386 protein-coding genes, 6 tRNA genes and 1 riboswitch (1 of these 393 cut by a window edge) are annotated in these 395,787 nt (G+C 59.5%); of the genes, 171 read left to right on the top strand and 221 right to left on the bottom strand.

Translation table 11 applies throughout. The features are described 5' to 3' along the window. The first annotated feature begins 685 nt into the window (after nt 1–685). On the top strand, nt 686–955 hold the full coding sequence (locus tag Q1K31_RS04155) for an AlpA family transcriptional regulator (RefSeq protein ID WP_300377019.1): 270 nt from the start codon (nt 686–688) through the stop codon (nt 953–955). A gap of 1 nt (nt 956) precedes the next feature. Here Q1K31_RS04155 and Q1K31_RS04150 read toward each other — a convergent pair whose 3' ends face one another. Both Q1K31_RS04150 and guaA read right to left on the bottom strand, forming a co-directional pair. Further along, the gene (locus Q1K31_RS04150; RefSeq protein WP_300377017.1) at nt 957–2,213 is read right to left on the bottom strand and encodes an integrase arm-type DNA-binding domain-containing protein; all 1,257 of its coding nucleotides are present in this window, start codon (nt 2,211–2,213) and stop codon (nt 957–959) included. A gap of 294 nt (nt 2,214–2,507) precedes the next feature. Continuing rightward, complete coding sequence (gene guaA / locus Q1K31_RS04145; protein WP_300377015.1) at nt 2,508–4,091, bottom strand: glutamine-hydrolyzing GMP synthase; 1,584 nt, start codon at nt 4,089–4,091, stop codon at nt 2,508–2,510. Nucleotides 4,092–4,153: 62 nt separating this feature from the next. On the opposite strand from guaA, the gene Q1K31_RS04140 reads away from it, so the two are divergent. Next, complete coding sequence (locus Q1K31_RS04140) at nt 4,154–5,338, top strand: aspartyl/asparaginyl beta-hydroxylase domain-containing protein (protein ID WP_300377013.1); 1,185 nt, start codon at nt 4,154–4,156, stop codon at nt 5,336–5,338. Between the two features lie 20 nt (nt 5,339–5,358). Here the strand turns inward: Q1K31_RS04140 and Q1K31_RS04135 are convergent, their stop codons facing one another. Together Q1K31_RS04135 and Q1K31_RS04130 are read right to left on the bottom strand one after the other, a co-directional pair. Beyond that, nucleotides 5,359–5,883: a hypothetical protein gene (locus tag Q1K31_RS04135; RefSeq protein ID WP_300377011.1), complete on the bottom strand. Its 525-nt coding sequence runs from the start codon at nt 5,881–5,883 to the stop codon at nt 5,359–5,361. Between the two features lie 52 nt (nt 5,884–5,935). After that, entirely contained in the window at nt 5,936–7,243 is a 1,308-nt protein-coding gene (locus Q1K31_RS04130; protein ID WP_300377009.1) for an RsmB/NOP family class I SAM-dependent RNA methyltransferase, read from the bottom strand. Between the two features lie 73 nt (nt 7,244–7,316). Between Q1K31_RS04130 and Q1K31_RS04125 the strand changes: the two genes are divergently transcribed. After that, complete coding sequence (locus Q1K31_RS04125; protein ID WP_300377007.1) at nt 7,317–7,919, top strand: N-acetyltransferase; 603 nt, start codon at nt 7,317–7,319, stop codon at nt 7,917–7,919. 85 nt (nt 7,920–8,004) lie between these two features. Here the strand turns inward: Q1K31_RS04125 and Q1K31_RS04120 are convergent, their stop codons facing one another. Together Q1K31_RS04120 and guaB are read right to left on the bottom strand one after the other, a co-directional pair. Further along, nucleotides 8,005–8,874 (bottom strand): hypothetical protein, encoded by an 870-nt coding sequence (locus Q1K31_RS04120; RefSeq protein ID WP_300377004.1) that lies wholly within the window; start codon nt 8,872–8,874, stop codon nt 8,005–8,007. 63 nt (nt 8,875–8,937) lie between these two features. Continuing rightward, on the bottom strand, nt 8,938–10,392 hold the full coding sequence (gene guaB / locus Q1K31_RS04115; RefSeq protein WP_300377002.1) for an IMP dehydrogenase: 1,455 nt from the start codon (nt 10,390–10,392) through the stop codon (nt 8,938–8,940). A 143-nt stretch (nt 10,393–10,535) separates the two neighbouring features. Between guaB and Q1K31_RS04110 the strand changes: the two genes are divergently transcribed. Continuing rightward, nucleotides 10,536–11,714: an indoleamine 2,3-dioxygenase gene (locus Q1K31_RS04110; RefSeq protein ID WP_300377000.1), complete on the top strand. Its 1,179-nt coding sequence runs from the start codon at nt 10,536–10,538 to the stop codon at nt 11,712–11,714. 93 nt (nt 11,715–11,807) lie between these two features. Here the strand turns inward: Q1K31_RS04110 and Q1K31_RS04105 are convergent, their stop codons facing one another. From Q1K31_RS04105 to Q1K31_RS04090, 4 genes are read right to left on the bottom strand one after another with little or no spacing between them, the layout of a single operon-like run. After that, a complete protein-coding gene (locus Q1K31_RS04105; protein WP_300376998.1) occupies nt 11,808–11,993 on the bottom strand; it encodes a DNA gyrase inhibitor YacG in 186 nt (61 codons plus the stop codon). Further along, nucleotides 11,990–13,045 carry a ribonuclease E/G gene (locus Q1K31_RS04100; RefSeq protein ID WP_300376995.1) on the bottom strand — a complete coding sequence of 352 codons (1,056 nt, stop codon included), beginning with the start codon at nt 13,043–13,045 and terminating at the stop codon, nt 11,990–11,992. The genes Q1K31_RS04105 and Q1K31_RS04100 overlap by 4 nt, the downstream gene beginning before the upstream one ends. Next, nucleotides 13,042–13,758 carry an RlmE family RNA methyltransferase gene (locus Q1K31_RS04095; RefSeq protein WP_300376993.1) on the bottom strand — a complete coding sequence of 239 codons (717 nt, stop codon included), beginning with the start codon at nt 13,756–13,758 and terminating at the stop codon, nt 13,042–13,044. Before Q1K31_RS04095 ends, Q1K31_RS04100 begins: the two co-directional genes overlap by 4 nt. Beyond that, nucleotides 13,755–14,873, bottom strand: a complete 1,119-nt coding sequence (locus Q1K31_RS04090; protein WP_300376991.1) for a Ppx/GppA phosphatase family protein — start codon at nt 14,871–14,873, stop codon at nt 13,755–13,757. The genes Q1K31_RS04095 and Q1K31_RS04090 overlap by 4 nt, the downstream gene beginning before the upstream one ends. Before the next feature lie 186 nt (nt 14,874–15,059). Between Q1K31_RS04090 and hspQ the strand changes: the two genes are divergently transcribed. Further along, the gene (gene hspQ, locus Q1K31_RS04085) at nt 15,060–15,386 is read left to right on the top strand and encodes a heat shock protein HspQ (protein WP_367187523.1); all 327 of its coding nucleotides are present in this window, start codon (nt 15,060–15,062) and stop codon (nt 15,384–15,386) included. Here the strand turns inward: hspQ and maiA are convergent. Then, nucleotides 15,383–16,030, bottom strand: coding sequence for a maleylacetoacetate isomerase (gene maiA / locus Q1K31_RS04080; protein ID WP_300376987.1), 648 nt, complete (start codon nt 16,028–16,030; stop codon nt 15,383–15,385). The two genes, hspQ and maiA, sit on opposite strands and share 4 nt — an antisense overlap. Next, nucleotides 16,027–17,034: a fumarylacetoacetate hydrolase family protein gene (locus Q1K31_RS04075; protein ID WP_300376985.1), complete on the bottom strand. Its 1,008-nt coding sequence runs from the start codon at nt 17,032–17,034 to the stop codon at nt 16,027–16,029. The genes maiA and Q1K31_RS04075 overlap by 4 nt, the downstream gene beginning before the upstream one ends. Before the next feature lie 90 nt (nt 17,035–17,124). Here Q1K31_RS04075 and phhA point away from each other — a divergent pair, with 90 nt between their 5' ends. Continuing rightward, nucleotides 17,125–17,997, top strand: coding sequence for a phenylalanine 4-monooxygenase (gene phhA, locus Q1K31_RS04070; RefSeq protein WP_300376983.1), 873 nt, complete (start codon nt 17,125–17,127; stop codon nt 17,995–17,997). On the opposite strand, the gene Q1K31_RS04065 is transcribed toward phhA, so the two are convergent. Genes Q1K31_RS04065 through Q1K31_RS04050 form a run of 4 tightly spaced genes read right to left on the bottom strand, consistent with a single transcriptional unit; the run spans nt 17,998 to nt 23,046 of the window. Continuing rightward, the gene (locus Q1K31_RS04065; protein WP_367187522.1) at nt 17,998–19,320 is read right to left on the bottom strand and encodes an N-succinylarginine dihydrolase; all 1,323 of its coding nucleotides are present in this window, start codon (nt 19,318–19,320) and stop codon (nt 17,998–18,000) included. After that, nucleotides 19,317–20,771, bottom strand: a complete 1,455-nt coding sequence (gene astD, locus Q1K31_RS04060) for a succinylglutamate-semialdehyde dehydrogenase (protein WP_300376979.1) — start codon at nt 20,769–20,771, stop codon at nt 19,317–19,319. Before astD ends, Q1K31_RS04065 begins: the two co-directional genes overlap by 4 nt. Before the next feature lie 2 nt (nt 20,772–20,773). Continuing rightward, nucleotides 20,774–21,793: an arginine N-succinyltransferase gene (locus Q1K31_RS04055; protein WP_300376977.1), complete on the bottom strand. Its 1,020-nt coding sequence runs from the start codon at nt 21,791–21,793 to the stop codon at nt 20,774–20,776. After that, the gene (locus Q1K31_RS04050) at nt 21,790–23,046 is read right to left on the bottom strand and encodes a hydrolase (RefSeq protein ID WP_300376975.1); all 1,257 of its coding nucleotides are present in this window, start codon (nt 23,044–23,046) and stop codon (nt 21,790–21,792) included. The genes Q1K31_RS04055 and Q1K31_RS04050 overlap by 4 nt, the downstream gene beginning before the upstream one ends. 140 nt (nt 23,047–23,186) lie before the next feature. Here Q1K31_RS04050 and Q1K31_RS04045 point away from each other — a divergent pair, with 140 nt between their 5' ends. Continuing rightward, nucleotides 23,187–23,942, top strand: a complete 756-nt coding sequence (locus Q1K31_RS04045) for a YdiY family protein (RefSeq protein ID WP_300376973.1) — start codon at nt 23,187–23,189, stop codon at nt 23,940–23,942. On the opposite strand, the gene Q1K31_RS04040 is transcribed toward Q1K31_RS04045, so the two are convergent. From Q1K31_RS04040 to Q1K31_RS03995, 10 genes are all read right to left on the bottom strand, one after another. Continuing rightward, nucleotides 23,939–25,228, bottom strand: coding sequence for a cystathionine gamma-synthase family protein (locus Q1K31_RS04040; RefSeq protein WP_300376971.1), 1,290 nt, complete (start codon nt 25,226–25,228; stop codon nt 23,939–23,941). The genes Q1K31_RS04045 and Q1K31_RS04040 overlap by 4 nt on opposite strands. Before the next feature lie 136 nt (nt 25,229–25,364). Beyond that, nucleotides 25,365–26,756 (bottom strand): hypothetical protein, encoded by a 1,392-nt coding sequence (locus Q1K31_RS04035; protein WP_300376969.1) that lies wholly within the window; start codon nt 26,754–26,756, stop codon nt 25,365–25,367. A gap of 182 nt (nt 26,757–26,938) precedes the next feature. Then, the gene (locus tag Q1K31_RS04030; RefSeq protein ID WP_300376967.1) at nt 26,939–27,568 is read right to left on the bottom strand and encodes an energy transducer TonB; all 630 of its coding nucleotides are present in this window, start codon (nt 27,566–27,568) and stop codon (nt 26,939–26,941) included. 161 nt (nt 27,569–27,729) lie between these two features. After that, nucleotides 27,730–28,356, bottom strand: coding sequence for an energy transducer TonB (locus Q1K31_RS04025; protein ID WP_300376964.1), 627 nt, complete (start codon nt 28,354–28,356; stop codon nt 27,730–27,732). A gap of 9 nt (nt 28,357–28,365) precedes the next feature. Beyond that, the gene (locus Q1K31_RS04020; protein WP_300376962.1) at nt 28,366–28,782 is read right to left on the bottom strand and encodes a biopolymer transporter ExbD; all 417 of its coding nucleotides are present in this window, start codon (nt 28,780–28,782) and stop codon (nt 28,366–28,368) included. Between the two features lie 9 nt (nt 28,783–28,791). Then, nucleotides 28,792–29,202 (bottom strand): biopolymer transporter ExbD, encoded by a 411-nt coding sequence (locus Q1K31_RS04015; RefSeq protein WP_300376960.1) that lies wholly within the window; start codon nt 29,200–29,202, stop codon nt 28,792–28,794. Next, the gene (locus tag Q1K31_RS04010; protein ID WP_300376958.1) at nt 29,202–29,717 is read right to left on the bottom strand and encodes a MotA/TolQ/ExbB proton channel family protein; all 516 of its coding nucleotides are present in this window, start codon (nt 29,715–29,717) and stop codon (nt 29,202–29,204) included. Before Q1K31_RS04010 ends, Q1K31_RS04015 begins: the two co-directional genes overlap by 1 nt. Nucleotides 29,718–29,747: 30 nt before the next feature. Further along, entirely contained in the window at nt 29,748–31,154 is a 1,407-nt protein-coding gene (locus tag Q1K31_RS04005; protein WP_300376956.1) for a MotA/TolQ/ExbB proton channel family protein, read from the bottom strand. Between the two features lie 27 nt (nt 31,155–31,181). After that, nucleotides 31,182–31,964 carry a DUF3450 domain-containing protein gene (locus Q1K31_RS04000; RefSeq protein WP_300376954.1) on the bottom strand — a complete coding sequence of 261 codons (783 nt, stop codon included), beginning with the start codon at nt 31,962–31,964 and terminating at the stop codon, nt 31,182–31,184. 475 nt (nt 31,965–32,439) lie between these two features. After that, a tRNA-Gln gene (locus tag Q1K31_RS03995) sits at nt 32,440–32,514 on the bottom strand. A gap of 146 nt (nt 32,515–32,660) precedes the next feature. Between Q1K31_RS03995 and Q1K31_RS03990 the strand changes: the two genes are divergently transcribed. The 3 genes from Q1K31_RS03990 to Q1K31_RS03980 all read left to right on the top strand — a co-directional run bounded on the left by Q1K31_RS03990 (nt 32,661) and on the right by Q1K31_RS03980 (nt 35,102). Continuing rightward, nucleotides 32,661–32,737, top strand: a tRNA-Pro gene (locus Q1K31_RS03990). A gap of 122 nt (nt 32,738–32,859) precedes the next feature. Beyond that, complete coding sequence (gene sppA / locus Q1K31_RS03985) at nt 32,860–34,641, top strand: signal peptide peptidase SppA (protein ID WP_300376952.1); 1,782 nt, start codon at nt 32,860–32,862, stop codon at nt 34,639–34,641. A gap of 119 nt (nt 34,642–34,760) precedes the next feature. Next, complete coding sequence (locus Q1K31_RS03980; protein WP_300376950.1) at nt 34,761–35,102, top strand: chorismate mutase; 342 nt, start codon at nt 34,761–34,763, stop codon at nt 35,100–35,102. Here Q1K31_RS03980 and Q1K31_RS03975 read toward each other — a convergent pair. After that, nucleotides 35,054–35,440 (bottom strand): Hpt domain-containing protein, encoded by a 387-nt coding sequence (locus tag Q1K31_RS03975; protein WP_300376948.1) that lies wholly within the window; start codon nt 35,438–35,440, stop codon nt 35,054–35,056. The two genes, Q1K31_RS03980 and Q1K31_RS03975, sit on opposite strands and share 49 nt — an antisense overlap. Before the next feature lie 161 nt (nt 35,441–35,601). Between Q1K31_RS03975 and Q1K31_RS03970 the strand changes: the two genes are divergently transcribed. After that, nucleotides 35,602–35,745 carry a hypothetical protein gene (locus Q1K31_RS03970; RefSeq protein WP_300376946.1) on the top strand — a complete coding sequence of 48 codons (144 nt, stop codon included), beginning with the start codon at nt 35,602–35,604 and terminating at the stop codon, nt 35,743–35,745. An 81-nt stretch (nt 35,746–35,826) separates the two neighbouring features. Here Q1K31_RS03970 and acs read toward each other — a convergent pair whose 3' ends face one another. The 6 genes from acs to tuf (Q1K31_RS03940) all read right to left on the bottom strand — a co-directional run bounded on the left by acs (nt 35,827) and on the right by tuf (Q1K31_RS03940) (nt 43,462). Then, nucleotides 35,827–37,776 (bottom strand): acetate--CoA ligase, encoded by a 1,950-nt coding sequence (gene acs / locus Q1K31_RS03965; RefSeq protein WP_300376944.1) that lies wholly within the window; start codon nt 37,774–37,776, stop codon nt 35,827–35,829. Nucleotides 37,777–37,937: 161 nt separating this feature from the next. Then, nucleotides 37,938–38,729, bottom strand: a complete 792-nt coding sequence (locus Q1K31_RS03960; RefSeq protein ID WP_300376942.1) for a copper resistance protein B — start codon at nt 38,727–38,729, stop codon at nt 37,938–37,940. A gap of 8 nt (nt 38,730–38,737) precedes the next feature. Then, on the bottom strand, nt 38,738–40,639 hold the full coding sequence (locus Q1K31_RS03955) for a copper resistance system multicopper oxidase (RefSeq protein WP_300376940.1): 1,902 nt from the start codon (nt 40,637–40,639) through the stop codon (nt 38,738–38,740). A gap of 628 nt (nt 40,640–41,267) precedes the next feature. Then, nucleotides 41,268–41,343: transfer RNA gene (locus Q1K31_RS03950), tRNA-Trp, on the bottom strand. Nucleotides 41,344–41,419: 76 nt separating this feature from the next. Continuing rightward, nucleotides 41,420–42,169, bottom strand: a complete 750-nt coding sequence (locus Q1K31_RS03945) for a sulfotransferase domain-containing protein (protein WP_300376938.1) — start codon at nt 42,167–42,169, stop codon at nt 41,420–41,422. A gap of 102 nt (nt 42,170–42,271) precedes the next feature. Then, nucleotides 42,272–43,462: an elongation factor Tu gene (tuf, locus tag Q1K31_RS03940; RefSeq protein ID WP_300376795.1), complete on the bottom strand. Its 1,191-nt coding sequence runs from the start codon at nt 43,460–43,462 to the stop codon at nt 42,272–42,274. Between the two features lie 194 nt (nt 43,463–43,656). Here tuf (Q1K31_RS03940) and pgl point away from each other — a divergent pair, with 194 nt between their 5' ends. Then, nucleotides 43,657–44,361: a 6-phosphogluconolactonase gene (gene pgl, locus Q1K31_RS03935; RefSeq protein WP_300376937.1), complete on the top strand. Its 705-nt coding sequence runs from the start codon at nt 43,657–43,659 to the stop codon at nt 44,359–44,361. A 19-nt stretch (nt 44,362–44,380) separates the two neighbouring features. After that, entirely contained in the window at nt 44,381–45,928 is a 1,548-nt protein-coding gene (pgi, locus tag Q1K31_RS03930) for a glucose-6-phosphate isomerase (protein WP_300376935.1), read from the top strand. Here the strand turns inward: pgi and Q1K31_RS03925 are convergent. The 5 genes from Q1K31_RS03925 to Q1K31_RS03905 all read right to left on the bottom strand — a co-directional run bounded on the left by Q1K31_RS03925 (nt 45,925) and on the right by Q1K31_RS03905 (nt 48,968). Beyond that, the gene (locus tag Q1K31_RS03925; protein WP_300376933.1) at nt 45,925–46,620 is read right to left on the bottom strand and encodes an enoyl-CoA hydratase/isomerase family protein; all 696 of its coding nucleotides are present in this window, start codon (nt 46,618–46,620) and stop codon (nt 45,925–45,927) included. The genes pgi and Q1K31_RS03925 overlap by 4 nt on opposite strands. Before the next feature lie 78 nt (nt 46,621–46,698). Beyond that, nucleotides 46,699–47,244, bottom strand: a complete 546-nt coding sequence (nusG, locus tag Q1K31_RS03920; protein ID WP_300376931.1) for a transcription termination/antitermination protein NusG — start codon at nt 47,242–47,244, stop codon at nt 46,699–46,701. A gap of 21 nt (nt 47,245–47,265) precedes the next feature. Next, a complete protein-coding gene (gene secE, locus Q1K31_RS03915; protein ID WP_300376929.1) occupies nt 47,266–47,481 on the bottom strand; it encodes a preprotein translocase subunit SecE in 216 nt (71 codons plus the stop codon). Nucleotides 47,482–47,612: 131 nt separating this feature from the next. Beyond that, complete coding sequence (locus tag Q1K31_RS03910; RefSeq protein ID WP_300376927.1) at nt 47,613–48,491, bottom strand: SMP-30/gluconolactonase/LRE family protein; 879 nt, start codon at nt 48,489–48,491, stop codon at nt 47,613–47,615. A 303-nt stretch (nt 48,492–48,794) separates the two neighbouring features. Continuing rightward, on the bottom strand, nt 48,795–48,968 hold the full coding sequence (locus Q1K31_RS03905) for a DUF1328 domain-containing protein (RefSeq protein WP_300376925.1): 174 nt from the start codon (nt 48,966–48,968) through the stop codon (nt 48,795–48,797). Between the two features lie 153 nt (nt 48,969–49,121). On the opposite strand from Q1K31_RS03905, the gene Q1K31_RS03900 reads away from it, so the two are divergent. Further along, entirely contained in the window at nt 49,122–49,265 is a 144-nt protein-coding gene (locus Q1K31_RS03900) for an entericidin A/B family lipoprotein (protein WP_300376923.1), read from the top strand. Between the two features lie 74 nt (nt 49,266–49,339). Here the strand turns inward: Q1K31_RS03900 and Q1K31_RS03895 are convergent, their stop codons facing one another. Beyond that, nucleotides 49,340–49,597, bottom strand: coding sequence for a hypothetical protein (locus Q1K31_RS03895; RefSeq protein WP_300376921.1), 258 nt, complete (start codon nt 49,595–49,597; stop codon nt 49,340–49,342). A gap of 103 nt (nt 49,598–49,700) precedes the next feature. On the opposite strand from Q1K31_RS03895, the gene Q1K31_RS03890 reads away from it, so the two are divergent. Genes Q1K31_RS03890 through Q1K31_RS03880 form a run of 3 tightly spaced genes read left to right on the top strand, consistent with a single transcriptional unit; the run spans nt 49,701 to nt 51,654 of the window. Further along, nucleotides 49,701–49,967 carry a Rho termination factor N-terminal domain-containing protein gene (locus Q1K31_RS03890; protein ID WP_300376920.1) on the top strand — a complete coding sequence of 89 codons (267 nt, stop codon included), beginning with the start codon at nt 49,701–49,703 and terminating at the stop codon, nt 49,965–49,967. Then, a complete protein-coding gene (locus Q1K31_RS03885) occupies nt 49,964–50,818 on the top strand; it encodes a diacylglycerol kinase family protein (protein WP_300376918.1) in 855 nt (284 codons plus the stop codon). The genes Q1K31_RS03890 and Q1K31_RS03885 overlap by 4 nt, the downstream gene beginning before the upstream one ends. After that, on the top strand, nt 50,815–51,654 hold the full coding sequence (locus tag Q1K31_RS03880) for a metallophosphoesterase (RefSeq protein ID WP_300376915.1): 840 nt from the start codon (nt 50,815–50,817) through the stop codon (nt 51,652–51,654). The genes Q1K31_RS03885 and Q1K31_RS03880 overlap by 4 nt, the downstream gene beginning before the upstream one ends. Here the strand turns inward: Q1K31_RS03880 and Q1K31_RS03875 are convergent. From Q1K31_RS03875 to Q1K31_RS03865, 3 genes are read right to left on the bottom strand one after another with little or no spacing between them, the layout of a single operon-like run. After that, nucleotides 51,651–53,306: a histidine kinase dimerization/phosphoacceptor domain -containing protein gene (locus tag Q1K31_RS03875; RefSeq protein WP_300376913.1), complete on the bottom strand. Its 1,656-nt coding sequence runs from the start codon at nt 53,304–53,306 to the stop codon at nt 51,651–51,653. The genes Q1K31_RS03880 and Q1K31_RS03875 overlap by 4 nt on opposite strands. Nucleotides 53,307–53,343: 37 nt before the next feature. Next, on the bottom strand, nt 53,344–53,952 hold the full coding sequence (locus Q1K31_RS03870; RefSeq protein ID WP_300376911.1) for a sigma-70 family RNA polymerase sigma factor: 609 nt from the start codon (nt 53,950–53,952) through the stop codon (nt 53,344–53,346). Nucleotides 53,953–53,960: 8 nt separating this feature from the next. Further along, nucleotides 53,961–54,152 (bottom strand): NepR family anti-sigma factor, encoded by a 192-nt coding sequence (locus tag Q1K31_RS03865; protein ID WP_300376909.1) that lies wholly within the window; start codon nt 54,150–54,152, stop codon nt 53,961–53,963. A 143-nt stretch (nt 54,153–54,295) separates the two neighbouring features. Between Q1K31_RS03865 and Q1K31_RS03860 the strand changes: the two genes are divergently transcribed. Further along, a complete protein-coding gene (locus tag Q1K31_RS03860) occupies nt 54,296–55,087 on the top strand; it encodes a response regulator (RefSeq protein ID WP_300376907.1) in 792 nt (263 codons plus the stop codon). Nucleotides 55,088–55,132: 45 nt separating this feature from the next. Next, complete coding sequence (locus Q1K31_RS03855) at nt 55,133–56,359, top strand: Glu/Leu/Phe/Val dehydrogenase (RefSeq protein WP_300376905.1); 1,227 nt, start codon at nt 55,133–55,135, stop codon at nt 56,357–56,359. A 6-nt stretch (nt 56,360–56,365) separates the two neighbouring features. On the opposite strand, the gene Q1K31_RS03850 is transcribed toward Q1K31_RS03855, so the two are convergent. Continuing rightward, a complete protein-coding gene (locus tag Q1K31_RS03850; RefSeq protein ID WP_300376902.1) occupies nt 56,366–57,136 on the bottom strand; it encodes a Crp/Fnr family transcriptional regulator in 771 nt (256 codons plus the stop codon). Nucleotides 57,137–57,266: 130 nt separating this feature from the next. Here Q1K31_RS03850 and Q1K31_RS03845 point away from each other — a divergent pair, with 130 nt between their 5' ends. From Q1K31_RS03845 to Q1K31_RS03830, 4 genes are all read left to right on the top strand, one after another. Then, complete coding sequence (locus tag Q1K31_RS03845) at nt 57,267–57,611, top strand: hypothetical protein (RefSeq protein ID WP_300376900.1); 345 nt, start codon at nt 57,267–57,269, stop codon at nt 57,609–57,611. 9 nt (nt 57,612–57,620) lie between these two features. Continuing rightward, complete coding sequence (locus tag Q1K31_RS03840) at nt 57,621–58,019, top strand: hypothetical protein (RefSeq protein WP_300376898.1); 399 nt, start codon at nt 57,621–57,623, stop codon at nt 58,017–58,019. 69 nt (nt 58,020–58,088) lie between these two features. Next, nucleotides 58,089–58,745 carry a hypothetical protein gene (locus Q1K31_RS03835; protein WP_300376896.1) on the top strand — a complete coding sequence of 219 codons (657 nt, stop codon included), beginning with the start codon at nt 58,089–58,091 and terminating at the stop codon, nt 58,743–58,745. A 129-nt stretch (nt 58,746–58,874) separates the two neighbouring features. Continuing rightward, nucleotides 58,875–59,201: a hypothetical protein gene (locus Q1K31_RS03830; protein ID WP_300376894.1), complete on the top strand. Its 327-nt coding sequence runs from the start codon at nt 58,875–58,877 to the stop codon at nt 59,199–59,201. A gap of 17 nt (nt 59,202–59,218) precedes the next feature. Here the strand turns inward: Q1K31_RS03830 and Q1K31_RS03825 are convergent. From Q1K31_RS03825 to Q1K31_RS03810, 4 genes are all read right to left on the bottom strand, one after another. Continuing rightward, nucleotides 59,219–59,305: transfer RNA gene (locus tag Q1K31_RS03825), tRNA-Leu, on the bottom strand. Nucleotides 59,306–59,358: 53 nt separating this feature from the next. Beyond that, complete coding sequence (locus Q1K31_RS03820; RefSeq protein WP_300376892.1) at nt 59,359–60,573, bottom strand: acetyl-CoA C-acetyltransferase; 1,215 nt, start codon at nt 60,571–60,573, stop codon at nt 59,359–59,361. Nucleotides 60,574–60,704: 131 nt separating this feature from the next. Beyond that, nucleotides 60,705–61,013: a hypothetical protein gene (locus Q1K31_RS03815; RefSeq protein WP_300376890.1), complete on the bottom strand. Its 309-nt coding sequence runs from the start codon at nt 61,011–61,013 to the stop codon at nt 60,705–60,707. A 93-nt stretch (nt 61,014–61,106) separates the two neighbouring features. Further along, nucleotides 61,107–61,883 (bottom strand): enoyl-CoA hydratase, encoded by a 777-nt coding sequence (locus Q1K31_RS03810; protein WP_300376888.1) that lies wholly within the window; start codon nt 61,881–61,883, stop codon nt 61,107–61,109. A gap of 79 nt (nt 61,884–61,962) precedes the next feature. Here Q1K31_RS03810 and Q1K31_RS03805 point away from each other — a divergent pair, with 79 nt between their 5' ends. Further along, a complete protein-coding gene (locus Q1K31_RS03805) occupies nt 61,963–63,633 on the top strand; it encodes an FAD-dependent oxidoreductase (RefSeq protein ID WP_300376886.1) in 1,671 nt (556 codons plus the stop codon). A gap of 7 nt (nt 63,634–63,640) precedes the next feature. On the opposite strand, the gene Q1K31_RS03800 is transcribed toward Q1K31_RS03805, so the two are convergent. Both Q1K31_RS03800 and Q1K31_RS03795 read right to left on the bottom strand, forming a co-directional pair. Beyond that, on the bottom strand, nt 63,641–64,144 hold the full coding sequence (locus Q1K31_RS03800) for a hypothetical protein (protein ID WP_300376884.1): 504 nt from the start codon (nt 64,142–64,144) through the stop codon (nt 63,641–63,643). Beyond that, nucleotides 64,141–64,911: a competence/damage-inducible protein A gene (locus Q1K31_RS03795; protein ID WP_367187521.1), complete on the bottom strand. Its 771-nt coding sequence runs from the start codon at nt 64,909–64,911 to the stop codon at nt 64,141–64,143. Before Q1K31_RS03795 ends, Q1K31_RS03800 begins: the two co-directional genes overlap by 4 nt. Nucleotides 64,912–65,035: 124 nt before the next feature. On the opposite strand from Q1K31_RS03795, the gene Q1K31_RS03790 reads away from it, so the two are divergent. Then, entirely contained in the window at nt 65,036–65,470 is a 435-nt protein-coding gene (locus Q1K31_RS03790) for an OsmC family protein (protein ID WP_300376880.1), read from the top strand. Here Q1K31_RS03790 and Q1K31_RS03785 read toward each other — a convergent pair. Continuing rightward, on the bottom strand, nt 65,467–66,318 hold the full coding sequence (locus tag Q1K31_RS03785) for a TauD/TfdA family dioxygenase (protein ID WP_300376878.1): 852 nt from the start codon (nt 66,316–66,318) through the stop codon (nt 65,467–65,469). The genes Q1K31_RS03790 and Q1K31_RS03785 overlap by 4 nt on opposite strands. 147 nt (nt 66,319–66,465) lie before the next feature. On the opposite strand from Q1K31_RS03785, the gene Q1K31_RS03780 reads away from it, so the two are divergent. Together Q1K31_RS03780 and map are read left to right on the top strand one after the other, a co-directional pair. Further along, nucleotides 66,466–66,687 (top strand): hypothetical protein, encoded by a 222-nt coding sequence (locus Q1K31_RS03780; RefSeq protein WP_300376876.1) that lies wholly within the window; start codon nt 66,466–66,468, stop codon nt 66,685–66,687. Nucleotides 66,688–66,797: 110 nt separating this feature from the next. Then, nucleotides 66,798–67,619, top strand: coding sequence for a type I methionyl aminopeptidase (gene map / locus Q1K31_RS03775; protein WP_300376874.1), 822 nt, complete (start codon nt 66,798–66,800; stop codon nt 67,617–67,619). Nucleotides 67,620–67,623: 4 nt separating this feature from the next. Here map and Q1K31_RS03770 read toward each other — a convergent pair whose 3' ends face one another. After that, nucleotides 67,624–68,223 carry a cupin domain-containing protein gene (locus Q1K31_RS03770; RefSeq protein WP_300376872.1) on the bottom strand — a complete coding sequence of 200 codons (600 nt, stop codon included), beginning with the start codon at nt 68,221–68,223 and terminating at the stop codon, nt 67,624–67,626. A 107-nt stretch (nt 68,224–68,330) separates the two neighbouring features. Between Q1K31_RS03770 and radC the strand changes: the two genes are divergently transcribed. Beyond that, a complete protein-coding gene (radC, locus tag Q1K31_RS03765; protein WP_300376870.1) occupies nt 68,331–69,065 on the top strand; it encodes a DNA repair protein RadC in 735 nt (244 codons plus the stop codon). A 97-nt stretch (nt 69,066–69,162) separates the two neighbouring features. Here the strand turns inward: radC and Q1K31_RS03760 are convergent, their stop codons facing one another. Continuing rightward, nucleotides 69,163–69,372, bottom strand: coding sequence for a cold-shock protein (locus tag Q1K31_RS03760; protein WP_300376868.1), 210 nt, complete (start codon nt 69,370–69,372; stop codon nt 69,163–69,165). A 331-nt stretch (nt 69,373–69,703) separates the two neighbouring features. Here Q1K31_RS03760 and Q1K31_RS03755 point away from each other — a divergent pair, with 331 nt between their 5' ends. The 6 genes from Q1K31_RS03755 to rnhA all read left to right on the top strand — a co-directional run bounded on the left by Q1K31_RS03755 (nt 69,704) and on the right by rnhA (nt 77,058). Further along, complete coding sequence (locus tag Q1K31_RS03755) at nt 69,704–70,690, top strand: glutathione S-transferase family protein (RefSeq protein ID WP_367187520.1); 987 nt, start codon at nt 69,704–69,706, stop codon at nt 70,688–70,690. An 89-nt stretch (nt 70,691–70,779) separates the two neighbouring features. After that, a complete protein-coding gene (locus tag Q1K31_RS03750; RefSeq protein WP_300376864.1) occupies nt 70,780–71,715 on the top strand; it encodes a cyclase family protein in 936 nt (311 codons plus the stop codon). 137 nt (nt 71,716–71,852) lie between these two features. Beyond that, nucleotides 71,853–73,364: an MFS transporter gene (locus tag Q1K31_RS03745; RefSeq protein WP_300376862.1), complete on the top strand. Its 1,512-nt coding sequence runs from the start codon at nt 71,853–71,855 to the stop codon at nt 73,362–73,364. 187 nt (nt 73,365–73,551) lie between these two features. After that, on the top strand, nt 73,552–75,072 hold the full coding sequence (locus Q1K31_RS03740) for an MFS transporter (RefSeq protein ID WP_300376860.1): 1,521 nt from the start codon (nt 73,552–73,554) through the stop codon (nt 75,070–75,072). Nucleotides 75,073–75,082: 10 nt separating this feature from the next. After that, on the top strand, nt 75,083–76,048 hold the full coding sequence (locus Q1K31_RS03735; RefSeq protein WP_300376858.1) for a homoserine kinase: 966 nt from the start codon (nt 75,083–75,085) through the stop codon (nt 76,046–76,048). A 569-nt stretch (nt 76,049–76,617) separates the two neighbouring features. After that, complete coding sequence (rnhA, locus tag Q1K31_RS03730; RefSeq protein ID WP_300376856.1) at nt 76,618–77,058, top strand: ribonuclease HI; 441 nt, start codon at nt 76,618–76,620, stop codon at nt 77,056–77,058. Between the two features lie 93 nt (nt 77,059–77,151). Here rnhA and Q1K31_RS03725 read toward each other — a convergent pair whose 3' ends face one another. Beyond that, complete coding sequence (locus Q1K31_RS03725) at nt 77,152–78,150, bottom strand: nitronate monooxygenase (RefSeq protein WP_300376854.1); 999 nt, start codon at nt 78,148–78,150, stop codon at nt 77,152–77,154. A 129-nt stretch (nt 78,151–78,279) separates the two neighbouring features. Here Q1K31_RS03725 and Q1K31_RS03720 point away from each other — a divergent pair, with 129 nt between their 5' ends. Both Q1K31_RS03720 and Q1K31_RS03715 read left to right on the top strand, forming a co-directional pair. Then, nucleotides 78,280–79,008: an alpha/beta fold hydrolase gene (locus tag Q1K31_RS03720; RefSeq protein WP_300376851.1), complete on the top strand. Its 729-nt coding sequence runs from the start codon at nt 78,280–78,282 to the stop codon at nt 79,006–79,008. Between the two features lie 91 nt (nt 79,009–79,099). Continuing rightward, nucleotides 79,100–80,308: an acyl-CoA dehydrogenase family protein gene (locus Q1K31_RS03715; protein ID WP_300376849.1), complete on the top strand. Its 1,209-nt coding sequence runs from the start codon at nt 79,100–79,102 to the stop codon at nt 80,306–80,308. Nucleotides 80,309–80,376: 68 nt separating this feature from the next. Here Q1K31_RS03715 and rplQ read toward each other — a convergent pair whose 3' ends face one another. The 39 genes from rplQ to Q1K31_RS03520 form a co-directional block, all read right to left on the bottom strand. Next, complete coding sequence (rplQ, locus tag Q1K31_RS03710; RefSeq protein ID WP_300376847.1) at nt 80,377–80,799, bottom strand: 50S ribosomal protein L17; 423 nt, start codon at nt 80,797–80,799, stop codon at nt 80,377–80,379. A gap of 36 nt (nt 80,800–80,835) precedes the next feature. Then, nucleotides 80,836–81,855, bottom strand: a complete 1,020-nt coding sequence (locus Q1K31_RS03705; RefSeq protein WP_367187519.1) for a DNA-directed RNA polymerase subunit alpha — start codon at nt 81,853–81,855, stop codon at nt 80,836–80,838. A gap of 60 nt (nt 81,856–81,915) precedes the next feature. Then, nucleotides 81,916–82,305, bottom strand: coding sequence for a 30S ribosomal protein S11 (gene rpsK, locus Q1K31_RS03700; RefSeq protein ID WP_300376843.1), 390 nt, complete (start codon nt 82,303–82,305; stop codon nt 81,916–81,918). A 12-nt stretch (nt 82,306–82,317) separates the two neighbouring features. Further along, a complete protein-coding gene (gene rpsM / locus Q1K31_RS03695) occupies nt 82,318–82,686 on the bottom strand; it encodes a 30S ribosomal protein S13 (protein WP_300376841.1) in 369 nt (122 codons plus the stop codon). 136 nt (nt 82,687–82,822) lie between these two features. Then, on the bottom strand, nt 82,823–83,392 hold the full coding sequence (locus tag Q1K31_RS03690) for an adenylate kinase (RefSeq protein WP_300376839.1): 570 nt from the start codon (nt 83,390–83,392) through the stop codon (nt 82,823–82,825). After that, complete coding sequence (gene secY, locus Q1K31_RS03685; RefSeq protein ID WP_367187505.1) at nt 83,389–84,753, bottom strand: preprotein translocase subunit SecY; 1,365 nt, start codon at nt 84,751–84,753, stop codon at nt 83,389–83,391. The genes Q1K31_RS03690 and secY overlap by 4 nt, the downstream gene beginning before the upstream one ends. 84 nt (nt 84,754–84,837) lie before the next feature. Further along, nucleotides 84,838–85,317, bottom strand: a complete 480-nt coding sequence (rplO, locus tag Q1K31_RS03680) for a 50S ribosomal protein L15 (protein ID WP_300376837.1) — start codon at nt 85,315–85,317, stop codon at nt 84,838–84,840. Between the two features lie 40 nt (nt 85,318–85,357). Further along, entirely contained in the window at nt 85,358–85,549 is a 192-nt protein-coding gene (rpmD, locus tag Q1K31_RS03675) for a 50S ribosomal protein L30 (RefSeq protein WP_300376835.1), read from the bottom strand. Between the two features lie 20 nt (nt 85,550–85,569). Continuing rightward, complete coding sequence (gene rpsE / locus Q1K31_RS03670) at nt 85,570–86,160, bottom strand: 30S ribosomal protein S5 (RefSeq protein ID WP_300376833.1); 591 nt, start codon at nt 86,158–86,160, stop codon at nt 85,570–85,572. Nucleotides 86,161–86,169: 9 nt separating this feature from the next. Beyond that, nucleotides 86,170–86,532, bottom strand: coding sequence for a 50S ribosomal protein L18 (gene rplR, locus Q1K31_RS03665; protein ID WP_300376830.1), 363 nt, complete (start codon nt 86,530–86,532; stop codon nt 86,170–86,172). 5 nt (nt 86,533–86,537) lie between these two features. Next, nucleotides 86,538–87,149 (bottom strand): 50S ribosomal protein L6, encoded by a 612-nt coding sequence (gene rplF / locus Q1K31_RS03660; RefSeq protein WP_300376828.1) that lies wholly within the window; start codon nt 87,147–87,149, stop codon nt 86,538–86,540. A 17-nt stretch (nt 87,150–87,166) separates the two neighbouring features. Continuing rightward, a complete protein-coding gene (gene rpsH, locus Q1K31_RS03655) occupies nt 87,167–87,562 on the bottom strand; it encodes a 30S ribosomal protein S8 (RefSeq protein ID WP_300376826.1) in 396 nt (131 codons plus the stop codon). 15 nt (nt 87,563–87,577) lie between these two features. Further along, nucleotides 87,578–87,883 (bottom strand): 30S ribosomal protein S14, encoded by a 306-nt coding sequence (gene rpsN / locus Q1K31_RS03650; protein WP_300376824.1) that lies wholly within the window; start codon nt 87,881–87,883, stop codon nt 87,578–87,580. 19 nt (nt 87,884–87,902) lie between these two features. Continuing rightward, entirely contained in the window at nt 87,903–88,457 is a 555-nt protein-coding gene (rplE, locus tag Q1K31_RS03645) for a 50S ribosomal protein L5 (protein ID WP_300376822.1), read from the bottom strand. Then, nucleotides 88,450–88,767 (bottom strand): 50S ribosomal protein L24, encoded by a 318-nt coding sequence (gene rplX / locus Q1K31_RS03640; protein WP_300376820.1) that lies wholly within the window; start codon nt 88,765–88,767, stop codon nt 88,450–88,452. The genes rplE and rplX overlap by 8 nt, the downstream gene beginning before the upstream one ends. A 1-nt stretch (nt 88,768) precedes the next feature. Next, on the bottom strand, nt 88,769–89,137 hold the full coding sequence (gene rplN, locus Q1K31_RS03635) for a 50S ribosomal protein L14 (protein ID WP_300376818.1): 369 nt from the start codon (nt 89,135–89,137) through the stop codon (nt 88,769–88,771). Further along, nucleotides 89,134–89,379 (bottom strand): 30S ribosomal protein S17, encoded by a 246-nt coding sequence (rpsQ, locus tag Q1K31_RS03630; RefSeq protein WP_300376816.1) that lies wholly within the window; start codon nt 89,377–89,379, stop codon nt 89,134–89,136. The genes rplN and rpsQ overlap by 4 nt, the downstream gene beginning before the upstream one ends. A gap of 9 nt (nt 89,380–89,388) precedes the next feature. Further along, nucleotides 89,389–89,592: a 50S ribosomal protein L29 gene (rpmC, locus tag Q1K31_RS03625; RefSeq protein WP_300376814.1), complete on the bottom strand. Its 204-nt coding sequence runs from the start codon at nt 89,590–89,592 to the stop codon at nt 89,389–89,391. A 2-nt stretch (nt 89,593–89,594) separates the two neighbouring features. Further along, nucleotides 89,595–90,011 carry a 50S ribosomal protein L16 gene (gene rplP, locus Q1K31_RS03620; protein ID WP_300376812.1) on the bottom strand — a complete coding sequence of 139 codons (417 nt, stop codon included), beginning with the start codon at nt 90,009–90,011 and terminating at the stop codon, nt 89,595–89,597. 3 nt (nt 90,012–90,014) lie between these two features. Continuing rightward, nucleotides 90,015–90,749, bottom strand: a complete 735-nt coding sequence (rpsC, locus tag Q1K31_RS03615; RefSeq protein ID WP_300376810.1) for a 30S ribosomal protein S3 — start codon at nt 90,747–90,749, stop codon at nt 90,015–90,017. Continuing rightward, on the bottom strand, nt 90,749–91,138 hold the full coding sequence (gene rplV / locus Q1K31_RS03610) for a 50S ribosomal protein L22 (RefSeq protein ID WP_300376808.1): 390 nt from the start codon (nt 91,136–91,138) through the stop codon (nt 90,749–90,751). Before rplV ends, rpsC begins: the two co-directional genes overlap by 1 nt. Nucleotides 91,139–91,140: 2 nt before the next feature. Continuing rightward, nucleotides 91,141–91,419 (bottom strand): 30S ribosomal protein S19, encoded by a 279-nt coding sequence (rpsS, locus tag Q1K31_RS03605; RefSeq protein WP_300376806.1) that lies wholly within the window; start codon nt 91,417–91,419, stop codon nt 91,141–91,143. Between the two features lie 14 nt (nt 91,420–91,433). Next, nucleotides 91,434–92,264 (bottom strand): 50S ribosomal protein L2, encoded by an 831-nt coding sequence (gene rplB, locus Q1K31_RS03600; protein WP_300376804.1) that lies wholly within the window; start codon nt 92,262–92,264, stop codon nt 91,434–91,436. Nucleotides 92,265–92,273: 9 nt separating this feature from the next. Next, nucleotides 92,274–92,573, bottom strand: a complete 300-nt coding sequence (locus tag Q1K31_RS03595) for a 50S ribosomal protein L23 (RefSeq protein ID WP_300376802.1) — start codon at nt 92,571–92,573, stop codon at nt 92,274–92,276. A 3-nt stretch (nt 92,574–92,576) separates the two neighbouring features. Continuing rightward, a complete protein-coding gene (rplD, locus tag Q1K31_RS03590; RefSeq protein WP_300376800.1) occupies nt 92,577–93,221 on the bottom strand; it encodes a 50S ribosomal protein L4 in 645 nt (214 codons plus the stop codon). After that, nucleotides 93,221–94,018 (bottom strand): 50S ribosomal protein L3, encoded by a 798-nt coding sequence (gene rplC / locus Q1K31_RS03585; protein WP_300376798.1) that lies wholly within the window; start codon nt 94,016–94,018, stop codon nt 93,221–93,223. The genes rplD and rplC overlap by 1 nt, the downstream gene beginning before the upstream one ends. 2 nt (nt 94,019–94,020) lie before the next feature. Further along, entirely contained in the window at nt 94,021–94,341 is a 321-nt protein-coding gene (rpsJ, locus tag Q1K31_RS03580) for a 30S ribosomal protein S10 (RefSeq protein ID WP_084399690.1), read from the bottom strand. Nucleotides 94,342–94,763: 422 nt separating this feature from the next. Then, on the bottom strand, nt 94,764–95,954 hold the full coding sequence (tuf, locus tag Q1K31_RS03575; RefSeq protein WP_300376795.1) for an elongation factor Tu: 1,191 nt from the start codon (nt 95,952–95,954) through the stop codon (nt 94,764–94,766). Nucleotides 95,955–96,035: 81 nt separating this feature from the next. Continuing rightward, nucleotides 96,036–98,180 carry an elongation factor G gene (gene fusA / locus Q1K31_RS03570; protein ID WP_300376793.1) on the bottom strand — a complete coding sequence of 715 codons (2,145 nt, stop codon included), beginning with the start codon at nt 98,178–98,180 and terminating at the stop codon, nt 96,036–96,038. 51 nt (nt 98,181–98,231) lie between these two features. After that, on the bottom strand, nt 98,232–98,702 hold the full coding sequence (gene rpsG, locus Q1K31_RS03565; protein WP_300376791.1) for a 30S ribosomal protein S7: 471 nt from the start codon (nt 98,700–98,702) through the stop codon (nt 98,232–98,234). Between the two features lie 12 nt (nt 98,703–98,714). Beyond that, entirely contained in the window at nt 98,715–99,086 is a 372-nt protein-coding gene (rpsL, locus tag Q1K31_RS03560; RefSeq protein ID WP_084398443.1) for a 30S ribosomal protein S12, read from the bottom strand. A 254-nt stretch (nt 99,087–99,340) separates the two neighbouring features. Next, nucleotides 99,341–103,537 (bottom strand): DNA-directed RNA polymerase subunit beta', encoded by a 4,197-nt coding sequence (gene rpoC, locus Q1K31_RS03555; protein WP_300376787.1) that lies wholly within the window; start codon nt 103,535–103,537, stop codon nt 99,341–99,343. 87 nt (nt 103,538–103,624) lie between these two features. Further along, complete coding sequence (gene rpoB, locus Q1K31_RS03550; protein ID WP_300376785.1) at nt 103,625–107,752, bottom strand: DNA-directed RNA polymerase subunit beta; 4,128 nt, start codon at nt 107,750–107,752, stop codon at nt 103,625–103,627. A gap of 170 nt (nt 107,753–107,922) precedes the next feature. Beyond that, nucleotides 107,923–108,303, bottom strand: coding sequence for a 50S ribosomal protein L7/L12 (rplL, locus tag Q1K31_RS03545; protein WP_300376783.1), 381 nt, complete (start codon nt 108,301–108,303; stop codon nt 107,923–107,925). Between the two features lie 64 nt (nt 108,304–108,367). Beyond that, the gene (gene rplJ, locus Q1K31_RS03540; protein ID WP_300376781.1) at nt 108,368–108,883 is read right to left on the bottom strand and encodes a 50S ribosomal protein L10; all 516 of its coding nucleotides are present in this window, start codon (nt 108,881–108,883) and stop codon (nt 108,368–108,370) included. A gap of 414 nt (nt 108,884–109,297) precedes the next feature. Beyond that, nucleotides 109,298–109,990: a 50S ribosomal protein L1 gene (gene rplA, locus Q1K31_RS03535; protein ID WP_300376779.1), complete on the bottom strand. Its 693-nt coding sequence runs from the start codon at nt 109,988–109,990 to the stop codon at nt 109,298–109,300. A 4-nt stretch (nt 109,991–109,994) separates the two neighbouring features. After that, complete coding sequence (rplK, locus tag Q1K31_RS03530; protein ID WP_300376777.1) at nt 109,995–110,438, bottom strand: 50S ribosomal protein L11; 444 nt, start codon at nt 110,436–110,438, stop codon at nt 109,995–109,997. A 217-nt stretch (nt 110,439–110,655) separates the two neighbouring features. Continuing rightward, the gene (locus Q1K31_RS03525) at nt 110,656–111,504 is read right to left on the bottom strand and encodes a M48 family metallopeptidase (protein ID WP_300376775.1); all 849 of its coding nucleotides are present in this window, start codon (nt 111,502–111,504) and stop codon (nt 110,656–110,658) included. Nucleotides 111,505–111,623: 119 nt separating this feature from the next. Next, a complete protein-coding gene (locus Q1K31_RS03520) occupies nt 111,624–112,532 on the bottom strand; it encodes a hypothetical protein (protein ID WP_300376773.1) in 909 nt (302 codons plus the stop codon). A gap of 199 nt (nt 112,533–112,731) precedes the next feature. On the opposite strand from Q1K31_RS03520, the gene Q1K31_RS03515 reads away from it, so the two are divergent. Together Q1K31_RS03515 and Q1K31_RS03510 are read left to right on the top strand one after the other, a co-directional pair. Continuing rightward, nucleotides 112,732–113,544 (top strand): RNA methyltransferase, encoded by an 813-nt coding sequence (locus tag Q1K31_RS03515; RefSeq protein WP_300376771.1) that lies wholly within the window; start codon nt 112,732–112,734, stop codon nt 113,542–113,544. A 10-nt stretch (nt 113,545–113,554) separates the two neighbouring features. After that, the gene (locus Q1K31_RS03510; protein WP_300376770.1) at nt 113,555–114,442 is read left to right on the top strand and encodes a class I SAM-dependent methyltransferase; all 888 of its coding nucleotides are present in this window, start codon (nt 113,555–113,557) and stop codon (nt 114,440–114,442) included. 6 nt (nt 114,443–114,448) lie between these two features. Here Q1K31_RS03510 and Q1K31_RS03505 read toward each other — a convergent pair whose 3' ends face one another. Further along, the gene (locus Q1K31_RS03505; protein ID WP_300376769.1) at nt 114,449–117,046 is read right to left on the bottom strand and encodes a response regulator; all 2,598 of its coding nucleotides are present in this window, start codon (nt 117,044–117,046) and stop codon (nt 114,449–114,451) included. A 412-nt stretch (nt 117,047–117,458) separates the two neighbouring features. Here Q1K31_RS03505 and Q1K31_RS03500 point away from each other — a divergent pair, with 412 nt between their 5' ends. From Q1K31_RS03500 to Q1K31_RS03490, 3 genes are all read left to right on the top strand, one after another. Beyond that, nucleotides 117,459–119,252, top strand: coding sequence for a L,D-transpeptidase family protein (locus Q1K31_RS03500; protein WP_300376767.1), 1,794 nt, complete (start codon nt 117,459–117,461; stop codon nt 119,250–119,252). An 18-nt stretch (nt 119,253–119,270) separates the two neighbouring features. Further along, nucleotides 119,271–120,155 carry a D-Ala-D-Ala carboxypeptidase family metallohydrolase gene (locus Q1K31_RS03495; protein WP_300376765.1) on the top strand — a complete coding sequence of 295 codons (885 nt, stop codon included), beginning with the start codon at nt 119,271–119,273 and terminating at the stop codon, nt 120,153–120,155. An 81-nt stretch (nt 120,156–120,236) separates the two neighbouring features. Then, nucleotides 120,237–121,112, top strand: coding sequence for a tellurium resistance protein TerC (locus Q1K31_RS03490; RefSeq protein WP_300376763.1), 876 nt, complete (start codon nt 120,237–120,239; stop codon nt 121,110–121,112). A 3-nt stretch (nt 121,113–121,115) separates the two neighbouring features. Here the strand turns inward: Q1K31_RS03490 and Q1K31_RS03485 are convergent, their stop codons facing one another. Both Q1K31_RS03485 and dksA read right to left on the bottom strand, forming a co-directional pair. Continuing rightward, nucleotides 121,116–122,165, bottom strand: coding sequence for a FliM/FliN family flagellar motor switch protein (locus tag Q1K31_RS03485; protein ID WP_300376761.1), 1,050 nt, complete (start codon nt 122,163–122,165; stop codon nt 121,116–121,118). Nucleotides 122,166–122,462: 297 nt separating this feature from the next. After that, the gene (gene dksA, locus Q1K31_RS03480; protein WP_300376759.1) at nt 122,463–122,879 is read right to left on the bottom strand and encodes an RNA polymerase-binding protein DksA; all 417 of its coding nucleotides are present in this window, start codon (nt 122,877–122,879) and stop codon (nt 122,463–122,465) included. A 245-nt stretch (nt 122,880–123,124) separates the two neighbouring features. Between dksA and Q1K31_RS03475 the strand changes: the two genes are divergently transcribed. Further along, nucleotides 123,125–124,426, top strand: a complete 1,302-nt coding sequence (locus Q1K31_RS03475) for a hypothetical protein (protein WP_300376757.1) — start codon at nt 123,125–123,127, stop codon at nt 124,424–124,426. Between the two features lie 24 nt (nt 124,427–124,450). Here Q1K31_RS03475 and Q1K31_RS03470 read toward each other — a convergent pair whose 3' ends face one another. From Q1K31_RS03470 to Q1K31_RS03460, 3 genes are read right to left on the bottom strand one after another with little or no spacing between them, the layout of a single operon-like run. Continuing rightward, nucleotides 124,451–125,092 (bottom strand): MarC family protein, encoded by a 642-nt coding sequence (locus tag Q1K31_RS03470; protein WP_300376755.1) that lies wholly within the window; start codon nt 125,090–125,092, stop codon nt 124,451–124,453. A gap of 9 nt (nt 125,093–125,101) precedes the next feature. Continuing rightward, a complete protein-coding gene (locus Q1K31_RS03465) occupies nt 125,102–125,377 on the bottom strand; it encodes a hypothetical protein (protein WP_300376753.1) in 276 nt (91 codons plus the stop codon). Nucleotides 125,378–125,405: 28 nt separating this feature from the next. Further along, nucleotides 125,406–125,801 carry a flagellar biosynthesis repressor FlbT gene (locus Q1K31_RS03460; protein ID WP_300376751.1) on the bottom strand — a complete coding sequence of 132 codons (396 nt, stop codon included), beginning with the start codon at nt 125,799–125,801 and terminating at the stop codon, nt 125,406–125,408. A gap of 211 nt (nt 125,802–126,012) precedes the next feature. On the opposite strand from Q1K31_RS03460, the gene Q1K31_RS03455 reads away from it, so the two are divergent. The 3 genes from Q1K31_RS03455 (at nt 126,013) to Q1K31_RS03445 (ending at nt 129,169) form a co-directional block, all read left to right on the top strand. Continuing rightward, nucleotides 126,013–126,879, top strand: a complete 867-nt coding sequence (locus tag Q1K31_RS03455) for a MoxR family ATPase (protein ID WP_300376749.1) — start codon at nt 126,013–126,015, stop codon at nt 126,877–126,879. Between the two features lie 149 nt (nt 126,880–127,028). After that, on the top strand, nt 127,029–128,045 hold the full coding sequence (locus Q1K31_RS03450) for a sterol desaturase family protein (protein WP_300376747.1): 1,017 nt from the start codon (nt 127,029–127,031) through the stop codon (nt 128,043–128,045). Then, the gene (locus Q1K31_RS03445) at nt 128,042–129,169 is read left to right on the top strand and encodes an acyltransferase (RefSeq protein WP_300376745.1); all 1,128 of its coding nucleotides are present in this window, start codon (nt 128,042–128,044) and stop codon (nt 129,167–129,169) included. The genes Q1K31_RS03450 and Q1K31_RS03445 overlap by 4 nt, the downstream gene beginning before the upstream one ends. Here the strand turns inward: Q1K31_RS03445 and Q1K31_RS03440 are convergent. Further along, nucleotides 129,166–129,909, bottom strand: coding sequence for a TlyA family RNA methyltransferase (locus Q1K31_RS03440; protein ID WP_300376743.1), 744 nt, complete (start codon nt 129,907–129,909; stop codon nt 129,166–129,168). The genes Q1K31_RS03445 and Q1K31_RS03440 overlap by 4 nt on opposite strands. Nucleotides 129,910–130,003: 94 nt before the next feature. Between Q1K31_RS03440 and Q1K31_RS03435 the strand changes: the two genes are divergently transcribed. Next, nucleotides 130,004–130,657: a superoxide dismutase family protein gene (locus Q1K31_RS03435; protein ID WP_300376741.1), complete on the top strand. Its 654-nt coding sequence runs from the start codon at nt 130,004–130,006 to the stop codon at nt 130,655–130,657. A gap of 2 nt (nt 130,658–130,659) precedes the next feature. Here Q1K31_RS03435 and Q1K31_RS03430 read toward each other — a convergent pair whose 3' ends face one another. Both Q1K31_RS03430 and arfB read right to left on the bottom strand, forming a co-directional pair. Further along, nucleotides 130,660–131,391, bottom strand: coding sequence for an SDR family oxidoreductase (locus Q1K31_RS03430; protein ID WP_300376739.1), 732 nt, complete (start codon nt 131,389–131,391; stop codon nt 130,660–130,662). Between the two features lie 13 nt (nt 131,392–131,404). Then, complete coding sequence (gene arfB / locus Q1K31_RS03425; RefSeq protein ID WP_300376714.1) at nt 131,405–131,839, bottom strand: alternative ribosome rescue aminoacyl-tRNA hydrolase ArfB; 435 nt, start codon at nt 131,837–131,839, stop codon at nt 131,405–131,407. Nucleotides 131,840–131,956: 117 nt separating this feature from the next. On the opposite strand from arfB, the gene Q1K31_RS03420 reads away from it, so the two are divergent. Then, a complete protein-coding gene (locus Q1K31_RS03420; protein WP_300376712.1) occupies nt 131,957–132,592 on the top strand; it encodes an RcnB family protein in 636 nt (211 codons plus the stop codon). Nucleotides 132,593–132,948: 356 nt separating this feature from the next. On the opposite strand, the gene Q1K31_RS03415 is transcribed toward Q1K31_RS03420, so the two are convergent. Further along, nucleotides 132,949–135,012, bottom strand: a complete 2,064-nt coding sequence (locus Q1K31_RS03415) for a lytic transglycosylase domain-containing protein (RefSeq protein WP_300376710.1) — start codon at nt 135,010–135,012, stop codon at nt 132,949–132,951. 95 nt (nt 135,013–135,107) lie between these two features. On the opposite strand from Q1K31_RS03415, the gene dapA reads away from it, so the two are divergent. Then, nucleotides 135,108–135,983: a 4-hydroxy-tetrahydrodipicolinate synthase gene (gene dapA, locus Q1K31_RS03410; protein ID WP_300376709.1), complete on the top strand. Its 876-nt coding sequence runs from the start codon at nt 135,108–135,110 to the stop codon at nt 135,981–135,983. Nucleotides 135,984–135,988: 5 nt separating this feature from the next. Beyond that, a complete protein-coding gene (gene smpB, locus Q1K31_RS03405; protein ID WP_300376708.1) occupies nt 135,989–136,468 on the top strand; it encodes an SsrA-binding protein SmpB in 480 nt (159 codons plus the stop codon). On the opposite strand, the gene Q1K31_RS03400 is transcribed toward smpB, so the two are convergent. The 5 genes from Q1K31_RS03400 to Q1K31_RS03380 form a co-directional block, all read right to left on the bottom strand. Next, nucleotides 136,465–137,445 (bottom strand): threonine/serine dehydratase, encoded by a 981-nt coding sequence (locus tag Q1K31_RS03400; protein ID WP_300376707.1) that lies wholly within the window; start codon nt 137,443–137,445, stop codon nt 136,465–136,467. The two genes, smpB and Q1K31_RS03400, sit on opposite strands and share 4 nt — an antisense overlap. 15 nt (nt 137,446–137,460) lie before the next feature. Further along, nucleotides 137,461–138,462: a GDP-mannose 4,6-dehydratase gene (locus Q1K31_RS03395; RefSeq protein WP_300376705.1), complete on the bottom strand. Its 1,002-nt coding sequence runs from the start codon at nt 138,460–138,462 to the stop codon at nt 137,461–137,463. 68 nt (nt 138,463–138,530) lie between these two features. Beyond that, the gene (gene galU / locus Q1K31_RS03390; RefSeq protein WP_300376703.1) at nt 138,531–139,406 is read right to left on the bottom strand and encodes a UTP--glucose-1-phosphate uridylyltransferase GalU; all 876 of its coding nucleotides are present in this window, start codon (nt 139,404–139,406) and stop codon (nt 138,531–138,533) included. Between the two features lie 68 nt (nt 139,407–139,474). Further along, nucleotides 139,475–139,768, bottom strand: a complete 294-nt coding sequence (locus Q1K31_RS03385) for a hypothetical protein (protein ID WP_300376701.1) — start codon at nt 139,766–139,768, stop codon at nt 139,475–139,477. Between the two features lie 116 nt (nt 139,769–139,884). Further along, nucleotides 139,885–140,652: an SDR family NAD(P)-dependent oxidoreductase gene (locus tag Q1K31_RS03380; RefSeq protein WP_300376699.1), complete on the bottom strand. Its 768-nt coding sequence runs from the start codon at nt 140,650–140,652 to the stop codon at nt 139,885–139,887. 57 nt (nt 140,653–140,709) lie between these two features. Here Q1K31_RS03380 and Q1K31_RS03375 point away from each other — a divergent pair, with 57 nt between their 5' ends. Genes Q1K31_RS03375 through Q1K31_RS03365 form a run of 3 tightly spaced genes read left to right on the top strand, consistent with a single transcriptional unit; the run spans nt 140,710 to nt 143,624 of the window. Further along, entirely contained in the window at nt 140,710–141,837 is a 1,128-nt protein-coding gene (locus Q1K31_RS03375) for a Re/Si-specific NAD(P)(+) transhydrogenase subunit alpha (RefSeq protein WP_300376697.1), read from the top strand. A gap of 17 nt (nt 141,838–141,854) precedes the next feature. After that, entirely contained in the window at nt 141,855–142,202 is a 348-nt protein-coding gene (locus Q1K31_RS03370) for a proton-translocating transhydrogenase family protein (protein WP_367187518.1), read from the top strand. A 3-nt stretch (nt 142,203–142,205) separates the two neighbouring features. After that, complete coding sequence (locus Q1K31_RS03365) at nt 142,206–143,624, top strand: NAD(P)(+) transhydrogenase (Re/Si-specific) subunit beta (protein WP_300376693.1); 1,419 nt, start codon at nt 142,206–142,208, stop codon at nt 143,622–143,624. Nucleotides 143,625–143,814: 190 nt separating this feature from the next. Here the strand turns inward: Q1K31_RS03365 and Q1K31_RS03360 are convergent, their stop codons facing one another. Together Q1K31_RS03360 and Q1K31_RS03355 are read right to left on the bottom strand one after the other, a co-directional pair. Then, a complete protein-coding gene (locus Q1K31_RS03360; RefSeq protein WP_300376691.1) occupies nt 143,815–145,635 on the bottom strand; it encodes a DUF885 domain-containing protein in 1,821 nt (606 codons plus the stop codon). Between the two features lie 132 nt (nt 145,636–145,767). Further along, entirely contained in the window at nt 145,768–146,097 is a 330-nt protein-coding gene (locus Q1K31_RS03355; protein ID WP_300376689.1) for a hypothetical protein, read from the bottom strand. Between the two features lie 161 nt (nt 146,098–146,258). Here Q1K31_RS03355 and Q1K31_RS03350 point away from each other — a divergent pair, with 161 nt between their 5' ends. Continuing rightward, entirely contained in the window at nt 146,259–148,649 is a 2,391-nt protein-coding gene (locus tag Q1K31_RS03350) for a transketolase (protein WP_300376687.1), read from the top strand. Here Q1K31_RS03350 and Q1K31_RS03345 read toward each other — a convergent pair. Continuing rightward, the gene (locus Q1K31_RS03345) at nt 148,646–150,055 is read right to left on the bottom strand and encodes a hypothetical protein (RefSeq protein ID WP_300376685.1); all 1,410 of its coding nucleotides are present in this window, start codon (nt 150,053–150,055) and stop codon (nt 148,646–148,648) included. The two genes, Q1K31_RS03350 and Q1K31_RS03345, sit on opposite strands and share 4 nt — an antisense overlap. Nucleotides 150,056–150,217: 162 nt before the next feature. Between Q1K31_RS03345 and Q1K31_RS03340 the strand changes: the two genes are divergently transcribed. The 3 genes from Q1K31_RS03340 (at nt 150,218) to Q1K31_RS03330 (ending at nt 153,096) form a co-directional block, all read left to right on the top strand. Then, complete coding sequence (locus Q1K31_RS03340) at nt 150,218–151,063, top strand: hypothetical protein (RefSeq protein ID WP_300376683.1); 846 nt, start codon at nt 150,218–150,220, stop codon at nt 151,061–151,063. A 405-nt stretch (nt 151,064–151,468) separates the two neighbouring features. Then, nucleotides 151,469–152,917 carry an AMP-binding protein gene (locus Q1K31_RS03335; RefSeq protein WP_300376681.1) on the top strand — a complete coding sequence of 483 codons (1,449 nt, stop codon included), beginning with the start codon at nt 151,469–151,471 and terminating at the stop codon, nt 152,915–152,917. Nucleotides 152,918–152,943: 26 nt separating this feature from the next. Then, entirely contained in the window at nt 152,944–153,096 is a 153-nt protein-coding gene (locus Q1K31_RS03330) for a hypothetical protein (protein ID WP_300376679.1), read from the top strand. Nucleotides 153,097–153,190: 94 nt separating this feature from the next. On the opposite strand, the gene Q1K31_RS03325 is transcribed toward Q1K31_RS03330, so the two are convergent. After that, nucleotides 153,191–154,177 (bottom strand): serine protease, encoded by a 987-nt coding sequence (locus Q1K31_RS03325; protein WP_300376677.1) that lies wholly within the window; start codon nt 154,175–154,177, stop codon nt 153,191–153,193. Nucleotides 154,178–154,232: 55 nt separating this feature from the next. On the opposite strand from Q1K31_RS03325, the gene Q1K31_RS03320 reads away from it, so the two are divergent. Then, a complete protein-coding gene (locus Q1K31_RS03320) occupies nt 154,233–154,955 on the top strand; it encodes a DUF4145 domain-containing protein (RefSeq protein ID WP_300376675.1) in 723 nt (240 codons plus the stop codon). A 72-nt stretch (nt 154,956–155,027) separates the two neighbouring features. Here the strand turns inward: Q1K31_RS03320 and Q1K31_RS03315 are convergent, their stop codons facing one another. Further along, nucleotides 155,028–155,759, bottom strand: a complete 732-nt coding sequence (locus Q1K31_RS03315) for an HNH endonuclease (protein ID WP_300376673.1) — start codon at nt 155,757–155,759, stop codon at nt 155,028–155,030. Nucleotides 155,760–155,950: 191 nt separating this feature from the next. Between Q1K31_RS03315 and uvrB the strand changes: the two genes are divergently transcribed. Continuing rightward, entirely contained in the window at nt 155,951–158,170 is a 2,220-nt protein-coding gene (uvrB, locus tag Q1K31_RS03310; protein WP_300376671.1) for an excinuclease ABC subunit UvrB, read from the top strand. Between the two features lie 21 nt (nt 158,171–158,191). Here the strand turns inward: uvrB and Q1K31_RS03305 are convergent, their stop codons facing one another. Both Q1K31_RS03305 and Q1K31_RS03300 read right to left on the bottom strand, forming a co-directional pair. After that, nucleotides 158,192–160,378: a hypothetical protein gene (locus Q1K31_RS03305; RefSeq protein WP_300376669.1), complete on the bottom strand. Its 2,187-nt coding sequence runs from the start codon at nt 160,376–160,378 to the stop codon at nt 158,192–158,194. Nucleotides 160,379–160,385: 7 nt separating this feature from the next. After that, nucleotides 160,386–160,574 carry a hypothetical protein gene (locus tag Q1K31_RS03300; protein ID WP_300376667.1) on the bottom strand — a complete coding sequence of 63 codons (189 nt, stop codon included), beginning with the start codon at nt 160,572–160,574 and terminating at the stop codon, nt 160,386–160,388. 76 nt (nt 160,575–160,650) lie between these two features. Here Q1K31_RS03300 and Q1K31_RS03295 point away from each other — a divergent pair, with 76 nt between their 5' ends. The 6 genes from Q1K31_RS03295 (at nt 160,651) to Q1K31_RS03270 (ending at nt 167,303) form a co-directional block, all read left to right on the top strand. Then, the gene (locus Q1K31_RS03295; protein ID WP_300376665.1) at nt 160,651–160,953 is read left to right on the top strand and encodes a hypothetical protein; all 303 of its coding nucleotides are present in this window, start codon (nt 160,651–160,653) and stop codon (nt 160,951–160,953) included. Between the two features lie 113 nt (nt 160,954–161,066). Next, entirely contained in the window at nt 161,067–161,618 is a 552-nt protein-coding gene (locus Q1K31_RS03290; protein WP_300376663.1) for a GNAT family protein, read from the top strand. Between the two features lie 212 nt (nt 161,619–161,830). Next, complete coding sequence (locus Q1K31_RS03285) at nt 161,831–163,936, top strand: hypothetical protein (RefSeq protein ID WP_300376661.1); 2,106 nt, start codon at nt 161,831–161,833, stop codon at nt 163,934–163,936. A 37-nt stretch (nt 163,937–163,973) separates the two neighbouring features. Continuing rightward, entirely contained in the window at nt 163,974–164,399 is a 426-nt protein-coding gene (locus Q1K31_RS03280) for a DUF411 domain-containing protein (protein ID WP_300376659.1), read from the top strand. A gap of 3 nt (nt 164,400–164,402) precedes the next feature. Next, a complete protein-coding gene (locus Q1K31_RS03275; protein WP_300376657.1) occupies nt 164,403–164,726 on the top strand; it encodes a DUF6665 family protein in 324 nt (107 codons plus the stop codon). A gap of 114 nt (nt 164,727–164,840) precedes the next feature. After that, entirely contained in the window at nt 164,841–167,303 is a 2,463-nt protein-coding gene (locus Q1K31_RS03270) for a mechanosensitive ion channel domain-containing protein (RefSeq protein WP_300376655.1), read from the top strand. Between the two features lie 37 nt (nt 167,304–167,340). On the opposite strand, the gene Q1K31_RS03265 is transcribed toward Q1K31_RS03270, so the two are convergent. Further along, complete coding sequence (locus Q1K31_RS03265; RefSeq protein WP_300376653.1) at nt 167,341–168,942, bottom strand: peptide chain release factor 3; 1,602 nt, start codon at nt 168,940–168,942, stop codon at nt 167,341–167,343. 145 nt (nt 168,943–169,087) lie between these two features. On the opposite strand from Q1K31_RS03265, the gene Q1K31_RS03260 reads away from it, so the two are divergent. Continuing rightward, nucleotides 169,088–170,710 carry an AbgT family transporter gene (locus Q1K31_RS03260; protein WP_300376651.1) on the top strand — a complete coding sequence of 541 codons (1,623 nt, stop codon included), beginning with the start codon at nt 169,088–169,090 and terminating at the stop codon, nt 170,708–170,710. Here the strand turns inward: Q1K31_RS03260 and Q1K31_RS03255 are convergent. Together Q1K31_RS03255 and gcvA are read right to left on the bottom strand one after the other, a co-directional pair. After that, entirely contained in the window at nt 170,707–171,099 is a 393-nt protein-coding gene (locus Q1K31_RS03255) for a hypothetical protein (protein ID WP_300376649.1), read from the bottom strand. The two genes, Q1K31_RS03260 and Q1K31_RS03255, sit on opposite strands and share 4 nt — an antisense overlap. 104 nt (nt 171,100–171,203) lie before the next feature. Further along, nucleotides 171,204–172,139: a transcriptional regulator GcvA gene (gene gcvA / locus Q1K31_RS03250; protein ID WP_300376647.1), complete on the bottom strand. Its 936-nt coding sequence runs from the start codon at nt 172,137–172,139 to the stop codon at nt 171,204–171,206. A gap of 116 nt (nt 172,140–172,255) precedes the next feature. On the opposite strand from gcvA, the gene cysG reads away from it, so the two are divergent. The 6 genes from cysG (at nt 172,256) to Q1K31_RS03220 (ending at nt 177,729) form a co-directional block, all read left to right on the top strand. Further along, nucleotides 172,256–173,659, top strand: a complete 1,404-nt coding sequence (gene cysG / locus Q1K31_RS03245; protein WP_300376645.1) for a siroheme synthase CysG — start codon at nt 172,256–172,258, stop codon at nt 173,657–173,659. Continuing rightward, a complete protein-coding gene (locus Q1K31_RS03240; RefSeq protein ID WP_300376643.1) occupies nt 173,656–173,970 on the top strand; it encodes a DUF2849 domain-containing protein in 315 nt (104 codons plus the stop codon). The genes cysG and Q1K31_RS03240 overlap by 4 nt, the downstream gene beginning before the upstream one ends. 33 nt (nt 173,971–174,003) lie before the next feature. Next, nucleotides 174,004–175,662: a nitrite/sulfite reductase gene (locus Q1K31_RS03235; RefSeq protein WP_300376641.1), complete on the top strand. Its 1,659-nt coding sequence runs from the start codon at nt 174,004–174,006 to the stop codon at nt 175,660–175,662. Nucleotides 175,663–175,795: 133 nt separating this feature from the next. Next, complete coding sequence (locus tag Q1K31_RS03230; RefSeq protein WP_300376639.1) at nt 175,796–176,287, top strand: DUF934 domain-containing protein; 492 nt, start codon at nt 175,796–175,798, stop codon at nt 176,285–176,287. An 8-nt stretch (nt 176,288–176,295) separates the two neighbouring features. Beyond that, entirely contained in the window at nt 176,296–177,039 is a 744-nt protein-coding gene (locus Q1K31_RS03225; protein ID WP_300376637.1) for a phosphoadenylyl-sulfate reductase, read from the top strand. A gap of 42 nt (nt 177,040–177,081) precedes the next feature. Next, nucleotides 177,082–177,729: a murein L,D-transpeptidase catalytic domain family protein gene (locus Q1K31_RS03220; RefSeq protein ID WP_300376635.1), complete on the top strand. Its 648-nt coding sequence runs from the start codon at nt 177,082–177,084 to the stop codon at nt 177,727–177,729. Here Q1K31_RS03220 and panC read toward each other — a convergent pair. Continuing rightward, complete coding sequence (panC, locus tag Q1K31_RS03215; RefSeq protein ID WP_367187517.1) at nt 177,697–178,554, bottom strand: pantoate--beta-alanine ligase; 858 nt, start codon at nt 178,552–178,554, stop codon at nt 177,697–177,699. The two genes, Q1K31_RS03220 and panC, sit on opposite strands and share 33 nt — an antisense overlap. 88 nt (nt 178,555–178,642) lie before the next feature. Here panC and Q1K31_RS03210 point away from each other — a divergent pair, with 88 nt between their 5' ends. Next, nucleotides 178,643–179,095, top strand: a complete 453-nt coding sequence (locus Q1K31_RS03210; protein ID WP_300376631.1) for a hypothetical protein — start codon at nt 178,643–178,645, stop codon at nt 179,093–179,095. A 40-nt stretch (nt 179,096–179,135) separates the two neighbouring features. Then, nucleotides 179,136–180,026: a division plane positioning ATPase MipZ gene (locus tag Q1K31_RS03205; RefSeq protein WP_300376629.1), complete on the top strand. Its 891-nt coding sequence runs from the start codon at nt 179,136–179,138 to the stop codon at nt 180,024–180,026. Between the two features lie 84 nt (nt 180,027–180,110). Here the strand turns inward: Q1K31_RS03205 and Q1K31_RS03200 are convergent, their stop codons facing one another. Beyond that, on the bottom strand, nt 180,111–181,097 hold the full coding sequence (locus Q1K31_RS03200; RefSeq protein WP_300376627.1) for a D-alanyl-D-alanine carboxypeptidase family protein: 987 nt from the start codon (nt 181,095–181,097) through the stop codon (nt 180,111–180,113). Between the two features lie 216 nt (nt 181,098–181,313). Here Q1K31_RS03200 and Q1K31_RS03195 point away from each other — a divergent pair, with 216 nt between their 5' ends. From Q1K31_RS03195 to clpA, 4 genes are all read left to right on the top strand, one after another. Continuing rightward, nucleotides 181,314–181,739, top strand: coding sequence for a phasin family protein (locus tag Q1K31_RS03195; protein WP_300376625.1), 426 nt, complete (start codon nt 181,314–181,316; stop codon nt 181,737–181,739). A gap of 120 nt (nt 181,740–181,859) precedes the next feature. After that, nucleotides 181,860–182,276 (top strand): DUF1499 domain-containing protein, encoded by a 417-nt coding sequence (locus Q1K31_RS03190; protein WP_300376623.1) that lies wholly within the window; start codon nt 181,860–181,862, stop codon nt 182,274–182,276. Between the two features lie 59 nt (nt 182,277–182,335). Then, entirely contained in the window at nt 182,336–182,707 is a 372-nt protein-coding gene (gene clpS, locus Q1K31_RS03185) for an ATP-dependent Clp protease adapter ClpS (RefSeq protein WP_300376620.1), read from the top strand. A gap of 6 nt (nt 182,708–182,713) precedes the next feature. Next, nucleotides 182,714–185,035: an ATP-dependent Clp protease ATP-binding subunit ClpA gene (clpA, locus tag Q1K31_RS03180; RefSeq protein WP_300376618.1), complete on the top strand. Its 2,322-nt coding sequence runs from the start codon at nt 182,714–182,716 to the stop codon at nt 185,033–185,035. Between the two features lie 63 nt (nt 185,036–185,098). Here the strand turns inward: clpA and Q1K31_RS03175 are convergent, their stop codons facing one another. The 8 genes from Q1K31_RS03175 to Q1K31_RS03140 form a co-directional block, all read right to left on the bottom strand. Then, nucleotides 185,099–185,503, bottom strand: coding sequence for a DUF1489 domain-containing protein (locus tag Q1K31_RS03175; protein WP_300376616.1), 405 nt, complete (start codon nt 185,501–185,503; stop codon nt 185,099–185,101). Nucleotides 185,504–185,525: 22 nt separating this feature from the next. Continuing rightward, nucleotides 185,526–186,257: a hypothetical protein gene (locus tag Q1K31_RS03170; protein WP_300376614.1), complete on the bottom strand. Its 732-nt coding sequence runs from the start codon at nt 186,255–186,257 to the stop codon at nt 185,526–185,528. Between the two features lie 96 nt (nt 186,258–186,353). Then, nucleotides 186,354–188,291 (bottom strand): acetyl/propionyl/methylcrotonyl-CoA carboxylase subunit alpha, encoded by a 1,938-nt coding sequence (locus Q1K31_RS03165; protein WP_300376611.1) that lies wholly within the window; start codon nt 188,289–188,291, stop codon nt 186,354–186,356. Continuing rightward, entirely contained in the window at nt 188,266–189,072 is an 807-nt protein-coding gene (locus Q1K31_RS03160) for a DUF817 domain-containing protein (RefSeq protein ID WP_367187516.1), read from the bottom strand. Before Q1K31_RS03160 ends, Q1K31_RS03165 begins: the two co-directional genes overlap by 26 nt. Nucleotides 189,073–189,207: 135 nt before the next feature. Next, entirely contained in the window at nt 189,208–190,002 is a 795-nt protein-coding gene (locus tag Q1K31_RS03155; RefSeq protein ID WP_300376607.1) for an enoyl-CoA hydratase-related protein, read from the bottom strand. A 56-nt stretch (nt 190,003–190,058) separates the two neighbouring features. After that, complete coding sequence (locus Q1K31_RS03150) at nt 190,059–191,144, bottom strand: acyltransferase (RefSeq protein ID WP_300376605.1); 1,086 nt, start codon at nt 191,142–191,144, stop codon at nt 190,059–190,061. Nucleotides 191,145–191,215: 71 nt separating this feature from the next. Then, on the bottom strand, nt 191,216–191,545 hold the full coding sequence (locus Q1K31_RS03145) for an EF-hand domain-containing protein (RefSeq protein WP_300376603.1): 330 nt from the start codon (nt 191,543–191,545) through the stop codon (nt 191,216–191,218). A 184-nt stretch (nt 191,546–191,729) separates the two neighbouring features. Further along, nucleotides 191,730–193,337, bottom strand: a complete 1,608-nt coding sequence (locus Q1K31_RS03140; protein WP_300376601.1) for a carboxyl transferase domain-containing protein — start codon at nt 193,335–193,337, stop codon at nt 191,730–191,732. Nucleotides 193,338–193,487: 150 nt separating this feature from the next. On the opposite strand from Q1K31_RS03140, the gene Q1K31_RS03135 reads away from it, so the two are divergent. Next, nucleotides 193,488–195,311: a patatin-like phospholipase family protein gene (locus Q1K31_RS03135; protein WP_300376599.1), complete on the top strand. Its 1,824-nt coding sequence runs from the start codon at nt 193,488–193,490 to the stop codon at nt 195,309–195,311. Between the two features lie 66 nt (nt 195,312–195,377). On the opposite strand, the gene Q1K31_RS03130 is transcribed toward Q1K31_RS03135, so the two are convergent. The 4 genes from Q1K31_RS03130 to egtB all read right to left on the bottom strand — a co-directional run bounded on the left by Q1K31_RS03130 (nt 195,378) and on the right by egtB (nt 198,877). Further along, nucleotides 195,378–196,211, bottom strand: coding sequence for an aldo/keto reductase (locus tag Q1K31_RS03130; RefSeq protein WP_300376597.1), 834 nt, complete (start codon nt 196,209–196,211; stop codon nt 195,378–195,380). A gap of 65 nt (nt 196,212–196,276) precedes the next feature. Next, nucleotides 196,277–196,642, bottom strand: coding sequence for an MmcQ/YjbR family DNA-binding protein (locus tag Q1K31_RS03125; protein WP_300376595.1), 366 nt, complete (start codon nt 196,640–196,642; stop codon nt 196,277–196,279). A gap of 28 nt (nt 196,643–196,670) precedes the next feature. Beyond that, nucleotides 196,671–197,600 (bottom strand): L-histidine N(alpha)-methyltransferase, encoded by a 930-nt coding sequence (egtD, locus tag Q1K31_RS03120; RefSeq protein WP_300376593.1) that lies wholly within the window; start codon nt 197,598–197,600, stop codon nt 196,671–196,673. A gap of 8 nt (nt 197,601–197,608) precedes the next feature. After that, nucleotides 197,609–198,877: an ergothioneine biosynthesis protein EgtB gene (gene egtB / locus Q1K31_RS03115; RefSeq protein ID WP_300376591.1), complete on the bottom strand. Its 1,269-nt coding sequence runs from the start codon at nt 198,875–198,877 to the stop codon at nt 197,609–197,611. Between the two features lie 280 nt (nt 198,878–199,157). Here egtB and Q1K31_RS03110 point away from each other — a divergent pair, with 280 nt between their 5' ends. Next, complete coding sequence (locus Q1K31_RS03110) at nt 199,158–201,107, top strand: ATP-binding protein (RefSeq protein ID WP_300376588.1); 1,950 nt, start codon at nt 199,158–199,160, stop codon at nt 201,105–201,107. Here Q1K31_RS03110 and Q1K31_RS03105 read toward each other — a convergent pair. The 4 genes from Q1K31_RS03105 to Q1K31_RS03090 all read right to left on the bottom strand — a co-directional run bounded on the left by Q1K31_RS03105 (nt 201,104) and on the right by Q1K31_RS03090 (nt 205,170). Further along, the gene (locus Q1K31_RS03105; RefSeq protein ID WP_300376586.1) at nt 201,104–202,276 is read right to left on the bottom strand and encodes an isovaleryl-CoA dehydrogenase; all 1,173 of its coding nucleotides are present in this window, start codon (nt 202,274–202,276) and stop codon (nt 201,104–201,106) included. The two genes, Q1K31_RS03110 and Q1K31_RS03105, sit on opposite strands and share 4 nt — an antisense overlap. 52 nt (nt 202,277–202,328) lie before the next feature. Beyond that, nucleotides 202,329–203,546 (bottom strand): lysozyme, encoded by a 1,218-nt coding sequence (locus tag Q1K31_RS03100; protein ID WP_300376584.1) that lies wholly within the window; start codon nt 203,544–203,546, stop codon nt 202,329–202,331. An 81-nt stretch (nt 203,547–203,627) separates the two neighbouring features. Further along, nucleotides 203,628–205,019, bottom strand: a complete 1,392-nt coding sequence (gene mgtE, locus Q1K31_RS03095) for a magnesium transporter (RefSeq protein WP_300376582.1) — start codon at nt 205,017–205,019, stop codon at nt 203,628–203,630. A gap of 66 nt (nt 205,020–205,085) precedes the next feature. Next, nucleotides 205,086–205,170, bottom strand: a tRNA-Leu gene (locus Q1K31_RS03090). Between the two features lie 83 nt (nt 205,171–205,253). On the opposite strand from Q1K31_RS03090, the gene lipB reads away from it, so the two are divergent. After that, nucleotides 205,254–205,955 (top strand): lipoyl(octanoyl) transferase LipB, encoded by a 702-nt coding sequence (lipB, locus tag Q1K31_RS03085; protein ID WP_300376580.1) that lies wholly within the window; start codon nt 205,254–205,256, stop codon nt 205,953–205,955. On the opposite strand, the gene Q1K31_RS03080 is transcribed toward lipB, so the two are convergent. The 4 genes from Q1K31_RS03080 to Q1K31_RS03065 all read right to left on the bottom strand — a co-directional run bounded on the left by Q1K31_RS03080 (nt 205,943) and on the right by Q1K31_RS03065 (nt 210,534). Then, nucleotides 205,943–206,758 (bottom strand): DUF805 domain-containing protein, encoded by an 816-nt coding sequence (locus Q1K31_RS03080; protein ID WP_300376578.1) that lies wholly within the window; start codon nt 206,756–206,758, stop codon nt 205,943–205,945. The two genes, lipB and Q1K31_RS03080, sit on opposite strands and share 13 nt — an antisense overlap. Nucleotides 206,759–206,837: 79 nt before the next feature. After that, nucleotides 206,838–207,353, bottom strand: coding sequence for a DUF805 domain-containing protein (locus tag Q1K31_RS03075; protein ID WP_300376576.1), 516 nt, complete (start codon nt 207,351–207,353; stop codon nt 206,838–206,840). A gap of 64 nt (nt 207,354–207,417) precedes the next feature. Continuing rightward, on the bottom strand, nt 207,418–209,415 hold the full coding sequence (locus tag Q1K31_RS03070) for an acetyl/propionyl/methylcrotonyl-CoA carboxylase subunit alpha (RefSeq protein WP_300376574.1): 1,998 nt from the start codon (nt 209,413–209,415) through the stop codon (nt 207,418–207,420). A 153-nt stretch (nt 209,416–209,568) separates the two neighbouring features. Next, nucleotides 209,569–210,534 (bottom strand): hypothetical protein, encoded by a 966-nt coding sequence (locus tag Q1K31_RS03065; RefSeq protein ID WP_300376572.1) that lies wholly within the window; start codon nt 210,532–210,534, stop codon nt 209,569–209,571. A gap of 227 nt (nt 210,535–210,761) precedes the next feature. Between Q1K31_RS03065 and Q1K31_RS03060 the strand changes: the two genes are divergently transcribed. Then, nucleotides 210,762–212,456, top strand: a complete 1,695-nt coding sequence (locus tag Q1K31_RS03060) for a class I adenylate-forming enzyme family protein (protein ID WP_300376570.1) — start codon at nt 210,762–210,764, stop codon at nt 212,454–212,456. A 31-nt stretch (nt 212,457–212,487) separates the two neighbouring features. Here Q1K31_RS03060 and Q1K31_RS03055 read toward each other — a convergent pair whose 3' ends face one another. Beyond that, nucleotides 212,488–213,501, bottom strand: a complete 1,014-nt coding sequence (locus Q1K31_RS03055; protein ID WP_300376568.1) for an SDR family oxidoreductase — start codon at nt 213,499–213,501, stop codon at nt 212,488–212,490. Between the two features lie 203 nt (nt 213,502–213,704). On the opposite strand from Q1K31_RS03055, the gene Q1K31_RS03050 reads away from it, so the two are divergent. Both Q1K31_RS03050 and Q1K31_RS03045 read left to right on the top strand, forming a co-directional pair. Next, nucleotides 213,705–214,316, top strand: coding sequence for a phospholipid-binding protein MlaC (locus Q1K31_RS03050; protein ID WP_300376566.1), 612 nt, complete (start codon nt 213,705–213,707; stop codon nt 214,314–214,316). A 209-nt stretch (nt 214,317–214,525) separates the two neighbouring features. Further along, on the top strand, nt 214,526–216,646 hold the full coding sequence (locus Q1K31_RS03045; protein WP_300376564.1) for a TonB-dependent siderophore receptor: 2,121 nt from the start codon (nt 214,526–214,528) through the stop codon (nt 216,644–216,646). An 836-nt stretch (nt 216,647–217,482) separates the two neighbouring features. Here the strand turns inward: Q1K31_RS03045 and Q1K31_RS03040 are convergent. The 10 genes from Q1K31_RS03040 to Q1K31_RS02995 form a co-directional block, all read right to left on the bottom strand. After that, nucleotides 217,483–218,841, bottom strand: a complete 1,359-nt coding sequence (locus tag Q1K31_RS03040) for a toll/interleukin-1 receptor domain-containing protein (protein WP_300376562.1) — start codon at nt 218,839–218,841, stop codon at nt 217,483–217,485. Nucleotides 218,842–218,879: 38 nt separating this feature from the next. Next, nucleotides 218,880–220,412, bottom strand: coding sequence for an acyl-CoA carboxylase subunit beta (locus Q1K31_RS03035; protein ID WP_300376560.1), 1,533 nt, complete (start codon nt 220,410–220,412; stop codon nt 218,880–218,882). A gap of 129 nt (nt 220,413–220,541) precedes the next feature. Continuing rightward, nucleotides 220,542–221,087: a hypothetical protein gene (locus tag Q1K31_RS03030; RefSeq protein WP_300376558.1), complete on the bottom strand. Its 546-nt coding sequence runs from the start codon at nt 221,085–221,087 to the stop codon at nt 220,542–220,544. A 124-nt stretch (nt 221,088–221,211) separates the two neighbouring features. Then, nucleotides 221,212–221,862: a hypothetical protein gene (locus Q1K31_RS03025; protein ID WP_300376556.1), complete on the bottom strand. Its 651-nt coding sequence runs from the start codon at nt 221,860–221,862 to the stop codon at nt 221,212–221,214. A gap of 71 nt (nt 221,863–221,933) precedes the next feature. Then, nucleotides 221,934–222,662, bottom strand: coding sequence for an ATP12 family chaperone protein (locus Q1K31_RS03020; protein ID WP_300376554.1), 729 nt, complete (start codon nt 222,660–222,662; stop codon nt 221,934–221,936). A 48-nt stretch (nt 222,663–222,710) separates the two neighbouring features. Next, nucleotides 222,711–223,157, bottom strand: coding sequence for a hypothetical protein (locus Q1K31_RS03015; RefSeq protein ID WP_300376552.1), 447 nt, complete (start codon nt 223,155–223,157; stop codon nt 222,711–222,713). A gap of 158 nt (nt 223,158–223,315) precedes the next feature. After that, entirely contained in the window at nt 223,316–223,468 is a 153-nt protein-coding gene (locus tag Q1K31_RS03010; protein WP_300376550.1) for a hypothetical protein, read from the bottom strand. Between the two features lie 32 nt (nt 223,469–223,500). Beyond that, on the bottom strand, nt 223,501–224,202 hold the full coding sequence (locus Q1K31_RS03005) for an HAD-IA family hydrolase (RefSeq protein ID WP_300376548.1): 702 nt from the start codon (nt 224,200–224,202) through the stop codon (nt 223,501–223,503). A gap of 11 nt (nt 224,203–224,213) precedes the next feature. Next, nucleotides 224,214–225,209, bottom strand: a complete 996-nt coding sequence (locus tag Q1K31_RS03000; protein WP_300376546.1) for an RluA family pseudouridine synthase — start codon at nt 225,207–225,209, stop codon at nt 224,214–224,216. After that, nucleotides 225,206–225,589 (bottom strand): CrcB family protein, encoded by a 384-nt coding sequence (locus tag Q1K31_RS02995; protein WP_300376543.1) that lies wholly within the window; start codon nt 225,587–225,589, stop codon nt 225,206–225,208. The genes Q1K31_RS03000 and Q1K31_RS02995 overlap by 4 nt, the downstream gene beginning before the upstream one ends. A 143-nt stretch (nt 225,590–225,732) precedes the next feature. On the opposite strand from Q1K31_RS02995, the gene Q1K31_RS02990 reads away from it, so the two are divergent. The 4 genes from Q1K31_RS02990 (at nt 225,733) to Q1K31_RS02975 (ending at nt 229,686) form a co-directional block, all read left to right on the top strand. After that, complete coding sequence (locus tag Q1K31_RS02990; protein ID WP_300376541.1) at nt 225,733–226,962, top strand: FAD-dependent monooxygenase; 1,230 nt, start codon at nt 225,733–225,735, stop codon at nt 226,960–226,962. Continuing rightward, on the top strand, nt 226,959–227,333 hold the full coding sequence (locus Q1K31_RS02985; RefSeq protein ID WP_300376539.1) for a nuclear transport factor 2 family protein: 375 nt from the start codon (nt 226,959–226,961) through the stop codon (nt 227,331–227,333). Before Q1K31_RS02990 ends, Q1K31_RS02985 begins: the two co-directional genes overlap by 4 nt. Continuing rightward, nucleotides 227,333–228,403 (top strand): phosphotransferase, encoded by a 1,071-nt coding sequence (locus Q1K31_RS02980; RefSeq protein ID WP_300376537.1) that lies wholly within the window; start codon nt 227,333–227,335, stop codon nt 228,401–228,403. Before Q1K31_RS02985 ends, Q1K31_RS02980 begins: the two co-directional genes overlap by 1 nt. Nucleotides 228,404–228,480: 77 nt before the next feature. Next, nucleotides 228,481–229,686: a PQQ-dependent sugar dehydrogenase gene (locus tag Q1K31_RS02975; protein ID WP_300376535.1), complete on the top strand. Its 1,206-nt coding sequence runs from the start codon at nt 228,481–228,483 to the stop codon at nt 229,684–229,686. 65 nt (nt 229,687–229,751) lie between these two features. Here Q1K31_RS02975 and Q1K31_RS02970 read toward each other — a convergent pair whose 3' ends face one another. From Q1K31_RS02970 to Q1K31_RS02945, 6 genes are all read right to left on the bottom strand, one after another. Next, complete coding sequence (locus tag Q1K31_RS02970) at nt 229,752–230,840, bottom strand: transporter (protein ID WP_300376533.1); 1,089 nt, start codon at nt 230,838–230,840, stop codon at nt 229,752–229,754. Nucleotides 230,841–230,898: 58 nt separating this feature from the next. Next, nucleotides 230,899–231,276, bottom strand: a complete 378-nt coding sequence (locus tag Q1K31_RS02965; RefSeq protein WP_300376531.1) for a hypothetical protein — start codon at nt 231,274–231,276, stop codon at nt 230,899–230,901. Nucleotides 231,277–231,334: 58 nt separating this feature from the next. Further along, nucleotides 231,335–232,081, bottom strand: coding sequence for an RluA family pseudouridine synthase (locus tag Q1K31_RS02960; RefSeq protein ID WP_300376529.1), 747 nt, complete (start codon nt 232,079–232,081; stop codon nt 231,335–231,337). A 103-nt stretch (nt 232,082–232,184) separates the two neighbouring features. Continuing rightward, complete coding sequence (locus Q1K31_RS02955; protein ID WP_300376527.1) at nt 232,185–235,151, bottom strand: TonB-dependent receptor; 2,967 nt, start codon at nt 235,149–235,151, stop codon at nt 232,185–232,187. A 390-nt stretch (nt 235,152–235,541) separates the two neighbouring features. After that, the gene (locus Q1K31_RS02950) at nt 235,542–236,510 is read right to left on the bottom strand and encodes a DUF3667 domain-containing protein (RefSeq protein ID WP_300376525.1); all 969 of its coding nucleotides are present in this window, start codon (nt 236,508–236,510) and stop codon (nt 235,542–235,544) included. Between the two features lie 27 nt (nt 236,511–236,537). Continuing rightward, the gene (locus Q1K31_RS02945; protein ID WP_300376523.1) at nt 236,538–238,205 is read right to left on the bottom strand and encodes a peptide ABC transporter substrate-binding protein; all 1,668 of its coding nucleotides are present in this window, start codon (nt 238,203–238,205) and stop codon (nt 236,538–236,540) included. A gap of 104 nt (nt 238,206–238,309) precedes the next feature. On the opposite strand from Q1K31_RS02945, the gene Q1K31_RS02940 reads away from it, so the two are divergent. Continuing rightward, on the top strand, nt 238,310–238,837 hold the full coding sequence (locus Q1K31_RS02940; RefSeq protein WP_300376521.1) for a hypothetical protein: 528 nt from the start codon (nt 238,310–238,312) through the stop codon (nt 238,835–238,837). 64 nt (nt 238,838–238,901) lie between these two features. Here the strand turns inward: Q1K31_RS02940 and Q1K31_RS02935 are convergent, their stop codons facing one another. The 3 genes from Q1K31_RS02935 to Q1K31_RS02925 form a co-directional block, all read right to left on the bottom strand. Next, nucleotides 238,902–239,552, bottom strand: a complete 651-nt coding sequence (locus Q1K31_RS02935) for a redoxin domain-containing protein (protein ID WP_300376519.1) — start codon at nt 239,550–239,552, stop codon at nt 238,902–238,904. Between the two features lie 13 nt (nt 239,553–239,565). After that, nucleotides 239,566–241,695, bottom strand: coding sequence for a protein-disulfide reductase DsbD (locus tag Q1K31_RS02930; RefSeq protein WP_300376517.1), 2,130 nt, complete (start codon nt 241,693–241,695; stop codon nt 239,566–239,568). A 173-nt stretch (nt 241,696–241,868) separates the two neighbouring features. Further along, entirely contained in the window at nt 241,869–242,696 is an 828-nt protein-coding gene (locus Q1K31_RS02925) for a SapC family protein (protein WP_300376515.1), read from the bottom strand. Between the two features lie 108 nt (nt 242,697–242,804). Between Q1K31_RS02925 and Q1K31_RS02920 the strand changes: the two genes are divergently transcribed. The 7 genes from Q1K31_RS02920 to Q1K31_RS02890 all read left to right on the top strand — a co-directional run bounded on the left by Q1K31_RS02920 (nt 242,805) and on the right by Q1K31_RS02890 (nt 250,359). Next, a complete protein-coding gene (locus Q1K31_RS02920; protein ID WP_300376513.1) occupies nt 242,805–244,682 on the top strand; it encodes a DUF885 family protein in 1,878 nt (625 codons plus the stop codon). A gap of 243 nt (nt 244,683–244,925) precedes the next feature. Further along, the gene (nadA, locus tag Q1K31_RS02915) at nt 244,926–246,086 is read left to right on the top strand and encodes a quinolinate synthase NadA (protein WP_300376511.1); all 1,161 of its coding nucleotides are present in this window, start codon (nt 244,926–244,928) and stop codon (nt 246,084–246,086) included. Nucleotides 246,087–246,154: 68 nt separating this feature from the next. Continuing rightward, on the top strand, nt 246,155–246,625 hold the full coding sequence (locus Q1K31_RS02910) for a hypothetical protein (protein ID WP_300376509.1): 471 nt from the start codon (nt 246,155–246,157) through the stop codon (nt 246,623–246,625). Further along, entirely contained in the window at nt 246,622–247,071 is a 450-nt protein-coding gene (locus Q1K31_RS02905; RefSeq protein ID WP_300376507.1) for a hypothetical protein, read from the top strand. Before Q1K31_RS02910 ends, Q1K31_RS02905 begins: the two co-directional genes overlap by 4 nt. Nucleotides 247,072–247,092: 21 nt before the next feature. Beyond that, complete coding sequence (locus tag Q1K31_RS02900) at nt 247,093–248,640, top strand: L-aspartate oxidase (protein WP_300376505.1); 1,548 nt, start codon at nt 247,093–247,095, stop codon at nt 248,638–248,640. Then, the gene (gene nadC / locus Q1K31_RS02895) at nt 248,637–249,488 is read left to right on the top strand and encodes a carboxylating nicotinate-nucleotide diphosphorylase (protein WP_300376503.1); all 852 of its coding nucleotides are present in this window, start codon (nt 248,637–248,639) and stop codon (nt 249,486–249,488) included. The genes Q1K31_RS02900 and nadC overlap by 4 nt, the downstream gene beginning before the upstream one ends. 61 nt (nt 249,489–249,549) lie before the next feature. Next, nucleotides 249,550–250,359, top strand: a complete 810-nt coding sequence (locus tag Q1K31_RS02890; protein ID WP_300376501.1) for an SDR family oxidoreductase — start codon at nt 249,550–249,552, stop codon at nt 250,357–250,359. Nucleotides 250,360–250,361: 2 nt separating this feature from the next. Here the strand turns inward: Q1K31_RS02890 and Q1K31_RS02885 are convergent, their stop codons facing one another. The 10 genes from Q1K31_RS02885 to Q1K31_RS02840 all read right to left on the bottom strand — a co-directional run bounded on the left by Q1K31_RS02885 (nt 250,362) and on the right by Q1K31_RS02840 (nt 260,425). Beyond that, a complete protein-coding gene (locus Q1K31_RS02885) occupies nt 250,362–251,021 on the bottom strand; it encodes an O-methyltransferase (protein ID WP_300376499.1) in 660 nt (219 codons plus the stop codon). Nucleotides 251,022–251,037: 16 nt separating this feature from the next. Next, complete coding sequence (locus Q1K31_RS02880) at nt 251,038–252,045, bottom strand: cell wall hydrolase (protein WP_300376497.1); 1,008 nt, start codon at nt 252,043–252,045, stop codon at nt 251,038–251,040. A 362-nt stretch (nt 252,046–252,407) separates the two neighbouring features. After that, on the bottom strand, nt 252,408–255,080 hold the full coding sequence (ppdK, locus tag Q1K31_RS02875) for a pyruvate, phosphate dikinase (RefSeq protein ID WP_367187515.1): 2,673 nt from the start codon (nt 255,078–255,080) through the stop codon (nt 252,408–252,410). Between the two features lie 13 nt (nt 255,081–255,093). Then, entirely contained in the window at nt 255,094–255,501 is a 408-nt protein-coding gene (locus tag Q1K31_RS02870) for a hypothetical protein (RefSeq protein ID WP_300376492.1), read from the bottom strand. A 9-nt stretch (nt 255,502–255,510) separates the two neighbouring features. Further along, nucleotides 255,511–257,796 (bottom strand): glycine--tRNA ligase subunit beta, encoded by a 2,286-nt coding sequence (gene glyS, locus Q1K31_RS02865; RefSeq protein WP_300376490.1) that lies wholly within the window; start codon nt 257,794–257,796, stop codon nt 255,511–255,513. Nucleotides 257,797–257,834: 38 nt separating this feature from the next. After that, a complete protein-coding gene (locus Q1K31_RS02860) occupies nt 257,835–258,320 on the bottom strand; it encodes a hypothetical protein (RefSeq protein ID WP_300376488.1) in 486 nt (161 codons plus the stop codon). Beyond that, complete coding sequence (locus Q1K31_RS02855) at nt 258,317–259,216, bottom strand: glycine--tRNA ligase subunit alpha (protein ID WP_300376486.1); 900 nt, start codon at nt 259,214–259,216, stop codon at nt 258,317–258,319. Before Q1K31_RS02855 ends, Q1K31_RS02860 begins: the two co-directional genes overlap by 4 nt. Nucleotides 259,217–259,301: 85 nt before the next feature. Further along, nucleotides 259,302–259,457 (bottom strand): hypothetical protein, encoded by a 156-nt coding sequence (locus Q1K31_RS02850; protein ID WP_300376484.1) that lies wholly within the window; start codon nt 259,455–259,457, stop codon nt 259,302–259,304. A gap of 22 nt (nt 259,458–259,479) precedes the next feature. Beyond that, nucleotides 259,480–260,223, bottom strand: coding sequence for a methyltransferase domain-containing protein (locus Q1K31_RS02845; protein ID WP_300376483.1), 744 nt, complete (start codon nt 260,221–260,223; stop codon nt 259,480–259,482). Continuing rightward, nucleotides 260,216–260,425: a DUF2007 domain-containing protein gene (locus tag Q1K31_RS02840; RefSeq protein ID WP_300376482.1), complete on the bottom strand. Its 210-nt coding sequence runs from the start codon at nt 260,423–260,425 to the stop codon at nt 260,216–260,218. Before Q1K31_RS02840 ends, Q1K31_RS02845 begins: the two co-directional genes overlap by 8 nt. Before the next feature lie 101 nt (nt 260,426–260,526). Here Q1K31_RS02840 and Q1K31_RS02835 point away from each other — a divergent pair, with 101 nt between their 5' ends. The 5 genes from Q1K31_RS02835 to Q1K31_RS02815 all read left to right on the top strand — a co-directional run bounded on the left by Q1K31_RS02835 (nt 260,527) and on the right by Q1K31_RS02815 (nt 267,442). Beyond that, nucleotides 260,527–261,540, top strand: a complete 1,014-nt coding sequence (locus tag Q1K31_RS02835; protein WP_300376480.1) for a polyprenyl synthetase family protein — start codon at nt 260,527–260,529, stop codon at nt 261,538–261,540. Nucleotides 261,541–261,674: 134 nt separating this feature from the next. Beyond that, nucleotides 261,675–263,624 carry a tetratricopeptide repeat protein gene (locus Q1K31_RS02830; protein ID WP_300376478.1) on the top strand — a complete coding sequence of 650 codons (1,950 nt, stop codon included), beginning with the start codon at nt 261,675–261,677 and terminating at the stop codon, nt 263,622–263,624. A 127-nt stretch (nt 263,625–263,751) separates the two neighbouring features. Then, on the top strand, nt 263,752–265,488 hold the full coding sequence (locus Q1K31_RS02825; RefSeq protein ID WP_300376476.1) for a tetratricopeptide repeat protein: 1,737 nt from the start codon (nt 263,752–263,754) through the stop codon (nt 265,486–265,488). Then, the gene (locus Q1K31_RS02820; protein ID WP_300376474.1) at nt 265,488–266,357 is read left to right on the top strand and encodes a 4-(cytidine 5'-diphospho)-2-C-methyl-D-erythritol kinase; all 870 of its coding nucleotides are present in this window, start codon (nt 265,488–265,490) and stop codon (nt 266,355–266,357) included. The genes Q1K31_RS02825 and Q1K31_RS02820 overlap by 1 nt, the downstream gene beginning before the upstream one ends. Further along, nucleotides 266,354–267,442, top strand: coding sequence for a glycosyltransferase family 4 protein (locus Q1K31_RS02815; protein ID WP_300376472.1), 1,089 nt, complete (start codon nt 266,354–266,356; stop codon nt 267,440–267,442). The genes Q1K31_RS02820 and Q1K31_RS02815 overlap by 4 nt, the downstream gene beginning before the upstream one ends. Before the next feature lie 347 nt (nt 267,443–267,789). On the opposite strand, the gene Q1K31_RS02810 is transcribed toward Q1K31_RS02815, so the two are convergent. Beyond that, the gene (locus Q1K31_RS02810) at nt 267,790–269,478 is read right to left on the bottom strand and encodes an electron transfer flavoprotein-ubiquinone oxidoreductase (RefSeq protein ID WP_300376470.1); all 1,689 of its coding nucleotides are present in this window, start codon (nt 269,476–269,478) and stop codon (nt 267,790–267,792) included. Between the two features lie 96 nt (nt 269,479–269,574). Here Q1K31_RS02810 and Q1K31_RS02805 point away from each other — a divergent pair, with 96 nt between their 5' ends. Next, a complete protein-coding gene (locus Q1K31_RS02805; protein ID WP_300376468.1) occupies nt 269,575–270,393 on the top strand; it encodes a uracil-DNA glycosylase in 819 nt (272 codons plus the stop codon). A gap of 128 nt (nt 270,394–270,521) precedes the next feature. On the opposite strand, the gene Q1K31_RS02800 is transcribed toward Q1K31_RS02805, so the two are convergent. Further along, nucleotides 270,522–270,998, bottom strand: coding sequence for a hemerythrin domain-containing protein (locus tag Q1K31_RS02800; RefSeq protein WP_300376466.1), 477 nt, complete (start codon nt 270,996–270,998; stop codon nt 270,522–270,524). Between the two features lie 118 nt (nt 270,999–271,116). Between Q1K31_RS02800 and Q1K31_RS02795 the strand changes: the two genes are divergently transcribed. From Q1K31_RS02795 to Q1K31_RS02770, 6 genes are all read left to right on the top strand, one after another. Beyond that, the gene (locus Q1K31_RS02795) at nt 271,117–271,800 is read left to right on the top strand and encodes a TIGR04283 family arsenosugar biosynthesis glycosyltransferase (protein WP_300376464.1); all 684 of its coding nucleotides are present in this window, start codon (nt 271,117–271,119) and stop codon (nt 271,798–271,800) included. After that, nucleotides 271,797–272,396, top strand: coding sequence for a DUF2064 domain-containing protein (locus Q1K31_RS02790; RefSeq protein ID WP_300376462.1), 600 nt, complete (start codon nt 271,797–271,799; stop codon nt 272,394–272,396). Before Q1K31_RS02795 ends, Q1K31_RS02790 begins: the two co-directional genes overlap by 4 nt. 91 nt (nt 272,397–272,487) lie before the next feature. Beyond that, nucleotides 272,488–272,901, top strand: a complete 414-nt coding sequence (locus Q1K31_RS02785) for a BLUF domain-containing protein (protein WP_300376460.1) — start codon at nt 272,488–272,490, stop codon at nt 272,899–272,901. An 83-nt stretch (nt 272,902–272,984) separates the two neighbouring features. Continuing rightward, on the top strand, nt 272,985–274,118 hold the full coding sequence (locus tag Q1K31_RS02780) for a PA0069 family radical SAM protein (protein ID WP_300376458.1): 1,134 nt from the start codon (nt 272,985–272,987) through the stop codon (nt 274,116–274,118). 204 nt (nt 274,119–274,322) lie between these two features. Further along, entirely contained in the window at nt 274,323–275,405 is a 1,083-nt protein-coding gene (locus tag Q1K31_RS02775) for a DNA methyltransferase (protein WP_300376456.1), read from the top strand. 112 nt (nt 275,406–275,517) lie between these two features. Next, a complete protein-coding gene (locus tag Q1K31_RS02770) occupies nt 275,518–277,257 on the top strand; it encodes a cation:proton antiporter (protein WP_300376454.1) in 1,740 nt (579 codons plus the stop codon). Here the strand turns inward: Q1K31_RS02770 and Q1K31_RS02765 are convergent. After that, on the bottom strand, nt 277,254–278,327 hold the full coding sequence (locus Q1K31_RS02765) for an A/G-specific adenine glycosylase (protein ID WP_300376452.1): 1,074 nt from the start codon (nt 278,325–278,327) through the stop codon (nt 277,254–277,256). The genes Q1K31_RS02770 and Q1K31_RS02765 overlap by 4 nt on opposite strands. A 19-nt stretch (nt 278,328–278,346) precedes the next feature. On the opposite strand from Q1K31_RS02765, the gene Q1K31_RS02760 reads away from it, so the two are divergent. The 9 genes from Q1K31_RS02760 (at nt 278,347) to Q1K31_RS02720 (ending at nt 286,522) form a co-directional block, all read left to right on the top strand. Beyond that, nucleotides 278,347–278,892: a DUF721 domain-containing protein gene (locus Q1K31_RS02760; protein ID WP_300376450.1), complete on the top strand. Its 546-nt coding sequence runs from the start codon at nt 278,347–278,349 to the stop codon at nt 278,890–278,892. Between the two features lie 83 nt (nt 278,893–278,975). Further along, a complete protein-coding gene (locus Q1K31_RS02755; RefSeq protein ID WP_300376448.1) occupies nt 278,976–279,782 on the top strand; it encodes a DsbA family protein in 807 nt (268 codons plus the stop codon). Between the two features lie 25 nt (nt 279,783–279,807). Beyond that, entirely contained in the window at nt 279,808–283,269 is a 3,462-nt protein-coding gene (smc, locus tag Q1K31_RS02750) for a chromosome segregation protein SMC (RefSeq protein ID WP_300376446.1), read from the top strand. Nucleotides 283,270–283,395: 126 nt separating this feature from the next. Further along, a complete protein-coding gene (locus Q1K31_RS02745; RefSeq protein WP_300376444.1) occupies nt 283,396–283,788 on the top strand; it encodes an AtpZ/AtpI family protein in 393 nt (130 codons plus the stop codon). Further along, entirely contained in the window at nt 283,788–284,558 is a 771-nt protein-coding gene (locus Q1K31_RS02740) for a F0F1 ATP synthase subunit A (RefSeq protein WP_300376442.1), read from the top strand. The genes Q1K31_RS02745 and Q1K31_RS02740 overlap by 1 nt, the downstream gene beginning before the upstream one ends. Before the next feature lie 117 nt (nt 284,559–284,675). Continuing rightward, complete coding sequence (locus tag Q1K31_RS02735; protein WP_084417925.1) at nt 284,676–284,912, top strand: F0F1 ATP synthase subunit C; 237 nt, start codon at nt 284,676–284,678, stop codon at nt 284,910–284,912. 93 nt (nt 284,913–285,005) lie between these two features. Continuing rightward, nucleotides 285,006–285,548, top strand: a complete 543-nt coding sequence (locus Q1K31_RS02730) for a hypothetical protein (RefSeq protein ID WP_300376439.1) — start codon at nt 285,006–285,008, stop codon at nt 285,546–285,548. Nucleotides 285,549–285,560: 12 nt separating this feature from the next. Further along, nucleotides 285,561–286,148, top strand: a complete 588-nt coding sequence (locus tag Q1K31_RS02725; protein WP_300376437.1) for an ATPase — start codon at nt 285,561–285,563, stop codon at nt 286,146–286,148. Nucleotides 286,149–286,192: 44 nt separating this feature from the next. Beyond that, entirely contained in the window at nt 286,193–286,522 is a 330-nt protein-coding gene (locus tag Q1K31_RS02720; protein ID WP_367187502.1) for an SMR family transporter, read from the top strand. Between the two features lie 28 nt (nt 286,523–286,550). On the opposite strand, the gene Q1K31_RS02715 is transcribed toward Q1K31_RS02720, so the two are convergent. The 7 genes from Q1K31_RS02715 to Q1K31_RS02685 form a co-directional block, all read right to left on the bottom strand. Continuing rightward, nucleotides 286,551–286,898: a hypothetical protein gene (locus Q1K31_RS02715; protein ID WP_300376434.1), complete on the bottom strand. Its 348-nt coding sequence runs from the start codon at nt 286,896–286,898 to the stop codon at nt 286,551–286,553. A gap of 191 nt (nt 286,899–287,089) precedes the next feature. Continuing rightward, entirely contained in the window at nt 287,090–288,661 is a 1,572-nt protein-coding gene (gcvPB, locus tag Q1K31_RS02710; protein WP_367187501.1) for an aminomethyl-transferring glycine dehydrogenase subunit GcvPB, read from the bottom strand. A 1-nt stretch (nt 288,662) separates the two neighbouring features. Next, nucleotides 288,663–290,006, bottom strand: coding sequence for an aminomethyl-transferring glycine dehydrogenase subunit GcvPA (gene gcvPA / locus Q1K31_RS02705; RefSeq protein ID WP_300376430.1), 1,344 nt, complete (start codon nt 290,004–290,006; stop codon nt 288,663–288,665). A 145-nt stretch (nt 290,007–290,151) separates the two neighbouring features. Continuing rightward, nucleotides 290,152–290,547, bottom strand: a complete 396-nt coding sequence (gene gcvH / locus Q1K31_RS02700; RefSeq protein ID WP_300376428.1) for a glycine cleavage system protein GcvH — start codon at nt 290,545–290,547, stop codon at nt 290,152–290,154. A gap of 12 nt (nt 290,548–290,559) precedes the next feature. Further along, nucleotides 290,560–291,717 carry a glycine cleavage system aminomethyltransferase GcvT gene (gcvT, locus tag Q1K31_RS02695; RefSeq protein ID WP_300376426.1) on the bottom strand — a complete coding sequence of 386 codons (1,158 nt, stop codon included), beginning with the start codon at nt 291,715–291,717 and terminating at the stop codon, nt 290,560–290,562. Nucleotides 291,718–291,901: 184 nt separating this feature from the next. Further along, nucleotides 291,902–291,993: riboswitch (glycine riboswitch) on the bottom strand. 88 nt (nt 291,994–292,081) lie between these two features. Further along, entirely contained in the window at nt 292,082–293,362 is a 1,281-nt protein-coding gene (locus tag Q1K31_RS02690) for a VWA domain-containing protein (protein ID WP_300376424.1), read from the bottom strand. A 106-nt stretch (nt 293,363–293,468) separates the two neighbouring features. Continuing rightward, entirely contained in the window at nt 293,469–294,779 is a 1,311-nt protein-coding gene (locus Q1K31_RS02685; RefSeq protein WP_300376422.1) for an acyl-CoA dehydrogenase family protein, read from the bottom strand. A 253-nt stretch (nt 294,780–295,032) separates the two neighbouring features. On the opposite strand from Q1K31_RS02685, the gene Q1K31_RS02680 reads away from it, so the two are divergent. From Q1K31_RS02680 to Q1K31_RS02660, 5 genes are all read left to right on the top strand, one after another. Continuing rightward, complete coding sequence (locus Q1K31_RS02680) at nt 295,033–295,335, top strand: hypothetical protein (protein ID WP_300376420.1); 303 nt, start codon at nt 295,033–295,035, stop codon at nt 295,333–295,335. A 146-nt stretch (nt 295,336–295,481) separates the two neighbouring features. Further along, nucleotides 295,482–296,378, top strand: coding sequence for a haloalkane dehalogenase (locus Q1K31_RS02675; RefSeq protein WP_367187514.1), 897 nt, complete (start codon nt 295,482–295,484; stop codon nt 296,376–296,378). Nucleotides 296,379–296,448: 70 nt separating this feature from the next. After that, nucleotides 296,449–296,832, top strand: coding sequence for a DUF6152 family protein (locus Q1K31_RS02670; protein WP_300376416.1), 384 nt, complete (start codon nt 296,449–296,451; stop codon nt 296,830–296,832). A 12-nt stretch (nt 296,833–296,844) separates the two neighbouring features. Continuing rightward, a complete protein-coding gene (locus Q1K31_RS02665; RefSeq protein WP_300376414.1) occupies nt 296,845–297,309 on the top strand; it encodes a DUF2214 domain-containing protein in 465 nt (154 codons plus the stop codon). Between the two features lies 1 nt (nt 297,310). Further along, the gene (locus Q1K31_RS02660; protein ID WP_300376412.1) at nt 297,311–297,703 is read left to right on the top strand and encodes a hypothetical protein; all 393 of its coding nucleotides are present in this window, start codon (nt 297,311–297,313) and stop codon (nt 297,701–297,703) included. Nucleotides 297,704–297,709: 6 nt separating this feature from the next. On the opposite strand, the gene Q1K31_RS02655 is transcribed toward Q1K31_RS02660, so the two are convergent. The 3 genes from Q1K31_RS02655 to Q1K31_RS02645 all read right to left on the bottom strand — a co-directional run bounded on the left by Q1K31_RS02655 (nt 297,710) and on the right by Q1K31_RS02645 (nt 299,389). Continuing rightward, complete coding sequence (locus tag Q1K31_RS02655) at nt 297,710–298,357, bottom strand: cation transporter (RefSeq protein ID WP_300376410.1); 648 nt, start codon at nt 298,355–298,357, stop codon at nt 297,710–297,712. Nucleotides 298,358–298,473: 116 nt separating this feature from the next. Continuing rightward, nucleotides 298,474–298,980 carry a DinB family protein gene (locus Q1K31_RS02650; protein ID WP_300376408.1) on the bottom strand — a complete coding sequence of 169 codons (507 nt, stop codon included), beginning with the start codon at nt 298,978–298,980 and terminating at the stop codon, nt 298,474–298,476. 37 nt (nt 298,981–299,017) lie between these two features. Continuing rightward, the gene (locus Q1K31_RS02645; protein WP_300376406.1) at nt 299,018–299,389 is read right to left on the bottom strand and encodes a DUF4112 domain-containing protein; all 372 of its coding nucleotides are present in this window, start codon (nt 299,387–299,389) and stop codon (nt 299,018–299,020) included. Between the two features lie 159 nt (nt 299,390–299,548). Here Q1K31_RS02645 and Q1K31_RS02640 point away from each other — a divergent pair, with 159 nt between their 5' ends. The 3 genes from Q1K31_RS02640 to Q1K31_RS02630 all read left to right on the top strand — a co-directional run bounded on the left by Q1K31_RS02640 (nt 299,549) and on the right by Q1K31_RS02630 (nt 302,091). Further along, a complete protein-coding gene (locus tag Q1K31_RS02640; protein ID WP_300376404.1) occupies nt 299,549–300,757 on the top strand; it encodes an acetyl-CoA C-acyltransferase in 1,209 nt (402 codons plus the stop codon). Between the two features lie 199 nt (nt 300,758–300,956). Next, nucleotides 300,957–301,286 (top strand): hypothetical protein, encoded by a 330-nt coding sequence (locus tag Q1K31_RS02635; RefSeq protein WP_300376402.1) that lies wholly within the window; start codon nt 300,957–300,959, stop codon nt 301,284–301,286. Nucleotides 301,287–301,398: 112 nt separating this feature from the next. Beyond that, nucleotides 301,399–302,091, top strand: coding sequence for a TlpA disulfide reductase family protein (locus tag Q1K31_RS02630; RefSeq protein ID WP_300376400.1), 693 nt, complete (start codon nt 301,399–301,401; stop codon nt 302,089–302,091). Here the strand turns inward: Q1K31_RS02630 and Q1K31_RS02625 are convergent. Further along, nucleotides 302,088–302,882, bottom strand: a complete 795-nt coding sequence (locus tag Q1K31_RS02625) for a sterol desaturase family protein (protein WP_300376398.1) — start codon at nt 302,880–302,882, stop codon at nt 302,088–302,090. The genes Q1K31_RS02630 and Q1K31_RS02625 overlap by 4 nt on opposite strands. Nucleotides 302,883–303,110: 228 nt before the next feature. On the opposite strand from Q1K31_RS02625, the gene Q1K31_RS02620 reads away from it, so the two are divergent. Then, a complete protein-coding gene (locus Q1K31_RS02620; RefSeq protein ID WP_300376396.1) occupies nt 303,111–304,511 on the top strand; it encodes a hypothetical protein in 1,401 nt (466 codons plus the stop codon). A gap of 22 nt (nt 304,512–304,533) precedes the next feature. Here the strand turns inward: Q1K31_RS02620 and pbpC are convergent, their stop codons facing one another. After that, a complete protein-coding gene (gene pbpC, locus Q1K31_RS02615) occupies nt 304,534–306,597 on the bottom strand; it encodes a penicillin-binding protein 1C (RefSeq protein WP_300376394.1) in 2,064 nt (687 codons plus the stop codon). Between the two features lie 10 nt (nt 306,598–306,607). Next, a complete protein-coding gene (locus Q1K31_RS02610) occupies nt 306,608–311,566 on the bottom strand; it encodes an alpha-2-macroglobulin (RefSeq protein WP_300376392.1) in 4,959 nt (1,652 codons plus the stop codon). Nucleotides 311,567–311,660: 94 nt separating this feature from the next. Here Q1K31_RS02610 and Q1K31_RS02605 point away from each other — a divergent pair, with 94 nt between their 5' ends. The 3 genes from Q1K31_RS02605 to Q1K31_RS02595 all read left to right on the top strand — a co-directional run bounded on the left by Q1K31_RS02605 (nt 311,661) and on the right by Q1K31_RS02595 (nt 314,945). Further along, nucleotides 311,661–312,863 carry an NAD(P)/FAD-dependent oxidoreductase gene (locus Q1K31_RS02605; RefSeq protein WP_367187513.1) on the top strand — a complete coding sequence of 401 codons (1,203 nt, stop codon included), beginning with the start codon at nt 311,661–311,663 and terminating at the stop codon, nt 312,861–312,863. Nucleotides 312,864–312,950: 87 nt separating this feature from the next. Then, nucleotides 312,951–314,462 (top strand): catalase, encoded by a 1,512-nt coding sequence (locus Q1K31_RS02600; RefSeq protein WP_300376390.1) that lies wholly within the window; start codon nt 312,951–312,953, stop codon nt 314,460–314,462. A 126-nt stretch (nt 314,463–314,588) separates the two neighbouring features. Beyond that, the gene (locus Q1K31_RS02595) at nt 314,589–314,945 is read left to right on the top strand and encodes a YbaN family protein (RefSeq protein WP_300376388.1); all 357 of its coding nucleotides are present in this window, start codon (nt 314,589–314,591) and stop codon (nt 314,943–314,945) included. Here Q1K31_RS02595 and Q1K31_RS02590 read toward each other — a convergent pair. The 5 genes from Q1K31_RS02590 to Q1K31_RS02570 are packed head-to-tail and all read right to left on the bottom strand — an operon-like array spanning nt 314,912 to nt 317,284. Next, the gene (locus Q1K31_RS02590) at nt 314,912–315,190 is read right to left on the bottom strand and encodes an HNH endonuclease signature motif containing protein (protein WP_300376386.1); all 279 of its coding nucleotides are present in this window, start codon (nt 315,188–315,190) and stop codon (nt 314,912–314,914) included. The genes Q1K31_RS02595 and Q1K31_RS02590 overlap by 34 nt on opposite strands. A gap of 4 nt (nt 315,191–315,194) precedes the next feature. Then, nucleotides 315,195–315,812, bottom strand: a complete 618-nt coding sequence (locus Q1K31_RS02585; protein ID WP_300376384.1) for a bifunctional 2-polyprenyl-6-hydroxyphenol methylase/3-demethylubiquinol 3-O-methyltransferase UbiG — start codon at nt 315,810–315,812, stop codon at nt 315,195–315,197. Between the two features lie 6 nt (nt 315,813–315,818). Continuing rightward, a complete protein-coding gene (folD, locus tag Q1K31_RS02580; RefSeq protein WP_300376382.1) occupies nt 315,819–316,703 on the bottom strand; it encodes a bifunctional methylenetetrahydrofolate dehydrogenase/methenyltetrahydrofolate cyclohydrolase FolD in 885 nt (294 codons plus the stop codon). Next, a complete protein-coding gene (locus Q1K31_RS02575) occupies nt 316,696–316,983 on the bottom strand; it encodes a DUF167 family protein (RefSeq protein ID WP_300376380.1) in 288 nt (95 codons plus the stop codon). The genes folD and Q1K31_RS02575 overlap by 8 nt, the downstream gene beginning before the upstream one ends. A gap of 10 nt (nt 316,984–316,993) precedes the next feature. Then, the gene (locus Q1K31_RS02570) at nt 316,994–317,284 is read right to left on the bottom strand and encodes a YggT family protein (protein ID WP_300376378.1); all 291 of its coding nucleotides are present in this window, start codon (nt 317,282–317,284) and stop codon (nt 316,994–316,996) included. Between the two features lie 182 nt (nt 317,285–317,466). Between Q1K31_RS02570 and Q1K31_RS02565 the strand changes: the two genes are divergently transcribed. Beyond that, on the top strand, nt 317,467–318,696 hold the full coding sequence (locus Q1K31_RS02565) for an MFS transporter (protein WP_300376376.1): 1,230 nt from the start codon (nt 317,467–317,469) through the stop codon (nt 318,694–318,696). A 23-nt stretch (nt 318,697–318,719) separates the two neighbouring features. On the opposite strand, the gene Q1K31_RS02560 is transcribed toward Q1K31_RS02565, so the two are convergent. Together Q1K31_RS02560 and Q1K31_RS02555 are read right to left on the bottom strand one after the other, a co-directional pair. Continuing rightward, complete coding sequence (locus Q1K31_RS02560) at nt 318,720–319,091, bottom strand: VOC family protein (protein ID WP_300376374.1); 372 nt, start codon at nt 319,089–319,091, stop codon at nt 318,720–318,722. 71 nt (nt 319,092–319,162) lie between these two features. Beyond that, the gene (locus tag Q1K31_RS02555; RefSeq protein ID WP_300376372.1) at nt 319,163–319,936 is read right to left on the bottom strand and encodes an SDR family oxidoreductase; all 774 of its coding nucleotides are present in this window, start codon (nt 319,934–319,936) and stop codon (nt 319,163–319,165) included. A gap of 163 nt (nt 319,937–320,099) precedes the next feature. On the opposite strand from Q1K31_RS02555, the gene Q1K31_RS02550 reads away from it, so the two are divergent. Continuing rightward, complete coding sequence (locus tag Q1K31_RS02550; RefSeq protein ID WP_300376370.1) at nt 320,100–321,791, top strand: ATP-binding protein; 1,692 nt, start codon at nt 320,100–320,102, stop codon at nt 321,789–321,791. Nucleotides 321,792–321,805: 14 nt separating this feature from the next. On the opposite strand, the gene Q1K31_RS02545 is transcribed toward Q1K31_RS02550, so the two are convergent. The 6 genes from Q1K31_RS02545 to Q1K31_RS02520 form a co-directional block, all read right to left on the bottom strand. Then, the gene (locus Q1K31_RS02545) at nt 321,806–322,099 is read right to left on the bottom strand and encodes a 4a-hydroxytetrahydrobiopterin dehydratase (protein ID WP_300376367.1); all 294 of its coding nucleotides are present in this window, start codon (nt 322,097–322,099) and stop codon (nt 321,806–321,808) included. 5 nt (nt 322,100–322,104) lie between these two features. Continuing rightward, nucleotides 322,105–322,707, bottom strand: coding sequence for a hypothetical protein (locus Q1K31_RS02540; RefSeq protein ID WP_300376365.1), 603 nt, complete (start codon nt 322,705–322,707; stop codon nt 322,105–322,107). Further along, nucleotides 322,704–323,357 carry an HAD-IA family hydrolase gene (locus tag Q1K31_RS02535; protein WP_300376363.1) on the bottom strand — a complete coding sequence of 218 codons (654 nt, stop codon included), beginning with the start codon at nt 323,355–323,357 and terminating at the stop codon, nt 322,704–322,706. The genes Q1K31_RS02540 and Q1K31_RS02535 overlap by 4 nt, the downstream gene beginning before the upstream one ends. A gap of 64 nt (nt 323,358–323,421) precedes the next feature. Further along, nucleotides 323,422–323,907 (bottom strand): N-acetyltransferase, encoded by a 486-nt coding sequence (locus tag Q1K31_RS02530; protein WP_300376361.1) that lies wholly within the window; start codon nt 323,905–323,907, stop codon nt 323,422–323,424. Nucleotides 323,908–323,911: 4 nt separating this feature from the next. Continuing rightward, nucleotides 323,912–324,958, bottom strand: a complete 1,047-nt coding sequence (gene bioB, locus Q1K31_RS02525) for a biotin synthase BioB (RefSeq protein ID WP_300376359.1) — start codon at nt 324,956–324,958, stop codon at nt 323,912–323,914. A 165-nt stretch (nt 324,959–325,123) separates the two neighbouring features. Further along, entirely contained in the window at nt 325,124–327,568 is a 2,445-nt protein-coding gene (locus Q1K31_RS02520; RefSeq protein ID WP_300376357.1) for a PAS domain-containing sensor histidine kinase, read from the bottom strand. A gap of 323 nt (nt 327,569–327,891) precedes the next feature. Here Q1K31_RS02520 and Q1K31_RS02515 point away from each other — a divergent pair, with 323 nt between their 5' ends. Both Q1K31_RS02515 and Q1K31_RS02510 read left to right on the top strand, forming a co-directional pair. After that, nucleotides 327,892–330,240 carry a S8 family peptidase gene (locus Q1K31_RS02515; protein ID WP_300376355.1) on the top strand — a complete coding sequence of 783 codons (2,349 nt, stop codon included), beginning with the start codon at nt 327,892–327,894 and terminating at the stop codon, nt 330,238–330,240. 27 nt (nt 330,241–330,267) lie between these two features. Next, nucleotides 330,268–330,663: a hypothetical protein gene (locus Q1K31_RS02510; protein ID WP_300376353.1), complete on the top strand. Its 396-nt coding sequence runs from the start codon at nt 330,268–330,270 to the stop codon at nt 330,661–330,663. 16 nt (nt 330,664–330,679) lie between these two features. Here Q1K31_RS02510 and Q1K31_RS02505 read toward each other — a convergent pair whose 3' ends face one another. Both Q1K31_RS02505 and ahcY read right to left on the bottom strand, forming a co-directional pair. After that, the gene (locus Q1K31_RS02505) at nt 330,680–330,949 is read right to left on the bottom strand and encodes a DksA/TraR family C4-type zinc finger protein (protein ID WP_300376351.1); all 270 of its coding nucleotides are present in this window, start codon (nt 330,947–330,949) and stop codon (nt 330,680–330,682) included. A 146-nt stretch (nt 330,950–331,095) separates the two neighbouring features. Continuing rightward, nucleotides 331,096–332,490 carry an adenosylhomocysteinase gene (gene ahcY / locus Q1K31_RS02500; RefSeq protein ID WP_300376349.1) on the bottom strand — a complete coding sequence of 465 codons (1,395 nt, stop codon included), beginning with the start codon at nt 332,488–332,490 and terminating at the stop codon, nt 331,096–331,098. Between the two features lie 150 nt (nt 332,491–332,640). Between ahcY and Q1K31_RS02495 the strand changes: the two genes are divergently transcribed. Beyond that, nucleotides 332,641–333,228: an EF-hand domain-containing protein gene (locus Q1K31_RS02495; protein WP_300376347.1), complete on the top strand. Its 588-nt coding sequence runs from the start codon at nt 332,641–332,643 to the stop codon at nt 333,226–333,228. 29 nt (nt 333,229–333,257) lie between these two features. On the opposite strand, the gene Q1K31_RS02490 is transcribed toward Q1K31_RS02495, so the two are convergent. Then, on the bottom strand, nt 333,258–334,370 hold the full coding sequence (locus Q1K31_RS02490; protein WP_300376345.1) for a histidine kinase dimerization/phosphoacceptor domain -containing protein: 1,113 nt from the start codon (nt 334,368–334,370) through the stop codon (nt 333,258–333,260). Between the two features lie 233 nt (nt 334,371–334,603). On the opposite strand from Q1K31_RS02490, the gene polA reads away from it, so the two are divergent. From polA to Q1K31_RS02465, 5 genes are all read left to right on the top strand, one after another. After that, nucleotides 334,604–337,396: a DNA polymerase I gene (gene polA / locus Q1K31_RS02485; protein WP_300376343.1), complete on the top strand. Its 2,793-nt coding sequence runs from the start codon at nt 334,604–334,606 to the stop codon at nt 337,394–337,396. Nucleotides 337,397–337,490: 94 nt separating this feature from the next. After that, nucleotides 337,491–338,318: a hypothetical protein gene (locus tag Q1K31_RS02480; RefSeq protein ID WP_300376342.1), complete on the top strand. Its 828-nt coding sequence runs from the start codon at nt 337,491–337,493 to the stop codon at nt 338,316–338,318. 944 nt (nt 338,319–339,262) lie between these two features. Next, complete coding sequence (locus Q1K31_RS02475) at nt 339,263–340,090, top strand: hypothetical protein (protein WP_300376340.1); 828 nt, start codon at nt 339,263–339,265, stop codon at nt 340,088–340,090. Between the two features lie 113 nt (nt 340,091–340,203). Further along, nucleotides 340,204–340,941: a VOC family protein gene (locus Q1K31_RS02470; RefSeq protein WP_300376338.1), complete on the top strand. Its 738-nt coding sequence runs from the start codon at nt 340,204–340,206 to the stop codon at nt 340,939–340,941. Nucleotides 340,942–340,987: 46 nt separating this feature from the next. Beyond that, nucleotides 340,988–341,344: a hypothetical protein gene (locus tag Q1K31_RS02465; RefSeq protein ID WP_300376336.1), complete on the top strand. Its 357-nt coding sequence runs from the start codon at nt 340,988–340,990 to the stop codon at nt 341,342–341,344. Here Q1K31_RS02465 and Q1K31_RS02460 read toward each other — a convergent pair. The 5 genes from Q1K31_RS02460 to Q1K31_RS02440 all read right to left on the bottom strand — a co-directional run bounded on the left by Q1K31_RS02460 (nt 341,341) and on the right by Q1K31_RS02440 (nt 348,196). Then, nucleotides 341,341–342,594, bottom strand: coding sequence for a sensor domain-containing diguanylate cyclase (locus tag Q1K31_RS02460; RefSeq protein WP_300376334.1), 1,254 nt, complete (start codon nt 342,592–342,594; stop codon nt 341,341–341,343). The two genes, Q1K31_RS02465 and Q1K31_RS02460, sit on opposite strands and share 4 nt — an antisense overlap. A 184-nt stretch (nt 342,595–342,778) precedes the next feature. Then, nucleotides 342,779–344,023, bottom strand: coding sequence for a GGDEF domain-containing protein (locus Q1K31_RS02455; protein ID WP_300376332.1), 1,245 nt, complete (start codon nt 344,021–344,023; stop codon nt 342,779–342,781). Nucleotides 344,024–344,121: 98 nt separating this feature from the next. Continuing rightward, nucleotides 344,122–344,898, bottom strand: coding sequence for a phosphatase PAP2 family protein (locus tag Q1K31_RS02450; protein WP_300376330.1), 777 nt, complete (start codon nt 344,896–344,898; stop codon nt 344,122–344,124). Between the two features lie 9 nt (nt 344,899–344,907). After that, nucleotides 344,908–346,575 (bottom strand): energy-dependent translational throttle protein EttA, encoded by a 1,668-nt coding sequence (gene ettA / locus Q1K31_RS02445; protein WP_300376328.1) that lies wholly within the window; start codon nt 346,573–346,575, stop codon nt 344,908–344,910. 184 nt (nt 346,576–346,759) lie between these two features. Next, a complete protein-coding gene (locus Q1K31_RS02440; RefSeq protein WP_300376326.1) occupies nt 346,760–348,196 on the bottom strand; it encodes a hypothetical protein in 1,437 nt (478 codons plus the stop codon). Between the two features lie 145 nt (nt 348,197–348,341). On the opposite strand from Q1K31_RS02440, the gene Q1K31_RS02435 reads away from it, so the two are divergent. From Q1K31_RS02435 to Q1K31_RS02405, 7 genes are all read left to right on the top strand, one after another. Next, a complete protein-coding gene (locus Q1K31_RS02435; RefSeq protein WP_300376324.1) occupies nt 348,342–350,648 on the top strand; it encodes a S9 family peptidase in 2,307 nt (768 codons plus the stop codon). Between the two features lie 107 nt (nt 350,649–350,755). Continuing rightward, nucleotides 350,756–352,126, top strand: coding sequence for a trehalose-6-phosphate synthase (locus Q1K31_RS02430; RefSeq protein WP_300376322.1), 1,371 nt, complete (start codon nt 350,756–350,758; stop codon nt 352,124–352,126). Nucleotides 352,127–352,128: 2 nt separating this feature from the next. Further along, complete coding sequence (otsB, locus tag Q1K31_RS02425; protein WP_300376320.1) at nt 352,129–352,854, top strand: trehalose-phosphatase; 726 nt, start codon at nt 352,129–352,131, stop codon at nt 352,852–352,854. Next, nucleotides 352,854–354,623 (top strand): glycoside hydrolase family 15 protein, encoded by a 1,770-nt coding sequence (locus Q1K31_RS02420; RefSeq protein ID WP_300376318.1) that lies wholly within the window; start codon nt 352,854–352,856, stop codon nt 354,621–354,623. Before otsB ends, Q1K31_RS02420 begins: the two co-directional genes overlap by 1 nt. Before the next feature lie 114 nt (nt 354,624–354,737). Further along, nucleotides 354,738–355,160, top strand: coding sequence for a DUF1330 domain-containing protein (locus tag Q1K31_RS02415; protein ID WP_300376316.1), 423 nt, complete (start codon nt 354,738–354,740; stop codon nt 355,158–355,160). Next, nucleotides 355,157–356,146 carry a glutathione S-transferase family protein gene (locus Q1K31_RS02410; protein ID WP_300376314.1) on the top strand — a complete coding sequence of 330 codons (990 nt, stop codon included), beginning with the start codon at nt 355,157–355,159 and terminating at the stop codon, nt 356,144–356,146. Before Q1K31_RS02415 ends, Q1K31_RS02410 begins: the two co-directional genes overlap by 4 nt. 14 nt (nt 356,147–356,160) lie before the next feature. Continuing rightward, nucleotides 356,161–356,874: an HAD family acid phosphatase gene (locus Q1K31_RS02405; protein ID WP_300376312.1), complete on the top strand. Its 714-nt coding sequence runs from the start codon at nt 356,161–356,163 to the stop codon at nt 356,872–356,874. Between the two features lie 7 nt (nt 356,875–356,881). Here Q1K31_RS02405 and Q1K31_RS02400 read toward each other — a convergent pair whose 3' ends face one another. Further along, nucleotides 356,882–357,349, bottom strand: coding sequence for a GAF domain-containing protein (locus tag Q1K31_RS02400; RefSeq protein ID WP_300376310.1), 468 nt, complete (start codon nt 357,347–357,349; stop codon nt 356,882–356,884). 150 nt (nt 357,350–357,499) lie between these two features. Between Q1K31_RS02400 and Q1K31_RS02395 the strand changes: the two genes are divergently transcribed. Genes Q1K31_RS02395 through Q1K31_RS02370 form a run of 6 tightly spaced genes read left to right on the top strand, consistent with a single transcriptional unit; the run spans nt 357,500 to nt 363,670 of the window. Continuing rightward, nucleotides 357,500–358,240: a hypothetical protein gene (locus tag Q1K31_RS02395; protein ID WP_300376308.1), complete on the top strand. Its 741-nt coding sequence runs from the start codon at nt 357,500–357,502 to the stop codon at nt 358,238–358,240. Next, a complete protein-coding gene (locus Q1K31_RS02390; RefSeq protein WP_300376306.1) occupies nt 358,237–359,457 on the top strand; it encodes a DUF4350 domain-containing protein in 1,221 nt (406 codons plus the stop codon). Before Q1K31_RS02395 ends, Q1K31_RS02390 begins: the two co-directional genes overlap by 4 nt. Beyond that, the gene (locus tag Q1K31_RS02385) at nt 359,444–360,400 is read left to right on the top strand and encodes a MoxR family ATPase (protein WP_300376304.1); all 957 of its coding nucleotides are present in this window, start codon (nt 359,444–359,446) and stop codon (nt 360,398–360,400) included. The genes Q1K31_RS02390 and Q1K31_RS02385 overlap by 14 nt, the downstream gene beginning before the upstream one ends. Beyond that, nucleotides 360,397–361,710 carry a DUF58 domain-containing protein gene (locus tag Q1K31_RS02380; protein WP_300376302.1) on the top strand — a complete coding sequence of 438 codons (1,314 nt, stop codon included), beginning with the start codon at nt 360,397–360,399 and terminating at the stop codon, nt 361,708–361,710. Before Q1K31_RS02385 ends, Q1K31_RS02380 begins: the two co-directional genes overlap by 4 nt. Then, a complete protein-coding gene (locus Q1K31_RS02375) occupies nt 361,707–362,720 on the top strand; it encodes a stage II sporulation protein M (protein WP_300376300.1) in 1,014 nt (337 codons plus the stop codon). Before Q1K31_RS02380 ends, Q1K31_RS02375 begins: the two co-directional genes overlap by 4 nt. Beyond that, nucleotides 362,720–363,670, top strand: a complete 951-nt coding sequence (locus tag Q1K31_RS02370; RefSeq protein ID WP_300376299.1) for an RDD family protein — start codon at nt 362,720–362,722, stop codon at nt 363,668–363,670. The genes Q1K31_RS02375 and Q1K31_RS02370 overlap by 1 nt, the downstream gene beginning before the upstream one ends. 119 nt (nt 363,671–363,789) lie before the next feature. On the opposite strand, the gene Q1K31_RS02365 is transcribed toward Q1K31_RS02370, so the two are convergent. Beyond that, a tRNA-Ile gene (locus Q1K31_RS02365) sits at nt 363,790–363,866 on the bottom strand. A gap of 93 nt (nt 363,867–363,959) precedes the next feature. On the opposite strand from Q1K31_RS02365, the gene Q1K31_RS02360 reads away from it, so the two are divergent. Next, on the top strand, nt 363,960–364,718 hold the full coding sequence (locus Q1K31_RS02360; protein ID WP_300376297.1) for an SIMPL domain-containing protein: 759 nt from the start codon (nt 363,960–363,962) through the stop codon (nt 364,716–364,718). Between the two features lie 78 nt (nt 364,719–364,796). Here the strand turns inward: Q1K31_RS02360 and panD are convergent, their stop codons facing one another. After that, entirely contained in the window at nt 364,797–365,162 is a 366-nt protein-coding gene (gene panD / locus Q1K31_RS02355) for an aspartate 1-decarboxylase (RefSeq protein WP_300376295.1), read from the bottom strand. A 188-nt stretch (nt 365,163–365,350) separates the two neighbouring features. Next, nucleotides 365,351–366,358 carry an NAD(P)-dependent alcohol dehydrogenase gene (locus Q1K31_RS02350; protein WP_300376293.1) on the bottom strand — a complete coding sequence of 336 codons (1,008 nt, stop codon included), beginning with the start codon at nt 366,356–366,358 and terminating at the stop codon, nt 365,351–365,353. A 211-nt stretch (nt 366,359–366,569) separates the two neighbouring features. Here Q1K31_RS02350 and Q1K31_RS02345 point away from each other — a divergent pair, with 211 nt between their 5' ends. Then, nucleotides 366,570–367,133 carry a GIY-YIG nuclease family protein gene (locus Q1K31_RS02345; protein ID WP_300376291.1) on the top strand — a complete coding sequence of 188 codons (564 nt, stop codon included), beginning with the start codon at nt 366,570–366,572 and terminating at the stop codon, nt 367,131–367,133. A gap of 20 nt (nt 367,134–367,153) precedes the next feature. Here the strand turns inward: Q1K31_RS02345 and Q1K31_RS02340 are convergent, their stop codons facing one another. The 3 genes from Q1K31_RS02340 to Q1K31_RS02330 form a co-directional block, all read right to left on the bottom strand. Continuing rightward, the gene (locus tag Q1K31_RS02340; protein ID WP_300376289.1) at nt 367,154–367,540 is read right to left on the bottom strand and encodes a VOC family protein; all 387 of its coding nucleotides are present in this window, start codon (nt 367,538–367,540) and stop codon (nt 367,154–367,156) included. Between the two features lie 193 nt (nt 367,541–367,733). Continuing rightward, the gene (locus Q1K31_RS02335) at nt 367,734–368,153 is read right to left on the bottom strand and encodes a secondary thiamine-phosphate synthase enzyme YjbQ (protein WP_367187512.1); all 420 of its coding nucleotides are present in this window, start codon (nt 368,151–368,153) and stop codon (nt 367,734–367,736) included. Between the two features lie 76 nt (nt 368,154–368,229). Continuing rightward, nucleotides 368,230–368,649: a VOC family protein gene (locus tag Q1K31_RS02330; RefSeq protein WP_300376286.1), complete on the bottom strand. Its 420-nt coding sequence runs from the start codon at nt 368,647–368,649 to the stop codon at nt 368,230–368,232. A gap of 78 nt (nt 368,650–368,727) precedes the next feature. On the opposite strand from Q1K31_RS02330, the gene Q1K31_RS02325 reads away from it, so the two are divergent. After that, nucleotides 368,728–369,375: a metalloregulator ArsR/SmtB family transcription factor gene (locus tag Q1K31_RS02325; protein ID WP_300376284.1), complete on the top strand. Its 648-nt coding sequence runs from the start codon at nt 368,728–368,730 to the stop codon at nt 369,373–369,375. A gap of 31 nt (nt 369,376–369,406) precedes the next feature. On the opposite strand, the gene rpoD is transcribed toward Q1K31_RS02325, so the two are convergent. Continuing rightward, on the bottom strand, nt 369,407–371,371 hold the full coding sequence (gene rpoD / locus Q1K31_RS02320; RefSeq protein ID WP_300376282.1) for an RNA polymerase sigma factor RpoD: 1,965 nt from the start codon (nt 371,369–371,371) through the stop codon (nt 369,407–369,409). Nucleotides 371,372–371,432: 61 nt separating this feature from the next. After that, nucleotides 371,433–373,271, bottom strand: a complete 1,839-nt coding sequence (dnaG, locus tag Q1K31_RS02315; protein ID WP_300376281.1) for a DNA primase — start codon at nt 373,269–373,271, stop codon at nt 371,433–371,435. Between the two features lie 108 nt (nt 373,272–373,379). On the opposite strand from dnaG, the gene Q1K31_RS02310 reads away from it, so the two are divergent. Then, on the top strand, nt 373,380–373,841 hold the full coding sequence (locus Q1K31_RS02310) for a nuclear transport factor 2 family protein (protein ID WP_300376280.1): 462 nt from the start codon (nt 373,380–373,382) through the stop codon (nt 373,839–373,841). A 10-nt stretch (nt 373,842–373,851) separates the two neighbouring features. Here the strand turns inward: Q1K31_RS02310 and Q1K31_RS02305 are convergent, their stop codons facing one another. After that, nucleotides 373,852–374,340 carry a GatB/YqeY domain-containing protein gene (locus Q1K31_RS02305; RefSeq protein WP_300376278.1) on the bottom strand — a complete coding sequence of 163 codons (489 nt, stop codon included), beginning with the start codon at nt 374,338–374,340 and terminating at the stop codon, nt 373,852–373,854. A 130-nt stretch (nt 374,341–374,470) separates the two neighbouring features. Here Q1K31_RS02305 and carA point away from each other — a divergent pair, with 130 nt between their 5' ends. Both carA and Q1K31_RS02295 read left to right on the top strand, forming a co-directional pair. Then, the gene (carA, locus tag Q1K31_RS02300; protein ID WP_300376276.1) at nt 374,471–375,646 is read left to right on the top strand and encodes a glutamine-hydrolyzing carbamoyl-phosphate synthase small subunit; all 1,176 of its coding nucleotides are present in this window, start codon (nt 374,471–374,473) and stop codon (nt 375,644–375,646) included. 8 nt (nt 375,647–375,654) lie between these two features. Next, the gene (locus Q1K31_RS02295) at nt 375,655–376,305 is read left to right on the top strand and encodes a 2OG-Fe(II) oxygenase (protein WP_300376274.1); all 651 of its coding nucleotides are present in this window, start codon (nt 375,655–375,657) and stop codon (nt 376,303–376,305) included. Here Q1K31_RS02295 and Q1K31_RS02290 read toward each other — a convergent pair. From Q1K31_RS02290 to Q1K31_RS02275, 4 genes are all read right to left on the bottom strand, one after another. Next, on the bottom strand, nt 376,302–377,351 hold the full coding sequence (locus Q1K31_RS02290; protein ID WP_300376272.1) for an SPASM domain-containing protein: 1,050 nt from the start codon (nt 377,349–377,351) through the stop codon (nt 376,302–376,304). The two genes, Q1K31_RS02295 and Q1K31_RS02290, sit on opposite strands and share 4 nt — an antisense overlap. 89 nt (nt 377,352–377,440) lie before the next feature. Continuing rightward, nucleotides 377,441–377,863, bottom strand: a complete 423-nt coding sequence (locus Q1K31_RS02285; protein ID WP_300376271.1) for a DUF2141 domain-containing protein — start codon at nt 377,861–377,863, stop codon at nt 377,441–377,443. A 173-nt stretch (nt 377,864–378,036) separates the two neighbouring features. Next, nucleotides 378,037–379,986 (bottom strand): alpha/beta fold hydrolase, encoded by a 1,950-nt coding sequence (locus Q1K31_RS02280; RefSeq protein WP_300376269.1) that lies wholly within the window; start codon nt 379,984–379,986, stop codon nt 378,037–378,039. A 117-nt stretch (nt 379,987–380,103) separates the two neighbouring features. Next, a complete protein-coding gene (locus Q1K31_RS02275) occupies nt 380,104–381,009 on the bottom strand; it encodes a M48 family metallopeptidase (RefSeq protein ID WP_300376267.1) in 906 nt (301 codons plus the stop codon). A gap of 170 nt (nt 381,010–381,179) precedes the next feature. On the opposite strand from Q1K31_RS02275, the gene Q1K31_RS02270 reads away from it, so the two are divergent. From Q1K31_RS02270 to trxB, 13 genes are all read left to right on the top strand, one after another. Next, the gene (locus Q1K31_RS02270) at nt 381,180–381,644 is read left to right on the top strand and encodes a GFA family protein (protein ID WP_300376265.1); all 465 of its coding nucleotides are present in this window, start codon (nt 381,180–381,182) and stop codon (nt 381,642–381,644) included. Between the two features lie 40 nt (nt 381,645–381,684). Continuing rightward, a complete protein-coding gene (locus tag Q1K31_RS02265) occupies nt 381,685–382,212 on the top strand; it encodes a paraquat-inducible protein A (protein ID WP_300376263.1) in 528 nt (175 codons plus the stop codon). 6 nt (nt 382,213–382,218) lie between these two features. Then, entirely contained in the window at nt 382,219–382,956 is a 738-nt protein-coding gene (locus tag Q1K31_RS02260) for an MBL fold metallo-hydrolase (RefSeq protein WP_300376261.1), read from the top strand. A 79-nt stretch (nt 382,957–383,035) separates the two neighbouring features. Beyond that, on the top strand, nt 383,036–383,434 hold the full coding sequence (locus tag Q1K31_RS02255; protein WP_300376259.1) for a hypothetical protein: 399 nt from the start codon (nt 383,036–383,038) through the stop codon (nt 383,432–383,434). 121 nt (nt 383,435–383,555) lie between these two features. After that, on the top strand, nt 383,556–384,755 hold the full coding sequence (locus tag Q1K31_RS02250; protein ID WP_300376257.1) for an acyl-CoA dehydrogenase family protein: 1,200 nt from the start codon (nt 383,556–383,558) through the stop codon (nt 384,753–384,755). A 186-nt stretch (nt 384,756–384,941) separates the two neighbouring features. Beyond that, nucleotides 384,942–386,399, top strand: a complete 1,458-nt coding sequence (locus Q1K31_RS02245; protein ID WP_300376255.1) for a Tad domain-containing protein — start codon at nt 384,942–384,944, stop codon at nt 386,397–386,399. A gap of 116 nt (nt 386,400–386,515) precedes the next feature. Further along, entirely contained in the window at nt 386,516–386,854 is a 339-nt protein-coding gene (locus Q1K31_RS02240) for a glycine zipper family protein (protein ID WP_300376253.1), read from the top strand. Nucleotides 386,855–387,137: 283 nt separating this feature from the next. Further along, nucleotides 387,138–390,416, top strand: a complete 3,279-nt coding sequence (gene carB, locus Q1K31_RS02235) for a carbamoyl-phosphate synthase large subunit (protein ID WP_300376251.1) — start codon at nt 387,138–387,140, stop codon at nt 390,414–390,416. Nucleotides 390,417–390,485: 69 nt separating this feature from the next. Further along, nucleotides 390,486–390,959, top strand: a complete 474-nt coding sequence (gene greA / locus Q1K31_RS02230) for a transcription elongation factor GreA (protein ID WP_300377029.1) — start codon at nt 390,486–390,488, stop codon at nt 390,957–390,959. 151 nt (nt 390,960–391,110) lie between these two features. Then, entirely contained in the window at nt 391,111–392,226 is a 1,116-nt protein-coding gene (locus Q1K31_RS02225) for a mitochondrial fission ELM1 family protein (protein WP_300376249.1), read from the top strand. Nucleotides 392,227–392,305: 79 nt separating this feature from the next. Continuing rightward, the gene (locus Q1K31_RS02220; RefSeq protein WP_300376247.1) at nt 392,306–392,677 is read left to right on the top strand and encodes a cation diffusion facilitator family transporter; all 372 of its coding nucleotides are present in this window, start codon (nt 392,306–392,308) and stop codon (nt 392,675–392,677) included. After that, on the top strand, nt 392,613–393,212 hold the full coding sequence (locus tag Q1K31_RS02215; RefSeq protein ID WP_300376245.1) for a cation diffusion facilitator family transporter: 600 nt from the start codon (nt 392,613–392,615) through the stop codon (nt 393,210–393,212). Before Q1K31_RS02220 ends, Q1K31_RS02215 begins: the two co-directional genes overlap by 65 nt. Before the next feature lie 100 nt (nt 393,213–393,312). After that, nucleotides 393,313–394,281, top strand: a complete 969-nt coding sequence (gene trxB / locus Q1K31_RS02210) for a thioredoxin-disulfide reductase (protein WP_300376243.1) — start codon at nt 393,313–393,315, stop codon at nt 394,279–394,281. Between the two features lie 6 nt (nt 394,282–394,287). Here trxB and Q1K31_RS02205 read toward each other — a convergent pair whose 3' ends face one another. Next, nucleotides 394,288–395,040: a hypothetical protein gene (locus Q1K31_RS02205; RefSeq protein ID WP_300376241.1), complete on the bottom strand. Its 753-nt coding sequence runs from the start codon at nt 395,038–395,040 to the stop codon at nt 394,288–394,290. A gap of 65 nt (nt 395,041–395,105) precedes the next feature. On the opposite strand from Q1K31_RS02205, the gene Q1K31_RS02200 reads away from it, so the two are divergent. Continuing rightward, nucleotides 395,106–395,787, top strand: the 5' portion of a protein-coding gene (locus tag Q1K31_RS02200; protein ID WP_300376239.1) for an NAD(P)/FAD-dependent oxidoreductase. Its footprint extends 431 nt past the window's final position; only the first 682 of its 1,113 coding nucleotides appear in the window; the start codon lies at nt 395,106–395,108; its stop codon lies beyond the right edge, outside the window.

Raw genomic sequence — 395,787 nt, 5'->3', positions numbered from 1 at the left:
CGGCCCTTCTGTCAGGCCTTTTCCTGCGCTCCTCGTGGGCAATCACGCTGCAGGCGATAGAAGAATTGAAGACTGTAAAGCGAAACAGGGAGATTGCTTCCGAAGTCACGCGGTGAAGTATTGCGTCTCAACAAGCTTGCAGTCTGCTGTGTTCGACTTGGCGGCCGGGATTTCAACAGAACTTCCCGGTCATTCTTTCAAGAGCGGGCATCTGGCTTGCTGGCGTCTGCGATGCTCATCATATGTTACAAATCGACTTGTTGCGCGTCCCGGCCCTTTCAGAAAGGCGGGCACTAACGCGGTATACACGTATACATCAAGAGACTTTCACTACCTGGCCCAAGCGGGTTGGAACGATTGAAATTTCTTGGGTGACCAAAAAACCTTGAACATATCAGATATTGGATGGCCATTATCCCACATAGACGGACTCCAACATGGCTGTTTGCGCAACATTGGCACCACTGCCATGCGTTCGCAGAGGATTAGCCAGGCTAAGACTTGTACCACCGCCCACTAAGCCGCAGAATTTTCGCATGTCGCAATCTTGGTACAGAAATGTGGGACAGAAATGATGGCGCACCGGCTTAAACCTGGCGCTGAAGATGTGCTCCGAAAGTTCGCCAGTGAGCTCATATCAGGCGAAGATACTGACCGAAGGTGTCCGCCAGCACCAGATTTGTCCGTGGACCACGTCAATATCGAAACGCACCGCATAATTCGCAGATCAGAACTGAAACGCCTGGTCCCCCTGTCCGCCACGACGATCTACGAACTGGAACGGAAGGGCGAATTCCCCAGACGCTTCTATCTCACACCTCGCTGTGTCGTCTGGTCGCTGGAGGAGGTTCTCGGGTGGATCGAGACTCGGAAGAACGAAACAGACCGCTCCAAAGTATGCCACCCTGATGTGACCGAACGCCGCTACCGGCCCGTCACATCATCTCGGCCCTGAGTCACATCTTTGCCCCGATGGAGTATATGGCCATATTCTCGGGCACGAGCACTGCTCTGCGACTTTTTCCTTCGACCCAGGCATCAATCATATCCGCCCATTCCTGAAGCATATGCCGGCGCTGGTCTGCATATTCAGCCTTGTTGTAGATGCCCCGCGATGACCGCCGATCCTCGTGCGCAAGGCCCTTCTCGATCCAGTCCCGATTGAAGCCGAGCTCATTGAGCAAAGTCGACCCCGTGCGCCTCAAATCATGGATCGTGAAGCGTTCCATGGGCAGCTCCATGTCCTGAGCCACCTTCCCGACGGCATCCGTGATCCGGTTGAAAGCCGCGTTGGATACAGGACGGAAGCTGTCATAGCGGGACGGGAAAACGTAGCGAGACCCACCGGCACAGGTCTTCAGGGCATATAGGATATCAAGCGCTTGTGTGGAGAGATAGACATTGTGATCCAGCCCGGTCTTCATCCGCTTCTTCGGGATCGTCCAGACAGCATCGGTAAAGTTGATTTCATCCCAGGTGGCGTGCGTGACTTCGGACTTTCGCTTCAGCGTCAGCAGGATGAATTTTACACCCAGCTTGAGCGTCGGGTTGGCTGCGACCTGATCCAGAATACGATACGTGATGCGGATTTCGAGCGGTGAGAGAGATCGCTCCCGTGGCCGGAGCCGTCCAATGGCAACAGAAGGAACATCGTCGGCAGGGTTGTCGATCTTCACACCTTGCAGCCGGGCGAAATCGAAGATCAGTTTGGTAAATTCGCGAACATGCAGCGCAGTCGATGGCGCGCCCCGCTTCTTCACCCTGATACAGAGTTCACGCAGGTCCTCAGACTGGATCTCTGGAAGCAGGCATTTGCCGAAGGCCGGGATGAGGTCACGCTGCACGATCGCCCGCCGCATGTCTCGGGTACTATCGGCAATCTCCTCCCGCTCCAGCCATGCATTGGCCATCTCTTCAAATGTGCCCCCTTTGAAGCGTCTCTGCTTTTCACGCTTCTTTTCCTTGGCCGGGGACCGCCCCTGTTCGATCATCAGTTTCGCGTCCCGCAAACGTTCCCGGGCCACAGCCAGTGAGATTCCGTATCGCCCATAACGACCGATGGTAAGCGTCTCTCGCCGACCGTTGATCCTGTAATCGAACCGGAACGTCACCGTCCCCGTAGGCGAGACAGCTGCGTAGAGTCCGTCCCGGTCCGTTACTTTGTACATTTTCTCTTTTGGTTTCAGCGCCTTGAGCGCGATGTCTGTCAGCATTACGACCCCGCATCACCATCAAAATACCGTCAGGTCAAAATGACCGGTATCTCAATTTTTTCTCCAATCTTTTCAGCATTTTAGCTGAGAAAAATACCGTCAGGCACTGATTTCGACCTGACGGTAATTGAAGATTAGCCGATGAAGCGGTGATCGAATACTGTCACCCTATACCGTTTCGCGCATACGCTGGAGGGCGATAGAGGCCGATAGGCAGCGAAACCAAACGCCACCTTAAGCACTGATTTAATTGTATTTAATTGAGAATTCGGATAGTCCCCGAAAGGCGGCGGATTATTCCCACTCGATCGTGCCTGGCGGCTTCGAGGTCACGTCATAGACCACCCGGTTCACGCCCTTCACCTCGTTGATAATGCGCGTCGCCACCCGGCCCAAGAAAGCGTGGTCGAAGGGGTAGTAGTCGGCCGTCATCCCATCGGTCGATGTCACTGCACGCAGCGCCAGCACAGCCTCATAGGTGCGCTCATCGCCCATCACCCCGACCGTGTTCACCGGCAAGAGCACCGAAAATGCCTGCCAGATCACGTCATAGAGCCCCGCCGCCTTGATCTCCTCGATATAGATCGCATCCGCCTTGCGCAGCGTATCAGCCTTGTCGCGCGTGATTTCGCCGGGAATGCGGATCGCAAGGCCAGGCCCCGGGAAGGGATGGCGGCCGACAAAGGCTTCCGGCAGGCCCAGTTCGCGGCCAAGGTCGCGTACCTCGTCCTTGAACAGTTCGCGCAGCGGCTCGACCAGCTTCATGTTCATCCGCTCAGGCAGCCCGCCGACATTGTGGTGGGACTTGATCGTTACTGACGGCCCGCCAATCGCAGACACGCTCTCAATGACATCCGGATAAAGCGTGCCCTGAGCGAGGAAGTCTGCCCCGCCAATCTTCTTTGCCTCTTCTTCAAACACATCGATGAAGAGCCCGCCAATCGTCTTGCGCTTCTTTTCAGGGTCACTGACGCCCTCCAGCGCGCCGAGGAAAGTCTCACTCGCATCCACATGGACAAGCGGAATGTTGTAATGATCGCGGAAGAGTCCAACGACCTCCTCGCTTTCATTCATACGCATCAGGCCGTGATCGACATAAACGCAGGTCAGCTGCTCGCCGATCGCCTCATGGATCAGCACCGCGGCGACGGAACTGTCGACCCCGCCCGAGAGCCCGCAGATCACCTTGCCGTCGCCGACCTGCTTGCGGATCTTCTCGATCGCTTCCTCACGATAGGCTGCCATCGTCCAGTCGCCGGAAAGTCCGGCAATTGCGTGCGTGAAGTTGCGCAGCATCTTCCGGCCATGCACGGTATGAACGACCTCCGGGTGAAACTGTGTCGCGTAGAAGCGGCGTTCCAGGTCCGCGATGATCGCCAGCGGTGCGCCCGGAGATTTCGCGATGACGCCGAAGCCCGGCGCGAGCTCTGCGACATGGTCGCCATGGCTCATCCAGACCTCTTCCTTGCCGTCCTCGCCTTCGAACAGCCCACCCAGCAACTCGCTCTCTGTGACCTGCTCAATGAAGGCACGACCGAACTCGCGGCTGGTCCCGCTTTCGACCTTGCCGCCCAGCTGCTCCATCATCACCTGCTGGCCGTAACAGATGCCGAGCACCGGCACGCCGCGTGTAAAGACGGCGTCATCTGCACGCGGGCTGTCCTCCCAGGTGACGCTCGCAGGGCCGCCTGACAGGATGATCGCCTTCGGATCAAACGCATCTATGAAAGTGGCGTCCACCTTGTTGAATGGATGGATTTCGCAATAGACGCCGCTCTCACGAAGGCGCCGGGCGATAAGCTGGGTGACCTGAGAGCCAAAATCGACAATCAGGACATGTTCGTGCTTGTCTGCAACGGAATCGGGTGTGCTGGCCATGACGCCTCCTAACCGCTAATCGGGATGTCGGGAAGAGTCGGATGCCGCAAGGAGTTCCTTTCATGGAAGATCAGATGCAAAAGGCCCGCGCCGAAGCCGCTGCCGGGATGCAGGCGCTGCAAGCGCAGGATGGACGCGCCGCCAATGCGGCCCTCACCCGCGCCACAGAGATGGGCTGGCCAGGACCGGATGTCTGGGTCGCGCTGTCCTTCGCAAAATCCCTTCTGGGGGACATGGATGCGCGCCTCGCCGCGCTCGAAAAGGCCCTCGAGGTCGAGCCTGCAAGTGTGCGCGCGCGCCTTCACTATGGTCAGGCGCTGCTTGGGGCAAATCGCAGGGCTGAAGCCGAGGTGGCTTTCAGGAAAGGGCTGGCGGGCCTGTCGGGGCTTGCGGTCCGCAATCGCGAGATTGAACAACTCGTGGATGCCGCGCGCGAATTCCTTGGTGAGGATGCCACTCCAAGAGAATTAGCCGAACATCCCGTCGATGCTTTCGCCCGCGATCATGATGTCGGCAGCGGCGAGGATGATGACCTCTTCCGCCAGTCACTGAACATCCTGGCCGGGCGCATTCAGCCTTTCACCTCGAAGCCGACCCGCTTCTACTATCCAGGCCTGCCAAACCGGCAGTTCTATCCCCTGCGCGATTTCAGCTGGACTGAAAATCTTGCAGCGAAGACGCCTGCCATCCGTGCCGAACTCCAGGCCCTGCTGGACCGTCAGGCAAGCGAGGCCAACCGCTTCGCTCCCTATGTCGAAGCCAGCGGACGTGAGGGCCAGGCTGTTTCCCACCCCCTTCTCGACAATCCCGACTGGAGCGCTTTCTATCTCATCAAGCAGGGCGAGCGGCAGGAAGACAATATCTCACTTTGCCCGCAGACCATGGCCGCCATCGATGATATCGGCGAGGATGCCCGGCCGGCTCCGGCGCAGTCGGTGCTGTTTTCCCTGCTGAAGCCCGGCGCCTCGATCCCGCCGCATCACGGCCAGTTCAACACCCGGCTCATCTGTCACTTGCCGATCATCCTGCCCGGACAGTGCGGCTTCCGTGTCGGCAACGAGACCCGCGAATGGAAAGACGGAGAGGTATTCATCTTTGATGACACGATCGAGCATGAAGCCTGGAACCGCAGCGACAGCCCGCGCTATGTCCTGATTTTCGAAGTCTGGCGCCCGGAACTGAATGAGCGCCAACGCCATCTCATTTCGAGCCTGTACCAGATGGGCGGTGCCGCCAAACCACGCTAGGCATCGGGCTGGCCTACCTCCTATGTATCGCCAGCTCCCTTCTGCTCTGCATTTGCCAATGCCCGCTCACGAAAGGCATTCATCAATGTCACGAGTTCCTCACCCTTGATACGGTAGTTTTCCGTCAGCCGCACCGTGCCGTTGAACAGAAGGCCGGACAGGCGCGACATCACCTTCTGTTTCTCTCCTGTGACCTCGAAGGCCACCTGTTTTGCAGACGGCATGCCGCGCATTCGCTGGATATACAGCCTGAATTCAGAGACATCCCCCCAGCTCACCTTGCCGAGGGCACGAAGTTCGCTCGATTCAAACCCTTCCTGGTCGAGCCGCAACCATGACCGCCGGAACAGGGCTGCTGCCGCCCCGATCAGCGTGATGATCGCAAACAGCACGGTCAGCCAGATATTGATCCGATAGGCCGCTTCATCGTCCGGGGTACGCAGGAAAGTAAGCAGGATGACGAACACCGCACCGACACCGGCCAGGACGAAATACTGCCGGTTGGTCGCCTCGAAGCGTTTATGGTCTGGCAGGTCATCCTGCATGAAAGTGCCCTTTTTCCCTGACTGGGTCCGACTCAGTCACAGGCTAGGCCTTTCAGTTGCCGCGCTCCAGCACCGCGAAGAAAAATCCGTCCGTGCCCGCACTGCGCGGCGTTAGCCGCACCGATGTTCCATTGACACAACCTGCCTTCACGATCGCCGCCCCCTCCTCCGTCAGGAGGCCAGACGCAATCGCCTGCTCGGCCGCGTTCACTTCGGTAAAGTCCTCATGGCCGGACAGGAATTCCGCCACACGGTCTTCATCCTCCTCTTGCAGGAAAGAACATGTCGCATAGAGAATCCGCCCGCCGGGCTTCACGAACTCAGAAGCCTTTCCAAGGATATCCCTCTGTTCCTCGATGCGCTTGTTGAGCGCGTTCGGCTTCAGCCGCCACTTCGCATCCGGACGCCTGCGCCAGGTCCCCGTCCCCGTGCAAGGCGCGTCGATGAAGACGACATCCATCTGTGCCTTAAGCGCTTCGAGCGCTTCCGGCTCGCGTGGATGTACCAGCTGCACATTATGCGCACCTGAGCGTTTCAGCCGCGGGATCAGCGCACTCAGCCTGCGCCCGTCAATGTCATAGGCATGGATCTGACCCTTGCCGCCCATCATTGCCGCGAGCGCCAGCGTCTTGCCGCCCCCGCCTGCACAATAGTCGAGCACCTGTTCGCCGCCGGTCGCGTTCGCGGCCGCCGCTGCAATCTGGGAACCTGCATCCTGAACCTCGACCCAGCCCTTGGAGTAGGCCGGAATGCTTTCAAGCGAGGCTTCACGCTGTGACGGGTCGCGTGCCGGGATACGATATGCGTTCTTTAGTAGAGGAGATTCCACTGCATCAGCAGAGCGCATCGGCCCGCCCGCCTTTTCTGCATCGACCTTCAGCGTATTGACCCGGATATCGACATCGGCGCGCACGGCCATGGCTTGGCCCTCGACGACCTTCTCCTCTCCGAACACACGGTCCATCATAGGTTCCAGCCATTCGGGATAATCGCCCGCCACCCACGGCTCCGCCGTCACGTCAGGTGCCATGACCAGCCGCTCGCGCTCGTCCAGTGTCAGCGCGGACGGAGCGTGCTGCTCGTCCATGGCGCTGTCGATCTTCATGATGTCCCACTTCCAGGCATGCGCGAGTGCGCCGAGAATGAGGGCGCGCGGCTCATCCGAGCCCATCGCGTGGGCAATCGAGTTCTTCTTGCGCAGCGCATCCAGCACCAGCCCCGACACCCAGGCCCGGTCCTTCGAGCCGGCATAGCGCGCCCGCTTGCCCCAGTCGCGCGCGGCCGACTTCACCGGCTGATGACGGTTCAGTACATCCGTGAGAACATCAATCGCCGCTGCTATCCGTCCGCCGTCGCGCATATCTTCAGGCCCTCTCTTGCGAAGGCGCCCGTGTTAGCGTCCAATCGCGATGGAGGAAACAGTGAGGGGGCACATGCTCGACATAGACCTGCCAGACGGCATCCGCCTTGCCACGCGCCGCGACTGGCGCCAGCTCGGCGACATCACCGCCGAAGCCTTTGCCGAAGATCCGTTCAATCTCTGGATTTTTGGCCGCACCCGCGCGCTGAAGCCACTCTTCCGCATCATGGCGCGTGACATCTATCTGAGATCCGGCTTCTGCCATATCGCGAGCAACGGCGGCGCGACCATGTGGGCCATGCATGACGCCAGGCAGGAGCTTTCCTTCCTCGCCATGTGGCAGCTCATCATCGCCCAGAGGCTGCATGCCGAGCCTGGCACGATGAAGCGCATCATGTCGGTCTCGAAGACGATGGCGGCCCATCACCCGAAAGAGCCGCACGCCTATCTCTTCACGGTCGGCACCCGCAAGGCCGCCCGCGGCACCGGGCTCGGCAAGGGCCTCATCAACCCAGTCCTCGCCGCCGCCGACGCGAAGGGCCTGCCTGTTTACCTGGAAAACACCAACCCGGTGAATGACGGCTTCTACCGCTCACTGGGCTTCGAGCGTACCGGAGACTTCCGCGTCGATGGGACCGCGCCTGTGGTCACGACGATGTGGCGGGCAGCCGGGTAATTCTTTTTCCGTCATCCCGGAAGCGCCACAAGGCGCTGTCCGAGACTCCGCCCCGACCTTTAGCCGTATCTATTCTAAGCTTGCTTTATTTCGTACAGACTAGGGGTTCACTGTAGAGCGCTGTAGATGGAGACGCCATCTCCGCCTCGATACGCAGTGATTCTGCTTCCTCACACCGCCCCAAACCAGCAAGCACAGAAGCAAGACTATGCTTGATATGCGATGCTTCTGGTTCCACCCCAAGCGCCCTGCGACAGAAAGGTTCTGCCTCTTCGTTGCGACCCGTTTCATGCAGCATATAGCAATGATTGTTCAGAATTTGTGCGTTCTTCGGCATCTCTTCTATCAGGATATAACTCTCCGCCAACGCAGCCTCGGTTTCACCAACATTGGAAAGTGCGGCCGCCTTATTGGCGCGGTGATAAACGTCGGATGCAGGGAGCACTACGAACAGCGTCTTGGCTTCCTCGAAAGCCGCAGGATCTGCCTTCTGAAGCGGTTCAAGAACATTCATTAGGACATAAAACTTCAGCTGGTCGCTCAATGGCGTACCAGGCATTCTCGTCTCACCAGCCTTGTATAAACGCCAGACAATCAGTGCGTCCTGACTAGCAAGTTTGGTATCGCCTGTCTTATTGAATGTTGCCGCGCGATTCGTGTGTAAGAGAATATCACTCACTGTGTTCAGGCGTTCGGTACTCGTCAACTTATAGTAATAAGCCGCAGTTTCATGGTCGTTTCGGTAAAACGCGTCCGATCCGAGATTGACCGCAGCAAGAAACCACGGCCCGGAATTAGGTTCAGCGTCTTCAAAGCAGGGTTTCCATCGCTGCATATTCTCGCTTTCACCTGCGATAGCAGCCTTGCAGCTTTCAGGTACATCTTCCTGCGTCACACCTTGTGGAGCTGCCAAAGCGCAAACAGCAGCGACAAGCATCAAACGGATTTGGTTCACACGACCCTCCATCGCGAATTTCAACGATGGATTTAATGAAGATCACCGAAAACGGCAATCGATTTAGCGACTGATCGAATAGTTCGGTGCTTCGCGGGTCATCGTCACATCGTGGACGTGGCTCTCGGAAAGGCCCGCCCCGGTGATCTGGATGAACTGCGCCTTGTCGTGCAGCTCGGGGATCGTCTTCGCGCCGACATAGCCCATCGCCGCGCGCAGCCCGCCGACCATCTGGTGGATGATATTGCCGACCGGCCCCTTGAACGGCACCTGGCCTTCAATGCCCTCCGGCACCAGCTTGTCGCTTTCCACTTCCTTCTGGAAATACCGGTCCGCCGAACCGCGTGACATCGCACCAAGTGAGCCCATGCCGCGATACGCCTTGTAGCTGCGCCCCTGGAACAGGAACACCTCGCCCGGCGCTTCCTCGGTGCCAGCAAAGGCCGAGCCCATCATCGCCGTCGAGGCGCCTGCCGCCATCGCCTTGGCAAAATCGCCGGAAAACTTGATCCCGCCATCCGCAATGATCGGTGTGCCGGTCTTCTGCGCGGCCTCGGCGCAATCCTCGATCGCGGTGAGCTGCGGCACACCGACACCAGCGACAACCCGTGTCGTACAGATCGAGCCCGGCCCGATACCGACCTTCACGCAATCGGCCCCTGCATCGATCAGTGCCTTGGTCGCATCGCCTGTCGCGACATTGCCCGCGATCACCTGCACCGAGTTCGACAGCTTCTTCACCCGTGTCACGGCATCCAGCACCGATTGCGAATGTCCGTGCGCGGTATCGATGACCACGGCATCCACCCCAGCATCAATCAGCGCCTGCGTGCGTTCAAACCCCGCATCGCCCACCGTGGAGGCCGCCGCCACGCGCAGGCGCCCCTGGTCGTCCTTGGCGGCGTTAGGATTGAGCTGCGCCTTCTCCATGTCCTTCACGGTCAGCAGACCGACGCACTTGCCCGCCTCGTCAGTGATGACGAGCCGTTCGATCCGGTGCTTGTGGAGCAGCTGACGGGCCTCCTCGATCGGCGCGGCCATGGTCACCGAGACGACCTCGCGCGTCATCAGGCTCGCCACCTTGGCATTCATGTCCTCGACAAAGCGCGTATCCCGGTTGGTGACAATGCCGACCACGCGGCCATCGCCCTCAACCACGGGGATGCCGGAAAAGCCGGTGCGGGCCTTCATGTCCTGAAGGTCCTTCAGTGTGGCATCAGGTGCGATGGTCACGGGGTTCATGACAACCCCGCTTTCGAACTTCTTGACCTGCGTGACCTGTCCGGCCTGCTCTTCCACCGTCATGTTGCGGTGGACCACGCCGATCCCGCCGGACTGCGCCATCGCAATGGCGAGGCGCGCCTCTGTCACGGTATCCATCGCGGCAGACAGCAGCGGCATGTTGAGGGGAATCGACTTCGTCAGCCAGGTCGAGGTGTCGACATTTGACGGCATGACCTCGCTCGGGCCGGGCTGGAGAAGCACGTCATCGAAGGTAATAGCTTGGCGGATTTTCATGTGGGGTGCTCCCTTTTCGGCCTATTAAGGGAGTCGCGGGCGTTCTGGAACCCCCCTTTTGCGTCCGGAACTGAAATCGCAGGCTTTACAAGTTGACGCAGGGTGAGACTTTAGTTGCAAAAACAACCATCAAGGGGGTTCGCATGACCAGTCTTAAGTCGCTCGACCAGTACGATATCTCACGCGAGCGCGGTTTTCTCTGCCGCCACGATGCCGATCAGGTCGTCCTTCCGGCCTATCTAAAGCCGGCTGTCGATGCCGCGATGGAGCTGCCGCACACCATGATCACCGGCCGCGTGCGCGAACTCCTCGAACGCATGCCCGTCATCGACCTCGAAGCCTTCTGCAAGGACGCCAGCAACGAACAGATCCGCAAGGCCTTCGTCCATTACACCTTCATGATCCAGGCCTATGTCTGGGGCGAGCCGGAGGCGCCGAAATCCCTGCCGGAATGCCTCGCAAAACCTGGCTGGCAGCTCGCCGCCGCGCTCGACCAGCAGCCTTTGCTCACCTACTCTTCCTATGTCCTCGATAACTGGGCAAAGATCGATCACGACGGCCCTGTCGATCTCTCCAACATCTACATGATCCAGCCTTTCCTCTCGGGCGCTGACGAGGCGTGGTTCGTCCTCGTCCATGTCGCCATCGAGGCGCGCGCCGGGGACATGCTAGCCACGATACCCGACCTCCTTGAGGCCTGCACAAATCATGATGCCGTTGGCGTCAGCGCCGGCCTCGCCCGCCTCGTCGAGGGCTGGGAAGCGGTCAACGCCATCTTCGACCGGATGCCCGAGCGCTGCGACCCCTATATCTATTTCAACCGCGTGCGCCCCTACATCCACGGCTGGAAGGACAATCCGGCCTTGGGCGATGGCCTCATCTATGAGGGTGTCGCTGAAGCCGGTGACACCCCGCAGGCTTTCCGCGGCCAGACCGGCTCGCAATCCTCTATAGTGCCGACAATGGACGCGCTCTTACAGGTCGGTCACGCAGCAGACCCACTACGCCATTTCCTGGATGAGCTGCACGCCTACCGCCCCGTCGGGCACCGCCGCTTCATCGAGGATGTCCGCGACGCCAGCCAGCTGCGCCAATGGGTCGAAGCCTCCTCCGACAAGAGCATCCGCGAGCTCTATAACGACAATGTCCGCCAGCTCACCCGCTTCCGTACCCGCCACCTCGAATACGCCGCCACCTACATCAACAAGCAGGCCAGCGATGCGGCGGGCAATGACACTGAAGTCGGCACCGGCGGCACCCCCTTCATGAAATACCTCAAGAAACACCGCGACGAGGCTGAAGCGCATCTGTTGCGTGTGTAGGGAAAGAGGGGCGGCTATAAAATAATCCCCTCATGCGGAAATATAAAACAAGCTTCCAAAGATCCCCGTCTGCGTGGGGGTCAGTGGAAAAGGCTACTCGTCGCGTTCTTCCTTGTAACTCGGCGTCTCTTCCGCTTGGTCGGACGGGCGGCCAGGAATTGCATAAGAGCCCTTGAGCCAGCGCGAGAGATCGACATCCGCACAGCGTTTGGAACAGAAGGGCCGGAATGCCGGATCAGCCGGCGCCTTCTCGCAGACGGGACATTTGGCCTTGCTCATTCGCGCCTCACTACCGATGCTTGGCCTGTCCCGCTGGCGATCGAGACCCGGCCATGAAAAGCCGATTTCAGGATGGAATCGGCTTCTTTCCGGCGCGAGATATAGGCTTTCAGGGCATGCGGCGACAGGGTGAGCCTGAAAAAAGCAGCCCTGCTGGCAGCCGCTTCCCGTTCAGCCTCCCGAAACAGGCCGAGCAGTTCCGTCTCAGGTGTCGGCTTGCCGGTTTCATCCAGAAGCCGGTCCTCCACAGGGCTCGCGCCCCAGGCGATCTTGGTCTCCAGAAGGCCGAAGGGCGAGGGTTTCAACGCCTCCACCTCACGCTGAGAGATGGCTTGGAAGGTCTTCAGGAAGGTCTCGCGCAGTTTCGCACCAGCCTCGGCTGTAATGGGAGAGATACAGTCAATGACGACCAGCCCGCCCCAGTCCCTGAGCGCGATCTGGCGTGCAGCTTCAGCGACCGCTTCCCGGTTTGTGCTGAGCGCCCTCGCCCCTGCACTGCCCTTCTGCATCCGCCCGGCTGTGTCGATATCAATGGCGATCAGGGCAGCCGTACGCTCCAGCCGGATCAGCCCGCCGCGCGGCAGACCGATTTTCGAAGACATAGCCTCGTCAAAAGCGGCCTGGACCTGGTCCATCACCTCCGGCCCATCAGCGATTTCAGGGCGAGAGGATTGTCCCGGAAACGCGTCTATCCAGCGTTCCAGTGCTGTTTTTGAAGTATTCTCCGTCCCGTTTAACAGCCTGGCCCGGGCAAGTTTGCCACGGCGTGCCTCTCCCTTGATTTCGAGATCGCGCTCCGCACCTTCTGTCAGCCCGGCGGGCAGCTTGCCACGCACGAAAAGGCTTTCACCATTATCGCGTTCGAAAAAGGCACCGCCATCGCCGGGTGATACCTGTCTCAGGCGCGCCGAAACCACCTCACCGAGCCTCGCCGGTTCATTCTGTCCATTCCAGCGCTGAAAAAACAGCCCGACAGGCCGATCATCCCGATCAAAAGCGGCTGCCCGCATCTCTGCAGGTGCCCGATGAAGGATAATCCGGTGGCCCTTCATTCCGCCTTTCCGCGAAATCCTTGGGCAACAACAAACAACTCAGGCGAACCAGCCCGGCTGGCGGGAGGCTTGATGTGCTTTACGGTTCGAAACATCTGCTTCAGCTCGACCATCATGTCCGGCGTCGCTCCACCCTGGAAGACCTTGGAACAGAAACTGCCGCCCTGCACGAGATGTTCCCCGGCAAACCACAATGCCATTTCCGCCAGCGCTGCTGTGCGAAGGCTGTCAGTCTGTTTATGGCCGGTTGTGTTGGCCGCCATGTCGGAAAGAACAAGATCCGGGGGCCCCGTAAGGCCTTCCAGCATCGAGGCAACATCGTCTGGTTCGTTGATATCGCCCTGAACAATATGAGCCCCGGAGACCGGATCGACCGGAAGGAGATCGATTCCGACGATCTCCTTAACACCGCGCCGCAGGCAGACCTGCAACCAGCCTCCTGGTGCAGAGCCGAGGTCCACGACACGGTTTGCGCCTTTCAATATGCTTGTCTTCTCATCAATCTCGAGCAGCTTGTAGGCCGCCCTGGCGCGGTAATTCTCTGCCTTGGCGCGCTGCACATAAGGATCCGTGAGCTGGCGCTCGATCCAGCGCTTGGAGCTTTCATCACGGGCATTGTGCGCGATGATCTTGCGCTCGCCCATGCGGCGCCCGGAACTGGCCTTTCCTCCTTTTGGCGGGCCTTTCCAGCGTCGTTTTCCATCATCGCTCATGACTTCGTCTCCGCGGAAATCTGTGACACTTTCCCCGCTTTCCCGCGCGAACGCCCACCTCTGCGGCGCCGGCGTTTTTTGGGGCCACGCATCATCGACAGGAGCAGCCCCTCGCGCAATCCTCTGTCAGCAACCCGCATGCGGGCGTCTGGTGCCAGTGACCACACAGCTTCCATAAGCGCACACCCCGCCAGCATGAGTCCTGCACGGTCTTCGCCAATCGTCGGAAACTGCGCGCGACCTTCCGGACCTGCCAAAATCAGGCTGTTCATGGTCTCGCGGCAGCTTGCACTCTCCATCCATTTTCCGTCGACGAGATCGCGCCGATATCGCTCAAGGCCAAAATTCACACCCGCCACGCAAGTCACCGTTCCTGAAGTGCCTATGATATGCGCTGACGACGCTGCCAGGGCTTGGCGCACTCCATGCTTATTAGCCCACCCATCGACATGGGATTTCACCAGCTCCAGCATTCTTGGATAAGCCTCCTGCTCATCCATATGACTGAAGGCTTCGGTCAAGGTCACCACACCGTAGGGAATACTCGTCCAGGCCTTGATAGGTGCGCGGTGCAGCATTCCCTTCAACCCCATATCGCGGGCCGTGGCCGCGTCCACCAGCGAGACTTCCGTCGAGCCACCCCCGATATCCAGAACGAGGATATTATCTGCTTCGGGGTGCATAAGATTGTGACAGCCAATGAGTGCCAGCCGGGCTTCTTCGTGCGCACCGATCACCTTGAATGTCAGCCCGGTGCGGTCGCGGATATTCTGGATGAACTCCGAACCATTCTCAGCTTTGCGGCAGGCTTCTGTCGCAATACAACGGATTCGACCCACGCGGCGGGCCTTGAGCTTCTCCGAAATGGCCTCCAGGGCATTATAGGCCCGGTTCATAGCGGCTTCTGACAATCGGCCGGTATCCGCTAGCCCTTCGCCTAGACGCGCAATCTGAGAGTGGGAATCGACCACGGTAAAGCCACCGCGGTGCGGCGTCGCCACAAGCAGGCGGCAATTATTCGTGCCGAGGTCAACCGCGGCGTAGAGCGGCCCCCCGTTGGACTTGCGCGGCGAGTGGCCATTTGACCGGGGCCTGCGCGAATTTTTTTCAGCCATGTGTGGCCCAAATCTTGTCGGTTAGCGGATGGTCTATCACATTGCATCGTCATGAGCCATGCAAACGGAATAGGAAAGCGGATTGCCGCATTGTTTCGCCGTAACAGGGGGGGACAGGCAGCAGCTCCGAGCGAAACGCCAGCGGACGAACCTGCTATGGAAGAGACAGACATTCTCCATAATGCCATTGATCAACGCCAGGCAAAGTTCCAGATCGGCCAGGTCGTACAGCACCGGATATTCGACTTTCGCGGCGTGATTTTCGATGTCGATCCGGAGTTTGCAAACACCGATGAATGGTATGAAGCCATTCCCGAGGATATGCGTCCCGCAAAGGACCAGCCGTATTACCACTTGTTCGCCGAAAACGACAAAAGCCACTATGTGGCGTACGTCTCCGAGGGCAATCTGGTCCCGGATGATAGCGAAACGCCTGTCTCACATCCTGATATCCCGCACTTCTTCGAATTTACGGCAGATGGCTACGCGCTGAAGGCTTACCATACGAACTAGTCTGGCTTCACAGCTTCGGGGGCAGCACGCCGAAAGGCGTCAATTTCCTTGCACTTTTCATCGATCTCAACCAGTCGCGGAAACGCCTCAAGCGGTGTTTCGAACCGCCTGGCATTATACATCTGAGGAACAAGACATATCTCGGCGATGCCGGGCTGGTCTGAAAACAGGAAGCTGTGGCCAGAAGCGCGTTCCGCCTGTGCCTCAAGGGCAGTAAACCCCCGAACGATCCAGTCACGATACCACTCGGCAATCGCTTCCTTATTTGCACCAAACCCTTCACGGAGCTTGCCGAGCACGGAGAGATTGTTGAGCGGATGGACGTCACAGGCGATCAGATCCGCAAAGCCACGAACCTGTAGGCGCGCCCACGGCTCCTTCGGCAGCAATGCCGGCTCGGGCCATGTCTCTTCAATCCATTCAAGGATCGCCATGGATTGACTGGCCGCCTTCCCATCCACCTCGATGGAAGGGACCCGCATTTGCGGATTTATGGACTTGTAAGGGGCGCCCATCTGCTCATCTGCGCCGGGTGCGATATTCACGACCGTACTGTCGAATTCGACACCTTTCAGATTGAACGCGATACGCAGCCTGTAAGCGGCAGAAGAACGCCAGTAATCATAGAGCTTCAATTCGCTCATGCCTTCACCACTTCCTGTTCGATTGCGCCAAAGACGGTATGGCCATCCTTGTCTTTCACCTCGATACGGATTGTATCTCCGACATCCATGAAACTGGTTTTCGCTTCACCATCGCGAATGGTCTCGATCATTCGGATTTCCGCAATACACGAATACCCTAGCCCGCCATCGGCAACCGGTTTGCCAGCACCACCGTCGGCGTCACGGTTGGAAATCGTACCCGAGCCGATAATCGTGCCAGCTCCAAGTGGCCGGGTCTTCGCGGCATGCGCCACCAGCGTGCCCATATCGAACGTCATATCGACATCACATTCGGGCCTGCCGAAAGGCTTGCCATTGTAAGTCGACAGCATCGGCAGGTGCAGTTTGCCATCTTTCCATGCGTCGCCGAGTTCATCGGGTGTCACCGCAACAGGCGAAAAAGCACTGGAGGGTTTGGACTGGAAGAAACCGAAGCCTTTTGCCAGCTCTCCCGGGATGAGCCCGCGCAAGCTGACGTCGTTGCAGATCAGAACCAGTTTGATCTGGTCGAACGCCGCTTCCCTGCTGGCCCCCATTGGCACGTCGCCTGTGACGACACAGACTTCAGCCTCGAAATCCAGCCCCCATTTCTTGTCCTTGAGCGGGATCGCATCGCGGGGCCCAAGGAAACTGTCGGAGCCACCCTGATACATAAGCGGGTCGGAATAGAAGCTTTCCGGCACCTCGGCGCCACGTGCTTTCCGGACAAGCTCGACATGGTTTATATAGGCCGAGCCATCTGCCCATTGATAGGCGCGCGGCAGTGGTGATGCGCAGTCGTGCTCGTGAAACCGCTCTGTCGGTACTGAGCCAACTTCCAGGGACTCCGCGAGCTGTGCGAGCTTGGGAGCTGTCAGGTCCCAGTCATCAAGCGCGGCCTGGAGAGTCGGTTTGATATGGCTGGCATCAGCATATTTCGTGAGATCCTTGGAGACAACGACAAGGCGGCCATCGCGGCCCTGCTTCAGGCTGGCAAGTTTCATTGGCTTGGCTTCCTTTCCTCAAAATCTTTTGTGCCAGTGCGAAAACCGGCTTTCCATTTCATTTAGCGCGTTTTGCGTTATAATAGTTGCATGAGCAACCATTTTGAAAAACCCGACCACGCACGCGACGACTGGACCATCGACCAAGGCTGGAGCGATTATACAGCAGAAGACCATTCTGTCTGGGATCTTCTCTACAAACGCCAGATCGACGTTCTGCCCGGCCGCGCGGCGCCGGAATTCATGGATGGCCTCAAGGCACTAGACCTCGGAAAAGGTGGCATTCCAGAATTCGAGACAATGTCAGACGAGCTGGAATCGCTGACAGGCTGGCGCGTTGTCGCTGTACCGGGACTGGTTCCGGATGAGGTGTTTTTCGATCATCTTGCCAATCGGCGCTTTCCGGCTGGCCAGTTTATCCGAAAACGTGACCAGCTCGACTATCTACAGGAGCCGGACGTCTTCCACGATGTGTTCGGCCACGTACCGATGCTCACAAATCCGATCTTTGCCGACTATATGGAAGCCTATGGCAAGGGTGGTCTGCGCAGCCTCAACTATGCCGCGCTGAAGAACCTTGCCGCACTCTACTGGTATACCGTCGAATTCGGCCTGATCCGTACAGACCAGGGCCTGCGCATCTATGGCGCTGGCATTGTCTCCTCCAAGACCGAGAGCATCTTCGCCCTGGAAGACCCGTCTCCCAACCGGATCGGATTCGAACTTGAGCGCCTGATGCAGACCGACTACCGGATCGACGACTTCCAGCAGACCTATTTCGTCATCGATTCCTACGACCAGCTCTTCCAGGCAACTGTCGAGACAGACTTCGCGCCCATTTATGAACGTTTGCAGGGCAAGTTCGATTACCGGCCCGAGGACGTTCTGGAGCGTGACGAAGTCATCACGAAGGGTACGCAGGCCTATGCGAAAGCTGGCGGGCGGTTTGCCGAAGCAGACTGACTAGACGAGACTGGAAAGCCCCAGCTCTTCAAGCAGCGCTTCGCGCGCAATCTGGCATTCATTGGCAAATTGCGGATCGGCGAGGTCGGCTGGCGTCAGCCGGTCCCTGTAAGTACGCCTGACAATACCCTGCAACGCATCGATCTTTGTCTCATCCAGCATAACGCCAGGGTGGACAGAAGCGATCTCATCATCGCTCATCACGACACGCAAACGCAGACAGGCCGGGCCGCCGCCATTGCGCATGGACTGGCGTACATCGACATACTGGACACGCCCGATCGGGCCATTCCCAGCGACCATGGCTTCGCAGAAGGCTCTTGTGCTTTCGGTCTCCTGCGTCTCGAGCGGAGCAAGCAGGACAAGCCTGTCCTCACCGGGCCATTGCAGGAGCTGTGAGTTGAACAGATAGGACGAGATCGCATCCTCCAGCGGAACCTCTTCCTGTGGCACCATGACGGGCTTCAGCTCAAAATCGTCGCCAGCCGCCTCGCGGATTGCGTTCAGCACGGCCTCACTGTCATCGAATGCCTGTTCATGGAAGAAAAGCGTATCCAGCGTGCCGACGCAGACGACGTCATTGTGAAACGCGCCTGCCTCGATTGCAGTACGTGACTGGCGCACAAAAAGGGTTCGCGAATCCCTGAGGCCGTGCGCACGGGCGATGCTTTCCGACGCGAGCCTTGTCTGTCGGGCCGGAAAGCCGACCGCGCTTTCTCCGGCATCCCTGCCAAATACGAACAGCTCAACCCCCGGCGCGCCATGCTCGGCGCAAAGGCGGACATGGTTGGCTGCGCCCTCATCTGCAAAATCCGGGTGGGCAGGCAATGCCCCATGGACGGCGAAACGGTCTTCATCCGCGAAGATTGAGACAAGCGCCGCCGTCATATCCGGATGCTCGGTTGAACGGTGCAACATCGTAGAGAGGTTAGCCGCGGTCAGATGCAGGCGCGAATCGCTTGTATCGCCGGAGGGCGAGACTGTCGCCGCATTCGCCGCCCACATGGAACTGGCGCTGTAAGCCGCCTTGAGAAGCTTGGGTGCTTTTTTTCCCGCCAGCTCGACAATCTCTGCATCCGATCCGCCGAAACCAGCCGCGGCGAGAAGGTCGAAATTCGGGCGCGGCAGTGGCGGCAGTACGCCCTGCGTCAGACCGGCGCGGATCAGCATCCGCATCTTTTCCAGCCCCTGAACCGCAGCTTCACGCGGGTTCGACACGTCGCCAGCATTGTTCGCACTGGCGAGATTGCCTTCAGACATGCCGCCATAATTATGGCTCGGCCCGATCAGGCCGTCGAAATTGACCTCACGCGCACTCATCAGCCTGGAAATCCTTTAGCTTTAAGTCTCTGCGCAGTCTCGGCAACCTGGCTGGCTTGCGGCCAGGCGGAATAGTCTGCCGCATAATAGGCCCCCGGGCGCGAATTGCCGGAAAGGCCCGGCCCGCCGAACGGCATGTTCCCTGCCGCGCCAACTGTCGGGCGGTTCCGGTTGAGGATACCAGCGCGCATCTCGTTATGCGCTTTCAGCCACAGCGCGTTATCATCGCTGACAAGCCCGCCCGAGAGCCCGAAACGCGTATCGTTCGCCATGCTGAGCGCTGTATCGAAATCCTTCACGCGGCAGACCTGCACCAGCGGGCCGAACAGTTCTTCATCAGGAATATTGGAGGCATCGGTGATATCGATGACGCCAGCTGTGACAAACCCGCCCCCTCTATCCATACGCTTCATACGGCGTAGCGGCTTGCCACCCGCCTTCGAGATCATGGTCTGGAACTCTATAGCTGCTTCCGCGGCCTGCTGTGACACCAGTGGCCCCATGAAGACATCTTCCTCGTCCCAGGCCCCGATTTTGAGCCCCTTAGCACGCGCAACTAGCGCCTCGATGACGTTCTCGCCGAAACTGTTGTCCGGCACGAAAATGCGACGCGCACATGTGCAGCGCTGGCCTGTCGTCAGCCAGGCCGACTGGGCAGCAATATCGGCAGCTGCATCGACATCTGCCGGGTCCCAGACGATGAGCGGGTTATTACCGCCCATCTCCAGCGCGAGGATGACATCGGGCCGTCCGGCAAAGTGGCGGTGAAACGCCGTGCCTGTCCCGGCAGAGCCAGTGAAGAGAAGGCCGTTGATATCGGCTTCGAGAAGGGCCGCGCCTGTATGGCGGCCACCGTGGACGACATTCACCACTCCCGGCGGCAATCCGGCAGCCTCGAAGCATTCCATCATGATATCCGCCACGGCCGGCGCCAGTTCGGACGGTTTGAACACACATGTATTCCCCGCTAGAAGCGCAGGCACAATATGCCCGTTGGGCAAGTGTCCCGGGAAGTTGAATGGCCCAAACACAGCCATGACGCCGTGTGGACGGTGGGTCAGGTGCGCAGCGCCGAACGCCGTCTCATTGGACTTGCCACCGGCCCGCTCGATCTGCGCCTGTATGGAGACCGCAATCTTGCCCTTCATTGCGCCCGCTTCGGACATCGAATCCCATTTGACCTTGCCCATGTCGCGACTGATCGCATCGGAAATCCTGTCGGCGCGTTGCTCTACTTCCAGTGCATATGCCTCAAGAATTTTCGTGCGCGTATCCTGCGGCACGTGCCGCCAGGCTATACCTGCTTTTCGTGCAGACTCGACGGCCGCATTGACCTGGGCCGGACTGGCAGCCTGACCTTCCCAGCTTGTTTCGCCAGTGGCCGGACAGGTTTTCTCGAACCAGTCTCCGCCGCCAGCGCTCCACTTACCGTTAATATAGGCACCCTTGGCCATGCTCAGCTCCTCAACCAAATCCGGGCCGTATCCCCGGGCGAGAGTTTCAGCCTCTCGAGAACGGCCTGCGATGTAATGAAAACATCGTCGCGGAGTTCACCTTCCGCCATCGTAACACGGATATCTTCAGCCTTGTCGTTTGAAACCAGCCCCTGCTGCTCTTCCGCTTCACCGGCCTCTAGCGTGACAAGGCGGCTCTCCCGGATCGTACGGATCAGGCTGCGGGGGGCCGCGACCAGAGGACCGCCATCGAAAATGTCGACAGTCCGCTCGAAACGGAAACCTTCCCATTCAAGCAGTTTCAACGCACCGACGCCGTCCGCATGAACCCGGCCAATCACTTCGCGGGCTTCCGGCGGCAGCAAGTCGACATAAATGGGGTATTTCGGCATCAGGTCCAGGATGAACTGGTTATCGGTCGTCGCCGAAAGGATATCGGCTTCCGTAAAGTCCATCCTGAAAAAAGGCCGCCCCATCGCATCCCAGAAAGGTGTACGTCCTTTAGCATCGACAACGCCGCGCAGCTCCGCCAGCACCATGTCACCAAAGCGTTCCGGCGCAGCCGCCATCAACAGATAACGCGACTGGGCAAGCAACCGCCCTGCTCCACCCCCTCGATGGGCCTGACGCAGGAAGAGCGTTCCGACTTCGGTGTATCCCACAAATTCGTTGGTCAGCACGAGCGCGTCCATGTCGAACCGCCGGTCTGCAGCATGGCTCGACTGGGCAATCGTGATGACCCGGTAGTTGAAGAAGGGCTGGTCGATGCCGACACCCGCCTTTACGGCGCTGCATCCGCCGACCTCGCCGGTCTCATGGTCCACCATCATCATGAGATACTTGCCATATTGCGGCTGTGCGAGGTTGCCCGAGAAAGCTTTCTCGGACTTTTCGAGCCGTTCATGCAGGATGCGCTCATGAACCGGCAGGCTGGTGAAACCCGGTCCGGATTCCTGCGCCAGCTGCATCAGGATGTCGAAATCATCCAGCCGCGCAGGCCGCATGACATAGGACGAACTCATTCCATCAAGGCCTTGATCTTTTTCGCGTCAATCCGGCCATCCGCCAGACGGTTCAGCAGCAGGCCGGACAGGCATGCACGCTCAACGAAGCTGGACATGACGACATACTCCTCATCGGAATGGATACGCCCCCCCATGACACCGAGCGTATCCACATTGGGTACGCCCGCGGCAAAGATATTGTTGCCCTCGCAGACACCACCAGTATCCACAAACTCAAGATCGAGACCGAGCGCGCGGCCCGTATCGGCAACGGCGGAGAAAATTGCCTGTTGCGCCTCATTGCGAGGTTTGGGCGGACGATAGAACCCACCGTGAAGGTGACCGGAAATGCCATCCCGCGCCTTGGCTTCCCTGAAGATACGCTCGACCTCCCATGTCGCCCACTGGGCTGCATCGGCATCGGGCGCGCGGGCACCGAAGCGGACAATCGCGAGGTCGGGAACGATATTTACAGGCCCACCGCCCTCAACGGCACCGACATTGAAGGAAACGCCATCACGGCGATTATTCAGCGCCTCCAGGTCGACCACCATATGCGCGGCCGCCTCCAGCGCGCTGCGGCCATCTTCCTTGGAACGCCCGGCATGAGCTGAACGGCCGTGCAGGACGATATCAAAGACAGCCGATCCTTTCCGCCCGCCGGACATGGCGCCTGTCTCCATGCATGGCTCGTAGGTCATGCCGATCATTGCTCCTGACTGGGCAGCCTGTTTGAGTGCGGATCCGCTCGCAAAATTGCCGATTTCCTCATCCGGGGAAATAACGATCCGGTAGCCGAGCTTGTCCTTCAGAGGGCCAGCCTCGAAGGCTTCAAGCGCGCCGAGCATGACAGAAAGACCACCCTTCATGTCAGCAAGGCCAGGCCCGTTCATGCGTCCATCACCCAAATCCTTCATCTCGGTGAAGGTGCCCTCCGGGAATACCGTGTCATAGTGGCCACTCATGATCACCTGGACGGGCGCTTCCGGCCGGGCCTGAACACCAATCACGGGGCCAGTCTCGAAATCTTCCACCTCACCCCTGGCATTCACCTTCTCGAATGGCTGTGAGGTGTCGAGGCTGATCTCGGCGTCCAAGGATGAAAAAGCATCAGCGAGCTTTGGCGCAAGCTTGTCCAGCCCGGCACGGTTCCAGCTGCCTGTATTGATCTTCGCCCAGTCGAATGTGCGTGACTGCATGCGTTCTTCGGCATCTGCCACACGTTCGCAGATGGCCTCATCTTCTGAGGTCTTGGCTGTCAGGTCTGTCATGCCTCTTGGTTTCATGGGAAATCATTTCCTGCAAGTCCGGTGTCTGGCTTTGGTTTAGCATAGCCACACCTCATCCGGCATTATCAACTTGTTGACCCCCTTTTGCGAGCTAGGTCCCGAATCAAAAGGAGATCAAATTCATGTTCTTTCGCTCTGTTTCCTCCCTGGCCGCTTGTGCCATGATCCTGCCGGCCCAGCATGCCCTTGCACAGGATGGATGGACCGGGGAAGGCGCGTTCAGCGCGGGCTATACAACCGGCAACACTGAAACCAGGGATCTTGGCCTGGCCCTGAAGCTCGACAGGGAGCTGGGTCTGTGGACCTATAGCGCAGAAGCGTCTGCCGACTATGGCGAGACCGATTCTGTCGAGACCCAGAATCGCTGGTTTGTGGCCGGCGAAGTTGACCGTCAGCTAGGAGACCGCCTGTTTGCATTCGGGCGCATCTCCTATGAAAGCGACGAGTTCTCCGGCTTCGACTCCCGCCTTTTTGCCGGTGGTGGCCTCGGCTATACCATACTCGAGAGCGATCAGGTGAACTGGTCGGTTCAGGGCGGTCCCGGTATCAAGGTCGATGAAGTCCAGGAGACCACAACAATAGTGAATGGCGTTCCTGTTACGACACCAGCGACCACCGAGGAGTCCATCGCGTTCGTCGGCAATTCCGAGTACAGCTACGCTTTCAATGATGCCGTCAGTTTTTCGAACGGGACGGACATCATCTATGCTTCCGAATCCACGCAGATTGGCAACACCTCTGCAGTTACCGCTTCGCTCACCGACAGGTTTTCGGCCCGCTTCTCCTTTGAAGTGCGCCATGACACCAATCCGCCACCCGGCTTTGAGGCGACGGATACGGTGACACGGGCATCACTTGTTTACACGATCGGCGACTAGACCTGCTCCAGTGCCTGTTCGAGGTCGGCAATCAGGTCTTCAGAAGCCTCGATACCGACCGAGAACCGGATCAGTCCATCGGTGAAGCCGATACGCTTTCGGATTTCCTCGTCGACACCCGAATGAGTGGTCGAACCCGGATGGCACATCAGGCTTTCCGTCCCGCCGAGGCTGACAGCCAGTTTCACCAACTGCAGCGAATCGAGCATCCGGAAGGCGGCTTCCTTGCCGCCCTTCACGTCGAAGGAGAATGTCGAGCCGGCAGCTTCGCATTGCTCGTCATAGACCTTGCGTTGAGGGTCATCCTTGGAGAAAAACTCCGGATACATGATCTGGCCAATCTTGGGATGATCCCGCAGGTATTCAGCGCAGACACGCGCATTCTCGAACGCCTTCTCCATACGCAGGCGTACCGTTTCCAGTGACCGGGTGACCAGCCAGCATGTATTGGCATCCAGCGTTGTGCCCAGGTAATTCCGCACCCGGCGGATCTTGGCAATCGTCTCCTCATTGCCGATGGCAGCACCTGCAACGAGGTCGGAATGTCCGCCAATATATTTTGTCAGCGAGTATAGTGCGAGATCGGCGCCGTGCTTCAGCGGCACATGCCCGATCGGCCCCATCATCGTGTTGTCGCACATGATGATCGGCCGGTGACCGGTCTCTTTCTCAATCGTGTCTGCCACACGGGCGCAGGCCTCGATATCAACCAGGGCACAAGTCGGGTTGGCTGGCGACTCAGTGAAGATGACGCTCAACGGACCAGCCTTGGCCGCTTCGCGGGCCTTGGCGAGAATCTCTTCCTCGGTCGCCCAGGCGTCCATTTCGAACGGGGTAACACCGAAGTCGGGCATGAAAGTCCGCATGAAGACTTCAGTACCGCCATAGAGCGGGCTGGAATGAAGGATACTGGTTCCTGCACCGGCACATGCAAGCAGGGCCGTCGTGATGGCGCCCATGCCCGAGGAGAAAACCAGCGCATGATCGCCTGCATCATAAAGGGTCAGACGGTCCTCGAGAACTTCCATGTTCGGGTTATTGAAGCGCGTATAGATAAGGTCGGCTTCTTCGGGATCACCTTCCTGCGCTTTGCCTGCAAGCTGTCTGAACAGGACTTCACCGTCACGCGCCGATTTGAACGCGAAGGTCGATGTCATGAAAATCGGCGGCTTGATCGACCCTTCCGACATGGCCGGATCAAAACCATACCCCATGACCAGTGATTCCGGCCGCAGGACATGATCACCAATCTTGCGCTTGCGATAAGGCTTGTCGGGTTTGCTCATAACCTGATCCTTTCTATCAACTGGTTTCAGATGAAACCATTTTGCGTGTAATGGCAACTCCTGTGGGCGGCTCAAAAGAAAACCCCGGCCAGTCTGGCCGGGGTTTCATGTTCAGATCGTCACGGACATATCCGAATTAGCTTCCGCCAATCGCTTCCAGCTCTTCCTGAGCTTCGGCAAGACGCTCATCCACGGTTGCACATTCTTCCGGCGCATTGCCTTCACCGAGAACCGCAAGACGCTCGCAGCGCTCCTGCTCACGCAGTGTGTCCTGCACAAGGCTCTGCGCCTCGAACCGGACGAGAGCGGCTTCTGTCTGTTCTTCGGAGTTCATGAACTGCAGCCAGCCACGTCCACCGCGGTTGTTGGCATTGCGGAACGCTTCACGGGCACCGGCACGGTCATCACGCTCGTAGCGGGACTGACCGATCAGAACCCAGGCAAGGCCGCGGTTTTCAACACCACCCGTATTCAGTGCCTTGGAAAGTGCCTGCTCTGTTTCAGCCCACTGTTGAAGCTCGGCATAAGAACGGCCAAGACGTTCATACATCTCGCCGCTGTTCCGCATCTGGGCAGCTTCCTCGATCACAGGAATGGCTTTCTCAAATTCACGCGCCACCTGGTAGAGGTTCGCAAGAAGCTCCATACGATCATACGTCTTCGAGATACGACCGGCATTCATTTCCTTCTCGAGGACACGCGCGCCGTGATAAGGCACGTTGAACCGGTTATAGAAGTTCACGATACGCATCAGCTCTTCTTCTTCCTGAAGAATACCACCGAGATACATCGCCTTCTGGACCTCGAACGCCTTGCGCTCTTCATTGGCGGCGAAATAATCCCCGGCAATGGCATCCCAGAGCTTGCGCTCGTTCGGGTTACGCGCCAGCAGCTGTTCGAGCAGCTGGGCCTTCTTTGCGCGCTGACCGGTCTCGTCATAGAGGTAGATCAGGAAGTCATAGACTTCACGCTCGGCGTCCGAACCATCAATCTCGAAGACGCGCTCGGCCCACCTCAGGGCTTCCTGGTTGTTCTGGAGCTTCTGGTGGATCACGGCGAAACGCCACATGTCATCCCGGTCCGGATCACCACCAGCGTCGATCCATTTTTGCGAATATTCGAGCGCCTTGTTGAGGTCGTTCTGGCTCAGATAAATCTGGAAAATCTGATAATAAGTCTTGGCGCGCTGATCTCCGGAAACATAGCCCTGATCAATCGCAGCCTCGAGATCATTCGCAGCGCCCGCATAGTCGCCATTCTTGATCTTGATGGCCGCACCGAGCTTCAGAACCGCACCCTGCTCATAGCAGTTCAGCTCCATATTCTGCAATTTGTTGATCTGCTGCAGGGCTGCCTGCGGATTCTCATTCTGGAGAAGCTCTGTTTCAGCTTTCAGATAGACTTCACCGGCTTCAGAGCCGAACTGCGTTTCCTCACAATCGGCAGCCTGTGCGATGGCTGCACCGGCGCCAAGAAAAGACATTGCCCCAGCAATGACGGCACCTTTCAAGATTGGCCTAAGTCCCATGGTGTCTCACTCCTTTCGCCATGCTGGCGGGTGTTTGCTCTCAGGCACATTGGCCCGAAGATGGTTACGAATACCGCCGCCTTATCGGTCTCGTTATCGTGGCGCGCTATCCCAGAAATCGATCTATTAAGATATGAGCGGTTGTGGAGGTTGCGTCAACGCTTGGCATTAAGAGGATTGCATCAAGTTTCATCAAGTTTGAACTCGATCGGGTAGACGACGTTCCGTCTTGCCCGCGCCTGACCGTCTATAATCTCCGGCGCAAAACGAACCCGACGGACCGCGTTCTCTGCCTCTCGTGCAAAGCCCGGATGTGAACAGGAAGCGTCTACATTGTAAGGCTTTCCCTTGGGACTGACATCGAATTGCACCTCGCACAAACCCTCTACGCCTTTTGATGCCAGGCTTCGGGGATAGGCAATACTGGGTGGTGTGAGCGGCTCTACACGTCGATTGGGTATAGCTACGGGCGTAACGTCCTCCACCAGCAAACGCCCGATATGCGTGACATCAGGCACAGCTCCGTCAAATGCCGGCGTGGGCAAGTTAATGTCACTGGCGGTCGCAGAATAGGCAGGTGGCGGAGGTGGACGATCTGCCAGCTTGTGTTTGTCCGGCCTCGTTTCACGCGGCACGCTTTCAGCCTCCTGTTCGCTCGGCAAGGGAATCGCCGTGATGACCCCGCGTGCTGAATCTTCAGGTGGCACGAAATCAGCATCGATTATGGCGGTCATGAACTGGTACAGCCCAAAAACCACAAAGGCTGCGCCAGGCAAACCGAACGACAGACGCACAATCCGATTAGTGTACATGAAAACCTCCCAGTGCATATTTTTGTTATGTTATACTATATTTTTAAAGTACCAGCAACTTCCCACCATCTCTGCCAAGGCGCCTTCCAAAGCCTGGAGAACGGAACAAAAAAAGGGCCTCACGCAGGAGGCCCTTCTTCAAATGATTTCAGAGATGCCGCCTAGTCCGACAGCTGGAACTCCAGCGGATAGACAACATTCTTCCGCTCGGCCGGTTGTCCACGGACAATCTTAGGCGCGAACTCCACACGGCTCACAGCTCTCTCGGCCTCACGCCGGAAAACGCTATCCGTGCAGGACGCCTCGATGTTGTAAGGGCGCCCCCGTGTGTCGACGTCGAAGCGGACATCACATGTCCCCTCAATGCCACGTTCGGCAGCGCGCGACGGATATGTCGGTACTGGCGGACGGATCGGCTGGGCGTCGCGGTCGGACACGGCAACCGGGTCCACCGCCAGGGAATCGAGACGCTCGACATTCAACTCGGTCGGCGCAGAGCCCTGAATGCTCGGTGTCGGCAGGTCAATGTCCGAACTCGTCGCTGACATTTTTGGCGGCGGCGGTGGCTTGTCTGCAGACTCGATCTTCTGGGCCTGGTTGCGGTTACGTGTCCGGACTTCGGTGTTTTCCTCAGACGGGGTAATCCGCTCCAGAACACGCTGTTCGACATTCTCAGGCTGCTCGTAGTCCTGGTTGATCATGTTATACATGAACGTGAACAACAGGTAGACAACGACTGCCGCAAGCGGCACGCCGATCAGCAAACGAATGATGGGATTGGCAAACATGATTGTCTCCTATTCCTGCTCAACCGACACAGGAACCTGGGTCAGACCATCTTCCTGGTTGATCGTCTCGAGCAATGAGATCAGCACCCCCGCATTCGAATCCTGGTCGGCCTGAACCACAAGCCGGCCTTTCGGATTGTCCTCACGCAGTTCACGGATCCGGTAACCAACCTCCTGCGGCGCCACCTGCTCCTTGTCGATATAGATATCGCTGTTCTCATCAATGGCGATGAGAATGCCCAGAGGGTTTTGCCGCTCGAGATTGTCGACCTCGGTGCGGTTGATTTCAACACCCGGCTCTTTGATGAACTGAGCCGTCACGATGAAGAAGATCAGCAGGATGAAAACCACATCCAGCATCGGGGTGAGGTTAACATCATCCTCACCCGTGTTCTCGGAGGCTCGCATACGTTTTCTTCGTGCCATTTCTGCCTCCTAGTCTTCTTCACTCTGGACGACGTTCACCTGCTCCATGTTGGCATTATATGCCTCATCACGGATTTTGATAATCGTCCCGGTGCGCGCGCGCGGATGTGCCTGGATAATCAGGGCACTCTGCGGGTTTTCCGCCCGCAGCCGCTCCATGTTTGCCCGCACGCCGGTGATATCGGTGTAGCGTCCATTGACGGTAATCAGGTTATCGGCCCCGACAAAGACCAGGATCGAGTCCTGTTCATTGTCCGGATTCTCCGGAGCTGGTGGCGGTGGGGGTTCCACACCAAGGGCCCGCTCCTGGATGAAGGTCGATGTCACGATGAAGAAGATGAGGAGAATGAAAACCACATCAAGCATCGGCGTGAGATCGACACTCGCCTCTTCAGGCTGTTTGTGCTGGCGTCCACGCATCAGGCAATCTCCATATCATCTTCGACCTGCTGCACGAGGCGGTTCACCTTCCGATCCATGCCGGATGTAAAGATGATGCCGGAAATTGACGCGACCATGCCGGCCATTGTCGGGATCGTCGCACGAGACACGCCCCCCGACATGGCTTTGGCATCAGCACCGTCAGTAATCGCCATGACGTCGAACACGCTGACCATGCCGGTAACAGTTCCGAGCAGGCCCAGCAGCGGCGCAAGCGCCACCATTGCTTTCGTCATGCTGACATTTGCTTCTGCCTTGGCACGAACTTCCGAAATCAGCTTGTCGCGAACCCAGTGAGCAAGCACGGATTTCCTGTCAGAGCGGGCATTCCACTCCTCGACTGCCTCTCGGGCAACCGTCTTGTGGGCCAGGCGGAAGTAGAACAGTCGCTCAAGGATCAGGGCCCACATGATGAATGTGGCAACCATGATGATGAGCAGAACCGGTCCACCCCGCGCCAGAAAGGCCTCAAGATCATTCAGACCTAAGTCCATTTGTGCACCTCCCGAAGGAGGGAACGGCGCTTAGGCCGTTCCCTTGTTGGATTCTGCACGTTCGGCGACCAGACCGGCAGCCTGTTCGTCGAGGATCTGCTGATTACCGCGTGCAAGCGATGCTGCCACAGCGTGGAGCAGAAGCAGCGGAATAGCTGCAACAAGACCCAGCACGGTGGTCATGAGGGCAACGGAGATACCGCCAGCCATCAGCTTCGGATCGCCAGCACCAAAGTTGGTGATCGCGGTGAAGGTGATGATCATACCGATAACCGTACCGAGAAGACCCATAAGCGGAGCAACAGCGGCAAGCACTTTGACGATATCGTTGAAACGCTCGATTTTCGGCGTCTCACGAAGGATCTGCTCGTCGAGCTTGAGCTCGAGGCTTTCAAGATCCTGCGCCTTGTTGCTTTCATAGGCCTCGAAGACACGTGCCAGCGGGTTACCTGTACCGGCCTGACGCGTTTTGGCCGTCTTGCGCATCGCGCTGCCCATGAGGAACAGGGTCACGATCTTGAAGAGGGCGAAAGCAGCACCAATGGCCAGCAGCACGAGGATGATGGCACCGACAATACCACCCTGCCCGATACGCTCACTGAGGCTCGGCATCTCGCCCTGAACAGCAAACAGGTCGCCTTTGGTCGGGTCGATCGGCGTAATGACGACTTCGCCTTCCTGGGCGCTGATCAGGTTGCTCATGGCGGACTGGAAGTTACCGCCGGGCTGGGCCTTGAGCACCCGCAGGTAAGGCTCATCTGCACCCTCGGTGATAACTTCGACGAAACGGGTGTCATCGGTCGTAGCCGCCGTGAACACACCAACGCGCATCAGCTCGGTCTCAACGACCTCGCCTTCGGAGCCGGCACCGGCCACTTCAGCGTTGAACGTCTTCACCTCGGACTGGGCAATCATTTCCTGAAGCATGGCTTTCGGAAGTGCGTCCAGGTCTTCACGGGTCGGAAGCGAACGGGCCTCGGACACCTCAGCCAGCTTTTCGGCGCGGCCGCTATACTCATAGTTGGAGAGCGACTCACGAATGATCGGCATGTTCTCGCCAGCAGCGGTGCGGAACTGGCCGAGCAGCTCGCCAAAGTCACCCGCCTGGCTTTCAAGCTCAGCTGACAGCTGGCTGATCTGGCGTTCATTCTCTTCGAACTCGTTGGACAGGGCCTGCCCACGCGATTCAGCAGCATTCAGCTCGCCGCGTGCTTCCTGCATCAGGCGTTCCTGCTCAGCAGCCTGCTGACGGAATTCCTGCAGACGGCGCTGATCTTCAGCCGACATCTGCTGCGAGTCCTGCTGGACGCGGTTAAGAATGTCGCCGAGCGACACGTTGCCATCCTGGGCAACAGCCGGTGCGGCAATGGTCATTGCAGAGCCAGCGACGAGCGCAGCTGCGCCGAAGGCCTGCAGAGTAGTCTTGATCGGTTTCATATCGATAATCCTCTGGAACTTTGGCGCTTAGGGTGCGGTCACGTCGAGACGCGTTGCCGGTGCATAAAGCACGCTCGGCGTCGTGGTGCCCTTGGCGACCTTGATGGCCTTAGCGATGTTTTCCTTGAAGCGGTTCTCGACCGGGACCCAGGCCTGCTGGTCGCGGTTATAACGCGCAGCATACTTGCGGTCCGGCGACATATAGACAAGTGCCACGCGGCCGTAGAGGAACATGTCGACCATGACGGGCTTGCCATCGATGTCGATCTGTTCCGGCCAGGTGTCCATCGTGCGACCGTATTCCATCTCGCTCTTGTAAGCTTCGATGATCAGACGGTACTGCTCGACAATCGGAACCTGCGGGTTTTCCATCGCGGCACGCAGACTCTCGATGCGCTCAAGGCGCTCCTGCTTGCGGAATGGCAGGTCAGCCTGAACGAAGGCTTCCAGATCGGAAACCATGTCGATCAGCATCGGCGTGGTCTGTGCCGTGATCTCGTCAACGCGCTCAAGCTGGCTTTGCAGCGATTCAAGCTCACGGCGCTGGCTTTCAACGACCTTCTCCTGCTGGCGCGCATAGAGCTGCGCGGCCTGCGTGCGCTGGAGCAGCGTACGGAACTCGCTTTCGGCATCGGAGCGCTGGTCATCGAGCTGGTTGATCTGCTCCTGTACCTGCTCGGCTTGGCGGGTTGCTTCTTCTCCGGTTTCCAGCGCTTGGCGCAATTGGGTTTGCGCCACTGCCGGAATTGCCAGGCCGGCAACAAGCGCCGCCATCATGGCACCCCGCGCCGGTGTCAGTACTTTCTTCATGAGGTTTGCCTCTTACTCTCCGAATGGTCGTGCCTAACCGGCACGGTGAAACTCCAATGCGGCTGCGCGCCCTGAATCGGCGAGCCGCTGCTCTTAAAAACATTCATGGCCATTCACACACAGGGCCATAGTCTGGAGGTGGATGAGAGTAACACCCAAACCTCCCCAAATATCCGGAGTGCTTTATGACACTCTCTTTGTTCTCATTCCCGGCAGAGCCTGTGGCCGCCGAGGGCGACCATCGCGTGAGACGCTAGCAATAGCAACCTCGCGGATCAATGGCCTCCTGTTAACGTATAAAAAACTTACCGCTTTGAAGCGCAAGCACAATCACACATCACAGTAGAAAGAAAGACTATGGTATTTTGGTGATATTATAAGCAAAGCGCATACAGGCGTGCTGACACCAGTGCAGAACGGGCCTGAGCGGACCACGCCCGGAGCGTGGTAAAAATTATGACTTAGGAAGAAAGAGTGGCTGGGGTACCAGGATTCGAACCTGGGAATGTCGATACCAAAAACCGATGCCTTACCACTTGGCGATACCCCAACACTGAAGAAGGCTGGACATAGCCAATCCATTTCACGGTTTCAACTCCCAAACTGTGGCAATGACAGCTGTCCCTTTTCTGCATAATCCGGGACCGTGATACTTGCCACGAAAAGGCGGCTGGGATATAGGCGCCCGCTCCGGTCCGGAACATAGCTCAGCCTGGTAGAGCACCGTCTTCGGGAGGCGGGGGTCGGAGGTTCGAATCCTCCTGTTCCGACCATTCCCCATTCAAGCTTCCAATAGCCACGGATTATACCGGATACACACATCCGGTCTTTACTTTCCTTCGATATAGCTCATATCGTTATTTGATAAATTCGTAGGTTTGGAGGCCTGTCAGCCTTGAAGACATTTTTTACAGCCCTCGGCGGTGCGGTCCTTGGCACAATACTGGGAGCGATCCTGCTCTTCGTGATCGCCTCCATGGTCATCGGCGGCATGCTGAGCTCAGCCACCTCTTCCCTTGCAGGCGGCGGTGAGAACCCTGATTCCATGGTGCTGACCCTCGACCTGCGGCAGGAACTCAGCGACCAGCCCGCCACAAGCGGTCTTGCGGCACTGTTCGGCGAAAAAGGCTTTGTGAATGTCCTGACCAGGCTCGACGCAGCCCGAACGGATGACCGCGTCAAAGGCCTGCTGATCCGCGCCAGCGAGTTTTCTGTCGGCTCCGCACGTGCCGAAGAATTGCGGGACGCGATCCACGGACTGCGCGATGCCGGTAAGTTTGTCGTCGTCCATTCGCAGGGCACCTATGGCGGCGGGCCGTCAGCCATGCGCGCCATCGCGGCTGCCGATGAAATCGTCGTGCAGCCGGGCGGGGAATATCTGCCGGGTGGGGTCGTATTCGAAACAATGTTCTTCAAGGGCCTGCTGGACCGGCTCAACGTCTCGGCCGAGATCGAGCAGTTCTACGAGTACAAGAACGCTCCGAACGTCTACAAGGAAACCGACTATACAGAGCCACATCGCAGGGCGATGACCGAACTGGCAGATTCGGTCTGGCAGACTTCACTCAGCGATATCGCCTCTGACCGGTCCATGGATAAAAGTGCCGTCGAATCCGCGCTTTCCTCTGGCCCCCTGAGCCCGGATCGTCTGATCGAGACAGGTCTGGCCGACTCAACCGGCTGGCCGGAAGAGACGATGGAGGCCCTGAAGGAACGCGGCGGTGACGGCACAGAGCTTGTTGATGTCCTCACTTATAATGCGCCTTCTGCACCTCTGGGCGCATCGGCCATCGCCGTCGTTGGCGGTGAGGGCCCGATCGTGACAGGTGGTCCCAGCGGGGACCTTTTCTCCAGCGCAGCAGAATTCGCCTCCGATCCGATTGCACAGGCGCTTCTCGAAGCAGGACGGAATGATCGGGTGAAGGCCATCGTCTTCCGCGTCGACAGTCCCGGCGGCTCGCCCGTCGCATCAGATCAGGTCTGGCGGGCCGTCGAAATGGTCCAGGAGATGGACAAGCCCGTTATTGTTTCGATGGGCTCAGTGGCGGCATCGGGCGGTTACTACGTTTCTGCCGGAGCAGACTGGATCATGGCCAGCCGTTCCACCATCACCGGCTCTATCGGCATCTTCGGCGGCAAGCTCGCCATTGCTGATGGGCTGCGCCAGATCGGTATAAATACAGAAGAAATATCGGTTGGTGGACCGTTCGCCGGTGCCATGACGACGATTGATTCCTTTACCGACACACAGCGCGAGATGCTGACCGAGTGGCTCAAGCGCGGTTATGACCGCTTTATCGGGCTGGTCGCAGAAGGCCGCGGTATGAGTGTCGAACAGGTGCAGGAAGTCGCTCGTGGCCGCGTCTGGTCTGGCGAGGATGCACTGGAAGTCGGCCTGGTCGACGAGATCGGTGGCCTGATGGATGCCATCGCCAAGGCACGTGATCTCGCCGGAATCGAATCGGACGAAGATACACGCCTGATGTTCTATCCAAAACCACAGGGCGGCTTCCCGGGATTTGGCCCGATGGCCGAAGCTTCTGCAAAGGACCTCAGCACGCTGGCGCGTGCAGCGGAAATCCTTGAAGACCGCCGTGTTCAGACCTTGATCGAGCGTGGAACCATGCTTCAGGAATCGCCAGCACAGGCCCGCAGCCCGTTCATGATCGAAAAATAAGCTGCCAGCGGCACAGACGGGATAGCCAACTGCAATTCCCGGGCTGTGCCGAGCTTTCACGAGCTTGCCTGTCTGAAAGGCCCCATATAAAGCGGCAAGGATTCCTCACCGGAGACGACATGACCGACACGGCTGATCCAGAAACGCGCCGCCATACGGCAGAAACCGCTCAGTCCATGGCGGATGTGCGCCATGAGATCGACCGGCTGGACCGCGCCCTCGTGAAACTCCTTGTCGAACGCCAGTCCTTCATGGATGCCGCGGCCCGGATAAAAGGGACGCGCGAAAGCGTCCATGATCGTGACCGTATTGAAGACGTTGTGACCAAGGTCCTTGTGGAGGCGCGCCGTCAGGGGCTTTCTCCCGCCATTGCAGAGCCGGTCTGGCGGACCTTGATCGACCGCTGCATATCCTACGAATTCGGGGCGTTCGATGCGCGCCGTCCTGGCCGGGACAGCTGATGACTGGCTCGGCTACAGGCCTCTAGCGTCGCCGAAATCTCGTCCTTCACCTCGTTGAGAATAAGGGCTGCGCCTGCAGCGCTTGGCGGCAGGTCCCGCCCGGCCTCTTCGGCAACCCTGCAACGCTCTGCCAGTTCATGGGCACCGATACTCAGCGCAGCCCCTTTGAGTGTGTGGGCTGCATCTGCCCACTGGTCTGCTGGCGCGCGAGGGTCGAGCAACCTCGCCCATATCTCCACCTGATGACGGAAAATACCGATCACCTCCTCGGCCAGATCAGCGTCACCGCCGGTCATGGAGAGGAGGTGGTCAAGATCGAGATCTGCCTGTTCGGCCATTGCGGATACCTTCCGGAGCACTGCATGAATCAGTGACCTTACACGTCATGAATTGCCTTGCCTGACCGTTAAGGCAGGAGCGGCTATCTGGCAAAACTGTGAATTGATTTTTTTGCTATGATGGCGTATATAGTTTATCGACTTTCAATAGGGGACTTACGATGATCGCCATACTTGTCGCCCTGCGGGACTTTTTCGTAGCAGTCCTCGTCAGTTGGCTCGGTGTTTCAACAGACGCGCCTGAAAACCAACAGCAGGCAGAACCGGCTAAACCGGCAACAGCATCTGTTGCCATGATCGGTTAGTTTTCCGCTCGTTTTTCTTCGGAAAGGCTAGCACATCAGAGAGAGCGCAGACCCGAAAGGTCTGCGCTCTTTCTTTTGAGCTCAGTCCTTGTTCTGCCGCCCCTCGATCAGTTTGTCGACGACCTCAGGCTCTGCCAGCGTCGAGGTATCACCGAGGCTGTCGAAACTGTTTTCGGCGATCTTGCGCAGGATACGCCGCATGATCTTGCCGGAGCGTGTTTTCGGAAGGCCGGGTGTGAAATGGATAAGGTCCGGGCTGGCAATCGGGCCAATCTCGGAACGGACATGCGCAATCAGCTCCTTCTTGAGAGCCTCGTCTGCCTCCACATCCGGGAAGGTGATGACATAGGCATAGATCCCCTGCCCCTTGATATCATGCGGATAGCCGACAACCGCAGCTTCAGCGACCGCATCGTGGGCGACGAGCGCACTCTCGACCTCTGCCGTTCCCATTCTGTGACCTGAAACATTGATCACATCGTCCACACGGCCAGTGATCCAGTAGAAACCGTCTTCATCACGGCGACAGCCATCGCCCGTAAAATAATTGCCCGGATAAGCAGAAAAGTAGGTATCCACGAATCTCTGATGATCGCCATAGACGGTGCGCATCTGGCCGGGCCAGCTTTCGGTAATGATCAGGTTGCCGTCCGTGGCCCCGCTCAGCTGGTTGCCATCCGCATCGACCAGCTCCGGCTTGATCCCGAAGAATGGATGTGAGCCGGCTCCGGGTTTCATTTCGGTTGCGCCCGGAAGCGGGACAATCATCGTACCCCCGGTTTCTGTCTGCCACCATGTGTCGACGATCGGGCAACGCTCGTCGCCAACGACCTTGAAATACCATTCCCAGGCTTCCGGATTGATTGGCTCACCCACAGTGCCGAGCAGGCGCAGGCTTTTGCGGCTCGCCTTCTTCACTGGCGCATCGCCTTCACGCATCAGCGCGCGAATTGCGGTCGGCGCGGTATAGAAGGTCGTTACCTCATGCTTGTCGCAAACCTCCCAGAAGCGTGAGGCATCCGGATAGGTAGGTACCCCTTCGAACATCAGGGTCGAAGTGCCGTTCGCGAGCGGGCCATAGACGATATAAGTGTGACCCGTGACCCAGCCGACATCGGCCGAACACCAGAAGACGTCATCCTCTTTCAGGTCGAACACATATTCATGGGTCATTGCCGCCCAGACGAGATAGCCCCCACATGTGTGCAGGACGCCTTTCGGCTTCCCGGTCGAGCCGGACGTGTAGAGGATGAATAGCGGGTCTTCAGCATTCATCGGTTCCGGGTCACAGGTCTCGGCAACGTCGGCGCCAATTTCGTGCAACCAGAGGTCCCGCCCCTCTTTCATGTTCACTTCATTGCCAGTGCGGCGAACAACAAGAACCTTGTCGACCATATTGTCAGCAAGCTCGCAGGCCCTGTCGGTATTGGCCTTCAGCGGGATGGTCTTGCCGCCGCGTACGCCTTCGTCAGCCGTGATGACAAAGCGCGATTCACAATCCGTGATCCGTCCTGCGAGCGCTTCAGGCGAGAAGCCGCCAAAGACGACAGAATGGACCGCGCCGATACGCGCACAGGCCAGCATCGCCATCGCCGCTTCCGGGATCATCGGCATGTACAGCGTGACGCGGTCGCCTTTCTTGACGCCCATCTCCTTGAGGACATTCGAGAACCGGCAGACCGCATGATAGAGCTGGCGGTAGGTCAGCGTGTGACTGTCTTCGGGCTCGTCGCCTTCCCAGATGATCGCCGGTTTGTCTCCACGGGTCTCGAGATGCCGGTCGAGACAGCTTTCCGTGACATTGAGCGTACCGTCGGCAAACCAGCGGACATGCAGGTCATCCTTGTCCCAGGAGACGTCCCTGACCTGCGTGAAAGGCTCCATCCATTCGATGCGCTGTCCATGTTCGCGCCAGAAGCCTTCAGGATCATTGATCGAACGATCATACATCTCCCGGTATTTTTCCGGTGTCAGGTTTGCTTGCTTCGCGAAGCCTTCTGGTACGGGATGGGATGTGGGGTGATCGCTCATGCGGGGCGCCTCTCCTTGAAGAATTTTATCTGGATACAGGAAACAACATGAGCCCCCGAGCCGCATTTGTGAAGGCCAGAATCATGGTCTCGTGACGGTACACCAGCGGTATGAGAGCGGTCCGAAAATGGCGCAGGTCCAAATAACCTGCGCCATCCACATCAGTACCAGGCCCGGACTCCGAAAATCACGGCCGCCTTGCCGGTTTCACCACCGCGTGCCTCGATCATCTCAGCCGTATCGCTGAAACTTTCCTGCCACTCGATGCCGATATAGGGCGCAAAGGTACGCCTGATCTCGTAACGCAGGCGCAAACCCGCATCGATTCCTGTCAGGCCCGCGCCGGTTTCCAGCTCCGGGATGTCCTGCGCCGAGAACCCGGCCTCGATCCGCGGCTGGAGGATCAACCGTTGGGTTAGCAGAAGCTCGTATTCGGCCTCGACCCGCGCGGTCAGATCACCCTCAGTAGAGAGAAAAGCGGCTGCATCTGTTTCAAAGAGATACGGTGCAAGCCCCTGAAATCCCGCAACTATATGAGTTCGACTTTCCGGCTCGAAATCCTGGCGCACACCTGCTTGGAAGTCCCAGTACGGCGAAATCGCCCGAGACCAGAGCGCCTGAAGCTCTGCTTCCTCGAATTCACCTTCTTCCGGTAAATACTCGAGTTCTGTCTTGAACCAGAGTTTGTTGATATCGCCACCAGTCCAGGCATTTCCATCGAGGAGCAGGACTTCCTCATCGTCGAAAGACTGAAGCTCGAAGCGCTCGGCCTGAAAATAAGTGGCCGTTGTGTCGCCGTGATGTCGCAGCACCTGCTGGCGGGCCGGCTTCATCTGTTCCGCGCCCCAGACCTCATCGGCCTGGGACCAGGGGTCTGCCTCTGTCTTCTGGGCAAACGCGACAGGCTGGGCCGAAAGACCGATCATGGTCAGTGCGGCCAGTTTCAACGTCATGAAATGTCTCAATGGTGGCCCTCATGCGTTTGATTATGACCCATGTCATGGTCATTTTCCGGTGGTTCGTGGTGAGGTTTCGCGTGCGGGCCGGCCTCTCCGGGTATCACCGACACGACATTCATCATCCCGGCGTGCATGTGATAGAGAAGGTGGCAGTGGAAGGCCCAGTCGCCGACATGTTCCGACGAGACATCGAAGGCGACTTTCTCGCCCGGTTTGACGATCACGGTATGCTTGCGCGGGCGGTGCTCGCCTCCCCCGTTCTCCACTTCGAAGAACATGCCGTGCAGGTGGATCGGATGCGGCATCATCGTGTCGTTGACGAGGTTGAAGCGCACACGCTCGCCCTCGTTAAGGCGGATTGATTCCGTTACCTCGGAGAACTTCACACCGTTGAACGACCACATGTAGCGGTGCATGTTCGAAGTCAGGTGAATCTGGAGTTCGCGCTCTGGCGGACGGGTATCCCTGTTGGGTTCCAGCGCGCGGAGGTCGGCATAGGTAAGGACACGGTGACCCACGTCCTCAAGCCCTGTGCCCGGTTCATCCAGCCGGCTGACAGGCATCATGGCAGTATTGGCGACCCCTGGACCCGTCTTGTGATTGTGGGCCATCATCGCACCATCGCCGGACATGGGGTCCGGTTTTCGGCTCATTGAATGTCCCTCATGAGCCATACCGTTCATCTTGTGACCTGAATGGTCCATTCCGGACATGTCGTGACCGGAATGATCCATGCCGGACATTGTACTGTCAGAGCGATCCATATCACTCATGCCATGCTCGCCATGCGCCATGCCCATATCCTTCATGGTGAGTGTTGGCACAGCGCGCATCACCGGGGCTTCAGCCCGCATGCCCGGACGCGGCCCGAGTGTGGCGACAGCCTGCCCCGACCGGTCGATCGATTCCGCAACCAGCGCGAATGCACGTGCTGCCTCTGGCCGCACGACCACGTCATAGGTCTCCGCCACACCGATCTGGAATTCGTCTGTCTCGACCGGGCGAACATTCAGCCCGTCTGAGGCAACAACGCTCATGGGCAGGCCGGGAATCCGGAAATTGAAGATCGACATGGCCGAGGCATTGATGATGCGCAGGCGCACGCGTTCGCCGGGCCGGAAAACGGCGTTCCAGTTATCAGCCGTCGAATGACCATTGATGAGATAGGTATAGGTCGCGCCGGTCACGTCTGCGATATCACGCGGGCTCATTCGCATATTGCCCCACATGGCACGATCGCCAAGCGCGTCACCAAGGCCCTGCTGCGCGGCGTCTTCAGCGAAGTCGCCTAGCGTGCGATTATTGAAACTGTAGGTCTCGGCGGACTTTTTAAGCTTGTCGAAAATCCGGTGAGGATGCTCGAAGCTCCAGTCCGACAGGACAAGAACATACTCGCGGTCATAGCTGACCGGATCTGCCCCTGCCGGGTCGATAATCATCGGCCCGTAATGGCCTAGCTGTTCCTGTAGCCCTGAATGCGAGTGATACCAGTAAGTGCCTGATTGTGGCACGGCGAACTTGTACTGGAAGGTTTCACCCGCGGGAATGCCAGGGAACGAGACACCGGGCACGCCATCCATGTAGAAGGGCACAAGGAGGCCGTGCCAGTGAATGCTGGTCTCACTCTTCAGCCTGTTTTTGACATTGAGCGTGATCTCATCGCCTTCACGGAAACGGATGAGGGGCGCAGGCAGTGTGCCATTAACACCGACAGCCATGGCCGTACGCCCGTCTATCCGGACCGGGAACTCGCCGATATCGAGGTCGAAATTCGTGCCAGTAAGGGTTGGCAGGCCGAGATTTCCATCTGTTGCTGTGCGTGCCCAGGCCGGCAGCAGGCCGGAGGCACCGAGCACCGTCCCCCCACCCAGGGCTGCCCCCAGGAAATGTCGTCTGTTGAACATCTTGAAACTCGTCTTTCATCTTGATCTTGAACGCAAAATAAACAGACGCGCCCTTCCGGCGGCCTGCCCAGGGCGGTCAGATCAGATGAGAAGACTGATTTTCTGGTGCGTAAGTGTGCGCGGAATTGCGGGCGCACTATGATCCGGCGGCCATTTGTGAACCCGAACCTGGGGCTGTCGTGTCTCAAGCTGCAGGGTAGCCGGCACAATGAAAACGGGCTGTGGCACGGATCCGGTACTTATGGCCTGATCCGGGGCAACAGAAATACGATTGAGCACGCTCTGACCGCACCCGTCGCAATGGCTGTCATGTCCCCCATGTGCCGGCCCATGCTCATCGCTTGCGGACATGGGCGCTGTGTCAGCTGTCGAATGAACTGAATGATGCTGATGTCCGGATGAGGCCGTCGACATCGCGCGCTCGTGAGCCGCTTGCTGTCCCTGCTGGCCTTCCTGTGCCCCTGCTGAAAAGACAGCACAGCCGATCAGCCCCGTGCCGATCAGCACTGACAGAAGACTCAAGGCCAGAAAACGAAACACACTCACCATGTACGACAAAAATAGCTCATCTGTGCACGCCTGCAATGCATGCCTGACTGTAGCAGCGTTATATTTCTGAGAATTCGCCTGGCACGGGCAGTAGGACTCGAACCCACGACCTGCGGTTTTGGAGACCGCTGCTCTACCAGCTGAGCTATACCCGCTCAGGCGAAGCGCCGTAATGCCTGATTGTGGGTGAAAGCGCAACAGGCCGCGTGAACCATGCTGCAGCCAGCAGGCTCAGACACTCCAGCTGCCTTTCTCCCAGCCAAGCAGGCGCCGGGTATCCCCGGCATCCAGGCGAAAGGCGTCTTCAAGAAAGGCACGGTCTTCCGCACGCATTTCTGCGCTATCAGTCGCGCTGTTATGACGGGGCTCCGGCACAAAGTCGAAGCGGTCAACACCGAGAAAGTCCGTTACCCGCTCAAGTACAGGCTGCGCTTCAGTAGAGAGATCCTCGCTCCTTAGAAAAAGAAGCTGCTCGTCCGGGAAAAGGCGCATCAGGTTACGTACCTGTGGCGCATAGTAGCCACGGGCAAGCTGCGAGCGTTCACGGTCCTGCAAGGGCAGCGTCCGGCGGGCTCGCGCACGCTCGTTACGGATCACATCGGAGAAATCCGCCCCTTCGCGCTGCAGGCGCTTGTCCATGCGGAAATGCGACCAGGCCCGCTCGACCGGGTCACGCAACAGCATGATGACCCTGATCTCCGGGTTGTAGCGCCAGAGCCGCTCCATCGCACCGGTCCACCATGTGAGGATGGGGGTTGCCTCCCCGAGTTTCGCGCCCCCGGTCTGCGCAGACCAGTCAAACTGGCGGTGATACAACGCGTAATCGAGCGCGCGTATTGGGGTTTTCGGGCGCTTGTCAAAGAAGTGGACTTCCTTCTTCTTTGCCATGGCGATGTCCGGGTGCTGGCGCAGATAGGCGTCCAGAGAGGTGGTCCCCCCCTTCTGTACGCCAGCAATCATGAAATCTATGCGTTTGGGCATGTATACGTTCACAGCAGAAGCGGAAGAAGCCTTCAACAAAAAAGGGCCGCCCTGTTGGGGGCGACCCTTGATACTGTCAGCCTGTGCGGCTGGCTGTGTGTCTTACGATTTCACGTTCGAGACGACGCCGGCACCGACGGTGCGGCCGCCTTCACGGATGGCAAAGCGCAGGCCCTGGTCCATCGCGATCGGCGCGATCAGCTCGACATCCATCTTCACATTGTCACCCGGCAGGACCATTTCCTTGTCCGCCGGAAGCGTCACGATGCCCGTCACGTCGGTCGTGCGGAAGTAGAACTGCGGACGATAGTTGGTGAAGAACGGCGTGTGACGGCCACCCTCTTCCTTCGTCAGGATGTAGGCCTCGGCCTCGAAGCTCGTGTGCGGCGTGATCGAACCCGGCTTGCACAGCACCTGGCCACGCTCGACGCCGTCACGCTCAACACCACGGATCAGCGCGCCGATATTGTCGCCGGCCTGGCCCTGGTCGAGTAGCTTGCGGAACATCTCAACGCCCGTAACCGTCGTCTTCTTCGTGTCGCGGATGCCGACAATCTCGACTTCCTCGCCAACCTTGATGACGCCCGTCTCGACACGGCCGGTCACAACCGTACCGCGACCGGAGATCGAGAACACGTCCTCAACCGGCATCAGGAACGGCTTGTCCAGCGGACGCTCAGGGGTCGGGATGTACTCGTCCACGGCCGCCATCAGCTCCATGATCTTGTCCTTGCCGATCTCGTCGTCACGGCCTTCAACAGCCGCAAGCGCAGAGCCTGCAACGATCGGAATGTCGTCGCCCGGGAAATCGTAGGAGGACAGAAGCTCGCGAACTTCCATCTCGACCAGCTCCAGAAGCTCCGGATCGTCGACCTGGTCGACCTTGTTCAGGAACACGACAAGCGCCGGAACGCCAACCTGGCGGGCCAGCAGGATGTGCTCGCGCGTCTGCGGCATCGGGCCGTCTGCGGCGTTCACGACCAGGATCGCACCGTCCATCTGCGCAGCACCCGTGATCATGTTCTTCACATAGTCAGCGTGGCCGGGGCAGTCGACGTGCGCATAGTGACGGTTGTCCGTCTCGTACTCGACGTGTGCCGTGTTGATGGTGATGCCGCGGGCCTTCTCTTCCGGCGCGTTGTCGATGTCCTCATAGGACTTCGACTCACCGCCCCAGCCCTCGTGCAGGCACAGCGTAATCGCCGCTGTCAGCGTCGTCTTGCCATGGTCAACATGGCCAACCGTTCCAATGTTTACGTGAGGCTTGCTACGCTCAAACTTTGCCTTGGCCATCCTTGACCTCCTGTGTGTTTCTTGTCCGGCCCGCCGGACGGTTCGAGATTTCCTTCATACAGCGGGCCTTTGATTCCCGTTGAAGCGGGCGACATACACACGCGCGCGCGTGCTTTCAAGCGTTCATAGCAATTGACGCGCAGACGAACAGCACGCTCTTGACAGGAAGCGGCCCCGCGTGTCCCTGCAAATTCATGGCTAGCGCAACAGAATTCCATGCCTTCGGCACGAAAGAGACCTTCGAAACCGAAGCCGCAGACTGGATCGAAGCCCGGCTGGCAGACGCCCTGTCACGCCGCGGCAAGGCAACTCTTTTCTGTTCGGGCGGCTCCACGCCCGGACCTATCTATGAGAGCCTGTCAAAGCTCAATCTCGACTGGGAGAACATCACGGTTGGACTGGCCGATGAACGCTGGGTCGAGGAGACGCATGACGCCTCGAATGCGGCTCTTGTCCGGAATACGCTGCTGCAGAACAAGGCCGCAAAGGCAAACTTCCTATCGATGAAGACAGACCGGGAAAGCGCAGCTGAGGCGGCTGCCGATCTCGACAAGGCCTATGGCGGACCAGCCAGTGCTATAGATGTCCTCATCCTCGGCATGGGGCAGGATGGCCACACCCTCTCCTGGTTTGCCAATGCCAAAGGCCTGGGCGCGGCAACAGACCCCGGCAACCTTCTTTCCGTCGCAGCCATTAATGCGCCGAAGACAAAGGTTACTGGCGAGATTACCGAACGCATGACACTGACCTATCCCGCCGTGGCACGGGCGCGCAGCATCCTGCTGCTGATGTCTGGCGACCGGAAGAAATCCGTCTTCGAGGCACGCAATCCTGCCCACCCGGTGTCAACCATGCGCAAGGCCGCCGGAAAAGCACTGACCGTTTTCTATAGATCCTGAAAAAGGCGATCCGTTAACCATGTCTCTCAAGCATCATGCCGACCGACTGAAATCCAGCTCCTTCAGAAAGCTTATTGAAGCACGGGCCGGCATGGCCACAGTTTCCGCGCCCGGCTGGTCAATTGATCTGACGCGACATTATCTCGACGTGGATGCGGAAGCCGCCCTTGCGGAGACCGCTGCAGAAAAGAATCTGAAAGGGGCCGTCACAAGGCTGTTCGATGGCGACATCGTCAACACTTCTGAAGACCGTGCTGCCCTTCACTGGGCCTTGCGCGCAGGAGCGCCCAAAAGTGAAGCCGCCCAGAAAGTCTGCAGCTCTGTCCAGACAGCGGAATCCCTTGCTTCACGGATCGCCGGCGGACAGATGGTAACTGCTGAAGGCCGCCCTTTCACTGCCATCGTTCACATCGGCATTGGCGGGTCAGACTTCGGGCCGCGGCTTGTCGCAGACGCCTTTCACGACTGCCGCCGCCCCGGCCTTGAACTGAGATACTGTGCCAACCTGGATCCGCTCGATCTGGACCTGGCCCTGGAAGGGCTCGATCCAGCAACAACCCTGATTGTCGGCGTATCGAAGTCGTTTGGGACCGAGGAAACACTCTACAATCTTGCACGGGCGCGGGATTGGGTCCAAAGCTCCGTCAATGACGGCTGGGGCAGTCATTTCGTCCTTGTGACCGCAAGCCCTTCACGTGCGACGGCCTGGCTTGGCAATCCGGACGGGCATATCCTTGATTTGCCGGAGACCGTTGGCGGGCGTTTCTCGATCTGGTCAGCCGGGTCGGTGGCCTGCTCCATTGTGCTTGAAAACGATGTCATGCGCGAGTTCCGGCAAGGTGCCGCAGACATGGACACGCACGTCGCCGAGACCCCGATGGCTGAGAACGCAGCCATCAGGCTGGCCCTGCTGGACTACTGGAACAGCGCCTTCATGGGATTCGGGTCACGCGCCCTGCTCGCCTATTCCCGGCGCCTGCGTCTCCTGCCGGCCTACCTCCAGCAGCTGGAGATGGAATCAAACGGCAAGTCCGTCAGCCCCGGGGGTGAAGCGATAGACACCGCGACAGCTCCCCTGCTCTGGGGCGGGGAAGGCACGATCGGCCAGCATTCCTATCACCAGTGGCTGCACCAGAGCCCGGCCATCGTCCCGACGGAGTTTGTCCTAGCGCCGGGCGCAACAGATGACGCGGAAGGTGTGACAGGCCTTACTGCGCACGCCCTGGCACAGGCAGAAGTGCTCGCCAATGGCCGCACGCTCGAAGAGGTCCGCGCCGAGGAGCCGGAACTGCCGCTGGAGATTGCCGCACAGAAAGTTCATGCAGGCGGGCGACCGTCGAGCTTTTTCCACGCGCCAGTCCTGACGCCCTACCGGCTGGGCAGCCTGATTGCCCTGTTCGAGCATCGCACCTACCTCGCAGGCGTCCTGTGGGGGGTAAACAGCTTCGACCAATGGGGCGTCGAGCGTGGAAAGACCATGGCTGGCCGCCTGAAACCTGCCCTGGCAGGCAAGGACAAGGCGGACGATCCGGTAACGGCGGCGCTGATAGACACGCTCAAGCGCTAGGCTACGCCAAACGCCGACATGAATGGGTCGTCACCTGCGCTGACGAGCGCCCTGAGGCGGGCCTGAAGCTCACCCCTGGCCTGCTGCTTCACCGTTGTGAAAGCCGGCGCAGCCTTGAACGTACGCAGGGCCTGCGCCGTCACAACGGGCAGCTCATCCGGTTTACACACATGGTCGAATACCCGCTCTGCATGGAGTTCGTCCTGTGTCGTCACACGGCTGGTCAGGCTGAGGTTTCGCAGAAGGTGGCCGGGTAGCTCGTGACGGATCACTTCGGCTGCCCCGGCCGGAAACGGAATTCCGGCTTTCGCTTCAGGCAGGCCGAACTTCGCATCTGCTGCACACGAAATCCGGTAGTCAGCTGTCAGTGCCAGCACCAGCCCACCACCGATCGCATGACCATTCACAGCCGCGATGACAGGGGCCGGATGGCAGACCAGCGCCTTAACCATGCGGGTAATTCCCAGCACGAGCTCACGCCGCTGATCGGAGGAATAGCTTTCGAAGGCACGGGTATCGACACCTGCGGAAAAGGATTTCCCCTTTCCCGTCAGGACGATGGGATGCTCGGCCTGCGTTCCCTCAACAATCTGGGCCAGGTCCTGTACCAGATCCAGCGTGATCGCGTTGACCGGGGGGCTGAACAGCGTCAGCCATAACGTCCCCGACCTCTCAGAAATTGATACAGCCATTCCGAATCCTGACCTGACGTACTCAGCTCGCAGGCTGGCGAGCCTCAACAGAGGCCAGGCAAGATTGCTGCATCAGCGCTAGCTGATCTTGTCGACCTGCGAGTAGTCCAGATCGACGGGCGTGGCGCGGCCGAAGATCGAGACCGAAACCTTCAGGCGGTGATTGGCTTCGTCGATTTCCTCGACACCGCCCTCGAAGCCCTGGAAAGCCCCTTCATTGACGCGAACCTGCTCACCGATCTCGTAGCTGACCTGCGGACGCGGCCGTTCGGAAACCGGCTCATCTGCCGTGCCGAGAATGCGGTCGACTTCGCGTTGCGGCACAGGCAGCGGTTTCTTGCCGCCCTCAGCCCCGAGGAAGCCGGACACTTTCGGCGTGTCGCGGACCAGGTGATAGACGTCATCTGTCAGCTGCGCCTTCATCATGACGTAGCCGGGAAAATAACGTTTCTCGACGGTCTTCTTCTTGCCGCGCACGACTTCCACGACTTCCTCTGTCGGCACCTCGATCTCCTCGATCAGGTCAGACAGGTTTTTCAGGTCTGCCTGGTCACGGATGACCTGGGCGACCTTTTTCTCGAAGTTCGAGTAGGCGTGAACGATATACCATTTGGCCTCGGCCATGTGCGGGGCACTCCTTGAAGTCTATGCGCCGAGTCCGGTGATAAAACCGATCAGCACGGCAATGATCTGATCGGCCAGGAACAGGAAGAGCGCGACGATAATCGACATGATGACAACCATGATGGTTGCCTGCACGGTCTCGCTTGGCGAGGTCCAGGTTACCTTGCGGCCCTCGGCCTCGACCTGACGGACGTAGGTCACCGGATCAACGCTTTTCTTCTTGTCCTTGTCGGCCATCAAACAAATCCTGAAAGTCGGGGGTGTAGCGGGCTTACCCGTATTCGGCAACGCCATACTCCGCATTGATCACATTGTGAAGGCATGTGGGTGCAGGAAGTCAGCCGCGCAAGCATAGAGGTCGGTGCCATTCAGTGTCCGGACCATTCCGGACAGGGCTGCCCGGGTGTCTCCACCTCGACCGCGAAAAGACTGCCCGCAAAGGGCTGGGCATCCATCTGGAACGCTGTCAGCCCTGTCCGGGCGGTCGTGATATAAAGCGTCTTGCGGTCCCGCCCGCCGAAACAGCACCCGGTTGCTCGCACTGTCGGCAGCCGGATCACACGGTCCATGGCGCCATCCGGGCGATAGCGGACAACGCGGCCACCATCCCACTCCGCATTCCAGAGACAGCCCCCGGCATCCATGGCCGATCCGTCCGGATACCCTGCTCCGGCGCTCGTCGTGGCAAAGACACGACGGTTTGAAAGGCCTTTTGATGTGTCGTGGTCAAAGGAAAGTATTTCCTGCTCGGTGACATCACATGTGTAGAAAGTTGTCCCATCAGGAGAAAAACTGGCTGTGGAGGGGATGATAACAGGCGCCACTTTCAACGGGGCAATCGTCCGATCTGGGGCAAGCCTGTACCATGCGCCTTTCGCTTCACGCTCTTCGCTATCCATCGTGGTAAACCAGAAACTGCCATCCGGGGCGATGCCGCCAGCATTGATCCGGTTCGAAGCCGGCTCGTCCTGAAGAGTGACCAGGCGGGTATATTCTTCGGTCGCAGGGTCGAAAAACCCTACCTCCCGGTCACCCGCCATCAGGAGCTCGCCCTGCGACAAGGCAATGACGCTGGCCTTCAGGGGCAGATCATAGCGGCGCGTATTGCCGGTCTTCGGGTTATAGCGATGCAGCTTGGCACGTTTGGCATCCACCCACCACAAGAGCCCTTCGGAGGGACTCCAGACAGGGCTCTGGCCGAGCAGGCAACTCGTCGGCGCGACGCATTGGGGCTGATAGAGGCTCATCCGGTCTCCCTGAGCTGCACAGATGCAAAAAAGCCAGCCCTGTAAAGGACTGGCTAGAGACTTAAACGATTCCGTACCGATCAGCGAAAGATCATTACGCGTCTGTTGCGGGAAAGGCCCAGCAACAGGCCCTTGAAAGCAGCCCTCCCGATCAGGGGCAGCAGGATGTCAGGAGAATGATGAGAATCCGGCCGCCGGAAGCAGGACCGGTATTTGTCGATGGGTTTTATATCCCCGGATATGAAACAGGGCGGCACCGAAAATGGCAACCGCCCCGCTTGATCGTTCCATGCGTCAGCTAGCTTATAAGACGCTTCGGCCCCTGACAGCCCGCGCGACGAAGCTCAGGACGAGTAGAGCCAGGAAAACAAAGAACAGGATCTGGGCGATACTTGCGGAAGCACCAGCAATGCCGCCAAACCCGAAAATTGCGGCGATTATCGCCAGAACGAAAAATGTAAGTGCCCAACCAAGCATGATAATCTCCTTCCATGCAGCATGTTATTGTCGGCCTGTTGCCGATGCAGAATAAACGGTGAGCGGGGGCTGGCGGTTCCTGAAATAATTTTGGGAACATCCCCTACAGCGTGACGTTGTAGCTTTTCCGACAATCAAAGAGAGGACTTAGTTATGAAGAAGAACCCATTTCTCGTCGCCGGTCTCGGTCTGATGGCTCTTATGGCCGCTGCATGTAACACTGTTGAAGGCGCCGGTCAGGACGTCGAAGCAACAGGCGAAGAAATTGAAGAGACGGCTAACGAGGCAGGTGCCTAGTCATCTCTTTGACAACAGAACAACAGAAACGCGGCCTCGAAAGGCCGCGTTTTTTGTATCTGCTGGAAAGGATTTCAGGTCATGTCGCTGAATTTTTCGGCGGGAATGTATGTCAGCAAATAAACGGCAGGTTTCATCGAGACGTTGACCGCCTTGCGTTTACCGCTTCTCAGGCATGACCAGAAAGCAATACAGCCAACGCTGATCATCGACACCACGACATCCAGACGGGAAAGTCCGCCAAGGCGGCGAAACACAAAACCCAGATCCCCCAAAGGCCCTATGGCGGGATGGTAGGACGTCTTGTTTCTGGTACGGGATGTCTCTTTCATACAGTTATTACGCGCATGCGAGAAGCCGGTTCCCGGCCCGGAACACAAGGTGAAGGCCCGCGTTTGAATTCCCAATAATCTTGAAGCATGAAAGGGTATCAAAATGGCCAAGGACCATGGCCCGTCCATCAAGGACGACGAAACCTATCAATCCCTGAAGGATGAGGGTTATTCAAAGGAGACAGCCGCACGCATCGCCAATGCTCAGGCGAACCCGTCACAACACCCTTCGAAAAAGGGCGGCAAGTCGCCTTCTTACGACAAATGGACGAAAGACGAGCTGTACGACCGCGCCGCAGAACTTGATATCGAAGGACGCTCTGGAATGACCAAGGACGAACTCATCGCCGCCCTGCGAGACAATCTATGAAGCTTGCAGCGCTTGTAAATCCGCGCTCTGGCAGTGTGCCGGCGGACGCAGAAGACCAATTGCGCACAGTTCTCGAAGAGCTGGGCGAGGCATGTGAATTCACCCTGCTGGACAAGGATGACATTTGCGAGCCGATAGATGCCTGTTTCGATACGTCGCCTGATGCGGTCATCGTCTGGAGTGGGGACGGCACTGTAGCTTGCGCCCTGGAACGGGCCGGTGAAGCTGGCCCGCCTATCCTGCCACTGCCGGGCGGAACGATGAACCTGTTTCATAAACAGATTCATGGCGGACCTTGCGAGTGGCAGGAATGCTTGCGCGATGGCCTGACTAAGGGACGTATGATTGATGTGCCTGCCGGATGTGCGGATGATCATCGCTTCTATGTCGCCGCGATGGCTGGCAATCTTACCGATCTGACGGGGCCGCGTGAGGCGCTGCGCAGCGGGCGTGTCCTGGAAGCGATCGAAAAGCTGTCCGGTAGTGATTTCCTCGATTTCACCAACGCCATGTCATTTCATGCGGATGGAATGGATACCCCTCCGGAAGGGAACGCAGCCCTTGCCGCGGCGATATTTGTTGGCGCCCAGGAAGACGGGAATTTTGAATTCGCCTATATCAATCCCGACAACCCTATCGAACTGGCCGCCTCCGGCTTTGGAGCCCTAATGTCGGACTGGCGTGAGGCAACGGGGGTGACAACTCTTCGAACCAGCGAGGTCAGGCTTAAACACCCTAAGGGGTACGGATTACGCGTAACACTGGACGGCGAGCCTGTACGACTTAAGTCAGGAACCAGTTTTCGCCGTATAAGCAAAGGCGGCCGGGCCATATCTGCCGTGTATGAATGACCAGAATAATTCAACTAGCCGATATACATTTCGGGACGGAAAACCCCGTTGCCCTTGAGGCGTTCGAGGCGACAATCAAAGAGCTTGAGCCGGATGCCCTCGCCGTCTGTGGAGACCTGACCCAGCGCGGCAAGCGCTCTGAATTTGCTGATGCGCGCGACTGGCTTGACCGTTTCGACATTCCCAGGCTCGTTGTCGCAGGAAATCATGATACCCCGCTCCTGAACATTTATGAACGGGTCGTCTCCCCTTTTGAGCGCCACGATTCCTATTTCGAAGACCTTTCCGGCCCCGTAGAACTGGAAGGCGCCTACCTTATCGGGATGAATACATCACGCGGCTGGCAGACCCGGAAAAACTGGGCGGAAGGTTCAGTCAACCTAGAAGACCTTGAATCGGTGATCGCGGAAGCAGAGGGCCCGGCCAGCCACGGCAAGGCGGTCTTCCTGATCTGTCACCACCCTTTCCTCTCCCCCCCGGAAGCACCGATGCGCACTGCGACCCGGCGTGGACGCCGCGCAAGCCGGCGGCTTGCGCAGAGCCCGGTCGGTTTCCTGCTGACGGGCCATGTCCATGCTCCCTCCGTCACAGTTGTCGATGACGAAGCAAAGTCATATGTCGCAGTCTCTTCAGGCACATTGTCGACGCGCATCCGCACACGTCCCGCCAGCTTTAACCTGATCGAACTGAAGCAGGAGGCGTGTGATGTTACGGTCTACAACCTGCACGGTGACCGGTTTGTGCCTGAAAAGCCCCATAAGCTGTCACCTGAATACAACCATGCCGAACCGCATGTAACAGCAGCCGCGGGCCCCTATGAAGGATCCAAATCCTAGAAGTCCGTAGTATGCTTCATGGCGTGCTCGACTGGCACACGAAGTTCCACATGATAACCACTTCCTTTCTCGGAGCTGATGTTCATGCGGCCGCGAAGCTGCTTGGCAAATGCGGACATAAGTTTTGACCCCAGACCGGTCGAGCCACCGCTTTCAGACCCGCTGTCACCTGCCCCTGCACCGTCATCCAGGATGTCGAGGATGATCTCCTCTGCCTCACGGTAAAGTCTTACCGTTATTGTCCCGCCATCATCGGGGAACGCGTACTTCGTCGCGTTTGTGACAGCCTCCAGGATGAACAGGGCAATCGGAATAGCATCGTCGGCGGGCCGGTCTATTTCCTCGATCTCGCTTTCAATCGTGACGCCCTGCTCATCCATGCCCAGTGCCCCGGCCAAGTGAGACAGCAGCGCCTCCAGGAAGGGTTGCATGTGAACGGTCTCCAGCCGCTCATGCTGGTAGAGCGTCTGGTGGACAATCGAGAGCGCATCAATCCGGTGGCGGGCGGCAGAGATCACGCTGCGCGCACCTGGATCGGTGACCTGGCGGCGCTGCAGGTTGAGAAAGCTTGCCACGATCTGGAGATTATTTTTCACACGGTGATGGATTTCTTTCACCGCGGCATCGCGTGTCGCGATGGCCGACCGCAGCGTGGCATCACGTTCAGAAATCCTGTTCGCCATCCGGTCGAAGCTATGGGCAAAGTCCGCGATCTCGTCGGGCGCATTCTCGAATTCGTTGCCGATACGGAAATTATAATGCCCTTCGCCATAGATCAGTGCCAGCCTGCGCAGGCGGGCAAGCCATTTCAGGACGAGACCATCCACAGCGAGCCAGGCAGCTATCAGGGCGAGTGTGAAGGAGAGCAGCGGAATACCGACAGATTCCAGAGGCTCCAGGGTAAACTCACTGATCACACCTGGCGACGGCCTGGAAATGACCGCATACATCCGGCCATCGACAATCGATCTCACAACAATATCGAGCGACCCGAACCTGTCTGTGTCGGTAACGAAAAGCACGCCGTCTTCATCGCCTGTCGCTTCATCAATCCATTCCTGCTGGACAGCAACAACCCTGGCGCTGCCGAAGACCTGCCCACCACTGTCCGAAATCGCCAGTTCGACATCCTCAGGAAGGTTCGTCAGACGAACCGTGCGAACAAGCTGTTCGGTTTTCAGGGAAAAGGCGACGGCCCCGAGAAATTCACCATCATTGGTTTCGAGCCGGCGGAATACCGAGAACAGCCAGGCCTGACTGAGCGAGCCAAAGAAAGCGTCCGTCAGTACGGTGGTCTTGCCGGCCTTGACCTCGGCAAAGGCCGAAGGTTGAGACGTCGAGCCTTCGGGCTCTCCCACGGCCGCGCAGGAAAACTTGCCGGTTTCATCAAATAGCGTGACGTTTGAGAGCTGCGGGATACGCGGTGCCAAGGTTTCATAGACCGGAGCGCAATCACCCTCTGATATGTTGGGCAGGTAGATTTCCTGCAATACATCGACTGTCGACAACACCTGTTCGATCTCATCAATCGCCCGGTCCGCGATCTCGATGAGGTTATTGCGTCGTTCAGCCAGCGCATCCTGGGCATTCAGGTAAGTCCTGAAGCCGGCAAATAGCAGAATTGGAGTCAGTGCGGCTGCGATCGTAAACAACAACCGCAGCCGCAAAGATCCACGTCTGACCTTCTGTTCAGTTTCTGGCGTGTTCCGGGGTGTCACGCGATAGCTCGTCCGCCTGCCTCATGATGTCATCGAATGCTTCAGACGCGCTGATCGCCTTGTCGCCCGAATATCTCGCTTCGTTATTCTCCAGAATCTCCATCAGCGCTTTGCGTGCACGGCTGACGCGGCTCTTGATCGTTCCGACAGCACAGTCACAGATCTCCGCGGCTTCTTCATAGGATAGCCCGCCAGCACCGACAAGCACCAGGGCTTCACGCTGGTCTTCAGGCAGCACCGTCAGGCCGTTCCGCAGTGCAAGAAGGTCAATTGCGGATGAAGTATTGTCGCTGGCGACAAGTGTCGCTTCGGCGACTTCCGGATCAAGTTGCTGGCGTCTCCAGCTGCGACGCTTCTCCGAGTAGAAGAGATTGCGCAGAATCGTGAACGCCCAGGCCTTCAGGTTTGTACCCGCCTGATAACTTTCACGGGCCTTCCATGCTTTGAGCATGGCTTCCTGAGCAAGGTCGTCAGCGGCTGTTGCGTTGCCACACAGGCTTCGTGCGAAAGCCCTTAAGTGGGGAATCAGATCGGCGAGTTCTGCCTTGAACGCCTGATCATCGAGGGTCGGCTTGGTCAATGCAGTCTCTATTTCTTGTTGGAGGATTGGTCTGCCTGCTCAAGCAGGTTCAGAAACTCGTCCGGAACAGGCTCAGTTGTAACGTCTTCGTAAATACGGCGTAGCTGATCGCCGAGGCGTCTTTGCCGGACTTTGCGAGAACGCTCTGTTTCGACATCCGGCTTCGCTTCGTCACTCATCATGTTAACTCTATTACTCATGGGACCCCGAGAATATTTTGATCTCTTCGCATTAAACCCGTGAAAGAAACAAGGTTCCATCAAACAGAAATTTTTCTGCAGTTACTTGCAACCTTCAACAGAGAAACGAGTTACAAGGGGAAATGTAATCAAAGAGGGTAATAATGAGTCTTGTCGAACAGTTCGGTCCCCACCTGCCCTATCTGCGCAGGTATGCACGGGCTCTTACAGGCAGTCAGGAAAGCGGTGATTCCTACATTCGCGCCTCACTGACAGCACTTGCTGAAGATCCCAGTCAGGTCAGCGAAGAACTGCCCCCGCGTCAGGCCCTCTATCGTTTCTTTCATGTCATATGGGGATCGACAGGCGCTCGTCTCGAGCAGCCTGATGGTTCGGCCGTATCGCCAGAGTCACGCCTGCAGGCGCTTGCCCCCGTGGAGCGTCAGGCATTCCTGCTGACGGCTCTTGAGGGTTTCCAGGTCAGCGAAGCGGCAACTATTCTCGGAAAATCCGTCCAGCAGATTGAAGAGCTTATTGCCAAGGCTCATACCGACATTGAATCGACACTGAAAACCAAGGTGCTCATCATCGAGGATGAGCCGATCATTGCGGCAGACCTTGAGAGCCTGGTCGAGGAACTTGGTCATGAAGTGACCGGCAATGCAACGACCCACACGGAGGCCGTCGCCATGGCCAAGGCAAATCCACCCGGTCTCATCCTGTGCGACATCCAACTCGCAGACAATTCCTCGGGGATTGATGCCGCGCATGACATTCTCCAGGAAATCAATGTTCCGATCATCTTCATTACGGCCTTCCCGGAACGCCTGCTGACCGGTGAGCGCCCCGAGCCGACCTATCTCATCCCGAAGCCTTTCCAGGAAAACACGGTAAAGGCAGCGATCGGTCAGGCCCTGTTCTTCCACCCGTCCGAGCAATCGGTCGCGGCGGAATAATAGAGGATAGGTTCCGCCTGTCCGCAGGCGGGATTCAGACCCTGTATGAATCCACTACTGAAAAGCTCTGTTTCACGTATGGATCAGGCTGCAGAGGCCGATCCTGACCTGAAACAGATAAAACGTCTGCTGTCGCTCCCGCACGAAATTATCGAGCGGGAGCTTACGCTTCGGAGAGCCGACGGGAAAAACCAGTATGCGAGAGCCTGGCGCTGTCGCTACAGCATCCTGAAAGGGCCAACGAAAGGCGGCGTGCGCTTTGCGCCCGATGCCAGTGCCGATGAAGTTTCCAGGCTTGGTTTCCTGATGACCTTGAAGTGCGCTCTTCTCGACCTGCCGTTTGGCGGGGCAAAAGGTGCTGTGCGTATTGATCCCGGCAGTCTCTCGACCAAGGAGCGCTACCAGCTCGCAGAAGCCTATGGCGAACTGTTCTCGGACATCCTGCGCCCCGATCATGACGTCGCCGCCCCCGATGTGGCGACCTCCAAGGAAGATATGGAAGCCATGATCGCGGGCATTGATATGCACGAAAATGATGACGGTCGTGGTGCCGTGACAGGCAAACCTGAAGATGTTGGCGGTCTGGCTTTACGGCAAGGTGCAACCGGACGTGGAGCAGTGCTGATACTGGAGCGACTGGCCAGCGACTACGGACTTGAACTCAATGGATGCCGGATTGCCGTACAGGGCATCGGCAAGGCCGGATTGCAATTTGCCCGAAGTGCAGCCGAATGCGGGGCAAGGATTGTGGCCATGGCTGACAGCCAGGGTGTTGTGGCCAACGGTGACGGGCTAGATGTCGAAAAGGTCAGTCAGGAAAAAGCGGACGGCATGCTTGAATATTCCGATGCGCCGGAAGCCATCCTGAAACAGGAGGCCGATATTCTTTGTCTGGCTGCCATTTCGGATGCGGTCACATCTGCAAATGCCACGGACCTGAACTGTGCCATGGTGCTCGAGATTGCAAACGCGGCGGTCAGCCCCGAAGCCGATGACATACTCGCGCGCAAGAATATCAAGATCGGCCCGGACATAGTCTTCAATTCGGGCGGCGTATGCGCCTCCTATCTGGAATGGCTCGGCTACCGCAAGGGTGGCAAGGAAAACCTCGATAACGTTGAAGAAATGTGGCGTGACCGGCTTATGACCTCAGCCGATGCAATCGCCGCAACGGTGAATGAATGTGAAGGCGACTGGCGTCTTGCCGCGACCCTGTATGCCCTGCGGGACCTGAATGCGATTGCCGAGGCCCAGGGACTGTTCGAGGCCTAGGCGACCCTAGCTGTCGCCCAGTTCCCCCGTAGCGCTATCTTCTGGCATAACCTCAGCACTCAGCAGGTTGAGCTTTCTCAGGTGCAGATAATCCACATCAAAATAGGACAGACGCGCCAGACGGTCCCGGTCCTCAAGCGTGATTGAGCCTTTTTCTTCCTTGATAAGACCCGAGCGGCGCATGGCCGACATCGTCCGGGATACATGAACCGGGGTAAGGCCTAGGGCATCGGCAATGTCCGCGCGTGTGAGCGGCATGTTCAAGCGGTCGACCTCGTCGCCTGTCGCGCCGATATAGCGGCGGTGCAGCTCAAGCAGCAGGTGTCCGATTCGCTCTCGCGCCGACCTGCGCCCGATGCGTACAATCTGCTCACGCAGAATGGATTCCTCCTGGACCGCCGACCACCAGAAAGCCGAAGCCAGTCTGCCTGATCCCTGAAGCATGGCGATAAAGGGATTTGAGGGAATAATTGCTACATGACATTCGGTAATGGCGGTCACGGAGTGATCGGCCTGAAGATCTGCGAGAGCCTGCAGGTCGAACACGTCTCCGGGAAGCATGAAATTCACAATCTGTCGGCGCCCGTCCTCAAGCAGCCTGTAACGAATAGCCCATCCTGACTGAAGGATAAAAACCTCGTTTGCCTTCTCCCCGGCCTGGATAATGTCTTCTCCCGCACGGAAGACGTTATCCTGACGCTCCAGCTCATCGAATAATGTCCAGGCATCACTCTCGAGCTGAACGTACTGGGCCAATCGTCTCTTGAACACACTCATGCCTACTCTGAACTCTGCGTCCATCTCCGGTGTTCCTGAATATTCGCAGGCAATAGCCGCAACAATGGAACGACGCGGAGACCTCCTCGTTTATCAATCAAGTGATCTAAGCTCTGAGGAGTTACACACAATGGCGACCAAAACGACAACAACCAAAAGCAATGGGGCTAAAGATATGGCAGCAGACGCAGCGAAAGCAGCTCAACAGGATTACGATGCCCTGAAGCAGGACATTGCTCAGCTTCGTGAGGATATCAGTTCTCTTGCAAGCAATTCGAGCAAATATGTCAAAGGCAGATCCTCGGTCGAGTTCGACAAGAATCTCGAACGTGGACGCGACTATGCCGAAAAGGCTACGAAACGCGCCAATTCAGCCAAGGACTATGTGGAAACGCAGGTCCGTGAAAATCCCATGGCAGCTGTCGGCATTGCCTTCGGCACAGGGGTCCTTCTTGCAGCACTGCGCCGCAAATAGGCCGCCGTAATGGATGCTGCAAAACTCAGAATAATTGCGGGTGCCGGTGCGGCCTTTTTCGGGCTTGCCGGCACCACCGCTTTGACGGTGGCTGGAGTGCTCGCGCTGATACCGGTGATGGGGCTTCTCTGGGCCACCGTAACGGCAGCTTCTGTGCTGCTTTTCGTGGCATGTATCTGTGTGCTCGTTTTCCTGAAGCCGGGAAAATCGACTGAAGAAGAGCTCGACCAGTTCGAACATGCGACCGCAGACATGCTTGCAGAGCTTCCCTTTGACGCGATTTCATCTCTTGTCGAAAAGAGGCCCCTTACCGCGGCATCAATGGCTCTGGCAGCGGGATACCTTCTGGTCAGCAACCCGGATCAGGCATCAAAAGGCTTGCAGAAGATCATGGATGAGCTGATGTAAACAGCTCATGCCTGAGACAGTAGTAGACAGACAAGTCAGTTGCTCTCACCCTAAGTCCGGGAGACATGGATGTTGAGAGCAACCTTTCTTTTTGTGTCAGCCCTGACCACGGGCGTGACGATTGGCCGGAAGGTGATCTCCGGCGCGATCAACCGCAAGAAGCAATCCATAATCCACCAAGCTGCCGAGGATGCACGCGATCGCATCAGGGGCCATGCCGAAGACTATCTCCGGGAAAGCATAACGCAGTTCGTAAAGACTGTTTTTGTGAAAGCCTTGCTCCTGATGATGACCTGGCTGGGCTATCGTCTGGGACTTTACCCGCACCTGGCATTTACAATTGTCACGATCCTGCTGATCGCGATTTTCCTGATTCGGGACATTATCGTTTTTTTCCCCACCGTCCGGCTGATTGCCACGAAACTGCATGATTATGGCTGGCGGCCCCGCAAGACAGTCGGGGAGGTCGTCGCTGCCCTCGTGTTTGAACAGGTCCTGGAAGAGGTTGGCGAACTCGAACCCGGTCGGACAACCAAAATCATGCTCGCGCTGGGCGGGCACAATATGGACGAGATGACCAAGGAAATTGCACGTGAGGTCGCCAATATTGCGCGTGAGACAAGCTGGCATGACCTGCGGCCATTCATGCTCGCTTCCGCAGGAAAATTCATCACACTGTCAACGTTGTACTCGGTGTTTGTTTTCATCCTGATTCGCACAGGATGATTCGCCTGAAGCCGTCGCTGGCGGACCGGGTGGCAGATTAAAAATTGCTTACTTATTCGCAGTTCCAGGAGGAACAATTATTGCAGGCTGACGTTCATTCCAGAGTTCAACCAGACTGGACATATCAGAATGACCGTTTCCAGAATGATCCTTGCAGCCCTGTCAGCCGGCATACTTGCCAGTGGCCCTGCTCTGGCAGGAGAAGTGCATCTCACATCGGCTGAAAAGGCGACGGTGACGCAAGCCTGCGAAACGGGCATTTCCCTCATACCTGTACGGTCGGACTTCGGACATGATACCGGAAATTATGCCCTGCCGATTACGGAGGATAATGGTGATGTGCGCTCTGCACTCATCGTTAGCCAGTCGGCTCTGAACGATACTCCTGAATGCAAGATGGATGTCGACGCGATTGCTGAGCAGCAACCACGTGAAGATGACAACCGTATTTCATAAAATATCGGGAAACCTGATGGTGCGGGCGGCCGGACTTGAACCGGCAAGGCCATACGGCCGAGGGATTTTAAGTCCCTTGCGTTTACCAATTTCGCCACGCCCGCTTGGCCAGCTTGAAAGTTCTACTAGCTGCTGAACTTGCTCAAGGGAATGCAGCTCAGGCCGTTACCCGCTCAAAGATTGCAGCAAGCCCCTGACCACCGCCGATACACATGGTCTCAAGACCGTAACGGGCCTCACGGCGCTCCATTTCATGCAGCATCGTGGTAAGGATACGCACCCCCGTGCAGCCCACCGGGTGACCAAGTGAAATTCCGGACCCGTTCACATTCAGGCGCTCATAATCCTCATCGTCGAAACCCAACGCCTTCGTGCAGGCAAGCACCTGTGCAGCGAAAGCCTCGTTGAGCTCTATCAGGTCTATGTCTGACAGTTTGAGGCCGGCGCGCTCAAGCGCCTTCTGGCTGGACGGAACCGGGCCAATCCCCATGACTTCCGGCCCGACGCCGGCAACCGACCAGGAGACCAACCGCGCCATAGGCTGGAGGCCATACTTGTCTGCCGCTTCACGGGTGCAGACGATACAGGCAGCAGCTCCATCATTCTGTCCGGAGGCATTCCCTGCTGTCACAGTGGATTCAGGGTCCTGCTTGCCGCGGATCGCACGCAGGCTCGAGAGTTTTTCGAGCGATGAGTCGGCGCGGATATGCTCATCATCCGTTACCACGGTATCGCTCTTGCGACCCTTTACTGTGTAGGAAACAATTTCTTCTGCAAACTTCCCGCTGGATTGCGCGGCAGCGGCCTTCATATGCGAGTTATAGGCGAATTCGTCCTGAGCCTCACGGGTAATCTGGTAATCCCGGCGGAGGTTCTCGGCCGTCTCGATCATGCCGCCAGCGACAGGATGGTTCTTGCCGCCCGCCGTGTAGCGTCCACGTGTCAGACCATCATGCAGCATCAGGCCGTCGCCTTTGATGGTCCAGCGCATATTGGTCGAGAAGAAAGGCGCATTTGACATGCTCTCCGCGCCGCCAGCGATCATGACATCGCTCGCTCCGGTCGCAATCTGCATGATGGCGTAGATGACTGCCTGCAATCCCGAGCCGCAACGCCGGTCGATCTGTATGCCGGCTGTGCCTGTGGTCAGTCCCGCATCCAGAGCGGCAACGCGGCCTAGCGCTGGCGCTTCCATGGACGGGTAGCACTGGGCAAAGACACTGTCATCGACCGCTTCAGCGGGAAGTTTCGTTCGCGCCATCAGCTCCTTGACGACATGCGAGGCGAGATCGTGCGCCTGCACGTCCCGAAAGCTTCCACCAAAACCTGCCACTGGCGTTCTCAGTGGCGAACAGATGACGACGTCTTTCATGATATACACTCCCTCGGTAATTGGAGTGCGTTACAGCCAATATGTCAGGGCCTGACAAGGGGATTCTCGCCCTGCCTCAGGGACAAGCCCCGACATGTTGCAGCATCTCCGGGCGCTCTGAGCCGCCTGAACTATTGCTCAGGCTGTTCGCGTTCGTCTTCAGGCGCAGGAGGCGGAACGAAGGGTTCAATCCGTGTCGGTGCCTGGCGCTCCTGGAGTAGTTTCTGGCGTACGCGCTCAATCTGCTCCTTGTCACGGTCGACATCGGCGCGAAGGTCATCAATCGCCGTACGAGGACCGAAACGGCTCTCAGACGTGAACGATGAATCGACCTCGTTGGAATAGGCGCCGGTTGCCCCGTCTTCGTTGCTGGTGGCGATTTGCGCTGTGGCAGGCAACGCAACTATCGCTGCGACGAGTGAGACTGTTAGACGGGGCATGGGTATGGCTCCAGTGTGGTTACACCAACAGAACGCGGCAACCAGCCTTGCGGTTGCTTCACCAACGCGTGAAGCCATGTCTGACCACAGGAATCAGCCCTGCTGGCCCCTGCCCCGCTCCGTTACGGCCTTGCGAGCTTCCTCGACACTTTCTGCCGTAACGCTGGCAGCGTGTTCTGCCGACCGCTTGATCTCAAGAGCAAGCGAGTCGCCATAAGTGGCAGCAAACCCTTCATCGATCAGTTGCTTGTATTTCTTCAACATGTCCGGCTGGCAACTTGCCATGTCATGACCGAGCTGAATGGCCGCCGGGAGGAGTTCATCGGCTTTGCAGACGCGGTTCACCAGGCCCCAGCGTTCAGCCGTATCAGCGGTGAGGAAATTGCCCGTGAAAGACAGCTCCTTGGCCCGGCTTATGCCGATCATGCGTGAAAGTTTCTGGCTCAGCCCCCAGCCCGGTACGATGCCGACACGGGCGTGAGTGTCTGCAAACTTTGCGTCTTCCGACGCAATCAGGACATCGCACATCAAGGCAAGCTCAAACCCGCCCGTAATCGCAAAGCCGTTGATTGCCCCGATGATCGGCCATGGGAAAGCTTCAAGCCCCTTGGCGAGATCGATTTCGCCCCCATCAGCACCAAGCGCAAACCCTGTCTGGCCAGCTTCCTTGAGGTCGACCCCGGCCGTAAAAGCCCGGCCCTTGCCCGTCAGGACAACCGCGCGCACCGTGTCATCCTTCGCCAGATCCTGAAAGGTTTTCACGATCTCCTTGCGCAATGCCCGGCTGAGCGCGTTCAGCGCATCCGGGCGGTTGAGCGTAACGATAGCAACTGGGCCGTCGCGTTCGACGAGAACGATTGGTTCAGTCATGGCATTCCTCCAGCATTATTCCTATTTTCAGTTGCGCCAGACTTAGCCTGCTGGCGGAGTTTTCTCCAAGAGGCAATTCATGACCAAACCACCAGCCGACGTGAACTACACATTTAATGAGAGCGATCTCGAACAATTGATTGCCTATGGGAAAGTCCGCCATCACGAGGCCGGAACTTCTCTTGTCGCCGAGGGGGATGCTGGTGCCGATTGCCTCGTTACTCTCTCGGGATACACGGATATTCTTGTCGAGACACCAGAGGGTGAAAAACGGGTTGGCTGGATGGAGCGCGGCCAGTTCGCTGGCGATATTACGGTTCTGACCGGCCAAGCCTCACTTTCACGAGTGGAAATGGGTGAGGCAGGTGACGTCCTGCATATCCCGCACGCATCCTTCCAGCGGCTTCTTGTAGAAAATTCAGCGCTCTCGGACATTTTTGTCCGCACCCTCACAGCGCGGCGGGCCTTTGCTCATGATGCCGAACACGGCTCTGTCATCGTTATCGGAGATGCCCATGACAGGCATGTCTTCGCCGCACGCGACCTCCTCTCCAAGCATGGTGTACCGCATGTGTGGCTGGATCCCGCAAAAGAAGCGCTGGCGCAGCGCATAATGGATGCCCGCGAGATAGACGCCGATACCCTGCCCGTTGTTATTCGCGGCCGTTCCCGCATCATGTCCCGGTCGGACATTACAGAGCTCTCCGAAGCATTTGGCCTGGACCTGCTCCCAGACAACAGCACGGTTGACGTAATTGTCGTCGGAGCCGGCCCGGCCGGCCTTGCCGCATCCGTCTATGCGGCCTCTGAGGGACTGAGTGTCATCACGCTGGATACGGATGGCCCTGGCGGCCAGGCTGGCACTTCATCAAAGATCGAGAACTATCTCGGCTTTCCCATGGGGGTGTCTGGCCGTGACCTCGCGGCGCGTGCCGCCGTCCAGGCACAGAAGTTTGGTGCCCGCATTGGCGCCCCTGCGCAGGCGGTCGCACTGGAACGCAATGGCCATGAGTACTGCCTGACACTGAAGGATGACCGCAAGTTGCGCGGACGGGCCATCGTTATTGCAACGGGTGCGCAATACAGGCGCCTGCCAGTTGCCAATCTCGAGCGCTATGAAGGCCGTGGCATCTACTATGGGGCAACCCCCATGGAAGCACAGCTTTGCAGCGGGCAGGAGGTAGCTGTCGTAGGTGCAGGCAATTCCGCCGGACAGGGCGCCGTCTTCCTGAGCCAGACGGCAAAAGCGGTACACGTCCTGTACCGTCGGCCCGACATCCGTGAAACCATGTCGGAATATCTGGTGCGGCGGCTGGAAGAGGCCCCAAACATACATCTTCACCCAGCAACCGAAATCGATGTGCTTCACGGTGTCGATGGCGCTGATCCATTATCAGACCGGCTCACCGGAACAACGTTCCGCGATAACACAAACGGAAAGACGGAACGCTGTGAAACCCCGTTTGTCTTCCTGTTTGTCGGCGCAGCGCCATTCACGGACTGGCTGCCGGAACATATGAGTTGTGATGAAAAGGGTTTCGTGAAAACAGGTACCGATCTTGCGAATATTGATCTTGTGCGTGCGGGATGGCCTCTGGACCGTATGCCGACACGTTATGAAACCAGCTGGCCGCGCGTCTATGCTGTCGGGGATGTACGGATCAATTCGATAAAACGCGTGGCTTCAAGCGTCGGGGAAGGATCTGTCGTCGTAAGTGACATTCATCGCGCCATAGCTGAGATATCCTGAACAGTTTTCAGCCACGCATCTTACCTAGCACGAAACGACCGCCCGCAATCAGGATAAGTAAGACGACGAGCATGGCAGCCCCAATCAACAGGCCGAACTTGAGCGGTGTCAGGACTGACTTGAAAGCCAGCAGGTTCATGCTGCCGGTCAGCGCGAGCACCTGGACCATATTCTCCGCGAAATCGGCGAGCACAGCCAGGAAGGCGGGCAGCATGGCCCACCCCATCCAGCGTGGTCCGGCAAAACGCCCGGCGAGGCCGGCAAGGAAAGCGCCATAGGCCAGCGGATAAAGGGTATCGTTCAGCACGGTTCCCCAGATGTGGACACTCCGCTCAGCCTCATTCATGGCATTGAGGCGTGCCTGTGCCGCCTCACCCGTCCAGAGCATATCCAGAAGGGGACCACCGATGGCATTCTGGACAGGCGCGAAACTCAACCCGATCAGCAGGGTAAGGATCAGGGATAGCAGGATCACCAGCGTACTGGTGAGCCAGCCAAAGGCGGCATTCATGATGCCTCTCCCTCGATAACCTCGCTCTCACGCCCGGCTTCGGTGACAAGGGCGACCAGCTGCTCGGCGGCTGTCTGCAGCATTTCCCTGTCGGTTGAGCGCGCGATCAGCGCCACGCCATGATCGGTCACGGAGCGGAACCATGGGTAGGACCCCAGACTGACTCCCTCCAGCTCCTGGCTGAGGCTGGCGAGCTTCTCGGCCACATCCCCCTCACGCAGTCCACCCGAACGGACGGTTATGCTGCGCACAGGCACGCCCTTTTCGAGACGATGCCCGATGTCCTGCAACATGCCCTGTACGATGGAGGGCACACCGGCCAGTGTGAAGACATTGCCGGTCTGGAAGCCTGGAGCGCCTGAAACGGGGTTCTCCACAAGACTTGCTCCTTCAGGGATTCGTGCCATGCGCTGGCGGGCTTCGGTGAATTCCGTGCCCATCTCGTCATATCGTTCCTGGAGCATCGCCATCACCTCGGGATGTTTGCCGATGCCGATGCCGAAAGCCGCTGCAATGGCGTCGGCCGTGATGTCATCATGCGTCGGGCCAATTCCGCCCGTGGTGAAAACATAGGTATAGCGCTCGCGCAGCTGGTTCACCGCCTCGACGATACGCGCCTCAACATCCGGCACGATGCGGACCTCTTCGACAGGAATACCGTAAGGCCCCAGAAACCCGGCAATCTGCTGGACATTGATATCCCGGGTACGTCCGGAGAGCAGTTCATCGCCAATAAGACAGATGGCGGCGGATACAGGTTTATTCATCATGTATGCAAAGTGATGCGAACGGGCCGATTGGGCAAGTTGTTTGAATATTCAGTCGTCCTTTGCAACCAGACCCGGCGCTCTACGTCTCTTCTTCAGGCATTCACGAAAACGGAGAAAAGACATGAAACGTCATGCAACAGCCCATTGGTCCGGTGCACTCACCGATGGCACCGGCAAGCTGGACACCCAAAGTGGTGCACTTTCAGACCATGGCTACAGCTTCAAGGCCCGCTTCGAGGACGAAAGCGGCAAGTCCAGCACCAATCCGGAAGAACTGCTCGCAGCCTCGCATGCCGGCTGCTTTGCCATGCAACTGTCAGCCTTCCTGGCCGACAACGACACGCCTGCCGAAAATCTTGACGCCAAGGCCATTGTCACGGTCGAGGAAGTCGAGGGTGGCTTCGCCGTCAAGTCGAGTGCCCTGGACCTCACCGGCAAGGTTCCGGGCATTGACGAGGCGAAATTCAAGGAACTTGCCAATAAGGCGAAGGAAGAATGCCCGCTGTCCAAGGCCCTTGGCGCCATTGAAGTGACGCTCGACGCCAAGCTCGCCTAAGGCGTAAAGAACGGCCGGTCGCCGGCGATTGTGACCCGCTCCATAGTGCGTACGGCCGGGAAATAGTCGCTGGCGGCATAATGCTGGCACGCCCGGTTGTCCCAGAACGCCATGGAGCCGGGCGCCCAGCGGAAGCGGCACTGGTATTCCGGTACTGCAGCCTGCGCATAGAGGTGCTTGAGCAGCCAGTCACTTTCTTCGATCGAGAGCCCCTTGATGTGGCTGGTGAAGGCCGTGTTCACATAAATGAGCCGTTCGCCAGTTTCCGGGTGCGTGCGGATCACAGGGTGTTCCTGCGGGGGATACTTGTCATGCAGCTCTTTCGGATCCTTGCCGAGGCGGCGAGCGAAGACGCGGGCAATGTCATGCACTGCCGTCAGGCCGCAGCAGAATTCCTTCATCTTGTCTGACAGGCCTTCATAGGCCGCCACCATGTCGGAGAAGAGCGTGTCGCCGCCTACTTCCGGAAGATCAACCGCGCGCAGGATGGAGCCGAGTGAGGGCTCAGTCCGCCATGTCACATCAGAGTGCCATGCATTCTCCTGTCCCTTGTTCTTTGCATTGTGCGTGATGCGCAGGATTTCAGGGTTCTCCTGGTCCTTCGGCGTTGCAGGGTGGATTTCGAGATCGCCAAACTTACGGGCAAACGCGATATGCTGGGCGCTTGTTATGTCCTGATCCCGGAAAAAAACGACCTTGTACTTCAACAGGGCCTTGCGGACTTCCGCGACAAGCGCGTCATCGACGGGCTGGCTCAGGTCGACGCCCAGCAGTTCGGCGCCGATCGCGGGTGTCACGGGCCTGACTTCAAAGCGCGCAAATGTTTCAGATCCAACGTGCACATTCATTTTCTTTCCTCCCGACAGTCTCCTTTTATCCAGCCAACCTTACCCAGCATGGGCAATAGCGCAAACAGAGTTCGTTTTCGTATCCGGTGGGAACCACTGAACCAGTTTTCAGGTTGAATACGGTATACAACCGAAAGGAGACATCAGATGGCTCCAGAAATTCTTTATGGCGTTGGTGCACTTGTCCTGTTGGCCGTCCTGATATGGGCCGTAATGCGCGGCCGGCTCAAATCCAAACAGGCCGAGGCAATCAGCGAAGAAGCTACCCGCGAGGAATACGAACAGCCGGAACGTTATGACGAGGCTCGAAAAGATGAGCTTGAGGAACAGGCTAAAGCGGCTGAAGAGCGTAAGCGTGAGCAGAGCTGAAATGAGATGCTGTCAATCTCAGCTCAAACTGGAAAATCACGCACTTCGTCGCCATAATAAGCGGAAGACATACGGGCTCCCGGCCCGAACGCCTATTTGAAAGTAGCATTATGACTGAAGCAGAAATTGTCCTGCCCATGCGGACCGGGGAAATCCGGATTCATGATGAGGAAGGGTTTGAAGGGATGCGCAAGGCAGGCCAGCTGGTTGCCGAGTGTCTCGATATGCTCGTGCCCGAGGTCAAGCCCGGCGTCACGACAACCCATCTCGACAAGCTGATCCGTGAATTCGTCTTCGATCATGGCGCCCAGTCGGCGACGATCGGCTATCGCGGTTATCGTCATGCCTCCTGCATCTCGCTCAATCATGTGATCTGCCACGGCATTCCCGGCGACCGCCCGCTCAAGGAAGGCGATATCGCCAATATCGATGTCACCCTGATTGTCGATGGCTGGCATGGCGACCATTCGCGCATGTATTCAGCCGGCAAGCCGAAGCGGAAAGCTGAGCGGCTCATGGATGTGACCTATGACTCCCTCATGGCAGGGATTGATGCGGTCAAACCGGGCAATCGGTTCGGGGATATCGGCGCGGCCATTTCTGCTGTCGCAGCGAAAAACCGCCTCTCCGTGGTCGAGGATTTCTGCGGACACGGCCTTGGCCAGCTCTTTCATGACGAGCCGAATGTCGTCCACTCCGCGCGCGCAGGTACCGGGCCGGAGCTCAAGCCCGGTATGTTCTTCACGATTGAGCCGATGCTGAATATCGGCCGCAAGGACGCTGCCATCCTGCCCGATGGCTGGACGGCTGTAACGCGTGATCGCCAGCTTTCCGCACAGTATGAACATTCCGTCGGGGTCACCGAAAACGGCGTGGAAATATTCACAACCTCGCCCAAGGGCTGGCACAAACCCCATACAGTCGAGCTGTAGGCCCCTACTCCGGCGCCGGCGGTGCGTAAAACCTTGCAGCCTCTTCGGGCATTTCCGCCATGGAGATCGTGATGCCATGTTCAGCGGCTAGCCGGGCGATGATCGCGCCAGCCTCATCTGGTGTCGCTGGTTTTTCCGCCGCTATCTGAGGGCCCGCGCTCGACATGAAAGCCTCGAAAGAGCCGCCCGTCGTCGTCATGAGCAATTCTGTCTCGCTGTCCGAGCCATTCCAGAACATATGCGTGTGACCGCGATTGAGGACTGCGAAATCGCCAGGCTCAAGTTGGCGTACGTCTCCATCAACCAGCACGTCCAGCCGGCCTGACAGCACATAAAAATACTCATCTTCACGCGAATGTGTGTGCGGAGGCGAACCAGGGTTCTTCGGCGGCAGCGTAAACTTGTAGATCGTGACCGCTCCCTGCGACTCCTCATGCGACAACAGTAATTCTACCGGGTGAAAGGGATTGTCGACCTCTGTTCCCTGCCCTGCCGCGACGATCCTGTCCGGATGGGCCGGCAACGAAGTGGGCTCATGGCTCTCATGGGCCTGTGCTGCCCCTGCAATGCCCAGGATGACGCCTGAAAAAAATAAGTGCTTCATGTGTTGTCCTCCCCCACCTGACCGAAGTTTACGCCAAGTTCTGAACTGCGCAAGCTTGACGGACGACCACGCATGGAACATAAACGGAACGAGTTTCGGGAGCATCCATGCGAACCTTTGAAGAAGCCCCCATGCCTGGCCTCGACATCCCCACTGCCCCGCGCAGGGAGAAACCCCACTGGCAGGGACATCGCGACCGGTTGCGTACAAAACTGGTCACGCGGGGTGCCGGTGCTCTTGAAGATTACGAATTGTTGGAAACGCTCCTCTTCGCTTTCATTCCCCGGCGTGATGTAAAACCTGTCGCCAAGGCGCTGATCGCACGGTTTGGCTCACTTAGCTGCGTTCTGGCTGCGCAGCCATCAGACCTCACAAAGGTCTCTGGTGTTGGAGAGACGGTCGCAGCCTATATCAAGGCGACAGCCGAAATCGGTGCCCGCGCGACACGGGAAAACCTTAAAGCACGCACGGTCATTTCGAGCTGGTCGGCGCTGCAGGACTATGTTCGCCGGGAGCTTCAGCATGAGGGCCGCGAGCAATTCCGTATCCTCTTCCTCGACCGCAAGAACCAGCTGATTGAAGATGAAGTCATGGGACATGGCACTGTCGACCATGCTCCGGTTTATCCGAGGGAAATTGCACGCCGCGCGCTAGAGCTACAGGCGTCCAGCCTGATCCTGGTTCACAACCACCCCTCGGGCGACCCGACTCCATCTCGCGCGGATATCGACATGACACGCGCCATCATGGATGCCCTCGAAGCACTCGACATCACGGTGCACGACCATTTGATTGCCGCGCGGGCCGGCGTGACAAGTTTCAAGGCTCTGGGCCTTATTTGATCCTGCCCTCGTAATTGCCGCCCGAACAAAAAAGCCGCCCCTTTCGGGAGCGGCTTTCGTAGACTTGCACAGTCCCGAAGGACTTTTCAGGATGGGGCTATGCCATCTCGATCGTGTTGACCGCGGTCTTGCCGCTGCGCTGGTCTTTTGCAGTGTCGTAAGACACGCGGTCACCTTCGCGCAGGCCGCGCATGCCGGCACGCTCAAGTGCGGTTGCGTGGACGAAGACGTCCGCGCCACCAGCGTCCGGCGTGATAAAACCGAAACCTTTTTGGTCATTGTAGAATTTTACGGTGCCAGAATTCATCAGAATTTCCTTTCATGCACGTCAGATGGCCGGTGAGCAGTATCGCCCAGCCGGGATTTCGATATCTTTAGGGAAAATTCTGAGCGTCGGACCGCCATAGGGCGGTAGTCGTGCCTGATCGTCCAGCAAAATATGAGCCTGTCATGTAGAGGCTCTGCCCCGTTACCACAAGCAATGGTGTGCTGTTGTCATGCAGGAACGAAGCTGCTCATGCGTTGCCGGAATAGGTGATACCCCACGCAGCCAGTGGAACACGGTTCGTCTCATCATAGTTTCCTGCTGGAAAGCCGCGCGACAGGCGTGATGGCAAGAACCTCTACAGGAGACCATGATGGGGCTACTGAACAACGGCATCTGGCAGGACAAGTGGTATAATACCGGCAAGACTGGCGGAAAGTTCGTGCGCTCGGAGAGTCAGTTCCGCAACTGGATAACCCCAGACGGCGCCCCCGGCCCCACTGGCGATGGTGGCTTCAAGGCCGAGCCAGGCCGCTATCATCTCTACGTTGCCTATGCTTGCCCCTGGGCACATCGCGCGCTCATCCTCCGCAAGCTCAAGGGCCTGGAAGACATGATCGATGTTTCGGTCACGCACTGGTTCATGGGGGAAAATGGCTGGACTTTCGACAAGGATCCAGACGGCATTGTCGGAGACAGGCTCTTCAATTCGAACTTCCTCTACGAAATCTACCTCAAGGCCGACCCACACTATACCGGGCGCGTGACGGTTCCGACACTCTGGGACAAGCAGAAGGGAACGATCGTCTCCAATGAGTCGGCCGACATCATCCGCATGTTCAATTCCGCTTTCGATGACGCTGGCGCGAAATCCGGTGATTATTACCCGGAAGACAGACAGGCCCGCATCGACGAGATCAATGAGCGCGTCTATCACACGGTCAACAACGGCGTTTACAAGGCCGGGTTCGCGACCTCCCAGCAAGCCTATGAAGAAGCCGTGTATCCCCTTTTTGAATCCCTGGACTGGCTGAACGGCTTACTTGCCAGCTCCCGCTTCCTGACAGGCAATACGCCAACCGAGGCAGACTGGCGGCTATGGACGACGCTCTACCGTTTCGATCTTGTCTATCATGGCCACTTCAAGTGCAATATTCGCAGGCTGAGCGATTATGAACACCTCTGGCCTTACGCGCGTGACCTGTACCAGTGGCCGGGTATTCACGAGACCGTCAATGCAATGCATGCCCAGCGCCATTATTATGAAAGCCACGATATGGTGAACCCCACTCGTATCGTTCCAGCCGGGCCGGACATCGACTGGAACGAGCCGCATGGACGCGAAGGTCTGATCCGCTGAGCTAACCTCCCGCTCCGTCAAGCTGGACAGCGCTCGCCACTGAAGCCACTCTCCCTCCCGTAACGACATATTCAGGGAGGAGATAGCCGATGAAATGGTTTGGAGCGCTCACCGTTGCGGCACTGTGTGCCTGTTCTGCCCATGCGCAGGAAGCTGAAAGCTGGCATCCGTCAAAGTATGGGCCTGATGACCGGCTCGGTGCCTTGAACAACCTGTCTCCGGAAAAGACGGCTTCAGCTGCCAAGCTTATTACGACCGGCAAATCCTATTCTCTGGGTATGGTCACGGGCCGCGACACACCCGCTTATGGCCCGCGCGAATATGACGTTACCGTACTGCAGCTCTCGGACGGTTCCGGCACACCGCTTGGGGCCAACAAGGCAACCGGCAATGACGACATCGTTGACACATGGGTCGGCATTGGAAGCCAGATTGACGGGCTCGGCCACATGGGCATCGACCATGAATACTATAACGGTGTGCCCGTCGCCGATTTTGTCACGCCGTCAGGGCTGACTCAGTTCGGCACCCATACGCTTCCGCCGATCGCCACACGTGGCATCCTGCTCGACATGACCGCAGTCGCCGGGGCAGACCCCGTGCCGGATGGCACGGCATTCAACAAGGCCGAACTGGACGAAGCCATCAAGAATGCGGGGGTCACGATCGAAGCTGGCGATGTCGTATTGCTTCATACAGGCTACATGGAGGCCAACCGTGAGTCCGGGACGCTCAAGCAGACCGAGCCCGGTCTCGGCGTCGAGGGGGCCCAGTACCTGGCAGACAAGGGCGTTGTCGCCATTGGCGCGGACACATGGGCCGTCGAAGCGATTCCCTTTGAAGACGAGACCCGGCCGTTCGACGTTCACCTTACACTTCTTGCCAAGAATGGCGTCTACACACTTGAAAACATGGTGACATCTGAACTTGCGGAAGATGGTGTGACGGAGTTTTTCTTTTCCCTGGGCGTGCCAAGGCTCGAAGGCACCGTCCAGGCGATCATCAACCCGGTCGCTATCAGATAGATCAACAGGCCACGCAGGCAGTTTTTCCGGGCGAACGAGAGTTTGCCCTGGCAGACAGAGCTTGCAACGCGGGTCGCGATAGTAAACAACACTGACGCGAAGCACCCGAACAGAGGTGCACGAGGAGGAGAGAGTAGATGAACGAAGCGACGGCCGAGGCACATCAGGGCCACATCACCGGTTTCGGAACCAAGGGCTACAGGTCCTACGTGCTCATCTCCCTGATGCTGGTCTACACACTCAACTTTATTGACCGCACGCTCATTTCGGTTGTCGCCCAGCCGATTATCAACGAATTCAGCCTCTCCGACACGCAGTGGGGCCTGCTTTCCGGGCCACCCTTTGCCGTCTTTTACGCCCTGATGGGTATACCTATTGCGATGTGGGCTGACCGGGCAAACCGGGTGCTCATCATTACGCTGTGTATCATCATCTGGTCTGTCATGACGGCGCTATGCGGCATCGCCAGCGGGTTCCTCTGGCTACTCGTCTTTCGTGTTGGTGTCGCTGTGGGCGAGGCTGGCTGCACACCTCCGGCCAATTCGATCATTACAGATTATTTCCCACCCCGCAGCCGTGCAGGCGCGCTTGGCATCTATTCCATGGGGGTCACGATCGGGGGCGTTCTCGCCCAGCTGTTCGGCGGTACGATCGCCGGGATCCAGGGCGAAGATTTTGGCGCCTGGCTGGGTTCGATCGGACTTGGAGGCCTGTTCCCCGGCCTGGACTGGTCTACGGTTGGTGGCTGGCGCATCGCTTTCGTGGTTGTCGGTCTGCCGGGTGTTTTGATCGCCATCATACTCATGCTGACCATCAAGGAGCCGCCGCGTGGATATTCTGATCCGCCATCAGCAAAGTCAGGACAGAAGACCGATTTCTTCGACGCCTTCAAGGAATTCACGCCCAAGCCGACCTTCTGGTGGCTTTCCATGGGGGCAGCGCTGGTCGCTTTTGTCGGATACGGCCTAATCAACTTCCAGGCGCCTTTCCTTCAAAGAGTTCATGGTATCGGCGTGCGTGATGCTGCCGTACTCTACGGCGCTCCCCTGGCAGCAGTAGCCGCCGGTGGCACGTTTCTCGGCGGGTTTATTTCGGAGAAGCTGGAAGGCCGCTTCCCGACAGTCGCGGCGTGGCTGCCTGGTGTCGGCCTGACGCTATCGGTACCAGCCTATATCGCGGCTTTCTTCGCCCCGACGCTGTCTCTGGCCTTCATACTCTGGATTTTCGCCGCGATCGCGCATTACAGCTATCTTGGTGCCCAATACACGGTCGGCACAGGCATCGTCAGTCCGCAATCACGGGCGACCACTATCTCGGTGCTCCTGCTTATCGTCAGCCTGATTGGTAACGGCATCGGCCCCCTCTTCGTCGGCACGATGAGTGACTTCTTCATGAACCGCGAAATCGCCCAGGCCGGGCTGTCTGCCTTTGCCGCCGACTTCAATCCAAGGCTCTGTAGTACGGATCCGGCATCGATTGGGCCGAATGGACCAGAACTCTGCCGGGCCTATGCTGATGGGCTGCGTCACTCCATGGCAGCGACATCGCTGTTCCTGCTCGCCGCAGCGGCCTGTTACTTCATGGCTGCACGCTCGTTCGACCGTGACAGGTATCGCGGCGATATTCCAGCGGCCGGGATGCACATCTGATCACCAGAATCGGCGCAGGCCCGTCAGGTACAAGGCGGCGGGCCACGTCAACTGCTTCACTGGTGAAATTTTTTGGCCAGAGCGCCCTTTTTGCTCTGGCCCGGCCTTCAGCGATTTGCTTTGTTGGCCCAGACAAAAGCGTCAGCACTTCAGCCGAAGTGACTGCAAGCGATAAGGGAGTTCAGGCATGGCGACAGCCAGCGCGACATCACAAACACCGGTCGTGGACGTAAATGACGGGTATGGCTCCAAGGGCTACAGGGGGTTTGTTCTTGGCTCGCTCCTGCTGGTCTACATCTTCAACTTCATCGACCGCTCGATCCTGGGCATCCTGACTGAGCCCATCAAGACGAGCCTTCAACTTGAAGACTGGCACATGGGTGTTGTCGGCGGTTTTGCCTTCGCCATGCTCTACACGACGCTTGGCATTCCGATCGCACGCGTCTCCGAACGCACAAACCGGACGATGATCATTGTGGTCGCGCTACTGCTTTGGAGCCTCATGACAGTACTGTGCGGCTTTGCGACAGGCTTCCTGACGCTGTTCCTGATCCGTGTCGGTGTCGGCATTGGCGAAGCTGGCTGCACACCGCCCGCCCAGTCCCTTATTGCAGACTATTTCAAACCCTCCAGTCGCGCCACGGCGGTATCAATTTACGCCCTCGGCGTGCCGCTTGGTGGCATGATTGCCGGCCTGGCCGGTGGTCCGATCAACGATTATGTGACCGGTGAGAATGTCTATAATATCCTGAACAGCTGGGGCTGGACCTGGATAGCCAACATGATTGACTGGCAGTCTCTGGAAGGCTGGCGGATTGCGTTTTTTGCAGTTGGTTTTCCCGGCGTAGTCTTCGCCTTCATCCTTGCCTTCCTGATCAAGGAACCGCCGCGCGGCTATACCGATCCGCCGGAAGCGGTGAAGCAGGAGCAGGCAAGTTTCGGCGAGGTCCTCAAGATCCTGTCGAAGAAGCCAACATATATTCACGTGGTCATCGGCGCCGGTATCGCCTCTTTCGTCGGCTATGGCGTCGCCCAGTTCACGACATCATTCCTACGCCGCACACACGGACTGTCCCTTTCAGAAGCTGCGCTCCTGTTCAGCCTGATTATCGGCGTAATGGCAGCCATCGGTGTGTTCTCCTCGGGCTGGCTGGCCGACAAGATGTCGAAACGCCATCCGCGTGCCCTTTCCTGGCTTCCGGCCTTCGGCATGGCCGTTTCGGTCCCGCTTTACGCTATGGGCTTTCTCGCCCCCACAGTCATACTGGCGATGCCGCCGCTCATGGCTGCGGCGCTTCTGCACTATTTCTATCTCGGCCCGATGTATGCTGTTTCAGGCGGGGTCGTTGACAGCCGGATGCGGGCGACCTCGGTTGCGATCACGCTGTTCGTGGTCAATATCATCGGCCTTGGCCTTGGCCCGACGATGATCGGCTTCCTGTCGACATTCCTGAAAACCATTTTCCTATCAGGCGCAGACCTCGGCCTCACCCTCAATGACTGCAAACCGCTCCTGGCGCTTGATGAGGCAGGTGTGAGTGCATTGAGTGGTGCGGAAGCGACAAATCTCGCCGCCTGCCTGAGTGCCGATGCACGCGGACTGCAATGGTCGATCATCCTGTTCTGCTGCCTGTATGGGTGGGCAGCCCTGCATTATCTTCTCGCAGGCAAAACGCTTCAGCGTGACATGATCGGCCGTCAGGGCTAGAAGCCCCCGCATGGCGGTTTATACACGTGTCAGCGACGATGCACTTGCGGCCTTCCTGGGGGATTATGACCTCGGGAAGGCCCTTTCCTTCAAGGGTATCGCCGAAGGTGTAGAAAACTCGAACTATTATCTCGAAACGGATCAGGGGCGGTTTATCCTGACCCTCTTTGAAAGGCGCGCAGATCCGCAGGACCTGCCATACTTCATGGCGCTCAAGCAGCATCTGGCCGCGAAGAAGTTCCCCTGCCCGGCTCCCATCGCAGACAAGGAAGGGAATGTCCTGCGCGAGCTCGAAGGGCGCCCAGCCGTTATCGTGACATTTCTCGATGGCCTGTCTCCCAGCCGCCCCAGTACGTCACAATGCCGCTCAATGGGGGAAAACCTTGCGCGGATGCATGAGGCGTTGGCCGATTTCGACGGGGTGCGCGCGAATGCGCTTGGCCCGGCAAGCTGGCCATCCCTTTGGCATGGCCGCGAGGAGACAGCCGAGAGCCTTATGGAAGGGCTGTCAGGGCTTATAGAGAGTGACCTGAAAGCCGTTGCGGCCTCCAAGCCGCAAAGCCTCGAAATCCCCCGCGGGACCATTCATGCGGACCTTTTCCCAGATAACGTCTTTTTCATCGGCGAGCAGTTTTCAGGCGCGATCGACTTCTATTTCGCCTGTACGGATGCCCTTGCCTATGATCTTGCCGTGTGCATCAACTCCTGGGCTTTCGAGGATGGCAAGGAGTTCAACTACTCCAAAGGCGCCGCCCTGATCAGTGGCTATGAAAGCGTGCGCCCGCTCGAGTCAGCTGAACGCGATGCCCTGCCCGTACTGTGCCGGGGTGCAGCGTTGCGTTTCTTCCTGACACGCCTCGTCGACTGGACCGACACGCCGGAGGATGCGCTTGTACGCCCGAAAAGCCCCATGGAATATGCCACGCGGCTCGCCTTTCACCGCAAGGCTGTCTCGGCGGCTGATTACGGGGCGTAGATTATTTTAAATCTATGATTGCCCCTCTCTTAAAAGTAGGTATGGTCAATTTGTCTATTTTAAATGGAATCTAAATTATTCCAGATAGGAGAGAAACATGCTCAAACTTTTGTCTCTAAGCACAGCATTCCTATTCCTTGCTACCCCCGCCGCAATCGGCCAAACGAGTTGTTTCGGCCCAAACTGCCCAATGCCCAACAACGATGGCATAGGCGAGGGGGACTTTTTTGACACTTATTTGGGATATTGGCCGATGGATCTCTACCAGGCCGAAACACAGTGGAATTTGACACAAACAAATCCTTTCGAAGATCGCGAACAATGCATTGCAGATTGTAGGCAAGACTATATTGCCGATCTACAACTCTGCAGGGATGTACACGGTGAACCCACCGAAGGAGAAGATCCAGCGAACGCCCAGTCGCGGATTAATTGTGCAGACGCAATGCGGCAGCGTGAAATACAGTGTATTAGCCCAACATCATTGCTCAACTGCCCGCCTGCTTGATCATCATCTAGCTCACCAGTCATCTTGACCGATTTCCAGAAACACATGAAATCGGCTCAAGATGACGAAACTTATCGAGATATGGACGGATGGGGCCTGTAGCGGCAATCCCGGCCCTGGCGGCTGGGGGGCGGTCCTTGTCGCGGATGAACACCGCAAAGAGCTTCATGGCGGTGAGGCCAAGACGACCAATAACCGTATGGAACTGATGGCTGCCATCGAGGCGCTCAACGCGCTCAGGAAGCCTTCAAAGGTCCGCCTGCACACCGATTCGACCTATGTGAAGGACGGGCTGACCAAGTGGATTCATGGCTGGAAGCGCAATGGCTGGAAAACGGCCGCGAAGAAACCGGTCAAGAACAGGGATCTCTGGCAGGCGCTCGACACAGCTTGCGCGCGCCATGACATCGAGTGGCGCTGGGTAAAGGGCCATGCCGGCGATGAAGGCAATGAACGCGCCGATGAGCTTGCCCGTTTAGGGACGATGGAAGCACGGGACTGAACGTACCGAACCGGCGGGTCAAAAGACACAAAAGGCCCGCCTCCCAACCGGGTGACGGGCCTCTTCAAATTCTATCAGTGTCTACCGTAAGTCCTATTCAGCCGCGACGGTCTGGCGCGTCCCGAGGAAACCCCGCAGACGGTTCTCGATGATATCGTGCGCCTCGCCCATGATCCGGTCGATCAGCTCCTTGCACGTCGGCACATCATAGATGAGCCCGGCAACCATGCCGCAGGACCATGCACCGGCATCCATTTCACCGTCGACCATGATCTTCGGATAAACGCCTGCAACTTCCTCTATGATATCCTCGAACTTGATATCGCTACCGAGACGACGCTCTTTCTCGAGCAGTTTCTCCACATTGGCATTCGTCAGCACACGCTCTGTGTTGCGAAGCGGGCGCATGACGAGCCGCGTATCAAGCTCAGAGGCATCCAGGAGGGCCTGCTTCACATTTTCATGCACCGGGGCTTCCTTCGTCGCGATGAAACGCGTGCCCATATTCATGCCCTGCGCGCCCATAGCGAGCGAAGCGACCAGAGAGCGGCCATCAGCCTGTCCGCCGGATGAGACGAACGGAATCTCGAGTTCATCTGCCGCCCGTGGCAGGAGGATCATGTTCGGAATGTCGTCCTCGCCCGGATGACCACCACATTCAAACCCGTCAATGGAAGCTGCATCACAGCCAATTGACTGAGCCTTCAGCGCATGGCGAACAGCCGTGCATTTGTGGATGACCTTGATACCGGCATCTTTCAGGTATGGCAGGACCTGCTTGGGGTTGTTGCCTGCCGTTTCGACGACTTTCACACCACTGTCGATGACCGTCTGGACGATAGCCGGATAGTCCGGCGGGGTCGTCGACGGAAGGAACGTGATGTTCACACCGATTGGCTTGTCCGTCATATCCTGGCAGCGCGCAATCTCGTTGGCGAGATCCTGCGGTGTCTTCTGGGTCAGCGCGGTAATGATGCCAAGCCCGCCAGCATTAGAGACCGCTGCTGCCATTTCTGCAAACCCGACATAGTGCATCCCGCCCTGAATGATCGGGTGCTCAATGCCAAACATCTCTGTGATTGCAGTCTTCATATAACTCTCCTCCACTGGGTTGGCCGCAACATGCCAACAGACCCATGTCCTGCGCAAGCTTGCCGGAACGGAAGGCGTGCGGATAGATAAAAGTCGGCCTAACATGACTGAAAACCGGAGGCATCAGGCATGCGAATTCTTGTCCACGGCGTTCCAGATACACCCGCCATGTGGGAACCACTGACGAAGGCTCTCGGCCCGGACCATGGCCCTTTCCTCTGCCCCGCCCTGCCGGGTTTCTCCACCCCTGTCCCCAAAGGGTTTGCCTGTACCAAGGAAGCCTACGCAGACTGGCTGGTCGACTATATCGAGCAGCACCGTCAAGACAGTGAACCCGTGGATCTTGTCGGCCATGACTGGGGAGCGATCCTTGTGATCCGTGCTGCCTGGCTCCGGCCCGACCTTGTGCGCAGCTGGGCCGTCGCTAATGCCCTGCCCGAGCCGAGTTATGAGTGGCACCGCACGGCTCGTATCTGGCAGACACCTCTGCTCGGAGAACTTCTCATGGCGGTCACATCAAAAAAGCGCCTCGCAAATGGCCTTAACCAGGCAGGCCTTCCTGCCGGGCTCGCACGCGAAGAGGCTTCACATTGGACGCCAGACATGCGCCGGGCCATTCTCAGGCTATACAGGTCTGCGCGCCATGTCGCCGATGAATGGACAAGGGACCTGGAGCGCCTGCCTGATCGTGGAATGGTTTTCTGGGGAGATGACGACCCGTTTGTCCCTGTCGGGACAGCGGAACGTTTCTGCCAGCGCCTCAACGTGCCGCTGCATCGCAATGCCGATACAGGTCACTGGTCGATCGTAGAAAAAGCCGGGCGGTTCGCAGAGTTGCTGAAGTCACACTGGGCCTGATCCCCGATATTGCAGGGCGACGCGGGGGCATGGCTTGCCGTACCGTGCTGGCGTGAAACTATGCTCCAGACAGTATTGGAGGCCACGCACCATGAACCTGCAATTTTCCCCAGCTGAAGAGTCATTTCGCGAAGAAGTACGCGATTTTCTCGGTTATGAGCTGACGCCCGGACTGAAGCGCTATGCCAGCCGCATGACCAGCGTCTATGCGGAGAAGGATGTCGCTCTGGAATGGCAGGCCATTCTGAAGGCGAAAGGCTGGGCAGCCCCGTCCTGGCCCGTCGAGCATGGCGGATGCGACTGGTCTGTCGCTCAACATTACATTTTCGATGTCGAGATGGCGCGCGCCGGCGCCCCGCCACTTTCGCCCATGGGCATTGGCATGTGCGGCCCGGCGCTGATCGGGCACGGTTCGGAGGAACAGAAAGCCCATTATCTGCCGCGTATCCTGTCGGGTGAGGACTTCTGGTGCCAGGGCTATTCCGAACCTCACGCAGGCTCGGATCTGGCACAGCTCTCCATGTCGGCCGTGGAGGATGGAGATGCCTTCATCTGTAATGGCTCGAAAATCTGGACCACGCATGCACACGAAGCGAACATGATGTTCTGTCTTGTGCGCACGGACAGTTCGGGCAAGCCACAACAGGGCATCACCTTCCTGCTCATCGACATGACCGCACCCGGCGTGACCGTCGACCCGATCATCATGCTCTCGGGCGAGCATATCCAGAACGCTGTCTTTTTCGAGGATGTCCGCGTGCCGAAGGCGAATGTCATCGGCAAGGTAGATCAGGGCTGGACGGTGGCGAAGTACCTGCTGGAGTTCGAGCGAGGCGGGTCAGCCTATGGCCCCCGACTGCTGCAGAGACTGGCTGCACTGCGCACAACCGCCCGAGAACTGGACCGGCTCGACCAGGCTCTCAATAGCCGCATCACGGCCGCCGAGATGCAGGCGGGCGCGCTTGAGGCGGCAGAGCTGATGATGATGGCAGAGATTTCAGGCGGCGGGACGCCAGGGCTCAAGGCCTCAATGATGAAGATCAAGGGTACCGAGCTCAGCCAGCATGTCACAGAGATCGCGCTCGACCTGGCAGGATTACATGTCCAGCCCTTCCAGCCAGAGCATACCAGCCCTGGAGGGCCGGTCGTCACGCATCACAGCTCGAACCAGGGCCTCGTCGGCCCGGACAGCCTGGTCACGGTGGCGGCAAAATACCTGAATGACCGCGCCGGCTCCATCTATGCCGGCTCCAACGAGATTCAGCGCAACATTCTCTCGAAAGGGCAACTAAGGCTTTAAGGGGCAAACAAAAAAGCCCCGCCAGGTCACTGACGGGGCTTTCAAAAATTATCTTTCTCGCAAGAAAACTACTCGTCCATGGCCTCGAGTTCGGCCTCATGGCGGGCGCGGTCTTTCGCACCCTTGGCGTCTTCGTCACGATCAACCAGTTCGATGACAGCAACCGGTGCATTGTCCCCATGACGATAGCCAGCCTTGAGAACCCGGCAGTAACCACCATTGCGGTCCTTGTAACGTTCGCCGAAAACCTCGAACAGCTTTTGGACAGCTTCTTTGTCACGAACCTGCGCAATGGCACGGCGGCGTGAAGGCAGGTCGCCTTTCTTGGCCAGGCTCACCAGCTTGTCCATAATCGGCTTGAGTTCCTTCGCCTTTGGAAGGGTCGTCACGATCTGCTCATGCTCGATGAGCGATGCGGCCATGTTCGCAAACATCGCCCTGCGGTGCGATGAGGTGCGGTTCAGCTTGCGATGTGCAATTGCGTGGGCCATGTCCTTGGTCTCCTGCGCGCCCTCCCGGGCGGGTACTTAGAGGTGGTCGTCGTATTTCTTGGCAAGTGCCTCGATGTCTTCTGGTGGCCAGTCCGGCACTTCCATGCCGAGGTGCAGCCCCATACCAGCGAGCACTTCCTTGATCTCGTTCAGCGACTTGCGGCCGAAGTTCGGGGTGCGGAGCATTTCCGCCTCGGACTTCTGGATCAGGTCGCCGATATAAACAATGTTGTCGTTCTTCAGGCAGTTTGCCGAACGCACTGAAAGCTCAAGCTCATCGACCTTTTTCAGAAGAACCGGGTTGAAGCCAAGGTCGGTTTCCTCGCTGGAAGTCGACGTCTCGGTTTCCGGTTCATCGAAAGTGATAAACAGCTGCAGCTGGTCCTGAAGAATACGTGCGGCATAAGCCACGGCATCTTCCGGTGTGATTGACCCATCGGTCTCGATGCTCAGCGTGAGCTTGTCATAGTCAAGCACCGTGCCTTCGCGCGTATCTTCCACGCTATAGCCAACGCGGCGGACCGGCGAATAGATCGCATCAACCGGGATGAATCCGATTGGTGCATCTTCCGGACGGCTCTGATCAGCAGGCACATAGCCTTTGCCGGTAGCAACCGTGAATTCCATGCGCACAGAGGCACCCTCATCGAGGGTACAGATAACCAGATCGGGGTTCAGGATCTTGACGTCACCCGACGTCTCAATCTGACCAGCCTTGACCTCGCCCTTGCCATCGGCCTTGAGGATCATCCGCTTCGGCGTGTCGGACACCATGTCGATGGCGATCTGCTTCAGGTTCAGCACGATCGTCGTCACGTCCTCACGCACGCCCTGAATGGACGAGAATTCGTGGACAACGCCATCAATCGAGACGCCAGTGATTGCGGCGCCCTGCAGCGATGACAGGAGAACCCGGCGAAGCGCGTTGCCGAGCGTAGTACCAAAACCGCGCTCAAGCGGCTCGATAACGAGCTTGGCATGACGGCGCGGGTCGCGGCCCGCCTCGACCTTGGGACGGTTCGGGCGGATCAGTTCTTTCCAGTTACGATCGTTCACACTGGTCGCGGTATCGGCCATTCAAGGCCTCCTTGGTCTGTTCAACGGATGAGCGAGTGCCTAGACGCGGCGGCGTTTCGGCGGGCGGCATCCATTATGCGGAATCGGGGTCGTGTCACGGATCGAGGTGATCGTCAGGCCAGCGGCCTGCAGGGCACGCAGAGCGCTTTCACGGCCTGAACCGGGACCACGCACATTCACCTCAACGGTCTGCAGGCCATGCTCCATAGCCTTTTTCGCGGCATCTTCGCCAGCGACCTGGGCAGCATAAGGTGTCGACTTGCGCGACCCCTTGAAACCCATTGCGCCAGCAGATGACCAGGAAATCGCATTTCCCTGAGCATCCGTGATGGTTACCATCGTATTGTTGAAGCTCGACGTCACATGCACAACACCCGAAGAGATGTTTTTCTTGGCACGGCGGCGAACGCGGGTCGTATCACGAGCCATATCGGTCTGATCCTACTTCTTCTTGCCGGCGATGGGTTTCGCCGGACCCTTACGGGTACGGGCATTGGTGTGGGTCCGCTGGCCACGGACAGGCAGGCGCTTGCGGTGACGCAGGCCGCGATAGCAGCCCAGGTCCATGAGGCGCTTGATGTTCATTGACATTTCGCGGCGAAGGTCACCCTCGACGACATAATCTGCGTCAATGGTTTCACGAATCTGGATGACTTCAGCATCTGTCAGATCAGCCACACGGCGATCCAGATCGATACCGATCTTCTCAGTGATTTCGCGGGCCTTGGCCGGACCAATGCCGTGAATGTAACGAAGCGCGATTTCGACACGCTTGTTCGTCGGAATATTTACGCCTGCAATACGGGCCACGGGCCTGTCTCCTAAACTGCCGAAAGCGGGTCCGGCGCGAAACGAAACCAACGCCTCGCGCGCGCGAACCCGACCTCTTAACGAAGTGCGTCGTTATAGACGTGCAAATCGCCGCGTCAACTGGTGAAATGCGGCTTTATGCGGTCTCTTTCAGCGCCTTTTCGACGCCGTTTGTCACCTCTTCAATACTCGCCATTCCATCAACTTCCCGCAGGATGCCACGCTCGGCATAGAAAGGAAGCAATGGGGCTGTATCCTGATTATACTTCTCCAGCCGGGCCGCAAAAGTATCCGGATTGTCATCCTTGCGTCCCTCTTCCTCGAAACGCTTGGTAACACGCTGGATGAGCTGCGTTTCATCTACAACGAGACGGATAACGCAATCTACCTGCATGCCGCGCGATTGCAGGAGGTTGTCGAGCGCCTGTGCCTGGCCGACCGTACGCGGGAAGCCATCAAAGATGAAACCCGGCGCATCCTTGTGGTTGGCCAGCTGCTCATCAATCAGGTCAATCACGATATCATCGGAAACAAGGCCACCCTCATCCATGATTCGGGCAACGCGGTTGCCAAGCTCGGATCCTGAAGCCCGGGCTGCACGGAGCATGTCACCGGTTGAAAGCTGGACATAGCCATGCTCCTCGACCAGGCGCTTTGCCTGTGTGCCTTTGCCTGCCGCAGGTGGACCAAAAAGTATGAGATTCATCGTCTACGCTTGCCTCCCAGCCGCGATTTCTTGATCAGCCCTTCATACTGATGAGCGATCAGCTGGGACTGGATCTGGGTCACTGTATCCATTGTGACGGATACAACGATAAGAAGCGAAGTACCACCGATGTAGAAAGGAATTTCCGGAACGTAGCGTCGCAGCACTTCGGGCAGCAGACAGACAAAGACCAGATAGACAGCGCCAATCGTGGTCAGACGTGTCAGGACATAGTCCAGATAGGCCGCCGTATTCTTGCCTGGCCGAATGCCGGGAACGAAACCGCCATACTTGCGCAGATTGTCAGCCGTCTCCTCCGGATTGAACATGATGGAGGTGTAGAAGAAGCAGAAGAACGCCACCAGAACGCCATAGGTGATGATATAGGTCCAGCTGCCCGGGGAGAAATTCAGCGCGAGCCACTGAACGATACCCGTCCCTGTCTCTGCTGCCGCCTGCGGGTCTGCTGTATTGCCACCGGACAGGCCAACGGCCGTCATGGGCAGCATCAGGATGGCAATTGCGAAAATCGGCGGGATAACGCCGGATGTGTTGATCTTGAGCGGCAGGAAGGAAGACTGCCCCTGCTGCATCTGGTTGCCGACCTGTCGCTTGGGATACTGGATCAGGATCCGGCGCTGCGAGCGCTCGATGAACACGATGAAAAGGACAAGCGCGATGACAAGCAGCAGGATCGCGAGAACGAACACTACATTGATGCCCTGCTCCCGACCGCCGGCAAACAGATTGAAAATCGCTTTCGGCATTTCAGCGATGATGCCGGCGAAGATGATGAGGGAGATACCATTGCCAATGCCGCGCGCAGTGATCTGCTCACCCATCCACATCAGAAACATGGTGCCGCCCACAAACGTCGTGACAGCCGTCAGCACGAAGAACCAGCTTGCGATGCCCTCATAGGCAACGCCTGTGAGGCTCATTGCAATCCCGAAGCCCTGGAAGAACGCAAAACCGACCGTGAGATAGCGCGTGTACTGGTTGATCTGCTTGCGCCCTGCCTCGCCTTCTTTCTTGAGCTTCTCAAGCGAAGGAACCGCACTGGTCATCATCTGGATGATAATCGACGCAGTAATGTAAGGCATGACGTTGAGCGCGAAAACGCTCATGCGTTCAACCGCACCACCTGCAAACATGTTGAGGCTGCCCAGCATGCCGCCGGACTGTTGCTCGAAGACCTGTGCGAACTGGCCAGGGTCAACGCCGGGGACAGGAATGAACGTCCCGAGACGGTAGAGAACCAGGATGAAAAGCGTGAAAAGAATTCGGGCCTGAAGGTCCTTCGCCTTGGCGAAGGTGCCGAAATTCATGTTCCGCGCCATTTGTTCTGCCGCTGTGGCCACGAGACTCTCCTCCCGAAATGAAATCGCCGCCAACATTGGCGGCGAAAACCTGTTTGTGAAGGTGTATAGACGAAAAAGCCTGTTTTACTCTGCTTTTTCCGCAGTTGCAGGCCCTGTCAGCGTGACTGAACCGCCCGCCTTTTCAATCGCTTCGATGGCACCTTTGCTCGCGCCTGTCACAGTGATCTTGGCGTTCTTTGGCGCCTCGCCTTTACCCAGGAGACGAATGCCATCCTTGGCGCGCCGGACGACACCGGCTTCGATGAGCGTCTCTTCGGTAATGTCGCTGGCCTTAAGTTTGCCCGCCTCGATCGCCTTGTTCAGACGGCCAAGGTTGACCCAAGCGTGATTCTTGGAGTTCAGCGCTTTGAAGCCACGCTTCGGCAGGCGCATATAGATCGGCATCTGGCCACCTTCGAAGCCGTTCAGGGCAACACCCGAACGCGACTTCTGGCCTTTCACACCGCGACCACCAGTCTTGCCCTTACCCGAGCCAACACCGCGGCCTACGCGGTGGCGATCGTGGGTCGAGCCCGCATTTGGAGAGAGTTCGTTGAGTTTCATCGCTCTATTCCTGACTGGCGTTAGGGGCGGCCCTATACGCCTACTCTTCTACAACTTCAATAAGGTGAGACACCTTGGCAATCATGCCGCGCACGGCCGGGGTGTCCTGCAACTCGCGCTCACGCCCGATCTTGTTCAGGCCAAGCCCAACCAGGGTCTGGCGCTGCTGAGGCTTGCGGCGCGTCGCGCTGCCGGTCTGGCGCACTTTGATCGTGTCTGACTTCTTCGCCATCATCAGTTCCTTTCACTCAATCAGGCGGTTTCGGAAATGCCGGTCTCGGAAGCACCATCGGTGCGGCGGCCAACAATATCCTGAACCTTCAGGCCACGCTTCGAAGCAACCGAACGCGGGCTGGCCTGTGCCTTGAGCGCCTCGAAGGTTGCACGAACCATGTTGTATGGGTTCGACGAACCGGTCGATTTACCAACAACATCGTGGATGCCAAGCACTTCCATAACAGCGCGCATCGGACCACCAGCAATCACACCGGTACCGGGAGGCGCTGCACGGAGGATGACCTTGCCTGCACCCCAGCGGCCCTTGCCGTCATGGTGCAGCGTGCGGCCTTCGCGCAGTGGAACGCGAACCATGTTGCGCTTTGCATCTTCAGTCGCCTTGCGGATCGCTTCCGGAACCTCGCGGGCCTTGCCCTTGCCGAAACCGGCGCGGCCTTTCTGGTCACCAACGACAACCAGTGCGGCAAAACCGAAATTCTTGCCGCCCTTAACCGTTTTGGCAACGCGATTGATACCGACAAGCTTGTCGACGATTTCGCTTTGCTCGTCCTGGCGGTCGTTACGTCCGCGTCCGCGGCCGCGACCTCTGCCCTGTTCGTCTGCCATATCGGACTCCTAGAACTTCAGGCCGCCATTACGGGCGGCGTCTGCCAGGGCTTTCACCCGGCCGTGAAACATATAACCGCCGCGATCGAAGACGACATCTTCGACGCCGGCTTTCTTCGCGCGCTCGGCAATCAGCTCGCCGATTTTCTGTGCGGCAGCCGTATCGCTTGTGGACTTGAGATCACCGCGAAGGTCCTTCTCAAGCGTCGAAGCGGCAGCAACCGTCAGACCCTTCTCATCGTCAATGATCTGGGCCGAGATATTCTTGTGCGACCGAGCCACGGACAGGCGCGGTTTGGCAACGCCCATCTTCCTGAGCTTCGAACGGACGCGCTGCGCGCGGCGGAGTGTCTTTTCGCGTGTCGTCTTCATGGCGGTTACTTCTTCTTGCCTTCCTTGCGGCGGACATATTCGCCGACATAACGCACACCCTTGCCCTTGAACGGCTCAGGCTTGCGGAACTCACGAATTTCTGCGGCCGCCTGGCCGACAGCCTGCTTGTCCGCTCCCGAAACGATAATCTCGGTCGGCTTGGGTGTCTCGATCTTGATGCCTTCCGGCGCCTTGAAAATCACGTCGTGCGAATAGCCGAGTGAGAGTTTCAGGTCGGTTCCCTGCATCTGCGCACGGTAACCAACGCCCTGGAGCTCAAGAGACTTGGAGAAGCCGTTGCTCGCACCATCGACCACATTGGCCGCGTTCGCACGAGCGGTGCCCCACTGTGTGCGCACCTTCGGATCAAGTGCTTCCGCAAACGTCATCTTCTTGCGGCCCTTGGCGTCATTCGCCTTGATGCGCTCATTGGCCTCTTCAACATAATCCTTGCGCGGCATGATCGAGACGGCACCGTCTTCAAGCGTCGCGGTTACAAGCTCCGAAACGTTGATTGCGAGGTGGCCTTTCGGGCCTTTAGCCTCAATGCGCCGGCCGTCGATCGTCACTTCCGTGCCGTTCGGGACCTGTATGGGCAGTTTTCCAATACGGGACATGTCAGTTCATCCTCGTCCTAGAATACCCGGCAGAGAATTTCGCCGCCAACATTCTCTGTACGCGCCACAGCATCGGAAACGACACCTTTAGACGTGGAGAGAATGGAGATACCCAGCCCGTTACGGACCAGCGGCAGATCATTCACCGACGAATAAACACGGCGGCCCGGTGTCGAGACCCGGCGGATCTCTGAAATGACCGGTGTGCCGTCAAAATACTTCAGCTCAATCTCGACATTGCGATGACCGTCTTTCTCGACTTCCGCATACCCGCGGATGAAGCCCTCGCTCTGCAACACGTCAAGCACGCGCATACGCAGCTTCGAAGAGGGCGAGACGACTTTTGTCATGCCACGCATCTGCGCATTGCGGATACGGGTCAGGAGATCGCCAAGGGGATCCGATATATTCATCCTGGTCCTCCTTTCCTACCAGCTCGACTTTACAAGCCCCGGCACCATGCCGAGAGAGCCGAGTTCACGAAGCGCAATGCGCGACATTTTCATCTTGCGATAGTAACCACGCGGACGCCCGGTCACTTCACAGCGGTTGCGGATACGGCTGGGCGCAGAGTTGCGCGGCAGCTCGGCAAGTTTGAGACGTGCCTGGAAGCGCTCTTCCAGCGGCAGGTTCTCATCCATCGCCATCGCTTTAAGCTTGGCACGGCGCGCGGCATACTTCGCGACCATGCGGCGACGCTTTTCGTTCTTCTCGATTGCGCTTTTCTTAGCCATTTCGTTTCGTCCTCAAGCGCTAGTTCCTGAACGGGAAGCCGCAATGCGTAAGCAGTGCCTTGGCTTCTTCATTCGTCTTCGCCGTGGTGCAGACAATAATGTCCATACCGTGAATGTCTTCGATGTCGTCATAGTTGATTTCCGGGAAGACAATCTGCTCCTTCAGACCCATGGCGTAGTTGCCACGGCCATCAAAGCTCTTGCCGTTCAGCCCCCGGAAGTCTTTCACACGCGGCAGGGCCATCGTGGTCAGACGGTCGAGAAACTCATACATCCGATCGCGGCGCAGCGTGACCTTCGCACCGATGACCATGCCTTCGCGCAGCTTGAAGCCGGCAATGGACTTACGGGCCTTGGTCGGCACAGGCTTCTGGCCGGAAATCTTCTCAAGCTCGGCAAGGGCCGTCTTGATCTTTTTGGAGTCGGAGACTGCTTCACCGACACCCATGTTGATCACGACCTTGTCCAGCTTCGGCACCTGCATCTCGTTGGAGTATTTGAACTCCTCCTGCAGCTTGGACCGGATCTCTTTGCTGTACTTCGCCTTGAGGCGGGGTTCATAATTCTCAGACATCGATCGACTCGCCCGAACGTTTGGCATAGCGCGTCTTGCGCCCATGCTCATCTATCTTGAAACCGACACGTGTCGGCTTGCCGTCACGCGGATCCATGATCGCAACATTCGATACATGGATCGGCGCCTCGAACGTCTTGATACCGCCCGGGTCCATTTGCCCAGGACGCTGGTGACGTTTCACGACATTGACGCCCTGTACCAGAACACGATCCTCGTCCTTGATGACTTTGAGGACTTCGCCCTGGACGCCTTTGTTGCGGCCGGCCGTGACGATGACACGGTCACCTTTTTTCACTTTGGCAGCCATCTTAGAGCACCTCCGGAGCCAGTGAGACGATCTTCATGTGGTTCTTGGCGCGAAGTTCGCGCGGGACCGGGCCGAAGATCCGTGTACCGAGCGGCTCGCCCGCATTGTTCACCAGCACGGCAGCGTTGGTGTCAAAACGGATAACCGAGCCGTCAGGACGCATGATGTCCTTAGCGATACGAACAACAACCGCGCGGCGAACTTCGCCTTTTTTCACGCGGCCCGTCGGGATCGCTTCCTTGACGGAGACAACGATGATGTCACCGACAGACGCATAACGGCGTCCTGCACCACCCAGCACCTTGATGCACTGGACACGGCGGGCGCCGGAATTGTCAGCGACCCTGAGGTTGGATTGCATCTGGATCATGCGTCAGCTCCATCGCCCGGAACAACTTCCCAGGTTTTCAGCTTGGAGCGCGGGGGGCACTCCTGAATGGTGACACGTTGCCCCTCGACGGCCGAATTGGTCTCGTCGTGAGCATGATACTTCTTCGAACGGCGCACGATCTTCTTCATCACAGGATGCAGGAAGGTGCGGTCGATACGGACCACAGCCGTCTTGTCCTGCTTGGTGGAAACCACGACGCCTTCCATTACGCGTTTCGGCATGACTTTCTCCTACGCCTCGGCTTCCGTCTGGGCCTGTTCGCGAAGCAGGGTCTTCACACGCGCGATATCGCGGCGGACTTCCTTGACGCGGGCCGTCTTCTCCAGCTGACCGGTGGCCTGCTGGAAACGGAGGTTAAACTGCTCCTTTTTCAGCTGTGTCAGCTGATCCTGGAGCTGGTCTTTGCTCTTGGAACGCAAATCAGCGATTTTCATCTCTAGATCCCCTCAATGCGTTTGATGATCTTGGTCTTGATCGGCAGCTTCGCAGCGCCGAGGCGGAGAGCTTCCAGGGCCACCTCATCCGGCACGCCGTCGATTTCGAACAGGATACGGCCAGGCGCAACGCGGGCGACCCAACGGTCAACCGAGCCCTTACCCTTACCCATACGAACCTCGATCGGCTTGGCAGACACAGGGGTATCCGGGAAAACACGGATCCAGACCTTGCCCTGACGCTTCATCTCACGCGTCACGGCACGGCGTGTCGCCTCGATCTGACGCGCGGTCACGCGCTCCGGCTCGAGAGCCTTCAGACCAAAGCTGCCAAAGGACAGAGTGTAACCACCCTTTGCCTTGCCCGTGATCCGGCCCTTGAAGGCCTTACGGTATTTTGTGCGTTTCGGCTGCAGCATCGTTTACGCTCCTGCACCTTGCGGACCGGAAGCCGGGCCGCGCTGATTGGTCGAACGAGCACGCGCCTGACCGGAGTCTTCGGCCTTGCGGTCCTGAGCCATCGGGTCGTGCTCCATGATCTCGCCCTTGTAGATCCAGACCTTCACACCAATGATGCCATAGGTCGTCTCTGCTTCGGCGGTGCCATAATCGATGTCGGCGCGCAGCGTATGCAGTGGGACAGACCCTTCAGCATACTGCTCGGTACGCGCAATCTCAGTCCCGCCCAGACGGCCAGAAACCATGACACGAATACCCAGCGCACCAAGACGCATGGAATTCTGGATCGAGCGCTTCATCGCGCGACGGAAAGAGCCGCGGCGCTCAAGCTGGCGGGCGATGTCTTCGGCAACCAGCGTGGCATCGATTTCAGGCTTGCGGATCTCAACCAGGTTCACACGAACCTCGTCTTCAGTCATCTTGGAGAGCTTCTTGCGAAGCACTTCGATGTCCGCACCCTTCTTGCCGATGACAAGCCCGGGCCGCGCTGTGTGGATCGTCACGATGCACTTCTTGTGCGGACGCTCGATCACGATGCGCGAGATACCGGCCTGCTTCAGCTGGTCCTTAATCGCCTTACGGATCTTCAGATCCTCGTGGACAAGACGGCCATAGTCGGCCGCATCCGCATACCAGCGGCTGTCCCAGGTCCGGTTGACACCAAGACGGAACCCAACGGGATTGATCTTCTGGCCCATTACGCGGCCTCCGCTTCAACTGATGTGTCACGCAGCACGATAGTCAGCTGCGAGAATGGTTTCATGATGCGCGATGCCCTACCCCGTGCACGAGCGCGGATACGCTTCATGACCAGGTTCTTGCCGACGTGCGCCTCGGCAACCACCAGGCTGTCGATATCAAGCCCGTGATTGTTCTCAGCATTCGACATCGCCGAATACAGGGTCTTGTAGACGTCCTGGGCGGCGCGCTTGCGCGAAAACTTCATCTCGTCCATCGCCTTCTGAACAGGCAGGCCGCGGATCTGCTGGGCCAGCAGGTTCAGCTTCTGCGGGCTGGAACGATACATCCGCAGGACGGCACGCGATTCATTAGACGCCTGCTTCGGAGGATTCTTTGCCTTACTCATGGCTACTTCCTCTTCGCTTTCTTGTCGGCGCCGTGACCATAATAGGTCCGCGTCGGCGCGAACTCGCCAAACTTGTGACCGACCATCTCCTCGCTAACGAGGACAGGAACGAACTTGTTTCCATTGTGGACCTGAAAGTTCAGGCCAACGAATTGCGGCATGATCGTCGAACGGCGCGACCAGGTCTTGATCACTTCGCGGCGCTCGGAAGCGTGCGCGTTTTCTGCCTTCTTGAGCAGATAGCCGTCGACAAACGGGCCTTTCCAGACGGAACGTGGCATCTTCTCTTCGCTCCCTAGCGCTTCGCGTTACGGCGACGGATGATCAGACGATCCGAAGCCTTCGTCTTACGGGTTTTCGGACCGCGGGTCTTGCGGCCCCACGGCGTCACAGGGTGACGTCCGCCTGAGGACTTGCCTTCACCACCACCGTGCGGGTGATCGATCGGGTTCATGGCAACACCGCGAACCTTCGGACGCTTGCCCAGGTAACGGGCACGACCGGCTTTCGACAGAACCTTGTTCATATTGTCGGGGTTCGACACGGCACCGACAGCAGCCAGGCAGCCATCAGGCACCATGCGAAGCTCACCAGAAGAAAGCTTGATCTGCGCATAGCCTGCGTCACGGCCCACAATCTGGACATACGTACCAGCAGAACGCGCAAGCTGCGCACCCTTCTGCGGCTTCAGCTCGACATTGTGAACGATCGTGCCCACTGGAATGTTTTTGAGCGGCAGGACATTACCCGGCTTGATGTCCGCTGTTTTCGAAGTGACGATTGTGTCACCGACAGCAAGACGCTGAGGCGCAATGATGTAAGCCTGATCACCATTCTTATACTTGATCAGCGCGATGAAAGCCGTGCGGTTCGGGTCATATTCGAGACGCTCGACTGTCGCGGGATCTTCCCAGCGGTTACGCTTGAAATCGATCTTGCGATAAAGGCGCTTTGCGCCACCACCGACACCACGCACCGTGACACGGCCACGATTGTTGCGGCCACCGGATTTAGTCAGGCCTTCTGTAAGAGCCTTGACCGGACGCCCCTTGTGCAGCCCCGTCTTGTCAACGATGACAAGCTGACGCTGACCGGGAGATGTCGGATTGAAAGTCTTAAGTGCCATTATCCTCTCCTACAGCCCGGTCGTGATATCAACGGACTGACCGTCCTTGAGGGTAACAATCGCTTTCTTGAAGTCAGACCGGAAACCGGTCTTGCCACGAAAGCGCTTTGTCTTGCCCTTGATCCGGATCGTGTTGACCTTGGTCACATCGACCTTGAACAGCGTTTGCACGGCATCCCTGATGTCAGACTTGTTCGCTGTCAGCGGAACCTCGAAAACAATCTTGTTTTCTTCCGCAAGCAGCGTCGACTTTTCAGTGATGATCGGCGCGAGAAGCGAGTCGTAATGATGTGGTTTCACGTCAGCCATAACCTACTTCCCCTCTTTCGCATTCACGTCGAAGCGCGCACCGATGCCTTCCAGGGCTTCCTTGGTAATAACCAGCTGCTTGCGGCGAAGAATGTCATAAACATTCAGGCCAGCGACCGGCAGCACATCAATATTCGGAATGTTCCGCGCAGCCTTGGCGAAGTTTGCCTCAACTTCACCACCGGCAATAATCAGGGCATTCTCGACACCGAGCGCCTTGAACTTGGCCGACAGGTCCTTGGTTTTCGCCTCATCCAGCTTGGCTTCACTGACCACGATCAGGGAGCCATCCTTCACCTTCGAGGACAGGGCATGCGCTAGCGCGAGCTTGCGAACCTTTTTCGGCAGGTCGTGCGCATGGCTACGAACCCGCGGCCCGTGCGCAACTGCGCCACCAACAAAGATGCCAGCATTACGAGCACCATGACGCGCACCGCCGGAACCCTTCTGGCGAATGTACTTCTTGGTTGTGACAGACACATCACCACGCTCCTGCGTCTTGTGAGTGCCAGCCTGACGCTTGGCAAGCTGCCAGCGAACCGTGCGGTGCAGAAGGTCTGCACGTATATCCTCAAGGCCGAAGACGGCGGGATCCACCGTCGCCTTACCAGCTGCCTTACCGTCGAGTGTCTTGACTGCGAGTTCCATTATTCACCAGCCTCCGCATTTTCGGCATCAGCCTTCTGGCCAGCGCCATTCTTGCCACGGAAGGAGCCTTCTGCTGGCGCATCACCATGCAGCGGCAGCTTAGAAGCATCACGAACCTCAACGTACGACCCGTCATGTCCGGGAATTGCACCCTTTACGAGGATCAGCCCACGCTCGGCATCGGTACGCACAACCTCCAGGTTCTGGACGGTGACACGCTCGACGCCATAGTGGCCCGGCATTTTCTTGCCCTTGAAGACCTTGCCCGGGTCCTGGCACTGACCGGTGGAGCCAACAGCGCGGTGCGACACGGAAACACCGTGCGTCGCGCGAAGACCACCGAAGTTCCAGCGCTTCATAGCGCCGGAGAAACCACGACCGAGAGTTACACCGGCAACATCGACGCGCTGACCGACAGCAAAGTGGTCAGCAACAACCTCTGCACCAACCTCCGGCATCGCCTCGCCCTTAACGCGGAACTCAACGAGCTTGCGCTTCGGCGCAACACCGGCCTTGGCGAACGCTTCGCGCTGCGCCTTGGCGGTACGCTTGGCCTTGGCTTCACCCGCACCCATGACGACGGCGCGATAGCCATCATTCCGGGTAACGTTTGTCTTTTCCTTCTTTTTGCCGCGGTTCACGGAAACTTCGCGATCCTCATCAGTGCGAAGACCCACAACCTGGCAACCATCGAGCGACAGCACGGTCACAGGAACGTGACGGCCATCCTCGTTGAAGATACGCGTCATGCCGAGCTTCTGGGCAATGACGCCGGTACGGTCTGACGGAAGAGCCATCTCTAGCGCGCTCCCTCAAGTTTGATTTCAATGCCGACGCCAGCCGACAGATCGAGCTTCATGAGCGCATCGACCGTCTGCGGGGTCGGATCGACAATGTCGAGAATGCGCTTGTGCGTACGAATCTCGAACTGGTCACGAGACTTCTTGTCGATGTGCGGCGAACGGTTCACGGTGAAACGCTCAATGCGGGTTGGAAGCGGAATCGGCCCGCGCACGTCTGCGCCTGTACGCTTGGCGGTGGAGACGATCTCCTTCGCCGACAGGTCGAGGGCGCGGTGGTCGAAGGCTTTCAACCTGATCCGGATATTTTGTTTGTCCATCGTACGGTATCCCGTCCACATGAATGAAGCGCCTAGGCGCACGCTTAAGAAGCGCCCGGACGCAATCGGCTGAATTGTCTAGTTCGGTGGGAAGCGTTTGCCGGAACAGGCACAGCCGACCCTTCGAAGGGCGCGGTGTATGGGATTACCAAAGCCTCGTCAACTCTCCGCGACGGATTCTTTGCAGCGGCTCACATATTACCTGCACCTGAGCGGCACTCGAGGCTATCATAACAGGGAACACAGCCGTTTGAGCTGCCCCCAAGACAGACATTCCCGGCATACGCACAAAAACACTCTGACTCTGCACGAATCGCCCCCGCGCACCGCACCGGTGGCACGCTACACATCTTCAACAAAAAAGGGCCGCCCTGTTGGGGGCGGCCCTTGATACTGTCAGCCTGTGCGGCTGGCTGTGTGTCTTACGATTTCACGTTCGAGACGACGCCGGCACCGACGGTGCGGCCGCCTTCACGGATGGCAAAGCGCAGGCCCTGGTCCATCGCGATCGGCGCGATCAGCTCGACATCCATCTTCACATTGTCACCCGGCAGGACCATTTCCTTGTCCGCCGGAAGCGTCACGATGCCCGTCACGTCGGTCGTGCGGAAGTAGAACTGCGGACGATAGTTGGTGAAGAACGGCGTGTGACGGCCACCCTCTTCCTTCGTCAGGATGTAGGCCTCGGCCTCGAAGCTCGTGTGCGGCGTGATCGAACCCGGCTTGCACAGCACCTGGCCACGCTCGACGCCGTCACGCTCAACACCACGGATCAGCGCGCCGATATTGTCGCCGGCCTGGCCCTGGTCGAGTAGCTTGCGGAACATCTCAACGCCCGTAACCGTCGTCTTCTTCGTGTCGCGGATGCCGACAATCTCGACTTCCTCGCCAACCTTGATGACGCCCGTCTCGACACGGCCGGTCACAACCGTACCGCGACCGGAGATCGAGAACACGTCCTCAACCGGCATCAGGAACGGCTTGTCCAGCGGACGCTCAGGGGTCGGGATGTACTCGTCCACGGCCGCCATCAGCTCCATGATCTTGTCCTTGCCGATCTCGTCGTCACGGCCTTCAACAGCCGCAAGCGCAGAGCCTGCAACGATCGGAATGTCGTCGCCCGGGAAATCGTAGGAGGACAGAAGCTCGCGAACTTCCATCTCGACCAGCTCCAGAAGCTCCGGATCGTCGACCTGGTCGACCTTGTTCAGGAACACGACAAGCGCCGGAACGCCAACCTGGCGGGCCAGCAGGATGTGCTCGCGCGTCTGCGGCATCGGGCCGTCTGCGGCGTTCACGACCAGGATCGCACCGTCCATCTGCGCAGCACCCGTGATCATGTTCTTCACATAGTCAGCGTGGCCGGGGCAGTCGACGTGCGCATAGTGACGGTTGTCCGTCTCGTACTCGACGTGTGCCGTGTTGATGGTGATGCCGCGGGCCTTCTCTTCCGGCGCGTTGTCGATGTCCTCATAGGACTTCGACTCACCGCCCCAGCCCTCGTGCAGGCACAGCGTAATCGCCGCTGTCAGCGTCGTCTTGCCATGGTCAACATGGCCAACCGTTCCAATGTTTACGTGAGGCTTGCTACGCTCAAACTTTGCCTTGGCCATCGGGCCTCTCCTTCACTTCCAATCTATCTTCCGTATTTGGTCCCGCTGGTGCGCGGGACCGGTCACGCAGTGCAATAATACCTAACCAGCGAGATCCTGAACGATCTTCTGGGCTTCAGCCTTCGGAACTTCCGCATAGTGATCGAACTGCATCGTGAACTGTGCACGTCCCTGTGACATGCCCCGAAGGTTAGACACATAGCCAAACATGTTCACAAGCGGCACAAAAGTGTTGATCACAACTGCGTTGCCACGCGGGTTGGAGCCCTGCACCTGGCCACGCCGTGAGTTCAGATCACCGATGATGTCACCCATATACTCTTCGGGCGTGATCACCTCGACCTTCATCACAGGCTCCATCAGACGCGGATCACCCTGCGTACGCAGCTCACGGAAGGCTGCGCGGGACGCAATCTCGAATGCCAGGACAGAGGAGTCGACGTCGTGATACTTGCCGTCGGTCAGCTTCGCCTTGAAGTCCGTGACAGGGTACCCGGCGAGAAGGCCGTTTTCCTTGGCCTGCATGAGCCCCTTTTCAACGCCCGGGATATATTCCTTCGGCACGTTGCCGCCAACGATCGCACTTTCGAAGACGAAGCCAGATCCGGCCTCCAGCGGTTCGAACTCGATCTTGACCTCAGCGAACTGCCCGGAACCACCAGACTGCTTCTTGTGCGTGTAAGTGATTTCGGTCGGCTTGCCGAGCGCTTCACGGTAGGCAACCTGCGGCTGACCGATGTTTGCCTCGACCTTGAACTCACGCTTCAGACGATCAACGAGGATGTCGAGATGAAGCTCACCCATGCCCTTCATGATGGTCTGGCCAGATTCAATATCGCTCTCGACCTTGAAGGACGGGTCTTCGGCAGCAAGACGCGCAAGCCCGGCCGACATCTTTTCCTGGTCCGCCTTCGACTTCGGCTCAACCGCAATCTCGATCACCGGATCCGGGAATGTCATCGTCTCGAGCACAACCGGGTCGGACTTGTCGCACAGCGTATCGCCCGTCGTCGTCTCCTTCAGGCCAGCCAGCGCGATGATATCACCAGCACCTGCCCATTCGATCTCTTCACGGGAGTTCGAGTGCATCATCATCATGCGCCCGATACGCTCCTGCTTGCCCTTGGTCGAGTTCATCATGGACCCGCCCTTGGTGATGGTACCGGAATAGATACGCAGGAAGGTCAGAGAACCGACAAACGGGTCGTTCATGATCTTGAAAGCAAGACCGGAGAACGGCTCGTCATCGTTTGCATGACGCGGGATGTTGCGTGTTTCTTCCTCGTCGCCCGGCTTGAAGCCCATATAGGCAGGCACATCGAGCGGCCCCGGCAGATAGTCGATAACAGCATTCAGAAGCGGCTGGACACCCTTGTTCTTGAAAGCAGACCCACCAAGAACCGGAACAAACGCCATGGACAGTGTGCCCTTGCGGATCAGCTCGCGCAGCTTGGCCTCGTCCGGCTCGTCGCCTTCGAGGTAAGCTTCCATCGCGGCCTCATCCTGCTCGACAGCCAGCTCAACCAGCTCGGCGCGCATTTCTTCGGCCTTGTCCTTGAGGCTGTCACGCACATCGCGCACGTCCCAGGACGCACCAAGGTCGGAGCCTTCCCAGACCCATTCCTTCATGGTGATGAGATCGACAACGCCTTCAAGCTCGTGCTCAGCACCGATCGGCAGCTGGATCGGCGCTGGCGTTGCACCTGTGCGCTCCTTGATCATCTTCACGCAGTTGAAGAAGTCAGCGCCCGTCTTGTCCATCTTGTTGACGAACACGATCCGCGGAACTTCGTAACGGTCCGCCTGACGCCACACCGTCTCGGTCTGCGGCTCGACACCGGCGTTCGCATCCAGAACACAGACAGCACCATCGAGCACGGCGAGCGAACGCTCGACCTCGATCGTGAAGTCAACGTGGCCAGGGGTGTCGATGATGTTGAAGCGGAACTTCGCTTCCTGCGGCGTATCACCATAAATACCGGTTGGTGTCGCGCCATCCTCGGTACGGAACCAGAATGTCGTCGTCGCAGCACTGGTAATCGTGATACCGCGCTCCTGCTCCTGCTCCATCCAGTCCATCGTGGCGGCACCGTCGTGCACTTCGCCAATCTTGTGGGACTTGCCTGTGTAGAACAGGATGCGCTCTGTGCAGGTCGTCTTGCCTGCATCGATGTGCGCCATGATGCCGAAGTTACGATAACGCTCCAGCGTATATTCGCGGGCCATAGGACTTACCTTTGTTGTCTGGTTCCGGGAGGGAGAACGTAGAAGTGGGGATTACCAGCGGTAGTGAGAGAACGCGCGGTTGGCTTCCGCCATCTTGTGCGTGTCTTCGCGCTTCTTGACGGCTGAGCCACGCCCCTGGGACGCATCCATCAGCTCGCCAGCAAGGCGCTCACGCATGGTGTTCTCATTGCGCGATCCAGCCGCAGCAGCCAGCCAGCGGATTGCCAGCGCCTGACGACGCTCGGGACGAACCTCGACAGGCACCTGATAGGTCGCACCACCAACGCGGCGGGAGCGAACCTCGACAGCCGGGGAAATGGCCTCAAGCGCGGAATGGAAGACCTCAACCGGGTCTTTCTTCGCCTTCTCTTCAACGAGATCGAAGGCACCGTATACGATACGCTCGGCGGTCGACTTCTTCCCGTCGAGCATGATCTGATTCATGAACTTCGAGATAACGATGTCCTTGAACTTCGGATCCGGTAGGACCTGACGTTTCTCGGCGCGGTGACGACGTGACATGGCTGACGACCCTTACTTCGGCTTCTTCACGCCGTAGTGCGAGCGGCGTTGCTTACGGTTCTTGACGCCCTGCGTATCGAGTACGCCACGCAGGATATGATAGCGGACACCCGGAAGGTCCTTGACGCGGCCACCACGGATCAGGACCACGGAGTGCTCCTGCAGGTTGTGACCTTCACCCGGGATATAGCAAAGCGATTCGAAGCCGGTCGTCAGACGCACCTTGGCCACCTTCCGAAGCGCCGAGTTCGGCTTCTTCGGCGTCGTCGTGTAGACGCGAGTGCAGACGCCGCGGCGTTGCGGGTTGCCCTTCAGGGCGGGTGTCTTCTGACGCGCAGGCTTCGGTTTGCGCGGATTGCGGATAAGCTGTTGAATCGTGGGCATGAGGGCCTTTTTGACTACTTTCTACTTTGGCCCCATTGGACCAGTTCAAACCAAGATAGCCCGACGGGGCCATATGACTGACCCGGCCGGACCAACAATTCTCTACTAGGCCAGCTTGCGGCACCATTTTCGGGGCCGCTCGGAGCCATCCAGACGGATGACCCCAGCCAGCGTTCGGCGCGTGTTAAGACCCTGCAGCCGCCGCGTCAAGTCTCGCTGACCCTCGCGGCTGCGATCCGGGTCCATTCCACCGCCTATTCTGCAGCGTCCGGCGCTGGAAGCGCAGCCGCTGCTTCTTCGGCAGCCTGACGACGCTTCGCCCGAAGCTTGGCGTCGCGCTGGGCCGCCACACGGCGGAAATTACGCATGCCGCCACCGGTCCCGGCAGGGATCAGGCGACCGACAATGACGTTTTCCTTGAGGCCTTCGAGCGTGTCCATCTTGCCCTGGATAGCAGCTTCGGTGAGCACGCGCGTGGTCTCCTGGAACGATGCCGCGGAGATGAAGCTACGCGTCTGCAGGGACGCCTTGGTGATACCAAGGAGAACCGGAACCCCGGAAGCTTCCCGCTGGTCCTGCTTGCGCGAACGGCGCACGGCCGCATTGGCCTCGTCGAGTTCCAGCAGGTCGACATGCTCGCCCTTGAGCAGCGTTGTCGTACCCGGATCGGTGATCTCGATCTTCTGCAGCATTTGCCGGACAACCACTTCGATGTGCTTGTCGTTGATCGGCACGCCCTGCAGACGATACACCTTCTGGACCTCGTCAACGAGATACTCGGCCAGCGCCTCGATACCAAGCGAGCTCAGAATGTCCTGAGGTGCAGGGTTGCCATCGACGAGATATTCCCCGCGGCGGATGAAATCACCATCCTGGAAGGAAATACGCTTGTTCTTCGGCACGAGGTACTCGACGGGGTCGGCCCCCTCTTCTTCCGGCAGGATCGCAATCTTCCGCTTGTTCTTGTAGTCGCGGAGATAGGACACACGCCCGTCAATATCGGCGATGACCGCATGCTCTTTCGGGCGGCGGGCCTCGAAGAGTTCTGCGACCCGCGGCAGACCACCGGTAATGTCCTTCGTCTTCGCACCGCCTGTCGAGGTCCGTGCCAGGCTGTCACCTGCACCGACTTCATCACCGTCATTGACCGAGAGAATGGCCCCTGGCGAAAGAAGATAGCGGGCCTCAGTACCGTTCGGCAGGGTCTTGGCCTCACCCTTGTCGTCAACGATGAGCACGGACGGACGAAGATCGTTCCCCTTGCCACCACGATAGTCGACGATCACGCGGGAGGAAATGCCCGTTGCTTCGTCAGTCTCGTCGCGGGCTGTCATGCCGTCGACAACGTCGATCAGCTTGGCAACACCCTCGATCTCAGAGACCAGCGGCTGGGCAAACGGATCCCAGTCAGCCAGCTTGTCGCCCGGCTTGACCTTGGCCCCGTCCTTGACGTGAACACGTGTACCATAACCCGGCTTGAAGGTCTGGCGGGTACGTCCGTCTGCGTCGATGACCGACACGGACATCTGACGGCCAACCACGACAAGCGTCTTGTCGCTGCGGGTGACGGTGTCACCGTTCTCGAACTTTATCTTGCCCTCAAAGGCCGATTCCACCGACGATTCCTCGGCCACGGAGGCCGCACCACCGATGTGGAAGGTACGCATGGTGAGCTGTGTACCCGGCTCACCGATCGACTGGGCCGCGATAACACCGATCGCCTCACCCTTGTTGACCACTGTACCGCGAGCCAGGTCACGGCCGTAACAGGCCACGCAAACACCGGTCTTGGTTTCACAGGTCAGCGGCGAACGCACCTTCACTTCGTCAACACCGGCATGCTCGATCGCCAGTGACAGGGCTTCATCGAGATAGGTGTTGGCCGGGCAGATGAGCTCTCCGGACTTCGGATCCTTCACATCCTCACCAACCGTACGGCCAAGAATGCGCTCCGACAGCGGCACAACCACGTCGGCACCTTCCATGACGGGTGCGATCTGGATGCCCTGCTCCGTTCCGCAATCGTCTTCAACGACGATACAGTCCTGAGCAACATCAACCAGACGGCGTGTCAGGTAACCGGAGTTGGCTGTCTTGAGCGCCGTATCGGCCAGACCCTTACGGGCACCGTGGGTGGAGTTGAAGTATTCAAGGACGGTCAGGCCTTCCTTGAAGTTCGAGACAATCGGTGTCTCGATAATCTCACCAGACGGCTTAGCCATCAGGCCGCGCATACCAGCAAGCTGCTTCATCTGGTTCTTGGAACCACGGGCACCGGAGTGCGCCATCATGAAGACCGAGTTGGTCTCTTCCATGCGGCCGGTCTTCTCGTCGATAGCCGCCTCGCCGGCAGCATCCATCATCGCGTCGGCGACCTTGTCAGTACAGGTCGACCAGGCGTCGACCACCTTGTTGTACTTCTCACCGCGCGTGATGAGGCCTTCGGCGTACTGGCGCTCGTACTCAGCAACCTGCGTGCGGGTATCCTCTACCAGCTTCGCCTTGGCCGCCGGGATTTTCATGTCGTCCTTGCCGAACGAGATACCGGCTTTACAGGCTTCGCGGAAACCGAGCTCCATCAGCTTGTCACAGAAGATCACCGTCGCCTTCTGGCCACAGTTCCGGTAGACCTCGTCGATCAGTTTCGAGATGGCCTTCTTGGTCATCAGGTCATTGACGATTTCCGGACGCATGCCTTTCATCTTCGGCAGCAGGGACGCGATCATGTAGCGGCCAGGCGTCGTGTCAATCACACGGACTTCCGGCTCACCTTCTTCATCGACGCCTTCGAAACGCGCCTTGATCTTGGCATGCAACGAAAGCTTGCCGCTGTGCAGGGCGTGCTCAAGCTCGTCGACGTCAGAGATCGCCATGCCTTCGCCCGGCTCCTTGTCCTTGTCGAGCGACAGGTAATAGAGGCCGAGAACGATATCCTGCGACGGCACGATGATCGGCTTGCCGTTGGCCGGCGAGAGGATGTTGTTCGTCGACATCATCAGGACGCGGGCTTCCAGCTGGGCTTCGAGCGACAGCGGCACGTGAACGGCCATCTGGTCACCGTCGAAGTCAGCGTTGAACGCCGCACATACCAGCGGGTGAAGCTGAATGGCCTTGCCTTCAATGAGCTTCGGCTCGAACGCCTGGATACCGAGCCGGTGCAGCGTCGGCGCACGGTTCAGCATGACCGGATGTTCGCGGATCACCTCTTCGAGGATATCCCAGACTTCCGGTTTTTCCTTCTCGACCAGCTTTTTCGCTGCCTTGACGGTGCCGGCCAGGCCCTTCGCGTCGAGACGCGCATAGATGAACGGCTTGAACAGCTCCAGCGCCATCTTCTTCGGCAAGCCACACTCATGAAGCTTCATGTTCGGGCCGACCACGATGACCGAACGGCCGGAATAGTCGACGCGCTTGCCAAGCAGGTTCTGGCGGAAACGGCCATGCTTGCCCTTCAGCATGTCGGAAAGCGACTTCAGGGGACGCTTGTTCGTGCCTGTGATAACGCGGCCGCGGCGGCCATTGTCGAACAGGGCATCGACGGATTCCTGAAGCATCCGCTTCTCGTTACGGATGATGATATCCGGCGCACGAAGCTCCATCAGGCGCTTCAGGCGATTATTCCGGTTGATGACCCGGCGATAGAGATCGTTGAGGTCCGACGTCGCGAACCGGCCACCGTCCAGCGGGACGAGCGGACGAAGGTCCGGTGGGATCACCGGAACGATCGTCATGATCATCCATTCCGGCTTCGCACCGGAAGCCAGGAAGGCTTCGACAACCTTCAGGCGCTTGGAATACTTCTTGGTTTTCAGCTCACTGGTCGACTCCGCGAGGTCTTCGCGAAGCTGGTCGCCCAGCGATTCCAGATCGAGACCGCGTAGCAGTTCCCGCACGGCCTCAGCACCGATCATGGCTGTGAAGCTGTCTTCACCATGCTCGTCCTGGGCTTCCATATATTCTTCTTCGGTGAGCAGCTGGTTCGGCTCAAGCGGGGTGAGGCCCGGCTCGATGACGACATAGCTCTCGAAATAGAGAACGCGCTCGACATCCTTGAGCGGCATGTCGATCAGCGTCGCGATCCGGGACGGAAGCGACTTCAGGAACCAGATGTGCGCGACCGGCGCAGCGAGATCGATGTGGCCCATGCGCTCGCGGCGAACCTTGGCGAGCGTAACCTCGACACCGCACTTCTCGCAGACAATGCCGCGATACTTGATACGCTTATACTTCCCGCAAAGGCACTCATAGTCCTTGATCGGACCGAAGATACGGGCACAGAACAGGCCTTCACGCTCGGGCTTGAAGGTCCGGTAGTTGATCGTTTCCGGCTTCTTGATCTCACCGGAAGACCAGGACCGGATTTTCTCCGGGCTGGCGATGGAAATCTTGATCGCCTCAAAGCTGGTAGCCGGGGCGTTCGGGTTCAGGATGCTGGCGACGTCTTGGCGCATATTTTCCGCTCCTTGGGAGGGCTGACCGGAAAATCCGGTCTTTTCAAAGAATTCAGTCGTTATTCGACACGATTACCAGATGGCAGCCTATTCGGCTGCCACCGGCGGTTCATCGTCATCCTCATTGGCTTCGATCAACTCGACATTCAGGCCGAGCGAGCGCATTTCCTTGACGAGCACGTTGAAGCTTTCCGGAATACCGGCTTCGAACGTGTCATCGCCGCGGACAATGGCTTCATAGACCTTGGCACGGCCTGCGGTGTCATCAGACTTCACAGTCAACATTTCCTGCAAGGTATATGCTGCACCGTAAGCTTCCAAGGCCCAGACCTCCATTTCGCCGAAACGCTGGCCGCCGAACTGGGCCTTGCCGCCCAGTGGCTGTTGCGTAACGAGTGAATATGGACCGGTCGAGCGAGCGTGGATCTTCTCGTCCACCAGGTGGTGAAGCTTGAGAAGATATTTGTAACCAACCGTAACAGGGCGCCCGAAGGCTTCGCCCGTGCGGCCGTCGAACAGGGTCTCCTGACCGGAAGAGTCCAGTCCGGCCCGCTCCAGCATCTCGACAATGTCGGCCTCACGCGCGCCATCGAAGACCGGCGTTGCGATCGGCACACCATTCGTCAGGTTCGATGCAAGCTCAAAGACCTCCTCGTCTGACTCAGGCATCTCGACGCCTTCGCCGTACACGCCGGAGACGGCTTTACGCAGCTCGTCATTGTCGTGCTTCTCGTTCCACTCATCCAGAGCGTTCTGGACAACACGGCCAAGACCGTTGGAGGCCCAGCCCATATGCGTTTCCAGGATCTGCCCGACATTCATGCGGGACGGCACGCCGAGCGGGTTCAGAACGATATCAACAGGCGTACCATCTTTCAGGAACGGCATGTCTTCGCTCGGATTGATCTTGGAGATCACACCCTTGTTGCCGTGACGCCCGGCCATCTTGTCGCCCGGCTGCAGCTTACGCTTCACGGCCAGGAAGACCTTGACGACCTTCATCACACCCGGTGGCAGATCATCACCACGCTGGACCTTGTCGACCTTGTCGTTGAACCGGGCCTCAAGCTCCTGAAGGGACTCGTTGAAGCGAACCTGGAGCTGGTCGAGTTCGCCCTGGGCCTTCTCGGACTTCAGGGCAATCTCCCACCACTGGCTCTCGCGAAGTTCGTCAAGCGAAGCATCGGCAATCTTGCCTGCCTTGAAGCCTTTCGGCCCCGCGGCAGCTTCCTTGCCGACCAACAGCTCACGCAGGCGCGCATAGGTATTGCGCTCAAGGATGTTCTGTTCGTCTTCCTTGTCTTCCTGCAGCTGCTCGATCTGCTCACGCTCGATTTGCAGAGCACGCTGGTCCTTGTCGATACCGTGACGGTTGAAGACACGGACCTCGACAACCGTCCCGGCACCACCCGGCGGCACGCGCAGTGAGGTGTCGCGGACATCGGAAGCCTTCTCACCGAAAATGGCACGGAGAAGCTTCTCTTCCGGTGTCATCGGGCTTTCACCCTTCGGCGTGACCTTGCCGACTAGGATGTCGCCAGCCTTCACTTCAGCACCGACGGCCACGATCCCGGCTTCATCGAGGTTGCGCAGCGCTTCCTCGCCGACGTTCGGAATATCACGTGTGATCTCTTCCGGGCCAAGCTTGGTGTCGCGCGCGGCGATCTCGTACTCTTCCAGGTGGATCGAGGTGAAGACATCGTCCTTCACGATCCGCTCGGAAATGAGGATCGAGTCCTCGAAGTTGTAACCATTCCACGGCATGAATGCGACGAGCACGTTGCGCCCGAGCGCAAGCTCACCAAGGTCGGTGGACGGACCATCAGCAATGATATCGCCCTGCGTGACCTGGTCGCCAACACGGACGATTGGACGCTGGTTAATGCAGGAGTTCTGGTTGGAACGGCGGAACTTGTTCAGGCGGTAGATATCGACGCCGGAAGCGGCGGAATCGATATCTTCGGTTGCCCGGACAACGATCCGTGTCGCATCGACCTGCTCAATCACACCTGCCCGGCGCGCCACGACAGCCGCACGGCTGTCACGCGCCACGACCGACTCCATGCCGGTACCAACGAATGGTGCTTCCGACTTCACGAGTGGCACGGCCTGACGCTGCATGTTCGAGCCCATCAGGGCGCGGTTGGCGTCGTCATTCTCGAGGAACGGAATAAGGGCGGCGGCAACCGAAACAACCTGTTTCGGCGACACGTCCATATATTCGACCTCTTCACGCGGCACGAGCGTGGCTTCACCGTTCACGCGGGCGTTTACGAACTCGTTTTCCAGTTCGTTCTTGTCACTGACCGTCGCATTCGCCTGAGCGATTGCATAGCGGTGCTCTTCCATGGCGGAGAGGTAGACAACCTCGTCGGTCAGCTTGCCCTTCTCGACCTTGCGGTACGGGCTCTCGATGAAGCCGTACTTGTTCACACGCGCATGTGTGGCGAGCGAGTTGATCAGGCCGATGTTCGGGCCTTCCGGTGTCTCAATCGGGCAGATACGGCCATAGTGGGTCGGGTGCACGTCGCGCACCTCGAAACCGGCCCGCTCACGGGTAAGGCCACCCGGACCAAGCGCCGAGAGACGACGCTTGTGGGTGATTTCAGACAGCGGATTGGTCTGGTCCATGAACTGCGACAGCTGGGAGGAGCCGAAGAATTCACGCACCGAGGCGACAACCGGCTTCGCATTGATCAGGTCGTGCGGCATGACGGTGTCGATATCGACAGAGGACATACGCTCCTTGATGGCCCGCTCCATGCGCACCAGACCAATGCGGTAATTGTTCTCCATAAGCTCGCCGACCGAGCGGACACGGCGGTTGCCGAGGTTGTCGATGTCATCGACTTCGCCCTTGCCGTCCTTCAGGTCGAGAATGACCTTCATGACGCCGACAATGTCTTCCTTGCGGAGCGTACGCATGGTGTCCTCGGCTTCTTCATAGTCGTCGAGCGCCATGTTGAGGCGCATGTTCATCTTCACACGACCAACCGATGACAGGTCGTAGCGCTCGGAGTCGAAGAACAGCTGATTGAACAGCGCGTCGGCAGCTTCCTGCGTAGGCGGTTCGCCCGGACGCATGACGCGGTAGATGTCCGACAGTGCCTCGAACTGCGTCTCATTCTTGTCGGCCTTGAGCGTATTCCGCAGCCACGGACCACGGTCAGCGCCGTCAATGTCGAGAATCTCGACAGACTTGTGCCCCTGGTCGCGCAGTTCGGCGACGAGCTCTTCCTCGATCAGGTCGCCCGCCTCACCAAAGATCTCGCCGGTCTCACGATTGACGATATCGCGCCCCAGGAACTTTCCGGCCAGCGCGGTGGACGGCACCAGCAGCTCATCGGTTCCGCCTTCGGCAATGCGCTTGGCAGCAAGTGCCGTAATCTTGCGTCCGGCCGGGGCGACAACCTTGCCTGTCTTGGCATCGACAAGATCATATTCCGGCTTCTGGCCCTTCCAGGACTCGGCCCTGAAGCCCGTGATCCAGCCCTTCTTGTCGAGACGGTAGATCGAACGGGTGTAAAACAGGTCGATAATCTCGTCGGTGTCATAACCGAGCGCATAAAGGATTGTTGTCGCCGGCAGCTTACGCTTCCGGTCGATACGGATATTCAGGATGTCCTTGGCATCGAATTCGAAGTCGAGCCAGGACCCGCGGTAAGGAATGATCCGGGCCGCGAACAGCAGCTTGCCGGAAGAGTGCGTCTTGCCACGGTCATGATCGAAGAAGACACCCGGTGAACGGTGCATCTGGGAGACAATCACGCGCTCCGTGCCGTTGACGATGAAAGTGCCCTTGTCCGTCATCAGCGGGATATCGCCGAGATAGACCTCTTGCTCCTTCACTTCCTTGATGGACTTGGCGCCTGTATCTTCATCAAGATCGAAGACGACCAGCTGCAGCCGCACCTTGAGCGGCGCTGCATAAGTCAGGTCACGCTGCATACACTCCTGAACGTCGAATTTCGGCGGTTCGAATTCATAGGAGACGTATTCGAGTGTCGCGCGCTCATTGAAATCAATGATCGGGAAAACGCCTTTGAAGACACCACCAAGACCGTCATCGGTACGCTCGGCGAGCGCCGTATGCATTTGCAGGAAGTGCTCATAGGATGAGCGCTGCACTTCGATGAGGTTGGGCATGTCGATGGCTTCGGGAATACGACCGAAGGATTTGCGGATACGTTTTTTTTCCGTGAAAGAAAGAGCCATCTTTTGTTCCGTTTCTTGCCGCTTCCGGGTCCCGCCACTGAGACCGGAATGGCTTGCCACCTGAAACGCGAGCACGCGGCAGGACCAGAATGGTCCCGCCGCGCATTTAGTCTAATGAGATCCCGCCTCGCGCAGACGCAACCCCTGAATTGAAGCAAGCCTCAAGCGGCTTACTTGATTTCGACCTTGGCACCAGCTTCTTCGAACTTCTTCTTGAGCTCTTCTGCTTCGTCCTTGGCAACGCCTTCCTTGATCGGCTTCGGAGCGCCTTCGACGAGCTCCTTGGCTTCTTTCAGGCCCAGGCCGGATACGACTTCGCGCACGACCTTAATGACGTTGATTTTCTTGTCGCCGCCATCGGTAAGAATGACGTCAAATTCGTCTTTCTCTTCAGCTGCAGCGCCACCGGCGTCGCCGCCGCCAGCCGGGCCAGCAACAGCAACAGCTGCCGCAGCCTTGATGCCGCGCTCTTCGAGGTAATCGTTGAGCTCTTTAGCTTCGAGAACGGTGAGACCGAGAAGTTCGTCACCGAGTTTTGCAATATCTGCCATTTGTCTGATCGACTTTCTGTTTCGAGTTTAGAGGTATTCTGGTTTCGCGTTGACTGCTTGACGTCTAGGCTGCTGCCTGCTCGCCAATGACATTGATCGCACCAGCAAGGTTCTGCCCCGGCGCATTGAGGCGCTGAGCAACCTGGCTGGCCTGACCGGTCAGGCGGGAAACAATGGTCGCAATCATCTCTTCGCGCGACGGCATCTTCGACAGCGCTTCCACGCCGGCACCGTCCATCACTTCAGTGCCCATAACGGCACCGATGAGCTTCAGCTTCTCATTGTCTTTGGCAAACTCGGCGGTTGCCTTGGCGGCGACCGTCGGGTCCTCCGCATAAGCAATAGCCACCTGGCCAGAAAAAAGGTCTGTCGCCGCATCGCCGCCTTTGCCCTTCAGGGCAATCTTGGCAATCCGGTTCTTGACCACTTTGAGCCGCCCGCCCTGCTCTCTGAGCTTGGCACGCAACCCCGTCATCTCCGCAACGCTCAAACCGGTGTAGTGCGTGACGACCACCGCGCCGGAATTCTCGAAGACTTCTTCGAGCTCCGCCAGTGACGCCTGCTTTCCAGCTCTATCCATTACGGTTCTCCAGTTAAGGCGTCCGGCCCATCCGGGCGCCCGGGAATTCGCTTTTGATGGCCTTGCGAGCCACTTCCAGCGCCTGCCCAGGGCCTGGCGAAACCAAACTGGCCGAAGCACAACTCCGGACAGCCTCTAACCTCGCCTCACCCCGTCTATCATGGGACTTATGCGCCTTGCGGCACACCCATGGTCTTGGACAGGAAAACGGGAGGCCGCCGATAATATCGGTGAACTCCCGTCGAGCCGAGCCTGTTATCTTGTTCTCAGAAAAGCCGCAACCCCTCGCCGACAGAAAATGTCACCTGAGTCACGACACGCTCTATTAGAATAATTTCGGACTAAGATGCAAACACCCGGGCCAATATTGGCCCGGGCGCCTGAAGTCGTTTCAATTTCCGCTCACCGGAGATGTCAGGCCAGCGCCTCAGAAGCATCGACCTGAACGCCCGGCCCCATGGTGGACGAAATCGCGACACATTTGACATAGGTGCCCTTCGCGCCAGCAGGCTTGGCCTTGATCAGTGCATCGACGAATGCCTTGAAGTTCTTTTCAAGGTCTGCCTCGCTGAAGCTCGCCTTGCCGATACCGGCATGGACAATGCCCTGCTTCTCGACACGGAACTCGACGGAGCCGCCCTTGGCATCCTTGACCGCCTGACCAACGTTCGGCGTGACGGTGCCGACCTTCGGGTTCGGCATCAGGCCGCGGGGCCCGAGCACCTTACCGAGACGGCCGACAACGGCCATCATGTCCGGCGTGGCAATCACGCGATCGAAGTCCATCATGCCGCCCTGGATCTGCTCCATGAGATCCTCGGCACCAACGATGTCAGCACCGGCTTCCTTAGCTTCTTCAGCCTTGGCATCGCGCGCAAAGACGGCGACACGCACGCTCTTGCCGGTGCCCGATGGCATGGTAACCATACCGCGAACCATCTGGTCAGCGTATTTCGGCTCAACACCGAGATTGACGGCCACCTCGATGGTTTCGTCGAACTTCGCTGTTGCGTTGGACTTCACGAGCTTGATCGCCTCGGCGACGCCATATGTTTCCATGACCTCAACAGTGGCAGAGGCTGCGCGGTAACGTTTTCCTTGAGCCATATCCTTACTCCACCACGTCCAGACCCATCGACTTGGCCGAACCCTTGATAATCGTGGTTGCGGTGTCGAGGTCGTTAGCATTGAGATCGACCATCTTGGCTTCAGCGATCTCGCGGCACTGGGCAATAGTCACCTTGCCGGCAACGTCCGTACCAGGCTGCTTGGCGCCCGAATTCGGCTTGCCGATCTTCAGGCCAGCGGCCTTCTTGAGAAGCACGCTTGCCGGTGGCGTCTTGGTGGTAAAGGTGAAGGACTTGTCCTGGTAATAGTCGATCACGACCGGGATCGGCAGGCCCTTCTCGATGTTCTCGGTCTTCGCGTTGAAGGCCTTGCAGAACTCCATGATGTTGATGCCGCGCTGACCGAGCGCAGGACCGACAGGGGGAGACGGGTTGGCCGAACCGGCCGGAATCTGGAGCTTCAGCTGCCCCAGCAGTTTCTTCGCCATGATATCCTCTCTGGCTTGTCTTCTGGCCGGTGGTCTCTCGATCCGGCCGCCGTTCGATTGAGGCCCCGTGGTTCAGCTTGGTGATGGGCTTTCCGTGCCAACACTTCCCACAGGTATTCACGCCTTGTGGCGCGAAGGGCGCGATACACACGAAAAGCCCCGGCAGGTCAAGTCCGCCGGGGCAGTGTCTACTCGCTTGCAGTCCGTCCGCAGGAGCCTAGTAGCCCTTCTGTTGGATATACTCACGGATACGTTGCTGACGCACATCGGGGTTTGGGTGCGTGGACAGGAATTCCGCCGTGCGCTGACCGCCACTGGTCTGCATCACTTCCCATAGACGGATCGCCGCGCTGGCATCAAAGCCTGCTCTGTGCATGTAATCCACACCGGCAAGATCGGCCTCCAGCTCCGCATTGCGACTGTAGGGAAGGACCACACCGAGATTTGCCGCAGCACTGCCGAGCGCGCCGATCTGCTGGGCGGAAGCCCCGATAGCCTCATTCCCGCCAAGTGCGGACGCGCCAATCTGGACGGCTGTCGATGCCGCTGCCTGACGTGTCGCGCGCTGGTTGGCGTGTCGATATATTGCATGGGCGGCTTCATGCCCAAGGACTGCAGCCAGCTGGTCATCGTTTTCGACCAGGTCGAGAAGCCCCGTATAGACACCGACACGATTGCCCGGCATCACAAAGGCATTGACGTCATCGGAATTGAAGACCTGCACGTCCCAGCTTTCGCCAGCCTTGGGCGTCGCCGCGGCAACCCGGTTCCAGACGCGTATCACGCGCTGATACTGGGCGCCTGAATTAAGCGTGGGTGTCTGCGCCTTGAGCTGCTGCCAAGCCTGGGCCGAAGCCTGTGAGAGCTGCGCATCATCATAAGCTGCAAACTGCGTCTCACCTGTATAGGGGTTAGTCGAGCAACCGGAGACACTCACGAGAAGTCCCGCAGCAGCCAGACCAGAAACGACTGGCGCGCGAAGTCGAGCTGCTCTCGACCTCACTCGAAGTGACGAGCCATCGTTCTTGGCTCTCGCTCCATTCAGGAATTTCAGCTTGTGAGTCATGCTCATCCTCCGTCGGCAGTAAATGATCCCGTCACCTATAACTTCTGTCAGCGCAAATGGTTCGGAAATTCGATCAGGTGCGCGAGAACTAATTTCATTCCGAGGCCTGAGTACTTACACTATCCGTCCTGCTCGCCAGCGCTGGCATCGTTGATTCTTTCAAGAACCTCCAGAAACGCCTCCGACGGGTGGCGTTTTTCGGGAACGGCAAAACCCCGCTCATCTTCATCGGTGAGCGTGTCGGCCACTTGCCAGTCTGATGCCTCTACCGAAGGCTCAGGCAGTGCTTTCGACGCAGGGCCCTCCAATGATGGCGCTTGCCTGGCTTCAGGGCTGTAGGCTTCCTCGAAATAGGCCAGCCGCCCCTCAAGGTAGCGGTTGCGCCAACGCAGCCTTGCAAGCTCCTCGTCCTGGGAAGCGTTCATCACAGGATGCTCCGGCTGGGCCGAGACAGGCATCCTCTCCTGCGCTTCCACGAGTTTATCTTCAAGCGCTGTAACCCTGGTTTTCAGATAACCCACCTGCCAGGCGCGCTTGCTGTCGTCCCGGGGGGAAGACGCCATGTTCTTCGACAGACCGTGGATCTTCCCCTCAACATCGCTGACCCGCTCCTCAAGATAGACGTTCCGCGCCTTCAGATCAGCAATCGCGTCCAGCTGATCCGGCTTGTCGGCCTCTTCCGTCTCGGCACTTACGACTGGGGGCCTTTCACGCAGGTCGCGTATCTCTTCCCTGGCCGCATGCAATTCATCTGTAAGGTTTGAGAGACGCCTGTCACGCTCACGAAGGTCTTCGAGGTTTGCGCGTGCCGCCCGTGCCAGAGCTTCTTTCTGTCGCCTTTGCGTGGCGTAGAGACTATCAAGCTCACCGCGTATCTGGTTCAGTTCAGCCTGCGCCACATCCCGCTGCATCTCCGCATCCCGGCGTTTTCTTTTTGCCGTGATGCCGCGCGATATCCATGCAGCGATGAAACCCAGCAAGGCTGCCGCGCCAATCCATATCCAGACATAGTCATATATGAGACTCATCGAACCTGGCTTCCTCTCCGCAGGCGATACACCTGCCTACTCAGTCCACACGCCAGCAGACTACTCCCGTGGATGATGCGCAAGCCAGTCCTGCCACAGCAACCTTCCACATAGGTATGATTTCAAGCCATGAAGGTTTCACAGTGCGATCCATGCCGCATCAATTGTTTTCAGACAAGTCTGTGCTAAAGGCCCGCAAATGGCGGCGCACCTTGAAACCATTTCCAGTTCATCAAACCCCCTGATCAAGACCTTGCGCAGTCTCGACAGGAAGAAAGCCCGTACAGAAACAGGGCTCTTCCTGGCAGAAGGTGCGCGCCTTGTCGAACAGGGGCTGAAGGCTGGCTGGGAACTCGACAGCCTTGTCGTCTCCGCCTCAAGCACCGACCGCCCCTTCATTCGAACGCTTGTGAACAAGGCCCAGTCAGGTGGCGCCCGTACCATCCAGGTTACAGACAGACTTGCCGGCCAGATCGCCCGCAAGGATAACCCGCAGGCCGTGATCGGTGCCTTCCGGCAGAAACATCCGGGCATTTTCGGTCTTTCCGCGGGTTCCGGCGATCTCTGGATTGGGCTTTACGAAGTGCGCGATCCGGGAAATCTGGGCACAATCCTGAGAACAGCAGACTGTGCAGGGATTTCGGGCGTGGTTCTGATCAATCAGTGTTGCGACCCTTACAGTGTTGAAGCTGTCCGGGCATCGATGGGTTCTGTCTTCGACATCCCTTTCGCAAACAGCTCCTTTGAAGACTTCGAAGACTGGCGCAACAGGACCGGTCTCCACAGTGTGGCCGCGAGCGTGAACGGAACGGTCAGTCATACAGGTACGGACATGAAGCAAGGATGCGTTATCCTGATGGGGAATGAGCAGGCAGGCCTGCCTCCGCATGTCGAAGAGAAGTGCGACACACTCTGCCTGATTCCGATGCGGGGCGGTGCCGACAGTCTCAACCTTGCGCAGGCGACCGCCATCATGACCTACGAAGCCTGGCGCCAAAGGGACTTTGAGTGAGAGACTTTGCATGAAATACGATCACACCCTCTTCCTCGCCGATGACTGGAAGGACTATCAGCTGCTCGACAGTGGCGAGGGCCTGAAATTCGAGCGTTTTGGCTCGCAGAAGGTTGTACGCCCCGATCCACAGGCGTTCTGGATGCCGCAACAACCGGTGAAAAGCTGGAAAGCGGATGCCTGGTTCGATGCCAAGGCTGGAGACGATGAACGCGGCCAATGGCGTCGTCTCAATCCGAAGGCGCCTGATGACTGGCCAATGGAGTGGAAAAGCCTGAAGTTCAAGGCACGCCGCACCCCGTTCCGTCATCTCGGCGTTTTCCAGGAACATTCGGTTCACTGGGCATATGCAATGGAGCGCCTCAAGGCTGCGCCCTACCCGACAAAGGTCCTCAACCTGTTCGGTTATACCGGGCTTATGTCGCTTGCGTGCGCGCAGGCCGGAGCCGAAGTCGTCCACCTCGATGCAAGCCCGAAATCGAACGGCTTCGGCAAGGAAGCCCAGCAGATGTCGGGACTGCAGGACCGAAAAATCCGCTGGATCGCTGATGACGCGATGAAATTCGTTGCCCGCGAGAACCGTCGCGGTAATCGCTATGACGCCATTATCCTCGATCCACCAAAATTCGGCCGCGGCACAAATGGCGAAACCTGGAAATTCGAGGAAGACCTTCCCGCACTCCTGGACGGCATCGTCCCGCTACTGGTCGAGCGCCCGCTCTTTGTCATTCTGACAGCCTATGCCGTGCGGCTCTCACACATAGCCCTGGCCCAGGCGCTCGGTGACAGGCTGGAGCCATTTGGCGGACGGATCGAGATGGGGGAGATGGCGCTCCCGGAAAAGAAAAGCGGCCGGATGTTACCGACCGCTATCTGCGCGCGCTGGTCTCCAGACTGACCCTGCCTAAGCAGCTTCGCGCTCCCGTCGCGCATTGAGCTGCTGTTTCACCCGTTCGGCAAGCTGACGCACGCTGAATGGCTTAGGCAGGAAAGAGACTTCCCGGTCATCATCGAGCTTTTTGGCGAGATCACGCTCAGCATACCCAGAAATGAAGATTACACGCGCTTCCCCGAGATGCGCCTTGGCTTCTCTTATGAGTGCTGGACCGTCCATGCCCGGCATCACGACATCGGAGATCACGAGATCGAATGTGCCGGATTCGTCTTCCAGTATTTCCAGGGCTTCCTCGCCATCCTCGGCGGCCATGACCTCATAACCGCGCGAGATCAGGTGCATAACGGCAATATCGCGCACGCCTTTCTCATCTTCGACCAGCAGGATCTTGCCCCGGCCAGAGATATCGACCGGGCGATGCTCTGCTTCTTCCTCTTCCGGCCCGGTGGTTTCCGGCTGCGGAATCTCATCTTCTTTCAGGGCCGGCAGGTAGATCTGGAAATTGGTGCCTTCGCCCATCTTCGATACGGGACAGACATAGCCTTCAGACTGCTTGATGATGCCGTAGACTGTGGCCAGGCCCAGCCCGGTGCCAACACCGACATCCTTTGTCGTGAAGAAAGGCTGGAAGATCTTGTCCATTATATTTGCCGGTATGCCGTGCCCGGTATCGACAATCTCGATCAGCAGATATTCGCCATCATCGACAAAACTGAACCCGTTCCTGTGTGCATCCGCCCCGGTTGCGCGGGAAGTCCGGATCGTCAGCTTGCCCCCGGTACGGCCATTCTGGAGCATCGCGTCGCGCGCATTGGTGACCAGGTTAAACAGCGCCGTTTCGAGCTGGTTCTTGTCAGCCTTCACATAAGGCAGGTTACGTTGCGGGATATTGGAGAACTCGATCCGCTCATCCAGGATCTGACGTAACAGGATCGACAACTCGGAGAGGAAGTCGTTCACGTCGAAGATTTCGCGCTTGAACGTCTGCTGACGCGCATAGGCGAGCAGCATGTGGACGAGATCCTTCGCACGAACCGAGAACTCGTGAATACTTTTCAGGTTCTCATAGGATGGGTCCCCGACCGGGTGACGTGTCATCAGGTCATCATTGTTGAGCATGATCCCCGTGAGCACATTGTTGAAGTCATGCGCCACGCCGCCCGCCAGCTGGCCGATCGCTTGCATCTTCTCACCCTGTGCCAGGCGCAGCTCGAGTTCCTTCTGCTCCGTCATGTCGATGATATAGGCAACCGAAGGCTGCCCCATATTGTCCAGCGTCACGAAGACATTGACGCTTTTTGGCTCATCGCCGCCAAGCTTGAGCCCTACCGGCTTGTCGATCGCATCAACCAGTTTCGATGACAGCCCTTTTTCATCACCGTCCTCGACAAGGAACAGGTCTGAAAATCTAGTGCCCGGCGCACAACGCCCCTCGGCCATGGTCATGAGGGCACGGTTGGCGTCCATGATAATTGCACTGTCGACCGAATTGCCTTCAAGACGCACTGCACCAAATGGGGCGTCATCGAACATCGGGTCGCCATCGGGACGTACTGGCCGGCTTGCCGATGCTGCGAGAAAGCGTCCCTCGCCTTCCAGCTGTGCCTGATTGTTGGCAACAACAACCGTACGCCCCTGGGCATCCGCGCCCTTGCCGGTCCATGTCGTCATCGTCTGGATTGGCATTTCAACGCCATCGCGTGTCCGGATCATGATATTGGCCCGCACCGGTGCTCCGGATTTGCGGTCGCGCGCCAGCAGCTTGACGAATTCCGGGCGCATGATGTCATCCAGCCGGACATTCCGGGCCGTCTCCGGCAAACCGATCAGCTCACGCAGCCATGCATTCGCATAACTCAGTGTTCCGTCCGGCCGCGTCGCAAAGAACCCCAGTGGCGCATCCTCGACGTACAGTGCCTTCATGTCATACGCACCGCTGGTTGCCTCAGCAGCCCCGACACGCCTCAACCGCCAGAGCACGCGCTCCCGCGGCAACGGAGCAACGCTTGCCGCGTATTGCACAGGCACGGCCTCCGGGCCGAGCGTCAGGGCCGGCAGGACCTCGTGATGCGAATCGCCCTGTCGCGCTGATCTGGACAGACGAAACACAGGTGCCGCAAGCCCCGGACTTGCGCTGAAAATCCTGTCTATGGTGATCGGTCCCGCGCTGTCCTGTTGCCCGGCCAGCGCGATGGCCGTCAGATCGCGATACTTCTCATTGGCCGCAATCGGCGCGCCGCCCTGATCGGTCACGAGGACAGCCTCGTCGAGCGCCTCTATCCATCCAAAGCGCGGATTCTGGGCCTCAACAGCTTCTTCTGCCGCGCCTTTCTGCGGAAATAGGCCCAGCCTGCGCCCTGCCCCTTTCAGCACCCATAGCAGAAACACCATGCCGCCCGCGGCCATGGAAATCAGCAATATCGGCCCGGTTCCGCCAACGGCTCCCGGCCATGCAATAGCAATACTTGCCGCGGCCACAGCAATCAGCAGGCATCCCCAGAAAGCAAGCTGAAGCATGTCAGGACGACCGAGAAAATCGGTATCCTGATCCATATCGTCTGCGAATGCTGAAACGTCTTTTTCTTTGTCGGTTATGTGTGACGTCATGAAGCCAACTCCTGCCGTCCGGCCCATTCATGTTACCTTCTGGCGATTCGCTGGGATTATACCAGAATCAGCTGCCGCGCGCGCGTACGTGCCCATAACGTTCGCCTGCACGAGTTCTGCCCCTGAAAAGTTAATCAATCAAAAAAAGGGTTAATAGGAACTGTGAAATCGCCGGGAAAAGCCGGTCATCCACAGGTCACCTGTTTTCCGGGATATCTCGACTGCAGCTACGCTAGAGCCCCTGACGCGCAACCTCGCTGTCCACTGATTTAAAATGATAAATGCCCCTCAGAAGCGTTTTTAAGGTCGTCTTCAGCACCCTTTTCAGGGAGGTTTCTGGCCGCAGCAATCTGGAACATGCCCAGCTGTCTTTCCGTTCACATTACAGAAGATCAACGAACTCGAGGTGAACATGAAGACGGTTCTTTTAACCGCAGCGCTTGCAACAGCATCACCGGTCGCCCTGGCGCAGACACCCATGGGTGATCGGAACACACAGCCTGTAGCCACTGGTCAGCAAGCCGATATGGCTGGCGACACCGTGGAAGGCCCCCTGGCAAGTGAGATCGAAACACGCGTCACAAAAGACAGCTTTGGAACTGAACTTGGCTCCGACACGTCCAGCAGTGCCGTAGAAGCCGTTCAGCGGGCTTACGTGCAGACAATGTACAAGCCCATCTGGACACACGATGGGGTAACATCCCTGCAGGACGTTGCCTCCAATCTGTTTTCTTATGGGCTTGTCTCTGACGACGTCATCGAATCTGATCTTGAAAATATGGTCAATCAGCGCTTTTCGGATGCAGGTGATCCGGTCTCGCAGGCTGAAGCCGATATCGCCCTTACGGGCGCGTGGTTACGGCTCGCACAGGCGATAAGTGGCGGTCTCACTGATGAAGGCGAGGCTAAAACTTCAAAGAAAGCGGCCGCTAGTTATGGCCTGCTTCCCGAGTTGCTGGTCGAAGCCGGACAGGGCAACGCCGCTGATACACTCGAAACGCTCGAGCCGGACATGAATCAATATGACCAGCTCAAACAGGCCCTCCAGTCATACCGGGAAATCCGCGAGGAAGGCGGTTGGCTTGCTATCCCTGAAGGCGACATCGTCGAGGCGGGAGAAACAGACCCCAGGGTACCGGCCATACGTGAACGCCTTGCGGCTGAAGGTTATGAAGTCGAGAATTCGATTTTCACGCTGGTGGGCAATGTCGTGGAACAGGCCGCGGAAAGTAACGAGACCAGCCCGGCTTCCTCTTCCGAACACGCCTTTCTCGACACCGACGAGTTGAAAATCACCCCTGACCCGACCCGCTTTGACGAAAAGCTGGCGCATGCCGTGGAAGCCTTCCAGACGCGTCATGGCATCAAGGAAGACGGCGTGATCGGCCCCAACACGATCTCCGCCATGAACGAGAGTGTCGACTCCAAGATTGCCCGCATCGCCGACACGATGGAACGCTGGCGTGCCTTTGACGGGCTGGACAATCGCTTCATCTGGGCAAACATTCCGTCCTACACTGCTGAAGGCTGGGACAATGGCGAGCGCAAGCTTGCCATGAGGACAATTGTCGGGACGGCTAGCCGGCAAACCCCTACATTCAATGACCAGGTTGAATACGCCGTCGCCAACCCCCGCTGGTATGCGCCTGTGAGTATCGTGCGTAAGGACAAGCTTCCCAAGCTCCAGAATGACCCAGGCTATGCAGAACGCGGCAACTACAAGGTTATTGACCGCAGTACCGGCGAGGAAGTCAGTGCGTGGTCCGTGAACTGGAACGATCCGGCGTCAGCTGAAAAGTACCGGCTGGTCCAGATGTCCGGTGAGGGCAATGCTCTCGGCCAGCTCAAGATTATCTTCCCGAACCAGTATTCGGTCTACCTGCACGGAACGCCTGGCGAGCACCTGTTCGACAGGGCCAAGCGGGCATTCAGTTCAGGCTGCATCCGGCTTGAGGAGCCCACCAGAATGGCCCGCTGGATTGCAAGCGAAATGCCGGATACAGATGCTCATAAGCTCGACGAAGCGGTGAGCGATCAAGGTCTCGAGAAATTCAACTTCGAGAAAGAAATCCCAATCCACATCACATACATGACCGTGACGGTCGATGATGATGGCAGGGTGAATTTCTGGCGTGACATCTATGACCGCACAGATGGCATCGAACGGGTTGAAAAGCTCGCGCCACTTCATGACAGTGATGCCTAGTATCAGATCGAGGCCAATTTGACCTTAATCGCCCCCCTTCTGACAGCGCTATGGTCATTCGGGTCGATAACGGGAGCGTCCGCAAATGCTCCTGTTACGCTGAATGGCTCCGAAATCCCCTACGAGATCTGGCATGAAACGGTGATGCCCGGAGAGGATGTGCAATTTACGCATCCTGCAAACGTGTCCGTTTACATTGGAGATGAACCAGCAGGCTCGTCGGGAAGCTTTGAAGCCCCCGAGACAGCAGGCACTTACGATCTGGAGTTCCGTAAGCCGGACGGAACGGTCGTTCACGATATTGCCCTCTTTGTCCTGGAGCCCGCAACACATATCGCCGAGGATGGCCGGCTTAACGGTTTCCGCATGGGGGCCTATCCGCAGGATACGCCGCGCGGTTTCATCCGGCTGGATAAAGGGCATGGAGACGTGAAGGTCTCACCGAGTTTCCGGATTGGCCAGTTCCTCTGCCACCAGCAACCCGATCACTGGCCGAAATATCTGCTTGTCAGCAGCTCAAACCTCAATCGCCTGGAAATCCTGCTCAACTCCCTGCGTGCCGATGGCCTGACTGAGGCTGATACCTTCTTCGTGATGAGCGGGTTCCGCTCTCCATTCTACAACACCTCGATCGGCTCAGCGAAACTGTCGCGCCATATGTATGGCGACGCCACGGATGTGTATCTCGATGTCGCCCCAAAGGATGGCGTCATGGACGACATCAACAGGGACGGCGTCATCAACAAGGAAGATGCAAACTTCCTGTATGACTATGCCGAAGACCTGTTTGCGACATCGGATGCCGCACCGAAGGGAGGGCTGGGAAGCTATTCCGCGAATGCCGTGCACGGCCCCTTTGTTCATGTCGACGGTCGCGGGCGTGCCGCCAGGTGGGGCCGGTAGAGCTTAAGACGCAATAAGCCTTGCGATTCAATCGTCAGGACGCCAGAACTCTTCTGAGTTGATCATGAAGGAGTTGCGGCGATGCCTGATATTTTCGGCGATCTATTCACAATGAGCGGCTTCTTCACCTTCCTGATGCTGCTCCTGCTTCAAGCTGTTCTGGGCTTCGATAACCTCCTCTACATTTCCATCGAATCCAAACGCGTTGGCGAACAGAAAGAAAGCATGGTTCGCCGGTGGGGCATCGGCCTTGCCATGCTGTTCCGGATTATCCTCCTTATCATCATCGTCAGCCTGTTCGGTGTCCTGGCCGAACCGCTTTTCTCGATAGACATACCGCGGGTTCTGGATGGTGAATTCACGCTCCAGTCGCTTGTCACGCTTGGGGGCGGCGGTTTCATCATCTACACAGCCATCAAGGAAATCACCCACCTGCTGACAGTGGATGAAATCGGCCATGATGCAGGTGGCAAGAAGAAATCCGTATTCGAGGCGATCACGCTCATCGTGGTGATGAACCTGGTTTTCTCGTTCGACTCCATCCTGTCAGCAATGGCCATCGCGAACGTCAAGGAAACCGTGGATGGCGTTGTCGAGACACGCTACCAGGTCACCATCATGACCGTCGCCATTGTCGCTTCGGGCATCATCATGATCCTGATGGCGGACTATGTCGCCGAATTCCTGAAAAAGAACCGGATGTATGAGGTTCTCGGCCTGTTTATCCTGTTCCTTGTTGGCGTGCTGCTGGTGACCGAGGGCGCGCATCTCGCCCATATGCACATCTTCACCTTTGCGATTGATGCGATGTCGAAGGCCAGCTTCTACCTTGTGGTGGGTGTTCTCGTCATAACCGACATCATCTCCACCAATTATCAGAAGCGCCTCTGGGCACGCCGCGAAGCCGAACTACGCCAGGCACGTACGAACAGTGAGGGAGGACCTGACGGCGGATAGGCGTCAGGTATTGAAGGTCTTTCGGATACGCACGGCCATGTTGCTGCCCTTGCGGCCAACATCGCCCTCAAAAGCCGGGACACCATCACGGCCGCCGGAAAGTAGTTCTATCGGCTGATCCGCTGGCAGACCGAGAAGCAGGGTGTCGCCCTGCTTGAGCCCGGACAGCCGGCTGACTGGCACACTCAGTGACGCCATGCGCGCGGTGAGCAGGACGCTTACAGGGCGCTTGCCGGCAGACGGAGCCTGTGGAGCTGTCTGAGATATGACAGCATCCTCCATCACTGAAAGATGAAGCTCCGTCCTGGCATGCCCCAGATACACATCGAAGGCGAGACTTTCTCCCGCCCCTTCAGAGACCAGCGATCCCACATACTCCTGATCAGTCTCGACGCCGAGAAGCTGCACATCACTTCCAAGCGCACCACGAAGCGGTGACAGCAACTGTTCCAGCAAGGCGCAGTCAATTGCACTCAACTGGCGCTGTGTCGTGACGTCCCCGGAAAGATCGGCAGCGCCACCACAGGCGTGAGTCACAAGCGAATTGCAAAGCGATGCAGGCACTTCGAGAACATGCGTGACAGCCTCTTCGCTATTCCCGAAGCAGAGATATGACGGCGGCATGGATGCTTCATTTGCGGCATAACGTTGCCCAAAACGCTCAAAACGCTTCGATGAGCTGTACCGGAAAGACGCTTTCAGTCCTGTCGCCTGCGCGAAAAGCAATGTCAGGCGTGCGGCAAGTCGCTTACCTTCCGCACTCTGTGCCGGGCCACTTTCCAGTTCGCGCGTGAAGGGCTCAGATGGAACATCAGCAGGCGCTTCCTGCTCGTTGATCTTGGGGAGGTTGGGACGCAGCAGCGCTTCAATCTCGTCCTTGGAAAGGACATTGCGCGTATTGGGCATACGAAAATCGTCATTACCCGGCTTGGCCTGCTGTTCTGTGGGCATATCCCGCATGACAGCTCGCTCCCGCCGTTCCGGCATTGCCCATTCTTCCGTGTCGCTGAGTGCCGAGCCCTGCATGCTGATCCAGTCCTTATTAAAGGTCATGTCTGAGCCGCACCGGTTAATGAGGCGTTAGGATTTACCCATCTGCCTGCTGCTACACTGAGATAAAAGCCGCGATTCCGGCATGAGTTCCTAATGAATTCGCCGAAACGCTTAACGAACTGCGCGTTGATTTAATCGCCGGGAAATAACTGGTTAGGAAATGATTCGGATTCAGGTGGCACATTGCCTTTCAACGGACCGGCACTCAAAAAAACCGCCGGGCGTTGGGTGATAAAGAAACGGCAGCGTCACAAAGAGGACGCTGCCGTTTTTCTTTGTCTCTAGAATTCGGATGGCTCAGTCGTCGCGGACTGTGCGCTCCTGGCGCTCATGACGCTCCTGCGCCTCCAGGCTTAATGTTGCTGTAGGACGGGCCTGCAGGCGCTTGAGGCTGATGGGCTCGCCCGTTTCGTCGCAATACCCATAAGTACCGTCATCGATCCGGCGCAGTGCCGCATCAATCTTGGCAATCAGCTTTCGCTGACGGTCGCGCGTACGCAATTCGAGCGCGCGGTCACTTTCCGAGGATGCGCGGTCAACCAGATCGGGATGATTGCTGGAATCTTCCTGAAGATTGCTGATCGTCGATTTCGTGCCGTCGAGGATATCATGTTTCCACTGCTCGAGACGGGCGCGGAAATAGGTCTGCTGACGAGGGTTCATGAACTCCTCATCATCGGACGGTACGTAATTCTGAGTACCAGAGTCTGACATTGTCTTAACTCCTCCAACACGGCGGGCCTATATAGCGTGTTGCCTGTATGTGCAATTGCGCATTGCATTTCTTTGCCGTTCTCCTGTCACAGGAGTAAGGCGCTATTCTGGCGAATATCAGGCCTTTCCCGTGTCTGGCCCTCACGCCTGTTAATGCGGGCTTGCATCCTGTACCCGGACTGTGCGGTATATTCAGGCTTACACCCATTGTGGCGTACGTTTTTTTCACTCGAACCGGGTCGCTCATGCCCAAACTCAGAAGACGAAGAGAAACGGCGCGCCAGGACACCTGGCGCAAGACTCTCCTCTTCAACGGGCTTCTTTTCCTTTTTGCCTTTCTCGGCGCCCGGCTCATCATAGACGCACATACGCCAGTCAGCTTCGATGGCGACCCGGATTTTCACGCACGCGCCGAGACGCGGCGCGCCATGGACGAAGCATTCCGGACCATCATGCCTGAAGATGAGAAGCCGCGCGCCTTCTGGGCCAGGCAGATCTCCACCCAGCTTGCCGCACGCGACTTCTCCGCTGCACGCGGCTACCTTCTCGCCGCGCCCGTTATGCTCGAAAGGGACGACACACGCGCCATCATGGCCGCAGCCCAGGCGGAAGAGACAGGAACGGACGATGAAAGGCTGGTCCGCGCTGCCCTGCTCTTTCTGCCCAATGAAACCCGTGCGGAATATCAACGCGCGGTAGAGCCCAAACGGCTTGATCTTGACTATCTCAAGCCCAGCCCAGCAGAGGAATCGGCTTCGCAAGCAGCCCCGACAGCCATGGACAGGGAAAGCAGTGGCGCAAACCGTGACGGCATGGAACGTACTGTCACGACGGGCAGCGCAATAGATGATTACAGCATGCCGCGGGATCCAGCTTTCTCGATGACGGGCGACCGGACGGACCTGGTACGCCGCGCCCAGCGCTGGGTGAACGGAGACGCAGTTGACAGTATGCAGATCCGGCTTAGCGCCATCAGCCTCATGGCCATCAGGAACGGGCAGGTAACTAACAGCGAGCACGCACAGGCCGTGTCGGTGCTGAAAGCCGCCGGGCGCGCCGGACGGCTGACCCCGGAGTATCGCGATTACATATCCAGCCGGATTGATCTTGCTATACCGCCTCAGCCGGCCATGGAAGCTGTCAGAAGCGCCCTTGCACAGGTCGCCCCCCTCGCTCAGCTCGAGGAGCAGGTTCTCGACGCGTTCGAAGCCGTGCTTCGCCCCCAGGGCCTCGTGCAACTCGAAACAGATCTGGACGCAATCGGCAGCATCGCGGAGCTCACAAGCGCCCCTGGCGCAATCACACTTCTGGAAAGCGCCAGCTCGCCCGAGGATGTCAGGAAACTCAGACTTATCTCCGAAGCCGGAGGTGATCGCGCCGTCGCACTCTCGAAGCAGATCGGCCCCCGTATACTCAGGCTCGCCAAGACCGGAGTGAAATGGTCGGTCGGCCTGATCGTACGCGCCCTGCTACTCGCTGCTATCCTGCTTGGCCTCTTCTGGGCAGTGTTCGCAGCTATCAAGCATGCCGGCGCAGTACGACACTAGGACAGTCAGTCCCCGGCAGGAGATCTAGCCGATCGCAAAAGCGCCCTTGATGCCATCAATGATGAGCTGGGTGGAAAGCGCGGCCAGGATCACACCGAAGATACGTGTGATCGCCCCGGCAATGCTGTCACCCATGGCACGCACAAGCGGTGTCGCAGCCAGGAAGACGAACAGGCACAGCACCATATTCAGCGCGATTGCTGAAAGCACGGCACTTTTCTGCTCCCAGCCAACGGCTTGCGACATGAACAACATGGCTGTTGCAATCGTGCCTGGCCCCGCAAGCATCGGGATACCGATCGGAAATACCGAAACATCGTCCGGTTTTTCGTGCTCTTCCAGATACTCATCGGCCCGGCTCTCGCGCCGCTCGGTCCGTTTCTCGAAGACCATGTCCAGAGCAATGAGGAACAACAGCACACCGCCAGCTGCCCGAAAGGCATCAATCGTGATCTTGAGCTGGGCAAGCAGCCAGGCCCCAAAGAAGGCGAAGCCGAAAATGATGACCGATGCCACGACGATCGAACGCCACGCCATGCTTCGTCTGTAAACAGGCGTGCCGCGCGCCGTCAGAGATGCAAAAATCGGCGCAACGCCAACCGCATCGATCAGGACAAAGAACGTCACAAAAGACGCTGTAAAGACTGAGAGAAAATCGCCATTCATGAGTGCGGCTTAATCTGAGGGCCTCAAGGCGTCCAGTATCTCTTCCACCAGCGGCGTCAGGGCAGGTTTGCCGTTCCGCATATGTGCAGGCCGGTCAACGCTCTGTCGCTCGGCCATCATCTTTATGAGACGAACACCTCGCGCACGCTGCAACAGCCCTTCAAGCGTGCCTGCCTCAGAAACACTGCCATGGACACCACCCCCAAAGTCGATCCTTATCGTCTTGGTGGCACCCCCGGACTCCAGCAGGGCGATGCCCTCCTCCAAAGGAACCGGTGAATTCACTGATGTCTCCTGAACGCCTGCCTGCCCTTCAGCCACTGCGTGCCTCCGCAACCGGATTGCGCTGGAGCAATTTCCTGCATGTGCCCAGCGCAAGGTATATGTCTCCGACGGCAAGTGATCGGGTTATGGACAGAATGGCATCCGACACTTGACCGTCTTGTGTCTTCTCAACCGCGTCTGCGAGGACAGAAATACAATTATCGTAGAGCGGGCCTTCGGACTCGCCGGCCAAATATAACTGCATTACTGCGAAGTAGACTGCATCATACACATCGTTGACCTGCTCAGGGAACATGAGATCGCGCTCACGCAGGATACGCGCTCTTGTCTCCAGCAACAGCGTGCCACGGCGTTCGCCATTGCGGATCACAGCACCGTTCACCACGACAGCTTCGCCAGGTTTCAGTGACAGTTTAAGCGGCATATTGCCTTCCCCCCGAGGGCATTTCGATCCGAATCGAATGGTAAATACTATGTAATGTACAGTTAATGCCATACTGAAACAGAAAAATTCCAGTTCTCGCTTTATGGTATTTCTCACTTTTGCGGATGTGACGCGAAGTCATCCTGAGAGGACCGGTTGCCCTCTGCTGTGCGGTGTCTATCATCGGAAGAGAAACAGATTGGAGACTTTGATGCGCTTTGAAGGTACCGACAATTACGTAGCAACCGATGATCTGCGGGTGGCGGTCAACGCAGGTATAGCCCTGGAACGGCCGTTGCTCGTCAAGGGCGAACCAGGCACCGGCAAGACCGTCCTGGCGATCGAGGTTGCCAAGGCGCTTGGCGCGCCACTTATCGAATGGCACATCAAGTCCAGCACGAAAGCCGCCCAGGGCCTCTACGAATATGATGCCGTGAGCCGCCTGCGGGACGGCCAGATGGGCGACGAGCGCGCCAAGGACGTCGCCAACTACATCAAGAAGGGCAAGCTCTGGGAGGCTTTCACCTCCAAGGAACGCCCGATCCTGCTGATCGACGAAATCGACAAGGCCGATATCGAATTCCCGAACGACCTCCTGCAGGAGCTCGACCGTATGGAATTTTATGTCTACGAGACCGACGAGGTCATCAAGGCCAAGCAGCGTCCGATCGTCATCATCACGTCAAACAACGAGAAAGAGCTGCCGGACGCCTTCCTGCGCCGCTGCTTCTTCCACTTCATCAAGTTCCCGGACGAACAGACGATGAAGGAAATCATCGACGTTCACCATCCGGGCATCAAGCAGAAGCTCGTCAAGGATGCCCTGACGACCTTCTACTCCATGCGCGAAGTGCCTGGCATGAAGAAGAAACCTTCCACCAGTGAGCTGCTCGACTGGCTGAAACTTCTCATGAACGAGGACGTCGATCTTGAAACGATCCGCGAAGAAGACCCTGACAAGCTGACACCGCCGCTGCACGGGGCCCTTCTCAAGAACGAGCAGGATGTGGCTCTCTTCGAGCGCCTGGCCTTCCTGTCACGCCGCGAGAACAGCACACGGCGCGGCCCGGCGGGCTAAGTCCCCGAATAATCAAACCTTTACATGAGCCGGTCCTTTGGGGCCGGCTCATATTTGTTGGGCCAGGTTCCTTTACCGGGCATCAAGCATTCTGTGCGAGGTTTCCCATGCACGGTTAGATATAATCATAAGTGATGGGACCGGCTGAAATGAGTATTCTTGGCGTGAAGCTGTCAGATCTGACGGCTCGCTTGTCTGATGTGTGGGACTTTCTGCTGCCCTTCGGCACCGACTCCCGTCTGCATTGGACGGGCTTGAGCGCATTTCTCATCATCGGCTCATGCGTGTATCTGGCAAAGCGTCGAACGCTCAGCCGCGACGGCTATACAGGTATCCAGAATTTCCTGGTTCCGACCCAGCTTTACCGGACAGCCTCGTCTTGGCTGGATGTAAAAATTTACTTTGCCAACAAGATTTTCGCTCCGCTCAACAGTCTGGTGTTCCTGACGGTATTCTCAGGCTGCGCGGCCGGCATTCTCAGCCTTGCCAGCGCAACGCCTTCCGCCGAAGACACAGGAAGCGCGAGTCTGTGGCCGCTGATACTGGCGACCCTCCTGTCTGCACTCGCAACGGATCTGGCTTACTATTTCACGCACCGGGCCTCACACGAGGTCAGCTGGCTCTGGCCTTTTCACAAGGTGCATCATTCTGCCGAAGTGCTCACCCCGTTGACCGCCAAGCGCAATCACCCTGTTTTCGATCTACTCCTGAAAGCCGTGACTGGCCTTCTGGGCGGCACCATGGCGGGCATTATCTTCGCACTCACGGGCACTTATGAACTTCATGCCATGCTTGGACTCGGGGCCTTCATCCTCCTGTTCAACCTGATGGGCGGTGCCCTTCGCCATTCTCACATCTGGCTGGATTACGGGCCTGTACTGGACAGGATCTTTATCAGTCCCGCCCAGCACCAGATACATCATTCCCGCGCGCCTCGTCATCACGACAGGAATTATGGACTTATCTTCGCCCTCTGGGACTGGGCCTTCGGAACCCTTTATATCCCCGACGGTCAGGAGAAGCTCGAATTCGGTATCGCTGACAGCTTGGGTCAGGCTGAAGCACAGCCGCATAACAGCCTCGTCGACGCCTACACAGTACCCTTCCGCGAAGCTGCGTCCATGCTATCGGTCCCGCGCATGTCCCGTCAGGAGACAGGGTCATGAGCCGGGGTTTTTCACTCTATCTTGACCTTGTCCGCTTTGCCGCAGCGGTCGTCGTACTGTTTTCTCACATCGCTTATGAACGCTACTCCGCGGGAGCGCTCGCCTGGGTTCGTGACCTCAATATCGGGTCGGATGCCGTGATACTCTTTTTCGTGCTGTCCGGATTCGTGATCGCCTATACGACCTTCGGAAAGAAGCGCGGCGCTGCGGACTTTACGAAAGCAAGAGTCGCAAGGCTTTACAGTGTCGTTATACCCGCAGTCTTGTTGGCCATTTTCCTGGACACGGCCGGACAGGCACTCAACCCTGAACGCTATGAGGGCTGGTGGTACCAGCCCCTGCCAGTCTCCGAACATTTTTTCCGGGCATTGAGTTTTTCTACCCAGCTCTGGTCGGACAATATACGCCTCGGCACGAACGGCCCCTTCTGGTCGCTGACCTATGAAGCCTGGTACTATCTGGCTTTTGGCGTCGCCGTTTATAGCAGGGGGCATGCCCGATGGCTGATACTGGCCCTGCTTGCCCTGATTACCGGCCCCAAGATTATCCTGCTTGCGCCTTGCTGGCTCGCCGGCGTTGGCCTCGAATACGGAATACGGAAAGGACATCTGCGCAACCTTTCGCGCCCGGGCGCCATATTCATGGCCGTTGCTCCCTGGCTGGTTTATAGCTTCTGCCTCTTCTGCGGCCTGCCTGAAACACTGAGGGCGATCACCGCCGACATGCTTGGAGCAAACCCGACACGGGTTCTCGGTTTTTCCGACGAAGTCTTCTGGAACAGCCTCATTGCCGTGCTGGCATCGCTGCACTTTCTGGGTGTCTACAACCTGGCAGGTAATGGTGACCGTATCAGCCCGAAGATGGAAAAGGTCATACGCTGGACAGCCGGAGCAACATTCTCAGTCTATCTGTTCCACTATCCACTTCTGACATTCTTCTACAGCTTTCCTGTCTATGAGCCTGCAAACAGCCTGCATGTGATAATCCTCGGCCTGGTCACCCTGATAAGCTGTTTCATACTGGCTGAAGTGTCCGAGCGGCGACTTTCAAGCTGGCGGTCAATGATGGACCGGATCGCCGAAACCGGCCGCAAGCAACACGTCAGACAGCGTTCTGTCTCCTAACCAGGCCCAGGGCCAGTCGCATGGATCAACCGCTCGGCATTGCCGTCACCTCCTGTGATGGGGCTGTCGTCACATCCGTTGACCTGCCAGCCCTGAAAAGAAAGCCAGCGACAGAATGCCTCTTCAGCTTCACGGGCCGCAGCGCGGTCCGTGACCAGCCCTCCTTTGCCGACATGCCCCCTGCCAACCTGGAATTGTGGCTTGAACAGAGTGACGAGTTCGCCGCCCGGTGAGGCCAGATCCAGGGGGACAGGAAGAATTTTCTCGAGCGCGATGAAGCTGGCATCGCAAACAATGAGAGAAGGCGCTTTGGAGATGACCTCCGGCGTCAGTTTGCGGGCATCGGTTGCTTCTAGCGATGTCACCCGTGCATCCGCTGCGACCTTCTGATGAAGCTGTCCTCTGCCGACATCGACTGCATAAACATGTCGTGCCCCACGGCTTATCAGCACATCACTGAACCCGCCCGTCGAGGCCCCAATATCAAGGCAGTACCTGCCAGCTGGATCGACGCCAAAAACATCAAGCGCATGCGCCAGCTTGAGCCCCCCGCGCGAAACCCAGGGATGGGCGAGCCTGGCCTCTATCCTGTCGGTCGTATTGAGCCTGGCAGATGGCTTGGACAGGCGCTTGCCGTTCACGCGCACATGCCCACCCGCAATGGCTGCCTGCGCCGCGGCCCGGCTCTCGAAGTGGCCCAGCCTGACAAGCAGTCTGTCTGCCCTGTCAGTCTCACTCAATTTTCGCGGCCTTTCAGGAACATGGACATCACCGGGGAGTTAAAACCTGTTACGCGTTAGTATAGTCTCAGACCGGAATTCCAAGGAGCTTCAAATGTCCCGCACACTCATGTTTACGTCTACGGCCGCTGCGGTGGCAGTTCTTTTCGCCTGCTCTCAGCAGGCCTCCAATGCCCAGGAAGAAGACAAGGCCGCCCCAGAGCAGGACGCGATGGAACGTGCCCAGACTCAGGGCGATGAAATGCCGGATAGCCCGGCGGCTGATGCAGAAATGGCTGATGGCCCGGAATCGATCCCGTCCATGATGCGCACCACTGGCGATATCAAGGGCGGTGAGGGCAATACGATCGGCTCTGTCAATCTCGTCGAAGGCCCGAATGGGATCGTCATGGAAGTCGGCATTGAGGCTGGAAGCCTCCAGCCGGGCTGGCACGCCATTCACTTGCACCAGACCGGGGACTGCGGTGACACAGGCGAGTATACCGACTCTGGCGGCCACATCGGCAAGATTGAGGGCGGTCACGGTCTCCTCAACACTGACGGCCCCGAAGCTGGCGATTTGCCGAACCTGCATGTCAGCGCAGACGGTTCAGTGAACTATGAAACCTTCACCAGCATCGTGAGCATGGCAGACATACTTGATGAGGATGGCAGCGCAGTCATTATTCATGAAGGCCGCGATGACCATATGAGCCAGCCCATCGGTGGCGCCGGCAGCCGGGTCGCCTGCTCGGTACTCGAAAAATAACGTTACTGGAGTGACAGGCCGCCATCGGCAATGATGGTCTGGCCTGTCACATAACTGGCCAGTGGCGAGGCAAGGAACATGACGACGCCCGCCATATCCTCTGGCGTGCCGATACGCCCCTGGGGAATGGACCGCATGGCCCCTGCAAGCCGCTTTTCATTCTTCGTGGTGACATGCGTCAGCTTGGTTTCGACAAGCCCCGGCGCAAGGCCATTTACCCGGATACCATCTGTCGCCCATGCGGCACCCAGCGTCTTGGTCAGACCGACTGCTGCGTGCTTTGACGCGCTGTAAGCTGGCGTACCGATCGTTGCATTGAAACCGGCGACCGAACTTACAATGATCAGCTTGCCTTCACGCGCCTGCAAAGCTGGTTTGAGCGCGCTGGCGATGTCCATGACACTGTTTATGTTCACGTCCATCACGGCATCCCAGCCTTCACGTTCGAATTCCTGGCGCTTGTAACGCACCGTTCCCTGGCAGAGCACCAGCACATCCAGCGCCTTTATTGCCCCCGCTGCGCGGTCAATCGCATTGCGGTCGCAGACATCGACCTGGCTGTAGTCGAGGCCGGACAGATCAGATCCCTCGACGCCCTCATAGTCGCTCGCAGAAGGCCGTGTTCCCCAGATCGAGACCTTGGCACCACCGGCCCGGAACGCTTGGGCCACACCGTTTCCGATGCCACTCGAACCACCGACGATGAGAACTGACTGGCCTGAAAAATCGAGCATTGCTTACCTCCTCCTAGTCGCGGCCATCGACCTTGCCTCTAAGGGCTTTCTTCTCGCCGCGCTCCTTCTTCGCCTTGATACGCCGCTCGATCGCGCCCCGGCCGGGCCGCGTCGGAATGCGGCGCTTGCGCTTATGGGTCGCCTTGCGGATCATTGCCGTCAATCGTTCCCTCGCGGCATCCCGGTTACGCGCCTGCGAGCGATGCTCGCTTGCTTCTATGATTACATCCCCCTCCTTGGTGAGACGGCTCTTCCAGATTCGCTGAAACCGGGTTTTCAGCCAGGCAGGCACCGAGGATGCGTTAACATTCCAGCGTAGCTGCACGGCTGTCGCCACCTTGTTCACATTCTGCCCGCCAGGTCCGGAAGCTCTTACAAAGGTTTCGACAAGCTCCCAATAGGGCACTGATATTTCATCATTTATTTTCAAATCTTCATTCGCGGACATAATGAAAAGCCTGTTCAGCTAAGGTTCAAGCTGGGGAACATAATATGAGAATAGGGTTTCTATCTGGAAACCATATCGATGCCGGTTTGCCCCGGTACAATATTTCAGGAGGCTAAGATGGCTCTCTTTAACATACTGACACGCATTGGCGCAGCAGGCGCTCTCGCATTTGCCATTATCACACCGATTGCGGCCGCAGACGACCGGGGCCGCGGCGATCGCGGCGGCTACCATGATCGCGGCGACCGAGGTGATCGCGGTCATCGGGCACGCGGCCATCGCGGTGGTGACTGGAACCGCGGACATCGCCGTCACCATGATCGCAACTGGAACCGCCGCCATCACAACGGCAAGCACTGGAACCGTGGACATAGCCGGAACCATGACTGGAACCGAAGATATAACCGTCACCACAAATGGAACCGTGCACGACATCATCATAACAGGCGTCACTATCGTGCGCCGCGTGTGATTAACCGGTATTATTACAGTCGGCCAAGCTATGGCTATCGCGCTACGCCGCGTGCCAACTTCTACTACAACACCGGGTATTACCATAATGGATACCGGATCGGCAGCCGCTACAACTACAGGCCCAACACGATCATCATCCGCGATTATGACCGCTACGGCCTCTACAATCCGCCACGCGGCTATCACTGGGTGCGTGACCGTCATGGCGATGACGCCATACTCGCGTCGGTCGCCACCGGAGCAATCATCGGCCTCGCCGTAGGCATCATATCTCAATAGGCGCAGAGCCCTGCACTATACATCAAGCCCGGTTTTCATGCCTGAAAGCCGGGCTTTTTGAATCTTCACCTTTCATTAGGCGCGAGTCATGTTTTAATTACTATACCGAACGTGATCTTGCGGTCGGTGCTTTGTTTTTGAACATCAGAAAGGAGGTGATCCAATGTCGAGTGAGAAACCAGGGGCGGCGATTGGATCCGTCCGTGCTGGTGGCCTTGGAGAGCAGCCTCTCTTTGACCGCTAGCACTGACATAGGCAGGACGTGATCCTGCCGGGATTCAAGAGCCAAACCGGCTCACGGAGGCCACCCCCAGGGGTGGCCTTTTCGTTTTCGGGCATCCTGAGAGTATTGCGTGCTAGTCGTTGCCAGCCCCTGATTGGGCATTCCAGAAACGCCCACGGTCAAGATCCTCGCTCAGCCTGATATCGACCGGTTCGCCGGAAAGGCGCTGGCGGTAGACCTGCGTGTTTTCCAGAACGCGCTGGACATAGTTACGCGTCTCCGAGAACGGAATGAACTCGACCCAGTCCACCGGATCAATCTCCCCCGTACGTGGATCGCCATATTCCCGTATCCAGCGGCGCGGGCGCGACGCCCCCGCATTATAGGCGGCCGCCGCCATGATATAACTGCCATTGAACTCTTCCAGCAGCGTATCGAGGTGCGCCCCGCCCAAGGTCATATTGTAGCCAGGATCATCCGTCAGCCAGGAGGTACGGTATTCAAGGCCGATATTACGCGCCTCAATGCGGGCCGTGCTCGGTATGAACTGCATCAGGCCGCGTGCATTGGCATGCGAGATGGCAGACGGGTTCATCTCGCTTTCCTGGCGGGCAAGGGCATACATCACAGAACGCTCGACGCCGGGCTCACGCTGAAGCTCGTAATCCGGTACCGGGAACGCCGCTTCTGTCGGAACAATACCTTGGGCCAGCCCTGCCTTGGCCCCACGCACGCCAATGTCGTGATAGAGATAGTCGGAGGCGAGCTCGGACAGCAGGATATAGTCGGCCTCGGTATCGAGCATGTCATCCAGGTGATAGGCGAAATACCTGAACTCGCCGGCTTCCCCATTTTCCGCCAGCAATTTCAATGCGCGTACCAGCGGCCTGGAGTTAAAGCTCTCGCGATCGGTATCGCTGACTTCTCCCGTGGCTTCGAGATAGAGCTGGGTCTTCCCGGTCTTTTCAGCCGCCAGCTGCCCGTAATAAACGAACGGATATTTAGCAGCTTCTTCATAAGCGGCCTGTGCGGCCTCCTGCTGCTCAAGCGCTTCCAGTGCCCGCCCGCGCCAGTAATGTGCCCTGGCAAGGCTGATCGGCGTAGAGACATTGTTACCGAGGAATTCGAAATGCTCACGGGCACGTTCGGGCTGACCGATATGGCGTAGGGCAACCCAGCCCGCCATCCACTCGGCTGCTGCGAAGTCGCCGCCTGAATCCATGCCATGTGGTGCTGAGAGCTGGTAAGCGGTCTCGAAGTTACGCTCCCTTAGCGCATTGCGGACGGCAACGCCGCGTTCGCCCCACAGATTATCCCGTCCGGCCGGCGGCACATTGGCCCCGTCAATCTGCGCAAGGAGTGGCACATATTCCGACTCCGCCTGCCCCGCCCGGCGTCGCCACTTCGCCCTGTCATAGAGCAGGCCCGGATGGTTCTGGAGGTTTGCCGGGACGGCATTGACCGCCGCATCGACACCGGGGCGTCTGAGCTGAAGATCACTACGTGCGTTGACGAGACGCTGCCAGTCAGACCCCAGATAGGGTTTCAGACGGGCCGCCGCCGAATGCTGGGCCGTCCATAGCAGGAAATCTGCACGCTTTTCATGATCCTCGCGCGTGAGCTGGTTACCATAATCACTCAGTACCTGCTGGGTCTGCCGGGTGTTGAGCGTATTGCCATGCCAGGCCTCGCGGATCATGCTGAGCGCCATGTCTGGCTGGCCTGCACGCGTATGGGCTTCAGCCAGCGACACGCGCCCATCACCTGAAACAGGCCCGCCAACCTCCTCGAACCATGCAATCGTCTGCTCGGGGGTCAGAACAGAATCGGCGACCTTCTCTTCGGCCCGGACCTGAACGCGGACCATGCCCGGCCAGTCTGCTTGTGACTTAAGGAGGTGGCTGAGTTCGTCGAACGACATCTCAGTGTCGCTTCGCCCGCGATACCAGCGGATAATCTTGCGCACGATGTCATCTTGCGCCTGTGTCTCAAGGAAGCGGACCTGCGCCCAGTTCCGGTCGGCTGCCGCATTCAGGGCATCGCGCAAGATGCCTGCATCATGCGTGGAAACGACACTGGAAGCGGAAATCAATTCTGGCTTCGGACTGGGTGCCGTAGGTATGGCCGCACTGGCCGAAGCTGCAGTTGAAACGAACAACAATGCTGCAAGTGTTGCTCTCTGTGTGCTAACGCGCATAAGCCCTGCCTGTTTTCATCTGCTTCCCAGCGTGCCAAACACGCGACTCGGTTTCCAGACCATATGTTCAACACATAAATCGCGGCAAGATTACGATGTTCCAAGGATCAATCCCTGCTCTCGTCACTCCATTCAAGAATGGGGCTGTCGACCGCAAAGCCTACGCAGACCTCATCGAACGCCAGATCGAAGGCGGCAGCGGGGCCTTGGTGCCGTGCGGCACGACTGGCGAGTCGGCAACACTGAGCCATGATGAGCATCGTGAGATGGTGTCATTGTGCATAGAAGTCGCAGCAGGCCGCGTGCCTGTTCTCGCCGGGGCCGGGTCAAACTCAACACGGGAAGCCATCGGTCTTGTCCAGCACGCCAAGGATGCCGGCGCGGATGGCGCCCTCTGCGTCTGCCCCTATTACAACCGGCCTGACCAGATCGGCCTGGAAGCACACTTCCGCGCCATCCACGACGCGGTGTCACTGCCGATCATGATCTATAACGTGCCCGGCCGCACCGTTTCAGACATTCAACCCGAGACCGTTGCCAGGCTCGGCAAGCTGCCGAACATCATCGGCATCAAGGATGCGACGGGCGATCTCGCTCGTGTCAGCCTGCAGGCTGGCGCATTGGAAGGTGAACAGTTCGTCCAGATCTCCGGTGATGACCCCACGGCACTCGGCTATTGCGCCATGGGCGGCAAGGGCTGCATTTCCGTTACGGCCAACATCGCGCCGGAACAGATGGCGAAGATGCATGCCGCGGTTCAGTCAGGCGACCTCGCCACGGCCCAGGAGATCGAGAAGAAGTTCATTGCGCTTCACAAGACGCTGTTCGTCACGCCCTCACCCGGCCCGGCAAAGTATGCGCTTGCTAAACTCGGCCTGTGTTCCGGCGAAGTGCGCCTTCCTATTGTCGCGCCGCATGGTGAGGCAGCTGAAAAAATTGAGGCTGCAATGGCGACAGCCGGACTTATATAGGCGGCATGTCGAAAAAAGATCAGATCAAGGGCCGGAATGATGGCCTCGTTGCCGCTAATCGCCGCTCGCGTTTCGACTATCATGTCGAAGACACGCTCGAGACCGGCATCGTGCTTGAAGGCAGCGAGGTTAAATCCCTGCGCAATGGCAAGGCCAATATCGCCGAAGCCTATGCCGCCGTCGAGAATGGTGAGCTATGGCTGGTGAATGCGGACTTCCCGCCCTATGAGGGCGCAAACCAGTTCAATCACGAGCCGAAACGCCGCCGCAAGCTCTTGGCTTCGAAACGGGAGCTGGCCCGCCTCGCCCAGTCAGTTGACCGGGCCGGGCGTACCATCGTGCCGCTGAAACTCTATTTCAATGATCGCGGGATCGCGAAGCTCCTCATCGGGGTCGCCACAGGCAAGAAAGCCCCGGACAAGCGCGAAACCGCCAAAAAGCGTGACTGGCAGCGCCAGAAGGCGCGCATCCTGAAAGAGAATTAGGCAGAGATGATCCGGGCAAACTGGTCCGGGTCGACATTCCCGCCCGACAGAATGATGCCAACGCGCTTGCCCCTGGCTTCCATAGGCAGGTCATAAAGCGCACACGCAAGCGCCGCGGCGCCCCCCGGTTCCAGAACCAGCTTGAGGTGCCTGAACGCCAGGCGCATCGTTTCCTCGATCCGGTCATCCTCCACGGCGCAACCGCCCTTGAGCAGGCGTTTGCCGAGCGCCCATGTGACAAGCCCCGGTGCAGGCGTCAGTATGGCATCGCAGATAGAGCGCGTTCCCGGCGCATTCACCTTGATGTCTCCCGCCTGTAGCGACTGGCGCCAGTCATCATGTCCGGTCGGTTCCGCCGTCCAGATTGCCGTGTCCGGGCTGAGCGCCTCGAACGCGAGGGCTATGCCATTTATCAAACCGCCCCCGCCTGTGCAGCAAATCAGGTGATCGAGTCCGGTATCCAGTTCCCGCACCTGATGCGCGAATTCGACCCCGCAACTGCCCTGCCCGGCCACGATATACGGGTCATCAAAGCTAGGCACCAGCGTCGCGCCCCGTTTCTGCGCCTCTTCAGCCGCGATATCCTCACGGCTTTCAGTCTCACGGTCATAAAGGCGAACTTCTGCTCCATCCCTACGTACACCATCGACCTTTATCGCCGGCGCATCAGCCGGCATCACGATCAGCGCCGGCATATCGAGCAGTCGGGCCGCACGCGCCACACCCTGCGCATGGTTGCCGGACGAGAAGGCTACAACTCCGGCGGCACGTCTCTCTGGCGCAATCTGGAGCAGACGGTTCGTTGCGCCTCTGATCTTGAAACTGCCAGTGTGCTGGAGGTTTTCGCACTTCAGGAACAGCTGTGCACCTGCCAGTGCATCAAGTGCATCGTTCCGCAAGACCGGCGTGCGCACGACATGTTCTTCAAGCCGGTGCGACACCTCAATCACATCCTGCGAAGTTGGCAATGCAGACATGGGCTTCTCCACCCCCTAGAATGACCGCCGGGCCGGGCCGGACGCGACCCGCTGTGTGGTGAACCAGTCGACAAAGCGGCCTATACCCTCCTCGAGCGAGACCTTCGGATCATAGCCATAATCGGCCTGCATCCGGGATATGTCAGCACAGGTTTCTGTAACATCGCCAGGCTGCATCGGCTCAAGCGCGATGCGTGCTTTCTTGCCTGTCGCCTTCTCGATGGTCTGGATAAAATCCAGCAGGGCGACCGGCTGGTTGTGACCGATATTGTAGAGCTTGTGCGCACGTTCGCCTTCGACGAAAACCGCGCGCTTGGTCGCGATGGCCTTCAGCCCGGCGATCGCGTCGGCGATGAAAGTGAAATCGCGCTTCATCTTGCCGCCATTGAAAACACGGATCGTCTCGCCGCGCAGGATCCTGTCCGTAAACGACCAGTAGGCCATATCGGGCCTGCCCAACGGCCCATACACGGTGAAGAAACGCACCCCGATCTGCTGAATATCATAGAGCTTGGCATAGGCCTGGCTCATCAGCTCATCAGCGCGCTTTGTTGCGGCATAAAGCGAAACAGGCCGGTCGACATTCGCATCTTCCTTGAAGGGGGCAACGGCATCGTCGCCATAAACCGAACTCGATGATGCATAGATCAGCATCGGTGCCTTGGCGGCCCGGCGGCAGAATTCCAGAATCGCCAGATGGCCCGTCATGTTCGATGCGGCATAGGCGAAAGGATTTTCCAGAGAATAGCGCACACCCGCCTGAGCGGCGAGATGGATAACACGGTCGATGGAATCCCGCTCCGGCAGGGCGAGCAGCGTGTCATGATCGGAAATATCGAGTTTGCGGAACTCGAATTCCTTCATCCGCTCCAGCCGGTGCAGCCGCTCCTGTTTCAGGGCGACATCGTAATAGGCATTGAGATTGTCGAGCCCCAGAACACTGTGGCCGTCCTCAAGAAGGGCCTGCGATATCTGCGATCCGATAAAGCCTGCAACGCCGGTGACCAGGAATCTCATCTTCTTACCTCACACCCTTCGCTATAGCGGTCTGGTGAAAGTGGGGAAAGGAACAGACTGTGTATGGTTCATGTCCCGGCAGCATAGCGCGCAAGTATCGCTTTCGCTTCGTCAGCCGTCTCGGGGTTCTGCAGAGCATGGGCCACGACCGCCTCGAAGTATCCGGCCTTGGACCCGCAATCAAACTCCTCGCCATCGAATTCATAGGCGTGGAAGCTCTGTGACTCCATCAGCGTCACCATGGAATCGGTCAGCTGTATCTCGCCACCCGCGCCTTTTCCCTGTTCTTCCAGAAGGTCAAAAATTTCCGGCTGGAGGATGTAGCGGCCCGTAATCTTGAGGTTGGAGGGCGCTTCCTCACGTGGGGGTTTCTCGACCATACCGCTCATCCGGATCAGACGTCCATCGCGGGACTCAGGGGTGATGACACCGTAGGAAGAAATCTTTTCTTCCGGCACAGGGTCGACCGCAACGATATTGCCGCCAGTGTTTTCATAGGCCTCGACCATTTGCGCCAGGCAGGAAGGTTTTGCCCTGACAATCACATCCGGCAGCAGGACGGCAAAAGGCTCATCGCCGACGATATCCTTCGCACACCATACAGCATGTCCCAGCCCGAGAGGCGCTTGCTGACGCGTGAAGCTCGCAGCGCCGGCCGGCAGTTTCGTCCGTTGGACCTCGGCCAGGATATCAGCTTTGGACGTCTTGGCCGCAAGGGCGGCCTCCAGTTCGAAGGCCTCATCGAAATAATCCTCGATGGCCCCTTTGCCCCGGCCTGTCACAAAGACGATATGCTCAATTCCAGCTTCAAGCGCCTCATCAACGACATATTGCAAGGCAGGCCGGTCAACGACGGGCAGAAGCTCCTTGGGAATGGATTTGGTCGCCGGCAAGACCCTTGTGCCATGCCCTGCAACCGGCATGACCGCTTTACGTATCCCCATTCCAAACTCCTTCTGACACCGCAGGACCGGAACAGAATAGGCTTCTCACCGATCATGGCCAGTTTCGGCTACCAGATTCCGGTGAAAATAAAAACGCCGAGGAGAGTTGTTATCCCCGAGGAGAGCGCCAGAACACAGCCAATGCTGACCCGCCGGGATGCGCGCGAGTGCTTCGAGATCGACGCCTGAAGGTCGGCCTGCATTCTGCGCGCTGGTGAATATAGCTCACTCAGATCACGCTTTTCCCGAACATCATCTTGCGGTGCATGATGAGGCGTATCGTTCTCGCGTTTTTCCAGTTCGACAGAACGGGGGTCCGGTTTCCTGATCGCGGCCATTGCAGCACTCTTCGCTGAATGCATCAGGCTCGCATGTTCATCCTAATGAAGCGCTAAGCCGGTCCTTGTAATTGAACAGAAAAATCTGGGGGCCGGACGGTGGAAACAAGATGCTATCCCCCCCGCCCGTCTGCAACAACCTAGAGCGCACTCACAACATGCCCGCCATCGACAACAATGGTGGACCCGGTCATGTAGCTACCCGCTTCGGACGCCAGAAGAAGGAGCGGACCACCGAGCTCATCATAATCGCCGAAGCGGCGCATCGGCACACGCTTGCGCATTTTGTCGCCAATCTCGCTTTCCAGGAACTCATCATTGATGTCCGTCTTGAAATAGCCAGGCGCCAGGGCGTTCACCCGAATTCCATAACGTGCAAGTTCCAGCCCCATGACCCGCGTCAGGTGATCTACAGCCGCCTTGGACGCGGCATAGGCTGCAATCGTCTGGGACGGACGCAGGGCCGTGATTGAGGCAATGTTGATGATGGAACCCGGCTTGCCCGCTTCCGTCAGTGCATTGGCACCAGCCTTTGCGACCCGCCAGACGCCGTCCAGATTCGTATCCATCACCGCACGCCAGTCCTCCTCGCTCATTTTCGTGAACCAGTTATCGCGCGCGATACCGGAATTGTTCACAATGATGTCGCAGGGCGCGCCAAGTTCATTCTGGATCTTCGCAAATGACGCATCGACGCTTTCAGGCTTTGTCACATCCATCTGGACAGCAAACGCCTTTCCACCAGCAGATTCAATTTCGCTGGCGAGCGCCTCAAGCTTTTCCAGTCTGCGGGCGGCGAGGACGACACGTGCACCGGCCTTTGCCAGAACCCGCGCAAAATTTGCGCCCAGTCCGCCAGAGGAGCCCGTAACAAGTGCGGTCTTTCCGGTAAGATCAAACAATTCCATACCAATATTCCCATTTCACTATTGCTTTTGCGCAAGATTTTTCCGATCACTCGCCCCATGAAGCTGACAATTACAAAAGAGACAAGCCCGGGGGAGTCGCGTGTGGCGGCTACACCGGACTCGGTAAAGAAGCTCGTCGGTTTAGGCCATAACGTCACGATTGAATCCGGGGCAGGAACTGCTGCGGGCTTTCTGGACAAGGCTTATACGGACGAAGGTGCAACGATTGCCTCATCGGCAGGTGACGCCATCAAGGATGCAGACCTTCTCCTCAAGGTGCGTGCTCCGAGCGCGGAAGAGGCCGCCAGTTACCCTGAAGGCCTGACAGTCATCGCCCTGATGAACCCGTTCGGAATGGGCGATCTCGCAGACGCCTTCAACAAGAAGAAACTCAATACGCTCGCCATGGAATTCACGCCGCGCATCACGCGTGCGCAGGCCATGGACGCCCTGTCATCGCAATCCAACCTGGCAGGGTACCGCGCGATGGTTGAAGGTGCCCACATCTATGGACGCGCCATGCCCATGATGATGACGGCGGCTGGCACCGTGGCCCCTGCGAAAGTCTTCGTTATGGGTGCAGGCGTTGCCGGTCTCCAGGCGATTGCAACAGCCCGCCGCCTCGGCGGTGTTGTCACCGCGACAGATGTCCGCCCGGCCGCCAAGGAACAGGTCGCCTCACTCGGCGCGAAGTTCATCGCCGTCGAGGACGAGGAGTTCAAGGAAGCCGAGACGGCTGGCGGCTACGCCAAGGAAATGTCGGATGAGTACAAGAAGAAACAGAACGAACTCACCGAGAGCCATATCGCGAAACAGGACATCGTCGTCACGACTGCGCTGATTCCGGGCCGTCCGGCACCAGAACTGATCAGCGAGGCGATGGTGAAGTCCATGAAGCCGGGTTCCGTTATTGTCGACATGGCTGTGGCTGCCGGCGGCAATTGCCCACTGTCAAAGCCTGATGAGGTGGTCGATGTCGACGGCGTGAAAGTGGCCGGGTTCTCCAACCTGCCGGCCCGTCTGCCCGCCGACTCCTCGTCGCTGTTTGCCAAGAACCTGATTGCCTTCCTACCGCTCATCACGGCCGAGGACGGCTCACTCAACCTCGATACTGAAGACGAGATCGTCACCGCCATGATGCTCACGCGCGGCGGCGAAACCGTCAATGAAAGGCTGAAATCATGAAAGCCATACCTGTAATCATGGCGGCAGCGGCGCTCGCCCTGCCCGCCCATGCGGCTGAGATTGCCGCAATCAACCCGACAGTGTTCCTGGCCGCGCTCTTCGCGCTGGCCTGCTTTGTCGGCTATTACGTTGTCTGGTCGGTCACTCCGGCCCTTCACACCCCGCTGATGGCCGTGACCAACGCCATCTCATCCGTGATCATTGTCGGCGCCATTGTCGCGGCGGCCTCGCTCACCGATGTGAATGGTGGCTGGATCGCCAAGATCCTCGGCGGCGTCGCCGTGGCGCTCGCCAGCGTCAACATATTCGGCGGCTTCCTCGTCACCCAGCGCATGCTGGGCATGTACAAGAAGAAGGGGGAGTAAACCGTGGAACAGTTCACCAATACATGGGCCCCGCTGCTCTATCTCATCGCGGGTATGCTCTTCATCCTGGCCCTGCGCGGCCTGTCCAGTCCTGCGACCGCCCGCAAGGGTAACCGCAACGGCATTATCGGCATGGCCATCGCGGTCATTACGACACTTGCCCTGCTCTGGAACCAGCTTGATGCCGTCACCTGGGGCATCCTTATCGCCGGTGCAGCCGTTGGCGGCGTTATCGGTGCGATCATTGCCCGGCGCATTGCCATGACGGCGATGCCGCAACTCGTCGCCGCTTTCCACTCGCTGGTCGGCATGGCGGCCGTGCTTGTCGCCGCCGCCGCACTCTATGCCCCGGCAGAGTTCGGCATCGGCGTGGTTGGCAATATCGCCCTTGTCTCGCTGATCGAGCTGTCGCTCGGCTCAGCCATCGGCGCACTGACCTTTACCGGCTCGGTGATCGCGTTCGCCAAGCTTAACGGCAACATGTCGGGCTCGCCCATCCTGCTGCCAGCCCGCCACCTGCTGAATATCGCTTTCGGCGCAGGCATTATCGCGCTGATCGCTGTGCTAATCGTGTCCGGCGGCTCGGCGACATGGGCCTTCTGGGGCCTCACCGTGCTTGCCCTGATCCTTGGTATCACGCTGATCATCCCGATTGGCGGGGCGGACATGCCGGTCGTTGTCTCGATGCTCAACTCGTATTCGGGCTGGGCCGCGGCCGCACTCGGCTTCACGCTCGGCAACTTCGCCCTGATCATCACCGGCGCACTCGTCGGCTCCTCGGGTGCGATCCTCTCCTACATCATGTGTAAGGGCATGAACCGCAGCTTCATCTCGGTCATCCTCGGCGGCTTCGGCGCGGACGATGATGGTGGTGCCGCTGCTGGCGCGGATGTTGACCGGCCCTTCAAGCAGGGCTCTGCCGATGATGCAGCCTTCATCATGAAGAATGCCGGCAAGGTCATCATCGTGCCGGGCTACGGCATGGCTGTCGCCCAGGCGCAGCACGCGCTGAAGGAAATGGTCGAACTCCTCAAGGAGGAAGGCGTCGAGGTGAAGTATGCCATTCACCCGGTCGCAGGCCGTATGCCGGGCCACATGAACGTGCTGCTCGCCGAAGCCCAGGTGCCCTATGACGAAGTGTTCGAGCTGGAAGACATCAATTCCGACTTCAACAATGCCGATGTGGCCTTCGTTATTGGTGCCAATGACGTCACCAACCCGGCCGCGAAGACAGACCAGTCATCGCCGATCTACGGCATGCCGGTCCTCGATGTTGAGAATGCCGGGACGGTGCTTTTCATCAAGCGCTCGATGGGCTCCGGCTATGCCGGTATCCAGAACGAACTCTTCTTCAAGGACAATACAATGATGCTGCTGTCGGATGCGAAGAAGATGGTCGAGGAAATCGTGAAGAGCCTCTAGGGTCTTTACCCTGCCCCAATCAAAAAAAAGCCCGGCCGCACTGGCCGGGCTTTTTCATTTGAAGCTACTTTGTCGTCATCCCGGAACCCCGGACTCGCGCCGGAGTTTCGGGCCCCCGGTTTCAGGATTTCAGAATCCCGTGCTGGGTCCCGGTCTTACGCTTTGCGTAGACCGGGATGACGTCTTTCAGCTACTCCACTTCATACCCAAACACCGCTTCAGCTTCGTCTTCATCCATCATGGCCTGACGGACCTGCGGGATGTGCGGCCCGCCATAGGACAGGAATTCATCATGGAATTCCTTCCAGCCTTCGGTGCCTTCCGCATCAGGGAAGTTTGCTTCCACCCAGTCATTGCGCAGCTTACGGATCATGAGCTTGCCCATCGTATAGTTCAGATAGGCCGGGTCATACGTGCCACGGGCGGCTTGCTGGGTCGCATTGCCCTTGTCGATATAGCACTCGTTGCGGAACAGCTCGTAGCTGTCATCGACGCTCATCTCACCGGTATGCAGGCCGATAGCCGAGAGATAGCGGCAGTTGCGAAGCAGCGCATTGGCCAGCTGGCCGATCTTCGTTTCCGGATCACCATCATGCAGGCCGGCATCGACCATCATCTCCTCGGTGTAGTGCGCCCAGCCTTCAGCGAAGGCATAGCCGACGAACATCTGCCCGAAGATCGAGTCTGACCGCTTGGCATGCAGGAAGTTGAGGAAGTGGCCGGGCCACACCTCGTGAATACTGGTCCCGAGAAGGTCCAGCTTGCCGGGAATATAGGCTGCGCGGGTTTCCTCATCCCATGTCGGGTCCGGCGGTGAGATGTAGTAGACTGACGGCATACCCTCTTCATAAGGCCCCGGAATGGAGATGTAGGCCGAGTTCTGCCGGTTATAGGGCGGAGATTCCTTCACCAGCGCTTCCTCGGTGCCCGGGATGGAAACGAGATTCTTTTCTTCCAGGAACGCCTTCATTTCCGGTAGCTGTTCGCGTGCCGCCTGCACGGGACCATTTTCCGGCTTATTGGCCGCCATCTTGGCCATGCAGTCTTCCATGCTGGCATCGGGGGCGAATTCAGCACACGCTTCTTCAAGTGCCTGCTGGTTCGCCTTCAGGTCGGCCTCGCCAATCGCCTTCAACTCGTCGAGCGGGATATCGACGCCCTCGGTCAGGCGCACCATGTCGGAAAAACGCTTTGCACCAAGTTCATAGCCGGTCTCGGTAGCCGGTTCCGATGCGATATAGTCTGCCAGCGAACTCATCGCTGCGGACGCCTTCTCGGCGGCGGCATCAAACTCGGCCTGAAGGTCCTCATCCTCGACTTCGGCAAAAGCCTGCTTTGCCCCGGCGGTATAATACTCGGCAAAGCCATCAAACCCGGCCGTGCCCAGTTTCAGAACCGTCTTCGGCAGCGGAAGCTCGATATTCGCCTCGATATGCTCGGCAGCAGCCGGAACATTGTTCAGATACGTGATGAAGGCACGCATCCGCTCGGCTGGCTCGGCATAGGGGCGCGTGATGTACACGCTCGGATCGAGCTTGCCGATATAATAGTCGGGGCCGGTCGTGCGTTCGGCGTCGACAAGCCAGAACAGCTCACCCTTCATCGTGTTAATGAAATACTGGCGCTCGAATGCATCGGCCTCGCTCAGCGTCTCCGGGTCAATTGCCTCGGCGCGCGCGATCATGTCCTCGCGCAGGTCGATCTGCGCCTGAAGCCCCTCCTGGCTCCAGTCCGGCAGCTGCCCGTCGAATTCATGCTTGCCCTGATCGACAGCGAAGGTCGGGTTGAGCTCGAAATAGGCCTTCAGGAACGCGTCCATGAAGGTGGCCCATTCCTCGCCTGCCATCTCGCTATCATTGGCTGTATTGGTGGAGGTGTCGCTTTCTGCGGCTTCATTGGCAGCTGACGCGTCCGGCTGGTTGTCCGGCGTCTGCGTTTCAGCAGGCCCGGTGCACCCTGACGCGGCAATGGCCGTGACAGAAACGGCGGCAAAAAGTCCGCGTAATGTCATTGGAATACTCCTTGAAACATGCAGCCCCGAAACACCCGGAGCCTTGTTTCAAGTGATACCAATTCGTCAGCTCACGCCAAGGGCAAACCCTTATTCAAGAAAAAACCCGGTGGAACGCACCGGGTCTCAAGATCACGATTTTGGCTCTATACCGGGATTGGGCACTGAATAGGCATCCTCTAGCTCATGCCCGTCAGGCTTTTTCTTCAATGCCGAATGTGGCTCGATTTCAGCACTTGATGCATCGTCCATATCGTCATTTGGGACATTCGGGAGGCATTCATCCTCCATGTCCGTCACGAGATCGGCCTCATGCTCTTGCTGGTCGGCGACCGGCGAACCGTCCTTGTAGCCAGCGCCCTTTGCAGGCTGGTCTTCCACGTCTTCGCCTTTCCTGAAACCTTCGCCATACCCGCGCTGGCGTTCGACTTCTTCGACTCTTTGATGGTCGCGATCGGCCATGGGTCATCTCCTTTTGGACTTGTCTATACAAAAGAAACGGACAGGATGGCGGACGGGTTCCGCTCGATCTTTGTCAAATAACGCCGCACGATCTGGACCCGTTGGCCCGCGCATGCGAAGACGCCTGAACCACAAATGATTGCAAATGCAAAGAGTTTCCGATGCCCGCCGATCTCGACATGCTGAAGACCATCGAACAGCGCCTCCTCTGGCTCTCGGCCTGGACGGTCCACAACGCCAATAACATCCGCAAGAAGGAAGATGGCGCGATCAAGGTCGGCGGCCACCAGGCATCATGCGCGTCCATGACGCCGATCATGACGGCGCTCTATTTCAACACGCTCAAACCTGAAGACCGTGTCGCGGTAAAGCCGCATGCCTCGCCCGTCTTCCATGCCATGCAATACCTGATGGGCAACCAGACGCGTGAGAAGCTCGAAGCCTTCCGCGGCTGGGGCGGTGCCCAGTCCTATCCCAGCCGCACCAAGGACACAGACGATGTCGACTTCTCGACCGGTTCGGTGGGCTTGGGCGTCGCAGCCACCGCCTTCAACTCACTGGTGCAGGACTATCTGGCCGCCAAGGATTGGTCTGGCGAGCGCCCCCTCGGCCGCCAGGTCGCCCTGGTCGGCGATGCGGAACTCGATGAAGGCAATGTCTATGAATGCCTTCAGGAAGGCTGGAAGCACGACCTGCGCAACACATGGTGGATCATCGACTATAACCGCCAGAGCCTCGACGGCGTCGTCCATGAGGGCCTGTGGGAGAAGATCGACGCCATCTTCAAGGCGTTTGGCTGGCGCACCGTCGTCCTGCGCCACGGCGTTCTGCAACAGGCAGCCTTCGAGGAACCGGGCGGCGAGGCCCTGAAAGAGTGGATCCAGTCCTGCCCGAACATGGATTATTCGGCGCTGACCTATAAAGGCGGTGCGGCCTGGCGCGAGCGCCTGATGAACGACATCGGCGACCAGGGCGACGTCACGAAACTGCTCGACAAGCGCAGCGACGAAGAGCTCGACGCGCTGATGAACAATCTCGGCGGCCAGTGCCTGAAGACGCTGACCGAGGCCTTCGACGCCATCGACGACGACACGCCCACCGTCTTCCTCGCCTACACCATCAAGGGCTGGCAGACCCCGCTCGCAGGCCACAAGGACAATCACGGCGGCATCATGAACAAGCCGCAGTTCGCAGACTTCCAGAAACAGATGGGCGTGCCCGAAGGCGAGGAATGGGAGCCTTTCGCCACCGTGGATGATCCTGACGCCCTGAAAACCTTTCTCGACAAGGCGCCCTTCTTCTCGAAAGGCACACGGCGTTACACCGCGCCGGAAGTGAAAAGCCCCGGCCCGGTCTGGCTGGACGACCGCGAACTCGCCACACAGGCCGGCTTCGGCAAGATCCTGGACGGGCTGGCCAAGTCGAAATCAGAGCTGGCCGACCGTATCGTCACCATGTCACCGGATGTGACCAGTTCCACCAACCTCTCCGGCTGGGTGAACCGCCGCTCGCTCTTCGCCCGCCGCGAGGTTTCCGACACCTTCAAGGAGCAGTCCATCCCGTCTACCCAGAAGTGGGAGTTCTCACCAGAGGGCCAGCATTTCGAACTCGGCATTGCGGAAATGAACCTCTTCCTCCTGCTCGGACAGGCCGGGCTCGCCCATTCCCATTTCGGAGAGCGCCTGATCCCCGTAGGCACGCTCTATGATCCCTTCATCGCGCGCGGCCTCGATGCGCTGAACTATGCCTGCTATCAGGATGCCCGCTTCATCGTCGCCGGCACGCCGTCCGGCATCACGCTCGCCCCGGAAGGCGGCGCGCACCAGTCGGTCGGCACCCAGCTCATCGGGATGAGCCAGGACGGCCTTGTCAGCTTCGAGCCGGCCTTCCTCGACGAGCTTTCCATCATCATGGACTGGAGCTTCGATTATCTTCAGCGCTCCGGCGAGAACGACCCGGACGAGCGTACATGGCTGCGGGACGAGACCGGCGGCTCGGTCTATCTGCGTCTCTCCACCCGACCCATCGAACAGCTCGGCCCCCGCAACCGCGACGATGAAGAGTTCCGCCGCGGCGTCGTCGATGGCGCCTACTGGCTGCGCGAGCCGGGACCGAACTGCGAGATCGTCATCGCCTATCAGGGTGTCATCGCGCCGGAAGCCATCGAGGCGGCCGGACGTATAGGCAATGACCGGCGTGACATCGGCGTCCTCGCCGTCACCTCGGCCGACCGCCTGAACTCAGGCTGGACCGCCGCCCGCCGCGCCCGTGCCCGCGGCCACGCCTCCGCGCAGAGCCAGATCGAACGCCTGATGGCAAAAGTCCCGCGCGACGCAACCCTGATCACCGTCACCGATGGCCACCCGGCCACCCTCGCCTGGATCGGCTCCGTCGCCGGCCACATGACCGCGCCCTTAGGCGTCGAACACTTTGGCCAGACCGGCACCATCCCCGACCTCCACAACCACTACCAGATCGACACCGACGCCATCGTGAATGCGGCGCAGAATCTGAGTGCTGGGAGAAGGATCAGACTGGCAGCAAAACCCTAGCGCTCATCCCCCAGTTCGCGGCACACATCTGCCGCGGGTCCATTACTGCAAAAGTCCGGCGGACCGGCCTTACGCCAATAGTCGAGCAGCCCCAGCTGCCTCACAATGCCAGTAAACCGGGGCCCCGCCCGAAAGGCCGCATTGCTCGGGTCGTAGAAAATGACCGCGTTGAGGAAGCGCCCCTTCTCACTCTCGCGCTCGGCGATGGTGAGCATGGCGTCGGTGTCGCCGGTCTCCTGGATGAGGCTGATCGCCATCTGGGCTGGCAGCCCCTCCCCATAAGCTTCGACAATTCCGCCGACAAAGGCCTCGGTCTCGTCCCGGTCACCGCGCCGGTAAACCTCTCGGGCGCGATCAAAATAGGCGCAGTCCTCACGCATCGGGCACTCAGCCTGCCAGGCTTGCATCTCGTCGAACTCACCTTGTCCGAGCAGCACCATCCAACGTCCGAACCAGGTCACCGGCATTTCGAGCCCATGCTCATTCCAGAGCACTTCCAGCTGCCGGCGCCCTTCGGTTGCGTCTATATAGAAAGCGGTGTTCATGGCGAGCTCGTTCAGTGCCGGCGGATAGTTCGGCTCCAGCCTCAGTGCCTCACGGGTCAGCCTCAGCGCGTCCTCCATGTAGCCGGCCTCCCGTTTGTGACCCGCCGCCCAGAGATAGATCGTCGGATTGTCCGGATCGCGCGCCATGGCATCGTCATAGATGTCACGCGCCGCGACCCAGTCGCCGCGCCGTTCGGCAATCTCGGCCATCAGCGTGCGCGGTTCTGCCAGCTCCGGCTTCAGCCGCAAGGCGCGGTCGGCGGCGAGGATGGCCCTGTCCAGCGCCGCAGTGACATCGGCCGCCTCGTCATAGCTCGGATAGGTCGCCCAGGCCGAGGCAAGCGCCGCCCAGGCTTCAGCGAAATCCTCATCCTGCTCAACCGCCTCGGTCAGCAGCAGAATGGCCCGGCGGTTCGGCTCCTTGCCACGCTGCTGCCAGAGGGAGAGGCCGCGCTCATACAGGTCGAGCGCCTGCACATTCTCGCTAAGCGGCGCCGCCTCGACAGTCGGCAGCGGACTTGCGGTCTCGCGCCGCAAATCAAGAAAGCCGGAAATGTTGAGCGCCAGCAGCACGACGATGGTGATACCCGCCACCCATGGCCAGATCGTCGGCGACAGGCGGCCGGGCTTGCGCACTGCCGCCGGGTCCAGCGTGTCTGGCGCCCGCGACCAGATCCAGGCATCAAGTTCAGACGGCAGCGCGTAAACAGTGCTTCGCGCCTCATGCACCTGGCGATGCACGGGCAGGCCCTCTTCCGCCTCCCAGCGGCGCGCCGTGCGTTCGCTGCAGCCGACATGGGCGGCGATCCGCTTCCAGCCGATCAGACGGCCGGCATCGGCAGCTGAACCTTCTGTTGTCATCCGACCTGCACCCTGACCCGGTCCCGTCCTGAAACCTAGACCAGCAAGGATGAACGGACAATTGCGGTCACCGGGCGGCCAGGAGCGGTCACGCCCGCGCCGCCTGTAGATATTGCGGTGGGCGCGCGCTCTTTTGGCCGCATCAAACCGGGGAGACCTCTGATGCTACCTTTTCCGCGCGCGCACCTCTATGTTGGCGCCTTCCTGCTTGCGACCTTTGCTGCCTTCTGGCCGTCCTATTTTTCCGTCCTCGGCGAGGCGAGCTTCGCCCACCATTTGCACGGCATGACGGCAACGCTGTGGATCCTTCTCCTCATGGCGCAGAACTGGACGATCCATCACCGCCATCGGGGCGCCCATAAATGGTTCGGTCTCTCCAGTCTCGCCCTCATCCCTGTCTTCACCGTCGGCGGACTGCTGACGACGCGGGACACTGTGGCCCGCGATAGTCCGTTCACCGAGATGTTCGGCTTCCGCCTTGCCGTGGCAGACCTCGTCGCGACCGTGATCGTTTGCCTGTTCTTCGCCCTGGCGCTCAGACATCGCCGCAACGTGCACCTGCATGCGCGCTACATGCTCGCGACCGTCACGCCGCTTCTCGGGCCATCACTGGCGCGCCTCTTCAACAATTACACGCCAGGCTTTGCGATCCGGTCGATCGAGGAGTTGCCGAAATTCGCAATCGGCGCGACCGTCAGCGTCCTCTTCGCGATCGCCCTGCTCGCCATCCTGATCTACCGGGACCATCGCAATGACCAGCCGACCCTGCCCTTCACTCTCGCGCTGATCGGCACGCTGGCCATGTATAGCGGCTTCTATGTGTGGGGCGACTGGCCGGTCTGGATCGCCACAATGGAGGCCTATGGCACCGTGCCGAGCTGGATCATCTGGGTCACGGGCCTCGCCATTGGCACCGCCGCCGGCGCCTGGGGCTGGCAGGCGGGCAAGCGGCCGAACAGGCGGACCGCCGCCGGCCCCGCAGCACCGCTCACCGATGCAACGGCCTGAACACCACTCTGCAGGCGCGTGGGGACGCACCTCAGCCGAAGCGGGCGAAGCTGATGGGCTTCGTCCGCTGCCTTGATTTGCCACGTTGACCACTCCGGACACACTCCTGAACCGTCTTCACGCTCATGGCCCGTTCCCCTTCCGGCGCTCAGGACGCCTTCGCGACATTCGACAGGTCCGTCGCCGCGTCCGATGCGGCTAGCCACCTGCGGTCCGACAACTGGACGCCGCACCGGCCCGGCCTGGAGCAGGAAGGTACTGGTCCCAGCAAGCGCACTCTCCACACCGCGCCTTCCTGTCAGGACCTGCCGTCGCGGCGGGCCTTTCTATCGGCGACAGATCAGCTATCGGTAGACCCCGGAAAAAAGAGTGCCGCGAAAGCGGCCGATCCGGAGGAGTCGCCCCATGCCCGTTCTGTCACTGTCCCGCATCCTTGCCCACTGGGCCGCGATTCAACCGGATCGCGTGGCCGTCGATCATGAGGGGGACCAGATCAGCTGGACCGAACTGGACCGCCGCACCAACCGGCTTGCCCGCGCCTATCAGGCGCTCGGCGTCGTCGAGAATGACTTCGTGACCATCGCCCTGCCGAACAGTATCGAGTTCTTCGAAGCCTGCTTTGCCACCTGGAAACTCGGCGCGACGCCGCAGCCGGTCTCTGCGCGCCTGCCAAAATATGAGCGCGACCAGATCATCGAACTTGGCAAACCCTCCCTCGTCGTGGGCACGGCGGAAGGTGAATATGCCCCCACGCCTTCGCTGCCTGCCGGATACGAAGCAGACCCGGCCCTCCCGGACGCGCCATTGCCCGAGATAACCGCCGCGTCTTTCAAGGCGATGACCTCAGGCGGCTCCACCGGACGGCCCAAGCTCATCGTGTCGCGCCAGCCAGCCGAATGGGACACCGATCTGGATTTTCTGGAAATCCGCAACCAGGGCTCCATGCTCATCCCCGGCCCGCTCTACCATAATGGCCCTTTCATGTGGGCGGTGATCGCCCTCTTCAAGGGCGCAACCGTTGCCGTCACGACGCGCTTCGACGCGGAAAAGACACTCCAGCTCATTGAGCGGATGAAGCTCGAGACAGCCTACATGGTGCCGACCATGATGCGCCGGATCTGGGCCCTGCCCGAAGACGTCCGCACCGGCTATGACGTCTCGAGCCTCACCGCCCTCTGGCACCTTGCCGCGCCGTGTCCGCCCTGGCTGAAAGAGGCCTTCATCGAGTGGCTCGGCCCGGAAGTGATCTGGGAACTCTATGGCGGCACCGAAGGCCAGGGATCTACGACGATACAGGGCACCGAATGGCTGACCCACAAGGGCTCCGTCGGCCGCCCGGTCGAGACCTGCGAGATGAAGATATTCGGCGAGGATGGCGCAGAACTCCCGCCCGGCGAGGTGGGCGAGGTCTTCCTGCGCCCGCTCGCCGGACAGGGCACGAGCTATTACTATCTCGGCGCCGAAGCAAAAGAGATCGAAGGTGGCTGGGAAAGCCTTGGTGACATGGGCTGGATGGATGAAGACGGCTATCTCTATCTGAGCGACCGGCGCTCCGACATGATCGTTGTCGGCGGCGCCAACATCTATCCGGCCGAGGTCGAAGCCGCGCTCGACTCCTGGCCGGGCGTGCGCTCCTCCGCCGTCATCGGCCTGCCGGACGAGGACATGGGCGCGCGCCTGCACGCCATCATCGACATGCCGGAAGGCGAGCTGGACGAACCCGCCCTCATCGCCCACCTGCGCGAGCGCCTCGTCACCTACAAACTCCCCAAATCCATAGAAGTCGTCCGCGAACCGCTGCGGGATGACGCGGGGAAGACACGGCGGAAAGCGTTGAGAGAGGCGAGGTTGTAACTAAGCGCTAGAAAAGAGCCGCACGTTTGGAAACCGAACACTGCGGCCAGACCAGCACCATTTCCGACCTTCACGCCCACGACCAGATCGACACCGACGCCATCGTCAACGCCGCGCAGCACCTGAGCGCGGGAAGAAGGATCAGGCTGGCGGGGGGCTTCGGAGACGGTTCGCGCTAGCGAAGCGATTGATCCAGTGAATCAATCGCAAGCGAAGAAGGCCACGGCAGTGGCTAAGAAACGAAACAGGAGCCTATATCGTGTTCAGGAGTTCTCAAATCTTTATCCAGTCGCCCGTCTTTGGGTTGTAACTGACTTTCGAAACTTCATCGGCGCCTAATTTGTCTTTGGCAAGAATTGCAACGTCGACATTGGCATAGAAGCCAATAAGTCCGTCATTCTTAAAAGCCCCGCCACCAAAAACCCATCCCGGGTTCGACAAGTCGAGTTCTGGCGCTATCCGTCTCAATGGTATGCGAGTCAGATCCACCGCGTATCCAACCCCTGTCGCTGTAGCTGTAGGAGCGAATGAACTGCTCACAACGCCAACCACCTGTCCCGACATATTGATCACCGGACCGCCGCTCATGCCTGATGCCCAGTCACCTTCAATTTCAAAGGCCGGCCACGGCCTTGTCAGTCCCCTGCCATCAGGATGCAACTCTGTGACGACCCCCTCGGCCCCACTAAGGTTTTCTTCAAAGATCAGGCGCGCTGTTCGTTCGTCAAACTTGGTCCCTAAGATGGGGTAGCCGATTGCCAAAACCTTTTCGCCAATTGCAGGACATTGTGCAGAAATCGGTAGAGGGCTTACAAATCGGTCGCGACCCAGCTTCAATTGATCCACGTCGACTCTTAGTGAAGCGACGTCGATAATTATGTCTGGACCATTAGGACCCGGTACAACGCTGATCGCCTCTGCATCTGTCGACTTGAAGCCGCAAACCTGCCGTATAGGGCCAAAGAAATCTTCGGCTTCTAAATTCACGGTTCCAAAAACCAAGCCCGGAGAGAAGCCGATTGCACCAACCCGCCCCGTTGTGAAGCAGCTCTCTGAGCCTTCCGAAACGACGTGCTGAGCTGTCAGCCAGCACCAAGGCGACACCTGAAAGCAAGTGCCCAATCCGACGATATGCTCGTCAGTTGAAGTAAAAAAAACGACCGGCTGAATCACTTCGCGCAGCCCAAAGGGATCCTGGATGCTAAATTTGCTTTCGCTTCCCCAAGTCTCGAAGCCTAAGGGCTTTTCAGTTCCCGCCATATCTTGCATTCCCTCACTGAGTCTGAATTCTCTGATAATGACAAGTGAGTTTTCTATGGTCGAAGGCGAAACTACCCAAGGACACTGCCCCGATTGCGGAGGAATTAGGAACGCTAGCGCCCGAAAAGTATTTCAGCATCACATCGATGTCGACGGCGACGACTTCATTTGGCTAAACCGTGCTTATGCCATTTTGCAGTGCCTAGGATGTGACGCTGTTTACTTTCGTACAGACAGTCAATTCTCCGAAGATGAGGAACATGTCTTCAACCATGAAACAGGCGAGCACGAATGTGATATTCCTATTCGTACATCCTATCATCCTTCACCTGTGCGTCGCGATCGTGCAGAATGGGCAAACCGAATAAGAGGCACAGACCAAACCCTTCAGCGTCTGCTTGACGCGGTTTATGATGCCTTGGATGCGGATCTAAGAGTACTTGCAGCGATAGGCACAAGAACCACGTTCGACAGGGCATCGGAGTTACTGGGTATCAACGAGAATTTGGGCTTCGGACAAAAACTCAATGAACTTCGCGATGCTGGCAAAATAGGTGTGGACGAGCGACAGCACTTAGGTGATCTCGTCGATGCTGGGAGTGCCGCTGCTCACCGAGGTTGGGAGCCTTCGAATGAGCAGTTGGAAGTTATGGTAACCATACTAGAGGCATTTCTACATCGTTCGTTTATCCTCGCAGCTGAAGCGGGTGCGCTAAGAGACGCAGTACCTCAGAGACGACGAACAAATAACGACACCGAGAATGTGGAAGATCACTAGTCGAAAAAATACGAGACACCAGAATAAAACTTTCACGATAACGCTCGGCACGCACCGGAACTTAATAAGCGCCTAATTCGTCTCAAACACCACATCCCGGTGATGCTCCAGATATTCTGGCAGGGGCCGAAACTTCGCCGGCCTCAACTGCATGTCCTCATTGAAGAGCGACCGAACATGGTCGGGGATAATGATCTTGGAGGACACGATCATTCTGAGATCATCGCGAAAAGAAATCAGCCCGCGATCAAAAGCCCGGTCATGCAGCGAGTTGAGGCTGATCCCATTGCGCGGGTCAAGGCGCGTCTCCTCGCGCGCAGACCACGGAATGATGTGGCTCGCCGTCAAAAGTTCCGGTGAAACCTTCCCCATTACGGCACACTGATTGTCATAGGAAGGCAGCACAATTTCACGGAAGGCACGCTGGTTTTGACGGACCTTCACAACGCGCTCAACTTCCTTACCTTCGGCGACCTTGAGCACTGCTGACGGCTCGGCTTCAGCATAGAATATCTCGCCGACGATGCGCCGGGCGCGCTCAATGAATTGCGTCGGATGAGCGATGAAGTCTGCCCAAACCTTACGGTCCAATTGCGAAGCCCCACTAAGCCCCCTCTGAGCAAGGGTTTCGTCCAAGGACGCCAGGTTGCTGAGTTTCATTGCAACCGAGCTGGGCGTGCGCTCTAACTCACGAGATAGCCTAATGACGTCCGAGTTGGATTTGTCCAACTGTCCAAACCGCAGCCGCGTATAGAGCTCAATCGCGAGCGTGACTCCCCGGCGATCCCAGTTCTTCCACGCCATTCCGCTCCCAGCCGTTCCCCTCTCGAACGGTCGAGACTATCGCATGCGCGCGATTACGAAAGTCTTGCGGCAGATCACCCACCACCCTGACCTTCCCGCCTGCAATCGATCCACCGGATCGATGACCTTGCTGCGCAAACCGGCGGCGAAGCCCCTTTACCTCCCCCTGCCCCTGCCCCATCTTCGCGTTCATGGCACGTTCCTCCTCCCCCTCCGGCGTCGCGGACGCCGCCACCACATTCGACTGGTCCGGCGCGGCATCCGATGCGGCCGGCCGCCTGCCGTCCGACAACTGGACGCCGCACCGGCCCGACCGGCAGTGGGAGAAGATCGAGGGTGGCAAGCGCTTCCGCGTCGCCTCCGACTATGAGCCCGCCGGCGACCAGAAGACCGCCATCCCGGAGCTCGTCGAGGGCATAGACGCGGGCGAGCGCGACCAGGTCCTCCTCGGCGCGACCGGCACCGGCAAGACCTTCACCATGGCCAAGGTGATCGAGGCGGTGCAGCGCCCGGCCCTCATCCTCGCGCCCAACAAGACACTCGCCGCGCAGCTCTATGGCGAGATGAAATCCTTCTTCCCGGACAATGCGGTGGAGTATTTCGTCTCCTACTATGACTACTACCAGCCGGAAGCCTACGTCCCGCGCTCGGACCTCTATATCGAGAAGGAATCCTCCATCAACGAGGCGATCGACCGGATGCGCCACTCCGCCACCCGCGCCATCCTGGAGCGCGATGACGTGATCATCGTCGCCTCCGTCTCCTGCATATACGGCATCGGCTCGGTCGAGACCTACACCTCGATGACCTTCAAGCTCGAGGAGGGCCAACAGATCGACCCGCGCGAGGTCACCCAGCAGCTCGTCTCGCTACATTACACCCGCAATGACGCCGCCTTCCAGCGCGGCAGCTTCCGCCTCAAGGGCGACGTGCTCGATATCTTCCCGGCCCACTATGACGATTGCGCCTGGAAGCTCTCCTTCTTCGGCGACGAGCTTGAAAGCATTGTCGAGTTCGACCCGCTAACGGGCAAGAAGATCCAGGATCTGCCTGCCATCAAGCTCTACGCCAATTCGCACTATGTCACGCCGCGCCCGACGCTCAACAACGCCATCACCAGTATCAAGGCCGAGCTCAAATCAACGATCGACCATTTCGAGAAGCACAACAAGCTGCTCGAGGCCCAGCGCATCGAACAGCGCACCACCTACGATCTCGAAATGATGGCCGCCACCGGCTCATGTAACGGCATCGAGAACTATTCCCGCTACCTCACCGGCCGCAAGCCCGGCGAGCCGCCGCCGACGATGTTCGAATACCTGCCCGACAACGCGCTGGTCTTCGTCGATGAGAGCCACCAGACCGTGCCCCAGATCGGCGGCATGTTCCGGGGCGACTTCAACCGCAAGTCCACGCTCGCCGAATACGGATTCCGCCTGCCAAGCTGCATCGACAACCGCCCGCTCAAATTCCCCGAATGGGAAGCGATGCGCCCGCAGACCGTCCATGTCTCCGCCACGCCCGGCCCGTGGGAGCTGGAGCAGACCGGCGGCGTGTTCACCGAACAGGTCATCCGCCCGACCGGCCTGATCGACCCGCCCGTCGAGGTTCGCCCCGTCACCGGCAATGCCGAGAACAATCACATCAACCAGGTCGACGACCTCCTGGCCGAGGTGAAGGAGGTCGCATCGAAGGGCATGCGCTCGCTCGTCACCACGCTGACCAAGAAGATGGCCGAGGACCTCACCGAATATCTCCACGAACAGGGCGTGCGCGTGCGCTACATGCACTCCGACATCGACACGGTGGAGCGCATCGAGATCATCCGCGACCTCAGGCTCGGCGAGTTCGACGTGCTGGTCGGCATCAACCTGCTGCGCGAGGGGCTCGATATTCCCGAATGCGGCTTTGTCGGCATTCTCGACGCCGACAAGGAAGGCTTCCTGCGTTCCGAAACCTCGCTCGTCCAGACCATCGGGCGCGCCGCGCGCAATTCCGAAGCCCGCGTCATCCTCTATGCCGACAGGGTCACCGGCTCGATGAGCCGCGCCATGGAGGAGACAGAGCGCCGGCGCGAGAAACAGATCGCCCACAATGAGGAACACGGTATCACGCCGACCACGATCAAGCGCGCCGTGGCAGACATACTCGCAGATCTCGGCGAGGCCCGCCCCGGCAAGTCCGAACAGCTCAAGGGCGGCAAGTCCCGCCGCATCGGGCGCGGCGTCACCGAGGACAAGGCGCCGGCGCTCGAGCCCGGCTCCGGCCACAACATGGCCGCCGTGGTCTCAGACCTTGAGAAACGCATGCGCGAAGCTGCCGCGAACCTGGAATTTGAAGAGGCGGCACGGCTCAGGGATGAGGTGAAGAAACTCCGCGAAAGCAAGGAAGGGCTGGAGCGGGGGCTTTAGATTGGACCTAAAGTCTCAAAGTTAATCAGCGCGCACCTCACCTTCTTCTGTAGCCAGAAAGTTGTTTGTTTCTTTGAGACGTTGAGAAGCTTGTTCCCTAACACTTCCAGCAGGTTGGTGTTTATACCAGCTCTGGAAAATCTTTTGCTTCCGCCACCTAGTATAGAGCCCCTTTGCGCGTGGACCAAAAAATGGTGCTCGAATTATTAAGCTCAAAGCGCCAAAAGCCGCTGTTGCTAAAAACCAAGCGTTTTGGAAAATGCCTTCAAAGTCAGTCTTAGACAGGGAGAAGAGCGCGACTCCACCCAGCACAAGAAACAAAATACCGTTCAGCAGGTCAAACCTCTGATCAACTCGATCAAATTTACCGAGCAATCGAGTCTCATGATGATCCACTTGCAAGCTTATCTCCGCTTGAGCTTCTGAAGCTTTGCGAGCAGCTTTTTCAAGTCCTTCTTTAGCTGTTATTCCATCATCTTCTATTCGTTTCACCTCCTTGGCATGCTTGCGTTTCAACTTACTCTTTTCAGAAGAGAATTTTTTGCGCTCTTCTTCGATGGCGGCATTTTTTGCTATGTGTAGAAGAGAATCCGCCTCAATCGTGGATACGGAGTTTCTGGAATTTACGACCATTAACTCTTCTACTACGAGCGGAACTCGGAGGAAAAGTTCAAGCTGATCTGCAAATTCCTGACTGTGGTCCTTCGCTCGACGCTTAGCAGATTCAATGACTGATTTGTTGCTTGCCAGAATTCTCTGACAAGTGGCGAATAACTGAAGTCTAGGGATTTGTTGCGTGTCACCTGAAGGAATGCGCAACCAAAGCAAAGACGCCAGAACAGATGCTTCAATTACATAGCCTGCCGCATATTTAGGAATACTAGGTAAATGATCTCGAACAAAGCGCTCTGCAAATTGTACGAAAGTAGAGTTTTGTGTCAGCAATAGATATCGGGATTGAAAGTAGTCTGATGCGATCGCTTCCCCGCGTCTCCTGACAACAAAACCAAAAGAATAGGCATCTCTTTGACGTCGCACTACCGAAGCGCCAAACCCGCCGAAGTGAGCCTTGGAGGTGAACTCATCAATGAGATCTTGTGTGAAAAATGCGTGCTGATTGGGATATTGCGCAGGATCAAATGACGTAATACTAACGCCTGCTCTCTGCACTAACTTGTCAGGATGGGCCTGAAACGACCGAGCTAGTTGCTCCAGTTTCGGGTTACGCCTTATGGCGTCTCCGACCATCCCCCAACGCGAGACCCGATCCTTTTGCATTACTGATTGTATTACTTCAACCGCTTCCTCAATGCAGTGCGTCAGAGTAATCACCTTGATTTCAAGCTGGAGCGCTAAAGCCAGCACTCTTTGGATTGCCTCTCTACGGCTCTCTCCACTAAGGCCCACGAGATCGAGAATTACTGGTCCATCCAACACGAGAGTAAGGTTGACTTTCTCATCGCCAAGCCACTCCGGGGCACCAGAGAATCCTCTTATTACTCGAAATGCGAAACCAGCATCTGAAAACAAAAAAATCTGCTGAAGCGTAAGGTCATCGTGCTGTTGGCAGTACCTCACAAATTGAGCAAATCTGAACAGCCTATAGTTGTCGATAGAGGAGTAAATCGGCTCCTCATCAAGGGAATCATCAACATTCCCTGTGATATGTTTTCCTTGAAGAAGTCGAGTAACGCTGTCTTCAATCTGCTCTCGCGTAGACTGACTTGCTGAGGTTAGCCATAAAAAGAGGTCATTCTCCCAGTCGGCTTTGTCCACTTCTTCTTCGACAAAAGGCAATGATTCTGCTTTATCGTAGAAAAACCGCCAGAAACTTTCGACGATCATACCGAAAGACCTCTCAAGAGAAGGCCCTGCTTCCGGCGGTGGCCGTTTTAGATCTTCTGCCACCCGGTAAACTACAGGATCAGAATCCACCTCAATGTATAAATATTCTTGATTGTGTAAAATATTGATCGCCAGATCGGCAACAAGTTCGGTGAAGTCTTCCCCAAAAACGGTTTGAGACTCACTAATAAAAAGCTCCTTATTAAATAGCTTTCCTTTTTGGGGAATTAAAAAAGTACCGAATATATTGGATAATAGCTCAAATGTGCTTCCGCCATTATCAATATTTTCTTGGACCAATGCTACTAAAGCAAGTCGATCATGATGTTTCTTGTCTAACAATGGCCACCCAACCTCTGTCATTCGATTTTCAATTCAATCTTTTATACTCCTCTCGATTATCTGAGATGTAATTGCCAATCAATAATCTGGCTTCGGTTGATAGCTGATACTTAGTGATATCAGAGTTTATTTTTTGATATTTATTGAACCCTACTCCTCCCCCGCCAAACAATCCGGCCATGATCGCCCCAAGGTCATCGGCGCGGCGCTTCTGCATCTACCCACCTCCTCCGGAACCCCCACCTCCCCCGCCGCATTCCATCAGCAAGCCAAGACATAAAAGGACTTGCGAGATGACCGATGCGCCCGGGAAGAACCAGCCGCTGATGGCCGCCGCTGCCCTGGTGGGCACGGGCGTGCTGCTGCGCCAGTGGAAGCCGCCCGTGCTCGAGCTGCCGGACACGAAGAAGAAACGCCCGCATCTGGATCGCGGCGCGACCCGCAGGGTGCGCCAGACGCGCGACACGGTCACGAAATGGGCGCTGCCGTCGAATATGGTGAAATCGCTCGGCAATTCGCTGATGGTCCTCGGCGGCGGGCTCGCGGCGCTGCGCCTAATCGACGAGATCGTCGACGATCATGAGCGGCTGTTTTAGGCAGGTTCGGCGCAATCGGCCCTGATTGCGAACGGAGACTTACGCAGCATAGAGCCGCCCCCGCTCACTCTCCCGCTTGACGCCTGCCCCACAAAAGCGGACGAGAGCGTTTCATGTACGACCTCGTCCCGCTTCATGCTGCCGACCCGCGCGAGGTCGCCCGGTTTCTCGCCAATAACCGCGAGCGCTTCCGCCCCTATTCCCCGACCCGCTCGGACCACTATTTCACGCGCGAGCACTGGCGCGCCGCCTGCCGCCTGGCGCGCACCGAGTGGCGCGACGACAAGGCCTACCGTTTCTGCATCGAGCTCAAGCGCGAAGCGGTGATCGGCAAGATCGACCTCGACCGCGTCGCGCGCGGGCCATTCCAGGCCGCCACGCTCGGCTACATGCTCGACCGGCTGCACGAGGGCCGCTCGGTGATGCGCCGCGCGCTCGCCGATGTGCTGCGGCTTGCGTTCGAGGAGTTCGACCTGCACCGCGTCGAGGCGGCGATCATGCCGGACAATACCCGCTCCCGCGCGCTGGCGGAACGCCTGGGCTTCCGCGAGATCGGCTTGTCGCGCGCCTATCTCAAGCTCGACGGCCACTGGCGCGACCACGTTCTCTACGAAATCAGCGCGGGCGACCTCACCCATCCGTCGGGCCTGCGCATGCGGCGCTGAGCCAGCCTGCCAGTCACGCGATGGCAGGCATTTGCGCCAAGCCCCTGTTCACAGGGCATTAAAAAAGTATGATATAATCCGTCAGGGTTAACCGGGTCCCCTCTTCCGGTGCCCGGAGACCCGTCGCGCCCGGATCGAGAAGGCCGGGGCCCTTTCATGGCCTGCGCCACAGAAAGCTCGCAGGCCGCAAGATATTCACGTAGATTGCCGCCATGCCCGAGACTGACCCACAAGACCGCGAAACACTGCCGCTGGTCACACCGCTGTCACACCATGACCACACCGCTGGTACACCGTCAAAACACCTCCAGATGCTGTCGCGTGCGCGGGACAGCGGCAAAAACCTCCTCTGGATAGGCCTTGCCGGAGCGTTCGCCTGGTGGATCGCCGCTTTTGGCGGGGTGGCTGCATTCATCGGACTGGATGGATTGTCGGAGCTCTCGCCTGCCGTAATCCTCGCAGGCTTCGTCGCGCTTGCCATTCCGGGTCTGATGCTGGTCATGGCGGGCCTTCTGGCACGGGAGAATTCGCGCGCCGCCTCGACCAATGCCGTGGTGCTGGAAGCCGCCGCGCGCCTGCTCGCCCCGATGCAGACAAGCGGTGAGGAGTCGACGGTTTTCGCCGGTCACATGCGCGAGAGCGCCGCCCAGGTTGACCGCGCAATGGCTCACGCCCTGTCCTCCATGAAGGCCATGGCCGGTGAAATTTCTGATGAAAGACAAAGACTTGAGAGCGTTTCGCATGTCACCGCAGACAATGCTCGCGAGCTTGCCGAACGCCTGCATGTCGAGCGCACATCCCTGGAGCAGCTGGCCGCAGACATCCGCGAGCAGACAGACATGATGAGCGAGGCGATCCCGCGCCAGGCAGCAGACATGCGTGATTCCGCGCGCCAGGCCGCTGCCGATATCGCCGAGGCCGACCAGGCTCTCGAAGCCCGTCTGGAAACCCTTGATGGTGCCAGTACCCGTCTGACGGAAAAGGTAAAATCTCTCGACGAGATGTCAGCCGAAGCAGCAAAACGCAGCGAAGAGCTCACCTTCGCTGTCACGCGCATGGAAGAGAAGCTGGAACAGTCCCGCCGCATGGTCGATCAGGCCGTGCGCGCTGGCGAAGTCGCTGCAGCAGGCGCCCACACGACAGGCGACCGTTTGACGGAAGCCGTAAATTCCGCCCTCGAACGCGCCCGTGCCGCTTCGCGCGATATTCAGAGCGAAGCGCTGGAAGCCTCCGAAAAAGCCGCCGTATCACTCGCCCAGCTCAAAGCTGCCGGACAGGAAGCCGCAGAAGCCGTCCGTGCCGCCCGCGCTGAAGCTGAAACTAACGCAAAAGAACGTCCGGCGGACCGTCCTGCTGAGACCCCTGTTGAAAAGGCCGAACAAAGCTCGTCCGAGCAAATTCACTCCGCAGGAAAGCCGCAGACACACCCCACACGCGGCCCGTCCCAGCCCAGGCTTGAGGATGATGACGTCTTCGAGGACACGCCATCCGTAGCAACACCATCAGAGCATGGCGATGATGGTGATGACGACCTGTTCAATTCCGACAAGACCGACACGTCAGACCATTCATCGGCCCCCAAAGAAGGACCGGAAGAAAGTAAGAAAGATCTTGCCATAGACGGCGGCTCTCTGACGCAATCCCGCGAAACCGGCAGGCCAAATGGCGATGCTGGCATGAGCACTGAGACTTCCCGATCAGACGAGACAGGACGAACGATCCCGTTCCTGCGAAAACGAACTGATCGCCATCCGCCCTACCTCAAACCCGTTGGCGGCACCCAAGCGGTGAATCTGGCCCCGGCCGATCAGACCGATATGGATGAGGACGAAGACAAGACCGGTGAGACCAGCCTGCACGAAAACCATGAAGGCGAGCGGGCCCAATCTGACGCTGGTTCACACGAAGCGTACCGCGATAACCGCCAGCAATGGAGCGACATACTCGCGGACATGGACCATGACAGCAATTCTCCCATGCCGCGGGAAGCGGTGGCTGAGGAGGTTATCAACAAGCTCATGGAATCCGGTGTCAGGCTCGGCGACATCTTCCGCCCTCGCGACAAGAAGAAGATCGCCAACGCGGCCCGCAAAGGCGCTGGCCTTCGCCGCAAGGCTGTCGTCGATACAGCGTCGCAGCAGGTTCAACGTGTCCAGAACAGGCTCGATAGCGACCGCAAACTGATGCACATGGCACGCGAGTTCCTGGCCCTGGAAGAACCCGATGCGCTCACAGCATTGGAAAAGACGGCCCGCTCATCGCGCAATGCAAGCGCGCGCCTGTCTGCTTTCATGTTGATCGATGCCGCGCTAGGCTAGGAACTATCAAACTCTTACCTCTTGTGGAGAATAAATCATGTTCCGGTTTTCTGCTCTTGCCGCTTCGGCCCTTTTTGCCCCGCTGATCGCGATGGCGCAGTCTGCCACCATGTACAAGACACCCTGGTGCGGGTGCTGCTCAGGGCATGCCGCCTATTTGGACGATCATGGATTCGACGTTGAAGTGATCGAGAAAACTGCTGAAGAACTTGCCGGGGTCAAGGAAGAGAACGCTGTTCCTGCTGCCCAGCAAGGCTGCCACACACTCATGATCGAAGGCTACGTGGTAGAAGGTCATGTTCCCGTGGAGGCCATCGAAGCCCTGTTGGCAAAGCGCCCTGACATCACCGGTATTTCCCTGCCAGGCATGCCGGCAGGATCGCCTGGTATGGGCGGCGAGAAATCGGGGCCTTTCATCGTCGAAGTGATTGGCACTGACGGAAAAGTCTTCATGGAGCTTTGAGCCTTGGCGGTCCGCGCACCGACAACCAGAGCATTTTCCCGCGCCCAGGCAGCCGAAGCCAAGGCCCCACTGGAAGCTGAAGTGGCCGCTGAGAAAGCGGCGGCACTGGGCCGGGCCGGCCGTGCACTGGAAAAGGCTATCTTACGTCTGGATAGCGCAGAATCTGAAGCAGAACGGGAAGCCCTGCTCATCGATGCAGCCCAGAAGACTCAGGGCTATTTTCTTATACGGGAGTTGAATGGCTTGCGCGATCAGCGCGACATCATCCAGTCATTCGATATACCCCGTGCAGTCCTGAACCGTATCGGCATCAGCCAAAGAAGGTGAAGGCCTGATACCTGACAGGCCCCACTGGAAACCGTCAGAAACGCCTTACCCCTTTCCCTGGTATCGAACCTTCTATAGGCAAGCCCAAGGCCAATCAGAGCGTCTGTTTATTCCATGATGAAGCCATCATTGCGCATTACATATTTTATCGTTGCAGCTCTTCTCGCCGCAACATTGTGGCCGATTGCAACAGCCCAGACCGTCGTTACACGTGAGCAGACGCGTGAAGCATTGTTATCGCTTGAAAGCGAGCTTTCCCAATACTCCGCAGAGATAGATGAAACAGCAGATCTGCTTGAGGGCTCGACAGAGCAATCAATACTCAGCAGCAAGATTGTCCGGCTTGCCGAAATCTGGACCGATCTCGGCCGGATCGAAAGTGATGCGGAGTCAATTCGCTCCCGGATCACACGCTCCATAAACGATGTTTCGCCCCTTCTTGGAGAGCAAGATTCCAGCTCGGAAAAATCGACGGAGCCGGAACAGCCAGAAGAAAGCCCTTCAAGAACCGCGATCAATAGGGTTCTCGAACCCTTACGCGATATCAAGGCGCGTGCGAGTGTCGTGGTGGCAGAAGCCCGACTGGCCAGAACCGAAGCGCGCCAACTCGAAATCGAACTGACGAGCATGCGCGATCAGGAACTCGTTGCCTCTACATTGGACCGGGGCCCCTCGCCCCTTCAGGCTTCCGTCTGGGCCAGTGCTGGCGATCGCGTCATGACCGCCATGTCTGAAGTTTCCGATAGCGTGGAGCGCTGGCGCCGTGACCGGATCGCCGAAGGTAAACCCATGCCGCTTGTCATCCTTGGTCTAAGCGCAATTCTCGCACTCGCCGCTATTCTTGGCATCAATGCCCGCTTCCACGGCTGGCAGGTCCGGAAATTCGCCGAAAAGTCCCCAACCCGGCAAGCCGTTGCCTCGGCGGCCATGACCAGTTTCCTGTTACGTCTGGTTCTTGCCGTAAGCGCGGTGGCAATAGTTGCTGGCGTTGCGGAAGCGATTGGCGCGCTCGATTCAATGGAGCCCTCCATTGCCACCTCTCTGGGGGCGGTCGCCATTGCCGTCATATCCGCGCGAGCGCTTGTGGAGTCGGTAATGGCACCGCGAACCCGCGCGTTTCGCCTGATAGCTGTCGGAGACAGGAGCGCTCACGCGGCGTGCCTGGCGTTTATTGTCCTGGTCGTCATGTTCGCTCTTGAGACCCTCTTTCAGGCGACAGGCGCGATTTCTCCAGCCGGCGCTGAACAACGTTCCGCAGGGACATTCCTGCTCGCGCTCATAACGGCTGGCCTGTTATGCTGGCTCGCTTTCGAACTCAAGCCGAGGACAGATAGTGGCGCGACCCTGTTGCGTCAGGCTGGGCGGATCGTCCTGGCCGCGCTGGGGCTGATCATACTGGCTTCATCAGCGGCAGGCTACTCACAGCTTGCGCGCTTCATGGTCGAACGTATCGTCCTGATTTCTTTTGTTCTCCTCATCGCAATTCTCGTGCGCGAACTCATCCGCGCGACGGCGCTGAAGTTCGTCTCCGGTGTTGTGGAGCGCCACCGCTACCACTCCGCACGCAATGAGGAAACTGAAGAGAGCGAGGGCAACTCCGCCATGAGCGGGGAGTTCTGGGTCAGGCTCGTCGCAGACGTCTTGATCTTCCTGCTCCTTCCACCATTCATCCTTCTCGCACTCGGCATGCCCGCGCAGGAACTCTGGAATGAAATCCGTCGCCTCATCACCGGTGTGGAAGTTGGCGGCCAGCGCATTTCCATGGGCAAGGTCTTTGCGGCCCTGATGACGCTCGCCTCGGTACTGCTGGCGACGCGGCTGGTTCAGCGCGGGCTCGAAAAGAACATCTTCCCGCACACCCAGATAAGCTCGGGCGCAAGTAATTCACTGATCACGCTTCTTGGCTATGCCGGCGTAATCATCGCGATGATCTCAACCATCAGCGTCGTCGGGTTCGACCTCTCCAGTCTTGCCATCATTGCTGGTGCCCTGTCTGTCGGTATCGGTTTCGGGCTGCAAAGTATCGTCAGCAACTTTGTGGCAGGTCTGATCCTTCTCTTCGAGCGCCCGTTCAAGATTGGCGACTGGATCGTGACGCCGTCGGGCGAAGGTACAGTGCGCAAGATCAATGTCCGTGCAACCGAAGTCGAAACCTTCGACCGTCAATCGATCATCGTGCCGAACGGCGAACTGGTCAGCTCCTCTTTTGGCAACTGGACGCACAAGAGCGAAGTCATGCGGATTGCCGTACCGGTGGGCGTGAAATACGGCACCGACAGCCGGCTGGTCGAGAAGCTCCTTCTGGAAGCCACCGAAACCATCGACAAGGTCAGGTCCTTCCCGCCAGCCTATGTTATCTTCAAAGGCTTCGGTGACAGTGCACTCGAATTTGAACTGCGCGGTTACATCATCGCGGATGATATCGTCACGGCACCATCGGAGTTGCGCCACGAAATCGCGGCGATCTTCAAGCGTGAAGACATCACGATCCCGTTCCCGCAGCGCGACCTCAATTTCGAGTGGCCTGCATCTCTTGCAAAGCCCGAGGCTGACGCAGGCCCTGACGAACAATCATAGCCGAACTGCCAGACCGTAGGCCGTATTCAGAAGGCTATCAGAGCATCCGCTCCTTCGTGGTCGTGAATTCCAGGTCCGGATTCTTTTCCTGCGCGTAGCCGACTTCCCAGGCATTCTTGGCAAGATAGACGGGCGCGCCGTCCAGGTCGGTGCCGACGGCCGACTTGTTCTTGTCCAGGAAGGCTTCGAGCTTGGCTTCATCGTCACAATTTATCCAGCGCGCGACATTGTAGGATGCCTGCTCGAAAACGACCTCCAGATTGTATTCCGCTGCCATGCGCTCAGCCATCACATCAATCTGGAGCGAGCCGACGGCGCCGACAATCATGTCAGACCCGAGCGCCGCTGTGAAAAGCTGGGTCACACCTTCCTCGGCGAGGCTCTCCAGCGCCTTGCGCAGGTGCTTCGACTTCATCGGATCCTTTGGACGGGCACGACGCAGAATTTCCGGCGCGAAATTCGGAATGCCCTGGAAACGGATGTTGCCGTTTTCGGATAAACTGTCGCCTACCCGCAGCTGGCCGTGGTTCGGCACGCCGATCACGTCGCCGGCATAAGCCGTCTCGGCGATCTCCCGGTCCTGCGCAAGAAACATGAGAGGCGCATGAACATTGATCTGCTTGTTCGATGTCGTCTTCAGGCGCATGCCGCGCTTGAACTCGCCCGAGCAGAGCCGCAGGAAGGCCACACGGTCACGATGGTTCGGGTCCATGTTTGCCTGGATCTTGAAAACAAAGCCGGAAACCGGCTTGTCGCTACGCTCGACAGTCACGGGATCACCGCTTTTCTGCGCGGTTTGCGGGCGTGGGCCGGGCGCAAATTCCGCCAGTGTCGACAACAGCTCCGAGACCCCGAAATGGCGCAGCGCCGAGCCGAAGACAACGGGTGTCATATGCCCTTCCGCATAGGCTTCCGGGTCGAAGTCCGGCAGGGCTTCACGTGCAAGTTCGGCGCCCTCTTCCAGCTCGTCCATCACTTCGGAATCAATCGTTCCGCGGGCTTCCTGCATACCTATACGCGGGCTCGGTCCGGGCTCCAGCGCCTCATCGGCAGTGCGTTTGCGGAACTGGACGAAATCATTCTTGCGCAGGTCCATCATGCCGGCAAAGCGCTGCCCCGAAGCGGCTGGCCAGTAAAGCGGCGAGGTATCCAGCTGGAGCTTGTCCTGTATCTCATCGAGAAGTTCGAGCGGATCGAGCGCTTCGCGGTCCATCTTGTTGATGAAGGTCGTGATCGGGATGTCGCGCATCCGGCAGACCTCGAACAGCTTCAGTGTCTGCGGCTCGATCCCCTTGGCCGCATCGAGCACCATGACAGCCGAATCCGCCGCCGTCAGCGTGCGGTAGGTATCTTCGGAGAAGTCTTCGTGGCCCGGCGTATCCAGCAGGTTGAAAACCAGCCCGTCACGCTCGAACGTCATCACGGAGGCCGACACGGAGATGCCCCGGTCACGCTCGATCTTCATCCAGTCAGACTGGGTCCGGCGGCGCTCACCACGCGCGGCGACCTGTCCGGCCAGCCGGATCGCGCCGCCTGCAAGAAGAAGGTTCTCGGTCAGCGTCGTCTTACCGGCATCCGGGTGTGAAATGATGGCGAAGGTCCGCCGGCGGGCGGCTTCGTCTGCGGGTGTCAGGGACATGGTCAAGTATCGCGTGAAGCAATGAATGTGTTGAGCGCCGTCGCCTAGCCGATCTTGGCCTGCAATGAAAGATGTCTGCTGGATTGCCTTACCGTGGCAGAGGCGGCTAGGGTCGCAACAACTTCAAAATTGCAGGGTGTGAGGAATGTCAGATCAATCGCAGGCGACAGAGACGAAAGGTTTTCTCGGCTGGGTCGAGAAAACGGGCAACAAGCTGCCCGATCCGGTTTTCATCTTCTTCTACCTGATCATCGCCCTGATGATCATCTCGGTCATCACATCCGCACTCGGCGCGAATGCGGTTCTTGGCGAGCAGGTCCTCAGCGGGATGGCTGAGTCGCAGAAGCAGCGTTTCTCGATTGGCGAAGATGGCCTCATCCCCGCGATCAGCCTGTTGTCGCCTGACAATATCCAGCGGCTCTGGGTGGAAATGCCGGAGACATTCACGCACTTCCATCCGCTCGGCTATGTGCTGGTCGTCATGCTTGGCGCCGGCGTCGCAGAACGCTCCGGCCTGTTCGCCGCAGGGATGCGGTCTGCTGTCCGCGGAGCTCCGAAATTCCTGCTGACCCCGGTTGTTGCCCTGGTTGCAATGGTCGGCAATCATGCCGCTGATGCCGCCTATGTCGTCCTGATCCCGCTCGCAGGCATCCTGTTCGCCTCCGCCGGGCGCCACCCGATTGCCGGTATCACGGCCGCCTTTGCAGGGGTTTCCGGCGGTTTCTCGGCCAACCTGTTCCCTGGCCAGCTTGATGCACTTCTCTACGGCATTACCGAAGCTGCCGGAGAAATCCTCGTGCCGGACTATGACGCAAACATTGCCGGTAACTGGTGGTTCATCGCGGCCATTCTCTTCATCTACCTGCCGATCATCTGGCTGGTCACCGACCGTGTAATCGAGCCGAAACTCGGTGCATACGAACCGTCCGGCACGGCGGCCAACAGCTTCAATGAGGATGACAAGCCGCTTGAGCCCGAACAGGTGAAAGGTCTGAAATGGGCCGGTCTTGCCTGCCTCGGCACCATCGCGCTCTGGGCCTTCATGACCTGGGGGCCGGGAACGCCGCTGATCAGTGAAGCCCCGGAAGGCGAAACGGTCGAGTGGTACATCGAGTATTCGCCTTTCTTCAATTCGCTGGTTGCCTTCTTCCTGGTGATCTTCCTGGCCGCCGGCTGGGCCTATGGCGCGGCTGCCAACACGATCAACAATCATAAGGATCTGGTGGAGATGATGGCGGAGGCCATGAAGGACATGGGCTATTACCTCGTCCTTGCCTTTGCCGCCGCTCATTTCGTGGCCATGTTCAGCTGGTCGAATCTTGGCCTGATCTCGGCTGTCCACGGCGCCGATGCGATCGAGAGCTCCGGACTTCCCCTGCCCATCCTGCTCGGTCTGATCGTCCTCTTCTCCGCGTCGATCAACCTGTTTGTCGGCTCGGCAAGTGCGAAATGGGCGCTGCTAGCACCGGTCATGGTGCCGATGCTGATGCTGCTTGGCGTCTCGCCAGACGGTGCCACGGCGGTCTATCGCGTGGGCGATGCCGCAACAAACATCATCACCCCGCTCATGGTCTATTTCCCGCTCATCCTTGTCTTCGCACAGCGCTGGCAGAAGGATTTCGGGCTTGGCAGCCTGATGGCGATGATGATCCCGTATTCGGTCTGGATGCTGATTTCCGGCGTCCTGCTCGTCGTACTGTGGGTCTGGCTCGGCTGGGACCTCGGACCGGGCGCACCGATGAGATTCGAACTGCCCAGCGCAGGTTAGGCGATCCGGCGGAGCTCGGCTTCCAGCCGCTGGGGCACAGCCCTGGCGGCAACCAGCTCCCGGCTTGCCATACCTCTGGCGAATGTTTCCAGAACCGTTTCGGGCACGTCCTGCAAAAGCGGCTGGGTTGTCCCGTCCTCGCGCAATTTCAGCATGAAGCTGTTGGCACCCGTACGTGAAATGACAAGCGCAGCCAGGTCACAGGCCTCGGAGTCTACAACGCGCCGCCATGTCAGTCGGGCATGGTCAAGCCGGGCATGAACAAAGTCGACGACATCACTCACTGAAAGGTCATGCGGATATCCGCACCGCATCGCCTTCCACCGCCTTTCGACATGAATTTCCGGCGCGGCCACATCGACAATCTGGTCGTTCAGAAAAAACAGCATGTTGCGTGCCCCCTTCGGCCTCACATGCAGGTTCCCTGATTTGTGCTTAACGCTTGGTTACCATATGCCGGATGGCAGAATACGGGTGCCAGGCCCGATCATTATCAAACACCGTGAATTTCACCGGCGGCTGCTTCGGCTTTCACCCATTTGATGAATGCACGAACATCTTCGGAAATGTGGCGTCCTTTCGGCCAGACGAGCCAGTAACCGAAGTCGATGCTGGTTGATCCGTCCGCAAATGGTGCAACCAGCCGCCCGGCAGCCATGTCTGAGGAAGCAATAGCGCGCTTGGCCAGTACGATGCCCCGGCCCGATGCAGCCGCCTCGATGGCCAGGGATGACTGGTTGAACCGCGGACCGCGAGTTGAATCCATCTTGTCGGCAACACCACGAGCGGCCAGCCAGCTTGTCCAGTCCGGGCAGGACGGGTCCTTCTCCGTACTCTCATCATGTATGAGCGCATGATTGGCCAGGTCTTCGGGTCTGCGGATCGCATCCTTGCCCTCCAGCAGGCGTGGTGAGCAGACAGGCAGGACAGTTTCGTCCATCAGTTTTTCTGATTTCAGTCCGTCATAACTGCCGCGGCCATAGCGGATCGCGAAATCTGCGTCTGCTGTGGTGAAATCCGTGATCGACATATCGGCCGATATCCAGGCCTCGATGCCGGGATGGGCAATGTGAAACCTGTCGAGCCTAGGGGCCAGCCACTTGGCGGCAAATGAAGGGGCACAGGAGACCATGACCCGGCCTTTCCGGGCGGGCATCTGCATGATGCGCCCCGCCTCTGTGATCTTCGAGAAGGCTTCCCGCACAAGCGGAAGGCTGGCCTGCGCCGCGTCGGTCAGCAGGACACTGCGCCCTGTTCGTTTGAAGAGTGGCGTCCCGGCATATTCCTCAAGCTGGCGGATATGCTGCGACACTGCGCCCGGCGTGACATTGAGCTCTTCAGCTGCCTTACTGAAGGAAAGTCGTCTTGCAGCAGCTTCAAACGCCCGCAAGGCATTCAGGGGCGGAAGGCGGTCATGATTATCGGCCATGTTCGGCCTCTCATAGTTTATCTAAACGATCGGATCAGGGGTCTACGCTTGCGGGGACCGTCCCACAAGCCCCATTTTCCCGGCACGTCAGCGACTGATTTTTAATGTGAGCTCTAATGCGCCTGTTCCCAGCCTTCTTCCTGATGGATGATGCCCACATCGTCATTTTCGGCGATGGCACCAATGCCGAACGCAAGGTGCGGCTTGTTGCCAAGACGCCTGCGCGAATATCGCTGGTGTCAGAAAGCCTGCCCCGCTGGACGAGCGACTTCACCGATAAAGTGACACTCGTATCGCCGGGAGAGGCTGGCCGCGCCCTCGAAACCGCGCGTTTCACCATCATCGCGCTTGAGGATGATGATGAAGCACATGCCGCCTACAGACTCGCCCGCGAGCATGGCGTTCCGGTCAATACGGTCGACCGCAAGGAGATGTGCGACTTCACCGTGCCAAGCCTTCTCGACCGTGGCGAGATCGTCGCGGCGGTCGCCACAGGCGGAGCTGCTCCCGTTCTGGCGAAGGATATTCGTGCCAAGCTCGAGACGCTGATGCCTGAACGGATTGGCGCACTTGCTGCACTCGCCGAGCGCTGGCGCCCGGCTGTGAAAGAGGCTATTGGAAACGAAACGGAGCGCCGTCATTTCTGGGAAAGCGCCCTGCGCGGCCCTGTAGCTGAAGCCGTCTACGCAAATGATGATGCGCGCGCCGAAACACTCATGGGCGAAACGCTCGAACAGTTTGCCCGGTCGGCCACAGCAACCGGCAGAGGCCCCGTGCATATCGTCGGGGCCGGGCCGGGCGATCCTGAACTACTTACACTCAAGGCGTTCCGCCTGATCCAGCAGGCCGATATCGTCTTTCACGACAAGCTCGTCTCACCGGAGATCATGGACATGATCCGCCGCGACGCCGAGCGCGTGCCAGTCGGTAAGTCCAAGGGCGAACACCTCGTGCCACAGGATGGTATTCACGAGCTGATGATCGCCGCCTCCCAGGAGGGCAAACGCGTGGTCCGCCTGAAGGGCGGCGACCCGTTCATTTTCGGCCGCGGCGGCGAGGAAGTCGAAGCGCTGCGTGAAGCCGGGATCGAGGCCACTGTCGTGCCCGGCATATCGTCTGCCATGGGATGTGCCTCGGGTGCCAACATTCCCCTCACTCACCGCGACCATGCCCAGACGCTGACCTTCGTAACCGGTCATGCCCGGCGGGGTGGCGTTCCGGATCTCGACTGGCAGGGTCTCGCCAAACCCCACCAGACAGTGGTGGTCTTCATGGGCGTTGGCACGTCGGCCACGATTTCTGAAAAACTGCAGGAAGCCGGCCTTTCCGGTGAAACGCCCGTGGCCGTTATCGAGAATGGCACGCGTGCTAATGAGAAGCGCGCCTTCGGAGAGCTTGCGCAGCTTCCGAAGATAATCGAAACACGCGGCATCAAGGGGCCGGCCCTGCTCATCATTGGTGAGGTCGCAGGGCTTCCGGCCGAAGCCCAGGACAGCATTATTGCGGAGGCACTCGCATGACATCGGTTCGCCCGAAACTGAAGCCGGACCAGCCAAAGACGGTCACTGCATGGGAAACAGCAACCGGCAAGGTTGTATGGATGACAGCCGATGGTAGCTGGAGCGATAATCCGTCACAGCTTGGTGTCTTCGTTGGCGACGAGGCTGAAGAGAAACTTTCAGCCGCACAGGCCCAGGAAGATACTGTGACGGACCCTTACTTCATGCAGGTGAGCGAAGACGGGACCATCGAAGGACGCGAGACCCTGCGTGAAAATATCCGCGCGAACGGGCCGACCATTCATCCGCAATTCCAGCGGGGCGCAAGCTGACAAGCTCTGTCGTCCTTTCTGAAGAGGTAAGAAATGTACAGGTATGACGAATTCGACGCACAACTCGTGCATGAACGGGTCGAACAGTTTCGCGGACAGGTGGCCCGCCGCCTGTCGGGCAAACTGAAAGAGGACGAGTTCAAGCCGCTGAGGCTCCAGAACGGCGTCTACCTCCAGCTGCACGCCTACATGCTGCGCATTGCCGTGCCCTATGGCCAGCTCAGCTCGCGCAAGATGCGCCGGCTGGCCAAGATCGCGCGTGACTATGACCGTGGCTATGGTCACTTCACCACACGCCAGAACATACAGTTCAACTGGGTCGCCCTGAAAGACATTCCCGATGTGCTGGCAGAACTCGCCGAAGTCGAGATGCACGCCATCCAGACCTCGGGCAACTGCATCCGTAACACGACGAGCGACCACTATGCCGGCGCGACGAAGGACGAGATCATGGACCCGCGCCCCTGGTGCGAGATCATCCGCCAGTGGTCGACCTTCCATCCGGAATTCGCCTTCCTGCCGCGCAAGTTCAAGATCGCTGTAACGGCAGCCGAGCATGACCGCGCTGCGATCAAGGTCCACGATATCGGCCTGCACATGCGCCAGCGGAACGGTGAGACCGGTTTCGAAGTATATGTCGGCGGCGGCCAGGGCCGTACTCCGCATATCGCCGCAAAGGTGGCAGACTTCGTGCCTGAAGCCGAGCTGCTCGATTATCTCGAAGCGATCATGCGCGTCTATAACCGCTTCGGACGGCGCGACAATAAGTTCAAGGCCCGGATCAAGATCCTCGTCGCGGAGACCGGTGAAGAAGAGTTCCGCAAGCTGGTCGAGGAAGAATACGCCGCCCAGCGCGAGGGCGAAAAGATCGACCTTCCCCAGGAAGAGATTGACCGTATTCACGCCTATTTCACGCCGCCGGAACTGGCCGCAAAGCCAGCCACCTCCGAAGGTTTCGAGAAGGCGAAGACAGCGGACCCGGCTTTTGCCCGCTGGACCCGTGCCAACCTGCACGAGCACAAGGTGGACGGATATACGACCGTGACGGTCAGCCTGAAGCCGATCGGGGTTGCCGCAGGTGATGCGACCGACACGCAGATGATGGTCGTCGCGCATCTCGCCGAGACCTACGGCCATGACGATATTCGCGTCACCCATGCGCAGAACCTCGTCCTGCCGCATATCGCGCTGGATGATGTCTATGACGTCTACCGTGAACTGGATGCGGCTGGCCTCGCCACCCCGAATGAAGGGCTTATCTCGGACATGATCGTCTGCCCGGGGCTGGACTACTGCAACCTCGCCAATGCCCGCTCAATCCCAGTCGGAATTGCGATCCAGGAAGCCTTTGCCGATCCGGACGACCAGGCCGATATCGGCAAGTTCCACATCAACATCTCCGGCTGTATCAATGCCTGCGGCCACCACCATGTTGGCCATGTCGGTATTCTGGGCGTCGACCGGAAAGGTGAGGAATACTACCAGATCACGCTGGGCGGGCGCGCCGACGAAAAGGCTGCCATCGGCTCAATTGCCGGGCCGGGCCTGAAAGCCGACGATGTGCCTGTCGCCCTGAAACGCCTCGTTGACCGTTATCGCGAGTTGCGCACCAGCAAGGATGAGACCTTCATCGAGACTTTCGAACGTGAAGGCATGGATGCATTCAAAGAGGCGATCTATGCCGGAGCGTAAGGATTAGAGCGTCATCCCGGAGAGCGGAGCAGCGCATGGCCGGGCCCCAGTAATTTACGGCGTAATATGTGACATCCGGGTCCCGGCTCTGCGCCTTGCTCCGGCCGGGATGACGAAAAGAGGTTTTCGAATAATGCCACTCATCAAGAACGGTCAGGAAGTCGATGATGTCTGGGCCTATGTCCCGGACGAAGCCCCGCTTTCTCCCGGCGGCTGCATCACGGTCTCCCTGTCGCGCTTTCGCAGCGAGACCGAGCTCCTGCTCGCCCGAAACACCGAAATTGGCGTGCGTCTGGAGCCGGCCGACGACCCGCAGGAACTCGAGGACCACCTCGAACGCCTGGCCCTGATCGAGATCGATTTCCCCAAATATACCGATGGCCGCGGCTACTCCCAGGCCCAGCTCCTGCGGCGGCGTTATGGCTATACGGGCGAGCTGCGCGCTGTCGGCCAGGTCCTGCGAGATCAGATTCTCTATATGAACCGTTCAGGCTTCGATGCTTTCGAGACAGAGCGGACCGAACTACCTTCCATACTGCAGGCGCTGGAGGAATTTTCAGCGTTCTATCAACCGGCAGCAGATGGTGCGGCAACCGTATTTGCCCGCCGCCATGGAAAGAAATAGAGGCCTTCATGCCTTATGCGGATTATCAGACACGTCTTCAGGAGCCCGTGAAAGACCGCCTCGCGCGCCTGAACGGCGAACTGCGTGAAGCTTCCGCGACCACGATCCTGCGGGCATCACTTGTTCGCGAGTGGCAGGAAAAAATCACTTATGTGTCCAGCTTCGGGGCTGAGAGCGCCGTCATGCTGGCCCTGATTGCCGATGTCGACCCAAACTTTCCGATTGTTTTCCTCGAAACCGGTATGCATTTTCCGCAGACACTGGATTACAAGGACCAGTTGATTGACCAGCTCGGCCTGACCAATGTCCGCGAGATTCCGCCGAGCGAGACCGAGCGCAAGGTGCTCGATCCGAAGAACACCCTCTGGAAAACCGATCCGGATGCCTGCTGCGCCTTGCGTAAGGTGCGCCCGCTCGAACCGGCACTTGAAGGTTTTGATGCCTGGATAACAGGCCGAAAGCGCTTTCATGGCGGTGCCCGGCTCAGCCTGCCAGTTTTCGAACATGCCGACGGCCGCTTCAAGGTGAACCCGCTGGCAAGCTGGACGCAGGAAGATGTCGATGGCTTTTTTGCCCGCCGTAACCTGCCCCGTCACCCGCTTGTCGACCAGGGGTATCCTTCTATCGGTTGCTGGCCCTGCACCAAGCCGGCCGAAGACCCGAACGATATACGTTCAGGCCGCTGGGCCGGTATGGACAAGAGCGAGTGCGGACTGCACGTCGACAAGAAAGAACGCCCCCGCGTCTTCTAGCCAACCAAAATTTTGACAGATTTCGCGTGATATTCGGGAACCATGCCGAATATCACGCGTTTTTTCTTTTCCGCTTTTTTTCTGACCACGCTCATTAGCGGCTTTGCTGATGCTAAAGTGCTTCACGATGACCGCTCCCCGCAAGCCATCATGGGCAATGCGTTATGGCAGGAAGCCATGTCCGCTTATGCCGCCCATGAAGATCATGTCAGCAATGACGACTATATGATCGTGATCGACTATCGCCGCCATTCCGGCGAGCCGCGCTTCTTTCTGATCGACATGGAAGAGAAGACTGCCGAGGCCTATCTCGTTTCGCACGGACGCGCTTCAGATCCGGATCATGATGGAATGGCTGACCGCTTTTCCAATGTATCTGGATCAAAAATGTCATCACTTGGCAGCTTCGTGACCGCGGAAACGTATTATGGCAAGCACGGCCTGTCCTTGCGTCTTGATGGCCTTGAAAGCCAGAATGCAGCCGCCCGAGAGCGCGCAATTGTCATTCATGGCGCCGATTATGTGGACGCCAACCGGTCCAAGATGGGGCGCAGCTGGGGATGCCCGTCACTTGAACAGCATGTCGCGGCAGACCTGATTCCGAAGATCGCCGATGGCGTGCTGATCTACACGCGCGGACCGGAGGCTGAGGACGAACTATACGCCGATATTGTCGATAAGGCGGGTTGATCCCATCCACGCAGCGGCCAGTAAACGGCACGCCTGCCCTTCCCGGAGAGGCCCGTCCGGCAGGTCCTGCAAATCTTCCGGATCGACAGCGCTGACATAATCCAGCTTTGCAAAGCCGGCAGCAAGGATCAGGCCCCGCGCTTCCGTTACAACTTCTTCGACCGGAGCACCTATGCGGATACGGCAGGCTGCACGATGCAAGGCCGATGAAATCGCACTGGCACGCGCGCGCTCTTCCTCGCTCAGATAAGCGTTGCGCGAAGACTGGGCGAGACCGTCGGCATCCCGCCAGGTCCTTCCACCGATAATCTCGATCCCAAATCCGAGATCGCGCACCATGCGCCGGATGATCTGGAGCTGTTGATAGTCCTTTTCCCCGAAGACGGCCGTATCCGGCTTCACGTGTATGAACAGGCGGGCAACGACGGTTGCGACACCATAGAAGAAATGCGGGCGATGAATCCCGTCCAGCAAGTCGGACATTTCCTCGACACGGACATTCGTGAGCGAGCCTGCCGGATACATCTCTTCGACACTCGGACAATAGACCAGGTCACAGCCCGCCTCGCCCAGTCTTGCAACATCGCCAGCCTCATCGCGCGGATACCGGTCCAGGTCTTCACCGGGCGCAAACTGAGTCGGGTTCACGAAAATGCTCACGACGACAAAATCGCACTTTTCCCCAGCTTTTCTGACAAGCGAAATATGCCCGTCGTGAAGCGCCCCCATTGTCGGTACGAACCCGATTTGCCTGCCTTTTTTTCGTTCCGCGGCGACAGCGTCCTGCAATTCAGTGCGCGTCCTGACGATCCTGGCCTGCTGAATACCCACTTGGAGATGCTCCCGAACTCTGATTTCGTAAACACGCCATTAACCAAATCGCGTGACTTGTTCATCTATGAGAAAGCCTATCATGCCTCGCCTCAAGACACTTTTCGCCCGCAGGGGCCTGCCTTCTCTCAAGCTCCGTAAAAAGGCATATTCGCGTCATATCAACCGTGAATCTGTTCCGGTCGAGGCCGAACGCTTCAAGGCCGCGCGCGCAGACTATTATCGCAGCGACCGCTCTCTAGAAGCCCGGATCCACTCAGATACCGTAGATGCGCTAACAGATGCACTTGCACGCCTGCGAAGCACATTGTGCGATGTGGCCGAAGAAGCGCCTGTTGTCGCAGAAGCTGAAACTGCAACGGCTTGTAACACTGCCCTCTATGATCGCGACCTGTTTGACGGCGAGCCCCTCTATATGGGCCAGGGCAAGGGCGAGATTACCGGTCTCGATGAAGACCTCTTCGAAGAGGCCGCTCCGGCAACACCACGTGTAGGCCGCAGTCACGCACCAATTCTTTCTCAACCGGCTGCCTGACAACGGCACCCTGATGCAAGGCCAAGTGGAGTAGACACAGATGCCAGCAGATGGATTCGGCACAGTGGATCAGAAGACCCCTCATTCTCTAAGGCAGACCTCAGACACCGACGCTCGTGTGATCGTCGTTGGCAATGAAAAAGGTGGTGCCGGCAAGTCCACCGTCGCCATGCACATGTCCGTCGCGCTCATGCGCATGAACCAGCGCGTCGGAGTGATCGATCTGGATGTGCGCCAGAGAACGCTCACGCGCTACCTCGAAAACCGCCTGCGCTGGGTCCAGTCAACCGGCTCGAAGCTTCCCATTCCGGAAATCATCCGCGTGGATGCCAGCACTGAACGCGACCTCGACGCCGCCGAACGTGAAGAGTCGGAGCGGTTACTGGGCGCCATCAAACGCCTGAAAGCGGTTTGCGACGTTATCATAATCGACGTGCCAGGCGGCGACACCTTCCTCGCCCGGCTTGCGCATACCGTTGCCGACACACTGGTGACGCCCCTGAATGACAGCTTTGTCGACTTCGACCTGCTGGGTGACGTAAATCCGCAGACGCTCGAAGTTATCCGGCCCAGCTTCTACTCGGAAATGGTCTGGAACTGCCGCAAGAAGAAGGCCCAGGAATCACGCAAACCGATTGACTGGATTGTGATGCGCAACCGCGTTTCGCCACTGGAAGCGCGCAACAAGCAGAAGGTTGGGGAGGCACTGAACAACCTCTCGAAGCGGATCGGGTTTCGGCTTGGACCGGGCCTGTCCGAACGTGTGATCTATCGCGAACTGTTCCCCGCCGGGTTGACCCTTCTGGACCTCACGGAGCGCGGCTCGAACATTGCCTTCACGATGAGCCATGTAGCCGCCCGACAGGAACTGAGGGACCTGGTTATCCTGCTCAAGCTACCAGCGCTTGCAGGGGCAGAGATCACCTTCTGAACCCATCGCAAGACACGCCCTGGACAAATGAAAACGCCCACCAGAACTGGTGGGCGTTTTCTAGTTAACGTCATGATCCTGCAGCTACTCGGCGGGGACCAGCTCTTCAAAGCTGCCGCTCTCATCGCCTTCGCCAACCGGCTTGGGTGCGAAGACCTGCCCGTTCAGCATCGGCATCGCGGCCCCATCCGGATTGATCGGGGACTGGAGCGCGCTGAAGGCATAATCTGCTTTCAGTTCATCAGGCTCACTGTTCTCGTCGAAGCTTTCATAAGCCGCCTCGATCAAGTCTGCGACATGAGCATCGCGTGATTTCGATGTCGATCCGCCGAACATGATTGCAATGATGCGTCGCCCGTCACGTTTGGCAGAAGCCATCAGGTTGAAGCCGGACGCCCGCGTGTAGCCCGTCTTGATTCCGTCGACCCCATCAACGCTATCGAGGAGGTTGTTGTGATTGCCGTAGGTACGGCTGCCCCACTTGAAACTCTGACGTGAAAAATAGTGGTAATAGTCCGCATGATCCTCAAGCAAGCGTTCCGCGAGGATTGCCATATCACGAGCTGTCGACACCTGCTGATCATCCGGCAGGCCGGACGCATTGCGGAAGATCGTATTCTTCATACCCATTGACTTGGCTTTTGCGGTCATCAGGGTTCCAAAGCGGGATTCTGTGCCGCCAAGCCGTTCTGCGACGACGGCAGCAACGTCATTTGCCGACTTCGTCACAAGCGCATCGATCGCATCACGCACACTTATCGTCGAACCGACGCTCAGCCTGAGCGCGGAAGGTGGCTGGGAAGCAGCGTGACGAGATACTTTGAGCTTTTCGTCGAATGTGACCTCGCCAGCCTTGAGTGCATCGAACAGCATGTAGAGCGTCATCGCCTTGGTCATGGAGGCGGGAAACCGGGCTGTGTCTGCATGCCTGGCGTGAAGGACTTCATTGGTATCAGCATCGACAACAATGGATGCGTATTTCTCTGCGATTGCGGCCGGCGCACAAACAACGATGAGCGCGATTGCACCGAGAGCTGCCCGTATCCCCTTACCGCCAGCACGAATTGCCATGGATTTCCTCCGTCCCAGAACGTTGTGAACCCCGGCCCGCCGAAGATTCGATCATAGGGTGGCCAAATTGTATTATCCAGTCGTTAACCACACCCTCAAGAAGAGGCCGAATGTGCAGTACCTCCGAGCCGTCATGGCCATTTTTGTGCGGCGCACAATAAATGTTGCAACCGCGAACATCATGGTCTATATACTCCTCACCAAAGGAGTGTTCTCATGGCCAAGACCGAAACAAACATGTTTGGGGCCTTCAACCCCGAGACTTTCACCAAAGCATTTCCCTTCGCCACCCAGTTTGGCGACATGGGCAAGGACGCAATGACTGCCAGCACCGCAAGCGCGAAAGCGTCGGTGAAAAGTTTCCAGGATGTCAGTGCGGCCATGATGCGTCAGGCGCAGGACCGCGTCAGCATGACGGTAGAAACCGGCAAGACGCTGGCCGGTGCGAAAACAATGGATGAAGCCGTCGAAATCCAGTCCAGCTATTTCCGCAACGCCTTTCAGGCACAGATGGACGGGCTTAATGAACTGGCCGGTATCTATTCTACCGCAATGAAAGACTGCATGGAGCCGTTTTCAGGCTATGCCAAGGGCGTCATGGATGAGGCCAAGAAGGCCGCGCCAAAAGCAAAAGCATCCTGATCTGACCACAAATCAGGCAAGTTGATAGAATGGCCGGCTGTGATTGCAGCCGGCCATTTTCTTATGTGGCAGCTGTAGAAGACTGCATACGGGAGCATTTGCAGACGCTAGGATTAACTCATGGATGAGCGGGTGAACTTCGAAACCCTGCATCGGCCAACCTCGCCGAATACATGCCTGCTGGCGCCGAAATGGCTCTGCGGGCATGCAACGCCTGATATAGAGTCGCCAATCTTCCTGCTTTCACCCGACAGGCTTTTTGCTGAAATCAGCCTCCTTGTAGGCGCATACGATCACTGGTCGGTTCATTTAAATGATGAAACTGCCCGGCAGATAGAATGCATTGCCACGACAAAAGTCCTTAAATTCAAGGACGATATCGCCATTCGCGTCATTCCTGACGTCAACTCACAAGAAAAATCGCAACTGGCCATCTATTCGCGCTCGCGAGTCGGCTATCATGACCTTGGTGCGAACCGTAAAAGGGTTGAACTGCTGCTGCGGGAGTTGAATCAATACACACAAACAACAGTTTGAGCAGTGATGTTCACCTGTTCAGGCTTAAAATTGCCAAATGCAAACCATATCTTTTTACCATGATGGCTAGAGACGACAGACCAAGGCTCGCGGAACCGGAAGATCCTACCGGACCGGCAAAGACGGGCGACACGGACGGGCCTGGCCTGGCGACCGAAACCCGGGTCAAGACGAAGAAGCCGTCCATGTACCGGGTTCTGCTACTTAACGACGATTACACGCCCATGGAGTTCGTGGTCTTCGTCCTGGAGCAATTCTTCAACAAGAATCGCGAACAAGCGACACGCATCATGCTGCACGTACATCAGAAAGGTGTGGGTGTATGTGGTGTATACACTTTCGAAGTCGCTGAAACGAAAGTGGCTCAGGTCATGGACCTGGCGCGGCGTAACGAGCATCCTCTGCAATGCACGATGGAGAAAGAGGATTAGAAGCCTATGCCTTCACTGACCGATAGCCTCGAAAATGCCCTTGAAAAGGCCCTCAACCTGGCCGGGGAGCGTTCGCACGAATACTCAACGCTCGAACACCTGCTCCTGGCGCTGACGGAAGATACTGACGCGGTGGAAGTGATGACGGCCTGCAAGGTCGACATCAACCTGCTGCGCCAGTCCCTGACGCAATATATTGACGAGGAACTATCAAGCCTCATTACCGATAACCCGGCCGTGAGCGTGCAGCCGACAGCTGCCTTCCAGCGTGTCGTCCAGCGCGCCATCCTGCACGTGGAGAGTTCGGGACGCGATGAAGTCTCCGGCGCAAACGTGCTTATTTCCATCTTCTCCGAACGCGAAAGCCATGCCGCCTATTTCCTGCAGGAGCAGGACATGACGCGCTATGATGCTGTCAATTTCGTCTCGCACGGCCTTGCCAAGTCTCCAGGCATGTCCCGCAGCTCCACGCCACGCGGCGCCGAAGAAACCGAGCAGCAGCAGAAACAGGGCCCGGCCAAGGAAGCCCTCGAAGCCTATTGCGTGAACCTCAATGAGAAAGCCAAACAGGGCAAGATTGACCCGCTGATCGGGCGAAATTTCGAAATCGAGCGCTGCATCGAAGTGCTGTGCCGCCGGTCCAAGAATAACCCGGTTCTCGTTGGCGACCCTGGCGTTGGCAAGACCGCCATCGCCGAAGGCCTTGCCAAGAAGATTGTCGATGGCGAGGTCCCGGAAATTTTGGAAGACGCCGTCATCTGGGCGCTCGATATGGGGGCCCTGCTTGCGGGAACGCGTTATCGCGGTGATTTCGAGGAACGCCTGAAGGCGGTCATGAAGGAAGTCGGCGAACAGGAGAAAGGCATCCTGTTCATCGACGAGATTCATACCGTGATCGGGGCTGGCGCGACGTCAGGCGGCGCGATGGATGCCTCGAACCTCCTCAAGCCTGCCCTGCAGAGCGGCGAAGTCCGTTGCATGGGCTCGACGACCTTCAAGGAGTTCAAGCAGCACTTCGAAAAAGACCGCGCGCTTGCCCGCCGTTTCCGCAAGGTGGATGTCGTCGAACCGTCCGTGCCGGATGCCGTGAAAATCCTCACCGGCCTGAAACCGGTCTTCGAGGAGTTTCATGGCCTGCGTTACACTAATGAAGCGATCAAGACGGCCGTCGAGCTTTCAGCACGGTATATCAACGACCGTAAGCTGCCAGACAAGGCCATCGACGTGATCGACGAAGCCGGGGCCACCCAGTGGCTGATCCCGGAAAGCCGCCGGCGCAAGCAGATCGGCACGAAGGAAGTCGAGGCGATCATCGCCAAGATCGCGCGAATTCCTCCCAAGCAGGTCTCCAAGGACGACGCCGCCGCGCTCAAGAATCTCGAGCCGGACCTCAAGCGTGTGGTGTATGGACAGGACCAGGCGATCGAGGCGCTGTCCTCATCGATCAAGCTCGCCCGCGCCGGCCTTCGCGAGCCGAACAAGCCAATCGGCTCCTACCTGTTCACCGGCCCGACCGGTGTCGGCAAGACCGAAGTTGCCCGCCAGCTCGCCTCAATCATGGGCGTGGAACTGCTGCGCTTCGACATGTCGGAATACATGGAGCGCCACACTGTCTCCCGCCTGATCGGCGCGCCGCCCGGCTATGTCGGCTTCGACCAGGGCGGCCTGCTGACCGACGGCGTCATGCAGCATCCGCACTGTGTGCTCCTGCTCGACGAGATCGAGAAGGCCCACCAGGACCTGTTCAACATCCTGCTTCAGGTGATGGACAATGGTTCGCTCACCGACGCTAATGGCCGTCAGGTCGATTTCCGCAACGTGATCGTGATCATGACGACGAATGCCGGCGCCTCTGACGCGGCGAAGAACTCCATCGGCTTCGGCCGCGGCAAGAAGACAGACGAGCAGGAAGATGCCCTGAAGCGCCTCTTCACGCCGGAGTTCCGCAACCGTCTCGACTCCACCATCATGTTCGGTGGCCTGACACAGGAAATCATCGAACGTGTCGTCGAGAAATTCGTCCTGCAACTCGAAGTCCAGCTGGCCGACCGCAATGTCACGATCGAACTCAGTGATGCGGCCCGTGACTGGCTGGCCGAACGCGGCTTCGACGAAGAGTTCGGCGCCCGGCCACTGGCACGCACCATTCAGGAGCACGTCAAGAAGCCGATGGCCGAGGAGCTCCTCTTTGGCAAGCTCGCCAAAGGCGGTGCGGTCAAGATCGACACCGACAAGGACGACGCGAAAAAACTGTCTTTCGAGTACATCGAAGACAAGGGCAAGAAGTCCAAGCCCAAGAAAAAGGGCAAGCCCGAACAGGTCGACTAGGCCCCTGCCCTGCAAATCAGGAAAAGCCCTCATTCTAGATGAGGGCTTTTTTTGTGGCCTGTCCTACCAGACCATTGCATCCTTGAGCTTGGCATGGAGGTCTGGCGGAATGTCATCGCCCTGCTTGCCCTGCTTCAGATCAGCCGGTGCTTCTACGGGTTTCAGATAACGCCAGCCCTGGAAAGGACGCTTCGGTGTCGGGTCGACAGGAATGAGTTCCGGATCGAATACAAGCTCACAGGCACGCTTGCCGTTACGGTCATCTATCACGCGGATATCGGAGAATGACTGGCGTACCTGTATAATGCCCTTGATCACCCAGTATATGGAGCCTCCATCCAGAAGCTCATCAATCTTCTTCGGCACCATGCGGGTATGGTGTACAGGCAGGGGCGCGCGTTGCATGACACGTTTCTGCCACGCCTCAAGGTCAGCGATTTCGCCTGCCCCGACACAGAGTTTGATCATGTGCATCGTCACAGGCGTGACTCTAACGCTCAGCGAGGTCCGGACCAGTGCCAGTTTGCCGCTGGGCCTTGAATCTGGCTTCGGCTTCGGGACTTGAAAAGAAGAACTCTACCGAAGTGACCTGGGCAACATAGTCGCGCTCGGTCCTGCGGTAGCGGCCCTCAGCTTCGATATCGACGGCAAACGAAGACACATAGGACAAGCCCCAGACCGGGTCGCTTTCGAGAATGAAAGACTGTTCGAATTCGACCAGACGCACACCTTCGGGGCCTCGGACAGGTTCCGGCAGACTGTAATCCAGTCGCATCACGCGGGCTGTCCGCGGCTCCATCCAGAGAGCGGCATCGATGTGGCTGGCGAACCCGGAATCGACATTATCATTATTGAAGTAGGGAATGTGCTGAAACTCAATACGCCAAGCTTTACCGTAATCATTGACATCAACGCGGTTGCCTAGACTTCCTCTCAGACCGCCAGGGAAAAGCCGCCCATCAGGCACCGTCTCATCCTGCCACGCCGAGACGGCATCATCGAGATCGTCATCCTTGCCCTCAGAAGACACCAGCTGCCACTGACTGGCCTCTTCAAGCCGCGGATCGAAGCGCAGTTCACGCATCGCATTGTCACTGTTGAGACGTACGGTGAATGCCGCCCTGAATGTCTCCGGCACTTCGGTCGCCTGTAGTGCCCGGTCTATCGGTCCTGTCTGCACAGACAGTTCGAACGCCAGCGCCAATACAAGTCCAAACGACAAATAAAACCTCCGGCTCCAGCCGTCCTGGCTGGCTCATTTACAAATACATGCCCCGGCCACTCCGAGATTTCTTAGACAGGCTGAATAAGGCCGAATTCAGACTTCTTCGAGCTCGACCAGCATAGCGCCTTCACCAAGCTGCTCGCCAACCCCGGCACCTGTCGCCTTGACCACACCATCGCGCGGGGCCGTCAGGCTATGCTCCATCTTCATGGCTTCCATAACGGCCACCACCTGATCCTTCTGAACCTGGTCGCCGGCAGACACTTTCAGCTCGATCAGCTTGCCCGGCATCGGCGCCGACACCTTGTCACCCCCGGCAATAGCTTCGGCCTCAGCCTCGTAATCAGGCACATCCACGAGAACGGTCTCGCCATCCGCAGACACCGCAAAACTGTGCTCCGATATCGCCGCAACCTGCCAGATTGGCGTTGCAGCCGCGGGATCAGGCGTGAGATCCATCACTTCGCCATCCACCTTGAGGCGTATCGACCGGCAGGGAGCAGCATTCATTCGCCAGCCATCCGCCAGCTCCCACGGCCCATCGCCCACTGGATGCAACAGCGCGTTCGCGACAAGGTCAGCAGCTGCCCGACGATCATCCTCATTCCGAGCCGTGAGTGTTTCTATTTCTTCAGCGATCCAGTTCACATGGTGGTCGCCCGAACGGAAGACTTCATGGTCCAGGCAGCGCTTCAGGAAATTGATATTGCATGGGATGCCAGCCACGACACTATGGCCAAGGCTTTCGGAAAGGGCATCAATAGCGCTTTCACGATCCCAGCTTTTCACAATGGCCTTGGCGATCATGGAGTCATAGACCGCCGGCACAGTATCGCCCGCGCCAAAACCGGTATCGAGCCGATACTGGTTGAATTCGTCGCCCATCTCATCGGTACCGAATTCTTCCATGTCCTCAGAGAGGCGTTCGACATTGCCGAGATCGAAAGCGAAGAGCCGCCCTGCGCCAGGCCGGAAATTGTCCGCCGGATCTTCCGCACAGATACGGGCCTCGATAGCGTGTCCATTCAGGGGTATATCCTTCTGTTCCAGAGGGATTTTTTCACCCGATGCCACACGCAGCTGCCATTCGACCAGGTCCGTGCCGGTGATGTATTCCGTCACCGGATGCTCGACCTGCAGGCGGGTATTCATTTCAAGGAACCAGAAAGTGTCCTTTGCCAGCGGCCGGGCGCCATCGACAATGAACTCGACCGTGCCGGCGCCTTCATAGCCTACCGCCTTCGCCAGTTGCACAGCTGCGTCTGTCATCGCCTTACGGACATCTTCCGGCATCCCAGGCGCCGGAGCTTCCTCGACAACCTTCTGGCGACGGCGCTGGAGCGAACAGTCACGCTCATAGAGATGGACGCCACCTCCGTGGCTGTCACCGAACACCTGCACCTCGATATGACGGGGCTGCTCGACCAGTTTTTCAAGCATGACACGCGCATCCCCGAAGGAGGATTTCGCTTCACGCGTCGCGCTTTCCAGCTCGTCCTTCAACTCCGATCGTTGCGAAACGAGCCGGATTCCGCGGCCCCCGCCGCCTGCAACAGCCTTGATCAGGAGCGGATACCCGATACGTTCGGCCTCGGCTTCCAGCGTTTTAGCGTCCTGCGCTTCGCCACGATAGCCGGGCAGCACGGGCACCCCGGCCTCTTCGGCTATCTTCTTGGCCTCGTCCTTGAGCCCCATAGACCGGATCGTCTCCGCCTTTGGGCCAACCCAGATCAGCCCTGCCTTGACGACGGCGTCTGCAAAATCGGCATTTTCAGAGAGAAACCCGTAGCCCGGATGTATCCCTTCAGCGCCGGAAGCCCTGGCAGCCGCAATGATGCGCTCGCCGTCGAGATAGCTCTCGCTTGCAGGCGCAGCACCAACGTGTACGGCCTCATCGGCTAGCCGCACATGACGGGCGTAAGCATCGGCGTCGGAGTAAACCGCAACCGTGCGTACACCCAGCCGGCGACAGGTCGCCATGATACGGCAGGCAATCTCACCCCGGTTAGCGATCAGCAGGCTTTTCAGCATGGCGTCCTTTCCGCGCGCTGTGGACAAGCGCCACCAGCACGAAACTTATGATCATCAACAAATACCATGAGCCGAATTTTGCGGCAGATACAAGTTTCCAGACTGATTCCTGCCCCGGATAAGTCCATGCACGGGCAAGTGTTCCCAGGTTTTCTGCAATCCAGATAAACAGTGCGACCAGTCCAAACCCAAGAACGAGCGGCATCGGCCGGTATGCCCTGTCCGGCCTGAACCAGACAATAGAACGGCCATAGACAAGGAGGGTCGCCACAAACAGGACATTGCGAATATCCACCGTAAAGTGATGAGTGAAGAAATTCAGATAGATCGCCAGTGCCAGCAAGCCCTGAAGCCAGAGTGATGGAAAATGGTCAAACCGGAAATCGAATATTCGCCACACCCGGGCGAGATAGCTGCCGACTGCGGCATACATGAAGCCTGAAAAGAGCGGCACCCCGCCAATACGCAGCAAGCTGTCCTCTGGATAGATCCAGCTTCCGGCACTTGTCTTGAAGATTTCCATGACAGTCCCGACGACATGGAAAACAAGGATGACGCGTGCCTCTTCCCAGGTTTCCAGCCCCGTCGCGATCAGGCCGACCTGAATAAAGATGGCGGTGATAACAAGAAAATCATACCGGCTGAGCCAAGCTGTCTCTGGGTACCAGAGATGCGTCGCCAGGATGAGTGCGAGCAACAGACCGCCGAAAATACAGGCCCATGCCTGCTTGATACCGAAGCTGACAAACTCGAATACGCCTGCGGTCACAGGCCCTTTCACAGCCAGACGCCGCAGTCGCTCACGCGCACCTGTCAGCTTGTCAGAAAGGGCTGAGAACCGGCTCATCAGGGCTTCTTCTCCCTGATGCAAGGCACTAGCATGACTTTATCATGGCGTTACTGGCCAGCCTGCCTCTTATACCGTCCAGTCCGGCTTGCGCTTGTCGAGAAAGGCCGCAAGCCCCTCACGTCCTTCTTCACTTACACGCCGTCCCGCGATCCGTTTTGCCGTCTCATGGCTGAGCGACTGGTTGATCTCGACCCCTGCAAGGTCCTGTACGAGCCGCTTGGAGTCATGGATGGCACCGGGCGCGGCCTGCATGGCCAAGGTGGCGAGATGTTCCTCCATCGCGGTGAGTTCTGCCTGATCCTCCACGACATACTGGACCAGACCGATCCGTTCAGCGAAAGCCGCATCGAAACTCTCCGCTGAAACGAAAAGTGCCTTGGCCCAGCGCGGGCCGATCGCAGACATCACAAAGGGACTTATCGTTGCCGGGGTCAGCCCCAGACGAACCTCTGAAAATCGGAACTTGGTATCCTTGAGCGCCACGGCGATATCACACGCCGCAACAAGTCCGGCGCCCCCGCCCATAACGGCGCCATGCACCAGCGCGACAGTCATCTGCGGGAGATTCGCGAGCTTCCTGAGCATTTCCGCAAGGCGGTAGGCATCTTCCTCATTCTCATGCCGGGTATAGTCGGCAGCAGCCTTCATCCAGGTCAGGTCAGCCCCGGCTGAAAAGCTCTTGCCATTGCCCCGCAGGATGACCATGCGAACCGTGGTCTGCTCTTCAAGCGTCTCCAGTGCATCGGTGAGTTCGGATATGACCTGCGCATTGAAAGCGTTGTGCTTGTCAGGGCGGTCGAGTGTTATGACAGCGATACCACCGGGTGTGGCATCAAGATTGATCGTCTCGTACTCGTCCATGAAAAATCTCCTGTTTGTCCGGATACTAGGGCTTAAACCGGACCTTGGAAATGTCCCTATGCCTGTGCTTCGGCACGTCTGTAATGACTATCGCGCCGCAGGGCCGGGCGTTCCACAAGATGCCAGAGAAGGAAGCTCGCCAGCAGCACCAGCACTGTCGCGGCAGCAATGCCTACCAGCGCCTGCTCGGGACCGAAAAGGCCCAACATGACCAGGGCCTGTATTATCGGGAAGTGCGTGATGTAGACGCCATAACTGATATCACCGAACCGTGCCGCCTGGAGGGATGGTCCTGGCGCGAAAGCAACGTATCCGATTATCCCCCCCAGTCCGGCTGCCCGCAATGGCTCAAGCCACGGGCTGAGGAAGGAAACCAGGACCAGCGCTAAGCCGACAAGACCGAAGAGACCCGGCTGCTTCGCGGCCGTGCGCCAAAGCTTCCAGAGCACCATGCCGCTTACAAAGAATGCCATCTGGCCCGGTAGCTGACGGGAAAGCTCCTCGGCCAGGGGATGGTGAAAATACACAGGCAGGAGAAGCCGCCACATTTCGGCCAGCACGTAAACGAGGCCAAACAGGACCCAGCTGAATCGGCCGAACAGACGCAAGAACACCGCAAAGACCGGAAGAACCATGTAGAACAGCACTTCCACTTTCAGTGTCCAGAGCGCGCCGTTCACCGCCGAAAACCGGTTATCCGCAAACAGGCCTGGGAGATCAGGCGACAGGAAGTTCAGGAAGATCAGGTTTGCACCCAGATATTCCATAAGCGCTTCCGGCCTGGCCCAGCCCGTCATGAAACCGCTGATGAGTACAGGAATGAGGATAATGGTCGCATATGCCGGATAAAGCCTGCGGATACGCTTGCTGGCATATGTCAGAAGAGACCGGGTACGTTCCAGCGAGCCGAAAACGAGCGCACCGGAAACGATAAAAAAGCCCTGGATGCTGAGCTCGGCCATATGACCGAGCGACCGCTCCACGGCTCCATCCGGAGCAAAGGCTGCGAGGACCCAGGCATGAAAGGCAAAAACGCCGCATGCGAATGCAAGGCGCAGGAAGTCGAAACGGTTGGCAGCCAGCGCGGCGCTCCTTGATTGGTCACCCTCAGCCTTGCAACCGCTTCCACTGCCGGAAATCAAGTCTCAAAAAACAAATGGCCCGCTCATTTGAGCGGGCCATAGGCTCTGGGGAAAGATGTGAAACTCAGCTCTTAGTAGCTGGTGTCACCTTCCATCTCTGTTTCAGCCTCCATGCCCATCCCGGCATCCGCGCCTGCTTCCTTGTCTTTCCACTGCTCTTTGGCAGCTGTCATTTCAGCTTCCGTGATGGATCCATCAAAGTCAGCGTCGATCTTGGCAAACTTGTCAGAAGCTTCCTGCTCCGTCACTTCGCCATCAGCGGTCTTGTGTGCAACGAATTCAGTTTCGGTAATCATACCGTCTGCATCAGTATCGATGTCCGAGAAAGCGGCCATTTCACCAGCTGATGCGGCGAAGGCTCCAGTTGCTGCGGCGGCTGCAAAGATTGCAATGCGTTTCATGATGTAACTCCGTTTGCTTAACGCCATTCCGTCTGGCGTACCGAATAGACGCACAAGGCGCGTAAATGGATGCGTTAAGAATTGGACAGGCTCATGAAATCATTGAAATAATTTCGAAAAGCGCAAAAATTACAGATACCTATATTCTCGATGAAACTTCTTCCATCCGGAAATTTTCTCGCAACTACATGCGGAACACGCCGAAACCACGCTCCCCAAGAGGCGCATTGAGGCTTGCTGAGAGAGAGAGCCCAAGTACGCGCCGCGTGTCTGCAGGGTCGATAATCCCGTCGTCCCACATACGCGCCGTTGAAAAATAAGGCTGACCTTCGCGTTCGTAGCCTTCCCGGATCGGTGCCTTGAAAGCTTCTTCGTCTTCCGCACTCCAGCTATCGCCGCGGCGTTCGATACCATCCCGGCGTACAGTGGCGAGAACGGATGCGGCCTGCTCACCACCCATGACGGAAATCCGCGAATTCGGCCACATGAACAGGAAACGCGGGCTGTAGGCCCGACCGCACATGCCGTAATTACCTGCCCCGAAGCTGCCGCCCGTTACAACGGTGAACTTCGGGACCGAAGCAGTCGCGACAGCCGTGACCATCTTTGCCCCGTCCTTTGCAATACCTCCGGCCTCATATTTGGAGCCAACCATGAAGCCTGTAATGTTCTGAAGGAAGATCAAAGGGGTACGGCGCTGGTCGGCCAGTTCGATGAAGTGTGCCGCCTTCTGCGCGCTTTCCGAGAAAAGGATGCCATTGTTCGCGAGGATGGCGACGGGCATACCGTAAATCCGGGCAAAGCCGCAGACCAGCGTATCGCCATAAAGATGCTTGAACTCGTGAAAATCCGAGCCATCGACCACACGGGCAATCACTTCCCGTGCATCATAGGGTTCGCGTACATCCTTCGGCACAAGCCCGTGTAACTCCTGCGGGTTATACAGCGGCTCAATCGGTTCACTGTATCCAACGGTGTCGGGTTTGGGCTGGTGCAGGGTGCGGACAATGGAACGCACAATTGCAAGCGCATGCTCGTCACTGGCGGCATAATGGTCGGCAACGCCGGATTTGCGTGCGTGAACATCTGCCCCGCCAAGGTCTTCTGCAGAAATCTCTTCCCCGGTCGCCGCCTTCACAAGCGGCGGCCCCCCCAGGAAAATCGTCCCCTGCTTTCGTACGATGACAGTCTCATCGGACATTGCCGGAACATAGGCCCCGCCCGCCGTACAGGATCCCATGACAGAAGCGATCTGGGGAATCCCCATCGCGCTCATCTGGGCCTGGTTGTAGAAAATACGCCCGAAGTGATCCCGGTCGGGAAAGACCTCAGACTGGTGCGGCAGGTTCGCCCCGCCCGAGTCGACGAGATAGATACAGGGGAGATGGTTCTGCATCGCGATTTCCTGCGCGCGCAGATGCTTCTTCACCGTCATCGGGTAATAGGCCCCGCCCTTCACCGTGGCGTCATTGCACACGATCATGCACTCTCGTCCCTCGACGCGGCCGACACCGGTAATGAGGCCAGCGCCGGGCGCCTCGTCATCATACATGCCATTGGCTGCGAGCGCTCCGACTTCCAGAAAGGGCGTGCCCGGATCGAGAAGGCGCTCGACACGCTCGCGCGGCAATAGCTTGCCCCGATCAGTGTGGCGCTTGCGGGCATTGTCGGATCCGCCACGCGCGGCTGCCTCGGTCTTTGCGCGCAGCTCCTCGACGAGAGCTTCCATCGCCTGCCGGTTGGCGGAAAATTTTGCGCTGGCAGCATCAAGCTTGGATTTTAGAACCGGCATATGCTCTCCTGTTGACCGTTTGTTGCAGAACTATCGCCGCATGCAGGCATTGTCATCCCTCCGGTCGCCGTCAAATCCTGAACGATGATGCCATCTTGGCGGTGAAAAGACAGAAAATCCTTTTCAGATCGCTCGGCAGTGAACACATTCATGGCCATGAGTCTGAACATCACACCCACGCTCAAGACCATCCCTTTTCTTGAAGATGTGCCCAAGCGTGCCCTGCGTGCCGCCGGGCGGGAGGCGAACTGGTTTTCGCTGCCGGCAGGCTGGGAACTGTTCAAGGCCGGCGATATTTCTACCTCGATCTATTTTGTCCTGTCCGGGTCACTTGGCGCCTTCCAGAAAATGGGGGATGGGCGCAGCGACTTCATCGGTCACATACGGGCTGGCGAACCTGTTGGCGAGATGGCCCTGTTCGAAGGCACGATCGATGCAGATGGCGACGGCGCCCCCGACAATGCCCCGCACACCAGCTCCGTCTACGCCCTGCGCGATGCCGAAATCCTGGAAATTTCGAGGGCTGGGTTTGATCGTCTGATAAAGGCAGAACCGGAAATTCTGACCGCGATGGTCCGGCTCATGCTGACCCGCTTGCGAGAAGGGCGCAAACCCAACAAACGCAACGCGCCGAAAGTCTTTGCGATGGTCGCGACCTCCCCGACCATCGACCTCAGGCTACGTGCAAATTCCCTCAAGGCATCGCTCGACAAGCTGGGCGTCAAGTCGCGGATAATCGATGAGGTTGAAGGCACAGACCAGACAGGCGGCTTCTTCGATAAGCTCGAGGCGGATAATGACGTTGTCATCCTGATCTCCTCGATCGGGGATACCTCCTGGTACAGGTTGTCAGTGCGTCAGGCTGACCGGATATGGGTGGTCGGCCGGGCAGATGCCCGCCCGTCGATCCCACTCATGCCGGAAGACGATTCTCCGGCCCGGTCACTCAAGCTCATTGATGTCGTCCTGCTGCATCACAGCGGCGAGCGGCAGGCGGCCAAACCTGTCGAATGGAAAGACGCAGCAGGAGCAGCGCGCTTGTTTCACTGGGAGGGTATGGAGGGCGCGTCCTGCGACAGGCTGGCCCGTGTGATGGCTGGCCGCTCAGTCGGTCTCGTGCTGTCCGGCGGCGGTGCCCGCGCCTATGCTCATATCGGGGTCGTCCGGGCCTTGCGTGAGGCCGGCATACCGATCGACTTTGCGGGCGGTTCTTCCATGGGCGCCGTTGTGGCCGCGTGTGTCGCCATGGGATGGAATGATGATGAAATAGACGCACGTATCCGCAAAGCATTTGTCTCATCCAACCCCTTGAGCGACTATGTGTTGCCCGTCGTCGGCCTTGTTCGGGGTAAGCGCGTCAACACACGGTTACGCGAACATTTTGGAGATGCGGAGATCGGTGATCTCGACATTCCATTCTTCGCCGTCTCCACGAACCTGACAGATGGCACTTACCGCGTTCACAGGCGGGGGCTCATGCGCGAAGCCCTGCGTGCGACGATATCCCTGCCCGGTATCCTGCCGCCTGTGGTCTATGAAGGCGAAGTACTCGTGGATGGCGCTGTCCTGAACAATTTTCCCACCAACGTAATGCGTGAACTTCATCGCGGCGTTGTTGTCGGATCAGACGTCTCCCGTGCCCCCGAGGGCCTGAAGGCAGAGGACTTCACCAACCCGCCGGGATTCTTCGGCTGGGTGTTCAAGCATGGCTTTTCTTCCGCGCCTCCGATTGCCGGCCTGTTGATGCGGTCTGCCACAATCAGCGTTAATCCGTCTGCGGGCCGCGAGCTGGTCGATGTCCTTGTCGTGCCGGAGCTTCGCGACATCGAATTGCGGGACTGGGAAGCCTATGAGGATGCCGTCAAGGCTGGATATGATGCTGCCCAGAAAGCCCTTGCTTCGGGAGAGCTGCATAAGTTCTGCTACGGCCCGAAAACGGAAGTTCCCACAGTTACGGTCGACCCCATGGAATAAGGGCACAGGCTAAGATTCCGTTCGCGGGTCGCGTTGCTGCGCGAAAGCACCGCCCATTGTCGTGGGTCACGCCGCATTATCCCAGTTCGGCGCCCAGCTCGGGTCGATCAGCCGCTGATTATTCGCCTTTAGAGATGTAATGCGACCCATTTCCTGCGGCGTAAGTTCGAAGTCGTGAATGTCATTATTCGCAGCCAGGTGGTCCGGTGAAGATGAACGCGGAATGGTGATGATACCCGGTTGCTGCGCAAACCAGCGCACAGCGACCTGAGCCGCCGATTTTCCATATTTCTCGCCGATTTCCTTGAGTACCGGCTCATCGAACACCTTGCCTTGAGCCAACGGTGAAAACGCCGTGATAGACATTCCCAGTGAATGAGCCGCTTCGAGCACAGGGGTCTGGTCTATGAAGGGGTGATATTCGACCTGATTGGTGATGATGGGAGCCTTGGACAGCTTTACCGCATCCGCCATCTGTGACGTCGTAAAGTTTGATACCCCAATGTGCTTCGTCATACCTTTGGCGTGAGCATCATTGAGCGCGTCCAGTGTCTCCTCAAGCGGAACATCCCTGTTCGGCCAGTGCAGCAGGACGAGATCGAGCTGGTCGAGGCCCATCCGGTCGAGGCTCTGGTCAATTGATGCCTGCAGGTCTCCCTGCTTGAATTCAGACATCCAGACTTTCGTAGTGACCCAGAGGTCTTCACGCGGCAGTTGCGCGTCGCGGATCCCACGACCGACATGCTTTTCATTTTCATAGGCCTGCGCAGTGTCGATCATCCTGTAGCCCGCCTCAATGGCTTTCGCCACACACATCTGGGCCGTCTCGTCTTTGAGCTTCCATGTTCCGAAACCGATTACCGGGATATCGACACCAAAATGCTTCGTTGTCAGGGTCATCGTCTGGGCTCCTTCTTGCTGGTTACAAAACGGCCCGAAGGATGCGGTGTTCCCCGACCCACCGATCAGGACTGATTTAACCCAAGCTCTTTCTGAAGCTTCTTGGTCAGGCCAAGTGAAACAAGACGGTAACTCTCACGCAGGTAATCTTTCAGCGCAGCATCATCCATGGTCTCTTCGGAAAAGCGCTGGATCCATTTCATGCCACGCGACGCCAAGTGGGGCGCGCCCCGGCAACCGGCCTGCTCGCGCAGAATATCGAACGCCAGTTCTGAGACCTTGAAACTTACACGAAACCCTTCAGGCCCACCATCCCCGCCGATGGCGAAAACCTTGCCGCCAATCTTCCAGACATGACTGCCACCCCACTGAACGACATGCGTGGTGTGCGCAAGCCTGGCGCAAAACTCATTGTATTCTGCAAGAGTCATTTACCCCCTCCTGCCACGATCCATGAACTCAGACCGCTTCCAGCATCATGACAGCGAAGAGATTATCGTCATCCATCCATGTCCGGTCCAGTCGCCAGCCAGCTTTTTCGGCAAGCTCACCAAAAGCGTCCAGCCCGATCTTGCGGGAATTCTCCGTGTGGATCGTTTCCCCTTCGGCAAACCGGAAACGCTCTCCTGCGACCGTAGCAGACTGCGGTTTGAGGCTCCTCAGATGCATCTCTATCCGGCTTTCTGCCGCGTTCCAGCGGGCCTCATGGGCAAAGGCATCCAGATCGAAATTTCCGCCAAGTTCCCTGTTGATCCGTTTGAGCAGGTTCAGATTGAACGCAGCCGTCACGCCTTGTGCATCATCATAGGCCGGAAGGAGCACATCCGGTGACTTGGGCTGGTCGAGCCCGACAATGAAGCAGCTTCCATCGCCAAGATCGGACCGGGCATTGGAAAGAAAGCGGAGAATGTCAGCGTCGAGGAGGTTGCCGACCGTGGAACCTGGAAAGAAACCCGCCCGGCGACCGGCCGCTTGAGGTAGCGCCTCGCCAAGGTTCGAGGCCATGAAATCTGCAGCAACCGGATGGATCTGCAGCTTCGGATAGTCAGCTTTCAGTTCATCCGCCGCTGTGTGGAGGTGGCTTGCTGAAATATCGACAGGCACAAAGGCTTCCGGCCTGTCCAGCGCGTCAAGAAGAATACGGACCTTTAGCAGAGAACCGGCCCCATACTCTATGACGACGCTTTGCGGGCCTATGGCCGAGGCCATCTCGCTCGCGCGTGAACGCAATATCTTCAGTTCTGTGCGCGTCGGGTAATATTCCGGCAGCTCTGTAATCCTGTCGAACAGACGTGACCCTTCGGCGTCATAAAGCCAGCGGCTCGGCAACGATTTCTGAGGGTACGAAAGCCCGTCCAGCACATCCGCGCGGAAGGGATCTGTGTTCATTCCATCCATTACGCGTCTCTCGCCAGTCTGAGACCGGCAAACTGCCAGCGCTTTTCCGGGTGGAAGAAGTTGCGGTATGTAGCTCGAACATGGCCGCGCGGTGTGACACAGGAGCCTCCGCGCAGGACATACTGACCGCTCATGAACTTGCCATTATACTCCCCGACAGCGCCCTCAGCTGCCGCGAAGCCCGGATATGGAGCGTAAGCGCTCCGCGTCCATTCCCAGACATCACCGAACAAGCCAAGCAGGCCATCGCCTGTCTGAGGTGCCGGGCTTAGCCTGCCCGTCCCGGCATCGTTTCCGGCAAGGGAGGTGTTGCTGGCAGCAATCTCCCACTCCGCTTCGTCTGGAAGGCGCGCCCCGGCCCAGCTCGCATATGCATCGGCTTCATAATAACTAACATGGCAAACCGGCGCTTCCCGGTCGACAGGCTGCCAGCCACGCAAGGTCATAGTCCACCACTCCCCCTCGCCCTGCTTCCAGTAAAGGGGACAGTGCCAGCCTTCACTTACGCAGACAGCCCAACCATCCGAAAGCCAGTAGGCAGGGTCTTCATAGCCCCCATCTTCGATAAACTGGATCCAGTCTGCGTTTGTGACAGCGCGACTGGCCAGCTCGAAGGGCTCGATCCAACGCTTGTGACGCGGTTCTTCACAATCAAAGGCAAAGCCTTCGCCATCATGGCCGATTCCCAGCAGACCGCCCTCGAAGCGGTGCCAGCACATCTCTGCGCTCGCAGCCTTCATCAGGCGGGGCTCAGGTGCACGAAAGGCAGGCTTAAGCGGGTTCTGGGCGAACAGGTGGAGTATATCCGTCAGGAAAAGTTCCTGATGTTGCTCCTCATGATGCAGGCCGAGCGTCACCAGCTCCGACACTCTCTCACTGACATCGCCAGAGAGCAGGCTGCGCATCGCGGCGTCGACGTGCGTGCGATATGCCAGCACTTCTTCCAGTGCCGGACGGCTCAACAGTCCCCGGCACGGCCGCGGATGACGTTCGCCGACGGCATCATAATAGGAGTTGAAGAGGTAATCATAATCGTCATCGAAGCCGCGGTATCCATCGACATTCGGCTTCAGGATGAACCGTTCGAAAAACCAGGTTACGTGTGCCAGGTGCCATTTCGCCGGACTGGCATCCTCCATCGACTGGACTGTCGCATCCGCATCCGAAAGGTCGCTGGCGAGGTCCAGCGAACGGGATCTGATCTCATCAAATCGCCGTATCAGGCTTTCAGGGGTGACAGGCTCGGTCCGGTTTAACGCCTCTGACATTGGCCGCTCCTTTCGCGGGCTGCATGAAGCATCGATGCCGCAACCCTACATATATGCATGAAGGTGTCACGTAACACCTGTCTGACAAGGCCTGCTGAACGCGCCCCGTAGTTAATAGTTACGCAAAAGCGTCCCGGTTCCAATTTATCGCGATTAATTCACGGTCAGTTATTCGGCCTCCTGATAATCAAAGGCAGCCCATCCTCATTATTTCAACACGGCATTAAGTTTCTTTCGTAACAGTCCTGTAATTCTTGCTACAGGCCGGGGGAAATTTACCATGGATGCCAGTCTCTTCGACCGACTTCCAATCATTGTCTGTGAAACAGTTCCTGTCCGGGATGAGGCCGGTCAAATTATCGACCTGGAATGGACTGATGCAAACCAGCTCATGAACGAGTCGATCCTGCCTGAAGGGGGCAGTATCGTTGGCATGCGCATCTTTGAATTCGATCCCGCCTATCGCGGCTCGGAAATGTGCAATGCAGTGATCAAGGTAATCGAGACCGGACAGCCCGGCACCCTGACAACCGGACAGGGTCGCGGCGCGAAGATGCTCAGCAAGGTCATGAAGACGACATTGCTGCCAACCGAACGTGGGGTGCTCTGCTGTTCTCACGAGATCACCGACATTGCCAAGGAGCGTGACGAGGCAGCCAACCGCGCCGAACTGCTCAGGCTGGCCTGCGATCATGCGCTGCATGGCATCGCCATTGCGAACCATGAGGGAAGTCTTCTCTACATCAATGACGCCCTCTCGAAACTGACCGGCCACAAGCCCGAAGATGTGATGGGCAAGCATGCCGATACGCTGATGGGCCCCGGTCAGGCCGTCCGCAGCGAGGAACTCCAGCGCAAGCTGGCAAGCGGGCAGATCATCCAGCATATCTCCGATGGTGAGATACTCTCACTTTCAGGCGAACGTATCCGCGTCTCGATCGCGCTCAATAATGCCTATCTTCCCGATGCCGCAGAGCCAGTCTACATCATGCACATTCAGGATGTTCGGGAAGAACGCCGCAAGGCACACGAACTGACCGATGCCTTGCATCGCGCCGAGCAGGCGACACGGCTCAAGTCTGAATTCCTGGCCAATATGAGCCATGAAATCCGTACACCTCTCAACGGTGTTCTCGGGATGGCGCAGACGCTCTCGCACGAGAAGCTCACAGAATCCCAGGCCGAGCAGGTTTCCATCATTCTCGATTCCGGCAAGGCCCTGATGGTCCTGCTCAACGACATTCTGGATCTCTCCAAGATCGAATCCGGCAAACTCGAAGTCTCGCCCGTTGAGAGCGATCTGCGCCACAAGCTGAGCGGCCTGTTCAAGCTGCATGAGGCAGTCGCAGAAGAAAAAGGCATCAAGCTCAGCCTGCACATAGACCCGTCAGTCCCCTCCAGGCTTGAATTCGACCCCGTTCGCGTGCGCCAGTGCATTGGCAACCTTGTTTCCAATGCGATCAAGTTCACCGAACAAGGTGAAGTCATGATCGTGGTGACATGCGATCCTTCCACCGAAAGCGAAGCGACGCTCACCATGCACGTTTCAGATTCAGGCTGTGGGATTGCGCCGGACAAGATTGAACGAATCTTCGATAGCTTTGCCCAGGAGGATGGCTCCACAAGCCGCAAGTTTGGCGGCACCGGCCTTGGCCTTGCAATTACCCGCAAACTTGCCCGGATGATGGGCGGCGATGTCACAGCCGTAAGTGAACCCGGCCGGGGTTCGGTCTTCACACTGAAATTCCAGGCCGCCACATGCGGGCCGGCACAAATCCTTCAACACCGCCCGGCCAAGGCGAAGCCACGTCACCAGCGCTCGGGTCTCTCAGGGACACGGGCACTTGTCGTTGACGACAACGCCATCAATGTCCGTGTCGCGAGAACCTTCCTGGAGCAGTATGGAATCGAGGTATCGGAAGCTGGGGACGGTAATGAGGCCCTGGAGCTTCTGAAGCAGGAACCGCTCGATATCGTGCTGATGGACATACACATGCCCGGTCTCGACGGGATGGAAGCCTTCCGCCGCCTGCGCATGTCCGATAGCCTCAATCGCATCGTCCCTGTCATCGCGCTCACCGCAGACTCCATGCAGGGAGACCGCGAACGTTTTCTCGGCATGGGCTTTGACGGCTATGTCTCCAAACCGATTGAGGAACGCGAGCTGATTTCCACCATGGGACAGGTTCTCAGCGTTACATCTGATGAAGAGGTACGCGCGACCGGCTAGGATGTCTCTCCGAACAGTTCGCGCCCGATCAGCCAGCGGCGGATTTCACTTGTACCTGCCCCGATTTCGTAGAGCTTGGCGTCGCGCAGCAAACGGCCTGTGGCATACTCGTTGATATAGCCATTGCCACCGAGCAGCTGGATCGCGTCAAGGGCCAGCTTGGTGGCCGTTTCCGCCGCATAGAGGATTGCACCGGCCGCATCCTTGCGTGCAGTCTCGCCCCGGTCACAGGCTTTCGCAACTGTGTAGACATAGGCCTTGGCAGCGTTCATCTGGACATACATGTCGGCAAGTTTGCCCTGCACGAGCTGGAACTCGCCGATGGACTGGCCGAACTGCTTGCGGTCATGAATATAGGGCAGCACGACATCCATACAGGCCTGCATGATACCCGTAGGCCCTGCCGAAAGTACCGCGCGCTCGTAATCAAGCCCGCTCATCAACACCTCGACACCGCCGTTCAGCGGGCCCATGATGTTTTCTTCAGGAACTTCGCAATCCTCGAAAACGAGTTCGCCCGTCTCAGAGCCGCGCATACCAAGTTTGTCGAGCTTTTGTGCAACCGAGAAGCCCTTCATGCCACGCTCGATGATGAAAGCGGTTATGCCGCGTGATTTCTTCTCCGGCTCCGTCTTGGCGTAGACGATCAGCGTATCGGCGTCGGGTGAATTCGTGATCCACATCTTCGAGCCATTGAGAATGTAGCGGTCACCCTTTTTCTCGGCCTTGAGTTTCATCGAGACGACATCGGAGCCCGCACCGCTCTCCGACATGGCCAGGCCGCCAAGGTGCTCGCCGGTGATCAACTTTTCGAGGTAGCGCTTCTTCTGGTCCTCGCTGCCCCAGCGGCGAAGCTGGTTGACGCAAAGATTGGAATGCGCGCCATAGGACAGGCCGACAGAAGCCGAAGCACGGGAAATTTCTTCCATCGCAACGACGTGCTCAAGATAGCCAAGCCCGGTACCACCCCACTCTTCCTCGACAGTGATACCAAGAAGGCCAAGTTCGCCCATCTTTGGCAGGAGATAGCGTGGGAAGACGTCCGTCTTGTCGATTTCGGCGGCAATCGGGGCGATATTGTCGGCGGCAAAACTTTGCACGGTATCGCGGATCATCTCCGCAGTTTCACCAAGGTCAAAGTTCAGCGTGGGATATGTGTTCGGGATCATGCACAGGGTGTAGCTGGTCCTGCCCCACTTGCCAATCCGATAGGTTCATTGGCTAGCCGCTGCGCACAAGCGCCTTGATGAGATAATAAACCATCATCACGAAGATCAGACCGCCCACAAGGATCAAGACCAGAGGTGTATAGGACGGAACCGACCCGGCAACCGGCATCTCGATCCCGAGCCAGCCAAAGTTCATTATACCGCCGAAAGCGATGAGGCTGGCTCCCATCATGGCAATCAGCGACAGGACGAATATTTCCAGCGGGCCTTCACGCTTGCCTTCTTTTCCGGGCCGCAGAGAGGCCGAGCCGTCATCTATATCATCTATGTAGAGGCCATCCTTGTGCTGCGTTTTCCCAGCCTCTGAAACCTCAAGATGACCGGGGCGCAGGTTCAGGTTTTCATCGGCCTCATCCTGAAGGAAGTCGATCCCGCCAGGTCCGGTTTTCCCGATCTTTTCATCATCAGCTTCATCGTCATCGGAAACCAGTGCCGAAATGGCTGTCCGGATTTCCTCGACGCTTGCTTCCTGCGATCCGTCTTCGACAGATGCCTCATTCGCCTCACCGAGCCCTTCAGGCGCGTCTTCATCTCCGGGTTCCTGCTCTCCCAGTATCCGGGTAAGCCGTTCCTTGACCGTTCGGGCAGCAGCTTCTGGCGCTGTCTCGTCGCCCTGGTCAGCCGGCCTGGTCTGTTCAGGGCTGATATTACCACCTTCGCTGACCACGAAATTCTGTGTGCCTGCAAGCGGCGCGACCGGCTCAGCATCCGGCAATGGCCTGAAGCGGCTGGACGACGCCAGAGGGACACTGCCTTTCGTTTTCAGGAAGAGCGACTTCTCATCGGCGCGCCGACGCACAAGCGGATCAACAACCATGGTGCGGGGCCCGACCCTTGCATTGCGCCAACGCTCGATGGCGCGGGCAGCTGACATGCGGTCACCCGCGTTCAGGAAAGCCAGGACATCAGACCCTGCGAACTGTTCGAGACCGATATTGAAAATAAAGGAGACGAGCGCGTCGAATTCATTCTGGTTCAGGGCAACCAGCACCATGTCGCGCAAACCCTGCTCGATAGGCGGAAGGTCGAACTCACGAAGGATGGTCGAAGCTTCCACCTGGCTGACCTTGAGGCCTTCGCGGGCCGCGCGCACATGCCCATAACCGATGACCCAGCGGCCGTCAGGCAGCCGTGAGGAATGAGGCCTGAAACCTTCATATGCCCTGATCAGCGTAAGACCGGCCTCTGATGTTCGCAGCCCAGACTCCATGTGTTGCTCCAAACCGATACAATCAGCACTCTTCGATAGGCCGGTCGTGCAAAATGCACGCCTGACGGTGAGAAGCCGAGCCTAGAGCAGAGTTATGGACGCCAGGCCGAGGAAGCTGAAGAACGCCATTATGTCTGTCAGGGTCAGCACGAAAACCGAGGATGCGACAGCCGGGTCAGCCCCGACGCGGCGCAGCGTTATCGGTACGATAACACCCGAAAATCCAGCCCACACAAAGGTCGCGAACATTGCAACCCCTATCGTAACGGCCAGGGCAACGCTGCTGAACCAGAAACCGGCGATCGCAGCAACCCCGACCGCGAAGATCACACCATTCGCGATCCCCGTCAGTGTCTCGCGGATAATGGCTCGCCGGCTGGCATCGCCATCCATCTCGCGCTCAGCGATCGCGCGGACAGCTACCGCCAGCCCCTGACTGCCCGCATTGCCCCCGAGTGCGGCAACAACAGGCATCAGGATCGCAAGCTGCACGACCTGCTCAATCGTACCCTCGAAAATTGAAATGATGCCGGAGGCTATGAACGCCGTGACCAGATTGACCGCCAGCCAGGGGGCGCGTGCCTTGACGGAATCCAGCACAGTATCGGTACCTTCAGCGGAATTCACGCCGGAAAGAGCGAGCAGGTCTTCGGTGTTTTCTTCCTGTATGACGTCAACAACATCATCGACGGTCAGCATACCCATGAGGCGTCCATCACCATCCGTGACGGGCGCCGACGCCAGTGAGTATTTCTGGAACTGATAGGCCGCCTCTTCCTGGTCCATGTCTCCGCGAATGTCGGACTGGATATCCTCCATGATGTCGGACAGCATCACGTCACGCGGCGTGCGCAGCAATGTGGCCAGCGGCACCTGCCCCTTCAGGTGGTGGGTCGGGTCAATGACATACACGGCATAGAATTCCGCTGGCAGCTCCTCGGCATTATCGCGTGCGTGATCGATCGCATGGCCAACTGTCCAGAGCTCAGGCGCAGCAAAATACTCCCGCTGCATGAGCCGGCCAGCCGTTTCCTCGTCAAAGGCGAGCCCCTGCTCGAAGGAGGCCCGGTCGGCCGGAGCCAGTTTTTTCAGGATCTCTTCGCGCCGCTCTTCCTCGAGGTCCTCAAGGATGGTCGTCACATCATCGGAATCGAGCTCGCCGAGAACGGCTGCCACGGTCGCGTCAGGCAATGCTTCGACAGCATCCTCGCGATACTCGTCGCGCAGTTCGATAATGATCTCGGTCGACAGGTCCTCGCCGAGCAGCGCAACGGCATCGGAAAAATCGTCAGTGGAGAGCTGTTCCAGAAGGTCGGCAGCATCCGCCGGATGCAAACGCTTCAGCGTGCGGGAAAGCCAGCGCTTGTCATCATCCCAGACGGCCTCGCGGACATCCTGCTCGAGGGCGAGATATTTCTCGCTCACTGCCTCATCGGGTGATTCTTCGGCCTGGGGGCTGGACAGCTCGGACATGGGGTGGACCTCCTATCCTGCAGGACAGTCAGTCAGCCTGTCCCCCTGCCATATCTTCCCCCGGGATGGTGCGGTCGAGAGGACTCGAACCTCCACGGATTGCTCCACAACGACCTCAACGTTGCGCGTCTACCAGTTCCGCCACGACCGCAAAGTCCCGTATGGGAAGAAGAGCGCGGTATAAGTGCGTAGGAAGCCTTTGTGAAGCCCTCCTTGCACCTCTATATGCGTCAAATGGCAGATTTTTCTCCCGTCCAGTGGGCTGTAAGCCCCTCACCCGTGGATTATCAGGATGCGCTCGCTTTCATGCAGCGCCGGGTCCGCGATATCCGCGAGTCTGGCGCACCGGAGCTGGTGTGGCTGCTGGAACACCCGCCACTTTATACCGCTGGCACGAGCGCCCGGCCTGAAGACCTCAGGGATGCGGCCCGGTTTCCCGTTCATGAGGCCGGCCGTGGTGGCCAGTACACCTATCATGGCCCCGGCCAGCGCGTCGCCTATGTCATGCTCGATGTTGGCCAGCGCGGACGCGATGTACGCGACTTCGTCGCCAAACTCGAAAGCTGGATCATCGCTGCACTGGCTGAATTTAACGTGACGGGCGAAGTCAGGGATGGCCGCGTCGGCGTATGGGTCGACCGGACCCAACCCGGCGGCCCGGTGCGCGAGGACAAGATCGCGGCTATCGGCCTGCGTCTCAAACGATGGGTCAGCTTCCATGGCATCAGCCTGAACGTCGAGCCGGACCTGAGCCATTTCACCGGCATCACCCCCTGCGGCATTTCAGAGGACGGGCTTGGTGTCACCAGTCTCGTCGACCTCGGCCTGCCCGTCATAATGGATGATGCCGATCAGGCGCTGAAGACAGCGTTCAGGCAGGTTTTCCTGTCGGAGCTTGTCGAGACGAAAGCGCCCCTCTCAGATCAGGTCTCGTAGGGCCGCCTCTGCTCACCGGCTTCCTGTTCATTACGGCGGCCGAAATATGGGACACGCGCCACCCACAGCAGGCTCCATATCGCGATCAGGCCGCTAAGCGGGATTATGGTATTCTGGATTACGGGCAATGAAGCCTTCAGAACCGTGGGCGCCTTGGCATCCATGGGCTGGTCCAGATTGCCCGGACCGCCATCAGGGCCGCCCCGCCTTCCACGCCCCTGCGCCTGCTGCGCCTCTCCGGCTTCACCGGCCTCACCACTGGCTTCTGCTTCTGCCGCACGCTTTTCAGCCTCTTCCTGGGCCTTTTCCCGTTCTGCGCGCTGCTTGGCCCGGAAAGCATCCGGATCGGCCAGGTATTCCTGGCGCGTCTCATAGCGCTTGTCATACTGGGCCGACTGGCTCTGGGCCGTCATGACGAAAATGCCTGCTGCAAGCACAAGCGGCACAAGTGGAATGACAGCCAGAAGCTGGGGTTTGCCGGCATCATTCAGGCGACGTGAATGTATCACGTACGACATCAGCGTCGTGACAAGAAAGACGACGGGCGTGGCATAGACGCCAAACGCGCCGACAGGTTTTCCATTCCCGCCGGCCAGGTTGAGTATCAGCGCAAGGACAAACGGAAGGAGGATAATCAGGAGCTGCAACATGAAGAGCAGCGTCCAGGCCCGGGTAAAATGCAGCTGCGGAGATTCGCCTGTCGGATCGAGCAGGGTCCGCACCCAGTTCATACGCGACGGCAGCTCGCGTTCATCTGTAATCCATGGCCGTTTTGGGTCGAGAGCCTGAGACGTATCTGACATCCGGGTGCGCCTTATCGTTCTTATCGAAAAACGGTTATACGCGCTTTTTCTTATTTATCAATAAACGATAAGAAAAATGTCAGCTGAACTCGTCATGCTCCGAACCGGGCACAGGGCCGTGCTTGTTGGTTCGCGGTTCGGTCGCCAGCGAACCGACGATAAAGCCGAGAATGACGGCATTGACCACCGTTGTCAGGATCGACAGAGGCAGCATGATCTCTGCCAATCTTTCCTGCGCCTGCATGAAAACGTCGAACTCGCCCCTCGAAAAGCGTTCAGCCGCCTCTTCCTGGATTGCCCGCCCCTCTTCTCCCATGAAAAGGGGACCGAGAATCATGCCTTCGATAATTTCAAGGACGACGGCCCCAAGCCAGACGGCGATGACCCACCATCCCGTCGTGCCTGCATCATGAAAGCGTTTCACATAGACGCAGATATAGGGGTAGATCAGCAGCAAGCTGGCCAGGCCAAAGATCGAGCCGAGATAGACCGGCAACGCCGTGGCGATCACGGACGCCACCGTCAGCAGCACGAGCCCCTGCCAGAAACGGTTCTTCTGTATCCGTCCCTGCGGATTGAAGAGGAGATTACCCATACTGCCCTTCCGGTTCAAAGCGTGACCTATCTTCTCTGAGCAGATCGGGCCCGAGCCGTAAAGACTATTCGAACTCCACCATCACTTCGTCAGCAGCGACACTGTCGCCATCGCCGACATTGATGGCTTTGACCGTACCCGTCGCCTCGGCGCGAATGATGTTCTGCATCTTCATCGCTTCGACGATGCAGACAGCTTCGCCCTCCTCGACCTGTTGGCCAACTTCGACATCGACCGAGACGACAAGTCCCGGCATCGGAGAGATGACGAGCTTCGACATGTCCGGCTTCGGCTTCTCCGGCAGGCGTGCATGAAGCGTTGCCGTCAGCGGTGTGCAAACCAGTGCACGCACCGAGACACCCCGGTGACGGAAGACATAGCCTTCCGTGCGATCGGCAAATTTCACGGCGAAGGGCTCACCATCCAGTTCACCCTCGAAGAGATGCGTGCCCGGACGCCAGCCCGTCACCAGCTTATGGCCGGTCCCGTCTATGCGGATCGTCGCTTCGCCTTCGCCAAGCTCGAGGTCTACCTCGTGATGCGCATCGCCGAGAATGACGACCCAGTCGTTACGTTGTTCACCGGGTTCGCTCATGCGGCCGGAAATCTTTTCGGCCCGGCGGGCGAAAACGCCATGCACATAGGCAGCTGCCGTGGTTAGCAGCAGGGTCTGGTGTGCGGTCGGCTCGGTTCCTTCAAAGCCGTGCGGGAAGACATCCTTGATATAGCCGGTTGTCAGGTCGCCGGAGCGGAAGCGGGCTTCATCCATGACCGCGGCGACGAAGGGAATATTGTCCTGGATACCCTCGATGTGGAAACGGTCCAGTGCGGCAGCCTGCACGTCGAGTGCCTCGTCACGGGTCTTGCCGTGCGTGACGAGCTTGGCGATCATCGGATCGTAATACATCGAGATCTCGTCGCCTTCCCGCACGCCTGAGTCCATGCGGACGGTGCCACCGTTCAGCGGACCCTCTTCCGGCGGATTGAAGCGTTTCAGCCGCCCGATGGACGGCAGGAACTTGCGGTACGGGTCTTCGGCGTAAACGCGGCTCTCAATGGCCCAGCCATTGATCTTCAGGTCGCCCTGCCCGATCGCCAGCTTCTCACCATAGGCGACACGCAGCATCTGTTCGACCAGGTCGACGCCGGTAATCATCTCGGTGACCGGGTGCTCCACCTGGAGGCGGGTGTTCATTTCGAGGAAGTAGAAGCTCTTGTCCTTGCCACTAGCGACGAATTCCACCGTGCCGGCGCTGTCATAGTCGACCGCCTTGGCCAGTGCGACTGCCTGCTCGCCCATCTTCTTGCGGGTCGCCTCATCGAGCAGCGGGCTCGGCGCTTCCTCGATGACCTTTTGGTTCCGCCGCTGGATCGAGCATTCGCGCTCGAACAGGTAGATGCAGTTGCCATGCTTGTCGCCCATGACCTGGATCTCGACATGCCGCGGGGCTTCAATGAACTTCTCGATGAAGATCCGGTCATCCCCGAAGGAGGCCTTGGCTTCCGCCTTCACCGCCGGGAAGCCTTCCTCGACTTCCTTGTCGTTATAGGCAACGCGGATACCCTTGCCGCCACCGCCGGCGGACGCCTTGATCATCACCGGGTAGCCGATCTCGCCGGAGACTTTCACAGCTTCCTTGGTATCCTCGATCAGGCCCATATGACCCGGCACAGTGCTGACACCAGCTTCGGCAGCAAGATTCTTCGAACTGATCTTGTCGCCCATCGCCTCAATGGCATGTGCGTTCGGCCCGATGAAGGTAATGCCTTCCTTGTCCAGCCGCTTGGCGAATTCCGGGTTCTCCGAGAGAAAACCGAAGCCGGGGTGAACGGCTTCCGCCCCCGTCTGCTTCACAGCATCGACGATCTTGTCCATGACCAGATAGGATTCGGACGCTTGTGGCGGGCCGATATGGACGGCTTCGTCAGCCATCTCCACAGCCATCGAGCCTGCATCGGCATCGGAATACACCACAACAGTTTTGATACCCATACGCTTGCACGTCTTGATGACGCGAACGGCGATCTCACCGCGGTTAGCGATCAGGATTTTGTTGAACATGACTGCCCCCTGAAATAGCAGCTACAGATACGATCAGGAGTGGCTTATAGCCCGCTCGACGGCGTGTCCATCGCCTAACCTCGCGTCAGCTACCGCATAAACTTCACACGCGGTGCGTCGAGCTTTTCCCTGAAGGCCCACAAGAAAACAGGATCAGGCCGCCTTCATTGGCTGCGTCGCTTCCAGTAGTCCGTGGGCAAATCCGGGCACTTCTGTATTCAGGAGATCGACAAGTTTCCGCTCGGCCGGGCTGACAGACTTGTCCCAGCCAAGCCGGCGCAGAAACCAGTTCTTTTCATTCTGTGTAATCTGGCTACCGGCTCGTGAAGCAGCTTCTTTCGCCATTTCTCTCGCCCGCATTGCCGCATCGTGATCCCGGCTGACCTTGTCGAACCAGCTGCCACTGGTGAAGGACCCGGCCATACTCGACAGGAACCCGCTTACGTTCGTTTTCTTGTCCTTCAGCCATGCCTGACGGTTGAGAGCGTCAGATTCGCTGCCTGGATCAGGATGGGCGGCAGCAATCAGGTGATTCAATACAGCCTTCGCAAACAGGTTGTTCCAGCTTGCTGCATTCGCCGCCCGCGCGATTGCGTCATTCGTGCCAAACAGGACACTGGCTTCATGGCGGCTGACCCATAGGGATGCTTCCCCGGCCGGTGCATAGAGGATGCGGCGCATACGCTCTGTCATCTCTTCGGAGGCCGCGCCCTCATCCATGATGCGTCTGGAGACAGCCTGCAGGCAGAAGCGTGACAGCCTCATGGGCGCGCCTTCTGCCCGGCGCAGGACAGACAGCATCAGATCAAGCTCGCTATCGCTGACCTCATTGTCCTCACGGCCAATCATGCCAATCAGCCAGTCCGCATCTTCCTCGCCAACCCAGCCGGGTGCAGGCTGCTTGTTCAGCAGGAAATCGCCTATAGCAATGATGAACCGCTCCACCCAGGCCGGATCACGATCCGCCAGCTGGTCGTTCAGCCTGAAAACCGCCTCGGCTTCTTCGCGGCTTACAATGCCATCATTGTAGATTTCATTGACGATCCGTCGCGCCTCGGCTTCTCCAATCGCACCTAGGTGGGCGATCCGCGCCATGAGGAGCTGCATTTCGTTGTCCATGGCTTCCCCTGGGACCGAATACAAAAAACCTTATTCTGCAGTCCCACAAATCCGTTTCCAGAGGGTTATCCCTGACAAAGGCTCTGTCACCCGGTCAAATACCCCATCCTGTGATGGCCCGCAGCCATTAAACTGCGTTCACGAAATCATGCTTTCCCCTGCGTCGGTTGTTTGCGGAGTCGTGGCGGTGTGTATAGTTCACTAGTAAAAGATATACGGGGAGAAGCATGCATTACGCCGAGCTATCAAAGGCATACAAGGAACTGACCGGACCCGGGGGTGATTTTGAAATCGTCCGGGAAAATATCCTGGGCAATGATATCCTTAGCTACAAGAATGCCCCACCGAGTATCCGCGAGTTCTGGCTTTCCACGCTGGAGTTCTCAGACCGTGACTATCTCGTCTATCATGATGAGCGCCTCACCTACGCTCAAGCTCATGAACACGTGAATGCTGTCGCATCATGGCTGATTGCACAGGGCGTAAAGCCCGGCGACCGCGTGGCCATTTCCATGCGCAATTATCCCGAATGGATGCTGGCCTACTGGGCCGGCGCGTCTATCGGCGTGACAATCGTTGGCATGAATGCCTGGTGGACCGCCGAAGAGATGGCGTACGCGCTACAAGACTCCGCACCGAAAGTCCTGATCCTCGATCAGGAGCGCCTCGCTCGCCTGCAGGAGCGCCCGGACATGGCCTCCGGGATGACCCTTGTCGGCGTCAGGCTCAGCGATACGCCGTCCGGCGTTGTGGCGTGGAATGAGGTCGTCGCTCACGGCGGCAGTATGCCGGATGTCACGGTCGATCCGGACTCAGATGCCTGCATTTTCTATACCTCAGGCACCACCGGCTTTCCAAAAGGCGCACAGCTCACCCATCGCGGCTGTGTCGCCAACCTCATGAACATGCTTTATGCCCGCGCTTCAGCCGGGCTCGCCACTCATTGGGCGACGGGTGAAGAGATACCTGATCCGCCCCCGGTCCCTGTCGGCCTTATCACGACACCGCTCTTCCATGTCACAGCCAACAACTGTGGCGCCTATGCCGTGACCGCCGCGGGCGGCACCATGGTTTTGATGTACAAATGGGATGCAGGCGAGGCGCTGCGCCTGATCGAGAGGGAAGGCGTTACCAGCATGAGCGGCGTGCCTGTCATGGCCCGTGAAGTCATCAACCATCCCGATTTCGCAACGACAGACACTTCCAGCCTGACAACGCTCGGTGGCGGTGGGGCCCAGGTGCCTCCTGATCTTGTCCAGTCGATCGAGGCCAAGGTCTCCACAGCCCGCCCCAATACGGGCTACGGCATGACGGAGACCTGCGGCATCATTACGTCCATCGGCGCGGACTTTTATGTCGACAGGCCCGACAGCGCGGGACCGGCCATGCCGAATTTCGAAGTCAAATGCGTCAATGAGCTGGATGAGGCTGTCGCGCAGGGCGAACTCGGCGAGCTCTGGGTCCGCGGCTCTTCGGTCATCAAGGGGTATATCAACCGGCCGGAAGCAACCGCAGAATCCATCACCGACGGCTGGCTCCACACCGGTGACATCGCGCGCATCGACGAAGACGGTTTCATCTACATTGTCGACCGCAAGAAGGACATGGTGCTGCGTGGCGGTGAGAACATTTACTGCGCCGAGGTTGAGGCGGCCCTCTACCGTCATGATGCGGTCGCGGAGTGCTCCGTCTTCGGCGTTCCGGATGACCGGCTCGGTGAGGAAGTCGGCGCTGCCATCGTGCTGAAACCCGGCGAACATCTCACTGAAGACGCCTTGCGGGAGCATTGCGCAGCCATCATGGCGAAGCACAAGATCCCGCGTTATTTCTGGCTCATGGACGAAGCATTGCCACGCAATGCAAGCGGGAAGTTCCTCAAGAAGGACCTTCGCAACCGCCTCACTTCGCAAGTGCAGGCGTAAGGAAACTTACGCCCCTACTCGATACCATGACTCAGCGGTCCAGAACCGCCTTGAGCATCGGCCCATACCCGGAACTGCCCAGCATCGCCATCTGCTGCTGGGCAGACACTTCATTGATCGGAATCTGGGGTTTGGCACCAGGGTGGACCGCGCGCCGCAGCGGACGCTGGCCTGCCGGCATCATGATTATCTCCGCAATCGCGCGCGGAACGTCCATCGGATCGGTGCTTCCACCGCCATTGCGGGACTCTCCCATGCCATCCGTCATTTGCGGATAGGCGGACAGTAGCGCTTCGGACGTGCGTTCCTTGAGCTCAGCCGAACGGATGGCCGAGTTTTCCCATATTTCAGTTGGATATCCGCCTGGCTGGATGATCGTCACATCAATGCCCTTTGATACCACTTCATAGGCCAGCTGTTCGCTCAGCGCTTCGAGGGCAAATTTCGTCGGTGAATACTGCGCCAGACCCGGCACGATCAGGCGGCCAAGCTGTGAGGTAACATTGAATATCTGCCCCGAGCCTGCTGCCCTCATGGCGGGCAGCGCGGCGCGGGTCATACGTTGCGCACCAAAGACGTTGGTATCAAAAATCTGCTGCGTCGCTTCCATATCCTGAACCTCGATGGGCCCGGAAAACGAGATGCCGGCATTGTTGATGAGCACGTCCAGCGCACCACCAGCTGCCTTCTCGGCTGCGGCAACCCCCGTGCGGACCTGTTCATCCGAGGTGATATCAATCTCCAGAACGGTGATATCCAGTCCCTCTTCTTCTGCCAGCGCTTTAAGCTCATCAGCCTCGGGGCGTGGCAGGTTACGCATTGTGGCAAAGACTTTCGCTCCGAGCCGGGCATAGTGCTCGGCACCCAGGCGGCCAAAACCGGATGATGTGCCGGTTATCAGGACAGACTTGCCAGCCAGGCCATTGCCAGCCGGCTGCGCACCAGACTGCGACTGGGCACTGGCCGCCCCTGCCGTGAACGCCATACCGGCGGCACTTGCGCCCAGCATCAGCTGGCGGCGGCTCAGGTTAAGGTCTTTCGTCATGGCAGGCTCCGTTGGCTGGGATATCACTGGAAAGTCATCCTAGATCATCGGGTTGCCATTGTCATGACGAACGCGGCTTGCCCGATAATAGCAGTCCGCCTGAAACCTCATCACTGGCTTCGCGTTAAACTGTTGCGTCATGAGCTAAACGCCCCGACGCGTTGCAGACTTAAGATTGTGCAGAATGCACGAAGGAGAATTAGATGACGCCCAGTTTCAAATACCCCCTCCATCGCGTGCGCAGCCACCTTGCTGCTGGCGTCCTTGCCACCGGCATGGCGCTCGCCTTCTCTTCAGCGGCCTATGCCAAGGCTTCCGATGAAGAGGCTACAGCGGTCGTTACCGAAGCCGCCGAGCGTGCAGTGAGCGCACTTGAGGATTCCAGTATTTCCGATTCAGAAGCCAGCCAGATCATAGAACTGGTCGATGTGGACCGTGTGGCGCAATTCACCCTCGGCAACAAATGGGCCGAGCTGAGCGACGATCAAAAGACGCGCTATGTCGAGGCGTTCCGCGTGTTTGCGAAGAGCCAGCTCAAGGAACACCTGTCCGGCCTGTCGGGTGCCGAGGTCGAGGTCGTCAAGGTGACGCCACGCGGCGAGACCGACAAGATTGTGGCGACCCGCGTGACAACCTCCGACAATAACAATCCGCAGACCCTCAGCTGGCGTCTCATGGATCAAGGCGAATGGACCATCGTTGACATCCAGGCCCAGGATGTCTGGTTCGCAATTGAACAGCGCGCTCAGTTCAAGACAATTCTTGATCAGAACAATGGAGACATCGACGCCTTGATCGATGAGATTTCGAGCTAGGCAAGTCGCAGCGTAGCCTGCTGTTTCCTCATATCATCAGAAACGCCAGTGGCACGCGGGGTCACTGGCGTTTTCATATGCATCCCGTAAAGACATTCCCCTTTCATCTTTTTCGGACATCAAAGTACAGTGACGCTAACCAATGCGTTTGCCTTTCATTCTCATGTGCATTAGGCGGCAAGCTCCAGATTCTGATGGGATGCCAACACATGACAAAACTGTCTTCCTACCTGCTCGGCGCGACGGCGCTTTCCTTCACGCTGACAGCGCCCGCAGCTTTCGGCCAGGAGTCCGACGAGGCGGTTCTTGATGAGATCGTCGTGATTGGCCAGTACCTCTACACAGACCAGGTCAACGCCCTGAAGACACCGACACCCGTAATCGACGTTCCCCAAAGTCTGTCGATCGTCACCGCCGACCAGATCGACCAACAGGGCTTTCAGAGCATTGGCGACATCATCGATTACACACCCGGCGTGAACACCTCCCAGGGCGAAGGGCACCGCGACGCGGTTGTTTTCCGGGGCGTACGCTCGACGGCCGACTTCTTCATCGACGGCGTCCGGGATGACGTGCAGTATTACCGCCCGCTCTATAACCTTGAACAGATCGAGATCCTGCGTGGCCCGAACGCCCTTCTTTTCGGGCGCGGCGGCTCGGGCGGTATCCTGAACCGGGTCACGAAAAAAGGCGTCGTCGGCGAGACCTTCACCGGCTATCAGGCAAGCGCCGACACATTCGGCGGCTATGGCGTCCAGCTCGACAGCAATATTTCCACGAGCGACACATCCGCATTCCGCATCAATGCGATGTATGAGAGCCTGGAGAACCACCGCGACTTCTATGATGGCGACCGCTTCGGGATAAATCCGACCGCCCGGTTCGAGCTGAGCCCGGCGACCACGCTGGATCTCTCCTACGAGTACCTCGACCATGAGCGCTTCATCGACCGTGGCATCCCGACCGGCGCTGACGGTCGCCCCGTCGAGGCTTTCGAAAACATCGTCTTCGGCGATCCGGATCTCAACGAAACCAAGCTTGAAGCCCACCTGCTGCGCGCACGGCTCGAACATGAATTCACCGAGAACCTGAAAGGTAATTTCAGCGCCTTCTACGGCGACTATGACAAGTCCTACCAGAACTTCTACGCCTCCAGCTACGACGAGGCGTCCACGCCTGGCATCGTCACGCTCGATGGCTATCTCGACACGACGCAGCGCGAAAACCTGATCCTCTCGGGCAACCTCGTCGGCGAATTCCAGACCGGAGGCATCGGCCACACCGTCATCACGGGCGCGGAATATATCGACACGTCGAACGACAATGACCGCTTCAACGTGCTCTGGAACACCACGCTGGACGACAATGAAATGTTCGACATCCAGCGCCCGTTGAACCTGAGCGGCGGCACGGGCATCAATTCAGACGGCGTGCCGACAAGCGCCGATTTCACCACGGACCTGAATGACTTCACCAAGGCCGAAGTGGACGTCTTCTCCGCCTACATCCAGGACGAGATCGAGATTTCGGCCATGCTCGACCTGATCGTCGGTGCGCGCTTCGACAGCTTCGACATCGAGGTCCTCAACGTGCCCGCCGATGAGACCCGCTCGCGCAAGGACGAGAAGGTCTCGCCACGCCTCGGCCTGGTCTTCAAGCCGCGGGAGAATGTCTCCTTCTATGCCAGCTACAGCGAATCCTTTCTGCCGCGCAGCGGCGAGCAGTTTGCCAGCATCAATGGCGCGGCCAACCAGCTCGACCCGGACGAGTTCACCAATCTCGAAGCCGGCCTGAAATGGGAGATCCGCCGCGGCCTCAGCCTGACCGCCGCCGTGTTCGAGATCGAGCAGAGCTCGCCGCAGGTCGCCGACAATGACCCCGAAACCCTCGACATCATCGATTCCGAGACACAGGGCTTCGAGGCCCAGCTTCAGGGCCAGGTGACGGACAGGTGGTTCGTCACGGCCGGCTACAGCTATCTCGATGGCGAGATCGTCGACCGGACCGGCCCGACGGGGCGCACCCCGCGTGAGCTGCCGGAAAACATGTTCTCGCTCTGGAACACCTACAAGGTGACCTCCAAGTTCGGCCTTGGCCTCGGCCTGACCTATCAGGACGAGAGCTTCATCAATAATAGCAACACCGCGACCCTGCCGGACTATACGCGCGTCGATGCGGCCGCGTATTACGATGTGTCCGAGCGGCTCCGGGTGCAGCTCAATGTCGAGAACCTGACCGACGAGCTCTACTTCCCGAACGCCCACAGCACGCACCAGGCCACGGTCGGCGCGCCGCTGAATGCGCGTGTCACAATCAGCGGACGGTTTTAGGGAGAGTCTCCGGCTTCGCTTCCGTATCGGCGCTCTCGCGCCTCACATGAAGCGGGCTCAGGGCTGTCTTACTTTTGATCCCCGCTGCGGCTTCGCCTTCGCGATGGATCACGCTCAGGGCTGTCTTTTTTCGCTCATCCCGGCGAAGGCCGGGATCTTGTGCGGCAACCCGCTGCGTCTGCTCCCCCCCCCCTGAGACCCCGGCCTGCGCCGGGGTGAGCGGTGTTGAAACTCCCTGTACGAAAACCGCCACGGCGGCTCCGCCTGGCGCTATAAAACTTGCCCTAGATGACAGGGCCGGGCGCGTCCAGTTTGAACGCTGATGTAATGCCAGCCTTACGGCGTGGCTGGTAAGCGCCCGAACAGGACGCGCCCGTGAGAGGTGTTGGCCGGCAAGGTGTCCCTCTCCGGCCCGCCCGAAAACAGTAATCACCGGGGGCTGCCCCGGCGTCCCTAGCGAACCACATGGCGCCGGAACACTTGTGGCAGGGCCGTTACATCCCTGCCCGCAGCATCGGTCACTCTCACACCCCACCGCCACCCGGCCGGTCCGGACCGCCCTGTCTGACGATGGGATGGTTGGGAGTATGGGTGAGGATTGGAGGGGTGGGATGGATTTCCGATCATCCCGGCGCAGGCCGGGATCTCATGCCGCAAGCCGAGCGCCTCAATCGCCTGAGACCCCGGCCTGCGCCGGGGAGATCGGACAAAAAGCAAGGCTTAGCCCACGTGGGCCTTTCCGCGCACCCCGGTCTTCCCCATCCCATGGGGCGCAAGCGCCAGGAGCATGGTGCAGCTCGGTTTAATCTGGATGAGGCTCGGCGCCACGCTACTGCTTAGCGTCGATTATACATGACTTTATGGAAGCTACGGATGAAGCCGCCTTTAAGAAACCTGTCTGACAAAGCTTCAACACTGTCGGCTAACTCCAAGTCCTCAACCATTTCCGAGACTAGATCTTCAAGCCCTGACTTCACCTTTCGTGTTATTGAAAATCTGCTCGGCGTTTTCGAATAAAGCTCAGAAACGAACACGTTGTTTCGATGAACCACTTCTAATCGATGTTCCCAAATAAGGGGATTGTCGTGAAACCCGGTCAATATTTGTTGCTTAAGATTTTCCGGCATCCATTCAGAACTGCTGCTAAGCAACCAGAATAGGCATTGAATGCCAGTGTACCATTCTCGATAATAATTGCCTGTGTGCGCACTTACGAACGAGCTCGCCAACTCCCCAGGAGAATAGTTCCCGAACGTAGGATGTCGCCAAGCAATGAGCTCACCGCAAAGAGGAGGTCTTCCATCTGTGGTTTCTGGTGGGCCGCCGTAACCCGGCATGGCGTACGCACACTTATTTGCTGGTTCGAGTAGCTCATCAAATAGCTGCTCAAATCCGCTATCGTATCCCGGAATAGTCAACTGCGGCGCATAAATAGCCAGCACTTCCGGATACCGTCGCACGGTGTCTAACAAACCTGGCCACTTCAGAATGAAATCGTGCACTTTATCCGGGTGAGACAGATGATGGGGTCCAAACTCCCACGCTTCCGCAATCCAATCGAGTTGAAGTGCTGTCGATGCGATATTTTCTCCTCTTTCCTGCGAGGTCCAATCCTTGTGGTTGGGTAGCGGAAACATCCAAGGCGTCGAAAGCGAATTAAGATGCGGATCTTTGAACTCTCTCTCTTTGTGTTCGATCAGGCTTATCCACCAGATGTCCGACAGCGGCGGCAGTTCCAGACCGTGAGAGGACAATATTTCATGGGCCACAGAAAGTGGGCTGCCGGTGGGTCGTATTTCTCGAATGATTTTCTCTGTGAGAGCTTCCACACCTTCCGCAGAGTTCGCAGCAAACGTATCAGCCAACGGCGGCGAATACTTGAGAACATCCCCATATGTGAGACCATGCCATATGGGAATGATGACCTTTGAATCACCCGACATTTGTCGAGCGACCAGACCTTGCAGTTCCCTCCTCGGCCATTTCTTCGCAAAAAAGCTTGGACTGAGCACCACAATTCCAAACTGCGAATGAGCCAATCCGTGGTCGATTGACTCCGACAGACTGTCGCCAAGCTTTAGCGAAAACTCATCATACCAAACGTGAATTCCCTTGCTGACCAAAGCAGCAGCAAATTCTCTGACGAAAGGCGTTTTATCTTCGCTTGCGTGAGAAATGAATACGTCGTGCTTCACGCGCTTCTACCGATATTCTGATTTCTCCGCCATTTCCCCTAAAGCGGAATATTATCGTGCTTCTTCCAGGGGTTTTCGAGCTGTTTGTTGCGCAGGGTCCGCAGCGCCTTGCAGACGCGTTTGCGGGTTGAGTGGGGCATGATGATGTCGTCGATATAGCCCTTGCGCGCGGCGACGTACGGGTTGGCGAAATTGTCCTCGTACATCTTTGTGTGCTCGGCGATCTTTTCCGGATTGTCGATATCCTTGCGGAAGATGATCTCCACCGCGCCCTTGGCGCCCATCACGGCGATTTCCGCGGTCGGCCAGGCATAGTTCATGTCGCCGCGCAGGTGTTTCGAGCTCATCACATCATAGGCGCCACCATAGGCCTTGCGCGTGATGACGGTGACTTTCGGCACGGTCGCCTCGGCATAGGCGAAGAGCAGCTTCGCGCCATGCTTGATGAGGCCGCCATATTCCTGCTTGGTGCCCGGCATGAAGCCCGGCACGTCCACGAAGGTGACGATCGGGATGTTGAAACAGTCGCAGAAGCGCACGAAGCGCGCCGCCTTGCGCGAGCTGTCAATGTCGAGCACGCCGGCGAGGCTCATCGGCTGGTTGGCGACGAAGCCGACCGTGGAGCCTTCCATGCGGCCAAAGCCGATGATGATGTTGGCGCCGAAATCCGGGCTGATCTCGAAGAAGTCGCCCTCGTCGGCGGTCTTCTCGATCAGCTCCTTCATGTCATAGGGGACGTTAGGATTGTCCGGGATGAGCGTGTCGAGAGAGGGCTCCATCCGCTCGGGATCATCGAAGCTCGGCCGGGTCGGCGGGCTTTCGAGGTTGGACAGCGGCAGGAAGTCGATCAGGCGGCGCATCTGGACCAGCGCCTCGATATCGTTCTCGAAGGCGCCATCGGCGACGCCGGACTTCGCAGCATGGACGCGCGCGCCGCCAAGGTCCTCGTGGGAGACCTCTTCATTTGTGACGGTCTTCACCACGTCCGGGCCGGTGACGTACATGTAGGAGGTGTCCTTCACCATGAAGATGAAGTCCGTCATGGCCGGGGAATAGACGTCCCCGCCCGCGCACGGACCCATGATGACGGAAATCTGCGGCACGACGCCGGAGGAGAGCACGTTTTCCATGAAGATGTCGGCATAGCCTGCGAGACTGTCGACGCCCTCCTGGATGCGCGCGCCGCCAGCATCGAAAATGCCGATCACGGGCGCGCCGTTCTTGGCCGCCGATTTCTGGACCTTCACGATCTTTTCCGACTGCGCCTTGGAGAGCGAACCGCCAAAGACGGTAAAGTCCTTGGAAAAGACGTAGACGAGACGGCCATTCACCGTGCCATAGCCGGTAACAACGCCGTCGCCGGGGATACGCTGCTCTTCCATACCGAAATCATGGGAGCGGTGCTCCACGAACATGTCGGTTTCCTCGAAGCTGCCTTCATCAAGCAGCTGGGCCACGCGCTCACGCGCGGTGAGCTTGCCCTTTTCGTGCTGGCGCTCGATCCGTTTCTGGCCGCCGCCGAGCCGGGCTTCCTCGCGTTTGGCTTCCAGCGCTTCAATGACGTCTTTCATGGCATAGCTCCATCAACCGTTTTCTGCTGCCCTTGATACGCACACAGAACGATGACGCAAGCCAAAGGGCAAGCTGCCGCTGAGGCAACCTGCCCTCTATTTTGCATGTTTCATGGCTTTACGTTGAGATCAGTCGTCGTAGCGCCCGCCACGAAGACGGCCATAGTCATGGTCCCAGCGACGGTCATCACGGTAGTGATGGCCCCTGCGGCCGGGGCGTGGGAGGCCGTCAACCGAAACAACTTGCCCACGGCGGACCGTACAGCTCACATGGCGCTCGAAATCCCGGCGGCGGCCTTCGAATTCTACTTCGTCGAACCGGACCCGGAAGCCGCGCGGGCCGATCTGGCGGGCGCGGACATCGTCATCAATGTCAATGTCGCGATAGCCGAAGCGGTAGCCCTGGCGCTTGATGGCCCCGGCACAGCGCCGGATGGCATCACGCCGCATCTGGCGAACTTCCCAGCGGGGCTGGTTCCAGTGATTGGTGCGACCGTGATGACGGCCATATCCGCGCCGGCGGTCATTTCCAATGGAGACATATATACCGGCATCGGCGAGCCCGACCGACAGGCCGGATGTTGCCGTCGCAGTCCGGCCCGGCTGGTCAGCGAGGGCTGGAGCTGCTGTGAGTGGAATTGCCGCCAGAGCCAGCGCCGCCACTCGGTGTGTCATGATGCGTTTCATCATGACTTGAGGAAAACATGGCCGGACGGAACCCCGCATGACCGGCGTGTTCGGCTCCAGTTCACCTCAGAATATGACTTTTTATCAATGCAGTATCACAGGATACGAAAGCTCAGGCGCAACCTTCGACATAATCGACAGCAGGCTCGAGACCGACCCTGTAAGCGCCGATATTGCCATTCTCGTCTGTTTCCATGACGAGTTTGGCATCGCCTTCGAGGTCAATAATCAGGTTGTCGCGGTCGCTATACTTGTTGGGCTGGCGCTCAAGACCGGGATAGATGCCTTCCACTTCCCCGGCTGGCATGCCGACCTGAACGGCTTCACCGGTTGCAACACCCGGCGCACGCACATCTATACGCTGCACAGTTCCCCCCACGATCATGTAGCCGATGTCGTAATTGTCTTTTTCAGGGCCGAGATAGTAGCATTCGCCCGGCTCTGCACCAGCGGACCCAAGCCTGTGAAGCTCGCCCTTGTGGGCCTGGCGTGCTTCCTCTGCCGTCATCCCGAATTCGACATTGCAAAGCCCGTCAGCCGTCAGTGTGCCGCAGGCGCTGCCAAGCTGGCGCGGGGGCGCCACGCCCGCCCCAGATGGCGGGACAGGCGTGGCAGTATTATCGGCCAGCACCTTGCCGGACTGCGGGGTACTGGAGGTTGCTGTATTCTCTGGCGGCGTGGCCGGTGCCGGATCAGCTGGCTGGGCCGGGTTGCAGGCCGCGAGAAGCATGCCGCCAACGAGCAGGGGTAGAAGTTTGAGCATAAGCCGTCTCCCATATCACGGACTGGATCCTTCCAGTCCTGCCTGAACACGCAATACGCGTGTTCGGGGGTCTAACGCGGCAGGGTTGCGAAGAGTTGCCCAAGGGCCCGCGCATCTGCGCGACGGTTTTCGGTTGCGAGTCTCGCCTCCTCGTCCTCGCCCCACTGCTCGATCTGCCAGGCCTCATCTATACGTGAGCGCTCGAATGCATCCTCCGCATCGATCTCACCCTGCTCCACGGCCAGCGCAAGTATGGCAGAGCCATAAAGGCCAGTTGCCCAGACAAGCCCGGTCAACCGGAGATCGTCGAGCTTCATGGCATGGTCGCGCGCAGCCTGGGTCGAGGCAGCAGGCTGAGGGGAAGCGATGATGCCCTCGACCGGAACCAGCATGACATCAAGCGTTTTACCCGCCCAGTCGCGCAATGGCCGCCAGTTTGCTTCCTGGCGCTCTCGCAATTCGACCGGATTTTCCGCGAGGTGGCAGACAAGATCGGTTTCGGTGTACCGGGCCACTTCGTCGGCGAGCGCCTCGCGTGTTTCGGGTGTACGGTCGAGCGCGACATTAACCAGCCGGGTAAGCGGCATGGTCGCAGGGTCGATTACCGTCGCCTGGGCGTCCCATTCCGCTGCGACATGTCTTGCAAGCGCTTCGCCTGGCACTCGCAGCTCGGCTTTCGATGGTGTACGTACAGGCCGTCCGTCAAGCTCTATGCGCCAGCCCTGCTCGCTGGCCGACACCTGCACCTGTGTGTAGAAGCGCTTTGGAAGGTCCTGTTTGTCGGATGATTTAGTGGCCATGCCTGCTAACTGGCACGAAGACGCCCGGATTGGAACGGGTCAGAGTGTCTAGCTGGCAGTTGAGCCGGATGTTTCGGCAGTCTGCTGCCGCCCCAGGCGCATTGTATCAACGACCATATTCGTCTCACGGTCTATCAGGGCCAGGGTTTGTCCGATGCGAACCGTTTTCAGCCCGTCAGACTTTCGTGTCAGGGCAAGCCTTGCACGCCACTCCAGGGCAAGCGGATACATGTTGGACGGAAACGGCTCGCCCTTCACAATGTTTGTTTCGAGATGCGACGCCTCAAAGCAGACATTGCGCGGAGCATAACCGATCTCGCAAACCCCTTCTGCGGTTTCAAACTCATTGGAGAAGACGGCCTTGTCAGCAGCAGTGAAGGTGTGTCCAAGCCTTACAGGATCCGGTGTCGATTGTGCGGTAAGCGCCAAGGCCCCGCCACCAAGAGCGGCAGCCGTCATACCCGCAAAGACATGGTGTATACTGAGAAAATTCATAACCGCTTTCCCACCTGACTGAATGACAAAAAAGTAACGCGGCACAGGCGCATTCGATCCCGGGGAACTGAAGAAAAGTTCATCTCCTGAAAGAGAAAAGCCAGCCCGTTCTGGGCTGGCTTATCCGGTATTGAAACGTCTTTACGACAGAAAAAGGTCTACTCGACTTCTTCTTCCATCTCCTCAGCAGCTTCATCAACTTCTTCACCGGCTTCCTCTACCGGACCATCATTCGCGTCGCCGCAAGCAGCAAGCGTTCCGGTGCCAGCGGCGCCAATTGCGAAAAGAAGTGCGAGCATTGATTTTTTCATGGGATTCCCCTTGCTGGTGTGACTTCAGCAGCTCAACGCGACGCCGCCACGTCAGTTCCGGCGATGTTTAATTTTTTTGCTGCGAAGGCATCCAGAGCGGCATTCAGGCTCGTGAAGTCATGGTGAACTTCATGGGCGCCGGCGTCTTCAAGCTCCTCGGCGCGGCCAAATCCCCAGCTTACCCCCATCGTATGAATACCAGCGTTCAACCCCATCGAGATGTCGTGTACGGCATCCCCGATTATGACAGACTGAGGCCGCTCGCAGCCCAGCGCATTCATTGCCTGCTCGACCATATGAGGATGTGGCTTGCCCGGCCCATCATCGGCACACCAGATCGTATCGAAATACTGCTCCAGAGGGTGCATCTCGAAGATAGCACGAATGCCGCGGTGCGACTTGCCAGTCGCCATCGCGATCAACCAGCCCTCGTTAGCCAGGCGATCAAGCGTCTCGACTGCCCCGTGATATAGCGGCTCGCGAAAATTCTTTTCACTTCGCCGGGCGACGAACGCCTGCTTGTAAGCGAGGCTCAGGCCCGGCACGTCATGATAGTCCGGGGCCAGGATGCCGCAGGCTTCCTCCAGACCGAGGCCGATCACCTTGCGGGTCGCCTCATATTCAGGTTCCGGCAGTCCGCACAGGCCGAATGCCTTGCACATGGCCGCCTGTATGACTTCACGCGAGTCAACGATTGTGCCGTCCATGTCCCAGATGGCGAGTTTGAGCTCCACCGGCAGCCTCCTCAGATAAACAGCTCGAGCGGATCGCTGCCCGCCTCGGCTTCCAGAAAGCCCAGCGTCTTGAACGTGTCTTTCATATGTCCGGAGATCGGCGCCTCGAGCAGAAGCGGTTTCTTGTTCTTGCGCGGTATGAGCAATGCACGGGCATGCAGGTGAAGCCCCCTGGCGACGCCCTGCGGCACTTCCCGGCGGGTAACATACTTGTCGTCGCCAAGGATCGAGGTGCCGAGCTCGTGCATGTGGAAGCGCAGCTGGTGCATCCGGCCTGTCTGCGGACGAAGCGCCACCCATGCGGCTTTCTGAGCCGCCTGCGACACGGTGATATAGTCAGTAATGGCATGACGCGCACCTTCATCGTTCTGGGCGCACTGCACCATGCGTTCGCGACCTTCCGGGCCCTGGCCCTTCGTCATCCAGCAGCGCACCTGCCCGGCCGGGGGCTTCGGTGCACCGACGGTGACGGCCCAGTAGACCTTCTCCATCTCGCGCGAACGGAACAGGTCTCCCAGGCGCGCTGCAGCCGCCGGATGGCGGGCGATCAGCAGCAGGCCGGAGGTTTCCTTGTCCAGCCGGTGGACAAGCTTGGGGCGGTATTCACCGTCCGACAGAACATCGAGCATACCATCAATGTGGCGACCGCCCTGCTTCGTGCCGCCCTGCACAGCGAGGCCAGAAGGCTTGTTCAGCGCAAACATCTCATCGTCCTGATAGACGACCATCTCACGCATGAACTGCTCGTCGCGGGAGGAGACCTTGCCGGACTTGCGGGCCGCCTTCTCCTCAGCCGTGGGCTGGTGAACCGGTGGCAGGCGCACGACCATGCCTGCCTCAAGACGCGTATTGGCCTTTGCGCGGCTTCCATCGACACGGATCTGGCCGGAACGTAGCAGCTTCTCCAACTGGCCCTGCGTCACCTGCAGCCTTCGTTTCACCCAGCGGTCCAGGCGCACGCCTTCTTCCTTAGGGCTGACCGTCTCGTTGATTACCTGATTACTCATGACACCACCCGGCGGACTATATGCCAGACGGCAAGATAGGCACCGACTGACAGGACGACATTGGCAAGCGCATAGATGACAGCTCGTGTCATGTCGCCTGTATTGATCATGTGGACTGTCTCGCGGGAAAACGCCGAGAAAGTCGTGAAGGCACCGAGAACGCCGACCGTCAGGAACATCCAGAGCGCGGACTCGCCCGGCAGGTCACGGGCCATGAACCACGCCACGATTGCCCCGAGCAGGCCACTGCCGACAATATTCACGACCAGTGTGCCCATCGTTGCCCCGCCCGCGGCGTAGCGGTCTATGGCGAGGTATGTGCCATAGCGAAGGCTGGCCCCAAGGGCCCCGCCGAGCGCAACCAGTAACAGGTTCATCATGGGAGCGGCTTTTATAGCGATTGCCCCGCCAACGATAGGCCATGCGGCATGAAAGCTGACGCGGCGTCCTGTCTTGCCAGCTGAAACCGCATGGATACCGTGCCTTCATTCAGCGTTCACAAAGAAACGCATGGGAGGACAACTTGGCCTATGACGTGATCATTGTCGGAGGCGGTATTGGCGGCTCTGCGCTTGCGGCTACGCTTGCGAAGGCAGGCCAGTCCGTCCTGCTTCTTGAGAGAAGCGACGCCTATGAGGACCGTGTGCGCGGCGAATGGATTGCGCCCTGGGGGGTGAGCGAAGTCAGGCGGCTGGGCCTTTACGAACTCCTGCGTGCAGCGGGCGGCCACCATATCAAGCAACACATCACCTATGATGAAAGCCGCACACCTGAGACGGCCGAGAGCAATCCCCTGCCCCTGGAAATCTTTGCCGAAGGCGTGCCAGGCCCGCTGGCCATCGGTCACCCTCATCACTGCCAGACCCTGTTTGACGAAGCCGTTCGCTCTGGGGCAGACGCCTTGCGCGGCGTGGCCGTCACGGATGTGCAGCTCGGTGCTGCTCCCTCCGTCACCTATATCAGGGACGAAGTCGAACACACCGCACATGCCCCGCTTATCGTGGGCGCTGAAGGCCGCCAGTCCATGGTCCGCAAGGCGGCGGGCATAAAGCTGCAACAGAACAAGCCGCATCACTGGTTCGCCGGATTGCTGGTCGATGATGTCGAGGGCTGGGAAGACACCCGGCAAGCGATTGGCACTGAGGGTGATTTCGGTTTCCTTGCCTTTCCGCAAGGCGGCAACCGGGTGCGCGTCTATGGCGGCTATGCCCTGGACGAGAAGGGCCGCTTTGCTGGCGAGGACGGCGCACGCCGCTTCCTCGAGGCGTTCCGCATGCGCTCTGCCCCGCACAATGAGAAGATCGCCAATGGCACCCCCGCCGGCCCGCTCTTCTCCTATTTCAACAATGATAGCTGGACCGAGACGCCATATACGGAGGGTGCGGTCCTGATCGGCGATGCAGCCGGCTGGAACGATCCGATCAACGGCCTCGGCCTGTCGATCACATATCGCGATGTCCGCATGGTTTCGGACATTCTCAAGAATACAACGAAGGGCGAGACGCCAGACTTCCGCCCCTATGCCGAAGAACGCGCCGAACGGATGCGCCGCCTGCGCTTTGCCGCAGTGCTCCAGGCAACACTCGACATGGAGTTCGACGAGACAGCCAGGGCCCGGCGCAAGCGCTACCATGAACGAAGTGCTGCCGACCCAAGCCTCGGCATGCACGGCTTTGCCATCATGGGCGGGCCAGACAGCGTACCGGACGAGATTTTCACCGAAGCGCACATGACGAGGGTACTTGAAGGATGATGATGAGCCCTATGGATCTCGAACGCTATAACAATGCCTGGCTTCAGGCCTGGACAGACAAGGATGTCGAGAAGCTGGTCGGCTTCTATTCGGCTGATACCGTTTACAAGGACCCGCAGACGGCAGGCGGGATCGAAGGGCGCGACGCCCTGCGTGAGTATCTCACCACGCTTTTCGCCTCTACTCCGCCAATGACCTACAAGCCGGAAATGGTCTGGGGCATTGAGGGAGGCTTCTGCGGGCGCTGGTATTGCGACATTGGCGAGGGCGGCAAGGATGGCAAGCTGCGTGGATTCGATCTCGTGCTGCTTGAACATGACCTGATCAAGCATAATGAAGTCTATGTTCACAAGCTTGAGGGCGGAAACTGATGCCGGACATCCGCACCTGGCGGGATATCGACGCTGAATGGCTGAGCGATGCGCTGGCCGCAGACGGTATCGACGCAAAGGTCCGTGCTTTCGACGCCGGCAAGGTCGGCACCGGCCAGATCGGAGACTGTGTGCGCTTCAGGCTGGATTATGAAAGCGCTGCTCCCGATGCGCCGGAAACGGTAATCGGCAAATTTCCTTCAGAAGGCGAGGAAAGCCGTGCTGCAGGCATCCAGCTGGGCAATTACCACCGCGAGGTAAAATTCTACCAGCTGCTCCAGGAGAATGCGCGGATTTCCACACCGCGCTGCTATTTCACAGATGTCGACGAAGACACCCACGATTTCGTCCTCATCATGGGCGACCTCGCCCCGGCGCAGCAGGGCGACCAGCTCAATGGCGTCACCCTCGACGAGGCAGGACTCGTCATACGTGAAGCCGCCAAGCTGCATTCTGCCTACTGGCAGGATGAGAAACTGGACGAGTACCCGTGGGTGATGAACACCAAACACGCCCAGGACCCGATTGACCCTGACATGATCGCCGGGCTCTGGGACGGCTTCAAGGCACGGTATGGCGGCCGGGTCACGCCTGAAGCCACACGCATCGGCGATTCGATGAGCCGCAACATGGAAGGTTATAATGACAAACGTGCAGGCGCACGCTGTCTCATCCATTCCGACTTCCGGCCTGACAACATGCTGTTCGACCTTTCCAACACTGAAAGACCGGTCACCGTGGTCGACTGGCAGTCCTTTGGTTACGGGCCGGGCGGTGCCGATGTCGGCTACTTCATTTCGGGGGCGATTGATCCGGCCACACGGCGCGAGCATGAAGCCCGGCTGACCGGGATCTATCTGGAAGAGATGGCGCGTCTCGGCGTCGGTAACTATAGCCGTGACGAGTTCTTCCGGCATTATGTTTCAGGAGCTTACCAGCACTTCTTCACCGCCTTCTTTGCCGCCATGCTGGTGACGCAGACCGAGCGGGGCGATGACATGTTTTTCCGGATGCTGAATGGCGCAGTCGACCTGATTACAGACCATGATGCGCTGGACTGGCTTGGATAGGTCCGACGCAACCAGCCTTTCCCTCATGCGTAACAATTCTAGCTGAATGGTTACACTCTGCGAGAAAGGTATTCCCAATGTCTGCCGCTAAACTCCTGCGTACCACCCTGCTCTCAACTTCCATTGCCGCAATCGGATTGTACGCTCATGCCCAGTCGGGCGAGGCAATGACAGTCGAAGGGAGTTCGGGCACGCCCCTCACCGCCACACCACTTGAAACCTTCGACAGCGCCTGGGCCATGACCTTCCTTCCGGATGGCCGTGCGCTCGTCAGTGAGAAGGACGGCAATCTCTGGTTACTGGACGCCGAAGGGTCCAAACTCGGTGAGATCACGAACGTGCCTGAAGTCGATCCGCGCGGACAAGGCGGGCTCGACGACATCATCATCCATCCAGACTTCGAAGAGAACAACACCGTCTTCGTATCCTATGTGGAGCGTGATGAAGAAGATGATTCCCTGAGCGGTGCCGTGGTCGAGAAAGCCATGCTCAGCCTGACCGACGAGGGTGGCAACCTGAATGAGCGCAACCGCGTATGGGAACAGTCCCAGAAGGTGCCGGGCAACGGGCATTATGGTCACCGCCTCGCCATCGCGCCGGACGGAAACCTCATTATCACATCCGGTGAGCGCCAGAAATTCAGTCCGGCGCAAAACATGGACATGAACCTCGGCAAGATCATTCGTGTCACAACCGACGGCAAGGCGCTGGAAGACAATCCCTTCTATGGCAGCGGCGGTGTTACGGACACGATCTGGTCGCTTGGCCACCGCAACCTGCTTGGCGTGGCTTTCGATGCAGATGGCCAGCTCTGGGCGCACGAAATGGGCCCCAAGGATGGCGATGAACTCAACCGTATCGTGAAAGGCGAAAATTACGGCTATCCCATCGTCTCGAACGGCGTGCATTATAACGACAAGCAGTTCTTCGGAAATCACGAAGATTATCCGATCTATGAGAACCCTGCGCTTTCATGGACGCCGGTTATCAGCCCGGCGGGCCTGATTATCTATGATGGCGAGATGTTTTCCGACTGGCAGGGGAATGCCTTCATCGGGGGACTTTCCTCACAGGCCCTGATCCGCGTGACATTCGAGGAAACCCCGCTCGACAATCAGGGCTCCGGCGGCACATCCAGCACGATGGAGACGACGGCGAACGAGGCCGAAAGATATGAATGGGGCAAGCGTATCCGCGAGGTCGAGCAGGGCCCGGACGGCGCGGTCTATGTTCTCGAGGATGGCGAAGGCGGCCGCTTGGTCCGGCTGACTCCGGAAGAATAGGCCGCCCATTCAAGTAACGGATATCCCGGAAACCCTTCAGCGAGCGTTTCCGGGATACCATCTTTCTACCAGGCTTTCTGCCAGCCAACCGTAAAGGTTGTATCCGTTTCCAGCTGTAGGCCATTCAGGTCTCGATACAACGGCAAACCAACCTCGAAGGCGAGACGCTGACCACGCAAGGCTCCCTGCTGGCCAACCAGGTTCAGCCCCAGAAGAGCTTCAACCGTCTCCCCCCCCTGATTGTCCGGGTTCGCCGTCTGGACAGGTGCGACGATATTCGGATCACTCCCGTCAATACTGCCCTGGCTGACACCCTTAATCCGGCCTGAAACCGATGCCCAGTGAAGAGGCTCATAAGCCAGCCATGCCGTTGCTTCATAACGGTCACCCAGCGCATAACCGGCATCATTGTCGTCCAGCCGGACAAGTGCCGATCCCTGGCTTCCGAAGCTCCACTGCCCTTTCTTCTGCCACCAGGTCAGCGCAGCCTTGGCGTCCCATGTGCCCGAGCTGGTCTGCATCGGATAAGGCAGACGCGGTGTCGGCGTCATGCCCATAGGCGTCAGGATGGTGTCAGTTTCCTCAATAGATCCTGTCGGCAGCGACAGGCCGAGGTTGAGGTTAAGCTGTCGATCCGGGGTGCTGCCATCGTCCAGCCCGATAATTGCGGTGACGGACGTATCGCCAATGCCTTCCACCTCGGTTGTAAACCCGCCAAGACGTGTCGTGCCCATGCCACCCTGATAGGTGATGTGGTTCATCGAGCTGGTAACGTAATTCCCCATCAGCATGAGCGTGACCCGGTCACTCAGGCCATACATGAACCCGGCCATATGCATGTTCATCTGCATGTCTTCCGGCACGACCCGAAGGGTTGGCGGCTGGCCCGGCTGGCCAGCAAAGCGGTTGGGCTGTGTCGTCACGATCTCGTCAGGTGAGATGGAGTCGGTCCCGAGGCGATTGCCGTCCATGTTCATGCGCATGTAGCGGTAGGAGACCATCCACTCGCCTTCAGCATGGCGGTGGTCGCCCATCACACCGATCGGGGCGTGATCCATGGCGTGGGGTGCGGCAGGGTCGTTCTCGTGCGCAGCTGCGTGAGGCACAGCGGCTAGCGCGAGCACGAGACCCGCGGAAAAATATTTGAGTTTCATAGGCTTATATATCCTTGAAGGTATCAGGGTCTGCGCCCGAATGGCGCGGTCTGGCTGGTTATCCTTCAAGGGTATGAGGCGGACCGTTGGGCGGTGCGCCCGGCCAGATGGAATAGGTCAGTACCGGCTGTTGGCCACGCGGAGGGATGACCGGCTCGGCCTGCGGCACGCCGGGACGGACCACCTGGAAGACCGGGACTGAGACAATCGCGCTCGCCAGGCATGGCCCGCAACAGCTATCATCGCCCAGCTGTGCTGGCTGGTCTGCGCCGAATGTCATTGTCACGGTGCGGTCGCCATGCAGGCCGCAAAGCTGGACCTCTACCGTCTCGCTGCCGGGGACATAGATGTGCGCCTGCGCGCCGTTCACAGTATAGCCAAAGGCGCCGAGACACAGGAGCAGCAGCCGCAGGGCCGCAAGGCGTGGTAAACGCATACGGGTTTTCACAGGGCGGATCACCGGGTCCATCGGCGTCCTTGTCTCCCGGAACGGCCTAATTCACATCAAGGCCAATTGCCGCAGCCTGTACATGGAAATCCTCCGGGGCGGGCGCCTGGAGAGTCATTCCCCTGCCTTCTGGGTGCTCGATCTCCAGCCGGCTGGCATGCAGCATGAGACGCGGCGCGGAGGACTTCCCGCTGCCATAGATCCGGTCCCCCCGTATCGGGCAGCCGAGGGCCGCCATATGCGCCCGGATCTGGTGCATCCGGCCCGTGACGGGACGGGCCTCGACCAGCGCGTGCATGCTGCTTCGTGCCAGGATACGCCAGTTCGTTTCCGCTTCGAGCGCACCTTTCTGGCCGGATTCCGCAGGTATCATCACTTCACGGCCCCCCCGGTCTGACGGGACTTTCCTGAGCGGCGTACTCACCGTCCCGCCCGCTTCAGACGGCAACGTACCGGAAACAAGGCAGAGATAGGTCTTCTTTGCACGACGCTTTGCAAACTGTTCGGAAAGAAACGCGGCTGCGGGCTGCGTGCGCGCGACAATCAGTACCCCAGAGGTGCCGGAATCAATGCGGTGGACAAGTCTTGGCCGCTTGCCGTTCGATCTTGCGAATGCCCAGAGCAGGACATCAACGGATGGCCCGCGCCCCCCCGCGATCTGGACCGCAAGACCGGGTGGCTTGTTGAACGCCAGCACCTGCGCATCCTCATGGATAAGAAGCGAGCGGATGAACGCCGCGTCAGCGGGCTTGATATTCGGAATGGGCCTGTTGCGGGTCACCCAAGCGCTCATAGCGCTCTGCCCGGCCAACGGCAATGACGGGTTACGGCAAAGAAAAAGGGCGGCCCCGTAAGGCCGCCCTTCCTGATTTATCACTCTGGAATATCCAGCTGGCTTAGAAGTCCAGCGTGGCACCCAGGAAGACGTAACGACCGAAGGAGTCGTACACTTGCGGATAGGTGTTGCCGTTACCCGGTGCCGTACCAACGACGGAGGACAGCGGCGGATCTTCGTCCGTGATGTTGTTGACACCAGCACGGACCGACATGTTCTCGAGCAGCTGGTAGCGGCCCGACAGGTCGAGATAGTTCTGCTCGTCCAGCTTGGCGTTGATCGGATCCGGATCCGCGTTGTCCTGAGTCACCTCAGCATAATAACGCCACGTACCGGTGACCGAAAGCTTGCCGCCAACCGGCGCCCAGGTGACGCTGGCCTTGTGACGGTATTCCGGGTTTGCACCCGTGCCGAAGTTCGTCTGGCAGCGGCCTGCATACATGCCGGCACAGTCGAACGGCGGTGTCACGCTGGCGTCCGGAAGTGACTGGACTTCCAGGCTTTCCAGGATCGTACCGACATAGTCGAAGTTGAACATACCAGCGTTGCCAGCATCGTAGGTATAGTTACCCTGGATGTCGAAACCACTGGTCGCGAGGCTACCCGTGTTGACGTTGGTCGCCGTGACGAAGCCGGTCTGGCTTGCCCAGAGCGTACCACCGGCACCGCGGTTGACGAGCGAACAGAAGAAGGAGTCGCCTGTCAGACCACACTGCTGCAGGGAAACTTCCTGCGGCACTGTGTTGATGTAACCTTCAACCTCAATGTCGAAATAGTCGACAGAAAGCGTCAGGCCATCAATGAAGCTCGGCGTAGCAACGAAGCCGACCGTGTAGGTATCGGATTCTTCAGGCTGAAGATCCGGGTTACCACCAGCAAGCGTGTTGTACTGACCAGCCGGGTTGATAAGCGCGACAGAACCATAGTTTGCCGGATCAAGACCGGTGTTCGCACACTGGGCTTGCGTGAAGGTCGGGTTAGGACCACCACATGGATCACCATCATCGAGGTCAAACAGCGTGATCGATTGCGGGGAGAACAGCTCGAAGATGTTCGCCGCGCGGACCGAGCGCTGGAACGAGCCGCGGAAGCGGATGTCCGTGGTCGGGGCATAGCCCAGGCCGACCTTGTACGCATCGGTATCGAAATTGTCGTAGAACGACTTCCGGTAAGCGAGGTCGAGGTTCAGGTCGTAGACACCTGGACGCTCCTGGACGAGCGGGACGTCCAGCTCGGCGAAGACGTCGACAACGTTCTGAGCGCCAGCGATCGCGTTCGTCGGACCACCCTGACCAGCACCGTCACCGGACTGGAAGGCCGCATCCGGGTTGGAGTCGATCGTATCACGGCGATACTCGGCACCGAAGGCCCAGCCTGGTGCTTCAGCGGCCATCGGCGAAGAGATACCCCAGTCACTCATCGAACCGAACATCTTGCCGGAGATCACGGTCTGGGTTGTATCGCCATTCCGGTTGAGCGGAGACACGACATAGTCCAGGGCAGCCTGCGACGGTCCATTGCCGGACCAGATGTCGTACGGGGCACAGGACGGATCGTCATTGGTCGGGTCAGCATCAACGTTGATGTTACAGGCAACACCGCCTGCCCCATCCGGAACCGCATACAAGGCGTTGGTCAGCTTACGGATGGAAAGATCGTTATTGTAGGTCTCCGAACGCACGACCTTAGAGAAGGAGGCGTAGAGGTCATAACCAACAGACGTGTCTTCGAGCTCACCACGGATGCCGATGACATTGCGGAAGGTCTGGTGACGGATGTCGTTGTTACGCGGACCGCCTTCGACATTCCGGCGCAGGGCGAGGTAGTCGCCAACGCCGACAACAGCGTCAGGTGCGAGACCCGTACAGCCGATATAGTCTCTCTGCTGGTCAGAGAAGAACGGGTTGTCACAGTTCAGACCACCATCGCCGCCAGCGACACCATAGCCGAACACACCGGATGGCGCGATCTGGGAGTTCGTCTCGTTCTGGATGAACATGAACTCGCCATAGGCTTCAATATTATCGGTGATGTCATAGTTGATGAACGTACCGAAGTTGTACTTCTCGTTCGGACGCTGGAAGTGGTTGAACGGGTTGAAGTTGAACGTGTCGGACGTGAAGTTCCGTGGAATGAACTCACCCGTGTCCGGGTTCACGCGACCCCAAGAGCCGTCCGGCAGAGTGCCGCCGAGTGAAAGCAGGTTCGTGAACTGGTTCGTGCCTGAACCGACACAGTCAAACTGTGTACCATCAGCACGCGTGCCAAGCGCACATTGTGAGTAATCGCGATCACCCTGGAGAATTTCATTCACGTTCTGATAGCCAGCATATGCCGACACGTGGCCGCGACCATTGTCGAAGTCGCCGCCAGCCATGATCGTGATGTCAACTGCTTCGCCGTCGACCGTGCTACCTGATGGCACGCGGAACTGGCTCGGGTTGATCGAAGAGTACTCTTCCAGAAGCCCTTGGAGCTCACCGTCATTGTTGTGCTGGTAGAACGAGTAGTTCGAGTCGATACGGAAGCCTTCGAAATCGTCGTTCATGACGAAGTTCACAACGCCGGAAATAGCGTCGGAGCCGTAAGTCGCCGAAGCACCACCGGTCAGAACGTCGACACGCTCGACCATCTGGGTCGGGATCGAGTTGACGTCAGGCGCTGCGATGTTGAGCGAGCCATAAGGCAGGCGACGGCCGTTCATCAGGACCAGCGTGCGGGAAGACCCGAGGCCACGCAGGTTGATGGAGGCTGTACCTGTACCACCGTTCGCGAGGTTGGAACCCTGGGCACCAAAAGCCTGCGGCAGCGTGTTCACCAGGTCTTCGGCTTTCAGCGAGCCGCGAATGTCAAACTCTTCGGCGCCGATTTCCGTGACCGGGCTGGTCGCGACAAGGTTACCCGACGAAGGAATCAGCGAGCCGGTGACGACCACTGTTTCCTGACGCGCAACTTCGTCTTCCTGCGCCGGAACGGTCTCAACGCTCTCGGCATTGTCTTCCTGTGCAATTGCCGGGGCTGCAAACATTGTTGCAGCCACACCCGCGGCGAACGCGGATGAAAGCAAATGCTTTCTCAAAATTTTAGTGTCCACGAGGAACCTCCAATTTAACTCATTGGCAGAATGAGGTGCCCTGTCATTTGGCTAGAAAGAAATTTCCTTCCCAATATGCCTGACCCCTGGGCAATTCCGTTTCGCGTAGGCACGAGCGCCCACGACTGCCATCAGGCATGAAAACAGAGACGGTCGAGGTCAACGACTTCTTGTCTGAAATGTGAAGTAATTTTGTCGGGTGTGGCATTCTTGTCTCAGAATCGACACCTAAGGCGGAAAATTGGGCAACAGGTTAATAATCTACTTCGATATAATAATGAGTGGCTATCGGTGATTCCCCGCACTTTCCGGCAAACCCGGAGGTCACATTTCAAGTACGCTTGCCACCACAACTCCAGCGACGAGAGCCACCATAGAAACAAACCAGAACAGTCCAATCAGAAGGGTCCGCGCAAAGCTGGAGACAATGCCTGAACCGTAAGCAGAACGCAGGCTGAAAAACACATAGACTGGCAGCGCGCAGAGGAATGCAATTGTTGCCACCCCGGCCCCGAGCAGCCACCCCATGCCAATCGCGGCAGTCGCGGCCATATATATCCATGAATGCAGATGGAGCGCATGAATTGCGTGATCGTAGACATAGACACGCCGCCGCCAGAAATACATGAGCGTCAGGGCCAGCATCGTAAGTGGAACAAATAGCAGGCTGAGCCGGGGCGCCCATGTCTTGACCGTGGCCAGGAAAAGCCGCGGATTCTGCGCCACCCGCCGGATACGTTCTTCCGCTTCATTCGCGACTGCAGGCCCCGCCGCTTCGGCCGGACGGGCCGGCTCTGCCTGGTCTGGCGCATCTGGCGGAGGCACCGTCTCCGTGCCTATTCCCAGCTCTTCCAGCTCGGAGCGTTCCTCCGCGCTCAAGCCTGGCGCCGAGTCGAGTGATGTCCCGGTCTTCAGCCAGTCGGCCTGCCCGAGAAAGGCGAAACTGACGAAGTAGAAAAGGAGGCTGGACAGCAGGAACAGCCGGAAAGGCGGGACGAATCGTGCGCGCCTGCCACCGATATACCGCTTTGTAAGGACGCCCGGCCGGAACAAGAGTAGCGGCAGGGTTCGGGCAACACGCCCGTCAAGCGCCAGGCTGTCGGAAATGCTTTCTGCGATCAGGGCGAAGAAAGGCCGATGATAACTGGCTGCCAGCTGTCCACAGTGCGGACAGTGGCGTTGCTCGACACGCTCCCCGCAATTCCGGCATGGCTGGCCGGACAAATCTGCCCGGCCACCCGGCGAAAGGCCGCCGGCCGACGCCAGTCCCGCCGTCTCCAATTCGTTTGACATCGCCCCTCCCCCGCAAGGGCCGGCAAGTTATTCCGCCGAAGCGTCGTCGGCAACCTCGGTCTCTCCGGAGTCCGCACCCGGACGGCAGAGCCACCGTGACAGGTGGTTGTCCTGGGCATTTTCTTCCCAGCCCGTGAGCTCCGGGTCGACCAGGTTCTTCGTGACCTGCACCCACATTGGCGTAATCGGATAATCCTCCAGCATCAGCTTTTCCGCTTCCGCGAAAATCTCCGCCCGCTGCTCAAGGTCACGTGTGCGGCTCGCCTGCTGCAACAGGGCATCATATTCCGCGTTGCCATAGCGGCCATAGTTCTGCTGGCCGGTCTCGGAATCGAGCAGATACAGGAAATTGATCGGGTCATCGAAGTCCGCCACCCAGGCCCCGTCAGCGACCTCGAAATCAGCCTGGCGCAGACGGGCATACAGGACCTTGGTGTCCTGGCGGAGGATTTCCGCGTTAACCCAGGGAGCAATCTCTTCCCAGTTGGCCTGGGCGACCGGTGCCGCCTTGGGATTGTCATCCGTTGAGCGGTGGATGAACTCGAATGTCAACGGATTGTCGGGGCCAAACCCCGCCTCTCCGAGCAGCGTACGCGCCTGCTCGAGCCGTTCTTCGCGCGGCATGTCGGCGAAGCTCACCTCAGGGCGGTCCACATTGTAATTGCTGATTTTTGGCGGAACGAACGCATAGGCCGGAATATAGCCGGGCGTGAGAACCTTGTTGACGATAAACTCACGGTCGAGCGCAAGTGAAAGCGCCTTGCGTACGCGCACATCGTCAAACGGCTCCTGACTTGAATTGAAGCTCCAATAGGTCGTGATCAGGCCTGGCGTCGTGCGGACCCAGCCGGGAAATTTCTTTTCGAGCTCCTCGGCGCGGCCGCCATCGAACCCGTTATTGATATCCATGTCGCCGGCTTCGATCTTGCGCTCGACAGCGGCGGCATCCTCGATCTCGTAGTAGGCCACACGGTCGAAGCACACAGAGTCCGCTTCGTTGAACTGTGGGTTCTTCTCCGCCACGAGCTGGTCGCCGGTTCGCCAGTAGGCAAGCTTGTAGGCCCCATTGACCTCGATATTCTCCGGCTGGATCCAGGCTTCGCCATACTGCTCCACGATGTGCTTGGGCACAGGATAGGTCGTATAATGGGTCAGCAGGCCGAGCAGGTATGGGGCGGGCTGCTCAAGCGTAATCTCGAACGTGTAATCATCAAGCGCGCGCACGCCGAGCTCTTCCGGCGGCAGCTCTCCTGCATTCACCTGCCGGGCATTCTTCACGATGTAGAGGAGTGAGGAGTACTGCGAGGCAAGCGCAGGATCCTGAATGCGGCGGAACGCATAGACGAAATCCTCCGCCGTCAGCGGTTCACCATCCGACCAGACCGTTTCCTTCAGATCGAACGTCCAGGTCAGGCCGTCATCACTGACCTGCCAGTCCTCGGCCACACCAGGGATCGGTTCATTGTCAGCGGCAGACTGCATGAGCCCCATGAACATGTCGGCGATGACGATATTCTCCCACTTCGCTGATGAGCGATGCGGATCCAGCGTATCGACTTTCGCGGAAATGCCGCGGCGCAGGACAGAGGCATCATCGCCGCCGGACGTTCCGCCTCCACCTCCGCAGGCCGCCAATGTGAGCATTGTGGCTGCAGCAGCAGCCCCCAGAAGCGAAGTCTTGATTGATTTCATCATGTGTTCCTGTGACTTTCCCATCCTGTCAGGTCTGTTCATAGTGTTTCAGACAAGTCCGTTCTTGGAAAGATAGAGCGGAACAGTTGAGCGGGAGATGAACGAGAATGCGACACAGTCTGCTTATCGCCGGGGCCCTGATGGGCATGACTTTGCCAGCCGCGGCACAGGACACCCAGTCCGCGTCGACAGATGACGTCTACGCCTGCGCCGACATCTCGGGCGATGCCGAAAGGCTGGCCTGCTACGATGCGGCCGTCGGCCGGCTGAAATCGGCTGAGGAAGCCGGTGAGGTCGTCACGGTCACACGTGATGAGGTCGAGAAGGTCAAACGGGACTCTTTCGGTTTCTCGATCCCCAGCCTGCCGAACTTCGCCTCGTCCATGTTCAGCGGCGGTGATGATGATGAGCTGAAAGAGCAGACCGCAAGGGTGTCGCGTATTTCACAGACCCCGAATGGAGATTTCGTCGTGTATCTGGATAATGGCCAGGTCTGGCAGCAGGTCGACACAACATCGGTTTATTACTCGAAGAAGATCGGCGTCGAGAATGCGACGGTGAAGTCCGCTGCCCTGGGCAGCTACCGTATGCAGCTCGATAACGGCCGTTTCTTCCGTGTTAAGCGCATCCAGTAGCCAGATAAGAGAAAGCCGTCAGCACAAGGCTGACGGCTTTTTGCTGAACTCTGTAGCTGTATCGTTAGTATTTCACTGAGCAGCCATAGGCCTTGGTCGAGGCCACCTCGACCGGCTCACCTGCCTTAAGCGCCTCCAGCGCATCACGGACATAATTGTCAGCTGTCTCGATATCCTCGACACGCGCCGAGCGAATGGAATCGATGGCGCCCGCATAGGCGATCTCCTGATCCGGTTCGATGACAAACATATGCGGCGTCGCCGTCGCATCATACTTGCGTCCGATATCGCCAGACGGATCGAGAATCACATGCGTCGGGCTGGCATCACGGTCCGCATTGATGGCTTCAGCCTTTTCAGCGCTGACATGCCCCTGCTTGCCAGGCGCCGAGGAAATGATCTGAAGCCAGACGATGTCGTCGCTGGCAGCCTGCTCCTGAAGCCCCTGCATGTTCTTCGGCGGCTCTGCATAGTGTTTCTGGACAAAGGGGCAGCCATCATTCGTCCATTCGAGAATGACCGTCTTACCTGCATAGTCGGACAAGGAGACGGTTTCACCACTCGTGGTCGTTCCGGTGAAAGCCGGTGCCGTTGCGCCCGGTTCGGCGGCCGGGCTCGCTTCGGCGGAAAAGGCAATAAGGGCGGCCGCACTCAACGCGACGGCTGCGGCCATGCCAGAGGCGAGGCCCAGATTCCTGCGGGTCATTGTCAGCATGATCAGACTCCTATCAATCGTCATCCAGCGACGCGGTATCGAACGCGCCGAGCTTGCGCTTCATCATGGCCGGATTGAGCAGTGTCGGCAACATTTCCGGCTCGCTCTCGCCCGGCGCATAGAGAAGATACATCGGCACCCCCGGGCTGCCACGTTTCTCCAGTTCTGCCGCAATATCCTCATCAGGACGAGTGAAATCGGCGATAAGAAAGCTCACATTCGCGTTTGCCATGGCATCCAGCACGTCAGGCTTGGTCAGCGTGGTGCGCTTGTTGACCTGACAGGTCGCACACCAGCTTGCCGTGAAATCGACGAAAACGCCCCTGCCCTCGGCGAGCAGCTCATCAACGCGTTCAGGCGACCACTCCTCCGTCTCCAGGCTGGCATAGGATTTTGAGCCACCTTCTGCAGGGCCCTCCTGCAGCCCGGTAATTATGGGCCAGCCAATCGCAAAAAGACTTAGTGCCGCGCCAATGCACAGGACAGGCAGCCTGAGTTTGCCGCCAGCCACGCTTATCAGCCAGACCCCGAAGGCGAGTATCACCACCCCGAAAGCGGTCGCCCCGGCGGCCGGGTGGTTGCCAAGTACGGTGACGAGCCATGCGGCCGTCAGGAACATTGGGAAGGCAAATGCCTGCTTGAGACGCTCCATCCACATGCCAGGCTTCGGCAACGAACGATGCAGGCCGGGCACGAAACTCAGGACCAGGAATGGAAGGGCAAGTCCAAAGCCAAGCATCAGGAAGACCGCCATCACGGTCACGGCCGGCTTGTCCAGCACAGCCCCCAGCGCGCCGACGACGAAGGGACCGACACAGGGCGCCCCCACCACCGCAGCAAGCACCCCGGTAAAGAAGGCACCCGCGCTTCCCTGCCTGTTCGCGAGACCGGACCCGACATTCTGCATCGAGGTTCCAAGGTTGAAGACGCCGAGGAGCCAGAGACCGATCAGCACCATGACCAGCGCCAGCGCGGCAACAACGGACGGATATTGCAGCTGGAAGCCGAGACTGACGAACTGTCCGGCTGCGCGCAGGGCAATGAAGGCGAGACCGGTTGCGCCAAAGGCGATCAGGACCCCGGCTGTGTACCAGAGCCCGTGTGCGCGCAGTTCTCCTCTCTGCCCGCTGGCCGCCGCCTGCACAATGCCAATCGCCTTGATCGACAGCACGGGCAGCACGCAGGGCATGAGATTGAGGATGAGCCCGCCAAGCAGCGCAAAACCAAGCAGGATAAAGATATTCGGGCCCGCAGCTTCGCTGGAAGCCGCCCCGTCACCCGATGTGGAAAGCCCGGAAGTGCCCGGCAGAACCTCGCCTTGCGCAGCCTCTACCCTGACCGCGAGCGGCTCGCTCCCACCCTTCTCGACCGTCACGACACCGGCGAGCGTCTCCGGCATCTCATCCTCTGCAGGGGTCAACTGGATTTGCAGGCCTTCAGTGCCGAATTCACCCGGCTGCGGGGCTGCGTGGACAATGTCATGTGTCTCGGGGAAAAAGACTGCCTTTCCGGACTGTCCGGCAAGCTCTCCGCCGGACAGCGAAAGCGTCCAGGCCTCTCCGCTCTGGCTCAGGTTTGCCTCACCCGAAAATTCAGCCGGGACTTTTGCCAGCGCATCGGCGACCAGCCCTGCCCCACGCTCATCCGGCACCTGACGCTCGCCAATCTCGATGACGTGCTCGAGGTCCACCGATTCAGGAATGCAGATATCCTTGCAGATCAGGTAGTCGAGCGTGCCGCCAAGGCGTAGCGTCCCTGCGGCATCGTCAGGCATCTGGACAGGAAATGGCAGGACAACACGGTCATCATAGCCATAGTCCATGATCTCGCCCTCGACCACGGGAAGGCGGTGCGGCACGGGCCAGCTGATCTCGCCGATACTGTCTTCAGAGAAGGCGGTTTCCTCATCCCAGTACATCTTCGGCGGGATCCCGGCATCACCGGCATTTTTCCAGTAGACATGCCATTCAGGGTCGAGTTCGAAACTGAAACCAAGCCAGACGGTCTCACCCGCTGTGGCGACCTCGCGTTCGCTCACAAGTTCAACGCGCGCATGTCCGCCATCAACAGGTTCGGCAAGGGCGCTGGCGGCTGAAACAAACGCCACGAACGCGGCAAGCACTAGTCTGAAGCCTGTTATCATAGGAGAATCTTCTTGCGGTTCATGGGCAGTCTTCTCAACAGATATGGCGGTTGATCGCAGCCTGTGAAGCCCCTCGCTAAATCGTGAGCGCAAAGGCCGCAGACATTAAAGCAGACATGAAAAAGGCGGCAGGATAATTCCAGCCGCCCCATTCGAAACCTGGCTTGCAGGCCTTAGATCTGCAGGCTCGGCCCATCGCTGCCGCCCTGCGGCTCAGGCGCCGCCTGCGGCGTCTGCTGCCTGACCGCGCGATTAATCACGCGGGACCAGTTCAGGAGCGAGATGATGTGGGCATAGCAGGCGCCGAGCGTGCCATCCTTGTGCAGCGCAGAAAGCTGCTCGTCGGAAAGCTCGTTCAGTTTCTGGTCGTCGATCGCCCAGTACTCCGCAACGCGCTGTTCCTCACCCGTCGGGTTGCCCTGGCCGTCACGCGGCTGGAAGTTGGCCGACTTCGTCGTGAACAGGCCGAGCTCGTCCATGCGCTTCACGAACTCCGTGGTCGTACGGCGCTGGCGCTCAAAGTCCTGGCAGAACTGCATGACGTTGTTGGTGTATTCCGTCGGCTGGCCGTTTTCGAAGAAAGGCACGTCCGGACGGTTTGATACCATCGGCGCATCGCGGTCGACACAGAGAAGCAGGCGTTCCTGGGATTGGTCGTTGGCGAAAACGAACGGATAGCGGCGCGCGAAAGCGGGCACGTAGAAGTCGCTATCGACCCGGCCGTCTGCGGAGACGAACAGGTTCTCGTCCTGGCGGATACCCATCGCGGCGATGGGTGTCTTGTCTTCGCCGACAAAGATGATCGGATAGGAGGTCGAAGCCAGGCCGAATTCGTTGACAGTCAGCGGCACAGCGTGCGCCTTGCCAAGAAATGCAAATGGCTTTTCGATCTGCTTCAGCCCCAGTCCGCCGTGTTGCTCGGCTGACAGGGGTTGCGGATTCGAATAAAAGAGCACCTGTCCGGTGAGCGGCGTACCTTGTGCAGGCTGTGTATTTTCCACGAAGAAACTCCTGTAACTGTTCCGCGCGGTTTACCGGATATGCCAGTAAGCGACAACCAGCGAACCGCCTTTTGGCTGCGCGTTTGAACAAGGTGTCATGAAATACAGATGCTCCGTTCCAGATACTTCATGACGACCCTCCGGCAACTCCTTGTTTTAAGTGGACTTATGGGCACGCTCTCCCTGACTGGCTGTTCGCCATCGGTGAATGAGGACGGGGTCGCCAGGCGCAGTGCGCTTGAGATCAACCGCACCTTCCGTGACACGGCGAGCGCGGAACTGGCGCTTTCGCCGGAGACCGCCACCCGACTCGGCATGGAAGAGACCCGGCTGGGTTTCCTTTTCCAGGCCCGGCTGGACGACCGTTCGCAGGCACGGTTCGAGCGCGCCCGCCTGCTGCGGCTTGAGCTCCTCGGCCGGCTGGATGAACTGCCGGAAATTCCTGAAGACAGCCGCCTGGCACGTCACCTCGCCGTTGTGCGTTCGCAGTACCAGGCCCTTACCGACATGGAAGCCTATGGCTATGGCCGCTATGGGCCGGGGTTCGCACGTCCCTATGCCGTCGACCAGCTGAGCGGGGCCTGGGTTGATGTGCCCGATCTCCTGATCTCGAGCCAGCCGCTCGCCACCCATCAGGATGCCATGGCCTATCTCGACAGGCTTGCCGCCCTGCCCGGCGCCATCGAGGATGAACGCCGCAGACTTGTTTCAGATACCGTCAACGGGATTCGACCACCCGTCTTCGTGCTGAAACGCCTTGAAGCGCGCCTGCGCCGCTTCGCCGCCCAGCCCATCGACGCGCACCCCCTGCTACAGACGTTTGGCAATGTTGTCGGCGGACTGGATGCCAGTAATGGCCGTACAGCCAATGATTATCGCGGTGCCGCCGCGAGACTGCTCATGAATGATGTGATCCCGGCCTATGTCCGTTTTGCCGATGAAGTCGCCCGCCTTGCCGCCGAAGCCGACGATACGCCAGGTGTCTGGACCCTGCCGGAAGGCGATGCCTACTACCGTGACATGCTGGCCTATCACACTGCTCCGGGGGCCGATCCTGACTTCCTTCACCAGGAGGGCCTCAAGGCGGTCGATTCCTTTACCGCCGAAATCGACACGGCACTCTCTGCAATCGGGCTCACCGACGGCAGCGTCGCTGCCCGCCTGCGCCTTCTGGCAGCTTCACCCGGACAGGCCTATGCCTCCACGTCTGAAAGCCGCGCCAAAGCCCTGACCCGGCTGGAAACCCTGGCGCGGAAAGCCAGCGGCGTTCTGCCGGAGATGCTCCAGAACCCGCCTGAAGCCACGCTCGTCATCACACGCATGCCGGCTTTCCGGGAAGCGGCCCTCACAGGCGCAAATTATGTTCCGGCGACAGCGAACGGATCGAGCCCCGGCCTCTTCCAGATCAACCTCGAGAACATGCAGGACTGGGCGAGCTTCGCCCTGCCCACACTCCTGCACCACGAAGGCATTCCCGGCCATCACGTCGAGGCTGCCGTTTCGGCCCGCATGGACCTTCCGCTCCTGCGCCAGATGATCTGGGATACCGCTTATGGTGAAGGCTGGGCAGTCTATGCAGAAGACCTCGCCGCCACGGCCGGTTTGTATGACGATGATCCGCTGGGCCGCATTGGATACCTCCAGTCCATCCTGTTTCGCGCCGCCCGGCTGGTTGTCGATACCGGCATTCATGACCGGCGCTGGAGCCGAGAACGCGCGGTTGACTATCTCACCGAAACCACCGGCCTGCCGCGCGATGCGATGGAACGTGAAGTCGCCCGCTACGCTGTCTGGCCCGGTCAGGCCGCCTCATATTATTATGGCCGTCAGCGCCTTCTGGAAATCCGCGAACGGGCCGAAGCCGTCCTTGGCGGACGCTTCGATGCCACTGCGTTCAACAGCACGGTCCTCACCGGCGGGCCGCGCCCCTTCTCACAAGTCGAAGCGGACGTAGAAGACTGGTACGGTGAATTGCTCGACCGCTAATAGAACTCAAACGGGCTGCACCACGACAGCAGCAGCGCCCTGCCGTGAAACCGGGGCGGTTTGTCACAATTTCGACACGCCTCTTGCCAAACGGCACCCAGCACTTTATCCCGCCTTTTGCTCACCCTGCCTATAAGGGTGGCAGGCGGCACTGGTTTTCAATCACCTTTTACGGAAGGCCTTGAATTCCACTGCTTGCGTAACTAACTAATGCTCATATTGAGCAAAAGCATGGAGGACCCCATGGCCAGACTGATTGACTCCGGACCGGGATGCCAGACCCCGACTCCCCTGCGCCCGCAGAATGTCGCGGAAGCGCGCGGACTGGCCTATGATGATGCCGTGAAGGCGAAGACCGACGACCTGTATCCGCTCGTCTCTGACTTCATCACCCCCATGGAATGGCCCGGCATTGCGCCCCTGATCGCCGAAATCAACCGGCTCAAGGAAGAAAAGAACGCTGTCATTCTGGCGCATAATTACATGACACCGGATATCTTCCGCCTGGTTGGGGATTTTCAGGGAGACTCCCTGCAGCTCGCTCGCGAAGCGGCCAGTGTCGATGCTGATATCATCGTCCAGGCTGGCGTGCATTTCATGGCCGAGACATCGAAAATCCTCGCTCCGGAAAAAACCGTTCTGATCCCGAGCCTTGAGGCCGGCTGCTCGCTCGCTTCGTCGATCACGGGTGCCGACGTGCGCCTGATCAAGGAAAAATATCCCGACTATCCGATTGTCACCTATGTGAACACGACGGCTGACGTGAAGGCCGAATGCCATATCACGTGCACCAGTTCCAACGCCGCGCAGGTTGTCGAGGCGGTCGCCAGGGAATGGAACTCTGACACGGTCATCCTCGTGCCGGACCAGTATCTCGCCAAGAACGTCGCCGCCCAGACGGATATCCGCATCATCACCTGGCCGGGGGCCTGTGAGGTGCACGAGCTTTTCAACGCGGATGACGTCATCCAGCTGCGTGATGCCCACCCCGGCGTAATGATTCTCGCACACCCCGAATGTCCGCCGGATGTTCTGGAAGCAGCCGATTTTGCCGGCTCCACATCGGCACTTGCGACCTATGTAAAGGACAACAGCCCGAACAAGGTCGTCCTGCTCACCGAGTGCTCGATGAGTGACAATGTGGCGGCTGAGAACCCGGAAGTGAACTTCGTACGCCCATGCAATCTCTGCCCGCACATGAAGCAGATCACGCTCGAGAACATTCTCGACTGCCTGATTGAGATGAAGCATGAAGTGGAGATTGACGAGGATGTACGCGTCAGGGCCAAGGCCGCGATCGACGCCATGCTCGACCTGCCAAAGACAGACAAGCCGCTGGCTTTCCAGACAGGCCTGAAGCCGATGGATATCGAAGTCATCGAGGCTGCAAGGGCGGCATCCTGATTCGCCCTTTTATCCCTGTCTGATTGCAGGTTAGTCTACCAGTCCCGTACCTCGTCTGGAGCTGCCACATGCGCTACGCCTTGATCGCCTGCCTACTTGGCTGCCTCGGCCTGATAGCCCTGCCAGCTTTTGCCAATGAGGGGACTGGCGACAAAACGGGCGATTCTGCGGACATACTCGGTAACTGGACGTTCCAGACAAAGCCCTATCGCGAAGGCCAGTGCCTGATGACTGGCACTGCCCGGCTGACGCCCAATCCGGAATCCGGCCTGTATGACTGTGAGCTGACAGCTGTGGAAGTCTGCTCCATGTGGGGGCGTTCAGTCGTCCTCCAGCAGTGCAAGGCACGCCGGTTTGGAGATCAGCTGTCCATCCGCTCCGAGATCGACCAGTTCCTGGAATCGAAACTCGAAAACATGATCTACGTCCCGGATAATTTCGCGCTCACTATCCAGAGCGCGAAGCGGATGTATGGATCACTGGTCTCGGCAGCGACGGCACCGGCCATCTTTATCCGGGCCGAGGAAGGCATGTCATGATCATGGTACGCCTGTATGCGCTTGCCCTGCTTGTCGCAGCGGGCGGCCCGCCTGCTGCTCTCGCCCAAGAAGCGGCACCACCGAACCTTGCCGGGCTCTGGACGTTTGAAGCGAACCTTGATCCGGTCTGCCGTTTCAACGGGCAGGCCCGCCTGATACCGACCGGAAATCCGGACAGCTATGATTGCGAACTCACCGCGGAGCAGGACTGCCCCTCGATCGAGGTGCGCTATGTCGTCGAACAGAGCTGCCAGGCAAACGTCGAGAATGATATCGTTACTGTCGAGTCGACCATCGCGACATTTCTCGAAGGTGCTCCGACCAAGAGTTACCTGCCTGACGATTTTGCGCTGGTCATCCGGAACGCTTCTCACCTTGAAGGCATTCTCGTCGGCAGTTCCTCCTACCCCGCCGAATGGCGCCGGGCAGAAGGAGCCATTTCATGATGCAAGCCGGGGCCTGACCAAATGAGCGAACAGACACGCATCACTGCCACGGCCTCCGCTGGCGAAAGCGAAATCCTGATCGTTGGTGCCGGGCTGGCCGGTCTTTTCCTCGCCCTCAGGCTTGCCCCGCGCCCCGTGACCATCATTGCGCCCGCACCGCTTGGTGAAGCCGCCTCTTCCGCCTGGGCGCAAGGCGGGCTCGCCGCCGCGCTCGACCCGCTGGACAGCCCTGAAACCCATGCACAGGATACGATCGCTGCCGGCGCTGGTCTCGTAGATCCCGTAATTGCCCGGCTGATCGCCGAAGAAGGCCCGGCCCGCGTACTGGACCTGATCGCGCTTGGCGTCCCCTTCGACCGAACCGAAGAAGGTGCGCTCGCCCTGTCGCTGGAGGCCGCTCACTCACACCCCCGTGTCGCCCGTGTGGCTGGCGACCTGGCCGGAAAGGCGATCATGGGGGCCCTGACAGCCGCTGTGCAGGATGCAGGGCATATCACGATGAAATGGCCCTATCGTGCAGTCAGCCTCCTCCAGCAGGATAATGGAAGCGTTGCCGGCATCATCGCCCAGGACCGGCACGGAAACCTCGCCCCCATGACGGCCCGCCACACCATCCTGTGCACGGGCGGATCGGGCGGGCTGTTCCGGGTAACGACCAATCCTCCGCAATCACGCGGTGAGGCTGTCGCCATGGCGCATGCCTGCGGGGCGCTGGTGGCCGATCCCGAGTTCGTCCAGTTCCATCCCACTGCCATGGATGTTGGCCTCGATCCGGCGCCGCTGGCCACCGAAGCCCTGCGCGGTGAAGGGGCCATCATGCGCAATGGCCAGGGCACGCCCTTCATGGCGCATTACCATGAGAAGGCCGAACTCGCCCCGCGCGATGAAGTCGCCCGCGCTATCCATTCCGAACTTGAGGCGGGCAACGGCGCTTTCCTTGATGCGACACTCGCTGTTGGCAACGAGTTTCCAGCCCGTTTCCCAACCGTGTTTGCCGCCTGCATGGCCGCAGGTATCGATCCGCGCACGAAACCCATACCCGTGGCACCTGCCGCGCACTACCACATGGGCGGCGTCGTCGCCGATGCTTGGGGCCGCTCGACGCTGGACCATCTTTCTATCTGTGGTGAATGCGCCTCCACCGGCGCGCATGGCGGCAACCGGCTGGCATCGAACTCGCTTCTGGAAGCTGTTGTCTTCGCTGCCCGCATTGCAGAACGCCTCCAGGGCACCGAACTGCACGCAACCGGCCCGAGCGAAGCCCATGTCGCTGACGACCTGCCTGCCGATGCGCTCTATTCGCTGAGGCTGTCCATGGCCGCCAAGTGCGGGGTCGTCCGTGAGGCGGCTGGCCTGACCAGCCTCCTGAATGAAATCGATGAGCTCGAAGACAGGCACGGCACAGCCCGTGCGCTGGTCACAGCCCGCCTGATGGCCGAAGCGGCGCTGGCGCGTGAGGAAAGCCGTGGCGGCCACTTCCGGTCCGACTTCCCAGAGAGCCGCCCCGATGCGCGCCGTACATTCAAGACCGGTCCGGTCCGACAGCCTCAAAGGAAAGCCGCCGAATGATTGCTCCTCCGCCCCTGCCCGCGCCGGTTCTCGACCCGATCGTTCGCCTCGCGCTCGCTGAAGATCTCGGCCGCGCCGGTGACCTGACGACCGACGCAACGATCAGTCCGGACACGCATATCAAGGCAGAGATCCGTGCCCGCAAAGCCGGTACGCTCGCCGGCATGGACGTCGCCGCCCATGCCCTGAAATGCATTGACCCGGCCGTCGCACTCGAACAGGCCATGCAGGACGCTGACCCGATTTCTCCCGGCGACCTGATTGCTACGCTGACAGGCGAGGCCCGGTCGATCCTCATGGCTGAGCGGACGATGCTGAATTTTATCGGGCGTCTCTCCGGCATCGCAACGCTGACCGCCAGCTTTGTCGAGAAAGTCGCGCACACCGATGCCACGATCGTCTGCACGCGCAAGACCACGCCCGGCCACCGCGCCCTGGAAAAACGCGCCGTGCGCTGCGGCGGCGGCACCTCTCACCGCTATGGCCTGGATGATGCCATCCTGATCAAGGACAATCACATCGCCGCCTGCGGATCGGTCAGCGACGCACTCAAACGCGCCCACGCCTATGCCGGGCACCTGCGCATGATCGAGGTGGAGGTCGACACGCTCGCCCAGCTTCAGGAAGCGCTCCAGCACAAGCCTCATGCCGTCCTGCTGGACAATATGGACAATGAAACGCTGCGCGCGGCCGTCACCATGATTGACGGCGCCTGCAAGGCTGAGGCTTCAGGGGGTGTGAACCTCGACACGGTATCTGGAATTGCCGAAACCGGGGTCGATTATATCTCGGTTGGCGCACTCACTCACTCTGCGTCAAATCTTGACGTCGGTCTCGACCTGCCGTGAAGCTGTTTCCGCTATAAGCTGTTCCGTATAAGAAGGGCAGCGATTGGGAGGAGCAGGACACATGGGCAAATGCACAGGCCGCAAGAGCATCTTTATCACTGGTGCCGCATCCGGTATCGGCAAGGCAACGGCTGAACTCTTCGCTGACCGTAGCTGGTTTGTCGGGCTTTACGATGTCGACGAGGCAGGCCTTGCCGAGGTCGCCAGACAGATCGGCGAAGACAATTGCGTCTCCGCAAAACTCGACGTTCGCAACCGCGACGACTGGAACGCCGCCGTCAAGCAATTCGGTGAAGCCACGGATGGGCGCATGACAGTGCTGTTCAACAATGCCGGCGTCGGGCGTCACGGCTGGTTCGAGGAAATGTCCGGGGAAGACAATGACTGGGTCGTCGATGTCAATGTGAAAGGCGTCATCAATGGCGTGCAGGCCGCCCTGCCCCTGTTGCGTGACACACCCGGCTCACGGATCGTCAACACTGCCTCGACGGCGGGCGTTTTCGGCGCGCCGAAGCTGGCCGTCTATTCCGCCACCAAGTTTGCCGTGCGCGGGCTGACCGAAGCGCTCGACGTCGAATTTTCCAATATCGGTATCCGCGTAACGTCACTGATGCCCTGGTTCATCGACACGCCGATCCTCGACATGGGCAAGGCTGACGGCGCCAATGAAAAGATGAGCGACCAGATCCGTGAACAGGGACAGGAAGTCTATCCGGTCGAACTCGCTGCGGAAAAAGCCTGGGAAGCCGCCCACGGCAAGGAGGTGCACTACATGGCCGGCAAGATGGCCGAACGTACCCGCTTTGCTGCCCGCTTCATGCCCGGACGGCTCAAGAAAACCCTGCAAAGAACACTCGGTCCGCGGGACTAGGCTCAGTCCTTGACCCGCGCCACGGCGAGCCCGTCATGGCCCTTGATACCAACCTGCTGGAGGATAATGGCCTCCAGTTGCGGGTGGCTGGCGAGTGCCTGGTTGAAAGCGGCCGCGCCAATGGCATTCGGGTCGACCTTTGATGGCTGAAGCACGGCGCCTTCGCGCACGACATTGTCCGCCGCAATCAGCCCGCCCGGACGTGTCAGCCTGAGGGCCTGCCTGAGATAGGCCGGATAGCCATCCTTGTTCGCATCAAGGAAGACCATGTCGAAATACGGGTCCAAGGCCGCCATTTCATCAAGTCCACGCCCTTCAATCACCTGACAGAGGCGGGAAAGGCCAGCATCTTTCAGCGTTTCGCGGGCAATCTGAACATGGGATGATTCAAGTTCGACCGAAACAAGCTCACCATCTTCCGGCAAGGCCCGGCCGAGCCAGACTGTGGAATAGCCGCCGAGTGTCCCGACTTCGAGGATGCGGCTGGCGCCAATCATCTTGGCAAGCATGTAAATCAGCTTGCCCTGGCCCGGTGTGAGCTGGATATCCGGCAGACCGGCTTTCGCCGAGCGCTCAATCGCCCGGTCCAGCACGGCATCCGGCCCGGCGAAAAGGCTGTTGATATAGGTGTCTACATCCTCGAAAAGCCGTCCGTCAGCCATCTCACACTCCTCTCGATCAGGGGGCGGGACTTAACACGTTGAGAGAACGTGCATTCAGATCTTTTGTTTCTGGCGGCGCGTCGACAGTCATGATGGTCTTCTGGGCCTTGTTGCTGCCGCCGCCATTGCTTTCGGCATTCGCCTGCTTGATGCGGGCGCGTTCAGCGGCCTTCGCGCTGGCCCATTCAGTGCCACGCGGGAACCGGTAGAAGATATGCGTGCCAATTGTGGAGGTGTGGATCAGACCTGAATTCCAGACCGGGTTCACATAATTGGCATGGTAATGCGTTGCGCCGCTGGTACGCGATTCCTGCAGCTCGAGCATCACGTGTGCAGCAACTGTCTTGGCCCGCGTCCAGCGATAGCCATGCGGCGCACGTGCCATCGCCCCATCGCAGGTAAAAGTGAACTGACATCCGGTCGTCTGCGTTGCCCCTTGATAGACAACGTCGCAGGCTGTGTTGGGATACCGGTGATCGCGCACGCGATTCATGATCACTTCTGCAACAGCAAGTTGCCCGGAGGAAGATTCGCTGCGGGCTTCGTAATAAACCGCTTCAGCAAGACACTTCATCTGGCGGTCCATGTCCTCGGCCCGTGCCAGATGGGCTGGATCGAAACTTTTCATACCCGCAAGGACGGCCGCATCACGTTCGAGCCCGCTATAGCGGCTTAGGGCCCCGTCCGGATTGCGTTCCAGCGAATATTCGACATTGCGCAGCCATTCATGCTGCATCAGGCGGGGCGCCTTGGGATCGGCGCGCACGGCATCGCCGGCATCCTGGGCGGCCGCGAAACGCTCTGTCTGCGCACGGGCTTCAGCCTCGGCCTGTTTCTGGAGGTTTACGGAAGAAATGACTGGCATGGCCGCCATGAGCCCGAGCGCGCAAACGGACGTCACTGCAGCCCGCGCAATAACAGCGCGCTGTTCAGTGTCCGGTTTCGCCAACCACCAGCGTGCAATTCTGCCGCGAAGTGACCGGTCCGCGTTTCCACGCGGGCTAAGATGGGTCTTCTTCGACATCACCTGCCTCTTAACTTAGCTTGCCTTGTGGCTCAATGAGCATGAACCGGGCCAGAACGGCCCGGTTCATGCATCAATCACGTTCAGCTACCTTGAGCTTTGAGTATCTTTCTGAGCTGCCACATAGCAATGAAGAGCTGTTTTTGAAGACTTACATTTCTGTCAGTTGGGAACCTGTCTCCATCTGAACTGGTTATCAACCTGTTATCGTACGGCCAAAAAACCTTTCAAATTCAGTTTCACATCACGTTAAAACGCGACGGTCCGGGCCATAGCCAGAAATTACAGTGTCGCAAAAATGCAACACGAAATCCGTGTGATTTCTGACCGTGACCTCAGTCTGTCGAGTCGCGTGAAGCGTTTCAGGCGTCTGCCTTCTGCAGGGCTGCATGCGCTGCAGCCAGACGCGCAATCGGCACGCGATACGGCGAACAGGACACATAGTTCAGTCCCAGCCTGTGGCAGAATGCAACAGATGCCGGATCCCCGCCATGTTCACCGCAGATACCGAGCTTGATGCCGGTTTTCGTCTTGCGGCCACGTTCCGCAGCAATCCTGACGAGTTCACCAACGCCATCCTGGTCAAGCGTGACGAACGGGTCCTTCTCATAGATACCCTGATCCTCATAGTCTTTCAGGAAGCGGGCTGCATCATCGCGTGAAATGCCGAGCGTGGTCTGTGTCAGATCATTGGTGCCGAAAGAGAAAAAGTCTGCAGTTTCAGCAATCTGGCCAGCCTGAAGCGCCGCACGCGGCAGCTCGATCATCGTGCCGACGAGGTATTCCAGCTCCGTACCGGTCTCCTTGAAGACAGCCTGTGCGGTTGCGTCGACCTTCTCTTTCAGGATGTCCAGCTCCTTGCGGGTCCCGACCAGCGGGATCATCACCTCGGGGATGGGGCTATAGCCGGTATCCTTGGCGATCTGGACAGCCGCCTCGAAAATGGCGCGGGCCTGCATCTCGTAGATTTCCGGATAGGTGATCCCCAGACGGCAGCCGCGATGGCCGAGCATCGGGTTGTTCTCATGCAGTTCGTTCGCCTGGCGCTTGAGCACCTCGATATCGACGCCGGCCGACTTTGCGACCTCTGCCATCTCATCCTCGGAATGCGGAAGGAATTCGTGCAGCGGCGGGTCAAGCAGGCGGATCGTGCAGGGCCGCTCGCCCATGAGCCGGAAAATCTCGGCGAAGTCCCCACGCTGCATCGGTAGCAGCTTGGACAGTGCAGCCTCGCGGCCCTTCTTGTCATTGGCGAGGATCATCGAGCGCACGACCGGAATACGTTCGGACTCGAAGAACATGTGCTCGGTACGGCAGAGCCCGACGCCTTCAGCGCCAAACGAGATCGCCGTCTCGACATCGTGCGGGGTCTCGGCATTGGTACGCACCTTCAGCGTGCGTGCCCGGTCAGCCCATTCCATGAGCTTGCCGAAATCGCCTGACAGGTCCGGATTGACCATATCGACCTCGCCGGAAAGGACTTCGCCTTCGGCCCCGTCAATCGTGACGATATCGCCCTTCTTGAACTCGCGACCGCCCGAACGGAAGACGCCTTTCTCGGCATCAATGTGAAGCCCGCCTGCCCCGCAGACGCAGGGACGGCCCATGCCGCGGGCGACGACAGCCGCGTGCGAAGTCATCCCGCCCCGCGAAGTGACAATCGCGCGCGCAGCGTGCATCCCGTGAATGTCTTCCGGCGATGTCTCAACACGCATCAGGATAACATCCTCGCCCTTCTCGGCGCGTTCGGCGGCCTCATCGGAACTGAAGACAACCTTGCCGACGGCCGCGCCGGGGCTGGCCGGCAGGCCCTTCACGATCACGTCGCGCTTGGCATCTGCGGAGATTGTCGGGTGGAGAAGCTGGTCGAGTTGGCCCGGCATCAGGCGCAGGACGGCTTCTTCCTCGTTGATGAGCCCTTCCTGCGCCATGTCGACCGCGATCTTGAGCGCGGCGGCCGCGGTGCGTTTCCCGCTGCGGGTCTGGAGCATGTAGAGCTTGTTGTCCTCGACAGTGAACTCGATGTCCTGCATGTCGCGATAGTGGCTCTCCAGCGTGTTCGCGACCTCGACAAGCTCGTTGTAGACCTTGGGCATCGCCTCTTCCAGCGGCGCCTCGTCGGACGAGATCGCATCGGCGCGTGAGCGTGAGATCGGTGCGGGCGTGCGAATCCCGGCGACGACATCCTCGCCCTGGGCATTGATCAGGAACTCACCATAGAAGACCTTCTCGCCGGTCGACGGGTCACGCGTGAACGCAACGCCGGTCGCAGACGTCTCGCCCATATTGCCGAACACCATGGACTGGACGTTGACGGCCGTACCCCATTCAGCCGGGATGTCGTTGAGCTTGCGATAGAGCTTGGCCCGGTCATTCATCCACGAGCCGAAGACCGCGCCGACAGCCCCCCAGAGCTGCTCGTGCGGATCATCCGGGAAGGGCTTGCCGAGCTGTTTCCTGATCGCGGCCTTGTACTGGGAAATGATTTCCTTCCAGTCATCGGCGCTGAGCTCGGTATCGAGATTGTATTCGAAGCGCTCCTTGTAGTCGTCCAGGATGTGCTCGAAAATGTCATGCTTCATGCCGAGCACGACATTGCAGTACATCTGGATGAAGCGGCGGTAGCTGTCATAGGCGAACCGCTCGCCGGCCTTCTTGGCAAGGCCCTCAACCGTGACGTCCGACAGACCGAGATTGAGGACGGTGTCCATCATGCCCGGCATCGAGGCACGTGCCCCGGAACGCACCGAGACGAGCAGCGGATTGTCATTGTCGCCGAAGACCTTGCCGGTCTCCTTCTCGACAGCAGCCAGCGCCTCGTTGACCTCTTTCTCGAGGCCATCGGGATAGGTCTCGCCACGATCATAATAGGCGGTGCAGACAGCAGTCGTCAGCGTGAACCCCGGTGGCACCGGCAGGCCGAGGCGCGCCATCTCGGCGAGGTTCGCGCCCTTGCCACCCAGCAGGTTCTTCATGCCGGTATTGCCGTCAGCGCTTCCGCCCCCGAAACGATAAACCCACTTATCCCCGGTCATTTGCTCAGCGGCTTCACCCATGATGTCTCGTCTCCTGACTTTGGTGTGAGGCTGCCAGTTCTCCGGCCAGGCGTGCGGCATCGTCGGTCAGGCGATACCGGCCAGGTTCATAGGAGACCAGCAGGTTCAGATGCGGCAGACGTACACCGAGTTCGGTGGTGTCATCCAGCCTTGATGGTTGTATTCCAAATTGCGCCGCGATCGTGGGATCAAGCGTGCGCTCTTTTATGGATTTGAGAAAGAAATCACCCGTGCCGAACTGGCGGTGCAGGTCGAGCACGTAGGCGCGGTCCCGGTCGCACACCCCATCGGGTGACGGTCCCTCAGCCTCGAAGATCTCCTTTGCCTGCCGCGATGGCATGTTCAGCAACCCCCAGATCACAAATACGACCAGACCGATCAGGAGCAGGATTAAAAACATCTCTGCTCCTCACACCGGCGTGGCCGACACTTTCGAAAAGTCCGCGACGCGGTGCAACGCATCCCGGATGGAATTCAGAATAAACAGGCGGTTCTGCCTCAATCCTTCGCTCTCGGCGTTGACCGTTACAGCATCGAAGAAGGCATCAACAGGGGCGCGCAGTGTTGATAGCGCACTCATTGCCTTTTCAAAATCTTCCTGCGCCAGCGCAGCCTCCGCAGCGGTCACGGATCCGGTGATTGCGGCGTGCAGCGCGCGTTCTTCGTCCAGCTCGAAGCGTGCCGGATCGGGCGCGCCGTCATGGGCTTTGCCGTCCTTCTTCTCCTCCGCCTTCAGGATGTTCGCCGCGCGCTTGTAGCCCGCCAGCAGGTTCGCCCCGTCCTCGGTCTCCAGGAACGCCGCCAGCGCCTCGACGCGCTTGACGATGAGCACCAGATCATCCTCGCCCAGCGCGAAGACCGCGTCGATCAGGTCGTAACGCGCGCCGGAGTCGCGGAGATATTGCTTCAGGCGGTCGATGAAAAATTCGGCAAGGCTTCCCAGAACTCCACCTTGGCGCTCAATGAATTGATGCGGAGCATCGCGAACATCGAGATTATAGAGTTTACCCCTTAGCGGGTCGTACGCTTCATCGGCCCACATTTCCTCAACATCTTTCGCGGAAAGAACGGGATTACCTTCAGCCGAAAAGAATCTGTTTTCTAGGGTCGCAGCCCAAGCTGCATCTCTTTTTTCATATGCTAGGTACAATGCAGTGTTGAACACGCGACCAAACGCCATTGCCAAAACCGTGTCGGATGTGAGCGACCTAAGATCGAGCCGCACCCCATTCTCCAGAACAAGCCGCACAACCCCCAACGCCGCGCGGCGCAGCGCAAACGGGTCTTTCGAGCCGGTGGGTTTTTCATCGATCGCCCAGAAGCCGACCAGCGTATCGAGCTTGTCGGCGAGCGCGACAGCGATGCTCACCGGCTCTGATGGCACATCATCCGACGGGCCAACAGGTTTGTAGTGTTCGGCAATGGCGGTCGCGACCGCCGTGTCTTCGCCCTGCTCGCGGGCATAATAGCCGCCCATAACCCCCTGAAGCTCGGGGAATTCACCCACCATGCCGGAGACGAGATCGGCCTTGTCAAGGCGCGCGGCACGTTCAGCCACGTCCGGATCAGCCCCGACCTTCGGCGCCAGCTCACGCGCCAGCGCAGCGACGCGGTCCACTTTATCCGCAACGCTCCCGAGCTCTTTCTTGAAGTCGATGGTCGAAAGCTTCTTCGCCATCTCTTCCAGCGGCGTGCCCCGGTCATTGTCCCAGAAGAAGCGTGCATCATCGAGCCGCGCGGACAACACCCGCGAGTTGCCCGCCGCAATCGCCTCGCCGCCATCGCTCGCCTCGACATTGGCGACCACGACGAAATTTGGTGCCAGCTCGCCCGTCTTCGGGTCGCGCACGGCGAAATATTTCTGGTGAGTACGCATGGAGAGCTGGATGACTTCCGGCGGCAGGCTCAGGAATGCCTCGTCCATCTTGCCCAAGAGAACGACCGGCCATTCGGCCAGCCCCGTCACTTCTTCCAGCAGCCCCTTGTCCTCGACCAGTTCGAGCCCGGCTTCCAGACACACCTTGTGCGCCTGCTCCTCGATCAGCAGGCGGCGGTCCTGCCGGTTCAGCACGACGCAGCCATCGCCCTCAAGCACGGCGCAATACTCGTCGAATGACGCCACTTCGAACGGCCCGCGTCCCATGATGCGGTGACCTTCAGTGAGGTTGCCGGATTTCAGCCCGTCAATGCCGAAATCGACCGTCTTGCCGTCGAACACGCAGAGTATGCGTTGCAGCGGGCGCACCCAGCGCAGCTCGCCGCGCCCCCAGCGCATCGACTTTGGCCAGTGGAAGCCACGCACGATATCGGGCACCAGCTCTGCAATAATGTCTTCCAGCGCGCGGCCCGGAATTTCGCGCACGGCAACGTAGAAGTCGCCCTTTTTGGGATCGCTGCGGACTTCCGCCTCGTCGATGGAAGAGAGCCCCGCACCTCGCATGAAGCCTTCAACAGCCTTCTCCGGCGCGCCGACTTTCGGGCCTTTCTTTTCCTCGCTGACATCAGCCGACTTCAGCGGCAGGCCCTCGACACAGACCGTCAGACGGCGCGGCCCTGACAGGGTCACCACGCGCTCATACCCGACCCCGGCCTCCGACAGGCCCTTTTCGAGCGCAGCCTTCAGGTCGGCTTCGGCCTTCGCCTGCATCCGGGCTGGTATCTCTTCGGAAAAGAGTTCGAGAAGCAGTTCCGCCATGGCGTTTCAGCGCGCCCCATTGTTGGTCTGTGGCCGGATCATTCCGCCACACTTTCGTGACGGCACTCGCCATAGAATTTAACGGCCTCGCCCTCAACCGGATAAATGACGCGGACTGACCCGGTATAGCGCGTCGCCGCCTCGCTCTCGCCAGCCTCAAGCAGGATGACTTCCAGTTCGACGCTGTCATCCCCGCTGACGAAGCGGCGCGTTTCCATGCCTGCGCCAAAGCCCGCCTCGACCTCGGTGAGTTTCGTCACCTCGCCATCAAGCCTGGCATAGCCCTGATAGACGCTTTTGCCGGTCTTCGTGACGAAGACATAGCGCGCCGCGTCCCCCGTCAGTGGTTCGGTACCTTCAGCGGCAAAATAGCAGAACGGGTCCTCGACCGGGCTTTGCATGTCCGTGGCGATGGCCGGCGCGGTCGGGGTTTTGCTGCCTTCACTCTTGGGCGCCTGCCCGCCATCACCGCAGGCAGACACAAGCATAGCCGGCAATACGAGAAGCAGGGAAAGCCGCTTCATGACGCCCGTGCCTCTTCCTGCTCGGCCCATTTTTCGGCCGCCCCGCGTGCCAGGTCGCGCACGCGAGCAATGAAGGCCTGGCGCTCGGTCGGGCTGATCGCGCCGCGCGCATCGATCAGGTTGAAGACGTGGGAGGCTTTCAGCGCGAAGTCATAAGCCGGCAGCGGCTTGCCCGCTTCGCGCAGGGTTGTGGACTGGCGCTCGCAGCCCTCGAACCATTTGTGCAGCATCTCGACATCGGCAAGCTCGAAATTGAAGGCCGACTGCTCGATCTCGTTCTGCAGGAACACATCGCCATAGGAGAGCGGGGTCTCGCTGTCGGGCGCGTTGAACGGCAGATTGTAGACATTGTCGACGCCGAAGACATACATGGCCAGCCGCTCCAGCCCGTAAGTCAGTTCACCGGAGACCGGGAACACGTCGAGCCCGCCAACCTGCTGGAAATAGGTGTATTGCGAGACTTCCATCCCGTCGCACCAGACTTCCCAGCCAAGCCCCCATGCGCCCACGGTCGGGTTCTCCCAGTCATCCTCCACGAAGCGGATATCATGCACCATCGGGTCGATGCCGATTTCGTAGAGCGAATTGAGATAGAGGTCCTGAAGATCTGCCGGGTTGGGCTTAAGGATGACCTGGAACTGGTAATAGTGGCCGAGCCGGTTGGGGTTTTCCCCATAACGCGCATCGCCCGGCCGCCGCGAGGGCTGGACATAGGCGGCCCGCCAGTCCTTCGGGCCGAGTGCACGCAGCACGGTCGCCGGGTGCAGCGTACCCGCGCCGACTTCCATGTCGTAGGGTTGCAGGATCGCACAGCCCTTGCCGGCCCAATAGGCCTGCAGCCGCAGGATCAGCTCCTGGAAGGAAGCGGGTTTGTCGCGCGCAGTCAGTGTCGTCATGAAGGACAGCCTGAATCAGTGGCCTGAAATTATTCCGCCTTCCGCCTAGCGCCAGACAGCCGATTTCGCAACTGCGGGATCACGTCTAGCCCTGTCGCCCGTCATGATCTGCGCTGCTGGCCCGTCCGCCAAACACGCCTGCATAAATCTTCGGATGCGCAAGGGCGCCCATGAGGACACCTGCGATTGCGCCAGAAACCATCAGGATGTTGAACCAGAACTGCATATTATATGAACGCACGGCTTCATGATCCGGTTGCGCGCTACCCCCAGTCCAGCCCCATGCCGTAGCCTGCCACCTCTTCCATCAGCTGCGTACGCGGGCCGCCTTTCGCGGCATAGAGGTCGATCCCGGACAGAAGCCGCATCGGGCCGGAGCGCAGGCCCTTGCGCGCCTTCACGATCACGCGCTTGGCGTCCGCACCCGGCCATGAGCGCACCGGCATGACGGCAATCTCGCCAGTGCGCCGCTCGATCACGGAAAGTATGCGCGCCAGTTCCGAGGCACGGTGGATCATCACGAAAGTGCCCTTGGGCTTCAGCGTAAAGAGCATCGCGCCGATCCAGTCCTTCAGCGGCACCGATTCGAGATAGGCGGCCTCGCGGCCCTCGCCCGGCTGCCGGATCCGGCCCGGCTCGAAAAAAGGCGGGTTGGAGAAGACGAGGTCGTGGCGGTTCTCCCAGTCTGCGGGAATCGCTGCGACATCCTGCTCGAGCAGCTCTACGCGGCCCTCGAACCCGTTTTCCCCTGTGCCGCGCCGGGCTAGCGCCAGCATTGCCGCATCGGCTTCAAGCCCTGTGAACGTGCAGTCTTTCAGCCGCCAGGCGGCCGGAAACAATGCCCCGCCCGCACCGCAGCCGAACTCGCAGGCTGTCCCGCGCTGCCCCGCATCGAGCGCGGCGGCGAGCAGCACACTGTCGGTGCCCGCGCGAAAGCCTTTCTGCGGCTGGAAAACGGTGACGCGCCCGCCGAGAAAGGCATCCGCGGTGACATCCGTCTCAGCCATCCTGGTCGAGGTCTTTCAGCTCATGGCGCGCGCGGCTTGCATCATCGGGATGGACCACCACCCGGATCGGCACCAGAGGCCCGCGCCCGTCGATATGCGCGGTGTGCTCGTCGAGCACATAGACTTCTATCCCGGCCTCGCCGAGCAGGTGCTTTATGTAGCTGACCTTGACGAGATCATTGGTTCGGAACACTTCTTCCATGGCTAACCTTACACTATATGCGGCTCTTAACCGCAGCTACGGCCTTGCGTGCCGGCGCTAATCATGACGAATACGCCTTGAGTGACCGGATAGGACCTTTCGTGACCATAACTGCCACAGCGCGCGACTCCGGCAATATCAAGACTGTCATCGACCGTCTGCAACACCTGCTGGACGATGATCTTGGTCATGTCGAGATGCTTCTGCGCGCCCGCGCCAAGAGCCCTGTCGACATCATCCCGGACCTGTCTGGCTATATCGTGTCGGCAGGCGGCAAGCGTATGCGTCCGATGCTGACACTGGCGGCTGCCCATGCCGTTGGCGGTGCCAACCAGGCAACCCATTCCCTCGCCGCAGCGGTCGAGTTCATCCATACCGCCACCCTGTTGCACGATGATGTGATCGATGAAAGCGATCTCAGGCGCGGCAAGCCGGCGGCAAAATCGGTCTGGGGAAATTCAGCCTCGATTCTTGTCGGGGACTTCCTGTTCGCCCGCGCCTTTACGCTGATGGTCGATACCGGGAACCTGGACATCCTGAACATCCTGTCGAACGCCTCCTCCGTGATCGCGGAAGGTGAGGTTCGCCAGCTCGCCGCACAAGGCCGGCTCGACCTGCCGACGGAAGACTATCTCGCCATCATCGAAGCCAAGACAGCCGCCCTGTTCGAGGCGGCCGCCCGTGCCGGTGCCCTGACTGGCGGTGGCGCTGAACATGCCGACGCGCTCGCCGCCTATGGCAAGAATCTCGGCCTCGCCTTCCAGATCGTCGATGATGTGCTCGATTATGGCGGCGCGACTTCGGTGATCGGCAAGGTCGTCGGCGACGATTTCCGGGAAGGAAAGATCACGCTTCCAGTCATTATCGCCCGGCGGCGCGGCCGTTCGGAAGATCACGCCTTCTGGGAACGCGCGCTGGATATAGAAACCCAGGAAGAAAGCGACCTGGCCCGCGCGATCCACCTGATCCGCTCCACCGAAGCAGCCGAAGCGACCATTGCCGAGGCCGAAGCGTATGCGAACCTGGCCAAGGCCGCGCTCAAGCCCCTGCCAGACACACCGTGGCGCAACGTGCTTGGCGAGCTTGCAGACTTCTGCGTCAAACGCGCCTACTGATGTGATACGGGTCTGCTCCTGCGAAAATGCAGCGGCTGCCAGACTTGTGCCACATCAATGAAGTGAACTGGCCGGATATGGACACATCATGGCCTGGTCGGCAAACTCCCTCCCCAGGCCCGAGAGGACATCGAATGAAACAGTTTCTGACACTGGCAATCGCATCTTCTGCCCTGTCCGTCGCCGCCTGCGCCAGCCCGCAGGCTGGCCAGGGCACCGCAGATGACGGCACAGCTGCGATAGATGCGCGCAAGCAGGACGTCCTCGGTGCGCTGTCGGCCTATAGCGGCGTCTATGATGTTTCCGCCCCGGCGATGAGGACCGCCGTGCTCGATGAGGATGGCAAGCCGGTCGGGCTTCTTGCCTATGACTCGCCCGTCGAAGCGGTGAAAGCCGCCGACATGGCTGCTTTTATTTCCTCCATCAAGATGAATGCCACGCGGGATAGCGAACCGACCCCGTTCGGCGCGGTCGTCATGTCTATCGACACAGCCGCCAGCGGTGCTCCGGGGGAAGCGCTTACGCAGCTTCAACCTGCCCTGGACAGCGATGACATGACCATCATGGCGGGCTTCCTGGAGGCGTGGTATCTCGCCCAGGATGGCCAGTTTGATGCAGCGGTCGAAGCACACAGGGATGTTGGTTCGCGCCTGCCCGGCCTGACGGGAGACCTCTCTCTCGCAGCATTGCTTGAAGCGGCTGGTCGTGAAGATGAAGCGCTTGCCGTGTACAGCGCGATTACCCCGTCCAAGATCGAAGCGCCGGAACACGAGTTCGACCCGCAGTCCCTGCTTTACAGCCATGTGAAGCTGGTCATTGCGCGCCGGGCTGGCCTGCTGCGCCAGCGCGGGCGTATCGAAGATGCCAAAGCCCTCTACAAACGCCTCGCAGAAGCCGAGCCGGAGCAGACCACCTCCTATGCCGCCGCGATGAACCAGATCGAGACCGGTCGCGGTTTCGACAATGAACCTCTCGGCGTCGATGAAGCCTTTGCCCGTTCGCTGAGCGACTATTCGCGGTCCCTGTCCTATCAGCGCCTGATCCGCTCGGCCTTTATCGGCGAACGGGTGACAGGATTTGATGACACGAAATCGGCCTTCGACCAGCTGGCTCTCCTGATTGATCCCGACAATGAGGATTTGCGCCTGTCCGTGATCGGCCAGTTCTACGATGAAACGCTGTTTGCAGCTGCCGCGCACCTCGCCCGGGTTGCTCCCGAACAGACGGCCGGCCTGCAGCTCGCCATTGCCCAGTCGGAAGTCCGGCTTGGTAATACAAAAGTCGCGCGCAAGGCGCTCGACCGGGCCATCAAGCTGGCCGACGAGGATGAGGAGCTTGGCACTTACTCTACCGCCATGATGATCTATGCCCTGCTTGATGACCGCAAGCAGGCCACGGAAATTGCGGAACTCACACCCGGACTGGCCGAAACCGATGCGGAAAAGGCAAGCGCGCATGGCTCGAGTGCCGCGATCTACTCACAGTTCGGCCAGTTCGATCAGGCGCTCTTCCATGCCCGTGCTGCCCGTCAGCTGGACGACACGCATGACCGGCGCATGGCGCTGGCACAGGCCATGGCAGAAGCCGATGAGGTCGATGACGCGCTCCAGCTGATCCGTAATGAAGCGCTGGCCCGTCCAAACGACCCCTATATGCTGAACACGCTGGGCTATTTCCTGGTGGAACATACCGAACGCTACAGCGAGGCGTTCAAGATCCTCGCCCGCGCCAACGCCCTTGCGCCGACCGATCCCTACATCGCAGACAGCTATGGCTGGGCGCGTTACAAGCTCGGCGATCTCGAAGGTGCGAAGACCTATATCGAGCAAAGCCGCAAGGAGCTTGCGCCGAACACGCACTGGGAGATCGAGGATCATCTTGGTGACATTTACTGGCACCTCGGAGACAAGGAAGCTGCACGAGAAGCCTGGAAAGCCGCCCTTGCTGATTATCCAAGTGAGGACAAGCGCGACGGCATCAAGGCCAAGCTCGAGAACGGACTTGAGGGGCCACCACCGGAAAAACAGCCCTTGCCTGACGTGTCGCTTGGCGATGAAGGCGAAGTCACCCGGCAGGACATCTGAGGCCCTGCTGGCAGGAGAGATAGGGCCGGAACGCCTTGGATCATGACAGTTCACCGGCTTACGCTGTCCCTGAAAGGGCTGCGTGAACGGATTGCGCTTGGCGGGCGTTTGGCCCATCACAGAAAGCATGCTGCGTCGCGTCTCCGCCCTCTTTTCGCTGATCCTGCTTTCAGGCTGCACAACCATTGGCAACGATGTCGATGAACTCCAGAAGCGCCTGTCCATGGCGCGCGCGGATGCGCAGACCAATGCCGCCGCGGATGATTACGGTCAGTTCCTCGTTGCCCGTTATGCATCGCTGACGAATGATCCAGGTCAGGCAGCCGAAAATTATGCCCATGTCGCCCTGTCCCAGCCGGGTGACCGCTCCATCGTGGACCGCGCTGTGTTCTCAGCCCTGCTGGCCGACCGGTTTGATCTCGCAAGATCGATTGCCTCAAACGTCAGCAAGAAGGCCGACACCCAGTCCCCACTTGCCAGCATGACATTGGCCACTGACGCCCTTGCGAAGGCTCGCTATGCAGATGTCCCCGGCCTGCTCGAAGACAGTGATCCGGGCATTTTCGACACGCTCATCTTTACGACCCTGCGCGCCTGGGCCCTGTTTGGTGAAGGCGACACGGCCCGCGCACAACTCACGCTTCTGGAAGCCTCCAGTGGCGACGCATACCTGGACAGCCTCCTGCTCAACATGCTGGCCATCATGGAAGTCGCGACCGGCAATGATGCCGCAGCCGTGAAGACCTTCTCCAAGCTTGAGAGCAGCGGGACGCTTATCGCGCACGGCGCAGTGAGCTATGCACAACTGCTCTCTGCCGAAGGGCTCGACCAGGAAGCCAAGGAGATCCTTGAAAACTTCAGGGCCAATGCGGGGCCCAATCCTCTCATAACCGGCCTGCAAAGACGCCTGGAACAAGGTGAGACGCTTTCTGCTCACAGGCCGGACACCCAGGAAGGCGCAGCCCTTTCGATCTATATCCCCGCAGCAGCGCTGGCTTCGCGTACCCAGACTGACCTTCCAGGTGTCTATTACGCCCTTGCCCTGCATCTCGATCCGGACCTTAACGCCGCCCGCGCCCTGTGGGCCGATGCGCTCGACAGGGCGGGACGACACACAGAAGCCATCGCCAAGCTGGAGGAGATTCCGGAAAGCTCGCCATACTATTCCGGTGCACGCGGCCAGCTTGCCTGGGCCTTTCTCCGGAGCGGTGACAATGCCAGAGCGCTCGAACTCGTCCAGCATACACTGGCCGGGCAACCGGAGCGCGACCTCCGGATACAGATGGGCGACCTCCTCCAGTCTCTGGACCGGGAGGAGGAAGCCGTCGACGTTTTCAGCGGGATCATAGAAGATGACCGCGCATCCGGTGAGCAGGACTGGCGGCTCTATTACACGCGGGGTGCGCTGCGCGAACGTATGGGCCTGTGGCCATCTGCCGAACAGGACCTGAAGACCGCGAAGTCTCTCAACCCCCATGCGCCTGAAGTTCTCAACTATCTCGGCTATAGCTGGATTGACCGGGGCATGAACCTCGAAGAAGGGCTGGAACTGGTCCGCAAGGCGCTTACACTGCGGCCCGATAGTGGAGAGATTACAGACAGCCTCGGCTGGGCACACTACAGGCTTGGCAATATCGACCAGTCCATCAGCTATCTTGAACGTGCCGTCGAGCTCAAACCCGGACTGGCAGAGATCAACGAACACCTTGGCGACGCCTACTGGGCCGCCGGGCGCAGGACCGAAGCCCGCTACCAGTGGCAAAGAGCCATGTCCCTTCTCGAAGCCGACGACGAAATCGAACGCCTGCGCAGGAAATCCCTGACAGGCCCCGTAAACCTTCCCCCAGCCCTGCAGAACCCCTGATGCTCGCCCCGGCCAAGATAAACCTCTTTCTCCATGTCGGCCCCGCCAAGGAAAATGGCCGGCATGATCTCGACTCGCTCGTCATGTTCGCTGGCCCGGAAGCTGCCGACAGAATTGAAGCCCGCAAGGCAGAAGACATCAGCTTCACATTGCACGGGCCGTACGCGACCCCTGATCTCGCCACGCCCGAAAACCTGGTCATCCAGGTCCTTGCCGGCTGCCAGTCGCGGGGCCTGCGTGTCCCGCCCCTTACAATTGACCTGCACAAGCACATACCTGTCGCCGCCGGGCTTGGCGGCGGCTCGGCAGATGCCGGTGCCATGCTGCGGGTTCTTGCGCGGCTCGGCATGCTGACACCGCCTGTCGCCATGACCATCGCGGCCTCGCTCGGCGGGGATGTCCCCGTCGCCTACCTTTCACAGCCAGCTCTCATGCGCGGAGAGGGCGAGCAGGTAAAGCAGGTGCGTGGGTTGCCAGACTTGCCCGCCCTTCTGGTTAATCCGGATATTCCGTGCCCAACTGCGACAGTCTTCAGGGCCTATGACGAGACGGAGAAAGCAAAACCGCTCGACCTTGCCGAGCTGCCAGATACGCCCGATGTGGCAGGCCTTATCGACTGGTTGCGCGATAAGACACGCAATGACCTCCAGACACCTGCGATAAGCCTCGTGCCGCAAATCGGAGAGGTCATCGAGGCGCTGGAAACGACGCCAGGCTGTGCTCTCGCCCGGATGTCCGGCTCCGGGGCGAGCTGTTTCGGCCTTTTCGAGGACCGCCACAGCCTGAAAGCCGCAAGCGAGAGCCTGCAGGAACGTTACCCCGGCTGGTGGATCGTGCCGACCCTGTTCAGCGGCAGTGGCAACGCATGACAGTCTTCATTCTTCCTGTCTTCGCAGCCGTTTCGGCCTTCCTGCTTTCACTCGCCGGGTGTGAGCTTGTGAAACATACAGGCGTGGTCGACGCGCCGGACGGGAAACGCAAACAGCAGGCCAGGCCCGTCCCCCGGCTTGGCGGTGTAGGCATGATTGCCGCAATCCTGATCGTTCTGGCAGCAGTCGCACTGGCCCATGAGTCTATCCCCGCCGCACGCGGACATGACTGGCTGCCAGGCCAGCTGCCGACACTTTGGGTCGCCCTTGGCGGCGCTGGCCTGTTGGCAGGTGTCGGGGCCCTGGATGATATCTTCGGCCTCAGGGCCTTGCCAAAGTTGCTCATGGTTCTCGCAATCGCACTTGCCTGCGCCCTGCTCGGCGTGGCCGCCCCCATGCTCGATACGCCGGCAGGTACGCTTGCATGGCCGCCCCTTCTGATTGCAGGATCAATGCTCTGGATCATTGTTGTCACCAATGCGGCGAACTTCATGGACGGCAGCAACGGGCTTTCACTTGGTTCGCTTGCCATCATGTTCGCGGGCCTCGGCGCAAGCCACGCAGCTGTTTCGGATGCAGGTTTCCCGCCCGGCCTGGTCACCGTGATTGCTGCAATTGCAGGCTTCCTCTGCCACAACCTGAAAGGCACGCTATATGCGGGCGATACCGGAGCATTCGGTCTTGGCGGCCTGTTCGCCATGCTCGCCCTGATCGCCGGCATCCCTGTCTGGACAGCCGCGACACTCGTCCTGCCATTTCTCGTGGATGTCCTTCTGACACTCGCCTCGCGCAGTCGACACGGCCAGTCCCTGTTCGTTGCCCATACCGATCATGCCTATCAGGGCCTTATCAGGGCCGGCTGGCCGCATATGGATGTGGCATTGACCTGGTGGTGCCTGTCAGCCGCATGTGCCGTCGCTGCAACGATCGGCGTATCAGCGGGCGGTGCCCTGCCCTTCGTCCTGTTCTGGGTGCTGGTTGCCGGGCTCAGCGCTGGCTGGTTCATGGTCCACCGCAAGACGTCTGGCCACAAGGTCACGCGCGGCACTGGCGGACAGGCGCTTGGGACCACGCCAGAAGAATAGCCACCGCAGGACACCGCCACCGATCGAGACCCTCATATCTGGATCGCGTTCTGCCAGTGCATCCAGGATGGCTGTGGCCAGTTGCATGAAAGCCGCGTGATTTTCATCGCCATACGGCATGTTGCAGGCGATCCGGTGGCACCCGCTGGCGAATTTCAGTTCAAGCCAGGCGGACGGCTTCTGTCGGCCTGCAGCCTCCGAGAACCCCGCCCCCTCGATCGTATCGAGATTACTGAACAGCTCCCCATTACGGGTCAGGAAGCCCCCATCCAGAGTCCAGTTGTTGCGTCCCCATGCAGGGCCCGGCTGGAACTGGAAACTCTGGACAGGTTCGGCCACGTAAATCCTTACATGTTCGGATAGGCCGGGCCGCCGCCGCCTTCAGGTGTTTCCCAGTTGATGTTCTGGTTCGGGTCCTTGATGTCACACGTCTTGCAGTGAATGCAGTTCTGCGCGTTGATCTGGAAGCGCGGCTCCTTGCCCTCTTCCTCGACCCATTCATAAACACCTGCCGGGCAATACCGCGCCGACGGGCCAGCATAGACATCGTGCTCGGATTTCTTCTGCAGCTCCATGTCCTGCACCACCAGGTGAACCGGCTGGTCCTCGGCATGGTTGGTGTTGGTGAAGGAGACATTGGTCAGCTTGTCGAAGCTGATCTTGCCGTCAGGACGCGGATAATCGATCTTCTTGTGCTTGGAGGCTGGCTCCAGTGAGGCTGCATCGGTCTTGCCGTGGCTCATCGTGCCGAAGAAGGAGAACCCGCTAAGCAGCTTGGTTGTCCACATCTCGACGCCACCCATCAGCGTGCCGAGCGTGGTGCCCATCTTGGAGAGCAGCGGCTTGACGTTGCGCACCGCGAAAAGCTCCTTGCGTACCGCAGATTCCTCATAGGCTTCAGTATAGGCGGTCAACTCATCGCCCTGGCGGCCTTCCTTGATCGCGGCGACGGCGGCTTCAGCGCCCATCATGCCGGTCAGGATGGCGTTATGGCTGCCCTTGATGCGCGGCACGTTCACAAAACCGGCCGAACAGCCGATCAGCGCCCCGCCCGGGAAAGTCAGCTTCGGCAGGGACTGGTAGCCCCCTTCCGTGATTGCCCGTGCGCCATAGCCGACGCGCTTGCCGCCCTGGATGTGCTTCAGAATATCGGGATGATGCTTCCAGCGCTGAAGCTCCTGGTACGGTGAGAGGTACGGGTTCTTGTAGTTGAGGTGCACAACGAAGCCGAGCGAGACATAGGGCTCTCCGCCATCGCGGAAGTGATAGAGGAAGCTGCCGCCACCCGTCTTGTCGTCCAGCGGCCAGCCCAGCGTGTGCTGGACATAGCCTTCCTTGAAATTCTCTTCCGGCACAGACCAGAGTTCTTTCAGGCCGATGCCGTACTTCTGCGGGTCCCTGCCTGCATCAAGCTCATACTTCTGGATCAGCTGCTTCGACAGCGACCCCCGCGCACCTTCCGCGAACAGGACGTATTTGCCGAGCAGTTCCATGCCCGGCTCATAGTCGCCCTTGTGGCTGCCATCGGCGGCAATGCCCATGACGCCCGCAACCACGCCCTTCACCTCGCCATTGTCACCATAGACCAGGTCAGAGGCGGCAAAGCCCGGGAAGACTTCCACGCCAAGGTTTTCCGCTTCCTGGCCGAGCCAGCGCGTCACATTGGCAAGCGAGCCGGTGAAGTTGCCGTGGTTCTTCATATAGCCCGGCATCGGCAGCCATGAGATATCCATGGAGCCTTTTGGCCCGAGCCAGACAAACTTGTCGCCCGTCACTTCAGTCTTCAGCGGGCGATCATCGCGCTCACGCCAGTCAGGGATGAGAGCATCAAGACCGGACGGGTCGACCACAACACCTGAAAGAATATGCGCACCAATTTCGCCGCCTTTTTCCAGCACGACGACTTCAAGCTCTTCACCGGCTTCATTTGCCAGCTGCTTGGCCCGGATCCCGGCGGCAAGCCCAGCAGGCCCACCCCCGACGATCACGAGGTCGAACTCCATGGATTCACGTTCTACGGCTTCAGCTTCACTCATTAAATCACTCCCGGCTGTGGCGGCGGCTTTGCGCCTGCCTTACAAATGTTCCACATCCCGTCTACAGTCGAATCTGTCGAATGCCAAAGGGTCTCAATGTCCCAGTATGATCCTTCCCTCGCGTTAAAAGCCCTCACCGACTGGTGGGACGAGATGGGCGTGGACGCTGATGAAACGCAAATGCGCGCCTTCAGGAAGGCCGCAGAACGCGCCGCGCGCGAAGCACCTCAGGCTGCGCCGCAAGCACCATCGCCTGCCCCCGAAGCCCGGCTGCCACGCCATCTCAGGAAAAAGACACATGAAGACTGGCTGGCCGAGGCCAGGTCGCTGGCGGCAGACGCACAAAGCCTGGATGCACTGAAAACCGCGATAGAGGGCTATGATGGCTGCATCCTGAAAGAAGCTGCGCGCAACACGGCCTGCTTCGATGGGGTTCAGGGCGCCCCCGTCATGGTCATCGGTGAAGGCCCTGGTGGGGAAGAGGATGCCCGCGGCCTGCCTTTCGTTGGCAAGGCCGGTCAGCTGCTCGACAGGATGTTGGCGGCGATCAGCCTTTCGCGCACCGAGAACACCTTCATCACCAACGTCAATTACTGGCGCCCGCCCGGCAACCGCAACCCGAGCGACGAAGAGCTGGAACTCTGCCGCCCATTTGTCGACCGCATGATCGAACTGGGCCAGCCGAAACTGATTATCGCAGCTGGCGGGGTCGCGGCGAAATCGCTGCTGCAATCAAAAACCGGCATCATGAAGATGCGTGGTAGCGAACATGTCCTGAAAACCCCCGGCGGTTATGAGGCTCCCCTCTTCCCGATCTTCCACCCGGCCTTCCTGCTGCGCCGCCCGGAAGAAAAAAGCCGCGCCTGGCGGGACCTGTTGAACATCCAGGCAAGGCTGAAGGATCTGGAGGCATGAAAAACCCGGAGTGCGAGGGGTAAACACTCCGGGTTCTTGCTAACCGTATACCTGCGGGGTCGTGCAGGCCGGCTATATTTGGGGAACATCCACCGGATGTGCAGTCCAGCTTCCAGTTCTGTCCAACTCTACTCTTCGAGCTTCTCTTCGGCTTTTTCCTCGACAAGCTCGATTTCATCTTCCTTACGCTTTTCAAACGCCGAACCGATCTTTTCGTTCCCGTCCTTGCCGATCACATCCTTGGCAACAGGGAAAACATCGTCTTCCTCCTCTTCCATGTGATGCTCGTAACGGTGGCGCAGGTCCTTGAACTTCTGGAGCCAGGCCGGTGAGGAGAATTCAATCTCGTTGAGCTCTTCCATCATGTCGTCGAGCTCCTTGTGCTCCGCGACGGAGTGACGGCCTTCCGGCTGGCCGTCTTCCTTGGCCATCAGTTTCGAATAGAAGGTCTCTTCCTCTGCCGCAGCGTGGGCGCTCACATCGTAATAAAAATCATCCCACGCCTTTTTCCGTTCGTCTGAAGCACCTTGCGTATCGGCAATAGTGGCCAGGAGTTTGCGGTGACGGTCATGATCTTTCTTCAGGGTCTCATAAATCGTGGACATTGTTTGTTCCTCGTGAAATCTCCTTCTTAGAACGCCACTGGTCCTGAACCCGTTCCCGCCGCTCGAATGGCAAGTCGACGCACTCGACGCGCCCACGTAATGAACTAAGGGAAAGCCGATGCCCGCGCCGATCTCGATCATCATCCCGACGCTTGATGCAGCCGACGGGCTTGGCCCGTGCCTCTCCAGTCTGCTTCCCGGCGTGGAGGCCGGGCTCGTGCGCGAACTCATCATCAGCGATGGCGGGTCAGAGGACGAGACTTCCCGTATAGCAGATGCTGCTGGCGCGGAATTCATCCAGGGCGCACCAGGACGCGCAAAACAGCTCATACGCGGCGCAGGGGCTGCAAGGGGTGACTGGCTGCTTTTCCTTCACGCCGACACGGTGCTTTCGCCCAACTGGAGTGAACGCGTACGCCACCACCTTGAAAGCCAGCCCGGCAGGGCCGCCACTTTCACCCTTGCCTACCGCTCCGATGCCCGCATGGCGAAAACCGTTGCAGCCCGTGCCAATCGCCGGGCACGCTGGTTCGGCCTGCCCTATGGCGATCAGGGGCTCCTCATCTCCCGCCAGCTGTATGACAAGATCGGCGGCTATGAAGATATACCGCTGATGGAAGATGTCCGGATCGTTCAGGCCATCGGGAAAAGGCGTCTTGCCCTTCTCTCGGCCGAGGCACGAACCTCGGCGGCAAAGTATGAACGCGATGGCTGGCGCAAGCGCAGCTGGCGCAATGCCTGGCTGATAACACGCTACCTTGCTGGCGCTTCTCCACACAGGCTCGCCCGGCACTACACATGATGAAGCCGACTGTTCTAATCTTCGCCAAACCGCCGCGCATGGGCCTGTCCAAGACACGGCTGGCCCGCGATATCGGCTCCACGGAAGCCCGGCGGATCGCGCGTTTCACGCTGGCCCGCACAATGCGCGCCACTATGTCCCCCGCCTGGCGGACGGAACTGCATATTGCCCCGCCCCGTGCGGCAGGCGAAACCCTCGGCGGACTCTGGCCACCCGGCCTGCATCGCTATGCCCAGGTCAGCGGCAATCTCGGCGACAGGATGACCCATGCCATGATGCAGGCCCCACCCGGCCCGGTCATATTTATCGGCACGGACACACCTGACATCCGCCGCTCTCACATCGACCAGTGTACAAGACACCTCGGTACGGACCGCGCCGTCTTTGGCCCGGCAACGGATGGCGGTTTCTGGCTTTTCGGGATTGGCCACAGGTTACGCAGCCCGGCTCTCTTTACGTCAGTGCGCTGGTCTGGCCCGCATGCCATGGAGGATGTCTGGTCCAACCTGCCTGCCCGCACAGAGGTGACCCTGCTGCCGCAACTGATTGACCTGGACACAGGAGAGGACTGGAATCTCTATAAAAAACAGCCCTGAAGCTAGTAAAAATGCAGTTCCGTTGATTTAAGTTATAGACGGTCCACACCACTTCAGCCCATGTCGCGGCACGTTTTCAGAAAGTCATTTCATGTATCGCCTCGCCTATGTCAGCACCGCCGCCAAATCCGTATCCGCTACGGATCTGCAGGACATTCTCGAATCCGCCATCCGCAACAATACGAAAATCGGCGTCACGGGCACCATAATCTACAACGGCGCCAGCTTTCTTCAGATCCTCGAAGGTCCACAGGACAAGGTCGAGAAGATATACGCGCACATCTGCACCGATAACCGCCACAATCACATCATGACGATCTTCCGCGAGAAGGGGGCAGGCCGGGCATTTGAAGATACCCCCCTGACGCTCAACACGGTTGAGGGCACAGACGGAAAACTGCCTGAAGGCATCACGGTGTCAGCCGATATTGACCTGTTCGTGCCACCGGGCCTGCCAGACCATCTCCGCAGCATGCTCAAAAGCTTCGACACAATGCGCATCTAGTCACGTGTGACGTGGGCATAATCCACAGAACACGATTCCATTGTTCTTGTTTTGTTTCTGTTTCTGTGCTTTCATCCCGGGTGATGAGACAGAGCCAAAAACTCAAGCCGCAAGGGCGTGTCAGCCTGATCGACGTAGCCGCAACAGGCGAACGCTTCGAGCATCGTGGCCGTGGCGCAATTTCCAATCAGACCGGCCGGTTCGAACCCGAGACACGTGATCCATTCGATGATGGCTGGGGCACGATCGAGGACAATGCAGAACGGCTCGAAACGACGCTGACGCGTGAAGTCGCAAAGACCATCATCACCTATAACCGCTCGCCGGACATCTCATTCGACCGTACAATCAATCCCTATCGCGGCTGCGAGCATGGCTGTGTCTACTGTTTCGCCCGGCCGACCCACAGCTATCAGGGATTATCGGCAGGGCTCGATTTCGAGAGCCGCCTGTTTTTCAAGCCAGACGGCCCGGCCCTGTTGCGCCGGGAACTGTCACGGCCCTCCTATGTGGTCCGTCCCATCGCGCTCGGTATGAATACTGATGCCTACCAGCCGGTCGAACGCCGCCTGAAGCTGACCCGGACATTTCTTGAAATCTTGGCCGAGCATAATCACCCCGTCACCCTGCTCACCAAGTCCGCCCTGATACAGCGCGACATCGACCTGATCGCCCCGCTTGCAGAGAATGGGCTGGCGCGTGTCGGCGTGTCGCTGACCACGCTGGACCCGAAACTTGCCCGGCGGATGGAGCCGCGCGCGGCGGCCCCCTACAAGCGGCTAGAAACGATCCGCGCCCTGTCTGATGCGGGCATTCCGGTGATCGTCATGACCGCACCGATCATACCGGCCCTGAACGAGCCGGAAATGGAGACAATGCTCGAGACCGCCGCCGCGCATGGAGCCTCCAGCGCAGGCTACGTCCTCCTGCGCCTGCCCTATGAGCTGAAGGACATCATGCATGAATGGCTGGCCGAGCATTATCCGGACCGGGCCGCACGGATCATCAATCTCCTGCGCGACATGCGCGGGGGCAAGGATTACGATGCCAACTGGTTCGAGCGTGGCTCCGGGCGCGGCACTCATGCCCGGCTGATCGCCCAGCGTTTCCAGAAAGCGGCCCGCCGTCTCGGACTCGACGCGCCCCGCCCACGGCTGCGCACAGACCTCTTCCGCCCGCCAGTAAGCCCCGGCGGACAAATGCGGCTCGACCTGTAAAGCCAATAATCCCACAGGCTGCCCACCAGTAACCCGGAACTTTTTCACAAACTTGTCCACAGGCTGCGGTGCTTTCTGTTACGATGCCGAAACAACCTGACAGGCATCCGCCTGCAGCTGGAGACTGTTCCGCGTAAGAAAGCAGAAACCAAATCGGCGTCGGGATGGGCTTCAGTTGATTCGAGTAGAGGGGCTGAAAGAGCCATGGAGCTGATCCGCAATACGATCATTGAAGGTGAATGTGTCGACGTGCTGTCACGCCTGCCTGACAAGTCCGTCGATCTCGTCTTCGCCGACCCGCCATATAATCTCCAGCTCGGCGAGGGTCTCACCCGGCCTGACCAGTCGGCTGTCGCCGGCGTCAATGACGCCTGGGACCGTTTCGACAGCTTCGACGCCTACGACCTGTTCACCCATCAGTGGCTGAGCGAATGCCGCCGTGTGCTGAAGGATGACGGGGCGATCTGGGTGATCGGCTCCTATCACAACATCTTCCGCCTCGGCACGATCCTTCAGGATTCCGGTTTCTGGATCCAGAACGATGTGATCTGGCTGAAGTCGAACCCGATGCCGAACTTCAAGGGCACGCGCTTCCAGAACGCGCACGAGACCCTGATCTGGGCGGCCAAGACAGAGAAATCCCGCGTTACCTTCAATTACGACGCGCTGAAAGCCTTCAACGAAGACAAGCAGATGCGTTCAGACTGGACGATGCCGATCTGCACAGGCAGCGAACGCCTCAAGGATGAAGCTGGCAAGAAAGCCCATCCAACGCAAAAACCCGAAGCCCTGCTCAAGCGCGTGCTGCTGGCCACAACCAATCCCGGCGATGTCGTCCTCGACCCGTTTTCCGGAACCGGCACAACGGCAGCGGCTGCGAAGATGCTGGGCCGCGACTATGTCGGCATCGAGCAGGATCCGGCCTATATCCGCCTCTCACGCGCCCGCCTCGATGGCATCACTCCGATCGGTGGCGACGCACTCGAAACCCAGAAGAGCGCCAGGGCCCTGCCCCGCGTGCCCTTCGGTGCGCTGGTCGAGAATGGCTGGCTAAAGCCTGGCGACCGCCTCTGGTCGCCCAAGAAGCGCCACCATGCACGTATCCGCGTGGATGGCAGCCTGTCATCCGGGGATGCGTCCGGCTCGATCCACCGCCTCGGCGCCCATATCATGAAAGCCCCTGCCTGTAATGGCTGGACGTTCTGGCATTATGAATCCCCGAAGGGCGACCTGACCCCCATCGACCTCCTGCGCCGTCGCTACCGGCAGGAAATGGGCCTGAATTAAGGTCCTGTCCGGCCCGTTTTAATTCGTCCAGGTAGCTGACGCCGGGCCCGGCACGGCCTATGCTTGTCCGGAATCGCCGCCCTGTCCGGCGGCCGCCATCCGGAGAACCCGCATGGGCCATGAAGGTCAGGAAATCTTTCTGAAAGACCTGCTCGTCTTCCTGTTCGCAGCAGGCGTGATCGTGCCGGCTTTCCGGGCCTTGCGCCTGCCGGCCGTGGCCGGTTTCCTCATTGCAGGCGTCGCGCTTGGCCCTCACGGGCTCGGCACGCTCGAGCACCTCTGGCAGCCGCTGCAATACTTTACGGTTTCAGAACCGGAAGCGGCAGAGCCGTTTGCCGAACTCGGCGTCCTCTTCCTGCTCTTCCTGCTCGGCCTGGAAATGTCCTTCGAGAAGCTATGGGACATGAAGAAGGTCGTTTTCGGCGCGGGCGGGCTGCAGACAATCCTCAGTGCGGGCGCCATAGGCGTCACGCTCTGGATGTTCGGCATCAGCGCACAGGCCGCCGCCGTCATCGGCCTGGCCCTGGCCCTGTCCTCCACCGCCATCGTCATGCAGGTCCTGACGAGCGACAATCGCGCGGCCACCCCCACAGGACGCACTGCGCTCGGCGTGCTTCTTTTCCAGGACGTGCTTGTTGCCCCGATCCTGATTTTCGTGAGTTTCCTTTCGCCCGAGAACAGCGTGAACATCGCGCAGACCGTCCTGCGTGCCCTGTTCGAAGGACTTATCGCCATCACCGTCATTGTCATTACGGGCCGCTTTATCCTGCAGCGTGTCTTCCGCATGGCCGCGAAGGCTGGCGGGCGCGACTTCCTCATGGCGCTTACCCTGTTCACTGTCATCGGGGCCGGTGTCATTACGGGTGTGGCCGGGCTTTCCGTTGCCCTCGGTGCGTTCCTCGCAGGTCTGTTGCTGGGCGAGACCGAATTCCGCCACCAGACCGAAGTCGACCTGGACCCATTCAAGGGCCTGCTCCTCGGTATCTTTTTCATGACCGTTGGCATGGGGATCGACCTGATGGCGATTGGTGACATCGCCCTGATCGTGCTCGGCGGGCTGGCCGGGCTGATTATCCTGAAAGCCCTGGTCGCATGGGTTGCCTGCCGTCTGTTTGCCGGTCCTGCGCCTGTCGCGACCGAGAGCGCGCTCCTGCTTGCGCCGGCCGGGGAGTTCGCCTTTGTCGTTATGACCGCCGCGGCAGCCGCGGGAGTCCTGGCCCCTGAGCTCACCACGCCTGTCACCGCGATTGCCGGCCTTTCCATGCTGCTCATCCCGCTGACCTCGCGCATGGGGCAAAAGCTTGCCGGACGGATGAAAGCACCCGAGCCCACGCCCTTGCAGAACGAGGATTTCTCAGACCGGGAAGGCCATGTCATCATTGCCGGATTTGGCCGGGTGGGCCGTACCATCGCGCGCATCCTGAGTGACAATCAGGCCGATATTGTCGTGCTTGAACGTGGGCTGAACTCGGTCAAGACTGGCCGGGATGAAGGATGGCAGGTGTCTTATGGCGATGCCGCCCGCAAGGAAATACTGGAAGCCGCCGGGGCCTCGGGCGCATCGCTCTTTGTTGTCACGGTGGATGATGCCGTCAGCGCCGAGCACATGGTGCGCGCCATACGGGCGCTAAGGCCGAACGTGCCTGTCTTCGCAAGGGCCCGCGATGCCGAACATGGCAAATCCCTGCGCGAGGCCGGAGCCACCTTCGTAATCCCGGACGCAATCGAAGCCGGGCTGCAACTGGCGGGCCGCGTGCTTCAGGAATTTGGCTATGCCACGGAAACCGTGCGCGACAAGATTGGTGCCGAGCGCGACCAGGAATACCGCAAGGCCGCTGGCGAGGACGCCTAGGCCCGGACTACCAGCTTCAGCGCCTTCCTGAAAACACTGGGCAGCGCGTCTGCCACCGTCTCCACATCGTGCCAGTGATACCCTTCCGGGGCCTGGCCAAGCTCCATGCGGAGAACATCCAGCCGTAACTCGAAATGCGTGAAGACATGGCGCACTTCTCCGATGACCTCGCCCTTGCCTTCGCCAACGGTCCAGCCCGGTGAGACGCTTGCCCCAGTCTCCACCCACGCTGTCGTCGGCAGGCCAAGCATACCCCCGAGAAGGCCCTTGTCCGGGCGACGCTCAACAAGCACATCGCCATCCCTGAAAGCGACAAACACCTTGCCGGTGCGCTTCGGCTTGGCTGCCTTGGCAGGCTTTAGCGGATATTGCTCCGGGGCACCCTCGGCATGACCTGCACACCATGCCCGCACAGGACATATCAGGCAGTTCGGCCGCTTTGGCGTACACACGGTTGCACCAAGGTCCATCAGGGCCTCGGCAAACTCGCCCGGACGGTCTTCCGGAACCAGCTCACGGACAGTGCCAGCGATGCGTGCCTTTTCCTCCTTCCAGGCTCCCTTTGCCGCTAACAGGCGGGCGAAGACCCTGTCGACATTGCCATCGACAGCCGGAGCGCGTTCTCCGAAAGCCAGGGCGGCGATTGCGCCTGCCGTATATGGACCGATGCCGGGAAGTTTGCGCAAGCCGGCTTCCGTACGCGGCCAGTCTCCCATAGCCGTCACTTCGCGGGCGCATTTCAGCAGGTTGCGGGCACGCGCATAATAGCCAAGCCCCGCCCAGGCGGCCATGACATCGCCATCCTCCGCCGCCGCCAGCGCTTCGACGCCTGGCCAACGCCGGGTGAATGCCTCGAAATAACCCGCGGCATGCGGCACCGTTGTCTGCTGCAACATGATCTCGGCCAGCCAGACACGGTATGGATCCGGCATGGCCCCTTCCGCACGTGCAGCAGGGCCAACCCGCCAGGGCAGGTCCCGTGCATGACGGCCATACCATTCAAGTAACGCCCCCGGCAGGCCATCAAACCGTGATGAAACCGCATCAGCGGCCTTTTCTCCTGATCGCATGCGGTGCACAATCACCGGCATGGTGAACAGGTCAAGCCTCGACCCGCTGGAAGAAGCCCGCGCCCGCGTCATGCTCCGCTATCAGCGGGCAAGGCGTGAACGGCCCTTGCCGAAAACGTTCGGCGCGGCGGCAATGCAGCTCGCCCGCAAGAAACTGCCCGAAAAGGGCCCCGCTATCGGTCGCCTGAAACTGCTCTGGCGCGACATTGTCGGCGAACAGCTGGCAAAAGTCTGCGAACCGGAAAAGATCGGTGCCAGCGGCAAGGGCAAGGGCCGCGTTTTGACAGTGAAGTGCATCCCTGCCGCCTCGACCATGGTCCAGCACCAGACAGAGACGATCCGCCAGCGTGTCGGCACATCGCTCGGCGGGGACATTCGCGAAGTCAGGATCATCCAGGGTCCGCTGACGCGTGGCGGCACGCCCGCCCTGCCCAAACGAAAACGCCCGCTGACCCCGGAAGAACAAGAACGCCTTGCTCACTCCGTCGAAGGCATAGAAGACGCCGCCCTGCGCAAGGCGATTTTGGCTCTCGGGGAGGCTGTGCTAACGACCGAACAGCCCTGAAGCGGCTGGCATGGTGTAAGGTTGGATACCCGCGACATCTTGGCAACCACCGCGACTCAATCTCTTAAGAAAAGGTTATGACAATGAAAGCCCTTTCCCGACGCGCCGTCGTTCTCGCCGCATCCGTAATGGCCGCGACGGCCTGCGGCGCAGCAGACGACGCGAATTCTATAGACGCAGGAACCGACGCCGCTGCGACCAATGAAATGGTTCTGGGCGACGCAGATGCGCCTGTGACTGTTATCGAATACGCTTCCTGGACCTGCCCGGCCTGCCTCCAGTTCAACGATGAAGTCGTCGGAAAAATGAAGGAAGACTATGTCGAGACCGGAAAGGTGAAATTCATCTTCCGTGAATTCCCGACCCCGCCAGCCAACATCTCGGTGGCTGGTTTCGCGATCGCGCGTTGTGCCGGCGAGGACCAGTATTTTGATGTCGTCGATGACCTTTTCTCACGCCAGAACGCCATTCTTGGCGTTGCCCGCCAGGGCGGACAGGTGAAATCGGCCCTTCAGGCCGTCGCCAGTAGGTATGGCATCACCAGCGAGGAAGACTTTGATGCCTGCCTTTCCAACGCGGACATCCGTAAGGCGATTGCAGCGTCTGTCGGTGAAGGTGAGGAAGACGGCATTACCGGCACACCAACCGTACTGGTTGATGGCGAGATGCTTTCCGGAAGCGATTGGCGCCGGTATGAAGGGATGCAGACCGTCCTCAACGAAGCGCTCGGCGAAGAAGCACCGGCCACTGAAGAGGCTGCCGCTGAAGAGAGCATGCCGACCGAGACAGATGCGGACATGAGTGACGACACAGCTGCCACTTCGGAAGATGGCGAAGCTGCCGAAACCGAAGCGTCTGACACAGACTCAGGCGAGGCCACCCCTCAATAGGAACACTGGATAGAAGGAGCCTGCATTGCACATTACAGAACTGCGCATTGCAGGCTTCAAATCCTTTGTGGACCCGCAGGACATTCCTGTCCTGCCCGGCCTGACCGGGATTGTCGGACCGAATGGCTGCGGCAAGTCCAACCTGCTCGAAGCCCTTCGCTGGGCGATGGGCGCAAGTTCGGCCAAGGCGATGCGCGGCGGGGAGATGGATGACCTCATCTTCTCCGGTTCCCAGCATCGCCCGGCCCGCGAACTGGCCGAAGTCACCCTTGTTCTCGACAATCAGAAGCGCACGGCCCCGCCGGAGTTCAACGCTTCCGACGTGCTGGAAATCCAGCGCAGGCTGAAGCGGGGGGCAGGCTCGACCTACAAGCTCAATGGCCGCACAGTGCGTGGCAAGGACATCCAGCTCATATTCGCGGACGCGTCGACGGGCGCGAACTCCCCTTCACTCGTGCGGCAGGGCCAGATCTCGGAACTGATCGCCTCCAAGCCGCAAAATCGCCGCCGGATTCTCGAAGAGGCTGCCGGTATTTCCGGCCTCAATTCGCGGCGCCACGAAGCCGAGCTGAAACTGCGTGCTGCCGAAACCAATCTGGAACGCCTTTCAGAAGTCTCGGCCGAAGTCGAGCGCCAGCTGGAAAGCCTGAAACGCCAGGCCCGAAAGGCACGTAAATACAAGGAACTGTCGGAAAAGATTTCCGCACTTGATGCTTTCCTCGCCCATCTGAAATGGGAAACTGCAAAAGAAACAAAGGCCCAGGCCGAAGCCGAACTCACCCGTTGCCAGCAAGCCGTCGAGGAATCTTCACGCGCTGCCGCCATCGCCGAAACCCAGCGCATTGAAGCTGGTGAGGGTCTCCAGCCCTTGCGCGACAATGAAGCCACGATCTCCGGCAGGCTCGGCCAGGCCCGGATTGACCTCGCCCGGCTGGAAACCGAGCGCAAGAATGCCGCCGACCTTCTGGCCCGGCATGAAAGCGAAGCCCGCCGCATCCGTGACGACATCGAGCGTGAACACGCGCAGAAGGAAGAGGCCGAGCAGGCGCTTGCCGAGGCAAGGGACAATCTCGCTGCACTCCCGACAGAAGATCCACAGGCCAATGAAGAGCTGGAACGCAAGGCCGCAGCCGATCTGGAAGAAGCCCGCGCCCGCCTGAACGAGGCACAGGCCGTTGCCGATGAAGCCGGGTCGAAGCTGGCGTCCATGAAAGCCGAGCGTCAGGCGGCCGAAGCCAGCGCCGAAGCGCAGCGCCGCCGTAAATCGAGCCTCGAAGCCGATGCCAACCGGCTGAAACAGCAGCTCGCTAACATGCCCGAAACCGGCGCGCTGCAAGCGAGGCTCCAGCAAGCCGAACAGGCAGAAGAAACCGCCGAGATCGCGTTGCATGACGCCGAACGCGCCGCCGATGCAGCCGAGGCCGCACTCACCGAGGCCCGCGAGGCCGAGACGCAGGCCCAGCCGCCCAAGGACAGGGCCGATCAGGCCGTACGCACACTGGGCTCGGAAATTGCCGGGCTTGAGCGGCTCCTGAAACAGCCAACCGGGCCAAAGGCGCCGCCTGTCATCGATCAGGTGCGCACACGCGATGGCTATGAAAAGGCCGTGGCGGCTGCCCTCGGCGATGACCTGCAAGCCTCGATCGAGGCGGGCGCAGCACTTTACTGGGCCGGGCGCAACATCGCCACGGAGCCCCTGCCCGCAGGCGCAGAACCGCTATCTGTCTATGTCGAGGCCCCGAATGAGCTGTTCGCGCGCCTTTCCCAGTGCGGCGTTGTCGATGCCGATACAGGCGCGCAACTTGCCACGCAGCTGAAACCCGGCCAGCGCCTCGTCACGACGGAGGGACATCTCTGGCGCTGGGACGGCTTCACACGCACGCCTGACGCCCCTGTTTCGGCAGCAGAGCGCCTTGCCCAGCAGGCCCGGCTTGAAGCGGCACAGGCCGAGATCGGCCCGGCCCGCGAAGCCCTCGATACCGCCGCTGCACAGCTCTCCGAAGCAAAAGACAACCGGCTTGCTGCCGAAAACGATCTCAAAGAGGCCCGCCGTCAGGTCTCACCCAAAGCCACCGAGCTCAACCGCGCCCGTTCCGCCACGGCCGAAGCCCGTCAGGCTTTCGAGCGCGCTGACGTCAAACGCGAATCGGCCAGCGAGGCCCTTGCCCGTGTCGAATCGGATCTGCGCGGGGTCGAAGAATCGCTATCACTTGTCTCGATCGGCGGTGACGACAGCGAACTTGAACGCCTCGAGGCAGCAACATTTGAAGCCCGCACCGCACTTGCCAGCGCGCGCGAGCATGAAACCGAATGCCGCGGCCGCCTGACTGACATCACCCGCAACCGCGAACAGGCGATTGCCCGGCGGGAAGGCTTCCAGAAGGATGTCGAGCGCTGGACGAACCGGCTCGCCAACAGTGAGAACCGCCTCCAGGACATGCTGATGCGCCGTGGCGAAGCGGCACGCGAAGCCGAAAAGGCGCGTAGCCGGCCGGAAGAGATGCAGGCCGAACTCGACGCCCTTGCCCAGCGCGTCGCCACCTTCGAAGACGAACGCAGGCAGGCGGCCGACCGGCTGGCCGAAAAGGAAGCCACGCTCCGCGAGGGCGAACGCCACGCCCGTGATACCGCGAGCGCAGCCACGGAAGCGCGCGAATCACTGGCCGGCGCCAAAGTCCGTCTGGAAAATGCCGAGACCCGGCTTTCTGACGCGGTCGAGACCGCCCGCAGCCAGTTCCAGCGTATGCCGGAAGGGCTGATGACACTGGCTAAGGCGGGGCTCGATGAGGAGGAACTTGCAACTCTCGATCCGGGCGAGGCCGAACGACAGCTCGACTTCCTGCGCCGCGACCGTGACCAGCTCGGGGGGGTCAACATGGAAGCCGAATCGGAAGCCGAGGAGCTTTCCGAACGTCTCGGCGAACAGGCAACCGAGAAGGAAGACCTGATCCAGGCCATAGCGAAGCTGCGCGATGGTGTCGCCGCGCTCAACGAGGAAGGCCGCACACGCCTGCTGGAGGCCTTCGAGCAGGTAAATGAGCACTTCAAGGCGCTGTTCACCACCCTCTTCCGCGGCGGCGAAGCCGAACTGCGCCTCGTTGATGACGACGATCCGCTGGCTGCCGGGCTGGAGATCATGGCCCAGCCGCCGGGCAAGCGCCTCGGTACGCTGCGGCTGATGTCGGGCGGTGAGCAGGCGCTGACGGCAACCGCCCTGATCTTTGCGGTCTTCCTGTCGCGCCCCTCGCCGATCTGCGTGCTCGACGAGGTTGATGCGCCGCTGGATGATGCAAACGTCGACCGTTATTGCCGCCTGCTCGACGAAATGCGCCGGCGTACGGATACACGTTTCATCGTCATTACCCACAATGCCGTCACGATGAGCCGTATGGACCGCCTGTTCGGGGTCACCATGCGCGAAAAAGGTGTTTCCAAACTGGTTTCGGTCGACCTCGATGCCGCCGAAGAACTGGTCGCGGCAGAATAATACGCTGCGTCAAATAAGCAGATACATTTTTATCCAATAATTACAGCATACTACAGCGTCTTTCAGCGGCTTGACTTGGGCCACCCCCTCCAATAGCTTCCGGCGCAAATGGCAGGGGGTTCTCCCATGTCTGTTTCGAGTGGCATTCAGGCGACTTTCATGGCCGGTCCAGAGCGGAATGATCTGAGCGACAGGATCGCAAAGGCTCAGGCCGAACGTCAGGCCAGGGAAGCGAAGAAAGCCAAGCGCGAAGCAGATGCGGAAGGATCGATTTCGGCCGGTGCACTCTCTCTGCGCTACGGGGCGGAGTTCGGGGCATCGGTTTTTGTCGGGATACTGATCGGTCTCGTGATCGACAATTTCTTCGGCACCAAGCCCTGGGGACTGCTTGCCATGCTGGGATTCGGCCTTGCAGCCGGCATCCTCAATGTTATACGCGCCTATCGCCAGTTGGTGGCGGATGGGAAACTACAATCTACGGACCAGGCAGATGGTCCGGAAAACGGGACAAAGGGCTGATGAATCTCTCCTTCAGGCAAATTGCCGACCCGATGCACCAGTTCGAGGTGAAGAAGCTGATCGAGATCGGGCCGATTGGTGGCCTGGACCTGTCCTTCACCAATGCCTCCTTCTACATGCTGCTGGGCTGCGTCCTGATCGTCGCCTTCTTCGGCATGGCCGCCTCCCGCGGCAAGCTCGTCCCTTCGCGCATGCAGTCGGTTGCCGAGATCGGCTATGGCTTTGTCGCCGACATGGTGCGCGGCGCAGCCGGCGAGGAAGGCCTGAAATTCTTCCCGTTCGTGTTCACCCTCTTCTTCTTCGTGTTCTTCGCGAACATGATCGGCATGATCCCCTATGCCTTCACGACGACAAGCCACCTCATCATTACCGGCGCGCTTGCGCTTCTGGTGATCGGCATCGTGATTGCCTATGGTTTCTACAAGAATGGCCTGAAATTCCTGAAACTGTTCGCTCCCGCCGGCGCGCCCTGGCCGATCTATATCCTGCTGATCCCGATCGAGGTCATCTCCTTCATCGCGCGCCCGGTCACGCTTGCACTGCGTCTCTTCGCCAACATGCTCGCCGGTCACATCATGCTGAAACTGTTCGCCGGTTTCGCCGTGACACTGGCCACGCTGGGCGGCGCCTACATCGTTATCGCACCGCTGGCCTTTGCCATGGGTGTGGCGCTCAACGCGCTGGAATTCCTTGTCGCCGGGCTGCAGGCCTATGTGTTTGCAATCCTGACCTGCGTCTATCTCAACGACGCGCTTCACCCGGCTCACTAGGGAGCACGTTTCGCCGGTGCGGCCAAACGTGCCGCGCCACAACACTTGACGCGCCCGCATGAACAGGCTTCACGGGCATCAAACTAAACATCAGTCTTTCCCAAAGGAGATCTTGAAATGGAAGGCGATATCACTCTCGGCCTCAAATACGTCGGTGCAGGCCTCGCCACGCTCGGCATGATCGGTGCGGCTATCGGTGTGGGTAACATCTTCGGCTCATTCCTCGACGCTGCCATGCGTAACCCGTCCGCTGCCCCGCAGCAGACCGGCAACCTCTTCATCGGTATGGCCCTTTCGGAAGCGCTCGGCATCCTGGCGTTCCTGGTCTCCATCCTGATTCTGTTCGTCGTCTAGCACGCACGAACCGCAATATGGCTGGCCCGCGCCCTTGCGAGGGCTGACGGGCCAGCCCCTATTTTTTCGATCCCGGCTGAACAAGGTCACACCATGACGTTCCTGTCGCTAGCTGCTCCGGCTGCAAACGGCGAAGCTGCCGGAAGCGCCGCCTTCCCGCCCTTCGATCCGTGGCATTTCCCGTCCCAGCTCTTCTGGCTGGTGATCCTTTTCGGCGGGCTCTATATCGCCCTGTCGCGTTTCGTGCTTCCGAAACTCGGTGGTGTCATCGAGAAACGTGGCGATACCATCGCCGACGCCCTCGACGATGCGGCCCGTCTCGACGAGCAGGCCAAGGAAGCCAAGAAACAGCAGGAACAACACCTCGCTGAAGCGCGCGCCAAGGCTCGCGAAACCGCAGACAAGGCCCGCGCCAAGGTCGAGGCGGAGATCGCTGAAGAAACACAGAAGGTCGATGCCGACCTTTCCACGCGTCTCGATGAAGCCGAGGCCCGGATCCAGAAGGTTCGCGCCGAAGCCCTGTCCAATGTCGACTCCATTGCCGCGGACACGACGCAGGTCATGCTCGCCCGGTTTGGTGTCAGCGTCAGCGATGCCGAGGCCAAGAAAGCCGTCGAGCAGGCTACGAAAGGCTAGGAGAGCACGATCATGATCAAGCAATCTCTTCCGCTTGCCACTGCACTTGTCGCTGCCCCGGCTGCGTTTGCTGCCGAAGCAGGCCACGAAGGCGGCACCGGCTTCTACAACATCATTGCGCCCTTCGTGGACACGACAACCAATGTCGCTTTCCTGGCGCTCGTCGTCTTCCTGGCGATCGTCTTCTTCATGGGCGGCTTCAAGTTCGTCGGTAAGTCTCTCGACAACCGTGCCGAGGATATCCAGAAGCAGCTCGACGAATCCCGCGCCCTGCGTGAGGAAGCTGCTGCCATGCTGGCCGAGGCCGAACGCAAGCAGAAAGAAGCCGACCAGACAGCCGACAACATGATCAAGCAGGCCAAGGCCGATGCCAAGCTGATGGTTGAGCAGGCCCGCAAGGATCTTCAGGAAAAGGTCGCCCGCCGCGAAGCCCAGGCCGAGGCTCGTATCGCCCGTGCCGAGGACGAGGCTGCCGAGGACGTCCGCCGGGCCGCTGCCGATGCAGCCACGCGCGCCAGCAAGAGCATCATCGCAGGCTCTGGCAAGAAGGGCGAACTGTTCACCAACGCCCTCGACGAGATCGAGAAGTCGCTGAACTAGACCGTCTGGCCCAAGTCGGATCGCAGGATACAGGTTTTAGGGTGATGCCTTACGTTTATCTGACGGTTGCCATCTTGGCGGAAGTCATTGGTACGACATTTCTGAAACTATCGGACGGCTTCACGAAACCCGGGCCATCTATTGCGACTGCCGTTGGATATGCAGTCTCGTTCTACTTTCTTTCGCTGACGCTTCAGGCGATACCGACAGGGATTGCCTATGCGGTCTGGTCCGGGCTCGGCATTGTCCTGATCTCCGTGATAGCCTGGCTGTTTCTTGGCCAGAGGCTTGATGCAGGTGCCTTCGCCGGTATGGCGCTTATTCTGGCCGGCGTGCTCGTGATCAATCTCTTTTCCAAGGTCACGTCTTACTGAGCAGCTCTCTCGTGAGCTGCCTCCTCGCCTAGTCTTTCTCCCGACCAAAAACGAGCCGCATGAGCCAGTTGGGCGCGAACCTTTCGAGCCGCGGGTTACGCGCCAGCATCCCTTCCATCCAGCGCTTGCCCCATATCGCATTCCGTCCGAGCAGGATGACACCGACAATGGCCAGCGGCAGGCCAATCGGCAGGATCGGCGTCACGAAGGCAATCGGAATGGCGACCGCAATCAGGATAATACCAAGTATAGCCAGGCAAAGCCGGATGAATGCACGCAGCCCTGTCGTCACACGCGTCAGGGGAACCCGGCGCGGTCTCGCACTCTCTGTATGGGGCTCGCGCTCGTAGCGCTCTATATCTGGAGGAGTCAGCATTCCGGGTACTTGGTGGCGTCTTGAAAGTCTTAGGGGTGAAATGCCCGAATAGGACTGGTCCAGGCGGTCTCTGGTAAATAACGGGCATGACCTGTCCGGGTTGCGGAGCACTGGACAGGCACCATAAATAAAAACGTCCCGGCGCTATAAAAGACCGGGACGTAATTTATTATCCGTAATCTACAGCTGCCCTATTCGGCCGCGATTTTCTCCGGCTCTGGCTTGTACCAGCGCAGCACCGGTTTACGGGCTGCCTGCGTCTCATCCAGCCGGCGCATCGGGGCCAGATAAGGCGCCCCCTTCAGGCTTTCGTCGCCTGCTTTTGCGCGCTCTGCAATGGCTTCCAGCGAATCGCAGAAACGGTCCAGCTCCGCCCGGCTCTCCGTTTCCGTCGGTTCGATCAGCATGGCGCCATGCACGACCAGCGGGAAGTACATGGTCATCGGATGATAGCCCTCATCGATCAGCGCCTTGGAGATATCGAGCGTGCCAACATTGTCTGCCGTGAAGGCGTCCGAGAACAGCGCCTCGTGCATGCAATAGCCATCAAAGGCCGGCGTCATCACCGTCTTCATGCGCGCCTGGATATAGTTGGCGTTCAGAACGGCATCCTCGGCGGCCTGCTTCAGGCCATCCGCACCGTGGCTCAGCATGTAGGTCAGCGCACGGGTGAACATGCCCATCTGGCCATGGAAGGCGCAGAGGCGGCCAAACGCTTCCTCGCCTTCACCCTCAGCTTCCTCGACCAGCTTGTAGCCGTCCTCGTCATGGATCACGAACGGCACCGGCGCATAATCGGCCAGCGCATCCGAAAGCACGGTCGGGCCAGCGCCCGGTCCGCCACCGCCATGCGGGGTCGAGAAGGTCTTGTGCAGGTTGATGTGCATGGCATCAATGCCGAGGTCGCCCGGACGCACACGGCCCATGATGGCGTTGAAGTTCGCCCCGTCACAATAGAAATAGCCGCCTGCCTGATGGATCAGCTCGGCAATCTCGCGGATGTCGGTTTCAAACAGCCCGCATGTATTCGGGTTGGTCAGCATGATGCCGGCAATGTCGTCAGAGGTTTCCAGCTTCGCCTTGAAATCCTCCATGTCGACCCGGCCACGCTTGTCAGCCTTGATCTCGTCGACCTTGAAGCCGCACTGCACTGCCGTTGCCGGGTTCGTGCCGTGGGCCGAAGCCGGGACCAGGACGCGCGTGCGCGTTTCGATCTCGCCGCGGGCGATGATCGCCCGGCGGATCGCCATCATGCCGCAAAACTCGCCATGTGCCCCGGCTTTCGGGCTCATCGCGACGGCTGGCATACCGGTCAGTTTCTTCAGCCAGCCGGCCAGCTGATCGATCAGCTCAAGCGCGCCCTGCACGGTGTATTGCGGCTGAAGCGGGTGAATGTCGGCAAAGCCCGGCATCCGCGCGACCTTCTCATTCAGCCGCGGATTGTGCTTCATCGTGCAGCTGCCGAGCGGGAACAGGCCAAGGTCGATGGCATAGTTCTTCTGCGACAGGCGCACATAGTGGCGCATCGTCTCGGGCTCGGAGAGGCCCGGCAGTTCAGTGGAACGCTTGCGCGCCACCCCGCCAAGCCGGTTCTTGAGGCCCTTCGGGGCAGGCAGGTCAACGCCAGTCTTGTTGGTGCAGCCTGTCTCGAAGATCAGGTCTTCGTGCTGCATCAGCCCGCGCGATCCGGAAACAGTCTGGATGTCGCTCATGGTCTCACCTCCTGAAGGTGTGGTGGGGCGTCCGGTGGAGTTCATGGTCATCTTAGAGAACCTCCTTCAGCGCTTGCGCGTAGGCGGCGATGTCGTCCTCGGTCGTGCACTCGGTCGCACACGCGATGATCACGTCATCCATGCCCTTGCCGGGGAACAGCCGCGAGGCGCGCACACCGCCGATCACGTCCTTTTCGTCGAGCTGGGCGAGCACCGCCTCGGCATTGCCGGGTACGCGGAACGCAAACTCATTGAAGAAACGCGGGCTGAGAATTTCCACGCCATCGACGCCTTCCAGCGCATCGGCAAGCTGGCAGGCCGCTTCATGGTTGAGTTCGGCAAGCTGGGTCAGCCCCTTGTCGCCGAGCAGTGTCATGTGCGCGGTGAAAGCAAGCGTACAGAGCCCGGCATTCGTGCAGATATTCGAGGTCGCCTTGTCGCGGCGAATATGCTGCTCGCGTGTCGATAGCGTCAGCACGAAACCACGCTGGCCATCGGCATCCTCGGTCTCACCACAGAGACGACCCGGCATCTGGCGCATATTCTTCTTTGTCGTCGCAAACAGGCCGACATACGGCCCGCCAAAGTTCAGCGGATTGCCGATGGACTGGCCTTCGCCGACCGCGATGTCCGCGCCCATCTCGCCGGGCGGGGTGACCATGCCGAGCGAGACGGTCTCGGTGAAGACCGACACCATCAGCGCGCCTTGCTCATGGGCGGCTTCGGAGACCGGCGAAAGATCCGTAACCGTGCCGAACACGTTCGGACTCTGCCCGATCACGCAGGACGTCTTGTCGTCGACGGCATCCTTGAGAGCGAGTTCGTCATCGATACCGGGTTTCAGCTGCACCACCTCGATGCCCTGCGCCTCGCAGACGGTGCGCGTGGCGGCGGCATAATGCGGGTGTAGACCACCCGACAGCACAACCCGGCGCCGCTTGGTCACGCGGCAGGCCATGATCGCGGCTTCCGCACAGGCGGTCGAGCCATCATACATGGACGCATTCGCCACATCCATCGCCGTCAGCGCGGCGACCTGGCTCTGGAATTCGAAAAGCGACTGCAGCGTGCCCTGCGCGATTTCCGGCTGGTAGGGTGTATAGGTCGTCAGGAATTCAGACCGCTGGATAATGTGGTCCACAGTGGCCGGGACGTGGTGCTTGTATGCCCCGCACCCGGCAAAGAAACGGCCCTCGGATGCGGTACGGTTCTTGCCCGCCAGCGCCGCCATGTGGCGCTCGACAGCCAGTTCGCCCTGATGATCTGGCAGGCCCTCGATCGTCCCGTCCAGGCGCGCAGCCTCAGGTACGTCGGTATAGAACTCGTCGACCGATTTCGCCCCGATCGTGGCCAGCATGGCCTTGCGGTCTTCAGGTGTCAGCGGCAGGTATCTCATCTCTCACGCTCCTGTGCGCTCTTTCGGGCGTCATCCCGGCCGCCGCGAAGCGGAGAACCGGGACCCAGATCTGTCTGGCGCCCCTTCTTCATCATGGGTCCCGGACCGTCTCTGCGGGCCGTACGGGATGACGAGACTTTCGCCTCTACGCCTCGCCCTTGCAGAATTCGAAGTAGGCATCCTTGTCCATCAGGCCTTCGGTCTCCGCGCCATCGGAGAACTTGATGACACAGAACCAGCCTTCGCTTTCGGGATGCTCATTGACCTTTTCCGGTGCGTCGGCGAGCTCGCCATTCGTATCGACGACTTCGCCGCTCATTGGCGCATAGACGTCGGAAGCCGCCTTCACGCTTTCGACCACGGCGAGATCATCGCCCTTCTTCACAGTCTTGCCGACTTCCGGGGTCTCGACGAAAACAACATCGCCAAGCTGCTCGGCAGCATATTTCGTGATGCCGACCGTAGCCATATCGCCATGGACAGTGACCCACTCATGGTCTTCGGTGTAGAATGTGACTTGCTGGGTAAATTGTTCGGTCATCTGGCTAGATCCTCAACGTTTGTAGTTCTGTTCGACAAAAGGAAGCGCGGCGACTTCGCCGGCGCGCGGCTTGCCCCTCACCATGAGTTCAACTTGTGTGCCCGGCTTGGCGAGATCGGCGCGGACATATCCCATCGCGACAGGCCCCTCGACCGTCGGGCCGAAACCGCCCGAGGTGATCACGCCCACCTTCTCGCCATTCACGTGAATTTCAGTGCCCTCGCGGGCCGGGGCGCGCTCCAGCGGGCGGATGCCGACACGCTTCTCCGCCGGGCCATCGGCCAGCGCTTTGAGAATGGCGTCTGCCCCCGGGAAATCGGCGCGTTCGCGGCGGGACTTCTGGATGACCCATTGCAGGTCCGCCTCGACCGGATTGCGGGACTGGTCCATGTCATGGCCATAGAGACAAAGCCCGGCTTCCAGGCGCAAACTGTCACGCGCGCCAAGGCCGATGGGCTTCACACGCTCATCCCTGATCAGCTTGGCGGCAAGCTCCTCTCCAGCGGCAGCCGGAATGTGAATCTCGAACCCGTCTTCGCCAGTGTAACCGCAGCGGCTGACCGTACAGGCAGTGCCCTGCCATTCGGCCTGCATGCAGCGCATAAAGCCAAGGTCATCACATCCCGGAATTTCGCTCTTCAGCACATCAACCGCTTCCGGTCCCTGCAGTGCCATCAGGACATGGCCTTCATCGGCGCGTTCCAGCACGGCACGTCCAGCTAGCTTTTCCTCGAAGACGGCCCAGTCCTGGTCCTTCACTGCACCATTGACGACGATATAGAGCCGCCCGTTCTGGCGCGCGTCCGGCAGGCGGGTAATGATGAGGTCATCCATGATGCCCCCCTGCCCGTTCAGCAGAACCGTCAGCCGGGCCTGGCCGGGCTTCAGCGTGGAAATGGCGCTCGGCACCAGGTCCTCAATCAATGAAGCAATCTTCTTGTGGGCCTCCTCGTCCTCACTCACACCTTCGGCGAGCGTCAGGAAGCACGGCCCCATATGCGAGACATCGAACAGCCCGGCATGTTCGCGCGTCCAGAGATGTTCAGGCTTTACGCCCTCGAACTGGACCGGCATTTCATAGCCCGCAAACGGCACCATCTTGCCGCCAAGCGAAACATGCAGTCCGTGAAGGGCTGTCTTTTTGAGATCGTCTGAAGTCTGGTCTGCCATGGCGCCCTTTTTACGGTTGACGGCCACGAACCCTCGATAAAATCGAGGAAATGGCCGCCCCCGCTGTCTCGGCGCCTGAGAGATTCCGTCCCTGCATCATCCCTCGGAGGGAAAGGCAGGACTTGCTCCTTCGGCGAGGCCAGATACCGGTTTGACCCTGCATCCGCCTCTTTCCAGCGTGTGGTCTCTCTCCCGGTCCTTTTGCCTGAGCGTTTCCGGGGCGGTTGCGCCTTCGGCGGCGGGACAAGTCAGCCCGCTCTCTCCCGGGGAGGAGGTGTTTCTGGCACAACACCTATTCCGGAATCACCTTCCCGGCAAGCCGGAGTCTGGCATATGGCTGCGAGAATCGCGGTCTTCCGTCTTTCTATTTCGTTAGGGAGAGGTTGGTCAGCTGGCTGGCAATCGCCTTATAGGCATCGGCCAGTTCCTCGCCATTCTCCGCCTCGAAATAGCGCTCCGTACTGCCCGCACAGTTCTCGAGCGTCTTCTTCGCGCTCCAGGGGGCCTCGAATGCAACGGAGTAGACCAGTATGCCCTTGTCGCGCATCTCCTGGCACAGCTGCTTTGCCTGCATGTCGCTGGTGCCCTGCAGCCATTCATACTGCGTATTGAACCGGCCATCCGTCATCAGCACGACGGCTTTCTTGGTATTCGCCTCATCATAAGCGAGCGGTCTGGATTCGGTCGGCCAGATATCATCCCATTCCGGCGAGATAAGGTACCAGGCCCAGGCGACACCGAGATGGCCGGCCGTGTTTCCTTCCGCCTTGAGCTTGGCGATACTGGATTTCAGCGTGCCACGATGGGACGTCAGGGGCGTGACAGACGTATTTGGACAAGCCCCTGCCTTCTCACCAACCCAGGCATCGTCACCGGGCGCTGCATCTGTCCATTTTTCATAGCCGCTGCGCTCGGAAACACAGGTATTGGCAGACTTCTTTCCCTTCTTGTCCTTTTTACCCTTCTTGCCCTTCTTGTCGTCGTCATCATCGTCGTCGTCATCGTCATCATCGTCGTCTTCTTCGGTGCGGCCGGTTACACGGGCGGCATAGTCACCTGCATTCAGAGACGTCGCGTAAGTGTTGAGGGCGATGCGCACACGGTCACCCGTCGAATCCGTAATAAGAATGTCGATTGCATCGCGCGCGGCATCCTGCAGGTCCTTGAGCTTGCTGCCGCCCATCGAACCGGACACATCCAGCATGAAGGCAACATCCAGCCTGGTGATTGCCGCACGCGCCGTTGCCTGCTCACTGATGGTCACGCTGTCGATCTTCATAAGGCCTGCGAACGTCGTCTCGAAGGCGCAGTCCGCAGCGGCATTCACCCGCCCGTCATCACGCAGGATGGTTATCTTGGCGGCGTCGCAGCTGACATCCTTGTGGCCTGTCAGCAGGTTTGCGGTAAAGGCATCGCGCGCCACTTCCGTGATTTCCGCATCGGTCGCGCCAGCATTTTCAAGCGTCTTGGCGCCCGCAAGGGCGGCAGCATCGAGCGCCGCCTGGAGGCGATGGTCATTGGACACAGTCCGCTGCATGTCGATCGCGATACCTGCCACGATGAGAATGGCGACCACCATGATTGCGAATATAACGGCAACCGTGCCGCCTTCGCTGTCCCGAAGCTGCCCAAAACTGTTTCGCATAACCTGTCCCGTGTCCCGCAACGAGCCATACCCGGCTCTTTCGCGGGATGGGAGCAAGCTATGTGCCAAATTCGCGTAAAGGGCGAATTATAGACAAGGATGAAATTTAACGCACCGCGAAGTCGAATGGCTCGAACCTGTTCTTGCCCTTGTTGGGGCCCATGAAGCCGAACAGGTGACCTGCCACCTTGCGCATCTGGATTTCTTCGGAGCCTTCCGTAATCCGGTAACGGCGGTGGTGACGGTAGATATGCTCGAACGGCTTGTGGCGCGAATACCCCATCCCGCCATGCACCTGCATCGCCCGGTCGGCGGCATCGCAGCAAAGCCGGTTGGCGTAATAGTTACACATGGAAACCTTGTCTGAGAGATAGATCGCGACATCCGGTTTTGACATCTGGTCAATTTCCCAAGCCGTCTTGAAGATCAGCAGGCGCAGCATTTCAGCCTGCGTAGCCAGCTCCACCAGCGGGAACTGTATCGCCTGGTTGTGGGCCAGCGCCTTGCCGAACGGGCGGCGTTCATTGGCGTAATTGATCGCTTCGGTGATGCAGTACATCGCCGCCCCGCACGAACTTGCCGCCTGGCGGATACGGTTCTCGTGAACGAAGTGCTGAGCAAGCGCCAGTCCGCCTTCCGGCGGGCCGAACACGGCGTCCTCCGGCACCCACAGGTCCTTGATGTAGAACCGGGCATGGTCGGTCGGCATGTTGAACGTCCACATATACTCGTCGATCTCGATCGCCGGGTCCTGTGCGGGCGTGATCAGGCAGGTAATCCCTTTCGCGTCCCCGTCCTCGCCGGATGTGCGACAGAACATCATGATGTGCGTGGCCGCGTGCATGCCGGTGATCCACATCTTGGACCCGTTGATCAGCCAGCCATCCCTGCCGTCTTTCTTGTGCCTGACAGCACGGGTTTCCATGTGCGTCGCATCTGACCCGTGATCCGGCTCGGTGAGGCCGAAGCAGGCCTTGAACTCGCCTTTCAGCGCCGCATCCGCGAGATGCTTCTGATCGTCGCGCGCAAAGTCCCGCAGCATCAGGATCTGCGGGAAATTGCCAACGATGGAATGCTCGTTCTGCAGGTCATTGTGCAAGCCCAGCCCCTTGCGCGCGAAATGCTCGCGAATGACAGCCATGCCGAGATTGGTGCCATCCTGCCCGCCAAACTCCTTTGGCAGCGCATAACGCAAATGCCCGGCCTCATCGGCGAGCTTCCTGGCCTTGCCAAGCAACGCTTCCCATTCAGGGCGCGGCAGACCGTCATTATCGAAATCTGTCCGTGCCCATTCGCGGCGGTGATCGAAGAAGCGGATATTGTCATCGGCCTCTTCAAGCGGCTTGATCTTGTCCTCGATAAACTTGTCGAGCACGTCGAGATAATCGGCAAGTTCCTGCGGAATATTGAAATCCATGAGCGGCCTCCCGGTCCTTTTCTGGGTCTTTGAGGGGCAGGATACCGGGCCAGAGCGTCGCATCAATCAGCGCCGTTGCGTCAAGCCAGCCGTCTTTTTTCAAGCGCCGCCTGGCCCCTACTCAGGGTTTGCGCCAGGCGGACGAAATTCTTTTAGTGAACGGTTGACAAATTATTCAGCTTTCATAAAGTCCCTGGAGCAGCCCAAAACAGATACCGCTGCTCACTGATTTGCTGCTTGAAGGATTCCTCCCATGCTTCGTACCCTCTCACTTACTGCCGCGTTCACCGCGATCGCAATGCCCGCCGCTGCCGGGACAATGTTTACCGCCGAGCTGACCAGGCCCGTCGCCGCGAACGAAAGCGTAGTGGCTGCAAAAGCCATCTGGAACTGCAATGAAACCACCTGCGTCGCTGAGCTCGGCCGTCGCACGGTGACCGTCCGTACATGCAAGAAAGTCGCCTCGGAAGTTGGCGTACTCGCAGCCTTCAGCAATGACCGGGAAAGCCTCTCAGAGGATGACCTGGCCAAATGCAACGAGGCTGCCAAGGACTAAATGAACTTTCATCTCACTCTCTGAACACTTTGGCCGTCCTTTATCATTAAGGGCGGCTTTTTTTGTCCAGGCCGCGCGCATTGCCCGATTATGATTGCCGCGAACAGTCACAGACAGCATTATGGCTTCAGGACATGGAGGCCCTTATGGACGCCCTGCGCACCCCCGATGAACGGTTTGAGAACCTGCCTGGCTATGACTTCGCCCCGCATTACGTCGACAACCTGAACGGCTATGAGGGCCTGCGCGTCCACTATATCGACGAAGGCCCGAAAGACGCAGACCGTGTCTTCCTCTGCCTGCACGGCCAGCCGACATGGGCCTATCTCTACCGCAAGATGATCCCGGTCTTCCTGGAGTGCGGAGCCCGCGTCATCGCACCGGACTGGCTGGGGTTCGGCCGTTCCGACAAGCCGGTCGAGGACAGCGTCTATACCTTCAATTTCCACCGAGACATGATGATCGAGCTCATCATCCGGCTCGACCTCAGGAACATCACACTGGTCTGTCAGGACTGGGGCGGCCTTCTGGGCCTGACCATCGCGCCCGACATGCCGGACCGGTTTCCCCGCCTGCTTGTCATGAACACGACCATCGCGACAGGCGAAAGCCCCGGCGAGGGTTTTGATAACTGGCGCGCCTTCAACAGGTCGCAGCCCGATCTCGATGTGGCCGGCCTGATGAAACGCGCAAGCCCGGTTCTGAGCGAGGCTGAAGCGCAAGCCTACAGCGCCCCTTTCCCAGACCAGTCCTACAAGGCCGGTGTGCGCCGCTTCCCTGAGCTGGTCATGACATCACCTGACATGGAGGGTGTTGATGTGTCCGAACGCGCCATGCGCTTCTGGTCGCAGCGCTGGGAAGGCAAGAGCTTCATGGCCATCGGCATGCAGGACCCCGTGCTCGGCCCGCCCGTGATGGACGGCCTGCGCCAGACCATCCGGAACTGCCCTCAGCCGATGAAAGTCGAGGATGGCGGCCATTTCGTTCAGGAATGGGGAGATGACATCGCCCGTGCCGCCCTGAAGCACTGGGGTGATCTGTAGGATCGCAACACGGGAACCGCGCCGTCCGGCACCGCGTTCTATCCAGAACGCAATCAAGGGAAATTATCCGATGGCCCGTTTCAATTCCGCCCGTTTCCGCGCCCTTGGCGCTGCCACACTGCTCGCCGCCGCAACTGCCGGCACAGCGCTCGCCCATCACGGCTGGTCATGGACAACAGGTGGGAACATCGACCTTACCGGCACCGTGAAAGAAGCCGACCTTGGCAATCCGCATGGGGTTCTCAAGGTTGATGTCGACGGCGAGACCTGGACCGTCGAAGTCGGCCAGCCTTGGCGTAATGAGCGCGCTGGCCTGAGCGATGCCGACTATGCACCTGGCAATGAGCTCCGTTTCATCGGGGAACCCTCCGACAAGGAAGATGAACGCCTGATGAAGGCTGAGCGGGTATTTATCGGTGATGAGGAACACGCCCTCTACCCGGACCGCGACTGATCGCTCTTCACCTTGAACGAGCTTTTCGAACTGATCTCTCAGGCCTCTTTCGCGGAGTATCTACGTGATGCCCGATGGGGCTATGCAGCGGTCAACACAGCCCATGTCCTGGGCATCAGCCTGCTCGTTGGCACTATTACAGCTCTTGATCTGCGGCTGATCGGGGTCTGGAAAGATGTCCCGCTCGCCCCGCTGACGCGCATACTTCCGCAGGTGGCAATGGCCGGGCTTGCACTCGCCGTGTTGACCGGTTTTCTCCTGTTTTCCATCCGCCCTGCCGACTATGCGGCCAATGCCGCTTTCAGGGTGAAGATCATACTTGTCTGTATCGGCACACTGGTGGCGCTCTGTGCGCATGGGCTTGGCGTGCTTCATCGCGGCAGCGCCGGCGCGCAGAAAGCTCTGGGTGCCATGTCGCTCGGCTGCTGGGTTTCAGCGCTGATTTGCGGCCGCCTGATTGCTTTTACGGGGGACTGACATGAACGGCGTCTTTTCCAGCTTCATGGCCGATGCCGGGGCCCAACCGGACTGGGTCGTGACATGGATGAGCTTCATGGTCGCCGTCCTCGCCTTGTCGGTGCCTTTCGCCCTGGTCCGGCGAGAAGCGCTCGCCGTCGCTCTCGTCATGGCCGTTACAATCCCGGTCGTGCTCTGGATGTACACCATCTTCGGCTATTCGCGGATTCTCGGGCTGTCGCATGTCATTCTCTGGACACCCCTCGTCGTCTGGCTCCTGTCGCGTCGACAACACTGGTTCGCGGGAGCACCTCTCTCTGGCACATGGGTCGCGCTCTGCACGCTCGTGCTGATCATATCGCTCGGCTTCGACTATACAGACACAATCCGCTGGCTGCTGGGCGAACGGGGCTAATAAGCCCTACTCCGCCTGCACCGGCGTCATATTTTCTTCCGGCACTTCACGAAGCTCCCGGCGCGCATCGCGGATGATCGCCCATGCCCCCTGAAGGGCAAGTCCCGCCATTATCGTGGCGACGATGATGTCCGGCCAGCCGGTGCCGGAGCCGAATACACCGAAGGCCGCCGCCACGACAGCCATGTTGGCGAGCACGTCATTGCGTGAACATATCCAGACAGAGCGCATGTTTGCGTCCCCCTCGCGCCAGGCGAACAGGAGGCCGAGACAGGCCACATTTGCAATCAGCGCAAGCGCACCGATCGCACTCATCGTGCCCCACGCGGGCACTGTGCCGTTGAGCGCATGCCAGACCACACTTCCAGTCACGAACAGGCCGAACAGGCCCATCGATGCCCCCTTGATAAGCGCCGCGACGGCACGCCAACGCAACGCCATGCCCAGAACGAAGAGACTGATGCCGTAGTTTGCAGCATCGGCGAAGAAATCAAGCGCGTCGGCTTGAAGGGCCACCGATCCGGCGGTCAGACCCGCGACCAGCTCGACACCGAACATCACCGTGTTGATGACCAGAACCGTCCATAAAACGAGACGATATCGCCCGCTAACGGGCGTCTTTGGGCTACAGGTATCGTCAGAACAACAGGTCATGAGCTTGTCAGGTCTTGAAACGTTACCCGCAGATAGGTTTCAGAAAGCGATTCTGCAATTTCACCGGTATAATCGAGACCACCACCACACCATGTCTGCACCGCCCTCAGACCGCTTCAGGCGTCGTCCGTCATGAGGAAAAGATCGGTATCCTCGGGCGAAACTCCGGCAGATGTCAGCATGGCATGAACCTGCCCCCTATGATGGGTCTGGTGATTGAAGATGTGCGTAACCAGCAGCCAGACCGGTTTGCTCACTTCGGCCTGTGCCGCGCCGGAAAACCATTTCAGATCAGCCGATAAGGCCTTTCGATCAAGGCTCTGCGCCCATTCGATGATGGTCCGGTCCATCTTCTGGCGCGCCTCCATCATGGGCAACCAGTCGGGGTAGAGCCGCACAGAAGTCTTGATCCCCCCACCCGGCGCTTCGCAGGCCCCGAAGCGCGACAGCCAGATACGGTCAGCCCACAGGATGTGGGACAGCGTCTCGTGGACCGAGCTGAAGTATGCCCCCTTGTCTTCACGTCGTTCAGCATCGGTCAAAGCATCTGCAGCCTTGAAAATACTGCTGTTCTGCCAGCGATTGTACCGCGCCATGAGGCGCGCATGCTCCGGCGAAATCATGGCCCCACTCCTTATTTCCGCATCGGTATTCTATGCATCAGGTACCGTCCGGACCAGCCTCGTTTTGACGTAGATGACTTTTGTCGAGATGCTTCTGGAGCAGCTGCGCGTTCTTGAGATTGGCCCTGTGCGCAAAGTCGAAGATATCGCCGACCAGCGGTATCGCGCCGAGCACCGTATCGACCGCCAGATTCCATAACATCTTCAACAACATGAGCTTGGGGGCACCTTCCCTGTGGGCGCGGGCAACAATGTAAAGCCCCAGTCCGCCCGTGATGGCGTCGCCAATCCCCGGAATGAGACCGATCACCCCGTCCATCCCGAACCGCAACTGCGTGCCCGGCAGGCGGAATTCCGAATCCAGGAACTTCGCCAGGCGGTCGATATCTGCGGGTTGTCTTTCCTGCATGTCCAGCTCCCTGTTGCCTCGAAAACAAAGCCTGGCGGGCCTGTCGGTTCCGCTCACGCGGGATTGTACGAAACGCCGCAGATATGGGGCTAGCGCATTCGCTTTACCGCGATTAGGGTGCGCTGCAACAAGATCAAACACTCTTGGAGGAGACCTGAAATGAGAGAAGCAGTCATCGTATCCACCGCGCGCACGCCGCTGACAAAGGCCGGCCGGGGCGCAATGAACGACACGCACGGCATCACCATGGCCGGCCATGCCATCAAGGGCGCCATGGAGCGCGCAGGCGTCGACCCGAAAGAGGTCGAGGACGTGTTTCTCGGCGCAGCACAGCCTGAAGGTGCAACCGGTCACAACGTTGCCCGCAACGCCGCGCTCTGGGCCGGCTGCCCGTCCTCCACGGCTGGCGCAACCATCAACCGCTTCTGCTCATCCGGTCTTCAGGCCATTGCCAATGCCGCCCACACCGTGACCAATGAAGGTGCCCCCATCGCCATCGGTGGCGGCGTTGAAAGCCTGTCACTGGTTTCACGCTCGGGCCACATGAACACCCACCGCTACACCGAAGACAAGCTGATGGCCGAATGGCCGGCGATCTGGATGACCATGATCGAGACGGCAGAAATCGTGGCCGACCGTTATGGCGTCACCCGCGAAGCCCAGGACATGTACTCCGCCGAAAGCCAGAAGCGCACGGCCAACTTCCAGGAAAAGGGCTGGATGGCCGAGGAGATCGTGCCGCTCAAGACCCGCATGAAGCTGGTCAACAAGGAAACCGGCGAAGAGACCTATCAGGATGTCACCGCCGACCGTGACGACTGTAACCGCCCCGGCACGACCTATGAGACACTGGCTGGCCTGAAGCCGGTCTTCTCCGGTGGCCAGCAGGTCAAGGAAGGCAAGTATGTCACCGCTGGCAACGCCTCCCAGCTCTCCGACGGCGCAGCCGCCGTTGTCGTCATGGAGGCCGAAGAAGCCAAGAAGCGTAATATCGAGCCGCTCGGCCGCTTCGTCGGCTTCAATGTTGCCGGCTGCGACCCGGACGAAATGGGTATCGGCCCGGTCTTTGCCGTTCCGCGCCTGCTCGAGCGTCACGGCCTGAAGGTCGACGACATCGACCTTTGGGAACTGAACGAAGCCTTCGCTTCGCAGTGCCTGTACTCGCGTGACCGTCTCGGCATCGATCCGGAGAAGTACAACGTCAATGGCGGCTCCATCTCCATCGGTCACCCCTTCGGCATGACAGGTGCCCGCTGCACCGGCTCCATCCTGCTGGAAGGCCAGCGCCGCGGTGCAAAGTGGGGCGTCGTGACCATGTGCGTCGGTGGCGGCATGGGCGCAGCAGGCCTTTTCGAGATTTACAGCTAGGCTCACCCACACCTGAATATGAAGCCCCCGTTCCTGCCCGAACGGGGGTTTTTTATTTGCATGGATATGAGTAACGCGCGGCGCGTTACGGCGCGAAGACCTCTCATCGAAAATAAATCTACCTGATGTTTGAGATTTTCAGTGAGACCATGTAGACTTTTTCATAAGCAACTATTCTGAACCACAAGGGGAAACTTTCATGAAACTGATTTTTGGCACGACGGGGGTCCTTGCGCTTGGCCTGATGGCATCTGCCTGCACCACAGGACAGACCGGCAGCACCGCTACGCTCTCCAATGGTCAGAAAGTGGCCCAGATCAGGGAGGAAGTGCGTCAGGACCTGATCCAGCAAGGCCTCGACCCCGACGAGGAAGTCTGCAAGCGGGTCGAGCAGATGGGTTCCGTGATCCCCAAGAATACATGCGCGACGCGCGCCATGTGGGCCGCCAAGACCCGCGCGAGCCAGGAAGGCACCCGCGACATCCAGAACAATGCCCTTCGCACACGCGATCCCCGCGCAGGCGGCTGATTTGCACTCCGTGCCTTAGAGCAGGAAAGCCCCGGTCTTTGCGCCGGGGCTTTTTTCTTGCCAGCATCACCTTACCTGCCTCTGAGAACATGTTCTCGGAGGAATAATCATAATGCGCACACTGATCGCCGCTGCCACATTTGCTCTCACCGCCGCCTGCAGCAGTGGAAGCGCGCCCGGCGAGGGCGCCGGCGAGAGCGCAACAGGCTTCATCACACCTGGTGCCAGCGTGCCCGAAACCGCCGAACGCGATGAAAATGGCGTCCCGCGCGACGATTATGGCCGTCCCTACGACTATATGTATCTCGGCCGCGAGATACCGGCCTTCGACGGCACCATGGAAGCTGGCCCACTCTTCTCGACACGAGAGCTGGAAAACCAGTGGACAATCATCGATGTCTGGGGAATCTGGTGCGGCGACTGCATGCGCGATGCCCCCTATGTGGCTGAACTCTGGGAAGAAGTGAAAGGCATGGAAGATCTCAGCTTCCTGTCGATCCACACGCCGCCAAATGCCAAGCGGGTCGATGAAGCGTATGGCCGTTACGGCTCGGTCGAAGCCTATTTCGAGGAGAAAGGCTACAATTACCCCACGCTCGTCGATGAGGATGCCTCGATCCGCGAGACGCTCGCCATCGAATGGACGCCGAGCTATCTGCTTGTTGCGCCGGACCTGACCGTTCAGGGCTTCCGCTCAGACCTCTCCGCAGTGGAGGCAGATGACCCCGTCGCTGCCTTCCTTGAAGATATCGCCGAGGTCCGCGCCAGTTACGATACGGACGCGCCCCGGCCTGTCGAGGACTAGCGCCGACCCGTGCGCAGCGGCTGTACAAGCAGTGGCAACGGCCCCTGGTCTTCTGCGCTGCGCCAGTCTTCCTGCCCGATCGTCATAGCGTCATGGCCAGCATCCGGCTGTGCCTTGTAGAGCCGGAACAGCCGGTCCCACACCGACAGGCAAAACCCGAAATTGCGGTTTGCTTCCATACGTGTCGTGGAATGGTGCACGCGGTGCATGTCCGGTGTGACGACAAGCAGACGCAACAGCCTGTCAGCCGGTTGCGGCAGGGCCCAGTTGGCATGGTTGAACTGCGCGAATGCGTTCAGCGCCACTTCGAAGATGAACGCCGCCCAGGCCGGAATACCGAAGACAAGCACCACCCCCGCCTTCCAGGCGAGAGAAACGATGATTTCGGCCGGGTGGAAACGCAGCGCCGTGACAACATCAATATGCGGGTCGGCATGATGCACCCGGTGCATGCGCCACAGGACAGGCACGTGATGCATGGCGAAATGCTGCGCCCAGACCCCGAGATCGAGGATCAGGAAAGACAGGATACCGACTGCGACCAGCGGCAGGTCCACGATATTGAACAGGCCAAGCCCCTGCCCGTCGGCCCAGATCGCCAGACCAGCCAGTCCTGCCGGGACGGCAAGACGCCCCAGGACGGCCCCCGTCACAAAAAGCACCGCTGCTCCGGGCCAGCGCTGGCGCCGGGACAGGGTTGGCCTCCTGCGGGGATAGCGCCACTCCAGTATGGCCAGCATGACAAACACGCCGAGAAAGACGCCCGCCCGGATCAGGAGTTCTGTATTCATCCGGCTTCGGCCTCCTCTGCCACTGGCGGTCTTCTACAGGTAGTATGACGCTGCCGGGGAGAAAGTCATGGCCCTGTAATCGGCTCTGCGCGCTGTCTTCCATGGCAGCAGGCTTACCGGGACCTGACCGCATTTTCATGAAAACTCACGGATAGCGGGCTTTGATAATTCCGATGCCTGGCGTTAACGTGCCGGGTTACCGGCAACTTTCACGGATCCTGGACCCGCATGATGCTTCATCCATCGACGCAAAAGCTGATCGACCGTCTCGCCACCATGTCGGCGCAGAACAAGATCGAATGGACGGAAAACGAGAATGGCGACGTCATTTTCGCCACCGAGGGCTATATCGTTCGTGTGTCGGAAGAGCCGCCGCAGATGGTACTCGGGACCGAAGGCGGGAAGGTTCTCGAGGATGCCACCCCCGACATGCTCCGCGCGACCCCGCAAAAGGATGGCGGATCGAATTATGCAGACCTTGTCTCCACGCTGATCCGCAATGCACGCCGCACGGCCCGGGGAACGGAAGAAGCAATCAGCACGCTTCTGGCCGGCCTGGCCGACGCCCCGGCGCCCACCCCGCCGAAAACGGGCATCCCTGACCGCAAGTCAACGCATGCAGGCTTTTCCTATGATGAGGACGACAGCGACATTGCTGATGAAGCTGACGACACCGAAGATGAGGATGAGGCTGATGCGGCGATGTTCTATGATGCGCCGGTAGAAGGCGACATTGAAGACGCACTTGACGCGGATACAGATGATGCACCCCAGCGCGGTGCAGACACGCTTTCCGAGACCGGAACATCCGGGAACACACTGGACGATATGGAGATGCCGCAACCGGCCTACACGGTTGCTCCTGGAGACTCTGCGACGCTCCCCGAAGCGCCAGACGCAACCGCACCGGAGGCTGCTGCGCCCCTGCCCGACGAAGAGGCCGAAGCCCAGGCGGATGAGGCCGATACGTTCCAGTACGTTCCCTTCCCCTATGGCAAGGCACCGGAACCGGCCGAAGCTGCGTCCCGCCCGAAGGAAACGCCGGAAACGCAAGCCCCGCTGGCTGCCGATACCGCACCAGCGCCGCGCTATGTGCCTTTCGGTGCAGGCGGGCTGGAAACGGCTGGAGCTGAAGCCTCCGCAGAAGAGTCCGCCGATGCGCCTGCATCGTCATCTGATGAGTCGCAGCTCGGCGCAGCCGCGACCATGATGACCCTGCCGGATACGGAAGCAGAAGAAAAAGAGGCTGGGCCAGACGCAGACGGCGTCAGCCTGAGCCAGCTCGGTGCCGGGCACGGCTTTGGCAGTCCTGCCGGCGGCTACCGGCCGGCTGAAAGCGTTAGTAAGGCATCCGCCTTCATCGATGCGACCACAGACACATCCCGGGAAGCCCGTGAGGCTCCCACCGTATCCGTCCCTGACATCACCAACCTCAAGGCCGACGCACTGAATGAGGATGTGCACTCCTATGTCGGAACACAGCTCCCCCAGAATCCAAGTGATGAAGTGTCGCCGAACGCTGCGTCTGCATCCTCCAAAAACGAAGAGGCCGGGGACGACGAAGACGATACGTCTGCATCAGGAAGTGAACGACCGCGCCCGAAAACACGGTTCAATCCCTGGACCTGATTTCGTCGGGCAGTCCCGCCCTCTAGCCTGCTGATCCTGCGCCAATGACGCGGACCTTCACGCTCGACTCACGCCCTGCGGCGTCGACAGCACTCACACGATAGAAACCGGAGCGTTCCGGCTGCCAGACAGGCAGGCCTGCATCATCTGTCTCACACGGCTTCCCGTCGACATACCAGTCCAGCCTGCCCTCCCCGCGTCCGGCCAGCACGAAAGGCGGCGAGGGCTTGCCATTGATCGCGCCGGACCAGAGCTCGGCGTCCTTGGGCGGAAACAGGATTTCTGGCGCATGGCTGCCACGTTCAAAACGGGCCAGCGCTCCCTTCGCCTCTGCGGGCTGTTCGCTCATCAGCCGTGTCCTGGCACCTCCGCCCTTGCCGAGATGATAGGCGGCCCGGTCGGCTGCTTCGAACAGGACTGGCAGGGCCGCCTTGCGTCCCGTGACCCCTGGACGCGGTGCGCCATCGGCCCGGCCCACCCAGACCACGATGGCATGATCGCCGGAAACGCCTGCCGCCCAGGCATCCCGGAAGCCATAGGACGTGCCTGTCTTGAAGGCGATCTGAGGCGCATTCGCCGTCAGCCGTCCCGGCATGCGCCCAGCCGGTGCGGGTGCATTCCGCAGGATACGCAGGATCTTTTCTGCACTGTCCGGACTCATCAGGCGGTAACCACGTGCGGCTCGCATCCGTGCCTCCTGGTCTGCACGCCAGACCAGCGGCTTGGCATGACCATCATCGCCCAGCGCGGCGTAGAGCACAGCCAGTTCCCGCGCCGTCATCCCGGCCCCGCCAAGTGCCAGGGCGAGCCCTGGCTCCCTGTCTGCCCCGCGCGAGATACGCGGCGGTGCACCGGCCAGCGCCAGTGTCGCGGCAAACCGCTCCGGCCCGATCCGGTCCAGCGCCAGGACAGCCGGGACATTCAGGGAATGCTGGAGCGCATCGGAAACGCGCACATCACCGCGGAACATCCGGTCGAAATTGTCCGGCTGGTAGGAATCGAAGCGCTTTGGCAGGTCAGCAATCCGTGTATCCGGCGCAGCCGACCCGTCATCGAAGGTCATGGCATAGATGAAGGGCTTCAGTGTCGAGCCGGGAGAACGCGCCTGCGCGGTAAGGTCCAGCCAGCCGCCCGGAATATCCCGCGAGGCCGACCCGACAGCCGCCCGCACCGCGCGTGTCGGAATATCGACGACCAGCATGGCGACCTGCGTTTCATCTCCGAAGGTCCTCGCATGCTCGCGTGCAAGCCCTTCAAGCTCTGCCTGCAACCGCGAGTCGAGGGTCGAACGCACGTCGCCGGACACGCCTTCAGCCGCCTGCGATGTGGCATGCCAGGCGCGGGATGGAAAAGCATGTTCCCCCGTCGGCATATGTGAGGTGCGCGCCTCCTCGGCGCGGGCCGCATCCAGATAGCCGAGCCGTTCCAGCTTGGAGACAATCGCCTTGCGGCCGGCATCCGCGCCCTTGGGGCGAAGGTCCGGGCGGCGTACCTCTGGGCTCTGCGGCAACGCGATCAACAGAGCGATCTGGTCGTCCGACAGCCGGTCCGGCCCGCGGCCAAAATAGTGCCAGCTCGCCGCACGAAGCCCCTCGATATTGCCGCCATAGGGCGTCAGCGTCAGATAGAGCTCAAGGATTTCCTCCTTCGACAGTCGTGCCTCGATCTGGTGGGCGCGGAACATCTCGATCAGTTTGGACGGGATCGTGCGCGGGCGCGGCTCCAGCAGGCGGGCGGTCTGCATGGTTATGGTCGAACCACCCGAGACGATGCGGCCTGCTTTTGCCGAACTCCAGACCGCGCGGACCATGCCAATCCTGTCTACCCCGTGATGGCCCCAGAAGCGCTGGTCCTCAACCTCCAGCAGGGCCTCGATGAAAACCGGGTCAATCTCGTCAAGCTCGGCCCTGAACCGCCAGTAGTGATCCGGTGTGGAGATTGCCCGCAAAGGCCGCCCGTCCCTGTCGGTCACAAGGCTCGAGACAACCGCTCCTCTCTCAAGCGGTGGCGGAAAGATCCGGTCGAGCGCAAGGGTGGCAGCCAGCAATGCCGCAAAGGCAATCGCGAGCCACTTCACCCATCTCATCACACTCGCCTCATCTCTGTCCGCCAGTGCCTGCGCTCTGCGTCTCGATCGTCAGCCGGCCCGGCGCGGAGCGGGCAAAGACATCTGGCCGGTACATGTCCTCGGCATTGACGCCCGGCATGACGTAGGCCCCCGGCGTCACGGCCCGCGCGACATAGGCAAGCCGCACCGGGTCGTCCCGCACATCGACCGCCGCCACGAAGCGGTCATCGCGGGCTTCGGCCGTATTCGCCTGGTCGATTTCACCAAGCCATGAAAATGCCCCGTCAGGCCCATCTTCACGCGCGCCATCCGCGGGTTTCAACACTGTCTCGATCTCGAAGCCGGCTGGCAGGAGGTCTGCGATGATGACCGGGTTCGTCCGGCGCTGCTCGGGTGTCAGCTCCACCGCGACAATAATCTGGTCGCCCTGCCGCACGCGGCCTGTATCTACCTGACTGCCTGTCATGGTGCGCAGTTTCTTCGCCACCTTCAGCTTCGAGGAGACAGCCGGCGGCGCGCTCGAGGGCTGGCCGCGCACCATCACGGTGCGGAACATGGCTGCGGAATTGCCGCCAAGCGTAAAGCTCACATCGCTGGTCGCCTGCGCCGCATTCAGCATGTAGCGCCGGTCATTGTCATTGCCGCGCCCAAGCCCGTCGACACTGATACGAAGACCATCAGCCTCATCACTGGTCATCCCGTCGACCGCCAGCAGCGCGAAGGCTTTCTCCTGTGTCGACAGCTCGCTCGGGTCCGGGGTATCCTCCCCGAGACGCCGGGCCAGACGCGACACATGCTCATTGAACCCGGTTTCGGCCGCCAGTGCCAGAACACCCGTCAGGTCCCGAAGCGGTGTCTGATAGTAGTCGCCATTATTGGTGTAGCCAAGTGCCTCCTCAGCAGCATCGAATGCGCTGAACGCACGTGAGCGGTCGCCCATATAGGAGAGCGCCGCGGCCAGGTGCGCCCGCGCCAGCGGGCTTTCCATCTCGTCCAGTTCACGGTCATGGAGATAGCGCAGGCGGCTCATATCCGCCTTGCCCGCCTTGGCCAGCACATAAAGCGCATAGGCCGCAGAGCGGCGCATCAGCCTGTCTTCGGTATCGACATGGCCTTCGCCTTCCCAGACATTCGTTTCATAGCCATAGACCCGCCAGGCATCGCCCTGCGCGGTCTGGCGCAGCGACTGATAGGCCCGCTCGAGCGCTTCCTGCGGCACTTCATATCCTTCCGCATCGGCCCGGTAGAGGAAGTCGGCCGTATAGGCACCGAGCCAGGGCGAAGCATTGCGGTCGCCCTCGCGCCACAGCCCGAAAGCACCATCATTGGACTGGCGGTTCAGCACACGTGTCACCGCCGCCTGCACCTGATTGCGCGCAGGCTCGCGCGCGTCTGTATCGGCGCCCATGGCCACAAGCTCGTCAGAGTAGAGAAGCGGCATGGCCCGGCTGACCGTCTGCTCGGTGCAACCATAGGGATAGCTCGAAAGCGAGGCGTAGAGCGCGTTCGCATCCAGCGGCAGCGACGAGAAAGTGACCGTCACCTCGGCGCTGTCAGCAACATAATCCGCCAGTATGTTATCCGGGATCGACCAGCTGTCACCCGGTTCCATCAGGGCCGTCGAAATGCTGGTCGCCGGCAGCCAGGGCGAACGGGACTGTATCCTGTAATCGCGCGAGACCGAATAGCCTTCAGGCCCATCGACGCTCAGGCGCACATCCGACACGCCCAGCCCGTCTGAGGTAATCAGGACGCCTTCATCGGCACGCTGCCCATTGGGAATGGTACGCGACACTTCCGTCGCCGGCACGTCCAGCGGTTGCGAGACATCGAGAGCGGCGGTGAATGTGCCATCCTGAAGCTCGATATTGTCGATGGAGACGGTGGCCAGCGCCTCATCACCCGGCGCGAGGAAACGCGGCAGGATCAGCTCGGAAGGTGCCTCATCGCGCACTGTCATGGGCTGGCTCGCCGCGCCAAGTCCGGTCTGCGACCAGGCGACCGCCATGAGACGCAGCTCGCCGTTGAACTCGGGAATATCGAACGTGACCTCGGCCTTGCCCGACCGGCCGACATCGACCAGCCCTGAGAATAGCGCGACTGTCTTCGTCGGCACGACGGTCAGACCTTCCCCGCCAAGCTGGTCACCGCCCGTGCGCACTTCCGCCGGCAGGCCCATATTCGGATCAAGCAGGCGGCCATAATCATCAAAGATATCAACGCCGAGCGCCTTCTTCCCGAAATAGTGCGACACCGGATCAGGGCTGTCATACTTGGTCAGGCGCAGGATGCCTTCATCGACGGCCGCCAGCGTGAGATAGACACCCTCACGCGGCCCGCCGGAGATATCCACCTCGACCGTCTGCTCCCGGCGCGGACGCACGATCTCCGGCGCGTCGATCTCAAGCTCGAAGGTGCGGTCTTCCATATCGACCGGCACATAGCCGACCCCGACGGCCCGGCGCGGTCTGGACTGCACGACCGGGTCGCGCGGGGTATAGACATTGACCATCACATACGCGCCCTCGCCCCACTCTTCCGTTACAGGCAGGGTGAACTGCGTGCCCTCAGCGGAAACATCCCGCGTCTCCACAGACAAGATCTCGTCTGTTGCCACGACAATCTGGGCCTCGCCATCATAGGGCGGGACCACGGTGATCGCCGCGGGACGGCCGGGCACCACTTTCTGCTTTTCCACCATGACCTGCACACGGTCAGGCGCCTCGACCCCCTCATCGGAGACAGAGCCGCCCCAACCGACACGGAAATCCGTACTCGCTGCAGCAGGGCTACCCTCTGCTGTGACGATCAGCTCATGCTCGCCATAATCAAGCCCGTTCACACTGATGGACTGGGTCGTGCCGCCAGTCTCGACGACGCCTTCATTGACCGTGCTCACCGTACGCGACCGGCGCCAGCGCCAGCGGCCATCTTCACGGTACCAGTCATAGTGGTAGTCGATCGCCAGCACTTTCCAGTTCAACCCGGTCTCTGTGACGCTGCCTGCTGCATCGACGGCGGCGATCTCGAAACTCACCGGCTTGCCGTGTTCGGCGCGGCCATCGAAATCCTCGCTTATGCCGACATAGAGGTCGCGCGGGCGGTACGGGATACGCACACTCTCCGTCACCGCGCGTCCGCCCGGCTCCAGCACGCTCACATTGGCGTTCAACCGCAAAGGCCGCTCGGCGTCGCGGGCCTTGCTTCCAGGCGACAGGCGCAGTGTGGCCTTGCCAGCCCCGTCCGTTGTCTGGTCGTCGAGTTCGAGAATCTCTTCACTGAAACTCTCATCGTGACGCCCGAACTCGAAACCTTCGAATGCCTCGAACGGACTCGGATCCCGCTCGATACGCGCCTGCGCCTTGACGGTCAGGCCCGCGCCCGGCGCGCCATAGAGGAAACGGGAATCGACGGCGATCTCGCGCGTTCCACCTGCACGGACAGGGGTCTCTTCATCGGTCTCCAGTTCGACAGCAATGCGCTGGGGCACAAAGTCCTCGACCGCAAAACGCAAGCTGCCGGCCTCGCCTGCCCCGTCAATGTCGAGCACGGCGCGCCACATACCGCGCGAGGCACTGTCTGAAAGTTTGTAATCCCATTGCACAGCCCCGCCTTCCGCATTCGGGAAGCGGTAACGGTCGGCCTCAAGCCCGTTGGGGCGATAGACGATAAGGCTGCCCGCACGGTTCTCGATGGCCTTGCCTGCCCGGTCGCGCATAAGCGTTGTCAGATGCACCGTCTCGCCGGGCCGGAAGATGCCACGCTCGGCATAGACATAGCCATCCACCGGGCCGGGTGTGGTCCGCCCCCCCGTATTCTGCTCCGACAGGTCGATCGGCGCCCGGCTGAGGTCCAGCACGGCAAGATCGCCCTTGGCCCCGAAAGCCATGACCATGCGCGGGGCGAGATTCCCCTCGCCTTCCAGCAGCGGCGCACCAAAGCGCACGCGGCCACTCTCATCGGTGTCCGCCTCGGCGAGGATCTCATTGTTGAAAGCGATCAGCTGCACGCGCGTATTCGCCAGGATCTCCCCATCCTGAAGCGACCGCAGGGTCACATCGAGACCGTTCTCGCCGCGATAGCCGGTCAGGGCCAGATCGGTCAGCATGATCCAGCGCCGCGCAGAAGCTGCCGGGCCATCCCGGTCGCTGATATCGCGCGCGTCCTGAAGCTCGACGAAATAGGAACCGGGCTTCAGCTGGCCGATGACATCCGGCAGCGGAAACACCGTCGTCACGGGCGCATTGGTAACATTGTCCACCGCCATCGTCCCCGACCAGACTTCCGACGACACATCGCGCGGATCGTCATCGCCATACAGATACGAATAGCGCCCCTGCGGCGCGGATTCGCCCTGGCTGATCTCCTTAAAGGCCAGCGCACGATCATTCACGCGATAAACCGTGACCTCGACATTCTCGACATTCACCGTCTCGATGGCCAGGCCATCGGCATTCTCGCGCGGCAGGATAACCCCGGAGCCCTGGAATCCGACATAGGGCGGGCGATCCTCGAAGCTGATCTGGACGTCTTCTTCCCGCGAAATCTCCTCGCCGCCATCGGAGGGCAGGCCCTCAAGGATTGTCGCGGTATAGGAGCGTGCGAAATCGAGCCCCTCAAGGCAGAGCTCCCGGCCCTCGACGCTATAGGCCGGGCGCACGGCGGGACGCATCTCGATATAGGTGGAGTAGTCAGTGCCGGGGTCCAGCGGTTTGGAGAAAACCAGACAGGCCCGCGGCTGGTCGCCGCTTGTATCCGGGGCATAGCGGAAATAGGCAAACGCGTTGGTTTCCTGTGCCGCGAGGCGCTGGCGTTCCTCCTGGCGCTGCTCAGCCGCCACACGGTCGGCGCGCGAACGCTCGACAACCTGGCCGCCGGCTTCTTCCGGAATCGTCGTCGGTGGATCGTCATTTCCGCCACATGCGGCAAGCGCGCTCAGCAAACCTGCAAGAATTAGCCCCCGTGCCCTGTAAGTGTTGCCAGCCATGTGCGACTCTCCTCCCTCTCCACGCTATTATCTTTACAGGAAGATTGCGTGCCGCCAACAGGGCGGGAATTGGACTTTTTGAGGGAATTTAATTCTGGCACATGAATACCACACCGTAATTCTGGGGGCCGGAGCCGCCGGCCTTTTTTGTGGGGCGCGGGCGGGCGTGCACGGCCGGTCCGTACTGGTCATCGACCATGCGAAAAAGCCGGCCGAGAAAGTCCGCATCTCCGGCGGCGGGCGATGCAACTTCACCAATATCCACACCGAACCGGCCAACTTCATTTCCGGCAATCCGCACTTCGCCAAGTCGGCGCTTGCGCGCTACACCCCCTGGGATTTCTGCGACCTCGTCGCCCGCCACGACCTGACCTGGCACGAGAAAACGCTCGGCCAGCTTTTCTGCGACCAGAAGAGCGGCGCCATCATCCGGATGCTGCTCGACGAACTGGACGCGGCAAACGGCGAGCTCTGGCTGGAGACCGAAGTTTCAGAAGTCGGCCACAGGAATGGCCGTTATCATCTCCGCACCAGCGCAGGGGACGTCAGCGCGCAGAAGCTAGTCGTCGCCACGGGCGGTCTTTCCATCCCGAAAATGGGGGCCAGCGGTCTTGCCTATGAGCTGGCCCGCCAGTTTGGCCATGAAGTCATAACGCCCCGGCCTGCCCTCGTGCCTTTCACCTTCAGCGGGCAGCTCAAGGACACCTTCTCGTCGCTGTCCGGCGTCTCCACCCCTGTCGATGCCCATGCAGACCGCGGCCCTGATTTCCATGAGGCGATGCTGTTTACCCATCGCGGTCTCTCCGGGCCGGCCATGCTGCAAGTCTCTTCATACTGGCGCGAGACCGAGCCCGTACAGATCGACCTTGCCCCCGGCTGGCACGTGCCTGACGTCCTGGGCGAAGCGAGAGACGCCTCCCCGAAAACCACTCTACGCACATGGCTGGCCACATGGCTGCCCGCCCGGCTCGCCGATCTCGTGGCCGGCTGGCCCGGCATTCCCGGCAGCAAACAACTCGCCAACCTCTCAAACAATGACATCGAAACCATCAATCTCGCTCTCAAGCACTGGAAGGTCACGCCGACCGGCACCGAAGGCTGGCGCACAGCAGAGGTTACGGCTGGCGGCATAAACACTGATGGCCTGTCGTCGCGCACGATGGAAAGCAGGAACCAGCCGGGGCTCTACTTCATCGGCGAATGCGTCGACGTCACCGGCTGGCTCGGCGGCTACAATTTCCAGTGGGCCTGGGCGAGCGCGGCAGCAGCGGGTGAGGCACTTGCCACCCATCAATAAAAGCTATGGCGCGCTTATCTATTCTTAATGGAAAGAATAAGACGCGTTGGGCGTTTCCCAGTTTCCGAACAAGAAGGAGCTGCCCCCATGACTGACGAGAACAAGAAACTGACAACAACGGCCGGTGCACCGTGGCCGAACAATCAGGACTCAATCACGGCCGGCGAGCGCGGCCCGCTTCTCATGCAGGATTATCAGCTTCTGGAAAAGCTGGCCCACCAGAACCGCGAACGTATCCCCGAGCGCACCGTTCACGCCAAGGGCTGGGGCGCACATGGTGAACTTGTCATCACGGGCGATATTTCAAAGTATACCAAGGCCAAATGCCTTCAGCCCGGCGCAAAGACGCCGATGATTTCCCGTTTCTCCACGGTCGCAGGCGAACGCGGTGCGGCGGACCATGAACGTGACGTGCGCGGATTTGCGCTGAAATTCTACACCGAGGAAGGCAACTGGGATCTGGTCGGCAATAACACGCCAGTCTTTTTTGTCCGTGACCCGTACAAGTTTCCGGACTTCATCCATACCCAGAAACGCCACCCAAAGACGAACATGCGCTCGCCTACCGCGATGTGGGACTTCTGGTCACACAGCCCCGAAAGCCTCCACCAGGTCACAATCCTCATGTCTGACCGTGGCCTGCCTGTCAGCCCCATGCACATGAACGGCTATGGCTCTCACACTTATTCACTCTGGAACGAGAAGGGCGAGCGCTACTGGGTGAAGTTCCACTTCAAGACCGAACAGGGTCATGAACACTACACCAATGACGAGGCGGAAGAGATCGTCGGCAAGACCCGCGAAGGCTATCAGGAGCGGCTCTTCAATGCGATCGAGAATGGCCAGTTCCCGCGCTGGAAATTCCAGATCCAGGTGATGGCCGAGGAAGACGCGGAAAAATGCGACTTCAACCCCTTCGACCTGACCAAGGTCTGGCCACACGCCGATTTCCCGCCAATTGATGTGGGCTATTTCGAGCTCAACCGGAACCCGGAAAACTATTTCGCCGAGATCGAGAACGCCGCCTTCGCGCCGTCGAACATCGTGCCCGGTATTTCATGGTCACCGGACAAGATGCTCCAGTCGCGCATCTTCTCCTATGCCGACGCCCACCGCTATCGTCTCGGCACGCATTATGAGCAAATTCCGGTCAACCGTCCGAAATGCCCGGTTCATCACTATCACAAGGATGGCGAGATGAACGTCTATGGTGGCATCGCAACGGGCGATCCGAATGCCTATTACGAACCAAACTCCTTCAAGGGGCCGGCCGAGGTGCCGGAAGCCCAGGAACCGCCCTTGAAAATCTCCGGCGATGCCGACCGCTACAACCATCGCAAGGAAGATGATTACAGCCAGGTCCGCACCCTCTTCGAGAAAGTGCTCGAGGATGACGAAAAGGAACGCCTTTTCATGAACATCGCCGGCACGTGGGGCGCCGTGCCCGATGAGATCTGCGAACGCCAGCTGGCCGAATTCAAGAAGGTCCATCCAGACTATGAGGCAGGTGTCCGAAAGGCGTGGGAGAAAGTCCGTGCCGATGGCGACTATAAGCCCAACGCCGCACCGGTTACGGAGAAGACCCCGCAAACCGTCTGATCGCGGCTGGCAGTCAAACGCCTGGAGAGGGCGGGCGCCACCATGAGGCACTTGCCGGATGGTCCGCCCGCCCCTTTTATGCGAGAAGCCTTCGCAACACGCCACAAGGAAGTGAGCAGACCAGACATGATTGCCCGCCTGCTCGGTTTCCTCTTTCTCGCGCTTGGCGCGATCGGTATCTTCCTGCCGGTCTGGCCGACAACCATTTTCTGGATCGTCGCAGCGCTCTGTTTCACCCGCTCTAGCCCGGCCATGCGCGACTGGATCTATGCCCGCCCCGGCCTTGGCCCGCCGATCCGGGACTTCATCGAACAGGGCACGCTTTCGCGCAGCTCCAAGAGCGGTGCGCTCGCCGGTATGGCAATCGCCAGCGGAATCAGCGGGTTCCTGCTCTGGGGACGCTGGGCATGGCTTGCCATCGCGCTCGGCCTCGTCGTGACCGGCGCAGCCTATGTCCTGTCACGGCCCACCGACGCCGCCTGAGACTTGCCCTTGCGTTTATTGCAGATGGCATGGGCGAGCTGGAGATTGTCGGCCATGTCCGGCCCGCCTGCCGCACGCGGGATGATATGATCAAACGTCGGGCGCTGCTTCTTCCAGATCGTGGCGTGCGCGACCTCGAACCGTGACCGCGGCATCGGCCTGCCACACAGGGCACAGCACCCCGACTGAGCCTCCCATAGCTGATGGAAGAACGCGGTGTCAGGTGGGCTATAACTCTGTGACATGCCGCTACCGTTCTTTCTCGAAGACGTGATTCATCCATGTAACACCAGCTTTGCGGTTCGCTTCGCCGGCGGACTGGCGTTGCTCACGGAACAGGCTCATAAGCCCGGCAGCATCTGCCAGCGCCACCGTCTCTTCCGACGGAACATCGAACATGCAGCGCCCTTCCGGAACTGGGCCAAGGCGCACCAGCATGATGAGACGCCCGCCGGGTTTCAGGAGCCCTGAGATCCTTGGCATCGCCGCGGCGCGTTCCTCCCTGTCGAGATGCATCCAGACGGCTGAAAGCTGGATCAGATCGAACTCGCCTGTGAGCTCACCGAAGCTCTCCAGCCCCGGCAGGCTGTCATCACACCACGTAATATTCGGGGAGGTGTGGTGCGCCATCGCCCGCATACGCAGCGCGTCGCACGGTTCAACCGCAAGCGTTTCAAAGCCGGCTTCGGCGTACCATGCGGCATCGCGCCCGGTGCCTGCACCGATATCGAGAACCCGTCCGGGGGCCCTCGGTATGAAGTCCGTCAATGGACCATGTGTTGCCTCGAAAGAATAGGATTCATAGCAGGCAAAGAGGTGATCGGCCGCTTCGGCATATCCCCTTGTTCCGCGAACATGATCCGACATTCCGGCTCACAGCTCCGCCGGAATATCCCAGCCGCGCCGGTAGCAGGCCGCGATGACAGTGTTGCGGAGCAGGCAGGCAATCGTCATCGGGCCGACCCCGCCCGGCACCGGCGTGATATGCCCGGCGACCGGCTCGCAGTCGGCAAAGTCCGCATCGCCCACCAGCCGCGTCTTGCCTTCGCCTTTTTCCGGCGCATCAATCCGGTTGATGCCGACATCTATGACCACCGCCCCGGGTTTCACCCAGTCGCCCTTTACCATCTTCGCCCGGCCCACGGCGGGCACGAGAATATCTGCCGTGCGGCAAAGCCCTTCCAGGTCCTGCGTGCGCGAATGCGAAACCGTGACGGTACAGTTCTCTGCCAGGAACAGCATCGCCGCCGGCTTGCCCACGAGAATGGAGCGCCCGATCACGACGACATTCTTACCGGAGAGATCCTCGCCCAGCGCGCTCTTGGCGAGGATCACGCACCCCGTCGGCGTGCATGGCCGCAAGCCCGCCTTGCCAAGCAGCAGCCGCCCGGCGCTCGCTTCCGTCAGCCCGTCGACATCCTTGGCCGGGTTGATGCACTCGATGGCCCTTTGCTCGTCGAGACCCTTGGGCAGCGGCAGTTGCAGCAGGATGCCGTCAACTTCCGGATCATCATTCAATGTCGAGATCAGGTCTTCGACGTCCGCCTGGCTGGCATCAGCGGAAAGATGATGATGCAGCGAGCGCATGCCCGCTTCTTCGGTCTGGCGTACCTTGTTGCGGACATAGACGTGGCTGGCCGGGTCTTCGCCGACCAGCACAACGGCAAGCGCCGGCTGTCCGGGAAGCGCCGATACGGCCTCTGCGACCTTCGCCCTGACATCCGCGGCGACCTGTTTGCCCTCGATCCGTTCAGCCATGACCCATCCACTCCTCGATCTGGCGCGCCGCGGCGCTGCCCGGTTCCGTGTCGATGTCCACGCCCTTAATCCGGCTCGTCTCGCCGGTCACCACCCTGACGGCAGATTTCGGGAGCTTCAGCACCTTTGCGAGCAGTTTCTCGACTGCGCAGTTCGCCTTGCCATTCTCCGGCACAGCAGAGACACGAAGTTTCAGGAATTCCCGGCCTGCATCATCCACCATCCGGCCCTGTATCGCGTCGGAGGAAGCGTTCGGCATGACACGGGCGGTAAGACGCATGAGCGGCTCGTCAGATCACGTTCGGATAGACGTAATACATGATCACCCGTTCGAGGAAGATGATGATCAGGATCAGGATAAGCGGTGACAGGTCGATCCCGCTCATACGCGGCAGCGCGTTGCGGATTGGCCGGCAGAATGGCTCCGTGATCTGGTGCAGGATACGCCATAGGCCCTCGACGAACTGGTTACGCAGGTTCACGACATTGAAGGCGATCAGCCAGGACAGGATGGCCTGCGCGATCAGCACCCAGATGCCGAGTTGAAGAATGATTAGAACGATGTCGAGAAGCGCACGCAATGTAGGTCTCCAATATCTTTCGGCCTGACTAGTCCATTTCGCAAAGCTTTCGCAATATGGGAACCGACATCCGTTTCGCCAGGCCCCGAAAGCGGTCGGGAGGGGCAGCTTCGAGGCCTTCCGCGACGTTCACCTTGCCCGATCCGGCGGCGCACACCACCTTCATCACCGGAGGATACGACATGACGGCCCAGCCGCCTGCGATGGACGCGCCGCTCAGGCCGCTTTCAGGACTACAGAAACTCGCCATCGCCTTTGGCAGCGTCGCCATGGGCGCGGGCATGACGATCAATTTCGTGGTCGTCGCCCCGCTCGCCCGTGAAGCCGGCCTCACCGAAATCCAGGTTGCTGGAATCCTCACCCTGTCAGCTGCCATCTACGCCCTGATGATCCCGCAATGGGGCCATTGGGCAGACCGGTTTGGCCGCAAGCGCATCATGGTCTTCTCCCTGTTCGCCATGGCCACCACCAACATGATGTTCCTGTTCGCCCTGAAGGCCGCCCTCATCGGCATGGTGACCGGGCTGTCGACCTTTTTCCTGCTGGTGTTCACAAGGCTCTTCTTCGGCCTGCTTTCTCCCGGCCTCCAGCCTGCTTCGATGGCGGCCATGACGGATGCGACGACGCCGCTTACCCGCGCCGGCGGGCTGGGCATGCTGGCCGCCGCCATGGGGCTCGGTTCGATCCTTGGCCCGGCCGGCGCGAGCATCCTTGCCGAGTTTGGCGCCCTTGCCCCGCTCTGGGGCTCCATCGTCTTCTGCGCCATCGCCGGATCTGTCATTGGTTTCAGCCTGCCAAAGTCACGGGGCAACCGTGATTCTGCCCGGCCGGACCCGCTGCGCATGAGAGACCCGCGCGTCTTCCCGCATCTTGCTTTCCTGTTTGCCTATTTCGTCGCCGTTGGCGCGATCCAGCAGACGCTCGCCTGGCTGATCGAGGACCGGTATGATCTCGCCAAGGCGGCGAGCGTGCAGGCGACCGGTATCGCCTTCGCCTGCATGTCGATCGCGATGATCGTGGTCCAGTTCGGCTATGTGCAGCCCCTGAAACCGGACCCGAAACGCATCCTGCCCGTCGGGCTGGCCTGCATCGTGGCGGGCTATGTCTGGGCTGCCCTGGCAGGCCCCTTCACGGCTTTCTGCCTCGCCTTCGTCCTTGTCGGCATCGGGTCGGCCCTGTCAGTCCCCTCCGCCAATGCGCTCGGCAGCCTCTCGGTGGAGCGTCACGAACAGGGCAGCGCCGCCGCCCTGCTCTCGGCCGCCCCGCCCTCAGGCTTCATCTTCGGCCCCCTGCTCGGCGCAATGCTCTACTCAGCCGGGGACCGCCTGCCGCTTTTCGTGAGTGCAGCCATGATGGCCGCCCTGTTGGCCTACCGGGTCTACTTCAACCTGCGCACACCCAGGCCCGGCTGACCGCAGGCATCGGCGCACCGACCTCACCCCATGGTGAAAGCATTCAGCTTGTTGCCGTCCGGATCCCGGAAATAGGCGGCATAGAAGCCGTCATCGCCACGCGGACCGGGCGCACCTTCATCGCTTCCGCCATTGGCGAGCGCGATCTCGTAAAGCTTGTGGACCTGGTCTTTGTCTTTCGCCTGAAGGGCCACCATCATGCCATTGCCGACGCTCGCCGGCTTGCCGTCAAACGGCTTCGTCGCGGCAAACCCGGCCGGCCCGTCAGGCGTGCCCCAGGCGATGAAGGTGTCGAACTCCATCATCCGCCCGCTGCCCAGCTCAGCGGCGATGGCGTCATAGAATGTCGCCGCCCGTGCCAGATCATTCGTCCCCAATGTCACATAACCAATCATATCCCAGCCTCCTTGCTTGAGAGGCCGGAACATTACATGAACAAATGGCGTTCGACAAGCAGTATTTAGGCCTACATCGCCGAGATTCCGCCATCGACCTTGAGCTCGATGCCGGTGACCAGCTTGCTCTCGTCGGAGGCGAGATAGAGTACGGCATAGGCGATATCGTCCGGCTCGCCGACCTTGCCGAGCGGAATCTGGCGGCCGAGCTTGGCAAGCGCTTCCTCTTCCCCGAACTGCGACTTGGTGTAGTCGAGGATCGGGGTGTTGATGAAAACCGGGTGCACCGAGTTACAACGGATCTGCCCGCCTGTCTTGGCGCAATGCAGCGCGATCGACTTCGACATGTGCCGCACCGCCGCCTTGGCGGTGTTGTAGGAAATATAGTTGCCGCTCGCGATGATGCCCGCAATGGAGGAAATGTTCACGATCGAACCGAGCCCGTGGTCGCGCATCAGCGGGATGGCGTACTTGCAGCCGTGGAAGATGGAATCGACATCAACTTCCTGAACCTTGCGGAACGTCTCGTAATCCTCGTCCTCGACCGTGCCGTGCGAGCCGATACCGGCATTGTTAATCAGCACGTTCAGTCCGCCCATCGCGTCATGGGCTTCCTTCAACACGACCTGCCAGCGCTCTGCATCGGTCACGTCATGCTGCCAGGCAAAGGCGGTTCCGTCGCCATGTTCGGCGTTGATCGCGGCGGCGACTTTCGTCGCGCCCTCGCCGTTCACATCGGTAATGGCGACCTTCGCACCCTCTCGCGCCAGCATTCTCGCCGTCGCCTCGCCGAGCCCCTGCGCACCGCCTGTCACCAGAGCCATCTTGCCTGCTACGCGTCCCATCCGGACCTCCCTCATTCCTGTTTTCTCTATCCTGTAGTGTCAGTTCCAGTTTGCCTGAAAAAGGTCAAGCGGCGCGACAAGCCTTCCGTGACGGAATAAATGAAGAATTTTGAAAGGATTTTCGAAGAGGTTCCCGGCAATAATAAAGGGGGAACGGCAACAAATGCCGCAGAAGGAACAGATCAATCTGACGCTCGAACAGCTCCTGCAGGCTGTCGAGAAGATCGAGAATGGCTTCGCGCTGCACCGCGAAGATTACAGCCTTGTATTCGTCAACGAAACAGCCCGCCGCCACTTCCCCGAATTCTATCGCCGCCTGGAAATGGGCGAGTCGCTCGACGATGCGATGTATAACAGCACGAAATACATTGCCGACGGCCATGACGGTTTCGATGTCGAGAGATATTCGAACAAGCTTGTCGGCATGGTCCGCGGTAGCGGTACGATCAATGTCGAGAACCGCGAAGGGACCCATGTAAAGGCGACATTCTCCAAGCTCGCCGATAGCAATGTCCTGTGCATCAGTTCCGATGTGACCGACATGCGCGAGCGTGAGCGCGAACTGCGCCACGCCAAGCGGGAAGCCCAGGCGGCCAGCCAGGCCAAGTCCGAATTCCTCGCCGCGATGAGCCACGAGATCCGCACGCCGCTCAATGGCATTCTCGGTATGGCCCAGGCCCTCGGCCACCGGGAGCTGCAGACAGATGAACGCGAGATGGTCGACGCCATTCTGGACTGCTCGAAGTCCCTGATGACCCTGCTCAACGACATTCTCGACCTCTCCAAGATCGAGGCCGGGAAGCTGGAAGTCGCCCCCATCGTCGACGATTTCCGTCACAAGATGAAGCGGAGTGAACGCTTCTATCGCACGAAGGCGGAAGAGAAGGGCCTGTCGCTGCGCTTCATCATCGACAAGAGTATCCCTTCTGTCATGGAGTTCGACCCTGTGCGCTTGCGCCAATGTGTCGACAACCTTCTCTCCAACGCGCTCAAGTTCACCAGCGAAGGCGGTGTGATCGTAGCCGCGACGCTTGATGACAATCCTGACCCCCAGAAGGCGCGCATCAAAATTCATGTCTCCGACACGGGCATCGGCATGAGCGAGGAACAGGTCAACAAGCTGTTTGAAAACTTCCAGCAGGCTGACCGCTCCACGACCCGCAATTATGGTGGCACGGGCCTTGGCCTGGCCATTTCCCGCAAACTCGCCCGTCTCATGGGCGGTGACATAAGTGTTGTCTCGAAGCCCGGAAAAGGCTCGATTTTCACGCTCACGCTAGAAGCAACGCACGTCGAGGAACAGCCGGAAGAACCACAGCCGGTCAGCTTCAAGCCCGAGCCGGTCAAGCAGCCACAGCATCAGGAACAGCCTTCCGAAGAGGGTAGCCTGCGCGGGAAAACCGCGCTCATCGTGGATGATAACCGCATCAACCGGCGTGTCGCCCGGCTGTTCGTGGAACCGCTCGGCCTTAAAGTTATCGAGGCGGGCGGTGGCAAGGAAGCGCTGCAACAGCTCAAGAAAAACAAGACCGACATCGTCATGCTCGACATTCACATGCCGGAGATGGACGGGCCGACGACGCTTGAGCATATCCGCGCAAGTGGCGAGCCCTGGGCAGACATTCCTGTCATTGCCCTGACAGCCGATGCGATGGCCGGTGACCGCGAACGTTACCTTGCCATCGGCATGGCCGACTATGTGTCCAAACCGATTGACGAGCGTCAGCTCCTGACGGTTCTGACGAGTTGCCTGTCAGGCGCGAGCCAGAACCAGAATCAGGCGGCAGATACATCCATGAAGGATCAGGCCGCCATGAATGACCTCGACGCCATGATCGAACGCATGAGCGCCTGAACTTCACTTCATCGTCAGGCCAGCTTCGCAGCCAGGGAATCCATTTTCTGGCCAAGCGAAATGTCCTTTTCGGTCACACCGCCTGCGTCGTGAGTGGTGAGCGTTACTTCCACCGTATTGTAGACATTGAACCACTCAGGATGGTGATCGGCTTTCTCGGCCTGCGTCGCCATTGCGCTCATGAAACCGAATGCCGTGGAGAAATCGGCAAACTTGAACGTCTTGGAAATGGCGTGCTTGCCATCATCTGCCTTCGACCAGCCCTGAAGCTTGCCGAGCGCGGTGTCGAGATCGAGTTTGTCTGCCATGTCCCTTACTCCTCGTTTTGCCGTTCGTGTACGTAGTAGAGCCATCGGCCATCCGATGCGATCGCCATGCGGACACCGGGATAACCGCTGCCTTTCCTGATCTCTGCAATGCCGGCTTCGCCGACAAGTTCCTCAAGCCGTGCCCGCTGGCGGAAGTTCAGCCGCTCCGGGCGCAGCTCCTCGGCATCCAGTGCGGCCAGTTCGGGCCAGACATACCAGGTCTCTCCGCCCACGATACGTGTACCATACGGACCGTCCAGAAGCCCCTCCATGCGCAGGATGGGATCAAAGCCCGTACGCCGCAGCAGGTCCCAGTGTTCACGATGGGAGGCCCCGGCGAAATTCGAGATGAAGCTCGGCTGACGGTCTGCAAAGCGCGTCAGCCGGGTCAGCGAGTTGGAGTCGATGATGTCACGCAACTCGGCAATCGTCGCCCTTGCATCCTCGCTCAGTGCCTCGGTCTCCGGACCAGCTTGCGTGGACGGCCTCATATAGTCCGGAGCCGCCTCAACCTTGAGACGTACAGTGTCACGCGGTTTCTCGCCGCCACAGGCACCGGTCAGCAAAGCGGCCAGGACAAGGCCGCCTGCCGCGGCCGCACGGGTCACGCCGTCAAGGACCATCCCGTCGCCTCTGCGAGATCCCGGAGCAGCTGATCCTCGTCGAGAACCTTGATCGTCGTCATTCCCATCGCGCGTGCCGGTTTCAGGTTGATACCCAGATCATCGAGATAGACACACTTTTTCGGATCGACATCAAGCGCCTCGCACATCAGCGAATAGATGCGTGGGTCCGGCTTGCGAATACCCAGCTTGGAGCTTTCGATCACCTCATCGAACAGGTCGAAAACCTTTGCGATTTCCCCGGCGCGGCTTTCATCGCTCTGCATCCCTGCGCCCTTGCCGACCGGGGCATTATTGGTAATGCAGCCGACCGTGACCTTCGACTTGCAGGCCTTCAGCGCCTCTACGACGCGCGGGCGCAATTCGCCTGACAGCAGCCCGAGAATGTCCTGCCCCGGCACTTCATGACCCAGTTCACGGCTTTCCTCGCGGAACAGCTTGTCGAACTCCTCGGCCGTCACCTTGGACTGTTCGAGCTTTGCCCAGGCATTGGTCTCGCCATTGCGGGCATTAACGCCGCGGATGAAATCCTTCGGCAGGCCATTATCGGCCTCGTAACGGTTGAAAGCCTCGAAGGGGGACGAGGTGAGCACCCCGCCAAAGTCCCAGATCACGGCTTGGATATCTTCTGCCATGGCTGTGTTCTATCTCCTCTTGGCAAAGCTTTCGACCCGTCGGGTTCAAGCTTGGCGGGTAAAATCAGACAAGTGTCTTGTACATGATGCAGGCATCCACATAGCCCTCGCGGGGGTGCAGGAACGCACCGGGGAGCCTGCCGGCGATCTCGTATCCGAGCTTCTTCCAGAGCCGGATGGCCCCTTCATTGGTCGAGACGACAAAGTTGAACTGCATGGCGCGAAAGCCGGCCTGCCGCGCAATTTCCTGCGAGTGCTCGCACATGCTGCCTGCCACACCGCGTCCACGGGCTTGTGGAGACGTCATATAGCCGCAATTGCAGACATGCGCCCCGCCCCCGTCCTGATTGGCTTTCAGGTAATAGGTACCGAGAATGCGGCCGTCGTCCTCGCATACGAATGTCTGCTTTTCGGCAGACATCCAGTAAGCAAGCGCCGCCTCGCGTGGGATATCGGGCGCAAGCGTGTAGGTCTCTCCCGCCCGCAGGACCGACTCCAGAATCGACCAGATCGCATCTGCGTCGGATTCCGTAGCCGGCCGGATATGCATTGAGCTAGCTTGCCGCACCGATCAGCGTCGTCTTGCGCGCGGCGACCACCGGTTCCTCGACGGCCGGCTCTTCAATGGCAGGCGTTGCGGTCTCCTCTTTCGAGGCATGTTCGAAGCCCATCGCTTTGAGCAGGGCTTCGTCGCGCGTCTCGCCCGGATTGTCCGTGGTCAGCAGGCGTTCGCCGACAAAGACGGAGTTCGCGCCCGCCAGCAGGCAGAGCGCTTGGCCCTCTTCGCTCATGGCTTCACGGCCCGCGGCCAGACGCACCCAGCTTTTCGGGAAGACGATGCGGCAGACCGCCAGCGCGCGGGCCATCTCGACAATACTGACCGGCTTGCTCTGACCAAGCGGCGTGCCTTCGATCGGCACAAGCATGTTGACCGGCACACTTTCGGGATGCGGGTTGAGCTTCGAGAGCTCATGGATCAGCCCGATACGGTCCTCACGGCCCTCGCCCATGCCAAGAATACCGCCGACACAGAGATTGATGCCTGCCTCGCGGCAATGCGCCAGCGTGTCCAGACGGTCCTGATAGGTCCGCGTCGAGACGACTTTCTCATAGTATTCCGGCGAGGTATCGAGGTTGTGGTTGTAATAGTCGAGCCCGGCCTCGCGCAGCACCTTGGCCTGATGCTGCTCGAGCATGCCGAGCGTCACGCAGGTCTCGAGGCCTTCCGCCTTCACCGCAGAAATCATGTCGGCGACCTTCGGCAGGTCCCGGTCTTTCAGGTTGCGCCAGGCCGCGCCCATGCAGAAACGGTCGGCGCCACACGCCTTGGCTTCCTTTGCCGCGGAGACGACCTCATCCAGCGGCATCAGCTTGCTGGCGTCGAGGCCCGTTTCAAAGTGCGCAGACTGGTTGCAATAGCCGCAATCTTCCGCACAGCCGCCCGTCTTGATCGACAGGAGCTGGCTTTTCTGCACCTTGCCGTCTGCCCAGTTGGCCGTTTTGACCGCAAGCGCCTTGCCGATCAGCGTGTCGAGCGGCGCTTCATACAGCGCGGCAATCTCCTCACGGCTCCAGTCATGGCGGGCCTCTGTCTGCGTCATGGCAAATCCTTTCCTGATCCCTCAAACTGAGAGGGCCAGACGAACATCCGATCGTCTGGCCCCTCCACGTTTCACCTTGAAGCGGGAATTGCCGCCCGGTTCAAGCCCTGTCTCCGCTATATCCGCGCCTGCCGTAGCGATATGTTGTGCACCAGGCACACCTGCTCAGGCGCGTGCCTCCAGGGCGGCATTCTCCAACGGCGTGCGCTTCGTCGTGACCGCCTTGACCGGCAACCAGACAACGACTTCCGTACCGCCCTCGGGCGAGGACTTGATACCGACATTGCCGCCATGCAGGTCGACGAAGTTCTTTACCAGCGCCAGCCCCAGCCCGGCACCGCGCTGGTCTGATGAGGTGAAGCTGTCAAAACTCGACGCCTGGCGGTCGGCTTCGATCCCCTTGCCGGTATCCTTGACCGACAGGATCGCCATGTTCTCCACCCGGCTGGCAGAGACCGTCACTTCACCGCCCGGCTCGGTAAACCGCATGGCATTCGACAGGAGGTTGAACAGCACCTGCCGGATACGCCGCTTGTCGGCATACACGCTGCCAACATCGTCTGCGACGTCGGAATGTACGCTGATCTGGGTATCGCTCGCCTTGCCGACGGTCAGCTCCACGCTTTCACGCACCACATCGGCCAGCTTGAAGTCCTCCAGGTCGAGATCCATCCGGCCCGCCTCGATCAGGGCAAGATCGAGAATGTTCTCAATCAGCTTGTTGAGCTGGTCGGAAGCCGTCAGGATCGCCTTCACATTGTCCAGCTGGCGCTCATTCAACTCGCCATTTCGTCCGGACTCGAGAAACTCCGCATAGCCGAGAATTGTCGTCAGCGGGGACCGCAGCTGGTAGCTGACATTCCGCACGAATTCGGTCTTCAGCCGGTCGGCCGCCTCGAAGGCTTCGGCCCGTCCCCGCAACGCCCCTTCCACGGCACGTTGGGCGGTCACGTCGGCAAAGGCGATCAGCGTATTCCCGTCCGGCAGCGGCTGGGTGACATAGGTCAGCACAGTCCCGTCGGAGCGCTTCATCTCCCCCGTAGTGGGCCGGCGCGCATTGGCCGACGGGTCGGTGATATGGCCCTTGATCTGCGTCCACGTCTCGCGGTCATGGAACAGCGGCACGCACGACTCGATGATGTCGTCATAGTCGGGCTGTTCCTTCACAAGCTGCGGATCAAGCGACCAGAGAGAGGTGAAGGCCCGGTTCCAGAGTTTCAGCCGCCCGTCGGAGCCGAACACCGCAACCGCCTCGTGCAGGCTGTCCAGCGTCGAGGTCTGCGTCTTTATCAGGGCATTGAAGCGCGTCTGGAGATCCAGTTCGCCGGTAATGTCCTTGAACAGCAGAAGCAGCCCGCCCATCGGGTGGCGCTGGCGCGTGACCTGGAGTGTGCGCCCATCCGGCAGGGACCATTTGTCTTCCTCGATGCCGGAAATATCGAGATAATGCGACAGCTCCTCGGCACGCCAGGCAGCATAGTCAGCACGCGCAGGCAGGCGGCGATAGCTGCGCAGCCGATCCAGAAGCTCGCCATGCGACGGGCTGTCGAGCAGGAAGCCGTCATCCAGCTCCCACATTGCCGCAAAGGCGCGGTTGTAGAAGACCAGCTTGCGGTCCGGCCCGAAAATCGCCACCCCGTCCGCAACATGGTTGAGTGTTTCGTCATGTGCCTTGACGTGGCGGTTCAATTCCTCTCGCGCGGTTTCTTCCTCGGTCACGTCGAATGCCATCGCACCGGCCCCGCCCGAGAGCGGGAAAGTCAGCACGCGCATTGCCCGTCGTTCTTCCCCGATCACGATATGGCGCGTGGCATCAATGTCATTGCCCTCGGAGATGGTCCGCCGCATCTGGTCGACGGCCTTGTCGTCAAGCGTGATCTGGCGGTCCAGTGTGCGGTCGAGCGAGCCACCGTCGACGGCCTCGATATAGGCCGGGTTCGCCCATTGCAGCCGGCCCGCACCCGAGACACGCCAGGCCGGGAACGGGGCCTTGCCCAGCATGTCGAGAAAGGCTGTCGGGTCACGGGCGATAACCTGCCGGGCCTCTTCGAGCTTGCCACGTGCGGAGCTTTCCTCCAGCCCCTTGATGGTCGAGTCAGTTACCCAGACAACAGCACGGGCACCGGCCGTGCGCCCGTCGGCCTCCAGGAAGCGTCCGGACGGGCCAATCAGGGTCAGTGAGAAGGGCTGGCCATTCTCACGCAATTCCCTCAGGCGGCTGCGTAGCGTCGTGTCCTGCCCGGCCCCGTCACGCGCCTCCAGATCGGCCAGTCCCTCGATAATGCGGATCGCCGGGTCCGGCGAAATGGCGTCATCGGTAAACCTGAGCAGGCCGGCCAGCGCGATGGGCGAGCCGTGGATCTCCGGCCGGGCAATCATGTCGTGCTCGTCTTCCAGCGTATCGCCCTGCCAGACGAGGATGACACCGGGATGGGCGCCCAGGACGGATTTGAGTTCGGCCAGGCCGGTTTCGGCCTGCCCCGCACGTTCACGATACTTTTTCGCTGCCCCGCGCGCACCTTCAGACGTTCGCAGTGCCCAGAGGATGAAAGCCAGGCCAAGCGCAAGCGCCCCGGCGGCAATAATGATCGGGACCTGTTCAGCAATCATCTCATCCCTCCGGTACGGATTTCTCGGACGCGGGCCAAGCGTATTGGTTAACCGAATGGGTGCTTCGCGTTAAGGCCCTCTTAATCGGCCAGTAACACTTCGTGGAATTCTTGTGCAGCCCTGCCAGTCTGCGGACCCATAAGCCCTGCAGTCAGCGTATCTGACTGGAGGCTGAAGTCTGCCTGCCGGACAGGACAACGCCGTCGAAGTTGACGGATGTTACCAACCGTTCATTCATCCTTCAGCTTGAGAATGTCATTCTTCATGCCCGGATAGGGTGGGGTCAACAGAGCTCCTACGGGTGCAAACTTCAAGGCAACGTCATGCCCGCCACACCGTCACGTCCACATATCTCAAGGCTTCTGCTTGGCGCATCGCTCGCGCTGCCGCTCCTGCTCGGCGCAGCCGGGTGCGCAAGCGGCGGTGGTGGAGGCGGCGGCAATGCTGCGCCAGTGTCTCCACCTCCACCTCCTCCCCCACCGCCGCCGCCTCCGCCACCCCCGGCGGGTAATCCGGCGGATTTCGAGACATCCGAGTACAATACCAGCGGCGGGCTTGGCCTGATCGGCGCATCGACCGCCTATGCCGAAGGCGCGACCGGCGCTGGCATCACGGTCGCGGTCATCGACACCTCGTTCAATCCTGAACACCCGGACCTTATGGGCCAGATCCTCACAGCCAGCTTTGATGTGAATGCCAGTGAGCGCACAGCTGACGACGTCGACCCCCAGGGACACGGCTCGCTGGTCGCAGGCGTGGTCGCGGCCAGCAAGAATGACCTTGGCGGACATGGTGTCGCCTTCGAGTCTGACATTCTCGCCATCCGCGCCGACCGGCCGGGGAGTTGCCAAGACACCGGCGAGGATGAAGGCTGCCGGTTCCGCGATCCCGACGTAGCGCGGGGCATTGATGCTGCTGTCGCGCAGGGCGCACGCATCATCAACCTGTCACTGGGCGGTGCGCCGGATTCAGACCCGACGCTTGAAAACGCGATCCGGCGGGCAACCGCTGCGGGAGTCCTCGTCGTGGTCTCGGCCGGCAATGATGCCGCGCCGTCCGGCCCGGTCGAGGATGACCCCAGTACCGTCGCCCCGGCTGAAGGCACCTCGCCCAATGAACCCGCCAACATTGCAGGCACACAGGGCACGCTTGGCCGCGTCGTCGCGGTCGGCTCTGTCGACCTGAACGGTGTCATCTCCGATTTCTCGAACCGTGCCGGGGCCACGCAGGACTTCTACATCCTCGCGCCCGGCGAAGGCGTTGTCGCGCCCGGTCCGGACGATGACCTCGTGCTGCCGGATGACCCGGACAATGATGCCGATGACGAGGGTGACTTCTATCGTGTCAGCGGCACCTCCTTCGCGGCTCCACATGTCTCCGGCGCGCTTGCGCTGATGCTCGACCTCTTTCCCAACATCACGCCGGAGGATGCTCTCTCCGCACTTCTCGACAGCGCCCGGGACTATGTCGACGAAAATCCCGATCCCATCCGCGAAGAGCCAGCCGGCGTCGGCACGGATGCAGTGTCCGGCGTCGGCACGCTTGATCTTGAGGCCGCTTTCGCGCCGCAGGGCGCCACCAGCATGTCGATCAATGGTGAGACCATGCCGCTCGGCCAGACCATCGCGCCAGCATCTGGTGCTTTTGGCGACTGGGCCAGCCAGCCGGGCGCCTTCAGCCAGCTTGTCTTCACTGACCGGTATAATCGCGCCTATCGCTTCAACGCCGCCCGCGTGATGCCTGCCGGCACCGCCCGTATCGCGGACTTCGACTACCGCGCGGACGCTGCCGCCGGTCAGTCGCACGCTTTCAGGCAGGGCCCGGTGACGTTCTCCTATCACCAGCCCGCCTTCCGCGATGACCGCGCCGTGCCCTATGACGAGGCCCCGACCCCGCAGTTCACAGCCGAATTTGCCTTCAATGGCGGCTCGGTCGAGTTCGGGCGCGGCTATGGCGCAAAGTCGCTTGCCCCGCAGGTCAGCCTGATCAACGAGCCTGGCGCCCGCACAGGTTTCTCCGAAGGTGGCTGGGCCCGTTTCAGCCATGACATCGGGGAGATGTCCTTCGAGGTCTTCTCCTCCGATGACGAGGACCTCTCGGTCTCGGGCATCGGGCTTTCGCGTCTGGAGGAAACATGGGGGCTTCGCGGACAGGTCAGCACAATACGTGACGGGCGCACCGCCCTTGGCGGCGTCATACAGGGCCGTTTCGGCGGCGAGGACCGCTCGGTCCTGACCGCCTATGCTCTTGAGAGCGCCTACCGCCCGCTTGGCAACCTGCGCCTCTCGGCCGGCATCGAAGCCGCGTCTGTCGCACTGCCTGGCGTCGACGCAGACGGGGTCTGGACCAGCCGCTGGTCCATCGGTGCCGATACGGTCAGCCCCATTGGCACGCTCGGGCTCACCATCGCCCAGCCACGCCGCGCCGAAACCGGCACGCTCAGCTTCAATGGCGTGACCGGCCTCGATGCGGACTTCAACTTCGTCTCCGAAACCATACACGCGCCGCTCACCCCCAGCGGGCGCGAGATCAATTATGAGGCCCGCTGGGGCTTTGCCCTGCCCGGCGGCATTGACGCGGGCCTGACGGCTGCCCTCTCAACGGAACCCAACCACGTTGAATCCGCTGATCCGGCAAGCGTTTACTGGGTCTCGCTGTCGAAGTCATGGTAGCGGGACCGAAGAGACAGGAGATACGCCATGCGATACCTGACCGGGCTTCTCGCCGCAGGCGCACTGACAGCCTGCGCCGCCCCTGCCCCGACACCTGGCACGCCCGTGCCTGATACGCACCGCCAGCTCTGCAACTTCACGATGACCGACGCTTCCGCCTGGATCGACCGTATGCCCGGCCCCGGCGGGCCGAGCGGCAATCTCGTTGTCATGGTCGAGGTCGAAAATGACGGGACTTCACGCCGTTTCGAGTCGCGTGGAATGCGCGGCGACGGCACGCTGCTTCTTGATGTCGTGGAATGGGGGCCAGATGCCGGACTGAACAAGATCACCTATCGCAGTAAAGGGCTCTCGCCGGAGCGCGTCGAGATACGTTGCGCCGGTGCGCCGGTGACGACCGTTGATGTGATGAAGGTTTACTGACGCCCCCGCACCAGCCCTATTTCAACTGGCTGTCCTTCGAGCCGCGCCGGTTGATCCAGCCGCGCTGGGCTGTTTCGGCATCGAGGGCCTGCTGGCAGGCAACACAATGGGTAACGCCAGCGACCAGCTCGCGCCGCTTTGGCGGGATCGCTTCGCCACATTCCATGCAATGCGTCAGGCTCTCGCCTTTCGGGCGCTGATGCGCCTGTATGCGCTTCAGCTCATCCCGGATCGAGTCCTCGATCTGCTCATGCACCGCGCCGTCTTTCGACCAGCCTCCGGCCATGGAAACCTCCTGTTTCACTGCCCTGCACGGTTGTGCAGTATCCTGCAAAGCTAGGAACAGCCCCCGCCATTAACAGCCCCCAGACGCAGAAAACCCCTGCCCGGCCGGACAGGGGTTTCCTTGATTGGCAGCGTGCAGCCGCAAGCCTAGTAGCGATAATGCTCCGGCTTGTACGGGCCTTCCGGCGTCACACCGATATACTCGGCCTGGTCCGGCTGAAGCTCGGTGAGGCCGACGCTCAGCTTCTTCAGGTGAAGGCGTGCAACCTTCTCGTCGAGGTGCTTCGGCAGCGTGTACACCTCGTTCTTGTACTCACCCTTGTTGTGGTAGAGCGCGATCTGGGCCAGCACCTGGTTGGTGAAGGAGGCCGACATCACGAAGGACGGGTGGCCCGTCGCATTGCCGAGGTTCACCAGACGGCCTTCCGACAGCAGGATGATCCGCTTGCCATCCGGGAAGGTGATCATGTCGACCTGCGGCTTGATGTTCGTCCACTCGAAATTCTTGAGCGCCTCGACCTGGATCTCGTTATCGAAGTGGCCGATGTTACAGACGATCGCCATGTCCTTCATCTGGCGCATGTGATCGACGGTGATGATGTCCTTGTTGCCTGTCGCGGTGACAAAGATGTCGGCGGTGCCGACCGTGTCGTCGAGGGTCTGGACATCGAAGCCGTCCATCGAGGCCTGCAGGGCGCAGATCGGGTCGACTTCCGAAACCGTCACGCGGGCGCCTGCACCGTCGAGCGAAGCAGCCGAACCCTTGCCGACGTCGCCATAGCCAGCGACGAAAGCCGTCTTGCCGGCCATCATCAGGTCGGTGCCGCGGCGGATCGCATCGACGAGGCTTTCACGGCAGCCATACTTGTTGTCGAACTTCGACTTGGTGACGGAGTCGTTGACGTTGATCGCCGGGAACGGCAGCTCGCCCTTCTTGGCGAGTTGGTAGAGGCGGTTCACGCCGGTCGTCGTTTCTTCGGAAACGCCGAGGATCTCTTCCTTGACCTTGGCAAACCAGCCCGGGGTCTCGGCGATCCGCTTCTTGATCTGCTTGAACAGGGCAACTTCTTCTTCCGCGCCCGGATTCTCGAGCAGGGACGGATCCTTCTCGGCTTTTTCGCCAAGCAGGATGTACATGGTCGCATCGCCACCATCATCCAGGATGAGGTTGATCATCTTGCCGTCCGGCCACTGGAAGATCTTGTCGCAGAACTGCCAGTATTCATCCAGCGTCTCGCCCTTGTGGGCAAAGACCGGCGTGCCATTGTCGGCGATTGCCGCGGCCGCGTGGTCCTGCGTGGAGTAGATGTTGCAGCTCGCCCAGCGAACTTCCGCGCCAAGAGCTTCCAGCGTCTGGATAAGCACAGCGGTCTGGATCGTCATGTGGAGCGAACCGGCAATGCGGGCACCCTTGAGCGGCTTGTCTGAGCCATACTCTTCGCGCGCAGCCATGAGGCCCGGCATTTCGGTTTCTGCGATTGCAATTTCCTTACGGCCATACTCGGCCTGGGAGATATCCGCTACTGAGTAGTCGTTAGACATATCAATGATCCTTTATACGTTTATATGAGCCTCCTAAACGAAGGCTCGCTGAGGATCAACAGGAGCGAAGCGCCTTCTTACGCATTCCTCATGTGGTAATTCTGCAACCGTGCAGTATGTTATGACTGTATGGTGACGAGTGGAGGTCACATGACACGTCTGTTTTTCACATCCGCGCTCGTGACAATGCTTGCCTGCGCCCTGCCCGTCAGCGCGTCGGCAGCTGAGGATGATAACCTCGTGCGTCTGCCCGGCTCCGGTCAGGTCAAGTCCGAGGAAGACCGTTCAAAACTCAATATGGACCGGCTGAAACCCGGCGGCGGCCTGCTGGCCTCCTTCGACACCGATGATGACGGACGTATTTCACAGGCGGAAATGGAAGCCGGTATCAAGGCTGCCTTCGCAGAGGCTGATGCCAATAATGACAACCGGCTGACTGCCATCGAGCAGCAGCAATGGGCCGCCAGCCTGCCGACACGCGATGACTCGCTTGCCAATCCCGTGCGCTTCGATCCGAATCTCGACCGGCGTGTGAGCTTTGCCGAATTCAGCAATGTCATCATGGATCTTGCCCGCGACTATCGCGAGGAAGACCAGCAGGAACTCCGCGTGGCAGCCCTCAAGGCGCCCAAAAAAGAGAAGGAAAGACGCCGCATCTATGAAGGCATAGGCCGTCCGGGGGAAATTCCGGGCCGGCTGCCGGGCGAAGAGCCGTCAGATCCGTCTTCCATCCGCTGACAGCGGGTCAGCAGACCCGCCGGACCGGGCTAGCCCACCACGTGCTCGTCCACCGGAACCGCAAGTTCGACCTTGTAGCCCTTGTCCAGTGGAATGCGGTTGATCTGCGCGCCGATCTGGGAAGCTGCCGCCTTGAGCAGGCGTGTCCCCAGGCTGACCTTTGCTTCGCCCTTGCCTGAACCTGCTGCATCGGACCCGACTCCGTCATCAGTGCAGCTGATGGAAAGCGCATTGTCTGTCACACTCATGGCGAGCGTGACATGCCCGGCTTCTCCTTCGGGAAATCCGTGCTTGATCGCATTCGCAACGAATTCGCTGACGATCACGCCAATGTTTCCTGCAAGCCTGGCTTCAACTTCAAGCGGCTGCGTCCGGCAGGAAACCGTTATTCTTGGCGGCGCGGATTCGGCCAGGTAGCCCGTAATCCGTTCCAGGAAGTCGCCGAGCTGCACATGCTGGGTGTCTGCTGTATTGTGCAGGGCTTCATGCAGGGCCGAGACCGCCTCAACACGACGTGCCACGGCGTCCAGAACCGCTGATGGTTCCTCGTTCTTTTGCAGCTGCCCCTGATAGACCCGCACATAGGAGGCGATGGTCTGCAACGAATTCTTGACCCTGTGGTCCATTTCATCTCGCAGCGTCGCCTGTGTCTTCAGGGACAGCCTGAGATCGAGTTCCCGCATCACACGGCGCGCCAGGATTTCCAGTGACCGCTTCTGATAAGGCGTCAGGGTCCGGGGTTTGTTATCGAGCACGCAGAGCGTCCCGATCGGCATCCCATTGCTCGTCTTCAGCAGCGCACCGGCATAGAACCTCAGCCCGTCTTCCGGCGTGCAAAGTTCATTGTCACAGGTCCGCGGGTCTTCATGCGTATCTGGAATTTCCACGAAGTCGGCTTCCAGGATCACATGCGAACAGATCGAGGTTTCCAGCGGGGTCTCGCGTGCACCGAGGCCGGTCTCCGCCTTGAACCACTGACGCTCATCGTCGATCAGGTTGACGACAGAAATCGGGGTTTCACAGATTGCGGCGGCAAGCTCGACGATTTCATCGAAGTCGGACTCGCGCGGGGTATCGAGAATGTCGTAACGCCGTAAAGCCGCCAGTCTTTGTGCCTGAAGGGGGTGTGCCTGCGCTCTCATATAGCAGACCTCGTTCTGAGAGGAGTGATGCCCGGTCGAGCTTAGGTATTGCCTAATGTTCTTTTATCAACGCCTTAGCGACTGTCCAGCAGCATTGAATGTACACGGGGCCCCTATCAGACTGACTGTCTTGTCACGCCGTGATGCCGGAACTGCATTCTGACACTGTCTCGCCTCTGTCCCTCAGCGCCCCTCCCGGCTAAACAGGCTGCAGCCAGCGAGGAATCACGTCCATGCCGTCAGCGCCGATCACCGAAGACAGCCATCTCTACCTCATTGATGCGAGCGCCTATATCTTCCGCGCCTATCATGCCCTGCCGCCCCTGACGCGCGCTTCGGACGGCACGCCGGTCGGCGCGGTCTCAGGCTTCTGCAACATGCTCTGGAAGCTGCTCGAAGAACTGAAAGGCGGCGACCAGCCAACCCATTTCGCCTGCATCTTCGACCATTCCTCCTACTCCTTCCGCAACGACCTCTATGCCGAGTACAAGGCCAATCGTGACGCCCCGCCGGAAGACCTGCGCCCGCAATTCCCGCTGGTGCGCGAGGCCGCCGTCGCCTTCCACACCCACGCCCTCGAGCTGGAAGGCTACGAAGCCGACGACCTGATCGCCACCTATGCCCGCCAGGCCGCCGCCAAGGGGGCGCGGGTCACCATTGTGTCTTCCGACAAGGATCTGATGCAGCTTGTCACCGACCGCGTGGTGATGCTCGACACGATGAAGAACAAGACGCTCGACATCGACGCCGTCTTCGACAAGTTCGGCGTCACCCCGGACAGGGTTGTCGATGTGCAGGCACTGGCCGGTGACAGTGTCGACAACGTCCCCGGCGCACCCGGCATCGGCGTGAAGACCGCCGCCACCCTTCTCAACGAGTATGGCGATGTCGAAACCCTTCTGGCGCGCGCGAAAGAAATCAAGCAGCCCAAGCGCCGCCAGACCCTGATCGACCATGCCGATGCCGTGCGCATCTCGAAAACGCTCGTCACGCTGAAGGATGACGTCCCCGTCGAGGTTGCGCTGGAAGACCTCGCCGTCTCCGAGCCGGACCCGAAGACCCTGATCGACTTTCTGGAAAAGATGGAATTCCGCACCATCACCCGGCGCGTGCGCGAAACCTTCGAGGCCGAGGGCGTCATCGAGGAAAGTTCGCCCGGCGACATCGGCTTCGACACGGACAGCTATGTCTGCATCCGGGACTTCAAGGAGCTGGAAGACTGGATCGCCCGCGCGCATACGGCCGGCGTCATCGGGCTGGACACCGAGACCAACAGCCTCGACTGCCAGACCTGCGACCTGATCGGCATCTCGCTCGCCGTCGCGCCCAATGAGGCAGCCTATATCCCGCTCGGCCATATCGACCCGGACCATTCCGGCGGCGACGACATGTTCGACGCAGACCCGCCGCGCCAGCTGCGTATGGAAGACGTGATCGCCGCGCTGAAACCGCTGCTGGAAGACCCGTCCGTCCTCAAGGTCGGCCAGAATTTCAAGTATGACCTCACCGTCCTTGCCCGCTACGGCATCGAGGTCAGCCCCGTCGACGACACGATGCTGCTCTCCTTTGCCCTTCATGCCGGAATGCACGGCCACGGCATGGACGAGCTGTCGGAGCGCTATTTCCATCACACGCCGATCCCGTTCAAGGAAGTCGCCGGCTCAGGCAAATCGCAGGTCAGCTTCGACCGTGTGGCGCTGGAACCAGCCACTCGTTACGCCGCTGAGGATGCCGACGTGACACTGCGCCTCTGGCAGGCGTTCAAGCCACGCCTCTTCCGCGAAAAGGTCACCTCCGTCTACGAGACGCTCGACCGCCCGCTGATCCCGGTGCTGGCCGACATGGAGCGCGCCGGCATCAAGGTCGACCGTGATCATCTCTCTCGCATGTCGGCGGATTTCCAGCAGCGCATGGCGGGCCTTGAGGACGCCGCCTACAAGGCCGCCGGCACCGAGTTCAACATGGGCTCGCCCAAACAGCTCGGCGAAATCCTGTTCGGCGAGATGGACCTGCCCGGCGGCAAGAAGACCAAGTCCGGCCAGTGGTCGACCGACGCCTCACAACTGGAATACCTCGCCGCGCAGGGCCACGAACTGCCGCAGATCATCCTCGACTGGCGGATGCTCTCAAAACTGCGCTCGACCTATACCGAAGCCCTCCAGGACGCGATCAATCCGCAGACGAAACGCGTCCACACCTCTTACTCGATGGCCGGCGCGCAGACAGGCCGCCTCTCCTCGACGGACCCGAACCTCCAGAACATTCCGATCCGCACCGAGGAAGGCCGCAAGATCCGCGAAGCCTTCATCGCCGAAGAGGGCAATGTCCTGATCAGCGCCGACTACAGCCAGATCGAACTCAGGCTGCTCGCCCATATCGCCAACATCGACGCGCTCAAGAACGCGTTCAAAGAGGGCCTGGACATCCACGCCATGACGGCCAGCGAGATGTTCGACACCCCCATCGACGGTATGGACCCGATGGTGCGCCGTCGCGCCAAGGCGATCAATTTCGGCATCATATACGGCATTTCCGCCTTCGGCCTTGCCAACCAGCTCGGCATCGAGCGCGGCGAGGCGTCGGACTATATCAAGGCCTATTTCGAGAAGTTCCCCGGCATCCGCAAATACATGGACGAGACCAAGGCCTTCGCGAAGGAAAACCTCTATGTGAAGACCGCCTTCGGCCGGAAGCTCCACCTGAAAGAGATGGGCTCGAAGAACGGCGCGCAACGCGCCTTTGCCGAACGCCAGGCCATCAATGCCCCCATCCAGGGCTCGGCCGCCGACATCATCAAGCGCGCCATGATCAGCATGCCCGACGCGCTCGCCAAGAAAAAGCTCGACGCGAAGATGCTGCTACAGGTCCACGACGAACTGATCTTCGAATGCCCGAAGGACCAGGCCGAGGACACGATCGCGGTCGTCCAGAAAGTCATGCAGGCCGCCCCGAAACCCGCCCTCGACCTCTCCGTCCCACTCGACGTCGAGGCCCGCGCCGCAAGCAGCTGGGCCGAAGCGCATTGATGGCGGATGAGATGACCGCGCAATATCCGCCACTCAGACCACTTGCCTTTAGCGTCAGTGCCAATACTAGGAATAGATATCACGCGAGGGGCAAATGGACTTTCAGGCTATTATTTTCGCCGCAATAGCTGGAGCAGTTGGAAGTGGGCTCGGTGCTGCATTAGGACTCGCGGCGGCCAAACTATTTAAGGCGTCGAACGCAGCCCCTTTTATAGTGATCGGTGTAATTATCGGCATTACCCTTAGTCGCTTTGTCGATCCTTCCGCAATAAGTGCGTCAGGGGAATTGCGTGACCAGCTTGATACTGAGCTTCGGACAGACCCACTCTTTAGGCAGCTTCAAGCTGAGTTTCCAGATGAATATGGAGCTTATCTAAATGAACTTGCCCGCAAGGCACCTTCGCTGAATCCTGAAGAAGCCGAGCAAATGGGCTTTGAATTTACTTCAAATCTACGCATGAAATATGCCGGTAATATACGCCAAGCGTCTGACGAGCAGATATCCAAAATTCTTACGAAAGAATTGCAACTAACTCGCTCCATACGAGACGATTTCGGTATAGATGTATGCGCCAGATTTGTAGCTGGCGGGCCTGCTGCACTCCCCGAAAATGCCTATCCTAAACTAGAAGAGATCATAAGAGACAAAGGAACGGCATTGTTTTCTGCCATTGCCGAAGGGCGCAATTCTTCTGCGGAACCCAAGCATGCAATTGAATCTGACTGGCAGAAATTTTTCTCTGAGTGGTATGCCACCGGTGCAACCGGAGACGATCTCGCGCTTATGCAAAAGTCCTCACCTGACACGCCTGAGATTTGCGATATCGCCATTTCTATCAATAAGACGCTGATAGCGATGGAAGGTGACACAGGCGAAAGGCTTCGTGCTGAATCTGCTTATGGCGCGGCGGCCTTGCCCTAGGAGTTCAAGGCCATAGAAAGTGCTGTGTCTAGACAGGTACAGAGCGCAGCGGGCATGCGCCCTTGACCGCCTGACACGGATCGGACACCGCCCAAAATCTTTTCCAGAACCCACTCTCTCCGCCGGTCCCTGCGCAGGCAGGGACCCATGGGACATCCTTAGCGACACAGCGCCATGGATACCTGCCTGCGCAGGTATCCGCGGCAAAAACTGGCTCGCCCCATATCCAAGGCAGGCGTCTCCCTCGACAGGACAACGCTCTGAGAGCCCATCTCCTGATCCTTACAAAGCGCGTAAAAACCAGAGACTTAAAAGCCGGGCACTCAGACCGCGTAAACCGCGGGGGCGCGTGACACGATCCAGCAGATAGTGCCCCAATCCTCTCCAAAATTTCACCCAAGCCTCGCGCGAAAGCCCGTTGCGTTTATTCGCGCATGAAGCGATATTTCAGTTGCGCGACTCGCGCATGGGGCGAGCCCTCACCCGCGAGACAGGCGCTGCTCCTGCCTGCACGGACATGGCGTCCGGCAGTCTCCAGAGGCAAATCGTGCTATCATCCCCGGCGCCAGAACGGCCCGGGCGATGGCACTTGGAGAGTGAGTAGTACAATGCCCAACCAACAGAAACCGAAACCTGGCAAGCCGCAAAACGACAAGCCGAAGAACGACCAGAACCAGCCGAACAGGCCCGGCGCGTCGAAAGACCAGGACCAGCGCAAGAAATAATCCTGCGCTCCGGACCTGACCGCGAGCCCCTCTCCGTCATCCCCTGGAGAGGGGCTTTCCTTTTGGGCCTGTCTTCCCGGCTTATTCCCGCGGAAGCGGGAACCTCTGACAGGAAGGTCCGGCGCGCGCTGCATGAGATTCCCGCCTACGCGTGTAAGCACGGGTGCCGCTACACCAATACGTCCTACAGCCGGACTCCTGGTGTACCGTCCTCACACCATGACGAGACCGCAGACAGACCGGCATCTTCAGGGCGCGATGGCGCGTATCCGGCCGCAGCTTGAAGCGCTGCTCGCCCGGCTGATGCTGCTTGCCGGTGTGGTCGACGGTGCCGGGCCGGAGCGTATCCCGCATGCCCTGCGCCGCTACATATTGCGCCTGCTGCGCCCTGCCGAAGCGCTGACCCGCCGCCTCATCGTCCTGATGGCGCGGGAGGTGGAGGTGGGCCGTCATCCCGGCCGCCCGGAGGGCGTGCCGGGACCCAGTGCCACCCGGAAGCAGGTCCCGGATCACGCCTCGCGTGTCCGGGATGACGGCGCCACCACCACACATTTCCAGCTCTTCGAAACACTCTATACGCGCCGGCGCAGGCCGCGCCCGGTTTACGTGCCCGGCATCGGGCCGCGCATCCTCTGCCTCGATGCGCCCTACCCGGCGGCCCCTGTCACAGATACAGCAGAAGACGACGCGTCCGCCGCGCCGCTCATCGCGCGGCTGCGCGGGCTTCAGGCCATTCTCGAAAACCCGGAAAAGCTGGCCCGGCGTCATGCCCGCTTCCTTGCCCGGAAAGCCGCCCTGCCGCCGCTGGAACGGGGGCGCACCTCGCCCGTTCGCCCCGGCTGGCCGCCGGGCTATCGCTCACCCCACACACCGCCCTGGCTGAAGGACGCGCTTGCCCATCTCACCTCGGAGATCCGGCGCGGGCCGCCTGGTCTGGCGGCCTGGCTCCCTGTAACCGCATACGCCTCCATGGCAGGACCGCCAGAGAGGCCGCTTTCTCGTGGCGGGTACGCATGGAGGCAAGACTTGCGACAGATACGTGCGTGAACGCGGCGTCCGCATAACGGTGACTTGAGTTGACGCAGGGCTCCGGTGGCGCGACAAGACTGATATAAACTTATTTCTTTGTGTCCGTTACGTCATCTATACTAGGCAACTTCATGACCGCTCTCCGCCTCAGACAACTCGTCATTGCTGCTGAAAGCCTCAAAACCGCTGACCAGCTGCGTGAAGTTCTCGATCTTGGCGAGCCCTATGCCGATCCCGGCGTGGCCGAGTTCGGGCTGGAGAATGCCGTCTTCGCCATCGGCAAGCAGTTCATAGAAATCGTTGCGCCGACGCAGAAGGATGCACCCGTCCAGCGCTTCCTCGACCGGCAGGGCCCCGGCGGGTACATGGCCATCTTCCAGACCGATGACCTCAAGAGCGCACGTGCCCGCCTCGACGGCGCCGGTATTCGCCGGGTCTGGGACATCGACCTGGAGGATATCGCCGCAAGCCATATCCACCCTTCCGATGTCGGGGCGGCGATTGTCTCGCTCGATGAAGCCCATCCCTGGGACAGCTGGCGCTGGGCCGGGCCGAAGTGGGAAAAAGAGACGATTGAAGGTGAGCTCAGCGGGGCCATCCTGGAGAGCCCGGACGCCAACAGCCTGGCCTCACGCTGGGCCGCCGCTCTGGGTGTGCCTGCCTCGACACAGCCGGACGCCACGAAAATCGGGCTCATGGATGATCAGACGCTTGTCTTCCAGACCGGCAGTCAGACACGGCTCGAAGCTTTCTGCATAAGCACGCGAAACGCCATGGACGCACTGGAGCGTGCAGACCGGATGAACCTGCAAAGCAATGGCGATGGCGTGCGCATTGGCGGAGTGAGGCTTGTCCTCAACAATTGCTGAGCCGCAATCGTGCCTATAACGCGCCAATAATTAAGGGAAGGTCTCGATGGACTGGTTCAATGAGGTATTTGACCTGGCCGCTGTGGCCTCCGGGGCCGGGCTGGCAGGAAGCGGCGGGGCCGCGATTGTCGCCTGGATGGTGCGCGGCGCAATCATCCGCTTCATCCTGCGCACCCTGCTGACAGCCATACTGACCGGGATCGGCTTCTATTTTCTGCTCGGCTTTCTCGGTTTTGAAATCGTGCCCAGGGACGACGCCGCGGCAGGCGGCATGGCGGCCACCAGTAGCATGCAAGGCTTCGTGGCACAGGACAGCCAGGACGAGCTGGCAGGCGCGTCCCGCGAAACTGACGAAAGCCCGCGCCGCATCGTCATAGATTCGCCATTCCGGCGCGGCGGCTAGCGGAAGTCCACCTCAAGGTGCGTGCGTGTGCGCTGGGTGACACGGCATGAGGCATCCAGCCCGTCGGAACGAATGATGAGACGGAACTCGTCCGGCACGTTCGCTGTCGAGATCAGGTCCATCCCTGCACCCTCCTGACCGAGTGTGCGCACGGTACAGTCTATAGAGGCGCCACCATTCATGAAGCTGATCTTGCCTGCCTTGAGGACACGCCGCCGGGCCGACTTTACCGAGACGTCGCCTGTGCCCCAGCCTGTACACCGGTTCCGGCCATCATTCTTCGACTGGTAGAGTGCCGCATCTGCCCTGACGAGCAGCATGTCGAGATCCTTGGTCTCGATATCGAAAGCCGCGACACCGAAACTCGCCGTCACGCCGATGGTCTTTTCCTTGAATTCGAAGCGCAAGCCGGAAATATCCCTGCGCAGTTTCTCAGCGACTTCCATCGCCCCTTTGCGGTCCGTCTCTGGCAGGAGAATGGCGAACTCCTCCCCGCCGACACGGGCGAAGATGTCACTCTTGCGCATCCTCTGCTTTACCGTTTCGGCCACCCTTATGAGAACCTCATCGCCAGCGGCGTGCCCATAGGTGTCGTTGATTGATTTGAAATGATCGAGATCGAAGCATATCGCGGTGAGGTTGTGCCTGTGCCGGCTCGCAAGGGCCGCAAGCCGCCCGCCCTCGTCACGGAGAGCCCGGCGCGACAGAGCCCCTGTCATCTCGTCCGTCATGGCCCGTTCACGCAGCTCCATCTGCTCGATCACGATACAGGCCAGGTCATCCAGGATCTGCATGTCAGACGCGTTGAACTCGCGTGGTTCTGAATCCACTGCGCAGATCGTGCCGATGGAATAACCCTTCTTCGTCTTGAGAGGGATGCCGGCATAGAAACGGATATTCGCTTCGCCGGTGACATAGGGATTATCCTTGAACAGGGGGTGCCTGGTCGCATCGTTTACGACAAGCGGCCCGTTCATGTTGATCGTCCGGCGGCAGAAAGTCTCCTGCACAGGCACCTCATCCAGGTCCATCCCCTCACTCGCCTTATACCACTGGCGGTGAGCATCGATGATGGAAATGAGTGCCATGTCCACGTTGAAGCTCGCTCTAACAAGCCGGACAATCCGGTCGTAGCTGTCTTCACGCGGGGTATCGAGTATCCCCATGGACTGGACGGCTTCAAGCCGTCGCGCTTCGTAGCGGGTTTCCTTGCGCGGCCCTCCGTCCGTTCTGGCGGGGTCCATGGTCATGTCATTCCTTTCCTGCGCTTGGAAGAAAAACGGGACTTTCCTGCACAGTATAGCTCTATTTGATTATTACGTACCGACGTTAGGGCCGGGTTACCAGATCGTGGAAATTGTAGGCATTGGGTGCAACAGCCCCACCTGGCCGGTATTGTCGGGCTTTCAGAATGCCAATCCCGGGAAAAGGCGCCTAGCGAAATTCGACCTCCAGGTGGGTTCGCGTGCGTGACAAGACCTTGCAGGACACGCTGAGATTATCCGAGCGGATCAGCAGGCGGAATTCATCCGGCACATTCGTCGTCGTAACGAGATCAAGACCTGCCCCCTCCTGACCGAGCGAACGGACAGTACAATCAATCGAGGCAACATTACCCGCGAAGACAATCTGGCCGGCCTTCAGCACACGCCGGCGAACCACCCGTTGGACAACATCCGCCTGTCCCCAGGCAATGCATCTGTTCCGACCGTTCTGTTTGGCTTCATACATCGACGCATCGGCACGCCCTATAAGCGTGGGAAGGTCGTACTGGCGGTCCTTCTGGCCGGCGATGCCAAAACTCGCTGTTACACCCACAGTCTTGCCCGAAAAATCGAACCGCAAAGCCGCAATGGCCCGGCGCAGTTTTTCGGCCACGAGTACAGCGCCACTTTCATCTGTCTGGGGCAACAACAGGGCAAACTCCTCCCCGCCGAGCCGACCGAATATGTCGCTTTGACGCAGATGAGACGTACAAGTCTTCGCCACGGACTGGAGGACGCTGTCGCCAGCCTGATGACCATACGTATCGTTAATGGACTTGAAGTGATCGAGATCGAAACAGATCAGGTTCAGATTATGCCTGTGACGGGCACAGAGCTGCGTGACCCTGTTGCTTTGTTCCTCAAAGGCCCTGCGGGTCAGAAGGCCTGTCAGTCCGTCATTCGATGCCAGCTGCCGGAGCTTGAAGAAATCCGTCACCACCCTGGCGATATTCTCCATGCCCTCAAGCTGGTTTCGCGTGAGTTTCTTTTCACTGGAATCCAGAGCCGACAGCGTGCCGATTATCTCCTCGTCATCCGTGCGTATTGGTACACCCGCATAGAATTTAACGTCGCTGTAGATGTCCTCGCTCTCAAGTCCTGAAGAAGCTTTGAGCCATCTTTGCTGGCCATCCGTAACAGAGATCGTCGCCGACTCGACAGCCAGCAGGTTACGGAGCGTCGCCACGATATTCTCGAAAAACGCATCAGCAGGTGAATAGGGGGCATCTTCTGACCGTTTTGCTCTACGGGGAGCCTGTTCCTGCTCGCCCCCAGACATATGCTCCTCTGATGTCTTCGAGAGGTCGCCTCTCTCCTCCAGCGATGAGAGGTTTACTTCGGTCACCTTGCCGGAGTGTGGCTGAACATTGAGCGGGGTCTTTTTCATCGCCTTGCCTGAATGCCTGAGGGACATCACCTCATTCTATAGGTTCCTTCAAGAACCATATGAAACACAGATAGATTACTTTTCCTTTGAGGCTGACTTGAGCGGGCTTTCAGGCGGTGCCCGCATCATTCAGGCGATACCGCAGGCTCCAGCTCTATCGTGCCTTCAGGAGTCACATCCACGGCATAGAGGTCCATCGCGGCCTCAAGTGTCAGGATGGCATAGACCGCCCAGATCACGAGCATGACAGCAACGACGAAGGCAAAAGGGCGCGCAAAACGGGTTTCGCCGGGCATCTGGTCAAAGCCCCACGCGACCAGGAACAGGAATACCGACGCCAGGAGAACCGCGCCGACCACATCGCTCGGCCAATGCGCCCCGAGATAGATACGCGACAGCCCCATCAGCATGATGAGCAGGATGAAGGCACCGATCACCAGTCTTTGACGTGTGCCGGTCAGTGCATGGGCGGCAAAAATGGCCAGCGCACCATAGATCACGGCCGAGTTCGTCATGTGGCCGGATGGAAAGCTGAAGCTCTCGACACCGCCATACAGGTCCGCAGTCGGCCTTTCACGCGCGACGAGAAACTTTATGGCCTTGACGGTCAGCGGGGTCAGGATGAAAGCCGCCGCACAGCTCAAAGCGGGCCACCAGGCCCGCCGGAGCAACAGCGTCAGCACCATCGCCACAGCAATGAGCGTCAGGCTCAATGCATCGCCAAACAGGGTGACGAGCACCACAAGCCAGTCTGTCGGCGAATTGCGGAGCGCAATGACCGCATCGCTCAGAGCCTGGTCCAGGCCCGTGATCGCCGCCTCACTGTAAACCAGCCATCCGAGCCCCGCCAACGCGGCCAGGGCAAGACCAGCGGGCAGGATGTGAGAGGTGGTGTGGCGCACCCTGCCCCCTTAGTCGCGCGTGAACTTCTTGAACTTCAGGCGCTTCGGCTCGACCGCATCGGGGCCGAGACGGCGTTTCTTGTCCTCCAGATAGGAGGAGAAGTCGCCCTCGAACCACTCGACATGGCTGTCGCCCTCGAAAGCGAGGATGTGGGTGGCCATACGGTCAAGGAACCAGCGGTCGTGCGAGATGATGACGGCACAGCCGGGGAAGCCGTCGAGGCCCTCTTCCAGCGCCTGAAGCGTCTCAACATCGAGATCGTTGGTCGGTTCGTCCAGCAGCAGCAGGTTGGCGCTCTGGCGCAGCATTTTGGCGAGGTGAACCCGGTTGCGTTCACCACCCGACAGCATGCCGACCTTCTTCTGCTGGTCGGAGCCCTTGAAGTTGAACGCACCTGTATAGGCACGCGAATTCACGTCGACCCCGCCAATATCGAGCACATCAAGCCCGTCGGAAATTTCTTCCCAGACATTCTTCTTGTCGTCGAGCTTGTCGCGGGACTGGTCGACATAGCCTAGCTCTACCGAGTCCCCTACCTGCAAGGTGCCGGCATCCGGCTCTTCCTGCCCGAGGATCATCTTGAACAGGGTCGACTTACCGGCCCCGTTCGGGCCGATCACCCCGACGATGCCGCCGGGCGGCAGGGAGAATGACAGGTCGTCGATCAGCAGGTTGTTACCGAACGCCTTGCGCAGGTTCTCAGCCTCGATGACCTGATTGCCGAGACGTGGCCCGGGGGGAATGCGGATCTGGGCGTGTGAAACCTTCTCGCGCTCGGCCTCGGCGGCGCGCTCTTCATAAGCCTGGATACGAGCCTTCGACTTGGTCTGGCGGGCTTTCGCACCGGCCTGAACCCATTCGAGTTCTTTCGCCAGCGTGCGCTTCTTGCCGGCATCCTCGCGGGCTTCCTGCGCCATCCGCTTGGCTTTCTGCTCAACCCAGTCGGAATAATTACCCTTGTAGGGAATGCCCCGGCCACGATCGAGCTCGAGGATCCAGTCGGTGATCTTGTCGAGGAAATAACGGTCGTGCGTGACGAGGATGACGCAGCCCGGGAAATTGATCAGATAGTTCTGGAGCCAGGCCACCGTCTCGGCATCGAGGTGGTTGGTCGGTTCGTCCATCAGGATCATGTCAGGACGCGAAAGCAGCAACCGGCAGATCGCGACGCGGCGGACTTCACCCCCTGACAGATTGGTGACCTCGGCGCTGCCTTCCGGACAACCAAGGGCGACCATCGCCATCTCGATCTTGGAATCGATGTCCCAGGCATCGGCCTGGTCGACCTGCTCCTGAAGCGCGGTCATCTCTTCCATCAGTTCGTCGGAGTATTCCTCGCCGAGCTTGGTCGAGAGCTCGTTGAACTTGTCGAAAAGCTGTTTTTCCGGGCACTGGCCGGCAATGTTCTCGAAGACGGTCTTGCTCTCGTCGAGCTTCGGCTCCTGCGGGAGGTAGCCGACCTTGGTTCCATCGGCGGCCCAGGCTTCGCCATTAAACTCGCTGTCCTCACCCGCCATGATGCGCAGCAGGGTCGACTTACCCGACCCGTTGACGCCGACCACACCGATCTTGGCATCCGGCAGGAAGGAAAGATGGATGTTCTCGAACACCTTCTTGCCGCCGGGATAAGCCTTGGTGAGGCCCTGCATGTGATAGACGTATTGCGGTCCGGCCATGGGCGATGAGTACCTTGTCTTCTGGATGAACTGGGAGCCTCGCGGTGTAGACGCGTAATGGCTATTTGATCAAGCCGTAAGGTAGTCGCCTGACAGGTACATACAACTGGTTGCACGCAGTCAGCCCGCCCGGCAGATCGTCGGACGGGCTGAAACGTCAGGCCAGTCATCAGCCTCTAGTTCATTACCGCCTGACCCGTGAAACAGGGCTCTGGAAGCGGGCCTCGAGACCGTCAACCGCCATGAACGCGCCGCTCACATCGAGTTCGCCGGTCTCGCCCGATCCATCAATCGCGATCAGGCTAAGCGTCGCGTCGAGCGACCCTGAAACCGTCCCCTCACCGCTTTCATCAATCGTGACGCCACCATCGCTGAAGCCGGTGACGACAAAGTCCTGCCCGTTTTGGCGAACCATGCCCATCGGCTGGAATTTTCCGGCATAATCTTCAAGTCCGGCTTCATCCATCTGCGACAAGCTCTCACGACTTTTCACACCGGCGACGCCATAGCTGCCGGCAGCCGGCACCCCGTTAACCGGGCGCATGAGCAGCAGGACAGAGCCCTCAGCCGTGCCTTCACCGGGGTGGAGTGCGATACCGAAATCACCGTTCGGCATTTCGCGCCAGGCGGCGCGACCGGTTTCAGATGACAGGCCCTCCCCGATGGACAGGTTGAGGCTGCCGCCTTCGGGGATACGGTCTCCATCTCTCAGCATCTCTGTCACGAATAGAGCACCTAGCATCGTATCAGCCTGGTCTCCCGGAAGGACCGGAATGGCAGACAGGGCCTCCGGCATGAAGGTTTCTGTGTCTTCAAGTCTCGAGACCTGCGAGCCTCCTGACATTCCGCCAGGCCCTTCGCCCTCCTGGGCAAGCACGGCCCCGAAAGACTGCATATCCCCGCGCACCCTTTCCTGAATGGCTTCGTCCAGAAGCTCATAGCCGGAGGGCGTGAAGTAAGCCGGATCATACCTGTTCGGGATGGTCTGAAGGGGCGAATAGGGCAGGCCCTTCGCGAACCAGAAATCACGCGTGTCGTCCACGCTTTCTGTGTTGCGCACCTCTCCATCACTGCCATAGCGTGTGAGAGTGTAGCTCACACTCAGCTGTCGATGGTCGGTCTCACGGCCTGCGATCAGCTTGTCATCGCTACCATCGCTAAAGGCAATTTCCAGATCCTCCACGGCCCAGCTTGGAGCAGAATCATCGGCCTCGTCGTTGTAGGCTTCACCATCGGCATAGCGTTGTCCGGCCTTGAAGGCAGGTGCACCCTCATCGACCAGCACGCCACCGGCAATGGGTTCAGGTGAAACGATACGCCCGTCCGTGGCCGGACCGGCAAGGAACATCGCACTGCTCGACAGCTCGAAATCCTCCGGGTCGCCTTCAAGAAGCGGCGTCGGTGCATCTGCGGCATGGATATGCGCGATGGACAACCCTTCGCCGTTCTGCCGGACGGTAATGACGGCTGCCTCTCCATCCATCCTGGGATACGGTGCGGTATACTGATAACCATACGATGCCGAGGAAGAAGCTTGATTTTCCTCCTGAGCGAAGGCCTCACCTACAAGGGCTGTGGCTAATACCAGCAGGCTGCATCCGGTTATGGCGCGATTGGACATGGAAAAGTCCCCCTTTTTGCGTCACGAAGGAGCCTAACATTGCAAATGACGATTGAAACCGCCGCCCCCGGATGGGGGGTAAAGCGTGATGTTACATACAGCCGGAGGGGCTGACAGGCGCGCGCCAGGCGCTAGTTTCCCGCTCATGAACTCCCTGACGACCGGCCTAGCTGCCACCGCCTTCGCTGCTCTCTGCGCCTTCTCGAGCGCGAGTGCCCAACCGAAAAAGGACACCATGGCTTCGAAAGAGCTCACCATAGAGCGCCTCTACGCCTCGCCTTCACTCAACGGGCCCTCGCCCACAGGGGTGAAATATTCGCCCGATGGCCAGCGCGTCACCTTCCTGAAGGCCCGCGAAGCCGATTCCAGCCGCTATGACCTGTGGCAGTTCGATGTGGAAACAGGCGAACAATCCATGCTGGTCGACTCCACCCTGCTGGAACCGGAAGAGGTTGAGCTTTCCGAAGAGGAAAAGGCGCTACGGGAACGGAAGCGCATCGCGGGCCGGAAGGGCATCGTATCCTATGACTGGGGCACGAATGATACCATCCTCGTACCGATCGGCGGGGACCTGCATCTCGTCACACTAGGAGAGGACGGGCCGCAAGCCCGCCAGCTGACCGAAACGGAAGCCTTTGAGTACGATGCGCGTGTCTCACCGGACGGCCGCCAGGTCAGCTTCGTGCGCGACGGCGCGGTGTATGCCATTGAGCTGGAGACGGGTACAGAGACCCAGCTGACCCCCGACGCCGAGCCGGAAAAGGCCATTTCCTATGGCGTTGCGGAGTTTGTCGCGCAAGAAGAGATGAGCCGCTACACCGGCTACTGGTGGAGCCCGGATGCACGCTACATCGCCTACGCAAAGGTCGACGAAAGCACGGTCGATGTGATCCCGCGCTTCGATATCAAGGCCGAAGAAACCACTGTCGTAGAGCAGCGCTATCCGCGGGCGGGACGCCCGAACGCCGTGGTGGACCTGTTCGTGCACGACATGGAGACCGGTAAAACGCATGAGCTGGACTGGCGAAATGACGACTGGGGGCCGGCCACGGACCAGTACCTCGCGCGAGTGAACTGGGCTGGCGATGCCCTGATCGTGCAGTCGGTCGACCGCGACCAGACCATCATCCGGACAACCCAGCACTGGCCGGAGACCCTCTGGGGGGTTGAACCCCTCGCGACGGAAAAACAGGACCGTTGGGTGAATTTGAGCAAGGACTTCACGCCCCTGTCCAGTGAGACCGGCACACTGCACGATCAGGGTGAGATTGCCTATCTCACGACAAGCGAGGAAAGCGGCTACCGCCATATCATCAAACATGGGCGCGACGACGAAACTGTCGCACTGACTTCCGGCCAGTGGGCTGTCTCCGCCATCGCTGGTAGTGACCCTGAAGGTGGAACGGTGTTCTTCACCGGGTTCAAGGACACGCCGCTAGAGAAACATCTCTATTCCGTCCCGGCAGAGGGCGGCGATATCACCCGCATCACCGAACCCGGCAAATCCTGGTCGATCACGATGAGCCCGGACGGCAAGTCCTTTGTCGGCACGTCCTCCTCGCCGAGCCACCCGCCGCAGACGGGGCTCTACACAGCAGAGGGTGAGCTGATCGCCTGGATCGAGGAAAACGCACTCGATGAGAGCCACCCCTACGCGCCCTATCTCGACGCTCACGCCGTGCCGGAGTTTGGCACGCTAAAGGCCGAGGACGGGCAGGATCTCTACTACTCCATCCTGAAACCGGCTGACTTCGATCCGACGAAACAGTATCCGGTCATCATCGAGGTCTATGGCGGCCCGCATGTCCAGACCGTCGACCGGGACTGGGAGAGCCTGTCGGACCAGTACCTCACCCGGCAGGGCTATATCGTCTTCCGGCTGGACAATCGCGGCATGGCGAACCGGGGCAAACAGTTCGAGGACGTCATCTATCGCCGCACGGGCGGGCCGGAAGTGCGCGACCAGCTTGTCGGCGTGGACTGGCTGAAGTCCCGCGATTTCGTAGACCCGGACCGGATTGCGATACAGGGCTGGTCCTATGGCGGCTACATGACGCTGATGACCATTCTCCAGTCACCCGAGAACACGTTTGCAGCGGCCGCCGCCGGGGCACCTGTCACGGACTGGAAGCTCTATGACACCTTCTACACAGAACGCTACATGGACACGCCGCAGGACAATGCTGAGGGGTATGAGCAGTCTTCGGTCTTCGCGCATGCCGAAAACCTGACCACGCCACTGCTGCTGATGCATGGGATGGCAGATGACAATGTCACTTTCGACAACACGACCCGGCTGATGGCGGAATGGCAGGAAATGGGCAAACAGTTCGAGCTGATGACCTATCCCGGCCAGCGCCACGGCATTCAGGGCGAAGCACTGAAGACCCACCTGATGAAGACACGCATGAACTTCCTCAACCGCCACCTGAAGCCGCAAGGCAGCGACTGACACGTTTTTGGGCGGGGCGCGATTTTCTCATGCCAGAAGCCCAGTTCCGGCTTGAACCCGTTGGCGCCTGACGCATTCTGACCTGTAGGCAGAAACGTCAGGATGTCATGGGCAGACTTATCGCGATTTCGAACCGGACCGCCGCCGACGCCAGTGCGCGTGCAGGCGGACTTGCTGTGGCCGTCTGGGAAAGCCTGACCTCGACGGGTGGCATCTGGTTCGGCTGGTCCGGCAACATCGTGTCAGGCGAGCCCGGCGAGCCGGACGTCTTCACCGACGAGAATGTCGAGTTTGTCACCACGGACTTTACTGAGGCCGAGCATGACGGCTTCTACCTGCAATATGCCAACCGGGTGATCTGGCCGGTCTTTCACTACCGGGTCGATCTCGCGCATTTCGGCCATGCGGACTTTGCCACCTATGCGGCCGTCAATGAGCGTATCGCCGGACTGGTCTCGCCGCGCCTTGAAAAAGGCGACAGCGTCTGGGTGCATGACTATCACTTCCTGCTAATGGGTGACTATCTGCGCCGCGGCGGCTGGGACGGGCCGATCGGCTTTTTCCTGCATATCCCCTTCCCTTCACCGGAAGTCTTCCACGCCCTGCCCGAGCACGAAACAATTGCCCGGGCCATGTGCGAATACTCCGTGCTGGGCTTCCAGTCACAGACAGACCGCTCAAACTTCGTCCGCTATCTCGTTGAGAATTATGAGGCCGTTGATGAAGGTGACGGCTGGATCAGTGTCTTCGGGCGCAAGATCAGAGCGAATGCCTATCCCATCGGAATTGATGCAAACGGTTTCGCCAAGGCCGCGGTAAGCGAGCGCGCAACGACCGCCGCAGCCAGGATCGGGCGCTTCCTGGGTGGACGTAATCTGGTGCTCGGCGTGGACCGGATGGATTATTCCAAGGGCCTGCCACAACGGTTCGAAGCGGTTGGCAAACTGTTCGACCACTTCCCGGCAACACGCGGCAAGGTCTCGGTCACCCAGATCGCGCCGCCTTCACGCTCCAAGGTCGAGGAATACCGCGACCTGCGCACCCAGCTCGACGAACTGGCTGGCCGCATCAATGGCGATTATGGCGACCTCGACTGGATCCCGCTGCGCTATCTCGCCCGCTCCTATGACCGCAAGGAACTGGCGGGGCTGTACCGGATCGCACGGGCCTGCCTCGTGACCCCTTTGCGCGACGGGATGAACCTCGTCGCCAAGGAGTTCGTCATGGCGCAGGACCCGGAAGATCCCGGCGTGTTGATCCTGTCGGAATTTGCCGGCGCAGCCGAGCAGCTGTCGGATGCCCTGATCGTCAATCCACATGATGCCTACAAGGTTGCCCAGACAATCTACCGCGCGCTGGAAATGCCGCGGGAGGAACGCAAGGCCCGCTGGGAGAAATTACGCGACATTGTCGTCGATCAGGACATATCATGGTGGCGGTTGAAATTCCTGGAAGACCTATCCGCTGACCTGACCTGATCATGATCGCAAAGACAGACCTGCCCCATCTGGACAGTCGCCACGCCCTGTTCCTCGACTTCGACGGAACCCTGGCCGCCATCCAGGACGATCCCGACACTGTGACACTGCCGCAGGCCACAGGCGAAGCACTGGCAAGGCTCGAGTCGCTTATCGGTGATGCTATCGCGATCATCAGCGGGCGCGATATCCGTGACCTTTCCACGCGCGTGCCGCTTTCCTACTGGCGCGCAGGGGGACACGGGCTGGAGATATGCGCTCCGGGTGAAGCCGCCCCGCAGGAACGGGCCAGTGCGCCCCGCAGCCTCAGCAATGCCATAGACATGATCACGCGCGGGCTTGCAGGCGTACGGGTGGAAGACAAGGGCCCTGTTCTGGCCGTGCACTACAGGCAGGCGCCTGCTCTCGGCGAGATGCTGCTTGCGCGCATCAGGGATACGCTTCACGACATACCGGATTACAAGGCACAGGCCGGCAAGATGGTGATCGAGGCCAAACCCGCTCACGCCCATAAGGGCCGGGCGCTGGAACGCATGATGACCCATGCGCCCTTCCGGGACCGTATCCCGGTCATGGTCGGCGATGATACAACCGACGAGGACGCCTTCCATGTCGCCAACCGGCTCGGCGGATTTTCCATCAAGGTCGGTCCTGGCGAGACAGCCGCACGCTACCGGCTTGATGAAACAGTTGATGTGACGAACTGGCTGAACGAACAGGGACAGTAATGAACAACCTCGAACTCGGCATTATCGGCAATGGCACCGTGGCAGGCCTTATCGACGAGACAGCAACATGCGTCTGGCTCTGCCTGCCACGCATTGATGGCGAGCCGGTCTTCAACAGCCTGCTTGGCGGGCGCGGCCAGTTCTCCGTCAGCCTTCAGGGCCAGGTGAAGAGCACCCAGTCCTACCAGCAGAACACCGCCATTCTCGAAACCGTGCTGGAAGCAGACGATGGCTCGGCCATACGGGTCACCGATTACTGCCCCCGCTTCATGGACCGGGGGCGCATGTTCCGTCCGACATCCATGGTCCGCCGGATTACGCCCCTCAAAGGCATGCCGCGCATTCGTGTCGAACTGTTCGCCCAGAGCCAGCGTGGCGAATACAACATGGTCACAAGGCGCGGCGTGAACCATATCAGCTTCCTTGATGAAACAGCTGGTTTCCGTGTCACAACCGATGCACCGGTTTCCTATGTCATGGACGGGCGGGATTTCGTGCTCGACCGGGAGGTGAGTTTCCTGCTCGGCCCCGATGAGAGCCTGTCGGACCGGGTCGGCGTCATCTCGCTGGAATGGCTGGAACGCACGGCCGATCACTGGATGTCCTGGTCACGCCGTCTGGCAACGCCGCCAGACTGGCAGGAGGCCGTCATTCGGGCTGCCATCACACTGAAGCTGTGTGTCTACGAGGAAACCGGCGGCATCGTCGCGGCGCTGACGACGAGTATCCCCGAACATGCAGGTTCGGAACGCAACTGGGACTATCGTTATTGCTGGCTGCGGGATGCCTATTTCACGGTCACCGCGCTCAACCGCCTTTCGGCCATGGGGACGCTGGAACACTATCTCGCTTACCTCAGAAACACGGTCGCCCATACGCGCGGGGGCCATATCCAGCCAGTTTACGGCATTGCGCTTGAAAATGACCTGACCGAGAAGATCGCTGGTGCCCTGCCCGGCTACCGCGACCACAAGCCGGTACGCTTCGGCAATCAGGCAGCCGAGCACATCCAGCATGACGTCTACGGCCATGTTATACTGGGGGCGAGCCAGGCCTTCTTCGACGACCGGCTGTTCGCCAAGGCCGGGCCACTGGAATTCGCGCATTTCGAGGGCGTCGGTGAACGCGCCTATGCCGTCTGGAATACGCCGGATGCCGGCATCTGGGAGTTCCGGGGCTTTGCCCATGTCCACACATCTTCGGCCATCATGTGCTGGGCTGCCTGTGACCGGCTGGCGCGTATCGCTGCCTGTCTCGGCATGGAAGAACGCACGCAATACTGGACCGAGAAGGCCAATGAAATCCGCGAGGGCGTGCTGGAGAAGGCGTGGAACGAGAAACGCCAGGCCTTTACCGGCGCGTTCGGCGAGGACGCGCTTGATGCCTCTGTCCTGCTGATGGCAGAAATCGGCTTCATCGATGCGAAGGATGAGCGCTTCATCAAGACGGTCGAGCGCGTCGATGAGGAATTGCGCGACGGCTATCACGTTTACCGCTACCGCGTGGAAGACGATTTCGGCCTACCGCAGACGGCGTTTACCGCCTGCACCTTCTGGCACATTGATGCCCTAGCCCGGATCGGGCGCATCGACGAAGCCCGCGCAATGTTCGAGGATGTGCTGGCCCACCGCACGCGCCTCGGCCTGCTGTCGGAGGACATCGACACGGCCAGCGGAGAGCTTTGGGGCAACTTCCCGCAGACCTATTCCATGGTCGGCATAATCAATGCCGCCAACCGGCTCAGCCGTAACTGGGACGAAGTAGTCTGAAGTCATTGCACCGGATCTTCGCCGTGCTTTTTCATGCCGCGACGTCACGCTGACGTGAACTTGTCTGCGTCTGATCCAGCAGGCAGGATTACCTAAAAAGTTCAGGAGGAAAACATGCCAGCGCTACAGCCCGATACTGACCAGATGCGCCGCTTTGCCAAGGACGAGCATGAGGGGCCTGTGATCATGGTCAACCTGCTGAAATTCCACGAGAAAGCCCAGTACAAGGAAAGTGATCCGGAAAAGGGCGATAACATCTCCGGCGAAGAAGCCTATAACCGCTATGCCAAGGGCCTGGAGGCGCTTTCCGATGATCCCTCCATCGGACTGAAGACCCTCTATGCCGGCAGTGTGCATGGTTTCCTGATCGGCGGCAACGAGGACTGGGACCGCGTGCTCGTGGTTCACTACCCGTCCCGGCATCACATGCTCACCATGATGCGTGATCCGCGTTACCAGGAGGCCCACCGTCATCGTGAGGCGGGCCTCAAGCACCAGGACCTGATAGAGACCCACCAGATGGGAGAACCGTCATGAGCGATACGCCTTACACGATCTATGGCGGGCTCGGCTCGCCCTATTCCATGAAAACCCGCGCGGCGATGCGTGCCAAGGACCTTCCCCACCGCTGGACACCGATGACCGCGGATATCCGCAAGGACATCCTCTCGAAGGTGAAGGCGCCGGTCATCCCCGTGATCCAGACACCTGACGGCAGCTGGACAAACGATTCCACGCCCTTCCTGCTATCGATCGAAGACCAGGGCCGCGGTCTCCTGCCAGATGACCCTGTCCAGCGCTTTGCCTGCCTTCTGCTTGAGGACATGGCCGACGAGTGGACCATGAAAGCGATGTTCCACTATCGCTGGCATTATACCGAAGATGCTGAGTGGTGCGCCAACTGGCTGATCTATGACAGCCTGCCCAATGCCGGGCGCGAAACCGTCGAGACAGCGGCGGCCGACATCCGCGAGCGGCAGATATCCCGCATGGCGCTGGTCGGCTGCACGCCAGAGACCAAGCCGGTCATCGAAGCGTCCTTCGCCCGTGTCACCGCTCTCCTGGAAAAAATGGCGCTTGGCCCCACCCTCTTCCTGTTCGGCAACAAGCCGTCCCTCGCCGACATGGCCTTCTACGGCCAGATCAAGGTGATGAGCTACGACCCGACGCCGATGGCCTTCCTGCGCGCCGAGCGGCCCTATTTCTATCGCTGGCTGGATCTCGCAGATGATGCGTCAGGTGTCAGCGGCGACTGGGCAAAGGGGCTGTCTGAAGTCGTCCAGGCCCTGCTTGCTGTCGCGGGCGATACATACCTGCCTTTCCTGAAGGCCAATGCCGATGCACTGGAAGCAGGCGCTGAGACTTTCAGCCTGCAACTGGAAGGCCGGACTTACAGCCAGGGCGTTTTCAAGTATCAGAAACGCTGTCTCGATACACTTCGCGCAGCGTGGCGCGACCTGCCAGAGACTGCGCGCAAAACGCTTGCCGTACATATCGGGCCGAACGCGCCCATCCTCGACTGATACAGGCACCCACCATGATTCACCGTTTACAGTTCGCTTCGCTACTGGCTGCTACGGCCCTTGCCGCATGTGCGACGCCGCCGCCTGTCCAACCAGCAGACCTTAGCCCCGGCGTAGCATGGGTGGCCGATAATGCCGGCTGGGCCGAAGAGGCGCAGGATGTCTACGGCGAAGCCACAGCCCATGTCGAAGAGGTTGCCGCAACACGCGCGCCTGGCACATGGGCGGTCGCGCTCGATATCGACGAAACCGTGCTTAACAACATTGAGTACCAGATACGGATCGAGCGGGCGGGCGAAACCTATTCAGAGGAGAGCTGGCAGGCCTGGACACAGGAAAAGGCGGCAACGCTCGTGCCGGGAGCAAAACCGTTTATCGAGCGGGTCAATGCGCTGGGAGGTCATGTCGCGCTCGTCACCAACCGGGCCGACACGACGCAACTCTGGACAGAGGAAAACCTTGCTGCCGTCGGACTGGAGCGTCCTGAAGACTTCCGTATCCTGATGACGAAAGCGACACCTGAAGGTGTCTCGAACAAGACGCCGCGCTATGACATCATCCCGGCCATGCTGGCTGCGCAGGGCTATCCCGGTGTGGACGTCGTGGCCTATGTCGGGGACAATACAGGCGACAAGCCGGACACGTCCGGTGACTGGGCGTTTTTCTGCATCGACCAGGGTGGCATGTATGGTGAGCCATGTGCCGCAGTGGCAGGACCGGGCCGCTAGGCGGACGTCAGGCTGTCAGCAGGGTCTTGCAGATCGCCTCGAGCCCCTCACGGTCCACGTCGTCAAACGCACCATACTCCGTCGAATCCACGTCAAGCACAGCCGCCAGTTTTCCCTGGTCATCAAAGACAGGCACCACGATTTCGGAGTTTGACCGCGAGTCGCAGGCAATGTGGCCGGGGAAGGCGTGAACGTCCTCGACCAGTTGCGTCTTTCCCTCGGCCGCGCAGGCCCCGCAGACGCCCTTGCCGAACGGGATGCGCAGACAGCCAAGCGTGCCCTGATACGGGCCGACGACCAGCTCGTCAGGTTTGTCGGGGTCGACAACATAGAAACCTGTCCAGAAGAAACGGGGCCGGAAGGCTTCCGCCAGCAGGCAGGCGGCCGAGGCATAACGCGCCGGGACATAGCTCTCCCCGGCGACGATGCTTTCGATCTCGGCTTTCAGGTCACGATAGGTGGCGGCGCGGTCCATTTCAGTATCCTTGCTCGGCATCCGCGCCATATCGGTTATTGCCGCCAACATCTCAAGAGCCCCATGGACGCCACGCTGCAGCTCTGAAATAGTCAAGGTTGAAGGGTGAAGTGGCGTTTATCCAAGCGCCACAGGAGAGGAGGCTGCCGCGTGAGAGATGCTGTCCGGACGATCGTCATCGCCTGGGCCATGCTCTTCGGGCTATGCGGGACAGCCCCGGCGCTTGCGCAGACAAGCGATGCCGGCGACGAACCTGAGAGCGACCGGATCGAGCGCATCGTTGCAGAGCATGCAGGCAATGACCGGCTACAGACCGAACGCCCGCAATTCAGGCCGGAACCGGAAGATTTCGATACACCGCGTAATCCGTTCATCGAAGCGGTCGGCGACTTCTTTGCCTGGCTGTTCAGGTCATTCGGCTGGGTTTTCCAGGCGATCCTGATTTCGGCTGTGATTTGCGCCATCGTCTATGCGCTCTGGTATATGTTCGGGGACATGGTTGGCCTGCAAAGACAGCGAAAAGACAAGGCCGACGAGGCAGACATCTCCGATATCCGTGACCAGCGTCCGGACGAGGCACAGGCCAGCGCGCTTCTGGAAGAAGCTGACAGGCTGGCGGCGAGCGGCCGGTTTGCCGAAGCGGTCCACCTGCTTCTATTCCGCTCAATCGAGGATGTCCGCCAGACCCGTACTGGCGGGCTGCCGCAATCGCTGACGGCGCGTGAAATACAGTCGTTGTCAGACCTGACAGACCGCACCCGCGAAGCGCTGGCCCCGATTATCCGTATCGTCGAGAACAGCTTCTTTGGCGGACGTCCCGTCGACCGTGACGGCTGGCAGCATGCACGCCGCTCCTATGAGAGCTTTGCCTTCGGAGCCGGCACATCATGAGCCCGGCAAGCGAGCGCCTGCCCGGCACCAGAAGCCCTTTTGCGCCAAGCGTCGTGATCGCGCTGATCATGGTCGGACTGGTGTCATTTGGCGCTGTGCTTTCCCTCATGGCCTGGGCCCCGGAACTTGCAAGCCGTGACCGGCCCGGCCCTACCCCCTATTCGCGGTCTGCGACAGGGTATGCCGGGCTCATCAAGATTCTCGAGACTGAAGGCTACACCCCGGCCGTCTCGCGGCGCAGCGAGTCGCTCAACACATCGAATGGCCGGCTGATGGTGCTGACCCTGCCGCTTTACGGGCGCTCCTTTGACATGGAGGAACTGGCCGAACCAGCGCTGATTGTCCTTCCGAAATGGTCATTCACAGCCAATCCCACACGCCAGGCTTTCGAACTGGATACGCGGTTGGCCAGGACAGGCCCTGTCGACGCCATGCTGGGCCTCGTGGCTGAAGACGCCAGCATCGAGCGCGCCAGCTCGCCCAGTCGTATCGAGACCCCGTCCGCCAGCTATCAGCCCGTTTTCGAACCAGAGATACAGCTCATCAGGTCAGATACTCTCCAGGAAGTCGTCGGCCTGCCGGAAGGTCAGCTTCTGTCGCGCCTGCCCGACCGGGAAATCTATGTCCTGTCAGACCCTGATGTTCTCAACAATTTCGGCCTCGCGCAGGTGGAGAATGCCCGCATCGGTCTCGACATCGTTGAGCGTGTGACCCGGGCGCAGCGCCAGCCGATAGCCTTCGATGCGACACTGCACGGCTTCGAGCATTCCAACAGCCTGCTCAGGATGCTGCTCGACATTCCCTTTCTCGGGGCGACACTCGTCGCGCTGGCAACCATGGGCCTGATTGGCTGGGCTGCCGCCATCCGCTTTGGAAGCCCTGAACGCGAAGCCCCGCCATTCGCGCCGGGCAAGCAGGCCCTGGCTGATAATTCCGCCGGTCTGATCGCCATGACACGGCGCGAGGGCCGCATGGCACCAGGTTATCTCGCCCTCAGCCGCCGCGCGCTGGCGCGTGAGCTTGGCTTGCCGAAAACACTGAGCGAGACCGAGCTTGCGGCCCTGCTCGACCGGATGGGCAACCATGCGGGACAGGAAAAGAGCTGGAACGAATTGAGTGGCAGGCTTTCCGGTCCTGCCGCCTCGCGTGATGAACTGAGACACAAGGCCCGCGCCCTCTGGCGCTGGCGCAGGGAGATGACACATGGAAACGACTGAGATTCAGGGCCTGGCCAATGCGATCCGTGGCGAAGTGGCAAAAGCCGTGGTCGGCCAGGCCGAAACGGTCGACCTGATGCTGACGGCTCTCTTTTCTTCCGGACACATCCTGCTGGAAGGCCCGCCCGGAACGGCCAAGACGCTGCTGACCCAGTGTTTCGCTGCGGCCATCGACCTCGATTTCGGGCGCATCCAGTTCACACCAGACCTGATGCCCGGCGATGTCATCGGCACCAATCTCTTCAACTTCCAGACCAACGAGTTCTCGCTGACCAAGGGCCCGATCTTTACCGACATCCTGCTCGCCGACGAGATCAACCGCACCCCGCCCAAGACGCAGGCCGCACTGCTCGAGGCCATGCAGGAGCGCAAGGTCACCATCGATGGCAAGCCGCACAGCCTGAATGACCGCTTTACCGTCATCGCCACGCAGAACCCGATCGAACAACAGGGCACCTACCCCCTGCCCGAGGCGCAGCTCGACCGGTTCCTGTTCAAGCATGTCCTCGATTATCCAACGCGTGAGGAAGAAGTCGCCATTGTTTCGGGCCACGGCAACCGCACCGGCATGAAGACCGCGGCGGCCTTCGGTGTCGAAGCAGCTGTCAGCACAAGCCAGCTCAACACGGCCATCGAGGCGGTTGCGGCCATCCGGATCAATGAAGATGTCGTTGGCTATATTGTCGACATCATACGTGCCACGCGCGAGACCCCGGCGCTGGAAACTGGCGCCAGCCCGCGTGCGGCTGCTGCCATAGCCGCCGCTGCCCGCGCAAGGGCCGCACTGGACGGACGTGACTATGTCATCCCCGATGACGTGAAAACACTTGCACCGCCCGCCCTGCGCCACCGTGTAATCCTGTCGCCCGCCGCAGAGATCGAGGGCCGCACCACGGACGAAACCCTCGCCACCCTGATCGACCAGACCTCCGCTCCGCGATGATCGCACCCACGCTCCGCTCTATCTGGCTTATGCTTGCCGGTGTGCCGGTGATGCTGGCCATTGCCGTGTTTGCCCCCGGGCTCTGGGTGATGTCGGCAGGATGGATCATGGGCGTTCTGGCGCTGATGTTTGCAGACCTTGTGCTCGCCGGACGTGCGCCAGCTGCCCAAGCCAGCGTCGATGCACCGGCCCTTCTCTACATGTCGGGTGAAGAGAGCGCCGATGTGATCTTCACCTTCCTTAAGGGTCCGCTGCCCGGCCATGTGGAGGTACAGCTTGAAACCAGTCCGCTGATTGCCTCACCACCAAGAAAAATCCTGAGAGGCTGGCAGGACCGGGCGCATACGAGCAGTTTCAAACTGCAACCGATCCGGCGCGGCACAGGCAGGCTCGAGAGGATCTGGGCGCGCTGGACAGGCCCGCTCGGCCTTGTGGCCATCCGCAGGATTTTTGTTCTCGAGACGGACCTACCGATCACGCCCAACACACGCTGGGTGAAAGAAGAAGCGGTGCGGCTTTACCAGCGCGATGCAGACTTCGGCATCAAGATGCAGATCGAACGTGGCGACGGCTCTGAATTCGACGCCCTGCGGGAGTTCGCCTCCGGGATGGACCGGCGTGCGATCGACTGGAAACACTCCGCCCGCCACAGGATGCTGCTGGCCAAGGAGTTCCGCACGGAGCGCAACCACAATATCGTCTTTGCCTTTGATACCGGACGCCTGATGAGCGAACCGCTGGGCGGCGTGCCGAAGCTCGACAGGGCCATCAATGCTGCCCTGCTGCTGGCTTATGTTTCCCTGCGTTCCGGCGACAGGACGGCGATTTTCGGATTCGACTCGCGTCCCGGTGTGGCAAGCAATGTGGTGACCGGCGCGGCGGCCTTCCCGCATATCCAGCGCCTTGCCGCGCGGCTCGACTACTCGACCGAAGACGCCAACTATACGCTCGCCCTGACAGACCTCGCCCAGCGTCTCGAGCGGCGTTCGCTGATCATCCTGTTTACCGATTTCGTCGACACCACATCCGCAGAGCTGATGCTGGAAAATGTCGCCCGCCTGCGGGAGAAGCATCTCGTCCTGTTCGCAACCTTCGAGGATGAGGCGCTGGCGCGCATGGTCGAGGCCGAGCCACGGCGCGCCGAAGATGTTTCCCGCGCCGTCATCGCCGACACGCTGCTCCAGGAACGCGAAGTCGTCTTCCGCAAGCTACAACGCATGGGCGTGCAGGTGATCGAGACACGTCCGGAGCGGTTCGGCGCTGAGCTTGTCTCACGCTATCTCGAGATCAAGCGGAGGGAGCTCCTGTGAACGACCGGGTGATGAAATCCTACCGCTTCCGCGAGGAACGCCAGGAAGACTGGAGCCGTCTCGACGAAATCGTCACACGGGCGGAAAAACGCGGCATGAAGGCGCTTTCCGATGAAGAGATGACGGCGCTGCCCCGGCTCTACCGGCAGGCCGTCTCGTCGCTTTCGGTCGCGCGCTCCATCTCGCTCGACCAGAACGTGCTGGCCTATCTCGAAACACTGTGCGCACGGGCCTATTTCTTCGTCTACGGCACCCGCGCCAGCATGGGCCGGCGCATCGCGCAATATTTCCGCCGGGACTGGCCGGACGCGGTGTCCGGCGCACTTGGCTCAACGCTTCTTGCAGCGGCCTGCCTGTTCGGAGGCGCCCTGCTTGCCTTCTTTCTCTGCCTGCAGGACATGGAATGGTACTGGACCTTCCATCAGGGCTGGGACTCTCGAAATCCGAACGCCAGTTATGACAGCCTGCGCGCAACGCTCTACACCGAAGAGACAAATATCGCGGATATGCTGGCCGCCTTCTCGGCGCAGTTGTTCTCGCACAATAGCGGCATCGCCATTTTCGCTTTTGCTTTGGGTTTCGCTTTCGGTATCCCGACAGCAATCCTGCTTATTTACAATGGCGTCTATATTGGCAGCTTCTTTGCTGTCTTCTGGCAGAAGGGGCTGGCCGCCGAACTGACAGGCTGGCTCTTTATCCACGGCGTGACAGAACTTTTCGCCATTATCCTTGCCGGTGCAGGCGGTTTCATGATCGGCAGCGCGGTCGCCTTTCCCGGCACGAAAAGCCGGATGCAGTCCATGCGGGATGCGGGCCATTCGGCGGCGCTTCTTATCATTGGAACCGTACTGATGCTGTTTACAGCTGCGCTTCTGGAAGGCTTCGGCCGCCAGATGATCAATTCGGATATGGCGCGCTACGCGATTGCCGCGGCCAGTCTCGTCTTCTGGCTGGTCTATTTCTACTGGCCACGTGGCGGGCAGGATGAATGGACTGGCGAGGATAGCTGATGGCCCGTGACCGCCGCTCTCCTGCGTCCGGCGACAGCCGCCGGGAAGCCCTGCGCCGGCGTGAATTGCGCCTGAAGGAGCAGGCCCGCCAGGCCAAACGTATCCGTCCGCTTGTCACGCCTGAGGGCGCAGCCCTGAATCTCAAGATCGCAACGGCCTCTGAACGCGCGGGCGCCTTCCTGCTTGATTTCGCCATCCTGCTCATAACGATGCTCGCCTGCCTTTTCACGGTATCCTCGATGTTCTCCTCCATGGGATATCAAGGCTGGCAGATGGCCGTTTCCATAAGCACGGTCCTCATATTCCTGCTCAGAAATTTCTATTTTGTCGCCTTCGAGATCGGACGGAAGGCGGCCACGCCTGGCAAGCGTGCGCTTGGCCTGCGTGTGGCTGCACGCAATGGAGGCCGCCTGACTGCAAATGCGGTGCTGGCCCGCAACTTCATGCGGGAGCTGGAAGTGTTCCTGCCGCTGAGCCTGCTCTTCATGACCGCTGAGGACGAAGTCAGTGCCTGGATACGTATCCTTGCGCTTCTCTGGAGCGCTGTCTTCGTGCTGTTTCCCCTCTTCAACCGGGACAAGCTGCGCGTAGGCGACCTGATCGCGGGGACGATCGTCATTCATGCGCCGCGCACCCGGCTGAAGCAGGACATCACGTCTGCCGCGCCCCTTCCCTCGGCCAATGGCTATGCGTTCACCGAGGCTGAACTCGACACCTATGGCATCCATGAGCTGCACGTCCTGGAGGATGTGCTGCGTCAGTCTACAGCCGAGATCAAGACACGTGTGGCCGAGCGCATCCGCGAAAAGATCGGGCGGGAGAAAGGCACTGACGAAAGCGACCTTGCCTTCCTCGAAGCCTATTACGCCGCCCTGCGCGCCCGGCTCGAACAGCGCATGCTGTTCGGCGAACGCAAGACCGACAAGTTCGATACGGGCGGAAAGGGATAGTGCTACGGAACTCGCTTGATCAGAGACCGGGACCAAAAACAAAGTCCCTGCAGGGGCATTCATTCCATAAAGTCAGTCTGCCGGAGTGATTTTTGACGCGCCGTGCTACCCGGGATGAATGGTGGGCCCGGAGGGACTTGAACCCCCGACCAGACCGTTATGAGCGGTCCGCTCTAACCAACTGAGCTACAGGCCCTGAATTCGTGCAGACATCATGTCGTCGTCACGATGGTGCCGCAATGGCCGAATTAGATCGCAACTGCAAGTCCCAATGAAAGAGGAAAGCCTTATGAATCCCACCTTTTCCCGCCCGGCCCTGGCAATCGCCGCCGCGACGGCCCTTGTGACGGCCCCTGCAAGTTTCGCGCATGAGGAAGCTGCTTCAGCCTCTCATCCGAACTCGATCCAGCCGGAAACAACGCTTTCAGTCTCGGCAAGCGGTGAAGTCTCCCGCGCCCCCGACATGGTCACGATTACTGCAGGCGTGCAGACCGACTCGCCGACGGCATCGGAAGCCATGTCGCAGAATGCCACCCGTATGGAAGGCGTTTATGCCGCCCTCGCAGAGGCAGGGGTTGAGGAGCGGAACATGCAGACCTCCAGCCTCTCCCTGCAACCGCGCTACGACTATTCCGGCCGCGAGGATGGCAGTCCACCTAAAGTCGTCGGCTATACCGCTAGCAACCAGCTCACCGTAACGGTCAATGATCTGGAAAACCTCGGGCAGACCATGGATGCCGTTGTCGCGCAGGGAGGCAATACGATTTCCGGCATCAACTTCGAGCTCGAGGACCCGTCTGAGGCACGCGATGAAGCCCGCCGCAAGGCCGTCGAGAAGGCAATGGCCCGCGCAGAGCTTTATGCAGAAGCCACCGGCTATTCAGTGGCCCGCATCGTTACGATCAATGAAACGTCTTCAAGCCAGCCCCCCCGCCCGATGGCGATGATGGCGATGCGCGCAGAAAGTGGCCAGGCAGATACGAAAGTCTCCGGCGGAGAGGTCGGCTATTCGGTGAATGTCGACATCACCTTCGAGCTGCACAAATAATCAGACGCCAGACATGACAAAGCCGGCGGGCCCATTAGCCTGCCGGCTTCTTTTCTGGGAACTTTTCTGGCCTGAAGCCTAGTAAGCCGCGCTCGGGGCTTTCATCTCGTTGTGATCGTCCAGCAGCACGACTGTCGGGGCGTGCTGACGTGCCTTGTCGGCTTCGACCGAGGCAAAAGCGGCGATAATCACCTTGTCACCGACGGAGAAGTGCCGGGCAGCGGCACCGTTCACGCCGATGGCCTTCGAACCGCGGGGCGCCTCGATCGCATAGGTCTGGATGCGGGCACCATTGGTCACGTTCCAGATATCGACCCGCTCATTCGGCAGGATACCGGAGGCGTCGAGCAGCTCCTGGTCGATGGAGACCGACCCTTCATAATGGAGGTCACACTGCGTGACCGATCCGGAATGAAGTTTTGCTTTCAGCATATTGAGCAGCATGAATGACTCTCCAGTCAGCTATACAAGACCAATGCGTCAGTGAGATATGGGTTCGCCCTCACCCGAGAAAAAGGGTTGTGACGCACTGCAGCATATGCGTCATAAAGCACATTCAGGCCAGCGGGTGAACCCGTCATTTGCGTCATCTTTGGAATGACGGGCCACCCCGCATGACCGAATGACAGCGTTTACCACTCCGCAACGATCTTGCCGAAATGCGTGCCACTCTGCTCATGTGCGAATGCCTCGCCCAGCGTGTCGAGTGTGAAACTGCGGTCGAGAACCGGCCGGATACCGCCATGCTCCAGTCCGCGCACAAAGTCTTCTTGGTCTGCGCGGGACCCCACGATGAGGCCCTGAAGCTTCGCCTGTTTCTGCATGAGGAGTGCGGTTGGCACCTCCCCACTGACGCCGGTGAGAACACCGATCAGGGCGATATGTCCGCCGATGCGCACAGCCCGGAAGGATTGGCCAACCGTGCCCGGGCCACCGACTTCTATGATGTGGTCTGCACCGCGCCCGCCGGTCAGTTTGGTGACAGTGCTGCCCCAGTTTTCATCTTCCTTGTAGTTGATCACATGATCAGCCCCGAGATCGCGCACACGGTCCAGTTTCTTGCTGGAAGAGGATGTCGCGATCACTTCAGCGCCCATCATCTTCGCGATCTGTATGGCATAGATCGAGACCCCGCCCGTGCCGAGCGTAAGCACGGTGTCGCCGGCTTTCAGTCCGCCATCGACCACAAGCGCACGCCAGGCCGTCAGGCCGGCCGTGGTAATCGTCGCGGCTTCAGCATGGCTCCAGCCGGACGGGGCTTTCGTAAAGCTCGTCGCCTTCGCCACAACGGCCTCACGTGCATAGCCGTCGATTCCGTCTCCCGGCGTGCCGGAAAAATCCGAGACGCGTGGAGGGCCTGACAGCCATTGGGGGAAGAAGGTCGAAACCACATGATCGCCTTCAGCAAAATCGCTGACATCGTCGCCAACTGCCTCGACGACACCTGCCCCGTCGGACATCGGGATGCGCCCGTCTTCCGGCTTGCTCTGGCCAGACGTCACGATCAGGTCATGGAAATTGAGGGATGTTGCGTGAAGGCGCACGCGGATTTCGCCGGCGCCCGGCTTTCCCGGCTCATCCATTTCCGTCAGGTTCAACTGGTCGAAACCGCCCGGTGCCTTGATTTTCACGGCTTTCATGAAAGTGCTCCCTGCTTGCATCTCCAGCCGAGATGGGCCGTGACAGGTCCAGCACAAGCGTCCGGGTTAGAGTTTTCTTTTACTGCAGCCTCGCGTGGCGGAACGGCCAGCCCGCCGCCAGCCGGAAAAAATCCTGAAATCAACGCATCCTTAAAAATTTGCCATCCATTCTGGTGACAGCGATTCGCGGGGATGGTCCCGGAGGTTGGCGGTGAACACGGCAGACATTGGCAAGGCGCTCAGAAAAGCCCGCAAGAGCTGGTCGCCCGAGCTTTCTCATGCAGATGGCTTCTACGGCATTTACCTGAAGCCCTACCGCTGGCTGCCCCGGGTCAGCCTGCCGCAGGAGGGTCTCCTCTTTGTGGGTAACACGCACAGCGGAAATACACTGCGGGAACATTTCGCGCCGTCCGCCGGCGACAGCATGGCCTCCTGCCTGCGCCAGTCCCTGGGCGCACTCCTGGCTGACCAGCTTGAGCTGACAGCCGAGGCGGGCACGAAGCTGCCACGACTGTTCCGGCCCCGCGCGCCATACCGTTTTGATCTTGAAAGTGAACGCCGCCTTGATGCGTGGATGAAGGAGAATCTGGATTGCGCCTTCATTCCTTTCCGGGGCGATGCGTGTGCGGTCAGCTGGATCCTGATTTCCGATCTCGAACCTGCTCTCAACCTGAGCGGCTGGCGTAACCCGCAGGCCGCACATATCCGCCGTCTCCAGCGCAGGTGCTCAGGCAAGCCCAGCGTTTTCGACCTGGCAAGATCTGAAGCCGCCTGAGCCCGCGCTTCTCGCTCCAGTCAGATCCGCCAGGGTGGGAAACGGCGTTTGCGGCCAGCCTGGTAAAGACACAGCCGGTTGCCGGCCGGATCACGGAGACGAGCTTCGCGCCATTGCCATGACTGATCCCGGGGTGGACTTAAAGAGCTGATGCCCGCGGCCGTCAGCCGGGTGTGTTCCGCGTCAAGATCATCAACCTCGAAATAGACCAGCGGGTCATCGCTGCCCTGCCAGCCATCGACCTTGTGTAGCGAGAAGGTGGCTGGCTCTCCGCCATCGCTTACCGGACACTCAAACCGGGCATAGCGCGGCGGACTATCGACTATCTGTATGAGGCCGAGCGTCTTGTAGAACGCCACGCTCACCTCATATTCCACACACGGAACGGTAACCTGATTAAGCCGCATCTGCTTCTTTCACCTTCTTTCAGGGGACGCCTGTCATGGCCCATCATAAACGCAAAGGACCTAAATCCGGGCGTGCCGGCTGCCTTCTCTGCAAGCCTCATAAACGCCAGGGGGCCCCGCTTGGTACACGCGAGCGCTTTCGCCAGTACGCCAAGCGTCATGCCGGCGATGATGCCCTCCGCCTTGCCGGCCATCAGCCGAGCAGGTGAAGCACAACCTGCCTTGTGTGCGGCTGGTCTCGATGCTCGAACAGGTACAGTCCCTGCCACGTGCCGAGCACCATCTTACCGTCAGAGACGGGAATGCCGAGTGAAGTCTGCGTCAGCGCCGCTTTTATGTGGGCCGGCATGTCATCAGGCCCTTCGGTGTCATGGCGCACCCAGTGCATGGATGGGTCATCGGTGGGCGGGACAAGACGGCGGAAGAAGCTGTTCAGGTCCGTCTGCACATCCGGGTCGGCATTTTCCTGAATCAGCAATGAGCATGAGGTGTGCCGCACGAAGACCGTCAACAGACCTTCAGAAGCTCCCGCCTCGGAAACGAAGTTGTGGGCCTCCTGTGTGAAGTCATAGAGGCCGGGACCGGTGGTGGAGACTGTCAGTGTGTCGATCATGCGTGTCCATTGATAGACCGGCATGCGCATCGAGTCAGCCCAGCTCCGGCACGGGTCGCAGGTGGTAGCGGCTGTCTCAGTCATAATCGTTTTTCTCCGCCGGATTGTCGGAGAAGTACTCAACGAACTCGTATTCGATATTATTGCCGTCGATATAATAGACGTTCGCACGATGTGCGGTCGGGGCGCCGGGATTGGTGATCTCGAACCCGGCGCTTGCCATGCGCGCCTTGAGGGCACCCAGGCTGGACACTTCAAAGGCAAGGTGGGCAAGCCCCGGCGCGTGGCCTGTCAGGTCGCGCGGCGTGCCATCACCATTGTCTGACAGCGCGATATAGGTCTCGTCGTCACCGAAATGCAGCCACTCGCGCGGCTTGCCGGACCATGTCCCTTCACCGCCACCCCGGACGCGCCAGTGCGGGAAAGCGGCTTTCAGGAAATCGAGGGTTGGCGTCACATCCGTGACGATGAGATTTGCATGTTCGAGGCGCACCATTGTCCTTCTCCATTTATAAAAGTTTTTCCTTTTATAATTATACTTGTTTTTGAAAGCAATTCCTTTTACAAAAGAATCATGCCCACAACCTCTGCTCCGCCCGCCCTCACCGCGTCCCGCAATACCGTGCTCGACCTGATCAAGCGCGGCGGGCCGCAATCGGCCAAGTCGCTCGCTGAAAGCCTTGGGGTCACACCAATGGCGGTGCGCCTGCATCTTTATGAACTGGCCGAAGAAGGACTGGTGGAGGAGACAGCGAAACCGCAGGGCCGTGGCCGGCCGACCAAAATCTGGTCATTGACAGACGCCGCGGCGCGGGCCTTTCCCGACGCCCATCAGGGCCTCGCGCTGGAAATGATCGATTCGATCCGGGAAATGTTCGGGAATGAAGGGCTGGAAAAGGTCATCGACCGGCACAGCGAAAGCCAGCTCACCATTTACAAGGAGGCCATGTCAGGTCTCAAAGCCCCGGCCGCTCGGGTGAAACGCCTGGCAGAGCTGCGAAGTCGCGAAGGCTATATGGCGCATGCCGCCGAAGACGGCGCTGACTGGCTTCTCATCGAGAACCACTGCCCGATCTGCTCGGCCGCGAAAGCCTGCACGCAACTCTGTGCCAATGAACTGGACGTGTTTCAGGAAGCACTCGGAAGCAATCTCGCCGTCACGCGCGAGGAGCACCTCCTGGCCGGCGCACGGCGCTGTGTGTACCGGGTGCGCCTGAAATAAAAAGGCGGCCCGCAGACCGCCTTTTGTAGAATTACGTATCCAGGAAGCTCCGAAGCTTCCGCGATCGGCTCGGGTGCTTCAACTTGCGCAGCGCCTTCGCCTCGATCTGGCGGATACGTTCGCGCGTCACCGAGAATTGCTGGCCGACTTCCTCCAGCGTGTGGTCGGTGTTCATGCCGATGCCGAAGCGCATCCGCAGCACGCGTTCCTCACGCGGGGTGAGCGAGGCGAGCACACGGGTCGTCGTTTCGCGCAGGTTGGACTGGATGGCACTGTCTACCGGCAGGAGGGCAAGCTTGTCCTCGATGAAGTCACCGAGGTTTGAATCCTCGTCGTCGCCAATCGGCGTTTCGAGCGAGATCGGCTCCTTGGCGATCTTGAGCACCTTGCGGATCTTCTCCAGCGGCAGGCCGAGCTTCTCTGCCAGCTCTTCCGGTGTCGGCTCGCGGCCGATCTCATGCAGCATCTGGCGCTGGCTACGGACGATCTTGTTGATCGTCTCGATCATGTGCACCGGAATACGGATCGTGCGGGCCTGGTCGGCGATCGAGCGCGTTATGGCCTGGCGAATCCACCATGTCGCGTAGGTGGAGAACTTGTAGCCGCGGCGATACTCGAACTTGTCGACCGCCTTCATAAGGCCGATATTGCCTTCCTGGATGAGATCCAGGAATTGCAGGCCACGATTGGTGTACTTCTTGGCAATCGAGATCACCAGGCGAAGGTTGGCCTCGACCATTTCCTTCTTGGCAACACGTGCTTCACGCTCACCTTTCTGGACGCGCTGGACGATCAGGCGATAGTCGTCGATCGGCACGCCGATCTCCTGCGACACGGCCGAGATTTCCTCACGGATTTCATCGACCTGCTCGCCTTCGCGTTCAAAGAATTTCTCCCACTTCTTGGTGGACTTCGCTGTTTCCAGCGCGGTGTCCTTCCAGTTTGGGTTCAGCTCATTGCCGAAATAGAGCTGGAGGAACTCCTTGCGCGGCACGCCATGCGCATCGGCCAGCCGCATCAGCTTGCCCTCAAGGCCCATCAGCTTCTTGTTGATGGCGTAAAGCTGTTCGACCAGCGCCTCGATACGCGCATTGTTGATGTGCATCGTCTTGAGATTATCGACGATGGACTGGGCAAGCGTCTCATACTCTTCGTTCTGCTTGTCGGTCAGGGCCTTGCCTTCAAGGCGGCGCTCGACCAGTTTTTCCTGCAGTTTGCGATACTGGCCGAAGGCAACAGCCATTTCGTCCAGCTTGCCGAGGACACCGTCGCGCAGCTCGGCTTCCATGGCCGACATGGACATGGCCGCGCCTTCTTCCTCGTCCTCACGTTCTTCGCGGGCAAGACGCTCTTCGGTCGTCTCATTCTCGCGCTCGCGGGCTTCGGCTTCCTTTTCCTCGTCCGTCTTCTCGCGCGGCTCCGGCGTGGGGTTTTCCGCGCCATAGGTCGTCTCGAGATCGATCAGGTCGCGCAGCAGGATGCGCTCATTCATGAGCTCGTCGCGCCAGACCATCATGGCCTCGAAGGTCAGCGGGCTTTCGCAGAGCCCGCGGATCATCGCATCACGGCCAGCCTCGATACGCTTGGCAATCGCGATTTCGCCTTCACGAGAGAGCAGTTCCACCGCACCCATCTCGCGCAGGTACATACGCACCGGATCATCGGTCCGGTCGGCCCCGCGGGCATTGCCCTTCTTGGTGACAGCGCCACTGCCCGTCTTGGCCACGGCTGTGCCCTTGGGCGCATTGTCGACATCGTCCTCGTTCTCAACGACCTGGATGCCCATTTCAGAGAGCGCCGACATGGTGTCCTCGATCTGGTCCGAGGTCAGTTCATCAGACGGCAGGACGGCGTTGAGCTCGTCATGGGTGACGTAGCCCTTCGTCTTGGCCTGCTTGATGAATTTCTTGACCTTGGAGTCGTTCAGATCGAGTACCGGACGGTCTTCTGTTTCCAGTTCGCCATCCTCATGTTCACTCTTCTGAGCTTTCGCCATGTAGTTCTCCCGCCTGTCGCAGCCCGCTCTCTGCAACATCTCGATGTCAAATACCAGCCGGTCAATCCCGGTCGGCCTGTTCTGCTGCCTCGTTGAGACGCGCTGCGCGGGCCTTGCGTTCCGAAACCTCATGATGAAGCCGGCGCCAGCTTTCAGGTGAGTTTGCCACCTCTCCGCCTGCACCGGCCGGTCCATAAGGCCCGGACTCTTCTCTGGCCACATATTGCTCCAGGGCGATCAGCCATTCCCTCTCCTCTGGGCCATCTTGGGCGATATCAGGGATGTCGGGATAAGATTCGAGCAATTCAGCAGCGCGCATGTTACCTCGTTGTAGTAAATGGTCTCGTATAGCGCTGCGGTCAACACCCTTCTCTGCCTCTGGCCAGGAAATCATCACATCGCGGATCATTGCAACGTCACTATCGGGAAATGACGCCATGCTCAGTGTCTCGAAAGCAATGTCGATCAGGTGCGGGTTTTCCATGGCCCTGACAAGCAGGCCAAGCCCGCGCGTCTTGGCCGGGGTCCCCGTCTGCTGTGCGCCTCTTGGCGGCGGACTTCCCGGCTTCTGAGACTTCATGCCCGGAGCATTGCCGCGCCGCGCCTGCCGCTGCTGCCAGAGATGATCGCGCATGCGGGCCTTGAGATCGCGCTCATAGGCATTTTTTACCGCCGGATTCCTGATCTGCCCGGCAGCTGCTAAAAGACGCGATTCAAGCCCGGCCTGGCGCTCAGGTGTGTCGATCGCTTCGGCATCACGCTCGCGGCGCCACAACACCTCGACCAGTGGCAACGAGGCTTCGAGCGCATTGCGCATGGCTTCAGGTCCCGACTGGCGGATCAGGTCATCGGGGTCCATGCCCTCAGACAGCAGGCAGAAAAACAGGGATCGGCCCGGCTCCAGGTGCGGCAAGGCCCGTTCGATGGAACGATAGGCCGCCCGCAGACCGGCTGCGTCCCCATCGAAGCATAGCACCGGCTCAGGCCCGGCCCGCCACAGAAGGCCAAGCTGGTCCTCCGTCAGCGCGGTCCCCAGCGGCGCGACGGCATGGCCGAACCCGGCCTCGGCAAGCGCAATCGCATCCATATAGCCTTCGCAGACGATCAGGCCGCCTTCATCGGTGTTGCCGAACGCCTCACGTGCAGCCTTGTAGCGATAGAGCACCCGGCCCTTGTGGAAGAGTTCGGTGTCATTGGAATTGAGATATTTCGGCTTGGCATCGGGTTGCAGACCGCGTCCGCCGAAGGCGATCACCTGCCCGCGTATATCCGTGATCGGAAAGATGACACGGCCCCGGAAGCGATCATAGGGCTCCCCGCCGCCTTCTTTCTGGACGGCGAGACCGGCGTCGAGAATTTCCTGCATCCCGAAGCTTTCCGCCTTCAGGTGCTCGATCGTCTTGCGCCAGTCATCGGGGGCATAGCCCAGCCTGTGACGGGCCCACGCCCCGGCCCCGAGGCCCCGGCCTTCAAGGTATTCACGCGCTTCAGTGCCCTCCGCCGCGCGCAGCCTGTCCTCGAAAAAGGCGCAGGCCGCCTCGCAGCAGGCATAAAGCCGCTTGCGCCGGTCATAGGCCTCCTCGTCCTGCTCTGTCGGCTTGGGCAGCGACATGCCCGCCTCGTCGGCGAGCTTCTCGACCGCTTCCATGAAGGACAGCCGCTCGGTTTCCATGACGAAAGAGATGACATCCCCGCCAATGCCGGAGGAGAAGTCCTTGAAGATACGCTTCTGGTCATTGACGTAGAAGCTCGGGCTTTTCTCGTTGGTGAAGGGGGACAGCCCGACCCATTCCTTGCCCTGCTTTTTCAGCTTTACCTTGCGCCCGATCACATCCGAAGGCCGCAGGCGCGCCTTCAGTTCTTCGACAAAACCATCGGGGATACGGATGGAAGCAGACATCCTTGTTACCCTACCGCGAGAAGGACCATCGAGGAAGAAACGAATGCGAGTTGGCCTGACCAAACCTCGCCGTGATAAGAGAATATCCCGGCAAAAGGCAGACATGACATGAGACTTCCGACACTTCTGGCTTCCGTGGCCTTCCTGACCGCCTGCACCACCACAGCGCAGGCGGACACATCAGCTGACGCACGCGCCGCATTCGAGGCCTATGTCGAGGCGATCAACACATCCGACGCCGAAACAGCGGCCGGCTTTTACGACCGCGATCCGGACTTTCACTGGATCGAACAGGGCAAGCTCAGATACACGAATGCCGAAGAAGCAGCCGCCTCCATGCAGGGGCTGCTCTCCTATGGGGGCACCCCGCAGATGACCGTACGGAAAATCCTGGTGGCAGATACCTCGGATACATCCGCCCTCGTTACGGCGAATTTCGATTTCGCGATGATCGGTTCGGATGACGGGACCATGTTCCGCTTCGGCGGCTGGATGAGCGTTGCAATGACGCTGCGCGAGGATGGCTGGAAAATCGCCGCAGGGCAGTCAGGGCCGAACGGCGCAGACTAGGCCTGTTTACCTAGTGCAATGCGCGGCGAACGGCCTTGCCAGCTGTGCCCGTATCAATCTGGCCCGGATAACGGCTCTGGAGTTCCGCCATACACCGGCCAACATCCTTGAGCTTGCTTGCATCAAGATCGTCGACAACTTCCTCAACGGCATCCTCCAGGTTTTCCCCGGCGAGCGGACGCGGCAGGAACGCCTGGATAATCTCGATCTCTTCACGTTCGCGCTCGGCATCGCTGATGCGGCCCGATTCGTCATATTCGCGTGCCGAGACCTCACGCTGGGCAACCATCGTCTCCAGCAGCTTGCGGATTTCGGTATCCTCGCAACCTTCGCACTGGCCCTGTGTCCGAGCGATAACGTCGCGGTCACGCATGGCGCATTTCACAAGGCGGAAGGTGCGCGCACGCGTGCCTTCCGGGTCATCCTGCTCGGCCGACTGCAGGGCCGCCAGGATACGCTCGCGAATGGTTGTGGAGGAGTTACGCTCTGTTTGTCCCATATCTGGCACTCTTACATGGACCAGCCGCTTGACGGCTTGGTCGCTGCACGCCTATCTCGCGCCCGAAGGATGTCGTCGTTTCGTGACCGAAATCCTAATGGCGCCCGACAGGACGCGAGGAGATACGCCCATGGCCGATAAAAATCAACATGAATCACCATACACGGGCGCTATCGCCCTGTCAGATGGAACGGTCTTCCTGGGGACTGGTTCCGGCGCACCGGGCATTGCTGTTGGAGAATTGTGTTTCAATACCTCGATTACCGGCTACCAGGAAATTCTCACAGACCCGTCCTATGCCGGACAGGTCGTGCTGTTCACCTTCCCGCATGTCGGCAATGTCGGCGCCAATGCCGACGACCATGAAGAATCTTCCCCGCCTGCCGGAAAGGCTGCGACCGGCACGGTTTTCCGCGAACCGATCACCCCGCCTTCCAACTGGCGTGCGAATGACCATTTCGACGCCTGGCTCAACAAGAAGAACATCACTGCCGTTTCGGGTGTCGACACGCGTGCGCTGACCCGCTCCATCCGCGAGAACGGTATGCCGAAATGCGCCGTGGCGCATTCGCCTGAAGGCAAGATAGACGTCGAGGCGCTGATCGAGGCCGCCCGCGCATGGGAGGGGCTTGAAGCCGCCGACCTTGCGCTCGATGTCGTCGGCGATGCCGCCTATGACAATTCCGAGCGTCTCTGGGATCTCACCGCAGGCTTTGCCAATAATGACCAGACGGACTTCCACGTCGTCGTGCTCGACTATGGCGTGAAGAAGAATATCCTGCGCAATCTCGCCCATGTCGGTGCGCGCGCCACGATCGTGCGGGGCGATACCCCGTTTGACGAGATCATGAAGCTCGACCCGGACGGCATTGTGCTTTCCAACGGCCCGGGCGACCCGGCTGCCACAATCCAGCGTTGCGGCGACACGATCCGCCAGCTTATCGACTGCGGCAAACCGCTTCTCGGCATCTGCCTCGGCCACCAGCTGCTTGCGCTCTCGCTGGGCGCAAAGACCATGAAGATGCCGCAGGGCCATCACGGCGCAAACCATCCGATCAAGGACTTCGAGACCGGCAAGGTCGAGATCGTCTCGATGAACCACGGCTTCACGGTCGATACCGCCACGCTGCCCGAAGGCGTCGAGGAAAGCCACCGCTCGCTGTTTGACGGGACCAATTCGGGCCTCCGCGTTAGCGGCAAGCCGATTATTTCCGTCCAGCACCATCCGGAAGCGAGCCCGGGCCCGCAGGACAGCTTCTACCTGTTCGAACGCTTCGCCCGCTTCATGCGGGACCAGCGGAGCTGAGCGCCGCCATGACCGCGCCGGGTGAAAACCGCCTGAGCGCCATTGCCGACGATCTTGCGACAAAAGGCTGGAGCTGGCAGCCGGGCCTTCTCCCTGAAACACTCACGCATGCCCTGCGCGAGGAGCTTGTCGCGCGCGACGCTGAGGCCGACCTTGAAGCCGCAGGCATCGGGCGTGAAGGTGAGTTTCAGGTCGACCGCTCCATCCGGCGCACGCGCATTACGTGGTTTGACGGGACGACATCCGCCCAGAAGGACTTCCAGATATGGAGCGAGGGTCTGCGCGCCAGCCTCAACCGGGACCTGATGCTGGGCCTTTTCGATATGGAAGTGTGCTTTGCCGTCTATCCCCCTGGCGGCTTCTATGACCGTCATCTCGACAGTTTCGCCGGCGCACGCAACCGGGTCATTTCGCTTGTCGCCTACCTGAACGAAGACTGGGATGAAGCCCGTGGCGGCGCCCTTGCCGTCTGGAACGAAGGCGCTAGCGATGAGGATGCGCCAGTTGCTCGCATCATCCCTGAACCGGGCGGGGTCATGCTAATGCTCTCGGAAGCCATTCCACATGCTGTTGAAGTCACCCGCGAGAAACGCCTTGGCCTTGCCGGATGGTGGCGCGTCAACCAGTCCGGCATGGACCGGATCGACCCGCTGAGCTAGGCGGCCTGCTTCGCCTTCAGCCGTTCTTCCCGCAATCGCCGCAGCTGGGGTCCCAGCGTATGTTCGAAGAAGTGATCGCAGCCGATGCACATATTCTCGACCGTGCGTCCGGCCCCGTCCACATCGCTTGAGTCGGCGCGGAACGCGGCCCGGTCACCACCCATCGCTTCCGGATCGCCCTGGTTGATCGCCTGGATTGCGGGCAGTTCGGCGACACTTTCCAGAATGTCTTCAAGCCACTCCTCGGTCAGCTTGCCGAGCGGGGCCTTCGTCTTCAGGCAGCAGGGATAGACCGAGCCGTCCGGCTCAATCGCAACTTCCGAGCCCGCCTGTCCGAGATGCAGGAAGTTTTTACCGCCCGACCAGCGCGCGCAGAAATTCGTGTCATACCCGGCGTTTGTAAGCCCGTTCGACCAGGCCCGCCCACGTGGCCAGAGCTCACCAATCCAGAGGTCTTCCTGCGCTCCGAAGAACAGAAAGGTCGGCTGGTCAGGCTTTGGCGCCTGATCCTCTGGCATGTTGAGTTTCTTCGACTTGCCGCCGCCGATGTTGACTTCCAGCACATCACGCGAAGCCATGAGCTCGCGGATACGCGTCATGAAGCGGAACTTTTTCTCGCCGGTCATGCCGACATGATAATCGTCAATTGACGCAATGCCGAAACCATCCACCCCGCGTGCGAGACATTCATCCAGCAGCTCAGGTGTAAGGATATCGCCGGTTGTCTGGATCGAGATTTTCGGCGCCTTGTCGCCCCAGCGCGCCCTGATGGCATCCAGGGCCGGATAGAACAGCTCCTCGCGCACCCCGTCGATCAGGAGTTCGCCGCCTGCCAGGATCAGGGTCGAAGGATTACGCTTGCCCGTCTTGGGGTCGGCCCATGTCATGTCGTCGGGCAGGTTGGCGAGAATTTTCTCGTAAGACGTCTGCCCCTCCCCCACGACCTCTTGCAGGGCTTCGCGGACATAAGGGCGGAAGCGATCATCGTAACAGTGCTTGCACTTGCGATGGCAGGCCCAGGTGAGGACCCAGTAGATCGACTGCATGGCGCACCCTTCAAAACTGTACGTACACCTACAGTTAGGAGCCGCAGCCGGCCTCGTCGAGGCCGGTCACGGGAATGTCAGCCGCCTGGTTACTTCGGATAGTTGACGGTTTCGGTAATCGCCGTCCCCTCGGGGCCTACCGCAACCTTCACATCATCGAAAGTCGGCTGGCCACGCAGCCCGCTGGCATTGCTCATGCCCCAGCCTTCATCCGGCATTCCGTTCTCGGCCATGTCGAAATGGTTGTTATCATTCAGATCATGCCAGACTGACACCGAATATTCGCCCTCCGGCAGGTCGAACGTGAATGTGTGCGTTCCAGCCGCCGGGTCTTCGAGCTTTTCGCTGGCGACGCCCTCCCATTTCATGAACTGCTCTTCGGTCTGCACGCCGACATAGAGTGGAGCCCCACGGTCCTCCACGTCCGTCAGCGTGACGGTAAACGGCGCAGCGAGGGCCGGGCCTGCAAGGACTGCGGCTGCTGTGGCGAGGATGGATATACGATTGAACATTGCTGCCTCCTTAGATTGCAATGTACTTTGTATTACAAAGCTTACTAAGTCAGTCAAGAGAACTTTGATATACAAAGTTAATATGAGACCGTGCGAAGCTTGCCCCACCCCAAAAAAAAGAGGCGGCCCGGAATATCCGGACCGCCCTTCTCGATAAAACGTCGATAGCTGGCCTATTCGACCGTCTTGAGCCCGAGCACTTTCTGCATGAACAGGGTCTCGGACTCGCGCTGGAAGTCCCGGTTGGACTTCTTGCGGAAGCCGTGGCCCTCGTCCATGGCGAGCAGGAACCAGGCCTCTCCACCATTGCTGCGCACCTCTTCCAGAATCTGCTCGGCTTCTGAAGCGGGTACGCGCGGGTCATTCGCGCCCTGAATAATGAACAGTGGCTTGGTGATCGCATCCGCATTCTTCAGCGGCGAAATCTCCTCGAAGAAGGCCGCGATCTCGGGGTCGCGTTCATCGCCATATTCCGCCCGGCGCAGGTCACGGCGATAGCCCTTGGTGTTTTCCAGGAAAGTCCGGAAGTCGGAAATGCCGACAATGTCGACGCCACCGGCCAGGCGGTCATTGTAATCGACCATCGACGCCAGCACCATGTAACCGCCATACGAGCCACCATAGACCAGCACCCGGTCGCTATCGAGATCCTCCTGCGTCTCGATCCAGTCGAGCAGTGCACCGATATCCTCGACAGACTTCTTGCGGTTCAGCCCGTTATCGAGGCTGACATAAGTCTTGCCATAGCCTGACGAACCACGAACGTTCGGCACCACGACTGCCGCACCGAGTTCATTGACCCAGTACTGATAGGTCGATGAAAAATAGGGCCGCGACTGGCCTTCCGGCCCGCCATGGATCGAGATGATGACCGGATGCGGGCCTTCGCCCTCTGGCCTGTAGGCAAAGGCCGGAATGTCCATGTCATCATTGTTGGGATAATCGAAGAAGGTCGGTTCAGCGAAATTAGCGGTATCGAGCCCGCCTACCTCGGCTTCGGTCCAGCGTGTCAGCTCCAGCGTATCGACGTCAAAAGACCACGCATCCGCCGGGCTCGTCGCGCCGGTAAAGGTAAAGCCGACATTCTCGCCTTCCGGGTCGAAGACCAGCCCGCCGACAAGCCCGGTCGGCAGGTCTGGCCCGTCCGTGACCTCACCCGTTTCGAGATCGAGCATATGGATTGTGCCAAGCCCGCCTTCATTGACGGAGAAGGCCACATGATCCTCGTCTGGCGAGAGCGCATAGCCTTCCACGTCCCAGGAGATGTCATCGGTGTAGCTCGTCATCTCGCCCGTTTCCGGATCGAGGCGGACTAGGTTCTTGAACTCCGAGCCCTCATCGGTCGAGGTCAGGACAGAGCCATCGTCCAGCAGGTAGAGCCCGTTATAGGCGACATCGGCATCGGGATTGATCTCGGTGAAGACCCCGTTTTCCAGATCAAGCGTGAAGATACGGCTCTTCTGGATGGAGATGTACTGCTGGACGGCGACCTTGCTGCCATCGGCGGAGAAATCGACAGGGAAAAGCGCCCCTTCCCCTTCATGCGCGACACTTATGCTGGACGGCTCGGCCGGGTTGCCGGCCATGATGTCATAGTCCGGGTCGCCGTCGCGGGCCTTGAACCAGACCGCCTTGTCGCCCTGGTCGGCCCAGACAAGCGCGCCATTGCGCGTGCCCGGTTCGGTGAACTGCGTGACGCTGGCATCCTCGAGATCGTAGAGATAGCCCTGATAGAACTCGTCTCCTCCCGTATCCTTGGAGAACAGGAAGCTGCCGCCTTCGGGGTTCACATCGGCGCCATTGACCGGCTCGTCATAGAAAGTGATCTGGCGGCGCGCCGCCATCGGTTCGCGGACATGGTGGATCTGGTTGACTTCGCCGAACCGCGTCGAGACCAGCACACCTTCATCGGTCCAGTCCGCGAAACTGTGTGTGCGGACATTCGAATACTGGCGCAGGCGCTCGCTGACCTTCTCCGGAATTTCCGGAATGTTCTCCATGACGAGATTGCCCTCGGTCACGCGTTCGACCTCTTGCGATTCTCCTGTCTGCGCGCTGGCCGCACCGGTGAAAAGAAGCGCCGAAGCCGCGGAGGCGGCCAGGATGGATCGTCTGAAGGACATGGAAAACTCCCGTATGGATTCTTGTTTGTGGTGGCGTTAAGCAGCACCGGCTGGCGTCATGCCAACCATGAAAGAACTATAGGCTACGCAGGCTGAAGGTGAAGCCCGCAACCAGACCTAATCCAGCGCCCCGCAGCGAGCTTCATACTTCTCGATATATTCGGGCATCCATTCGCGGAAGTTTGCCGCGCGTGTGGCCGAAGCCGGATGCGTCGACAGCCATTCAGGCGGGCGCTGGCCGCCGCCGAGCTGGCCCATCCGCTCCCACAGGTCCGGTGCTTCGCGCGGGTCGTAGCAGGCCCGCACCAGCAGTTCGAGGCCAATCCTGTCAGCCTCTGTTTCATGCTTGCGTGAAAACGCCATCAGCCCGCCCTGCGCGGCCACACCCATGGCCTGCATCACCATTTGGCGCTGGCCAACATCCATGTCGCCAAGTCCGACGCCGACAGCCGCCACGCCCAGCTGGGCAAGCTGGCCCTGGCTCATCCGCTTGGCCCCGTGATGGGCAAGCGCATGGCCGATCTCATGGCCCATGACGACAGCCAGCTTGTCAGGATCATCAAGGTCACCCAGCGTCACTTCGCCATCGAAATTGCCGGTCACGTCCATGATGCCGGTATAGACCGCGACATAGCCCCCCGGCAGGCAGAAGGCATTCGGCTGGTCCGACTGGATAACATTATAGGTCCAGGCAAACTCCCGCGCGACAGGGGTGAAATCCCAGCCCTCCGCCCGCAGGTCATTCTCATAGTCTATGGCGGCCTGTTGCAAGCGCGCCCCGATTTCGCGGACCGTGGACACTGCTTCCTCGGCCGCATCGCTCTGGCAGCGCTCAAGGCAGAGGACATTGCCGCCTTCCTGCTGGAGAATCTGGACATAGGACTGCTCGCCGAGTGCGCGGGCATCAGAGACCGAGATTGCGTTGAACTCGCGCTCGCCCGAGAACGGGTTCACTTCCCTGTTGGAAAAATAATAGACCGCAAGCCCGGCCAGAGCGACGAGGATGATAACGCCGCGTCCCATCAACTACCTCCAGATAAAGCCCCGAATGGCTGTCCTCCGGTATTTAAGCATGAACGCGGCCGGTGGAAAGCACTGACAATGCGCAAACCCACCGCGCGTCAGTATGCCGTCTCGAGGTCGTCATGAGACGGTGCTGTAAACGCAGGAATGTGTCTGCACAGGAGACTTCAATGAAAGATCCCGACCTCCCCCTGGACGGCAGCTGCCGTTGTGGAAGTGTCCGTTTCCGCGTCACCGCCCCTCCGCTTGCGACCATGGCATGTCACTGCACAGGCTGCCAGAAAATGTCGGCGAGCGCATTTTCCGCCAGTGCCGCCTTTCCGGCAGACGGCTTCGAGCTGCTTGCCGGAGACCCGGTAATCGGCGGGCTCAAGGGCGAAACCCGGCACTATTTCTGCCAGGATTGCATGACCTGGCTGTACACCCGCCCGGAAGGCGTGGACTTCATGGTCAATATCCGCGCGACCATGCTGGACGACACAAGCTGGTTTGCACCTTTCATGGAGACATATCTCAGCGAGAAACTCGACTGGGCAGAGACGGGGGCACCGCATGGCTTCGAGCAATTTCCCACGATGGATGACATCGAACGTCTCACACCAGCCTTCAATACCGCCATGGGACGCAGTGGCTGAGCGTTGACAGGGGGAGCAAGAGCCGCTGAAGGTCACACCGATGACTGACACCCCCTCCCCCGATGAGGCCGCCCCCTCGAAAGACAGCCGCATGCCCGGCAAGATCATCGACGTTCTGGCCGAATGGTCGCTCTATATCTCGGCGGCTCTCATCATCATGGGCATCTCCCAGCCTTCCATCATGAAGCCCAACACGATCGGGCTGCAGATCGAGTACAATCTCTGGGGCGTGGTGCGCACGCTCTTTGAATTCGACCTCGTCTTCATGGGGCTGGTGGTGATCTTCTTCTCCGGCATCTTCCCGATGGCAAAGACGCTGGTCGCCGCGATCATCTTCCGGCGCGGCGCGCCCCCCAGCCCGAAGCTCGCCATGTGGCTGAACCTGCTCGCCAAATGGTCGATGCTGGATGTTTTCCTCGCCGCGCTGCTCATCGGCCTGTCGCAGACCATGGCCTATGTCGGCTTCTACCCCCGCATCGGGCTCTACTATTTCACCGTCGGCGTGCTGTTGAACAACCTCGCCACCTTCCGTCTGTCCTTTTCACGCTGGAAATCATCTCCTAAATAGAGCCCCATGACAGACCAACAGCCGAACAAGCCGAAGCTCGAAATCCGCGTCATCCCGACGACGCCGCTGCAGCAGAACACCTCCCTCATCTGGTCCATCGAGTCCAAGGAGGGCGTCTTCGTCGATCCCGGCGGGGACATCGACAAGCTGATGGGTGCCGCCGAGGAGTTCGGCGTGAAAATCGTCGGGGTCTGGCTCACCCATGGCCATATGGACCATGCCGGCGCCGCCAAGGCCGTGAAGGACCGCACCGGCTGCGAGATCATCGGCCCGCACAAGGATGACCAGTGGCTGCTCGACATGGTCGAGGAGTCCGGCAAGCGCTTCGGCATTACCGATGGCCAGAACGTCACCCCTGACCGCTATCTCGATGATGGCGACGAGCTCGAGCTCGACGGCGTCAAGTTCGGCGTCGCCCACTGCCCCGGCCACACGCCCGGCCATGTCGTGATCTATAACAGCCCGGCCCATCTCGCCTTTGTCGGCGATGTGCTGTTCCGCGGCTCTGTCGGGCGCACCGATTTTCCGCGCGGCAACCAGCAGCAGCTGGTCGACTCGATCACCGGCAAGCTCTGGCCGCTCGGCACGGACATGCGCTTCATCCCCGGCCACGGCCCGATGAGCACCTTCGGCCAGGAACGCCAGGACAATCCGTTCGTGGCGGATGCCGTGACGGGGTATGGCGGCGCGGCTACGCAAGAGGCCAACAAGATCGATCAGAAGCTCGCGAAGCGGTATAGCTAGAGAGCCGTAATCAGTAGCGATTTTTCTCGCAAAGCACACCAAACGCACTTATCTTCTACCTGAAGGAGATAAGTGCAGCATGTACGGCCCTGACGAAAACCTGACGCCTGAAGAAGAAAAGCGTCTCGCATCCATCCGCTATATTCTTCGCCGCCGGGGGCGTGCGAACAAACAACGCTCCAACTCAGGCGCACCTGTGAAGAGTTGGGCCGAGTACAGCGAAGTCAATTTCACACCCGACGGCGACAGCTCCTACTGGAAATATGCCAGCGCAGCCATCATCCTTGTCTTGCTGGTCGCCCTTCCTTTCGGATTTTCGGCGCACGATCCTGAAGCATGGCACCAAATGCCAATCTGGCTGAATGTAATTGTGGTCGTCGTTGGTCTCATACTTCTGGCAGGCGCGCTGGCATTCGTGATCGTGGTGGCCGCAGCCTGCTGGCGCGGACTTTCAGCCTTGCTGAAGCTCGACCGCTAGTTCTAATGCGAGCCCTCCCCCTGAGCGAAGACGGACCACGCTTACCATGAGGCTGCTTCAATAATGATCTGACCTTGGGTCATACCTGACGCGCGCGGCGTCTCGCGTTACCCTGTCTGTCATGGACCTCAAGACCGATCCCGCCCTTGAAGGCTTTCGCGCGCAGGTGCGGGCCTTCTTCGCCAATGACTTTCCAAAAGACATCCTCGAGAAGACGCGCCGCGGCGCGTCGCTCACCACGGAGGAAGTCCGCAAGTCCGAACAGGCACTGGGCGACAAGGGCTGGCTGGCTGCTGCCTGGCCGCGCGAGCATGGCGGGCCCGGCTGGTCGCTGGAAGAGCAGTATATCTTCGACGAGGAGCTGGAGCGCGCTGGTGTCCCGACTGTGACGCCTATGGGCGTCGTATATGTCGGCCCGATCATCTACACCTTCGGCACCGATGAGCAGAAGAGCCGCTGGCTACCCGGCATCCGAGAGGGCCGCGAAGGCTGGGCGCAGGGCTATTCCGAGCCCGAGGCTGGCTCAGACCTCGCCTCGCTGCAATTCTCCGCCGTGCGCGAGGGCGACGAGTATGTGCTCAACGGCACCAAGATCTGGACCTCGGCGGCCCAGCACGCCGACTGGATCTTCTGCCTCGCGCGCACCGACAGTTCAGGCAAGAATCAGGAAGGCATCAGCTTCATCATCTCCGAGATGGACCGGCCGGGCGTCACCGTGACCCCGATCATCACCATCGACGGCAAGCACGCGCTGAACCAGGTGCATTTCGAGAATGTCCGCGTGCCGGTAGACTATCTCATCGGCGAGGAAGGCAAGGGCTGGACCTATTCGCAGTACCTGCTCGGCCATGAACGCACTTCGTATGCGCGCATCGGCGGCAAGCGCAAACAGCTGCGCCACCTGCGCGAGATCGCGAATGCCGTGCCGACCGGGGGCAATTCGCGCCTCATCGACGACCCGGCCTTCGCCCGCAAGCTCGCCGATGCCGACCTGGCTGTCGACTCGCTGGAAATGACGGTGCTGCGCGTGCTGTCAGCGGTGAAGGATGGCGGCGCCCCCGGCAAGGAAGCCTCCATCGTCAAGGTGCTGGCCACTACGGCCGCCCAGCAGATCACGACGCTTTATCTTGATGCGGCCGGTCTCAACGCTGAGCGCGGCTTTGCAGACTCTGTCAGTCCCGACTGGCTGGCCAGTGACCAGTCAGCCGCCTTTGCTGCGCCGGGCATTGCGACCTATCTCGGTACGCGGGCCCAATCAATTTATGGCGGGACGAATGAAATCCAGCGAAATATCATCGCCAAGCGCGTGCTGGGGCTTTGAGCTTAACATAGGTTAAGCCTTCCAGCCCTACACCCTTTATTTTCAGACGTTTTTTGACTTTATCGGTAAAATTAAACCAATCTCGCTAGTGAGGGTTTTATATATTTCTGGGACAAGAAATATGTGATTGTCTCATTTGCTCCTTCCTGGCTTGCCCGTTTCCGGTCATCCGAAGATGGCAGCACTATGCCAATCTTTGCGATCAGCCTCCTGGCGATCCTGGCCCTGGTCGGCGCGACCATTGCGCTTGGTATGGATACGCGCTCGGGCAACCAGTTGCAGCATTCAGCAGATAGCGCGGCCCTTGGCGGGGCGACGGCCTTCCTGAACCACAAGTCGCCACGCGCCGAGGACAGGCTCAAGGCGGCACAGATCCAGGCCCGGGAACTCGCCAACAGGAACTCCGACTACGCACTTGTCGATCTCGTCATCGACGCCCTCACCGAAGACGCCTATGGCCAGCACACCGAGATAGAGGTCGAACTCGAAGCCCAGCCGGTCAACTTCTTCTCGCGCTTTACCGGAGAAAGAACGACGGCCGAAATGCGCCGCAGAGCCGTTGCGGCTGCGACATGGGGTTTCCCGCTCTGTCTTCTATCTCTCAGTGAGGCACGCGAAGCCGGTTTCGCGATCAAGCACAGGGCGGACTTTGCCGCCAAGGGTTGTATCGTCTGGTCAAACTCGGACTACCACAAGTCCATGGAGTTCAGGGGCGGCAAATCAGAAGCGAAATATTTCTGTACGGCCGGCCAGTCAAAGCGCAATTTCCAGGCTAATGTCAGCCCACAGCCGACTGACGGATGTGAACCGATCCCCGATCCCATGGCAAAGTGGCGCCCGCCCGTCGAGGGCATGTGCGAACCCGATCCGGACTTCGAGCCGCCACTGAGTATCATCCGTGCTGTCGAACGCCTGACCAAGAAAAAGAACAAGACGAAGAACAAAGGTCGGGATGACGATGACGACGATGATGATGACGACGACGATGACGATGATGATGACGAAGGCGGCAACAGTTACGGCAACGACAAAAACTGCGGCGCCGGCAAGGACAAGCAGTATTGCGACCAGCCTGACCATGCAGGCACTGGCGAGGGCCTGACCGATTTCGACCTGCTCGCCCTGACCGACAATCTCGACAGTCTTCTCTATTCACTCGACCGCCAGTACGACATTCCCACCGATACGCTGTCGCCGGGCACCTATTTCATCAAGGATGCCCCGATGACCATCACCCGCAAGGCCACTGTCACGGCCGAAGGTGTGACCATCATCTTCACCGGCCCGAACGCCTATCTTCGTGTCAGCGATGCAGCCCGCCTCGACCTGACCGCACCAAAGCATGGCAATCTAGCCGGGATCGCCATCGCAGAACGTCGCAATACAAGCGTGGATGGCAGGCCGGTCGTCAGCCGTCTCACAGGCGCTGGCGCCATGTCGATCATCGGGCTTATCTATATCCCGACACAGAATTTCTTTATCAGCGGTGCCGGGGCGGGCGACCAGTCTTCCCCCCTGCTCCAGATTGTCGCCAACCGCATCGCCATGCGTGACATCGGCAAGCTGAACATCGACTTCAAACCCGGCAAGACCGATATTCCCATGGTCATCCAGCCGGAACGCCACGCGCGGCTTATCGAGTAAGTTCGAGGGCGGTCATGAACTGCCCTGAAATCGTCACCGAAATTACACAGTGTGCCGGGAACCCTTGTCTGGGGGTGGCGTTGATCTGCCACTTAACACAAAGAGGGAGCTATCCCATGAACATTCTGATCAAAACCACCGCCGTAGCAGCCACCGGCCTCATGCTCGCAGCATGTACCCAGTCTGGCTATACCGAGCGCAATGCTGCCGTTGGCGCAGGTCTCGGTGCCGCAGCCGGCGCTGTTGTCGGCAACAACACAGGCGACGGCGATGCCGGCAGAGGTGCCGCTATCGGTGCAGCCCTCGGTGGTGCAGCTGGCGCAGCCAAAGGTTGTACGGAAGCCGCAGACTGCGACACGCCTGGCGTGCGTGACCAGCCTGACGAAAAGGATAGCGATGGCGACGGCTATGTCGATGCCAATGACCGTTATCCCTACGACCCGCGTAGCTGGTAATAACACCCCTGAATATCCTGCCTGACCCCTCCCCCCTCCAATGGCAGGTTTTGCCCCCGCTTCCTCATGGATGCGGGGGTTATTCATGTCGGGTACATAAGTTTCCGGGGCATTCTCTTGCGTGTCTGCCAGCCCTCTTCCCTTGGGGGTTTATGCGGTTATCCCTGTTACGCTAGAAAGACTCTACAGTTTTGCGGTCGGTTGGCCTTGCCCATCCCTGCGACTCCCCGCTATAGCGCACCCGTTTGACCGTCGGTCATGAATACACACGAGGAGATAGGGGATGCCCAAACGCACCGATATAAAGTCAATCCTCGTCATAGGTGCTGGTCCGATCATTATCGGTCAGGCCTGTGAATTCGATTATTCCGGTGTACAGGCGCTGAAAGCGCTCAAGGATGAAGGCTTCCGCGTCATCCTCGTCAATTCCAACCCCGCCACCATCATGACCGATCCGGACCTGGCGGACGCGACCTATGTCGAGCCAATCACGCCGGCTTATGTCGAGAAGATTATCCAGGCCGAACAGCCCGACGCAATCCTGCCGACCATGGGCGGGCAGACTGCGCTCAACTGCGCGCTCGACCTCTACAAGGAAGGTATCCTCGAAAAGTACGGTGTCGAACTTATCGGTGCACGTGCCGATGCCATCGAGATGGCCGAAGACCGCCGCCTCTTCCGCGAGGCGATGGACCGGATCGGGCTGGAAAACCCGCGCGCCGCTATCGTTGCAGCCCCGGAAATCAAGAACGAAGCCGGCAAGGTCATCGGCTATGACCGGATCGGCGGGCTTCAGCAGGCAATGGAAGTTCTCGAAGAGGTTGGCCTGCCCGCGATTATCCGCCCGGCCTACACGCTCGGCGGCACAGGCGGTGGCGTCGCATACAATGTCGAGGAATACGAGGAAATCGTCCGCTCCGGCCTTGCCGCTTCGCCGGTGGGCCAGGTGCTGATCGACGAAAGCCTGCTCGGCTGGAAGGAATTCGAGATGGAGGTCGTCCGCGACAAGGCGGATAACTGCATCATCATCTGCGCCATCGAGAATATCGACCCGATGGGTGTGCATACCGGCGATTCCATCACGGTCGCCCCGGCATTGACGCTGACCGACAAGGAATACCAGATCATGCGCAACGCCTCGATCGCGGTTCTACGCGAGATCGGGGTGGAAACAGGCGGTTCCAACGTCCAGTTCGCCGTCAACCCGGACAATGGCCGGCTTGTCGTCATCGAGATGAACCCGCGCGTGTCGCGTTCCTCCGCACTTGCCTCCAAGGCGACCGGTTTCCCGATTGCCAAGATCGCCGCCAAGCTCGCCGTCGGCTACACGCTGGACGAGCTGAACAACGACATTACAGGCGTCACCCCGGCAAGCTTCGAACCGACGATCGACTATGTTGTCACCAAGATCCCGCGTTTCGCCTTCGAGAAATACCGCGGCTCCGAGCCCCTGCTGACGACGGCCATGAAATCGGTCGGCGAGGCGATGGCCATCGGCCGCAGCTTCCAGGAGAGCATGCAGAAGGCGCTGTGCTCACTGGAAACGGGCCTGACAGGGTTCAACGAGACAGAGGCGGAAGACGAGGAAACCCTTCACTCCGAACTCGCCCGCCCCAAACCGGACCGTCTGCTCCATGTCGCCCAGGCGTTCCGCAAAGGCTTCAGCGTCGAGGATATCTACCGCATCACGGGCATAGACCGGTGGTTCCTGCGTCAGATCGCAGCCCTGATCGAAACCGAGGAAGAGCTGCGCCGCGATGGCCTGCCGGACAATACGCGGGACTTCATCACCCTGAAGGGCAAGGGCTTTTCCGATGCCCGCCTCGGGGAGCTGACCGGCCAGAGCGAAAAGGCCGTGCGCACCTCGCGCCACAAGCTCGGCGTGCGTCCCGTCTACAAGCGCATCGACACGTGTGCGGCCGAGTTCGAGGCGAAGACGCCGTATCTCTATTCCTCTTACGAGCACCCGCCTTATGGCAAGACACAGGCCGATGACGAGGCCGGCGTATCTGACCGTAAGAAGGCGATCATCCTTGGTGGTGGACCGAACCGTATCGGACAGGGCATCGAGTTCGACTATTGCTGCTGTCACGCCGCCTTTGCCATGGAGGAAGTCGGCATCGAGTCGATTATGGTGAACTGCAACCCGGAAACCGTCTCGACCGACTATGACACCTCCGACCGGCTCTACTTCGAGCCCCTGACGGAAGAGCATGTGTCCGAGATCATCGACCGCGAACAGACCGGCGGCGACCTGGCCGGCGTTATTGTCCAGTTCGGCGGGCAGACCCCGCTCAAGCTCGCCACCCCGCTCCATGAAGCAGGTGTGCCCATTCTCGGCACGAGCCCAGTCTCCATCGACATTGCCGAAGACCGTGAGCGCTTCGTTGCCGTGCTGGACCGGCTGAACATGCAGCAGGCGCCTTCGGCCACGGCCCGCTCGGAGGAAGAAGCCCTCGAGAAGGCACGTGAGCTCGGCTATCCAGTCATGCTGCGCCCCTCTTTCGTGCTTGGCGGACGTGCAATGGAAATCTGCCGCGACGACGCCGACGTCAAGATCTTCGCCAGGGAAGCCATGAAGGTCTCCGGCGACCAGTCCCTGTTCCTCGACCGCTATCTCAACGATGCCATCGAAGTCGATATCGATGCGCTCTGCGATGGCACGAACGTGCATGTCACCGGCATCATGGAGCATATCGAGGAGGCCGGTGTGCACTCCGGCGACTCCGCCTGTGCCCTGCCGCCCTACACGCTTTCTCAGGCCACACAGGACCGCCTGCGCGACCAGGCCGCCGCGCTGGCGCGTGAACTCAAGGTACGTGGGCTGATCAACATCCAGTTCGCAGTGAAAGGTGACGAGATTTTCGTCCTTGAAGCCAATCCGCGCGCTTCGCGCACCGTGCCTTTCGTGGCCAAGGCCGTCGGCGCACCGATCGCCCGGATCGCCGCCAAGGTCATGGCGGGCGCAAGCCTGACGGATTTCGACCTGTCGAAAGCCGTTCCGCGCCGCATCGCGGTCAAGGAAGCCGTCTTCCCGTTCGCCCGTTTCCCCGGTGTCGACCCGGCGCTGGGCCCGGAAATGCGCTCGACCGGTGAAGTCATGGGCTGGGATGATGATTTTGGCGCGGCCTTCCTCAAGTCACAGACGGCCGTGGACGTTCACCTGCCACGCGAAGGCACGGTCTTCATCTCGGTGAAGGATAGCGACAAGGAAGCCGTCATCGCCCCCGCACGTGAACTGGTCGAGCTTGGCTTTTCCCTCATCGCGACCAGCGGCACGGCGACTTTCCTGGAAGGCAAGGGCCTGCCCGTTGAACGCATCAACAAGGTCATCGAGGGTCAGCCCCATATCATTGACCGGATGATCAATGGTGGCGTCCAGCTGGTCTTCAATACGACCGAGGGGGTTCAGTCCCTCAAGGACTCGGCTTCCATCCGGCGCACAGCGCTCACCCGCAAGATCCCGTACTTCACGACGCTCGCCGCCTCACGGGCCTCCGTACAGGGTGTCCGGGCGCTCAGGGAACGCGAACTCACCGTACGGCCCTTGCAGAAAGCCTGAGCGCTTCCTACTTGACGGCGGTCTCGTTTGGACACAGCCTACACGTTTACGACAACGGTTATCCAGAACATGCAAAGAACACCCATGACCGCCGAAGGGCATGCAGCCCTCGACGCCGAACTGAAGCATTTGAAGTCTGTTGAGCGCCCGGCCATCATCGCGGCCATCGCGGAAGCCCGCGAGCATGGCGACCTCTCGGAGAATGCCGAATATCACGCGGCGAAGGAAAAGCAGAGTTTCATCGAGGGCCGTGTGGCCGAACTCGAGGACAAGCTCTCGCGCGCCGAAGTGATCGACGTGGCCAAGCTCAAGGGCGACAAGGTCGTCTTTGGCGCAACCGTCACCCTGATCGACGCCGATACCGAGAAGGAATCGACCTACCGCATCGTCGGTGAGGACGAAGCGGATATTGCCAAGGGCAAGGTCTCCAACTCTTCCCCGATTGCACGCGCCCTGATCGGCAAGGCCGTCGGCGACGAGGCCGAGGTTGCCGCGCCCGGCGGTGCCCGCGTCTACGAGATTGCGTCGATCGAGTTCAAGTAGGCCCTGACGTAAATGACAAGGATCGAGCCGGGCGGCTTCGCAGCCCGGCTTTTTTCTTGTTGTGAAGCCTGCTGAAGCGTCCACGTGCAAGTTAACCAAAAAGCTGGCAGACTCGCCCCATGCGCGAATCCCGAGCCTGCACCACACAACCATGACCAAGCCACAGCCGACATCCCCCAATGCCGCGCAGATGGGCCCGTCCGTCTGGGCGGCCTCTGACGGCCGCGCCGGGAATGCCGCCCAGGTCCGCGCGATCGTTCAGGCCCTCGGCGCGACCGAGCGCTGGATGAAGGTCGCGCATATTCACGGAACAGGCCACCGCGACAGCCCGATCACACTGGCGCCCCGCCCACCCTGGACGTGGCTGCCCGGCGGGCGCTGGCCAATGCCGCAGCTTGCCTTGCCGAAAGACCAGCGTGCACTGTTCACCTCTCCCTGGCCCGACCTCTGGATTGCCGCTGGCCGGCGCAGCGCGCCCTACACCGCCGCGATCCGTGACATGTCCGGCGGCAAGACGTTCACCGTCCAGATTCTCGACCCGAAATCGGACCCCGCCAACTACGACCTTGTCGTCGTGCCGGAACATGATGAACTTGAAGGGCCGAACGTGATCCGCACGGTTGGTGCGCCCTCCTATTTCGCACCCGAGGATATCGAACAGGCCGGACAGGCCTTCGCCGACCTCGCTGACGAGAATGCCCGTACTTGCATAGTCATCCTGGGCGGTGACTCCAAGGCTCACAGATTCACAGAAGACGCTGCCGACAGGCTGGCCGAAGACTTCCAGGCCCTCGCCGGGGCAGGCTGGCGCCTGCGGATCACGACGTCCCGGCGTACACCGGTGCCCATCATCGCAAAGATGCGCGCACTGGCCGACCGGATCGGCGCACGGTTCTGGGCCGGGCCGGAAGACGGCCCGAACCCCTACCTCGCCTGGCTCATCTATTCCGACGCCGCGATTGTCACCGAAGACAGCGCCAACATGCTCTCCGACGCAGCCTGGCATAGCCTGCCAGTCCATATCGCGCCGCTGAAGGGCACCAGCCCGAAGTTCGACCGCCTGCATGACAGCCTCATCCGTCGCGGCTGTGCCCGCTGGTTCGAAGGCGAACTCGAACGATGGCAATATCCCCCCCTGCGTGAGGCGGGGCGCGTCGCGGACGAAATTGTCGAACACCTGCTCGCACGGCACCCGCAGCCTGAGATGAAGTCTCTCGACAAGGGCGGTGACGAAGACAAGGTAGTCCTGCCAGACTGGATGAAATGAAACGGTATCACATAGCTAAAATGCTGTTTTGTAAGCATTTTTATTGACATTCAGCGCACGCACCCACATCTGGGCAGACATGGGACACGACCACTCTCATTCGCATGGCGGGCATGGCCACCATCACGCTGTCGCCGACACGGCTGACGCCCGCAAGCGCGTAGCCTTCGCCGCAGTCCTGACATTCGCTTTCATGATCGCGGAGGTCGCAGGCGGAATCATTTCCGGTTCGCTTGCCCTCCTGGCCGATGCTGCACACATGCTCACCGATGCCGGGTCCCTCGGGCTCGCCTGGCTCGGTTTCCGACTGGCCGAACGCCCGGCCGATGACCAGCGCAGCTTCGGCTGGGCCCGCTTCAAGATTCCTCGCCGCCTTCGTCAACGGCATGGCGCTGCTCGTGCTCGCCGCATGGATCGTGTTCGAGGCCATCCAGCGCCTGATGACCCCTGAACCTGTCATGGGCAGCGTCCTGATGGGCGTTGCGGTGGCCGGACTGCTCGTGAACATCATCGCCTTCTTCCTGCTGCATGGCGGTGACCGGGAAGACCTGAACATGCAGGGCGCGCTCTGGCATGTTGCAGGCGATCTCTTGGGCTCCGTCGCCGCGATTGCCGCCGCCCTGGTCATCATCTTCACAGGCTGGATGCCGATTGACCCGATCCTCTCCATGCTGGTCGCCGCCCTGATTGTCATCGGCGGCGTGCGCATCACCCTCCAGTCCGCCCATATCCTCATTGAAGGGGTGCCCGCGGGCCTCGAACCGGTCGAGATCAAGGCCGACATAGAGGCAAATCTGCCCGACGCGCTTGCCGTCGATCATATCCACGCCTGGGCGCTCACCGAACAGAAACCGCTCGTCACACTGGAAGTCACTGCACGCGAAGGCGTATGCCTCGATACGCTCCGTCAGGATGTCAAATCACGCCTCGAAGAAAAGTTCGGCGTCAGCCACGCCACGGTGGAAGTGCGCAAGTCTGTGGGTTAAGTCCTGCTACACGTCATGGTGAGCAGGCCGGGGCTTTAATCGAAGCTCGAGAATCCCCATACCTGTGGACTGAAACGAACAAGCATCGGAGTTCCGGGCGATGAGCGAAACGATCCATTCCGAAATCCTGATTATCGGGTCCGGCCCGGCCGGCTGGACAGCGGCCATCTATGCCGCCCGCGCCATGCGTGACACGCGCGTCGTTGCCGGCCTGCAACCGGGCGGCCAGCTCACCATCACGACCGAGGTCGAGAACTATCCCGGCTTTGCCGAGATCCAGGGCCCCGAGCTCATGGAAAAGATGCGCGACCATGCCGAAAAGATGGGCACCAAGGTCTCCGAAGATCACATCGCCGAAGTCGATCTCGACAACCGCCCCTTCAAGGCGATTGGCGAGAGCGGCACGGTCTATACCGCAGATGCCGTCATCATCTCCACTGGCGCACAGGCCAAATGGCTCGGCCTGCCGACGGAAGAGAAATTCCAGGGCTTCGGCGTCTCCGCCTGCGCAACCTGCGACGGCTTTTTCTATCGCGGCAAGGAAGTGATCGTGGTCGGCGGCGGCAACACCGCCGTGGAGGAAGCCCTCTTCCTGACCAACTTCGCTTCCAAGGTCACCGTGGTTCACCGCCGTGACAGCTTTCGCGCAGAGAAAATCCTCCAGGACCGGCTGTTCAAGCACCCCAAGGTCGAAGTGCTGTGGGACACCGTACTCGAGGAAGTCCTTGGCGACGAGAACCCGCTCGGCGTCACTGGCGCAAAGCTCAAGAACGTCAAGTCCGGCGAGGCGTTCACCCGTGACGTCCATGGCGTCTTCATCGCGATCGGCCACGCCCCACAGACCGAGCTGTTCAAGGGCAAGATCGACATGAAAGCCAATGGCTACATCATTACTGATCCCGGCACGACCAAGACCAACATCCCCGGTGTCTATGCCGCAGGCGATGTCACCGACGAGACCTACCGTCAGGCCGTAACGGCTGCCGGGCTTGGCTGCATGGCTGCACTCGAAGCCGAGCACTGGCTGGAAGAGCAGACGGCGATCGAGGAAGCGGTTGCCGCAGAATAAGTCTGTCTAGAACAGCTTAACGGCTGCTGCCTCTGCCTCACGCGGCGAATGGGTTCGCATATAGTCCATGAAAGACCGGGCGCGTGTCTGCATCAGCGCATCCAGGGCAGTTGGCGCACGCGCTTCGCCTGCCCGTTCAAGCGATGCCATGATGTCGTCCCGGTACTTGTCCGCGTTGAGGGTGGCAAGCGCACGGGCATACTGCCAGTGGAGTGACGGGCTGCTGGCCCCGCTTTCTATCGCGTGCGCGTAATACGAACGCGCCTTGTTCATGCTCGCCCCCATCCAGACCGCCCCGAGACGTCCGCCCCGGCGCATCACCTCGATATTCCAGACGGCCATGAACCCGTTTCCGTATACATTGTCCGGATCATCCTCGAGCACGGACGTCACAAGGTCCCGCGCCGTTCCGCCATAGCCGCGGTCAAGCGCTTCACTGGTACTCATCCAGCGGGACTTGAGCGAAAGGGCAAATGCCAGCTGCAGACGCGCCTCGATATGGCGGGGCTCAGCTTCGAGCGCCTTGCGCGCCAGGCGCTCGGCTTCATCGAGACGCTCCGGCGCAGGTGTGCTGCTAACCACGACATCGGCCAGCAGGGCCCGCGCAGCTCGCGCTTCATTGTCTGGCCCGCCGAGTGTCCTGGCCGCTTCAGCAGCCTCAAGGAAGCGGCCGGCGTCAAATGCTTCCTCCACCCGGTCAGCCGAGGCAGGCAGGCAGGTCACCAGACAGGCGAGGAGAAAAATGGCTACCGGCTTCATATTGCGAATTCTAGTGCGAATTAACGCATCGCCCAATCCCGGTTTTTTGGATATGCCGGAAGATAATGGAAAGCCTTGAAGCAGATCTCGTCGTCATTGGCGCCGGTGTCATCGGCCTTGCGGCCGGGCGTGCCGCCGCGATGAAGGGCCGCGATGTCATCATCCTCGAAGCCGAGGATGCCATCGCTGTTCATACCTCATCGCGCAATTCGGAAGTCATCCATGCCGGGCTTTACTATGCCACAGGCTCAAACAAGGCCCGCTTCTGCGTGGAAGGGCGCCGCCAGCTCTATGACTATCTCGATGCCCACGGCGTCACCTACAATAATTGTGGCAAGCTCGTCGTCGCGCATCCGCACGAAGCCGACGGCCTCTCAGCCATCATTGACCGCGCACAGGCCAACGGGGTTGAAGACCTGGAGCTGATCGACGGCGACGCAGCGCGAGAGATAGAGCCAGCGCTCAGCCCCGACATCTCCGCTGCCATCCGTTCGCCCGTCTCAGGCATTTTCGACAGTCACGGCTACTTCCTCGCCCTGCAGGGCGAGCTTGAAGATCATGGCGGCATGATCGCTTTCGGCACGCCGGTCGGGGATGGCAAGCTTACACGCGACGGCGTGGAACTCGTCACCGGTGGTGAAAGCCCGGCGCGTATCACGGCCCGCACCGTCATCAATTCCGCCGGCCATCACGCCATCACCATCGCCCGGCGTATCGAGGGGCCGCATACAGAGCGCCTGCCGCAGC

Origin of the sequence: Henriciella sp., from assembly GCF_029936995.1 — a bacterium.
In the GTDB taxonomy this organism is placed as follows: Bacteria; Pseudomonadota; Alphaproteobacteria; order Caulobacterales; family Hyphomonadaceae; genus Henriciella.
The sequence above is the reverse complement of the archived record's forward strand: the minus strand, read 5'-3'. Positions and strand labels throughout refer to the sequence as shown.

Coding starts and splice junctions, on each gene's coding strand:
- Q1K31_RS03970 (WP_300376946.1), top strand. CDS start 35,602: ATGATCGCCATACTTGTCGCCCTGCGGGACTTTTTCGTAGCAGTCCTC.
- Q1K31_RS02830 (WP_300376478.1), top strand. CDS start 261,675: ATGAAACAGTTTCTGACACTGGCAATCGCATCTTCTGCCCTGTCCGTC.
- Q1K31_RS03190 (WP_300376623.1), top strand. CDS start 181,860: ATGGATGAGCGGGTGAACTTCGAAACCCTGCATCGGCCAACCTCGCCG.
- Q1K31_RS04015 (WP_300376960.1), bottom strand. CDS start 29,202: ATGCGTGGACGCCAGCACAAACAGCCTGAAGAGGCGAGTGTCGATCTC.
- Q1K31_RS03840 (WP_300376898.1), top strand. CDS start 57,621: ATGGATGCTGCAAAACTCAGAATAATTGCGGGTGCCGGTGCGGCCTTT.
- Q1K31_RS02545 (WP_300376367.1), bottom strand. CDS start 322,099: ATGGCAGACAAACTCGATCTCGACACCGCGCTCGGCAAGCTTCAGGGC.
- Q1K31_RS03760 (WP_300376868.1), bottom strand. CDS start 69,372: ATGAATTCTGGCACCGTAAAATTCTACAATGACCAAAAAGGTTTCGGT.
- Q1K31_RS02295 (WP_300376274.1), top strand. CDS start 375,655: ATGACCGCGCCGGGTGAAAACCGCCTGAGCGCCATTGCCGACGATCTT.
- Q1K31_RS03470 (WP_300376755.1), bottom strand. CDS start 125,092: ATGAATGGCGATTTTCTCTCAGTCTTTACAGCGTCTTTTGTGACGTTC.
- Q1K31_RS02985 (WP_300376539.1), top strand. CDS start 226,959: ATGATGATGAGCCCTATGGATCTCGAACGCTATAACAATGCCTGGCTT.
- Q1K31_RS02810 (WP_300376470.1), bottom strand. CDS start 269,478: ATGAGTGAAGCTGAAGCCGTAGAACGTGAATCCATGGAGTTCGACCTC.
- rplA (WP_300376779.1), bottom strand. CDS start 109,990: ATGGCTCAAGGAAAACGTTACCGCGCAGCCTCTGCCACTGTTGAGGTC.
- Q1K31_RS02970 (WP_300376533.1), bottom strand. CDS start 230,840: ATGAAACTCAAATATTTTTCCGCGGGTCTCGTGCTCGCGCTAGCCGCT.
- Q1K31_RS02435 (WP_300376324.1), top strand. CDS start 348,342: ATGAACTCCCTGACGACCGGCCTAGCTGCCACCGCCTTCGCTGCTCTC.
- Q1K31_RS03375 (WP_300376697.1), top strand. CDS start 140,710: ATGAAGCTGACAATTACAAAAGAGACAAGCCCGGGGGAGTCGCGTGTG.
- Q1K31_RS04030 (WP_300376967.1), bottom strand. CDS start 27,568: ATGTACACTAATCGGATTGTGCGTCTGTCGTTCGGTTTGCCTGGCGCA.
- Q1K31_RS03450 (WP_300376747.1), top strand. CDS start 127,029: ATGAGTATTCTTGGCGTGAAGCTGTCAGATCTGACGGCTCGCTTGTCT.
- pgl (WP_300376937.1), top strand. CDS start 43,657: ATGGCTAGCGCAACAGAATTCCATGCCTTCGGCACGAAAGAGACCTTC.
- Q1K31_RS02590 (WP_300376386.1), bottom strand. CDS start 315,190: ATGTCACAGAGTTATAGCCCACCTGACACCGCGTTCTTCCATCAGCTA.
- nadC (WP_300376503.1), top strand. CDS start 248,637: ATGATTGCTCCTCCGCCCCTGCCCGCGCCGGTTCTCGACCCGATCGTT.
- Q1K31_RS03795 (WP_367187521.1), bottom strand. CDS start 64,911: ATGAATAAACCTGTATCCGCCGCCATCTGTCTTATTGGCGATGAACTG.
- Q1K31_RS02980 (WP_300376537.1), top strand. CDS start 227,333: ATGCCGGACATCCGCACCTGGCGGGATATCGACGCTGAATGGCTGAGC.
- Q1K31_RS03010 (WP_300376550.1), bottom strand. CDS start 223,468: ATGAAAAAATCAATGCTCGCACTTCTTTTCGCAATTGGCGCCGCTGGC.
- mgtE (WP_300376582.1), bottom strand. CDS start 205,019: ATGTCCGAGCTGTCCAGCCCCCAGGCCGAAGAATCACCCGATGAGGCA.
- maiA (WP_300376987.1), bottom strand. CDS start 16,030: ATGAGCGAATTGAAGCTCTATGATTACTGGCGTTCTTCTGCCGCTTAC.
- Q1K31_RS03800 (WP_300376884.1), bottom strand. CDS start 64,144: ATGAATGCCGCCTTTGGCTGGCTCACCAGTACGCTGGTGATCCTGCTA.
- dksA (WP_300376759.1), bottom strand. CDS start 122,879: ATGTCAGACTCTGGTACTCAGAATTACGTACCGTCCGATGATGAGGAG.
- Q1K31_RS03050 (WP_300376566.1), top strand. CDS start 213,705: ATGACGCCCAGTTTCAAATACCCCCTCCATCGCGTGCGCAGCCACCTT.
- Q1K31_RS03270 (WP_300376655.1), top strand. CDS start 164,841: ATGATGAAGCCATCATTGCGCATTACATATTTTATCGTTGCAGCTCTT.
- rpsL (WP_084398443.1), bottom strand. CDS start 99,086: ATGCCCACGATTCAACAGCTTATCCGCAATCCGCGCAAACCGAAGCCT.
- ppdK (WP_367187515.1), bottom strand. CDS start 255,080: ATGACCGGGGATAAGTGGGTTTATCGTTTCGGGGGCGGAAGCGCTGAC.
- rpsG (WP_300376791.1), bottom strand. CDS start 98,702: ATGTCACGTCGTCACCGCGCCGAGAAACGTCAGGTCCTACCGGATCCG.
- Q1K31_RS02845 (WP_300376483.1), bottom strand. CDS start 260,223: ATGGCTGAGACGGATGTCACCGCGGATGCCTTTCTCGGCGGGCGCGTC.
- rplD (WP_300376800.1), bottom strand. CDS start 93,221: ATGGAACTCGCAGTCAAGACACTCGACGGTAAGGCAGCTGGTAAGGCG.
- Q1K31_RS03195 (WP_300376625.1), top strand. CDS start 181,314: ATGGCCAAGACCGAAACAAACATGTTTGGGGCCTTCAACCCCGAGACT.
- Q1K31_RS02205 (WP_300376241.1), bottom strand. CDS start 395,040: ATGAAGCCGGTAGCCATTTTTCTCCTCGCCTGTCTGGTGACCTGCCTG.
- Q1K31_RS02855 (WP_300376486.1), bottom strand. CDS start 259,216: ATGACGACACTGACTGCGCGCGACAAACCCGCTTCCTTCCAGGAGCTG.
- Q1K31_RS02940 (WP_300376521.1), top strand. CDS start 238,310: ATGCGACACAGTCTGCTTATCGCCGGGGCCCTGATGGGCATGACTTTG.
- cysG (WP_300376645.1), top strand. CDS start 172,256: ATGCGCCTGTTCCCAGCCTTCTTCCTGATGGATGATGCCCACATCGTC.
- greA (WP_300377029.1), top strand. CDS start 390,486: ATGCAAAGAACACCCATGACCGCCGAAGGGCATGCAGCCCTCGACGCC.
- Q1K31_RS02285 (WP_300376271.1), bottom strand. CDS start 377,863: ATGTTCAATCGTATATCCATCCTCGCCACAGCAGCCGCAGTCCTTGCA.
- Q1K31_RS02765 (WP_300376452.1), bottom strand. CDS start 278,327: ATGCGATCAGGAGAAAAGGCCGCTGATGCGGTTTCATCACGGTTTGAT.
- glyS (WP_300376490.1), bottom strand. CDS start 257,796: ATGGCGGAACTGCTTCTCGAACTCTTTTCCGAAGAGATACCAGCCCGG.
- Q1K31_RS03690 (WP_300376839.1), bottom strand. CDS start 83,392: ATGAATCTCATACTTTTTGGTCCACCTGCGGCAGGCAAAGGCACACAG.
- Q1K31_RS02350 (WP_300376293.1), bottom strand. CDS start 366,358: ATGAAAGCCGTGAAAATCAAGGCACCGGGCGGTTTCGACCAGTTGAAC.
- Q1K31_RS02520 (WP_300376357.1), bottom strand. CDS start 327,568: ATGATTGCTGAACAGGTCCCGATCATTATTGCCGCCGGGGCGCTTGCG.
- lipB (WP_300376580.1), top strand. CDS start 205,254: ATGGCAGATTTTTCTCCCGTCCAGTGGGCTGTAAGCCCCTCACCCGTG.
- Q1K31_RS04105 (WP_300376998.1), bottom strand. CDS start 11,993: ATGAGCAAGGCCAAATGTCCCGTCTGCGAGAAGGCGCCGGCTGATCCG.
- Q1K31_RS02625 (WP_300376398.1), bottom strand. CDS start 302,882: ATGAATACAGAACTCCTGATCCGGGCGGGCGTCTTTCTCGGCGTGTTT.
- Q1K31_RS02330 (WP_300376286.1), bottom strand. CDS start 368,649: ATGGTGCGCCTCGAACATGCAAATCTCATCGTCACGGATGTGACGCCA.
- rpsK (WP_300376843.1), bottom strand. CDS start 82,305: ATGGCTCGTGATACGACCCGCGTTCGCCGCCGTGCCAAGAAAAACATC.
- Q1K31_RS02595 (WP_300376388.1), top strand. CDS start 314,589: ATGATTGCCCGCCTGCTCGGTTTCCTCTTTCTCGCGCTTGGCGCGATC.
- Q1K31_RS03455 (WP_300376749.1), top strand. CDS start 126,013: ATGCGCTTTGAAGGTACCGACAATTACGTAGCAACCGATGATCTGCGG.
- clpA (WP_300376618.1), top strand. CDS start 182,714: ATGCCTTCACTGACCGATAGCCTCGAAAATGCCCTTGAAAAGGCCCTC.
- uvrB (WP_300376671.1), top strand. CDS start 155,951: ATGGCACGTTCCTCCTCCCCCTCCGGCGTCGCGGACGCCGCCACCACA.
- Q1K31_RS04025 (WP_300376964.1), bottom strand. CDS start 28,356: ATGTTTGCCAATCCCATCATTCGTTTGCTGATCGGCGTGCCGCTTGCG.
- Q1K31_RS03805 (WP_300376886.1), top strand. CDS start 61,963: ATGACCAAACCACCAGCCGACGTGAACTACACATTTAATGAGAGCGAT.
- Q1K31_RS03945 (WP_300376938.1), bottom strand. CDS start 42,169: ATGCCCAAACGCATAGATTTCATGATTGCTGGCGTACAGAAGGGGGGG.
- Q1K31_RS03285 (WP_300376661.1), top strand. CDS start 161,831: ATGCCCGAGACTGACCCACAAGACCGCGAAACACTGCCGCTGGTCACA.
- rpsQ (WP_300376816.1), bottom strand. CDS start 89,379: ATGCCGAAACGCGTAATGGAAGGCGTCGTGGTTTCCACCAAGCAGGAC.
- Q1K31_RS02255 (WP_300376259.1), top strand. CDS start 383,036: ATGTACGGCCCTGACGAAAACCTGACGCCTGAAGAAGAAAAGCGTCTC.
- Q1K31_RS03145 (WP_300376603.1), bottom strand. CDS start 191,545: ATGAAACGCATTGCAATCTTTGCAGCCGCCGCAGCAACTGGAGCCTTC.
- Q1K31_RS02740 (WP_300376442.1), top strand. CDS start 283,788: ATGAATCTCTCCTTCAGGCAAATTGCCGACCCGATGCACCAGTTCGAG.
- Q1K31_RS04010 (WP_300376958.1), bottom strand. CDS start 29,717: ATGGACTTAGGTCTGAATGATCTTGAGGCCTTTCTGGCGCGGGGTGGA.
- Q1K31_RS02585 (WP_300376384.1), bottom strand. CDS start 315,812: ATGTCGGATCATGTTCGCGGAACAAGGGGATATGCCGAAGCGGCCGAT.
- radC (WP_300376870.1), top strand. CDS start 68,331: ATGCGAACCTTTGAAGAAGCCCCCATGCCTGGCCTCGACATCCCCACT.
- Q1K31_RS04040 (WP_300376971.1), bottom strand. CDS start 25,228: ATGAGCAAACCCGACAAGCCTTATCGCAAGCGCAAGATTGGTGATCAT.
- Q1K31_RS02670 (WP_300376416.1), top strand. CDS start 296,449: ATGGCCCGTTTCAATTCCGCCCGTTTCCGCGCCCTTGGCGCTGCCACA.
- Q1K31_RS03435 (WP_300376741.1), top strand. CDS start 130,004: ATGTCCCGCACACTCATGTTTACGTCTACGGCCGCTGCGGTGGCAGTT.
- Q1K31_RS03415 (WP_300376710.1), bottom strand. CDS start 135,012: ATGCGCGTTAGCACACAGAGAGCAACACTTGCAGCATTGTTGTTCGTT.
- Q1K31_RS03445 (WP_300376745.1), top strand. CDS start 128,042: ATGAGCCGGGGTTTTTCACTCTATCTTGACCTTGTCCGCTTTGCCGCA.
- rplJ (WP_300376781.1), bottom strand. CDS start 108,883: ATGGATAGAGCTGGAAAGCAGGCGTCACTGGCGGAGCTCGAAGAAGTC.
- Q1K31_RS02815 (WP_300376472.1), top strand. CDS start 266,354: ATGACAGTCTTCATTCTTCCTGTCTTCGCAGCCGTTTCGGCCTTCCTG.
- Q1K31_RS03295 (WP_300376665.1), top strand. CDS start 160,651: ATGACCGATGCGCCCGGGAAGAACCAGCCGCTGATGGCCGCCGCTGCC.
- Q1K31_RS03210 (WP_300376631.1), top strand. CDS start 178,643: ATGCCTCGCCTCAAGACACTTTTCGCCCGCAGGGGCCTGCCTTCTCTC.
- Q1K31_RS02775 (WP_300376456.1), top strand. CDS start 274,323: ATGGAGCTGATCCGCAATACGATCATTGAAGGTGAATGTGTCGACGTG.
- Q1K31_RS03060 (WP_300376570.1), top strand. CDS start 210,762: ATGCATTACGCCGAGCTATCAAAGGCATACAAGGAACTGACCGGACCC.
- Q1K31_RS03325 (WP_300376677.1), bottom strand. CDS start 154,177: ATGGCGGGAACTGAAAAGCCCTTAGGCTTCGAGACTTGGGGAAGCGAA.
- Q1K31_RS03595 (WP_300376802.1), bottom strand. CDS start 92,573: ATGGCTGACGTGAAACCACATCATTACGACTCGCTTCTCGCGCCGATC.
- Q1K31_RS03905 (WP_300376925.1), bottom strand. CDS start 48,968: ATGCTTGGTTGGGCACTTACATTTTTCGTTCTGGCGATAATCGCCGCA.
- Q1K31_RS02655 (WP_300376410.1), bottom strand. CDS start 298,357: ATGACCTGTTGTTCTGACGATACCTGTAGCCCAAAGACGCCCGTTAGC.
- Q1K31_RS02280 (WP_300376269.1), bottom strand. CDS start 379,986: ATGTCCTTCAGACGATCCATCCTGGCCGCCTCCGCGGCTTCGGCGCTT.
- Q1K31_RS03925 (WP_300376933.1), bottom strand. CDS start 46,620: ATGGCTGTATCAATTTCTGAGAGGTCGGGGACGTTATGGCTGACGCTG.
- Q1K31_RS02305 (WP_300376278.1), bottom strand. CDS start 374,340: ATGGGACAAACAGAGCGTAACTCCTCCACAACCATTCGCGAGCGTATC.
- rpsN (WP_300376824.1), bottom strand. CDS start 87,883: ATGGCTAAGAAAAGCGCAATCGAGAAGAACGAAAAGCGTCGCCGCATG.
- rplB (WP_300376804.1), bottom strand. CDS start 92,264: ATGGCACTTAAGACTTTCAATCCGACATCTCCCGGTCAGCGTCAGCTT.
- rplF (WP_300376828.1), bottom strand. CDS start 87,149: ATGTCCCGTATTGGAAAACTGCCCATACAGGTCCCGAACGGCACGGAA.
- smpB (WP_300376708.1), top strand. CDS start 135,989: ATGTCGAAAAAAGATCAGATCAAGGGCCGGAATGATGGCCTCGTTGCC.
- Q1K31_RS03230 (WP_300376639.1), top strand. CDS start 175,796: ATGCCACTCATCAAGAACGGTCAGGAAGTCGATGATGTCTGGGCCTAT.
- Q1K31_RS03140 (WP_300376601.1), bottom strand. CDS start 193,337: ATGCCGGTTCTAAAATCCAAGCTTGATGCTGCCAGCGCAAAATTTTCC.
- Q1K31_RS02825 (WP_300376476.1), top strand. CDS start 263,752: ATGCTGCGTCGCGTCTCCGCCCTCTTTTCGCTGATCCTGCTTTCAGGC.
- Q1K31_RS02660 (WP_300376412.1), top strand. CDS start 297,311: ATGAACGGCGTCTTTTCCAGCTTCATGGCCGATGCCGGGGCCCAACCG.
- Q1K31_RS02515 (WP_300376355.1), top strand. CDS start 327,892: ATGCCCGCCACACCGTCACGTCCACATATCTCAAGGCTTCTGCTTGGC.
- gcvH (WP_300376428.1), bottom strand. CDS start 290,547: ATGACCGAACAATTTACCCAGCAAGTCACATTCTACACCGAAGACCAT.
- Q1K31_RS03815 (WP_300376890.1), bottom strand. CDS start 61,013: ATGCCCCGTCTAACAGTCTCACTCGTCGCAGCGATAGTTGCGTTGCCT.
- Q1K31_RS02760 (WP_300376450.1), top strand. CDS start 278,347: ATGGTGAACAGGTCAAGCCTCGACCCGCTGGAAGAAGCCCGCGCCCGC.
- bioB (WP_300376359.1), bottom strand. CDS start 324,958: ATGACGCAGACAGAGGCCCGCCATGACTGGAGCCGTGAGGAGATTGCC.
- Q1K31_RS02535 (WP_300376363.1), bottom strand. CDS start 323,357: ATGGCAGAAGATATCCAAGCCGTGATCTGGGACTTTGGCGGGGTGCTC.
- Q1K31_RS02575 (WP_300376380.1), bottom strand. CDS start 316,983: ATGCGTCTTACCGCCCGTGTCATGCCGAACGCTTCCTCCGACGCGATA.
- Q1K31_RS02725 (WP_300376437.1), top strand. CDS start 285,561: ATGATCAAGCAATCTCTTCCGCTTGCCACTGCACTTGTCGCTGCCCCG.
- Q1K31_RS02225 (WP_300376249.1), top strand. CDS start 391,111: ATGACCAAGCCACAGCCGACATCCCCCAATGCCGCGCAGATGGGCCCG.
- Q1K31_RS02960 (WP_300376529.1), bottom strand. CDS start 232,081: ATGAGCGCTTGGGTGACCCGCAACAGGCCCATTCCGAATATCAAGCCC.
- Q1K31_RS02920 (WP_300376513.1), top strand. CDS start 242,805: ATGCTCCGTTCCAGATACTTCATGACGACCCTCCGGCAACTCCTTGTT.
- Q1K31_RS03885 (WP_300376918.1), top strand. CDS start 49,964: ATGAAGCTTGCAGCGCTTGTAAATCCGCGCTCTGGCAGTGTGCCGGCG.
- Q1K31_RS03400 (WP_300376707.1), bottom strand. CDS start 137,445: ATGTCTGCATTGCCAACTTCGCAGGATGTGATTGAGGTGTCGCACCGG.
- carB (WP_300376251.1), top strand. CDS start 387,138: ATGCCCAAACGCACCGATATAAAGTCAATCCTCGTCATAGGTGCTGGT.
- Q1K31_RS03720 (WP_300376851.1), top strand. CDS start 78,280: ATGCGAATTCTTGTCCACGGCGTTCCAGATACACCCGCCATGTGGGAA.
- Q1K31_RS04020 (WP_300376962.1), bottom strand. CDS start 28,782: ATGGCACGAAGAAAACGTATGCGAGCCTCCGAGAACACGGGTGAGGAT.
- Q1K31_RS03255 (WP_300376649.1), bottom strand. CDS start 171,099: ATGCTGTTTTTTCTGAACGACCAGATTGTCGATGTGGCCGCGCCGGAA.
- Q1K31_RS03975 (WP_300376948.1), bottom strand. CDS start 35,440: ATGGCCGAACAGGCAGATCTCGATCTTGACCACCTCCTCTCCATGACC.
- Q1K31_RS03370 (WP_367187518.1), top strand. CDS start 141,855: ATGGCGGCAGCGGCGCTCGCCCTGCCCGCCCATGCGGCTGAGATTGCC.
- Q1K31_RS02675 (WP_367187514.1), top strand. CDS start 295,482: ATGGACGCCCTGCGCACCCCCGATGAACGGTTTGAGAACCTGCCTGGC.
- rplN (WP_300376818.1), bottom strand. CDS start 89,137: ATGATCCAGATGCAATCCAACCTCAGGGTCGCTGACAATTCCGGCGCC.
- Q1K31_RS02265 (WP_300376263.1), top strand. CDS start 381,685: ATGACTGACACCCCCTCCCCCGATGAGGCCGCCCCCTCGAAAGACAGC.
- Q1K31_RS03510 (WP_300376770.1), top strand. CDS start 113,555: ATGAAATACGATCACACCCTCTTCCTCGCCGATGACTGGAAGGACTAT.
- Q1K31_RS04125 (WP_300377007.1), top strand. CDS start 7,317: ATGCTCGACATAGACCTGCCAGACGGCATCCGCCTTGCCACGCGCCGC.
- Q1K31_RS04110 (WP_300377000.1), top strand. CDS start 10,536: ATGACCAGTCTTAAGTCGCTCGACCAGTACGATATCTCACGCGAGCGC.
- Q1K31_RS02245 (WP_300376255.1), top strand. CDS start 384,942: ATGCCAATCTTTGCGATCAGCCTCCTGGCGATCCTGGCCCTGGTCGGC.
- Q1K31_RS03100 (WP_300376584.1), bottom strand. CDS start 203,546: ATGGAGTCTGGGCTGCGAACATCAGAGGCCGGTCTTACGCTGATCAGG.
- nusG (WP_300376931.1), bottom strand. CDS start 47,244: ATGGCCGAGGCCAAATGGTATATCGTTCACGCCTACTCGAACTTCGAG.
- Q1K31_RS02510 (WP_300376353.1), top strand. CDS start 330,268: ATGCGATACCTGACCGGGCTTCTCGCCGCAGGCGCACTGACAGCCTGC.
- Q1K31_RS02640 (WP_300376404.1), top strand. CDS start 299,549: ATGAGAGAAGCAGTCATCGTATCCACCGCGCGCACGCCGCTGACAAAG.
- acs (WP_300376944.1), bottom strand. CDS start 37,776: ATGAGCGATCACCCCACATCCCATCCCGTACCAGAAGGCTTCGCGAAG.
- pgi (WP_300376935.1), top strand. CDS start 44,381: ATGTCTCTCAAGCATCATGCCGACCGACTGAAATCCAGCTCCTTCAGA.
- rpoC (WP_300376787.1), bottom strand. CDS start 103,537: ATGCGCCAAGACGTCGCCAGCATCCTGAACCCGAACGCCCCGGCTACC.
- Q1K31_RS03350 (WP_300376687.1), top strand. CDS start 146,259: ATGCCCGCCGATCTCGACATGCTGAAGACCATCGAACAGCGCCTCCTC.
- Q1K31_RS03725 (WP_300376854.1), bottom strand. CDS start 78,150: ATGAAGACTGCAATCACAGAGATGTTTGGCATTGAGCACCCGATCATT.
- Q1K31_RS03125 (WP_300376595.1), bottom strand. CDS start 196,642: ATGACTCTTGCAGAATACAATGAGTTTTGCGCCAGGCTTGCGCACACC.
- fusA (WP_300376793.1), bottom strand. CDS start 98,180: ATGGCCCGCGAATATACGCTGGAGCGTTATCGTAACTTCGGCATCATG.
- Q1K31_RS03200 (WP_300376627.1), bottom strand. CDS start 181,097: ATGGCAATTCGTGCTGGCGGTAAGGGGATACGGGCAGCTCTCGGTGCA.
- Q1K31_RS02530 (WP_300376361.1), bottom strand. CDS start 323,907: ATGCATATCCGGCCGGCTACGGAATCCGACGCAGATGCGATCTGGTCG.
- Q1K31_RS02260 (WP_300376261.1), top strand. CDS start 382,219: ATGACAGACCAACAGCCGAACAAGCCGAAGCTCGAAATCCGCGTCATC.
- panD (WP_300376295.1), bottom strand. CDS start 365,162: ATGCTGCTCAATATGCTGAAAGCAAAACTTCATTCCGGATCGGTCACG.
- Q1K31_RS02610 (WP_300376392.1), bottom strand. CDS start 311,566: ATGGCTGGCAACACTTACAGGGCACGGGGGCTAATTCTTGCAGGTTTG.
- Q1K31_RS02325 (WP_300376284.1), top strand. CDS start 368,728: ATGCCCACAACCTCTGCTCCGCCCGCCCTCACCGCGTCCCGCAATACC.
- Q1K31_RS02795 (WP_300376464.1), top strand. CDS start 271,117: ATGCCCGCGCCGATCTCGATCATCATCCCGACGCTTGATGCAGCCGAC.
- rplQ (WP_300376847.1), bottom strand. CDS start 80,799: ATGGCCCACGCAATTGCACATCGCAAGCTGAACCGCACCTCATCGCAC.
- Q1K31_RS02380 (WP_300376302.1), top strand. CDS start 360,397: ATGATCGCACCCACGCTCCGCTCTATCTGGCTTATGCTTGCCGGTGTG.
- Q1K31_RS02780 (WP_300376458.1), top strand. CDS start 272,985: ATGAGACAGAGCCAAAAACTCAAGCCGCAAGGGCGTGTCAGCCTGATC.
- Q1K31_RS03900 (WP_300376923.1), top strand. CDS start 49,122: ATGAAGAAGAACCCATTTCTCGTCGCCGGTCTCGGTCTGATGGCTCTT.
- Q1K31_RS02685 (WP_300376422.1), bottom strand. CDS start 294,779: ATGGATTTCAATATTCCGCAGGAACTTGCCGATTATCTCGACGTGCTC.
- Q1K31_RS02600 (WP_300376390.1), top strand. CDS start 312,951: ATGACTGACGAGAACAAGAAACTGACAACAACGGCCGGTGCACCGTGG.
- polA (WP_300376343.1), top strand. CDS start 334,604: ATGCCGTCAGCGCCGATCACCGAAGACAGCCATCTCTACCTCATTGAT.
- astD (WP_300376979.1), bottom strand. CDS start 20,771: ATGGCCAAGGGTGCCTATATTAACGGTAAGTGGAGCGCTGGCGGCGGA.
- Q1K31_RS03080 (WP_300376578.1), bottom strand. CDS start 206,758: ATGTCAGATACGTCTCAGGCTCTCGACCCAAAACGGCCATGGATTACA.
- Q1K31_RS02560 (WP_300376374.1), bottom strand. CDS start 319,091: ATGATTGGTTATGTGACATTGGGGACGAATGATCTGGCACGGGCGGCG.
- Q1K31_RS03890 (WP_300376920.1), top strand. CDS start 49,701: ATGGCCAAGGACCATGGCCCGTCCATCAAGGACGACGAAACCTATCAA.
- Q1K31_RS04090 (WP_300376991.1), bottom strand. CDS start 14,873: ATGGCTGAAAAAAATTCGCGCAGGCCCCGGTCAAATGGCCACTCGCCG.
- Q1K31_RS02885 (WP_300376499.1), bottom strand. CDS start 251,021: ATGGCTGACGGACGGCTTTTCGAGGATGTAGACACCTATATCAACAGC.
- Q1K31_RS03740 (WP_300376860.1), top strand. CDS start 73,552: ATGGCGACAGCCAGCGCGACATCACAAACACCGGTCGTGGACGTAAAT.
- Q1K31_RS04005 (WP_300376956.1), bottom strand. CDS start 31,154: ATGAAACCGATCAAGACTACTCTGCAGGCCTTCGGCGCAGCTGCGCTC.
- Q1K31_RS03130 (WP_300376597.1), bottom strand. CDS start 196,211: ATGACCCTGACAACGAAGCATTTTGGTGTCGATATCCCGGTAATCGGT.
- Q1K31_RS03335 (WP_300376681.1), top strand. CDS start 151,469: ATGCCCGTTCTGTCACTGTCCCGCATCCTTGCCCACTGGGCCGCGATT.
- Q1K31_RS02955 (WP_300376527.1), bottom strand. CDS start 235,151: ATGTTTGCAGCCCCGGCAATTGCACAGGAAGACAATGCCGAGAGCGTT.
- Q1K31_RS02950 (WP_300376525.1), bottom strand. CDS start 236,510: ATGTCAAACGAATTGGAGACGGCGGGACTGGCGTCGGCCGGCGGCCTT.
- rplK (WP_300376777.1), bottom strand. CDS start 110,438: ATGGCGAAGAAACTGCTGGGGCAGCTGAAGCTCCAGATTCCGGCCGGT.
- Q1K31_RS03225 (WP_300376637.1), top strand. CDS start 176,296: ATGCCTTATGCGGATTATCAGACACGTCTTCAGGAGCCCGTGAAAGAC.
- Q1K31_RS03770 (WP_300376872.1), bottom strand. CDS start 68,223: ATGAAGCACTTATTTTTTTCAGGCGTCATCCTGGGCATTGCAGGGGCA.
- Q1K31_RS02270 (WP_300376265.1), top strand. CDS start 381,180: ATGAAAGATCCCGACCTCCCCCTGGACGGCAGCTGCCGTTGTGGAAGT.
- Q1K31_RS03860 (WP_300376907.1), top strand. CDS start 54,296: ATGAGTCTTGTCGAACAGTTCGGTCCCCACCTGCCCTATCTGCGCAGG.
- map (WP_300376874.1), top strand. CDS start 66,798: ATGACTGAAGCAGAAATTGTCCTGCCCATGCGGACCGGGGAAATCCGG.
- Q1K31_RS02480 (WP_300376342.1), top strand. CDS start 337,491: ATGGACTTTCAGGCTATTATTTTCGCCGCAATAGCTGGAGCAGTTGGA.
- phhA (WP_300376983.1), top strand. CDS start 17,125: ATGAGCAACCATTTTGAAAAACCCGACCACGCACGCGACGACTGGACC.
- Q1K31_RS03980 (WP_300376950.1), top strand. CDS start 34,761: ATGACCGACACGGCTGATCCAGAAACGCGCCGCCATACGGCAGAAACC.
- Q1K31_RS03030 (WP_300376558.1), bottom strand. CDS start 221,087: ATGACACACCGAGTGGCGGCGCTGGCTCTGGCGGCAATTCCACTCACA.
- Q1K31_RS03955 (WP_300376940.1), bottom strand. CDS start 40,639: ATGTTCAACAGACGACATTTCCTGGGGGCAGCCCTGGGTGGGGGGACG.
- Q1K31_RS02715 (WP_300376434.1), bottom strand. CDS start 286,898: ATGCTGACTCCTCCAGATATAGAGCGCTACGAGCGCGAGCCCCATACA.
- Q1K31_RS02770 (WP_300376454.1), top strand. CDS start 275,518: ATGGGCCATGAAGGTCAGGAAATCTTTCTGAAAGACCTGCTCGTCTTC.
- Q1K31_RS03360 (WP_300376691.1), bottom strand. CDS start 145,635: ATGACATTACGCGGACTTTTTGCCGCCGTTTCTGTCACGGCCATTGCC.
- Q1K31_RS03300 (WP_300376667.1), bottom strand. CDS start 160,574: ATGCAGAAGCGCCGCGCCGATGACCTTGGGGCGATCATGGCCGGATTG.
- Q1K31_RS02620 (WP_300376396.1), top strand. CDS start 303,111: ATGATGCTTCATCCATCGACGCAAAAGCTGATCGACCGTCTCGCCACC.
- Q1K31_RS04045 (WP_300376973.1), top strand. CDS start 23,187: ATGTTCTTTCGCTCTGTTTCCTCCCTGGCCGCTTGTGCCATGATCCTG.
- egtB (WP_300376591.1), bottom strand. CDS start 198,877: ATGTCAGAGGCGTTAAACCGGACCGAGCCTGTCACCCCTGAAAGCCTG.
- Q1K31_RS02805 (WP_300376468.1), top strand. CDS start 269,575: ATGTCCCAGTATGATCCTTCCCTCGCGTTAAAAGCCCTCACCGACTGG.
- Q1K31_RS02995 (WP_300376543.1), bottom strand. CDS start 225,589: ATGATGAACCTGTTACTGGTTGCGCTCGGCGGGGCCCTTGGGGCCAGC.
- folD (WP_300376382.1), bottom strand. CDS start 316,703: ATGGCTGAACGGATCGAGGGCAAACAGGTCGCCGCGGATGTCAGGGCG.
- Q1K31_RS03320 (WP_300376675.1), top strand. CDS start 154,233: ATGGTCGAAGGCGAAACTACCCAAGGACACTGCCCCGATTGCGGAGGA.
- Q1K31_RS02290 (WP_300376272.1), bottom strand. CDS start 377,351: ATGCAGTCGATCTACTGGGTCCTCACCTGGGCCTGCCATCGCAAGTGC.
- Q1K31_RS02630 (WP_300376400.1), top strand. CDS start 301,399: ATGCGCACACTGATCGCCGCTGCCACATTTGCTCTCACCGCCGCCTGC.
- Q1K31_RS04135 (WP_300377011.1), bottom strand. CDS start 5,883: ATGCAGGATGACCTGCCAGACCATAAACGCTTCGAGGCGACCAACCGG.
- Q1K31_RS03475 (WP_300376757.1), top strand. CDS start 123,125: ATGCCCAAACTCAGAAGACGAAGAGAAACGGCGCGCCAGGACACCTGG.
- Q1K31_RS02455 (WP_300376332.1), bottom strand. CDS start 344,023: ATGTCCCTCAGGCATTCAGGCAAGGCGATGAAAAAGACCCCGCTCAAT.
- Q1K31_RS02680 (WP_300376420.1), top strand. CDS start 295,033: ATGCTTCGTACCCTCTCACTTACTGCCGCGTTCACCGCGATCGCAATG.
- Q1K31_RS03070 (WP_300376574.1), bottom strand. CDS start 209,415: ATGTTCAACAAAATCCTGATCGCTAACCGCGGTGAGATCGCCGTTCGC.
- Q1K31_RS02965 (WP_300376531.1), bottom strand. CDS start 231,276: ATGCGTTTACCACGCCTTGCGGCCCTGCGGCTGCTGCTCCTGTGTCTC.
- rpsH (WP_300376826.1), bottom strand. CDS start 87,562: ATGAATATATCGGATCCCCTTGGCGATCTCCTGACCCGTATCCGCAAT.
- Q1K31_RS02900 (WP_300376505.1), top strand. CDS start 247,093: ATGAGCGAACAGACACGCATCACTGCCACGGCCTCCGCTGGCGAAAGC.
- Q1K31_RS02690 (WP_300376424.1), bottom strand. CDS start 293,362: ATGCGAAACAGTTTTGGGCAGCTTCGGGACAGCGAAGGCGGCACGGTT.
- Q1K31_RS03315 (WP_300376673.1), bottom strand. CDS start 155,759: ATGGCGTGGAAGAACTGGGATCGCCGGGGAGTCACGCTCGCGATTGAG.
- Q1K31_RS02430 (WP_300376322.1), top strand. CDS start 350,756: ATGGGCAGACTTATCGCGATTTCGAACCGGACCGCCGCCGACGCCAGT.
- rpsJ (WP_084399690.1), bottom strand. CDS start 94,341: ATGGACAAACAAAATATCCGGATCAGGTTGAAAGCCTTCGACCACCGC.
- Q1K31_RS02820 (WP_300376474.1), top strand. CDS start 265,488: ATGCTCGCCCCGGCCAAGATAAACCTCTTTCTCCATGTCGGCCCCGCC.
- Q1K31_RS02385 (WP_300376304.1), top strand. CDS start 359,444: ATGGAAACGACTGAGATTCAGGGCCTGGCCAATGCGATCCGTGGCGAA.
- guaA (WP_300377015.1), bottom strand. CDS start 4,091: ATGGCCAGCACACCCGATTCCGTTGCAGACAAGCACGAACATGTCCTG.
- Q1K31_RS03500 (WP_300376767.1), top strand. CDS start 117,459: ATGAAGACGGTTCTTTTAACCGCAGCGCTTGCAACAGCATCACCGGTC.
- Q1K31_RS02470 (WP_300376338.1), top strand. CDS start 340,204: ATGACCGCTCTCCGCCTCAGACAACTCGTCATTGCTGCTGAAAGCCTC.
- gcvT (WP_300376426.1), bottom strand. CDS start 291,717: ATGGCAGACCAGACTTCAGACGATCTCAAAAAGACAGCCCTTCACGGA.
- Q1K31_RS02410 (WP_300376314.1), top strand. CDS start 355,157: ATGAGCGATACGCCTTACACGATCTATGGCGGGCTCGGCTCGCCCTAT.
- Q1K31_RS03385 (WP_300376701.1), bottom strand. CDS start 139,768: ATGCATTCAGCGAAGAGTGCTGCAATGGCCGCGATCAGGAAACCGGAC.
- Q1K31_RS03755 (WP_367187520.1), top strand. CDS start 69,704: ATGGGGCTACTGAACAACGGCATCTGGCAGGACAAGTGGTATAATACC.
- otsB (WP_300376320.1), top strand. CDS start 352,129: ATGATCGCAAAGACAGACCTGCCCCATCTGGACAGTCGCCACGCCCTG.
- Q1K31_RS04050 (WP_300376975.1), bottom strand. CDS start 23,046: ATGACAGACCTGACAGCCAAGACCTCAGAAGATGAGGCCATCTGCGAA.
- Q1K31_RS03810 (WP_300376888.1), bottom strand. CDS start 61,883: ATGACTGAACCAATCGTTCTCGTCGAACGCGACGGCCCAGTTGCTATC.
- rpmD (WP_300376835.1), bottom strand. CDS start 85,549: ATGGCGAAGAAGTCAGACACGATCAAAGTGCGCCAGACCGGCAGCGCG.
- rpsE (WP_300376833.1), bottom strand. CDS start 86,160: ATGGCAGACGAACAGGGCAGAGGTCGCGGCCGCGGACGCGGACGTAAC.
- Q1K31_RS03235 (WP_300376641.1), top strand. CDS start 174,004: ATGTACAGGTATGACGAATTCGACGCACAACTCGTGCATGAACGGGTC.
- ettA (WP_300376328.1), bottom strand. CDS start 346,575: ATGGCCGGACCGCAATACGTCTATCACATGCAGGGCCTCACCAAGGCT.
- nadA (WP_300376511.1), top strand. CDS start 244,926: ATGGCCAGACTGATTGACTCCGGACCGGGATGCCAGACCCCGACTCCC.
- Q1K31_RS02910 (WP_300376509.1), top strand. CDS start 246,155: ATGCGCTACGCCTTGATCGCCTGCCTACTTGGCTGCCTCGGCCTGATA.
- carA (WP_300376276.1), top strand. CDS start 374,471: ATGGCCGATAAAAATCAACATGAATCACCATACACGGGCGCTATCGCC.
- Q1K31_RS03035 (WP_300376560.1), bottom strand. CDS start 220,412: ATGAAAGACGTCATTGAAGCGCTGGAAGCCAAACGCGAGGAAGCCCGG.
- Q1K31_RS04130 (WP_300377009.1), bottom strand. CDS start 7,243: ATGCGCGACGGCGGACGGATAGCAGCGGCGATTGATGTTCTCACGGAT.
- Q1K31_RS02975 (WP_300376535.1), top strand. CDS start 228,481: ATGTCTGCCGCTAAACTCCTGCGTACCACCCTGCTCTCAACTTCCATT.
- Q1K31_RS03045 (WP_300376564.1), top strand. CDS start 214,526: ATGACAAAACTGTCTTCCTACCTGCTCGGCGCGACGGCGCTTTCCTTC.
- Q1K31_RS03420 (WP_300376712.1), top strand. CDS start 131,957: ATGGCTCTCTTTAACATACTGACACGCATTGGCGCAGCAGGCGCTCTC.
- Q1K31_RS03265 (WP_300376653.1), bottom strand. CDS start 168,942: ATGTCCCTGACACCCGCAGACGAAGCCGCCCGCCGGCGGACCTTCGCC.
- Q1K31_RS03735 (WP_300376858.1), top strand. CDS start 75,083: ATGGCGGTTTATACACGTGTCAGCGACGATGCACTTGCGGCCTTCCTG.
- Q1K31_RS03880 (WP_300376915.1), top strand. CDS start 50,815: ATGACCAGAATAATTCAACTAGCCGATATACATTTCGGGACGGAAAAC.
- dnaG (WP_300376281.1), bottom strand. CDS start 373,271: ATGTCTGCTTCCATCCGTATCCCCGATGGTTTTGTCGAAGAACTGAAG.
- Q1K31_RS02730 (WP_300376439.1), top strand. CDS start 285,006: ATGACGTTCCTGTCGCTAGCTGCTCCGGCTGCAAACGGCGAAGCTGCC.
- Q1K31_RS03780 (WP_300376876.1), top strand. CDS start 66,466: ATGGCTCCAGAAATTCTTTATGGCGTTGGTGCACTTGTCCTGTTGGCC.
- Q1K31_RS02890 (WP_300376501.1), top strand. CDS start 249,550: ATGGGCAAATGCACAGGCCGCAAGAGCATCTTTATCACTGGTGCCGCA.
- Q1K31_RS02555 (WP_300376372.1), bottom strand. CDS start 319,936: ATGGGACGCGTAGCAGGCAAGATGGCTCTGGTGACAGGCGGTGCGCAG.
- Q1K31_RS02240 (WP_300376253.1), top strand. CDS start 386,516: ATGAACATTCTGATCAAAACCACCGCCGTAGCAGCCACCGGCCTCATG.
- Q1K31_RS02860 (WP_300376488.1), bottom strand. CDS start 258,320: ATGAAGCGGCTTTCCCTGCTTCTCGTATTGCCGGCTATGCTTGTGTCT.
- Q1K31_RS04100 (WP_300376995.1), bottom strand. CDS start 13,045: ATGAAGGGCCACCGGATTATCCTTCATCGGGCACCTGCAGAGATGCGG.
- Q1K31_RS02310 (WP_300376280.1), top strand. CDS start 373,380: ATGAGACTTCCGACACTTCTGGCTTCCGTGGCCTTCCTGACCGCCTGC.
- Q1K31_RS02935 (WP_300376519.1), bottom strand. CDS start 239,552: ATGCTGACAATGACCCGCAGGAATCTGGGCCTCGCCTCTGGCATGGCC.
- rplE (WP_300376822.1), bottom strand. CDS start 88,457: ATGTCTGAGAATTATGAACCCCGCCTCAAGGCGAAGTACAGCAAAGAG.
- Q1K31_RS02215 (WP_300376245.1), top strand. CDS start 392,613: ATGGCGCTGCTCGTGCTCGCCGCATGGATCGTGTTCGAGGCCATCCAG.
- Q1K31_RS03835 (WP_300376896.1), top strand. CDS start 58,089: ATGTTGAGAGCAACCTTTCTTTTTGTGTCAGCCCTGACCACGGGCGTG.
- Q1K31_RS02405 (WP_300376312.1), top strand. CDS start 356,161: ATGATTCACCGTTTACAGTTCGCTTCGCTACTGGCTGCTACGGCCCTT.
- galU (WP_300376703.1), bottom strand. CDS start 139,406: ATGGGGATACGTAAAGCGGTCATGCCGGTTGCAGGGCATGGCACAAGG.
- Q1K31_RS03855 (WP_300376905.1), top strand. CDS start 55,133: ATGAATCCACTACTGAAAAGCTCTGTTTCACGTATGGATCAGGCTGCA.
- Q1K31_RS03845 (WP_300376900.1), top strand. CDS start 57,267: ATGGCGACCAAAACGACAACAACCAAAAGCAATGGGGCTAAAGATATG.
- rnhA (WP_300376856.1), top strand. CDS start 76,618: ATGACGAAACTTATCGAGATATGGACGGATGGGGCCTGTAGCGGCAAT.
- rplC (WP_300376798.1), bottom strand. CDS start 94,018: ATGGCTCTTCCGTCAGACCGTACCGGCGTCATTGCCCAGAAGCTCGGC.
- Q1K31_RS02370 (WP_300376299.1), top strand. CDS start 362,720: ATGGCCCGTGACCGCCGCTCTCCTGCGTCCGGCGACAGCCGCCGGGAA.
- Q1K31_RS03290 (WP_300376663.1), top strand. CDS start 161,067: ATGTACGACCTCGTCCCGCTTCATGCTGCCGACCCGCGCGAGGTCGCC.
- tuf (WP_300376795.1), bottom strand. CDS start 43,462: ATGGCCAAGGCAAAGTTTGAGCGTAGCAAGCCTCACGTAAACATTGGA.
- Q1K31_RS03785 (WP_300376878.1), bottom strand. CDS start 66,318: ATGAATGTGCACGTTGGATCTGAAACATTTGCGCGCTTTGAAGTCAGG.
- pbpC (WP_300376394.1), bottom strand. CDS start 306,597: ATGAGATGGGTGAAGTGGCTCGCGATTGCCTTTGCGGCATTGCTGGCT.
- rplV (WP_300376808.1), bottom strand. CDS start 91,138: ATGAGTAAGGCAAAGAATCCTCCGAAGCAGGCGTCTAATGAATCGCGT.
- Q1K31_RS02650 (WP_300376408.1), bottom strand. CDS start 298,980: ATGATTTCGCCGGAGCATGCGCGCCTCATGGCGCGGTACAATCGCTGG.
- Q1K31_RS04095 (WP_300376993.1), bottom strand. CDS start 13,758: ATGAGCGATGATGGAAAACGACGCTGGAAAGGCCCGCCAAAAGGAGGA.
- rpoB (WP_300376785.1), bottom strand. CDS start 107,752: ATGGCTCTTTCTTTCACGGAAAAAAAACGTATCCGCAAATCCTTCGGT.
- Q1K31_RS02800 (WP_300376466.1), bottom strand. CDS start 270,998: ATGTCCACGATTTATGAGACCCTGAAGAAAGATCATGACCGTCACCGC.
- gcvA (WP_300376647.1), bottom strand. CDS start 172,139: ATGGCCGATAATCATGACCGCCTTCCGCCCCTGAATGCCTTGCGGGCG.
- Q1K31_RS03135 (WP_300376599.1), top strand. CDS start 193,488: ATGGCCATGAGTCTGAACATCACACCCACGCTCAAGACCATCCCTTTT.
- rpsS (WP_300376806.1), bottom strand. CDS start 91,419: ATGCCACGTTCCGTCTGGAAAGGCCCGTTTGTCGACGGCTATCTGCTC.
- Q1K31_RS04140 (WP_300377013.1), top strand. CDS start 4,154: ATGGAAGATCAGATGCAAAAGGCCCGCGCCGAAGCCGCTGCCGGGATG.
- Q1K31_RS03505 (WP_300376769.1), bottom strand. CDS start 117,046: ATGACGTCACACATAACCGACAAAGAAAAAGACGTTTCAGCATTCGCA.
- gcvPA (WP_300376430.1), bottom strand. CDS start 290,006: ATGAGATACCTGCCGCTGACACCTGAAGACCGCAAGGCCATGCTGGCC.
- arfB (WP_300376714.1), bottom strand. CDS start 131,839: ATGTCCGCGAATGAAGATTTGAAAATAAATGATGAAATATCAGTGCCC.
- ahcY (WP_300376349.1), bottom strand. CDS start 332,490: ATGTCTAACGACTACTCAGTAGCGGATATCTCCCAGGCCGAGTATGGC.
- Q1K31_RS03175 (WP_300376616.1), bottom strand. CDS start 185,503: ATGATCAAACTCTGTGTCGGGGCAGGCGAAATCGCTGACCTTGAGGCG.
- Q1K31_RS02420 (WP_300376318.1), top strand. CDS start 352,854: ATGAACAACCTCGAACTCGGCATTATCGGCAATGGCACCGTGGCAGGC.
- Q1K31_RS02565 (WP_300376376.1), top strand. CDS start 317,467: ATGACGGCCCAGCCGCCTGCGATGGACGCGCCGCTCAGGCCGCTTTCA.
- Q1K31_RS03830 (WP_300376894.1), top strand. CDS start 58,875: ATGACCGTTTCCAGAATGATCCTTGCAGCCCTGTCAGCCGGCATACTT.
- Q1K31_RS02490 (WP_300376345.1), bottom strand. CDS start 334,370: ATGAGAGCGCAGGCACACCCCCTTCAGGCACAAAGACTGGCGGCTTTA.
- Q1K31_RS02930 (WP_300376517.1), bottom strand. CDS start 241,695: ATGATAACAGGCTTCAGACTAGTGCTTGCCGCGTTCGTGGCGTTTGTT.
- Q1K31_RS02505 (WP_300376351.1), bottom strand. CDS start 330,949: ATGGCCGGAGGCTGGTCGAAAGACGGCGCGGTGCATGAGCAGATCGAG.
- guaB (WP_300377002.1), bottom strand. CDS start 10,392: ATGAAAATCCGCCAAGCTATTACCTTCGATGACGTGCTTCTCCAGCCC.
- dapA (WP_300376709.1), top strand. CDS start 135,108: ATGTTCCAAGGATCAATCCCTGCTCTCGTCACTCCATTCAAGAATGGG.
- Q1K31_RS03345 (WP_300376685.1), bottom strand. CDS start 150,055: ATGACAACAGAAGGTTCAGCTGCCGATGCCGGCCGTCTGATCGGCTGG.
- Q1K31_RS03000 (WP_300376546.1), bottom strand. CDS start 225,209: ATGAGTAATCAGGTAATCAACGAGACGGTCAGCCCTAAGGAAGAAGGC.
- Q1K31_RS03745 (WP_300376862.1), top strand. CDS start 71,853: ATGAACGAAGCGACGGCCGAGGCACATCAGGGCCACATCACCGGTTTC.
- Q1K31_RS02220 (WP_300376247.1), top strand. CDS start 392,306: ATGGGACACGACCACTCTCATTCGCATGGCGGGCATGGCCACCATCAC.
- secE (WP_300376929.1), bottom strand. CDS start 47,481: ATGGCCGACAAGGACAAGAAGAAAAGCGTTGATCCGGTGACCTACGTC.
- gcvPB (WP_367187501.1), bottom strand. CDS start 288,661: ATGACCATGAACTCCACCGGACGCCCCACCACACCTTCAGGAGGTGAG.
- Q1K31_RS03850 (WP_300376902.1), bottom strand. CDS start 57,136: ATGAGTGTGTTCAAGAGACGATTGGCCCAGTACGTTCAGCTCGAGAGT.
- Q1K31_RS02880 (WP_300376497.1), bottom strand. CDS start 252,045: ATGTCGAAGAAGACCCATCTTAGCCCGCGTGGAAACGCGGACCGGTCA.
- Q1K31_RS03490 (WP_300376763.1), top strand. CDS start 120,237: ATGCCTGATATTTTCGGCGATCTATTCACAATGAGCGGCTTCTTCACC.
- Q1K31_RS02785 (WP_300376460.1), top strand. CDS start 272,488: ATGTATCGCCTCGCCTATGTCAGCACCGCCGCCAAATCCGTATCCGCT.
- Q1K31_RS03165 (WP_300376611.1), bottom strand. CDS start 188,291: ATGCTGAAAAGCCTGCTGATCGCTAACCGGGGTGAGATTGCCTGCCGT.
- Q1K31_RS03055 (WP_300376568.1), bottom strand. CDS start 213,501: ATGACGAAAGACCTTAACCTGAGCCGCCGCCAGCTGATGCTGGGCGCA.
- Q1K31_RS02475 (WP_300376340.1), top strand. CDS start 339,263: ATGACGAGACCGCAGACAGACCGGCATCTTCAGGGCGCGATGGCGCGT.
- Q1K31_RS03020 (WP_300376554.1), bottom strand. CDS start 222,662: ATGGCCACTAAATCATCCGACAAACAGGACCTTCCAAAGCGCTTCTAC.
- Q1K31_RS04075 (WP_300376985.1), bottom strand. CDS start 17,034: ATGAAACTTGCCAGCCTGAAGCAGGGCCGCGATGGCCGCCTTGTCGTT.
- Q1K31_RS03340 (WP_300376683.1), top strand. CDS start 150,218: ATGCTACCTTTTCCGCGCGCGCACCTCTATGTTGGCGCCTTCCTGCTT.
- Q1K31_RS03820 (WP_300376892.1), bottom strand. CDS start 60,573: ATGAAAGACGTCGTCATCTGTTCGCCACTGAGAACGCCAGTGGCAGGT.
- Q1K31_RS03260 (WP_300376651.1), top strand. CDS start 169,088: ATGTCAGATCAATCGCAGGCGACAGAGACGAAAGGTTTTCTCGGCTGG.
- rplO (WP_300376837.1), bottom strand. CDS start 85,317: ATGAAACTCAACGAACTCTCTCCAAATGCGGGCTCGACCCACGATCGC.
- clpS (WP_300376620.1), top strand. CDS start 182,336: ATGATGGCTAGAGACGACAGACCAAGGCTCGCGGAACCGGAAGATCCT.
- Q1K31_RS03960 (WP_300376942.1), bottom strand. CDS start 38,729: ATGACGTTGAAACTGGCCGCACTGACCATGATCGGTCTTTCGGCCCAG.
- egtD (WP_300376593.1), bottom strand. CDS start 197,600: ATGAACACAGATCCCTTCCGCGCGGATGTGCTGGACGGGCTTTCGTAC.
- Q1K31_RS03240 (WP_300376643.1), top strand. CDS start 173,656: ATGACATCGGTTCGCCCGAAACTGAAGCCGGACCAGCCAAAGACGGTC.
- Q1K31_RS02840 (WP_300376482.1), bottom strand. CDS start 260,425: ATGGAAGAAGTGTTCCGAACCAATGATCTCGTCAAGGTCAGCTACATA.
- Q1K31_RS03750 (WP_300376864.1), top strand. CDS start 70,780: ATGAAATGGTTTGGAGCGCTCACCGTTGCGGCACTGTGTGCCTGTTCT.
- Q1K31_RS02790 (WP_300376462.1), top strand. CDS start 271,797: ATGATGAAGCCGACTGTTCTAATCTTCGCCAAACCGCCGCGCATGGGC.
- Q1K31_RS02495 (WP_300376347.1), top strand. CDS start 332,641: ATGACACGTCTGTTTTTCACATCCGCGCTCGTGACAATGCTTGCCTGC.
- Q1K31_RS03525 (WP_300376775.1), bottom strand. CDS start 111,504: ATGACTCACAAGCTGAAATTCCTGAATGGAGCGAGAGCCAAGAACGAT.
- Q1K31_RS02550 (WP_300376370.1), top strand. CDS start 320,100: ATGCCGCAGAAGGAACAGATCAATCTGACGCTCGAACAGCTCCTGCAG.
- Q1K31_RS02745 (WP_300376444.1), top strand. CDS start 283,396: ATGTCTGTTTCGAGTGGCATTCAGGCGACTTTCATGGCCGGTCCAGAG.
- Q1K31_RS04000 (WP_300376954.1), bottom strand. CDS start 31,964: ATGAAGAAAGTACTGACACCGGCGCGGGGTGCCATGATGGCGGCGCTT.
- tuf (WP_300376795.1), bottom strand. CDS start 95,954: ATGGCCAAGGCAAAGTTTGAGCGTAGCAAGCCTCACGTAAACATTGGA.
- Q1K31_RS02440 (WP_300376326.1), bottom strand. CDS start 348,196: ATGTCCAATCGCGCCATAACCGGATGCAGCCTGCTGGTATTAGCCACA.
- Q1K31_RS03065 (WP_300376572.1), bottom strand. CDS start 210,534: ATGGACAACGAAATGCAGCTCCTCATGGCGCGGATCGCCCACCTAGGT.
- rplP (WP_300376812.1), bottom strand. CDS start 90,011: ATGCTGCAGCCGAAACGCACAAAATACCGTAAGGCCTTCAAGGGCCGG.
- Q1K31_RS03280 (WP_300376659.1), top strand. CDS start 163,974: ATGTTCCGGTTTTCTGCTCTTGCCGCTTCGGCCCTTTTTGCCCCGCTG.
- rpmC (WP_300376814.1), bottom strand. CDS start 89,592: ATGAAAATCGCTGATTTGCGTTCCAAGAGCAAAGACCAGCTCCAGGAT.
- Q1K31_RS03075 (WP_300376576.1), bottom strand. CDS start 207,353: ATGGGTAATCTCCTCTTCAATCCGCAGGGACGGATACAGAAGAACCGT.
- Q1K31_RS02275 (WP_300376267.1), bottom strand. CDS start 381,009: ATGGGACGCGGCGTTATCATCCTCGTCGCTCTGGCCGGGCTTGCGGTC.
- Q1K31_RS03460 (WP_300376751.1), bottom strand. CDS start 125,801: ATGCCGCTTAAACTGTCACTGAAACCTGGCGAAGCTGTCGTGGTGAAC.
- Q1K31_RS02390 (WP_300376306.1), top strand. CDS start 358,237: ATGAGCCCGGCAAGCGAGCGCCTGCCCGGCACCAGAAGCCCTTTTGCG.
- Q1K31_RS02250 (WP_300376257.1), top strand. CDS start 383,556: ATGGACCTCAAGACCGATCCCGCCCTTGAAGGCTTTCGCGCGCAGGTG.
- Q1K31_RS03895 (WP_300376921.1), bottom strand. CDS start 49,597: ATGAAAGAGACATCCCGTACCAGAAACAAGACGTCCTACCATCCCGCC.
- Q1K31_RS03430 (WP_300376739.1), bottom strand. CDS start 131,391: ATGCTCGATTTTTCAGGCCAGTCAGTTCTCATCGTCGGTGGTTCGAGT.
- Q1K31_RS03025 (WP_300376556.1), bottom strand. CDS start 221,862: ATGCTCAAACTTCTACCCCTGCTCGTTGGCGGCATGCTTCTCGCGGCC.
- Q1K31_RS02735 (WP_084417925.1), top strand. CDS start 284,676: ATGGAAGGCGATATCACTCTCGGCCTCAAATACGTCGGTGCAGGCCTC.
- Q1K31_RS02340 (WP_300376289.1), bottom strand. CDS start 367,540: ATGCGGCTTAATCAGGTTACCGTTCCGTGTGTGGAATATGAGGTGAGC.
- Q1K31_RS02755 (WP_300376448.1), top strand. CDS start 278,976: ATGAAAGCCCTTTCCCGACGCGCCGTCGTTCTCGCCGCATCCGTAATG.
- Q1K31_RS02720 (WP_367187502.1), top strand. CDS start 286,193: ATGCCTTACGTTTATCTGACGGTTGCCATCTTGGCGGAAGTCATTGGT.
- Q1K31_RS02360 (WP_300376297.1), top strand. CDS start 363,960: ATGAATCCCACCTTTTCCCGCCCGGCCCTGGCAATCGCCGCCGCGACG.
- rplR (WP_300376830.1), bottom strand. CDS start 86,532: ATGAAGACGACACGCGAAAAGACACTCCGCCGCGCGCAGCGCGTCCGT.
- rplX (WP_300376820.1), bottom strand. CDS start 88,767: ATGGCTGCCAAAGTGAAAAAAGGTGACCGTGTCATCGTCACGGCCGGC.
- Q1K31_RS03865 (WP_300376909.1), bottom strand. CDS start 54,152: ATGAGTAATAGAGTTAACATGATGAGTGACGAAGCGAAGCCGGATGTC.
- Q1K31_RS03515 (WP_300376771.1), top strand. CDS start 112,732: ATGGCGGCGCACCTTGAAACCATTTCCAGTTCATCAAACCCCCTGATC.
- Q1K31_RS02335 (WP_367187512.1), bottom strand. CDS start 368,153: ATGATCGACACACTGACAGTCTCCACCACCGGTCCCGGCCTCTATGAC.
- Q1K31_RS02400 (WP_300376310.1), bottom strand. CDS start 357,349: ATGGACCGCGCCGCCACCTATCGTGACCTGAAAGCCGAGATCGAAAGC.
- Q1K31_RS03485 (WP_300376761.1), bottom strand. CDS start 122,165: ATGACCTTTAATAAGGACTGGATCAGCATGCAGGGCTCGGCACTCAGC.
- Q1K31_RS03155 (WP_300376607.1), bottom strand. CDS start 190,002: ATGGACGAGTACGAGACGATCAATCTTGATGCCACACCCGGTGGTATC.
- Q1K31_RS03110 (WP_300376588.1), top strand. CDS start 199,158: ATGGATGCCAGTCTCTTCGACCGACTTCCAATCATTGTCTGTGAAACA.
- Q1K31_RS03105 (WP_300376586.1), bottom strand. CDS start 202,276: ATGATCCCGAACACATATCCCACGCTGAACTTTGACCTTGGTGAAACT.
- rpoD (WP_300376282.1), bottom strand. CDS start 371,371: ATGGCGAAAGCTCAGAAGAGTGAACATGAGGATGGCGAACTGGAAACA.
- Q1K31_RS04055 (WP_300376977.1), bottom strand. CDS start 21,793: ATGAGTTCGTCCTATGTCATGCGGCCTGCGCGGCTGGATGATTTCGAC.
- Q1K31_RS03790 (WP_300376880.1), top strand. CDS start 65,036: ATGAAACGTCATGCAACAGCCCATTGGTCCGGTGCACTCACCGATGGC.
- Q1K31_RS02635 (WP_300376402.1), top strand. CDS start 300,957: ATGAAACTGATTTTTGGCACGACGGGGGTCCTTGCGCTTGGCCTGATG.
- Q1K31_RS03220 (WP_300376635.1), top strand. CDS start 177,082: ATGCCGAATATCACGCGTTTTTTCTTTTCCGCTTTTTTTCTGACCACG.
- Q1K31_RS04150 (WP_300377017.1), bottom strand. CDS start 2,213: ATGCTGACAGACATCGCGCTCAAGGCGCTGAAACCAAAAGAGAAAATG.
- Q1K31_RS03355 (WP_300376689.1), bottom strand. CDS start 146,097: ATGGCCGATCGCGACCATCAAAGAGTCGAAGAAGTCGAACGCCAGCGC.
- Q1K31_RS04035 (WP_300376969.1), bottom strand. CDS start 26,756: ATGGGACTTAGGCCAATCTTGAAAGGTGCCGTCATTGCTGGGGCAATG.
- trxB (WP_300376243.1), top strand. CDS start 393,313: ATGAGCGAAACGATCCATTCCGAAATCCTGATTATCGGGTCCGGCCCG.
- Q1K31_RS02870 (WP_300376492.1), bottom strand. CDS start 255,501: ATGTTTTTAATCCTGCTCCTGATCGGTCTGGTCGTATTTGTGATCTGG.
- Q1K31_RS02645 (WP_300376406.1), bottom strand. CDS start 299,389: ATGCAGGAAAGACAACCCGCAGATATCGACCGCCTGGCGAAGTTCCTG.
- Q1K31_RS03205 (WP_300376629.1), top strand. CDS start 179,136: ATGCCAGCAGATGGATTCGGCACAGTGGATCAGAAGACCCCTCATTCT.
- Q1K31_RS03015 (WP_300376552.1), bottom strand. CDS start 223,157: ATGAATTTTCTCAGTATACACCATGTCTTTGCGGGTATGACGGCTGCC.
- Q1K31_RS03520 (WP_300376773.1), bottom strand. CDS start 112,532: ATGAGTCTCATATATGACTATGTCTGGATATGGATTGGCGCGGCAGCC.
- Q1K31_RS02905 (WP_300376507.1), top strand. CDS start 246,622: ATGATCATGGTACGCCTGTATGCGCTTGCCCTGCTTGTCGCAGCGGGC.
- rpsC (WP_300376810.1), bottom strand. CDS start 90,749: ATGGGCCAGAAGATCAATCCCGTTGGGTTCCGTCTTGGTGTCAACCGG.
- Q1K31_RS03380 (WP_300376699.1), bottom strand. CDS start 140,652: ATGGAATTGTTTGATCTTACCGGAAAGACCGCACTTGTTACGGGCTCC.
- rplL (WP_300376783.1), bottom strand. CDS start 108,303: ATGGCAGATATTGCAAAACTCGGTGACGAACTTCTCGGTCTCACCGTT.
- Q1K31_RS02460 (WP_300376334.1), bottom strand. CDS start 342,594: ATGACCATGGACCCCGCCAGAACGGACGGAGGGCCGCGCAAGGAAACC.
- Q1K31_RS03305 (WP_300376669.1), bottom strand. CDS start 160,378: ATGACAGAGGTTGGGTGGCCATTGTTAGACAAGAAACATCATGATCGA.
- Q1K31_RS02465 (WP_300376336.1), top strand. CDS start 340,988: ATGGACTGGTTCAATGAGGTATTTGACCTGGCCGCTGTGGCCTCCGGG.
- Q1K31_RS03715 (WP_300376849.1), top strand. CDS start 79,100: ATGAACCTGCAATTTTCCCCAGCTGAAGAGTCATTTCGCGAAGAAGTA.
- Q1K31_RS02415 (WP_300376316.1), top strand. CDS start 354,738: ATGCCAGCGCTACAGCCCGATACTGACCAGATGCGCCGCTTTGCCAAG.
- Q1K31_RS03395 (WP_300376705.1), bottom strand. CDS start 138,462: ATGAGATTCCTGGTCACCGGCGTTGCAGGCTTTATCGGATCGCAGATA.
- Q1K31_RS03910 (WP_300376927.1), bottom strand. CDS start 48,491: ATGAGCCTCTATCAGCCCCAATGCGTCGCGCCGACGAGTTGCCTGCTC.
- Q1K31_RS02945 (WP_300376523.1), bottom strand. CDS start 238,205: ATGATGAAATCAATCAAGACTTCGCTTCTGGGGGCTGCTGCTGCAGCC.